At 35.9% G+C, this 461,373-nt stretch carries 382 protein-coding genes, 5 tRNA genes, 119 pseudogenes and 1 riboswitch (2 of these 507 running past the window's edge); of the genes and pseudogenes, 176 read left to right on the top strand and 330 right to left on the bottom strand.

Going from position 1 to position 461,373, the window contains the following annotated elements; all coding sequences use genetic code 11:
• Nucleotides 1-1,025, bottom strand: a pseudogene (locus N7U66_RS18275) (glutamine synthetase III family protein); it reaches 1,163 nt to the left of the window's first position.
• A gap of 182 nt (nucleotides 1,026-1,207) precedes the next feature.
• On the opposite strand from N7U66_RS18275, the pseudogene N7U66_RS18270 reads away from it, so the two are divergent.
• A pseudogene (locus tag N7U66_RS18270) lies at nucleotides 1,208-2,229 on the top strand (glutamine synthetase beta-grasp domain-containing protein).
• A 60-nt stretch (nucleotides 2,230-2,289) separates the two neighbouring features.
• Here N7U66_RS18270 and N7U66_RS18265 read toward each other — a convergent pair.
• From N7U66_RS18265 to N7U66_RS18250, 4 genes and pseudogenes are all read right to left on the bottom strand, one after another.
• Nucleotides 2,290-3,225 (bottom strand): annotated as a pseudogene (locus N7U66_RS18265) (calcium/sodium antiporter).
• 25 nt (nucleotides 3,226-3,250) lie between these two features.
• Complete coding sequence (locus N7U66_RS18260) at nucleotides 3,251-4,300, bottom strand: endonuclease (protein ID WP_267676404.1); 1,050 nt, start codon at nucleotides 4,298-4,300, stop codon at nucleotides 3,251-3,253.
• A 19-nt stretch (nucleotides 4,301-4,319) separates the two neighbouring features.
• Nucleotides 4,320-4,901: a hypothetical protein gene (locus tag N7U66_RS18255; RefSeq protein WP_267676403.1), complete on the bottom strand. Its 582-nt coding sequence runs from the start codon at nucleotides 4,899-4,901 to the stop codon at nucleotides 4,320-4,322.
• Between the two features lie 92 nt (nucleotides 4,902-4,993).
• Nucleotides 4,994-5,209, bottom strand: a complete 216-nt coding sequence (locus tag N7U66_RS18250; protein WP_267676402.1) for a hypothetical protein — start codon at nucleotides 5,207-5,209, stop codon at nucleotides 4,994-4,996.
• 581 nt (nucleotides 5,210-5,790) lie between these two features.
• Between N7U66_RS18250 and N7U66_RS18245 the strand changes: the two genes are divergently transcribed.
• The 4 genes from N7U66_RS18245 (at nucleotide 5,791) to N7U66_RS18230 (ending at nucleotide 7,587) form a co-directional block, all read left to right on the top strand.
• Nucleotides 5,791-5,943, top strand: coding sequence for an SsrA-binding protein (locus tag N7U66_RS18245; protein WP_267676401.1), 153 nt, complete (start codon nucleotides 5,791-5,793; stop codon nucleotides 5,941-5,943).
• Between the two features lie 63 nt (nucleotides 5,944-6,006).
• Nucleotides 6,007-6,080 (top strand) — tRNA-Arg (locus N7U66_RS18240).
• A gap of 339 nt (nucleotides 6,081-6,419) precedes the next feature.
• Nucleotides 6,420-7,409, top strand: coding sequence for a site-specific integrase (locus N7U66_RS18235; protein WP_267676400.1), 990 nt, complete (start codon nucleotides 6,420-6,422; stop codon nucleotides 7,407-7,409).
• Nucleotides 7,369-7,587, top strand: a complete 219-nt coding sequence (locus tag N7U66_RS18230; protein WP_267676399.1) for a tyrosine-type recombinase/integrase — start codon at nucleotides 7,369-7,371, stop codon at nucleotides 7,585-7,587. The genes N7U66_RS18235 and N7U66_RS18230 overlap by 41 nt, the downstream gene beginning before the upstream one ends.
• 299 nt (nucleotides 7,588-7,886) lie before the next feature.
• On the opposite strand, the gene N7U66_RS18225 is transcribed toward N7U66_RS18230, so the two are convergent.
• The 23 genes from N7U66_RS18225 to N7U66_RS18115 all read right to left on the bottom strand — a co-directional run bounded on the left by N7U66_RS18225 (nucleotide 7,887) and on the right by N7U66_RS18115 (nucleotide 26,065).
• Nucleotides 7,887-8,456, bottom strand: a complete 570-nt coding sequence (locus tag N7U66_RS18225) for a prolyl oligopeptidase family serine peptidase (RefSeq protein ID WP_267676398.1) — start codon at nucleotides 8,454-8,456, stop codon at nucleotides 7,887-7,889.
• A 155-nt stretch (nucleotides 8,457-8,611) separates the two neighbouring features.
• On the bottom strand, nucleotides 8,612-9,448 hold the full coding sequence (locus N7U66_RS18220; protein ID WP_267676397.1) for a beta-propeller domain-containing protein: 837 nt from the start codon (nucleotides 9,446-9,448) through the stop codon (nucleotides 8,612-8,614).
• Nucleotides 9,449-9,459: 11 nt separating this feature from the next.
• On the bottom strand, nucleotides 9,460-9,999 hold the full coding sequence (locus N7U66_RS18215; RefSeq protein WP_267676396.1) for a beta-propeller domain-containing protein: 540 nt from the start codon (nucleotides 9,997-9,999) through the stop codon (nucleotides 9,460-9,462).
• Nucleotides 10,000-10,303: 304 nt separating this feature from the next.
• Nucleotides 10,304-10,741, bottom strand: a complete 438-nt coding sequence (locus tag N7U66_RS18210; RefSeq protein WP_267676395.1) for a helix-turn-helix domain-containing protein — start codon at nucleotides 10,739-10,741, stop codon at nucleotides 10,304-10,306.
• A 16-nt stretch (nucleotides 10,742-10,757) separates the two neighbouring features.
• Nucleotides 10,758-11,072, bottom strand: a complete 315-nt coding sequence (locus N7U66_RS18205) for a hypothetical protein (protein ID WP_267676394.1) — start codon at nucleotides 11,070-11,072, stop codon at nucleotides 10,758-10,760.
• A gap of 232 nt (nucleotides 11,073-11,304) precedes the next feature.
• Nucleotides 11,305-12,777: a sensor histidine kinase gene (locus N7U66_RS18200; RefSeq protein WP_267676393.1), complete on the bottom strand. Its 1,473-nt coding sequence runs from the start codon at nucleotides 12,775-12,777 to the stop codon at nucleotides 11,305-11,307.
• Nucleotides 12,778-12,785: 8 nt separating this feature from the next.
• Nucleotides 12,786-13,448 (bottom strand): LytR/AlgR family response regulator transcription factor, encoded by a 663-nt coding sequence (locus N7U66_RS18195; protein ID WP_267676392.1) that lies wholly within the window; start codon nucleotides 13,446-13,448, stop codon nucleotides 12,786-12,788.
• A gap of 682 nt (nucleotides 13,449-14,130) precedes the next feature.
• Entirely contained in the window at nucleotides 14,131-14,499 is a 369-nt protein-coding gene (locus tag N7U66_RS18190) for a hypothetical protein (RefSeq protein WP_267676391.1), read from the bottom strand.
• Complete coding sequence (locus N7U66_RS18185; protein ID WP_267676390.1) at nucleotides 14,496-15,137, bottom strand: hypothetical protein; 642 nt, start codon at nucleotides 15,135-15,137, stop codon at nucleotides 14,496-14,498. Before N7U66_RS18185 ends, N7U66_RS18190 begins: the two co-directional genes overlap by 4 nt.
• A complete protein-coding gene (locus N7U66_RS18180; protein WP_267676389.1) occupies nucleotides 15,134-15,667 on the bottom strand; it encodes an SdpA family antimicrobial peptide system protein in 534 nt (177 codons plus the stop codon). The genes N7U66_RS18185 and N7U66_RS18180 overlap by 4 nt, the downstream gene beginning before the upstream one ends.
• Before the next feature lie 115 nt (nucleotides 15,668-15,782).
• Nucleotides 15,783-16,565 carry a hypothetical protein gene (locus tag N7U66_RS18175; protein WP_267676388.1) on the bottom strand — a complete coding sequence of 261 codons (783 nt, stop codon included), beginning with the start codon at nucleotides 16,563-16,565 and terminating at the stop codon, nucleotides 15,783-15,785.
• A 1,217-nt stretch (nucleotides 16,566-17,782) separates the two neighbouring features.
• Nucleotides 17,783-18,214 (bottom strand): organic hydroperoxide resistance protein, encoded by a 432-nt coding sequence (locus N7U66_RS18170; protein WP_267676387.1) that lies wholly within the window; start codon nucleotides 18,212-18,214, stop codon nucleotides 17,783-17,785.
• A gap of 166 nt (nucleotides 18,215-18,380) precedes the next feature.
• Entirely contained in the window at nucleotides 18,381-18,869 is a 489-nt protein-coding gene (locus tag N7U66_RS18165) for a peptide-methionine (S)-S-oxide reductase (RefSeq protein ID WP_267676386.1), read from the bottom strand.
• A 51-nt stretch (nucleotides 18,870-18,920) separates the two neighbouring features.
• Nucleotides 18,921-19,157, bottom strand: a complete 237-nt coding sequence (locus tag N7U66_RS18160) for a hypothetical protein (RefSeq protein ID WP_267676385.1) — start codon at nucleotides 19,155-19,157, stop codon at nucleotides 18,921-18,923.
• Nucleotides 19,158-19,282: 125 nt separating this feature from the next.
• Nucleotides 19,283-19,558 (bottom strand): ATP-dependent Clp protease adaptor ClpS, encoded by a 276-nt coding sequence (locus tag N7U66_RS18155; RefSeq protein ID WP_267676384.1) that lies wholly within the window; start codon nucleotides 19,556-19,558, stop codon nucleotides 19,283-19,285.
• Between the two features lie 102 nt (nucleotides 19,559-19,660).
• Nucleotides 19,661-20,242 (bottom strand): M57 family metalloprotease, encoded by a 582-nt coding sequence (locus N7U66_RS18150; protein WP_267676383.1) that lies wholly within the window; start codon nucleotides 20,240-20,242, stop codon nucleotides 19,661-19,663.
• Entirely contained in the window at nucleotides 20,208-20,438 is a 231-nt protein-coding gene (locus N7U66_RS18145) for a hypothetical protein (RefSeq protein WP_267676382.1), read from the bottom strand. The genes N7U66_RS18150 and N7U66_RS18145 overlap by 35 nt, the downstream gene beginning before the upstream one ends.
• Nucleotides 20,439-20,757: 319 nt before the next feature.
• Nucleotides 20,758-21,594 (bottom strand): 50S ribosomal protein L11 methyltransferase, encoded by an 837-nt coding sequence (gene prmA, locus N7U66_RS18140; protein WP_267676381.1) that lies wholly within the window; start codon nucleotides 21,592-21,594, stop codon nucleotides 20,758-20,760.
• 165 nt (nucleotides 21,595-21,759) lie between these two features.
• A complete protein-coding gene (tpiA, locus tag N7U66_RS18135; RefSeq protein ID WP_267676380.1) occupies nucleotides 21,760-22,509 on the bottom strand; it encodes a triose-phosphate isomerase in 750 nt (249 codons plus the stop codon).
• A 169-nt stretch (nucleotides 22,510-22,678) separates the two neighbouring features.
• Nucleotides 22,679-23,755: an ABC transporter permease gene (locus N7U66_RS18130; RefSeq protein WP_267678555.1), complete on the bottom strand. Its 1,077-nt coding sequence runs from the start codon at nucleotides 23,753-23,755 to the stop codon at nucleotides 22,679-22,681.
• Nucleotides 23,756-23,875: 120 nt separating this feature from the next.
• Nucleotides 23,876-25,057 (bottom strand): BT_3928 family protein, encoded by a 1,182-nt coding sequence (locus N7U66_RS18125; RefSeq protein WP_267676379.1) that lies wholly within the window; start codon nucleotides 25,055-25,057, stop codon nucleotides 23,876-23,878.
• Nucleotides 25,058-25,140: 83 nt separating this feature from the next.
• Nucleotides 25,141-25,377 carry a four helix bundle protein gene (locus N7U66_RS18120; RefSeq protein WP_267676378.1) on the bottom strand — a complete coding sequence of 79 codons (237 nt, stop codon included), beginning with the start codon at nucleotides 25,375-25,377 and terminating at the stop codon, nucleotides 25,141-25,143.
• 136 nt (nucleotides 25,378-25,513) lie between these two features.
• On the bottom strand, nucleotides 25,514-26,065 hold the full coding sequence (locus tag N7U66_RS18115; RefSeq protein WP_267676377.1) for a DUF1599 domain-containing protein: 552 nt from the start codon (nucleotides 26,063-26,065) through the stop codon (nucleotides 25,514-25,516).
• 105 nt (nucleotides 26,066-26,170) lie between these two features.
• Here N7U66_RS18115 and folP point away from each other — a divergent pair.
• The 6 genes and pseudogenes from folP (at nucleotide 26,171) to N7U66_RS18085 (ending at nucleotide 29,276) form a co-directional block, all read left to right on the top strand.
• Nucleotides 26,171-26,994: pseudogene (gene folP, locus N7U66_RS18110) on the top strand (dihydropteroate synthase).
• 1 nt (nucleotide 26,995) lies between these two features.
• Nucleotides 26,996-27,337, top strand: a complete 342-nt coding sequence (locus N7U66_RS18105) for a hypothetical protein (protein WP_267676376.1) — start codon at nucleotides 26,996-26,998, stop codon at nucleotides 27,335-27,337.
• A gap of 71 nt (nucleotides 27,338-27,408) precedes the next feature.
• A complete protein-coding gene (locus N7U66_RS18100; protein WP_267676375.1) occupies nucleotides 27,409-27,651 on the top strand; it encodes a hypothetical protein in 243 nt (80 codons plus the stop codon).
• 35 nt (nucleotides 27,652-27,686) lie between these two features.
• Nucleotides 27,687-28,478 (top strand): diadenylate cyclase CdaA, encoded by a 792-nt coding sequence (gene cdaA, locus N7U66_RS18095; protein ID WP_267676374.1) that lies wholly within the window; start codon nucleotides 27,687-27,689, stop codon nucleotides 28,476-28,478.
• Between the two features lie 26 nt (nucleotides 28,479-28,504).
• Entirely contained in the window at nucleotides 28,505-28,771 is a 267-nt protein-coding gene (locus N7U66_RS18090) for a DUF3667 domain-containing protein (protein WP_267676373.1), read from the top strand.
• Nucleotides 28,764-29,276, top strand: coding sequence for a hypothetical protein (locus tag N7U66_RS18085; protein WP_267676372.1), 513 nt, complete (start codon nucleotides 28,764-28,766; stop codon nucleotides 29,274-29,276). Before N7U66_RS18090 ends, N7U66_RS18085 begins: the two co-directional genes overlap by 8 nt.
• On the opposite strand, the gene N7U66_RS18080 is transcribed toward N7U66_RS18085, so the two are convergent.
• Both N7U66_RS18080 and truA read right to left on the bottom strand, forming a co-directional pair.
• Nucleotides 29,273-31,039 (bottom strand): ABC transporter ATP-binding protein, encoded by a 1,767-nt coding sequence (locus N7U66_RS18080; RefSeq protein ID WP_267676371.1) that lies wholly within the window; start codon nucleotides 31,037-31,039, stop codon nucleotides 29,273-29,275. The genes N7U66_RS18085 and N7U66_RS18080 overlap by 4 nt on opposite strands.
• Before the next feature lie 39 nt (nucleotides 31,040-31,078).
• Nucleotides 31,079-31,822: a tRNA pseudouridine(38-40) synthase TruA gene (gene truA, locus N7U66_RS18075; RefSeq protein ID WP_267676370.1), complete on the bottom strand. Its 744-nt coding sequence runs from the start codon at nucleotides 31,820-31,822 to the stop codon at nucleotides 31,079-31,081.
• A 227-nt stretch (nucleotides 31,823-32,049) separates the two neighbouring features.
• Here truA and N7U66_RS18070 point away from each other — a divergent pair.
• Nucleotides 32,050-32,546: pseudogene (locus N7U66_RS18070) on the top strand (metallophosphoesterase family protein).
• A gap of 59 nt (nucleotides 32,547-32,605) precedes the next feature.
• Here N7U66_RS18070 and N7U66_RS18065 read toward each other — a convergent pair.
• Nucleotides 32,606-33,014, bottom strand: a pseudogene (locus N7U66_RS18065) (DUF4293 domain-containing protein).
• Between the two features lie 207 nt (nucleotides 33,015-33,221).
• Here N7U66_RS18065 and rho point away from each other — a divergent pair.
• Both rho and N7U66_RS22690 read left to right on the top strand, forming a co-directional pair.
• Nucleotides 33,222-34,622 carry a transcription termination factor Rho gene (gene rho / locus N7U66_RS18060; protein ID WP_390886594.1) on the top strand — a complete coding sequence of 467 codons (1,401 nt, stop codon included), beginning with the start codon at nucleotides 33,222-33,224 and terminating at the stop codon, nucleotides 34,620-34,622.
• A 38-nt stretch (nucleotides 34,623-34,660) separates the two neighbouring features.
• On the top strand, nucleotides 34,661-34,909 hold the full coding sequence (locus N7U66_RS22690) for a hypothetical protein (protein ID WP_390886593.1): 249 nt from the start codon (nucleotides 34,661-34,663) through the stop codon (nucleotides 34,907-34,909).
• A gap of 116 nt (nucleotides 34,910-35,025) precedes the next feature.
• Here N7U66_RS22690 and N7U66_RS18055 read toward each other — a convergent pair whose 3' ends face one another.
• From N7U66_RS18055 to proS, 4 genes are all read right to left on the bottom strand, one after another.
• Nucleotides 35,026-35,388, bottom strand: coding sequence for a hypothetical protein (locus tag N7U66_RS18055; protein ID WP_267676369.1), 363 nt, complete (start codon nucleotides 35,386-35,388; stop codon nucleotides 35,026-35,028).
• A gap of 225 nt (nucleotides 35,389-35,613) precedes the next feature.
• Nucleotides 35,614-35,865 carry a 30S ribosomal protein S20 gene (rpsT, locus tag N7U66_RS18050; protein WP_267676368.1) on the bottom strand — a complete coding sequence of 84 codons (252 nt, stop codon included), beginning with the start codon at nucleotides 35,863-35,865 and terminating at the stop codon, nucleotides 35,614-35,616.
• 38 nt (nucleotides 35,866-35,903) lie between these two features.
• Nucleotides 35,904-35,975: transfer RNA gene (locus N7U66_RS18045), tRNA-Glu, on the bottom strand.
• 150 nt (nucleotides 35,976-36,125) lie between these two features.
• A complete protein-coding gene (proS, locus tag N7U66_RS18040; RefSeq protein WP_267676367.1) occupies nucleotides 36,126-37,604 on the bottom strand; it encodes a proline--tRNA ligase in 1,479 nt (492 codons plus the stop codon).
• A 100-nt stretch (nucleotides 37,605-37,704) separates the two neighbouring features.
• Between proS and N7U66_RS18035 the strand changes: the two genes are divergently transcribed.
• The 12 genes and pseudogenes from N7U66_RS18035 to N7U66_RS17980 all read left to right on the top strand — a co-directional run bounded on the left by N7U66_RS18035 (nucleotide 37,705) and on the right by N7U66_RS17980 (nucleotide 46,320).
• Nucleotides 37,705-38,739, top strand: coding sequence for a hypothetical protein (locus N7U66_RS18035; protein WP_267678607.1), 1,035 nt, complete (start codon nucleotides 37,705-37,707; stop codon nucleotides 38,737-38,739).
• 29 nt (nucleotides 38,740-38,768) lie between these two features.
• On the top strand, nucleotides 38,769-39,380 hold the full coding sequence (locus N7U66_RS18030) for a hypothetical protein (RefSeq protein WP_267676366.1): 612 nt from the start codon (nucleotides 38,769-38,771) through the stop codon (nucleotides 39,378-39,380).
• A gap of 34 nt (nucleotides 39,381-39,414) precedes the next feature.
• Complete coding sequence (locus tag N7U66_RS18025) at nucleotides 39,415-39,855, top strand: hypothetical protein (protein WP_267676365.1); 441 nt, start codon at nucleotides 39,415-39,417, stop codon at nucleotides 39,853-39,855.
• Complete coding sequence (locus tag N7U66_RS18020; RefSeq protein WP_267676364.1) at nucleotides 39,852-40,286, top strand: PorV/PorQ family protein; 435 nt, start codon at nucleotides 39,852-39,854, stop codon at nucleotides 40,284-40,286. The genes N7U66_RS18025 and N7U66_RS18020 overlap by 4 nt, the downstream gene beginning before the upstream one ends.
• 216 nt (nucleotides 40,287-40,502) lie before the next feature.
• On the top strand, nucleotides 40,503-41,180 hold the full coding sequence (gene folE, locus N7U66_RS18015) for a GTP cyclohydrolase I FolE (protein ID WP_267676363.1): 678 nt from the start codon (nucleotides 40,503-40,505) through the stop codon (nucleotides 41,178-41,180).
• Nucleotides 41,181-41,233: 53 nt separating this feature from the next.
• Nucleotides 41,234-42,719, top strand: a pseudogene (gene cysS / locus N7U66_RS18010) (cysteine--tRNA ligase).
• A 42-nt stretch (nucleotides 42,720-42,761) separates the two neighbouring features.
• Nucleotides 42,762-42,983, top strand: a complete 222-nt coding sequence (gene yidD, locus N7U66_RS18005) for a membrane protein insertion efficiency factor YidD (protein ID WP_267676362.1) — start codon at nucleotides 42,762-42,764, stop codon at nucleotides 42,981-42,983.
• 632 nt (nucleotides 42,984-43,615) lie between these two features.
• Nucleotides 43,616-44,545 (top strand): annotated as a pseudogene (gene lgt / locus N7U66_RS18000) (prolipoprotein diacylglyceryl transferase).
• A gap of 23 nt (nucleotides 44,546-44,568) precedes the next feature.
• Entirely contained in the window at nucleotides 44,569-45,048 is a 480-nt protein-coding gene (locus N7U66_RS17995; protein ID WP_313791303.1) for a DUF192 domain-containing protein, read from the top strand.
• 6 nt (nucleotides 45,049-45,054) lie between these two features.
• On the top strand, nucleotides 45,055-45,366 hold the full coding sequence (locus N7U66_RS17990) for an alpha/beta hydrolase (protein ID WP_267676360.1): 312 nt from the start codon (nucleotides 45,055-45,057) through the stop codon (nucleotides 45,364-45,366).
• Between the two features lie 56 nt (nucleotides 45,367-45,422).
• A complete protein-coding gene (locus tag N7U66_RS17985) occupies nucleotides 45,423-45,917 on the top strand; it encodes a hypothetical protein (protein ID WP_267676359.1) in 495 nt (164 codons plus the stop codon).
• A 253-nt stretch (nucleotides 45,918-46,170) separates the two neighbouring features.
• Entirely contained in the window at nucleotides 46,171-46,320 is a 150-nt protein-coding gene (locus tag N7U66_RS17980; RefSeq protein ID WP_267676358.1) for a hypothetical protein, read from the top strand.
• An 83-nt stretch (nucleotides 46,321-46,403) separates the two neighbouring features.
• On the opposite strand, the pseudogene secDF reads toward N7U66_RS17980, so the two are convergent.
• From secDF to N7U66_RS17905, 15 genes and pseudogenes are all read right to left on the bottom strand, one after another.
• A pseudogene (secDF, locus tag N7U66_RS17975) lies at nucleotides 46,404-49,442 on the bottom strand (protein translocase subunit SecDF).
• 146 nt (nucleotides 49,443-49,588) lie between these two features.
• A complete protein-coding gene (locus tag N7U66_RS17970) occupies nucleotides 49,589-50,200 on the bottom strand; it encodes a hypothetical protein (RefSeq protein ID WP_267676357.1) in 612 nt (203 codons plus the stop codon).
• A gap of 209 nt (nucleotides 50,201-50,409) precedes the next feature.
• Nucleotides 50,410-51,063 (bottom strand): DUF4412 domain-containing protein, encoded by a 654-nt coding sequence (locus N7U66_RS17965; RefSeq protein ID WP_267676356.1) that lies wholly within the window; start codon nucleotides 51,061-51,063, stop codon nucleotides 50,410-50,412.
• A 158-nt stretch (nucleotides 51,064-51,221) separates the two neighbouring features.
• A complete protein-coding gene (locus N7U66_RS17960; protein ID WP_267676355.1) occupies nucleotides 51,222-51,785 on the bottom strand; it encodes a helix-turn-helix domain-containing protein in 564 nt (187 codons plus the stop codon).
• A 237-nt stretch (nucleotides 51,786-52,022) separates the two neighbouring features.
• Nucleotides 52,023-52,948: pseudogene (locus N7U66_RS17955) on the bottom strand (malate dehydrogenase).
• A 167-nt stretch (nucleotides 52,949-53,115) separates the two neighbouring features.
• Nucleotides 53,116-53,448, bottom strand: a complete 333-nt coding sequence (locus tag N7U66_RS17950; protein ID WP_313791542.1) for a DUF6588 family protein — start codon at nucleotides 53,446-53,448, stop codon at nucleotides 53,116-53,118.
• 16 nt (nucleotides 53,449-53,464) lie between these two features.
• A complete protein-coding gene (locus N7U66_RS17945; RefSeq protein WP_267676353.1) occupies nucleotides 53,465-53,851 on the bottom strand; it encodes a DUF6588 family protein in 387 nt (128 codons plus the stop codon).
• Nucleotides 53,826-54,131, bottom strand: a complete 306-nt coding sequence (locus N7U66_RS17940; protein WP_267676352.1) for a DUF6588 family protein — start codon at nucleotides 54,129-54,131, stop codon at nucleotides 53,826-53,828. The genes N7U66_RS17945 and N7U66_RS17940 overlap by 26 nt, the downstream gene beginning before the upstream one ends.
• Before the next feature lie 174 nt (nucleotides 54,132-54,305).
• Nucleotides 54,306-55,376: a PQQ-binding-like beta-propeller repeat protein gene (locus N7U66_RS17935; RefSeq protein ID WP_267676351.1), complete on the bottom strand. Its 1,071-nt coding sequence runs from the start codon at nucleotides 55,374-55,376 to the stop codon at nucleotides 54,306-54,308.
• The gene (locus N7U66_RS17930; protein WP_267676350.1) at nucleotides 55,357-55,725 is read right to left on the bottom strand and encodes a hypothetical protein; all 369 of its coding nucleotides are present in this window, start codon (nucleotides 55,723-55,725) and stop codon (nucleotides 55,357-55,359) included. Before N7U66_RS17930 ends, N7U66_RS17935 begins: the two co-directional genes overlap by 20 nt.
• A 20-nt stretch (nucleotides 55,726-55,745) precedes the next feature.
• Complete coding sequence (locus tag N7U66_RS17925; RefSeq protein ID WP_267676349.1) at nucleotides 55,746-56,168, bottom strand: hypothetical protein; 423 nt, start codon at nucleotides 56,166-56,168, stop codon at nucleotides 55,746-55,748.
• A gap of 120 nt (nucleotides 56,169-56,288) precedes the next feature.
• Nucleotides 56,289-58,238: pseudogene (gyrB, locus tag N7U66_RS17920) on the bottom strand (DNA topoisomerase (ATP-hydrolyzing) subunit B).
• Nucleotides 58,239-58,530: 292 nt separating this feature from the next.
• On the bottom strand, nucleotides 58,531-59,340 hold the full coding sequence (locus tag N7U66_RS17915) for a CPBP family intramembrane glutamic endopeptidase (protein ID WP_267676348.1): 810 nt from the start codon (nucleotides 59,338-59,340) through the stop codon (nucleotides 58,531-58,533).
• Between the two features lie 18 nt (nucleotides 59,341-59,358).
• The gene (locus N7U66_RS17910; protein WP_267676347.1) at nucleotides 59,359-59,994 is read right to left on the bottom strand and encodes a CPBP family intramembrane glutamic endopeptidase; all 636 of its coding nucleotides are present in this window, start codon (nucleotides 59,992-59,994) and stop codon (nucleotides 59,359-59,361) included.
• Between the two features lie 88 nt (nucleotides 59,995-60,082).
• On the bottom strand, nucleotides 60,083-60,652 hold the full coding sequence (locus N7U66_RS17905) for a helix-turn-helix domain-containing protein (RefSeq protein ID WP_267676346.1): 570 nt from the start codon (nucleotides 60,650-60,652) through the stop codon (nucleotides 60,083-60,085).
• A gap of 259 nt (nucleotides 60,653-60,911) precedes the next feature.
• On the opposite strand from N7U66_RS17905, the gene N7U66_RS17900 reads away from it, so the two are divergent.
• Nucleotides 60,912-62,408, top strand: a complete 1,497-nt coding sequence (locus tag N7U66_RS17900) for a hybrid sensor histidine kinase/response regulator (RefSeq protein WP_267676345.1) — start codon at nucleotides 60,912-60,914, stop codon at nucleotides 62,406-62,408.
• 63 nt (nucleotides 62,409-62,471) lie between these two features.
• Here N7U66_RS17900 and asnB read toward each other — a convergent pair.
• Nucleotides 62,472-64,135: pseudogene (gene asnB, locus N7U66_RS17895) on the bottom strand (asparagine synthase B).
• 247 nt (nucleotides 64,136-64,382) lie between these two features.
• Between asnB and N7U66_RS17890 the strand changes: the two are divergent.
• A complete protein-coding gene (locus N7U66_RS17890) occupies nucleotides 64,383-64,928 on the top strand; it encodes a DUF2911 domain-containing protein (RefSeq protein ID WP_267676344.1) in 546 nt (181 codons plus the stop codon).
• Between the two features lie 55 nt (nucleotides 64,929-64,983).
• Here the strand turns inward: N7U66_RS17890 and N7U66_RS17885 are convergent, their stop codons facing one another.
• Nucleotides 64,984-65,613, bottom strand: coding sequence for a 7-carboxy-7-deazaguanine synthase QueE (locus N7U66_RS17885; protein ID WP_267676343.1), 630 nt, complete (start codon nucleotides 65,611-65,613; stop codon nucleotides 64,984-64,986).
• A 146-nt stretch (nucleotides 65,614-65,759) separates the two neighbouring features.
• Between N7U66_RS17885 and N7U66_RS17880 the strand changes: the two genes are divergently transcribed.
• From N7U66_RS17880 to N7U66_RS17815, 14 genes are all read left to right on the top strand, one after another.
• Complete coding sequence (locus N7U66_RS17880; RefSeq protein ID WP_267676342.1) at nucleotides 65,760-66,443, top strand: hypothetical protein; 684 nt, start codon at nucleotides 65,760-65,762, stop codon at nucleotides 66,441-66,443.
• 319 nt (nucleotides 66,444-66,762) lie between these two features.
• Nucleotides 66,763-67,395 (top strand): hypothetical protein, encoded by a 633-nt coding sequence (locus N7U66_RS17875; RefSeq protein ID WP_267676341.1) that lies wholly within the window; start codon nucleotides 66,763-66,765, stop codon nucleotides 67,393-67,395.
• Nucleotides 67,370-67,549 (top strand): hypothetical protein, encoded by a 180-nt coding sequence (locus tag N7U66_RS17870; protein WP_267676340.1) that lies wholly within the window; start codon nucleotides 67,370-67,372, stop codon nucleotides 67,547-67,549. Before N7U66_RS17875 ends, N7U66_RS17870 begins: the two co-directional genes overlap by 26 nt.
• Nucleotides 67,550-67,786: 237 nt before the next feature.
• A complete protein-coding gene (locus N7U66_RS17865; protein ID WP_267676339.1) occupies nucleotides 67,787-68,491 on the top strand; it encodes a hypothetical protein in 705 nt (234 codons plus the stop codon).
• Nucleotides 68,492-69,075: 584 nt separating this feature from the next.
• Nucleotides 69,076-69,636 carry a hypothetical protein gene (locus N7U66_RS17860; protein ID WP_267676338.1) on the top strand — a complete coding sequence of 187 codons (561 nt, stop codon included), beginning with the start codon at nucleotides 69,076-69,078 and terminating at the stop codon, nucleotides 69,634-69,636.
• Nucleotides 69,637-69,727: 91 nt separating this feature from the next.
• Nucleotides 69,728-71,263 (top strand): helicase HerA-like domain-containing protein, encoded by a 1,536-nt coding sequence (locus N7U66_RS17855; RefSeq protein ID WP_267676337.1) that lies wholly within the window; start codon nucleotides 69,728-69,730, stop codon nucleotides 71,261-71,263.
• Nucleotides 71,264-71,399: 136 nt separating this feature from the next.
• Nucleotides 71,400-71,951: a hypothetical protein gene (locus tag N7U66_RS17850; RefSeq protein ID WP_267676336.1), complete on the top strand. Its 552-nt coding sequence runs from the start codon at nucleotides 71,400-71,402 to the stop codon at nucleotides 71,949-71,951.
• 115 nt (nucleotides 71,952-72,066) lie between these two features.
• Nucleotides 72,067-73,041 (top strand): YitT family protein, encoded by a 975-nt coding sequence (locus N7U66_RS17845; protein ID WP_267676335.1) that lies wholly within the window; start codon nucleotides 72,067-72,069, stop codon nucleotides 73,039-73,041.
• Between the two features lie 5 nt (nucleotides 73,042-73,046).
• Nucleotides 73,047-73,409 carry a cupin domain-containing protein gene (locus tag N7U66_RS17840; RefSeq protein WP_267676334.1) on the top strand — a complete coding sequence of 121 codons (363 nt, stop codon included), beginning with the start codon at nucleotides 73,047-73,049 and terminating at the stop codon, nucleotides 73,407-73,409.
• Nucleotides 73,410-74,237, top strand: a complete 828-nt coding sequence (locus tag N7U66_RS17835) for an alpha/beta hydrolase (RefSeq protein ID WP_267676333.1) — start codon at nucleotides 73,410-73,412, stop codon at nucleotides 74,235-74,237.
• A 101-nt stretch (nucleotides 74,238-74,338) separates the two neighbouring features.
• Nucleotides 74,339-75,118: a 23S rRNA pseudouridine(2604) synthase RluF gene (rluF, locus tag N7U66_RS17830; RefSeq protein WP_267676332.1), complete on the top strand. Its 780-nt coding sequence runs from the start codon at nucleotides 74,339-74,341 to the stop codon at nucleotides 75,116-75,118.
• 211 nt (nucleotides 75,119-75,329) lie between these two features.
• Nucleotides 75,330-75,794, top strand: coding sequence for a hypothetical protein (locus N7U66_RS17825; RefSeq protein WP_267676331.1), 465 nt, complete (start codon nucleotides 75,330-75,332; stop codon nucleotides 75,792-75,794).
• Between the two features lie 98 nt (nucleotides 75,795-75,892).
• Nucleotides 75,893-76,084 carry a hypothetical protein gene (locus tag N7U66_RS17820; RefSeq protein ID WP_267676330.1) on the top strand — a complete coding sequence of 64 codons (192 nt, stop codon included), beginning with the start codon at nucleotides 75,893-75,895 and terminating at the stop codon, nucleotides 76,082-76,084.
• A 6-nt stretch (nucleotides 76,085-76,090) separates the two neighbouring features.
• Nucleotides 76,091-76,519 (top strand): VOC family protein, encoded by a 429-nt coding sequence (locus N7U66_RS17815; RefSeq protein WP_267676329.1) that lies wholly within the window; start codon nucleotides 76,091-76,093, stop codon nucleotides 76,517-76,519.
• Between the two features lie 178 nt (nucleotides 76,520-76,697).
• Here the strand turns inward: N7U66_RS17815 and N7U66_RS17810 are convergent, their stop codons facing one another.
• The 5 genes and pseudogenes from N7U66_RS17810 to ffh all read right to left on the bottom strand — a co-directional run bounded on the left by N7U66_RS17810 (nucleotide 76,698) and on the right by ffh (nucleotide 82,393).
• Entirely contained in the window at nucleotides 76,698-77,867 is a 1,170-nt protein-coding gene (locus N7U66_RS17810) for a hypothetical protein (protein WP_267676328.1), read from the bottom strand.
• Nucleotides 77,857-79,047, bottom strand: coding sequence for a tetratricopeptide repeat protein (locus tag N7U66_RS17805; RefSeq protein ID WP_267676327.1), 1,191 nt, complete (start codon nucleotides 79,045-79,047; stop codon nucleotides 77,857-77,859). Before N7U66_RS17805 ends, N7U66_RS17810 begins: the two co-directional genes overlap by 11 nt.
• Before the next feature lie 86 nt (nucleotides 79,048-79,133).
• The gene (locus tag N7U66_RS17800) at nucleotides 79,134-79,721 is read right to left on the bottom strand and encodes an HlyD family secretion protein (protein ID WP_267676326.1); all 588 of its coding nucleotides are present in this window, start codon (nucleotides 79,719-79,721) and stop codon (nucleotides 79,134-79,136) included.
• A gap of 345 nt (nucleotides 79,722-80,066) precedes the next feature.
• Nucleotides 80,067-80,950: pseudogene (locus N7U66_RS17795) on the bottom strand (bifunctional 5,10-methylenetetrahydrofolate dehydrogenase/5,10-methenyltetrahydrofolate cyclohydrolase).
• Between the two features lie 113 nt (nucleotides 80,951-81,063).
• A pseudogene (gene ffh, locus N7U66_RS17790) lies at nucleotides 81,064-82,393 on the bottom strand (signal recognition particle protein).
• A gap of 379 nt (nucleotides 82,394-82,772) precedes the next feature.
• Between ffh and N7U66_RS17785 the strand changes: the two are divergent.
• The 6 genes and pseudogenes from N7U66_RS17785 to N7U66_RS17760 all read left to right on the top strand — a co-directional run bounded on the left by N7U66_RS17785 (nucleotide 82,773) and on the right by N7U66_RS17760 (nucleotide 89,030).
• Nucleotides 82,773-83,219 carry a hypothetical protein gene (locus N7U66_RS17785; protein WP_267676325.1) on the top strand — a complete coding sequence of 149 codons (447 nt, stop codon included), beginning with the start codon at nucleotides 82,773-82,775 and terminating at the stop codon, nucleotides 83,217-83,219.
• 198 nt (nucleotides 83,220-83,417) lie between these two features.
• A pseudogene (locus N7U66_RS17780) lies at nucleotides 83,418-85,671 on the top strand (FUSC family membrane protein).
• 287 nt (nucleotides 85,672-85,958) lie between these two features.
• Nucleotides 85,959-86,447: a hypothetical protein gene (locus N7U66_RS17775; protein WP_267676324.1), complete on the top strand. Its 489-nt coding sequence runs from the start codon at nucleotides 85,959-85,961 to the stop codon at nucleotides 86,445-86,447.
• Nucleotides 86,448-86,513: 66 nt separating this feature from the next.
• Complete coding sequence (locus N7U66_RS17770) at nucleotides 86,514-87,194, top strand: hypothetical protein (protein ID WP_267676323.1); 681 nt, start codon at nucleotides 86,514-86,516, stop codon at nucleotides 87,192-87,194.
• A 430-nt stretch (nucleotides 87,195-87,624) separates the two neighbouring features.
• Nucleotides 87,625-87,909 (top strand): hypothetical protein, encoded by a 285-nt coding sequence (locus N7U66_RS17765; RefSeq protein WP_267676322.1) that lies wholly within the window; start codon nucleotides 87,625-87,627, stop codon nucleotides 87,907-87,909.
• A gap of 638 nt (nucleotides 87,910-88,547) precedes the next feature.
• Nucleotides 88,548-89,030 (top strand): hypothetical protein, encoded by a 483-nt coding sequence (locus N7U66_RS17760; RefSeq protein ID WP_267676321.1) that lies wholly within the window; start codon nucleotides 88,548-88,550, stop codon nucleotides 89,028-89,030.
• Nucleotides 89,031-89,195: 165 nt separating this feature from the next.
• Here the strand turns inward: N7U66_RS17760 and hemL are convergent.
• The 3 genes and pseudogenes from hemL to N7U66_RS17745 form a co-directional block, all read right to left on the bottom strand.
• Nucleotides 89,196-90,477, bottom strand: a pseudogene (gene hemL / locus N7U66_RS17755) (glutamate-1-semialdehyde 2,1-aminomutase).
• Between the two features lie 7 nt (nucleotides 90,478-90,484).
• Entirely contained in the window at nucleotides 90,485-91,051 is a 567-nt protein-coding gene (locus N7U66_RS17750) for a glucosaminidase domain-containing protein (protein WP_313791302.1), read from the bottom strand.
• Nucleotides 91,052-91,311: 260 nt separating this feature from the next.
• Nucleotides 91,312-92,223 (bottom strand): annotated as a pseudogene (locus N7U66_RS17745) (1-aminocyclopropane-1-carboxylate deaminase/D-cysteine desulfhydrase).
• A 168-nt stretch (nucleotides 92,224-92,391) separates the two neighbouring features.
• On the opposite strand from N7U66_RS17745, the gene N7U66_RS17740 reads away from it, so the two are divergent.
• The 6 genes from N7U66_RS17740 to N7U66_RS17715 all read left to right on the top strand — a co-directional run bounded on the left by N7U66_RS17740 (nucleotide 92,392) and on the right by N7U66_RS17715 (nucleotide 98,069).
• The gene (locus N7U66_RS17740) at nucleotides 92,392-93,495 is read left to right on the top strand and encodes a tail fiber domain-containing protein (RefSeq protein WP_267676320.1); all 1,104 of its coding nucleotides are present in this window, start codon (nucleotides 92,392-92,394) and stop codon (nucleotides 93,493-93,495) included.
• 419 nt (nucleotides 93,496-93,914) lie between these two features.
• Complete coding sequence (locus N7U66_RS17735; RefSeq protein ID WP_267676319.1) at nucleotides 93,915-94,202, top strand: hypothetical protein; 288 nt, start codon at nucleotides 93,915-93,917, stop codon at nucleotides 94,200-94,202.
• Between the two features lie 34 nt (nucleotides 94,203-94,236).
• Nucleotides 94,237-96,420 carry an immunoglobulin domain-containing protein gene (locus tag N7U66_RS17730; RefSeq protein WP_267676318.1) on the top strand — a complete coding sequence of 728 codons (2,184 nt, stop codon included), beginning with the start codon at nucleotides 94,237-94,239 and terminating at the stop codon, nucleotides 96,418-96,420.
• A 157-nt stretch (nucleotides 96,421-96,577) separates the two neighbouring features.
• A complete protein-coding gene (locus tag N7U66_RS17725) occupies nucleotides 96,578-96,808 on the top strand; it encodes a hypothetical protein (RefSeq protein ID WP_267676317.1) in 231 nt (76 codons plus the stop codon).
• On the top strand, nucleotides 96,808-97,281 hold the full coding sequence (locus tag N7U66_RS17720) for a hypothetical protein (RefSeq protein ID WP_267676316.1): 474 nt from the start codon (nucleotides 96,808-96,810) through the stop codon (nucleotides 97,279-97,281). Before N7U66_RS17725 ends, N7U66_RS17720 begins: the two co-directional genes overlap by 1 nt.
• A gap of 35 nt (nucleotides 97,282-97,316) precedes the next feature.
• Complete coding sequence (locus N7U66_RS17715; RefSeq protein ID WP_267676315.1) at nucleotides 97,317-98,069, top strand: hypothetical protein; 753 nt, start codon at nucleotides 97,317-97,319, stop codon at nucleotides 98,067-98,069.
• 66 nt (nucleotides 98,070-98,135) lie between these two features.
• Here N7U66_RS17715 and N7U66_RS17710 read toward each other — a convergent pair whose 3' ends face one another.
• Nucleotides 98,136-98,459 (bottom strand): hypothetical protein, encoded by a 324-nt coding sequence (locus N7U66_RS17710; RefSeq protein ID WP_267676314.1) that lies wholly within the window; start codon nucleotides 98,457-98,459, stop codon nucleotides 98,136-98,138.
• A gap of 49 nt (nucleotides 98,460-98,508) precedes the next feature.
• On the opposite strand from N7U66_RS17710, the gene N7U66_RS17705 reads away from it, so the two are divergent.
• From N7U66_RS17705 to N7U66_RS17695, 3 genes are read left to right on the top strand one after another with little or no spacing between them, the layout of a single operon-like run.
• Nucleotides 98,509-98,670 (top strand): DUF5522 domain-containing protein, encoded by a 162-nt coding sequence (locus tag N7U66_RS17705; protein ID WP_267676313.1) that lies wholly within the window; start codon nucleotides 98,509-98,511, stop codon nucleotides 98,668-98,670.
• Nucleotides 98,671-98,684: 14 nt separating this feature from the next.
• Nucleotides 98,685-100,670 (top strand): urocanate hydratase, encoded by a 1,986-nt coding sequence (locus N7U66_RS17700; protein WP_267678554.1) that lies wholly within the window; start codon nucleotides 98,685-98,687, stop codon nucleotides 100,668-100,670.
• Nucleotides 100,671-100,687: 17 nt separating this feature from the next.
• Nucleotides 100,688-101,236, top strand: coding sequence for a DUF4136 domain-containing protein (locus N7U66_RS17695; RefSeq protein WP_267676312.1), 549 nt, complete (start codon nucleotides 100,688-100,690; stop codon nucleotides 101,234-101,236).
• A gap of 197 nt (nucleotides 101,237-101,433) precedes the next feature.
• Here the strand turns inward: N7U66_RS17695 and N7U66_RS17690 are convergent, their stop codons facing one another.
• The 4 genes and pseudogenes from N7U66_RS17690 to N7U66_RS17675 all read right to left on the bottom strand — a co-directional run bounded on the left by N7U66_RS17690 (nucleotide 101,434) and on the right by N7U66_RS17675 (nucleotide 106,336).
• Entirely contained in the window at nucleotides 101,434-101,676 is a 243-nt protein-coding gene (locus N7U66_RS17690) for a hypothetical protein (protein ID WP_267676311.1), read from the bottom strand.
• 82 nt (nucleotides 101,677-101,758) lie between these two features.
• Nucleotides 101,759-103,819, bottom strand: a pseudogene (locus N7U66_RS17685) (alpha-ketoacid dehydrogenase subunit alpha/beta).
• Between the two features lie 79 nt (nucleotides 103,820-103,898).
• A complete protein-coding gene (locus N7U66_RS17680; protein WP_267676310.1) occupies nucleotides 103,899-104,966 on the bottom strand; it encodes a branched-chain amino acid aminotransferase in 1,068 nt (355 codons plus the stop codon).
• Nucleotides 104,967-105,062: 96 nt separating this feature from the next.
• Nucleotides 105,063-106,336 (bottom strand): annotated as a pseudogene (locus N7U66_RS17675) (dihydrolipoamide acetyltransferase family protein).
• Between the two features lie 200 nt (nucleotides 106,337-106,536).
• Between N7U66_RS17675 and N7U66_RS17670 the strand changes: the two are divergent.
• On the top strand, nucleotides 106,537-107,010 hold the full coding sequence (locus N7U66_RS17670) for an Lrp/AsnC family transcriptional regulator (RefSeq protein ID WP_267676309.1): 474 nt from the start codon (nucleotides 106,537-106,539) through the stop codon (nucleotides 107,008-107,010).
• Nucleotides 107,011-107,168: 158 nt separating this feature from the next.
• Here the strand turns inward: N7U66_RS17670 and N7U66_RS17665 are convergent, their stop codons facing one another.
• Together N7U66_RS17665 and N7U66_RS17660 are read right to left on the bottom strand one after the other, a co-directional pair.
• Nucleotides 107,169-107,597: a hypothetical protein gene (locus N7U66_RS17665; RefSeq protein ID WP_267676308.1), complete on the bottom strand. Its 429-nt coding sequence runs from the start codon at nucleotides 107,595-107,597 to the stop codon at nucleotides 107,169-107,171.
• A gap of 166 nt (nucleotides 107,598-107,763) precedes the next feature.
• Nucleotides 107,764-108,360 (bottom strand): acyltransferase, encoded by a 597-nt coding sequence (locus N7U66_RS17660; RefSeq protein WP_267676307.1) that lies wholly within the window; start codon nucleotides 108,358-108,360, stop codon nucleotides 107,764-107,766.
• A 105-nt stretch (nucleotides 108,361-108,465) separates the two neighbouring features.
• Here N7U66_RS17660 and N7U66_RS17655 point away from each other — a divergent pair, with 105 nt between their 5' ends.
• A complete protein-coding gene (locus N7U66_RS17655; protein ID WP_267676306.1) occupies nucleotides 108,466-108,756 on the top strand; it encodes a hypothetical protein in 291 nt (96 codons plus the stop codon).
• 8 nt (nucleotides 108,757-108,764) lie between these two features.
• On the opposite strand, the pseudogene N7U66_RS17650 reads toward N7U66_RS17655, so the two are convergent.
• The 16 genes and pseudogenes from N7U66_RS17650 to N7U66_RS17575 form a co-directional block, all read right to left on the bottom strand.
• Nucleotides 108,765-109,516, bottom strand: a pseudogene (locus tag N7U66_RS17650) (enoyl-CoA hydratase/isomerase family protein).
• 50 nt (nucleotides 109,517-109,566) lie between these two features.
• Entirely contained in the window at nucleotides 109,567-109,851 is a 285-nt protein-coding gene (locus N7U66_RS17645; RefSeq protein WP_267676305.1) for a GIY-YIG nuclease family protein, read from the bottom strand.
• Nucleotides 109,852-109,909: 58 nt separating this feature from the next.
• Nucleotides 109,910-112,449: pseudogene (gene paaZ, locus N7U66_RS17640) on the bottom strand (phenylacetic acid degradation bifunctional protein PaaZ).
• Between the two features lie 217 nt (nucleotides 112,450-112,666).
• The gene (pcaF, locus tag N7U66_RS17635; protein ID WP_267676304.1) at nucleotides 112,667-113,881 is read right to left on the bottom strand and encodes a 3-oxoadipyl-CoA thiolase; all 1,215 of its coding nucleotides are present in this window, start codon (nucleotides 113,879-113,881) and stop codon (nucleotides 112,667-112,669) included.
• A 96-nt stretch (nucleotides 113,882-113,977) separates the two neighbouring features.
• The gene (gene ypfJ / locus N7U66_RS17630; protein WP_267678553.1) at nucleotides 113,978-114,838 is read right to left on the bottom strand and encodes a KPN_02809 family neutral zinc metallopeptidase; all 861 of its coding nucleotides are present in this window, start codon (nucleotides 114,836-114,838) and stop codon (nucleotides 113,978-113,980) included.
• An 11-nt stretch (nucleotides 114,839-114,849) separates the two neighbouring features.
• Nucleotides 114,850-115,233, bottom strand: coding sequence for a hotdog fold thioesterase (locus tag N7U66_RS17625; protein WP_267676303.1), 384 nt, complete (start codon nucleotides 115,231-115,233; stop codon nucleotides 114,850-114,852).
• Between the two features lie 54 nt (nucleotides 115,234-115,287).
• Nucleotides 115,288-115,665, bottom strand: a complete 378-nt coding sequence (locus N7U66_RS17620; RefSeq protein WP_267676302.1) for a four helix bundle protein — start codon at nucleotides 115,663-115,665, stop codon at nucleotides 115,288-115,290.
• 9 nt (nucleotides 115,666-115,674) lie between these two features.
• Nucleotides 115,675-116,849, bottom strand: a pseudogene (locus N7U66_RS17615) (3-hydroxyacyl-CoA dehydrogenase NAD-binding domain-containing protein).
• Nucleotides 116,850-116,942: 93 nt separating this feature from the next.
• A pseudogene (locus tag N7U66_RS17610) lies at nucleotides 116,943-117,722 on the bottom strand (enoyl-CoA hydratase-related protein).
• Between the two features lie 7 nt (nucleotides 117,723-117,729).
• Entirely contained in the window at nucleotides 117,730-118,113 is a 384-nt protein-coding gene (locus N7U66_RS17605) for a VOC family protein (protein ID WP_267676301.1), read from the bottom strand.
• Between the two features lie 60 nt (nucleotides 118,114-118,173).
• Nucleotides 118,174-118,675, bottom strand: a pseudogene (gene paaD / locus N7U66_RS17600) (1,2-phenylacetyl-CoA epoxidase subunit PaaD).
• A 152-nt stretch (nucleotides 118,676-118,827) separates the two neighbouring features.
• Nucleotides 118,828-119,582, bottom strand: a pseudogene (gene paaC / locus N7U66_RS17595) (1,2-phenylacetyl-CoA epoxidase subunit PaaC).
• Nucleotides 119,583-119,678: 96 nt separating this feature from the next.
• Nucleotides 119,679-119,966 (bottom strand): 1,2-phenylacetyl-CoA epoxidase subunit PaaB, encoded by a 288-nt coding sequence (gene paaB / locus N7U66_RS17590; protein WP_267676300.1) that lies wholly within the window; start codon nucleotides 119,964-119,966, stop codon nucleotides 119,679-119,681.
• Between the two features lie 97 nt (nucleotides 119,967-120,063).
• Nucleotides 120,064-121,014: pseudogene (paaA, locus tag N7U66_RS17585) on the bottom strand (1,2-phenylacetyl-CoA epoxidase subunit PaaA).
• 88 nt (nucleotides 121,015-121,102) lie between these two features.
• Nucleotides 121,103-122,177 (bottom strand): annotated as a pseudogene (locus tag N7U66_RS17580) (2Fe-2S iron-sulfur cluster-binding protein).
• A 67-nt stretch (nucleotides 122,178-122,244) separates the two neighbouring features.
• Nucleotides 122,245-122,784: a TetR/AcrR family transcriptional regulator gene (locus N7U66_RS17575; RefSeq protein ID WP_313791541.1), complete on the bottom strand. Its 540-nt coding sequence runs from the start codon at nucleotides 122,782-122,784 to the stop codon at nucleotides 122,245-122,247.
• Nucleotides 122,785-122,937: 153 nt separating this feature from the next.
• On the opposite strand from N7U66_RS17575, the gene N7U66_RS17570 reads away from it, so the two are divergent.
• Nucleotides 122,938-124,701 (top strand): aromatic amino acid hydroxylase, encoded by a 1,764-nt coding sequence (locus tag N7U66_RS17570; RefSeq protein WP_267676299.1) that lies wholly within the window; start codon nucleotides 122,938-122,940, stop codon nucleotides 124,699-124,701.
• A gap of 2 nt (nucleotides 124,702-124,703) precedes the next feature.
• A complete protein-coding gene (locus tag N7U66_RS17565; protein ID WP_267676298.1) occupies nucleotides 124,704-125,006 on the top strand; it encodes a rhodanese-like domain-containing protein in 303 nt (100 codons plus the stop codon).
• On the opposite strand, the gene N7U66_RS17560 is transcribed toward N7U66_RS17565, so the two are convergent.
• From N7U66_RS17560 to alaS, 3 genes and pseudogenes are all read right to left on the bottom strand, one after another.
• A complete protein-coding gene (locus N7U66_RS17560) occupies nucleotides 125,001-125,615 on the bottom strand; it encodes a DUF4230 domain-containing protein (RefSeq protein WP_267676297.1) in 615 nt (204 codons plus the stop codon). The genes N7U66_RS17565 and N7U66_RS17560 overlap by 6 nt on opposite strands.
• A gap of 228 nt (nucleotides 125,616-125,843) precedes the next feature.
• Nucleotides 125,844-126,809, bottom strand: a complete 966-nt coding sequence (locus N7U66_RS17555; RefSeq protein WP_267676296.1) for a GSCFA domain-containing protein — start codon at nucleotides 126,807-126,809, stop codon at nucleotides 125,844-125,846.
• A 30-nt stretch (nucleotides 126,810-126,839) separates the two neighbouring features.
• Nucleotides 126,840-129,452: pseudogene (gene alaS / locus N7U66_RS17550) on the bottom strand (alanine--tRNA ligase).
• A gap of 221 nt (nucleotides 129,453-129,673) precedes the next feature.
• Between alaS and N7U66_RS17545 the strand changes: the two are divergent.
• From N7U66_RS17545 to N7U66_RS22685, 6 genes and pseudogenes are all read left to right on the top strand, one after another.
• Nucleotides 129,674-130,646, top strand: a pseudogene (locus tag N7U66_RS17545) (M23 family metallopeptidase).
• Nucleotides 130,646-130,975: pseudogene (locus N7U66_RS17540) on the top strand (MerR family transcriptional regulator). The pseudogenes N7U66_RS17545 and N7U66_RS17540 overlap by 1 nt, the downstream one beginning before the upstream one ends.
• A gap of 12 nt (nucleotides 130,976-130,987) precedes the next feature.
• Nucleotides 130,988-131,575 carry a LemA family protein gene (locus N7U66_RS17535; protein WP_267676295.1) on the top strand — a complete coding sequence of 196 codons (588 nt, stop codon included), beginning with the start codon at nucleotides 130,988-130,990 and terminating at the stop codon, nucleotides 131,573-131,575.
• 1 nt (nucleotide 131,576) lies between these two features.
• A pseudogene (locus tag N7U66_RS17530) lies at nucleotides 131,577-132,021 on the top strand (TPM domain-containing protein).
• Nucleotides 132,018-132,665 (top strand): TPM domain-containing protein, encoded by a 648-nt coding sequence (locus N7U66_RS17525; RefSeq protein WP_390886591.1) that lies wholly within the window; start codon nucleotides 132,018-132,020, stop codon nucleotides 132,663-132,665. The pseudogene N7U66_RS17530 and the gene N7U66_RS17525 overlap by 4 nt, the downstream one beginning before the upstream one ends.
• Nucleotides 132,547-132,873, top strand: coding sequence for a hypothetical protein (locus N7U66_RS22685; protein ID WP_390886678.1), 327 nt, complete (start codon nucleotides 132,547-132,549; stop codon nucleotides 132,871-132,873). The genes N7U66_RS17525 and N7U66_RS22685 overlap by 119 nt, the downstream gene beginning before the upstream one ends.
• Nucleotides 132,874-133,193: 320 nt before the next feature.
• Here N7U66_RS22685 and N7U66_RS22265 read toward each other — a convergent pair whose 3' ends face one another.
• From N7U66_RS22265 to der, 3 genes are all read right to left on the bottom strand, one after another.
• Complete coding sequence (locus tag N7U66_RS22265) at nucleotides 133,194-133,823, bottom strand: porin family protein (RefSeq protein ID WP_313791301.1); 630 nt, start codon at nucleotides 133,821-133,823, stop codon at nucleotides 133,194-133,196.
• Complete coding sequence (locus N7U66_RS17520; protein WP_313791300.1) at nucleotides 133,786-135,975, bottom strand: outer membrane beta-barrel protein; 2,190 nt, start codon at nucleotides 135,973-135,975, stop codon at nucleotides 133,786-133,788. Before N7U66_RS17520 ends, N7U66_RS22265 begins: the two co-directional genes overlap by 38 nt.
• Before the next feature lie 380 nt (nucleotides 135,976-136,355).
• Nucleotides 136,356-137,666, bottom strand: coding sequence for a ribosome biogenesis GTPase Der (der, locus tag N7U66_RS17515; protein ID WP_267676294.1), 1,311 nt, complete (start codon nucleotides 137,664-137,666; stop codon nucleotides 136,356-136,358).
• A gap of 99 nt (nucleotides 137,667-137,765) precedes the next feature.
• Between der and N7U66_RS17510 the strand changes: the two genes are divergently transcribed.
• The gene (locus N7U66_RS17510; protein ID WP_267676293.1) at nucleotides 137,766-138,263 is read left to right on the top strand and encodes a GTP-binding protein; all 498 of its coding nucleotides are present in this window, start codon (nucleotides 137,766-137,768) and stop codon (nucleotides 138,261-138,263) included.
• 6 nt (nucleotides 138,264-138,269) lie between these two features.
• Here the strand turns inward: N7U66_RS17510 and era are convergent, their stop codons facing one another.
• On the bottom strand, nucleotides 138,270-139,151 hold the full coding sequence (gene era, locus N7U66_RS17505; RefSeq protein WP_267676292.1) for a GTPase Era: 882 nt from the start codon (nucleotides 139,149-139,151) through the stop codon (nucleotides 138,270-138,272).
• Between the two features lie 525 nt (nucleotides 139,152-139,676).
• Between era and N7U66_RS17495 the strand changes: the two genes are divergently transcribed.
• On the top strand, nucleotides 139,677-140,702 hold the full coding sequence (locus N7U66_RS17495; protein WP_267676291.1) for a helix-turn-helix domain-containing protein: 1,026 nt from the start codon (nucleotides 139,677-139,679) through the stop codon (nucleotides 140,700-140,702).
• Here N7U66_RS17495 and N7U66_RS17490 read toward each other — a convergent pair.
• Complete coding sequence (locus N7U66_RS17490; protein WP_267676290.1) at nucleotides 140,694-141,323, bottom strand: SOS response-associated peptidase family protein; 630 nt, start codon at nucleotides 141,321-141,323, stop codon at nucleotides 140,694-140,696. The two genes, N7U66_RS17495 and N7U66_RS17490, sit on opposite strands and share 9 nt — an antisense overlap.
• A 341-nt stretch (nucleotides 141,324-141,664) precedes the next feature.
• Here N7U66_RS17490 and N7U66_RS17485 point away from each other — a divergent pair, with 341 nt between their 5' ends.
• Entirely contained in the window at nucleotides 141,665-142,219 is a 555-nt protein-coding gene (locus N7U66_RS17485) for a hypothetical protein (protein ID WP_267676289.1), read from the top strand.
• Nucleotides 142,220-142,379: 160 nt separating this feature from the next.
• Here N7U66_RS17485 and N7U66_RS17480 read toward each other — a convergent pair whose 3' ends face one another.
• The 30 genes and pseudogenes from N7U66_RS17480 to N7U66_RS17335 form a co-directional block, all read right to left on the bottom strand.
• Nucleotides 142,380-142,859, bottom strand: coding sequence for a heavy-metal-associated domain-containing protein (locus tag N7U66_RS17480; RefSeq protein WP_267676288.1), 480 nt, complete (start codon nucleotides 142,857-142,859; stop codon nucleotides 142,380-142,382).
• A gap of 35 nt (nucleotides 142,860-142,894) precedes the next feature.
• Nucleotides 142,895-144,666 (bottom strand): annotated as a pseudogene (locus N7U66_RS17475) (efflux RND transporter periplasmic adaptor subunit).
• A 74-nt stretch (nucleotides 144,667-144,740) separates the two neighbouring features.
• Nucleotides 144,741-145,223, bottom strand: a complete 483-nt coding sequence (locus N7U66_RS17470) for a DUF305 domain-containing protein (RefSeq protein WP_267676287.1) — start codon at nucleotides 145,221-145,223, stop codon at nucleotides 144,741-144,743.
• Nucleotides 145,224-145,241: 18 nt separating this feature from the next.
• Nucleotides 145,242-147,738 (bottom strand): annotated as a pseudogene (locus tag N7U66_RS17465) (heavy metal translocating P-type ATPase).
• Nucleotides 147,738-148,960: pseudogene (locus tag N7U66_RS17460) on the bottom strand (TolC family protein). The pseudogenes N7U66_RS17465 and N7U66_RS17460 overlap by 1 nt, the downstream one beginning before the upstream one ends.
• 127 nt (nucleotides 148,961-149,087) lie before the next feature.
• A pseudogene (locus N7U66_RS17455) lies at nucleotides 149,088-152,842 on the bottom strand (efflux RND transporter permease subunit).
• Nucleotides 152,843-152,949: 107 nt separating this feature from the next.
• On the bottom strand, nucleotides 152,950-153,372 hold the full coding sequence (locus N7U66_RS17450) for an HYC_CC_PP family protein (protein ID WP_267676286.1): 423 nt from the start codon (nucleotides 153,370-153,372) through the stop codon (nucleotides 152,950-152,952).
• Nucleotides 153,373-153,513: 141 nt separating this feature from the next.
• On the bottom strand, nucleotides 153,514-153,933 hold the full coding sequence (locus tag N7U66_RS17445) for a VOC family protein (RefSeq protein WP_313791299.1): 420 nt from the start codon (nucleotides 153,931-153,933) through the stop codon (nucleotides 153,514-153,516).
• Between the two features lie 148 nt (nucleotides 153,934-154,081).
• Entirely contained in the window at nucleotides 154,082-154,624 is a 543-nt protein-coding gene (locus N7U66_RS17440) for a hypothetical protein (RefSeq protein ID WP_267676285.1), read from the bottom strand.
• Between the two features lie 32 nt (nucleotides 154,625-154,656).
• The gene (locus N7U66_RS17435) at nucleotides 154,657-154,845 is read right to left on the bottom strand and encodes a hypothetical protein (RefSeq protein ID WP_267676284.1); all 189 of its coding nucleotides are present in this window, start codon (nucleotides 154,843-154,845) and stop codon (nucleotides 154,657-154,659) included.
• Nucleotides 154,846-155,368: 523 nt separating this feature from the next.
• A complete protein-coding gene (locus N7U66_RS17430; RefSeq protein WP_267676283.1) occupies nucleotides 155,369-156,088 on the bottom strand; it encodes an AbiV family abortive infection protein in 720 nt (239 codons plus the stop codon).
• Between the two features lie 5 nt (nucleotides 156,089-156,093).
• Nucleotides 156,094-157,122: a ComEC/Rec2 family competence protein gene (locus N7U66_RS17425; RefSeq protein ID WP_267676282.1), complete on the bottom strand. Its 1,029-nt coding sequence runs from the start codon at nucleotides 157,120-157,122 to the stop codon at nucleotides 156,094-156,096.
• Nucleotides 157,123-157,211: 89 nt separating this feature from the next.
• On the bottom strand, nucleotides 157,212-157,652 hold the full coding sequence (locus N7U66_RS17420) for a hypothetical protein (protein ID WP_267676281.1): 441 nt from the start codon (nucleotides 157,650-157,652) through the stop codon (nucleotides 157,212-157,214).
• The gene (locus tag N7U66_RS17415; RefSeq protein ID WP_267676280.1) at nucleotides 157,622-157,852 is read right to left on the bottom strand and encodes a hypothetical protein; all 231 of its coding nucleotides are present in this window, start codon (nucleotides 157,850-157,852) and stop codon (nucleotides 157,622-157,624) included. Before N7U66_RS17415 ends, N7U66_RS17420 begins: the two co-directional genes overlap by 31 nt.
• On the bottom strand, nucleotides 157,831-158,715 hold the full coding sequence (locus N7U66_RS17410; protein WP_267676279.1) for a hypothetical protein: 885 nt from the start codon (nucleotides 158,713-158,715) through the stop codon (nucleotides 157,831-157,833). The genes N7U66_RS17415 and N7U66_RS17410 overlap by 22 nt, the downstream gene beginning before the upstream one ends.
• Nucleotides 158,699-159,841 carry a hypothetical protein gene (locus tag N7U66_RS17405; RefSeq protein WP_267676278.1) on the bottom strand — a complete coding sequence of 381 codons (1,143 nt, stop codon included), beginning with the start codon at nucleotides 159,839-159,841 and terminating at the stop codon, nucleotides 158,699-158,701. Before N7U66_RS17405 ends, N7U66_RS17410 begins: the two co-directional genes overlap by 17 nt.
• A gap of 50 nt (nucleotides 159,842-159,891) precedes the next feature.
• Nucleotides 159,892-161,466, bottom strand: a complete 1,575-nt coding sequence (locus N7U66_RS17400; protein WP_267676277.1) for an NACHT domain-containing protein — start codon at nucleotides 161,464-161,466, stop codon at nucleotides 159,892-159,894.
• The gene (locus tag N7U66_RS17395; RefSeq protein WP_267676276.1) at nucleotides 161,453-162,013 is read right to left on the bottom strand and encodes a hypothetical protein; all 561 of its coding nucleotides are present in this window, start codon (nucleotides 162,011-162,013) and stop codon (nucleotides 161,453-161,455) included. The genes N7U66_RS17400 and N7U66_RS17395 overlap by 14 nt, the downstream gene beginning before the upstream one ends.
• A gap of 105 nt (nucleotides 162,014-162,118) precedes the next feature.
• A complete protein-coding gene (locus N7U66_RS17390; RefSeq protein ID WP_267676275.1) occupies nucleotides 162,119-162,781 on the bottom strand; it encodes an NUMOD1 domain-containing DNA-binding protein in 663 nt (220 codons plus the stop codon).
• A 4-nt stretch (nucleotides 162,782-162,785) separates the two neighbouring features.
• On the bottom strand, nucleotides 162,786-163,100 hold the full coding sequence (locus N7U66_RS17385) for a hypothetical protein (protein ID WP_267676274.1): 315 nt from the start codon (nucleotides 163,098-163,100) through the stop codon (nucleotides 162,786-162,788).
• Nucleotides 163,101-163,263: 163 nt separating this feature from the next.
• Nucleotides 163,264-164,004: a hypothetical protein gene (locus N7U66_RS17380; protein ID WP_267676273.1), complete on the bottom strand. Its 741-nt coding sequence runs from the start codon at nucleotides 164,002-164,004 to the stop codon at nucleotides 163,264-163,266.
• A gap of 8 nt (nucleotides 164,005-164,012) precedes the next feature.
• Nucleotides 164,013-164,225: a hypothetical protein gene (locus N7U66_RS17375; protein WP_267676272.1), complete on the bottom strand. Its 213-nt coding sequence runs from the start codon at nucleotides 164,223-164,225 to the stop codon at nucleotides 164,013-164,015.
• A 256-nt stretch (nucleotides 164,226-164,481) separates the two neighbouring features.
• Entirely contained in the window at nucleotides 164,482-164,703 is a 222-nt protein-coding gene (locus N7U66_RS17370; RefSeq protein ID WP_267676271.1) for a hypothetical protein, read from the bottom strand.
• A gap of 4 nt (nucleotides 164,704-164,707) precedes the next feature.
• Complete coding sequence (locus N7U66_RS17365) at nucleotides 164,708-165,346, bottom strand: hypothetical protein (RefSeq protein WP_267676270.1); 639 nt, start codon at nucleotides 165,344-165,346, stop codon at nucleotides 164,708-164,710.
• A gap of 185 nt (nucleotides 165,347-165,531) precedes the next feature.
• Nucleotides 165,532-165,786, bottom strand: coding sequence for a hypothetical protein (locus tag N7U66_RS17360; protein ID WP_267676269.1), 255 nt, complete (start codon nucleotides 165,784-165,786; stop codon nucleotides 165,532-165,534).
• A 55-nt stretch (nucleotides 165,787-165,841) separates the two neighbouring features.
• Nucleotides 165,842-166,791, bottom strand: a pseudogene (locus N7U66_RS17355) (DUF3871 family protein).
• A 16-nt stretch (nucleotides 166,792-166,807) separates the two neighbouring features.
• Entirely contained in the window at nucleotides 166,808-167,701 is an 894-nt protein-coding gene (locus N7U66_RS17350; protein WP_267676268.1) for an AAA family ATPase, read from the bottom strand.
• A 106-nt stretch (nucleotides 167,702-167,807) separates the two neighbouring features.
• Nucleotides 167,808-168,179: a hypothetical protein gene (locus N7U66_RS17345; RefSeq protein ID WP_267676267.1), complete on the bottom strand. Its 372-nt coding sequence runs from the start codon at nucleotides 168,177-168,179 to the stop codon at nucleotides 167,808-167,810.
• Between the two features lie 110 nt (nucleotides 168,180-168,289).
• On the bottom strand, nucleotides 168,290-168,646 hold the full coding sequence (locus N7U66_RS17340; RefSeq protein WP_267676266.1) for a hypothetical protein: 357 nt from the start codon (nucleotides 168,644-168,646) through the stop codon (nucleotides 168,290-168,292).
• A 40-nt stretch (nucleotides 168,647-168,686) separates the two neighbouring features.
• Entirely contained in the window at nucleotides 168,687-169,520 is an 834-nt protein-coding gene (locus N7U66_RS17335; RefSeq protein ID WP_267676265.1) for a hypothetical protein, read from the bottom strand.
• Nucleotides 169,521-169,594: 74 nt separating this feature from the next.
• Between N7U66_RS17335 and N7U66_RS17330 the strand changes: the two genes are divergently transcribed.
• Nucleotides 169,595-169,831, top strand: a complete 237-nt coding sequence (locus tag N7U66_RS17330) for a helix-turn-helix domain-containing protein (protein WP_267676264.1) — start codon at nucleotides 169,595-169,597, stop codon at nucleotides 169,829-169,831.
• A 19-nt stretch (nucleotides 169,832-169,850) separates the two neighbouring features.
• On the opposite strand, the gene N7U66_RS22260 is transcribed toward N7U66_RS17330, so the two are convergent.
• Both N7U66_RS22260 and N7U66_RS17325 read right to left on the bottom strand, forming a co-directional pair.
• The gene (locus tag N7U66_RS22260; RefSeq protein WP_313791298.1) at nucleotides 169,851-170,204 is read right to left on the bottom strand and encodes a tyrosine-type recombinase/integrase; all 354 of its coding nucleotides are present in this window, start codon (nucleotides 170,202-170,204) and stop codon (nucleotides 169,851-169,853) included.
• Entirely contained in the window at nucleotides 170,197-171,054 is an 858-nt protein-coding gene (locus tag N7U66_RS17325) for a site-specific integrase (RefSeq protein WP_313791297.1), read from the bottom strand. The genes N7U66_RS22260 and N7U66_RS17325 overlap by 8 nt, the downstream gene beginning before the upstream one ends.
• Nucleotides 171,055-171,434: 380 nt before the next feature.
• On the opposite strand from N7U66_RS17325, the gene N7U66_RS17320 reads away from it, so the two are divergent.
• A complete protein-coding gene (locus N7U66_RS17320; protein WP_267676263.1) occupies nucleotides 171,435-172,769 on the top strand; it encodes a tyrosine-type recombinase/integrase in 1,335 nt (444 codons plus the stop codon).
• On the opposite strand, the gene N7U66_RS22680 is transcribed toward N7U66_RS17320, so the two are convergent.
• From N7U66_RS22680 to N7U66_RS17090, 45 genes and pseudogenes are all read right to left on the bottom strand, one after another.
• Nucleotides 172,751-172,879, bottom strand: coding sequence for a zinc-dependent peptidase (locus N7U66_RS22680; protein WP_390886660.1), 129 nt, complete (start codon nucleotides 172,877-172,879; stop codon nucleotides 172,751-172,753). The genes N7U66_RS17320 and N7U66_RS22680 overlap by 19 nt on opposite strands.
• 232 nt (nucleotides 172,880-173,111) lie before the next feature.
• Nucleotides 173,112-174,139: pseudogene (locus N7U66_RS17310) on the bottom strand (efflux RND transporter permease subunit).
• 258 nt (nucleotides 174,140-174,397) lie between these two features.
• Nucleotides 174,398-176,122: an efflux RND transporter permease subunit gene (locus N7U66_RS17305; RefSeq protein WP_267678551.1), complete on the bottom strand. Its 1,725-nt coding sequence runs from the start codon at nucleotides 176,120-176,122 to the stop codon at nucleotides 174,398-174,400.
• Nucleotides 176,076-177,500: an efflux RND transporter periplasmic adaptor subunit gene (locus tag N7U66_RS17300; protein WP_267676262.1), complete on the bottom strand. Its 1,425-nt coding sequence runs from the start codon at nucleotides 177,498-177,500 to the stop codon at nucleotides 176,076-176,078. Before N7U66_RS17300 ends, N7U66_RS17305 begins: the two co-directional genes overlap by 47 nt.
• Nucleotides 177,501-177,573: 73 nt before the next feature.
• On the bottom strand, nucleotides 177,574-177,714 hold the full coding sequence (locus N7U66_RS17295; protein WP_267676261.1) for a hypothetical protein: 141 nt from the start codon (nucleotides 177,712-177,714) through the stop codon (nucleotides 177,574-177,576).
• A 14-nt stretch (nucleotides 177,715-177,728) separates the two neighbouring features.
• Nucleotides 177,729-178,010: a hypothetical protein gene (locus N7U66_RS17290; protein WP_267676260.1), complete on the bottom strand. Its 282-nt coding sequence runs from the start codon at nucleotides 178,008-178,010 to the stop codon at nucleotides 177,729-177,731.
• A gap of 18 nt (nucleotides 178,011-178,028) precedes the next feature.
• Complete coding sequence (locus tag N7U66_RS17285) at nucleotides 178,029-179,213, bottom strand: TolC family protein (RefSeq protein WP_267676259.1); 1,185 nt, start codon at nucleotides 179,211-179,213, stop codon at nucleotides 178,029-178,031.
• Between the two features lie 638 nt (nucleotides 179,214-179,851).
• A pseudogene (locus tag N7U66_RS17280) lies at nucleotides 179,852-180,615 on the bottom strand (M90 family metallopeptidase).
• A 15-nt stretch (nucleotides 180,616-180,630) separates the two neighbouring features.
• A complete protein-coding gene (locus N7U66_RS17275) occupies nucleotides 180,631-180,843 on the bottom strand; it encodes a heavy-metal-associated domain-containing protein (protein WP_267676258.1) in 213 nt (70 codons plus the stop codon).
• Nucleotides 180,844-180,866: 23 nt separating this feature from the next.
• A complete protein-coding gene (locus N7U66_RS17270; protein WP_267676257.1) occupies nucleotides 180,867-183,125 on the bottom strand; it encodes a heavy metal translocating P-type ATPase in 2,259 nt (752 codons plus the stop codon).
• Between the two features lie 138 nt (nucleotides 183,126-183,263).
• Nucleotides 183,264-183,653, bottom strand: a complete 390-nt coding sequence (locus N7U66_RS22895) for a class I SAM-dependent methyltransferase (RefSeq protein ID WP_449274497.1) — start codon at nucleotides 183,651-183,653, stop codon at nucleotides 183,264-183,266.
• A complete protein-coding gene (locus N7U66_RS22890; RefSeq protein ID WP_449274496.1) occupies nucleotides 183,646-183,879 on the bottom strand; it encodes a hypothetical protein in 234 nt (77 codons plus the stop codon). The genes N7U66_RS22895 and N7U66_RS22890 overlap by 8 nt, the downstream gene beginning before the upstream one ends.
• A gap of 11 nt (nucleotides 183,880-183,890) precedes the next feature.
• Nucleotides 183,891-185,855, bottom strand: coding sequence for a heavy metal translocating P-type ATPase (locus N7U66_RS17260; RefSeq protein ID WP_267676256.1), 1,965 nt, complete (start codon nucleotides 185,853-185,855; stop codon nucleotides 183,891-183,893).
• Nucleotides 185,856-185,887: 32 nt separating this feature from the next.
• Complete coding sequence (locus tag N7U66_RS17255; protein WP_026775381.1) at nucleotides 185,888-186,430, bottom strand: hypothetical protein; 543 nt, start codon at nucleotides 186,428-186,430, stop codon at nucleotides 185,888-185,890.
• Between the two features lie 169 nt (nucleotides 186,431-186,599).
• Nucleotides 186,600-186,866, bottom strand: coding sequence for a hypothetical protein (locus tag N7U66_RS17250; protein ID WP_267676255.1), 267 nt, complete (start codon nucleotides 186,864-186,866; stop codon nucleotides 186,600-186,602).
• 24 nt (nucleotides 186,867-186,890) lie between these two features.
• Entirely contained in the window at nucleotides 186,891-187,250 is a 360-nt protein-coding gene (locus N7U66_RS17245) for a SpoIIAA family protein (RefSeq protein ID WP_267676254.1), read from the bottom strand.
• Between the two features lie 376 nt (nucleotides 187,251-187,626).
• Entirely contained in the window at nucleotides 187,627-188,004 is a 378-nt protein-coding gene (locus N7U66_RS17240) for a Fur family transcriptional regulator (protein WP_267676253.1), read from the bottom strand.
• Between the two features lie 45 nt (nucleotides 188,005-188,049).
• Nucleotides 188,050-190,582 (bottom strand): annotated as a pseudogene (locus N7U66_RS17235) (heavy metal translocating P-type ATPase).
• Nucleotides 190,563-190,940: a SpoIIAA family protein gene (locus tag N7U66_RS17220; protein WP_267676249.1), complete on the bottom strand. Its 378-nt coding sequence runs from the start codon at nucleotides 190,938-190,940 to the stop codon at nucleotides 190,563-190,565. The pseudogene N7U66_RS17235 and the gene N7U66_RS17220 overlap by 20 nt, the downstream one beginning before the upstream one ends.
• Before the next feature lie 44 nt (nucleotides 190,941-190,984).
• Complete coding sequence (locus N7U66_RS17215) at nucleotides 190,985-191,407, bottom strand: Fur family transcriptional regulator (RefSeq protein ID WP_267676248.1); 423 nt, start codon at nucleotides 191,405-191,407, stop codon at nucleotides 190,985-190,987.
• A 15-nt stretch (nucleotides 191,408-191,422) separates the two neighbouring features.
• Nucleotides 191,423-191,761, bottom strand: a complete 339-nt coding sequence (locus tag N7U66_RS17210; protein ID WP_267676247.1) for a P-II family nitrogen regulator — start codon at nucleotides 191,759-191,761, stop codon at nucleotides 191,423-191,425.
• A 106-nt stretch (nucleotides 191,762-191,867) separates the two neighbouring features.
• The gene (locus N7U66_RS17205; RefSeq protein ID WP_267676246.1) at nucleotides 191,868-193,127 is read right to left on the bottom strand and encodes an efflux RND transporter periplasmic adaptor subunit; all 1,260 of its coding nucleotides are present in this window, start codon (nucleotides 193,125-193,127) and stop codon (nucleotides 191,868-191,870) included.
• A gap of 18 nt (nucleotides 193,128-193,145) precedes the next feature.
• Nucleotides 193,146-197,551, bottom strand: a pseudogene (locus N7U66_RS17200) (CusA/CzcA family heavy metal efflux RND transporter).
• A 118-nt stretch (nucleotides 197,552-197,669) separates the two neighbouring features.
• Nucleotides 197,670-197,999, bottom strand: a complete 330-nt coding sequence (locus N7U66_RS17195; RefSeq protein WP_267676245.1) for a hypothetical protein — start codon at nucleotides 197,997-197,999, stop codon at nucleotides 197,670-197,672.
• A 119-nt stretch (nucleotides 198,000-198,118) separates the two neighbouring features.
• Nucleotides 198,119-198,319, bottom strand: coding sequence for a GDCCVxC domain-containing (seleno)protein (locus tag N7U66_RS17190; RefSeq protein ID WP_267676244.1), 201 nt, complete (start codon nucleotides 198,317-198,319; stop codon nucleotides 198,119-198,121).
• 23 nt (nucleotides 198,320-198,342) lie between these two features.
• Nucleotides 198,343-199,197: a hypothetical protein gene (locus N7U66_RS17185; RefSeq protein ID WP_267676243.1), complete on the bottom strand. Its 855-nt coding sequence runs from the start codon at nucleotides 199,195-199,197 to the stop codon at nucleotides 198,343-198,345.
• Nucleotides 199,198-199,420: 223 nt separating this feature from the next.
• Nucleotides 199,421-199,988, bottom strand: a pseudogene (locus N7U66_RS17180) (helix-turn-helix domain-containing protein).
• Nucleotides 199,985-200,167, bottom strand: coding sequence for a hypothetical protein (locus tag N7U66_RS17175; protein ID WP_267676242.1), 183 nt, complete (start codon nucleotides 200,165-200,167; stop codon nucleotides 199,985-199,987). Before N7U66_RS17175 ends, N7U66_RS17180 begins: the two are co-directional and overlap by 4 nt.
• A 66-nt stretch (nucleotides 200,168-200,233) precedes the next feature.
• A pseudogene (locus N7U66_RS17170) lies at nucleotides 200,234-202,033 on the bottom strand (efflux RND transporter periplasmic adaptor subunit).
• A gap of 11 nt (nucleotides 202,034-202,044) precedes the next feature.
• Nucleotides 202,045-202,516: pseudogene (locus N7U66_RS17165) on the bottom strand (DUF305 domain-containing protein).
• 22 nt (nucleotides 202,517-202,538) lie between these two features.
• Nucleotides 202,539-203,249 carry a PepSY domain-containing protein gene (locus N7U66_RS17160; protein ID WP_236979844.1) on the bottom strand — a complete coding sequence of 237 codons (711 nt, stop codon included), beginning with the start codon at nucleotides 203,247-203,249 and terminating at the stop codon, nucleotides 202,539-202,541.
• Nucleotide 203,250: 1 nt separating this feature from the next.
• Nucleotides 203,251-203,607 (bottom strand): DUF2911 domain-containing protein, encoded by a 357-nt coding sequence (locus N7U66_RS17155; protein ID WP_267676241.1) that lies wholly within the window; start codon nucleotides 203,605-203,607, stop codon nucleotides 203,251-203,253.
• Nucleotides 203,537-203,836 carry a DUF2911 domain-containing protein gene (locus tag N7U66_RS17150; protein ID WP_267676240.1) on the bottom strand — a complete coding sequence of 100 codons (300 nt, stop codon included), beginning with the start codon at nucleotides 203,834-203,836 and terminating at the stop codon, nucleotides 203,537-203,539. The genes N7U66_RS17155 and N7U66_RS17150 overlap by 71 nt, the downstream gene beginning before the upstream one ends.
• A gap of 23 nt (nucleotides 203,837-203,859) precedes the next feature.
• Nucleotides 203,860-204,620, bottom strand: a pseudogene (locus N7U66_RS17145) (heavy-metal-associated domain-containing protein).
• Between the two features lie 2 nt (nucleotides 204,621-204,622).
• Nucleotides 204,623-205,850, bottom strand: a pseudogene (locus N7U66_RS17140) (permease).
• Between the two features lie 10 nt (nucleotides 205,851-205,860).
• On the bottom strand, nucleotides 205,861-206,343 hold the full coding sequence (locus tag N7U66_RS17135; protein ID WP_267676239.1) for a YybH family protein: 483 nt from the start codon (nucleotides 206,341-206,343) through the stop codon (nucleotides 205,861-205,863).
• A 19-nt stretch (nucleotides 206,344-206,362) separates the two neighbouring features.
• Nucleotides 206,363-206,920, bottom strand: coding sequence for a potassium channel family protein (locus N7U66_RS17130; RefSeq protein WP_267676238.1), 558 nt, complete (start codon nucleotides 206,918-206,920; stop codon nucleotides 206,363-206,365).
• Between the two features lie 555 nt (nucleotides 206,921-207,475).
• Nucleotides 207,476-208,036, bottom strand: a complete 561-nt coding sequence (locus tag N7U66_RS17125) for a DUF3347 domain-containing protein (RefSeq protein ID WP_267676237.1) — start codon at nucleotides 208,034-208,036, stop codon at nucleotides 207,476-207,478.
• A 23-nt stretch (nucleotides 208,037-208,059) separates the two neighbouring features.
• The gene (locus tag N7U66_RS17120) at nucleotides 208,060-208,512 is read right to left on the bottom strand and encodes a heme-binding domain-containing protein (protein ID WP_267676236.1); all 453 of its coding nucleotides are present in this window, start codon (nucleotides 208,510-208,512) and stop codon (nucleotides 208,060-208,062) included.
• Nucleotides 208,513-209,115 (bottom strand): DUF3347 domain-containing protein, encoded by a 603-nt coding sequence (locus N7U66_RS17115; RefSeq protein ID WP_070237424.1) that lies wholly within the window; start codon nucleotides 209,113-209,115, stop codon nucleotides 208,513-208,515.
• Nucleotides 209,116-209,172: 57 nt separating this feature from the next.
• Nucleotides 209,173-209,559, bottom strand: coding sequence for a DUF302 domain-containing protein (locus N7U66_RS17110; protein WP_267676235.1), 387 nt, complete (start codon nucleotides 209,557-209,559; stop codon nucleotides 209,173-209,175).
• Between the two features lie 19 nt (nucleotides 209,560-209,578).
• Nucleotides 209,579-211,948 (bottom strand): annotated as a pseudogene (locus N7U66_RS17105) (multicopper oxidase domain-containing protein).
• Nucleotides 211,945-213,163 (bottom strand): annotated as a pseudogene (locus N7U66_RS17100) (TolC family protein). Before N7U66_RS17100 ends, N7U66_RS17105 begins: the two co-directional pseudogenes overlap by 4 nt.
• Nucleotides 213,160-216,914 (bottom strand): annotated as a pseudogene (locus tag N7U66_RS17095) (efflux RND transporter permease subunit). Before N7U66_RS17095 ends, N7U66_RS17100 begins: the two co-directional pseudogenes overlap by 4 nt.
• A gap of 104 nt (nucleotides 216,915-217,018) precedes the next feature.
• On the bottom strand, nucleotides 217,019-217,435 hold the full coding sequence (locus N7U66_RS17090; protein ID WP_267676234.1) for an HYC_CC_PP family protein: 417 nt from the start codon (nucleotides 217,433-217,435) through the stop codon (nucleotides 217,019-217,021).
• Between the two features lie 227 nt (nucleotides 217,436-217,662).
• Between N7U66_RS17090 and N7U66_RS17085 the strand changes: the two genes are divergently transcribed.
• The 44 genes and pseudogenes from N7U66_RS17085 (at nucleotide 217,663) to N7U66_RS16870 (ending at nucleotide 250,452) form a co-directional block, all read left to right on the top strand.
• Complete coding sequence (locus N7U66_RS17085; protein ID WP_267676233.1) at nucleotides 217,663-219,891, top strand: TonB-dependent receptor family protein; 2,229 nt, start codon at nucleotides 217,663-217,665, stop codon at nucleotides 219,889-219,891.
• 93 nt (nucleotides 219,892-219,984) lie between these two features.
• Nucleotides 219,985-220,683 (top strand): ribose 5-phosphate isomerase A, encoded by a 699-nt coding sequence (rpiA, locus tag N7U66_RS17080; RefSeq protein ID WP_267676232.1) that lies wholly within the window; start codon nucleotides 219,985-219,987, stop codon nucleotides 220,681-220,683.
• A gap of 307 nt (nucleotides 220,684-220,990) precedes the next feature.
• Nucleotides 220,991-221,413, top strand: coding sequence for an HYC_CC_PP family protein (locus tag N7U66_RS17075; protein WP_449274495.1), 423 nt, complete (start codon nucleotides 220,991-220,993; stop codon nucleotides 221,411-221,413).
• A gap of 171 nt (nucleotides 221,414-221,584) precedes the next feature.
• Entirely contained in the window at nucleotides 221,585-222,166 is a 582-nt protein-coding gene (locus tag N7U66_RS17070) for a helix-turn-helix domain-containing protein (RefSeq protein ID WP_179020700.1), read from the top strand.
• Nucleotides 222,167-222,236: 70 nt separating this feature from the next.
• Nucleotides 222,237-222,839 carry a WG repeat-containing protein gene (locus N7U66_RS17065; protein WP_179020699.1) on the top strand — a complete coding sequence of 201 codons (603 nt, stop codon included), beginning with the start codon at nucleotides 222,237-222,239 and terminating at the stop codon, nucleotides 222,837-222,839.
• A 159-nt stretch (nucleotides 222,840-222,998) separates the two neighbouring features.
• Complete coding sequence (locus tag N7U66_RS17060; RefSeq protein WP_117157960.1) at nucleotides 222,999-223,460, top strand: hypothetical protein; 462 nt, start codon at nucleotides 222,999-223,001, stop codon at nucleotides 223,458-223,460.
• Between the two features lie 25 nt (nucleotides 223,461-223,485).
• Complete coding sequence (locus N7U66_RS17055; RefSeq protein WP_034886845.1) at nucleotides 223,486-223,743, top strand: hypothetical protein; 258 nt, start codon at nucleotides 223,486-223,488, stop codon at nucleotides 223,741-223,743.
• A gap of 12 nt (nucleotides 223,744-223,755) precedes the next feature.
• Nucleotides 223,756-223,974 (top strand): heavy-metal-associated domain-containing protein, encoded by a 219-nt coding sequence (locus tag N7U66_RS17050; protein ID WP_034886844.1) that lies wholly within the window; start codon nucleotides 223,756-223,758, stop codon nucleotides 223,972-223,974.
• A gap of 19 nt (nucleotides 223,975-223,993) precedes the next feature.
• Entirely contained in the window at nucleotides 223,994-224,212 is a 219-nt protein-coding gene (locus N7U66_RS17045; protein ID WP_070237420.1) for an SHOCT domain-containing protein, read from the top strand.
• A 17-nt stretch (nucleotides 224,213-224,229) separates the two neighbouring features.
• Nucleotides 224,230-224,508 carry a DUF5676 family membrane protein gene (locus N7U66_RS17040; RefSeq protein WP_179020698.1) on the top strand — a complete coding sequence of 93 codons (279 nt, stop codon included), beginning with the start codon at nucleotides 224,230-224,232 and terminating at the stop codon, nucleotides 224,506-224,508.
• Between the two features lie 194 nt (nucleotides 224,509-224,702).
• The gene (locus N7U66_RS17035; protein WP_267676230.1) at nucleotides 224,703-225,242 is read left to right on the top strand and encodes a lycopene cyclase domain-containing protein; all 540 of its coding nucleotides are present in this window, start codon (nucleotides 224,703-224,705) and stop codon (nucleotides 225,240-225,242) included.
• 4 nt (nucleotides 225,243-225,246) lie between these two features.
• Nucleotides 225,247-225,762, top strand: coding sequence for a hypothetical protein (locus tag N7U66_RS17030; RefSeq protein ID WP_178987116.1), 516 nt, complete (start codon nucleotides 225,247-225,249; stop codon nucleotides 225,760-225,762).
• Nucleotides 225,763-225,790: 28 nt separating this feature from the next.
• Nucleotides 225,791-226,252, top strand: a complete 462-nt coding sequence (locus N7U66_RS17025; protein ID WP_034886836.1) for a universal stress protein — start codon at nucleotides 225,791-225,793, stop codon at nucleotides 226,250-226,252.
• Nucleotides 226,253-226,286: 34 nt separating this feature from the next.
• Nucleotides 226,287-227,642: pseudogene (locus N7U66_RS17020) on the top strand (NAD(P)/FAD-dependent oxidoreductase).
• 7 nt (nucleotides 227,643-227,649) lie between these two features.
• Nucleotides 227,650-229,003: pseudogene (locus N7U66_RS17015) on the top strand (APC family permease).
• An 18-nt stretch (nucleotides 229,004-229,021) separates the two neighbouring features.
• Nucleotides 229,022-229,657 (top strand): type II glyceraldehyde-3-phosphate dehydrogenase, encoded by a 636-nt coding sequence (locus N7U66_RS22885; RefSeq protein ID WP_267676229.1) that lies wholly within the window; start codon nucleotides 229,022-229,024, stop codon nucleotides 229,655-229,657.
• Between the two features lie 22 nt (nucleotides 229,658-229,679).
• A complete protein-coding gene (locus tag N7U66_RS22880) occupies nucleotides 229,680-230,033 on the top strand; it encodes a hypothetical protein (protein WP_267676228.1) in 354 nt (117 codons plus the stop codon).
• Between the two features lie 12 nt (nucleotides 230,034-230,045).
• Nucleotides 230,046-231,107: pseudogene (locus N7U66_RS17000) on the top strand (class I fructose-bisphosphate aldolase).
• 12 nt (nucleotides 231,108-231,119) lie between these two features.
• A pseudogene (locus N7U66_RS16995) lies at nucleotides 231,120-232,479 on the top strand (dicarboxylate/amino acid:cation symporter).
• A gap of 148 nt (nucleotides 232,480-232,627) precedes the next feature.
• Nucleotides 232,628-233,392, top strand: a complete 765-nt coding sequence (locus N7U66_RS16990; protein ID WP_267676227.1) for an alpha/beta fold hydrolase — start codon at nucleotides 232,628-232,630, stop codon at nucleotides 233,390-233,392.
• A complete protein-coding gene (locus N7U66_RS16985; protein ID WP_267676226.1) occupies nucleotides 233,382-234,356 on the top strand; it encodes an ATP-dependent 6-phosphofructokinase in 975 nt (324 codons plus the stop codon). The genes N7U66_RS16990 and N7U66_RS16985 overlap by 11 nt, the downstream gene beginning before the upstream one ends.
• A 3-nt stretch (nucleotides 234,357-234,359) precedes the next feature.
• The gene (locus N7U66_RS16980; RefSeq protein WP_267676225.1) at nucleotides 234,360-234,899 is read left to right on the top strand and encodes an MgtC/SapB family protein; all 540 of its coding nucleotides are present in this window, start codon (nucleotides 234,360-234,362) and stop codon (nucleotides 234,897-234,899) included.
• Nucleotides 234,868-235,629 (top strand): annotated as a pseudogene (locus tag N7U66_RS16975) (MgtC/SapB family protein). The gene N7U66_RS16980 and the pseudogene N7U66_RS16975 overlap by 32 nt, the downstream one beginning before the upstream one ends.
• Before the next feature lie 10 nt (nucleotides 235,630-235,639).
• Nucleotides 235,640-236,629: a 2-hydroxyacid dehydrogenase gene (locus tag N7U66_RS16970; protein ID WP_267676224.1), complete on the top strand. Its 990-nt coding sequence runs from the start codon at nucleotides 235,640-235,642 to the stop codon at nucleotides 236,627-236,629.
• 42 nt (nucleotides 236,630-236,671) lie between these two features.
• On the top strand, nucleotides 236,672-237,286 hold the full coding sequence (locus N7U66_RS16965) for an SDR family NAD(P)-dependent oxidoreductase (protein ID WP_267676223.1): 615 nt from the start codon (nucleotides 236,672-236,674) through the stop codon (nucleotides 237,284-237,286).
• Complete coding sequence (locus N7U66_RS16960; protein WP_267676222.1) at nucleotides 237,255-237,446, top strand: SDR family oxidoreductase; 192 nt, start codon at nucleotides 237,255-237,257, stop codon at nucleotides 237,444-237,446. The genes N7U66_RS16965 and N7U66_RS16960 overlap by 32 nt, the downstream gene beginning before the upstream one ends.
• A gap of 24 nt (nucleotides 237,447-237,470) precedes the next feature.
• Nucleotides 237,471-237,641: a universal stress protein gene (locus tag N7U66_RS16955; RefSeq protein WP_267676221.1), complete on the top strand. Its 171-nt coding sequence runs from the start codon at nucleotides 237,471-237,473 to the stop codon at nucleotides 237,639-237,641.
• Nucleotides 237,642-237,824: 183 nt separating this feature from the next.
• Nucleotides 237,825-238,307, top strand: coding sequence for a universal stress protein (locus N7U66_RS16950; protein ID WP_267676220.1), 483 nt, complete (start codon nucleotides 237,825-237,827; stop codon nucleotides 238,305-238,307).
• Nucleotides 238,304-239,146: an ATP cone domain-containing protein gene (locus N7U66_RS16945; protein WP_267676219.1), complete on the top strand. Its 843-nt coding sequence runs from the start codon at nucleotides 238,304-238,306 to the stop codon at nucleotides 239,144-239,146. The genes N7U66_RS16950 and N7U66_RS16945 overlap by 4 nt, the downstream gene beginning before the upstream one ends.
• Before the next feature lie 38 nt (nucleotides 239,147-239,184).
• Nucleotides 239,185-239,439 (top strand): hypothetical protein, encoded by a 255-nt coding sequence (locus N7U66_RS16940; RefSeq protein ID WP_009778882.1) that lies wholly within the window; start codon nucleotides 239,185-239,187, stop codon nucleotides 239,437-239,439.
• 14 nt (nucleotides 239,440-239,453) lie between these two features.
• A pseudogene (locus N7U66_RS16935) lies at nucleotides 239,454-240,831 on the top strand (MBL fold metallo-hydrolase RNA specificity domain-containing protein).
• A 28-nt stretch (nucleotides 240,832-240,859) separates the two neighbouring features.
• Entirely contained in the window at nucleotides 240,860-241,348 is a 489-nt protein-coding gene (locus N7U66_RS22875; protein WP_267676218.1) for a hypothetical protein, read from the top strand.
• The gene (locus N7U66_RS16925) at nucleotides 241,345-242,361 is read left to right on the top strand and encodes a thymidine phosphorylase (RefSeq protein WP_267676217.1); all 1,017 of its coding nucleotides are present in this window, start codon (nucleotides 241,345-241,347) and stop codon (nucleotides 242,359-242,361) included. Before N7U66_RS22875 ends, N7U66_RS16925 begins: the two co-directional genes overlap by 4 nt.
• 6 nt (nucleotides 242,362-242,367) lie before the next feature.
• Nucleotides 242,368-242,667, top strand: coding sequence for a ribose-phosphate pyrophosphokinase-like domain-containing protein (locus tag N7U66_RS16920; RefSeq protein ID WP_267676216.1), 300 nt, complete (start codon nucleotides 242,368-242,370; stop codon nucleotides 242,665-242,667).
• A 36-nt stretch (nucleotides 242,668-242,703) separates the two neighbouring features.
• Entirely contained in the window at nucleotides 242,704-243,261 is a 558-nt protein-coding gene (gene prs / locus N7U66_RS16915; protein ID WP_267676215.1) for a ribose-phosphate diphosphokinase, read from the top strand.
• A gap of 44 nt (nucleotides 243,262-243,305) precedes the next feature.
• Nucleotides 243,306-243,902: a hypothetical protein gene (locus tag N7U66_RS16910; RefSeq protein ID WP_229719336.1), complete on the top strand. Its 597-nt coding sequence runs from the start codon at nucleotides 243,306-243,308 to the stop codon at nucleotides 243,900-243,902.
• A 6-nt stretch (nucleotides 243,903-243,908) separates the two neighbouring features.
• A pseudogene (locus N7U66_RS16905) lies at nucleotides 243,909-244,203 on the top strand (phosphoribosylpyrophosphate synthetase).
• A gap of 18 nt (nucleotides 244,204-244,221) precedes the next feature.
• Nucleotides 244,222-246,339: pseudogene (locus tag N7U66_RS16900) on the top strand (copper-translocating P-type ATPase).
• Nucleotides 246,340-246,789: an MFS transporter gene (locus N7U66_RS16895; RefSeq protein ID WP_267676214.1), complete on the top strand. Its 450-nt coding sequence runs from the start codon at nucleotides 246,340-246,342 to the stop codon at nucleotides 246,787-246,789.
• Nucleotides 246,785-247,555 carry an MFS transporter gene (locus N7U66_RS16890; RefSeq protein ID WP_313791540.1) on the top strand — a complete coding sequence of 257 codons (771 nt, stop codon included), beginning with the start codon at nucleotides 246,785-246,787 and terminating at the stop codon, nucleotides 247,553-247,555. Before N7U66_RS16895 ends, N7U66_RS16890 begins: the two co-directional genes overlap by 5 nt.
• A 64-nt stretch (nucleotides 247,556-247,619) precedes the next feature.
• A complete protein-coding gene (locus tag N7U66_RS16885) occupies nucleotides 247,620-248,471 on the top strand; it encodes an RteC domain-containing protein (protein WP_267676213.1) in 852 nt (283 codons plus the stop codon).
• A gap of 293 nt (nucleotides 248,472-248,764) precedes the next feature.
• Nucleotides 248,765-249,049 carry a helix-turn-helix domain-containing protein gene (locus N7U66_RS16880; protein WP_026754847.1) on the top strand — a complete coding sequence of 95 codons (285 nt, stop codon included), beginning with the start codon at nucleotides 248,765-248,767 and terminating at the stop codon, nucleotides 249,047-249,049.
• Nucleotides 249,050-249,052: 3 nt separating this feature from the next.
• Entirely contained in the window at nucleotides 249,053-249,805 is a 753-nt protein-coding gene (locus N7U66_RS16875; RefSeq protein ID WP_267676212.1) for a hypothetical protein, read from the top strand.
• Nucleotides 249,789-250,452, top strand: a pseudogene (locus N7U66_RS16870) (ATPase). Before N7U66_RS16875 ends, N7U66_RS16870 begins: the two are co-directional and overlap by 17 nt.
• A gap of 24 nt (nucleotides 250,453-250,476) precedes the next feature.
• On the opposite strand, the gene arsB reads toward N7U66_RS16870, so the two are convergent.
• From arsB to N7U66_RS16835, 7 genes and pseudogenes are all read right to left on the bottom strand, one after another.
• Nucleotides 250,477-251,523: an ACR3 family arsenite efflux transporter gene (gene arsB / locus N7U66_RS16865; RefSeq protein ID WP_267676211.1), complete on the bottom strand. Its 1,047-nt coding sequence runs from the start codon at nucleotides 251,521-251,523 to the stop codon at nucleotides 250,477-250,479.
• Nucleotide 251,524: 1 nt separating this feature from the next.
• Complete coding sequence (gene gcvH, locus N7U66_RS16860) at nucleotides 251,525-251,905, bottom strand: glycine cleavage system protein GcvH (RefSeq protein ID WP_267676210.1); 381 nt, start codon at nucleotides 251,903-251,905, stop codon at nucleotides 251,525-251,527.
• Nucleotides 251,906-251,916: 11 nt separating this feature from the next.
• Nucleotides 251,917-252,690, bottom strand: coding sequence for a metallophosphoesterase family protein (locus N7U66_RS16855; protein ID WP_267676209.1), 774 nt, complete (start codon nucleotides 252,688-252,690; stop codon nucleotides 251,917-251,919).
• Between the two features lie 20 nt (nucleotides 252,691-252,710).
• Nucleotides 252,711-253,178, bottom strand: coding sequence for a DUF6428 family protein (locus N7U66_RS16850; RefSeq protein WP_267676208.1), 468 nt, complete (start codon nucleotides 253,176-253,178; stop codon nucleotides 252,711-252,713).
• Between the two features lie 173 nt (nucleotides 253,179-253,351).
• The gene (locus tag N7U66_RS16845) at nucleotides 253,352-253,825 is read right to left on the bottom strand and encodes a hypothetical protein (protein WP_267676207.1); all 474 of its coding nucleotides are present in this window, start codon (nucleotides 253,823-253,825) and stop codon (nucleotides 253,352-253,354) included.
• Nucleotides 253,826-253,892: 67 nt separating this feature from the next.
• A pseudogene (locus N7U66_RS16840) lies at nucleotides 253,893-254,226 on the bottom strand (ArsR/SmtB family transcription factor).
• Between the two features lie 162 nt (nucleotides 254,227-254,388).
• The gene (locus N7U66_RS16835) at nucleotides 254,389-255,012 is read right to left on the bottom strand and encodes an N-acetylmuramoyl-L-alanine amidase family protein (RefSeq protein WP_267676206.1); all 624 of its coding nucleotides are present in this window, start codon (nucleotides 255,010-255,012) and stop codon (nucleotides 254,389-254,391) included.
• Between the two features lie 189 nt (nucleotides 255,013-255,201).
• On the opposite strand from N7U66_RS16835, the pseudogene N7U66_RS16830 reads away from it, so the two are divergent.
• Nucleotides 255,202-255,490, top strand: a pseudogene (locus tag N7U66_RS16830) (hypothetical protein).
• A 19-nt stretch (nucleotides 255,491-255,509) separates the two neighbouring features.
• On the opposite strand, the gene N7U66_RS22670 reads toward N7U66_RS16830, so the two are convergent.
• Entirely contained in the window at nucleotides 255,510-255,692 is a 183-nt protein-coding gene (locus N7U66_RS22670; protein WP_390886589.1) for a hypothetical protein, read from the bottom strand.
• A 71-nt stretch (nucleotides 255,693-255,763) separates the two neighbouring features.
• On the opposite strand from N7U66_RS22670, the pseudogene N7U66_RS16820 reads away from it, so the two are divergent.
• From N7U66_RS16820 to N7U66_RS16785, 8 genes and pseudogenes are all read left to right on the top strand, one after another.
• A pseudogene (locus N7U66_RS16820) lies at nucleotides 255,764-258,166 on the top strand (TraG family conjugative transposon ATPase).
• A 4-nt stretch (nucleotides 258,167-258,170) separates the two neighbouring features.
• Complete coding sequence (locus tag N7U66_RS16815) at nucleotides 258,171-258,740, top strand: conjugal transfer protein (protein ID WP_267676204.1); 570 nt, start codon at nucleotides 258,171-258,173, stop codon at nucleotides 258,738-258,740.
• A 2-nt stretch (nucleotides 258,741-258,742) separates the two neighbouring features.
• Nucleotides 258,743-259,586 (top strand): annotated as a pseudogene (locus N7U66_RS16810) (hypothetical protein).
• 11 nt (nucleotides 259,587-259,597) lie between these two features.
• Complete coding sequence (locus N7U66_RS16805) at nucleotides 259,598-260,212, top strand: conjugal transfer protein TraK (RefSeq protein ID WP_267676203.1); 615 nt, start codon at nucleotides 259,598-259,600, stop codon at nucleotides 260,210-260,212.
• A gap of 30 nt (nucleotides 260,213-260,242) precedes the next feature.
• Nucleotides 260,243-261,172, top strand: a complete 930-nt coding sequence (traM, locus tag N7U66_RS16800; RefSeq protein WP_267676202.1) for a conjugative transposon protein TraM — start codon at nucleotides 260,243-260,245, stop codon at nucleotides 261,170-261,172.
• A pseudogene (locus N7U66_RS16795) lies at nucleotides 261,169-261,998 on the top strand (DUF4138 domain-containing protein). Before traM ends, N7U66_RS16795 begins: the two are co-directional and overlap by 4 nt.
• 70 nt (nucleotides 261,999-262,068) lie before the next feature.
• Nucleotides 262,069-262,368, top strand: coding sequence for a nuclear transport factor 2 family protein (locus N7U66_RS16790; RefSeq protein WP_267676201.1), 300 nt, complete (start codon nucleotides 262,069-262,071; stop codon nucleotides 262,366-262,368).
• Between the two features lie 100 nt (nucleotides 262,369-262,468).
• Nucleotides 262,469-263,128 carry a DNA-methyltransferase gene (locus N7U66_RS16785; protein ID WP_267676200.1) on the top strand — a complete coding sequence of 220 codons (660 nt, stop codon included), beginning with the start codon at nucleotides 262,469-262,471 and terminating at the stop codon, nucleotides 263,126-263,128.
• 9 nt (nucleotides 263,129-263,137) lie between these two features.
• On the opposite strand, the gene N7U66_RS16780 is transcribed toward N7U66_RS16785, so the two are convergent.
• The 9 genes from N7U66_RS16780 to N7U66_RS16745 all read right to left on the bottom strand — a co-directional run bounded on the left by N7U66_RS16780 (nucleotide 263,138) and on the right by N7U66_RS16745 (nucleotide 269,858).
• Entirely contained in the window at nucleotides 263,138-263,830 is a 693-nt protein-coding gene (locus N7U66_RS16780; protein ID WP_267676199.1) for a hypothetical protein, read from the bottom strand.
• A gap of 113 nt (nucleotides 263,831-263,943) precedes the next feature.
• Entirely contained in the window at nucleotides 263,944-264,954 is a 1,011-nt protein-coding gene (locus tag N7U66_RS16775; RefSeq protein ID WP_267676198.1) for a toll/interleukin-1 receptor domain-containing protein, read from the bottom strand.
• A 5-nt stretch (nucleotides 264,955-264,959) separates the two neighbouring features.
• Nucleotides 264,960-265,322, bottom strand: a complete 363-nt coding sequence (locus N7U66_RS16770; RefSeq protein WP_267676197.1) for a hypothetical protein — start codon at nucleotides 265,320-265,322, stop codon at nucleotides 264,960-264,962.
• 11 nt (nucleotides 265,323-265,333) lie between these two features.
• Complete coding sequence (locus N7U66_RS16765) at nucleotides 265,334-266,368, bottom strand: LbetaH domain-containing protein (protein WP_267676196.1); 1,035 nt, start codon at nucleotides 266,366-266,368, stop codon at nucleotides 265,334-265,336.
• Between the two features lie 3 nt (nucleotides 266,369-266,371).
• A complete protein-coding gene (locus tag N7U66_RS16760; RefSeq protein ID WP_267676195.1) occupies nucleotides 266,372-267,817 on the bottom strand; it encodes a hypothetical protein in 1,446 nt (481 codons plus the stop codon).
• On the bottom strand, nucleotides 267,777-268,295 hold the full coding sequence (locus N7U66_RS16755; protein WP_267676194.1) for a hypothetical protein: 519 nt from the start codon (nucleotides 268,293-268,295) through the stop codon (nucleotides 267,777-267,779). The genes N7U66_RS16760 and N7U66_RS16755 overlap by 41 nt, the downstream gene beginning before the upstream one ends.
• Before the next feature lie 18 nt (nucleotides 268,296-268,313).
• Nucleotides 268,314-269,300 (bottom strand): type II toxin-antitoxin system HipA family toxin, encoded by a 987-nt coding sequence (locus tag N7U66_RS16750; protein WP_313791296.1) that lies wholly within the window; start codon nucleotides 269,298-269,300, stop codon nucleotides 268,314-268,316.
• Between the two features lie 7 nt (nucleotides 269,301-269,307).
• A complete protein-coding gene (locus tag N7U66_RS22255; protein WP_313791295.1) occupies nucleotides 269,308-269,565 on the bottom strand; it encodes a hypothetical protein in 258 nt (85 codons plus the stop codon).
• Nucleotides 269,566-269,570: 5 nt separating this feature from the next.
• Complete coding sequence (locus tag N7U66_RS16745) at nucleotides 269,571-269,858, bottom strand: helix-turn-helix transcriptional regulator (RefSeq protein WP_267676193.1); 288 nt, start codon at nucleotides 269,856-269,858, stop codon at nucleotides 269,571-269,573.
• 55 nt (nucleotides 269,859-269,913) lie between these two features.
• On the opposite strand from N7U66_RS16745, the gene N7U66_RS16740 reads away from it, so the two are divergent.
• The gene (locus N7U66_RS16740) at nucleotides 269,914-271,314 is read left to right on the top strand and encodes a hypothetical protein (protein ID WP_267676192.1); all 1,401 of its coding nucleotides are present in this window, start codon (nucleotides 269,914-269,916) and stop codon (nucleotides 271,312-271,314) included.
• A gap of 2 nt (nucleotides 271,315-271,316) precedes the next feature.
• On the opposite strand, the pseudogene N7U66_RS16735 reads toward N7U66_RS16740, so the two are convergent.
• The 18 genes and pseudogenes from N7U66_RS16735 to N7U66_RS16650 all read right to left on the bottom strand — a co-directional run bounded on the left by N7U66_RS16735 (nucleotide 271,317) and on the right by N7U66_RS16650 (nucleotide 290,053).
• Nucleotides 271,317-272,898, bottom strand: a pseudogene (locus N7U66_RS16735) (type IV secretory system conjugative DNA transfer family protein).
• 5 nt (nucleotides 272,899-272,903) lie between these two features.
• Nucleotides 272,904-273,935, bottom strand: a complete 1,032-nt coding sequence (mobB, locus tag N7U66_RS16730) for a MobB family relaxase (RefSeq protein WP_267676191.1) — start codon at nucleotides 273,933-273,935, stop codon at nucleotides 272,904-272,906.
• Between the two features lie 11 nt (nucleotides 273,936-273,946).
• Nucleotides 273,947-274,327 (bottom strand): BfmA/BtgA family mobilization protein, encoded by a 381-nt coding sequence (locus N7U66_RS16725; RefSeq protein ID WP_267676190.1) that lies wholly within the window; start codon nucleotides 274,325-274,327, stop codon nucleotides 273,947-273,949.
• 442 nt (nucleotides 274,328-274,769) lie between these two features.
• Complete coding sequence (locus N7U66_RS16720; protein WP_267676189.1) at nucleotides 274,770-274,967, bottom strand: hypothetical protein; 198 nt, start codon at nucleotides 274,965-274,967, stop codon at nucleotides 274,770-274,772.
• 12 nt (nucleotides 274,968-274,979) lie between these two features.
• A pseudogene (locus N7U66_RS16715) lies at nucleotides 274,980-275,430 on the bottom strand (JAB domain-containing protein).
• A gap of 80 nt (nucleotides 275,431-275,510) precedes the next feature.
• On the bottom strand, nucleotides 275,511-275,855 hold the full coding sequence (locus tag N7U66_RS16710) for a single-stranded DNA-binding protein (RefSeq protein ID WP_267676188.1): 345 nt from the start codon (nucleotides 275,853-275,855) through the stop codon (nucleotides 275,511-275,513).
• A gap of 810 nt (nucleotides 275,856-276,665) precedes the next feature.
• Nucleotides 276,666-277,199 (bottom strand): DinB family protein, encoded by a 534-nt coding sequence (locus N7U66_RS16705; RefSeq protein WP_267676187.1) that lies wholly within the window; start codon nucleotides 277,197-277,199, stop codon nucleotides 276,666-276,668.
• A 349-nt stretch (nucleotides 277,200-277,548) separates the two neighbouring features.
• Nucleotides 277,549-278,386: pseudogene (locus N7U66_RS16700) on the bottom strand (DUF932 domain-containing protein).
• Nucleotides 278,387-278,402: 16 nt separating this feature from the next.
• Nucleotides 278,403-278,564 carry a hypothetical protein gene (locus N7U66_RS16695; protein ID WP_267676186.1) on the bottom strand — a complete coding sequence of 54 codons (162 nt, stop codon included), beginning with the start codon at nucleotides 278,562-278,564 and terminating at the stop codon, nucleotides 278,403-278,405.
• A gap of 258 nt (nucleotides 278,565-278,822) precedes the next feature.
• On the bottom strand, nucleotides 278,823-280,205 hold the full coding sequence (locus N7U66_RS16690; protein ID WP_449274502.1) for a ParB/RepB/Spo0J family partition protein: 1,383 nt from the start codon (nucleotides 280,203-280,205) through the stop codon (nucleotides 278,823-278,825).
• The gene (locus N7U66_RS16685) at nucleotides 280,193-280,609 is read right to left on the bottom strand and encodes a ParB N-terminal domain-containing protein (RefSeq protein WP_267676184.1); all 417 of its coding nucleotides are present in this window, start codon (nucleotides 280,607-280,609) and stop codon (nucleotides 280,193-280,195) included. The genes N7U66_RS16690 and N7U66_RS16685 overlap by 13 nt, the downstream gene beginning before the upstream one ends.
• Nucleotides 280,610-280,981: 372 nt before the next feature.
• Nucleotides 280,982-281,054: transfer RNA gene (locus N7U66_RS16680), tRNA-Met, on the bottom strand.
• A 119-nt stretch (nucleotides 281,055-281,173) separates the two neighbouring features.
• Nucleotides 281,174-281,356 carry a CPXCG motif-containing cysteine-rich protein gene (locus N7U66_RS16675; protein WP_267676183.1) on the bottom strand — a complete coding sequence of 61 codons (183 nt, stop codon included), beginning with the start codon at nucleotides 281,354-281,356 and terminating at the stop codon, nucleotides 281,174-281,176.
• Nucleotides 281,357-281,433: 77 nt separating this feature from the next.
• Complete coding sequence (locus N7U66_RS16670; protein WP_267676182.1) at nucleotides 281,434-282,252, bottom strand: Two component regulator three Y domain protein; 819 nt, start codon at nucleotides 282,250-282,252, stop codon at nucleotides 281,434-281,436.
• 166 nt (nucleotides 282,253-282,418) lie between these two features.
• Nucleotides 282,419-283,738: a TolC family protein gene (locus N7U66_RS16665; protein ID WP_267676181.1), complete on the bottom strand. Its 1,320-nt coding sequence runs from the start codon at nucleotides 283,736-283,738 to the stop codon at nucleotides 282,419-282,421.
• A pseudogene (locus tag N7U66_RS16660) lies at nucleotides 283,728-286,927 on the bottom strand (efflux RND transporter permease subunit). Before N7U66_RS16660 ends, N7U66_RS16665 begins: the two are co-directional and overlap by 11 nt.
• A gap of 2 nt (nucleotides 286,928-286,929) precedes the next feature.
• Nucleotides 286,930-288,068 (bottom strand): annotated as a pseudogene (locus N7U66_RS22665) (efflux RND transporter periplasmic adaptor subunit).
• Nucleotides 288,069-288,144: 76 nt separating this feature from the next.
• Nucleotides 288,145-290,053: pseudogene (locus N7U66_RS16650) on the bottom strand (ATP-binding cassette domain-containing protein).
• A gap of 88 nt (nucleotides 290,054-290,141) precedes the next feature.
• Here N7U66_RS16650 and N7U66_RS16645 point away from each other — a divergent pair.
• On the top strand, nucleotides 290,142-290,525 hold the full coding sequence (locus N7U66_RS16645) for a DUF983 domain-containing protein (protein WP_267676180.1): 384 nt from the start codon (nucleotides 290,142-290,144) through the stop codon (nucleotides 290,523-290,525).
• Nucleotides 290,526-290,609: 84 nt separating this feature from the next.
• Here N7U66_RS16645 and N7U66_RS16640 read toward each other — a convergent pair whose 3' ends face one another.
• The 7 genes and pseudogenes from N7U66_RS16640 to topA form a co-directional block, all read right to left on the bottom strand.
• Nucleotides 290,610-291,656 (bottom strand): NAD(P)/FAD-dependent oxidoreductase, encoded by a 1,047-nt coding sequence (locus N7U66_RS16640; protein WP_313791292.1) that lies wholly within the window; start codon nucleotides 291,654-291,656, stop codon nucleotides 290,610-290,612.
• 177 nt (nucleotides 291,657-291,833) lie between these two features.
• On the bottom strand, nucleotides 291,834-292,733 hold the full coding sequence (porN, locus tag N7U66_RS16635) for a type IX secretion system ring subunit PorN/GldN (protein WP_267676179.1): 900 nt from the start codon (nucleotides 292,731-292,733) through the stop codon (nucleotides 291,834-291,836).
• Nucleotides 292,734-292,771: 38 nt separating this feature from the next.
• Nucleotides 292,772-294,338 (bottom strand): annotated as a pseudogene (porM, locus tag N7U66_RS16630) (type IX secretion system motor protein PorM/GldM).
• A gap of 41 nt (nucleotides 294,339-294,379) precedes the next feature.
• Nucleotides 294,380-295,011 (bottom strand): annotated as a pseudogene (porL, locus tag N7U66_RS16625) (type IX secretion system motor protein PorL/GldL).
• A 66-nt stretch (nucleotides 295,012-295,077) separates the two neighbouring features.
• A pseudogene (gene porK, locus N7U66_RS16620) lies at nucleotides 295,078-296,440 on the bottom strand (type IX secretion system lipoprotein PorK/GldK).
• Nucleotides 296,441-296,608: 168 nt separating this feature from the next.
• Nucleotides 296,609-297,776, bottom strand: a pseudogene (locus N7U66_RS16615) (formimidoylglutamase).
• Nucleotides 297,777-297,779: 3 nt separating this feature from the next.
• The gene (gene topA / locus N7U66_RS16610) at nucleotides 297,780-300,305 is read right to left on the bottom strand and encodes a type I DNA topoisomerase (RefSeq protein WP_267676177.1); all 2,526 of its coding nucleotides are present in this window, start codon (nucleotides 300,303-300,305) and stop codon (nucleotides 297,780-297,782) included.
• 157 nt (nucleotides 300,306-300,462) lie between these two features.
• On the opposite strand from topA, the gene miaB reads away from it, so the two are divergent.
• From miaB to groL, 7 genes are all read left to right on the top strand, one after another.
• Nucleotides 300,463-301,908 carry a tRNA (N6-isopentenyl adenosine(37)-C2)-methylthiotransferase MiaB gene (gene miaB / locus N7U66_RS16605; protein WP_267676176.1) on the top strand — a complete coding sequence of 482 codons (1,446 nt, stop codon included), beginning with the start codon at nucleotides 300,463-300,465 and terminating at the stop codon, nucleotides 301,906-301,908.
• Nucleotides 301,909-301,912: 4 nt separating this feature from the next.
• Entirely contained in the window at nucleotides 301,913-303,181 is a 1,269-nt protein-coding gene (locus N7U66_RS16600; protein ID WP_267676175.1) for a sigma-54 interaction domain-containing protein, read from the top strand.
• 55 nt (nucleotides 303,182-303,236) lie between these two features.
• On the top strand, nucleotides 303,237-303,743 hold the full coding sequence (gene lptE, locus N7U66_RS16595) for an LptE family protein (RefSeq protein WP_267676174.1): 507 nt from the start codon (nucleotides 303,237-303,239) through the stop codon (nucleotides 303,741-303,743).
• Between the two features lie 4 nt (nucleotides 303,744-303,747).
• Complete coding sequence (locus tag N7U66_RS16590; RefSeq protein ID WP_267676173.1) at nucleotides 303,748-304,662, top strand: hypothetical protein; 915 nt, start codon at nucleotides 303,748-303,750, stop codon at nucleotides 304,660-304,662.
• 37 nt (nucleotides 304,663-304,699) lie between these two features.
• Nucleotides 304,700-305,053: a preprotein translocase subunit SecG gene (gene secG, locus N7U66_RS16585; protein ID WP_267676172.1), complete on the top strand. Its 354-nt coding sequence runs from the start codon at nucleotides 304,700-304,702 to the stop codon at nucleotides 305,051-305,053.
• 169 nt (nucleotides 305,054-305,222) lie between these two features.
• Nucleotides 305,223-305,501 (top strand): co-chaperone GroES, encoded by a 279-nt coding sequence (locus N7U66_RS16580; protein WP_267676171.1) that lies wholly within the window; start codon nucleotides 305,223-305,225, stop codon nucleotides 305,499-305,501.
• Nucleotides 305,502-305,613: 112 nt separating this feature from the next.
• Nucleotides 305,614-307,248, top strand: coding sequence for a chaperonin GroEL (gene groL, locus N7U66_RS16575; protein WP_267676170.1), 1,635 nt, complete (start codon nucleotides 305,614-305,616; stop codon nucleotides 307,246-307,248).
• Between the two features lie 81 nt (nucleotides 307,249-307,329).
• Here groL and N7U66_RS16570 read toward each other — a convergent pair whose 3' ends face one another.
• The 6 genes from N7U66_RS16570 to xrtF all read right to left on the bottom strand — a co-directional run bounded on the left by N7U66_RS16570 (nucleotide 307,330) and on the right by xrtF (nucleotide 312,167).
• Nucleotides 307,330-307,686 (bottom strand): heavy-metal-associated domain-containing protein, encoded by a 357-nt coding sequence (locus N7U66_RS16570; RefSeq protein WP_267676169.1) that lies wholly within the window; start codon nucleotides 307,684-307,686, stop codon nucleotides 307,330-307,332.
• A gap of 11 nt (nucleotides 307,687-307,697) precedes the next feature.
• Nucleotides 307,698-309,932, bottom strand: coding sequence for a TonB-dependent receptor plug domain-containing protein (locus N7U66_RS16565; RefSeq protein ID WP_267676168.1), 2,235 nt, complete (start codon nucleotides 309,930-309,932; stop codon nucleotides 307,698-307,700).
• A complete protein-coding gene (locus N7U66_RS16560) occupies nucleotides 309,929-310,657 on the bottom strand; it encodes a heavy-metal-associated domain-containing protein (RefSeq protein ID WP_267678548.1) in 729 nt (242 codons plus the stop codon). Before N7U66_RS16560 ends, N7U66_RS16565 begins: the two co-directional genes overlap by 4 nt.
• Before the next feature lie 74 nt (nucleotides 310,658-310,731).
• Entirely contained in the window at nucleotides 310,732-311,133 is a 402-nt protein-coding gene (locus N7U66_RS16555; protein ID WP_267676167.1) for an HYC_CC_PP family protein, read from the bottom strand.
• Between the two features lie 60 nt (nucleotides 311,134-311,193).
• Nucleotides 311,194-311,619, bottom strand: a complete 426-nt coding sequence (locus N7U66_RS16550; RefSeq protein WP_267676166.1) for an exosortase F system-associated membrane protein — start codon at nucleotides 311,617-311,619, stop codon at nucleotides 311,194-311,196.
• Nucleotides 311,616-312,167 (bottom strand): exosortase family protein XrtF, encoded by a 552-nt coding sequence (xrtF, locus tag N7U66_RS16545; RefSeq protein WP_267676165.1) that lies wholly within the window; start codon nucleotides 312,165-312,167, stop codon nucleotides 311,616-311,618. The genes N7U66_RS16550 and xrtF overlap by 4 nt, the downstream gene beginning before the upstream one ends.
• An 80-nt stretch (nucleotides 312,168-312,247) precedes the next feature.
• Here xrtF and N7U66_RS16540 point away from each other — a divergent pair, with 80 nt between their 5' ends.
• From N7U66_RS16540 to rodA, 7 genes and pseudogenes are all read left to right on the top strand, one after another.
• A complete protein-coding gene (locus N7U66_RS16540; protein ID WP_267676164.1) occupies nucleotides 312,248-312,703 on the top strand; it encodes a GAF domain-containing protein in 456 nt (151 codons plus the stop codon).
• 101 nt (nucleotides 312,704-312,804) lie between these two features.
• Nucleotides 312,805-314,337, top strand: a complete 1,533-nt coding sequence (gene purH / locus N7U66_RS16535) for a bifunctional phosphoribosylaminoimidazolecarboxamide formyltransferase/IMP cyclohydrolase (protein WP_267676163.1) — start codon at nucleotides 312,805-312,807, stop codon at nucleotides 314,335-314,337.
• A 218-nt stretch (nucleotides 314,338-314,555) separates the two neighbouring features.
• Nucleotides 314,556-315,584 carry a rod shape-determining protein gene (locus N7U66_RS16530; RefSeq protein WP_267676162.1) on the top strand — a complete coding sequence of 343 codons (1,029 nt, stop codon included), beginning with the start codon at nucleotides 314,556-314,558 and terminating at the stop codon, nucleotides 315,582-315,584.
• A 14-nt stretch (nucleotides 315,585-315,598) separates the two neighbouring features.
• Nucleotides 315,599-316,420 carry a rod shape-determining protein MreC gene (gene mreC / locus N7U66_RS16525; RefSeq protein WP_267676161.1) on the top strand — a complete coding sequence of 274 codons (822 nt, stop codon included), beginning with the start codon at nucleotides 315,599-315,601 and terminating at the stop codon, nucleotides 316,418-316,420.
• On the top strand, nucleotides 316,413-316,922 hold the full coding sequence (gene mreD, locus N7U66_RS16520) for a rod shape-determining protein MreD (RefSeq protein WP_267676160.1): 510 nt from the start codon (nucleotides 316,413-316,415) through the stop codon (nucleotides 316,920-316,922). Before mreC ends, mreD begins: the two co-directional genes overlap by 8 nt.
• A pseudogene (gene mrdA, locus N7U66_RS16515) lies at nucleotides 316,919-318,822 on the top strand (penicillin-binding protein 2). The gene mreD and the pseudogene mrdA overlap by 4 nt, the downstream one beginning before the upstream one ends.
• Nucleotides 318,809-320,082: pseudogene (gene rodA, locus N7U66_RS16510) on the top strand (rod shape-determining protein RodA). Before mrdA ends, rodA begins: the two co-directional pseudogenes overlap by 14 nt.
• Before the next feature lie 241 nt (nucleotides 320,083-320,323).
• Here rodA and N7U66_RS16505 read toward each other — a convergent pair.
• The 17 genes and pseudogenes from N7U66_RS16505 to rsgA all read right to left on the bottom strand — a co-directional run bounded on the left by N7U66_RS16505 (nucleotide 320,324) and on the right by rsgA (nucleotide 336,172).
• On the bottom strand, nucleotides 320,324-321,778 hold the full coding sequence (locus N7U66_RS16505; protein ID WP_267676159.1) for a hypothetical protein: 1,455 nt from the start codon (nucleotides 321,776-321,778) through the stop codon (nucleotides 320,324-320,326).
• An 866-nt stretch (nucleotides 321,779-322,644) separates the two neighbouring features.
• On the bottom strand, nucleotides 322,645-323,193 hold the full coding sequence (locus tag N7U66_RS16500) for a hypothetical protein (protein ID WP_267676158.1): 549 nt from the start codon (nucleotides 323,191-323,193) through the stop codon (nucleotides 322,645-322,647).
• Nucleotides 323,174-323,713 (bottom strand): hypothetical protein, encoded by a 540-nt coding sequence (locus N7U66_RS16495; protein WP_267676157.1) that lies wholly within the window; start codon nucleotides 323,711-323,713, stop codon nucleotides 323,174-323,176. The genes N7U66_RS16500 and N7U66_RS16495 overlap by 20 nt, the downstream gene beginning before the upstream one ends.
• Before the next feature lie 88 nt (nucleotides 323,714-323,801).
• Nucleotides 323,802-324,563 carry a hypothetical protein gene (locus N7U66_RS16490; RefSeq protein ID WP_267676156.1) on the bottom strand — a complete coding sequence of 254 codons (762 nt, stop codon included), beginning with the start codon at nucleotides 324,561-324,563 and terminating at the stop codon, nucleotides 323,802-323,804.
• Nucleotides 324,550-325,113, bottom strand: a complete 564-nt coding sequence (locus N7U66_RS16485; protein WP_267676155.1) for an RNA polymerase sigma factor — start codon at nucleotides 325,111-325,113, stop codon at nucleotides 324,550-324,552. The genes N7U66_RS16490 and N7U66_RS16485 overlap by 14 nt, the downstream gene beginning before the upstream one ends.
• Nucleotides 325,114-325,190: 77 nt before the next feature.
• Entirely contained in the window at nucleotides 325,191-326,168 is a 978-nt protein-coding gene (locus tag N7U66_RS16480; RefSeq protein WP_267676154.1) for a polyprenyl synthetase family protein, read from the bottom strand.
• Between the two features lie 42 nt (nucleotides 326,169-326,210).
• Nucleotides 326,211-327,251: pseudogene (gene rlmN, locus N7U66_RS16475) on the bottom strand (23S rRNA (adenine(2503)-C(2))-methyltransferase RlmN).
• 155 nt (nucleotides 327,252-327,406) lie between these two features.
• Entirely contained in the window at nucleotides 327,407-328,456 is a 1,050-nt protein-coding gene (gene queA / locus N7U66_RS16470; protein WP_267678547.1) for a tRNA preQ1(34) S-adenosylmethionine ribosyltransferase-isomerase QueA, read from the bottom strand.
• A gap of 205 nt (nucleotides 328,457-328,661) precedes the next feature.
• Nucleotides 328,662-329,904: pseudogene (locus N7U66_RS16465) on the bottom strand (3-phosphoshikimate 1-carboxyvinyltransferase).
• 37 nt (nucleotides 329,905-329,941) lie between these two features.
• Nucleotides 329,942-330,268, bottom strand: a complete 327-nt coding sequence (locus N7U66_RS16460; protein WP_267676153.1) for a nucleotide pyrophosphohydrolase — start codon at nucleotides 330,266-330,268, stop codon at nucleotides 329,942-329,944.
• Nucleotides 330,265-330,657 carry a metal-dependent hydrolase gene (locus tag N7U66_RS16455; RefSeq protein ID WP_267676152.1) on the bottom strand — a complete coding sequence of 131 codons (393 nt, stop codon included), beginning with the start codon at nucleotides 330,655-330,657 and terminating at the stop codon, nucleotides 330,265-330,267. Before N7U66_RS16455 ends, N7U66_RS16460 begins: the two co-directional genes overlap by 4 nt.
• Nucleotides 330,647-330,781, bottom strand: a complete 135-nt coding sequence (locus N7U66_RS16450; protein WP_267676151.1) for a hypothetical protein — start codon at nucleotides 330,779-330,781, stop codon at nucleotides 330,647-330,649. The genes N7U66_RS16455 and N7U66_RS16450 overlap by 11 nt, the downstream gene beginning before the upstream one ends.
• Before the next feature lie 2 nt (nucleotides 330,782-330,783).
• Nucleotides 330,784-332,202, bottom strand: a complete 1,419-nt coding sequence (locus N7U66_RS16445) for a DUF3858 domain-containing protein (protein WP_267676150.1) — start codon at nucleotides 332,200-332,202, stop codon at nucleotides 330,784-330,786.
• Nucleotides 332,203-332,244: 42 nt separating this feature from the next.
• The gene (locus N7U66_RS16440; RefSeq protein ID WP_267676149.1) at nucleotides 332,245-332,802 is read right to left on the bottom strand and encodes a DUF3857 domain-containing protein; all 558 of its coding nucleotides are present in this window, start codon (nucleotides 332,800-332,802) and stop codon (nucleotides 332,245-332,247) included.
• Between the two features lie 4 nt (nucleotides 332,803-332,806).
• Nucleotides 332,807-334,636 (bottom strand): DUF3857 domain-containing transglutaminase family protein, encoded by a 1,830-nt coding sequence (locus N7U66_RS16435; protein ID WP_267676148.1) that lies wholly within the window; start codon nucleotides 334,634-334,636, stop codon nucleotides 332,807-332,809.
• Nucleotides 334,637-334,768: 132 nt separating this feature from the next.
• Nucleotides 334,769-335,221 (bottom strand): D-aminoacyl-tRNA deacylase, encoded by a 453-nt coding sequence (dtd, locus tag N7U66_RS16430; RefSeq protein WP_267676147.1) that lies wholly within the window; start codon nucleotides 335,219-335,221, stop codon nucleotides 334,769-334,771.
• The gene (rsgA, locus tag N7U66_RS16425; protein WP_267676146.1) at nucleotides 335,222-336,172 is read right to left on the bottom strand and encodes a ribosome small subunit-dependent GTPase A; all 951 of its coding nucleotides are present in this window, start codon (nucleotides 336,170-336,172) and stop codon (nucleotides 335,222-335,224) included.
• Nucleotides 336,173-336,305: 133 nt separating this feature from the next.
• On the opposite strand from rsgA, the gene N7U66_RS16420 reads away from it, so the two are divergent.
• Both N7U66_RS16420 and N7U66_RS16415 read left to right on the top strand, forming a co-directional pair.
• Complete coding sequence (locus tag N7U66_RS16420) at nucleotides 336,306-336,620, top strand: hypothetical protein (RefSeq protein ID WP_267676145.1); 315 nt, start codon at nucleotides 336,306-336,308, stop codon at nucleotides 336,618-336,620.
• Nucleotides 336,621-336,624: 4 nt separating this feature from the next.
• Nucleotides 336,625-336,945: a hypothetical protein gene (locus N7U66_RS16415; protein ID WP_267676144.1), complete on the top strand. Its 321-nt coding sequence runs from the start codon at nucleotides 336,625-336,627 to the stop codon at nucleotides 336,943-336,945.
• Between the two features lie 41 nt (nucleotides 336,946-336,986).
• Here N7U66_RS16415 and N7U66_RS16410 read toward each other — a convergent pair.
• The 4 genes and pseudogenes from N7U66_RS16410 to N7U66_RS16395 form a co-directional block, all read right to left on the bottom strand.
• Nucleotides 336,987-338,070, bottom strand: a pseudogene (locus tag N7U66_RS16410) (chorismate mutase).
• 53 nt (nucleotides 338,071-338,123) lie between these two features.
• Nucleotides 338,124-338,978, bottom strand: coding sequence for a prephenate dehydrogenase (locus tag N7U66_RS16405; RefSeq protein WP_267676143.1), 855 nt, complete (start codon nucleotides 338,976-338,978; stop codon nucleotides 338,124-338,126).
• A pseudogene (locus N7U66_RS16400) lies at nucleotides 338,975-340,115 on the bottom strand (pyridoxal phosphate-dependent aminotransferase). Before N7U66_RS16400 ends, N7U66_RS16405 begins: the two are co-directional and overlap by 4 nt.
• Nucleotides 340,115-340,942: a prephenate dehydratase gene (locus N7U66_RS16395; protein WP_267676142.1), complete on the bottom strand. Its 828-nt coding sequence runs from the start codon at nucleotides 340,940-340,942 to the stop codon at nucleotides 340,115-340,117. Before N7U66_RS16395 ends, N7U66_RS16400 begins: the two are co-directional and overlap by 1 nt.
• A gap of 357 nt (nucleotides 340,943-341,299) precedes the next feature.
• Between N7U66_RS16395 and gldA the strand changes: the two are divergent.
• Nucleotides 341,300-342,194 (top strand): annotated as a pseudogene (gene gldA, locus N7U66_RS16390) (gliding motility-associated ABC transporter ATP-binding subunit GldA).
• Nucleotides 342,195-342,253: 59 nt separating this feature from the next.
• Here the strand turns inward: gldA and N7U66_RS16385 are convergent.
• The 23 genes and pseudogenes from N7U66_RS16385 to N7U66_RS16285 all read right to left on the bottom strand — a co-directional run bounded on the left by N7U66_RS16385 (nucleotide 342,254) and on the right by N7U66_RS16285 (nucleotide 364,628).
• Nucleotides 342,254-342,601 (bottom strand): GIN domain-containing protein, encoded by a 348-nt coding sequence (locus tag N7U66_RS16385; RefSeq protein ID WP_267676141.1) that lies wholly within the window; start codon nucleotides 342,599-342,601, stop codon nucleotides 342,254-342,256.
• A complete protein-coding gene (locus N7U66_RS16380; protein WP_267676140.1) occupies nucleotides 342,598-342,984 on the bottom strand; it encodes a GIN domain-containing protein in 387 nt (128 codons plus the stop codon). Before N7U66_RS16380 ends, N7U66_RS16385 begins: the two co-directional genes overlap by 4 nt.
• An 18-nt stretch (nucleotides 342,985-343,002) precedes the next feature.
• Nucleotides 343,003-344,097 carry an acyloxyacyl hydrolase gene (locus tag N7U66_RS16375; protein ID WP_267676139.1) on the bottom strand — a complete coding sequence of 365 codons (1,095 nt, stop codon included), beginning with the start codon at nucleotides 344,095-344,097 and terminating at the stop codon, nucleotides 343,003-343,005.
• A 65-nt stretch (nucleotides 344,098-344,162) separates the two neighbouring features.
• Nucleotides 344,163-345,058: pseudogene (cysM, locus tag N7U66_RS16370) on the bottom strand (cysteine synthase CysM).
• Nucleotides 345,058-345,810 (bottom strand): serine O-acetyltransferase EpsC, encoded by a 753-nt coding sequence (gene epsC, locus N7U66_RS16365; RefSeq protein ID WP_267676138.1) that lies wholly within the window; start codon nucleotides 345,808-345,810, stop codon nucleotides 345,058-345,060. Before epsC ends, cysM begins: the two are co-directional and overlap by 1 nt.
• A gap of 100 nt (nucleotides 345,811-345,910) precedes the next feature.
• Nucleotides 345,911-346,959, bottom strand: a pseudogene (locus N7U66_RS16360) (NAD(P)/FAD-dependent oxidoreductase).
• A gap of 4 nt (nucleotides 346,960-346,963) precedes the next feature.
• Nucleotides 346,964-347,543: pseudogene (locus N7U66_RS16355) on the bottom strand (precorrin-2 dehydrogenase/sirohydrochlorin ferrochelatase family protein).
• A gap of 6 nt (nucleotides 347,544-347,549) precedes the next feature.
• Nucleotides 347,550-348,318: pseudogene (gene cobA, locus N7U66_RS16350) on the bottom strand (uroporphyrinogen-III C-methyltransferase).
• Nucleotides 348,319-348,337: 19 nt separating this feature from the next.
• Nucleotides 348,338-350,431 (bottom strand): annotated as a pseudogene (locus N7U66_RS16345) (HEPN domain-containing protein).
• A 51-nt stretch (nucleotides 350,432-350,482) separates the two neighbouring features.
• Nucleotides 350,483-351,728: pseudogene (locus N7U66_RS16340) on the bottom strand (sulfate adenylyltransferase subunit 1).
• 138 nt (nucleotides 351,729-351,866) lie between these two features.
• Nucleotides 351,867-352,769: pseudogene (cysD, locus tag N7U66_RS16335) on the bottom strand (sulfate adenylyltransferase subunit CysD).
• Nucleotides 352,770-352,779: 10 nt separating this feature from the next.
• Nucleotides 352,780-353,393, bottom strand: a pseudogene (locus N7U66_RS16330) (phosphoadenosine phosphosulfate reductase domain-containing protein).
• A gap of 1 nt (nucleotide 353,394) precedes the next feature.
• The gene (locus N7U66_RS16325) at nucleotides 353,395-353,676 is read right to left on the bottom strand and encodes a DUF2061 domain-containing protein (RefSeq protein ID WP_267676137.1); all 282 of its coding nucleotides are present in this window, start codon (nucleotides 353,674-353,676) and stop codon (nucleotides 353,395-353,397) included.
• 118 nt (nucleotides 353,677-353,794) lie between these two features.
• Nucleotides 353,795-354,206: pseudogene (locus N7U66_RS16320) on the bottom strand (RrF2 family transcriptional regulator).
• A 23-nt stretch (nucleotides 354,207-354,229) separates the two neighbouring features.
• Nucleotides 354,230-355,183 carry a methylenetetrahydrofolate reductase [NAD(P)H] gene (gene metF / locus N7U66_RS16315; RefSeq protein WP_267676136.1) on the bottom strand — a complete coding sequence of 318 codons (954 nt, stop codon included), beginning with the start codon at nucleotides 355,181-355,183 and terminating at the stop codon, nucleotides 354,230-354,232.
• 268 nt (nucleotides 355,184-355,451) lie between these two features.
• Nucleotides 355,452-358,174: pseudogene (metH, locus tag N7U66_RS16310) on the bottom strand (methionine synthase).
• Nucleotides 358,174-359,175: pseudogene (locus N7U66_RS16305) on the bottom strand (homocysteine S-methyltransferase family protein). Before N7U66_RS16305 ends, metH begins: the two co-directional pseudogenes overlap by 1 nt.
• Entirely contained in the window at nucleotides 359,175-360,341 is a 1,167-nt protein-coding gene (locus N7U66_RS16300; protein WP_267676135.1) for a trans-sulfuration enzyme family protein, read from the bottom strand. The pseudogene N7U66_RS16305 and the gene N7U66_RS16300 overlap by 1 nt, the downstream one beginning before the upstream one ends.
• Entirely contained in the window at nucleotides 360,338-360,664 is a 327-nt protein-coding gene (locus N7U66_RS22240; RefSeq protein ID WP_313791291.1) for a homoserine O-acetyltransferase family protein, read from the bottom strand. Before N7U66_RS22240 ends, N7U66_RS16300 begins: the two co-directional genes overlap by 4 nt.
• Nucleotides 360,665-360,781: 117 nt before the next feature.
• A complete protein-coding gene (locus N7U66_RS22235; RefSeq protein WP_313791290.1) occupies nucleotides 360,782-361,033 on the bottom strand; it encodes a hypothetical protein in 252 nt (83 codons plus the stop codon).
• A 143-nt stretch (nucleotides 361,034-361,176) separates the two neighbouring features.
• Nucleotides 361,177-361,359 (bottom strand): hypothetical protein, encoded by a 183-nt coding sequence (locus N7U66_RS22230; protein ID WP_313791289.1) that lies wholly within the window; start codon nucleotides 361,357-361,359, stop codon nucleotides 361,177-361,179.
• Nucleotides 361,360-361,443: 84 nt separating this feature from the next.
• Nucleotides 361,444-362,741, bottom strand: a pseudogene (locus N7U66_RS16290) (O-acetylhomoserine aminocarboxypropyltransferase/cysteine synthase family protein).
• 119 nt (nucleotides 362,742-362,860) lie between these two features.
• Nucleotides 362,861-362,987: riboswitch (SAM riboswitch) on the bottom strand.
• Nucleotides 362,988-363,079: 92 nt separating this feature from the next.
• A pseudogene (locus N7U66_RS16285) lies at nucleotides 363,080-364,628 on the bottom strand (hypothetical protein).
• A 147-nt stretch (nucleotides 364,629-364,775) separates the two neighbouring features.
• Between N7U66_RS16285 and N7U66_RS16280 the strand changes: the two are divergent.
• The 4 genes and pseudogenes from N7U66_RS16280 to leuB all read left to right on the top strand — a co-directional run bounded on the left by N7U66_RS16280 (nucleotide 364,776) and on the right by leuB (nucleotide 369,391).
• Nucleotides 364,776-365,952 (top strand): annotated as a pseudogene (locus N7U66_RS16280) (2-isopropylmalate synthase).
• A gap of 39 nt (nucleotides 365,953-365,991) precedes the next feature.
• Nucleotides 365,992-367,377, top strand: a complete 1,386-nt coding sequence (gene leuC / locus N7U66_RS16275; protein WP_267676134.1) for a 3-isopropylmalate dehydratase large subunit — start codon at nucleotides 365,992-365,994, stop codon at nucleotides 367,375-367,377.
• A gap of 145 nt (nucleotides 367,378-367,522) precedes the next feature.
• Nucleotides 367,523-368,114, top strand: a pseudogene (leuD, locus tag N7U66_RS16270) (3-isopropylmalate dehydratase small subunit).
• Nucleotides 368,115-368,273: 159 nt separating this feature from the next.
• Nucleotides 368,274-369,391, top strand: a pseudogene (leuB, locus tag N7U66_RS16265) (3-isopropylmalate dehydrogenase).
• Between the two features lie 139 nt (nucleotides 369,392-369,530).
• Here the strand turns inward: leuB and N7U66_RS16260 are convergent.
• The 26 genes and pseudogenes from N7U66_RS16260 to N7U66_RS16145 all read right to left on the bottom strand — a co-directional run.
• The gene (locus N7U66_RS16260) at nucleotides 369,531-370,505 is read right to left on the bottom strand and encodes an alpha/beta hydrolase family protein (RefSeq protein WP_267676133.1); all 975 of its coding nucleotides are present in this window, start codon (nucleotides 370,503-370,505) and stop codon (nucleotides 369,531-369,533) included.
• A 417-nt stretch (nucleotides 370,506-370,922) separates the two neighbouring features.
• A complete protein-coding gene (locus tag N7U66_RS16255) occupies nucleotides 370,923-371,399 on the bottom strand; it encodes a tetratricopeptide repeat protein (protein WP_267676132.1) in 477 nt (158 codons plus the stop codon).
• Nucleotides 371,400-371,596: 197 nt separating this feature from the next.
• Nucleotides 371,597-374,080, bottom strand: a complete 2,484-nt coding sequence (locus tag N7U66_RS16250; protein WP_267676131.1) for a metallophosphoesterase — start codon at nucleotides 374,078-374,080, stop codon at nucleotides 371,597-371,599.
• 122 nt (nucleotides 374,081-374,202) lie between these two features.
• Nucleotides 374,203-375,476: pseudogene (argH, locus tag N7U66_RS16245) on the bottom strand (argininosuccinate lyase).
• 96 nt (nucleotides 375,477-375,572) lie between these two features.
• Nucleotides 375,573-376,634, bottom strand: a complete 1,062-nt coding sequence (locus N7U66_RS16240; protein WP_267676130.1) for a M20 family metallo-hydrolase — start codon at nucleotides 376,632-376,634, stop codon at nucleotides 375,573-375,575.
• The gene (gene argB, locus N7U66_RS16235) at nucleotides 376,631-377,407 is read right to left on the bottom strand and encodes an acetylglutamate kinase (protein WP_267676129.1); all 777 of its coding nucleotides are present in this window, start codon (nucleotides 377,405-377,407) and stop codon (nucleotides 376,631-376,633) included. The genes N7U66_RS16240 and argB overlap by 4 nt, the downstream gene beginning before the upstream one ends.
• Nucleotides 377,408-377,465: 58 nt before the next feature.
• On the bottom strand, nucleotides 377,466-378,401 hold the full coding sequence (locus N7U66_RS16230; protein WP_267676128.1) for a Rossmann-fold NAD(P)-binding domain-containing protein: 936 nt from the start codon (nucleotides 378,399-378,401) through the stop codon (nucleotides 377,466-377,468).
• Nucleotides 378,402-378,450: 49 nt separating this feature from the next.
• Nucleotides 378,451-379,602, bottom strand: coding sequence for an aspartate aminotransferase family protein (locus tag N7U66_RS16225; protein WP_267676127.1), 1,152 nt, complete (start codon nucleotides 379,600-379,602; stop codon nucleotides 378,451-378,453).
• A 96-nt stretch (nucleotides 379,603-379,698) separates the two neighbouring features.
• Nucleotides 379,699-380,499: pseudogene (proC, locus tag N7U66_RS16220) on the bottom strand (pyrroline-5-carboxylate reductase).
• A 31-nt stretch (nucleotides 380,500-380,530) separates the two neighbouring features.
• Nucleotides 380,531-381,511 (bottom strand): N-acetyl-gamma-glutamyl-phosphate reductase, encoded by a 981-nt coding sequence (gene argC, locus N7U66_RS16215; protein WP_267676126.1) that lies wholly within the window; start codon nucleotides 381,509-381,511, stop codon nucleotides 380,531-380,533.
• Nucleotides 381,508-382,695: pseudogene (locus N7U66_RS16210) on the bottom strand (argininosuccinate synthase). The gene argC and the pseudogene N7U66_RS16210 overlap by 4 nt, the downstream one beginning before the upstream one ends.
• A pseudogene (locus N7U66_RS16205) lies at nucleotides 382,692-383,316 on the bottom strand (GNAT family N-acetyltransferase). Before N7U66_RS16205 ends, N7U66_RS16210 begins: the two co-directional pseudogenes overlap by 4 nt.
• A gap of 480 nt (nucleotides 383,317-383,796) precedes the next feature.
• Nucleotides 383,797-385,059 (bottom strand): threonine ammonia-lyase IlvA, encoded by a 1,263-nt coding sequence (gene ilvA, locus N7U66_RS16200; RefSeq protein WP_267678546.1) that lies wholly within the window; start codon nucleotides 385,057-385,059, stop codon nucleotides 383,797-383,799.
• A gap of 118 nt (nucleotides 385,060-385,177) precedes the next feature.
• Complete coding sequence (ilvC, locus tag N7U66_RS16195; RefSeq protein WP_267676125.1) at nucleotides 385,178-386,683, bottom strand: ketol-acid reductoisomerase; 1,506 nt, start codon at nucleotides 386,681-386,683, stop codon at nucleotides 385,178-385,180.
• Nucleotides 386,684-386,694: 11 nt separating this feature from the next.
• The gene (gene ilvN / locus N7U66_RS16190; RefSeq protein WP_267676124.1) at nucleotides 386,695-387,225 is read right to left on the bottom strand and encodes an acetolactate synthase small subunit; all 531 of its coding nucleotides are present in this window, start codon (nucleotides 387,223-387,225) and stop codon (nucleotides 386,695-386,697) included.
• An 87-nt stretch (nucleotides 387,226-387,312) separates the two neighbouring features.
• Nucleotides 387,313-389,048 (bottom strand): annotated as a pseudogene (gene ilvB, locus N7U66_RS16185) (biosynthetic-type acetolactate synthase large subunit).
• Between the two features lie 70 nt (nucleotides 389,049-389,118).
• Nucleotides 389,119-389,493, bottom strand: coding sequence for a hypothetical protein (locus N7U66_RS22870; RefSeq protein WP_449274494.1), 375 nt, complete (start codon nucleotides 389,491-389,493; stop codon nucleotides 389,119-389,121).
• Nucleotides 389,414-389,656, bottom strand: a complete 243-nt coding sequence (locus N7U66_RS22865) for a hypothetical protein (RefSeq protein ID WP_449274501.1) — start codon at nucleotides 389,654-389,656, stop codon at nucleotides 389,414-389,416. The genes N7U66_RS22870 and N7U66_RS22865 overlap by 80 nt, the downstream gene beginning before the upstream one ends.
• 144 nt (nucleotides 389,657-389,800) lie before the next feature.
• Nucleotides 389,801-390,642, bottom strand: a pseudogene (locus N7U66_RS22860) (dihydroxy-acid dehydratase domain-containing protein); the annotation flags it as partial.
• Nucleotides 390,643-391,056: 414 nt separating this feature from the next.
• A pseudogene (locus N7U66_RS16175) lies at nucleotides 391,057-392,523 on the bottom strand (glutamate synthase subunit beta).
• A 4-nt stretch (nucleotides 392,524-392,527) separates the two neighbouring features.
• Entirely contained in the window at nucleotides 392,528-392,896 is a 369-nt protein-coding gene (locus N7U66_RS16170; RefSeq protein WP_267676123.1) for a GltB/FmdC/FwdC-like GXGXG domain-containing protein, read from the bottom strand.
• A complete protein-coding gene (locus N7U66_RS16165; protein WP_267678545.1) occupies nucleotides 392,889-392,981 on the bottom strand; it encodes a GltB/FmdC/FwdC-like GXGXG domain-containing protein in 93 nt (30 codons plus the stop codon). The genes N7U66_RS16170 and N7U66_RS16165 overlap by 8 nt, the downstream gene beginning before the upstream one ends.
• A gap of 22 nt (nucleotides 392,982-393,003) precedes the next feature.
• The gene (locus tag N7U66_RS16160) at nucleotides 393,004-393,252 is read right to left on the bottom strand and encodes a GltB/FmdC/FwdC-like GXGXG domain-containing protein (protein ID WP_267678544.1); all 249 of its coding nucleotides are present in this window, start codon (nucleotides 393,250-393,252) and stop codon (nucleotides 393,004-393,006) included.
• Nucleotides 393,253-393,564: 312 nt separating this feature from the next.
• A pseudogene (locus tag N7U66_RS16155) lies at nucleotides 393,565-393,842 on the bottom strand (glutamate synthase-related protein); the annotation flags it as partial.
• Nucleotides 393,790-394,863, bottom strand: coding sequence for an FMN-binding glutamate synthase family protein (locus N7U66_RS16150; RefSeq protein WP_267678543.1), 1,074 nt, complete (start codon nucleotides 394,861-394,863; stop codon nucleotides 393,790-393,792). The gene N7U66_RS16150 and the pseudogene N7U66_RS16155, both read right to left, overlap by 53 nt.
• A pseudogene (locus N7U66_RS16145) lies at nucleotides 394,852-397,035 on the bottom strand (glutamate synthase central domain-containing protein); the annotation flags it as partial. The gene N7U66_RS16150 and the pseudogene N7U66_RS16145, both read right to left, overlap by 12 nt.
• A 489-nt stretch (nucleotides 397,036-397,524) precedes the next feature.
• Between N7U66_RS16145 and N7U66_RS22225 the strand changes: the two are divergent.
• The 4 genes and pseudogenes from N7U66_RS22225 (at nucleotide 397,525) to N7U66_RS16130 (ending at nucleotide 400,090) form a co-directional block, all read left to right on the top strand.
• Nucleotides 397,525-398,088 (top strand): outer membrane beta-barrel protein, encoded by a 564-nt coding sequence (locus N7U66_RS22225; protein WP_313791288.1) that lies wholly within the window; start codon nucleotides 397,525-397,527, stop codon nucleotides 398,086-398,088.
• Nucleotides 398,048-398,464, top strand: coding sequence for an outer membrane beta-barrel protein (locus N7U66_RS22220; protein WP_313791287.1), 417 nt, complete (start codon nucleotides 398,048-398,050; stop codon nucleotides 398,462-398,464). The genes N7U66_RS22225 and N7U66_RS22220 overlap by 41 nt, the downstream gene beginning before the upstream one ends.
• A gap of 29 nt (nucleotides 398,465-398,493) precedes the next feature.
• Nucleotides 398,494-398,832, top strand: a complete 339-nt coding sequence (locus tag N7U66_RS16135; protein ID WP_267676122.1) for a P-II family nitrogen regulator — start codon at nucleotides 398,494-398,496, stop codon at nucleotides 398,830-398,832.
• A 22-nt stretch (nucleotides 398,833-398,854) separates the two neighbouring features.
• Nucleotides 398,855-400,090 (top strand): annotated as a pseudogene (locus tag N7U66_RS16130) (ammonium transporter).
• Between the two features lie 136 nt (nucleotides 400,091-400,226).
• Here N7U66_RS16130 and N7U66_RS16125 read toward each other — a convergent pair.
• Nucleotides 400,227-402,807: pseudogene (locus N7U66_RS16125) on the bottom strand (phosphoenolpyruvate carboxylase).
• A gap of 391 nt (nucleotides 402,808-403,198) precedes the next feature.
• Here N7U66_RS16125 and metK point away from each other — a divergent pair.
• A pseudogene (gene metK, locus N7U66_RS16120) lies at nucleotides 403,199-404,452 on the top strand (methionine adenosyltransferase).
• Between the two features lie 58 nt (nucleotides 404,453-404,510).
• A tRNA-Tyr gene (locus tag N7U66_RS16115) sits at nucleotides 404,511-404,592 on the top strand.
• A 217-nt stretch (nucleotides 404,593-404,809) separates the two neighbouring features.
• Here N7U66_RS16115 and N7U66_RS16110 read toward each other — a convergent pair.
• The 4 genes from N7U66_RS16110 to N7U66_RS16100 are packed head-to-tail and all read right to left on the bottom strand — an operon-like array spanning nucleotide 404,810 to nucleotide 408,566.
• A complete protein-coding gene (locus tag N7U66_RS16110) occupies nucleotides 404,810-406,132 on the bottom strand; it encodes a TonB-dependent receptor (RefSeq protein ID WP_267676121.1) in 1,323 nt (440 codons plus the stop codon).
• The gene (locus tag N7U66_RS16105; RefSeq protein WP_267676120.1) at nucleotides 406,095-407,561 is read right to left on the bottom strand and encodes a TonB-dependent receptor; all 1,467 of its coding nucleotides are present in this window, start codon (nucleotides 407,559-407,561) and stop codon (nucleotides 406,095-406,097) included. Before N7U66_RS16105 ends, N7U66_RS16110 begins: the two co-directional genes overlap by 38 nt.
• A 37-nt stretch (nucleotides 407,562-407,598) precedes the next feature.
• The gene (locus tag N7U66_RS22215; RefSeq protein WP_313791286.1) at nucleotides 407,599-407,811 is read right to left on the bottom strand and encodes a hypothetical protein; all 213 of its coding nucleotides are present in this window, start codon (nucleotides 407,809-407,811) and stop codon (nucleotides 407,599-407,601) included.
• Nucleotides 407,799-408,566 carry a GLPGLI family protein gene (locus tag N7U66_RS16100; RefSeq protein ID WP_313791285.1) on the bottom strand — a complete coding sequence of 256 codons (768 nt, stop codon included), beginning with the start codon at nucleotides 408,564-408,566 and terminating at the stop codon, nucleotides 407,799-407,801. Before N7U66_RS16100 ends, N7U66_RS22215 begins: the two co-directional genes overlap by 13 nt.
• Nucleotides 408,567-408,754: 188 nt before the next feature.
• Here N7U66_RS16100 and N7U66_RS16095 point away from each other — a divergent pair, with 188 nt between their 5' ends.
• The 6 genes and pseudogenes from N7U66_RS16095 to N7U66_RS16080 all read left to right on the top strand — a co-directional run bounded on the left by N7U66_RS16095 (nucleotide 408,755) and on the right by N7U66_RS16080 (nucleotide 412,629).
• The gene (locus N7U66_RS16095; protein ID WP_267676119.1) at nucleotides 408,755-409,534 is read left to right on the top strand and encodes a hypothetical protein; all 780 of its coding nucleotides are present in this window, start codon (nucleotides 408,755-408,757) and stop codon (nucleotides 409,532-409,534) included.
• A gap of 1 nt (nucleotide 409,535) precedes the next feature.
• A pseudogene (locus N7U66_RS16090) lies at nucleotides 409,536-410,149 on the top strand (deoxynucleoside kinase).
• Between the two features lie 59 nt (nucleotides 410,150-410,208).
• A complete protein-coding gene (locus tag N7U66_RS22210) occupies nucleotides 410,209-411,021 on the top strand; it encodes a polyphosphate kinase (RefSeq protein WP_313791284.1) in 813 nt (270 codons plus the stop codon).
• A 14-nt stretch (nucleotides 411,022-411,035) separates the two neighbouring features.
• Nucleotides 411,036-412,088, top strand: coding sequence for a phospholipase D-like domain-containing protein (locus tag N7U66_RS22205; RefSeq protein ID WP_313791283.1), 1,053 nt, complete (start codon nucleotides 411,036-411,038; stop codon nucleotides 412,086-412,088).
• Nucleotides 412,069-412,227, top strand: a complete 159-nt coding sequence (locus N7U66_RS22200) for a hypothetical protein (protein WP_313791282.1) — start codon at nucleotides 412,069-412,071, stop codon at nucleotides 412,225-412,227. The genes N7U66_RS22205 and N7U66_RS22200 overlap by 20 nt, the downstream gene beginning before the upstream one ends.
• A gap of 93 nt (nucleotides 412,228-412,320) precedes the next feature.
• The gene (locus N7U66_RS16080) at nucleotides 412,321-412,629 is read left to right on the top strand and encodes a hypothetical protein (protein WP_267676118.1); all 309 of its coding nucleotides are present in this window, start codon (nucleotides 412,321-412,323) and stop codon (nucleotides 412,627-412,629) included.
• Here N7U66_RS16080 and N7U66_RS16075 read toward each other — a convergent pair.
• The 10 genes and pseudogenes from N7U66_RS16075 to N7U66_RS16030 all read right to left on the bottom strand — a co-directional run bounded on the left by N7U66_RS16075 (nucleotide 412,619) and on the right by N7U66_RS16030 (nucleotide 422,152).
• A complete protein-coding gene (locus N7U66_RS16075; RefSeq protein ID WP_267676117.1) occupies nucleotides 412,619-413,617 on the bottom strand; it encodes an App1 family protein in 999 nt (332 codons plus the stop codon). The two genes, N7U66_RS16080 and N7U66_RS16075, sit on opposite strands and share 11 nt — an antisense overlap.
• A 9-nt stretch (nucleotides 413,618-413,626) precedes the next feature.
• Nucleotides 413,627-414,244 carry an MgtC/SapB family protein gene (locus N7U66_RS16070; protein ID WP_267676116.1) on the bottom strand — a complete coding sequence of 206 codons (618 nt, stop codon included), beginning with the start codon at nucleotides 414,242-414,244 and terminating at the stop codon, nucleotides 413,627-413,629.
• A 20-nt stretch (nucleotides 414,245-414,264) separates the two neighbouring features.
• Complete coding sequence (locus tag N7U66_RS16065; RefSeq protein ID WP_267676115.1) at nucleotides 414,265-414,894, bottom strand: MgtC/SapB family protein; 630 nt, start codon at nucleotides 414,892-414,894, stop codon at nucleotides 414,265-414,267.
• Nucleotides 414,895-414,989: 95 nt separating this feature from the next.
• Nucleotides 414,990-417,365: pseudogene (locus N7U66_RS16060) on the bottom strand (sodium-translocating pyrophosphatase).
• A 261-nt stretch (nucleotides 417,366-417,626) separates the two neighbouring features.
• Nucleotides 417,627-419,926, bottom strand: a pseudogene (locus N7U66_RS16055) (M1 family metallopeptidase).
• 65 nt (nucleotides 419,927-419,991) lie between these two features.
• A complete protein-coding gene (locus N7U66_RS16050) occupies nucleotides 419,992-420,330 on the bottom strand; it encodes a DUF6702 family protein (protein WP_313791539.1) in 339 nt (112 codons plus the stop codon).
• 221 nt (nucleotides 420,331-420,551) lie between these two features.
• Entirely contained in the window at nucleotides 420,552-420,818 is a 267-nt protein-coding gene (locus N7U66_RS16045; protein WP_267676113.1) for a hypothetical protein, read from the bottom strand.
• Complete coding sequence (locus N7U66_RS16040; RefSeq protein WP_267676112.1) at nucleotides 420,802-420,987, bottom strand: hypothetical protein; 186 nt, start codon at nucleotides 420,985-420,987, stop codon at nucleotides 420,802-420,804. Before N7U66_RS16040 ends, N7U66_RS16045 begins: the two co-directional genes overlap by 17 nt.
• Before the next feature lie 45 nt (nucleotides 420,988-421,032).
• Nucleotides 421,033-421,185 (bottom strand): hypothetical protein, encoded by a 153-nt coding sequence (locus N7U66_RS16035; RefSeq protein WP_267676111.1) that lies wholly within the window; start codon nucleotides 421,183-421,185, stop codon nucleotides 421,033-421,035.
• Nucleotides 421,186-421,450: 265 nt separating this feature from the next.
• The gene (locus N7U66_RS16030) at nucleotides 421,451-422,152 is read right to left on the bottom strand and encodes a carboxypeptidase-like regulatory domain-containing protein (RefSeq protein WP_267676110.1); all 702 of its coding nucleotides are present in this window, start codon (nucleotides 422,150-422,152) and stop codon (nucleotides 421,451-421,453) included.
• Nucleotides 422,153-422,319: 167 nt separating this feature from the next.
• Between N7U66_RS16030 and N7U66_RS16025 the strand changes: the two genes are divergently transcribed.
• The gene (locus tag N7U66_RS16025; RefSeq protein WP_267676109.1) at nucleotides 422,320-422,448 is read left to right on the top strand and encodes a hypothetical protein; all 129 of its coding nucleotides are present in this window, start codon (nucleotides 422,320-422,322) and stop codon (nucleotides 422,446-422,448) included.
• Nucleotides 422,449-422,568: 120 nt separating this feature from the next.
• On the opposite strand, the gene N7U66_RS16020 is transcribed toward N7U66_RS16025, so the two are convergent.
• Nucleotides 422,569-422,970 carry a hypothetical protein gene (locus N7U66_RS16020; protein ID WP_267676108.1) on the bottom strand — a complete coding sequence of 134 codons (402 nt, stop codon included), beginning with the start codon at nucleotides 422,968-422,970 and terminating at the stop codon, nucleotides 422,569-422,571.
• Nucleotides 422,933-423,394 (bottom strand): carboxypeptidase-like regulatory domain-containing protein, encoded by a 462-nt coding sequence (locus N7U66_RS16015; protein WP_267676107.1) that lies wholly within the window; start codon nucleotides 423,392-423,394, stop codon nucleotides 422,933-422,935. The genes N7U66_RS16020 and N7U66_RS16015 overlap by 38 nt, the downstream gene beginning before the upstream one ends.
• 146 nt (nucleotides 423,395-423,540) lie before the next feature.
• On the opposite strand from N7U66_RS16015, the gene pepE reads away from it, so the two are divergent.
• Nucleotides 423,541-424,248 (top strand): dipeptidase PepE, encoded by a 708-nt coding sequence (gene pepE, locus N7U66_RS16010; RefSeq protein WP_267676106.1) that lies wholly within the window; start codon nucleotides 423,541-423,543, stop codon nucleotides 424,246-424,248.
• 252 nt (nucleotides 424,249-424,500) lie between these two features.
• Here pepE and N7U66_RS16005 read toward each other — a convergent pair.
• Together N7U66_RS16005 and N7U66_RS16000 are read right to left on the bottom strand one after the other, a co-directional pair.
• Nucleotides 424,501-424,573 (bottom strand) — tRNA-Gly (locus N7U66_RS16005).
• 47 nt (nucleotides 424,574-424,620) lie between these two features.
• Nucleotides 424,621-425,046, bottom strand: a complete 426-nt coding sequence (locus N7U66_RS16000) for a GNAT family N-acetyltransferase (protein WP_267676105.1) — start codon at nucleotides 425,044-425,046, stop codon at nucleotides 424,621-424,623.
• 53 nt (nucleotides 425,047-425,099) lie between these two features.
• Here N7U66_RS16000 and N7U66_RS15995 point away from each other — a divergent pair, with 53 nt between their 5' ends.
• Both N7U66_RS15995 and N7U66_RS15990 read left to right on the top strand, forming a co-directional pair.
• Nucleotides 425,100-425,561 (top strand): GNAT family N-acetyltransferase, encoded by a 462-nt coding sequence (locus N7U66_RS15995; protein WP_267676104.1) that lies wholly within the window; start codon nucleotides 425,100-425,102, stop codon nucleotides 425,559-425,561.
• A complete protein-coding gene (locus N7U66_RS15990) occupies nucleotides 425,558-426,286 on the top strand; it encodes a M15 family metallopeptidase (protein WP_267676103.1) in 729 nt (242 codons plus the stop codon). Before N7U66_RS15995 ends, N7U66_RS15990 begins: the two co-directional genes overlap by 4 nt.
• Nucleotides 426,287-426,502: 216 nt before the next feature.
• On the opposite strand, the gene N7U66_RS15985 is transcribed toward N7U66_RS15990, so the two are convergent.
• Nucleotides 426,503-426,895 (bottom strand): ankyrin repeat domain-containing protein, encoded by a 393-nt coding sequence (locus tag N7U66_RS15985; RefSeq protein ID WP_267676102.1) that lies wholly within the window; start codon nucleotides 426,893-426,895, stop codon nucleotides 426,503-426,505.
• Nucleotides 426,896-427,164: 269 nt separating this feature from the next.
• On the opposite strand from N7U66_RS15985, the pseudogene gpmI reads away from it, so the two are divergent.
• The 5 genes and pseudogenes from gpmI to N7U66_RS15960 all read left to right on the top strand — a co-directional run bounded on the left by gpmI (nucleotide 427,165) and on the right by N7U66_RS15960 (nucleotide 431,555).
• Nucleotides 427,165-428,681, top strand: a pseudogene (gpmI, locus tag N7U66_RS15980) (2,3-bisphosphoglycerate-independent phosphoglycerate mutase).
• 31 nt (nucleotides 428,682-428,712) lie between these two features.
• On the top strand, nucleotides 428,713-429,117 hold the full coding sequence (locus tag N7U66_RS15975) for a BT0820 family HAD-type phosphatase (RefSeq protein WP_267676101.1): 405 nt from the start codon (nucleotides 428,713-428,715) through the stop codon (nucleotides 429,115-429,117).
• Between the two features lie 9 nt (nucleotides 429,118-429,126).
• Nucleotides 429,127-429,947: pseudogene (gene map / locus N7U66_RS15970) on the top strand (type I methionyl aminopeptidase).
• A gap of 12 nt (nucleotides 429,948-429,959) precedes the next feature.
• A complete protein-coding gene (locus tag N7U66_RS15965) occupies nucleotides 429,960-430,787 on the top strand; it encodes an SUMF1/EgtB/PvdO family nonheme iron enzyme (protein ID WP_267676100.1) in 828 nt (275 codons plus the stop codon).
• A complete protein-coding gene (locus tag N7U66_RS15960; protein ID WP_267676099.1) occupies nucleotides 430,788-431,555 on the top strand; it encodes a class I SAM-dependent methyltransferase in 768 nt (255 codons plus the stop codon).
• Here N7U66_RS15960 and N7U66_RS15955 read toward each other — a convergent pair.
• Together N7U66_RS15955 and N7U66_RS15950 are read right to left on the bottom strand one after the other, a co-directional pair.
• Nucleotides 431,552-432,538, bottom strand: coding sequence for an FAD:protein FMN transferase (locus tag N7U66_RS15955; RefSeq protein ID WP_267676098.1), 987 nt, complete (start codon nucleotides 432,536-432,538; stop codon nucleotides 431,552-431,554). The genes N7U66_RS15960 and N7U66_RS15955 overlap by 4 nt on opposite strands.
• 62 nt (nucleotides 432,539-432,600) lie before the next feature.
• A complete protein-coding gene (locus N7U66_RS15950; RefSeq protein ID WP_267676097.1) occupies nucleotides 432,601-432,978 on the bottom strand; it encodes a Na(+)-translocating NADH-quinone reductase subunit F in 378 nt (125 codons plus the stop codon).
• Between the two features lie 358 nt (nucleotides 432,979-433,336).
• Here N7U66_RS15950 and N7U66_RS15945 point away from each other — a divergent pair, with 358 nt between their 5' ends.
• A complete protein-coding gene (locus N7U66_RS15945) occupies nucleotides 433,337-433,795 on the top strand; it encodes a Na(+)-translocating NADH-quinone reductase subunit F (protein ID WP_267676096.1) in 459 nt (152 codons plus the stop codon).
• A gap of 110 nt (nucleotides 433,796-433,905) precedes the next feature.
• Here the strand turns inward: N7U66_RS15945 and nqrF are convergent.
• From nqrF to N7U66_RS15915, 6 genes and pseudogenes are all read right to left on the bottom strand, one after another.
• A pseudogene (gene nqrF, locus N7U66_RS15940) lies at nucleotides 433,906-435,215 on the bottom strand (NADH:ubiquinone reductase (Na(+)-transporting) subunit F).
• Nucleotide 435,216: 1 nt separating this feature from the next.
• Nucleotides 435,217-435,939, bottom strand: a complete 723-nt coding sequence (gene nqrE, locus N7U66_RS15935; RefSeq protein ID WP_267676095.1) for an NADH:ubiquinone reductase (Na(+)-transporting) subunit E — start codon at nucleotides 435,937-435,939, stop codon at nucleotides 435,217-435,219.
• Nucleotides 435,940-435,983: 44 nt separating this feature from the next.
• Nucleotides 435,984-436,628: an NADH:ubiquinone reductase (Na(+)-transporting) subunit D gene (locus tag N7U66_RS15930; protein ID WP_267676094.1), complete on the bottom strand. Its 645-nt coding sequence runs from the start codon at nucleotides 436,626-436,628 to the stop codon at nucleotides 435,984-435,986.
• Nucleotides 436,629-436,630: 2 nt separating this feature from the next.
• The gene (locus N7U66_RS15925) at nucleotides 436,631-437,431 is read right to left on the bottom strand and encodes a Na(+)-translocating NADH-quinone reductase subunit C (RefSeq protein WP_267676093.1); all 801 of its coding nucleotides are present in this window, start codon (nucleotides 437,429-437,431) and stop codon (nucleotides 436,631-436,633) included.
• A 2-nt stretch (nucleotides 437,432-437,433) separates the two neighbouring features.
• Nucleotides 437,434-438,649 (bottom strand): annotated as a pseudogene (locus N7U66_RS15920) (NADH:ubiquinone reductase (Na(+)-transporting) subunit B).
• Nucleotides 438,649-440,003: pseudogene (locus N7U66_RS15915) on the bottom strand (Na(+)-translocating NADH-quinone reductase subunit A). Before N7U66_RS15915 ends, N7U66_RS15920 begins: the two co-directional pseudogenes overlap by 1 nt.
• Nucleotides 440,004-440,184: 181 nt before the next feature.
• Here N7U66_RS15915 and N7U66_RS15910 point away from each other — a divergent pair.
• Both N7U66_RS15910 and apaG read left to right on the top strand, forming a co-directional pair.
• Nucleotides 440,185-441,435 (top strand): type IX secretion system plug protein, encoded by a 1,251-nt coding sequence (locus tag N7U66_RS15910; protein ID WP_267676092.1) that lies wholly within the window; start codon nucleotides 440,185-440,187, stop codon nucleotides 441,433-441,435.
• A 97-nt stretch (nucleotides 441,436-441,532) separates the two neighbouring features.
• Nucleotides 441,533-441,919 (top strand): Co2+/Mg2+ efflux protein ApaG, encoded by a 387-nt coding sequence (apaG, locus tag N7U66_RS15905; RefSeq protein WP_267676091.1) that lies wholly within the window; start codon nucleotides 441,533-441,535, stop codon nucleotides 441,917-441,919.
• Here apaG and N7U66_RS15900 read toward each other — a convergent pair.
• Both N7U66_RS15900 and N7U66_RS15895 read right to left on the bottom strand, forming a co-directional pair.
• Nucleotides 441,916-442,911: a DUF6695 family protein gene (locus N7U66_RS15900; protein WP_267676090.1), complete on the bottom strand. Its 996-nt coding sequence runs from the start codon at nucleotides 442,909-442,911 to the stop codon at nucleotides 441,916-441,918. The two genes, apaG and N7U66_RS15900, sit on opposite strands and share 4 nt — an antisense overlap.
• Entirely contained in the window at nucleotides 442,904-443,629 is a 726-nt protein-coding gene (locus N7U66_RS15895) for an NRDE family protein (RefSeq protein ID WP_267676089.1), read from the bottom strand. The genes N7U66_RS15900 and N7U66_RS15895 overlap by 8 nt, the downstream gene beginning before the upstream one ends.
• A gap of 180 nt (nucleotides 443,630-443,809) precedes the next feature.
• On the opposite strand from N7U66_RS15895, the pseudogene pruA reads away from it, so the two are divergent.
• Both pruA and N7U66_RS15885 read left to right on the top strand, forming a co-directional pair.
• Nucleotides 443,810-445,439 (top strand): annotated as a pseudogene (gene pruA, locus N7U66_RS15890) (L-glutamate gamma-semialdehyde dehydrogenase).
• 184 nt (nucleotides 445,440-445,623) lie between these two features.
• Nucleotides 445,624-445,782 carry a hypothetical protein gene (locus tag N7U66_RS15885; protein ID WP_267676088.1) on the top strand — a complete coding sequence of 53 codons (159 nt, stop codon included), beginning with the start codon at nucleotides 445,624-445,626 and terminating at the stop codon, nucleotides 445,780-445,782.
• A 288-nt stretch (nucleotides 445,783-446,070) separates the two neighbouring features.
• Here the strand turns inward: N7U66_RS15885 and N7U66_RS15880 are convergent, their stop codons facing one another.
• The 5 genes and pseudogenes from N7U66_RS15880 to N7U66_RS15860 form a co-directional block, all read right to left on the bottom strand.
• A complete protein-coding gene (locus N7U66_RS15880) occupies nucleotides 446,071-446,928 on the bottom strand; it encodes a pseudouridine synthase (protein WP_267676087.1) in 858 nt (285 codons plus the stop codon).
• 129 nt (nucleotides 446,929-447,057) lie between these two features.
• Nucleotides 447,058-448,008, bottom strand: coding sequence for a carbon-nitrogen hydrolase family protein (locus tag N7U66_RS15875; protein WP_267676086.1), 951 nt, complete (start codon nucleotides 448,006-448,008; stop codon nucleotides 447,058-447,060).
• On the bottom strand, nucleotides 448,009-448,914 hold the full coding sequence (locus tag N7U66_RS15870; protein WP_267676085.1) for a geranylgeranylglycerol-phosphate geranylgeranyltransferase: 906 nt from the start codon (nucleotides 448,912-448,914) through the stop codon (nucleotides 448,009-448,011).
• 9 nt (nucleotides 448,915-448,923) lie between these two features.
• A pseudogene (locus N7U66_RS15865) lies at nucleotides 448,924-449,852 on the bottom strand (mevalonate kinase family protein).
• A gap of 61 nt (nucleotides 449,853-449,913) precedes the next feature.
• Nucleotides 449,914-450,997 (bottom strand): annotated as a pseudogene (locus tag N7U66_RS15860) (diphosphomevalonate/mevalonate 3,5-bisphosphate decarboxylase family protein).
• 186 nt (nucleotides 450,998-451,183) lie between these two features.
• Between N7U66_RS15860 and N7U66_RS15855 the strand changes: the two are divergent.
• Nucleotides 451,184-451,774: a TetR/AcrR family transcriptional regulator gene (locus tag N7U66_RS15855; protein ID WP_267676084.1), complete on the top strand. Its 591-nt coding sequence runs from the start codon at nucleotides 451,184-451,186 to the stop codon at nucleotides 451,772-451,774.
• A gap of 72 nt (nucleotides 451,775-451,846) precedes the next feature.
• On the opposite strand, the gene N7U66_RS15850 is transcribed toward N7U66_RS15855, so the two are convergent.
• The 8 genes from N7U66_RS15850 to N7U66_RS22195 form a co-directional block, all read right to left on the bottom strand.
• Nucleotides 451,847-452,302: a DUF1697 domain-containing protein gene (locus N7U66_RS15850; protein ID WP_267676083.1), complete on the bottom strand. Its 456-nt coding sequence runs from the start codon at nucleotides 452,300-452,302 to the stop codon at nucleotides 451,847-451,849.
• Nucleotides 452,299-453,510, bottom strand: coding sequence for a BaiN/RdsA family NAD(P)/FAD-dependent oxidoreductase (locus N7U66_RS15845; protein WP_267676082.1), 1,212 nt, complete (start codon nucleotides 453,508-453,510; stop codon nucleotides 452,299-452,301). Before N7U66_RS15845 ends, N7U66_RS15850 begins: the two co-directional genes overlap by 4 nt.
• 3 nt (nucleotides 453,511-453,513) lie before the next feature.
• Complete coding sequence (locus tag N7U66_RS15840) at nucleotides 453,514-453,636, bottom strand: glycerophosphodiester phosphodiesterase family protein (RefSeq protein ID WP_267676081.1); 123 nt, start codon at nucleotides 453,634-453,636, stop codon at nucleotides 453,514-453,516.
• Nucleotides 453,614-454,198 carry a glycerophosphodiester phosphodiesterase gene (locus tag N7U66_RS15835; RefSeq protein WP_267676080.1) on the bottom strand — a complete coding sequence of 195 codons (585 nt, stop codon included), beginning with the start codon at nucleotides 454,196-454,198 and terminating at the stop codon, nucleotides 453,614-453,616. The genes N7U66_RS15840 and N7U66_RS15835 overlap by 23 nt, the downstream gene beginning before the upstream one ends.
• A 236-nt stretch (nucleotides 454,199-454,434) precedes the next feature.
• Entirely contained in the window at nucleotides 454,435-454,713 is a 279-nt protein-coding gene (locus N7U66_RS15830) for an SRPBCC domain-containing protein (RefSeq protein WP_267676079.1), read from the bottom strand.
• A 20-nt stretch (nucleotides 454,714-454,733) separates the two neighbouring features.
• The gene (locus N7U66_RS15825) at nucleotides 454,734-454,871 is read right to left on the bottom strand and encodes an SRPBCC family protein (RefSeq protein WP_267676078.1); all 138 of its coding nucleotides are present in this window, start codon (nucleotides 454,869-454,871) and stop codon (nucleotides 454,734-454,736) included.
• 8 nt (nucleotides 454,872-454,879) lie between these two features.
• The gene (locus N7U66_RS15820; RefSeq protein ID WP_313791280.1) at nucleotides 454,880-457,528 is read right to left on the bottom strand and encodes a BamA/TamA family outer membrane protein; all 2,649 of its coding nucleotides are present in this window, start codon (nucleotides 457,526-457,528) and stop codon (nucleotides 454,880-454,882) included.
• Between the two features lie 156 nt (nucleotides 457,529-457,684).
• Nucleotides 457,685-458,590, bottom strand: a complete 906-nt coding sequence (locus tag N7U66_RS22195) for a metallophosphoesterase (RefSeq protein WP_313791279.1) — start codon at nucleotides 458,588-458,590, stop codon at nucleotides 457,685-457,687.
• A gap of 59 nt (nucleotides 458,591-458,649) precedes the next feature.
• Here N7U66_RS22195 and N7U66_RS15815 point away from each other — a divergent pair.
• Nucleotides 458,650-459,946: pseudogene (locus tag N7U66_RS15815) on the top strand (Pycsar system effector family protein).
• Here the strand turns inward: N7U66_RS15815 and N7U66_RS15810 are convergent.
• A protein-coding gene (locus N7U66_RS15810; RefSeq protein ID WP_313791278.1) for a GAF domain-containing protein crosses the window boundary here: on the bottom strand, nucleotides 459,936-461,373 show its 3' portion. The gene runs 494 nt beyond the window's last position; only the last 1,438 of its 1,932 coding nucleotides appear in the window; its start codon lies beyond the right edge, outside the window; its stop codon occupies nucleotides 459,936-459,938. The pseudogene N7U66_RS15815 and the gene N7U66_RS15810 overlap by 11 nt on opposite strands.

Raw genomic sequence — 461,373 nt, 5'->3', positions numbered from 1 at the left:
TTATGTTTTCCTGAGCCATTAATTCCCTTAAAAGGCTTTTCATGAAACAGCACTTTAAAGTTGTGCCGCTGCGCAACGCGATCCATCACATCCATTAATAAAGCATTATGATCTACAGCCAAATTCGCCTCTTCATAAATAGGCGCTAATTCAAATTGATTAGGAGCCACCTCATTATGTCTTGTTTTAACAGGGATGCCTAATAGCATGCATTCAATCTCCAAATCCCGCATATAGGCCATCGCGCGATTAGGAATGGTTCCAAAATAGTGGTCATCTAATTGCTGACCTTTAGCAGACGCGTGACCTAACAATGTTCTTCCCGTTAATAATATGTCTCGTCCGGATGACACGAGCGCACTGTCTATTAAAAAATATTCCTGTTCCCAGCCCAAAGACGCATTTACCTTACGTACATTTTTATCAAAATATTTACAGACAGCAACGGAGGCCGTATCTACTGCTTGCAAGGCTCGTAATAGGGGTGTTTTATAATCTAAAGCCTCTCCCGTATAAGACACGAAAACGGTGGGAATACATAAGGTCGTTCCATATATAAAAGCTGGGGAAGTAGGATCCCAGGCCGTATATCCTCTTGCTTCAAAGGTATTTCGAATACCGCCGTTTGGAAAACTTGAAGCATCCGGTTCCTGCTGAACCAATTGGCTGCCTCCAAATTTTTCGATAGCACCATTATTTTCAATAGTTTCAAAAAAAGCATCATGCTTTTCGGCTGTCGCACCTGTTAATGGCTGAAACCAATGGGTATAGTGGGTGACCCCTTTTGAAAGCGCCCAATCTTTCATAGCTGAAGCAATTTGATCGGCGATGTTCCGATCAATCTTTGAGCCTTTTTCAATGGCATTGGTCACACTTTCGAAAGCATCTGAAGTAAGTGTCTGACGCATTTTAGAATGATTATAAACGTTTTGACCAAAGAGCTCTGAGCGTCTTTTTTTCTCAACGATTTTTATGGGTTTTCTATTTAAAGTCTCCTTTATAGCGAAAAATCTTAATGTAGACATAAATGTAATTTTTTACAAATATATCAATTTAACCCTACTATTTTGCACAAAAACAATTACACCCTAAAAAAAACAGGGTTATCAACACACTATTAATAAAATTTATATTTTTTACCATCATTTTTTATAGGTTATTTTAAAATTGATTTATATTTGCATCTTAAAATCAATATTTAAAACCTATGAGTAAATCTAAACTAGAGTATATTTGGTTGGACGGCTACAAACCGACACAAAATATGAGAAGTAAAACTAAAGTTGAAGACAACTTTAGTGGCAAATTAGAGGATTGTCCAATTTGGTCATTCGACGGAAGTTCTACAAGACAAGCCGAAGGTGGTTCATCAGATTGTTTATTAAAGCCTGTTGCCATATATCCAGATCCCGCTAGAAAAGACGGTTACCTAGTAATGACTGAAGTTTTAAATGCTGATGGTACACCACATATATCTAACGGTCGAGCGACTATTGAAGATGAGGACAATGACTTTTGGTTTGGTTTTGAACAAGAGTATTTTATCATGGATACGGCAACGCAACTCCCCTTAGGCTTTCCTATTGGTGGTTATCCAGCACCTCAAGGTATGTATTATTGTTCTGTAGGAGGAAGACACACACATGGAAGAGGACTTGTTGAAGAACATGCCGATCTGTGTATTGCTGCTGGACTTAATTTTGAAGGCATCAACCAAGAAGTGGCTTACGGACAATGGGAATTTCAATTATTTGCTAAAGGCGCTAAAAAAGCGGGAGATGAAATTTGGGTTGCCGAGATACTTATTAGATCGATTAACTGAGCAATACGGCTACTATATTGAATACCACCCTAAACCACTTGGTAAAGATATGGATTGGAATGGTTCTCGGAATGCACGCCAACTTTTCTAACACCACATTAAGAACTTGTGGCTCTAGAGAAATTTACGAAAAAATATGTGAAGCCTTTAGACCTGTTGTAAAAGAACACATTGCCGTTTATGGCGAGTTTAATGACCAACGTTTAACTGGAGAGCATGAAACAGCTTCTATCGATGATTTTAGCTATGGCATATCCGATCGTGGCGCTTCGATAAGAATCCCAATTATAACTGTAGAAAAAGGCTGGAAAGGCTGGTTAGAAGACAGAAGACCTGCCTCTAACGGAGACCCTTACAAAATCGCTGGTCGTATAGTAAAAACAGTGAAATCTGCTAAAATCGATTAGATTAGATAATAGTTAAATCCATAAAAAGCGATTTTCCAAAATTTTGGAAAATCGCTTTTTTTATGTAATAGTATAATATAAAAATAAGCCATAGCCGGCAATTAAGATTAAGCCATCTTTCCAATCCAAACGCATTTTGCTAGGAATAAAAACTAAGGGTAAAATAACTAAAGAAAAACCTAACATCCGAGAAAATATCATTGGTTAACAAGCCCTGATCTGTTACCGAGACAGGCGTTATCATAGAAGTAATACCCAATACAGCAAGGATATTAAAAATATTAGAACCAATTAAATTACCCAACGAGATGCCTTTTTCCTTTTTAATCACTGCAATTACAGAGGCGGCTAACTCAGGTATACTGGTGCCTACTGAAATAATAGTGACCCCAATAATGCGTTCACTAATACCAAAATCTTGAGCCACCGCAACCGAGCCTTTAATCAATAATTCTGAACCTCCCCATAAACAAAGGCCTCCCAATGACAAAAATGCCACAGACTTCCATAGTGGCAATGGTATTTCTTCTAGAACTTCATCTACCACGACTGCTGGTTTTTGAAAACGCAACAAATAGATAAGAAAAAACACTAGTAAACCAAACAACACCATGCCTTCTGAAGAAGAGATCACTTGATCTTCTACAACAAAAAAATACAAAACTGCCGAGGCAATCATCATCACAGGCCAGTCCGTTTTATAAAAACTTTTTTCTACATCTATTTTTGACAACATCAATGTAATAGCCAATACCAAGCCTAAATTCGCGATGTTTGAACCTACTACATTCCCCAAGGCCAAATCTGATGCCCCACTTAAAGCCGCATTAATACTCACGATGAGTTCGGAGCAGAGGTCGCAAAAGATACGACCGTCATACCAATAACAATTTTTGGTATTTCTAATTTTAAAGACAGCGCAACAGCAGCTTTTAGTAACCAATTTCCACCTAAAATTAAGACAACGAGTCCTGCAATAATTAATATAAAGTTCATTTCTAGATTTTAAGTGGCGAAGATACTATTTAACAAGGAATTTTTTTATTTGTGTTCTACCCTGAGATGAAATTTTAGCAAAATACATACCACTAGCCAATTGCAAATCTATAGGTGTATTGTATTCACTCGTATAGGCTTGTAATTGTCGTCCTTCAGAAGAAAAAATATCTATAGTATAGCTCCCTTTTAAACCAGAAACAAATAAACGGTTAGTCACAGGGTTAGGATAAAGCCTAATGGCTTCAGTTAAAAATTCTTCAGTACTTAACGTATTATTCCACACCTCACCGATTTTATTCCCCCGGATGTATTCCACTAAATCAGGCATATCTATTACTGGATTTCGATTTAGCTGCCACGTGTAAACCACATTATTTCTATTCATCTCAAAATCATCCGGCGGATCATTTCTATGCCAATCCAGCAACGTAGCCAAATCCCCCATTTGACCAGTTGTACTAGGAAAACCATTTTCTATACTTAAACCGTTATATCTCAATTGCAAATAAAATACGCTTCTTGCTACATCGCCTTTAAAACTCCCAGCAGTTCCTGTAGGACCATTGTATTGGCCATAATGCTGGTTTCCTCTTGAGCTATTTTCAGGACCATCGGCGGCGCGCAATGCATGTCCATCACTATTTCCATGACGCAGTGAGTCTGCATTGGTCGTCCAAAACACGTCCTTTCCATCCCTAAAATCATCCAAATCAATACTTTGATACCCTGCAAGTGACCGTGGAAACGTGTGCTCGCGATTCCATGTTCCTGTATTATTGGAGGTGGTTTGAAAATCTAATTTAGCACGTCCCTGCTCGGTATACACTAACCAAACCTGATTAGAATTGGCGGGGTTTTGATCTGCTTCTTCTAAAATATCAATAATATCACTATAGGTTTGAGCTCTTACACTATTAGGATCTGAAATTATATCTTGTATGGCCTGTTCTAAATTTGATCCGGACAACCCATCTAAACTATCGTAGTAGTTTGTGGGTTGCGTACTTTGTACAACTCCAAAAGTAGGGTTTAAAGGTGTACCAAAGGGAGCTACAGTAAAGTCGTTATCCACGACTCTAATTTTTATATTATTATTTAACAGTAAATAACCGTGAAGGAACAGTAGGAAGATTTATTTTTAATTCTTCATCGCCTTCATCTGCCGTATCATCAATGAGAGTGATAGTTGTAGCACTTATATTTTGGTTTGTTGGTATCGTTACCGAAGTGTTTCCTGTAAAATCTGAAGTATTAAAACCTCCATTATTCAATATAAAATTTAAATTTAGATCTGAAGTTACATTCTGTTCTGTAGAAAAGGTAATATCAAAAATAGCACCTTCATTATATTGTGTTTGGGACACTGTAATTAAAATTCCGTTTAATGCCACACCACTTCCATCGTTTAAAGCTCTTGGTGTTGGTGTTGTTGCAGTATAGCTTATGTTCCCCGCACTGTCATCAAAACGTTGAATGGAATTGGTATTATTCCCAGGGCCTTCACTAATTTGTTCTGTAACTCCTAATAATGCCATTAAGGTGGTATCTTCAGCATCATCTGTACTATATACCAACGCATCAATAAGATTGGTTTCTGTTGCTAGAGTTCCCTCCGGGAAATCAGTAGGGTTCCCTTGATAAATGGCCACGGCATCGGCGCCATTCTGTATCACGTTTGCTGGCATTATTAGCTGAGGAAAAGGTGTTACAGTGTTACTTCCAACTAATAGTAAACCATTGACATCTGTAATATAATTATCTAAATCTATGGCAAGATAACTCGAATCTCCTCCGAATTCGAACCATTAAAAAACACCAACACATATCCGTCTAAAGAAAAATTAGGAGCGCTAGACAACAACTCAACGAACTCTTTATCATCAATTCCAGGCGTATCGCAATCTAATTCATTTATAACCACTGCTTGGGACCAGCAGTATGAGGCAAAAAGAAATGAAATTATAAAAGGCAGATTTTTCATATCATATTTTTTTTTGCAAATATACAACTTAATGCAAGTCGAATTTTTATACGCTAAACAATTAACATCTAAAGATTAAAATCAACGAAACCTTAAAAAAAAGCGCTTTTTTAAATCAAATGCCCCTTGGTTAAAAAAAACAGTTCAAAAATCACCCTATAATTGTTTTAATTATTAATGATAATGCGTTATTATAATTACTAATTATAACTTACTACAAGGCAAAATATTAATTATTAAAACATAAATGATTTATTTACTTATATAAGTAAAGTCAAATCTATTGATTTATGCATTTTTGTTTGGTAGATACTGCTCAAAAAATATATCTTCAAAAAACAATCCTAAAAATGATTACAATTATTAACCTTTAAAACCAAAATTATGATTGCATTAGCCAAAATCACTATCGATATCATTATATGGATATTGTTGTGAGCATAAAAAGTAAAACTTAGTCTAGAATAAGTTTTACTATTTTAAAACACACTTATAAATTTGGCAATCCATGATTAAAACTATAATTTTGAGTCATTACTTTAATAAAGGGTACTAAGTTGTCATTTTAAAGGGCACTACACATGAAAAAACAACTATTTAGAACATTAGCTAAACTCAATAAAACCATTTTACCGAGCTACACTAAACGTGGCTTAGACTTGAGTAAAGCCTCCAAACTTCAGATGGCAATATTTGGCTGGAAGCTCTATGTGACAAAAAAAGCATTAGATTAATTTATTTTCTGTTTTTATTTTGAAGAATATATAAAAAAAGAATATATTTGCACCCACAAAAAAGGCCTCGTGGCGCAACTGAATAGCGCACTTGATTACGGCTCAAGAGGTTACTGGTTTGAATCCAGTCGAGGTCACTTTAAAGAATTACAATTCTTACTAAAACCACTCAATCACTATGATTTGAGTGGTTTTCACGTTTTTAGTACAACATTTAATTTGATACTATTTGAATTTAAATGTCTGCTATTCGGTTATCTCCAGTTCAAAGTGTCTGCTAAGCAGACACTTTGAAAAATAACAGTTTTGAAAAGAGTACAGTTGATTTGACTTTCGTCCTAACGATGTTTAATATCTAAAGACGACAACTATGCGCACAAAACACACGTTTTCAACATTCTTCACGGTTACAAACCACAAGAGCAATTAACAATGAAGCACTACTCTACATTAGAATTACTGTAGATGGAAAAAGAGTGAACCTTAGTTTAAAAAAGCGAGTTCCAGTTTCCTTATGGGATGCTAAAAAGAAAAAAGCAAAAGGCACCTCTTCGCAATCGAAACAAATTAACCTTTATATTGAAGAAGTTAGCACAAAACTCTTTCAAATCTATCAAGACCTAAAATTCAAAGGAGAACTTATCACCGCTCAATTAATTAAAGCAGAGTATACAGGAGAGAACGACCAGGATGGAAAAACGCTGAACAATATCATAGAGTATCACAATCAAAAAATCAGAAATACCCTCGCAGCTGGTTCTATTAGAAACTTTGGCATTACACAAAATTATGTATTTAAGTTCCTGCAGAAGAAAAAAAACACCACAGACATTTACCTCAACCAACTCAATTTTGAATTCCTAAGTCATTTTGAATTATTTCTATGTGAAATATGGCCAGTAGGCCATCCCAAAGCGCTAAGTAATAATACGAGAATGAAACACATACAACGCTTACGAAAGATAGTAACCCTAGCCTATCATTTAGAGTGGATTGATAGAGATCCATTTGTAAGATGGAAAATGACTTATGACAAGACAAGTCGAGAATTTCTAACCGAACTAGAACTAAAAAATCTTGAAGACAAAGTTTTCGTTTCAAAGCGTCTAGATCGCGTACGCGACCTATTCGTTTTTAGCTGCTACACCGGTATTAGTTATGTAGATATAGTGAATCTAAAACCTACCAATTTAGTAATAAGTATCGATGGCGGTCATTGGATAATGACCAAAAGGCAAAAGACAAATACAACAGTTAAAGTACCCTTGTTAGGACAAGCATTAGATATTGTAAATAAATACAAAGACCATCCAAGTACAGCTGTAAACGATTCTCTATTACCAGTATTAACAAACGAGAAACTAAACGTATTTCTAAAAGAAGTCGCCAACTTCGTTGGCATCCGAGAAAAACTTAACGTTTCATATGGCACGACACACATTTGCGACTACCGTTACTTTATCTAATGGCGTTCCTATAGAAACGGTTTCTAAGTTGTTGGGCCATACAAAAATTGCAACAACACAAATCTATGCACGCGTACTAGAAAACAAAATAAGTGCAGACATGAATACTTTAAAAGATGATTTACTAAATAAAGAGAAAGAAGCTGAGAAGAAAAAGAATTTAAACAGCAGTAGTTAGACTTTTTCGTAAATTAATATTACTAAAACCACTTCATTTATGAAGAAAGAAACAATCTATATTTTTGTATAATAGAATACTAAATTCCAAGAATCATTTTATTTAGTTTTCGATATGCTATCTGCCATTATTAATGCATTAATCTTTCCATATTTAGAGAGTTCATTAAATGGCGTCATTTTATCCTTATTTGCTTAGTTAGTTTTTTAACAGGAAACTCTATTTTTTTAATTGATAATCAGGATGTCCAGTTTGCCATAATACAAAAGAAAAAATATTAGCCCACTCTTCGTATAGTTTTAGCTGATCGTTAGAACCATCATGACCGAATTAAAATCTACATTAAGCATCACAGGCCTTTTAAGCGTAGTTGCATTTTGTAATTTAGCAGCAAATTTTCCTGTCATCCATGGATTAACCAATGGATCATTAATACCAATGGTTAAATAGGTTGCAGGATAATCAACGCTATCCTTAATGCTTAAATAAGAATCCATAGTTATTAACCCTATAGATTCAGTAGAATCTTTTACAGTACCAAATTCTTTATAGTTAGAACCTCCAGCACCAGTTTCCATTCTTAATGGATTTAATAAACCGGCTTCAGATATAGCTACAGCAAACAAGTCCGGCCTTTCTGTCATCGCTCTTCCTATTGTTATACCTCCAGCACTACCACCATAAATTGCTGTATGATTAGATGAGGTAAATTGCTCATTAATTAAATACTCAGTACAAGAGATTAGGTCTTTCCAAGAATTTGGTTTTGTTGTTTTAAACCCGCCATTGTGCCACTCTTCTCCTTTTTCGCCACCACCTCTTACATGTGCAATACCAAAAACACCACCATTTGCAACAAAGTTCAACATTAATGGTGAAAAATAAGGGCTTTCTATATCTCCGTACGCACCGTATGAATAAATGAAAACAGGGTTTTTACTATTCTTTTTTATGTTTTTATCGTATATGATTGATAAAGGAATTTTTTCACCATCGTGGGCAGTTACTAGAACTTCATCTGCAATTAAATTTTTAAATTCGGGAAATTCATCTTTGGTAATAAATTATCTTCAATGAACGTATTCGTTTCATAATGATATTTATAGCGAATGTTTGAGTTAACCCACCCGCGAGTAGTTACCCATAAATCATTACTATTAATGGATTTTGTGTAAAGGCTAATTTCACCTGCTTTTTTGGGAGTTTCTATCATTTTTTCCCCACTACTATCAATTTTGTATAAATTAGCCTCTACCCCATGTTTAGTAGTAGTGTAGTAGATCACATCCTTCGTAATTTCAAAATTATTAATAATTTCTGAAACTTTTTCCTTTGCAACTATTTTTGGCTTTTCAAAATCTAAAGAATCCATTGTCACGGAAAGAATATTTCTATTGATAGTGTTTTTAGCAGATAAGAAAATGAATTGGTCACCCTTAAAGAAACCATTATTATGAACTACTTTCTCCTTTTTTGAATGCAGTAGTTTCCAATTAAGACGACCTAATTTAATGTCATCTATTTTGGCATAATAAGCGTCCCAATAAGTATCTACCCCAGCAATATAGCCTATAATATATTTATCTTCAGCAGATTTTATCACAGGAATAGGATATTCGTTTTCATTAATATTAAATTTTGAATGTGTTTTATTTCCGAAGATTGATTTTAGGTCTTTAGGGTCTTCATTAAGAAAATAGATTACCGCTTGTGAGTTTTGCTTGAATTTAGTTTCTGAAGTATCACCATTAGGGAAGTGAAGGAACGTTATACCGGAGTTATCGGGAAGCCAGTTCACACCTAAAAAATTTGAAGGCCAAGCATTATCTATTGTTTGAGATTTCGGTTTTTTAGTCTCCATGTCTATAACAATCAGTTCGGACAACTCTCTTCCGAATGTGATAGTGAAACAATAATGTATTTAGAATCCCAACTAGGATTTATGTAATTTATAATATAATCATTGCCTGCTTCTGGTTTGAAGGATATAGGGTCATATAGTAAAAACTCTTCACCATCTTCGGTGTTTTTATAGTAGAGCTTGTAATAGCTTTCATCAATATTTTTTTTTAAATAAAACCATGTATCATTTTCGGTAATCCTTACTTTACTAATTTTATAAGATTTCCTATTATCAATCTCAAATAATGTTCTAACTAGACTGTCTCTTCCAGCTATTTTATTCAAGTAATTTTCAGCATATTTATCTTGAGCTTCGTACCAAACAATAATTGTAGAATCTTTCGTGTTTTCAATGTTTCTAAATAAGTCTTCGACTTCTTTACCAAAATAATTATCAACAGCCCTTATACCCTCTATAGCAGGAGGGGTTAAAACTTTGTCAATTTTATTTTTTTCTGAACAATTAAAAAACAAAAACAGGAACAGTGTAACTAAAATTTTATTAATCATTATTTAAAAACTATGGTATGGTTATATAAAAACAGTTCTAATATAACATTATAATTAGAACTGTTTCGTACATGCAAAAATTAATCCTCAGTATTACCTTGGCCAGGCTTTTTAAGTTTGTTCTTATCTATAATAATATCACCACCATTAGTACCCCCAATAACAGTTAACATGTTCTTTAAAGATAACTCGGGAAAGTTGCAAATTTTTGATTTTTGATTTTTTTTATGTTTTTGTTAATTACAATTTTATGAATTTATTTTTAATGAGCTATTGTAATAAGCATTGAATGAGTCGAAATTTATTAATTTCGAGTTAATTTGTTTAATTCTGTTACATAGAATGAAGGCTTGATTCCCGTTTTGTTATAAAAAGCTTTAGAGAAAGATTCTGAATTACTAAATCCAACCTCGCTAGAAATTGCTTTTATTGTATACGCTCTTAATTGATGGTTAGAGTTTAATTGTTCCAAACAATATTCTAGCCTTAAATCATTTAAATAATTAGAAAATGAAAGTCCTTTGTAATGGTTAACTATTTTTGAAAGATAAACACTATTAGTATTAAAATCTTTAGCTAAATTATTTAATGATAAATCCTTTCGAAGGAATTTGTTTTTGTTCTCAAAGTCTTTCAATTCATTTAAAATTCGCTTTATAACGTCATCTGCTATATCAAATGACTTTACCTTTGTTATATTGGTGGCGCCTAAATCTTTTTGAATATTATTTCTCGAGATCAAATCGTTAAACCGGTTTTTATATTTTTTTTGATTTGAATAGGTAATAACTAAAAATATAGTAATAATAAGGCTTATTTAATTTTTCTAATTCAATTTTCCAGCTGTCATAGATTTTTTCCAGTCCTTTCAAGATCTCTCTTTTAGCCTTTCCTTTGGGTTCGCGTATGTGGCTATTCGTAAAATTTAAATTATCCCATGGGTCAACATATACTTTCGCCTTATTATATTTATATTCAATTAAATGTTCATGATGGAATTCTAAATACCCTTCAATCCATTTTGGGATATTAGCAACCTTCCTTTTTAAACCTCTAATTTTCTTGTATCTCATGGTTTTGTTAAATGATGACCAACGTACTTGTATAAGATCGTTTGCGTGTTTTAAGCTTTAAAGTTAGTAAATTTGAACTATTAACTGTCCTATTTATGGGGAAGCTACAATAATGACTAATTTCTAATTTTCAAACACCGAGGGCTTCCTTATCCTTTAACTATTTATATTATTCATTGTCTTTACTTCTAAAATTTCAATTTTTTTTTAATCGTTAACAAACCCCAAATAATTATACCGTTTTATAAGGAATTTGAATCGTAACTTGAGTGCCTTTAGAGTTCTGTTCGTCACCAATATTTTCCAAAAAAAGATCATAGTTTTCATTGCACTTCTGAGCAAAAAGCTTTAATCTTTCTCTAGTGATATCAATCCCCATCGATTTGTGATTGATACTTTTTTTACGCTTTATTTCCAACGATTTTAAAATGCCAATACCATTATCCCTTACCTTAATTAACAAATACTTGTCTTGTTTTTCTATACTAAGATTGAGCTTTCTATCTTCTTCCTTATTGGCTAATCCGTGCCAAATGGCATTTTCAATAAAAGGCTGAATAATAAACGGAGGCACCATAATAAGCTCCGGCGAGTTAATGCGATTGTGTAGTGTTACGCTAAATTTAATTTGATTGTTAAACCTTTGATTTTCTAAAGCAAAATAAAGCTGTGTAATTTCAATTTCCTTTTCCAAGGAGATTTCTTCTTCCCAAGAATGATTGAGGATACTTCTTATCAACTTTGAAAAATTATTGATTTGTTCAATTGATTTTTCTTTTTCATCATTGATTATTGTCCCTTTAATAGAGTTTAAAATGTTAAAGATAAAATGAGAGTGGGCCTGACTTCTAAATACCTTAGATTTTAATACGCTGATACTATGTTTCAATTCAAGCTCTATTTCCTTTTCAGCAAACAATTCAATACGCTCTAAAAGGATCTCATTATTATACTCAATAAGTTTTTTATTTTCTTTTAACTGCGTTATTAATTGTTTTTGAAACTTGTTTTTTTCCTTAAATATGCCATAAACTTTTATACCTAGTGCAATAATAAAAAATAGAAATTCAACCTGAACTCCAATCATAAAGAAAAATATTGGAAAATCAAACCCGTCATTTACAGAGAAATACATAGAAACAAGTGCAGATACAACGTAACTAGTGCCTCCTAAAATTATATAGTATTTTGCTGGGTTTTTTGTTTGGAGGATTTTATAGATAATATATACCACAAAAGGCAGAAATGTAGGGATATAGAAATATATTATAAATTCACTAAAATAGTAAGGCAAATCTGTATTAGTATTTGAGAGAAAGAAGACATTAATTAGGGTAAACCCAAAACACGCCAATCCTAAGATCCAAAGAAATTTAATGATAAGTGTATCAACTTTAGGTTGGGTTATTTTAAAATTAAAAAAGGAACGTATAAAAAGAAGATATAGGGTATAATAAACAAATTGAAGCGGCCAGTTGACATACAAATTAATTTCCATTACAGTGCTACTTGCACTATGCGATATTACATCTAGGGCACGTATACCAATGTAAATATTTAAGCAAAAAGCATATAGTGAATAGAATAGAAAACTTCTTTCTTTTATTTTAAGATAAATAAAAAATGTAATTAAGGAAAGTATAAAAATACTTCCTAGCGTACATCCATAAAACAGCGTATAAAAATTGTCATTAAAAAAATTCAATGATTTATTTAATTTGTAATGAGTTGTAACAATTCATTTTTCTTACTTCTAGACACAGGTAAGTTCTTGCCATTGGTTAAAATTATTTCTCCACCATCACCTCTATAATATTCTACAATATATTTTCGATTCACTAAATACGACTGGTGAATCCTTAAAAACTCCTTTTGGTCAAGGCTTAAAAATAACTGTTTCAAGTTTTTAGAGATAAGATGTTTTGGTCCATTATGCATAAAAACATACGTGTAACTTCCTTGAGATTTACAATACAGTATTTCATTTTGCTCCACAAGAATTATTTTTTTCTCCATATGAAGGGCTATTTTGGAATGCTTTATTTCATTGTTACTTCTCGAGTTTCTTAATATTTCTCTTAAATTTTCTCCTAAAGTTTCTTCTTTTTGGTGTTTAATAACTTTTTTGATGGCAATACCTAATTCCTCTTTGTCGATGGGTTTCAATAAATAATCTATAGCATTTACCTTCAGCGCCTTAATCGCATACCGGTCAAAAGCTGTAATAAAAATAATGTCAAAGTCCCTAAATTCAAGTTGATTTAATAACTGAAATCCATCCATATCAGGCATTTGGATGTCTATGAAAAGTAAATTTGGTTGCAAAACATTTATGGCTTTTATAGCTTCGCTGCTGTTTTTTGTAGAAAAAACCACTTCAATTTCTCGGAAAATGTGTGCTAAGCTCCCATTTTAAACTCTCTATGGAGAGTTGTTCATCGTCTACTATAATTGCCCTCAGCATTTTTGTTGATTTGTATGTGTAATACTAAGTTATAAAATTTATATAATACTAAGGTCATCGTTTACACTAAATAATTGTGAATCATATAAATATATCTGTTTTTTTTACATAATATTAAAAATATACTACGTTCGTATAGAACGTCATTAATATGAATAAAAAGAAAAAATGAAATTCTTTTATTTTGGCAAATGCGTGATCTCTAAACCAGATAAAGATTGCTTCAAAACATCTTCACAGCCTAATGTTTTAGTGATTAACACATCGTTAGATGCTAACTGTTCTGTTAGAAAACTCATTAATAATAACACGAAAATGATAAAAAGGTGAATGAACTTTTTTATTACTCATCTATTTTTAATTGTGGCCCTTTAAGGGGTAGAACGTTACATCATAGCGCTAGAAAACCAATGAGTAACTTAACCCCTAAAGTAGAGCGACTGGTATTTATTTTGGAAAAACATAAATGAAGTGTTATCCTTTATTACAGTCATTACAATCACCCTAAGCAAATAAACAAAACCAGCAACTCCACCTTTTTTCAAGACACTTAATAGTAACGTGAAAAATAAAAGACACCCCTCTAATCTGTCATCATCCCTTTTCAGTAACATTTGTTTTTATACGCTGTTTTTCCGGATATTTTTTCCACTTAAAAAAAGAAAACACTTGGTTTTCTCTTTTATCATTTCGTATTCTAAAAGGTATTGGTTTTAGTTTTAATACCGGCGGGGGTGTCTCTGAAGGAATTAAATATAGAATGAGTCCGCCTAACATAGCAAAGAAAAAACTAACCAATCCCAAGAATAGGATAATAAAAAAATGAAACATAACGCCCGGAGGAAATACTAAAAGTTTGGTTTTTTTATTAGAAAAAATTACAGCAAATAATACGAGTTCTAACAAAAGGGTCCCCCAAGTCGCTGCTGAGACAAATATGGAACTGTTTAATAAATTCATCATAAATGGGTCCATCCACTCGGGTAGCTAAAGAAGGCATCATTAACATAATAGTAAAATGCGCTGCCTACCTTCCATTCCTCAGACACATATATTTTATCTGTTACTGCATTGAGATACAAGAGTGACATCTGAATGGCAACCAATACAAACATCAAATTTCCAACAAACTTTTTATATTCAGAAAACTTATCGCATGCCTGCCAGTGCCACTTTCTATGATCTAATAGGGTAACAGGAATTAATAACAAGGTAAGAATCATTGCTATTTGATCTCCGCCCTCTAACAAACTGGAAGCGTGAAAAAAACTAGCTGTAACCCACCAATGCAATATTCCAGTAAATCTTGGCCGCCATCCGGAGGCAACAATTAGTAAAATGACAATTGCAATCGCTTTAGAGTACCCTAGATCCTCCCAACCAAACACATAAAATAAGTTATAGTTGCTAAATAATTTCTCTCCTAATTGACCGTTGTACATCCCTTGGTCAAATAATACAAGTGTATCACTAAATGAAAGAATAATTAAGACACACAATGCAAGTATTGTTACGGATAATCCATACACCCAGGTAAATGGATTATTAGAAAACATGTGATTACTTATAGTATTATAAGCTTTTTTATAGTGTTGTATCATGATTTAACCAATTGAAATGGAATGTATTTAAAGTTTTTAGAATAAGGCCCCTGATACTTTGCCCAAGACCAAGGAGTGGTTTGATATTCTTTGAGTATATAATTTCCTTCTTCTATATATAATAAACCGGGTACGGGTTCTATACACTCATAAGCCAGTTTGTTCAGTTGCATATTTTTAAGGGGAATCGCAGAAGGTTCCCAGGCCTCTGTTTGAGGCAATTTATTTTTAATACGAAGCACTTCCAGCCCGATGCGGCTGCCTTTGCGTGAGAGTCCGAAATAATTATCTGAGGAAGTAATACGGAAGTTTACTAAATGTAGTTCTCCCGCTACAATTTTGTACAGTCTATATTTTGGCTCCCGAGGGTCTCCGGTAAAAAATCCCCAGCCCTGTGGAAAGAAGGTCTGAATTGTTTTTGTTTCCGATGTGGAGACATTCATGACATTATCACCTAAACTGGTGATAAAATTAATATGTAAATATCCAAATACTATTACAAATCCAAACAAAAGAAGTACATGTTTCATAAGATTATTTTTTTTACAATTGTCTAGTGCTTTTAAAGAACCCCTTGAGCTATTACTAGACTCAAGGGATTTGAGTATTTCTGCTATTGTTCAAAAGCCATTACAATTTCTTTAATTAGTTTTTCTCCGAATAATTATCATAATCTGAATGCATTATAGGTGCTTTTTTCACCTGAACACGAGGTAAACACAAATAATTACTAGGTAAAGCCCTAGGTGATGCAAAAGGAAAAGTAGGATTATATGGGTAAATAAGTACTCTAGCAAAATTGTTAGTCACCTCAATCAATTTAAGGCTATAATTATATGCTAATTGATAACGTAATAAATCAGGATGAGGGCTAGGATCTGGCCTATTTTGTTCATCACTAAAATTAAATTCACTTACAATAGTTATTAATTTCTTATTTAATGCTTCTAATTCTTTAATATCAGTAAAATTATAGTGTTCAACATCAAGATTAGTGAGTTGCTCTACTAATATTGTGTCTCTTGCTGACTCCGGAAGGTCTATGTAAATAATTGCCATCAGCAAGCCACGCCCATAGACCAATTCTTCTTTTACTTGCTCAAAATCTTTGTTTTGAACAGCATGGGCCAATTGCTTCAAGAAACTAGGATTTTTTTCCTTTACTTCATTTAAATAGTCTTCAGCAGCTGCTGTATAATGATTAAAAAATTTGTTATCTTCCTTTTTAGTATCGTTCAATAGCGTCACTTGCTGATCAAACGTAGGAATAGATTTTGCCTCTTCTCCTAAATAGAAAAATAAGGATTTAAAAACAGCTTCGCTGTCAAGCTCCTTTTTATCCAATGGATCCTCAGACGATACATTTTCTGTTTCACAACTCATAAATAACAGCATTACTATTACTAAAAGATTAATGGATTTTTTCATAATTTGTTGGTTTTTATTGTTAATAATCGATAATTAAAAAAATGCTATACTTGGGTTAGAATTTATAGTAAACATTAAGTTTTTTCTCTATTCTCTTTTTTAGGCGTCTCTAATAAGAATCATGAATAGACCAAATAGACCTAACCCAAAACTCTTAAAAACAAGACTTTACACCTATTTTGTAAAAAGATATCGTGAAAGTAATCATTAAACTAAGACGTTTGCTACAAGGATTTATAGCTTGTACAATTGAGTTTATAACAAGTAGATAATTGCAGTAATTTCGAAAATGAACCCATCTATTTTGAGATTTTTGATAGTATCATTTTTTAAAAACAATCACATTGTACTAAAAAAGGACATACAGCTCCTCCGCTAGTGCAACTGTCTCACTCGTGCCTACAAAACTTATATCGTGACTTAATCAATCCATCATTCTCTAAGGTATCCCTTCAATATCTTTTTTTTGTACAGTTTCATCTTTAGCACAATTTCTACCACTGTTATACGTACTCTATTCTTCCTCAATTTTCTTTTTAATTACCTACCCTCTCCGGAGTTCAATTGGTTTACTGTATTGTTGTCAAAACCCGTTTTAAGTTATATTACCATTTTTATTCCCCACAACTTCCCTCATTCCCAGCAACCATCATCTTGTACTTTCTTGAGGGTTTTACTCCATGACTTTAATCGTTTGTATTGCCGTAAATCCTTTGAAATTCATTAATAAAACCGAGGTGTTATTATTTTCGGATCTAAATAGTAAATGCCAATGACTTCACGTAAAGTATTAAACAAATACTTCCATACTCATCTCGCCACGACAATATGTTATACTCACTTCTAAACCGAAAAACAATCTTGCTTTGAATTAAATCAATTTCATTCAAAGCAGCACACAAGCGAAGTGTATGATCGAGTTCCTCTTAAAAATTAGATACAACGCAAGAAAACTTATAAAGTAAGGTGCTATTGGATGTTTGAATGTGTATTTTCTACTCGTTTCTAAACTTCAATATTATTTGAATAATATGTTACTTTTACTCGTGTTTTTAAATTTTATAGACCCTAAAACGCTCATGCTAGATGTGGCTTAAAGGTTGCCTAGCTGCGACTCACATGGTTAATGGTAAATCCATTCGAGGTCACAAAAAAAAAGCTCACCGATTGGTGAGCTTTTTTTTTATTTTTAAGCTATTTTCAAGAAATAAATGAATCTATTCGTCTAATAATAAATTTAATGTTACTGTAATATTATCCCGTGTTGCTTTACTAAATGGGCACACTTCATGAGCCTTTTCTACTAAATCTTCACCTGTTTTAATATCCACTCCTGGAATATAACAATCTAAGGTTGCCTCTAAAAAGAAACCATCCCCGTCTTTACAAAACCCTATAATAGCGGTCACGTTTAACTTTTCGTCGTCAATAGCAACGCCACCCTCTTTAGCTACTGCTTGAATAGCGCCACCAAAACAGGCGGCGTAAGCGGCTCCAAAAAGTTGCTCGGGATTTGTACCTGAACCTCCATCACCTCCCATAGATTTAGGAACTGACAAATTTAGATTTATCGGTCCATCATCCTCAGACTTAACATGTCCTTTTCTTCCGCCTAAAGCATTCGTTGTTGCCTCATATAATGTTTTCATCTTTTTATTTTTTTTATGATTAATGAATTAAAGATACTACCCTACACGTTTCTAATAAAATGAACGGTCTTAAAATTCTCATAAATAAACAAAGAGATGTTTTTTTCTTTATTGATTTAAGCAAAGAATAAAAGATAACACTATAGTATAGTAACAAAAAAAAGCATCAATCATCTAACGTAACTCCATCTACATATTTTGGAAACTGCTGTAGTAGCATTTTCAATTTTGGCTCAATGAACGTTCTACAAAATGGTTTTTTTGGATTATTAAAATAATAATTTTTGAATTGCTCTTCAGAAGGTTTAAAAGCCTTAAAAAATAAAACTTCAGTAATTATTGGTTCATTAAATTGACTCTGAAGCTTTTTAAAGATTACTTTAACTTTTCTAATTTCAATCCCTGAATACACATACACTGCTGAACGGTATTTTTTCCGCATAGAATGCTGTGAAGTACTATTGTGGGTCAATAAATGAACCTCTGTAAGAATTGGCAATGATATTACATCAGGATCGTAATGTACAATAACAGCTTCTGAGAATGAGCTGTTTTCATTTACGGAAGCCACAAAACCTTGTTCAACTACTATAACGCCCTTTAAGGATTGAAACACAGCTTCTGTACACCAATGACAACCTCCTCCAAAAGCCATTTTAGATAGCATTTATGCCTGAATTAGATGTTGGGTGAAAAGAAGAAAAAACTACGCATTAGCAATTGGTTTGTCTTCATAAAAGTCTTCAAATGTTTTACCTGTAATATAATCATCTTTTAAGACTTTAAAGACCGTGAATATTAATGAACCTTGACCTATTACTACTAAGTAAAACACCCAAGTGAAAGCAATGTTTAGTGAAGCAAAGAGGACCAAAGTAATTAAAATTAAGGTCGTAAAACCTAACCATTGCATAGCAGAAACCTTTAACTTTATCATTTTCATTCAATTAAAGCAATTCATTTACTCCTTTAATAACGCGAATAATTACAATTCACGTTTATACTTTTTTAAAATAAGTACAGGAATAAAAACTCAACATAAGCACTTTTCATATTAAAAAGTGATTTTTATATAATTTCAGCATTTATACCTGCCTCTAAAATCCTTGAGCACCTAGGTTTTAAATCTTTTAATGCCCCTGTTTTTACAGTGCACTTCCCTTTATAATGCACTAAAATAGTACATTGTTCTGCTTGTTCCGGAGTATGATCGCAAGCCTTTATCAATGTTTCAATAACATGATCAAACGTATTGATATCGTCGTTATAAACAACAATCTCATTATTTTTCATTTCTTTAGAAGCACTTTCAACCTGCTCTAATACCTTTTCTTTGGTACTCATTTTCAATATTTTAAACTAAAATAATTTTTTAAAATGAATTATTATAAAAAGGACGCCAAAAATTGGCGTCCTTTATCTAAAATTTAACTTTTCGTTAGATATTTAGTACATATATTGCAGACCAATTATGTCATCGTTATCAAATTCTCCATTTTCACCGCAGCTAAAGCAAGCCACCATAATTGAATTAGGATTGTATCCTGAAGAAGTCCCTGGAATAGCAATAGCACCTACTCCTGCAGTACCCTCATTAGAATTTTGACCACAACTTTGTCTCGTTTCCCAATCGGTATGTCTAAACCCAACTGAGTGACCAATTTCGTGTGTAATAACATGCTCTATTACATTGGTGTCGTAATTATTTAGACCATAGATTTGCACGTATTTGTTTGGCAATCCTCCACTAGGAAAACCAGCAGATCCTCCTGCTCCACCACCGCTGCCACGGTAAACCACCATGTCTTTGTTTTGGTAATCTGTACCAAACGTTAATGTGAATGAAATAGAAACACCGCTCAAACGATTGTAATTAGCAACGGCCCATTGTAATGCTGTTCTTTCTTTACTCGATAGCGCTTGACTGCCACCAGTATAACCGATGATAGATATATTTCTTCCTTGTGACACTAAATTATTGGTACGATAATTTCTATCTGTTATCCCCATACCGATCTCCAAGTCCATGATCTGCTTTTCGCTCATAATGATATCTTCCTCCACTTGGTACATTTCTTTTGTTGTACCATCTCGGCAACAGAAAATCAATGGGCTTAACACCGTCTGTGTTTAAATAAAACTCGGCAAGCTTGTTTACTATAGCTTCCGGAACATCATTAGTATTAGAATCCGGAAGGGCTTTAGATTCTCGGTTGAGATTCATTAATCTCTTCTTTTTGACAAGATTGGAAAAAGAACGCTAATGAAATAATCGCTATTAAAAATATTCTAAAATTTTTCATTTGTTTAAAGTAATTGTGATTAATTAATAATTTAAGTATCTACGTAAACAATGCGCATAGCATGGCAGGTATCAGTTTTTTTAATTAAATACTGACAAACTATGGTTTTAAAATAAATTTATTTCTTAGGCAAATGTAAGTAATTGAAAATGAAAATATTACGGGTTTTACCGTAAAATTCATAATTTTTATTAAAATTTTGAATTATAATTAACTTTTAGGCCAAAATATTAAACATAATTAATTTTTAAACTGTAGTGCGACCCAGTTATTCCTTTCCAGTTTAGACTGAAATACGAGTCCATTTTTAGTGCATTCTTCTTCAATCATAGGAATGTCATCGTTATAAAAACCACTTAAATACAAGATTCCATTTTTATTTAAACAAGAGGCATACACTGAAATGTCTTGTAACAGGATGTTCCTATTAATGTTGGCAATAATAACATCGTATGTTTTACCTGTTAACAAACTGGCATCTCCTTCAAAAACTTGAACATGAGGTGTATTATTACGTTCGGCATTTTCGACACTATTTAAATAGCACCAATTATCGATGTCAATGGCATCAATAGACGCAGCGCCTTTCATAGCCGCAAGAATAGCCAAAACCCCGGTCCCACACCCCATATCTAAAACCGATTTTCCTTGAAAATCATTTTTTAAAAGATGCTGAATCATCATATGTGTTGTTTCGTGGTGTCCTGTACCAAAACTCATCTTAGGCTCAATAATAATATCGAACTTCGTATTTGGTTTTTCATGAAAGGGTGCTCTTACAGAACATAAATCGTCCACAATTATTGGGTTGAAATTCTTTTCCCATTCACTATTCCAATTCACTTGTTCAATTTCATCAAAGGTATAAGTGATTTCAAATTCGTCATTAGAGAGCACAAAGATATCTTCTAAAATACCCTCAAACCATTCTTCCTTTTGAATGTAAGCGGTGACCCCTGTTTCGGTTTCCACAAAACTTTCAAAACCGGCGTAACCCAGTTCTGCAATTAAAATTTCAGTTGCTGGTTGTAATGGTGCTACTTTAAAGTAATAGCCTAAATAGATAGTGTTTGACATGTTTTAATTTACGAATTATAGCTTTTTTATTACGCCTTGCGTTATTCCCTAATTTGCGTTAGGGATTGAAATATTTGTTGGAGCTCCTCGCAGAGAGCGACTATTGAAAGCCCGCCCCTTGTGGTAACGCCATTTCTAAAAATTTTCTGTTCTCTTATTATTTAATTAAAACGCATTTACAATAGCATAGAAGTCTTCTGCATTAAGGGCTGCACCTCCAATTAAACCACCATCCACATCTGGTTTAGAAAAAATTTCTTTTGCATTTGATGGTTTTACACTACCGCCATACAGGATTGACATGTTATCTCCTACACCATTACCGTATTTATTAGACAGTGTTTTTCTAATAAATTGATGCATGTCCTGTGCCTGCTCCGGGCTTGCCGTTTCACCTGTACCAATTGCCCAAACGGGCTCATAAGCCAAAACTATATTTTTAAAAGCTATGGATTCTAAGTGAAACAAAGCCTTTCTAATTTGACGCTCTACTACGGCTTCTTCATTTCCGGATTTTCTATCGGCTAATTCTTCTCCAAAACAGAAAATAATACGCATATCGTTCGCTAAAGCCGCATCTACTTTTTTAGCTAAAATAGCATCCTCTTCATTAAAATAAGCACGACGCTCTGAATGCCCTAATATTACGGTTTGTATGCCTATACTTTTTAACATCCCTGCACTTATTTCTCCAGTATAAGCACCGTTTTCTGCAAAGTGCATGTTTTGCGCAATCACTTCTATATCACTTTGTCTTAAAGCTTCAAAAGCATTCCACAAATTAGTAAAGGGTGGTGCAATCATCACCTCCGCATTGGACGTATGCTGTTGCTCTTTTAACGCAGTGATTAACGTTTCTGTTTGTGCTAAATCGTTATTCATCTTCCAATTTCCTGCTACTATATTTTGTCTCATAATTAAAACCGGCCTAAGCAGGTGTCTTTTAATTTATACTTATTTTTAAACGTTCCCATTTTAATACTTAAAAAGTAGTCATTTTTACTCAAAATAAAATTGACTCGACCACACTATTATTGAAAATCTGACTATTTATTTGTGCAGAGATTCCTGTTTAAGCAGAAATTTATTCCAGCGTTACCTTGGGATCTAACCACGCATAAATAATATCTACAAAAATATTAATTATAATGAAAAGTACTGCTATAATCAATACAGATCCCATGATAACGGGTAAATCTAATGTATTTAGTGCATTCACTATTTCCTTGCCTAGCCCATTCCAACCAAAAATATACTCTACAAATACAGCGCCAGCTAACATACTGGCAAACCAACCTGAGATTGCGGTGACCACAGGATTCATTGCGTTTTTAAGTGCATGATTTTTAATGATTTGAAATTCAGACAAGCCCTTCGCTCGAGCCGTACGAATGTAATCTTGATTAAAAACCTCTAATAAAGAATTCCGCATTAATTGAATAACGACTGCCAAGGGGCGGATACCTAAAACGATGCTTGGAAGAATTAAATTCTTCCATTTTATATTCATTTTTTCCCCGAAATCATCGAGTTCATAAAGGCTACCGGTCATTTCTAAATTCGTGTATTTATGGAGTACGAACCCGAAAAACCAGGCAAACAAGATGGCACTAAAAAAGGAAGGCACACTCATTCCTATGGTACTCAATATCCGGATAGACTTATCTAAAACCGTGTCTTTTTTTAATGCAGAGACCACACCTAAACTTATCCCTAGCAACAAGGCTATGAGTATTGCGGTGATGGCCAACACAAAAGTATTGGGTAATGTTTCTCCTAAAACCTGACTTACTTTTTTTCCTTGTTTTGTAAAGGATTCCCTCAAATAAGGAAGCTTCACCACGGTTGTGGTTTCTCCTATAGTAAAAAGTGCTGCGGCTGTATATTTCTGGTCTCGCAAAAAGGTATAGTGGTCTCTTGAAGTGGCATGAAACGAAACGGGAGATAAATCGTTTAAATAGTATAAATACTGCGTGCCAATGGGTTTATCGAAGCCATACTTTGCCTTAATTATGGCTAACTGCTCACTGTCTTCATTTTGCCCCAACATCATGAGTGCCGGATCACCGGGTAAAACGTTAAATAAAAAGAATATGACTGTAACTACTCCAAATAATGTGAGTAATGCATAAACGGTTTTATTTAAAAAATAGGAAATCAGGCTATTGCTTTTTTAAAGTAATTTTAATGATAGAATCTAAATCGATAATTCCTATTTTAGTTAAGGCTAACGAATCTTTTATAATATCTACAGACTCAATCCTCTCTGGATCGATTTGATCTATATACGTTTTGTCGTACTGAACACCATCAATGAGATAGAGTCTTTTCTCTTCAACAACAGGTTCTCGCTTGCGCGGGACTTCGGCAAATCTAAATCATCCACATCATTAAAATGTACCTTTTGGATCACGGTACCTTTTTCCAATTTGACGATGCCTGGATTGGAGCGAATTACTGTTTTTAAGGCTTTTTCATCGCATAGATAAAAATCGAAATTCAAATCGTAAATCTGTTTTGTACTTGCTTTAGCATCTGCTCCGGACGCGGTTAAACCTATTACGGTATACCCTCTTTTTATGGCTAAATCTGTGATATCTTTAACGTTATTAAAGCCTTCAGCATTTGCTGTTTCTAAACTGTAAGAAACGACCATAATAAGATGGTCTTCAGCTAAAAAGGCATCGGTAAGATTGTCATCTTCTGTTTCAATTGAGAAATCTTTTATTGGCGGATCGTAGCCTGCTCTAATAACTTTCGTTTCCACCCCTACATAGGCCCCACCCGCAACCGTTGGGTAACTACCATCTGTTACTATTTCTTTTTCTTCACCATTCACTTTAAAAGTCCATGTGAATTCTTGTATGGGTTTTGGCGCATCCTCAGGTACGATCATACCGTCTGCTATATTTGCCCCAACTTTATAGGCTCTAAAATCCCAAGTTGGCAAATGCATTAATACGTGATAACCAAACCACAAACTTCCAATAAAGCCTAATAAGGCCAAAAGGGTTGTCGGGAATTTGCCGAATATAGGTTTGATATACTTTAAACCATAGACTAAAACGAGTATTAAAATTAAAAGAATCAAATCTTTAGAGAAGCTTTCCCAAGGATCCATTTTTAGGAAATCTCCAAAACAGCCACAATCTTTAACTTTCTCAAAATAGGCCGCATAAAAGGTTAAGAAAGTAAAGAACACAATCATAGCTAATAAGCTCCATACCGTAAATTTTGGTTTATAACCAATTAATAAGAAAACACCTAGTACAACTTCTAAAACCACGACAAACACAGCAATTCCTAGAGCATAGGGTTCAAAAACTGGCAAATTGAGAACGTCTGCACTAAAATACTCTTGTAATTTATAGGAGAAACCTATGGGGTCGTTTAGTTTTATTAATCCTGAAAAGATGAATAATGCTCCAACGAGTATTCTACAAATGTGTATAATGTCTTTCATAAAATTTTATTTAAATTTTAAAATTCTAAATCACAAAAACTAAATTCCAAAAAGCCCTCAGTTTTTAATTAAAATTTCTCAAATTATCTTAACTTATTTACTATTGATGATCGTGTTTTTCTTAATTCGTTTGCTTCAATTAGTAGCTTATAAATTCTTTCTGATTCATTTTCATTTAATTCCTTCAGAAGTTTTAACCAATACTCACTTTCCTTTGCTTCTTTTCTCGATATTCTCAATCTAAACAATAAATCTTTATCACCTAGCGTTTCATTTCCTTCAATGTAGCTTGCACCAACAGAGCCTGAAGACCTAACCAATTGCTTACCCTCTTCTATATTTGAAATTGTATTTTTTAATTCTTAAACTAACAATCTACAGTCGCTTGCGAATTCAAAAGTTCGTCGTTCAAGATCATTTGTTTTTTCTTCTCCCAATAGCTTTAGAATTTCGTATTTATTGTTTGGAATTTGAACTAGCCGGATGAATCATGGCAAAAATGGCATAATTAATCATGTCTTGATAATTAGCCGCAATGCCTTCACTTACAAGCGTTTTACCCGAATTATCCTCAATTTGCTTCACGCGAAGTAGTTTCTGTAAGATTAAATCTGTTAGCGAGCTTACACGCATCTCTCTCCAGGCTTCCCCGTAGTCATGATTTTTGTCTTGCATTAATTTTTTAGTAGTACTCACTTTTTCATCGTAAAGCGCCGTTGCCTTATCTGTAGACAAATCGGGCTGTTCCACCACGCCTAACTCTAATTGGATAAGTGCCATAATACAATAGTTGATAATCCCAATAAACTCACTCTGAATGCCTTCATCAATTTTTCTAACGTCAGTTTGTTGTAAACTCCTAATGCGTTGCGCTTTAATAAAAATCTGATCGGTAAGCGATGGCAATCTTAAAATGCGCCAAGCACTTCCATAATCGCTCATTTTATTAATAAACAAACTACGACACGTTTCTATTACGGCATCATATTGTTTTGAAGTATCTTGCATAAATTGAATGAATTTTGTGTAAATTTCGCATAAAATTGTTTAAAATTCAAGGTTTCGCGTTTATACTTTACAAATGCTTGACAAACAGCAAACACAGCGCTATCTATGACTATTAATTGTAACGGATCACTTATTGATTTGACGTCTCCAAAAGTAATGGGCATTTTAAACATCACTCCGCATTCTTTTTATGACGGTGGCCTCTACAAAGACACCGCTGTTATTTTAAATCAAGTAGAAAAAATGCTTACAGCTGGCGCCACATTTATAGATATTGGTGCCTACAGTTCAAAGCCAAAGGCTGAGGATGTCTCTCAAGAAGAAGAGCTAAAACGCGTCCTTCCTATTATTGATTTATTAGTAAAACAGTTCCCCAATAGTATTATTTCTATAGATACTTTTCGTGCGGAAGTGGCAAAACAAGCCATTGAACATGGGGCTGCCATGGTAAATGATATTTCTGCAGGGCAATTAGATGATAAAATGATGCAAACCGTTGCTCACCTAAACGTTCCTTATATTATGATGCATATGAAAGGTACGCCACAAACCATGCAACAACACACCCACTACAAGGCGCTTTTAAAAGAAACGCTCTTTTATTTTTCTGAAAAAATAGCACTAGCCGAGCGTTAGGGATTACAGATCTTATTATTGATCCTGGTTTTGGGTTTGCTAAAACACGTGAACAGAATTTTGAATTACTCAATAGCTTAGAAAGCTTCAAAATTATTGGATTACCTGTACTAGCAGGCCTTTCAAGAAAATCTATGATTTATAAAACACTACAAACTACTCCAGATGAAGCACTTAACGGCACCACAGCGTTAAACATGGTAGCCTTAGAAAAAGGCGCCACGATTTTGCGGGTTCATGATGTAAAAGAAGCTGTAGAATGCGTTAAACTATACAAACAACTACATGCCTAATATGAGATTATTTTACCTATTGCCGATGCTATGCCTGTTCTCCTGTGGCAATGAAAAAGCCGTACAATTACCCGAAATACAAAATGCAAAAATAACAACGGTTCAAGACATATCTCCTGCTTATATTTTTTATGATGAAACAAAACCCGACAGTGTTGAATTGAATAGAAAAAACCTGATAATTTCTACCAATTGGCTCTTTAATGTAGATAAACGCTTAACTTTAAGACAGGCAGTGCCTTCAATAAAAAAATTACAAAAAAAAAGCGTAATGCTACCCTACATAAAAATGAAAATGCACGAAACTACTTTACCTGCAATGATACCAGCATTAAAAACTTAGGCTTTATTGATTTTACAGATGTATTTTATGTCGATGATCCCGTTGATCTCGCTACAGTCACTTTTCATATCATGTTTACCTCACTTGATGAAATACAGATTACGACGGACCGCGAAAAAATAATTAAAACTAATATCTTAGATTTAAGTAAAGACTTATTTCAAAACAAAAGTTCAGAAAAAGAAAAACCCATTCTATTCTTAGAATTTAACGACCAAATATCATTTCAAGATTATGTTACATTCAAATCCATTCTATCCCACTTATCGAATACTGATTTTAGAATAAGTCCAATAGAATTCATTTCTAGTTAACTCAATTTTACTAAATTTACCCAAACACGTAGCCATTGGAAATTTTTAACACTGTATTTAATTTTGGAATAAAAGACTTTATTGACGTCTTTTTAGTCGCTTTACTTTTGTTCTATGCGTACCGACTTGTTCGTGGCACAGTAGCCATTAACATATTTATAGGTATTGTTGTTGTTTATTTCATCTATTTAATAGTTGAGGCACTCCAAATGGTGCTGCTTACCAAAATTTTAGGTGGTTTTATTAGCGTTGGTTTTATTGCTTTAATCGTGGTATTCCAGCAAGAAGTGCGAAAGTTTTTATTAATGATTGGTTCTACAAATTTCGCCTCTAAACGCGGCTTTCTTAAACATTTAAAATTCTTAAAAACAGAAGGCATCACCAAATCTTTGACGGATATTGACACCATCATTGCGGCTTGTAATAAAATGTCTACTACAAAAACAGGGGCGTTAATAGTCTTAGAACGCAATAACAATCTGGACTTTTTAGTGCAAACGGGAGACGAAATGAACATCAAGGTGACACAACCCATTATAGAAAGTATTTTCTTTAAAAACAGCCCCTTGCATGATGGTGCCATTATTATTTCAGACAATATTGTAAAAGCGACCCGTGTTATTTTACCTGTAAATAACGAAAAAACCATCCCACAGCGCTTTGGTTTGCGCCACAGAGCAGCCGTTGGCATCACAGAACGCACCGATGCTATTGCCATTGCTGTAAGTGAAGAAACGGGACAAATTTCGTGTTTTAAAAACGGAACCTTTGTGGATTTTAAAGATTCTACAGAATTGATTGAAATTATTAAAGAGGACTTGGATTAATGATTTGTAAAAACTGTAAAACATTATTGCCTCAACAAATTAATTATTGCAACGGCTGTGGAGCAAAAGTGATAAAGAATAGGTTAACCATGCGGAATCTATTTGAGGATTTCACCTATAATTATTTAAACTATGATAATAAATTTTTAAGAACTTTTCTAAATTTATTTACCAAACCCGAAGCTGTTATTACAAGTTATATTGATGGCACTCGAAAAAAATACGTCAACGTGATAAGTTATTTTGCAATAGCCTTAACCCTATCTCGGTTTGCAAATGTTTGTCATGAATAAGTTCTTTCCTGATGCTATAAATTTTACAAATTTTGAGCAACAAGGCATGGAAAATTTTCAGAAAAGCAACATGGCTTTTGTTCAAGAATACCAATCTCTAATAGCGATGTTATTTGTTCCCGTTTACGCACTAATGTCTAAATTGGTGTTTATAAATTATAAAAACTATAATTTTACCGAGCATTTAGTTATCAATATGTACCTCTTCGCCCACATGTCTATAGCATCAGCTGTTATGGCTATATTGGCATTGCTCTTGGGAATTAACTTTATGGTGTTCAGCACGGCCATCATGCTTCCGCTTCAGGTCTTATATGCCGCTTACGCATTTAAAAGACTATTTAAATTAAGCGTTAAGAACATCATTATTAAAACCCTACTCTTTTCGTTGGTGTTAATGATTCTTTCGGTCCTTCTAATAATTACAGTTGTCTTTATGATGTATATAACTGGAGGCATGGACGAAATTATGGAAGCTGCAACAACGCGTCAGAAATTAAACTAAGCCACTTCAGCCTTTAAGAACTGAACTTCATATAAGTTTCTATAATAGCCATTCTTCTTTCTAAGTAATTCATCATGTGTCCCTATTTCGACAATTTCACCGGCATCCATAACAATAATTTGATCTGCTTTTTGAACCGTTGCCAATCTGTGAGCAATAACTATTGACGTTCTGTCTTTCGTAATTTTATCGGTTGCCGTTTGAATGAGCTGCTCAGAATAGGAATCGACAGAAGACGTGGCCTCATCTAAAACTAAAATACTAGGATTCGTGACATAAGCCCGTAAAAAAGAAATTAATTGACGCTGTCCAGAAGATAACATCACACCGCGTTCTTTTACATTATAGTGGTACCCATTAGGTAAACTCATAATAAAATCATGGAGACCAATATCTTGAGCCGCTTGGATGACTTGTGCTTCAGTAATTTTAGGATTATTAAGCGTAATATTATTTAAAATGGTATCTGCAAACAAGAATACATCCTGTAAAACAACCGCAATATGGTTGCGTAATGATGCTAATCTCACTGTTGTGATGTCGATATTATCAATACATATGCTGCCGCTATTGATTTGATAAAAACGATTTAGCAAATTAATAATGGTAGATTTCCCTGCTCCAGTTGCGCCCACAATAGCCACTGTTTGTGCAGCCTTCACACTAAAAGAGACATCTTTAAGCACATCTTCATCATCGACATAACTAAAACGAACATTCTTAAAAGTAATATCACCATTAAACTGAGAGACCTCGAGAGTTCCAAGGTCATCAATTTGAGAATTCGTATCAATAATTTTAAACACACGCTTGGCCGCTACCATTCCCATCTGTAACGTATTAAACTTATCTGCAATTTGACGTAAGGGTCTAAACAGTTTTGGAATAAGCATAATGAACATAAATAATTCACTCACACTTGCTGTAGCGTATAAAACAACCATTAAACCACCAACATAAGCAACTAACCCGGAGGTTATGGAAGATAAAAAGTCGGCGATAGGAAAAAAGATCGAATTGTACCAAATGGTTTTTAACCATCCTTTTTTATGGCGCTCGTTTATCGCTTTAAAGTTTTTATATTCGGTAGCTTCACGTGTAAAGAGTTGAAGGATTTTCATGCCAGTCACCCGTTCTTGTACAAAAGAATTAAGGTTTGAAACTTCTGCACGCACTTGCTCAAAAGCCTTCTTCATATACCGCTGAAATACCCTTGTAGCATACAATACAATAGGCATGGTTACAAATACAATTAAACTGAGTTTAATATTTGTAAAAAGCATGACGGTTGCAATAGCTAACATGACAGCCGTATCACGCGCAATCATAAATAACCCTTGGCCAAAAATATCAGCGATACGCTCCATATCTGTAACAGCACGCGTAATAAGCGCACCAACAGAGGAAGTGTCATAATACTTCATCTTAAACTTGAGCATATGATTAAAGAGCTTGACACGAATATCTTTAACCACACTTTGCCCTAACCATGCCGCATAAAAGGTAAATAGAAATTGGAAAACCGTTTCTAAAAGCAGCATCCCAATCATCAATATAATGTAAAACAAAAAGCCGTCTTCTTTTTGTAACTTTATGTTGTTATCTATAGCAATTTTTAAAATATAAGGCACAGAAATACTTAAACCAGCAATTAAAATTACTGAGATTAACACGCCGTAAAAAACCTTTCTATAGGGTTTTGTATAGGTAAACAGACGTTTAAATAAGTCTAAATCGAATATATTTTCTTTATTTTTAGTCATCTTGAATTCCCGATAAATACAGGAAAGTTTAATTATTCTTTAAATTTTTATTCGCTGTGGATAAGCCACTTCGGTTAAATAAAGGGCATGTGCAGGCACCGAAAAACCAGCTTCACTCCTGTCTTTAGACTTAATAATATCATGTAATGCTGCGACTTCAAGTTTTCCTAAGCCTATATTTATCAATGTACCCACTATGGCGCGCACCATATTGCGTAGAAAGCGATCTGCTTTAATAGTAAATTGTAGTTCACCTCCAGCGATTACCCATTCGGCTTTCATAATAATACAATTATACGTTTTTACATCTGTATTAGTTTTAGAAAAGCATTGAAAATCTTTATACGTCAATAGAATATCGGTCGCCTCCTTTAATTTGTCAATATCAATTTTGTGTTTTAAATAAAACGCTTGATCTGTATTAAATGGATTTTTCTCTACCGAAATTCTATATAAATACATTCTACTTAAAGCATCAAATCTCGCATGTGCGTCTTGTTTTACTTTAAAGAGGTCTTTAATTGCGATATCACTAGGCAAAAAAGAATTGAGTTTAAAAATAAGGGTTTGGACTTCAAAATCGGCAAGTGTATCAAAATGAGCAAACATTTGCGTGGCATGCACCCCAGCATCCGTTCGTCCTGCACCCATTGTTGAAATTTTCTCTTTAAGCAACGTAGACAACGCTTTTTCTAAAACTTCTTGTACAGACAATGCGTTGGGCTGAATTTGCCAGCCGTGGTATGCCTTTCCATTGTAAGATAATTCTATAAAATAGCGCAATAATGTGGTATTTTTGTTTTAAGATTGACAAAGATAAATGTTTTTCTTCCTAAAGAAATCCTAAATTACTATTAATAAAAGACGCTTTTTAAAGACTAATACAAATGAGATTACCACTTTTGCGGAAGTCATAAAGAATACTAACAGTAGAAAAAGATTTTCGCCTTCACGGAAGTCATGAACACTATAGATTCCCTTTTTCAAGGGAATAAATTTAAAGAAATTCAATGAAAAAAATACTCCTGCTCTCAGATACACATAGTTTTATAGACGAAGACATATTAAAATACGTAAGGTTGGCAGACGAAGTATGGCATGCGGGAGACATTGGAGATTTAAAAGTAACAGATGCTATTAAAAACCTAAAGCCTCTAAAAGGCGTTTATGGCAATATTGACGATGCTAAAGCACGGTTAGAGTTTCCGAACACAATCGTTTTATGTGTGAAGGCGTCGATGTGTGGATCACGCATATTGGTGGCTATCCCAATAAATATAGTCCACGAGTTCGTGAAGCCATTTATAGGAATCCCCCGCGTCTTTTTATTTGCGGTCATTCTCACATTCTAAAAGTCATGCCGGACAAAAAATTAAATCTTATCCACATGAATCCGGGTGCTGCAGGCACTCATGGGTTTCACAAAGTAAGAACGATGCTTCGGTTCACTATTGACGGTAAAACTATCGACAATCTAGAAGTTATCGAATTTCCAAGACGGTATTAAAAAAAAAGCCCAAGATCTTCATCTTGGGCTCACGCACTAATACTACTAAGATGTTAGGTTTATCGTAATCGATCTACAGATTTTACAAGATCTTCATCCTTTTTGATGGCCTTATTAGCTAAAACTAATAACACGATAGACACAATAGGAAGAAAAACCCCAATACCTTTCTCAGAAAAATTAATTTCTCCGAGATACCTTTAGAGATTGATATACAAGTAATCCTAGTAAAATAAAGTTTAATATGATGTTAAGTCGCCCCAAAACAAATTGTGACTTCCTGTTTTTAAACATAAAAATAGATAACAACGACAGTGCTGCAGAAGCTAAAAATAAGCCAAAATAAACGAGTTCATTTTGTGCAAATACTTTAGAGTTTTCAGTAATCCATAATGGAAATACAAATATCAGTCCTCCGTAAACGCCTGCCGCTAAGAGTAAATAGATAGATTGTATGCGTTGTATCATGTATTCTTTTCAAAAAATTAAAGTACAAAAATATAACTTCTTTTATAATTTTTAACTTAAAAACTTAAAATAAAGTTGTATTATTGCAGTAACGTGATGCAACAACCACATTCGCAATACGTTAAATCTTCAGAATTACATTATTATTTTCTACGGAAAAATTTCAACAAATATATTTCACAAAAAATATCCAATTCAACTTATTACATGTTTGAAATCACACAATTAAAAGAAATGAAACTTCCTGAGTTGCAGGAAATGGCGAAAAAATTAAACATCTCAAAATTTCGTACATTAAAAAAATTAGACCTTGTTTACCAAATTTTGGATAAGCAAGCTGCTAACCCTCAAGCTATTGCAGTGGTCAAAAAGGAAGAACCAAAAGCAGACAAACCAACACCTCAAAAACAAAAAAGAGAGCGTGTACAGCGGTCAGATGCTAAAAAACCAGCAGCGAAACCTCAGCAAGAAACCTTAGCTTTTAAAGATAAGGCCGAAGAAAAAGCACCGGTTAAACCAGCTAATAAACCACAGGCAAAAACAGATAATAATCCTAAGGTTAAGCCAGAAAAAAGAACTGAGGCTAAGCAAGACATAAAAACTGAAAAAAAGCCACAACAACCAAAACCGCAGCATAAAAAGCCGGTTCATAGCCATAAAAAAGACGACAGCACGACAAACAATCCCAATCAAAATCGTCAAAAAAACAGCAAGCCTAATCCGAGTAGAAGCCAAGATAAAAACGGTAATACGCATGGCAATAACGGCAACAAAGACAATCGTAACCGTTACCGCGAACCCGATTTTGAATTCGATGCGATTATAGAAAGTGAAGGGGTACTAGACATCATGCAAGATGGTTATGGTTTTCTTCGCTCATCAGATTACAATTATTTATCATCACCAGATGACATCTATGTATCACAATCACAAATTCGTTTATTTGGATTAAAAGTTGGAGATACAGTCTTAGGGAATGTAAGACCTCCAAAAGAAGGTGAAAAATATTTCCCGCTTATTAGAGTCAATAAAATTAATGGTCAAAGTCCCGATGTTGTTAGAGATCGCGTGTCTTTTGAGCACTTGACTCCATTGTTTCCTCAAGAGAAATTCAACATTGCCGAAAAGCAAAGCACGATTTCTACACGAATCATGGATTTGTTTTCTCCTATAGGAAAAGGGCAACGTGGTATGATTGTATCACAGCCTAAAACAGGTAAAACCATGCTTTTAAAGGATGTTGCCAATGCGATAGCAGCCAATCATCCTGAAGTGTATCAAATGATTTTGTTAATTGATGAACGTCCTGAAGAAGTGACGGATATGCAACGTAATGTTCGCGGAGAAGTTATTGCTTCTACTTTCGATAAAGAAGCGCATGAGCATGTAAAAATTGCTAATATTGTATTAGAAAAAGCAAAACGATTAGTAGAGTGCGGCCATGATGTTGTTATTTTACTAGATTCTATAACACGTTTAGCCGGAGCTTATAATTCTGTACAACCCGCTTCGGAAAAATTCTTTCGGGTGGTGTTGATGCCAATGCTTTACACAAACCAAAACGTTTCTTTGGGGCTGCTCGTAATATTGAAAATGGTGGATCATTAACTATTATTGCTACAGCGCTTACAGAAACAGGTTCTAAAATGGACGAAGTAATTTTTGAGGAATTTAAAGGAACCGGTAATATGGAGCTTCAATTAGATCGTAAGATTTCTAACCGCCGCATATTCCCAGCCATTGATTTAACCTCTTCTAGCACACGTAGAGATGACATTCTTTTAGATGATGTCACTATTCAACGTATGTGGGTGATGCGTAAGTATCTTGCAGATATGAATCCTGTGGAAGCTATGGAATTTATAAACGATCGTTTCAAGAAAACCGTGAAATAATGAAGAGTTTTTAATTTCAATGAATGGTTAAAAACCTAATGTACACTTATAAAAAAGCCTTGAACTAATTAGTTCAAGGCTTTTTTTTATACTTTAATCGCATTTTAATGCTCAAATTAATAGGCCATTAAAAGCTCTTTATATTCTTTTAAGTCTGAAATATTACCCTTATTATTAAGGTTTGCCGTAAGCGCTATTAAATATTTAAGACTCTCTACAGGAGAAGCCTCTTCGTTTTGTTCTATAGCATTTTCTTCGTCTATAGCTTCATCATCAAGAAGCGGGATAAGAAAAGAATTATGTTTCTCAATATGCTCATACGTATATCTAAGAACCTTTACCACTAGTGGCTGTTCTGCTTCTAAAGCATAGGTCCGTAATTCTTTAATATCATCTATTAACGTATCTGTATTAATACCCGTTTCATCAAGATTCTTAAGAATTTTATTGATCGATTTAATTGCTTTTGTGTTTTTCAAAGGAGTGAGGTTATATATGAAGTTAACTTTTATAATTGCAAATTTATATTTTTAGAAATCAAATACAGATACTTTTTAAAGATTTTTATTCCTAAACAGTAACCTTAAACCAGATTTGTAGTACAACATCCCAAAACAGAAGCTGGGATTTTCAATCTCACGTAAAACAAAAAAGCCTACCGATATAATCGATAGGCTTTACTGTTTATTATTTAATTCTAAAGCTTATATCGCTGCTACATGCTTCGTTAAACCCGACTTAAGATTTGCCGCTTTATTAGCATGAATAATATTTTTCTTAGCTAATTTATCTAACATCATGTAAACTGAAGGCAATAATGCTTCTGCTTCTTTCTTATCCGTTAACTCACGTAATTTCTTAATTGCATTACGAGTCGTTTTGTGCTGATATTTATTTCTTGTGCGCTTAGATTCGTTCTGTCTGATTCTTTTTAACGCTGACTTATGATTTGCCATTTGTGCTTTTTTTTCTTTTTTACTTAATTAAAAAATAGTAGCCCGTAGGGGAATCGAACCCCTCTTACCAGGATGAAAACCTGGCGTCCTAGCCGATAGACGAACGGGCCATTTATTTTTGAGTGTGCAAATATATATTATATATTTTATTCCTGCAATACTTTTCAAATAACTTTACAACGTTTCCATTGCGGTGGCAAAAATACAACTATTTTCTACTTTTGCAAGAGCTAATTAAACTTTTTTAAAAAAAAATTTAATTAATACGCTTTTGCAAACAATACCCGCCGTTTTGAAGGCTTTCCGTAATACACGCAAACCCCGTCCTCAAAGGCGCCATCTAGAGGAAGACATCTTATTGTCGCCTTAGTGATTTCTTTGATTTTTTCTTCTGTTTCTGCTGTGCCATCCCAATGTGCCGAGATAAACCCACCCTTTTCCTCTAAAACGCTTTTAAACATGTCAAAGGTTTCTACTTCTGTAATATGCGCATTTCTATAGTTTAAAGCTTTATTAAAGAGCGCCTCTTGAATTTCTGTCATCAACCCTTCTACTTTATCTGTGATGCTATCTAATGCAATGACTTCTTTTGTTAACGTGTCTCTTCTAGCTAATTCTACTGTTCCATTTTCTAAATCTCTAGCTCCAATAGCGATACGCAAAGGCACGCCTTGTAACTCGTGCTGAGCAAATTTTGCCCCTGGACGATACGTCGTTCTATTATCAAATTTCACGGTGATTTGCTTTGCGCGCAAATCTTTTATAATACCATCAACCACTATGGTGATTTTTTCCAATTCCTCATCCGTTTTATAGATAGGCACGATAACCACTTGATTTGGTGCTAAATTAGGTGGCAAGACTAAGCCTTTATCATCACTGTGTGTCATTATTAAGGCCCCCATTAATCGAGTGGATACACCCCAAGAAGTGGCCCAAACATAGTCTTGCTTACCCTCTTTAGACGTGAATTTCACATCAAAGGCTTTAGCGAAATTCTGACCTAAAAAATGTGAGGTTCCTGCTTGCAATGCTTTTCCATCCTGCATTAGTGCTTCAATACAGTAGGTTTCGTCTGCCCCTGCAAAACGCTCACTTTCAGATTTCACTCCTTGAACCACTGGAATTGCCATAAAGTTTTCGGCAAAAGTGGCATAGACGTTATTCATTAATTTTGCCTCAGCCAAGGCCTCTGCTTTTGTTTCATGGGCGGTATGCCCTTCTTGCCATAAAAATTCTGCAGTACGCAAAAATAAGCGCGTGCGCATCTCCCAACGTACCACATTTGCCCATTGGTTTATGAGTAAAGGTAGGTCTCTATAAGATTGAACCCACCCCTTAAAGGTGTTCCATATAATCGCTTCACTGGTTGGTCTAACAACGAGCTCTTCTTCCAATTTCGCATTAGGATCTACTCTTAGTTTCCCAGGATTATCTGGATCACTCTCGAGTCTATAATGTGTGACTACCGCACACTCTTTTGCGAAACCTTCAGCGTTTTTTTCTTCCGCTTCGAACAAACTTTTCGGTACAAAAAGCGGGAAATAAGCGTTTTGATGGCCGGTTTCCTTAAACATGCGATCTAATTCCGCTTGCATTTTTTCCCAAATAGCGTAACCGTACGGCTTAATAACCATGCATCCTCTAACTGCCGAATTTTCAGCCAAATCGGCTTTGACAACCAGTTCGTTATACCATTTTGAGTAATCTTCTGCTCTACTCGTGAGTTTTTTGCTCATACTTAATGTTTTGGCACAAATATTGTGACTATGTTAAATGAAAGAAATAGTTGGACAAAACTAACTATTTTTGTTATGTTCAACAATAAAAATAGCAGTTATGAAATTAAAAAATTACTTACGGACAAAATTACCAACACTAATCCTTTTAGGCTTAGCATTAGGGATGACATCCTGTGGTTCATATCAATATGTTGGTCAAGACACCGATGGTGTTTATGGTGAAGATACTGAACAAGTAGTGATCGTTGAACAAGAAAATAACGAATCGACTGCTGATAGTAATTATTACAAAGACTACTTCAAAGCAAAATCTATTGAGATGGAAGCCGTAACTCAAGATAATGAGGCCGAAGAAGAAGAAGAAGAGGTTTTTGTTGATATCGATTCTTATGAAAGTAATTATGTTAATGAAAACGCACAAGCTCAAGGTTACGGTGCTTGGGGAGATAATGGGACTGAAGTTTCTATAAACGTTTATAACAATGGTTTTGGTTTCAATAATTATTGGAACAGCCCTTATTATGGTTGGAATACTTGGGGCTGGAATAGACCCTATTGGAATGTTGGATTTGGCTTTGGGTACGGCAATTATTATTACGGATACGGTTATGGCGGTTTTTACGACCCTTTCCGGTACGCTCCATATGGTGCCTATGGTGGGTATGGCTATGGATTTCCTTATCACAATGGATATTATGGAAGAAACGGATATTATGGTCGTGGCTTAGTTTATAATTCTACGAGACGCGGCGCGATATATGGTAGAACCTCTGCCTTAAACAGAAGAGTCGATGCCAGTAGAATTAGAAACAACGCAACGTCCACTCGTACAAACACAAATACAAGACCACGCGTAAGAACAACGACAACACCTAGAACAAATTCTTCAACTAGAGTTAAAACGAGAACAAGACAGCAGTCTACATCCCCTAGAGTAAGAACTACAACACCGCGAACAAGAACGTCGACTCCCGAACAAGAACATCGACGCCAAGAAGTAATACAAGAGCTACAACACCTAGATCGAATAGCTCAACAAGAAGTTCGGATCTTCTACAAGAAGTTCGGCTCCTCTACAAGAAGCTCCGGTTCTTCATCAAGATCAACTGGTGGTTCAAGAATAAGAGGATAATCGCGAAATACATATAATAAAATTATAATATGAAAAAGTTACTATTACTATTCATAGGTGTATTAACTATGACTACTTTAAATGCTCAGAACATTAATGATGCCTTGCGGTACAGCCATGGAGAAATCATGGGCTCCGCGCGCTACAGAGCCCTAAGTGGTGCTTTTGGAGCATTAGGAGGTGATTTGAGTGCTATTAATGTGAATCCTGCTGGTTCTGCAATTTTCACGAATAGTTTCGCCGCTTTCTCCTTAGCGACACAAAACACAGATAATGAAACCTTTTACTTTAGTGGGAGACATGCGTCTTCTGATTCAGACATATCACTAAATCAAGGGGGTGGTGTTTTTGTTTTTGAAAATAGGAATGGAACTTCGCCTTGGAAAAAATTTGCTTTAAGTATTGCCTACGATAACAGTAAAAACTACGAGGACAAGTGGTTTTCCAATGGAACCAATACTAATTCTATTGATGCTTATTTTTTGAACAATGCTCAAGGTTTACGCTTAGATCAAATTTCTGCTTTATCCGGAGAATCTACTTCTGATGCCTATTCAGGAATAGGAAGTGCTTACGGCTACGTACATCAACAAGCTTATTTAGGTTACGATTCTTTTATTTTAGAGCCGAGACAGTACTGATGACGATAATACAAGCTACAGTTCTAATTTAGGTGTGGGGACTTTTGATCAGGAGTATTCATATGCCGCTACTGGTTACAATGGGAAAGTCGCATTTAACATAGGCGCTCAATATGGTGAAAAAGCCTATTTTGGTTTGAATTTAAATTCGCACTTTTTAAACTACGAACGATCTACATTTTTATATGAACGTAATAATAATGCAACGTCGATTGTCAATCAAGTCGGATTTGAAAATAACATTTCTACTATTGGTAGCGGATTCTCTTTTCAATTGGGCAGTATTTTTAAATTGTCGGATGCGCTTAGAGTAGGGCTCACTTATGATTCTCCTACTTGGATGACGATACAAGAAGAAACCACTCAATATATTGAAACGGTTCGCACGGAAGCTGGAGAGAACATTAGGCAAATTGTCAATCCTCAAGTTGTGAACGTGTTTCCGAATACACATTACAATCACCAGGAAAAGTGACCGGAAGTTTAGCCTATATTTTTGGAACCAATGGCTTGGTAAGCTTTGATTATTCTAGAAAAGATTATAGTAACACAAAATTCAAACCCACTTCTGATGCTCACTTTTCAGAACAAAACCGCCTCATGTCAAATCAATTAGTTGCTGCCGCAACATACAAACTTGGTGGTGAATACAAATACAATCAATTTAGTTTTAGAGGAGGCTATCGTTTTGAAGAAAGTCCATACAAAAATGGAACAACCGTTGGAGATCTATCAGGTTATTCCCTTGGCTTAGGTTATAATTTTGGTAATACCAAATTAGATTTAACGTATGACCAAGCGAAACAGACAAATACCCATCAATTATATAACACGGGATTGACCGATGCGACGATTATTGATGCCTTACACTCTAACGTGACACTATCTTTAGGCTTTCAATTATAAAGTCATTACGATAAAACAATGCCTACTAGCCTAAGTTTTTCTTAGGCTTTTTTTAACTAAAACAAACCCACTCAGAGGTATGATTTTAATAGACGCAAAGACTATTTACGATCCAATACCCCACTTTCAGGTGAAACAATTGAAATTAAAAAACGGTGATACTTAACTCTAATTTTTTTATTACTTATCTTTGCAGACTAATGTTTTAATGAATATATGAAAATTGAAAATATAGAAAATATTCACGATGATTTAGGCGAAAATCATGTGGGAACATCTTCTCAAACACCAATGAAAGCAGATGCTTTCAAACTTTCTGATAAAGAAAAAATAGAAAGTATCCAAGACGACGTCCGTAGTATTATGGAAACTCTTGGTTTAGATTTGACAGATGACAGTTTGAATGGCACCCCTAAACGTGTAGCCAAAATGTTTGTTAACGAAATATTCGGTGGTTTAAATCCGGATAAAAAACCTAGTGCTTCAACCTTTGACAATAAGTATAAGTATGGAGAAATGTTAGTGGAGAAAAACATTACGGTCTACTCCACTTGTGAACACCATTTATTACCTATTGTTGGAAAAGCACATATTGCTTACATATCAAACGGTACCGTCGTTGGCCTTTCTAAAATGAATCGCATTGTAGACTATTTTGCAAAACGCCCTCAAGTACAAGAGCGCTTAACCATTCAGGTGGTTAAAGAGCTTCAACAGGTGTTAAATACAGAAGATGTAGCCTGTGTTATTGATGCCAAACATTTATGTGTCAATTCTCGTGGTATTCGCGATATTGAGAGTAGTACGGTCACTTCAGAATTTGGTGGACAATTCAAAAACAAAGAAACCAAACGCGAATTTTTGGATTACATTAAATTAGATACTAAATTTTAAATTTTTAGTTTCCGTTTTCTAAACTACGACTATTACTATAACAAATAATACCCATGCAGCTTTACCAAGATCAGCAAATACATATTTATAATTCTTTAACTGGAAAAAAGGAAGCTTTTAAGAGCATTCATGAAGGGTATGTAGGCATGTATGTTTGCGGCCCAACAGTTTACAGTAACGTTCATTTAGGTAACGTAAGAACATTTATGTCTTTTGATATGATTTTTCGTTATTTGAAGCATTTAGGATATAAAGTGCGTTATGTTAGAAATATTACGGATGCAGGGCATTTAGAGAATGATGCCGATATTGGCGAAGATAAGATTACTAAAAAAGCACGATTAGAAGAGATTGAGCCCATGGAAGTCGTGCAGCGTTACACTGTAGATTTCCATAATGTCATTAATACTTTTAATTTATTACCTCCAAGTATTGAACCTACGGCTACTGGCCATATTATTGAACAAATTGAGCTTATCAAAACCATCATTAAGAATGGCTTTGGGTATGAAGTGAATGGCTCTGTTTATTTTGATGTACACAAATACAATGAAACCAATGATTATGGTATTTTAAGTAAACGAAAATTAGAGGATTTAATCCACAACACGCGCGCCCTAGACGGTCAAAGCGACAAAAAAAATCCCCAAGATTTTGCCTTATGGAAAAAAGCAGAACCGACTCATATTATGCGTTGGCCATCACCATGGAGTGACGGCTTTCCTGGTTGGCATTTAGAATGTACAGCCATGAGCACTAAATACCTAGGGGATCAGTTTGATATTCATGGGGGCGGAATGGATTTGAAATTCCCACACCATGAGTGTGAAATTGCACAAAACCAAGCGGCTATAGGAAAAGCCCCAGTAAATTACTGGATGCATGCTAACATGCTTGAACTAAATGGTGCCCGCATGTCTAAATCTACGGGAAACATAATAAACCCTTCAGAATTGCTTTCACGGTAAGAATGATATCATGTCTAAAGCATACAATCCTAATGTAGTGCGCTTTTTCATGATGCAATCTGCTTACAGAAGTGTTTTAGATTTAACAAACAATGGCCTTTTGGCAAGTGAAAAAGGTTTTCATCGATTAATGCATGCAGTGGACGATTTAGAAAACTTAAAGACCTCTAACACGACCTCCTTCGATATTCAAGATTGGAAGCAAAAATGTTATGATGCGATGAATGACGATTTCAATACTCCCATTCTGATTGCGAATTTATTTGAAGCCGTAAATTACATTAATGCTATAAAGGAAGGTCATACAACCATCACTAAAGAAGATTTAAACCTTTTTAAAACGACCATACACAATTTTGTATTTGATGTTTTAGGGCTGAAAAGTACTGCTGAAGATAGTATAATTGGTACCGATAAATTATCCGGAGCGGTTGAATTACTCATTACATTGAGACAGGAAGCCCGAGCCAATAAAGACTTTGCATTATCTGATAAAATACGCAATGAACTTGAAGCGGTGGGCATACAATTAAATGATGGTCGTGAGGGAACGACGTTTTCCACTAATTAAATCCTCCGGTTAAGTCTCTTCAAGCAAACAGACTTATGGATTATGAAAAAACTATTAATAACGCCTTTTCTTTTTGTTATAAAGATTTACCAAACCTTTATATCTCCTTTTACACCGGCGACATGCCGCTACCAACCCACGTGTTCCCATTACGCTAAAGAAGCATTAGAAAAACATGGGTTTTTAAAAGGTATGAAATTAAGCATTAAGAGAATATTGAGTTGTCATCCCTGGGGAGGCAAAGGTTACGACCCTGTTCCATAAGGGATGACAACTCGCCAGCACACCAGCTCACTATTTCGCTAAAAATGTACACCGTACATTTTCTTCTTCGCTCAGATGCCCTGGGGAGGTAAAGGTTATGACCCCGTTCCATAAAGGATGACAACTCGCCAGCGCACCAGCTCACTCTTTCGCTAAAACTATACACCGTACATTTTCTTTTTCGCTCAGATGCCCTGGGGAGGTAAAGGTTATGACCCCGTTCCATAAGGGATGACAACTCGCCAGCGCACCAGCTCACTCTTTCGCTAAAACTATACACCGTACATTTTCTTTTTCGCTCAGATGCCCTGGGGAGGCAAAGGTTACGCCCCTGTTACATAAGGGATGACGGTGCTACAGTTGTATCAAGCGCTAAAACTATACACCATATATACTTTTAGTACTCAGCAGAGGTGAGCCTCAAGAATGCTACTCAAAATGGGTTGATAATTGCATTGTTAAATCGTCGTTTAGTTCACGACGGTCTACGAGCTACTCGCTCATTACAATTAATATGACTCCTGAGATTTATCAAAATAAATTTTGCTCCCCTTTAAATTATATTAATCATTTAAGTTAAGCTCTAATAAATTGATGATTAATATTATATTTACAGTCATAAAAACAAATCTATGCACTTTTTAGAATTCGATTGGAACCCCTTAACAGGAATCGACATCGTTGGAAATTTCAAAATTCATTTTTACAGTTTAATGTGGGTTTTAGCCTTTGTCATTGGCTGGAACATCATGAAACGTATTTTTATAAGAGAGGATGTCAAGATAGAATATTTAGATCCGCTGTTTATCTATACCGTTTTAGCCACGATGCTTGGTGCCCGTTTGGGACATGTGATTTTTTACCAACCGTAACTGTTTTCAGAAGACTTCTTTAGTGTCTTTTTACCCTTTAGTTTTAAGAATGGTTTTGAGTTCACTGGTTTTCAAGGTCCGGCGAGTCATGGTGCTGCTATTGGGATTGTGGTTGCTATGTATTTTTACCGTAAAAAATACCATTACAAATCCCTCATGTGGATTTTAGATCGTATTGTAATTCCCGTGGCTTCCGGTGCTGTTTTTATACGTATCGGTAACTTCATTAATTCAGAAATAAATGGCATAGAAACCGATTCTGTTTTTGGCGTTCGTTTTATCCAAGATTATTACAATAAATATAGGATTGTAAAAGAAACAGGAATTGCCAATTATAAAGAAGCCTATCAAGCCGTAACGAATAATCCTCAGTTTCAAAACCTTTTAGACGCAGTACCTTACAGACATCCCGCGCAATTATATGAAGCCTTTAGTTATATTTTTGTGTTTCTTATATTACTATACTTCTATTTAAAAACAAACAAAGGAGAGCAACCTGGTTTTCTTTTTGGTTTGTTTTTAGTCTTATTATGGACCGTCCGCTTCTTTGTAGAATTTGTAAAAATCCCTCAAGGTGTTGAATACATTGATTGGTTTGGCTTAAAAACGGGACAATGGTTGAGTATTCCATTTATAATTATTGGGCTTTATTTCATGTTTATATACAAACAAAAAGCATCTACTAAATAATGCGGTTTATTAAACACCTATTTGTGATTGCACTTTGTGTTTCTACACTTTGTTTTACATCGTGTAAAGACACTCCAAAAAGTATTGGACAACCTGTAGTGACTTTTACTAAAGAAGGAGAACTCACCTTATACAAAGCCACCACAGATACAGTGATAACCACATTGGATATTGAACTGGCCAAAACTGATTTTGAAATACAAACAGGTTTGATGTTTAGAGAAAAAATGAAAGACCACCAAGCCATGTTGTTTGTATTCGACGATATAAGAGAACGTAATTTCTATATGAAAAACACCCGCTTCCCTTTAGATTTAATCTTTTTAGACCATAATAAAACCGTCGTTAGCTTTCAAGAAAATGCACAACCTTTAGATGAGTCTTCATTGCCATCACATGCATTAGCGCAATTTGTATTAGAAGTCAATGGTGGATTAGCTGAAAAATGGCTCCTTGAAGTGGGCGATAAAATGGATTACTTTGAGTATAAGCTTATAAAATAACCTTTTATGTCTGTTGAACATCTTGAAATAAAAACAACCCCTACAAGATGTCTCTCGGTTTCTAAATTCAATCCGCAACAGTCCAACGCTAAAACCATTGTCATCTCCTCTGCCACAGGCGTTTTAAAAAAATATTACGCCAAATTTGCTCATCACTTTTCTACTTTAGGGTTTACGGTATATACTTTTGATTATTATGGCATTGGAAAATCTAAAACGCTTCCAATTAAGAAGAATAACTCCAACTTAAACGATTGGGCGAATGATCAGGCTGAAGTATTGGCTCTTGCTAAAACAGACAGTCCGAACATAAATTAATTCTTTTAACACACAGTATTGGCGGACAATTAATTGGTCTCAATTCAAAAATCGGTTTGGCCGATGCCATAATAATGGTGTGCTCTCAAAGCGGCTACTGGAAACTCTATAAAGGTTTTAACCGATTGAGAATGTATGCCTTTTGGAACGTTATGATCCCTATCACGACACCTTTATTTGGGTATTTCCCAGCTAAAAAACTGGGCCTTTTTGAAAATCTTCCAAAGCATGTGACCTACCAATGGAGAAAATGGGGCATACAAAGCGATTACATGCTGTCGGAATTTAGTGCATCAGATTTATATTTCAAAACCGTGACTTGTAACATGTTATCCCTAAGCTTTCCAAGAGATAAATTTGCTCCTAAACTAGCGGTGGATTGGTTAGCGCACAGATTTGAAAATGCCGCTATGGACCGGCAACACATTATTCCGAAGCATTTAATATTGAAGATGTTCAACATTTTGGTTTTTTTAGAACACTGTATAAAGCATCACTTTGGAAACTCACTGAAGATTGGATTGAAAAGAATACTTAGGTGCCTATATTAAGAATCTTAGCGGTATCCCTTTGCTTTTTGCAAAGAACTTCAGTAGAAGCTACTTGACTTCTTCTCTTGCATAATTATATCGCATGCCATGAGATTAGAATACTTCCCTAAGCACTAAAACAAAGAAATTTTCTGAAAATATATGGCTCTTTTTAAGATGCTTTTTATTTAATAACACATGCCTTTTATTCAATAGCACGCTGTATTTTTTTTAAAGATTTGTAAATTAAATGTTCATTTAAAATATTTTTATTATGGATTCTAAAAACAAAATACCCAAGCAAGAACAACAAAATAAGCAAGAACAAGCGATTAACAAGAAGGGGGTACCTACTGACGGTGAGGAAATTAATCATCAAGTTAAGGATAAAAAGGAGGTGCACCAGCCAAGAGACAATGCTTAAACCTTTTTCGAGTAACTCTACTAAACAAAAAAGCCTTTCAGCTAATTAGCTGAAAGGCTTTTTAAATATTAAAACTATTTAGACTAAGCTTTCGCTTCTTCTGATTCTTCTTCTTTTACTTTGTTTTTAAGTGCTTCTGTAGCGCCTCCCTTTTTCACTGAATCGTACATGATTGGTGTTGCGATAAATAATGAAGAGTATGTCCCCACAATCACACCTACTATTAGGGCGAACATGAAACCTCTAATAGATTCACCTCCAAAAATAAAGATGGCTAATAACACGATTAATGTCGTTAAAGACGTGTTTAATGTTCTACTTAGTGTAGAGCTTAAAGACTTATCAATAACCTTATCAAACGGCCATGTTGTATGCTCGTTAAAGAATTCACGAATTCTATCAAATACAACCACGGTATCATTTAATGAGTAACCTATTACGGTTAGAATCGCTGCAATAAATGCTTGGTCGATTTCTAAAGAGAATGGCATAAACTTGTAAGTAAGAGAAAATACACCTAATACAATTAATACATCATGGAAAACGGCAGCAACCGCTCCCAATGAGAATTGCCATCTTTTAAAACGCAATAAGATATATAAGAACACCACTATTAATGAACCCAATACGGCCCGTAGAAGAGGCCGATTTAATATCATCTGCAATGGTTGGGCTTACTTTATATTTTTTCATTAACCCTGCTGTTTTACCTTCTGAATTATTAATAAAACTCGCATAATCCATCCCGTTTAAATGCGGCTGTAAGGCCTCAAACAAGGTTTTTCTTATTTCCTCATCTGCTTCTTCTGAGGCTTCATTAATTCTATACTTCGTTGTAATTTTTAACTGATTGTCTTCACCAAACGTTTTAGCATCTGCACTACCAAATACTGCTGGATCTGATAATGTTTTTGTTATTTCTGAAGCACTTACTGGTTGATCAAAACGCACTTGGTAGGTTCTACCCCCAACAAAATCGACACCTTCATCTAAACCATTCGTCGCTAATGACGCTAAACTTCCTGCAATTAAAATTCCGTAAATAATGTAAGATACTTTTCTCTTTTTAAGAAACGTAATGTCAATGTTTCTAAACAAGTTTTTAGTCATCCCCGTAGAGAACTCTAATTTTCCACCTCTTCCAACATACCAGTCTACTAATAATCTAGTAATAAAGATGGCTGTAAATAATGAGGTTGCAATACCTATTAATAGGGTAGTTGCAAAACCTTTAATAGGTCCTGTACCAAATAAAAATAAGATTAATGCGGTTAAGCCCGTAGTAATGTTTGCATCTAAAATAGAAGATAAAGCATTACTAAATCCATCTTTAATCGCTATTTTTTGATCTTTTCCTTTGGCGATCTCCTCTCGAATCCTTTCGAAAATAAGTACGTTCGCATCGACGGACATACCAATGGTTAACACAATACCGGCAATACCAGGTAAGGTTAATACTGCTTTAAAGGCACCAACGAGAATACCAAAAATTAACAAGATGTTTAATAACATCGCAATGTCAGCAAATAAACCAGCCTTACCATAATAGAACACCATCCGAGATAAGCACTAATGCCAATGCAATTAAAAAGGACATGGTACCACTATCTATAGCTTCTTGTCCTAATGTTGGACCTACTTCATCACTTTGAATGATGGTTGCTTTAGCTGGCAACTTACCGGCACGTAATACGTTCGCTAAATCGACTGCTTCATTGACGCTAAAACTACCCGATATTTGAGAGTTTCCGCCTGCAATTGGTCCATTATTAATACCTGGTGCAGAATATACTAAACTATCTAAAACAATGGCAATTTGAAGCTGCTCTTTGAAAGCTCTTGTGGTCATTTCTTCCCAAACTTTTGCCCCTTGAGCATCCATTTGCATGTTTACAATAACTTCATTTTTTAGGTCATAATCCTGTCTTGCATCATCAATACTACCTCTTAAAGGCGCTATATTTTCTCGGTTACCTTCTAACGAATATAAGGCCACTTGTTCGCTTCCTTTTTACGGCTTTCCGAATAAGAATTTTACGTTTTTAGCATCTGCAGGTAATAATGCCTTTGCTTCTTTAGAAGATAACATCTCCAATACCAGCTTCATATCTGAAACATTAAAAGTACCTACTGTTGAACCAAAACCTGGTCCCTTTACTAAATCTAAAAACGGATTAGCAACCACCTCAACTTCATTATCTTCTCCTGTTAATTCAGAAATAACATCAGACTCTTCAGTATCTTCTTCTTGGTCTGCATCTACTAGCTCACCTTCTACGGTTTCCTCTGTAGCCTCTTCTGCACTGTCTTTTACTTTTAACGATTCATTTAGCGCTTGAAAGAATGTGCCTAATTTTGCTGAGTCATAGCCAAACCAAAACTCTAACTCTGCAGTACCTGTAATTAAGGCTTTTGCACGCTCAATATCTTTAACCCCTGGTAATTCTACTAAAATTTTTCCGAGACGTTCCTAAACGCTGTATGTTTGGTGATGCTACACCAAACTGGTCAATACGTGTACGTAATACTTGTAATGCTGAAACAATAGATTCATCAATTTTTTTAGATAACGCTTCTTTTACTTCATCATCAGACATTCCTGTGGTCACAATATTGGCTTCAGATAAAGAGCGGGTTGCAAAAATATCCGGTGACGCCAATTTTTTATCGCCTTTTATTTTATCGAACTCATCGTAAAAATCATCGATATAATCATTTTGACTGCTCTTTTGAAGTTCATCTGTCGCATCCAATGCCTTATTAAAGGTTGGATCTGTAGAATTATTTGCTAATCCTTTTAAGATGTCTTTCACAGAGACTTGAAGAATGGCTTCTAAACCTCCTTTTAAATCCAGTCCTAATTTTAATGAGTTATCTTTTACTTTGGCATACGTTTCTCCTAAGAAAACGTTTTCTTTAGAGTTAGATAATGAGTCTAAGTAACTCACTTCAAACGCTTTTCTTTTCGTTTTGTAATCTTCAACAGACGTATCGTATTTTGCGATAGCCATGTCTTCTACACTATTCTCTATACTACTGTTTTTTAGCGAGAATGATAGTTGGTAAATACTTACCAATCCAAATAAAACTGCAAAGAGTTTTACTAATCCTTTGTTTTGCATTTTGATTTTTTTTTGTGTCAAATGTGTTTAAGAGATGCTTATTATATCCCTTTTTTCATTTAACAATTAATGGTTGTGATTAATGTAATATTTAGGATAGCTTTTCTAACAATGAAACAAGCTACCATTAAAGATTTTGAATACCCCTAGCTGTTGGGTCCTGCCCTAACCTCAGGTATCTTATGCGAAGTATTATCTATGGCGATAGCAATCGATCTATTTAATAAGTAGGCTACTTTTACAGCCTGATCACTTTCATGAACCGCAATAGTTTCAATAATTGAAAACACATTAGGGTTAGAAAACCGATCGTTTTCTTGTTTTGACTCAAGACTACATTTTCCACCAACATCTGAAAGCAGCGTGTTTCCGTTTTGAATTTCATAAACATCGACTTTGTAGATTTTTATATGTTCTTCAAACGGAATTTTATTTTTCTTCTGATCTGGTCTATTAGAAACATAGCCTAGCGCACTATCGCTTGTAAGTATTTCTTTTATACGCTTAACATCCGTAGAACTATAATACTTAATTTTTAACTTTCCACCGGCTACAGTAATAACCTCTACAGTTTCAATTCCTAATGTTAATAATTGCTTTTTTACAGTTGCAATAGCATCCTGTGCGTCTTTTGAAGTGTTATCTTTACCTATGAATTCAAGAACAATTTCCTGATTAGGAACAGCAAGTTGCTCCCTACAAATACCTAATGTAGCGAGAATAATAATTAAAGCACTAAAGTACCATTTGGCGTTCATGCGTTTATACCTACTGTTTTTAATGGTTATTTAAAATAAACCAAAAAAAAATCTTCTCATAAGAAGAGAATAAATTATGATTATTTTGTGCGCCAAATATATGGTTTACATAGAGAAATGCCAATAATATATTAGGTTATTATATAAAAAAGAGCCACTCTTTAAAGTGGCTCTTTTACAAGGTATCGTATTATAAACACTTTCGAAGACTACTGTCCTTCGATTTTAGTATATCCCGAAGGAGGTACCATCACAAATTTATCATCTGAAACACCTTCCTTACGAATGGCTGTCACTTGTGACGTCACAGTCATATCCATCCCGTTTTGATTGATATCCATACTTGAATACAATGGAAACCCCTCAATTTTATCTTTATAAAGACTGGAATCTGCGGAGAAGGCTTGAATTTTATCGGTAACAAAAAGCTCTATATTCATTTCATTATCGCCGTCTTTAATAGTGACAAAGTACTGTTGGCAATTGTAATCTAAAATAGTTTTACTTTCTTCCCCTTTAGTAACTATTATTTCTTTAGAAGCTAGTTCTGCATCATTAATACTTTTAGTATTGTACATTTTACCTGCTTGAGGATTATCCATTAGCACGCGAACCTCTTTTGAGTCGCCATCTGAAATCGTTGTGATATCACCAGTCATGGGATTAGACATCTCAGCACGCGATTTTGAACCTTTAAAATACGTTTCAGATACCATGTCGCCCATCATGGCAAGTTGCGCCTGTACTTGTTCGTTCTTACTCGTTATGGTTTGCTTAGAAACTAAAACACCTTCATTTAATTTGTCTTGAGCATTTACTGCAAAACCAATGGCAAATGCTACCAATATTAGAATTTTTTTCATAATCATTATCCCGAGAAAGCGGAGGCTTTATTGCTATTTGTATTTTAATTAAGCGCCTAAAGTAATAAAAATAAATAGAATATAATTTCGATTTTTTTAACCACACAGATGTAACTGTGCATATATTTAGCACTTTAAAACCTCAATTAGGAAAACCATTATCTTATGAATTTTATCAAATTAGGGTAAAACGCTCCGGTTTTGCCATTATTGGTTTTTAAAGCAAATACAATTGGTAAGGTAATATTCAAGGCATAAAGTGCGAAGAATATATATAACAAAAAAGCAGGACTTTCATAATGTTGAATTTTAGATATTGCGGCAACTGTAATTGAGGCGAAAGCCAACACAGACCATACAATTTGAAAATTTAAAAGGTTGGCTCCTATTTCTTTTAGTCCGATAATTTTATCTTTTTTATTGAACCATAAAATGAAGGGGAGAATAATATTCCCCATGGGAATAGCTAAAAATAAGAGCACTGAAAGTTGAAAAATAATAAGATAACTTTTATCGTTATGTTTTCCATAATCTAAAAGACCTTCTGTATTTATCTCAAGAACATTACATATTAAATGCAGGGTTTTTCCTCGAGGTTCGCTTTCACTATTCTCAATACGTTGGATGGTTCTTAAATTAACTTTAGCCGATTCGGCTAACGCTTCTTGAGACAAACCTTTTTTCTTTCTTACTTCTTTAATCTTTTCGCCAACTTCTTTCATAATTAATTTCGTTTATATTTTTTTTACAAAACTATTTATACAACGCATGTTTTGATAACGGTTTGTTTGCGACATTTTAATGACATACTTGTCAAAACCTTTAATTTTATCAGGTCTAAATAAGTCTCAATATCTTTGGCTAACGCATTTGTAGTGCTTACCTACTAATCTAAAACATAAAAAACCCCATATATTAAAAAATATATGAGGTTTACCTTATATGTTATTTAGTATGTACTAGAATTCTAATAAACTGTTGGTTTTCTTAACACCTTCAGCAGACTCCGCTAATTTTGTTTTTTCAACATCACTTAAACTAATTTCTACTATTTTTTCAATACCATTAGCACCTAGAACACATGGTACTCCGATCGCTAAATCACTTAACCCAAATTCACCTGCTAATAAAGCTGAACAAGGAAATATTTTCTTAGTATCACAAGCAATGGCTTGAACCATTGCAGACACTGCTGCACCAGGAGCATACCATGCTGAAGTTCCTAATAATTTGGTTAGTGTTGCGCCTCCAACTTTAGTCTCTTCTACGACTTGTTGCATACGCTCCTCAGATAAAAACTCTGAAACAGAAACACTATTTCTTACTGCTTTCCCTATTAATGGCACCATACCTGTATCGCTATGACCACCAATGACCATGCCTTCTACATCTGAAATTGGAGCCCCTAAAGCTTCGGCTAATCGGTACTTAAAACGCGCTGAGTCTAAAGCGCCTCCCATACCAATAATTCTATTTTTTGGTAATCCTGTGGTTTTATGCACTAAATAGGTCATGGTATCCATAGGATTTGAAACCACAATAATGATTGTATTTGGAGAGTGTTTAATTAAATTAGCCGATACGGTTTTAACGATTCCTGCATTAATACCAATGAGTTCTTCGCGAGTCATGCCTGGTTTCCTAGGAATTCCGAAGTAATCACACAAATATTAGAATCTGCTGTTTTACTGTAATCATTAGTCGTTCCTGTTATTTTTGTATCAAAACTATTTAATGAAGCCGTTTGCATTAAATCCATAGCTTTACCTTCAGCAAAACCTTCTTTAATATCTAGGATGACTACTTCGCTAGCAAAATCTTTAATAGCAATATATTCCGCACAACTTGCGCCTACTGCTCCTGCTCCAACTACTGTTACTTTCATTTGATTTTTTGTGTTTTAAGTTAATGATCTGCACGTTATGAGACATCCAAGAAAGCGGATGCTTCAAATTTAGCGCCTTTCACTTTAATTAATTTTAGTTTGTGTTTGTTTTTTCTAATAGCAAATTTAACAATTTTAAGTCAGAAAAACCGCTATATAAGTAATTTCTAAAACGTAAAATTCATCCCTAAAGAGGCACTATTAAAATCACCAATGGTATAATTAGCATTTAAACCGAAAAAACCCAAACTCAAATTGGCCCCAACGGTCGCCATGACGCCTTTGGTTTCTGAGGTGATTGAAAATGGATTTTCAATTTCTTCTGAAAAAAACACCCCATCTGAAACCCGGTAAGTCCCTAATAAATCGGTTTGATTCTTACCATCTAGATACCCTACCGCGCCATAAAAATTAACAATATTAAGCTTAGTACCAACGATTAACTGGTACAGCATGGTATTGGTTTCTGTACTAATTTGTTGATTGTCTCCATCAACAATGCCCGTGTCTGTAAAATCATAGCTTCCATCTAAATGGGTGTACGCTATTAAACCGAGAAATGGTCACTGGAAGCAATTTATCTGCTGGCAAAAATGCCGTAAAGTCTTGCTGAAGGCCTAAGCCATACAATCCCACTTTAGCATCTTCTCTATCCACTTTTGGAAAATAACGTCCTTTGAGCTGAGTGCCTTTAAAAGGCGAAAAACTGGCTTGTAAAAATACCGTTGGAATGATGTTTACATTTGCCGACCCTATACCTGTGGGTAACTCCAATTCGGTTTCTTGATTTCCAAAGATGGGATCGTCGTAAGTGATAATAACCGTCTGAACCGGGTCGTTATGACCTAAAGCAGAAGCCACTGCTTTGCTTGGTGCATTATCTCGGAAATCGAATATTTTCATAATCTGAAACATCTAAGATAAACTGTTTGTCTTCATCATTGATAAAGGTCGCATTTCCTATGACCGACAATTCAAAACCAAAGCGTTTGGGTGTTTTTGCATTATTAAACCACCCCGTATTTATTCCATACGCTAAACCATCATTTGCAGGCTTAATATAGTCTTTAGAAAAACGCTGGGCATCAGCCACACCAGCCGCTAACAACTCTTCTAAATTTTCTTGAGCTGAAACAGTTACTATTAAAAGTAATGTAACAAGTATTGAAAGTGTCTTTTTCATAGTTAATATGGATTTGGATTATACTTAAATAAACGAAAAAAAAGAGAGTTTAGTTTTCATTTATAGTGTAAAGTTAAAAAATTGGATACAAAAGGCTCTTAATTAAAAGCAAAAACGCACCACTATTACAGCGTGCGTTTTTTTTTAATTACCCTAAAGCTTAGAAAAATTATATTAAAATTTATAAGAAGAGATTAAATGATTGTTCTCATTTACGAAAACCACATTATCAATTTCATCAATTAAATAATTAGGGGTTTTATCTAAAAGTTCAATTTCCGCATCCGGGTTTCCAGTGGTCTTATTTACCATGTAGATCTTATGCACAGTAGGGGCATTATCTGCTTTTATTTTCGTTACTATAAACTTGTGATCTTTAATGGTTTTTGAATTAAAGAACCTGGTTTTAGTCACTTCAAAAATCGTAGCCATATTCCCTTTAGTTCCTGCGTACAATCCTGCAACCATCGCCGTTTCTGTTTTAGCTCCGGTTTGATCTAAAGAGGTTCTATAGGCCCCACTTGAAAGTGATGATAAGGCATTGATGTTATCCATCGATCCCTTGATATCTAGGTCAACACCAGCGATATTAAGTCCTAACTGAGCGACACCCGCTAGTCCATTAATACTCGATGCAGGCTCAAAATATTTAGTATATTTAACTTCACCTTTAGGAGACAGTAAAGACATGTGTTGGTCTGTATTGATTAAGTACCCCGCTCCTTTAACATACTCTGCAACCAAGGGTGTTTTTCTTTTAACTTCTTCCAATTCTACATCTTCTGCAAAAAGAGTTACTGCGCCTGTTGTTAAATCGAACTTATAGGCGTTCTCATTTTCAAATAAAACAACCTTATTTTCATCTTCATCAAAGGTTACGGCCGGAATAGATTTAAATTTAACATCTTTATCCCAAACATCTTTTCCTTTTTCAAAATCTAAAATATTAGAGCGTTCGGTTGATATATAAATAACGCCTTTGGGAATAACTGCTGTATAATAGGAATAGCCTTTTACTTTACTGGTCCAAATTTTGTCTCCATTATTATCCACTAAAGAGATGGTACCATCATCTTCGTTTTTACCAATAGCCACAAATCCGTTTTCATGTGGAATGACCTCATCCAAGAATTCCACTTTAAAACTTTTTTTCCATTTGAATTCATTCGTTGCTGGATCAATAATATTAAAACCTTCTGTTTCTACTAAGATTAAATTATTATTGTTATCTCGGTCTAATATCAATTAAAGTCCCTCTAAGTTTAAGTTTACCTGGAGTAATATCATTACCTGTACTCGGGTCTAAAACCAATAATTTATTAGATTTCCTCACACCAACATACAGACTATTATTGTTTTCCGAATACACCAAAGCTTTAACATCTTTGTCTGTTTTATGCTCCCAAAGAATACTTCCATTGGTTGCATCTACGGCATAAATTTGATCCTCTATACTCATTAATAAATTGCCTTTCTTATTAAAATAAGGCCCCTGATCTATAAAAGAATCACTTAATAGTTTTTGAAACAACCCACCAACTTCACCTAGACTTGTAAGCCATTGTTGTTCCCAGGTTTTAAGACTAAAACTCATAAGAACTCTTTCTTTATTTTTTAAAAGCTCGAATAAAATAATTCCGTGTTCGGAAACGTCATGAAATTCTTAATTCTGTAGCCTTCCTCTTTTGTATCGAATAAGATATCACCATTACTGGAATTCACAATGATCCCTCTAGTCTTACCTGCTATTGGACTGTATTCTGCATAAAATAATGGAAGGCCATCAATATTTAAATAGCTATTTTTATCGACCGCTTTTAACTCGGTATTGTGCCATAGAGTCTCTCCCGTCACATTATCCATAGCCAACAATCCTTTGGCTCCGGAGGCAATAATAACACCACTATTGGCTTGCTCAATCCAACCCACTTGGTATAAATCTTCTTTAAGGTCTACTTCCCATATTTTTTCTTGGGCTGACATGGTGCTAAATAAAAATAATAGTAGCACGACTACCATACTGTCTTGTTTTCTCATTTTGATAAAAGGTTAAAATAGGTAATTAATTAAAGGCGCGAATGTAGTGTATTTTGAATTTATAAAATAAAATAAGGTCGCCAAAAGCGACCTTATAACTAACAGAAATGGAGTTAAATATTATGCGTCAATGTTTGCATAAATGGCATTTTTCTCGATAAACTCTCGTCTTGGCGGCACTTCGTCCCCCATCAACATAGAGAATACGCGATCTGCCTCAACACCGTTATCAATTTGAATTTGACGTAAGGTTCTAAATTCGGATTCATCGTGGTATCCCAAAGTTGCTCGGCGTTCATTTCCCCAAGACCTTTATATCTTTGAATTTTTGCACCATCACCATATTGTTCCATTAATGCTTTACGCTCTTCATCATTCCAAGCATATTCTTTTTTCGCTCCTTTCTTAACTAAGAATAGAGGTGGTGTTGCAATATAAATGTGACCGTTTTCAATCAATTCTTTCATGTAACGGAAAAAGAATGTTAAGATGAGGGTTTCAATGTGCGAACCATCAATATCGGCATCACACATGATTACTATTTTATGATATCTTAGTTTTGAAAGGTTAAGCGCTTTACTATCTTCTTCGGTTCCAATAGTAACCCCTAAAGCAGTAAAAATATTTTTAATTTCCTCATTTTCAAACACTTTATGTGTCATAGCCTTTTCAACATTTAAAATCTTACCTCTTAAAGGTAGAATAGCTTGAAATGCTCTATCACGTCCTTGTTTGGCTGTTCCACCTGCCGAATCTCCCTCTACCAAATACACTTCGCATTTAGCAGGATCTTGTTCAGAACAATCAGACAACTTTCCTGGTAAGCCACCAATACTCATCACTGTTTTACGCTGTACCATTTCACGCGCTTTTTGTGCGGCATGACGCGCTTGAGCGGCTAAAATCACTTTTTGAACAATAATTTTAGCATCGTCTGGATGCTCTTCTAAATAATTCGAAAGCATTTCAGAAACGGCCTGACTTACAGAAGCAGACACTTCACGGTTCCCTAGTTTTGTTTTGGTTTGCCCTTCAAATTGTGGCTCTTGTACTTTTACTGAAATAATAGCCGTTAAGCCTTCACGAAAATCATCTCCAGCAATGTCAAACTTCAATTTGTCTAACATCCCGGACTCATCGGCATACTTCTTAAGGGTATGGGTTAATCCACGACGGAAACCGGACAAGTGTGTACCTCCTTCATGGGTATTAATATTATTTACATAGGAATGCAAATTCTCTGCATAGGAAGTATTATAAACCATAGCCACCTCTACAGGTACGCCATTTTTTTCGCCTTCAAAAGAAATAACATCTTTCATTAAAGGCTCACGATTACCATCTAAGAATTTGATAAACTCTTTAAGACCCTCTTCTGAATGAAACGTTTCCCCTTCAAACGAACCATCTTCTTTGGTTGCTCGTTTATCGACTAAATGAATAGTAATGCCTTTATTTAAATACGCTAATTCACGCATTCTACTCGCTAAAGTATCATAACTATATTCTAAAGTTTGAGTAAATATTGTAGCATCTCGGCTTGAAAGTTACTGTGGTTCCCCTTTTATCGGTTTCACCAATCGCCTTTACAGGATACAACGATTTTCCTCGCTCGTATTCTTGCTCCCAAATGGTACCATCTCTAAAAACGGTAGCTCTTAAATGCTGAGATAAGGCATTCACACAACTGACACCCACACCGTGTAATCCACCGGATACTTTATAAGAGTCCTTATCGAATTTTCCTCCAGCACCAATTTTAGTCATCACCACCTCAAGTGCCGAGATACCTTCTTTTTTATGTAAATCTACTGGAATACCACGACCATCATCTTCTGTTGTAATCGAATTATCTTCATTAATAGTCACCGTAATGTTATTACAATGTCCTGCTAAAGCTTCATCAATAGAGTTATCGACAACCTCGTATACTAAGTGGTGCAAACCACGCGTTCCCACGTCTCCAATATACATGGATGGACGCATACGCACGTGTTCCATACCTTCTAGCGCTTGAATACTATCCGCCGAATAATTATGCTTGTTAAACTCTTCTTTTTTATCGCTCATAAATATGTATTATTTATTTCTATTATGCTTTAATTGCTGTTCAATTTTTGACTTTCGACAACAAACAAATATACGAAAACATGACGCTATTAAAAGGCTTTTTATCTAAAGACAGTTGTTTTTATTAACAATTGTTAATTACCTAAAAGCCTCTTAAACGTGCTAAAAAAGACCTTAGAATTGATTTTGGTTACTTTTTTATTCGTTTATAAAGCACCAAAACCTGAAACGGTCTTAGAACTTAAAATACGCCTTTTAGCTTTCTTTAAAATTATAGAAAAATGAGTAGCATCTAGCCCTTTTTATCGAATGGAAAGCCTTTCCATTTCCAAATTAAAAATGTCATTAACAAAAAGACTCCATTAAAAATAAGTATGAAACCTATAAATGAGGGCCAAGTATCAAACGAGGCATTATTTTCAGTATACAAAATACTATTTCCAGTATTACTACTGGTTATTAAATGTCGAGTCGCCCAATTGTTTCCGAGATGGAGACCTATTGGAAATAAAAGTGTTTTCGATTTTAGTAAAGCAGTAGCAAAAAACAAATGAGCAACCGGAATGCTTATGATTAAAAATACCATCATTCCTATATTATTCATCACGTTTTCATCAAAAACATGAATTAGCATAAATAGCATAGAAAATATAATGTTTGCGATAATGACATTAGAAATCTCTATGGCTTTTTTAAACAAATAGCCTCTAAACAAAAATTCTTCCACTGCTACGGTTGGTAAAATAACATACAGAGCATAAAAAATGTTTGAATAATCTATGGCGTCACTTATAGCAAAAGATTCGCCTGTATATAATGCTCTCGCATATTTAGCTGCTAATAATGCTAGTGCACCAATTAGCAAACCAAGAGGTAAAAAAGACAGATGTCTTAAACTTAAGCTTAGTCCAATAGCGCTTAATGATTTATTCTCGGTTTTATATAATAACCAAGTTGCAATACCCAACAGTATCGCTGATGTATAAGGGAAATACGCTTTTAAAAGACCTTTGTTTATTAAACCACTAAAAAACAGTGCTAATCCAAAAAGAATTAGAGCTAATAGAATACGTAATCCTATTGGGTGTTTTTTTAGTAGCATTTTCATTCTAAAATAAATTTAATTGTTTTTAAAAAATTTAAAATATGATTTTAATAAGAGTTTTAAAAAAATCAAGGTTACGACAGAAGGAAACAAACCTTTAATTAATACAAAGTATAATTCATTCCACTCAGAAAAATTCACTTTAGATATTTCCTTAACAAGCAATTCTCCATAAGGTTGTGACGGATAAAAACACACCCTCACCAAATTAATCCCCAAGTGAAGGCCTAAGCCCAAAGCTATCGATTTAGTCTTCTCAAAGACACATGCCCATACATATCCTGCAAATCCCGTTACCGTAATAACATATAGGATCGGTATAATTGCACCTCCCGTTATTCCATATGAAAAAACATGGTAGACTCCAAAAAACGAAGCAGATATAAAAATCGCCCATTTAGCGCCTAGTCTGTTAATAAGTATATACAGAATAGCCCCTCTAAAAACCAAATCTTCAGTTAAAGCAGATTTAAGGTGATACATAAGTGCTTTATAGATTAATCTATAATCAATAGGTTTCTGTTCCCATATAACTGACTTAACTAGTGTTTCAATATAAATCCATAAAACACTTAAAACGACTATAAATAGGAAACCGATAAAAAATTGTATGACGTGTTTTTTAATAGGAAGGATCCCTAAAACTTTCAAGTTCTTTTTCTCAAAAAAATGCAAAAGCATCCATGAGACTACTATTATTACTAATAATCCTAACATAAATAATAAAAATTAAAAAAGACTAAACTGCCTTAGGCTTCAAAAAAGGAATGGATAATGGGTAGAAATACGTATGCGAACTTAAAGCAGACATTAAGTTCTTAATACTGAATATAATGCCAAACAGAAACACTGCGCCAGTGCCAAAAAAATTAATTCCAGGAAACGGAAAAAATAGCAGTAATGAAAGTATTAATAAAAGATTAAGCGTGCAATGAAAGTTAATGACTGCCCGACCGTGAGCATCGTAAATTTTGTTATCCTCCGCTTTACTAATCCATAAAAACAATGGAAATAACACATTGCCTAAAGGAATAATTAATCCGAAAAATGGTGATCCGTGGAGTAATAGCATCCACTTTCTTTTAATCACTTCCTCATTAGGGTTATCTATTATTAACAAGTCTTCAACTTTCACCTCTAAACCTTCAGCTAATAATTTCAAGGTTTGTAAATGCGGCTGTACGTTTCCTTTTTCAATACGTTGAATCGTTCGTACTGCAACATTTGATCGCTCTGAAAGCTCATCCTGAGTATACCCTTTTAACTTGCGATTATACACTAAATTCTCTTTAAGCGTTTGTTGTTTCATTTATATAATTTTTAATACCACAAATCTATCAAATTATCTTGGTTTTTAACACGACACATAAATGTCACCTCTCTGTCATTTCCTTACTTTGTTGTGTTTTTGAAAAGTTATCTCTCAACTTTCTCACATGTTAACACTTGACGTTCATCAACATTATTATATTTTACTTTAATCCAGTTATTAAGAAATCCTCTTTAAAAACCAAGTCCTTGTCATTTAATTTATTACATTTACTTTCCCAAACCTACTGGAATACAATATGAAGGATTATTTTTCTACGACCTACAGAAGAATGCTAGCACTAATAGCTATTGCAGGTATTATATTCTTATCTATGTGTTTTTTTGCTTTCTATTTCATTGGAGATCAAGACAAAAGAATTATAGCTTTCCTAATTATTGGATTTATTATCACCATGGGGTCCTATGTTTTTTTCTATAGAAAACTGATTGAAAAACCACTAAATTTAATCACAAACGTCCTTGAAAAAAACGATACTTCTGCGATAATTCAGCTTCAAAAATCATCAAAAGAATTTTCTTATATCGGTGATTTATTTTTAAGTAGTAATCAACAAAAAGAAGAGCTTAAACAAGCTAAAGAAAAAGCGGAGGAAAGTGAATTGTTAAAAGCTTCCTTTTTAACGAACCTCTCTCATGAAATTAGAACGCCCATGAATGCTATTTTGGGTTTTTCAGATTTACTAAATTCTCAAAAATTAACCGATTCTGAAAAAATAGAATACATAGACATCATTAGGCGAAGTGGGAAAAACTTAGTTTCTATTATTGACGATCTCATTGAAATGTCTAAAATAGATACCAATCAAGTGACACCAAATCATGTTCCCTTTAATTTGAATGCGGTGTTGAATGACATCAAACAAACCATAGATATTACGATACCAAAAGACAAACCCCTAAAAGTGTTTTTAGATGAACCTAAACACCCTGTGGTTTTTCAACTTATTAGTGATGAAACAAAACTAAGGCAAGTTATTGTCAACTTAATTAATAACGCTGTTAAGTATACCGAGCACGGCACGGTAAATTTTGGTTATAAAATAAATCCTGAAGACAACGCTCTTGAATTTTTTGTTAAAGATACTGGCATTGGCATATCGGAAGGAGAGTTCACCAATATCTTTAGCCGCTTTAACCGAATTCAGAACGATAAAACCATTAAACTGAGTGGTCTTGGTTTGGGGCTATCCATCTCAAAAGCCTATATAGAAATGTTAGGCGGTAAAATTTGGCTGGAATCTACCGAAAATATTGGAACGACGTTTTCCTTTACCATCCCTTTAAAACTGGATGGATTACCGGTCGTGGAACAAATGGAAAAAGCAATCAATACCGTCGACAAAGCAAAACCCTTAAACATCCTTATAGCTGAAGATAATGACATCAATTTTATGCTCATTAAGCGGGTGTTAAGTATTCGAAAATACACGGTTATTAGAGCTAAAAACGGTGAAGAAGCGGTTGCTGTATGCAGAGAAGACAATAGCATACAATTAATAATAATGGATTTAAAAATGCCTAAAATGGGCGGATTTGAAGCACGTAAAATTATTAAAACCTTTAAGCCTTATCTTCCCGTAATTGCACACACGGCTTATTCATCTACAGAAATCAACAATGAAGTGTTTGACGCTGGATTTATTGATTGCATTACAAAACCACTGGATAAAACGGAACTCTTTAAAGTTATAGACAGAATAGAACACTTAACCCCTAATCCTGTTTTGGTTTAAAATAAAAAGACCACCCAATACATCAATACGGGTGGTCTTTTTATCTATAATCAGCAAAAGGTATTAATACGCTTTATCATGTACGTTTGCAATGGCTCTTCCGGAGGGTTCATTCATGTTTTTAAAGGCTATATCCCATTCTAAAGCTATTTTAGTACTACATGCGACACTGGGCTCTTGCGGCACACTGCGGGCGGCAGCATCGCTTGGAAAATGGTCTTCAAAAATAGAACGATAATAAAACTCTTCTTTGTTTTGTGGTGTCCGGATTGGAAATCTAAACTTAGCGTTAGTCATTTGTTCATCGGTTACTGCAGCATCAACAACCTCTTTAAGAGTGTCAATCCAACTGTAGCCCACGCCATCGCTAAATTGTTCTTTTTGTCTCCAAGCCACACTTTCCGGTAGCATGTCTTCAAAAGCTTTTCTTACCACCCATTTTTCCATACGTTCCCCATTAATCATTTTATCTTGTGGATTAATACGCATAGCCACATCCATAAACTCTTTATCTAAAAAGGGCACACGCCCCTCAATACCCCACGCCGCCAAACTTTTATTAGCTCTCAAACAATCATACATATGTAACTTCTCTAATTTACGCACCGTTTCTTCATGAAACTCTTTAGCATTTGGGGCCTTATGAAAGTATAAATATCCTCCAAAAATCTCATCGGCACCTTCTCCCGATAAGACCATTTTTATGCCCATTGATTTAATAACTCTTGCCATTAAATACATGGGTGTTGAAGATCGTATCGTAGTAATATCATAGGTTTCAATATTATAAATGACATCTTTTATAGCATCCAAACCTTCTTGAATCGTGAATTTAATTTCATGGTGTACCGTACCAATGAAATCTGCAACTTTTTGTGCTGCGGCTAAATCGGAGACCCCTCTAACCCAACAGAAAAAGAATGTAGTTGGGGATACCAAGCCGTTTGCGTGTCGTTTGATTCGATTCTTTTCTCTGCATATTTCTTCGCAATGGCTGAAGTTACTGAAGAATCCAACCCCCGCATAATAGTACCCCGTATGGGACATCACTCATTAACTGCCGGTGTACTGCCGCCTCAAGCGCTTCCTTAATTTTAGCTATACTGGTTTCATTATCTTTTACCGCCTCATAATCACTCCAATCTCTATGATACCACTTCACAAAGGCGCCATCTCTGCTTGACAGGTAATGCCCTGGAGGGAATAATTCAATTTTGGTACAAACGCCTTCTAAAGCTTTTAACTCTGAAGCAACATAGAAAGTCCCATTTTGATCCCATCCAATGTATAACGGAATAATTCCCATATGATCACGAGCAATGAAGTATTCATCTTTTTCAGTATCATAAATAGCAAAACCAAAAATACCATTCATATCATCTATAAACTCAACACCCTTTTCTTGGTATAAGGCTAGAATAACTTCGCAATCGCTTTGGGTTTGAAAATCATACCGCCCTTCAAATTGCTTACGTAGTTCTCTGTGATTGTATATTTCACCATTAGCCGCTAAAATCAATTTTTTATCTCGGACTAAACAATGGCTGTTTACCTGAAGCTGGATCGACAATCGCTAAACGTTCATGAGCCAAAATAGCCCTATCATCACTATAAATCCCACTCCAATCGGGTCCACGGTGACGAATGGTTTTAGACATTTCTAATACCTGAGGCCTTAACTCTTCAGATTTTTGTTTAAGGTCGAAAGCACATACTATTCCACACATAAGCTTTATTTATTAAATTTTATATTTGTAATGTTATAGCAAATATGCCATTAAAGCATTAAATTATAAATAGCAAAGAGCAAATCAATTACACATTTCAACTATAATGTAATTATTATACAAAAAATGAAACTTTAAAATAAAAATATAAAAAGAAATCAATAAAAATGTTAAGTTTAACGATCTTTCACGACTTTAAACCTAATAAATAGTACTTTTAACTCTTATCTTAAAAACAAATACGCTTATGAAAAAATCAACGTTATTTACCTCTATCACTTTTGCACTAATAACACTCTTATCTTTTAGTGTTACGGCACAAGATTTTTCAGGGTTAGATAAAAGTCCAATGGACGTCGCTGCATACCCAAGTGACTACAAAGACGCTAATAAACTTGTAAAGATCACCTACAGTAGACCACAGCTAAAAGGAAGAACTTTAGAAAAATTAACTCCTAACGGAGACGTTTGGAGAACTGGAGCGAATGAGGCCGCTGAAATTACGTTTTATGAAAACATGAAAATGGGAGACCAAACTATTACGGCTGGTACTTATACCTTTTATGTGATCCCTGGGGCAGAAGAATGGACTGCAATTATTAACACAGATCTAAATGTTTGGGGTAGTTATTTTTATAACAAAGCCAATGATGTTGCAAGACTTTCAGTACCCGCTAAAGAAGCCGATGAATCTTTAGAAGCCTTTTCTATTGCTTTTAAAAAATCTGATGACGGTGTAGATATGCATTTAGGCTGGGACAAAACGAGAGTTACCGTACCCTTTACAAAGTAATTTCGTTTCAAATTTAAAAAAGACTGCTCGTAACACTTTACGAGCAGTCTTTTTTTTATGGTATATTTAAATACTTATGTGTTTGTAATGACACCTTCCATTTCGGGTGAGCCATAACATAATCTACTATTTGCGGAATCATGATATCACGTTTACTCCATTCTCGTTGCATATAAAGAATACAGTCGGGCCCCACTCTTTCCGCTTGCTCTTCTGCAAAACGAAAATCGTCTTTATTATATATAATGGTTTTTAACTCGTTCGCTTTTTTGTAAACACCCTCAGTTGGGAGCTTCATTTTTTTAGGTGATAAACAAATCCAATCCCAAGTACCGCGACAACTCATAAGCACCGAAGTTTCAATATGGACTTGCATCCCTTCTGCTTTTAATTGGTTAGTAAGTTCTGTCATGTCCCACATGAGCGGCTCACCACCAGTAACCACAATCGTATCACTATACGTTTTTGCATTGGCAACGATTTTTTCAATTTCTGTAGGAGGATGCAAGTCTGCAATCCAACTCTCTTTAACGTCACACCAGTGGCAACCCACGTCACACCCTCCTATTCGAATAAAATAAGCGGCAGTACCTTTGTGAAAACCTTCGCCTTGAATGGTGTAAAACTCCTCCATTAACGGCAACATTTTACCTTGATTTACTAAATCTTGAATCTCTTGTTTCATAATTGTTGGCAAAAATACAGCAAATAATCTATTAAATAAACGATTAACGCACACGTTTCCTTGTCCTTTTACAAAAATATATACGAAAAAACTTGTTAAATTACTAAAACGGTCTTAAGTTTGCCCCAACCTATTTAATTATAACCATGAAAAGTTTCTCCCAAATTTTCATAGCTACATTTGCTATTTTTACTATTAGTACGACACATGCTCAAATTGGCATCAACACTTCATCCCCTGACCCATCATCCATCTTAGATATTGCAAGCTCCGATAAAGGCGTGCTCTTACCAAGAATGACGACATCAGAAATTGCGCTCATTCCAAATCCAGCTAACGGTCTTTTAATATTTAATACCGACACCAATAACTTTATTTACAATATTGGCAGTACAACCACACCTGTATGGTCTTCCATTAACAAAGATGCTACCGTAAGTACCGATGCGAATAATCAAATTACCACTGGAACCGATGGAGGCGCTTTCTTAGATCGCTCTTTACATATGGGTAAATTTATTATTTCTTCCACTGGTACGACTACCATTAGTGGCTTGCCGTTTCAACCCTCACAAATTAAATTTACTGGTTATGCCAATGTGGAGACCTACAATTTAAACGCAGATAATGGTGTTGGCAATAACAACACTGGTATCGCAAATGCCTTTGGATCGATGTCTCGGTTTTGCTACCAACTATGGTGGTACCATAGACCAACAGACGATTTACGTGGGTGGGTCTCGGAAATTCAATCAATGATATTTCTAGATACGCGTCAAACAGTCACTGTATTGGTCTACGTTATTCTAATCAAAATGGCGACAATTTAGGTATTACTTCTGCTATACTAACCAGTTTTCATTCCAATGGTTTCACTTTAAACGTTGACAGCCATGCAGACAATGTGGTGGTCCTTTTTGAAGCCTATAAATAATCCTTTTCCTCATACGTTTTAAAATATTCCCTAACCATTGATTAATCGTAATCATTAGAAATTATTTTTTAACTGGGTTTGCTTATATCCTAACAAGCCCTCTATTTTCCACATCCCTCAACTACAAGCCCAAATTAAACCGCTTGTTCATTTTTTTAAAATTGTAAAAAACGCTGTTATAAAAATTTATTAATCGTAACCCCTGATTCATAACCATGAAAAATTTCTCCCAAATTTTCTTAGTGTTTGTTGTTGTTTTCGCTATCCATACAACACATGCTCAAGTAGGTATAAACACAGATTCACCTCATGCTTCCTCCATTTTAGATATTGAAAGTTCAAACAAAGGTGTGCTACTTCCAAGAATGACCACCTTAGAAATAGGCGCCATACCCAATCCCGCCAATGGCCTTTTAATTTATAATATAGACACGAATAATTTCATATACAATACGGGCAGTAGTATCGTGCCAGCATGGTCATCTATTAATAAAAATGTTACCGTTAGTACAGACTCTGATAACCAAATCACAACAGGTACAGATGGCGGTGCCTATTTAAATAGAGGCATTCACATGGGGAAGTTCACCATTTACGGCACAGGCACTCTAAACGTTAGCGGATTACCATTTGAGCCTTCTCAAATTAAATTTACAGCATACGCTAACGTTGAGACCTACAATTTGAACTCAGACAATGGACTAGGCAATAACAACAACACTATCGCCAACGCCTTTGGTTCCATGAGTGGATATGCCACCAATTACAGCAGTGCTTTATCACAACAAGTGATCTATGTTGGCGGGTCGGGAAGATCTATTAATGACATCTCCGAGATATGCTTCTAATACACATTGTGTTGGCATTCGTTATTCTAATGATAATGGTGATAATTTAGGAATAACATCAGCTACAATATCCAGCTTTAACTCCAACGGTTTTACTTTAAATATAGACAGCCATGCCGATGATGTGGTCATCCTTTTTGAAGCCTACAGATAAAGTCATTCCCATAGCTTTAAACACGATGCCTCAACTGGCTAAGGTGCTCTCCATTAAAATTAATCTTTTACCATGGTTTAAGAGGTTTTGAATGTATCGCTTCTGCTTCCATAAAACTATGAATCTTTAAGACCTCTACATATTTTAATACTACTATTGAATAAATAAATTGCTCAATAGTATCATTTGCGTTGATTAAAAGTATAATTTATGTACCTTAAGGTATACGTTATACCTATGAAAAACACAATATACTATTTCCTTTTAGTCCTTTTCGTTTTTAATCTGTCTGTTGTTTTTGGTCAGGTGGGTATTAATACAACCTCGCCGGACGCCTCATCAGCTTTAGATATAACCAGTGCTAGTAAAGGTGTCTTGTTACCCGGACTAACGACTCTTGAAAGAAATGCAATTATAAATGCTGCAAATGGACTATTAATTTACAATACAGATACCGGAGAATTTCAGTTTAACTCCAGTACGACCACAACGCCTTTTTGGGAAGCCTTTAACTCAACACCTACAGTGACAGCTTCCCCTGGCGAATCTGTAAAATACAGTAACACCGATGTTGCTACTAATGTTAATCAAGACACAGCAATAAACTTACCCGTCTTTGGGGCTGTAAACTGGAATGATAACACATCCCTATATACTGTAAACACGACGGCGCACACGCTCACTATTAACGAAACTGGCAGGTATAGACTCGTCATTAACAGCTCTTTATTTACTAATAGTAATGAGAATAGATTAGCTCCACAAATGCGAATTACAGTAAATGGGGTTCAAGTCGGCACCTTTGGTTCAACAGGTTACATTAGAATAAATAATGGGCATCAAGAAAGCTCTTTACATATTAATGAAGTATTGGAACTCACCATAGGAGATGTAATAGCTGTTGACATCGCCGGAGAAGCCGAGCGGGTGTGGTTAATTTAAAGAGTGCTGGATCTTCAAACATTTATATTGAAAAACTCAAATAACGCTTAGCCTAAAAGAATCATAAACCAATCGTTTTATACCTTTTTTCGTGATAACATCGATCTTGCTTTTATTCATATAATACAGGAATAAGGGTTCAATTTCAATGTTTTAAGACTACCTAGAAACTAAAATTACTAGAAAATCCATTTTAACCTACATAAATTCCACTTTGTTTGATAGAGAAATTATAAAAATCACCTTCTCAAAAACACCATACATTTATTATATCTTATCGTTTAAGTGTAAGCACCGAGTCTTAAAAATAAAAAGAAAAAACGTTTACAAAGGCTCTAGTTTATTCCCTTTCGTCCGATATTTTACCCTGTTTATCGTTGATTTTTTTTTAAATATTTCTTTTTTTTTAAATAAAATAGTATTTTAGCCTTAAATCAATTTACTATGAAGCCCCCCATTTCTTAATAATACTATTATGTGTTATCAATTTCTCTTATGCTCAAGTTGGTATTGGAACAACCACGCCTGATGATGGTTCTATATTAGAAATAGAAAGTACTGTTGGGGCACTTGTTCCGCCTAGGATGAACGAGACGCAAATGAATGCCATTCCAACGCCGTTGGAAGGTGCTATTGTATACAACACCACAAGTAAGTCCTTAAACATTAGAACCAACGCGCTCCGGGAACCCCTATCTACAGGCAAAAATAAAACCGTTGTATTAAATAAAAATTATGGTAACGGCAATAATACCATTGTTTCGAACAATAACAACTACCAAAATTTCCCTTTAAACGCCGCCGATATTCTCACTAACGATCCTTCTACATTTGAAGTTGTAGGTAATGGCAAAATTAAAGTGAAGACTAATGGCATCTATTTAATGTCTGCTGAGATTTCTGTTTCAAATATGCCTCCTGGAAACACAAAATATGTTCTTGCTGCAGAAAAAAACGGCACCTTAATTGGTTATTTATCTCGCGGAAACACTAATGGTTCAGGAGTAGATTATTGGGGAGCAACAGGTGTATTAATGTATGTCCTACAAACAGACGACATCATTACATTTCGTTATGTTATAAATAATGGCGTGTCTACTTTGGATGCCAAGTTCTTAAATATTGGAATAACAAGATTAAACTAAATATCCTAAAAAAATACTTTTAAAATTTTAAACTCTTTAAAACTCTAAAGCTTTATTACATTTCATTATTTTTGAATAAATTTTCAAAAGTATGTCAAACACATCCATTTTTTTAGATCATATTACTAAAGGATATCAAACCAAAGGGGATTTTATAACCTTAGGTTCTGCTATGCTTGACGGCAATACCATAAAAAATGCTTTTGTAAAAATCCCGCTTAAAACAATGAATCGTCATGGTTTAATTGCTGGGGCAACAGGTACCGGAAAAACAAAAACACTTCAAGTATTAGCAGAAAACTTAAGCAACAAAGGCATTCCTGTGCTTCTTATGGATATTAAAGGTGATTTAAGTGGCTTGGCACAGCCAAGTCCTGGCCATGTTAAAATTACTGAGCGTCACGAAGCCATTGGACTTCCCTTTGAAGCCCAAGGTTTTCCCGTAGAAATCCTGTCACTATCGGAACAAAAAGGGGTGCGCTTACGCGCTACAGTAAGTGAATTTGGACCGGTTTTATTATCTCGTATTTTAGATTTAAGTGACACACAATCTGGTGTTATCGCGGTGATTTTTAAATATTGTGATGACCATAAATTACCACTTTTAGACATAAAAGATTTTAAAAAAATATTGCAATACGCTACCAATGAAGGCAAGGAAGAATTTGAAGCGGAATATGGAAGAATTTCAAGCGCTTCCACTGGTGCTATTTTACGAAAAATTGTAGAAATTGAGCAACAAGGCGGGGATCTATTCTTTGGAGAAAAAAGCTTTGAAGTTGAAGATTTACTGCGTAAGACAAGAGATGGGAAAGGCTACATCAACATTATTCGTCTTACCGACATTCAAGATAGACCAAAATTATTTTCAACCTTTATGTTGAGCTTATTAGCTGAAATCTATGAAACTTTGCCGGAGCAAGGCGACGCTGACAAACCAGAATTGGTTCTTTTTATTGATGAAGCCCATTTGATTTTTAACCAAGCGTCTAAAGCCCTACTCAATCAAATAGAAAGTATTGTTAAATTAATTCGTAGCAAAGGTGTTGGGTTGTACTTCGTGACCCAAAACCCAACGGACGTTCCTGAAGGTGTATTAAGTCAGTTAGGATTGAAAATACAGCATGCACTCCGTGCGTTTACGGCCAAAGACCGAAAAGCCATTAAATTGGCAGCTCAAAATTATCCAGACACAGACTATTATGACACGGCAGAAATTCTAACGGCATTAGGAACAGGAGAGGCCTTAATTTCTGCCTTAGATGAGAAAGGAAGACCTACTCCTCTAGCAGCAACCATGATGCGTGCCCCAATGAGTCGTATGGACATTTTAACATCAAACGAATTACAGGCCTTACTCGATGACTCAAAACTCGTTTTAAAGTACAACGAAACTATAGATAGAGCAAGTGCTTACGAACTGTTAAACGACAAAATTGACAAAGCTGAAGCCGCCAAAGTAATAGCCGATGCTAAAGCTGAAAAAGAAAAAGAGGCTACTAAAGAGAGAAAAGCTAATAGTAGAACAACGCGACGCAGAAGCACTGCGCAAAACCCGATAATTAAAGTATTAACAAGTGCGACCTTTATTCGCAGTGTTTTTGGTATCTTGAAAAAAATGATTTAGCCTAATACCAAGAGTAGCGGCTTACTAGTATTGCCCGATTTTTTGATATTTAATTCATAGTGTCTGCTTAAATTTATAATAAATAAACAAAATAATAACATCAAGCATCCGAAGCTTCGGAACAAAAGAAAAAAACATGAAACAAACACTATTTACTCTACTCGTGATTTCTATTATTATGACGTCATGTCAAAAAGAAATAGATCCATTTCTAATCTCAACACAAAGTGTTGGCTTACTTACAGATTCTACTCAAGTTAAAGATATAAAAACCATTTTCGCAAAGGATTCTGTAGTTACTAAAATAGCTGGGGATGAATTTTTAGGCAACGTTAATGATATTGAAATATATGAAAAAGGAGGCAAACACCTCCTGTCATTATCCCCAAAACAAGCTTTAGACTCCACAGCAACTATTGGAACGGTAAAAATAATTGACAGCCGTTATAAAACAGAGAAAGGACTTAATACCCTAAGTACTTTTAGTGATATCAAAACAGATTACAAAATTTCGAATATTGAAAACACACTTCGAAATGTGGTTGTTTTTGTAAATGACAACAATATGTATTTCACGATTGCAAAACAAGAGCTGCCAGCTAATTTGCGCTTCGATATGACTCAAGATATTGAAGCCATTCAAATTCCTGGTGCTGCAAAAATTAAATTTTTTATGGTGGGGTGGTAGCTATCCAATTATAGTAAAACACTGCTATATTCTGACTCTAAGATTATAATAAATAGAATTTTAATGGAGGTTTCATATACTAGTATAAAACGTTTAAAGCTCAAATACAAAACTCATGAATCCACTTTTTTCTAAATTCTTAATTGATGTTGCTCGCAAAAGAATTGAAGCGAAACAATTAAAAAAACAGCCTGTTACACCATTGCAGATTGCGCCAGTTCTTAACAATATAAAAGTTGAATTAAGTCATGCCATAAAAGAGTTTATTTTTATTGTTATTGGTGTTTGCTCTGCAGGATTTGGACTCAAAGGTTTTTTACTCCCCAACCATTTTATCGATGGTGGCGCCACAGGTATTTCGCTACTATTAAAAAATATCACATCGCTTCCATTAAGTCTTTTATTACTACTTGTTAATATTCCTTTTTTAATTTTAGCCACACAAACCATTGGTAAAAAATTTGCCATAAAAAGTGTTTTTGCTATTATGTTATTAGCTTTAGCTGTTTATTTTATTGATTACCCAATAATTACCCAAGACAAGCTACTCATTTCAATTTTTGGTGGATTCTTTTTAGGTTTAGGTATTGGTTTAGCCATGCGTGGCGGTAGTGTTATTGATGGCACTGAAGTCTTAGCCATTTATTTAAGTCAAAGACTGTCATTAACCATTGGGGATGTACTCCTGTTGATCAACATTGTCATTTTTTCGGTTGGCGCTTATCTTCTATCCATCGAAACGGCCTTATATGCGATTTTAACCTATCTCGCTGCCGCAAAGACCGTAGATTTTGTAGTGGACGGCGTTGAAGAATATATAGGTGTCACGATAATCTCTAAAGAGCACGAAGCCATTAGACTACTCCTCACTGAAAAATTAAGACGTGCCTGCACCGTATATGCTGGGAAAGGCGGTTTTGGAAAACCAAACAGTACATTCGATAAAGAAATAATTTACATTATTATTACTAGGCTAGAACTCGCAAGATTCCAAACAGAAATAGATAAAGTGGATAAAAATGCTTTTATAATTATGAATGTTGTTAAAGATTTAAAAGGAGGGATGATTAAAAGAAAACCTTTAAAATAGATACTATGAAAAAATATAAAATTCAGAACACACCTTTCGTTGTACCTACCTCAGATGGAAAGTTAATAGAAGAGCATTTTGGACACGCTACAGATGGCAACAAAGCCATTAGTATTGCACATATGATAGCTCCTGCAGGCTGGAGCGAACCATTTCAAACCCCTGAGTTCGATGAATACACTTATATTATAAGTGGCAAAAAACAATTCATCATTGAAGGAGAAGAAATTATTCTTGAAGCGGGCCAATCCATAAAAATAGAACGAAATACCGCAGTACAATACTCGAATCCTTTTACCATTGCTTGCGAATATATCGCCATTTGCACACCTGCCTTTTCAATGGACAAAGTAAATAGAGAAGTATAAATGTCGAACTCCATAATTAAACTTATTGGCAGTGCCTTCAACCTAATAAGCTATTTTTCTCCAAGATATGCTTCGGTAAAAGCATTAGATTTATTTGCTACACCACGACAAGGTCGCATTTTAGACAGTCAGAAAGCCTTTTTAGACACAGCGGAAACCGTTCGTTTAAAATATGAAGATCTTAAAATTACAACGTATCAATGGAAGGGTACCGATAAAACGATTCTCTTAGCTCATGGTTGGGAAAGTAACACACACCGCTGGGAAGATTTAATCCTTCTTTTAAAAGATTTAGATTATAACGTGGTGTCTCTAGATGCTCCTGCCCATGGTGCTTCCAGTGGCACACAATTTAATGCTGTGGTGTATTCTGAATGTATCCATGTTGCAGCAGAGCATTTCAATCCACAAATTATTATTGGACATTCGGTTGGCGGTATGTCTACAGGATTTTATCAATACACCTATCAAAATAAGTCCTTAGAAAAACTTATTTTATTGGGAGCCCCGTCAGAATTCACAGGGGTTTTTAAACGCTACGTTGAGATGTTGGGCTATAATAAGCGTATTGAAAGAGGGCTTAACAAACTTGTTGTTGAGCGATTTAACAAAGCCCCCTCCTATTTTTCATTAGCGAACTTTGCGAAAACAATACATACCAAAACACTTATAATTCATGATATTCAGGATAAAATCATCCCATATAACGATGCTGAACAAATTGCAAAAAATCACAATAATGTAGAATTTATTACCACCGATGGTTTTGGGCACGGATTAAGAAATGACACGGTTTACAAACATGTTTTAGACTTCATTGCCAGTTAAATTGTAACTTTGCAAAAAGAGATCCTCATAATGAAGGCATTCATAACAGTTTCTATTTTAAAAAACCCTTTGATTTAAATCAATTTACTTATTAAAATGTAATGGATATTAAACTCACCAGACTTAACAAATACCTTAGCGAAGTGGGCTATTGCTCACGTCGTGAAGCAGACCGCTTAATTGATGCTGGACGTGTAACCATTAATGGTATTGTACCGGAAATGGGAACAAAAGTGACCGAAAATGATGACGTAGAAGTTGACGGCAAACCCATTACCGACAGGAAATCTGATTTCGTTTACCTAGCCTTTAATAAACCTGTTGGTATTGTATGTACAACAGATACGCGAGTAGAAAAAGACAACATTATTGACTTTTTAAAATACCCTAAGCGTATTTTTCCTATCGGGCGTTTAGACAAGCCCAGCGAAGGATTAATATTTTTGACCGATGATGGCGATATTGTAAATAAAATACTACGGGCGAGTAACAATCACGAAAAAGAATATATAGTCACTGTTGACAAACCTATTTCTCAAACCTTTATAAAAAGAATGGCTGGTGGTATCTATTTAGAAGATTTAGATAAGACGACAAAAAAATGTGCCGTAAAAAAAGTAGATTCACATACCTTTAAAATCATTTTAACACAAGGTCTAAATCGCCAAATTCGCCGGATGTGTGAGTACTTAACCTATGAAGTGACGTCGCTTAGGCGCACGCGGATTATGAATGTTAAATTAGACGTTCCCGTTGGGGAATATCGTGAATTTACTGCTGGGGAATTAAAAACACTCTACTTCCTTTTGGAAGATTCTGATAAAAATTTTAAGCAAAATATAGAAACTGAAAAAATTAAAACGATTAGCAGAAGAAAATAGGAAGGTGTGATACTTATTAATAAATAAATTACTATTTGTAGCCTTTCAAGCCCTCGATTGTCTTTTTATTCTTGGTTTCAACATTTCAAAAATAGTAACGCTATGAAAAAATTAACATTCCCCTTTTTTTTGATCCTATGTTCGTTTTCATTAATTGCTCAAAACGAATATAGCCCTTCCAAATCTTTTCCTTTCGGAAAAGCAAATCCTGATGCACCAGGAAGAGATTAAAGATTATGAAGCTATGATTGGTTTATGCCATTGCAAGTCTACAACAAGAAATCAAGAGGGCACTTGGAATGATCCTCAAGACATAACGTGGGAATGGAAATATATTATGAACGGTACAGCCGTTCAAGACGAAACGCTAAAAGCCGATGGCTCACATTCAGGGAGTATACGTCAATTTATTAAGGACAGCAGTCGTTGGTATGTACATTGGTATAACTCAAAATCTCCAGCTACCACATTTCCAGTTTGGGAAGGCCGTAAAGCCAAAGATAGAATCATACTATACAAAGAACAAAAGGCTCCAAATGGCACAGCGGGGTATTCCCGTTTAAGCTTTTATGATTTCAAGAAAACAGGCTATAAATGGATTGGAGAATGGGTAAATAGAGACGAGACCATAGTATATCCTACATGGAAAATTGTATGCCTTCGCCGAACTGAGTAAACGTTTTTCTTTTTTCTAGCAAATAATGTGTTAACAATCTTTTATCATTTATTGTTTATTTTTTTTCTAAATTTATATCCTAACCAAAAAATAAAATTATGATTAAAGTTTTAGCCTTAGTGTTAACCGTTGGAGGGATGATAGCATTAATATTAGGTGTATTAGGCATCTTTGGAAATAATATGGTCAGCTTAAGTCCTTGGGCACTCACCATTTTAGGCGTTGTTTTTTTTATAGCAGGTGTCTCTATGCTTAAATATAGAAAGGATGATCCGGCTCCTAAAGAATAAATATCAATGACTACTAAAACCCTCGCCCCTTTTCATATCGCGATCCCTGTTCATAATTTAGAGGCCTGCAGAACCTTTTATAGAGACACTTTAAACTGTGAAGAAGGAAGGAGTAGCGACCATTGGGTAGATTTTAATTTTTTTGGCCACCAATTGGTTATTCATTTTAAAGAAAAACCTCAAGAAGAAGCCCTTACAAATCCTGTAGATGGTAAAAACGTACCAGTACCGCATTACGGTGTGGTATTACCATGGGAAACCTTTCATGCTTTTGCCGAAGATTTAAAATTGAAAAGCATTCCCTTTATTATAGAACCTTATATTCGTTTTGAAGGCTTGGTTGGTGAACAAGCCACCATGTTTTTTAAAGACCCCGCTGGTAATGCACTAGAATTTAAAGCGTTTAAAGAGGTATCTCAGTTATTTGCTAAGTAATCTTTTTGGGTTTACTTGAAATATAAAAAGGAAAGTAGATGAGTAAGAAATAAAGAATTAATACCAGTTCTATCACAAAAATATAATGCGGCCAATCACCCAAATAATCTAAAATTGATATTGAAGCAGGCTTTTTATTGCAAATAAATCACATAAAACTAATTCATTTTTCTTATTATCACCATAATAGTTCTATGGGTTCATTTTTCAATTCATTTTTCAATTCCATAACTAAATTAGCTTCGTTTATATTTAAATAAATCATAACTTCTTGTAAATTTTTTGCATAAAAAATATCTAAAAATGAACTTCTACCATATAATCTTAACGACCGTTCACACAGAATTGCGCCTATTGTATAAGCTATTTCATTCCTCATTTCATCATTAGAATATGGGTAGAGATAACCATTAACATCTATTGATTCTTTTTCTAAAAACAGCATTAGCTTCTTCCTTAGCACTGAATATGATGCTTCACCACTTCCACCTATAAAAGTAGCAAGACCTTCATTTATAAGTGATAAATTTCCAATTGTTGAATAGTATTTTTCATAGGTATAAAAATGAACGATTTCATGATTATAGGTATCTGAATCATTTCCTGAAAAAAGGATATTAGAGGTAACCTCACTCAATCCTCCTTTATCTGACATATACATATTGTGTATGTAATCAAACCCTTTAATCTCAAAGAGCTCTACGGGTGATATACAAGAATAATATTTCACTGATTTTGATTCCATTTCAAATAATTGCGCTATTTTCTTGTTAGCATAATCAAATTCTAAGGCTTCCGTTATATTAAATTCTCTTAACGGCGAAATATAGTACTCAATATCTCCAACATCAATTTTTTTCCAGTTTCTAGTGTTATAATTCAAAATTCTTTTGAATTTTTGTTCTTTAATATCAAATATCAAATTATAAATACATTTGATACCTAACTCCTGATTTGAGTATTTTAAGAATGCTATTTTAACTATGTATTCATTTGTGCCTTCTATGTGTAATAATTCCAAAACTTTAGGTTCATAAATAGATTCTCCTTCTTTTGACATTTCAATGTTAACTATATCATTATATGGGAATATATAGTGTTCAAAATCTAAATCACTCCAATATTTCGAAGATCTAAAATCTTGATTTTTAATTAAAAGGAATTCCTCTAGTTTTTCAAAAACTAATGTGCTAACAGAGTCCTGTTTGATATAATTACTGATTTTGAGTTTAGGAGTAATTACTTTTTCATTCTCAATTTTAGACTTTTTACAAGAGAAAAATATAATTATTATAGATAAGACTACTATTTTATTGAAAAAATAAAAGCTTGTTTTATTACAGGTCATTAAGTTCTATTTTATACTGAATTTTATCTTTCAAATTTGTTATATCCGTCATTGAAATTTGATAAGGGTAGTTTACATAAATCTCATTACTTTCATTTATTACAAAACCTTTGTTAAACATCGTCATGGCTTTTTCAGACAACCTATAAGCCTCGCTGAATAATTTCTTTTCATCCATAATTTTTGCTTTAAGATAAATAGCATTCGCGAAATTTGGATATATCTTTAAGCACCTATCAAGAGTGATTAATGATTCATCATAATCTTTGACTTTATATTTTACGATGGCATAGTAATATAAGTTTGAATAATGAATCCAATCTTCTCCATGTTTAGAATCATTTAATAATGATGAATTAAGATAATCTTCTGCTATAGTATATTCTTTTTTCATTAAAAAGCATAGTCCTAAAAAAAAATCTACATCATGATCCATAATATACTCTCCTGGGGATATATTTTTTGTTTCCAAAAAGTCAAGAATGGCACCATCATAATCTTTCATAAAAATAACCTTCATGAATCCTCTATATGAACAATATTCATTAGGTGATAAACGTACTGCAATATCCAAATTTTTCATGCCGTTATAATAATCGCCTGTTTTGAGGTATGGCATTGCTTTTTGTTGATATAAATACGCTATATTACTATTTTTAGAGATTGCTGAATCAATACAGACTTGCCATTTTTCAGAATGAAGATTATTTTGCCAAGCACAATTTTTAAGATACTTCTCACTTATTTCATCATTATTAAGCTGGGTCTTTTTGATGCTCTCATCACTACAGGAACATATAATCAAAATTAAGCTAAGGTAATATATCTTTGATTTTGCCATTTTCAATCTTGAAAGTAAGGTAATAATAATAATTAAATTCTTTATATGCCTTGAAATCGGCAACTCTAAAATAAGCTTTTTTAACTCTTCGATAACCTGAGGACTAAATTTTTTGGGTTGAAAATCACTATCTAGTTGATGCACTACGAAACTCCCTGGTTGGCCTTCACAATTTACAATAAAACAGAAAGTAATAATTCCGTTTAAGTTCTTTACAAATTTAATATTTTCATACAAAGGTGTATCATCAAAATTTTGGAATACTAAAGGGTACTTGCCATTAATATCGTAGTAATTTTCTATTCTTTTATTACAGTTTTGTAATAAGTCGAGTTTCAAAATATTATCTCTGTGAAAAGTATATTCAATATTATTCTCATGACAAGAACAAAGTGAAATTAAAAATATAAGGACTAGGAGATTTTTCAATTTACAAAGACATCTCTAAATTTATTAAATATCCGTTCTAAAATACTCATATCTTCTGTTATAATTTCAGCCTTTCCAATAAGACTTGATTTAAATTCTATTTTAGTATTGAATGAAGTAACAAGGTTTTGCGGTAAATCAATTTTAGCTAGATAACCATCGTTGCTTTGAATTCTTGAAATATTGGATACCTTCCCTTTTAAAACACCATATTCAATTGCAGGAAAATTATCTAAAAATATATTTACATTTTGCCCAATTTCTACTTTACCTGATTTATTAAACGGAACAAACAAGACACCAAATAATTGACCAAACTCATCGGGTACAATTGAAAAAACGTCTTCGCCATCTAAAACATTTTTGTTTTCTGTAATTAAATAATTATGAAAATTTACAACTCCATTAATTGGAGATTTGAGTAAATAAGTCTCCTCCCATTGTTTAATTTTCTCTAATAATAATATTTTAGAATTTTCTATTGTTGCCTGCTGAATTAAGTCATATTCGGCAGTCTCAATCTGAGCTTTATCAATAACCCTATTAATATTAAGAATTTCAATTCTTGAATTTGAAAGCGTCACTTTAGAATCCTCTATTAGTTGTATTTTCTGTAATACGTAAACGCAAAAATAAAAAGCGCCATAAAGCTACAGAGAAACAGCGGTAAATCTGTTTGAATACTATAACTTCCTCCCATTATAAAGTATAAGTGGTAAAATAAAATAGACAGTGAGACCGAAGTCCCAACCATTAAAAATCTGTTGTTGTCTTTTTAATTCGCACGTTTTCTTAGCCCTATATATAATAAAAACCCCGAAAAAGACACCTAAAAATATGGGCACCCCATATTGCAAACTTCCAATCGCAAATGCAACATTGTTAATGGTTTGAATAAAATTCATACCCGTAATATAGTGAAATACAGTCTATGAGAGTCTGTGACGTTCTCTAGCTAAAAGCGTGTTTTTAAGAAGCATCGCAATAGTCATTGGCCCGACACCTCCAGGAACTGGTGTGATAAAACTTGCTTTTTTACTCACATTTTCAAAATCTACGTCCCCTGTAATAATATACCCTTTTGGAGAACTTTCATCCGGAACTCCTGGTAATTCCAACATCTATTATAACGGCATCATCTTTTACCATTTCTGCCTTTAAAAAATTAGGCACACCTAATGCAGAAATAATAATATCTGCCTGAGACGTTATTTGCGTAATGTTTTTAGTGTGGCTATGTGTTAGTGTCACTGTAGAGTTCCCAGGAAACCCTTTGCGTCCCATTAAAATACTCATGGGTCTACCCACAATATGCGAGCGCCCAATAACCACGGTATGCTTTCCTTTGGTTGACACATCGTAACGATCTAACAATTCTAAAATACCAAAGGGTGTTGCAGGAATAAAAGTAGACATGTCTAATGCCATTTTCCCGAAATTCATAGGGTGAAAACCATCCACATCTTTATCTCGGATGCACCGCCATTAATACTTTTTGGGTATCAATCTGTGGTGGCAATGGTAATTGAATAATGAAACCATCAATATCATCATTATTGTTTAAGGCTTCAATTTTATCTAATAATTCAATCTCGCTAGTCGTGTTTGATAAACGCACCATAGTCGATTCGAAACCAACACGTTCACAAGCTCTTACTTTACTGCCAACATACGTCAGACTCGCACCATCATTCCCTACAATAACAGCGGCCAAATGGGGCACTTTCTCTCCATTGGCTTTCATTTTATCAACTTCAGCTTTGATTTCGTTTTTGATGTCGTTGCTAACTTTTTTTCCGTCGAGTATGGTCATTTTTTTTATCTTCAGTGAGCAGTCTTCAGTGTGCAGTCTGCAATTTCTATTGTGTTAAAATTGGCTAACATAAGAGTAAACTGCCTACTGTGGACGGTTTACGACTTACTCATCTACCCCATATTTTTCATGGCTTGCATCATGGCTTTACCTTTCCCTCCCTGCATCATCTTCATCATTTTGCTCATCTGATCAAACTGTTTTAGTAATTGATTCACTTGTTGCACCGATGTTCCCGATCCTTTTCCTATACGTTTTTTTCGACTCGCATTAATGACTGAAGGGTTGGTTCTTTCCTGTTCTGTCATAGAATGAATGATGGCTTCAATATGTTTAAAGGCATCGTCATCTATGTCGACATCTTTCATCATTTTACCTGCTCCAGGAATCATCCCAACCAGGTCCTTCATATTCCCCATTTTCTTAATTTGTTGAATCTGTTTTAAGAAATCATCAAACCCGAATTGGTTCTTGGCTATTTTTTTCTGAAGCTTTCTTGCTTCGTCTTCATCAAACTGCTCTTGTGCTCTTTCTACTAATGACACCACATCACCCATTCCAAGGATACGATCTGCCATACGTGAAGGATAGAAGACATCTATCGCTTCCATTTTTTCGCCAGTACCAATAAATTTAATGGGTTTATTGACTACCGATTTAATGGAAATAGCAGCTCCACCACGCGTATCACCATCTAATTTTGTTAAAATGACACCGTCAAAATTCAACACATCATTAAAAGCTTTTGCTGTATTTACGGCATCTTGACCAGTCATAGCATCAACAACAAACAATGTCTCTTGCGGCGCAATGGCTTTATGAATGTTTGAAATCTCGGACATCATGGCTTCATCTACAGCTAAACGACCAGCAGTATCAATGATTACCACGTTATGTCCGTTTTGTTTAGCATGCGCAATACCTGCTTGTGCAATAGCCACAGGATCCGTATTCCCTTTATCGCTGTAAACATCAATTTTAAGTTGCTCTCCAACAACATGTAATTGATCAATAGCAGCAGGACGATACACATCACAAGCCACTAATAAAGGTTTCTTAGTTTTTTTAGTTTTAAGATAATTTGCTAATTTCCCTGAAAAAGTCGTTTTACCGGAACCCTGTAACCCGGACATTAAAATAACCGTAGGTGCACCGAGACAAGTTTAGACCTTCTGCATCGCCTCCCATTAATTCGGTTAACTCGTCTTTTACGATTTTAACCATTAACTGCCCCGGCTGTAATGTGGTTAACACGTTTTGACCTAAAGCTCTTTCTTTGACGCGGTTGGTAAAATCTTTAGCAATTTTAAAGTTAACATCGGCATCCAAAAGGGCACGGCGTACTTCTTTTAAAGTTTCGGCAACATTAACTTCTGTAATGCTTCCGTGACCTTTTAATACGTGTAGCGCTTTATCTAACTTCTCACTTAAATTATTGAACATGATTCTATATCTTTTAAAGAAAAGCAAATTTAGGAATTTGAAGCGTATTTATAAAGTTTAAGCTGTATAATTTAAAACAAAAAAAGAGTGCTTAAAACGGGCAGCCCTTTCCTGAAGAATGCCCCTCTAAAAAAAGAAATTACTGCACTACTTTATATTTATCCATTTTTTCTAAAGCAACACTAGCCGCAGTAAATGTCACATTATCAGGAATCAATAGCTTTTAGGCACACTACGAGATCGGTTTAGTCCTGCTATTACTGTTTAAATTCTAAGCAATTATCCTTTGGTTCGGTTTCTTTTACTAATTTAGAGCAAATCCATACACACCAACTTGCACACAACCGTAAAACACGACTAAATCATACCCCAAATGGAAATGAGTTTATTGCAGTATATCAAAAAAAGAAATGGTGTCTCTATTGGTAGTCCTCGATCTTTAAGAAACAATCTGTACCGTTCATTAGGCGCGAGAAACTTCTCTACTTTTTGGAATTATTGGAATCCCATTTTTGGGTATTATTTAGGGAAATGTATATTTAAACCACTTAATCGTATGATTAAAGCTGAATTGGCTTTGCTATTTACCTTCATTTTCTGTGGAATGATACACGATGCTGTGACCACTATTTTTCGTGGAAAAATATCATTTTTCTTTTCCATTTGGTTTTTCATTATGGGATTAGCTGTGATTCTATCTAGACTTTTAAAGCACGATTTCTCTAAATTATTATGGATGAAACGGGCCGTTATTAATTTGAGTATCATTAGTATTTGTTTAATAATAACCATTGCTATTAACAACTATTTGAGGATTGGATTTTGAATTATAGGTCATACAAAAGGAACACGAAACCCCTTATTCTATAAAATGAAGCCCTACTACTGTATCCAAATAGGTTTTGCATCAATATTTATAGAGAAAAGCTATTTTTAAATGGTACTTCAAGCTATCAACTAAAATAACGATAGGAGACCATACTTCAACGCAATTGTTCTAACTTTACATTTAAATTGAACCGCCTTGAAAGAAAAACTCAAACAACTAGAATTATTTCTAAAAAGCTCCAGTTTTGACAGAGGCATTAGGCTGGGAGTGGGTATTATTGTCCCCTTTGCTGTATTGCACATTTTAGGATATTTTGAATATGCTCCAGCGCTTGTCATTGGTACTTTTTTAAATGCACCAGGCGATATTCCAGGAAGTTTTAAACGTAAGGTCAATGCCATTTTAGTAAGTATTGTATTAACCATGGTTATTACGGTCATCATCCTTTTCTCAAAACCGTTTCTCCCGCTTTTATTGATTGTACTTACAGCGGTTTCATTTATTGTATCCCTCATTTCGGTGTATGGCTTTAGAGCCTCTTTAGTGTCCTTTTCGGCTTGTTAGCCATGGTTTTGGCGTTTGCCGTTCCCATAGAAACACCGCATGAAATTTTAGTGCAAGTCTCCCTTATGGGGCTTGGTGGTCTTTGGTATTTGGTGGTGTCCTATATTTTTGAAAAACTGGCTCCTAAAAAGGATCAAAACCAGCTCTTATCAGACACCCTTCATCTTATTGGTGCGTATCTAAAATTACGCGCCAAGTTACTAACGAAGAAAACAAAACGTGACACACTACTAAAACAAACCTTCGTGCTTCAACATCAAATTAACGAGAAACACGAAACCCTTCGAGAAACTCTGCTAACCGAACGTAAACGTTCCGGTCGTTCGCGTTATGAAGAAAAGCAACTCCTTATTTTCATCTCCTCCATCAATATTTTTGAATTAATAGAAGCAAAACATTTGGACTACAACATGATCGATGGCATTTTTGGTGAACGAAAGGAGTTCCTGAAGGCCTCTAAAAAGCTCAACAAAATCATGGGGAACCACCTCATCCGTTTGTCTGAATTACTGATTCAAAAGGATAAAATACCAAATAAAAACAGCTTATTAAAAGCATTATCAGAAGCCAACGCCTCCATTACAAATTACATTGACACGGTTAAATTACCGGAAGCCCGTGAAGGTGCGTTGGTTCTGAAAAACCTATACGATTACCAAGAACAACTGCTTCAAGAAATAAGAGCTATTAGACGGGCGATGGCCAATGTAAAAGAGGCCTCCAAAATATCCTTAAAAAGACAAGATTCGAGTCAGTTTTTAACACTCCAAGAATACCGCCTCAATGTCCTTATTCAAAATTTGAGCTTAGATTCTACACTATTTAGACATGCCTTACGGTTTGCCATTGCGATTGTATTTGCCTACCTGTTAGGCTTTCTCCTTGACATTCAAAACACCTATTGGATTCTACTGACCATCGTGGTTATTATGAGGCCTAGTTATGGACTTACCAAAGAACGCTCCAAAGACCGTATCATTGGAACACTCATTGGCGCTGCAGTGGCTGTTGGTATTGTTTTGTTGACTCAAAATGTCGTGGTTTATGCCATATTGGCCATTGTTTCATTAATATTAGCGTTTGCGTTAATCCAGCAAAATTACAAGTCTGCTGCTGCACTAATCACCATTAGTATCGTGTTTGTGTATTCTTTAATCAACCCCAATGCTTTTGAAGTCATACAATTTCGTGTCATAGATACCATTATTGGATGTGCCATCGCAGTTCTTGCTAATTATTTGCTATTTCCAAGCTGGGAGGTCAACAACCTCACAAAGGTTCTACTTAATGCATTAAACATGAATAAAAATTACCTCTTGGCCACACAACAGTTGTATCAAGACACATCACAACATAGGCTATCCTACAATTTGGCTCGCAAAGAGGCTTTTCCGCCATTGGTAATTTAAATGCGGCTTTTCAACGATTGACTCAAGATCCAAAATCTAAACAGAAAGAATATCCACTTATTTATGAAATTGTAACACTTAATCAAACCATGATCTCTGCCATTGCATCTATAGGTAATTTCATCGTTAATCATAAAACCACCCCTGCTTCAAAAGAATTTGATGTCCTAATAAAAAAAATATCTAATACCCTACAGATGTCGGTTGATAGTTTAGACCATTCACAAATCAAGCAGAAAATAGCCGAAGACCTTGCTGAAGATGCGCAAGAGAAGTTGTTAGGAAAATATCAAGAATTATCAAATCTACGAGATGAAAACATTAGAAAAGGAAATACCGAATTAGACACCGAAACCCTTCATGGGCTTCAGGAAGCCTATTTGATTTCCAATCACATGAGTTGGCTAAAATCACTATCAGAAAACCTGAAAAAGGCCACTGAGCGCTATCGTTCATCCATTGAAGATGCCCAATAGCTCTCTTATAATTTTTATCATACGTCTACCCCACTAATTCTTAGTTAACATAAATCGCTTCAGCATTGCTACTTATATCTAAACCATATCATCCCATATTAAAATTAAGTCGTAAAAAGAGTTTAAAACACAGCAGTTACAAGGCTTATGCAGAATCTAATTAGGCAAACCATAGTGTCTTATATCTTAAAAAATGGATGACGGACAATGATTTGATTTATTTTAAAACTAAAAAACTAGTTTAAACTATATTTTTAGTTATATTTGAGAACTATAACTTAAAGGCTATGACAATCAAAACCATTAAAAAAATAAGCTTTACTATTTTAATACTTCTTGTCGTGGATAGCTGTATGCATAATGACCACATTGGTGTATTCAATTACGACAATAAACAAGAACTATCTCAATACAATACGTTGCATTTAGATGCAACACATCCCAATTTATTAAACCCTAAAATCTCAACATCTGACTACAATTTAGTGGTCAAATCTTGGAGTAATTTGCACCAACGCATAGGTGATTTTCTATCTAAAAACAATTTTGATTGGGAAGTAGAAGATCATTCCATCGCCATTGTTCATAAAATATATTTTAGTGCCGAAGGAAAAATAAAAAATTATTTCTTTAAAGTCTTGACTGAGAATGTATCTGAAGAAAAAAAAGAGCAGTTTGCTAGTTTGATTTTAAAGTTTTCAAAAGACAACCCAATAAACTTCAAAAAAGAGGGGCCATTCGCCCAATGTGGAAAAACAAAGTACCTGACTGAATGAATCCCATGGTGGGATGGGAACCTATAATTTTAATCACTACATTAGGCACATAAAACGTCTATTAAAATGTCACTATCACAATCGAAAAAAGTAGCCCTCTTGCTTTCGTTTTTTTCCATCTCATTAATTGTGAGCACACAAGAATCCATGAAAAAAATAGCAGTAGTTGAAGGATTAAGTAAGTGTTCAAAATATAACGAGCTCAATATAGAGACTTTGCTTCAGGTCTACGACAACAATACTTCCAACCACCTTATTGGAGATATGTATCTTAGAGTTGACAATCAGGGCCTACCAATACTCGATTTTTTTTGTGATACTAATCCAATAACAAAAGAGTATAACACCAAAGCTTATAAAAATTACTTTTTTACGTTTAAGATTGAAAATAACAACAAATACCTCATCATTGAACAGGCACAATTTGGGAAACCCTTTGCACTTTCAAGCAAACAAGGTGTAACCATAGATAAAAACGGCAAACCCCTAGTAATAGAAATCACGGAATATATACATGAGTGGGGATACGACGGTCCACCGGAAGATAGCAACCGGACCTACTTTAGTGACATCAATTATACCTTAACGGTGAAAGAAAAAGAGTTTGTTAAGCACTATAGTTTCTCTAGCTCTGAAATTAAAAACAATTATACCATTAATTTAGAACGGTATACTATTTCAATTCTAAATGATCTCTTTAGTGAATCTTCTTGTTTAATTGAGATGATTGTTACCGATAAATTATAAGGCTAGCTTATACAAGTTTTCTATTTTTAAAAAATATGAGTCTAAATTGGCAAGCATTCGAAACCTATTCTAAAGTACTACACGAACCAAAAATGAGGTTATTTAGCTGCAATTGATAAATATTTTGTTATGATTCGTCCTAATTTATTAATAGCTAGACAATTTCATAAGTTGTTTCCACTAAAAAAAAACATTAACAAGCAGTCGTTATCTGGATTAAATCAAGAAATCGTTTACATTTTAAAATATTCTCATGTGAGCTTGCCCTAACCCACTCATTAGATCCTAATTTTTAAAAGAACGTCAAAACTATGCTACTCACATAATAATCAAGTAGTTATACTCTGTTTTGAGTTGCGGTATTAATACGGGTAATTAAACATCTCAAGCAACATACCTTTACAGTGTTATTAATCTAAAATATTTTATTATGGCGTACACTTTTAATATGGAAAACACTTTAAACGAAGAGGTAATTGTGAAATGGTATGATTGGAATGACGACACTCATGGTATATCAGCTGCAAATTATAACATTTCTGCAAATGGTCACAAATCAATTGATGCTAAAAACAATGTGGTCATTCAAATTAGTGTTTTTAAAGCTAATAACAATCCGTTATTAGATGGTAAATCAATGAATTTTTATGCAACTAAAAGAAACATGAAAATTGTGGAGAACAACGGTGTTACCTCAATAGCTTATACGGATTAATCTCAAAAAACAATCCGTATCGATTCTATTGTAGTCGTTTAATTTCTAAACATTTAGAAAAGAAGATTGATTATATATCAATCTTCTTTTAGTTTTAGTGTATTCATAAGAGAACATTTAAGAAGCTATACTTATACTCTATTTTATGCAAACTATCGTTATACTTTCTTGATTGCTAGAAAGACAAACATAATATTTAGCAACACAGCACATCGCGTGATTAAGACCAACTTTTTTGCTGATATATTGTTACTTTATTCAGCACAGCAAATTCTAAAAACGCTTTTTGGCTACAGGTAACACTTTTTCTTACGATCCCCTATTCTTCCTTAGGTCAAATTTGAATAGTAAACGTATTACAATAGATGGCGTGCGCTCTAGAAATTATTTAACACATACTCCAGCAATTAAGAATTAAAACACAAGTGTCTTTCTACTTGATGAGACCAACCATAAAAGCGATATTACGCGACCTTATTTGACATGACTAAAAAGTAAAACACAAATAGAGTTAGAACCAATTATAAGTGTAATGACAAAATGTTAATCTGTTAATTTGCTGTTAAAGCAGAAATACCCTTAAACCTTTTCATTTTTTAGAAGTCCTAGAGCAATAATAACAATAAATAAAATCTACTATGAAAAAATTAATAATTATGGCACTAGCCTTAGCTTCCTTTAACATGCAGGCACAAGACAAAAAAGAGGACCGCATGGCTATTAAAAAAGAGCGCTTAAATAAAATGAATGCCGAAGACATGGCTCAAATACAAACTAAAAAAATGGTTTTAGCTCTAGATCTTTCTGATGCGCAACAAAAGCAAGTGGAGCAAGTAGAACTTAAAACAGCTAAACGTCGTTTAGAACACATGAAGAAAAAAGCAACTATGGCCGAAAAAGGCGAAAAACCTTCTGAAGATGCGCGTTTAAAAATGCAGAACGATAAATTAGATAACAGGATTGCTACTAAAAGGGAAATGAAGAAAATCCTTAATGAATCGCAGTATGAAAAATGGAACACAATGCATGAAAGAAAGCATAAGATGGGCAGACCAAGAAAAATGGAAAGAAAAAGAGGAACAGCCCCTAGCGACCGTGATGGCGATAGAAGAAAACACTAAATCCTTTCGAGTGCTCTTATGCTCTAAAAAGAAATCCACTAAATTATCGTTTAGATATTCTATAATTTATGAGCACTATAAAAGGATAGCTCCTCATTCCAATAAAAAAAAAGCGATTACAAAATGTGTAATCGCTTTTTTTAATTGGACATTTTTTGTTTTTTTTTAAGCAAACACCTTATCACACGCGGCAATAGTGAAATCTAAATCTTCGTATGTTAATGCATCGGTAATAAACCAAGTTTCAAAAGCACTTGGCGCTATATAAACACCCGCTTCCAACATGCCGTGAAAGAACCTTTTAAAGGTCTCATTATTACCTTCAGCAGCGCTATCAAAATCGACAACTTCAGTAGCACAAAAATGTACAGAAATCATAGAGCCCACTCTATTTATAGTATGTGTGATGTCGTGTTTTTTTAAAACCTTAGTTAATCCCTTATGTAAATATTCCGTTTTTTCTGCTAAACGATTAAACAGTTCTTTATCAGCATCTAATGCCGTTAACATAGCCAATCCCGCTGCCATAGCCAATGGATTCCCACTTAAGGTCCCTGCCTGGTAAACAGCTCCTAAGGGCGCCGAGATGATTCATGATTTCATTTCTAGCAGCAAACGCCCCCACAGGTAATCCTCCACCTATCACTTTACCAAAGCAAATAATATCTGCATGAACGCCATAAAGTTCTTGCACGCCTCCTTTTGCCAAACGGAATCCAGTCATCACCTCATCGAAAACCAGTAAAATATTATAGGTATCGCACAATTGCCTTAATCCTTGTAAAAAGCCTTCTTTTGGGGGAATACAGCCCATGTTACCCGCAACTGGTTCAACAATAACACAAGCTATCTCATTTATATTAGCGTTGATAATGCTTTCCACATTCTCCAAATCATTATATCTAGCTAACAAAGTATCTTGTGCGGTGCCTTTAGTCACGCCTGGACTATTAGGTGAACCAAAAGTAACAGCCCCGCTACCCGCTTGAATTAAAAACGAGTCACTATGTCCATGATAACACCCCGCAAACTTTATAATTTTATCTTTTGCAGTAAACCCTCTTGCTAAACGCACAGCGCTCATACACGCTTCGGTTCCTGAATTTACAAAACGAATTTTATCAACATTAGGCACCATAGCAACGGCTAATTCAGCAATCTGGGTTTCAATTTCAGTTGGCATACCAAAAGACGTTCCTTTTTTAGCCTTATCTATAATGGCATTGACAACAGGTTCGTATGCATGCCCTAAAATCATGGGCCCCCAAGAATTTATATAATCTATTAATTGGTTTCCATCTTCATCATATAAATAGGCCCCTTTTGCTTCCTTTACAAAAATTGGGGTGCCTCCAACCGCCTTAAAAGCGCGAACCGGTGAGTTTACACCTCCAGGAATAACTTGCTCTGCTTGGGTAAATAATACACTACTTCTTTTATATCTCATTATTTTTTTAATCTTTTGGTAAGGGTTTTACAAATAATATTTGTCCAACATATAGGTCATTGGATTCTAAACCATTTAGTTCTTTTAGTGTTTGAATTGAAATATTATATTTTTTAGATAACGAATACAACGTGTCACCGGCCATAATAATATGTCTATCATTAAAATCTAATGTTTTACCTAATACTTCGTCATCAAAACGGTATAATTGATAGCGTTCTATTAAACTAATTAATTTTTCCGGATACTTTCTGTCTGTAGCATAACCAGCTGCCCGTAGTCCCCTCGCCCATGCTTTGTAATCGTCTTTTTGAAGTTTGAACAGCTCTGAGTAGCGCTTCCGTTCTTTTAAAAACAAAGAGTGGTCTCTAAAAGAATATTTTGAATTTTTATATTTTCGGAAACACTCTTGTGAGGCATCATCATCGTGATAAATTTTAGCACCCGTCCAACCAGTATGACATTTAATACCAAAATGATTATTCGCTTCCATAGACAACCGCCCTTTTCCTGAAGCAGACTCCAAGATCCCTTGTGCTAAAGTGATGCTTGCCGGCACACCATAGTTGCGCATTTCGTCTTGAGCGATATCGCTGTAAATAGCAATGTACTCTTGAGTAGGAGAAGCATAACGTTCGGAGTATCAACAATAGGAATATCTCCTTGTGGACGCTCAGGAATAATCACTTTAATCTCGTTTTTTGAAGTGCTCTCAGATCCTTTAACCACCCTGGTCGTTTTATTTTTAGATTTTTGCGTGGTCACTTTCTTCTGTGAGCCACAACTACTTAATAAAACAAGCACGCATAAAACACTAATTATTTTATTCATTAATCATTGTATTACTGGTAAATTTTTCTTTTTTAATCGGCATTCATGCCTTCAATACCCTGTAAACCGCCGGTGTGAATGGCTAATATTTTAGAGTCACTTTTAAAATACCCTGTATCAACCATATCAAAAATGCCATACATCATTTTTCCTGTATACACTGGATCTAATGCTACTTGGTGCACCTTCTTAAACTGGTTTATAAACGTTATCAATTCCGTATTTATTTTGGCATAACCCCCAAAATGGTACGCGTTTATTAATTGCCAATTATTCTGTTTTGCAAATTTACTAATATCTTGTTTTAAAAAGTCCCCTTTTAATGCTGAAAATCCTAAAACTTGTTGACTCGATTTTGAACTATTAATCAAGCCCGCTAATGTACCTCCAGTACCAACAGAAGCACAAATGTAATCGAAATGTTCATCAGCAGTGGTTAAAATTTCTTCGCATCCTTTAACAGCCAAAGCGTTAGTCCCGCCTTCTCGGAATAAGATAAAAGTCTCCATATTCATTTTTAAGTTGTTCAATAAAAGAGGGGGCTTCTTTAGTTCTAAACGCTGTTCTAGAAATGAATTTAAAAGTCATACCACAGTCTTGAGCATACTTTAAAGTTGGGTTGTCTTTAATTTTGCTACTTAACTCTTCGCCTCTTATAATCCCAATGGTTTTTAATCCACACATTTTCCCAGCAGACGCCGTAGCAGCTATATGATTTGAAAACGCTCCTCCAAAAGTGAGTAAGGTGTTTTTTTCTTCCTTGATTGCCGTAATTAAATTGTACTTTAGTTTTCTAAACTTGTTTCCCGAGACGGCCGCATGCAGTTGATCTTCACGTTTTACATGTAACGTTATTCTTTTATCTCCCAAATACTGAGAGTAAATGGAGTGAATGTGTTGATTATTGGACTCCATATTTAAACCTAAACTACTATTATTGAACAATTGAGATTGATTTTTCGTTTAACAACTCACGAAACGTTAAAAAAACCCGCTCTTTATCGAAAGCATCTACTTTTCATGGATTTAAAACGTATATTTGTGACGTAAATGTAATTGATATTTATAGAAAATTTTAACGATATGAAACGATTATTTAACAATAGGTCAGTTGTATTATTTCTGTTCTTAAGTATCATCAGCGTAAATCAAACTTTTTCACAGGTTGGCATAGGAACGACAAACCCTAATCCAAGTGCGGCGTTAGACATTGAATCCACTCAAGGCGGATTATTAATACCTAGAATGACCCTAGCACAAATTAGTGCCCTAACAGTTGATGCGTCTACTTCAGGCTTACTCGTTTACCGAACGGACACTAGTCCAGGTTTTTATTTCTTCAATGGAACTTCTTGGAGTACGTTTTCAGGAAGCGTAGATAACGATTGGACGATTGTTGGTAATAATATGTATAACGCAAATTCGGGTAATGTAGGTGTTGGAACCGGAGCCACAGCTCCTGCTAATAAGCTGCACGTACAACACAATCAAGATGGTGCTGGTGTTATGAGAATTCAAAACAATAGTGATGGCGGTTTTGCTGGAATTTATTTTAATCAAAACGATAGTTATAGAGGACACATTGGCTATGTTAATACTGGAGGTGCTTCAACTTTTGGAGGAAAAGGAGCTTTTCAAATTGCTGCTGGGAATAGACCTTTTGTAATTACTAATGGCACAACCGAACTTTATTCTGAAAGTTTAAGAATTACACAGGACAAAAAATTAAGAATTTTTAGAAACGCGAGCGCGAGTTATTGGGATACTTATATTGATACCTATAATGACTATAATTTTGCTTTTAACGGAGTTGCAGAATCATATATAGAAGACGGTACTGGAGCATATGTACAATATTCTGACAGAAGGCTTAAAAACAATATTTCCCCGATGGAAATGAATACTTTAGAAAAGTTTTTAGCCTTAAATCCTGTAAATTACCACTATAAAAAGGATAAGAACAAGCGCATGCAAAATGGACTTATCGCACAAGAAGTACAGCAGTTATTTCCGGAGTTAGTAGGCGAAAAAAATGGCTACTTAACTGTCAATTACAATGCCTTCGGTGTACTTGCAATAAAAGCCATCCAAGAACAACAAAAGATCATTACGCTTCAAGAAAAAAAAATTAAGCGCATGGAAGAGGATATTTCAGCCATTAAACAAATGCTTTTAGATAAAAAATAAGAACCTATCAAAAACGTCCTACTTGCACGTTTTTTTTGAAGTACTACAATGTCTTTCTTAGTTAACGCCCTTTATTTCAAAATAAAATGACGCTATGGCGCCCCATTATTTTTATAAAAAGTACTAATCGCATTAAAAATTAAATCCTCCCATTTACCAAAGGCATAACCCCTAGTTGTAAAGGCAAAAAAACACCTATATTAAGCTGTTTTTAAGATTGATAACCACATAAGTTATAGGATCAAATTATTTGCGCTTTATCGAAAAAAAAGCATTTAATAGTGTTATTTTATTGAAAATCACTAGTTTTACACTGCTTTTAATTCATTTTGTAACCTATAATGAATGTAATGCATGCTAAAACCTTAGCAGTTTATTGCACTGTTTTAGCATTTAAGTTTTTTTAATACCCGCTCCCAATGATCAAAAAACAACCTACAACCCAAGGTGCCGTTTATTGTAACACTTTATGCACCTACAAAAAAAACACGATTTTATTAATTTTTACGTTCTTAAGTCTTTCTATTTTTAATAGTGGTGCTCAAAATGTAAACACTACATCCAAAGGTGACACACCTCTTCTAATTCAGAATCGTGGTAGTCGTGATAGGCATGTGACCACGTTTATTAAGCCAACCGTTTCAAATAAACGCAACCTGCTAAAAGGCGAGACTCCGAGAGACTACATTAGACTATTCCACTCATAATAAAAATAATAATGAATCCAACGGACCGTCTCTAATGGCTTGTGATGGAAGTTATTGTGTTCCTACTTTTACCGATCAGGTTTATCCAATTACCAATATAAGCTTTGCTGGTATTAATAGAACGACCACTAATACAACCCCTGGAGGCGCAAGTACACAAGGCTTTTGTAATACCGCCAATGTACAACAAGGTGACACATACACCTTAACAATGCAAGCAAACTGTGGTGGAAACAATAGATTCTATGAGAAAGCCTATTTTGATTGGAACCAAAATGGCACTTTTGGTGATGCGGCTAATGAAATTTATTACATGGGCAGTCTCTATGGTACTTATGGGAATGATGGCGTAACCTTGTCTTACCCCATAGATGTCCCTGTTGGCGCTTCTACAGGAAACACCCGAATGCGTGTGATGCACCGTTTTAATGGGTATTCGGCGAATGCATGTCAAACAGGTGCTGGATATGGCCAAGCAGAGGACTACAATGTTTCAGTTACTGCTCTTACTAATTATTGTATTCGAGAATCTTTAAATGACGAAACAGTATTATATTTCAATAATGTAGAGTTTATAGGCACTCTAAATGATGTGTCTAACTTGAACAACAGCTATTCCACAAGTCCTCAAGGCTACCAAGATCACACCGCTATAACCAATAGCGTACAAGCACAAGGAGAAGGCATGAATGTTTTTGTGGAATCTAATGCCACAGGACGAATTAAAGCATGGATAGACTGGAATAAGGATTTTGTTTTTGATGAAGCTACTGAAAAAGTGTACGATACTGGAATAGCAGCCTCCAGTACCACCTTTGGGTTTATCATTCCACCTGGTCAAGCTGTTGGCGATTATAGAATTCGTATACGAACCTATAGCAGTTATCACTATTACTACGGCACATCGAATAACACTTATGATTATACCGCTTGTGAAACCTTTTACCAAAATGGCAACTACAATGAATATGGAGAAACTGAAGATTATACCTTCACCGTCGTAGAAAGTTGTGATGCCACTATTACCAGTCTTACTGAAGCTAATACGTGTGGTCCAGGAACAGTAACATTAGGTGTTACTGGAAGCCCGAGCACCACCTCTTTTAATTGGTATGCTAACAGTACAGATACCACACCATTAGCAACAACGAACACTGGATCCTGGACAACACCTTCTATAAGTGCTACAACAGATTATTATGTTACTGCAGTAAATGGTACTTGTGAGTCTTTAGTAAAAACCAAAATAACAGCCACCATTTTAACCATTACGACCTTAACCTTTACCCCTAGTGTTCCTGAAGTTTGTGGAGAAGATGACATTATTGAACTTGCCGCTTCTGCTGAAAATGAAATTATATACTTAATAGATGAAGATTTTGAAGGCGCTGGGTTAGGCTCCTTTTCAAATAACAACATTGCAGACAATGGTGCTTCTGAGAATGCCGCCACGATGTGGCAACAACGCACCAGTACATTTGTCCCTTCAGAACAAGTTTGGTTTCCGGCTATTGCTTCCGGTTTTAAATCTAATAAATTCGTGATGGCAACTTCTGATGTTGGTACTTCTAATATTAAAGAAAATGCTTTAGAATCTGCACTATTAGATGCATCAAATTTTCTAGATTTAACACTAAGCTTTGATATGTACTTCTCAAGGTACAAGAATAGTAATCCGGAATACGTCTCTGTTGACGTGTCTACAGACAGTGGAACGACATGGACCACGGTACAACAATACAATAACGATATTGGTTATGGTACTAATTTTGCCAACCTCTCATTAGATTTATCCTCTTATATAGCTGAACCAACGTTAAAGGTTAGAATTCGTTATTTTGCCGATGCCTGGTGTGATGGTGTAGCCGTCGATAATATACAATTGTATGGATCAAAACCATTGGCCTCTTCATTTACTTGGACCAGCAGCACACCTATAGACGCTTACTTAGACGCCGCAGCAACCAATCCGTATACGGCCGGAACGGCAGCGAGCCTTGTCTATGTAAAACCCACAACGATTCAACTACAATCGCCAACATTCTCATTCACAGCAACTGCATCCTTATCAAATGGTTGCACGGTGAGTGAAACCATTTCTATAAATAATAAAACACTCTTTTGGACTGGAGGAAGTTCTACCGATTGGAACGACCCATCAAACTGGTCTCAAAATAACATTCCAACAGCGAACAGTTGTGTAATCATTCCGAGATAACACCATTATTACCGGATCTGCCTATGATGCTTATGCTAAAAATGTAACCGTAAGAGCAACAGGTAATTTAGAATTACAATCCGGAAACAACCTTATTGTTAGCGACTGGGTTACCGTAGAACCCAACGGTATTTTTAATATACAAGATAGTGCCAGCTTGGTGCAAATAGGTAATGATGCCAATACTGGAACTGTAACCATTGAAAGAGATTCTCAACCCATGTATCGATATGATTATACATATTGGAGTTCTCCTTTAACAACCGTTTACGGGTATCTTCTTAAAGACCTCTCTCCCGATACGCTAGGAGATAAATTCTATTCCTGGTTGCCTACACAATCGGCGGTAACGGCAATTGGGTTTTTAACAATCCCAACTCGACAATAATGACCCCTGCTGTTGGCTATGCCGTTAGAGCGCCACAAACGTTTAGCACAAACACTAGTACTAAAACAGTATATACTGCACGTTATGAAGGCGTGCCTAACAATGGCGCTATCACCATCCCTATTACTGTGGGTACAGATGCTAATGTTGGCACATCCATTGGAGATACTGCCGTCACTGCCGACGACGATCAATGGAATTTAATTGGAAACCCTTATCCTTCAGCAATTGATGTTATGAGCTTTTTAAATGAAGCTAATAATTCCACGCTTTTAGATGGCACGGTTTACATATGGACCCACAACACACCTCCTAATAGCGCCTATCCAGATCCCTTTTATGCTGACTATGGTGCTAATTACACATCTAGTGATTATGCTTCTATAAACGCATTGGGCTCAACAAATACTGCTGCCACAGGCGGTGCGGCTCCTACACAATACATCGCTTCGGTCAAGCCTTCTTTGTATTAGGTTTAAATAACGGCAATGCAAATTTTAATAACAGCATGCGTGTTAAAAATGAAAACAACAATTTCTTTAAAACGAGCAACACTAGTACACCAAAAAACAAGAAATTCACCGCTTTTGAAAAACACAGGTTGTGGTTAAATTTAAGTAATGATACTGGTGCTTTTAGTCAAATTTTAATTGGATACGCAGAAGGCGCGACTTCAGGATGGGATCGTGGTTTAGATGGAAAAAGTTTTGGTGGTAATGATGTGACGTTCTATTCTATAGCTTCTGAAGATAAATTAACGATTCAAGCAAAACCTTTACCGTTCACAGAGTCTGATGTTATCCCTTTAGGTTTCAAGGCCATTAGTCAAAACGCTTACAGAATAGGGATTGATCACTTTGATGCACTATTCGAAAATCAGCAAATATATTTAAAAGATAACGACCTTAATATTATACATGATCTAAAGGCGAATCCGTATTCGTTTAGTTCTGATGCAGGAACGTTTAACGAAAGGTTTGAAATCGTTTTTACTACGCAAACGCTATCTGTAGAAAACTACTCGATTACAGAAGATGATACTTTAAAAATTATTTCGAATAATCAATTGACCGTTTTGTCTGAAAACAAAACGATAAACAAAATTATTGTATCTGATGTTTTAGGCAGATTACTAAAAACTTACAAAGGTTTGAATACAAAAAAAATAGCGCTAGTGGCCATTGAAAAAGCAAATAGAGGACTAATAATACAAGTTATATTCTCTGATGATGCCTCGATATTTAAAAAAGTGATTTACTAATACTATAAAGTGCTCATTACCAAAAACGACCCTAATTAGCTTTTAATATTAAGGTCGTTTTTATTTTTATATGTAACTAAAGAACATCCAAAAGGTCCTGGTATTCAAATACTCAAGATTGTTTTCATTGGTATAAGCTTCTCGTTCAAAAGATATATTTTTATAGGCCATATTCCAATTTTTATATTTTATCAGCCTTACCATGAATTCAATGCCATAAAACACATAAAAGAGAATAACTAATAACTCTATTTGTTGTTTCAGATGAATTTTCTCATGATTAACTAATACACGATTACCTTTTAAGGCGTGGTGTTTTAAAACAACAAAAGGAAAGATCGTTATACCTACATAGCCTTTTGGCACTAAATATTTAGAAAATAAAATCACTAATTACCGCGTTAAAATTTCACTTCAATTTACATTATCTTTGTGACAAATGAAGAAATATATTCCCATAGAAGCAGGCGATTTCTACCTCACCCCAGAAGGTTACAAGTGTTTTACAGAACAATATCACCTTAAAAGAGGTTACTGTTGTGAAAGTGGATGTAGACATTGCCCTTATGGGTATAATAAAAATACTTTAAAAAAAAACTAATGTCAGTAAACAGCATAGCATTTAAAGAACAGGTTTTAGAAGGGATTCCTTTAAAATTACCTCCGAAGAGGCCATACGATAGCTCTATAAATCATGCACCAAAACGCAAAGCCATTCTTTCTAAAGAAGAAGAAAAGCTCGCACTAAGAAATGCATTAAGATATTTTGATAAAAAGGATCATCCCGTTTTAATAAAAGAGTTTAAAGAAGAATTAGAACGTTACGGTCGTATTTACATGTACCGTTTTCGTCCAGATTACAAAATATATGCGAGACCCATCCATGAGTATCCAGCGCAATCAAAACAAGCGGCAGCCATCATGCTCATGATACAGAACAATTTAGATTACGCTGTTGCACAACATCCCCATGAACTGATAACTTATGGTGGAAATGGTGGCGTGTTTTCTAACTGGGCACAATACCGATTAACAATGAAGTACTTGGCTGAAATGAACGACGAGCAAACACTCGTGATGTACTCCGGCCACCCTATGGGTGTATTTCCATCACACAAAGAAGCGCCAAGAGTGGTCGTTACCAATGGCATGATGATTCCCAATTACTCACAACCCGATGACTGGGAAAAATTTAATGCTCTTGGGGTCACACAGTACGGACAAATGACCGCGGGTAGCTATATGTATATTGGACCTCAGGGGATAGTGCACGGCACAACCATTACAGTTTTAAATGCGTTTAGAAAAATTAATAAATCTCCAAAAGGAGGCTTATTTGTAACCTCCGGATTGGGAGGCATGTCCGGTGCACAACCTAAAGCTGGAAACATTGCCGGTTGTATAACGGTTTGTGCTGAAGTGAATCCAAAAATTACTCAAGTGCGTTTGGACCAAGGTTGGATCGATGAAAAAATAACCACTATACCCGCATTAACGCAGCGCGTTACCGCAGCCATTATAAACAAAGAAACGGTTTCTATTGCGTATTTAGGAAATATTGTTGACGTCCGGGAAGCTTTCGATAAAGAAAGCATTACAATAGATATAGGTAGCGACCAAACCTCACTTCACAACCCTTGGGCAGGCGGCTATTACCCTGTAGATATTACCTTTGAAGAAGCTAATGATATGATGGCTAATGCCCCTGAACTTTTTAAAGGCAAGGTTAAAGAAACACTTTGTCGCCACACAGCTGCCATAAATAAACACACTGAAAAAGGTACCTATTTTTTTGATTACGGAAATGCCTTTTTGTTAGAAGCGTCAAGAGCGGGAGCCGATATTATGGCTGAAAATGGAATAGACTTCAAATACCCAAGTTATGTTCAAGACATAATGGGACCTATGTGTTTCGATTATGGCTTTGGTCCATTCCGTTGGGTTTGCGCCTCGGGAAAGCCTGAAGATTTAGAAAAAACAGACCACATCGCGTGTCAAGTTTTAGAGGACATCATGAAAGATGCACCTCAAGAAATTCAGCAGCAAATGGCCGATAATATTCAATGGATTAAAGGCGCACAAAACAACAAATTAGTGGTAGGCTCACAAGCCGGAATTCTCTATGCCGATGCCGAAGGTCGTGCTAAAATAGCCGAAGCCTTTAATCAAGCGATTGCAAAAGGAGAGATTGACACGGTGATTTTAGGTCGTGACCACCATGATGTTTACGGAACAGATTCTCCATACCGCGAAACTTCAAACATCTATGATGGATCACGTTTCACCGCAGATATGGCCATCCAAAATGTAATTGGAGATAGTTTTCGGGGGGCTACTTGGGTTAGTATACACAACGGCGGTGGTGTTGGTTGGGGAGAAGTAATTAATGGCGGTTTTGGTATGGTTCTTGATGGTAGTAAAGAGGCTTCTAAACGGGTAAAATCAATGTTGTTTTGGGATGTTAATAATGGCATTTCTCGACGCAGTTGGGCACGAAATGAAGGGGCTATTTTTGCAATAAAACGCGCTATGGAGGCCGAACCTAATTTGAAAGTCACATTACCTAATCGTGTAGATGATACATTAATTGATTCCATATAACCATTAATCTAATTATTATGAAAAAAATCATACTAAAAACAATACCACTAATAGCGTTGCTACTATTCGTTTTTTCATGCACAAGTGTACGGGTCGTTTCAGATTACGATAAAAGTGTAAACTTTGATTCGTATAAAACGTTTGCTTTCTTTAAAACAGGTATCGATAAAGCAGAGATTAGTGATTTGGATAAACGAAGAATTCTAAGAGCCATCGAAACAGAAATGCTAGCTAAAGGCTTTACTAAATCAGAAAATCCGGATGTATTGGTGAGTATTTTTACTAAATCTAGGCAAGAAGTTAACGTTTGGAATAACGGTTTTGGCCCCTATGGCTATGGATGGGGATGGAGTCCTTTTTATTGGAACAGTTTTAACAACGTAAGCGCCTCAACCCAAGGCAGTTTGTACATTGATCTCATTGATACTGAGAAAAAAGAATTAATATGGCAAGGTAAAGGCTCAGGTTATTTAACAAGCTCTTCAAATATTGAAAAGAAAGAAGCTAGGATAAAAGAATTCGTTGCCGAAATTATGAAAGCGTATCCTCCTGAAGGACGGCCATAGAATATACAAAATCATGAGCGGCTTTTTAAGTCGCTTTTTTTTGAACATAAATACTTACCCACAAAACAGTTGAAGCTGTACCCACCAAACACCCCTAGTTTTAATTTTTAAAACACTAAAGGCTTTAATTAACCTCATGTAAACAAATAAAAAAAAGCGACTCAGAGAGTCGCTTTTTTTATAATTGTCATTAAAAATTAATCTTCATCAACCTTAATTTTTGTGTCACCACCATCGGTTTTTATTTTCACCTCTTTATCTTCGGTTTCCATTTTTATTTTGGTTTCGTCCCCGTCAACTTTAGTTTCAATATCTGCACCTTCAGCTTCCATTTCTTCAATCAACTCTTGAGTTTCTGTTTTCTTTTCTTCTTCTCTACATGATGTAAAAGAGAAAGACATAAATGCTACTGCTAATACAGTAAATATTACTTTTTTCATGTTTAAATATTTTAATTAGTTATCCGTCTAAAGTACAGCAAATTAAATAAAGTGACAAATAAATGTTAAAATACCTCTAATATTAGTAATCCATTAGCTCCTTTATTTTCATTTTCACTTTTTCAGTTGAAGGAATCATGGTTTGCTCTAAAGTTGCGTTTAACGGAATGGCTGGCATGTTTTCACTACCAATAGTCATTACTGGCGCATCTAAATATTTAAAACAGTCTTCTTGAATTTTTCCCGCTAGTGCTCTTGCAAAACTATTATTTGAAGGCTCTTCAGTGACCACTAAACATTTGCCTGTTTTCTTAACCGATTTCATAACCGTGTCTTCGTCTAAAGGAAATAAGGTACGTAAATCGATCACCTCAATTTGATCTTTCATATCCAATGCTTCAGAAGCATTCATTGCCCAATGTACGCCCATTCCATAAGTAACTATGGTTAAGGTCTCTACATTTTCCTGTTTCCGCATTTCTTGAAGTACCCAGGCTTTGCCAAACGGCAACACATAGTCTTCACTGGGCTCTACAGATGTTGCGCCTTGTGTTCCTGGCACTTTAGACCAATACAATCCTTTATGCTCTAATATAACCACTGGATTTGGATCATAATAAGCGGCTTTAATTAATCCTTTTAAATCGGCACCATTACTTGGATACGCAATTTTTATTCCTCTAATGTTTGTTATCACACTTTCTACAGACGACGAATGGTATGGCCCACCACTTCCATAAGCACCAATAGGCACTCTAAGAATCATACTTACCGGCCATTTACCATTACTCAAATAGCAACTGCGGCTTACTTCTGTAAACAACTGATTTAAACCAGGCCAAATATAATCGGCAAACTGAACCTCGACAATTGGTTTCAACCCTACGGCACTCATACCTACCGTTGAGCCTACAATAAACGCTTCTTGAATAGGCGTATTAAACACACGATCATCTCCAAATTTTTGCGCTAAGGTCGCCGCTTCTCTAAAAACACCTCCTAATCGCCCACCCACATCTTGACCGTAAAGCAAGCATTCTTTATGCTTTTTCATAAGCTCTTCTACAGCAAATAGGGCACAATCTACCATGACTACTTTATCAACGCCTTCAGGTGACCGTATGCCTTTTTCCTCGGTAATTGGTGTCGGTGCAAAATCGTTAGTAAATAAATCTTACTGGTTTTGGATCTTCTGCTTTTAATGCTTTCTCAAAATCAGATTGTACTTTTTCTTTCGCACTATTTTCTATGTTTTCAAGATCTTCACGAGAACACCCTTGATCAATCAACTGCTTTTTCAATACAGGATAGGGATCTCGTGATCGCGCCTCGTCTAAATCATCACGATACCATTCCATACGTACGCCGAAGTATGATGATTTAACAGAGGTACTTTTGCATGCACTAAAAAGGGTCTGCGTTCTTTCCTAATCGTATGAATCACTTGCTCTAAAGCGTCATAACTTTCTGTGAAATTTGCACCATCAATTGAAATGGCTTCTAATCCATTAAACCCTTTAGCGTATTCAAAGGCATTCTGTGCTCTAGTCTCTGCTGCATTGGCTGAAATATCCCAACCATTATCTTGTATTAAATATAAGATGGGCAATTGCTTTAAGGCAGCCATTTGGAAGGCTTCTGCGATTTCCCCTTCGGTTACAGACGCGTCGCCTAAAGAACAGACCACAAAGGGCAACGCCTTAAGCGCTTTATCATCTAATCCTTGTAATTCTTTATACTGCATCCCCATGGCAACGCCAGTTGCAGGAATGGCTTGCATACCGGTGGCGGAAGATTGATGTGGGATTTTTGGCTTATCATCGTCCTTTAAACTGGGGTGCGAATAATAGGTTCTACCTGCAGAAAAGGGATCGTCTTTTTTTGCTAGTAACTGCAACATCAAATCATATGGCTCTAGTCCAAACGACAATAACATGGCATCATCTCTGTAATATGGAAAGGCGTAATCTTGAGGTAATAATTGCAATCCTAATGCAATTTGAATGGCTTCATGACCTCGTGAGGTGGCATGTACATATTTTGAAACCTGTTTAAAATTCGCTTCATACAATTCTGTCATAGCCTTGGCTGTACACAGTTTTGAAAACCCGTTTTCTAGTATGCTTTTTTTCATATCTATCATTCCTGCGTAGGCAGAAATCTATTTATTTTATTTACTTCCGTATGGATTCTTACTTCATTTCGAATGAGAAGACCGTATTTTAAACCAATTCCTTTTCAATCTTGATCATCCAATTGAATTTATCTTCAATTTTGCCTGTTTTTATAGCATCCAATGTATTATTAACCTCTAATCCTACAGGGCTTTCATTAGAAACATGAATGGTTTGGTCATCTACTCCAATCTCTTGAATGTATGCAATACCAACCGCCGTTCCTGTTCCAAACGCTTCCTCTAACTTACCCGCTTTTGAAGCGGCCTTAATTTCATCTATCGTAATGGCCCGTTCAATAACCTCGTAGCCTTTGTCTCTTAAAATTGTAATCACACTCATTCGTGTGATACCGTCTAGAATAGAACCATCTCGTTTTGGTGTGATGAATTGTCCATCAATTTTGAAGAAAATATTCATGGTCCCTACTTCCTGAATATATTTATGTTCTACAGCATCTAACCACAATACTTGATCATACCCTTTCGCTTTTGCCAATTCTGTTGGGCGAATGGCTGCTGCATAATTACCAGCTGCTTTGGCTTCTCCTGTCCCTCCTGCTGCTGCCCGAATGTATTGTTTTTCAGCCCATAATTTTATGCGCTTACTAAAAAAGGGACCTGCTGGTGATGCCATTATAATAAATTTATAATGGGTTGCAGCACGCATCCCTATAAAGGGTTCATCGGCATACATAAATGGCCTTAAATATAATGCACTACCCGCTTTTGGCGGAATCCAATTGTGCTCTAGAGCCACTAATTGTTTCAATCCTTCTACAAATAAGTCTTCCGGAAAATTTGGCATACCCATGCGTTCTGCACTCGTGTTTAATCGTGCTGCATTTCTATCGGCACGAAACAACATAGGGTTTCCATGAGTATCTAGCGTCGCTTTCATCCCCTCAAAAATAGCTTGCCCATAATGCAACGCCATGGCCGCGGGATGCGTAGGAATAAGGTGCAACGGTTCTATTCTAGGATTCACCCATTGCCCGTTGTCATAATCACAAACAAACATGTGGTCTGTAAAGGTGGTACCTAGTGGAATGTTGTTAAAATCTAAAGTATTCACTTTAGATGCTTTTACTTTTGTTGTGGTAATGCTGTATTTCATCGATAATTATTTGTCGTTTCACGCGATCTGGAAACGGTATTCATTGCTGCTTGTATTACAATGGCACTCAACGTGATGGTTGTAATAACAAATGCTCTATATTTTTCTATTAACATCAAATTGCTCAAAATAATCTGCAACACGACGTACAAATGAACCTCCTAAAAAGCCATCAACTACACGATGATCAAAGGATAGTGACAAGTACATCATGCTTCTAATCGCAATTTCATCACCGGCTTCTGAGCTTATGACTTCGGTCTTTTTTTAATGATTCCTAACGCTAAAATGGCGACTTCTGGTTGATTAATTATGGGGGTCCCCATCACACTTCCAAAGGTACCTACATTAGAAATCGTAAACGTACTTCCTTTTATATCATCGCCGGCTAACTTATTGTCCCTCGCTTTTTTTGCGAGTTCATTTACGTTTGCCGCTAATGCTTTTAAGTCTTTGGTATCTGCATTTTTTACAACGGGAACAATGAGATTTCCACTTGGCAAAGCAGTTGCCATACCAATATTAATTGCTTCTTTTACAATAATGGTATTGCCATCAACAGAAGCATTGATGTTAGGGAAATCTTTAACCGCTTTTGCTACAGCTTCTACAAATAATGGCGTAAACGTTAAGCGTTCTCCATATTTCTCTTCGAAAGCTTTTTTATTAGCATTTCGCCAGTTTACCATATGGGTTAAATCGGCTTCCACATAAGCGGTCACATGTGGAGCGGTATGTTTTGAGTACACCATATGATCTGCAATCATTTGACGCATGCGATCCATTTCAATCACTTTTCCTTGACCTTTATCAAAGCTTAATTGTGGTATTCTGTAAGCGGTTGGGTCTTTTTCAACAACTGGTTGCGCGCCTTTAAAAGGCCGGCCTTCCTCTATATACTGAAAGACATCACTTTTACGCAGCCTCCCTTCGCCTCCAGTTGCTGGAATGCGCGCTAGTTCTTCAAAACTAATATGATGTGTTTTTGCTATTTCTATAATTAATGGCGAAAAGAATGTGTTTGAATTAGAGGTACTAAAAGCTTTTGAAGTTTCAGTTGCTCCTGAAAGCAACCTTGGTCGCTTCAGCTCTTTTTTCTTAGCTAAGTTGGTTGGTTTTTCTGCTTCTTCTGTTACTTTCTTTTCAGACTTAGCTTCGGTTGAAACCTCCGGAATAGCCATAACTCCCCCCACAGGCACAACATCTTTGGCTTGAAATAATGTTTTCAATAAGGTGCCTGCTGCGGGTGCCGGTACTTCATTATCTACTTTATCTGTGGCCACTTCTAAAATGATGTCTCCTTCATTGAAGCTTTCACCTTCAGAAATTAACCAATTGATAATAGTTCCTTCAGTAATACTTTCACCCATTTTGGGCATTTTAAGTTGAAATTCTGCCAATGCTATATGTTATTAGTTTTAAAGAAATAAAATTAATTATTTTCTTCATTTAAATATGTTAAAATCTTTGTTTTAAACCATATTAAGAATAACATTCTTATTTATACCTCACATTAAGTTTTTAATTCTTTAAAACTTATATTTACAGCCTTATAAATAACATTTTTCTTATGCAGCATCACTTGGACAAAATAGACACTAAAATTCTGTCTCTGCTTCAGCAGAATAGTAACAGGACGACTAAAAGTATTGCTACCGAATTAGGAATGACCACCACTCCTGTTTTTGAACGCATTAAAAAATTAGAAAAACAAGGATATATTAAAAAGTATGTGGCCCTTTTAAACAATAAAAAAATAGGCCTAAAACAAACCGTTTTTATCGGCATTACCTTGCAGGGCCATACTAGGAGTTATTTAGAAAAATTTGTAACCCAAATCAATAACTTCCCCGAAGTTATTGAGTGCCACAGAGTCAGTGGAAACTTTGATTATTTACTAAAATTGGTTGTTGAAGACATTGAGGCTTACGAAACTTTTATTATTACGAAGCTAACCTTGCTCCCGTATTTAGGAAACGTACAGAGTTTGATCACCTTATCGACAGGAAAAGAAACTAATGAGATTGATTTGAGTCGGGTTTAATGAGGCCTACCCTTTATGTATTCAATGGTTACACATACGATCAGTACAAATTTGCGCAACTAGATTAGTAAAAATAGAAAACATCATAGAAAATCCCTTCGAAACTACTAAACAGGTCACAACCAAACACTAAATTCTATAAGCCTTAGCTTAACTTTTTAGTTAAATGGGTTATAAATTATTTTTGTTATACCATCAGGGAATTCACGAACTAATCTGTCTCCTTCTTTAGAAAACTTATAATATGTTCCCTCTTCTTCCATATACCGTATTTCGTAGATTCCATTGCCTCTATTTACCCAATTCCAGCCAAATTCATACACCGATAATCCGCAACTAATTGGATAATTATCAGGATCAAAATTAAAACCGCCAACAGATTTATTGACATTATACTCGGTAATAAAAAAACTCCCACAGAATTCAATTTCAACTTCTATATTTGATTCAAAGTGTTTATAGGTTTTCCATTTTCCAATAATTATAGCATCATCACTAACATTAACACTTGAGTCATCATCACTCGAACAAGCCGAGAAAATCATAACTCCAATTAAAATACTATAAAATAGTTTGCTTTTTGTCATTCGTTACGTTTTGTTTAATTCTAATTGACTTTTTTATTCGTATTCTAGAATTCATTTGTTAATCGTTTTGATTCTCTTTGGTTTTTTCCCATGTCAAAAAAAGAGGTAGTTTAAATTGACTATTAGTACTCCAAAATAAGAAGATTGTAAAAACTATTAAATATAATTATTTTTTAAACGCATCTCTCAACGTTTTATAGACTTCGTCTTGTGCAGGTCGATCTTTTGGAACCGCTCTTAATGGTTCTACTTCTTTTAGTGTTTCGTGACAATCCGCAGGCAATTGTTGATAGAGTGCTGTCCCTTTCGTTTTCCAAGCAATCATCTCGTCACTCACTTGCTTAATTACTTTTGCTGGGTTTCCCACCACCAAACTACGCTTAGGAATTTTAGTTTCTGCCTTTACAAATGTCATAGCACCTACGATACTCTCATCTCCAATTTCGGCATCGTCCATGATAACCGAATTCATCCCAATCAAACAATTTCTACCTAAATTAGCCCCATGAATAATAGCGCCATGACCTACATGTGCGCTTTCTTTGAGCGTGATGGATTTCCCTGGAAACATATGTATGGTACAATTTTCCTGAACATTAACGCCATCTTCTAAAATAATTTGACCCCAATCAGCACGAATGGCTGCTCCTGGTCCAATATAGCACTGTTTCCCAATAATAACGTTGCCTGTTACTGCAGCCAAAGGATGCACAAAACTAGATTCGTGAACGACGGGAATGAAGCCTTTGAATGAATAAGTCATAAATTATTTTCTTAAGTTAATTCGTTATGTAAACATATTATAATTATATTTAAGCATGATACATTATATCAAACCTACCTACTAATCTCATAAAGCCCCAAAATTATGACCGTATTAACCCCCTCTTCTAGTATTGAAAAAGAAGCTATTCCACAATTAAAATTCTCAAACTTAGAAACATTACAGTCTACTAGAGCTCGCGTATTGAGATCACATTACCTTAATCGTGCCACTCAATTAGGGAATTTATCTAAAGGTAAAGTTCGCATTTATTTTAAAGATGAGAATAACAACTTGCGGCACGTTAATACAACCATCCGGGCTTTAACTACAGACTTTGTTGTACTAAAACAAGGGGTAACCCTACCTATAAAATCGGTCGTTTACATAGCATAAATATAGGCTTATTTAAAGCCTTTTAATTTTTCTTTTGTAAACGCTGAAAGCACTAATCGTCCACTGGTTTTGGCACGTTCTGCTAGGAGTTGATCCCAATCGTCTGTCCCTGACCAAAAGACTCTTTTCATTTCTAGCATGGCTTCTGTATTATAGGTGCATAGATGTTCGGCTGTTGCTTTTACTGCGTCATCAAGTGCCTCTGTACTTTCATACACTTGAGTAAATAAGCCTTTCTCTTTAGCCCATTCTGCGGAGTAAAACGTATTGGCATCAATAGCGATTTGTGACATGGCACTCAATCCCATTTTACGTTCTATTGCTGGTCCAACCACAAACGGTCCAATACCAATATTTAACTCACTTAATTTAATAGCTGCAAATTTTGTAGCCATACAGTAATCCGTGGACGCCGCTAATCCAACACCGCCGCCTACAGTTTTACCTTGAATACGCCCAATAATAAACTTAGGACATTTACGCATGGCATTAATAACATTTGCAAAACCGAAAAGAAGACTTTTCCAGTAGCCTCGTCATTAATATTAATCAATTCTTTAAAGCTAGCCCCCGCACAAAAGGTTCTGTCTTTCCCACTTTTTAGAACAATAACTTTTATGTCATTGTTATGGCCTGCTTCTGTAATGGTTTGTGCCAATTTTGCTAATATATCGCCTGGTAGCGAATTATGTGCCGGATGAAAAAATTCTATGTATCCTACTTCGTTTTCTATGTTTATTTTTACGTATGGTTCTGTCATCACGCTTGCGTGTTCCCGTGAAAACGGGAATCTGTTTTTATGTGTTAAACTTATATTTCTGTATGTAAATCCGTCCAATTAGGATTCAATTTCTCTATCAATTCAATTTTCCAATCTCTATTCCACTTTTTCATTTGCTTTTCTCTTAATTTAGCTTTTGCTTCTGTTTCAAATTCTTCTGAATATATAAGTTTGTCTAAATTATATCTTGCTGAAAACGTCGTTGGGTGGACTTTATTTTTATGTTGATATATTCTTTTCTTTAAATCTTTTGTTTCTCCAATATACAAAACGCCATCTTTTTTATTGGTGATTATGTAGACGTAATGTTTCATCTTTTGAAGTCTTATTTATGAGACTTCCGATTTCTCGGAAGCTTCGACCAGTTTGGACTTACAAAAGCCCAAACTGTTCAAAGTGATGATTTAAATGCTTTCGTTCTAGTAAATACGATTCATATCTGTTCAATTCTCCGAAGACTAAATTTTTCAACTTAGCGTCCGGATATTCTTTAAAATACTCGATATACCTTTCTCTTTGTCCTTTAAATTTTTCTATAGCTGTTTCTAAATCTGGATGCTTTAATACCTCTAAAGTATCTTTTTCTAACAACGGGAACCTTGAATTTTTCGGGAATTTCTCATAATTATAAAGGCTATGATGAACCTTCTCTAAAATTTTCTCCGGGGTTGCTATTTCAAAATCCTGAAGGTCTCCTGAGGCAATTTTATAAGTATATTCTAAATGCTCAATCATATGTTGTGGCGTCATGATTCCCCATTTTGGTTTCGCATCTGCTTTTAAATTATTTAAACAGGCATCGATTTTTTCTGAAGTCATTTCAACAAAAGTTTCCTGCTTTTTCTCAACCATAGTTAGAATCGTTGCCACAGCAACCAAAGGACTATCTTTTTCTGTTTTATTCTTTTCCGGTCTATTTTCAAAATTAGCATCAAACACTTCTACATGCCATTTTACAATACCGCTTGGATGCTCTGCTGATGTGACATCACGATCTACTTTTTCCTTACAAGTCAATCTTACATATATGGTATCGTTATGATATAATGGTCGTAAAAACCGAATACTATCTAACCCATAATTTGCTGCAACAGGTCCTTTGTTTGGATACACAAATAAACCAGCTGCTGCTGAAATAATGAAATAACCATGGGCCGTTCTTTTCTCGAAAATACTTCCATCTAAAGACGTAATATCAGTATGTGCATAGAAATGATCCCAAGTTAAATTGGCAAAGTTCATGATATCTGTATCAGTAAATGTACGTTTATGTGTCTTTAGCGACATTCCTGGTTGAATGTCTTCCCAATGGTATTTAAAGGGATGTTGTTCTGCTTCCTTATATTTTGCGTTTTGCTGATAAATTCCTGTGATTTCCGTAATGGTGGTTGGTGAACCTTGAATAGCGGTACGCTGTAAGTAATGCTTAATACCACGCATGCCTCCCATTTCCTCACCACCTCCGGCACGTCCGGGACCACCATGAACCAAGTATGGTAATGGAGAGCCATGACCTGTACTTTCTTTGGCACTTTCTCTATTAATAACTAGTATTCTTCCGTGGTGACTTGCGGCATTAACGACATAGTCTTTCGCAATTTTATCATCATTTGTTGCAATAGATGATACTAAAGAGCCCTTACCCATTTGTGCAAGCGTAATGGCTTCATCTAAGTTCTTATATGGCATAATGGTACTCACTGGTCCGAAAGCTTCACGCTCATGAATAACAGTATTCTGAAACGGATGGTCTGCTCTTAATAAAATCGGACTAATGAAAGCGCCTTTCTTGGCATCTGCCCCAATAGTTTCTATTGTATCTAAATTACCATACACAATCTGAGCTTCTTTTGCCAAATCGTTTACCGAGTCTCTAACGGCTTGCACCTGTTGATGACTTACTAAAGACCCCATGCGTACTTCTTTAAGTCCGGGATCACCTATGGTAACTTTATCTAAGGCTTTGCCTAATGCGACTTGAACCTCTTCAACTACATTTTCACGGAACGATAATACGTCTAATGGCTGTACATTTTTGTCCAGCCTTGGCGGTCATTTCATTTCTCACTTCTTTGATAAACAAATCAAACTCCGGTGTTCCAGGCACCGCATCCTCACCTAAAATAGAAGCATTTAAAGAATCGGCCTCCATTGTGAAGGGTACAGATTCCTGAATGAGCCTTGGGTGTGCTTTTAATAAACGTCCTGTTTGTGCAGAACCGGTGAAGGTCACAACATCTTGAGATTCTACCGTATCTAAAATATTTTTTACGGTTCCGTTTATAATCTGTAATGCCCCTTCAGGTAAAATCCCTGAAGCAATAATTTCTTTAGCAACAGCTTCTGCCGAGATATGAAGATGATGGCGCTGGTAAAACTATTGCTGGTACTCCAGCCATCCAATTGACTGCACATTTTTCTAGCATGCCCCAAACTGGAAAATTAAAAGCATTGATATGCACGGCCACGCCTTTTTTGGGCACCATGATATGATGTGCCATAAAACGTCCGCCACGTGAAAGATCAATAGGTTCTCCTTCCACATGATAGGGTTGGTTAGGAAATAATTTTCTTAAAGACGCATTGGCAAATAAGTTTCCAAATCCCCCTTCAATATCAATCCAACTATCCACACGCGTTGCCCCAGTTCTATAACTGAGTTCGTAAAACTGTTCTTTACGTTTAGTAAGATATAATGCCAAACTTTTAAGCATGTTCCCACGTTCTTGAAAGGTCATTTTCCGAAGGACTTCGCCTCCTTTTGTTCTCCCGTAGTTAAGAATTTCAGGAATGTCAAGCCCTTCAATAGCAATGCTGGTAAACGCATCGCCTGTGATCGCATCTAAAATGGGTGTGCCTTCTTCTTTTCCGCTTGTCCATTGTCCTTGGACATAGTGTTGTATTTTATTCATGTTTTTACTTTATTGTAGATTCCGCATCAACTGCGGAATGACAAATCTTTATTATTCACTAAGTTTTAATATTAAAAAACTTAGTTGATACGTACCTTAACAATTCATATCTCTATTATTTGTGAAGACAGCTAATGGCTACGACGTTAAACGGTCTGTTAGACCTTTTCGTAACGCGCGAGCAGTGAAACGTAACCCTAGCGATAACGCCCATACCTTATTTATTTACATTTTCAATAATAGCTGCATAGCCTTGTCCCACACCAATACACATGGTAATTAATGCAAAACGTTTGTTTTGCTCTATCAATTCTAAAGCTGCAGAATAGGCGATTCTCGTGCCTGTAACGCCTAACGGGTGACCAATTGCTATAGCGCCTCCATTTGGATTTAATCTTGGATCATCGTCTGCTAACCCCCAAGCTCTCGTGCACGCTAATGCTTGCGCTGCAAAGGCTTCGTTAAGCTCAATAATATCCATATCATCCATGGTCAATCCTGCTTTCGCTAGTGCTTTATTTGAAGCTTCCACAGGACCAATACCCATAATTCTTGGCTCCACGCCCACGACAGCAGAACTCACTATTACGGCTAAGGGTTTTAAATTGTATTTTTTTACGGCCGCTTCGGAAGCAATTATTGTAGCCGCAGCACCATCATTTAAGCCTGAAGCATTTCCTGCCGTCACACTTCCGCCTTCTTTTTTAAAGGCTGGACGTAGTTTTCCTAAAACGTCTAAAGTAGTGGTTGGTTTTACAAACTCATCTTTTGAAAACTTAATGGGGTCTTTTTTTCGTTGTGGTATTTCAACAGTAACGATCTCTTTTGCCAAGCGTCCATTTTCTTGTGCTTTGGTAGCCTTCATTTGGCTCCAATTCGCAAACTTATCTTGGTCTTCACGAGAAATATTATATTTCTCCACTAGATTTTCAGCGGTATTCCCCATCCCATCTGTGCCATATAACGCTTGCATTTTAGGGTTTACAAAACGCCATCCAAACGTTGAATCGTAAAGTTTTGAATCTCCTCCAAATGCCGATGATGGTTTTGCCATAACATAGGGACCTCGTGTCATGTTTTCAACACCTCCGGAAATAAAAAGATCGCCGTCTCCTGCTTTTATAGCGCGATTGGCATGAATTATTGCCGATAATCCCGAACTACATAAGCGATTTACGGTTTCTCCTGGCACTGTAAATGGTAATCCTGCTAACAATGATGACATACGAGCGACATTACGATTGTCTTCTCCTGCTTGATTGGCACACCCCATAATGACATCGTCATAAGCGTCTTTTGGAATGCTTGGATTACGTTTTACAATTTCTTCAATCACTAGTGCGCCTAAATCATCTGTACGAACAGCCGATAATGTGCCTTTGTAATTTCCTATTGGCGTTCTAATGCCGTCTATTATATATGCTTCTTTCATAAGTTTGTGTCATTCGCGCTAAGGCACGAATCTTATTGTTTTCATTTTATCACCTGTAAGCTGTGAAAAGATTACGAGATTACTTCTATTTCCTTTTTAATCTATAAGTACTAAAAAGGTATCGCCATTTCTAATATCACCTGTATTATACCCTTTCATGAACCACTCCATACGTTGTCTTGAGGTACCATGGGTAAAGCTATCAGAATTCACACTTCCTCTTGTTCTTTTTTGAATAGCATCATCACCAACAGCATTGGCAGCACTCATGGCTTCTTCAATATCTCCAGCTTCTAAATACTCTTTATTGTAGTGCGCCCAAAGTCCAGCATAAAAATCTGCTTGCAGCTCTTGAGCTACAGATAATTTATTAGCCTCCGTTTTGCTCGTTTGCGCTTGTAATTGTCTCACTTTATTAGATGTTCCTAAAAGTGTTTGAACGTGATGTCCTACTTCATGAGCGGTAACATACGCGATAGCAAAATCGCCGCCTTTAGCACCAAAACGTGTTTTTAACTCATCAAAAAATGCCAAATCCATATACACTTTTTGACCTGCAGGACAGTAAAATGGTCCTGATGCAGCAGTGGCATTACCACAACCTGTACTTACCGCATCTGTAAACAACACCATGGTTGGCTCTTTATAATTACCAAGATTATTTTCCCTGAAAATCTGATTCCAAACATCCTCGGTATCTGCTAAAACAGTTGCCATAAAGTTCCCCATTACCTTTTCATCATTGGTCAACTCACGCTGTTCTACTTGCTGTGTCACTTGGCCATTTCCTATTTGCTCAATCATAGGCGCTAATTGCTGTCCTGTTTCACCTCCAAAAAGTTGCAAAAGAATAACTATAACAGCAACAAGACCTCCTCCTGCTGCCAGTTTACCTTTACCACTCATGCCACGTCGATCTTCAACGTTACCACTCTGTCTTCTACCTTGCCATTTCATGTTTTCTGAATTTAATTTTCTTCCCAATCCTTTTGAGTGCGATAGACAACACCTTTAAAAAGTGCTACTAATTCGTCTCCTCGTTTGACTTCAATAATATTAAAACCTAACTTATTATTTACTTTTTCTATTACAGATTCTGCGACGATATAATCCCCTTCGTTTAATGCTTCAATATGATTGATAGACGTTTCTATGGACACTGCATACTTACCATGTGTATTGGCTGCAAATCCAAAAGCGGTATCCGCTAATGAATAACTTATACCGCCATGAGCTTTGTTCATACTGTTGAGCATGTCCTTTCTAATGGTCATTGCTACTTTACAGTGACCGATGGTGCATTCTAAAATCTCTATTCCTAACCAAGTGCTATAGGCATCAAGCGAAAGCATTCGCTTTGGTATGAGGTGTGGGGCTATAGGTTTGCTTTTTGCTGACATTTCTATTTATTTGATTCTTTGTAAAATCTTATTTCTCAAGGAAGTTATCATTTTAGATAATTCAGTTATTAATCTACGATTTTCTTCATCTTCTTCAACAGAAATATAGTTTCTCATTTGAGCTTTCGAACTACACGAAATACATTCGTGAGCACTATACCATGCATTTCCTAAATAATTGTGAAATTGCTTATCAGTTCCTGCTGAACCTTCAGCAATATTTAAGGCTATTGAATCTGCTGCACGTTTAAATTGAGAAGTCAATTCAAAACGTTCTTGTTTTGGGAATTTATTCCCTAAACCATTTACTACTTCTCCAAATTCCATTGCTTTGGAATATATCCCTAACTCTTCAAATTTAAAATGATACTTCGATTTCCTCATACCTCAAACCTAGTTTTCAAAAAACCTAATCCCTTTCTTATTCATTTTACGTAATAATGGACTGCAACGGTATCGGTCTTCGTGATACTCATCATATAGTTCATCCATTTTTGAAACACACCAGTCGATTCCTTTTTCGTCTGCCCAGGCCAACAAGCCTTTAGGATAATTCACCCCTTTGGTCATGGCATTATCAATATCTTTGGCTGACGCAATGTTTAAAAATAGCGCATCTGCTGCCTCATTGATTAGCATGACTAAAACGCGATTGAAAATTAGACTTGCTAATGCCTTATCATGAGATGCTTCGTTTTCACTCTCGGTGACACGTCTCCCATTTTCATCATATTCATAGTAACCTATTCCGATTTACGCCCTAAATATCCGGCTTCTGCAAAGCGTTTTTGCGTAAATGCTGGTTTGTATCTGGGATCGAAGTAGAAGGCGGCAAATACGGTTTCAGTAACCGTATAATTAACATCATTTCCTATAAAATCCATCAATTCAAATGGCCCCATACGGAACCCTCCTAAAGTTTTTAAACTGTGATCAATGGTTGCAAAATCTGCTAAACCTTCTTCATAAATTCGTAGCGCTTCGCCGTAAAATGGACGCGCCACGCGATTAACAATAAAACCTGGTGTATCTTTGGCTACGGCTACTGTTTTTTTCCAACTCGTAATAATATCTATAGCTTTTTCTAATGTTTCATAGGAAGTCTGAATGGCTGGAATGACCTCAACTAACCTCATTAAAGGTGCTGGGTTGAAAAAATGAATGCCTACGCAACGTTTCGGTTTTTTAAGTGATGCTGCAATGGATGCAATTGACAAACTCGAGGTGTTTGAAGCGATAATACAATCTTCAGCAACATAATTCTCCAATTCTGAAAATACCTTTTTCTTTATGTCTAAATTCTCAATAATCGCTTCAATCGTTAAATTTGAATCTGCTAACGCTTTTAAGTTGTCGACATAAGAGATATTATCTTGAATTCTTGATTTCTCTGCTGTATCGATTCTTCCTTTTTCTACTAATCGGTTTAATATTTTTTCTAAGGCCAATTTTGCGATGTCTAAAGCGGCTTGATTGGTATCGTATAATTTTACTTTACAACCGGCAGTTGCTGCGACCTGCGCGATGCCACTTCCCATTGTACCACTCCCTATGATTCCTACGTTCATTTCCATCTTCGGTCTTCCCTAAGGAAGCTCTTTTTTAATTTTTGTTTGACTACTCTACCTGTCAGGTTTTAAAACCCTTGTCGGTAGCCTTTTTTATCTTCCTTTAAATTCTGGTTTTCTTTTTTCAACAAATGCAGCCACGCCTTCTGTATAATCCTCACTTTGTGCGGCTTCTATTTGTAATTTAGATTCTAAGGCTAATTGTGATTCTAAATCGTTAGTCATAGACTGATTGTATAATTCTTTAATAAGCCCTAATGCTTTAGTAGGCATGTTTGCCAATTTAATAGCTAATTTAGTTATAGTGGTTTCAAACGCTTCTGTTGGAACACATTTATAAATCATTCCCATTTTATCTGCTTCTTCTGCCGTAATTTTATCGCCTAACATGGCCAAGGCCAAGGCCTTTTGAAACCCGATAAGTCGTGGTAAAAAGAAAGTACCAGCACTATCTCGGCACTAAACCAATGAGGCTAAAGGCTTGTATAAAACTCACCTTTTCATGCGCTACGACAATATCACAGGCTAACGCAATATTTGCGCCCGCTCCTGCCGCTACACCATTTACTGCCGCGATGATTGGTTTTTTAATCGCACGAATTCTTGTGATAATGGGATTGTAATGCTCCTCTAATATTTTTTTAAATCCAGGATTTAACTCCGGATTTGTCACTTCTTTTAAGTCCTGACCAGCACAAAATGCTTTTCCATTTCCAGTAATTACTAGTGCTCTAACGGCATCGTCCTGTTCACAATCATCTAATATTCCTTGAAGTCGCATCGCCATCTCGCGATTAAAACTATTGAATACTTCGGTCTGTTAAGCGTTATGTACGCCACTTTGTTTTCAACTTTTAATAGAATAGAACTCATATATTATTTAAGGTAGTTTAAAATCTGGGTTATAAATTATTCCTATAATGTTTTTCCAAGGATCGTAGACACTAGCAACCATTATATCTTCTCCTACATTATTAGGTCTCTCATGCTCTGTAGCTCCTAACGCTATTAGCGTGTTGTAGACTTCATGGATATCTTCGACACCCCAATAGGATAATACCGTTCCTTGATCTGTTCCGGCTACTTTTTCTTTTGGATGCAACCCCAATTCGAAGCCTCCAATATCAAAGCCTATATAATATGGCGTATCAAAATAAGGTTCTGCATTGAACGCTTTCATATACCATACTTTTGCCTTAACTAAGTCATCAACCATATAAACAATGGTCCGAAGTCCAAGCATTGGTGATTCGTTTATATTCATATTCGTTTATTTAACCATCCTGAAACAGCCCTTACGCCGGATCGGGATGAGACATTGTTATCATTTTAAACATTTAAAATAATCAAATGGCTCCTGACAATCATCACATTGAAACTGTGCTTTGCAAGCCGTTGATCCAAACTGACTCACCAAGCGCGTGTTTTGTGACCCACAATTAGTACATTTTACTATGCGTTTTCCATTAAGCAGAACATCTTTATCTGCTTCCGGCCCCAAAGGTGCTGCGATACCATAATCTTCTAAAGCCTTTCTTCCTCGTGGTGTAATCCAATCTGTGGTCCAGGCTGGGGAAAGAATTAATTCGATTTCAGACGCGTATCCTGCCGCTTTCAATGCCGCTTTAATGTCATCACCAATAACATCCATTGCGGGACAGCCACTATAGGTTGGTGTGATTTCAACTTTAACAACATCATTACTAATGACTGCCGAACGCACCACGCCCATATCCATGATTGATAATACAGGAATTTCTCGGATCTGAAACTTTTTCCAGTATTGGAATTAGTTTTTGGTCTATATTTTGTTCTGTGGTTGTCATATTTTATTGAAATCAGATTTTTTGTTTGCTCTTAACTCGCTTCGCTAATTTTTTTCAAACAAAATATACTTGTTTTCGTTAATGCGCCATGCAATCCATTGTAAATAACATTTCTGAATTTTTATGAGACGCCTTATTTTAAGGGAATTCTATTACCATTCCATCTTTGGATACGTGCGTTGCATGTATTGTAATTCGGTTAACAAATACCCCATATGTTCAGTATGAATCCCTTCTTTTCCACCTTTTTGAAACCATTTTGATTCGGAATCTCTAAGGTCGCTTCTGCTAAAATCGCATTTACTTTAGAGTAGTACTCCGTCTTCAATAACGTAACATCCACTCCAATACTTTCTAAAACCATTGCTTTATCGGCTTCCGTTTGATGAAACAACTCATCGGTGTAGGTCCACAAAGCATTAATCGCTGTTTGCATCTTGGCTTTGCTCTCATCAGTCCCATCTCCTAGACGCTTTATCCAGTCTGAAGAAAAACGTTGATGATAACTCACCTCTTTAATGGACTTCTTTGCAATAGCTGACAGGGTTACGTCATGACTTTTTTGCAATTCAGTTAACAACAGAAAGTGATACACATCAAACAAAAACTGCCGTGCCATGGTATAGGCAAAATCGGTGTTAGGTTGTTCTACTAAAAGTACATTTAAGTATTCTCGCTCTTTACGAAGCATTGCAATATCATCTTCACTTCTTTCATCTCCTGCAATTTTAGCGGCATATTGATAGTAACTTCGTACTTGCCCAAACAGATCTAAAGAAATATTTGTACACGCAATATCGGTCTCTAAGGTAGGGCCATGCCCTGTTAATTCGCCCAGTCTTTGACCAAGAATCAAGGAATTATCGGCAATACCGAGAATGTATTTGTATAGATTTTCGTTTTTCATGTTTACTTCCCACCAAAGCGGGAATCTTTTTAATTAAACATTTATTCTATTTAAGTGCCCACTGTTGTGAGCCTTGCAATTTGAGCGCTACTCAGATTACATATGTTTTACCTCATCCGGCAAATCGTAAAACGTGGGATGCCGGTATACCTTATCTTGAGCAGGCTCGAATAATTCACCATTATTTTCAGGATTCGAGGCTGTAATATGCTTTGATTCTACAACCCAAATACTCACACCTTCATTTCTTCTTGTGTAAACATCACGTGCATTTTCTAAGGCCATTTCTTCATCTGCAGCATGCAAACTACCAAAGTGCCTGTGTTCTAATCCGTTTTTACTTCTAACGAATATTTCCCATAGGGGCCAGTTTTTTTTAGACATAATATATATTTATTGTTTCCTATTGTTAGTAATAACGCTGCTCTTGAATATCAAAGTTCTCTATCTAAAAGAAAATGACTCCGATTGACAACGCTATTTAAACAGCTTGTTTTCTTTCTTGTTTCTTTTCAGCATATGCCATGGCAGCATCTCTCACCCATTCACCTTCTTCCCACGCCCCTACTCGAGCTTTCATTCGCTCTTTATTACAGGGACCATGCCCTTTAACCACTTGCCGGAATTCATCCCAGTTAATCTCTCCAAAATCATAACTCTGTCGTGCTTCATTCCATTTTAAATCAGGTTCGGAATCGTCAAACCTATTAAATCGGCTTGTGGTACGGTTTGATCTATAAATTGTTGACGCAAATCATCGTTAGACTTACGTTTTAGTTTCCATTTCATCGATTGCTCTGTATGAATGGACTCGGCATCTGTTGGGCCCAACATCATTAAACTTGGCCACCACCAACGGTTAAGCGCATCTTGAGCCATTTCTTTTTGTTCTGCTGTTCCGTTTGCCAATTTTATCATGATTTCATACCCTTGACGTTGGTGAAAGCTTTCTTCTTTACACACACGAATCATTGCTCCGGCATAAGGACCATATGAGGTGTTACATAATGGCACCTGATTAATAATCGCCGCGCCGTCAACTAACCAGCCAATCGCACCCATATCTGCCCAAGTCACTGTTGGGTAGTTAAAGATGCTTGAATACTTTGCTTTTCCTGTATGCAGTTGCTCATATAACTCTTCTCTTGAGACTCCTAAGGTTTCGCAAGCACTATAAAGGTACAAACCATGACCTGCCTCATCTTGAACTTTAGCCAATAAAGCCACTTTTCGTCTTAACGATGGCGCTCGCGTGATCCAATTGCCTTCACGGAAGCATACCAACAATTTCGGAATGCGCATGTTGAGACATTTGCCTAATATGCGTTTTACGATATTTTTCCGGCATCCAATCTTTAGGCTCGATTTTCTCGTCTCTCGCAATTCTTTCTTCGAATTGCTTTTCTAAACTTCTTATTTGTTCTTCACTCATTGTTCTAAGCTTTTTGCTAATGGTTTTTACTCTTTAGCTAGTTGAACTTGTTTTATTTTTTTCTTTTAAACAGTGGTTCGCTCTGTCTCTATACATCAAAATTAACAACCACGCTTTCTGTTGTTGGTACGGACTGACAGCTTAACACTAAGTTTTGAGCCACCTCCTTGTCATCAAGTGCGTAATTCACTTTCATTTCTACGTTTCCTTCTAGCACTTCACATTTACAGGTACTGCAAACACCACCCTTACACGCAAATGGCAAATCGGCACCAGCACCTAATGCAGCATCTAAAATATTATCGTATTCCTTACTCATTGTGAAAGTGAACTCTTTTCCTCCATCAACTATTGTCACTTGTGTGCCTTCAACATTTTGTTTGGATAAGCGTTCTGCACGTTTAATATCCTCTTCGGAAAGCCCGGTTACAAACAACTCATAATGCACCAACTCTTTTGGAAGCCCAGCGGCTATTAAATAGTTACTTACGTAATGAACCATGTGTTACGGCCCGCAAAGAAAAACTTCACCCGTGTCTCGGAATATCAATAAACGTTTTTGTAAGCACCTTCATTTTATCATCATCAAATCTGCCATTAAACAACTCGATATCCCGGCGTTCTTTGGTTAGAAAATAATAGATTTCTAATCTCCCAAAATAAATGTTTCTAAGCTGCTCTAATTCCTCCTTAAAGATAATGGATTTTGCTGTTTTATTTACATAAAAAAGCTTGCATGTTGCATGCGGTTCTTGAGCCGGATGTGTTTTCACCATAGACAAAACGGGTGTTATTCCACTTCCAGCAGCAAAAAACAAATAATTCTTTTCTTTTTCCGGCTGAACAGGAACACCAAACATGCCGGTTGGAGCCATTACTTCAATCTCATCTCCCGTTTGCAGCGTTTCATTAATATACGTTGAAAATTTACCGCCTGGAATTTGCTTTACAGCAACGGTCCATTGCTTATCAATAGGACTAGAGCATAAGGAATATGAGCGCCGCAAATCTTCACCGTTTATATCTTTTTTAAGCGTTAAATGCTGTCCTTGTCGGAATTTAAATACGCTATGCAATGTTGAAGGGACTTCGAAAGTGACTACTGCCGTGTCTTCTGTTTCCTTATAAATATCTGCAACTTTTAGTTTGTAAAACTCTGCCATAAAAATATTAAATCACAAAACTAACACTTGTTAGTCTGAAAAGCAAAGGTACAAAATATTTTAATTCCTATTTGTTAAATCCATGGATTAGAACATTGCTGAGACTTGTATTTAAGTTTTGAATGTTTAAATCTTCTTTTTTAGGAATCCAAAGATAGAGGGAGCGCAAAGTAGACAGCATAGAAAAGAGCATGACTTCTACATTCTCATCCTTTAGTTCTTTGTTGGCTATTCCCGATGTAATGATATGTCTAAAATTTTCTTCATATTCGCTACGCAGCTGCAAATAATAGTGCCGTTGCTCTTCTAAGTGCATCCAATCGTTATTTAATGCTGCCATTTCGTAAGTATTCTCACTAGCCGTTTTTACATGAAGCGCCACAATTTTGTTTAATTTATCCAAACTTGAACCTTCTGAAGCTATAATGATATTCATTTCACTAGTAAACGCTTCTGCTAAAGAAATAATGATGATTTTTAAGATTTCCTGTTTAGAACTAATGTGATTGTACAGACTCGCCGCTTTTATACCCATTTCGGTGGCAAGATCCCGCATAGTTACCGCACTATACCCTTTCTTTTTGAATAGTTTAGCGGCTGTGTTGATGATTTGTGATTTTCTCGGTTTCTTTAGTCATAAATTACTCCAATATACAATATCAATTTCGACTACAATAAACAAAAATTGAAGTTCTATAAAAAACGTTTTTTTAATTCATAACTTTGAACTTATATAAGTTTAAAGAGTTGACTATTTCTTATGAACACATCCATTGAAACCAATCCGCTAATAGACAGGCTACCTCCACATTTAAAGCAATTTATAAAGCCTCAAAATTATACGGATTACACACCTATTAATCAAGCTGTTTGGCGGTATGTTATGCGTAAAAACATATCCTATTTGAGTAAAGTGGCTCATGAATCTTACGGTAATGGTCTAAAAATGACAGGTATTTCTTTAGATAAAATCCCAAGCATGTATGGCATGAATCGTATCCTTAAAAATATTGGATGGGCAGCTGTTGCTGTGGATGGTTTTATTCCTCCTAATGCTTTTATGGAGTTTCAAGCGTATAAAGTTTTGGTCATTGCTAGCGATATTCGCCAATTGGAAAATATGGAATACACTCCTGCACCGGATATTATCCATGAAGCTGCAGGTCATGCTCCCATAATAGCTAATCCAGATTATGCTGAATACTTAAGACGTTTTGGAGAAGTTGGTGCCAAAGCCATTTTATCTTCACATGATAACGACATGTATGAAGCCGTTAGACAACTTTCTATTATAAAAGAAGCCGCTGATTCTAAAATTGAAGATATTAATGCGGCTGAAGACTTAGTAAATACACTTCAAAATAAAAAGGTACCACGCTCTGAGATGGCAAAAATTAGAAACTTACATTGGTGGACTGTTGAGTACGGATTAATTGGCACAGAAGAAAAACCTAAAATCTATGGGGCTGGGCTACTATCTTCTATTGGAGAAAGTAAATGGTGCATGACAAGTGAGGTGAAAAAAATACGCTATAGCATTGACGCTGCAGCGCAGGACTTTGATATTACAAAACCACAACCTCAACTCTATGTCACTCCGCATTTCGCCTATTTAATGCAAGTTCTAGAAGAATTCTCTAACACTATGGCTCTAAGAAAAGGTGGGTTTAGAGGGCTACAAAAACTAATAGATTCTAAAAAAATTGGTAGTATTGAGCTCAATACTGGCTTACAAATTTCAGGCGTTTTTACTAAAATGATTACCGATGAAGACAACAATGTCGTGTTTTTTAAAACTGAAGGCCCCACAGCATTGGCGAATAGAGAAAAAGAACTTATCGGTCATGGTACAGAGGCTAACCCGGATGGTATTAGTTCTCCAATTGGTAAACTTAAAGGTATTAGTTTAGCTATTGAAGACATGGGACCTCGAGATTTAAAGGCATATAACTTTTATGATGGCAAACGTATCGCTTTAGAATATGAAAGCGGCATTACCATTGAAGGCTTAAACATAACAGGGATTCGCAACATTTATGGCAAACTTATTCTTATTGAATTTGAAGATTGCACTGTGGTGTATAAAAATAAAAAAATATTTTCTCCGGAGCAGGGCATATTTAGATTAGCTGTTGGCTCTACTATTGTTTCTGCCTTTGCAGGAGCAGCAGATTACCGTTCTTTTGACAACCTATATCAGGTCTCTTCTACAGATACCGTAAAAATACAAAGAAGTGCTAATGCCTTAGAACTTGAAAATTTATACCAGCAGGTAAATGATTTAAAAACTAGTGAAATAATTGATACTGATATCCTCTCGGACATATTTACTATTTTACAAAAAAACCACCCTAAAGACTGGTTATTATCAGTAGAAATTTATGAAATATTGTCTACTACTAACAATAATTCACTAACTAAGAAAGTACTGGAACACTTAGAAAGTATCAAAGTCAAATATCCAAGCATTGCGCATCTAATTACAGATGGCATCTTACTTACTCAAGAACAAATTTTAATATAATTATGGGATTTTTAGATTTTATTTTTGGTTCAAAAAAACGCCAAGTTCAAGATTTTTTAGATAATGACGCCATCATTCTCGACGTTAGAACGGCGCGTGAATGGGAAAATGGCCATATTGAAAATGCTTTACATATTCCACTTAATGAATTGAATTCCCGAATTGACGAGGTGAAAAAACTTAACAAACCTATTATTACGTGTTGTGAAAGTGGTGTACGTTCTGCTAAAGCCGCTAAGTTTTTAAATCTAAATAATATAGAAGCCACCAATGGCGGCGGTTGGCTTAAGCTCTCCCTTTTATAACTTTATATCTTGAAGCGTATTGAGTTCTGTAATTGGTGTTGCGTTATATTGTAATGTCCATCCTAAAGAATTGGTAAGAATATAGAATTTTGACAATTCACTTAGCAATCTGTTTTTTGCGTTCGATTTTAATTCTGAAGCTTCTATTTTCTTCATCAAGGAAGCGTTTACTGTTTTCTTAATGGCATTGTAATCCTTGGCTTCAAAAGGATTAAGAAAATCTGCTTGAATATCATAATATTCAAAATCGGGACTGATTTTTATTTCTTCTTTAGGAATACTTAATAAGGTCAGCGTTTTTGATTCCGCATCTATTTTGTATTTCAATTTACTTAAATCATATGCTACGGTAACATCCGCATTAACCACTACCAATGCTTTTTTTTCAGCCGAAATATAATTTGTAAAAATAGCTTTTGAGTTTTTATAAGTAAAAACTTCACTAAAATGCCCTTCTGTAACAACCAACTTCCCAACATTTTTGAGCGATTCCTGAATTAATGCGGAGTTCTCCTGAAGTGTAATTTTGTCTTTATTTTTGTTGGCACAGTGTTTAAAAGCAAATAAAATGACAAGCGTTATAATGATACCAAAAAGTATTTTTCTCATATTCTAAATGTACAGAAAATAGTGCAATAATATTAAAATAGAGAAATAAAAAACACCAGAAACAGCTGTCAATATGACTAACAATCGTGTTACTGATGTTTTAAATATATAAATGATTAATAGCCTTATAAAGATAAAATATTAATTGATTTACAGTGCGAAAAATCGTTTAAATTCCCATTATGTTAGACGAACGCTTTTAATGTGTGTATTACCTTATAAAACTGATTAAAATTTAAGCCTTGGGAATTGCAACTGCAGTGCTTTTTGTTTCATTTTTATGTTTTCCGGAAAGCGTTTATGGGCAACAGAGTCTTCATTAAATGGTTTATGCGCCAACCCTTTTTGTATGTCGCTAACAGCTTTACTTACTAACATGGTTTTTGAATCCATCCAAGCCATTTGAAACTTTTGCCGGATATATTCTATAGCTGTATCGTTAGGGTGTAGCATATCTGCATTGTAAAAGCGATATTCACGCAGTTCGTCCATCATAATTTCGTAGGCGGGAAAATAGAACACTTGAAGCCCATGTTTGGACGGGCTTTGATTGACACATTGATGTATGGCAGTGATTAAATGCGCCTTACTTAAAGTGTTCTCAACAAATCCGTCTTTAATATGTCTTACTGGCGATACGGTGAAAATGAGTGATACTTTTTCATTTACCGAATGTATAAGCGCTTCCGTTTTCTTTAAACTACTACTGATTTCTTTGACCAGTAGCAATTTTTTATTGAAGTGCTTTTGAGGGACTTTATGACAATTTGCGACCGTTTGATTCGATTCAACTAAATTGTAGACCCAAGCAGTACCCAATGTTATAATAACATGAGTGGCTTCCTTTATTTGCTTATTTAATAGCCGAAGATTAGAATTTAAAGCGATCACTAATGCGTCTTTAGAAACAGCACTTAATTTTGAATGTGCATCGTAACAATGCCAACGTTCATTATGAAAAAAGACATCCGCTTCGGTGTATTCCATTTCCCTAACAGCCCTAAAAACAAAGGTTTCAATCGCTTTTGGATGAAATAAAATTCCGAAGGGATTGGACAGGCTTTGAAATTTAAAACAACTGAGTTTAGTACCGATATTTTCTGAAAAACACGACCCTAAAAGCACTAGCTTAGAGTCATAATCTATTTGACTATGCTCTTGCTTTTTTACTTTTATTTCGGTTTGTAGTTTCATAAGTTATTCCACAAAAAGCGCATAAACACTTTATTCTACGTACTTTTTAGCCTGATTTAAAGCCGCTTCAATACCTGCTGGATTTTTTCCGCCTGCGGTTGCGAAAAAGGGTTGACCACCGCCGCCGCCATGTATTAGTTTTCCTAATTCTCTAACAACCGTTCCTGCATTTAAATCGCGTTCTGCTACTAATTCTTTTGAAATATAACAGGTTAGCATGGCTTTGTCTCCCACAGCAGAGCCAAATAACAGAAATAAATTGTCATGTTTACTTCCTAAATCGAAAGCCACATCTTTAATACCACCAGCATCTAAATCTACTTTTTGAGCAAGAAACTGAACGCCATTAATCTCGGTTAACTTGTTAGCCAATTCCCCTTTCATATTTTTAGCCTTATCCTTAAGCAAGCCTTCGATGTGCTTTTTTAAATCACTATTTTCATTTTGAAGTTTCAAAACCGCTTCTTTTGGGTCCTTAGTATTGTTAAGCAATGTTTTTATTTCAGAGAATGTCGTGCTCGTTTCCACGTAAAAATCTTTTACAGCGTCATTAGTAATCGCTTCAATTCGCCTAATACCAGCAGCCACAGCACCTTCTGAGACTATTTTAAAATGCCAAATATCTCCTGTGTTATTAACGTGTGTGCCTCCACACAACTCCATAGATTGACCAAAACGAATGGTTCTTACGGCGTCACCATATTTCTCACCAAATAAAGCGAGTGCGCCATCTGCAAGCGCCTGTTCCATAGGTACGCTTCTGTGTTCTTCTAAAGGTAATTTCCCTTCTATTCGGCATTCACAAAATCTTCTACTTCCTGCAACTGTTCAGCAGTCACTTTTGAGAAATGAGAAAAATCGAAACGTAAATATTTTGAGTGCACCGCACTACCCTTTTGCTCAACATGGGTCCCTAAAACCTCACGCAAGCCTTGATGCAATAAATGTGTTGCCGTATGATTACATTCCGTTCTGTAACGCTGTTTAGAATCTACAACAGCTTTTAAAGGTTCGTTTAAATACTTAGGAAGGTTTTTTGTAAAATGAATGATTACATTATTTTCTTTCTTAGTATCTAAGATATACACGACGTCACCATGTGCATCTTCTAAATAGCCCTTATCCCCAACTTGCCCGCCTCCTTCTGCATAAAAGGGTGTTAAGCTGAACACTAATTGATACATTTCACCATCCTTTTTCGAGGTTACTTTTCTATATCGTGTAATCTTCACGCGTGCTTCTAAGGTGTCATACCCCACAAATTCTTGTTCTGCATCTTCTACTAAAACGGTCCAATCCTCAGATTTTAAAGCAGAAGACGCCCTCCCTCTACGCTTTTGCTTTTCAAGCTCTGCATTAAACTCCTCTACATTATAAGTGAACCCTTTTTCACGAAGAATAAGCTCTGTTAAATCTTCTCGGAAAACCATAAGTATCTTTTAATTCAAAAACTTTCGCGCCTAAAACTTGTTTGCCCTTTGTGGTTTCAACAATACGATCCAACAACAGCAACCCCTGATCTAAGGTTCGTAAAAAAGAAGCCTCCTCTTCTTTAATTACATTTTCAATCAATTGTTTCTGTGACTTTAATTCGAAATGCAGCGCCCATCTTTTTGGACAAAACATCTACTAAGCGATATATAAAAGGTTCTTTTTTATCCAAAAAAGTAAACCCATAGCGCACGGCACGGCGTAAGATCCTTCTAATAACATAACCAGCACCCGTATTACTAGGTAATTGTCCATCGGCTATAGAAAATGCAACAGCACGCACATGATCACTAATCACACGAATGGCGATATCTATTTTTTCGTCTTGCCCATAGTTTTTGTCCGTGATGGTTTCAATTTCACGTATAATAGGTGTAAAAACATCGGTATCGTAGTTGGACTTTACGTCTTGCAACACCATACACAAACGTTCAAAGCCCATTCCCGTATCAATATGCTTATTGGGAAGATTTTCTAGAGAACCATCGGCTTTTCGGTTGTATTGCATGAATACCAAATTCCGATTTCCACCACTTGTGGATGGTCCATATTCACCAAGTCTTTTCCTGGAATCAAGGCTTTTTCTTCCGGTGTACGAATATCTACGTGAATTTCACTACACGGTCCACAAGGCCCCTGCTCTCCCATTTCCCGTAAATTGTCTTTTTTATTTCCTTTTAAAATACGGTCCTCAGCGATGTATTGTTTCCATATATCATACGCTTCAGTATCTATTTTAAGATTATCTGCATCATCACTCCCTTCAAACACCGTGACATAGAGGATATCCTTATCGATTTTGTAAACTTCTGTAAGAAGTTCCCAAGCCCATGCGATTGCTTCCGTTTTAAAGTAATCACCAAAGGACCAATTGCCTAACATTTCGAATAAGGTATGGTGGTAGGTATCGTATCCCACTTCCTCTAAATCGTTATGTTTTCCTGAAACACGCAAGCATTTTTGAGAGTCTGTCAATCGTGTGTTTTTTGGTTGCGCATTTCCTAAAAAGAATTCTTTAAATGGAGCCATACCGGAATTTACAAACATTAAAGTAGGATCATCCTTTAAAACCATGGAAGCAGAAGGGACGATACTATGTTTCTTTTTTTCGAAAAAACTTAAAAATGTTGAGCGAATATCTTGAGATTTCATCTATTATGTGTCTTTATTTTATGGGTTAAATGAAAGGCGCAGTGAACATTTAAATTCAGGCAAACCTTATTGTTCTAAAGCGTTTCAAAGCTTATTGTTAATAATCTTGTTTTACTAAACTTGAGCGTTAAAAAACAATTTATATATTTGTTTTACGTTTTTGATTCATGTTGCTACTTTTTTAAGCTACATTTAACTGCAAAAATAGTATAAATTAGATAATGAGTAAGGTAAAATATTATTATGATTCAGATACGCTGTCGTATCGCAAAATAACACGTAAAAAGCGTCGCACGTTTAAATACATCATTGCGTTTTTATTCTCCACAGCTCTATTTGCTATACTCACTGTTTTTATCGCTAGCCAATTTTTAGAATCCCCTAAAGAAAAAGCCTTAAAGCGCGAATTAAGTAATATGGAGTTACAGTTTGATTTACTTAATAAAAAAATGGAGGAAGCCGAAGCCGTTTTGGCGAATGTAGAAGATCGTGATAACAATATTTATCGTTTATATTTTGAATCAAATCCCATACCGAGAAGAACAGCGTAAAGCGGGATATGGCGGCATCAATAGATACAGAACTTTTGAAGGTTTCAATAATTCAAAACTTATCATTGAAAGTAATAAACGGATAGATATTTTACAAAAACGTATCGTTGTTCAGTCTAAATCTTTAGATGAAATTGCGATTTTAGCTGAAGAAAAAGAAAAATTATTAGCCTCTATTCCAGCGATACAACCCGTGACCAATGAAGATTTGACACGTATGGCTTCGGGGTATGGTATACGAACAGACCCTTTTAATAAAACTAGAAAAATGCATTGGGGTATGGACTTTACCGCACCTCGAGGCACTCCTATTTATGCTGCTGGTGATGGTGTTATTTTACGAGCAGACAGTAATTCATCCGGCTATGGAAACCACATACGTATAGATCATGGTTATGGCTATGTCTCATTATATGCCCACCTGTACAAGTATAATGTTGGTAAAAACCAAAAAGTAAAACGGGGTGATTTAATTGGGTTTGTTGGGAGCACAGGACGCTCTGAAGCCCCACATTTACACTATGAAATTTTTAAAGATGGCGATCGCATAAACCCTATAAACTTCTATTACGGCAGTTTAACTGCCGAAGAGTTTAGTAAGTTGCTGGACCGTTCGTCATTAGAAAACCAATCATTAGATTAATGCAAATTGAGCTTCCGAGAAAAACGTTATTATTCTATTGGAGAGGTTGCTAAAGCTTTCCAAGTCAACACCTCTTTAATTCGCTTTTGGGAAAAAGAATTTGATATTTTAAAGCCAAAAAAAATGCTAAAGGGAACCGTAAGTTTACTCCCGAAGACATCAATAATCTTAAGTTTATCTACCATTTAGTTAAAGAACGGGGGTTTACTTTAGAAGGCGCAAAAGTACATTTAAAAGAAGAAAAGAAGAAAAGCCTTAGTAATTTTGAAATTATTAGTAAATTGGAAGGTGTAAAAGCGCAACTTATAAAATTAAAAGATCAACTCTAAATACTACATATTATGAAAAAATGGATAGTACCTATATTATTAGTAGCCCTTTTTGCGCTATTTGGAATGAAAGTATACAACTCAACTATTAAATTAGATGAAAATGTAAATGAAGCTTGGGGTCAAGTCGAAAGCTCATACCAGAGAAGAAATGACCTTATTGGTAACTTAGTAAAAACCGTTCAAGGGGCGGCCGATTTTGAAAAAGGCACTTTAGAATCTGTCATTAACGCCGGAGCGAAAGCGACCGCTGTAAATATTGACCCTTCAAATATCACCCCTGAGCAATTACAAGAGTACAACAAAGCTCAAGGCAATGTGACGAGTGCGCTCTCTAGACTTTTAGTTACTGTTGAACGGTATCCCGAATTAAAAGCGAATCAAAATTTCTTAGAATTACAGTCTCAATTGGAAGGCACTGAAAATAGGATTATGGTCGCGAGAAATCGTTTTAATATGGCTGTAAAACCCTATAATGAACATATTCGGAAATTCCCAAACAATCTTTTAGCCGGTCTCTTTGGCTTCGATAAAAGAGTCTATTTTGAATCTGATGAAGGTAGCGAAAAAGCGCCTGACGTCGATTTTGATTTTGAATAAAATGGCACATAATCCCGTTGAAGCATTTTTAACCACTATTGAAGAGCAAGAGGTCGTCGCAGCCATACGCGAAGCAGAAGACCATACCTCCGGTGAAATTCGTGTACATATTGAAAACACTTCTAATGCGCCCATTGACGTGCGCGCATTAGAAGTGTTTTCTATGTTAAAGATGCATAATACTGAACTGCATAATGCGGTTTTAATTTACGTTGCTGTTCAAGATAAAGCTTTTGCTATTTATGGGGATAAAGGCATTAATGCCGTTGTTTCTGATACGTTTTGGGATGAAACAAAAAGCACCATTCAAGCCCATTTTAAACAAGGCCATTTCAAACAAGGTCTCGGTTGATGGTATTTTATCAGCGGGACAACAATTAAAGACTTATTTCCCATATAAAGCGACGGATACCGACGAATTACCTAATACCCTATCGAAAGGATGAAAAAATCAGGCTTTAGTCGCAGTTTTCAGATTTTAATCGCGCTTAAAAAATGGGCACCCGTTTTAATAACAGGATGCTTCTTCTTGTGTAGTCACTTCTCCTTTGCTCAATTTGATATTCCAGCTAAACCTTCAAAAGCAGGTGGCCGTCAAACGAGTGTCTATGATTATATCAATTTGCTTTCTAAAACCCAAAAGAACACCCTTGAGGATAAGCTAATAAAATATTCTGATACAACATCAACACAGATTGTAGTTGCCATTATTAATTCTACCAATGGAGAATACATCAACTATTTAGGAACTGAATGGGCTCAAAAATGGGGTATTGGAGATAAAGACAAAGATAATGGCATCTTTATACTCCTGGCTAAAGACGACAGAAAGATTGGTATTAATGCAGGGTATGGTACAGAACATTTATTAACCGATGCTATGTCTCGTCGAATTATAGAACGTGACATCATCCCTTATTTTAAACAAAACGATTACTACGGTGGACTCAACCGTGGTGCAGACGCTATTTTTGAAGTCATGCAAGGCGAATACCAGGGCAGTAGAACGTCGAGTCCTAACGGGGCTCCATCTCGGTGTCTTCTTTTTTCTGTTTATAGTTTTCATTATTATCCTAATTTCTATTGCTAAAAACAGACGAAGTGGAGGTAATAATGGTCGTGGCTTAAGGAAACGTTCTGTAGCAGGCAGCATTTTACAAGCTATTATTTTAAGTAATATTGGCCGTGGGGGCTACAGCAGTGGCTCCGGAGGTTTCGGAGGTGGCTCTAGTGGCGGCTTTGGTGGCGGCTTTGGTGGTGGTGGATTTGGAGGCGGTGGTGCTTCCGGTGGTTGGTAAGTATTCGCTTACAAGCCTTAGGCTTCAATTTTTAATCGTTCATCCTTAATTACTCCACAGCGAAACCTAACTTTGAAAACGCCATGAATCACGCGACATAAATAGCTTCAAACAAGGTTTCAGCAAAAAAAAAGAAGCCTTAAATTTACATTTCACTTTAACACAGACAAGACACTGTAGCCATTGGCTACGAAATAGAAAAACAATTTCTTGATTCTATAAACAATCTATTTCGCACACTATATTACATCCCAAAGTTTGAAGTAGCTCTTTATTACAAAAGCATTGGAAATGCATTAGATGTCTTTTGTGAGCTACAATTAATGAATCCACATGTTGCGATCATTACTTTCTCCTTTAGACCCAAGGCTATTAAACTTCCAGCTAAGACTTAGCATAAAATACTGCTTTAAAACAATACTTTGAGAATCCTCAATATAATCTTGTGTAGCATTACGAATAGCATTGGTGTTTTGATTTAACAAATCATACACTTTTAGGGTAATTGCACCTTGGTCTTTTAGCACCGAATAGGCCAATGTCGAGTTCCGTAACCAAGCGGTATTTTGAAACCCCTGGGCCACATCAGGATTATAGTTAAAACTAATATCATTACGCCATTCTAGTTTTTTAGGCATAAAAGTAGCGGTTCTTAACCCAGCCGCATGTCTAGTAAACGTTCTGTCTTCAAACGCATTAATATCATAAGCATTATTAGTAAACGTTATTCTATAATAGGGTTTAAATTCAAATACCTTATCCCATATAAAATCAACACCAACATTTGGTGACAAGGAGGTCACCTTACTCGCGTATTGTACCTCATTATTAAAGTTTATATTTTTAGAGAAATTAGTAGAGCCGCCAATATTCATCTTAACATTTCTAAGCGAATCTATTTTAAATTTTTTACTATAATTTCCGAGACACACCAAAATTATAATTGCCATTAACATTGACATAAGTGGTTGTTCTTTTTAAGGTTTCAGGATCGACAATCGTTTTAGATACAATTTGATTGTTCGTCACATTTGCACTTATATTTGCATAAACGCCTGTTCTTTTTTGCCAATCGAAACCATTATAACCGGCGTAAAGGAAATGCCTGTTTGACGGCTCTAAGTTAGAGTTACCCGTCACGGTGTTTAATGGGTTGGAAACATCGGCAAACGCCTGTAACTGTCTTAACGGCGGTGTGTCATTACTTAACCTATAACCCATGTAAATGGAGGATTTTGGACTAAAACGATAGTTAAGGTTGTAACGCATTTGAATATTTTTAAAATCGCGCTCTACATTAAACTGAGGCCTCAATAAGTCTTCGTTTTTTAGGGTTCTAAAATTATAACTTAGGTTAAAACGCGTGGACCATTTTTCGCCTCTATACGTCAAACCAATTCCCGGAATCACCTGAGCATCTGTATACTCAAAATCGGTACTTAAATCGACGTTAAAATCTGTAAAGTTTTGATCGGTTGTATTAAAATCGAAAGTGCTTTGTCTATTTTCGTCTTGACTTAATGCATACTCATATTCAAAATTAACGAATAACTTATTTGGTAGTATAGGTAGTCGGTAGGTTATTTCAGAACTCAATCCGTTCCTTGCATTATCGCCTATTGTGAGTTGATCTCTGTTTATCGTTTCAGGAGAGGCACCAAAAATTTCTGTCACTGAATTTAAAAAATCTTCTTTTTCATCTTGACTGGTGTTATTTTTTAATTCTAAACGCAGAAAAGACCCTTTACTGCCAAAACGTTTTGTAACACTGATTTCGTTAGAAAATTCTTTAGCAAAACTCTCCACGTTAGACCCAACAGAAGATTGATTGGTCAAACCACGTTCACCATCCAAAGTCTCTATGTTATTGTTAAAGATCGTATTTGATGAGGAATAACTAAACGAAGGTACTATATTAATTTGCAGGGTTGAATCCATTTCAATTTCAAACTCTAAATTAGCTTGGTGACTCTCTGTATCATTAACTGACTGCGTATTCGAATTAGTAAAAAAACGAGAATCAGACAATATGGTTTCTCTTTGAGAAGCCGACTCGTTTCCTGAACTACTTGACGCAAAAAAATAATCTCCGGAAACGTCTGTAAACTCCCCTATTTTATCGGCATAATTAACACCCGCATTTTGTGAGGTTGTAATGCCCTCTCCTCCTCCAAAGGATCGGCCTCCAATAGAAAACGACCCATTACTATTAAAATTCATGCCGCCGCCTCTACCGAACATTTTTGAAATCTCACCAAAACTAAAGCCCGGTGAATTGGTATTATTCCCTCCTGCAAGTACGCTTATGCGTTGGTCGTTATCAAAAACGTTTAACATCCCCGCAAATTCATAGCGCTCATTAGTTCCAGCCCCGGCAGAAACTCTACCAAAAACCCCTTTATTATTTTCTTCCTTAATGGTTAAATTAATGGTCTTATTTTCTTTATCCCCAACCTCACCTGTAAAGGCTTCAGATTTGGTTTTTGTATCCACAATCTGAATTTTCTCAATGATATCTTTAGTTAAATTTTTTGTGGTAATCGTAGGGTCATTCCCAAAGAAGGGCTTACCATTCACCAAAATTTTGTTAACCTCTTTACCATTAACTGTAATTTTTCCTTCTGCATCTATTTCAACACCTGGTAGTGCCTTTAATAAATCTTCAACGTTGGCATCTTTACGCGTTTTAAAGGAACTCACATTGAACTCTAAAGTATCTTTTTTAATGGTTACCGGTGCAGTAGATTGTAATACTATCTCACCCAACACATTAGAATTAACTTCTAATGCAATGGTGCCAAGATTAAATTCGCCTTTATCCATTTTCAAAGCCTTGAAAAATGTTTTATAGCCAACGTAAGAAACAAAGAGGTTTAAGTCGGCATCTGCTGTTTCACCTTTTAAAGAAAATACACCGTTTCTATCAGAAATGGTATAAGTTACTAACGAACTATCTTTGACACGCTGCAAATAGATTGTTGCAGCTTCTAGAGGTACGTTGTCTACCTCATCGATTAATTTACCTGTTACTTTGAATTCTTTGGCTTGAGAAAATGATAAAGAGACACATAATAGTGTCGCAAGTAATAATATTTGGCGCATAATAAAGATTAGGTAAATTTGAAGTTTTAGTCTAGCATACTTTTGTTAGTCAACGAAAATAGAACCTCAAATTTACGCTTTTCTTAAAATAATGGTAAAGTTTCCATAATTATTCTAATTACGATCTAAATCACAGTGTCTTTTTAAGCATTAAACACCAATCTAACACTGTTGATAAGACTCAAATCGATTTACCATGTTTAGGATTTTAGTAAATTTCACCAACCAATTAACAACTTAAAATATTACCAAAAAAAAACTAGTGTTTCTTGCAATATTTTGATTACTCCCAAGTGTGAACACTCTAAGCCGTAATAGTTTAGAACCTACTACATCTAAGCGTATAGGGTTAGAAACCGATTTGCTTGGCCAATTAAAAATTACTTTTTACGCATATAAACACTAACGGGAACACCATTAAAGTCAAAAATCTCTCGTAATTTGTTTTCTAGAAAACGTTTGTAAGGATCACGAACATATTGTGGAAGGTTACAAAAAAATGCAAATTGCGGTTGTGGTGTTGGCAGCTGCATAATATATTTAATTTTTACAAATTTACCTTTATATGCTGGTGGGGGATAGTTCTCAATAATAGGCAACATCGTGTCATTAAGAACACTTGTTTTAATTTTCTTACTTCTGTTTTTATAAACTTCAACAGCGGTTTCAATAGCCTTGTAAATACGTTGTTTTGTTAATGCTGAAATAAACACAATAGGCACATCTGTAAACGGTTCCATTTGCGAACGAATGTATTTCTCTACCTCATTAGTTGTTTTATGATCCTTTTCTACTAAATCCCATTTATTCACTAAGATCACGATCCCTTTACGGTTTCTTTCCGCCAACCAAAAAATGTTTTGTACTTGACCATCGAATCCCCGATTAGCGTCAACAACGATTAAACACACGTCACTATGCTCTATGGCACGTACGCTTCGCATTACAGAATAAAATTCTAAATCTTCTTTTACTTTAGATTTTTTTCGAATCCCAGCAGTATCTACTAAATTAAAATCAAAACCAAAGCGATTGTATTTAGTATCTATAGAATCTCGGGTTGTACCAGCAATATCTGTAACGATGTATCTGTCTTTACCTATAAGTGCATTAATAAAAGACGATTTTCCTGCGTTTGGCCTACCAACGACTGCAAAACGTGGCAATATTTCCTCCTCTTCATCACGAGGTTCTACCTCCGGCAAAGCTTTTACCAAGGCATCTAATAAATCTCCTGTCCCACTACCATTTATACTAGCAATAGTAAAATAATCTCCTAAACCTAGGTTATAAAACTCAACAGCATCTTCTTCTCGTTTTCCGTTATCTACTTTATTAACGACAAGGAACACTGGTTTGGTCACTTTACGTAATAATCGGGCCACATCTTCATCCATTCCTGTGACACCGTCTTCCACATTCACCATGAAAATAATGGCATCGGCTTCTTCAATGGCTAATACTACTTGTTTATCTATTTCTGCCTCAAAAACATCATCACTCCCTTTAACATAACCTCCGGTATCAATCAATGAGAATTCTCTACCATTCCAATCACTTTTTCCATAATGACGGTCACGAGTTACGCCACTCACTGCATCTACAATGGCTTCTCGGCGTTGAATTAAACGGTTAAAAAATGTTGATTTTCCTACGTTTGGTCTTCCTACTATGGCTACTATACTATTCATATCTTATCTTTTTATCTGCTTTACATATCCTGTAAGCGAGCGCAAAGGTAGTGTTTAGTTTGAGAAAAAATAGTATTTTACATTCATTATGAGATAATTATGAACGAAACATTAAACGACGTGGTACTGCGTCCCCGATTTAAAATAACATTAAACAAAAATAACGAACACGTCTTGAGCGCTTTTGATTCTAAAAAACAGAATCAAGAACAATTTATAGTCTCCGGAGTTGATGACCACATTTTTATAAAATTACCTAAAAAGAAACAGAAATTTTGGTCACCACAATTGCATTTAGAAATCAATGAAACGGCATCTAATAAAAGCATTGTGTATGGTTTATTTGGACCCAACCCAACGGTTTGGACGCTCTTTATTTTTCTCCATTTCGCTGTTGCTGGACTATTTACAGCATTCGCCATATGGACCTATTCCAACTGGGCTTTAAAAGAAGCGTATGCCCTGCAAGTTTGGGGAATGGTTTTAATGATTATTATCTGGTTTGTATTATATATTGCTGGCCGGGTAAGCAAGACCTCTAATCAAAAAGAAATGAACGCTTTATACCATTTCATGACTACTGTAATAAAACAGTAATGGCGTTTACTGATTGTATCCAAAGCGTCTTAACTGGCGCTGATCACTTCTCCAATTCTTGTTGACTTTTACATAAAGTTCTAAATGCATCTGTTTGCCAAAAAATTTCTCTAAATCTTTTCTTGCTTCAACGCCTACACGCTTTAACGCACTGCCTTTATGACCGATTATAATCCCTTTTTGGGTTTCACGCTCTACCATAATAACAGACCGCACTCTTATGATGTTTTCTTCTTCAAAGAACTCTTCAGTATCTATTTCTACAGCATAAGGAATTTCCTTTTTATAATGCATTAAGATTTTTTCGCGTATGGTTTCGTTTATAAAAAAACGCTCCGGTTTATCTGTTAATTGATCCTTAGGGTAATAGGCAGGAGACTCCGGTAGCAATTCTATTATTCTATCGAAAACAGCTCTAACATTAAAACCTTCTAGAGCAGAAATGGCTATTATTTCGGCGTTTGGGACTTTTTCTGCCCATAATTGCACTTGCGTTTCCAGCTGTTCTTGATTGGATTTATCTATTTTATTTAATAATAATAACACTGGAATTTTCGCGTTAGTTATTTTTTTAAAAAAGGCTTCGTCCTTTAATTCTTGTTCTCCAATTTCAACCATGTAGATTAATACATCGGCGTCATCAAAAGCCGATTTTACAAAATCCATCATTGAGGCTTGTAATTCGTATGCGGGTTTAATAATTCCTGGTGTATCACTCAAAATAACCTGAAAATCTTCACCATTTACAATCCCTAAGATACGATGACGTGTCGTTTGTGCTTTTGAGGTGATAATGGATAATTTTTCACCAACAAAGGCATTCATTAATGTTGATTTACCAACATTTGGATTCCCTATTATATTTACAAAACCTGCTTTATGAGCCATCTTCAACTTTTTTTATAGTGCAAATTTACAATCTTAATCCCTAAGTAGGAGAATATCCGGAAACAATGTTGAGACTGGAGCTAGAAAAAGACCTTTTATAATTAACCAAGTAAAGGGTGGTCGTATAAAATAGTATTGAGTAATAGAACCCAATACTATTCCTATGACCTGGTGCAGAAAGCTATTTCTTTCAAACTTTTTTACCACCTACAAAACTCACCACAAGCGCTGCTAGACCCAAAGCTATAGTAATATAAGCGTTCGTATTGTCCTGAGCCTCCATGCTTAACGGTCCAATGCTCACTGAAGCTTCGGCATGATTAAGGTGTAAACCCCATATCCTAATAAAATAATTCCGACTATTAAAAGCACACTTTTTATTGTTTTATTCATAATTTAATTAATTGATTTAGATAAATGTAACTATTAATTGTGATCCATTTCAACTAAAATCGCATGTATTTAACAAACTTTTAAAAAAAGTAAATAAATTAATGATTTATATTTACAAAATAATTTTAACCAATGAAAAATATAATTATTACTGCGGAGAACACTGCCGATACAGTAAAACAACTTCAAGAAGTGATTGGAGGTCATCTTGTTGAACGCTGGGGTGAGTTTACTTTAAGTGTTGACAATGACATTGCTAAAGGCAGTATACGTTTTATTACTTTCGATTGGGGAGGAAGTCTTTTAGAGTATGATATTATATTTTTTGAGGAGGTCGTTCTAAAATTGGATACTTCTCAGTATAACCCCATTCACTTTACCTATTGCCTAAATGGATTTTGTGAACACAGATTTGAAATGCATGATCAAAATAAGCGTTTGGAACAATTTCAGTCTGTAATTATCACCAGTAAAGATGGAGGGTATAATTATAATTATTTTCCAAAAGCGGTTAAATTGGAAATCAATGTCATTCAAATAAACAGAGTAAAATTTATCAATAAACGTTTAAATGACGCTTCTCAGCTGAATAAAAAATTATATGAAGTTTTTCATGACACCGATCATGAAAATACATTTTCTTATTTTGGGACTTATAATTTAAAACTTGCCGATAGAATTTCGGCATTAAGAAAGATTAAGCAGAGAGGCATAATGCGCTTGTTATTAATTGAAGGTCAGGTCTATCAAATTTTAGCCTTACATATGACTCAGCATAATAAAGATACTAGTAACAAAAACCATAAATCGTCCCTAACAAAAAGAGAGCTCAATACCGTGAGAACCATTGCTCAAAATATAGCCACTCATGTATCAAAAGATTATAATTTAGACGATTTATCCTATGAGTCCGGTTTATCTCAAGCCAAGCTTCAAGAGGGCTTTAAATTATTATACACAAGAACAGTTACAGAATATATAAGACATGCCCGATTAGAAGAAGCTCGAGATTTAATGAACACAACAGATATGAATATCTCTGAAATTGTTTACACGATTGGGTTTAGCAGTAGAAGTTATTTTTCTAAGATCTTTAAGAAAAAATACAAAATAAGTCCGAGTAAATTTTTAAAAAGCAAACAGATGGTTTTAAGCTAGTACCAATTGCATATCCTCACAATTCAACGTGCTATTCCCTAAAATAATTTTAAGATCTGCTTGATCTGTATTAGGATTCAGCCACGTGTTATAAAAATTTCGATTTAATATAATTGGGGCACTGTCATTCAAATTTTTAATTCTAGCGTCATGAGCCCATTGTTTATTCGTGACTATAGAACACGTTATAAAGCCGTCTTTCGTTTTATTATAAATTCCAGCGATATAAAGCAAGGTATTATCCGGGTTTTTTACGAGATATGATTTTAATTTCCCATGGTCTAAGTAAGAGGTATAAAATCCTGTCGCTAAAACTATACAGCGCCGCTCCATAATCGCTTCTTCGTACAAAATGTGATCATACAGCTTATTATCTTCTACAGTTAGTGTATTAATCCTATTTTGAAATTTTGACCATTTTCCAGTATAATTATTGGGTAATATGCCCCGGATGGCGTGGCTTATTTCTGAATCGTTTTCCATCGTTATAATTGGAATGGACACTTCCTTTAATCCATCAATTATAGTTTTAGGCTTATAGAGATAGGGATATTTAAATTTAAGATTTAACGCCCGCTCTATTGTCTCTTTACCAGCCGTATTTGAAAGTCTGTAATTCATAGGTAGGTTTTTTTTACAAATCTAATTTTTACTTCGGTAGTATCTGTGTTCATTTGCTATTGTCATTGACTTAAATCGCAAAATAAATTTTTAATTTTCACAAAACTACTATTCTTTTTTCTGTTAAATTAACTTAAATAAATCTTGGTATCTGTTAAAAATTCATAAAAATACGTGGCGTTTATCAAATGAGTTAAGCCAGATTTTTTTTGAGCCAATGTAATGGTTGCTCTCGATGTAATTTTGATTGAAACTAACAATGTAAATCTCTTGTATGGAGCATACCTGTACAGAGTATTTCAGTTTACTAAAATTTTATTAACCTTTAAAAACTTAAAAAAATGAAAAATTTATTATACACTTTTGCGATCTTAGTAGGCACTACTGCATATGCACAAGACAGCGATGCCCCAGTAGACCATATGGAAAGCACAAAAATAAAAACGGAGCGAGTAAAGGAAAACGGGAAAACGGTAGAAACTAAAGTGAAAGTGGTTACCAAAAAAGAACAAGAAGTTAAAACCGACCCAAGACAAGCAAATCAGCGTGATGCCAATCAAATTATAGCCCCAACAAAAGTAACCCAAACAGTGTTGGTGGACAGCGATCAGGATAATAATTATGAAGCTGAAAGCATTATCTCTTATTACGAATACGATGATATGAAATATGCTTTTAAGACAAACAAAAATGGGTTTGTAGTCTCTACAATGGATGGCGATAATGAAATTATTTTTGGTAAAGCCGGACAATCCTCTAAAGAAGATTTATATATTTTTAATACCACCACGTATTACGGTGTTGGCTATTTTGAGGGCAATTACTTTGTAGTAGATTATTACAACAAAGACAATAATGTTTTGATGACTCAAAAATTCGAACAAAGTAAGTTCTAAAACCTGTTTTTAAAGAATTAAAAAAACCTATTATTAACTTAATAGGTTTTTTTATGCAAATAACAAAGTCTTTTAGTTAATCCTATGAAAGGCTTTCACCAATAGTCATTGCGAGAAAGACTACACGGCAAATATTAGATTAATTAGTGAGTGCCTAATATTATTTATCTTCCATAGTCTGATTCATCATCATATCGTGGTCGTATTTACAACAGCCTGGTAAATTTTCATAGGCTTCTTCACTTCCTGCAACTTTATCAGTATCATATCCGGATGCTGCGATGGCATTATGAATAGCCATGACATTCGTTTTAGTATCGTCAAAAGACACCTCTATTTTCTTTTTATCTACATCCCAAGATGCCATTGTTACCCCTTCAACTGTATGAGCGGCTTTTTCAATAGTGCTTTTACACATACCACAGTTGCCTCTTACACCAAAAGCCATGGTCTGCATCGCTATTTCATTCGATGTATCGCTAGTCATTTCGGTTGTTGACGTTTCAGCTTCTTGTTTAGTTTCATTTTTACAACTATTTAAGCTTATAAGCGCCATTACAGCGACACTCAAAATCACTGTTTTACTCACTTTCTTTAAATTGTCGTTTTTGTGTTCTTGTTTTCTGTTTAAAAAATTCATTGTTTTATATTTAATGGTTATTACTGGACTATTTTTTACTCTATCACTTGTTTTACTTCACCACAGGTGAGCATTGCTTTTCCAAAATAAGGATTTATTACTTTTTTTTCTTTACTCAACCAATAGGCTCCCTTATTATTATCTGCCATGGGACAGAATTGATGATATACTTTTTCATTGATGCCAAATACTTCAATCGCAATTGATAAATAGGAAGACAGAATTTTAAAATATTCTCTTTGCGTTTTGATCTGTCTTGTTTTTGAAATTGACGTGATTGAAGTTTTCATTTCCTTTTCTAAATCCATCCAATGGCTGTGTGCGTCTTGATTTGTTAATTGTTCCATATCAACCCTAAGTAATTGAGCTAACAGTCTTTTTGATTCGGCCTGTACCTTTTTTGAATCATCCTTTACTAAAGCATCTTTTAATTGAATATATTGATAGAACACCGCCTTTAATTGCGCTTGGAAATCTTTTGAAGCAACAATCCTCTCATTCTTATTGGACGGATTTTCTTTAGTTCTTGAAGTCGTTTCTTCCATGCCGAGATGTCCTTCCTGCTCGGGTGTTGATTGCTCACTTTTGTTATTCATCATTGATTTTTTGCCATGCAATTGCGCAGCGGCATCCACCGTAAATGTGCCATTAGTGACTATTTCATTGCCAACAAATAAACCTTCTACTACTTCGTAGTCATTACCCACTTGATGGCCTAAAACGATTTCCTGCATCTCAAAAACAGGTTGGTCCGGATGCGTTTTTAAATACACCACAGAGCGCTCACCCGTCCACAATACTGCAGAAGACGGAATCGTTAACACGTGTTCTTTACTAGTAATAGCGCCCAGTATATGCCCTTCAATAAACATTCCTGGTTTAAACAAATTGTTCTCATTATCCAACACCACACGTAAGGTGACCGTGCGTGTTCGTGAATTTAAAACCGGATCTATAAAAGCTACTTTTCCCTTAAATTCTTTATTTGGATAAGCTTTTGTCGACACAATAACCTCCTGCCCTTTTTTAAAAAGGTCTATTTGATTTTCGTACACATCAAAATTTCCCCAAACCGTATTCAGGTTGGCAATTTTTAATAATGGTTGTCCTTGTTTGACATAATCCCCTTGTTCTACTAATTTTTCGGTCACTGTTCCGTAAACGGTGGCATACACAGGGACATTTTCCTTTACTTTTCCGGAGGTTTCAATTTGATTGATTTGGTTTTCAGAAAGCTTCCATAATTTCAGTTTATTACGTACCGCTTGGTATAATGCGGGTTGTGATTCTTTTAGGCTTGAAGCCGTAATTAACTCCTGTTGTGCCGCATAAAGCTCGGCGAATAAATGGTTGCTAAGATCTGCCCTTTGCGCACCTGTTCACCTGTAAAATTCACATTCAACCGTTCTAGTCGTCCTGGAAAATAACTCACTTGTACCGCATTAGATGCCTCATTTTCAATAATCTTACCTGATAATTTAATACTATTATCTGCCACCATGCCTTTACCTACAACAGTCGTTTGAATGTTGGCCAATGCCATGGCATTTTCGGTCAATTTGAATTGGTCTGCTAACAAGCCATCACTCCCCCTTTCAGCAGGAATTAATTCCATACCACAAATAGGACAATCTCCAGGTTCGGGTTGCATAATCTGTGGGTGCATGGAGCAGGTCCACATTTGATTCGTTTCTGTCACGGCTTCGTGATTGTGTTCTGCTTCTTTCTTTGATGAACTACCAAAAAGCAACCACCCTAGAAGTAGTCCTATGACTAATACAGCCATATAAATCATGTATTTTTTCATCGTTCTTTTATTTAATTTTAAACTACTCGGCAGTCCCTTCAACCGCGTTACAACCTCGTTGCTGGGTTACCTATTTATTTTTCACTTTCCAATCGTTTAATCATGGCTTTCATTTCGCCAATTTCTTTACGTTGGGCTTTAATAATGTCTTCTGCTAATTTTTTTATTACTGGGTCTTCAATAGCTGCTCTTTCACTGGTTAATATCGCTATTGAATGATGAGGAATCATGGCTTTCATCCGGAGCACGTCTCCAATTATTGGCGCTTGTGCTCTAACTAATCCCAACGCCGCAGCGAACAGTATAAAGCTGCCTGCGAGTATGGCGATGTTCTTTTTTTTGTTTTTATACATATGTTGCATGAAAAACCACATGATGACTGCCATTGTTGAAATACCTAAACAGGTCATATAAAATCGTGTTAAACTAAAGTAAACGTGGTCTATGGCGTATGTATTGAGATACATGGTGATGTACATGGCTACAAATGAGCAAGCCAACATGATAAAAAATGTTTTGTAGTTTCCGTTGTTTGAGTGTTTGTTTGAATTTTCCATAATTATTTGATTTAATAGTTACACTTTAATAGTTCTTAATCGTAAGGCGTTTGCAATCACCGAAACCGAGCTAAAACTCATGGCCAATGCGGCAATCATAGGGGAAAGTAAAATTCCGAAAAAAGGAAATAACACACCTGCTGCAATGGGCACACCTAAGGTGTTATAAATAAGTGCGAAAAATAGATTTTGCTTAATATTTCTCATCACTGCATGACTTAAATTCCTTGCTTTTACAATGCCGTGTAAATCGCCTTTTACCAAGGTAATCATGGCACTTTCTATCGCCACATCAGTTCCTGTTCCCATGGCAATACCAACGTCGCTTTTTGCCAATGCTGGCGCATCGTTAATACCATCGCCTGCCATGGCAACGACTTTGCCTTGCGCTTGAAGTTTCTCAACCACTTTCATTTTGTCTTCGGGCAGCATACTGGCCTTAAAACCGGTAAGTTGAAGTGCTGTAGCTACCGCCTGTGCGGTGTCGTGATTATCTCCTGTTAACATGATAACAGCAATGCCTTTATCTTGAAGTACTTTAATCGCTTTTGCACTCGTTTCTTTTATTTTATCCCCAATAACAACGTAACCCACCACTGCTTTATCTATTGATAGATAAGATACGGTTTTACCCTGTTTTTGATAGGCTTTAGCTTCTTCCTGCATAGCGATTGTTAGGTCTGCTTTCGCATAATCCATCATTTTAGGGTTACCTAAAGCTACTTTTTTATTGTTAATCGTGGCTTCTACACCTTTTCCTGTAACCGCACTAAAGTTGTTTGATTTTAATAGTTCAGCATGATGTTCTTTCCCATATTTTACGGTGGCTTCCGCTAAAGGATGTTCACTGTTTGTGTTTAACGAAACAATGTATTGTAGCACCTCTTTTTCATTTAAGGCATCGCCAAAAGCACCTACCGTTTCTACCGTTGGTTTTCCTTCGGTAATCGTTCCCGTTTTATCAATAATTAATGTATCTACTTTATCTAATTTTTCTAGTGCTTCGGCATTTTTAATCAATACACCATTTTGAGCCCCTTTACCTACACCGACCATTACAGACATGGGGGTCGCCAAACCTAATGCACATGGACAGGCAATGATTAATACGGCGATAGCATTTACAAAGGCATATACATAAACAGGCTCCGGCCCCCAAATGGCCCAAATAGCAAAGGTTACCAATGAGATTAATACCACTATGGGCACGAAGTATCCCGAGACTTTATCTGCTAAATTTTGAATGGGTGCCCGACTTCTACTCGCATCGTTCACCATATGAATGATTTGAGATAACAAGGTATCACTACCCACCTTTTCGGCTTTCATTAAGAAAGATTGATTGCCATTGATGGTACCACTGCTCACGTTATCATCCACAGCCTTGTTTACAGGAATGGGCTCTCCCGTAATCATAGATTCGTCAATAGTTGTTTCGCCTTCGGTGATGATGCCATCCACAGGAATTTTATCGCCTGGTTTTACTTTTAATATATCATTAAGTAGTATTTTATCAATGCTTACTTCAATTTCTTCGCCATCTACTATTTTTATAGCTTTATTAGGCGCTAGTTTCAGCAGTTCTTTGACTGCTGAATTGGTTTTGCTGTGCGCACGCGCCTCTAATAACTGACCTAATAAAACCAGGGTTAAAATAACCGTTGCGGCTTCAAAATATACGTGAACTGCCCCTGATTCGGTTTTAAATTGTGCTGGAAATATATTTGGAAACAGCATCCCAAACACACTAAATAACCACGCGACTCCTGCACCTATTCCAATAAGGGTAAACATGTTGAGATTCCATGTTTTAATACTTCTATAGGCACGTTCAAAAAACATCCAGGTGGCGTAAAAAACTACTGGAATGGATAACACGAACTGAATCCAATTCCATTGTTTTTGCTCCAATATATCGTACAATGGATTGTTAGTCAGCATTTCACTCATAGCGATTAAAAAAATAGGCAAAGTGAATATGGATGCCATCCAAAATTTCTTTAACAGTTTATTATAGGTTTTTTCTTCGGCCGAAGCGTCTGCTTCCATAGGCACTAAATCCATGCCGCATATAGGACACGAACCCGCTTCGTCTTTTACAATTTCTCGGATGCATTGGGCAGGTCCATTGTTCGATTGGAGTGGTTGATAGATTTTGTTCTTCGACTAAATCCATGCCACAAACAGGACAATCCCCTGGTTTGTCGTAGGTTTTATCGCCTTCGCAATGCATCGGACAATAAAATGTACCTGTACCTTTCCCTTTAGGTTCTCTTACCTTTTTTTCTTCGTGATGATGTTCTCCCGGATGATGAATACTATAGCTTCCACCATCCTTTTTTAAGGCTTCTTGAAAGGTTTCTATCGCAACATGTGAGTCCATCTCGATAGTAGCTTCAGCCTTTTCTAAATTGACAGAAGCTTTTGTAACCCCTTTCACTTTAGATAAGGTTTCTTCCACGTGATTTCTACAACCATTGCAGGTCATTCCTTTAATGTGATAGGTATGTTTCATTATTGCTGTGTTAAATAATTTATTAATGCTGTTTGCACATAATATGTTTTAACCGATTCTATTTGGTTCATTTGAAATTTTAGCTGCAATTCTTGAATGTCTAGTACATCATTAAAATCAATAGTTCCTGTTTCGTAATTTTTGATGAGAATGTCTTCGGCATCTTTGGCGTGTTTCAGATTTTTTGATTGCGTATTGAATTTGATACGCGACTGATTTCTCATGGCTATCGCTTTCGCCAAATCGGACTCCAAACTGTTCAAGCGCTCATCTTTTTGAGATTGTATTTCTTGTTGGCGCAACTCATTCTGTTTGGTGATAGACTTATATCGGTTATTAAAAATGGGTATTGTAATGGAGACCATAGGCATGAAAACATCCTTACCGTTATCCATGGGGTTCAAATCTGTTCGCTGTGAAACTGGAGTGTAATCCAATCCAAAACCAAACATAGGTTGGGCTTCACGTAGATTGAGGCGTTCTAATAGTGATACTGACGCGTAGAGTTTATCATACTTAAGTAGTTCGGGTTTAAAGAAAGGGCTTCAAATGAAAATTGCACCTCTTCCTTGGATATTTTCAAGGTGTCAACCACTATAATCTCCATATCATACTCTCGATTCAACAAACTATTTATTGCCGCTTCAATACCCTTTGATTGTTGCGCCAACACCTCTTTGTCCTGTTGCAGTTCATTCTGTCGCATCTGCAATCGCAATACATCTACTGCAGACGCTTTACCTACCGCAACTGATGTCAGGGCAAGGCGTTCATAAGTTTGCAACAATTGGATGTTTTCATCAAGCACCCTTTGTTTTGCTTGTATTTCATATAATTGATAATACAATTGGGACACAGAAAGCGCCAATTTTCGTTTTGCAATGGTAATTTCCACATCATCGGCATCTGCCATAGCGGTGGCGTAATTTTCTCGTGCGGTAATGGTACCAAACCATGGCAGCATTTGTTTTACCGAAAAGCGGGCACGCTGCGCGCCTACTCGAGTTTCAGGTTCACTAACAAAATACCCTACGCTCAATTCGGTATTGGGAATCCAATGAGCCTCGTTCACCTTTTCTGAAGTGATGTCATAACGCAACTCGTATTTCTTTATTTCCGGGCTGTTGGCATAGGCTTCCGTAATGTAAGTTTGTAAATCTTGACTTTGTGCAAAAAGAACAAAAAATAAAGAACAGAGAACAAAGACGCTTCTGAAATTCATTTGATAACTATATTTTTTCTTTTGTTTCATATCTGTCTCTTTTCTCTTGTCTATTCTCTCTTATCTATTCTCTCTTGTCTATTTTCTCTTGTCTATTTTCTCTTGTCTCTTTTCTCTTGTCTATTTTCTATCCTCCACTGTTTAATCTTTTTTTAGCTAGCCGTTCCTTTCTCCAACTAAATAGAACTGGAACAAGGAAATAGGAAGTCGTATCCAGCAACATGCCGCCAAAAATAGGTATAGACATCGGTATCATAATGTCACTCCCTTTTCCTGTTGACGTTAACACTGGTAACAATGCTAAAATGGTGGTTACCGTTGTCATTAAACAAGGGCGAATACGCTTAGATGCTGCCTCCAATGTCGATTGGCGAATTTCTTTTATATCTGTTGGGTCATTTTTATCAAAGGTCTGTGTGAGATAGGTTGCCATCACCACACCATCATCTGTGGCAATACCGAACAAGGCGATAAAGCCTACCCAAACCGCGACACTTAAATTGATGGTTTGGATATTGAAGAGGTCGCGCAGGTTTTCGCCAAAGAAGCCAAAATTCAAGAACCAATCCTGTCCATACAGCCAAATCATGACAAATCCGCCTGCAAATGCCACCATGATACCCGTAAATACCATAAAGGTGGTAGAAACCGAACGGAATTGAAAATACAGAATGATGAAAATAACGAACAACGCCAATGGCACAATGACAGATAAAGTTTTTTCGGCTCGTAATTGATTCTCATAGGTTCCAGTAAACTTGTAACTGATGCCTTTAGGAACAATTAAATCCCCAGTATCGATTTTTTGTTGGATAAGTGCCTGTGCGGTTTCTACCACATTCACCTCAGCAAAACCATCCAATTTGTCGAACAAGACATAGCCTACCAAAAAGGTGTCTTCACTTTTTATAACTTGCGGGCCTTGCTCATAGCGAATGCTTGCCAACTCACTTAACGGCACGGGACTCCCTTTCTCTACCGGGACGTAAATATCCTGCAAATCGGAAGGGTTACCTCTTAATTCCCGAGGATAGCGTACACGAATGCCATATCGCTCCCTGCCTTCCACTGTTTTTGTTAATACCATTCCACCGACAGCTACTTGCAACACATTTTGAACATCTTCTATTGAAATACCGTATCGGGATAATCGTTCCCTATTGATATCTATAAGAAGGTACGGCTTACCTACTATACGGTCTGCAAAAACAGCTTCCGTTTTTACACCTTCAGCTTGTTTTAAAATTCCTTCAAGTTGCACACCAAAGGCTTCTATTTGTTTTAAATCTTGACCTTTTACTTTAATACCCATGGGCGCCCGCATGCCTGTTTGCAGCATAACCAAACGGGTTTCTATGGGTTGTAGTTTTGGCGCAGAAGTAACGCCTGGTAATTTAGTGACCCTTACAATTTCGTTCCGGATATCCTCCGGAGAATTAATTTCTGGTCGCCAGTTTCTGAAAAACGCGCCATCACCATCAGGAATTAACTTTTCTGAAGATTCATCAACCGTGAATGACACTTTTTTTCCGTTTTGACGATAGTTCGCGACGGCACTCGAGGTGACATCATTATTCGGATTGGCAATAAAGGTGTTATCTTTCAAAACAAAGAAACCTTCGTCATCCACTTTAAAGCGTTGACGTTTGCCTTCTTTCAACATATATTCAGGTTTGTACTGAATCATGTTTTCATACATAGACAATGGCGCTGGGTCGAGCGCAGATTCTGTTCTACCCGCTTTTCCTACGACGGTTTCTATTTCAGGAATGCTAGCAACTGCCATATCCAACTGCTGCAACACACGCTTGTTTTCTCCCACACCGGCGTGTGGCATAGAGGTTGGCATCAAGAGAAACGACCCTTCATTAAGCGAGGGCATAAATTCTTTTCCTGTATTCTTAAAAATGAAAAAACCAAAAATCAACAAGGTTGCAGGAATTGTCAGAAATACAAGTCGATTCTCCAATGCCCATTTTAAAATTATGGTGTAATATGTTTTGAAGAACATAAAACTTGCGAGCAATCCGAAACAGATAATGCCCACAAAAATAAGATTCCAAAAGATGCTTTTATCCACGCCCAGTGGTCGCCAGTATTCTGCCAACAGAAAAACAATGGCAGCTGCAGATAGGTATATATTGAACAAATTAGAACGTTCTTTTGAGAGCTTTTCACGTAACACAGAAATGGCCACAAAGCCAAACGCAATCAGGATAAGACCAATCCAATATCCAAAGATCACGGCGATGAATCCGGCGGAATCAATAAGCTACTAATCCCATAATTTGCCGCCTTACGGATGTTTCTACTTTTGAAGAAGAATGCCGCAAATGGAGGAATCAAAAAGAGTGCGATGATAATAGAGGCTGTCAAAGCAAAGGTCTTGGTAAATGCCAAGGGTCTGAACAATTTCCCTTCGGCACCTATCATCGTGAATACCGGAATAAAACTGATAATAGTCGTTAAAACTGCTGTGACTATAGCCCCTGACACTTCTGCTGTAGCGTTATAAACTACTGTATTGATGGGTAAATTTCTATCGTCCTCATCTAAATGCCGAATGATATTTTCAGAGAGGATAATCCCCACATCTACCATGGTTCCAATGGCGATGGCAATCCCGGAAAGCGCAACGATATTGGCATCCACCTCAAAGAATTTCATTGCAATGAACACCATAAGTATAGCCACAGGCAAGAGCCCCGAAATAAGGATAGAGGCCCGGAGATTAAACACCATAACGAGGATAACCAAAATGGTTATTAGTATTTCGAGCGTTAAGGCTTCGTTGAGCGTCTCCAAGGTTTCTTGTATCAACTCCGTACGGTCGTAAAAAGGTACAATAGTCGCTTGTGATGTTCTGCCATCACTCAACACTTTAGTAGGCAATCCTTTGCTCAATTCCTCTATTTTTTCTTTGACGTTGGTGATGACTTCCGGAGGATTTGCACCATAACGTGCCACCACTACGGCTCCAACAACTTCAGCGCCTTCTTTGTCCAAAATTCCTCGACGGGCTGCTGGACCCATGGATACTTTGGCAATATCACTGACTTTAATGGCTGTATAATTTTCGGTATGCACTACGGCATTTTCAATATCGGCGATGGATTTTACATAGCCTAAACCACGCACTAAATATTCGACTTTATTGATTTCTAAGGTTTGTGCACCAATGTCTTTATTGCTTTCCTTGACCGCCTTTACCACTTGATTTAAACCAATATTGTATTGGCGCATCAATTCCGGATTCACATCTATTTGATATTCCTTTACATAACCACCAATGGATGCTACTTCAGAAACCCCACTTGCAGAAGCCAGTGCATATTTCACATAATAATCCTGAATGCTTCGCATTTCCTGCAAGTCCCATCCTCCAGTGACATTGCCATCTTTGTCACGACCTTCCAAGGTATACCAAAATATTTGTCCCAAGCCCGTAGCATCGGGCCCCAAAGCTGGGTTGACACCATCCGGCAATAGGTTGGCAGGGAGTGAATTCAGTTTTTCAAGGATGCGGCTACGACTCCAGTAAAACTCGACATCTTCTTCAAAAATGATATAAATGCTAGAAAACCCGAACATGGACGAGCTACGAATGGTTTTTACCCCTGGAACCCCCAACAGCGTGGTGGTCAATGGATAGGTAATTTGATCCTCGATGTCCTGTGGAGAACGTCCATCCCATTTGGTGAACACGATCTGTTGGTTTTCTCCAATATCAGGAATGGCATCCACGGCAACCGGGTCGGTAGGCAACAGCCCTGTATCCCAATTAAAAGGAGCGTAAACGGTTCCGAAACCAACAAATGCAACGAGCATTAGTACAGCAACGAGTTTATTCTCTATTAAAAATTTGATGCTTTTATTGAGCATTAGTTTTGATTATTAAACGGTTAGACATGATGTTAAGAAAACACCGAATACAGCAAACTATCCTTAGGACATAACGTCATAGGATAATACAGTCTATTGTTTAAAAATCAAATTAAATAGGTCTCGTCAATCTTGTAGAGTTGCCTTATGACGAGTGGTGGTTTGTAATCTTGATAGGATGAGACGTTGGTTTCTACACCTTCGAAAAGATTACTGTAGGCGTAAACAAATGCCGTTATAAAGAGCTCCTGATTTATAGAAAGGGTATCCCATGAGATTTGTAATTCATCTTGACCATCAATCACGAATTGCTTATCATCACAGCAGTTCTTTTTTGTGATTACGCAACCTTTAGGGGTCATGCCTGAAGGCGTGCCCATGTCCATCCCACAACCTTTTGCTTTATGAAAAAGAGCCGTTTCCACTAAAGTATCACCACAATAATGTTTGTTAACAGTAAAAGACAGCGTAGAGCATAACACTACCCAAACCATTACCATTGACATTATTTTATGGAATACTTGTTTCATACTAATTGCTAAGTTACGAAAATTTAAAATACGTTTAATTAAAAACGAACCTTGTTAAGTAAAAGTGCCAATAAATACCGAGGAGAAATTAAACACTTCCCTTGTATCAATGAGCCTCCTAAAATCTACACCAAAAGATTTTTAGCAAGCATTAGAACCGCCCTTAGTTATTATAATTGACCATCCAGCCAATACCATACTTATCTGTGCAACGTCCAAAATACCCCCATTCTCTTTCGCGATACTCATGATGTATCCGCCACCGCTTGACAATTTCTCAAAAAGCGCTTTTCCTTCATTTTTACTGGAAGCCTCAATACTCATATGAATTTGATTTCCACTATTTAGTGGCGTATCCGGTGATACATCGTAAGCCATAAAATGGAGGCCATCTCCCTTTAATTCTGCATGCTGTAGTTTCTCCCTATACGACGATGGGACATCTACTTTTTTATCTTCATAAGTTTGCCGATTGATAACCTTGGCGTTAAATAAGTCACTATAATAATTTAATGCTTCTTGGCAATTTCCACTAAAGGATAAATAGGCTTGTACCTTCATGATATGTCATTTTTAAATTCAACAATTAATAAATCTAAATGTATATCAATAAGGCTTTATTCTTTAACTTATTCCATTTTTTTCATAGCTCTATACCAAATTTTGACACTCCTTTTGGGTAATGACTCACAAAAAACAATGGCCTAAATTATTTCAAATACGGTTTGAGCATTTTTTTTAGGAGCGCTACGTCTTTTGCCTTATCGCGAACTAAACGCTTCTTATTATCACATTCAAATAACGAATAATCAATTTCAACTAAATTTATATCCTTTTTTTGAAGCACATCTCTGCGCCTTTTATTGTACTTTATGAGTTGTTCTCTTCTCGTTGAATCACTTAGAGTCGCCTCATCTGTTTTGTCCAAATGCTGATCCGTATTTGTTTGCTTTTCTAAAAACTCAATCACTAAATTAGCGTCTTTGTAAAAAGCCGCTAAAGGCAACGGCGTTCTTGTCTTTCCTTTTTTATGCATATCCCCCAACAAAAAAGAAAAGGTGTGTTTACGGGATGCTTTTTCTTTAAGCAATTCGTCGCAAAGGTTTAAAATGTAAAATTCATCACTATTTTCTCTAATCGCTTGCGCTCTTTCTTTTTTAGAAACACTACTTATAGGTTCATTTGGTGAGAACTTAGCGCCCTCTCTTACCAAATACCAATACACACTGGTTTCTTTGCGTTCTGTGTGCACAGAAGGTATGCGGCTTAAAAGATTCTCCTGATCTAAAGCACGTAATACTTTTCGAAGTGGTAAACCTTTTTTTGATCTTTTGTAAAAACCCCCGCCTTAATTAAATCCGGCATGATGTCCTTTGCGGGAATCCAATCTTTATCAGTATTTGTGCTAAAGTAACTTTCTATTACTTCATTTATTTGAGTTACTGTATCTTTTTTGTTGTTATTATTATCCATGATTATGTGTTCTTATATTACTGGCATGTACTACCACTAAAACGGCTGCAAGATAAGTCAATATTATTATGAAATAATTATACGCCTTATTTAATTAACAACTTCAAGATAAGGTGCTTGGTTTCTCAGACAAAATTACCAAACACACTACTAGCCATGTCTAATGGAATACAGCAACTCCTATGTACTAAGAGTGTCGTATTGCAGGCCCTAAAAAAGCAAATAGATCCTGTTAGTTAAAAGCTAACTATAATTTGAGTTATAATTGTTTAGAGGGAAGACAATTAGTGTTTTTCTAACCTTACCTCTTATTACCGGGAACTTGACTCCCTTCGACTGCGCTCAGGATAAAGGTCTCGTTCACTTTAATTTGAGTTTATTGCAAAAAAAAAGACTAAAGGATTAACTTTAGTCTTTTTACCTAGTAGCGGGAACTGGACTCGAACCAGTGACCATTAAATACTCAGCTTCAATATGTTATGATTTTTTTTTGTTTTGGATGTCTAAAAGTGAGCCTTTAGATTTAAATTTGTGGTGTATTTTTGAAATCATAGCCCTTAAGAGTATCTTTAATAAAAACCTTTAGGTTATTCTTTAATCCTTCAATTTCTCGTTCTGACATATGTTTTTTTAAACTAGGGTGATGAATTATTCTTAATACTTTATAGAAAGCAAATATTCTTTTAATTGTCACTTCTACTTTATAATATTCATGCTCACTTACTATTTTTGAAGGCTCTAACAGTTCATTATAATAGTCTACGTAAAAACCACCGTTCTTTAGATTATCAAATATTTGTAAATGCTCAATGTGGGAAATGCTATCTAGGATAGGTTGAGCTAGTTTAGATATATTTAGAATTCCGTTTGCAATTTCATTAAACCAATTCAGCCTAGTGCTAAATAATTTTTCGTCTTTAACTTCATCCCATTTAATTGTGCTTTCTAATAAACCGGAGCCAGTTTCAATTAACTTTGATATTTCATGTCTAATTTTATGATCTAAAAAAAACTTTTTTGCGTCTTTTAATAGATATACTTTATACCCTTCTGAGTGCAACAATACCAAAATTGCTTTAATAACTTCTTCTGAACTTAATATAAGTAATGAAGTCGCTGAGCAATATGATTTATTAATTTCTTTAATCGTATTTGCATCTTTCTTTAGATTTAAGGCATTACGATAAACAGCCTTATGAAGCGTTATAGACTCTTCAGGGTTCAAGTTTAAAAAAGATTTCATTTAATTTATTTGGGGGAATTATTATTTCTGTTTTGAGAATTTAAATTAAAGTGAAAATATTTTTTATCAGTCAAATATTTTACTTCAAAATTCCATTCTCTAAACACTTCTTTGCCATCTACAACAAATATACTTCTCAATAAATCATTATCATATGTAAAATAGAAATTGTATTTAATATTAAAATCTCTATTCTCATTTAATATTATTCTAACAAGAGATTCCTTTTTAGGCAAAAAATGTTTGTTTTCACCATTTGCACTCACTAAATAATTTGTGCAATCTATTAAACTATATAATTCATTACTATTATTTCCCGAACTACCGTGATGTGAAACTTTCACCCAATTACATTTAACTTTGTTTTTCTTTGAGTAGCCTAATTTCTTTAAAGAATTCACCACGTCACTAGGGTGAGAATCTGCAAGCCACAACACTTTAATTCCCCCATATTCTGTTAGTATCGTTATACTGCTTCCATTTTCAATGGACTCATCTTGTTTCCAAATATCTAATTTAAAGTTACTTATTTTAGTTGAATAATCAAATTCTTTAGCTGATACGGCCTCACTAATAGAATCTTCTTCTATTGTTTCTAAAAAAGTATATTTAGATTTATACTTCTTCCTTAATGACTTTAATTTCTCTCTTGGCGGAGACAAAATAGTCATCTTTAAATTTTCACATTCAAGTGATTTTAGTTCATCTGATATGTCATAACTCAATAATTTGCCTTTTGAATTAATGTAATGGAACAAATCATCTCCTTGACTTATACTCGCTGGAGAGCTAATTAACTCTTCATATACTATTTTAGTAGGTTTATAATTTACGGGAGGATTGTATAACCATTTATTAACTATATCTTCTAACTCTTTATTCTTAATAGTTTTAATGTATTTAATTATTCCTCCAATATGATCATCATGGATATGAGATACAACACATATATCCAATCTTTCATCATTATCTATTAGCCTTCTAATTTCTTCTTTTAGTATGTGCCTAAATGTTCTCTCATATCCGAGAATCAATTAATATATTTCTAAAACGCCCCTTTGGATCTTTAAATCTGATTACGGCTGAATCTCCACACTCAGCTTGATAAAAAAATAATTCCATACTAATCGTCTCTATTATACATATTAATTTTTCCCGTTAATTTATTCTTCTCAAAATAAAAAACACCACTTGGTACTCCAAAATGATAAAATCTATCTTCAGACTTAGCTATCTTCTGTCCATATACAGTCCAAATTATTGATAAATTATTTTCATTAAGGTATTTCATAAGATTACTCTTTTTGACAAGTGTTCCTTTAGGGTTAATATTTGTTACAATAACTTCATCACATTCATTATTAAAGTCACCATCTTTCGAAGAATATTTTAAATTTAAACCTTCAAATAAAGTCCTACATGGTATATCATAATTAAAATTTGCGCCAGATTTATCATTTTCAATACCTCCTTTAGCGTTAGTCGTTGTAACTATTACTTTGTGACCTGTATAGACTCTAGTCTTTTTATCTATTATTTCACTCCATATTGGTTCTTTTTCCACTGAAAGGAACGCTGGCGACGAAATTTTTCTCTATTGAACAACTTACCATAATGTCCTTGATTTCGAGGCATCCAATCTCCATCCAAATTCTTGTTTTCTAAATAACTTAATAAACTAATTTTAGTTTTATCAGTTACTAAATATGCCCTAACTGAAAAACTTAAGCGTTTCCCATCACTCAAGTACTTTTCTTCACCCAATCTTTTAGGTTCTTCCCATTCGGAAAATATTCTAAGTAAAACCAATCAATACCATTATTATCTTTTTTGAATAATAAATCTTCAATATTTGGCAAATCTTCTAAACTTTCAGACCATTCTAAATTAGGTTTATCCCAAAAATTGTATTCCACGTCTGACCACCATTTTTTATGATTTAATAAATCTTGTTCAAATACATCTTCATACCTCTTATCCAAATCTACTCTCGTTGTTAAAACGGGATCAATATCGCGAGTATAAAGTTGCCAAGGACCATCATAATAGTCATAGTTATTACCATTAGAATATTCATTCTTTATTTTAAAATTATCAGCTACTATTGCTAAAATTTCATGAAGTGCAATCCATTGGTATTTTTTACCTATTCTTTCTGTTTCATCTGAATAACTATTACCGTATTTTGAGAAATTTTTATCATAATTTCCATGGAGATTAATATCGTAACCTAATTCAAAAACTCTTTTAACTATCCATCTTCTATACGGCATACTACTTAATCTATACCATATTCTATCTAACTGCATTTCTGCTTTATCAAACAAGTAGGGGATTAAAGTATTAGTTATAAACTCTAATTCTCCATTTTTAAATTCTTCTTGTATAAGTTCTAAACTTTTTTCAAGAAGTGAGTCTAATGTTTGGATGTGTACGTCATACTGTTCTTTAGTAAACACCTTTGAAAATCGATTCTTATCCTTCTCATAGCGAATTTTAGTTTTAAGTATTGACTTATATGATATTATCAATTTTTTTCTCTTTTTACCCAACTCTTTCACAAAGGTTTTACATTCTTTTTTAGCCTTGAAGCTAATAGGGTAGAAATGATTAAGTTCTCGGTTCAATAGTTTTTGTGCCAAAATCCCATTCAATTACCTGAAAATAAATATGATTTAGTACATGCCCGTATTCTTTATCAAAGTCTTTACTATCATTATCTTTTTTAAATTCAGCTATATCTTGACTTGTTGGTAATTTTGGCAAACAAGTATTATAAGGTGGACGAACAAGGTTTAAATCAAAATTTAAATTTAAATTTTTATAGACACTGTACTCAATAATGTTTCTAGCATAGTCTCGTAATAAAATATGCACTGGTGGATTACCTTCTTTAAATACTGATTCATAAACATATTGAGCGATATCTTTAATACCATTATTATCTTTAATTCTTAGTGTGCATCCATAAGCCACAGCATATAATCTTTCCCTAATATATAAATCATCATTAGTTTCAAACGCCTTTAAAATTTCAATTAACGCATTAGGTTGATCTTCTAGTAGATTAACTAAAGCTTTTGTTGTTTGATCCCTCAAAATCCTATTAGTAGTAGATAAAACCCAAGCTAAAGTCTGCCCACATAACCTAGCTGTTTCCTCATCTATCAATCCACTTATTTTTTCACTCCAAGCCCAATCTATTAATCTTCTTATAGGAAATCCATTATTATTATCATCATATCCATTACTCCATCTAATATGAGTTTGCCAAAAGTTATCTCTTTCAGCCATAGAGTGCCTACTCAATACACCATGTAATCTATCACTATTAAATGGGTGGTTTTTTAGAGCAGTTAATTCTACTAGTTTCATAAACCATTCTCCATCTCCCAAACTAGCTTTATCACTTGTTAGCCAAGAAGTTATTTTCTGATCATCTACACTATTAATTGTTCTCCAGTTTAGACTATTTAAAAAGAAGCCTTGAATCCAAGACGCAAGGTTATCATATAAATGATAATCACGATTAGATTGTCTTTCATCAAAACTCAATTCATTCAAAACCTTAACCTTTTCAAATACCCAGTCAAAAACCTCAAATATTTCTAGACTATACTTCTCGGGTAAAATTGTTGCTAAGGCTTCTAAAATACCATTATATATATAATACTTATGTTCTAATAGTTCCCCTAATTCAGATTCTTTTTTAAATGCAAAACTTATCTCTTCTTTAGAATTGTATTTATTCAATAGTTCATTTGCTAAATAGAAATCTCCAAATCGCTCATAGGAAAAATAGACTACTTCAATTTCTTCGCGGAAGAATAATCTTCATATATATTTTTAATTAAAATACTTTCTTCTATTAAATCACTTAGCAGATATGGGTGTCTTGAAAATTTATCATCCATTATTTGAGTAGCTTCTTCTATTGTAACCCTTTTGTAATCACTTTCAAAAATTTTAAAAGCTAATTCTTTAATTACTTTGTCAGTTATATTTCTATTCTTGTAATCCTCTCTTTTTTCTTCTAATTTGGAATCAATTGACTTTAAGAATAAGTCAAAAATTTTTTTTACACCTTGAAACCCCTGAGGAAACTCTTTTGGTGTAGAATTTTTAACACCTTCACAAATAATTTTTAAAAATAGAGGATTGGTGAATTCCAGCGACAGAATGGGAAAGCTAGGTTGTTTCAAATCGTGGAAATCACAAAACATTCTAAGTGCTGCATATTCATTTCCTTTAAATCCTGAATGCTTAACAAAATTAATCCTATCATCATTTTTTAGTTCATCCGTAATAATAGATTTAATATATGTTGTCCTAATTGAAACACATAGTCCTAGATAGGGTCTTTTAAGTATCTCAGCTATAAAACCTTGTATCTGATCTCTCCATAACTTACCCCCTGGACCTTCATTAATTGCATCAATTAAAACAATTACTCTATCACCTATTTGTTTTCCAATGTCATTTAGACCATCTAATAATTCAGAAAATGAACAATTAACATCTAAAGATTGTATAATATTAGTCTCAACATTACTTACTGAATTAAAATTTTGTCCCAAAAAAAGAAGTGTTGGCAAACCATATTCAACTCTTCTATTAGCTATATCTCCTAAAAGATGTGATTTACGTGAACCAGCTTCGCCATCAAGAATAAGAATTGGGCTATTTGCAACTGAAATATTTATCTTTTCATCAAGATTATTTAATAAATCACGATTAACTCTCTGAATCTTTTTTAATCTATTGATTGAACTTTCAAAAGGTTTTCTGTAAATATGTGATTTCTTATCTTTTAATTTATTGTCCTTTTCTTTCTCATATTGCAAATCATAAAGTTTACGTTCTTCTTCATATAATCTTGTGTTAAACTTATTAATTTCATCCTCAATCCATTTATAATCTATTGTTTCACCAACAGAGAAGGCATTTTGTATAACCCAATCTTTCACCCTGTTTTTAATATCAAAGAATTGATCATCTAAATATTTAAGATTACTTTCATCTGAAAATGAACTATAAATACTTTCCAATAACCACACATCAAAAACTTTTTGAAAGCGAAATTTAAAATTACTATCAAATGCAAGATCATTGAATAGCTTTGCAATTGGAAGTTTAAAATTTAATTGTTTGCTAAACCTAGGACCAAGATTAGCAACTGCTTTATCTATATGATTTTTAAAAAAAATTTCAGCCAAATTATTCTTTCCGATGTAATCAAATGAGATAGTAGGAAAATATTTAGTTTGTAAGAATTCATTTAATGAATATATATACTGACTATAAATAACATTCCCCTTTTCTTCTTCCCTAAACCTTGCAAAAACACCATATAAATAGATGGTTTCATTTGCAACCATAAAAATTCCACCACCGAGAAAAACCTTTCATATTAAACTCAGTATATGTCTCAGTTAGTTCTAGCTGAAACTTATCGACTTCTGTCATTCTTTGTTTCCAAATTGGATATATTACATCAAGTTCCTTGCCCATAGTTGCCATTGGAAACCCTTTGCAAACAAATTTGGAAAAATCCAATCTTTCTTTTGCTACTTTTATTTTTGGTATCTCACCAACTAAATTTTCTATTAATTCTTTTTCAATAATAATTATAGCAAAATCACTGTCCTTATCTTTTGAAATAAGACGCTCGTCTATATTATTAACAGTGATAGTCTCATATCTGTTAGAATTGTCATTAAAAACATCAATATCTATAGAATCTAATTTTTCTTTAAACTCATCTGAGTCATTAAATAAAGAATGGGCTGTAGTAAAAATGTATATTTTATCTTTAAGGCTATCTTGATAGTATAATATCCCTGTTCCTATTACTGTATTATTATCAGTTCTTTTAAGTCTAACAGTAACTTTGGATATTAATTTATCATCATTTTCTAAAATCATTTAATCATCATTTTGGTTCTCTAAAATAGAAATAAAATATGAGTATAATTTCTAGCTTCTAGTTTTATTCACTAAAAAAAGACACCCGAAGATGTCTTATATGTTTCAATTATAGGTCCAGCAAAACCCTCCAGCAGTTTTGCGTTCTCTTCTGCATACTTTTGCTATTGAAGTTTTATTATAACCAGTTACTTCTGAAGCCTCATTAATCGATTTATATTCCCTTATAAATTCACCATCTAAACCTAGTTGTGTTACCCCTTTCTTTCGCTCATCAATTTCAGGCTCAAAAGGTTCTTTAAATTCATAACTCCAGTAAAATCCACGGTAAACTTTATTAACACTTAAACACGCTCTAGAAATGTCTTGTTTCTTTGAATTGACAACTTTACCAGCTTCTTCCAATGATTTACAGCTACCTATTAAGCTTCCATCTTCCAAACTATATTGATACACTGTTTTTTTAAAACCTCCGCCGGAATCTGAATTATAACCTTCGTTTTTTGCATTATATTCTAATATATAAGCTTTTTCTTTTTGCGCTAACTCATCATTAGAATTTGCGGTATCTGTTTCTTGCCATTCAAAAGCGTCAATACCGTATGTTGCTATTGCTTCATGAAATGGCAAGCTACTATTGTTATTAGATTTATTAATGTGGTCTACTTTCCTTTCTTTAAGACTTTTTTTTGTTGCTCCAATATAATATTTGCCAGTTTCTTTGTTTTTTGAAGTATATATTATTCCAAATATCTTAGACTTTTTCATAATACTATGATTTAGGGATTAATCTGAAAAAATAGTTTCCTCCTGAAGATCTATTCTCATAGATTAAATCTTTCTGCGCTGCCAAGGCCCTCATCATTCTAGAAAACTTATTAGAACTTATCTTTTCTTTATCTTCTGCTAAAACATGATATTTATCTAAGAGATTTCTGTTGTCAATCCAATCGTTTTGTTCTACAAATTCATTAAAAAATTCTACAAAAAATGGTGAAGTATCATTTATCATCCTGTTTTTATCTAGATTAATAGGTTCTGCTACAATTAATCCATTTGCTAAATATTCTTTAATACAATTTGCCATAAAAGAATAGAATAAACTCCATTCATTATCGTCCCAATCTGTAAAAAATCGATTTTTAAATTCATCTAAAGGAGAGAACTCTTCTGAATAATATGAAGCTACTTCAAACTCACATCTACGTGCTCTATCTGACGAACCGCCGGTACCTTTAACAACATAGTTACTACTTATTATTGTCTTTGGTGCATCTTACTGGTTTAATATAAAACTCATCTTTGTGCTTTTTTTCAACTACCACACCAGATGTAATGGTGTCATATAGGTCTTCAAAATCAAAGTCTTTCTTCACATCGTCATACCAAACAATGTCAGTTGTTCTAGTTATTCTTTGATTTTTAAACCAATTGCCTTTTTTAATAGATTTGCCACTCATATTAACAACATCTCTACACATGGTTATAGCCATACACAAAAGACTTTTTCCGCGTCTTCCATTTGCAGTAGAGTCAAAAGAAATATCCTCATCTACTAGAATAATGGCCCTGGTGTTTGCCGGATCTTGATATCTATGCAACAAATAACCTATAATTGTTTTTAAGGCTTTAAACCTATTTTCATCTTGCTTAGAAATGTTAAAACAAAATTGGTAGAACTGTCCTTTTTCATTTGGTATGTAATCTGCTTTCCTTTTAATGATTCTTTTTCGCCATATAGCACCATTAAAATCTAACCAATCTTGAGTGCTAACTTTATTTTTATCAATAATAAAAATTCTATTTTCAAAATACATGAATGAGTTGTGTTTAGTGTCCCTATCATTTAAAGGCTTTTCTGATTTAAGCATTTCAAATAGTCTAATATTAACATAATTCCCAACACTACTTGCGAAAAGCTTTATTACTTCTATCTCTTTTTTATATTCTAGAAACTTTCGTATTAGTTCAGTTATATTATGATTCTGCATTTCATCAATTATACCTCCGAATTTTTTATTAATATGTAATTTCCACTTGTACTGTCTTTCACTTTTTTAATTCCTTTACCTTCTAAAAATTTCACTAATAGATAATGATCAATTTTAAGTTTCGGCTCATTCAACCAGAATTTAAAATCTTTAATTTTTTCTTCAGCATTAACAGAATTTTCATCTCGGAAGAATATTTTTAATTGTGCTTTGTTTAACATTGACCTCGACTGTTTTGTCTGTTCTCAATTCTCTTAATTTTTTCATAATTTTAATAATAAACACCTCTTTCAATTGTTAGTAGATATTATATAAGAAGCTTAATTCCAACATCTGACATCAAAATTATGAGTAATCATAGGGTAAATAAGGACTTGATTCTTGGGTGTAGAGTGCTCTAGCTTAAGAAAGCTAGTCTTCATGCATTAAAAAAGTATAAAAAATATTTAGGGTGTAGAGTAGTAATGTAGAGTTTGATTACACTTCAAGGATTTCATCTAGAACAGCCTTAACTTTTTTTGATGGATCTTTCTGAGTTCTAAATTTAGAGACCTCATAATCAACGTTATCACTATTAAGAATATAAAAACATTTATTGGCTACACCCCATTTATTACCCTTTAAATCCTTTATAAAACTGAGCTTATTTAGTTTTTTATTAAAGTAATAGAATGAGCTTAATGATCCCGACCACCTCATTTTACTATCCACTATATTTCCGAGAAAACAGCTTCAGAAAATCTTTGCTCTCGGCATGTAAAGGAATAAAATCATTGATTTTTAATTTGCTAAAAATGCGCTCTAATTTATAGCTTATATCTTGTTGGGTCATTCGATTTGTTACTAAGGTTTCAAAGCTATGTTCCAACTGTCTTTGATAAGTTGCTCTTTGTGTTGAAGTAGAACCAAATGTTCTTTTGAATAAATCTATTCCATTTTTAAAATATATTAGATATATAGTTATAAAGTCCTGTTTTTTTAATTGCTTATATAATTCATTTAATTGATTATAAATTAAATTATAATAAGCTGCTTTTTTTACAGGTTCAGACTCATATCTAATAGTGTCATAATATTCTGAAATTAACCTGTCAAAGGTGTCATTTATTTTGTTTTTAACGAAGCCCTCTATTGTGCGATTATACTCGTGTTTATTAGTAACACCTGTGTTAGGGTTTGTATCATATATAGTTATTTTATATTCGGTAAATAATGGAGCATTATTCGGTTTTGGTATTCCATAAAAATCATACCACCCCTCTATAAATTCAATTATTAAAGTCTTGTTAATATATTTAATGTCATTAAATTTATACAAGTCTTCTAGTTTAGGATCAATCATGCGTTATTAATATAATAGTATTAAGCGCATTAAATATAATGGTTTTTTCAAAACACTTAATACTATATATATTCTGATTGCTTTTCAGTATTTTTAAATTTAAGGACAAAAAAAGTCTCAAAAGAATCTAGTAAAGAAAATACAACATAAAAGTCCAATCAAATTTGATGTATTATATCTAAAACTTAGTTATCTAATATTATATCAAAATGATAGTAGTAGAAAGCCTTGTTTTTAATGATATAAACTGTTTGTAATTCTTGGGTAACCTTAACTTCATCTACCATAACTTTCTGTCCCTTTTTAAGCACTCCAATATTATGATTTGTTTTAACTTTAAAGGGACAAAAAAGGAGTTTAAGCAGATTGTTCCATGTTACAATATAAAGCTCCTTAGAAGAGCTATATTTAAGTAATTCTGCTAATTCTTTATCATCCATTTATAATACATTTATGTGTTTCAGGCCATGCTGAATTACACGAGTTAGCTATATATTAATTATGAAGGTACCAGCTCATTGTGTCATTTTTAATCGATTCTACTAGGTGATTTACGAAGTCGTAGCAATTTACATTACGCTCAAAATTTGAATCTATGTAAGAACTCTTATTAGATTCTGTGAATAAGTTATATAAATTCCACATGTTAATGCTCCCATCCTCATTTCTTCTAAAGTTTGAACAACTATAGTAATCTTTAACTACGTTATTAATTTGCGAATCATTTAAATTGGTTAAAAATTTCCCTTGCTGTTCTCCTTTATCTAGATGTTGAAACATTCTTGTCTTTCCAACCAAATTAGCAAATTGATTTTCGGTTAAACTATAATTAGACATTGATTCCATAGCACTTAGATGAGAATTCCTATCATAATTACTCAATAAATTTTGAATGTTTTGATTTAAATCTAAAATAGAACCTATTCTAATCTCATTGGTAAAACCATCACTACTCACACATAGGTTAGTACAAACCTTATTTTGGAAACCTACAAACATTTTAAATTTCTCTAAACTCTTTTTACTGTAGAGATTTTCTTGGTTGTATGCTCTAACTCCACCTACACATAACGATAGTTCATTGCCATTAATAACTTCTTTAAACTCGGAATTTCAATTACAAAAGCACAGCGCTCGTAATAAATCGTTTTCTCATTCTCCAATAATTCCTTTGCAGGTTTACCTATAGCTGCTGGAACTCTTCCCTTTACCACGTGGCTTACTCTAATATCGGGAGCTTTAGGATTAGTATTAGGAAATTGAGACTTAATCATTTCTAAAGTTTCATTAATAAACTGAAAATGACTTATTGTTGTCTCGTTGTCCTTAGCAAATACAGGAATTGTACATTTTTCCTTTAAATGCAGTAAACTTACTTTTTCTGTATTAGCTTCTATAAAATTATTTGAAGTATTATCTATTACTTCTGAATGGTTTAGAACCATACTTTGAGTGTTGTTATTAGCTATCAATTCCATTGTTTTCTATTTTTAATGGGTTTACAATTTCTTTTTGGTCAATTAGCTGACTATCTATAGCCTCTAATTCTTCTTTACGTTTTACAATTAGTGGTTTAATCTCTGATTGAACACTTGAATATTTAGTGTAAATTCGTTTTAAATCTTCGATAGAAACGCAGCTTTCAATTTCGTTATTAATCTCTACTATTGATATACCTTCGTTACACCAAGCAATTAATTTCTCACCTGTAGAGGCATTAATTACAAATTCAGGTTTATCAGAAGAGAACAATCCGGTTCTATCTTTTGATGCTTTAGCTAAATGCTTATCATTAATTAATTCAAAATTTACAGTTAGTTCATATTCAAATCCTTCTCTAGTAATTTCTTTTGTGCCATGTTTGACAACTTTTGTACGTCCATTCTGTGAGGTGTCTAATGAATAATCTACTTTACGTCTAGTCGTTGTAATTACATGACAATTGGAGTGTAATATTGCGTCTATAAAAGCCTGATGTCTTGGGGTTAATTTTGCCCAATCCTGAAATCTACCTCCTAATTGCTCATGAATTTGTAAGCATCCCCCTTTCCCATTCCATTCATGAGTTATACTATCGACTATAATTACCTCAATTGAAGCATTTTCACAAGCTTTAATAGCTTCAATATAACGCTCAGGGCTATAAGGAGCTTCTAATGACAATACGTTATAATCTCCTAAATGTGAGTACAAACTAGCACTACCGTTTTCTGTATCTATAATTGCAATTTTAGACCAATCATTTGTAATTCCAAATGCTAGTAATAGTGCACTATAAGATTTACCAAATCCACTTGCACCACTTAATCCAAGTCGTAATTTAACTTGATGCCTTTTGGCTTGTTGTAGTTTCATATATATTATATTTAATAAAATTTGAGCTTATATAATCTTTTTATATAGCCATAAAAAAAGGCCCTAACCTAAGCTAGAACCTTTAAATTTGAATTATCAAAGAAGCTTAAAACACTTCTTCCTCTTTGAAAACATTCTCCTTGACAATGCTTTCCTCCTCTCCCAAAAACTCATAGCGGTGAGATAATGTAATAATTTCTCCAGATCCTTTAATAGTGTACTCATAAGGGTCAACTTCTACTTTTTGAATAGTGCCTGGAAAGTCTGATCCAATTAATGATTTACACACTGCTTCATTAAACGTACAAGATACTCTTGCTGTTCTTGCAGTTAAGTAAGTTCTGTTTTTTTCTTGGCTTTTTACAGCCTCAAGTCCTCCTTGTACAATTAGGGTACAAAAGTCTTTCCCATCTTCGGCTTGATAGGTTTTAAAATCTACAATTTTAACCATAGTCTTTTTAATTTTTAGATTTAACAATTAGGTACGGAGTATCCGCCCAAACTGGACAAAGCGTGGGGGTGATCTCTAGGTTCCTCATCACTGAGAAACTCTCAGATAAAAAAATAAAAAAATTTCAAAAAAAATAATTAGAAAATTGCTCTCTCCTTTCCTAAAGGCAATGAACTACTATCACAGAGCCTGACAGTACATTTTTTATTAAACTGAAAGTGAATTATATATCTTGTAATAAATGATCCGCTAATAAAATCAAAAAAGCTAAAAATTTCAGCATCTGAATAGCAATGCTTGCAAATTGATCGCTCATAAGTCAACTTTAGAACACCTTGAGATTTATAGCTATTAAAAACAAACGTAAACTCGTCTATTATCTCTCCTTTTGTTAAATTAGAATACATAAAACTTTCACTCAAATTATTCAAAGGGTTCACATCTAAATTACAAATAGCATTAATCATTATTCTTTCTAAGATATCTTGAGTCATTATAATTTTGTTTTATTATATCTAAAATTTTTTAGTGTGATTAAATAATTTCGCTTTGAGGAATAACATCTCCAATTACTATATCATCATAATCTAAAATGCCATATACACTAGCTAATTTAAATTTATCCAATTTAATTCCTAACTCATTACTTACATACTTTTTCATTAATGCATCAACTGCATTGTCAAATTCTCCCGAGGAAAAATGTGATTCAGCTTTTTTTTTACAATAAACATTCATAAGATGAAAAGTTACTAATGCTTCTCCTGAAAAATTATTAAACTCCACTTTAGAGATAACAATATTGTGATTAATGCCTTCATTTATAAAAGGCACCTTTCGTAATATATTCATACAATCCTTTTTACTCATTTTCTTTTCTTTAGAAACTGTAAGAGGTTGCATTAATTTATCTAATGAATTTAATTTGTCTAAAAATCTATTTATCTTACTTGTATATAGCGCTCCGTCTACATCATAATCGCTATTATAATTTGACAACTCAACAAGGTTATGGTTTCTGATTTTTATGTATTTAGTGATGTTTTCTTTATTATTTGAATATAACAAACCTTCTAATTCTTCTAAAACATATTCAAAATGAATTAAATGGTACTCCAAAGCTTCTTGAACTTTTATAATTTTAGATCTATAAATATTATTAGATTGATTTAATTTATTTATTTCATAAAACATTCTAGTTAATTCATTAAAACCTAAATCTATTTCATCTTCAATTTTATTTCGTTCTGATGCTTTTATGATTGACTTGTGCTCTACCCATCTTTCATTAGTATTATTCGTTATGTAAGAATCATAAATAAACTTACCAATCACTATTAATACTATAATAATAATTACTGTTGTCATTTTTATAAATTTAGTTTTTAAATATAGGCAAATTTGCCTACTAATTAATATTAAGACTACACGAGTTTTATGGCGTGGAGTATTCAAGAAATCAAGCGTTTTTAATAGAATTTGGTAAAAATCTTAGAAAGATTAGAAAATTTAAAGATTTAACACAAGCTGAACTTGCTAATGATTTAGGTATAGAAATATCTCAAATTAGTAGAATTGAAAGAGGTATAATAAATACATCTATTAGCACAGCCAATGAAATTGCTATTGTATTAGATATAAATATTAGTGACCTCTTTAATTTTGATAAAAAAAGTTGACAAGTTGGCTTTCCTCTTGCTACTTCAACTTTATTTCTAAATCTAACATCACTGAACTAACGCTCTTTTGCACCACCTTAGCATAATGCTTTTGTGTAATTTGCATCTTAGAATGTCCAAGTAATTCAGATACAATTTCCATTGGTACATCATTATAAAGTAATACGGTAGTTGCAAAAGTTTTTCTTGCTATATGATGTGTAAGTCTTTTATCTATATTAACAATCTCGGCTATCTCTTTAAGATATGAATTAAACTTTTGATTACTAATTACGGGTAAAAGATTGTCATCATTTTTATATTTAGCTAAAACCTCTTTTGCCCTTGACAGTAGTGGAACAGAAACTACTCCATTAGTCTTTTGCCTATACATTTGTATCCGAGATATTACCATCAAATCCAATAATCAAATGCTCTTTAGAAAGGTTACTCATTTCTGCATAAGCTAGTCCTGTGTAACAGCAAAATATAAACATATCTCTAACTTGCGATAATCTCTTTTGAGAAAACCTATACTTCTCTAAATCCTTTAACTCCTCTTGATTCAGGTACACCACTTTAGTTTCGTAGCGCTTTGGTTTATACAATAAAAAAGGATCTTTTTGTAAATAACCTTCTGCTAAGGCAAGTTTGATGATTTTTCGTACTCTTTGTATACTTTTGTTTATAGTAATCTGCTTATGATTTAATTCAGTCTTTAGGTAGAAATCAAAATCTTTTAGAAAATTCATTTTAATAGATTCTAACAAAATGTCAGTTTTATTATATTGATATTTAATAAAGTTAGCAGTATGCTTATTAGCCTCAATAAACTTCCTATAAGTTGACTTTGTGCAATCCACATCAATTAACTTAAACATACGCTCATTATGCAATTTAAACACCTCTAAAAGCGTTTTACGAGTCTTTACATTCTCTCCTTTATACTGTAGATAGATATCCTCAACATCAAAGGCTTTGTCATTAACTTGTAGAAACAAAAAAGCCTCATTAATCTTTTGACTAATAAGGCTTAATTGAGTATTGATATAATTGTTATCTGGATTAGGTGGTTTAGCTTTTTGTCTTTTACTATCCCAATAATCTGAGTTTAAAAATAGTCCTAAAGAGAATTCTTTACGTTTTTTTAAATAGGTAATTCTGCACCTTACTGGGCATTTTCCTTTTTTATTTACTTTCACTTTTTGCAAAAGAAATAATATAGTTAATTTGTTATTATTCATAGTTTTATGTTTTTAAAAAATGGTAGACCTAGAATTAAAAATGGTACACCGAATTGTACACCTAATTTGAGTGTGAATTAAGAAATATTTGAATATGTATAATTTGAAGAAACACAGTAAAACATTAAGTTTACTGCAAAAAAAAAGAGTAACCATTTCTGATTACTCTTACTTAGTAGCGGGAACTGGACTCGAACCAGTGACCTTCGGGTTATGAGCTTAGTCTTCACTATGAGTTATTTAACATAAAACACCTTAAAATCAATTGATTACAAATTTTTAATATTATTTAATAGCGTTTATATTCATTTGAATTCAAATTATTCTGTACTTATTCTGTACTAGTTTTTACTATCTTTGTATTTGTAAATCAATAAGCTATGGCTAATATTAAAATTGTTCTTCGTAAAAATATGATTAAAAAGGATGGTACAATTCCTTTGGCTATAAGAATAAGTGCAAACTATAAAACTAATTATAAGTGGCTTGGTCAATATATACTTGAAAAAGATTGGGATAAAGTTGCTGGTAAAGCAAAGAGAAGTCATCCTAATTATAAAAGACTAAATAACTTTTTGTTGAAAAAACTAACAGAGGCGAACGATGTTTATTTAGATAATAGTGACGAAAATATTACCCCAAAACAAGTAAAACAAAAACTGAAAGGCCCTGGTGGCTCGAAGTCATTTTTTGTAGTTGCTGCTGAACGTGTGAAAACAAAGTACGACCGTAAAATTTTTTCTGTAGCTAAGTCAGAGTTATCTATTCTGTACAATATTGAAGAGTTTTTAAACTTAAAAACTTCACTGCCAAAAAAGCAAGTAATTGACGCTATTGTTCAAAGAAGGAAAAATAGGATTAGTAAGGCTAGAAAATCCGAATATTCTTTTAGTGATGGCATCTTACATTTCCAAAAAAACACAAAATTGAAATTCCGGGACATTGACCAGGCATTTTTAGAACGATATAAAACCTTTTGTTCGGCTTATCTAAATCAGAAAACTAGAACTATTACAAACCAATTAATATTTATAAGAACACTTTTTAATATTGCAATTACAGATGGCGTCGTTGCTGCCAAATATTATCCGTTTGCGGGGGAAAAAGAGAAAATTAGAATTGGAACGAGCAACAAATTGGGCCTCACTTCTGAAGAGGTCGAGCGTATAGAAGCATTACAATTAGAACCCTATTCATCAATTTGGCATACCCACAATGTTTGGTTAATTTCCTTTTATTTTGCAGGCATACGTATTTCAGATATTGTGAAATTGAAGTGGTCCGATTTTAAGGATAACAGATTATACTATGTGATGAATAAAAATGAAAAGCCTTTAAGTCTCAAAGTGCGAGAAAAAGGAATAACGATTTTGAATTATTATAAAAAACATAAAATTGAAAACCGCGGTTATGTGTTTCCCTTTTTGAAAAACGTTCGACCAAATGATGATGAAGATTTTTTTACAAAAACCGGAAATGCCACTAAACTTTTCAATAAATACTTGAATAGAATCGCTTCTCAATGTAATATTGATAAAAGTTTATCAAATCATATTGCGCGTCACACCTTCGGAAATATTGCTGGCGATAAAATTCATCCTTTAATGCTACAAAAACTTTATAGACATAGTGATTTGAAAACTACTTTGAATTACCAAGCGAATTTTATTCATAAAGATGCGGACGATGCCTTGGATCAGGTTATTAATTTTTGATTGAAACTTTTTACCATCATTTTATATAAGTCAGGGTGTTTCTTTTTGAATAAATCTGGACGTTCAAAAAAATATTCTGATGCAACGGCAAAGAATTCAGCTTGATTGATGCCTCCGCATTTTCTGATATCAGAGTGGTTATCATTTATTACTTTTATTTTGAATTAATATGTTCAAAAAAGGAATTGAAAATTGAAATTTTTACTATTATTTTTTAGTTTATTTAATCTGTAACTCTTCCATAGGCAAATTAATCCCACCCAAAATACAATTGTTCATTTTTAATATTTCATAATATGTTCAAATGTTTTAATATCTCGGGCAGGACTTTTACTTAACTATTTACACTGCGTCTTTTTTTGTTATTAATTGATACACACAAGGAATCACCACCAAGTTCAAAATAGTAGCTGAAAGCAAACCACCCAAAATAACTACAGCCATTGGGCTCTGAATTTCACTTCCGGGTTCACCACCTTTTAAGGCTAACGGTATCAATGCTAAACCTGTTGTAAAGGCTGTCATTAAAATCGGGTTTAGCCTGTCCAAAGCACCTTTTTTAATTAACTCGAAACCATTAATTCCCTCTTTCCGTAAATCTTCATATCTCGGAAACCAATAATATTCCGTTACGTGTAGCAATACCAAATAAGCTAATAAAACCTATGGTTGCTGCAATGCTGATAATTCCGAAGTGAAATACACAATTAAGATACCACCTATTAACGCCAATGGTAAATTAATGAGTACCACAAACGCCAATTGCACATTTTTAAATTCATAATAGAGCAACAGAAAAATAATACCTATAGCAACAATGGCTGTTGCTAAAAGTAATTGCGATGCTTTGGATTCACTTTCAAATTGTCCCCCATATTGCACGCGGTAGCCTTCGGCATATTAACATTGTTTGCAACCACTTCCTTTATTTCGTTTACCGCACCACGTAAATCTCTGCCTTGAACATTGGCGGCAACAACAATCTTACGTTGCACATCTTCACGGTTAATGGTATTTGGACTACTTACGGATTGAATGGTTGCCAATTCACCTAATATGGTTTGACCACCATTTGGCAAACTGATTAAGGCATTACTGATATTTTCAATATCATCTCTAAATGGTTTCTCATAGCGCACAACCAAATCAAAATATTGTTGTCCTTCGTAAATTTCACCTGCTTCTTCTCCTGCAAAAGCAATATCTACTTGTTCCATTAAATTACCTACGGTCATTCCATAAGCGGAAAGGATTTGGCGTTTGGGTTTGATACGTATTTGCGGTACTTCAATTTGTTGGTCAACTGCAACATCTGCCAATCCATCAATATCCTTAATGTTCTGCTCTACGCTTTTACCAACTTCAAACAAGCGTTGCAAATCTGAACCAAAGATTTTAATAGCAATATTGGCACGTGTTCCGAGAAAGCATATGGTCAATTCGGTGTGCGATTGGTTGACCCAAAGTAATATTTACTCCTGGTGCAATGCTTAATTTGTTTCGGACTTCTTCAAAAAATTCTTCTTTGGTTTTGTCTTTCAAAATAAAAGGCACATCTATTTCTGATGCATTTACGCCTTGTGCATGTTCATCTAATTCAGCTCTTCCTTGTCTTCGGGTAACAACTTCTACTTCGGTAAATCCAATAAAATTGTCTCTATTAATTTCCCTGTTTTATTGCTTTCTTCTAAAGACATTCCTGGTGGTCCAACGACACTAATTACTAAAGACCCTTCATTAAATTCGGGTAAAAAGCTTCTTCCCAGTTGCGTTAAGACAACAAGACTTATGATAAATGCAATTACTGTAGTTCCAATAATGGTTTTTGGAATATTTGTGGCACGCTCTAAGAGGTTACCATAATGTTTCTGTAACCATCGTTCCACACGTGTTCCTTCTGCTTGCTTGTTTAAGAGCTTTTCGTTATCTAATAAATAGGAACATAAAATAGGTGTTACCGTTACTGCAACTATCAATGATGTTAAAACAGACGTTACAAACGCAATACCTAATGGTTTCAGCAATCGACCTTCCATACCACTTAAAAAGAATAATGGAATAAATGATACAATAATAATTAGGGTTGCGATAATGATGGAACTTCTAATTTCTACAGATGCATCACGAACAACTGTAATTGTCGATTGTCGTTCTGCTTTCGGCTTTTTGATATTCTCTCGTAACCGTTTATACACATTCTCCACATCAATAATGGCATCATCTACCAATGCACCAATAGCTATTGCCATACCACCTAAACTCATTGTATTAATAGTATAACCCAACCATTTTAAAATGATGATGGACACCAATAAAGAAATAGGAATTGCTAATAAAGAGATTAAAGTTGTTCTCCAATTCATTAAAAAGATGAAAAGTATAATCATTACAAAGAATGCACCTTCTAATAGCGTTTGATTCAAATTACTAATGGAAGCATCAATAAAATCGGATTGCCTAAAAATGTGACTTTTAATGTTGACACCTTTTGGCAAGGTTTTTTCCAAGTCTGCAATGGCTTCATCCAATCGGTCTGTCAGTTCCAAAGTGTTTACATCGGGTTGTTTTGAAATGGTCAGAATAACCGCAGGTTTTGCATTTAATGAACCATCGCCAATTTTATCGGCAGCACCAATTTGAACCGTTGCCACATCTTTTATTTTGATGGTCTGACCGTTTACTTGCTTAAGAACCGCTTCTTGCAAATCTTCCAACGCATAAGCTCTACCGCTTCCCTTTATGATGTATTGATTACCATATTGATTTATTACGCCACCCGGTGCGTTTTTGTTTGCTTCCCTAACGTGCTCTACTAATTCAGTAAGACTTACGTTGTAATGCTTCATCTTTTCAGGATTGGCAAATACTTGGTATTGCTTGTAATCGCCACCTATGACGACAACATTTGCAATACCACCAATCGCTTTTATGCGTGGGCGAATTGTCCAATCTGATAAGGTTCGTAATTCCATTGCCGATAAACTATCTGAAGTTACACCCAAGAGCATTATTTCACCCATAATTGATGAAATAGGTGCCATAGTTGGTGCTCCAATACCTTCCGGCAAATTCTCCCGTACCATAGGTATGCGTTCGCTTACAACTTGACGTGCACGATAAATATCGGTTCCCCATTCAAATTCTACCCAAACAATGGAAATCCCTGCTGCTGATGACGAACGGATTCGTCTCACATTGGGCGAACCATTTAAGGCTGTTTCCAATTGATAGGTTACTAATTTTTCTACTTCTTCAGATTCCATGCCGTGTGCTTCGGTAAGAATGGTTACCGTTGGTGCTGTAAGGTCAGGGAATACATCGACGTTCATTGTACGTGCATAATACACGCCCAATACACTCAATGCAAGTGCTCCTAACAGGATGAGCAATCTGTTTTGAAGTGAAATTGATAATATTTTGTTTAACATTTCTCTTCGTTTTTAATGTTCGTGGCCGTGTGCAGGTGTAGAACCGTGACATTGACGCCATTTTAACTTGATATGCGCCTGTGGTTACTACCACTTCACCCACTTGTAAACCTTGAAGTATTTCTACATTTTCGCCGTTACGTTTTCCGATTTTGATAGGTCGTCTTTCGAAACTTTCTCCTGAAAGTTGTACCATAACGGAATAACTTCCATAGTCCTCCAATAAAGCATTTACAGGAATCATTGTCTTTTGGGTTGCGTTACCCATTGCAATTTGTACCTGTGTTAAACTACCTTCCGGCATATTCACCTCTGCATTTACTTGGGCAAAAACTGAAATCAGAGGTTGTTCACGCACCACATCTTTACCAATAGAAAGGATTTTGCCTTCGGCATCTGTTACATCTGCCCATTGTCCGTCTTTAGTTTGATACCAAATACCCTGTACATTCTCCATTGTAAGTCCGTAATTGGGTGCTAATTGGGTTTTCAATACTTTGGATTGATGTGTTCCAATAGTTACCAATGCCAGGCCTTGGTCTACATAATCGCCGTTGGAAACTATAATGGATTTGATAAAACCATCAAATGGTGCACGAATTTGTTTGCTTCCTCCGGCAACACCTGACACCAATGATTGATAGTTGGTTTTGGCTATCTCAAAACTGCTCTCCACTTTTTCAAATTCAGATTTGGGGACAATTTTGGATTCGTATAGCTCCTTCTTTCTTTCATATTCAGATTTGGCTTGTTGGTATTTCGCTTTCGCGGAAGCGATATCTGTACTCAAATTGTTTGAAGCCAAACCTTGACTATTCAAGCTCATTAACAACTGACCTTGTTTAACCGCTGTGCCTTCCGTGAGGTTATCCTCCTTAAAGTTCACCACACCATTGGATTTTGCCGCCAACGACTTTGTTGAGCCTAATGATGGCATCCAAACACCGGACGTATTAATGACATCGTAAATTTTATCCGAAACAACAGGTGCGGTCTGAAAATCGATTTTCCAAGCCTGCTCTTTTAAGAACGAGATACTTCCATCATCTTCGGCAGTACCCAAAGCTTTTATGGCTTCGTCCGTACTGGCATATACCACCACATTATCAATTGAAATTTTATCTGAATAATCTGGTGTTGTCAATTCAAAAACCAATTGATAGTTACCAGCTTCTTTCGGTTGAATAGCAGGCGAAAAAATACCTGGTGATGACGGTGCATCCACCGTATTTCTGATTCCTTTTCCGCCTTTTATCAAACTGACCGTAACAGAACCTTCCCGAACGGGCTGGTGTTTATCCAAAACCGTAAAGTGGGCTGCGAATCTGCTTCCATTGCCCACTATAAGCGCAGGAAACTCAACAAACAGCTCTGTTTTATCCGTCCGAGATAGTATGGCTCAATCGTGGAATTTCTTCGCCCACGTGACTACCATCTTCGTTATGGGCGTGTGCGTCTTCTGCCTTGTTATTACAGGACATTGCCAAAAAGGCGAGCACTATTATTATATATTTCATATGTTATATATTTTTTAATGGTCGTGGTGTTCAGCGCCATCAACGTGTGTATGGGTTTCAGTCTTTACAGAATCTTTTTCTACTTGAAACTCTTCTTGTTCTATGGTTTCATCGTGCATATGATTGCCGTCCGCATCGTGTTCGTGACCGTGTTCTTCTGTAGTTTCTGTCTTTGCTTTTGTATCTCTACAAGAGGTTATAGTAATCATTGAACCTATGGCTATGGCTAATATTATTTTTGAAATTTTACTCATTGCTAAATATTTGTTTTGGTATTCGTGAATCTTCGATTTCATAATTGTATGTTTAAAAATTTATAACTGATGTTTTAATAATTGTGCTTGAAGCAGTTGCAGTTCCTTTTCCATTTGCAGCATTTTATCTGATGCATTCCGATAAAACTGAAGCTCCACGTAATAATCCATAAACGAATACTCGCCCAACATATAAGCCTTAAAAAGCAGTTGCTCGCTATTTAAATTGCCCATAGTGTTTTGATACTCATTAAATTTTTCAAGCATCAATTCGTATCGATAATAGGTTTCTTGAAATTGTGTATAAAGCGAAGTGGTAACTACCTGCGTGTTGGACTGTTGATATTCAAAATTTGCTTCGGCAGCTTTTACTTTGTTCTTGCTATTCCAAAGGGGAATCGAAACACCGCCATAAAAACCGGAATAATGACTACCGCTAACGCCTTGATAATTGTAACCAAGTGCTACGTTTGGTAGTACTTTGTTTTTTTCCAGTTTTACTTTTTGAAGTGAAGATGTCTCAATAGCCTTTAATTCTTGCAGTAAAGGGTCATTTGATAATTTTTCCTGCCAAAGAGTTTCTACCGAAGCAACTTCGATAGATAAATCAATACTTGGCGTAAAACCAGCGATGGCGTTCCCTCCATTCAAGGTTTTGAGTTTGGACAGTAAAATTTGTATATCGCTTTCAATCTGTTCAACAACAAACTGCTCTTGAATCCAAGCAATTTTCGCTTTGTTTAAATCTAAAATACCAACTTGTTCCTTATCAAAAAGCTCTTGAATTTGGTCGAAAACTTGTTTGCTCTGAGTTCTTCTTTCGGTTTCAATACCTTTCTGTTTTTGAAGAAAAGCAAGTTCAATCAGTAAGGTTTTCGCTTTCAACAAAACTTCCTGTCTCTTTTGAGCATAGGACGTTTGCAGTTCCATCGACTTTAGGTCATTCCATTTACTGCGTGAACTATATACCGTCGGAAATTCGAAGGATTGTGCTATTTGATATTCGGAATAGGCATCGGTTGTATTGTCGCCAAATGGTAAATAAAAGCCGGAAAGCTGTGGGTCGGGCAAATTATTGTTGCTCCTGTTTTCGAGTTGCTGACTTTCAATGAACGATTGATAGCCTTTTAACTCTGTGTTATTCTGTTCTATTTCATTAAGTAGTTGCTCTATATTTTTATCCTGTGAGAAACCATTAACAAAGAACAGGCATCCGCAAATTGCGAATACGATGTGTTTATTCATTGTTTGTAATTTTTAGGTTTAATCTGAATTTATAAAAAGGTCTACTACCATAGAGGGAAGTATTCCTAAACGATTAACCTAAAGAAGGTGGACCTCGTGAATCGAGGGATGAGAGATATGCGTTAAAATAATTATTGGGTGGATGATAAACCTTTATTTTTTCGGCCTCATCATAGTTCATAGTACTATGAAAATGTACAACTGAAATAGGCGCACATATATCTTTTTTAACTTCGAGGTGCTTTATACTGCTTTCGTGTGCTAACAGTATCTCATTAGATACGACTGAATGCACGTGCATTTCCAAAAACAAATCTAAAAACCCTTTGTTAGGACTTTCTTTTTCGGATCATCGTGATGGTGGCTGTGTGTGTCGCTATTCGCAACAGCTTTATGTGAATGCTCAACGTCGTGTTCGTGATGCCAATGAGGCAAGAGCTGATGCAATAGCAGCATAGAGAATACCCCTAAAAAGAAAAGTGCTTTTATGTTGTTGTGTTTTTGCATCAATTGCTAAAATAAAAAAATTAAAGGGTAAAAAGTAGCTTTATATCCTATTTCGCACATATCACTACCAAAAGATAATATTCCCCAGCCAAAACAAGAGTTCCATATTAATCAAAGCCTTTAGTATAAGCTCATTTTTGATTAAAGCATTTAACCAACATTTTATAGAGTTCGGATGCTTCTTTTTAAGCAAATCTGGACGTTCAAAAAAGTATTCTGAAGCAACGGCAAAGAATTCAGCTTGGTTTGTGCCACCATATTTCCGGATATCAGAATGGCTATCATTTATCGCTTCCATTTCTTTATGGATTAAATTTAACCAAGGTATTGCATATTGATGTTCTAATAGCCGCTCTGGAACACCATCTGTTCTATCATCGAGCTTATCTATAAGATGTACAAATTCGTGAATACCCGTATTACTTTTATCACTAGTATTATTAAAACCGTGATATAAGGCTTTTTTGGATAAAATCATTTGTTTCTCAAAACGACCATTTCCGACTAAACCGCCGATATTTCGTGAGTTATCTTTACTGCTAAATCCCATATCCTCATTAAAATTATCTGGATATAAGAGGATGCCACTTAAATTGGTGTAGTGCCATTCTTTAAAGCCAAAAACAGGGATTACTGCACTTGCTGCAATTAAAATTTTGTCTAATTCTTCTAATTCAAACTGCACACCATCTATATAAACTTCACTTAAAAATTGCATCATTCGTTGCTGAAAAACAAGTTGCCTTTCTTCTGAAAGATTTCGGTAATAGAGAACATTTTCCATTAACAATTTGTGCCAGTGCTCCGGAAAAGGCTTTACGCTTTGTCTTTTTGCTTTTCGATAAAAATGAATAGCAAACAGAAGCATCACCACAAAAATTAAAATATAGACCATATTATAACGAAAGTATTAATCTACAGGTTCAGCCTTGAACCCTACTCTTTGCAATGTAGCCTTTACATCTTCTTCGGTAGCACCATCGCTTTCAATAGTTAGAATTTTATCAGGATTAGCGGTATCCACTTCCCAACTTTCTACACCCTCTTGTTTGTTTAAAAAGGGTGTTACTTTTGATATACACCCACCACAATTGATATTTGTTTTAAATTTTAAAGTTTTCATTGAATTTGAATTTACAATTAATATTAAAGTTTTATTTGTTTAAGTCTTAAACTATTTGCAACTACAGATACGCTGCTGAATGCCATTGCCATTCCTGCAATCATTGGGTCTAATAAAAAACCATTTATAGGATACAAAACGCCTGCTGCAATTGGAATACCAATGAGATTATAAATGAATGCCCAAAATAGATTCTGCCGTATGCCCAAAACGGTTCTTTTTGACAGTTCCAATGCTTTTGGAATGGATTGTAAATCTGATGTTATCAAGGTCATTTTTGCTACGTCCATCGCTATATCTGAACCTTTTCCCATTGCAATACTCACATTGGCTTGCGCCAAAGCCTGGGAATCATTAATACCATCGCCAACCATTGCGACTATCTTTCCGTCCGCCTGCAATTTTTCAACAAAAGCTGCCTTGTCCGAAGGCATTACTTCGCCTTGGTAATTTGTTATTCCTACTTGTTTTGCGACAGCAGCTGCGGTTTTATTATTATCTCCTGTAAGCATATAAACCTCAATACCTCTTTCTTGAAGCGTTGCTATAGCCTTTTTTGAAGTTTCCTTAATCTTGTCTGCAATGGCGAGTATCGCCAGCACTTCTTTTTCGTTACCAAAGAATATAACCGTTTTAGCCTGCTCTTCGAGACTTTCTGCCGTTTGCATTAGGGAAGCGTCGATTTGAATATTTTTCTCAACCATTAATTTATGGTTACCTACATAGTATTTTGAACCGTTTCTATTTTCAGCTTGAACACCTTTACCTGTAATACTTTCAAAAGAAGCAATTTCAGCTTGCTCAACCTTTTCATCTTTTAAATGGTTGACTACTGCTTCCGCCAAAGGGTGTTCTGATTGCGCTTCAATAGCTAAAAGAACCTTTTTATATTCATTCTTATTTTCAAGTTTATCCTTCCAAAGGATATCAGTTACTAATGGTTTTCCTTCTGTAATTGTGCCCGTTTTATCAAGAATGACTGCATTTACTTTATGACCGAGCTCTAAACTTTCAGCATCTTTAATAAGAATATTATTTTCAGCTCCTTTGCCAATACCCACCATTATGGCAGTAGGTGTTGCCAATCCTAATGCACAAGGACAAGCGATAACCAATACTGCTACGGAAGTTAATAAGGCTTGCGAAAAAGCATTATCCCCTCCAACCAACATCCATACAATGAAAGTAACAATGGAAATACCCAACACCACCGGAACGAAAATACCAGCAATTTTATCAACCAGTTTTTGAACTGGTGCCTTACTCCCTTGTGCTTGTTGAACCATTTTTATGATTTGGGACAACAAGGTTTCACCTCCTACTTTTTCGGCAGTAAATTGAAAACTCCCTTTTTGGTTTACCGTACCTGCAAATACTTTTCCATCCTTTGTTTTTTCAACAGGAACAGGTTCTCCCGTAATCATACTTTCATCTACAAATGAGCTTCCCTTGGAAACTACGCCATCTACGGGAATCTTTTCTCCTGGACGTACTAAAATAGTTTGACCTACTTGCACGGATGAAATAGGAATTTCTTTTTCTTCTCCGTTCTCAATAATTTTCAGCGTTTTAGGCTGCAGTCCCATTAGTTTTTTAATGGCCGAAGAAGTATTTGATTTTGCCTTTTCTTCCAATAGTTTTCCCAAGGAAATAAAGGTTATAATTACCGTAGCTGCCTCGTAATAAACGTGTGGCTCGATACCGCGACTTACCCGTAATTCAGGAAAAAAGGTATTGAATACACTAAAGATAAAAGCGATTCCGGTACTCAAAGCGACCAAGGTATCCATATTCGCTTTACCGTATTTGGTTTGCTTATAAGCATTGACGAAAAAACTTCGCCCAAACCAAAATAGGATTGGAAAGGTCAATACCAAAGAAATCCACTTCCCTGGCTCCCATTGCATAAAAAACATTCCTAACACAAAAATGGGAAGCGTAAGAATTGCCGACCAAATGGTACGGTTCTTTATATCTTCGTAGTGTTTTTGTTGAAGTTCTTGCTGTACTTCCGAAGGATTTTCTGCATCTATGATAATGTCATAACCTACTTCACGAAGTGCATTTTGAAGTTGATTAGGACTCAACTCCTTATCATATTCCACAAGAACAGAACTATTTGCGAAATTGACGCTTGCATCAAATACACCTTCTGTATGTTTTAATACTGATTCAACGCTCGCTGCACAAGATGCACAGGTCATTCCTGTAACAGGAAATGATTCTTTTATACTCTCTTTACGGTTCTTTTCTTTGGTTGCAAATACGTTAATTGTCTCCATAATCCTATTCTTATTTGTAGACTACAAATTTCAGAATTAAAGGACTTTAGTATGTTACGTTTTAGGCTGAATGATTTGTAGAATTTGCTCATTTACCTTCTTTTGTTCAGAAAAATTTAATGGTAATTATTTTAGTGATTATGTTATTTTCTTAAACCAGCAAAACACGAAATTTTGATTTGTATCAAAGGGCGTTTTATGGTCAATTTTAATGCATTTAATTTTTTCAAAATGTGTTTTGAATTGATTGGTCATTGTGGTTTCTGAATATTGTTTTATCTCTAACCCACTGCACTTTTTAGGACCGTTTTCAGAAAAAGTACCAATAACTAAATTACCGTTCTTATTAAGATGTTTTTGGACTGTTTCAATATAATTTCTTATACTTTGTTCATTAGTTAAAAAGTGAAATGCTGCTCTATCGTGCCAAAAATCATAATGTTCTGGTGCTGAAAAATCAGCAGCGTCAGCTACTATCCATTTTACTTTCTTTGATTGGTCTTTTAATCGTTGCTTTGCTCTATCCAATGCAGCTCCGAGATATATCTAACACTGTAATATCTTTGTATCCTAACTTTAAAAGATTATCTACCAAAAAGCTATCACCTCCTCCAATATCGATGATTTTTGAAGATTTAGAGATATTAGATTCCTTAAAAAAGGATAAAGATGTTTCCGGCACAACTTCATACCAACTCACTTCATCTAAAGATTTTGTTTTAAAAACGTTTTCCCAATGCTCTTTTCTATTCATAATATTATGCTTTAACTCCAAGTCATTCTTTGCAATCTAACCGCGTTCAATATGGCTAATAAAGCTACTCCGACATCTGCAAATACCGCTTCCCACATTGTCGCCGGACCGCCTGCTCCCAAAACAAGTACTACAGCTTTTACTCCAAAAGCAAGCGTAATATTTTGATATACAATACGTCCGGTTGAACGACCTATTTTAATAGCTTTTGCAATTTTGCTCGGTTGGTCTGTTTGGATAATGACATCTGCGGTTTCAATAGCCACATCACTACCTAAACCACCCATTGCAATACCTACATCACTTACTGCCAAAACTGGCGCATCGTTTATGCCATCGCCAATAAAAGCCACTTTATTATCGTTTTCGGACATCAGTTTTTCAACTTCGGCTAATTTATCTTCCGGCAACAATCCACCTTTTGCCCAATCTACACCCATTTCTTTTGCCACTTGTTGCGTAATTGAATCCTTATCGCCCGAAAGCATTATGATTTTTGAAATACCAGATTCCCGAATTTGTTTAATGGCTTCGTGTGCATCATCCTTTAACTCGTCTGCAATGATTACATAGCCTGCAAATTTGCCTTCAATGGAAACCATTACGATAGATTCTACAATGTTGTCGGTTTCAGATGGAACTTCGATATTGTTTGAAGTCATCAATGGTTTATTCCCAACCAATACGGTTTTGCCGTTTACAGTTCCCTTCAATCCCTTTCCTGCTATTTCACTTACTTCGGATGCTTGAAAATCTTCGCCATCGGCTTTATATTCCATAATTGCCTTGGCAATGGGATGAGTGGATTGTTCTTCCATCGCCATTAGGTATTTCATCATTTCGGCTTCGCTCAATGCCCCATTGTTTACAACAACATTTTTGATTTTAAATACCCCTTTGGTCACGGTTCCGGTTTTGTCCATTACAACCGTAGTTACCTTTGTCATTTCGTCCAAAAAGGAAGCTCCCTTAAAGAGAATTCCATTTTTTGAAGCTGCGCCCAATCCACCGAAATAACCCAACGGAATAGAGATAACCAATGCACAAGGACAGGAAATAACCAAGAAAATCAAGGCTCTATACAACCAATCGCTAAAGACATAATCGTCCACAAAAAAGTAGGGTATAAACGTCAATCCAATCGCAAGAAAGACAACGATTGGTGTATAGATTCTTGCGAACTTTCTAATGAACAATTCGGTTTTTGATTTCCGTGCGGTGGCGTTTTGCACCATATCGAGAATACGTGCAATGGAACTATCCTTAAATTCTTTGGTCGTTTCAATTTCAATAACGCCATCCGGATTGATGCTTCCTGCAAATACCTTTTCTCCTTTTGCAATGGTGTCAGGTTTGCTTTCGCCCGTTAATGCTGCGGTATTGAACGAGCCTTTTTCGGACAATAAAATACCATCCAAAGGAATTTTTTCGCCCACACGGACTTGCACTTTTTCGCCAATAGCAACGATTTCGGGATTTACAGAAACATAATTGTTGTTCCTATAGACCAAGGCTTCATTAGGTCTTACATCCAGTAATGCCTTGATGCTTCCCTTGGCTCTTTTAACGGCGGCACTTTGGAACAATTCGCCTACCGCATAAAACAACATTACTGCCACACCTTCGGGATATTCGCCAATGGCGAATGCACCTATGGTTGCGATGGACATCAATAAAAACTCGGTAAAGAAATCGCCATTTTTGATGCTGTTCCAACCTTCCTTTATCACAGGAAAACCTACTGGAAGATATGCGACTGCATACCGGACAATACGTATCCAATCTTTAAAAAAAGCTACGTCAAAATAATCCATCGCGATACCAATAATCAGCATTACAAAGCTGAAAATTGCTGGTACATAAATTTTAAATTTCCCTATACTTTCCGGACTGCTATGGTTGTGGCCAGCATTGCGCTTGTGATTATCGGATGAAGTTTTATTTAAATCTCTTAAATTCAATTTCTTTTTTTTCATTAATTCGATTATAATTTCATTTAAATTTATAGTTATTCCAATCTCAACACCATTTGGGCAAACTGCACCTCTATGGTATCATCGATACCCTCTATTAAGGAATCCAAACCAGTATTTGAAACCAATAATTGTCCGGTTGCGCTTATCAGGCAGGACATACTTACTCCTTGTTCTATATGGGTAATGGTTGCTTTAAATTGTGATTTAAAAGATTTTCCTTGATAAGTAACATCTATCAGCCAATTAAAGTTGATAGGGTCGTGCCGTTTTGATAAAAAATCCTGTGATGGAATAGTGCCCGTGAACCGAAGCATTAAAGGGTCTTCCCGCTGTTGTAAAGTGGCATTGATTTCAGGACTATCTGTTGATAAAGTCTTAAGGTCGAGTACACCATTAACCACTTTGGAATCATAATCAAGATATAAGGCCAATTTATGGCTTTCTGCCTTGATGGGTTTATCATCAACCAAAGTCATCATCATAATATGACCTTCTTCAGTTGTATAAATTTTTTGGGCGTTTGCCCTATAATAACAAACCAATAAGGTTATTAAAATACAATGTTTAACATTCATAATATCCATCTTTAATTGTATAATTAAAAAAAGCAGCTTCTACTTTTGCTTTTAATGCTATTAATCATTTTGCTTTAAAAAGCATCATAAAAGCTGCCTGCTATTAATTAAGTTTTCACTTAATTAATTTTAAATAAAAAATTTCACTCTTTCACATAACCAGTTACCGCTACTTATTATCTATATCCTTTTCTCTGTTACCTAAATAATACATCAGCGCAACACTAGCACCTAATAATCCAAACAGAATATTCTCAAAAATTTGATTCCCATTGATATTCAAAATTTCAATGAAATTATTTATTAAATATTGCCACCAATTGATTTCGTAATTACGGCTGCTAAACGTGAAAATTGTTATCCCCAAAGGTTGAAGGATAAAAACACCTATGGCAAACCCAATTAGTATGGTAATAAAAATATTCTTTTTATTCATCGTCTGTCTTTTATGGAAGTAAGCTTACTGGCTCTCAATCCAACTTTTGGCATCTTCCTTTTGGTCTATATTGAAATACTTAATTTCGGCGTTCGTAAAAGGCTTCATAAATTGGGTTATCCATTCCTGCCATTTTTTATCTCCTACCATTGCTATTTTTTCATAGTCCTTGGCGTGGGCCGTGTCCATTTTCAGGTCTTCCCATAAACCGGACAAGTCCCAACCCGTAAAATTGTCCATCTCAAAATACCAACGAACTTTCATCCCCTTGTCCAGTATGGCGTGGATAAGTGGGTGGATTTTTTCTATATCTTCTTTTCTCAATTTGCCTGAAGCTTTTGTAGCAATAGTATTTTTATTTGTTAATTCGATTATCCGTAACATTTTGTTTGGTTTTTAATTAATTATTATCCTTCTAAATCGTAAAACCATTCTCCAGCCATTACAACTGCTTTTTTGATGGTCTTTTCTTTTGAAAAGTTTTCTTTTTCGATTAAATGTCCATTCCTGCCTGTCCAGCTGCCGCGCCAATCACGGTATAGATTCCTCCGCCCACAATCGTGCCAACGCCATAAAAGGTAAGTCGAAGCGTACCCAAGGTTTTTTTTAGTTCTGCCATTATATTTTTTAAGTTAAAGAAGGCGGAAGAAACCTGAACCTGACCATTGGGCGCAAGGGTTCAGAGTTCGGAACTCCCACCTGTTATTTTTGCCTACATTTTTCACATATTCCTTTCAATACCAGGTTCACATCGTTCACTTCATAATCGTCTCGGCAAGCTCTCTTCCGATATTTTATTTGGTAAGCAGATTGTTTTCCTACAATCGGTACAATGAAAGTGCATATGTAAATCTGTACCGTATTTACCTTTGGCGTTTTCATCAGAAATCGCATATTTTGCGACTCCGACCCCATCATTAATCTGATGAATCAGCCCTTTATCCTCGAAAATCTTGAGGTTTCGATAAAAGGTCGTTCTGTTTGCTGTTTTATTGGTTTTGCTCTTTTGAACAAAGGCCTTTTTCAAATCGGAAAAGGACACGGCACTTTGTTTCCTTTTTAGGAACTTGTATATCTGCGACCTCATTTTAGTAGGTCGAATCCCTTTAGCCAATAATGTTTTTTCCGTCTTTGTCATTTAATATTCTTTCAAAAAACCAGGTTCTTCTATGTCCCAATTTTTCTAATCTTTTTTATAAGCCAAAAGGCGCAGAGCATTGGCCACGACTACCAAGGTAGACCCCTCGTGAAACGCAACGGCAACCCCTATATTTGCCCAACTCAAAATGGTAGCTGGTATCAGAAGTGCCACAACCCCAAGGCTTACCCAAAGGTTCTGCTTGATTATGGCCTTTGCTTTCCTACTTAAGCCAATGGCAAAAGGCAGGGTTTCCAACTTATCGGCCATTAGGGCAACATCCGCCGTTTCCAAGGCCACATCGCTTCCAGCCGCTCCCATTGCTATGCCCACGGTACTGTTTGCCATCGCGGGCGCATCGTTTACACCATCTCCCACCATTGCCACCTTGGATTCCTTTTCCTTTAATTCTTTTATGGCATCCACTTTTTCCTCCGGCAACAGGCTTCCCCAAGCATCGGTCAATCCAATTTCTTTAGCAACGGCGTCGGCAACCTTTTGATTATCCCCGGTTAGCATTATCATCCGCTTGATACCGATTTCCTTTAATTTTTTCAGTGTTTCCTTGGCCGCTTCCCGTGGGGTGTCCATCAGGGCGATGATACCGATATATTCTTTGTTCCTTCTTATAAGCATCGTCGTGTTTCCGCCGCTTTCAAGTTCTTTTACTTTATTCGATATTTCTTCGGATGGTTTTGCTTCATCGAGGTCTTCGTACAAGTCAAGGTTTCCAATATAGATTTTATCCTTGCCCAAGGACGCTTTGATACCTTTTCCGAGAACCGCTTCCAAATCTGACGCATCGTTAATATCAGTCCCTTTCAGACGCTCTTTCCCATCCCTTACGACAGCTTTGGCCAAAGGGTGGTCGCTCAATTTTTCAACAGCAACAGCTATCTTTAACAGTTCATTTTCTTCAATATCCCCTAATGGTACTACTTCGGTAAGTTTGGGCTTGCCTTCTGTAAGCGTGCCCGTTTTATCAAAAGCCAAAGCCGTAATGACACCTAAATCCTCAAGTGGTCGCCCACCTTTGATAAGCACGCCACCACGTGCTGCCCTTGCCACACCGCTCAATACGGCACTTGGTGTTGAAATGGCCAGTGCACAGGGACTAGCGGCTACCAATACCGCCATTGCACGGTAAAAACTGGCACTAAACGGTTCATCAATGACCGGAAAGGCAAAGAGCAGGATACCAACCAGTATCAGTACGGATGGTACAAAGTATCTTTCAAACTTATCGGTCAACAGTTGGGTAGGGGATTTACGGGTCTGAGCCTCGTTGACCAGTTTGACGAGTCGGGACAGCGTAGAGTCTTTGGCTTCTTTGATTACCTTTATTTCCGCAGTATTATTACCGTTGATAGTTCCAGCGAACACGCGATTTTCGTCCTTGATATCATCGTCTGCCGAATAGTCCCTGCTCGTATCTTCCACGGGAAGTTTGTCCACGGGTACACTTTCCCCCGTAATAGGTGCTTGGTTTACGCTGCTTTTTCCGTTGACCACAACACCATCGGCAGATATTTTACTGTTGGGCTTGACCACGATTATATCGCCAATGTCCAATTTTTCAATCCCGACTTCTTCTGTCTTGCCATCTTTTTTAAGCAAGGCTGTTTTTGGCGCAAGGTCTGCCAGTGCCGCAATGGACTTTCGGGCCTTTTCCATTGCATAATGTTCAAGGGCGTGCCCAAGACTAAACAGGAACAGCAACAAGGCACCTTCTGCCCATTCGCCCGCAGCAGCGGCACCAATGGCAGCGACTAGCATCAAGAAGTCGATTTCAAAACCACCTTTGGCCACGGTCTGTATGGCCTCTTTCGCCGTAAAGTACCCTCCAAAAAAGTAAGCACCAATGTATAAAGTAAGACTGACCCAATCGGGATGGATGCAACATAGGAAAGTCCGAAACCTATCCCGAGAAGTGCCCCACAGATAATAGAAAAAATAAGCTCCGTATTTTTACCGAAAATCCCACCGTGGGCGTGCCCTTCTCCTTCCTCGTGGGTCTCGCCCTCTTTGTGCTCGTGCCCCTCGGTGGAAGTTTGCTCTTTAGTATCTTCCTTCTTTGAACGCTGCTGTTTTTTTCTCGGATGCTTCGGTGTAATCATTTTCGTTTGAAGCACTCCGCTGAACCTGAAGGTCTTCCTTTTCAATTTGTTTGCTTATTTTATCAAAATTAGTTTGCTTTTTATCAAACTCAAGTCGTACCATTCCGAGAGGCCGAAACGGAAGCCTCCAAAACCCCATTGATTGCCAAAAGGCTTTTCTCGATGGAACGAGCTTGTCTTGTATGTCTGATTCCTTTAACCTCAATGAGCAAATGCCCGTATTTTTCGGTAATCTCGGCACCTGTCCGTTCGGCGAGGGATTGAATGCGGTCAATAGAAATGATATCGGGGTCATAATGAAAACAGAGCTGTGGCACATCATCTCCGTTTGCATCGGCAACGTGCACTTTTTCGATGCCCTCTTTAGCCTGTAGTTCTTGAATAAGCCTTTCAACACAAGTATCTTTTTCGTTTGGAACTTGCGGAAGAATAATTGGTAATCTAATTTGTGTTTTTTTCATCCTTATATGAGTTTTCTATCCATTTTTTAGCATTGTCTTTTTCTTCGGGATTGAAAAATTTGATATGAGCCTTGGAAAAAGGCAACAACATTTCTGTGAACTGCTCTTGCCATTTAACACTTCCTACTAATGCGACACGCTTTAAATGCGTTTCATTCGAAAGATTTAATTCAATTCCCTTCCAATATGCACTTGCCGTCCAGCCTTCAAAATTTTTCATTTCAATGTACCAGGAAACTTCCTGATATGCAGTTATATGTTCTGTTAAGACCGGTATCAAGTTTTCATAATCCTTGGCATCCAGCTTATTCTCTGCCACCATATATACAGTAGCCTCTTTTTTATAGATTGTTATCATTGCTCACTATTTTTAAATGATAATTGAATTTAAAAACCAAACGTTTAATGCAGATTGTCGCTGCATTTTTCGCAAATGCCCTTTACCACCAAGTTGATATCCTCGGTAATATAGCCATCAGGTAAGTTGATATGGGGGATTTTATGGTCTGTTAAACAGACCGTTTCATTACAATTGTTGCAATGAAAGTGTAAATGAAGGTCGTTGCCGACCTCGCACTCACAATTTTCTTCGCACAGGGCGTATTTTATAACTCCTGTCCCATCCTCGATTTGATGCACAATATCTTTTTCTTCAAACGCTTTCATAGTCCTAAATAGGGTACTTCTTTCACTGACCTTAAAATCTTTTTCCAAGTCGCCAAGGCTGATGGCCACATTCAACTCTGCCAACCGCTTAAAGGTCATAAGGCGCATAGCCGTAGGTCGTATTCCTTTGCTTTCTAAAAATTGAACTATTTTTTCCATTCGCAACAAAGTGTTCTATAGGTCGTACCGTTTTAAGGATTCTCCTGTTTTAATCTGAAAGGCATCCTCAATATTGCTTAAATAAATAATACCGTCAGCCGGCTCTTCCGTTCTTCCATTGGCTAAAATTATTTCTATGGCAGCTTGGGCTTCCTCATTTTGACAGACCAATTCCAGCTTAACTACAGGACTATCGGTAATACGAAAATCCAACGAAGGTCTTGCTCTTTTTGCCTTAAACGCCCCAGTGCCTTCTCCATGTGAAAGGGTCATACTTTCAAAGCCGTTATCTGTTAAGGCTTCTATAATTCTTTGTATCCTGTTCGGTTTTACAAATGCTTTTATTTCTTTCATAATTATTTATTTTTAATCGATTTTGAACCGAGCCTGTTCTTTAATTTTAACTAACTAATTAAGACGATAAACGGACTCGGAATCAAAACTTTTGATTGTTATTGGATTAATGCCCGTGTTCCAGTTCACCCTTGACCATTTCCGAAGAAAGGGTGTAGGCTCCAACTGTGACAACCCTAATATTTTTTGCCATTTCTGAAGGAATATTGATTTCCACAAAGCCAAGGTCATTGACGCCTGTACTTACGGGGATTCTTCTAAATTTCACCGTGTTTTCTTCGGTTTCCTCATCCTCATCCACAATGAAAATATAGGATTGTTCGCCTTCCTTGACAATGGCATCTTCTCGAACGGCATATCCTGATTTTTGTCCTTCCGCAATCCTGCCTTCAACATACATACCGGGAAGCAATTCGCCATTTTTATTATCTATATCGGCGTGCACGTGCAAGGCCTTAGGGTCTTCCTCAAAGGTTTTACCGATGGAATGTACTTCTGCGGTCAACAATTCATCGGGTTTAGAAGCTACCGTAAAGATTATTTTCTGTCCTTCCTTTACCTTTGGAATATCCTTTTCGTAAACTTTTAAGTCTAAATGAATTTTAGAATTATCGCTCACGGCGAACATCTTGGTCTGCGGTGCCACATAGTCCCCAAGACTTACCATTACCTCGTCTACGTAGCCCGATATTGGTGTAGTTATAGGTATTGCAGAGTAGATTTCTCCTTGTTCTACCTTGGATGCGTTAATCCCCAACAAACGTAGTTTTGACCTTAAACCGTTTACACTTGAGGTCGTGGAACGAAATTTTGATTGTGCCATTTGGAATTCCTTGCCTGAGGAAACACCTTTGTCGAACAATATCTTTTTTCGCTCAAAATCCTGCTTTAGGAATACGAGTTCGTCGTTTTTTTCCTGATATTCCTGCTGCATACTTATAATATCCGGATGTTCAAGATATGCAAGCACTTCACCCTTGCGTACTTTATCTCCTTCTATAACCTTAATGGACCTAACGTTACCACCCATAAATGGACTGATATTGGCCTTGTCCTGAGGAAAAAGTTCGAGTCTTCCTGTAACCTTGATATTGTTACCGAGATTACGTTTTTCCAACAATTTGGTCTTAAGACCAACGGTTTCGATTTGGTCGTTGGAAAGCATTACCACGCCTTCCTCGCCTTCTTCTTCATTATGACCGCCTTCTTCTTCTTCATTATGTTCACCGTGTGCATCTCCTTCACTTTCCATTTTTTCGGTAGTTGTGTTTTCTTCGTTATGTCCCAATTCTGAATCGGGCTTGTCATTGCAGCCAACCATAAAGAAGGTCATTAATGCTACAGTTACTATTGCTATATTTTTCATTTCTTATTCTTTTTTAGATTATAGGTTACCCAGTTGGTATTGCAACTCAATGAACTGCTGGTTATATTGATTTATAAACTGTATATGATTTTGTTTTATCCTGATGGCGCTGTTGAGTATTGTGATATAGTTCACATAATCAATTTCACCTTCCTTAGAAGCCAGTTCTGCCGTAGTAATTTGTTCCTCGGCCAAAAGCAATGCACCTTCCTGATAATAGTTAAGTGTTTTTTGGGTCTTTTCCAATGATTTTAATAGTTGGGAAACCCTACTTTCGGTCATTGCTTTTTGTTCGAGATATTGGTTCTCGGCAACCATAGCATCTGCCTTAGCAGCCTTTACCCTTGATTTCTGTGGAAAGAACCAAAGCGGTATACTAATACCGGCCTGATAGGTATTGAAACCCGACACATCATCCACAATCTGCCTGCCGTAGGTCAAGTTGAACTTGGGTAGGAACTGTGCTTTTTCTACACCGATATTGGCTTTGCTTACTTCCGCATTTTGCATAGCATATTGAAGCAAAGGATTATTGGCTGCGGAAGCCGAATCCAAATTGGCCAAAAAATCCATCGGTTCATAGAGCTGACCAACCGTTTCTATTTCTTGGTCAATGCCCAAATACTGCTTCAATGCCCTTTTTGCAATTTCAATGTCATCATAGGCTTGCTGTCGTAAAACCTGAATCTGTTGATATTCAGAAGAAGCGGCAATAAATTCCAGCTTGCCAGTTTCCCCTGTATCATAGCGCAACTCGGCAGCGGTCCTAAAGTTGGCATAAACACTATCTAACTGTTCCGCAAACCGCAATTGTGCCTTGTTATAATTGATACGGTCGTAAGCCTGCATCACATTGCGAATCAATTGCTGTTCGTTGACGGCGTAGAACTTTTCGCCCAGTTCGACCCGTTCTTTGTAGAACTTGGATTTTGAAAAACCGGAAAGCAAATCAATATTTCCCTGTTGTACCCCAATTGTGGTCTGTACACCGGGAAAGTCATTGCCGGCTTCTTCCTTCCCCGTAAATATCTGCGTATTCCCCAAATCGAAACTGGTGCCTTTCATCGCCTGTTCACGCTCAATAAAGGCTTGACTTTCCTTTAGGGAAGGGTAATTCTCCTTGGCCGGAGCGATGGCTTCTTCCAAAGTGAGTACCTGGCTCATCTCGGCCGTCCTGTGCATTTGCTGCATTTGGGGTTAAAAACCCTCCCAAACTCAATAACACAATAATAACCGTTGTGTTATTCTTGATGTAACTTGCGCCACCACCATTGTTTTTCTTTCCTTTTCGTGATTCCAACCAATAATACAGGACAGGAACGACGACTAATGTCAAGAAGGTAGCCGTTATAAGTCCACCGATTACTACTGTCGCCAAAGGACGTTGTACTTCCGCACCACCAGTAGGTAGAAACCGCCATTGGTATAAAGCCCATAATGGCTGCGGTAGCCGTCAGTAAAATTGGGCGTAAACGCTCGTGGGTTGCCTCGTATATTCGTTTTTTTAAGTCTGTCATTCCACTTTCTTTTAGTTCATTGAATTTGTTTATCAGTACCAATCCGTTTAAAACCGCAACTCCAAAGAGCACTATAAAACCTACTCCCGCAGAAATACTAAATGGCATTCCCCTTATCCAAAGTGCAAACACGCCACCAATGGCCGCCAATGGCACTGCCATATAAATCATTAAGGACTGCGAGAACGAACTCAAGGCAAAATAGAGCAATATGAATATTAGGAAAAGTGCAATAGGCACTACAATCATTAATCGGTCTGAAGCTCGTTGAAGGTTTTCGAACGAACCTCCATAGGTTACAAAATAACCAGGTGGCAATTTCACGTCCGTTTCCAATTTTTGCTGAATTTCCTCGACCATCGATTTTACATCGCGCCCACGAACATTGACCCCTACCGAAATACGACGAGAGGTATTGTCCCTTGAAATCTGCATTGGCCCGGGCTTATAGCTGATATCTGCCACTTCCTTTAAAGGCACTTGCGCTCCGTTTGGCAAATCGATATAAAGATTTTTAAGGCTGTTGATGTCTTGTCTAAATTCCTTTGCCAAACGAATGACCACATCGAACCGTTTTTCGCCTTCAAAAATCACACTTGCCTTTTCTCCTGCAAATGACGCACTCACATAATCGTTCAGCTTGTCAACGGTTACACCGTATTGTGCCATTTTTGCGCGGTTATACACCACTGTCATTTGTGGCAAACCACTTGTAGCCTCCACATTAAGGTCAGCAGCTCCAGGAACGGTTCTGATGACTGCTGCGATTTCCTGTACCTTGTCTGCCAACACGCCCAAATCTTCTCCGTACAGTTTGATTGCTACGTCCTCACGGACACCTGTAAGCAATTCATTAAAACGAAGTTCTACAGGTTGGGTAAACACAAAATTTACGCCGGGAACTACTGAAATTTTTTCTTGGATTTTTTCTATGAGTTCTTCCTTACTATCTGCAGAAGTCCATTTGCTCTTATCTTTTTCAAGAATAATGTAACTATCGGCAATGTCCATTGGCATTGGGTCTGTTGGTATTTCAGCAACACCAATCCTTGAAACTACCGTTTTTACTTCCGGAAATTCATTGATTAAATTTTGAAGTTTTTTTGAAGCCTCAATGGATTCGGTAAGACTGCTCCCCGGTTTTATCAAAGCCTGAAACGCAATATCGCCCTCATCAAATTTAGGTATGAATTCGCCACCCATATTGCTGAAAATAAACCCTGCAATTAGTAATAGAGCAACTGCGCCAATCACGACACCAGCCCGAAAGCGCAGTGCGAAATTGAGCAAAGGAAGGTAAGCTCGATTTAGGCCCGCCATTATTTTATCACTGAACCTATCTATCTTGTTTTCAAATTTTGCAAACCAACTATTCTGATTTTTAGTAGGTTTAAGGAACATTGCAGAAATCATTGGGACGTAAGTAAGACAAAGGATAATTGCTCCTAAAACGGCAAATCCAAAAGTAAACGCCATTGGACGGAACATTTTTCCTTCTACACCCGTCAAAAATAGAATTGGTGTAAATACAATAAGGATAATAAGTTGTCCGAAAAACGCCGAATTCATCATCGTACTGGCAGATTCATAAGCAATTTCGTCCATTTCAGCCTGCTCGATGACCTTAGTTGATTTTTTCATCCGTTGATGAATGTGAAACACCATTCCTTCTACAATGATTACTGCACCATCTACGATGATTCCAAAGTCGATTGCACCCAATGACATTAGGTTAGCCCATACACCGAATTGTTTCATCAAAATAAATGCGAAGAGCAATGATAAAGGGATTACCGAAGCGGTAATCAAGCCACCACGGAAACTTCCCAAAAGCAAGACCAAAACAAAAATCACAATGAGGGAACCTTCTATGAGGTTTTTTTCAACGGTGCTTGTGGTTCTTCCTATCAATTCACTTCGGCTTAAAAATGTATCTATATAAACGCCTTCGGGTAGGGATTTTTGTATTTCTACAATGCGCTTCTCCACATTTTCGACTACGTTGCCTGGGCTTTCGCCTTTCAGCATTAAAATTTGTCCACCAACAGTTTCGTGTCCATCTTGGGTAAACGCACCATAACGCACTTGATTACCATAGCCTACTTTTTCGGCGACATCCCGTATTAAAACAGGGCTTCCGTTTTGTGTGGTTACAACCGTATTTTCCAAATCGGCGATACTTCGTGCCAATCCTTCGCCACGGATAAAATTGGCTTGGTGGTTTTTTTCGATATAAGCACCACCAGTATTGGCATTGTTCACCTTAAGGGCTTCAAAGACCTGATTCATTGTAATACCGAAACTTTTCAGCTTATTAGGGTTTATGGCAACTTCATACTGCTTTACATAACCACCAAAAGCATTTACCTCTACGACTCCAGGTACTAATGCCATTTGACGTTTTACAATCCAATCCTGAATGGTACGAAGCTCCATAGCATCGTATTTATCTTCGTAGCCCTCTTTTAATTTTAAGGTGTATTGGTAGATTTCGCCCGCACCTGTTGTTATGGGTGCCATAAATGGCGTGCCGAAGCCTTCGGGGATTTCTCCAGCAACTTCGGTTAATTTCTCTTGTACCAATTGCCGGGGAAGATAAGTGCCTGCCTCATCCTTAAAGACAATTGTAACTACGGACAGCCCAAAACGGGATACTGAACGCAGTTCGATAACGTCAGGAAGATTGGCCATTGCCAATTCTACGGGATAGGTAACAAATTGCTCAATATCTTCTGTCCCCAAATTTGGGGCCACGGTTATTACCTGCACTTGGTTGTTTGTTATGTCGGGTACAGAACCCAAGTTTATAGTGGCCATAGACCAAATGCCCGTACCAACCAATGTCACTATAAATAAGCCAATAATAAATTTATTATTAATGGAAAATGAAATGATTTTGTTAATCATAGAAAATGTATTAATTCAGTTTAAAACTTACGTTGCGAATAGGTGCAACGCATTTATATAGCAATGCCTATCTTGAGAAGCATCACGTTAGGATATAGCTACCCTTAAAAAAACTGAATTATACTTGAGGGGGTTGGAAAAGGGATTCCGGATATCCGGAATTGAAGTTGACGGTATATGAATTAAAGTGCTCTTTATCTTCAAACTTAAATCGATTGATAAGAGGTGTTGCGGTGTTTGCTATAAAAACTACAGGATGACAACATTGATGATGAGAATGGACAGGTACGTTATCCTTATCTGAATTATTATGATGCCCTTCGCTTTTTGCATCGTTTGCGATGTAATCTTCTACTATATATTCAAAGAAAGAGTCGCCATATACTTTATGGTCTTGATAATGGGAAATTAAGTTTGAAATTTCTTTAATTGGCCCACATAAGTCCATATCTACGCTGATTCCTTGAAAAAAGAGTAAAATAGACATTGATATAGAAAAGAATATTTTCATAAAGTTTTACAAAGATACAAATTAATCGATGCACAGGTTGTGCAAAGAAATTATCATCAACTTTTATTTTCTTGAATAGGCGGGCAGGGAACTGTTCCGTATGAACAATACACACAACAATCTCCATTTTTTGGTTTCAAAACTGTTTTACAGTTCTCACACTCGTAGAAGAATTGACAAGTGTTTGTTGGCATATCTTCTACTTTTTTATGTTCGCATTTTGGACAGGTAATTTCTGATTTTAATTGAACTTCCATTAGTATTCCTTTTGTGGCACATCTTATTTCACTTTAATAGAAAAATTATCGACAAATAATTCAATATTACCAGCAGTAGGATTAGCTGTTGCTCCAATTTGTACCCGTTCGTAAAAGGTAGGTTCTTGTAAAGTGAAATCAATTCCTTGATTTGTAAATACATCACTAAAAACCTGCGCATTTGGCATATTCATAGCACTCTCATTCAGAACTTCTGTTCCGTTAATGAGTAATCTATTAAGTCCGTTTTCAGTATCAGACATAGTCATTTCCCATTGTACCGAGACCCATTGGTTTCTTGGAAAAACAAAATTAGTTTGTTGTAAGGTTGTTCCTGATATTTTTCCTCTTTCTACGGAAAGATAATCATTATCTCCGGACATCATAAGCCTCACTCCAGGACATTGATTTTCCGAACCATAATTGTCACCAACCGAAGGGTCCCAACAAGAACAACATTCTAAATCAATGAGCAATAAATTTTCCAAAGATTCAGTTCCGGTTATGTAAAAATCAGCTGTTATTGTGACCTCATCTCCTGATTTTATATTTAATCCGTTCTTCTCAATATCTATTTTTGATAATTGCGAATCCGATTGATATGCAAGAAAACGAAGTGCATTTTGTCCCTCAGTAAATTCTGCATTCGTTATAGAAATTTCATTAATAGCATTTGAAGGGTCGGTTTGTTGTATTGTGGACCATCTGTTACCGTTTGAAGGAAACAGTTCATCTAACAGGTCATTTTGAGTTTCAAATCCATCTTCGAAAATGAAGTTTTCAGTCGTCGGTTCTTCTTCAGTGTTATTATCATCTGTACCACAAGCCACAAAAATTGACAAGCTGATAACAAAGAATAATATTTTATATTTTTTCATAATAAATTAACGTCTTAATTATTAAGTTGTTGTGATTGCTTTGCTCATTTATCTTGTATATGTTAAGTAGTTCGAATGTTATTTTCATTTTAAATTGTGTTATTTTTTCAAATTACCACCAACTATTAATAATATAATCGATATGGCTAACAACAAAAAGCGCATTAATATTTTACACTTGCCACTATATTGTATAGAGCTAATTAAAATTCAAAAAATCACATTATATCTCATCTAAAGATTTACGGTTCTTATCTAATATTTTCTTGAATTGAGTAGGTGTCATTCCCGTTACTTTTTTGAATTGATTGCTTAAGTATGCAACGCTACTATAATGTAGTTGAAAAGCTATCTCACTCAAGGTTAATTCATCGTAAACTATAAGTTCTTTAACACGTTCAATCTTCTCGGTTGATAATGTATTGCTCAAACGTGATACTTTCTACCGACGAGAATAGAGAACTTAAATATTTATAATCCAAGTTAAGTTCGCCTGTAACAATATCTGCCCATTTGAAATCGGTCTCTTGATTGGAATGATGTACTTTCTCCACAACCAAAGTTTTCATTTGCTCGATAAGCTGACTTTTACGGTCGTCAATCAAACTAAATCCTGCATTCCGTAGCTTTTTTGATAAAGATTTTTTTTCAGACTCATTGAGTATTGAAACCAATTCTACTTCTCCTAACTTGACAGCTTTGTAATCAATATTCAAGCCTACCAAAATTTGGGAAACTGCCGATATACATCTCGGACAGACCATATTTTTTATGTAGATTGTATTATTCATATATGAAACAGCTGCTTGATAAACTCTAAATTTAGATATATGATTAATATTACTGCAGCAATAAATAATCCTATCATAGCTGAAATTCCAATAACCTTATCTTTTTTTGTAATCGGATTTTTCTGCTTATATGTATTTTTCTTGTTTTTTCTTCTATTTCTTCTACTTTCACTCATCATCTTTCTTCTCTTTAAAAATATCAAAGTCTGAAGAATCCGCTTTTTACCAATTAACTCTAAACCTGATTATTTTAATGTATCCCTAACCTCGCCACAGGTTAACATTGCTTCACCATAATATGGGTTTCGGACTTCTTCCTCTAAACTTATCCAGTACGCTCCCTTGTTGTTGTCTGCCATTGGACAAAACTGGATATATACATTTTCGTTAACCCCAAAAAGTTGCACGCTACTTATCATATGCGCAGAAAGATGTTTAAAATGTGCTCTTTGTGTTGCTATATCTGACTCGTTCTCAATAGAATTAGCCGAGGTCTTTAGTTCTTTCTGAATCGTCATCCAATGGTTATGTGCTTTTTCATCAGATAATAATTTCATATCCACTTTTTTCAAGGATTGGTTTATTTGTTTTCCTGCCTGTTGAGCGCCCTTGGCATCATCATTTACCAAAGCATCTTTTAAAAGGATATAATCATCAAAAACCTGTTTTAACTGATTCTGAAATTTGTTTGAAACTTCAATCCTTTCTTTCATTTGAGAATGGTTGGCTTCATTTGTATTTTCTCCGAATTATCTTCTTGCATTCCCAAATGCCCTTCGTGGCCTGTCATTGTTTTACCACCAGATGCATTCATCATACTTTTTTTTCCCTGTAATTGTGCAGCGGCATCTACGGTAAACGTTCCGTTAGTTACGACTTCATCTCCATTCTTTAAACCTTCAAGAATGGTATAACTATCGCCATTGGCATTGCCCAATAAAACTTCCCTCATTTCAAAAATAGCTTCATTAGGGTTTGTTTTGACATAGACTACAGAGCGTTCTCCCGTCCACATAACAGCGGTTGACGGTACGGAAACGGTATTCTCGGTGCTTGTTTGCGTACCCTCAATTACCCCTTCCACAAACATTCCCGGTTTAAAGAGGTCTTTCTTATTTTGCAAGACCGCTCTTACAACCACCGTTCTAGTCGCAGAATTTAATAAGGGGTCGATGAATGAGACTTTTGCATCAAAAACCTCATTGCGATAAGCATTTGTGGTCAATTTAATAGTCTGTCCTTCTTTTAAGGATGAAATTTGATTTTCATAAGCATCAAATTCTGCCCATACTGTATTGAGATTCGCAATTTTATATAAGGGTTGTCCTTGCTTTAAATAATCCCCTTCTTCTACCATTTTCATTGTTACCGTTCCTGAAACGGTTGCAAAAACCGGAAAGTTTTCTTGCACTTTCCCAGCAGTTTCTATGGCGTTGATTTGCTTTTCTGAAAGTTTCCAAAGTTTAAGTTTGTTCCTAACAGCCTTATACAATTCAGTTTGCGATTCTTTTAATGATGAAGCGGTAAGCAGTTCTTGCTGTGCCGCAACCAATTCGGCGAATAAATAGTTGCCAAGCGTTGTCCTGCTCCAACACGTTCTCCTGTAGAATTAACGTACAGTTTTTCTATTCTTCCTCCAAAATATGTAACCTGTACGGCATTTGACTCTTCGTTGGCTTTAATCTTACCGGATAACTTAAGAGAATTATTTCCCATTTGTCCTTTTCCTACAAGTGATGTTTGGATATTGGCCGAGCCATTGCGTTATCGGTCATTTTTATTTCATTGGCATTGAGGCCATCTGCACCAGATTCGGCTGGAATTAAATCCATTCCACAAATGGGACAATCCCCAGGTTCTCGTTGCATAATCTGTGGATGCATAGAACACGTCCACATTTGATTAGAAGCAATTTCTTCTGAATGGTCGTGGGTGTCTTTCACATTATTTGTTGCCTTGTCCGCAGAACCTCCACCGAATAGTAGAAAGCCGCCTAACAGGCCAACAATCAAGGCAACACCTATATAAATGATGTTTTTATTCATTTTAATTTTATTTATTTGTTATTTTCCAATCGTTTTATCATTGCTTTCATTTCTGCAATTTCCTTTTCTTGTGCCTTGATAATATCTTCAGCTAACTTTTTAACTTCACGGATCTTGGATATCAGCACGCTCACTTGTTAAAATCGCAATAGAGTGGTGAGGTATCATTGCTTTCATCCATAATATGTCTCCTACCGTTGATTTCTGGTCGCGTACCAATCCTAATGCACCAACAAATAGCACAATGCTACCCAAAACAATGGCGATATTCTTCTTTTTGTTTTGGTACATATTACGCATCGCCACAAACATTATAATGGCCATAGCAGCAATACCCAAGCAACTCATATAAAAACGAGTAAGGCTAAAATAGACGTGATCTAATTGATAAGAGTTTAGGTACATTGTAATGTACATTGCCACAAATGATGCCGCCAGCATACCTACAAATTTTGTGTAATTGTTTTTTTTTGAATTTTCCATTATATATTGATTTTAGTGTTACTTATTTTCGTTTCTTTTTAATTATTTTTCTAATGGTTGGGGATGACGTGTACCAAAGTAAAAAACCACTTAATACAGTAATCAACCCTAATAGTGAAAACCCTCGCAATACTAATGTGTTAAAATTGTCTCTACCTTGATAATCCATAGTGTGTGTCATCCAAAGGAAATCGAACCAACGCCAATCCCTGTGTCTTACCGTTTGAAATGCGCCATTTTCAATGGCCACGTAGGCCTTTAAATTTTGAGGTGTTTCATACGAAATTTCATACGCCGGAAGTGGACGACCACGATATTCGTGATGGTCTCCAACTTCATCAATAAGTTCAATACCTGATATTTTGAGGTCTGATAACATATATCTAGTAGCCACTTGTTTTGCTTCATCTCTAGTAATACCATTTTTTATATCTCCAGTACTTGCGTTGAAAAGTGTGGTCTCATTAATCCAATAATAAGGTTTACCAGCTATTTCCAGTAATTCCAAAGTTTGAATGGGTTGCTCTTTTTTTAGTTTATTCGTACCCAACAAATTGTTGAAAGATTCCTGTTTAGGTTCTTCTTTCTTAAATTGGTCTCCGTGTATTTCATCAATATCCGTCCAACTGAAATACATTCCGCTAATGGTCCACATCAAGAACTGGATACCTAAAAAGATACCCAAGTAGCGGTGCGTTTTTCTAATCCATTTCGCTGTTTTTCTGTTGACCATATTACTTTATTTCAAAAGGAAATTCAACCGTGACTTTTTCCCAACTCATTGAGATTGTTCCTGATTTCTCTGTTGTTTTGTTTACTTTATACTCTAAATGTTCCTTGATTTCATTGGAAATTTTAGGCGTAACTTTAAACCTTAATACATCATCATTTTCGTTATAGTCGTCCTTACCGTGTTGATTCCAATTCCTGTTGAAAATAATTGTCCATTCTTCCTGATTTGGAATTACAAAAAACCCATATTTCCCAGCTATCAATTCTTTACCATCAACTTTTAAGTCCTTATTTGTTTCCAGCCAAGTAGCCATATGAGCACCAGCCTGCCGAGACTTGGTCATAGGCCAGCAATCCACCGAAAATAATTCTATTTCTTACGCCTGGTGATGAATAATCTATATGGATATGGGCATCGCCTATCATTGCCATTGCCGATGTATGTGGGCTTAATGGCTTTTTCTTGTCGGGTTCAGCGGTTTGAGAAGCTGTTTCTACCTCTTTCGCCTCAACTTCTTTGGTCTCTTTACCTTCTTGTTTACAGGAAGCGAAAAGGATAATACCGAGTACTACTATGATTTTTTTCATTTGTGATAGTTTTATTTTGTGTATTAAAGTATTCTTGTTAACATAACGACTGCCATCACAATCATAATGGTGTTTTCTATAAAGGTAGCTTCGGTCATAGGTAGTTTGAGTGCTGTACCCGGACAAGCGCATTGTATCGATTTTTTGTCCAGCAATATTTTGGTTACGCCCACGGTTGTAATCCCCAAAATGATTAGGGTTGCGATTAATGCGATGGGTATTTCAAAACGCATCAAGAACATCAATCCAAGAGCTGTTTCTATAAATGGATATACCCAAGCATAGGCTGGTACTATTTTGGCAAGTGGGTCATACATTCTAAAACTATCTCGGAAAGCCTTTCAAGTCTAAAATTTTAAAGAAGCTAAAAACAATAAAGAACAACCCCATAAAGTCGAGCATCGCACTATTCCAATTTTCCCGTTGATAATTGAGTAACACCGTTGCGATAGCGATATATCCCAAAATAATGAGCAAAGGTTTCAGCTGTTGTAGTTTTGATTTTTCAGTTTCCGCTTTTGAGAAAACGTTATCTTCATCGTTACCATTACCAGTACTCGCAAAAACATTTTGCTCGGATTTCTTTTCTGAAATGGTGTATTTTTCTCGGAAGTGCTTTTTGAAATATTGCGGCATCTATATGGCCTTGCATTTGTATGATGGCTTCTTCCTTTTCAAGATTTACAGATGCATTTGTGACACCGCTTACTTCCGAAAGCTTCTGCTCGACGCTGGTACGACAACCATTGCAGGTCATCCCTTGTATGTGGTAAGTGTGTTTCATAATTATGGTATAAAGAATTTTACAATCAGTCCACCTGCCAACCATATATAACAGATATAGGCTGCATATTTTAAAACACTCTCAAGGAATGGACTTTTCGGTGCCATTTCGCTCATTGAGTGCTCTACATCCTTTCTCTTGAAAAACCCTAAGTATATGAGATATCCTGAAATTGCGAGAAAAGCCATATTCAAATAGAAGGTATAGTCAATTTTGAAATGCTCTTTGTCCTGTATTTTAACTTGTGATGTGTCAGGCAACATACCCAACAAATCGAAAGAGTAATGCAGAGCCAAAGCTGTTCCTATTAATGCCGTAAACAGTAAGAATAAAATGAACAGCGACATTTTCCACCCATAATACTTGGCGTTAATACGAAGTACAGGAAAGACTACCAAATCACTAAAAATAAAAGCCATAACCCCTGCAAAACTCACGCCCTTTCCAAAAAGCAATGCCGCCAACGGAATATTACCCATTGAGCCAATAAAAGTCAAAAATGCGGCAATAGGTCCTACAACGATATGTTCCAATATTTCAAGAAAGGTAAAGTCTGTATTGCCCTGACCACTATTGATAAATAGTGTCCGGAAGAAAGAATCGGGAACGAAGGCTGCGACGATACCTGCAATGGTAAAGCCAACGGTAACGTCCTTCCATACCATCTGCCATTCCATCTTATATTTTTTGGCAACTCTTGCCCAACTATCTTCTTTCTTGATTTGTTTTTTCCAATCTTGGGAATCATCCATTGAATCGTCATCTTCGTTCTCTAAATTCTTGCGCGCTTTTTCTATGAGCTTTTTAGGATTGATTATTCGTATCAAAATCCACGAAATAAGAATTAAAAGGATTCCACCTACATATTCGCCGACTACAAACTGCCATCCCAAAAATATGGAAATGATGATTCCAAGCTCAATTACGAGATTGGTCGATGCAAGAAGAAAAGCAATGGAAGACACAAAGCTTGCACCTTTTTTAAAGATAGATTTTGTGCCCGCTAAAGCCGAAAAACTACACGAGCTGCTTATAAAGCCGAAAAACGTGCCTAAGAGTACACTTTTACCTTCACTCTCGTTCATTGTTTTTTGCATCCTTTTTTCAGTCACAAAAATCTGTATCATACTACTGATGATATAGCCCAAAATGAAAGCCCAAAGTGCCATCCGAGAAAAATCCAGTGGTCGTATAGGCTGCTTCGCCCCATTGTTTTAAAAATTCGCTCACAGTTTAAATTTTATTTTACATTTCTTGACGAAGAATGTGTTTTAATAATCTTCCATTTACCATCCATCTTTTTTAAGATTGACGTTGCTACTCCTTTTTTCTTTATTGTTCTACTTTCGCTTTTTTCATCCGGGTTGAGCACGATAGTGTAGATGTAGGTTTCGGTTGTAAATGCATAGGGCAAATCTACTTCCGCATCAATTTCATAATCTGAAAATTCAAATTTTTTGAAATGCCCCAACTCAGGTCCCAAATGGTGTTCTATATAGTGCGCATACGAGCCTTCTACACCACCAGATTCAAATACTTTGGAATCTTCGGTAAATAATTCAAAAGTACCTTCTGTCGTTAGGTTTTGAAGTGCATCTTTGTAAGCTTTCATTACTGCGATAACATCTTTTTTATCTTTAGAATCTTTATCATTCTGTGCATTGGTAATGCTGACTGTTGAAATGAGAACAGTTACGAGTGTAATAATTTTAAGTACTTTCATATTTATAGTTTTAAAGGGGTTATTTGTTAACGTGAATTCTATTAATGTTTGCAATACCAAATACCAATACCAAAAAGCTCAAGAAAACTTCCATCATTACCAATAGTTTACCTGCAATATTCAATGGCACAATATCTCCGAAGCCAACCGATGAAAAAGTAATTAAGCTGAAATATAAAAACTCAAAAAACTGTAATGAAAATGAGCCATTGAGCGCTGTACTCGATTTAAAATTTTCAGGGTTCAAAGTATATAAAGCGTGATAATCTGCTGAAAACGAAAGGACAATCAAAATAATCAATACCCCAAATAAAGTAAGAACGTGGGTTAGCTGATGACTTTCGCCTATTATTTTACTTAACTGTATAAAAGTGAGCCTTACGATAAAAATGGTTTTGACCAAAGCCAAACCAACAATTATAAAGGGTAGAAATTGGCTGGCGGAATCTACACCTACCCATAGTATATAACTTAACGATAGAGCAATCACTATAATTGCAGTAAGCAATACCTTTTTAAACAGTTGCTTGTAAAAGCCAATTCTTTCAGATTTTTCTATTGTGTTCACTTTAGTCATTTTCAATTTATTTCCTTAACTAAATAATTGAAGCGCCAAAGCACCACCAACTATTAAGATTAGTATGGTATATATTATGTAATTGAACCATTTTCTAACTACAGACTTTTCAGTTGTATTTTGACACCCGTCTTTGCAACACTCTTTCATTGTTATATCATCCTTTTTTATATGCAAAATCCTTTAAATAATACTTGAAAATGAGAGGCAACCTTTATTAACCAATAAACCAACCAAAATGTTTACCCCTCACAATCAAGTACTCTTCACTAAACTTCTCTTCACCATAAATTTTTAATCGCCTGACCTAGGAAGAGAGATGTTATTATTTTAGGGATTTAATCTCTCTCCCTTGTGCAGGCTGCTATTAACCAAATCAACTTTTCTTTTTCAAAATTCGTTGTGCCTGACTAGGGAAGGAACTAACACTAACCATCAACATTGTTTTCCTTCCCAGGACAGGACTTAAAAACTATTCAGATATCTTTTTCATTTTACAACCTTCTGTTAACTAATAAACGCGAACATTGAAAATATTTTTATACAAAAGGCTATCTATTGAATAGTTTTTTGAACTTTTCCACATTTAAGCATTTTGCTTCCGTAATACGGGTTTCTAACTTCGTTACTTGTACTTAACCAAGCACTACCTTTATCATACATTGGGCAAAATTGCTCGTATAACGTGCTTTTTGTACCCGTAATAGCTACCATATCAGTAATATCCTTACTTAACGTTTTAAAGTGCTCGCGTTGGTGGTCTATCGCACTTTCAGAAATATGTTCTGCGTGCTCGGTAGCATCTTCTATGATATCGGCCAGCTCTTTTTGTTGTTCTTTTGTATAACTACCCATATCAAATGCTTTAAGAGTGGCTACCAATTTTGTTCCTGCTTGTGCTACCTTTTTTGTATCGTCCGCAACTAAAGCATCTTTTAAATTAAAGTAATCACTTAAAATAGCTTCTGCTTTTGCGTCACTATTTTTATTCATCATTTTGCTATGGTCCATTTTCATATCTCCGTGATCGTGGTTCATTTTTTCTTTTTCCTGTGCATTGGTAAAAGAAACTGCTAACAATAGCATTGCTGCAATACTCATTTTTAAATTTTTCATTTTAATTACTTTTAAATTATTGTTTATAAACTATCTTTTAATTGTGTGATAAAATTGATTAACTCTTCTGCTTCAGCTTCTGTAAATGTTGCCTCATTATGTATCAAAGTGTAAGAATTCAAAGGCATTTCGCCATTTTCAATCTGCTTGATAATAGACCTTAACTTACTTGCTTTTCTTCGGCTGGATAATGAATCCCATTCGTTGAAATTAAGTTCAGCTTTGCCTTCTTTAATATGGTCTTCCAAAAACCAAGCAACAGGTTGAATCTTATTATACCAAGGGTATTGAGTATTATTGCTGTGGCAATCATAGCAGGATACCTGTAACTTTTTTTGAATAGTTTCCGGTACATTATTGACCAGCATAAAATCAGTTGACGGTACAGTATCACTTTGATTGCGTGTAGTGGGAATAAATTGAATTCCCACGAACGCTACCAGTAGTATTATTGCTATAATCTTTACAATTTTCATTTAGTTAATTTCACGTTGTACTTTGCCGCATTTTAACATTTGACTACCATAGTATGGATTGCGCACTTCCTCTTTAGTACTTAGCCAAGCTGTACCGCCATCATACATAGGGCAAAACTGCTCGTAAAGCTTCATCTCTGCTCCTGTTATAGCTACCATATCTATTACATCTTTACTTAAAACTTTAAAATGTTCGCGCTGGTGTGCTATATCACTTTCTGAAATGTGTTCTGCGTGTTCAACTGCATCCTCAACAATATCCTTTAATTCCGATTGCTGGGTATCGGTATATTGTGAGGCGTCAAAATTTCCTAAGGATGTTGCGAGGGTTGCCCCAAGTTCTTTGGCTTTGCCATTATCATCTCCCACCAACGCATTCTTTAAGTTGAAATAGTCATTTAATACCGCTTGCGCATTACTATCTCCACTCATTGCCATTTCCTTCTTTTCGCCGTCGTGATGACCATCACTGTTATCGTGGTTCATTTGTGAATGGTCTCCATCCGTGCTATTTTGTTCTTTGCTGTTGTCTTTACAAGACATTACTGTTAAGGTTATGAATGCTATCGCAACTATACCTAATGTTGATTTTAATTTGCTCATTTTGTTTTAATTTAAGTTTGTGTTTATTAATTATTATTACTGCCTTTTTATAGTGTCTTATAATTTTTCAATTACGTTTTCCAACATTGCAGTTATTTCGCTGGCTACCTCATTCAATTTTTCATTTTTTACAGCTTGCATTGATGCCATTGGGTTTACGGCCGCAACTTCAATGATACCTGCTTCGATTTCCTGTACTATGACATTGCAGGGCAACATCGTTCCAATTTTATCTTCTGCTTGCAAAGCTTTATGTGCATAGGGCGGATTACAAGCTCCGAGTATCCTATACTTTTTAAAGTCTATATCCAGTTTTTTCTTTAGTGTTTCTGTTACATCAATTTCTGTAAGGATTCCAAAACTTTCTTCCTTTAATCCTTGTGTCACTTTCTCTATGACCTCTTCGAAGGTTCCATTGATTGTTTTATTAAAATAATAGTTCATCTTTTTAATTTTTAGTTGTTTAAAATCTTGCTAATAGTCCACCACCCAATCCATATCGGTTATTGTAGTTAGCTTGGATTGAAAAATTGCGTGAAAGAATGTATGCAACCCCTACCAACCATTGTGTTTCGCTTTCAAATGATTTATTATTCTCTAAATCATTGACCCATCCAAAATCTGCTCTGTATTCGTATTCGCCTTCCGAGAAAAATTCTTGGAAAAATCAATAATTCTCTGTCCAAACGTATTCTTGGGCGTAGCTGATGGTCCATACTCACATCTACATTAAATCTATAAGGCGTAAAATACTTTACACCAACCAATCCTACGGTATTAAATGTATCGTAAGAATCTGGTGTTGACGTTTCGGTATTTACTCCTGCATAAACACGTACCCAATCGTTCAGATACCTATTATAACTTATTTCGGCTTCAAGATTTTGGTCGTAATCGAACTCTGCTCTCAAACCAAATTCATTTCGGATATTGCTCGACGTTAAAAAGAGTTCATTAAAATTTGAACCTGCACGAGCCAATCCCCACGAATAATAATGGTCTGTCTCATCGATAAGTTTCTGAACTGGATAATCTTTCATTCTATCATCCCTTGGGGTATCGTAACTAAACACTCTTGCCATACCACCCATCATATGGTACAATACGTGACAATGAAAGAACCAATCGCCATACTCTTCGTTATAAAATTCAATAATAACTTTCTGCATTGGTGGTACGTTCACGGTATGCTTTAATGGGGAACGTTCTCCTTTTTCATTGATGACCCTGAAGTAATGACCGTGCAAGTGCATTGGATGGTGCATCATAGTCAGGTTATTTAATGTAATTCCGGTTACCTCGCCTCCTTTTATATTTATCTTATCCGTTTCTGATAATGGCACCCCATTCATACTCCATACATAGCGATTCATATTACCTGTTAGGTTAAGCAACACTTCATTTACTGGTAAATCTGCCTTAAATTCAGTTTTTTCTTTTGCCTCTAAAAAATCATAGTTGAAGTATGTCTTTCGCTCCTCATAATCAAAAGAAGTAGAATCCTTCTGCATCATTGGCATATTGTGCATATGACCTTCCATTTTATTTGATGCTCCATTATGGCTCATTGACATCGAGTCTTTTTTCATTCCCATTGTATCATCCATCTTCATATCCATTTGGTCATTCATTTTGCCATCTTTCATCGACATCTTATCGTTCCCCATTTTCATCTCGCCGTCCTTCATATTCATCTTCATTCCGTACTTCTGCATTAAAACTTCGGGTGTATTCTTCTTCTTGTTTCCAACCATTGCAGGTGCTCCCATTTTCATATCCATTCTAGCCATTTGCTTCATCATCGCTACCTTATCAGGTCTATCAATTCTTTTGGCTGGGTAAAGAGTGCCATTACCTAACTGTATAGAGGTATGACCTGAACCATCTTGAGCGGTTGCGGTAATTTCAATAGTTCCTTCCGGAATAGTTACAATTACATCATACGTTTCGGCTATGCCAAAGAGAAATCTGCTTTTGGAAACGGGTTGCACATCAACACCATCACTGGAAACCAACATTGGGTTACCTCCGCCAAAGTCCATCCAATAATAGGTAGAAGCCGATGCGTTGATAAAGCGAAGCCTTACTTTTTCGCCAGCCCTAAATTCGGATATTCTGCCAGTTTTTTACCGTTGGACAAAAATGCGGGATAATAAATGTCTGCAATATCAGCTCCTTCCATACGGTCTCTCCAAAATTTAAGTTGGGCACCAAAGGCACCTTCTGAAATGACTCTACTTAATGGCACTGCTGTGCCTTTTTTAACTTGATACCACTCGTTACCTCTTTTAAGGTTTCGTAATACATTCATTGGTTTTTCATTGGTCCAATCTGATAATACCACGACTAAATCTTTATCATATTCCAAGGTTTTCTCTTTTGGATGAATGATAATAGACCCATAAACACCTTTTTGTTCTTGTAGCATTGTGTGGGAATGGTACCAATATGTTCCCGATTGGTTGATTGGGATTCTGTATTGGAAGGTTGTTCCTGGCTCAATCGGTGGGGTAGTTAAATATGGAACCCCGTCGTAAAAATTGGGAAGTATCAATCCGTGCCAATGCACTGAAGTTTCTTCATCCATTTTATTGGTTACGTTGATTATAGCAAGGTCTCCTTCATTAAATTCCAAAACAGGCCCAGGGATACCTCCATTGATGGTCATTGCATTGGCAGTAACACCTCCAAGTGTCATTTCGTTTTCTTCAATGGTAAGGTTATACTCCTTAACAGGTCGCCCATCTTCCTTTCTATCATTTCCGTTTGTGCCTACTTGGGCAAAAATTGAAGTTGTGAAAAGTAATAGCGTAATAATTTTTATTGTTTTCATTTTGTCAAATAATTTATGATGGCATATTCTGTATAATACCCTCTATTAGATTCGATTAAATTGATTTGAAACCTTAACTGCAATTCTTGTACATCGAGCACATCGTTAAAATCTATAGTTCCGGTTTCGTAATTCTTAATGAGAATTTCTTCGGCGTCATTCGCCTGCTTTAAATTGTCTGTTTGTACATTAAACTTAATTCTCATTGTATTTCTATTATAAATAGCTTGTGCAAGACGTGTTTCAAGGTTATTGAGCCTCTCTTCTTTCTGTGATTTTATTTCCAATTGTTTCAATTCATTTTGCTTTGTCACTGACTTATATTTATTATTGAAAATGGGAATTGAAATAGAAACCATAGGCATCACAATGTCTTTACCATTATCGGAAAAATTCATATCTCGGACGTTCTGATACAGGCACATAGTCCAAACCAAAACCGATATTGGGCGCACTCTCTTTTTGGTTTAATAATTCGGCTTCTTCGATAGATTCATATAATTTATCGTATTTAATAAGTTACGGGTTAAGCTGTAGATTGTCAGTCAAAATAAACACATCTTCTTCGGGAATTATCATCTGCTTTACGACCTCTACGGCAATATTTTCATCACGATTCAAAAGATTATTAAAGAGCGCTTGCTCCGCCAAATAATCTTGTTCCAGCACTTCTTTCTGCTGAATCAACTCGTTCTGTCTTATCTGAAGGCGAAGTACATCAACCGCTGATGCCTTTCCCACTTCTACAGAGGTTAATGCAAGGCGTTCATAGGTTTCCGAAGTTCTATATTCTCATCCAGAATACCCTGTTTTGCACTTATTGCATAGAGTTTATAATAGGATTGGGATACTGATAACGAAAGTTTTCTTTTTGCAATCGCTATATCAACAAATTGGGCTTCGGCCATTGATGAAGCATAGTTTTCCCTTGCTGATATGGTTCCAAACCAAGGCAACATTTGTTTTACTGAAAAACGTGCACGTTGCGCCCCTGTTCGGGTTTCCTGGTTCGCTCACAAAGTAGCCTAAGCCAATCTCTGTGTTTGGTAACCAATCAGCTTCATTTACCTTTTCTTCCGCTATGTTGTAGCGCAATTCAAAAGCTTGAATTTCCGGATTATTCTTTTCGGCTTCCTGAATATAGGATGCTAAATCTTGTGCATTTACTTCCGCGAAAGCGAAAAAAACAAATATTATTAAAATTATATATCTCATTTTGTAGCTCGTTTTAATTGATATTCTTTCTTCCAGCTAAATAGCACTGGTAACAAGAAATAAGAGGTAATATCGATAATCATCCCACCAAAAATTGGGATTGCCATAGGTATCATTATATCACTTCCTTTTCCTGTAGAAGTGAGTATGGGTAATAGTGCCGAGAATGGTAGTTACGGTTGTCATTAAACAAGGTCTTATCCTCTTGCCAGCAGCTTCAAGGGTTGCCAGTCGAATCCCCTTTTTGTCTGTTGGTTCTTCTCTGTCAAAAGTCTGCGTGAGGTAGGTGGCCATTACCACGCCATCATCTGTAGCAATGCCGAAAAGTGCAATAAAACCTACCCAAACCGCCACACTTAAATTGATAGTTTTCATATTGAACAGATCTCGCATATTTTCCCCGAAAAGATTAAAATTGAAGAACCAATCTTGGCCGTACAACCAGATCATAATGAAACCACCAGCAAAGGCTATAGTAATTCCTGAAAATACCATAAGCGATGTGCTGACTGATTTGAACTGGAAATATAGAATCAAGAAAATAATAAGAAGTGCGAGTGGCACTACAACAGAAAGTGTTTTCTCCGCTCGTAACTGATTTTCGTAGGTACCTGTAAATTTATAACTGATTCCTTTAGGAACGATTAACTCGCCAGCCTCAATTTTCTTTTTAAACAAAGCCTGCGCATTTTCAACCACATCTACCTCGGCAAAACCATCTAGCTTATCAAAAAGCACATAACCCACAAGGAAGGTGTCTTCACTTTTAATTACTTGCGGACCTTGTTCATAGCGAATATCCACCAACTCTCCTAAAGGAACAGGACTTCCTTTTTCCACAGGTACATAAATATTTTTAAGGTCTTACGGGTTACCACGCAACTCTCTTGGGTAGCGAACACGAACACCATAACGCTCACGACCTTCTACTGTTTGGGTAAGTGGCATACCGCCTACGGCTACTTGAAGTACTTCTTGAACATCCATAATCGAAATTCCGTACCGCGCCAATTGCTCTCTTTTTATATCAATTAACAAATAAGGTTTACCTACAATACGGTCTGCAAAAACAGCTTGTTCTTTTACACCTTCGGCTTGTTTCAAAAGACCTTCCAATTGCAGACCAAAAGCTTCAATGGTTTTTAAATCAGGACCTTTCACTTTGATGCCCATAGGTGCTCGCATTCCAGTTTGAAGCATTACCAATCTTGTCTCGATAGGTTGTAGTTTCGGTGCAGAGGTAACTCCAGGAAATTTAGTGACCTTAACTATTTCATTCCATATATCATCAGGACTGACTATTTCACGGTCTCCAGTTACGGTAGTATTCCCCATCATCATCTGGAATTAAATCTTCATTAGTTGCGTTTGTTTTAAGCTGAGATGCTTCGTAGTTTGCATCGTCACTGATTTCGTTATTTGGGTTGATGATGAATTTTTCATTTTTCAATACAAACAATCCGTCATCATTCATTTTATAACGTTGGCGCTCTCCGGATTCATTCCGCATATATTCAGATTTATACTGAATCATATTTTCATACATCGATAGTGGTGCAGGGTCGAGCGCGGATTCTGTTCGACCTGATTTTCCTACTACTGTTTCTATTTCTGGAATCGTAGCAACCGCCATATCGAGTTGTTGCAGTACACGCTTATTTTCTTCTACACCGAATGTGGTAAAGATGTAGGCATTAAAAGAAACGAACCTTCGTTGAGCGATGGCATAAATTCTTTACCAGTATTTCGCATTATAACCACTCCTAAAATAAACACCGTTGTTGGAATGATTAAAAACAGTAATCGGTTTTGAAGTGCCCAACGTAATATATTGTCATAATACCTTTGGAAAATTGAAAACACCCCCAGTAATCCAAAACAGATAATCGCTACAAAAATCAAGTTCATTAAGATGCTCCGATCAAAACCGAGCGGTCGCCAATATTCAGCAAGCAAGAACACAATAGCAATGCAGGAAATAATAATGTGAAATAAATTAGCTCTTTTAGTTGTTATAATATCTCTTACGCTCAATAGTGCAACAACGCCATAGGCTATTAAGATAAGCCCAAACCAATAGCCGTAAACAATGGCAGTGATGCCAAGAATAATAAGCAAACCGTTGAGAATATATTTAGAACGTTCTCTAATATTCGTTTTCCTAAACAAGAATGCGGCAAATGGTGGTATTAAGAAAAGTGCAATAACCAAGGCCGCAGAAAGTGCCATTGTTTTAGTAAATGCTAGTGGTCTAAATAGTTTGCCTTCAGCACCTATCAATGTAAATACTGGTATGAAGCTTATAATAGTTGTGAGTACAGCTGTTAAAATAGCTCCTGAAACCTCGGCAGTAGCATTATAGACAATTTCATTTGTTGTGTATTCTATTCCACTTTCTTTAAAGCGTAATTTTTCATCTTCCAAATGCCGAATCATATTTTCGGCAAGTATGACGCCTACATCCACCATTGTACCAATGGCTATAGCAATACCTGATAAGGCAACAATATTTGCATCTACATTGAATAGTTTCATCGCAATAAATACCATTAATACGGCAACAGGCAATAATCCTGAAATAAGAATAGACGCGCGCAGGTTGAACACCATCACAATGATGACCAAAATTGTAATTAGAATTTCAAGTGTAAGGGCTTCATTCAGCGTATGAAGTGTTTCTTGAATGAGTTCTGTACGGTCATAAAATGGAACAATAGTTACTTGTGAAGTGCGCCCATCAGCTAAGACTTTGCTCGGTAATCCTGTTGAAAGTTCAACTATTTGGTCTTTCACATTATTAATTACTTCCATTGGGTTTGCACCGTAACGAGCCACAACGACACCACCCACAACTTCGGCACCTTCCTTATCCAGAATACCACGTCTGGTTTGTGGTCCTAAATTTACTTTTGCGATATCCTTGATTCGTATAGAAGTAAAATTTTCTGAAGTAACTACTGCATTTTCAATATCAGCCACAGATTTTACATAACCCAAACCACGAACTAAATATTCTGCTTGATTTATTTCCAAGGTCTGCGCCCCAATATCTTGGTTGCTTTCCTTTACTGCTTTTACAACATCGCTTAAACCAATACTGTATTGGCGCATTTTTTCAGGGTCAACATCAACTTGGTATTCCTGAACATAACCACCAATAGAGGCAACTTCTGAAACACCACTTGCCGAGGACAATCCGTATTTTACATAATAATCTTGAATACTACGCAGCTCCTGTAAATCCCAGCCGCCAGTTACATTTCCTTTTTCATCGCGCCCTTCCAATGTGTACCAATATATTTGACCTAGACCTGTGGCATCGGGTCCTAAAGATGGATTTACTCCATCCGGCAATAGGTTTGCTGGCAGTGAATTTAGTTTCTCTAAAATCCTACTACGTGACCAGTAGAATTCAATATCTTCTTCAAAAATGATATAGATACTGGAAAAACCAAACATAGAAGAACTACGAATTGTTTTTACTCCAGGAATACCAAGCAGGGAAGTTGTTAAGGGGTATGTAATTTGGTCTTCAATATCCTGTGGTGAACGACCTTGCCACTTGGTAAAAACAATTTGTTGATTTTCCCCTATATCTCGGAATAGCATCTACTGCAACAGGATTAGATGGTAAAAAACCGGTGTCCCAACTAAAAGGTGCGTTTACAACGCCCCAACCTATAAATAGGATGAGCATTAAAACTGCTACGAGTTTATTTTCAATTAGAAATTTGATGCTTTTATTCAGCATAGAAATGATTATTAAGTAATTATAAATCTTGTTTAAAAAGTGGCAAACAAGCAGAAATGTCCAAAACAAATTAATGTAGGACTACAGTTCTAATTACTTAAAAATCAAATAAGGAAAGTCTGGTCTAAAACTTGAATATCCCTGACCAAGGGAGGAGGTGTATAATCTCTATATGAATTTAAATCTTCTTGAGATTCGAAAAATAAATTTATATAGGTATGGATAAAAGCAGCAACAAATAGTTGTTGGTCTTTATCTAATTTGTCGAACGATGTTTTTAAAGTATCTTGACCTTCAACAATCACTTGTTCATCACTACAGCAATCTTTTTTTGAAATATCACACTCTGATGACGGGGATTGTTGTTGAACTTCCATACCACAAGTTTCGACGTGGCCAAATAAAGAAGAATCCACTAAAGTATCGCCACAGTAATGACTATCAACAGTAAAAGAAACAGTTGACAACAACACAATAAGTGCTAAGCAAGCGGATGATATTTTATAAAAAACCTTCTTCATTAATTTTACAAAGCTATTAAATTTTTAGCAGAATTTCTTGATTTAACAAATAATTTAGATTCCACTTGAAGATTTATACTGAATTTAATCCATTACAAATTATAAATTATTGAGTCTAAATTGCTTAAATTTTATTATTAAGAATTATTCTAAATAATATTTGTTTAATTGAAAAAGACTACTACATTTGCCCTTTATTTATATTCATTCTAAATAATTTAAAGCAAATGCGAATTCTCTTTATTCTAATACTTATTTTGCAATTCCCAAATATATGGGCACAAACTAATCCCCAAAAAAAAGATACTATCCAACAAAAAACGGAACAGTTAAAAGAGGTTGTAGTCTCAGGAAATACTATACTAGGTAGTAGGTTTGAGGTTAAAAACAAAACGGGTTCTGCAAGCTATATTTCCGAAGAAGACTTAAAAAAATTCTCTTATACTAACATCAACAGGGTATTACAAACAGTTCCAGGAATTAACATTTATGAAGAAGATGGTTTCGGATTACGCCCAAATATAAGTTTGCGAGGCACATCGCCTGAGCGTAGTGCAAAAATCAATTTAATGGAAGATGGTGTGCTCATTGCCCCTGCACCTTATAGCGCACCTGCCGCCTATTATTTTCCTACCATTGGTCGTATGCAGGCCGTAGAGGTTTTAAAAGGAAGCAGCCAAATTCAGTACGGTCCCAATACCACTGGTGGCGCCATAAATATGATATCTTCCCGAATTCCAAACAAATTCTCCGGAAGGGCTTCCATTGCTGCAGGAAATTACGATTCAAGAAGTACTCAATTAACAATTGGTGATAGCTATAAAAATTTTGGATTTGTAACGGATTATTTTAATTATAATTCTGATGGTTTTAAAAATCTTGACGGTGGTGGCAATACAGGATTTGACAAATCTGATTATTTGGCCAAGTTTAGGGTTAACTCAAATTTAGACGCAAAAACGTATCAGTCATTAACGTTTAAAATTCAGTATTCCGAAGAAGAGGCAAACGAAACTTACTTAGGTTTGACAGATGAAGATTTTCAAGAAAATACCTTTAGAAGATACAGAGCTTCTTCAGAGGATGTAATGAATGCCGAGCATCAACAATACCAACTTACCCACTTTATCCGATTATCATCATCATTAGACATAAGCACTACCGGTTACTTGAATAAATTCAAACGTAATTGGTACAAATTGGATGATGTAAATTTAGGCGAAAGAGTGAGCATTAGTAATATCCTTTCATCGCCACAGAATTTCCCATTAGAATACCAAACCATTTTAGGAAACGAAAACACCCAAGAAGATGCTATGGGCGTAAAGGCAAACAACAGAGCATACACGTCAAATGGTGTTCAATCCATTGCCAAATTACGATGGGGTTCTGATGGGTTACAAACTTTAGAAGCCGGAATACGCTACCACGAGGATGATGAAGACAGATTTCAATGGGTGGACAGGTATGCATTCTTGAACAATGAATTAATACGTACGACAGTAGGCGAAAAAGGGTCTGACGCTAACCGCATAAGTGGTGCAAAAGCTCTCGCTGCACACCTCTTATACACCATAAAAGTTGAGAACTTGACCCTAACACCTGGCTTACGCTATGAGAATATAACTCTAACCCGAATGGACTATGGCACCAATGACCCTTCCAGGACTGGTCAAGATTTATCCATTCGCGAAAACAAGGTAAACGTATGGATTCCTGGTTTAGGCGCAAACTACAGATTTAGTAACGATTTTTCAGTTTTTGGTGGTGTACACAAAGGGTTTTCCCCACCAAGCAATACACCAGGGCAAAATGCTGAAGAAAGTATTAATTACGAAGTAGGAACCCGATTTAGCGTTAAAGGGCTACAAGGGGAACTTGTTGGGTTCTACAATGACTATCAAAACCTACTGGGAAGTGATTTGGCTGCTACAGGTGGTACGGGAAGTCTTGACCAGTTTAATGCAGGTGAAGTGCGCGTAAGCGGTATTGAATTTTTACTGAATTACAACCTATTATATAATAAGTCAGAAAAATTTAAACTTCCTGTGTCGGTTTCCTATACCCTCACGGATACCGAATTTCTGACCAGTTTCGATAGCAACGAGGATATTTATGGAGTGGTGACCAAAGGGGACGAAATACCATACATCGCAAAAAATCAATTAAATGCAACTTTTGGGCTAGAGCATAAGAAATTTGAAGTAAACCTAAATTCACGATATACTGGAGCATTTAGAACTAAAGCTGGTTCAGGATCTATTCCTGAAAATTTTAAAGTGGATTCTAACTTCATAGTTGACTTATCTGCTCGATATTTTCTTAATGAAAATTTTACGCTATCAACAAACATCATAAACCTATTTAATACAAAATATGCTGTATCTCGTGTGCCAGCAGGTTTACGTCCTGGCCATCCTTTTGGGATAAATTTTTCTGTTGCGTATGGGTTTTAGGAAAATATACTAAAGATGACAAAAGACACAATTTTATTGAATAGACCTTACCTTTGGGATTGTTAAATTAATAATAATCAAAGTTTTATTAAAATGATCTGGAAGAATAACATAAGTGAAAATTTTAACTGGGGGCAAGAAATATCAAATATAGACCAAAAAGAGATAGTTGCAAAGAAAATCTCAAAATTGGTTCAAGACAGTCAAACCATAGGTATAGGCTCGGGCTCTACAGCATTTTTAGCCTTGAAGCATATTGCTCAAAAAGTAAAAGAAGAGCAATTGACAATAAAAGTTATTCCCACTTCTTATGAGATAGAATTAGCGTGCACATATTTGGGTCTCACACTAACAACACTTCAGCAAGAGAGACCAGATTGGTACTTTGATGGTGCTGATGAAGTGGATGTAGACAACAATTTAATAAAGGGACGTGGTGGTGCTATGTTTAGGGAAAAATTGTTATTAATGTCGAGCAATAAAAATTATATTATTGTAGACAAATCAAAGATGGTCACTCATTTAGGAGAAAAGTTTAAAGTGCCAATAGAAGTAATCCCTGAGGCTATAAACTATGTACGCCATTCACTAGTTAAAATGGATATAGTAACAATGGATTTAAGAATGGCCACAAAAAAAGATGGTCCTGTAATAACAGAAAATGGAAATTTTATTCTTGACGTAAAATTTAAAAAAATAGAAAGGACATTTGAAAAAGATATAAAGAATATCGTTGGAGTTATTGCGTCTGGATTATTTCAAAATTATGACATCTCAATTATTACACCTTAATCAAATTTTAGTCCTATTAAAAATACTTTAAAATCGAAAACATTTCATTATCATATTACACCAATCCTAAATTTATTTTAGAGACAACAAGGTTTGGAATGAGTTCAGTAAAAATAAAATTTTCTGTAGCAATCAAGTAATCTATAAAAGATGACAAAAGTCATATTCCTGTTGAACCTTTAAAATTATCTTCGCATTAATTAATTTGGAATCAATTCATAATTATCTGAAAATGATATTATTAATCAATAGTGTTTAACCTACAAGAAATCGTTAATGCTAAACAAAAATTCCGTAAATTTATAGCGTGAAGTCTTTTTTTACTAAAATACTGTCCTTTTTTTTAGCAGTTTTTATACTGTTTTCTACTTCTTCCTTCACGGTGGATATGCACTTTTGCTGTAATAAATTGGTGGATATGGCTTTTTTTAGTAAGGCAGAATCTTGTATGGAGAATGCACAAAAAAAAGATAATAATTCCAAGCAATGTACTTCCATACAAGAGAAGGATTGTTGCGATAATCAGACCATTGTAAAAGAAGGAGATGACACCTTTAAGAAGTCCAATACAATTTTAGAGATTGAGACTTTAGTTTTCTTAAATACTTTTTTTAATACTTATATTAATCTGTTCGAGGGGCTAGAAGAAAACGTCATTTCTTTTAAAACCTATAGGCCGCCTTTATTATCTACAGATATTATAATTCTCAACGAGACATTTTTGATTTGAATTTGCACATCGCAGATTGAATATAATCTGCAATACTTCTATAGCCACAGTTTCACTTCGCGCTAACATTTGTTGTACTCTATTCCCAACAATACCATACACCATTAACCCTGTTAGGTCTTAACCTTTCAAACCATTGAGTTAAAACTCAATGACAATACATTATATACTATGAGCAAACCAAAAGAATTTTGGATTAAGAATATGGTCTGTAATCGCTGCTTAAAAGTAATTATGCAGGAGTTACAGGAACTTGAAGTAACCGTACTTTCATTGGAATTGGGAAGGTTGTTGGTAAAAGCACCAAATAAAACAGACAATGAAATTATCAATGCAGTAACAACCGTGCTTCACGCCAATGATTTTGAAATAGTGCAGAACGAAGAAGAAATGCTCGTTGAAAGAATCAAGATTATTCTAATTGAACAATTGCAAGAGCTACCATTACATATCAAAGTAAAAACATCTGAACTATTGGCATCAAGCCTTCATAGGGAATACAAGACCTTGAGTAAATTATTTTCAGCAAATCAACAGACAACCATTGAAAAGTACTTTATCAAATTAAAGATAGAGAAAGTTAAAGAGCTCATTCAACTCAAACAACATTCCTTTTCAGATATAGGGTACTTATTGGACTACAGCAGCGTAAACCATCTGTCTAGACAGTTCAAAGAAGTAATTGGAGTGAGTATGACCGATTATAAAAATACTGAAAACTGGAAAAGAAATTTTTACGATGAAATTATGTAGATAACAACGAAAGTTATGCAGATAAACGCTTAAGGCAATCATTAATTTTATCAAAATAAATCAAACTAAAATGAAAAAACTACTCATCACATTAGTATTAATTCCCTTTCTAGGGATTGCACAAACTATAGAAAATTTAGAGTACATCTCGCCTTTTAACAATGAAGTAGCTGCCATTAAAAAAGGGAACGAATGGGGGTTTATTGACCAAGACGGCAAAGTAATCATTGATTTTCGAAATGATTTGGTGCTAACCAAAACAGGAAATGCAACCTACCCCATATTCAGTAACGAAAAATGCTTGATTGCCCATCAAAAAGATGGCATACTGTATTATGGCTATATCGATAAAACTGGAAAAACTGTCATTACACCTCAATTCTTGAATGCGACCAATTTCGAATATGATAAGGCATTGGTACTAAAAGTTGAAAAAGAGACCATAGGCTATAATGACATTTTCAACAAAGACGTCGTTAGCTACCATTATTTTGAAGTAGTTATAGATAAACAAGGAAAAGCCATTGACCATCTAACTCAATTGGCCATTCACATATCGCCTAAAGATAAGGAGGATAAAAATCCACCTACCATAACATCTAAATTCCTTTCGGAAAATTTAGTGGCCATTAAAGACAGCAACAAGAAATGGCGTTTAAAAAAAATTGAATAACAACGAAAAAGTTCCGGACAGAAATGAAATTAAAGAAGATTGAAAACCTTTTTAAATCTGACAGTTAATAGCTGATAACCCATTCCCTAAACTACGGTTTGTGGATTGTTGGGAATGGGTTTATAAAAATAAAAGTTTAACTCAATAAAATAGAAAATTATGAAAACATTACTAATTGTTTTATCAACAATCGGGCTTTTAAGCTTAAGCAGTTGCAACCAAGGAGCAGATCCTCAAGCACTTTTGGAAAATCCTGAAACTCGTACGGAGGTGTTTAATGCCATTACCGAGAACCACGATTATATGACCGAGTTTATGGAAAGTATGCACGGCAGTCAACACACAATGGCAATGATGCAGGGCAACAAAAAAATGATGGGCTCTATGATGCAAGGAGAAGGAATGCAAATGATGATGAAGGACAGTACAATGATGCATTCGATGATGAACCAAATGATGAATGACGGAAAAATGATGGGAACAATGATGAAAATGATGCACGAAAAAGGAATGATGAGCGAGGACTGTATGGAATCTTGCTCAAAGATGATGGGCGAAAAAGGAATGGATATGCAGAATATGAATAGTCCAAACAAACAGGATCATACCGAGCATCATTAATTTTTAACTTCTAAATACAAAAACAATGAAAAACAATCACTGGATTTGGATGGTCATAGGTTGTGGGCTACCACTATTGTTCATCTTTTTAGCGCCCTCATTTGGTATAGGAGGTGGTTCATCACTATTTATTTTCATCCTTTTTATGTTCGGCATCCATCTGTTTATGCCCCACGGTTCACACGGACACGGAAGGCACAATAATCATAAGCATCAGGATAGCGACCACAATCATTCTGAACAAGAAACAAAAGAAGAACACAAAGGACATCAACATCACTAAAAACTATATACAATGAAACAAAAATTTCAAATAAACGGAATTAGTTGTGGTGGATGTGTAGCAAGGGTCAAGAAGACTTTGGAAGAACATCCCAATATCGAAAAGGCAGAAATTTTTCTCGCACCAAAAGGAGCTACACGTATCACGATGAATGAAGCACTTTCGGTTGCCGACTTGCAAAAGCAACTCGATGAGCTCAATGGATATACAATCACAGAACTTAATCAATAACAATTAAAACCTAAAAACTATGCATTTATACGACGGACACTTTGGAGGAATGCACCTAATATGGTGGATTATATGGGTCATCTTACTTGCTTGGATATTCTTTATCCCAGCAGATATACCCTATCAAAAAACAATAAAGGACAGCCCACTGGATATTCTTAAAAAACGCTATGCAAAAGGCGAAATATCCAAGGAAGACTATGAAGAATCTAAAAGAATTTTAAACTCGGACAACTAATCTTAAACTATAAAATTATGCATCGCTTAAACGTAAAAAAACTCGGATTTGCCTTCGGTCTTACAGGAACCATAATTTATTTGGGCTGTATGATAGTAATGGCTACAGCAGGGCGGGAAGGTTCAATCATCTTTTTCAATAGCTTATTGCACGGCTTGGATACCACCAATGTCATTAGAATGGATGTTCCCCTATTAGAAGTGTTAATGGGTATCATACAAACTTTTATCCTTTGGTGGCTTATAGGCGCTTCTATTGGCGCTTTTTATAATGCGCAAATAAAAATAAAAAAGTAAAAAAACCTTTTAGGATTTATGCAGTATGTCCGGTTCATATGGTCGCTTATCATTCTTGCTCTTTGGGTAGTTATATATATATCCAAAAAAGGAGTTAGGAAAGAAATGCTCAAAATGAGCCTGATTACGATGCCCTTTGGTTTAACAGAACCGTTGTTTGTACCGAATATTGGTTTCCACCTTCGCTTTTTGATTTGGCCGAAAAAACAGGCTTCGATATCGAAAGTTTGATTTTCTCTTTCGCAATAGGTGGAATTGGCACTGTACTCTACAACCTTATTTTTAAAAGAGGACTTGCCGAAATACCACATAGCGAACGAAGTCATAGTAGGCACCGATTGCATATTTATATACTTTTTATACCAGCAGCTGTATTCATCATTCCGGCGCTTTTTACGTCGCTCAATCACATTTATTGCGGCATTATAGCTTTGTTCATAGGTGGATTGGCGACTCTTTATTGTCGCCCGGATTTAAAAGGAAAGATTTGGGTTGGGGGAATTCTGTTTACGGTATTGTACTTTATTTATTTCGGAAGCATCCTTCCGTTCTATCCTCAATATGTGGAGTTGTACTGGAATCTAGACAACCTGACCCATATTCTTGTCTTGGGCATTCCTATTGAAGAATTAATGTTCGCCTTCACTTTTGGGATGTATTGGTCCGGATTGTATGAACATATCTATTGGCGAAAACTCATTCAAACTGAAATAATTATTCCACTTAAAGATTAACACTATGAAACGAATACACTCAAATCAAAAAAACAATGCTATCCAAGTTGTAGCCATTAAGAACCCAGTAAGAAAGATATACCAGGTATCCATCGCTATATTGTTCCTTCTACTGCTTTCAGCAGTAGTTCTATCCTGTTCCGGCAAGAAAAAAGATGTTGCAGAAAGCGTAACACAGCCAACTGTTGAAACATCCCAAACAGCAAATGAGGCCATTATATCAGCCCAAAATTATGAAATCGTTCCCAACGAAAAAGTCTGTATGGTCAATGACCGATTTATGGGTGTGTCACAAATACCTATTGACGTCAATGGAACTACCTACTATGGTTGTTGTGAAAATTGTGTTGAAAAGTTACAGAAAAATCTAGATGATGTTCGCTTTGGGAGTAATCCACTAAATGATACAAAAGTTGATAAAGCTTCAGCAATTATTGTTCAAGATAAAAGTAGCGGAAGTGTTTTTTATTTCGCTTCCATAGTAGATGCCCAATCATTTATAAATAAGAATAAAGGATAGGAAATCTTTATTCATAAAAATTCAAGTTATGAAAATAGTGTTAGCCATAGATGGTTCTGATTTTAGTAAACTAGCAGTAAAAGAACTTGCAAAATTACCCTTACAAAATGAAAGTGAGGTCTGCATTATAAACGTGTATGAACATCCTGCGATATCAACACCATCATTAATTACATCAACAAGTTCTATTAATTCCTACTACAAAGAGTTTTTATCAAACGCTGAAAAAATAGGGAAAAAGATTGTTTCCGAAGCTGGTAAAGTATTGAAAGAAAAAAATAGTTCACTTCGTATAACAACAAATGTTGTCAGCGGTCTTCCTAAAAAAGAAATTTTGGAAAAAGCGGAATCTTTTGATGCCGATTTGATTGTAGTGGGTTCGCAAGGGCAAGGCGCATTTTCACGTCTTTTATTAGGTTCCGTTTCACAGTATTTAGCAACACACGCCAAATGTTCAGTAATGATTGTAAAAGACAAGGACGCAAAGTAAACTATTGCTAATACCAATGATATAAAAATTAAATATGAACGCTAACCACTCAAATAATAATACAAAAGAATCTGCTTGCAAAGTAACAGATGAAATCTGCCTTCCGAGACTCTAATTTACCTCGTGTTATTATTATAGGTGGTGGGTTTGCAGGTTTAGCGTTGGTTGAAAAACTGAAACACAAAGAGGTGCAGGTGGTACTGTTCGATAAAAACAACTTCCACCAGTTTCAGCCCTTATTTTATCAAGTGGCAACGAGTGCTTTGGAACCTGATAGTATTGTATTCCCTTTCAGAAAACAAATTAGTGGTTATAAAAATGTATTGTTTCGTTTAGCTGAAGTCGAGGAAATCCAACCTTCTACAAACACAATTATAACCAATAAAGGAAGAGTTCACTTCGACTATCTCGTATTGGCAACGGGTACAACAACTAATTTTTTTGGTATGGACAATGTCGAGTCCCATAGTCTTGGGATGAAAAGCATTCGCGATTCTTTAAATATTCGCCATATGATGCTGCAAAATCTGAACAAGCTGCAATCACTTGTGATGATAAAGAACGTGATGCCTTAACAAATTTCGTCATCGTTGGCGGTGGTCCCGCTGGTGTGGAAATGGCAGGAGCTTTGGCAGAATTCCGCAAATATATTCTTCCCAAAGATTATCCGGAATACCCTTCTTCCATAATGAACATCTATTTAATTGAAGCCATTGATGAGCTTTTAAGTACGATGTCAGACAAGGCATCATCAAAAACGCTAGAATATTTGAAGGATTTGGAGGTAAAGGTATTACTCAATGAATCGGTAAGCAATTACGATGGTTCACAGGTTGTCACAAATTGTGATAAGATTATTTTAACAAAAAACCTAACTCGGACAGCTGGTGTGAAAGGACAGTTTCCAAAAGGTATTGATAAAAAACACGTGGTAAAGGGTAACCGCTTAAAAACAGACTCATTTTTAATGGTAGAAGGCTACAAAAACATTTTTGCCATAGGTGATATAGCGGCTGTAATTACAGAAGAAACGCCAAAAGGACATCCGCAAGTAGCACAAACAGCTATTCAGCAAGGTAAATATTTAGGTAATGTATTATTGAAAATTATTAAGGATGAGGGTGTGAACCCTTTCGAATATAAAGACAAAGGTTCATTAGCTACAGTAGGGAAACGTAAGGCAGTAGCTGATTTGGGCAAATTCAAATTTGCAGGTTATTTCGCTTGGCTATTGTGGTCAGTTGTACACTTATTATCCATAAGCGGATTTAGAAATAGATTGATGGTTGGTTTTAATTGGGCGGTAAGCTATTTCACTTATGAAAAGAGCAACCGCCTAATTATTAGAAATTTTAAACCAAAACCGTCGGTTAATAACACAAAGAAATAATTTACGAATGAAAGACACAACAGATAAAAACAATAAGCTTTCCTTAATAGGGTCTATATCTCTAGGAACTGGTGTAATGATTGGTGCTGGCATATTTGTTCTTATGGGACAAATAGCGGAGTTAGTTGGAGATCTGTTCCCGATTGCCTTTATTGCGGGAGCTGTTGTGGTGGGTTTCAGCTCTTATTCCTACGTAAAGTTCTCAAATGCTTTTCCATCCTCCGGAGGTGTGGTTAAGTTTTTCAATAAATCCTATGGTCCTGGAACGACAACCGGTGTCTATTCTTTACTAATGTATGTTTCAATGGTCGTTGCACAAAGTTTAGTTGCAGGAACCTTTGGCGCTTATACCCTTCGATTATTCCCGAAAGTTATGCTGGTTATGCATCTATTCTTGGGGTTTTACTTTTGGTAACTGCCTATATATTAAATATTTTAGGTAATAAGGTTATTGGAGCAACTGCTACTTTTACAGCAATTATTAAGGTTGCAGGTATTGCATTGCTAGCCATTGCGGGTCTAATAATTTCGGGATTGCAGATATTTCAGGGAACTATATTCCTAAAAATTCTGAAACTATGCCACAAGGTCTTGGTTTTGTAGCAGCACTTGCGCTATCGATTCTTGCCTATAAAGGCTTTACAACAATCACAAATCAAGGAGGAGATATTAAAAACCCTCATAAAAACATTGGTCGATCTATTGTGTATTCAATCCTTATATGCACCGTCATATATGTGGCATTGGCACTCTCTGTTGCAGGAGGTTTAAGCATTCCTGAAATAATAAAGGCAAAAGATTATGCTTTGGCAGCAGCAGCCGAACCTGTTTTTGGGGAATGGGGCTTATGGTTTACTATAGCAATCGCTATTGTAGCAACCTTTTCAGGGGTTATCGCCAGTGTATTTTCGGCATCGCGCTTATTGGGGATGTTGAGTAATATGAAACAAGTACCCTCTTTAAAAAGGATAGGTAATTTTAAAAATCCAGCGCTCATATTCACGGTTTCCCTTGCCATTTTACTCACTGCCCTTTTCGATTTAACAAGAATCGCTTCTATAGGAGCTATTTTCTACCTTATTATGGATATAGCTATCCATTGGGGGCTTTTTCGCCACCTAAAAAACGAGGTGAAATTTAAACCCATCATTCCGTTAATAGCTATTGTAATGGACACGGTAGTACTGGCAGCCTTTCTATATATAAAATATCTGAATGATCCAATGGTGCTCATCGTAGCAGCAATTGGAATTATCCTGATTCTCATTGCGGAACGTTTTTTTATGATTTCGCATACAGACGATGATGGCAATATGCCTATGGGAATGGAGAATACAAATAATAAAAACAACAAATCATAATTAATTAAAACAATTTATATGAAAAATATAGCAGTTATAGGATACGGAGTCATCGGAAAAAGGGTGGCCGATGCCATCAATCTACAGGACGATATGAAGCTTTCGGGCGTGTGTGATATCATAAGCGATTGGCGCATTCAAAATGCCGTGAGAAAAAAGTACGATATCTACGCAGCAACTCAAGAAGCAGAAGACAGAATGAAATCCGAAGGTATTTCAGTAAAAGGCGATATGCACGACCTGTTGAAAAAATCAGATCTCGTTGTGGACTGTACCCCTAAAAAGATTGCGGCTCAAAATGTAGCAATTTATAAAGAGCAAAACATCAAATTTATTTTACACGGAGGCGAAAAACACGAAACAACAGGCCATTCCTTTAGTGCTGAAAATAATTATCAGTCTGCTCTAAATCTAGATGCTACACGTGTAGTTTCCTGCAACACCACTTCTATTTTAAGGACGTTGACCGCTTTAAAAAGAGCCAATTTATTGGATTATGCTAGAGGTACACTTTTAAGAAGAGCAACAGATCCTTGGGAAAGCCATTTAGGTGGTATTATGAATACGATGGTTCCTGAAAAAGACATCCCGAGCCACCAAGGTCCTGATGCTAAAAGCGTTGACCCGATTTGGATGTCATCACTGCCGCAGTAAAAGTTCCGAAACTTTAAGCCATATGCACTATTGGAATGTGAAGTTAAAAAAACAAGCCTCGAAAGAAGAAGTGCTGAATGCTTTTAAGACATCTAGTCGTATCAAGCTAATTCAATATGACAAAGGCCTAGTTTCTAACAACACTATCAAGGAAATGTTTTTGGATATGGGAAGACCTTGGGGCGATATGTATGAAGTAGCCCTATGGGAAGATATGCTGAAGGTAGTGGGGGATGAACTTTTCTACGCCTATGTGGTAGACAACCAAGCAATTGTTATACCCGAAACTATTGATGCCATTAGAGCACTTACAGGAATTGAAACAGATGGTGCCAAATCTATCGCTAAAACAAATGAAAGTTTAGGAATTCATTAAATCATTAATACAATGAAAATAGACATAAATATTACACAACTGTTAGGGGAAAAAGCAGACTTCTATTTGAATCACGTTTGTGAAAAAATAACCAAGGACGAATTGCAAACACCTAGTAAGACAAGCCTAGACAGGGTATTTACTCAAAGTAATAGAAATCCGCAGGTACTACGAAGTCTTTCACAATTGTATAACCACGGAAATCTTGGTGGTACAGGCTACTTGAGCATCCTGCCTGTAGACCAAGGTATCGAGCATAGTGCAGCTTTTTCTTTCTATAAAAATCCTGATTATTTTGACCCAGCAGAATATTATAAAACTCGCCATTGAGGCCGGTTGTAATGGTGTGGCTTCCACGTTTGGTGCTTTGGGATTGAACGCTAGGAAATATGCCCATAAAATCCCTTTTATCGTAAAGATTAATCACAATGAACTGCTCACATTTCCTAATAAATATAACCAAACCTTATTTGGTAAAGTAAAAGCTGCGTGGGATATGGGAGCAGTTGCTGTCGGTGCTACTATATATTTTGGTTCCGAAGAAAGCAATAGACAGCTTAAAGAAATAGCTGAAGCTTTTGAAGAAGCCCACAATTTAGGTATGGCTACCATTTTATGGTGCTATACCCGAAACGAAGCTTTCAAAACTGGAAAAGAAGATTATCACGCTGCTGCCGATGTAACAGGGCAAGCAAATCATATTGGGGTAACCATTCAGGCAGATATCATTAAGCAAAAATTACCTACAAATAACTTTGGTTTCAAAGAAATCGGTTTTGGAAAATATGATGATGAAATGTATGAGACGCTGACAACAGAACATCCCATCGACCTGTGCAGGTTGCAGGTGGCTAATTGCTTTATGGGAAAAATCGGATTGATTAATTCCGGTGGTGGCTCTAAAGGTAAGTCTGATTTGGTGGAGGCAATAACAACTGCCGTTATCAATAAAAGAGCTGGTGGCTCGGATTGATAATGGGAAGAAAAGCGTTTCAAAAGCCCTTCGGCGAAGGCGTGGAAGTATTACAATCCGTTCAGAAAGTTTATTTGGATACTAAAATTAGCATTGCATAACAATAAAAAAGAATGTTCGACACAGAAGTAAAATCACTTAAATCATTCAATCACTACCTCTCAAAATTGGTAGAAAGTCGTCTATGGCTAAAGGTTATCATTGCCTTATTTTTGGGTGTTGGTTTTGGATTGCTGTTAAGTCCTCAAAACGGGTGGATTACTAAAGAAACAGCAGACATCGCAGGGAATTGGCTGGCATTGCCTGGCGTACTTTTTCTAAAACTGGTTCAAATGATTATGATTCCTTTGATTGTGGCTTCTATCATCACAGGAATCGCAAGTAATGATAAGGACAGTTTAAAAAAATTAGGTGGTGGCGTTTTATTATATTTTCTAGGCACTACCATAGTTTCGGTAAGTTTGGGTGTCATACTATCTCAAATTTTTAGACCTGGTCGCTTTTTACATCAACAGGCTCTAGCTGAACATAATGAAATTACTGCTGTTCCAACGGAAAATCCCGAGCTTTCCTTCGGTCTTGAAACTATTCCGGATGCCATATCAAACTTACTTCCGAGAGAACCCTTTAGCATCTATGGTTAGTGGTGAAATGTTAAGTATTGTGATTTTCACAATCATTATTGGTGTAGCTGTGCTATCACTTGAAAATGCCTTACTGCGCCCAGTAAAGCTTCTTTTAAGTGCCATTCAGGAAGTCTGTATGACAGTAGTAAAATGGTCAATGCTTCTAGTACCTATTGCTGTTTTCGGACTAATGGCGCAGCTTACCTCTAGTGTTGGTTTAAGTTCTTTATCAGGTTTAACGTACTATGTTGGGGTAGTACTTCTCGGTCTTCTTTTATTGGTAATTTTCTATTTGGGACTCATCGTACTTCTCGGAAAGAAAAACCCATTGCATTTCCTAAAAAAAATAAGGGATGTTCAATTATTGGCTTTTTCAACCACAAGTTCTGCCGCTGTGATGCCCTTATCTCTAAAAACCGCCGAAGAAGAACTAAAAGTGGACAAGACTATTAGCAATTTTATCATACCTATTGGCGCAACCGTCAATATGGATGGAACGGCGCTCTATCAAACTATAACGACTCTTTTTATAGCGCAAGCCTATGGACTGGAAATGAGCTTACTCAATATTATAGTGGTCATCGTAACCATAGTAGCTGCTTCCATTGGCACACCAGCCATTCCTGGAGGCGGTGTGGTTATACTCGCTTCTGTTTTGGGAAGTGTCGGCATACCAGCCGAAGGCATCATTATTATTATTGGTGTAGAGAGACTCTTGGGGATGTTTAGGACTGCGGTAAATGTAACTGGTGATTTGACTGCCTGTATGGTTTTCAATAGATTCTATGGTAAAACCCCAATCTTGGTTAGTGAGAAAACGGATAATAAATCAATTTCAAAACAATGACATTACTACTCATATCCATAGTGTTCATTCTTCCCGTTGTAGCTATAGCAAGCTATCAGCATTACAAGATTAGTAAGCAACCAGTCTATAATGCCAAAGAAACACTGTTGAATTATGAAATAATAGGCTCGGAAAAAACAAACTTATTTTGTTACACGGTTTAACAGGCTCATTGCATTATTGGAAACGCAATTTAGAAAGTATTACAACTACACATAAGCTACTTTTAGTCGACCTGCTAGGTTTTGGTGATTCGCCAAAACCACAAAGTGATTATTCCCTTTCAATACAATTGCAAGCCCTTGAATTAATTTTAAACAAAGAAGAATTCAATGATGGCAAAACAATTATTGTGGGACATTCTATGGGAGCTATGATTTCATTAGCAATATTGGAAAAGCAACCCACTTGGTTCAAGGCAGGAATTTTTATAAGCATACCTGTTTACAAGAACGCTGATGAATTTAAAGAAATTATGTCTTCTCATTCCTTTGTAGATAGGATTTCAACAAGCAAATTCTCAAAATACATTTGTATGATTCATCCCATATTTATGTCACGTGCATTCAAGCCTGATAACCTCACGGATGATGTCTATGAAGATGCAAAAAAGCATCATTGGATGAGTTATTATTATTCTCTCACAGAAGTCATCCTAAAAACAGATTTATATGCGATTACAAAGCAAATTAAGGATAAAGATGTGCTCTTTATTCACGGAGAAAAAGACACTACTGCACCTTTGGAAAATGCCTTAAAATTATCGAGGGAATTTAAAAACGCACAACTGATTACTTCATCTGAAGGAGACCATCAGTTCTTTCTGAAAGAAGCAGAATTTGTTTGGAACACAATTCAAGATTTTACTATTTCGGAAAAAAAGTTACAAAACACCATAGCTAATGAGCACTAATAAAATTAAACATATAGGCGTATTCACATCCGGAGGCGATAGCCCTGGGATGAACGCCGCACTATACGCCATTGCCAAATCCGCTGAAGCAAAAGGCATAAAAATAAGTGGTTTTCGAAAAGGGTATGAAGGGTTGATAGATGGTGATTTGATACCATTAAAATCTCACGAACTAAAAAAAATAACCCAAAAAGGTGGCACTATTCTAAAAACAGCACGAAGCAAACGATTTCCGGAATTAGAGGGTCGTAAAAAAGCATTGCAAACTTTAAAAGCAAATAACATAGATGCTTTAATTGCTATTGGTGGTGATGGTACTTTTAAAGGTCTATTAGCTTTTTCAGAAATATGCGGCATTCCGTTTATAGGCATTCCTGGCACTATAGACAACGATATTTTTGGTGCAGATTACACCCTTGGTTTTGATTCGGCTGTAAACACTGCCATTGAAAATATTGATAAAATAAAAGATACTGCCGAATCTCACAACCGTGTATTTATTGTTGAAGTAATGGGAAGGGATTCAGGCTACATTGCTATTCATTCCGGGTTAATGGTAGGTGCCGATTCCATCCTTATTCCCGAGAGTGGAAAGGACTTTATTTATCTATTGGACAAGGTTAAGAATTACGATAGCGAAGATGCTTTCCTTGTGGTGGTTTCAGAAGGCGATGAATTAGGTGCCGAGCTTGTTTCATCAAAAATAAAGGAAGTCAATCCCAATGTAGATTTACGAATTACGAAACTCGGCCACGTCCAGCGAGGTGGAAATCCGTCAGCTTTAGATAGAATGTTAGGCATTAGACTTGGAGTGGCGGCTGTGAAAACACTTTTACAAGGTAAAAAAAATGTAATGGTAGGAATCTTAAATAATCAATTGCATCTAACCCCTTTTGAAGAGGTGGTCAAGCAACATCAAGTAGATAATGAATTGTATGAACTTTTAGAATTATTTGGAAAGTAAGAAATGATAGAAGCCTTTAAAAATATCAACCCATTTATCCTCGGACTACTCATCAGCCTGGGCATTGGCCTTATTCTTGGGCTGGAACGTGAATACGATAAATTGAAGGAAGAACAAGGCTTTGCAGGTATAAGAACCTTCCCAATTGTTGCCATTATTGGTTTTATATTGGGAAATCTTTCCACAACCTATACACCTTGGTTGGTCATTATAATTGCAGCAGCATTTCTTTTGTTTCTGTCTTTGAGTCATCTTTCAATAGTACAAAAGCATATTATGACTGGTATTACCACCAATATGGCCTTGTTCGCTACGCTAATTTTGGGTGTTATGGTTGCCAATCATTTACATAAGGAAGCAGTTGCGACCGCAGTAGTCGTGGTTACGCTGTTATCATTGAAAACGACCTTTAATACATTCATTAAGAATATTACTTCTGAAGAGCTCTTTGCTTTTATTAAATTTTCAATTATTGCGCTTCTCATTTTACCCTTCTTGCCAAATCAAGATTATGGTCCGAGAAGGTTTGCTAAACCCTTTTGAGATTGGAGCGATAATAGTGATAGTGTCATTTCTGAATTTCATTGGTTACTTTCTTGTAAAATATGTAGGTTCTAAACGTGGTATTCTGCTTACTGCTATTTTAGGCGGATTGATTTCAAGTACCGCAGTAGCTTGGATATATGCTTCGCGAAGTAAGGAATCGCCGTAACTTTCAAAAGAATATGCTGCGGGTATCATTATAGCTTCCGCAATTATGTTTCCCGGACTTGCGATTCTCGCCTATATTTTCAATAGTGCCATACTTTTAAATTTAGTCATTCCATTTACTATTCTTACCCTTATCTGCTTGATAAGCGCACTCTTATTCATCAAAAAGAATACAGATGTCACAAAAACAGCTATCAATCTTGGTAATCCGCTCAATATTTGGAACGCTCTTGGGTTTGGTGGTATTTATGTGGTCATCCTGTTTGCAGTTTTTTATGGAAATCAATTTTTTGGCGAAAGCGGTTTATACTATTCAGCCCTAATTGCAGGATTGGCAGATACTGATGCGATAACTATCAGTATGGCAAAATTTGGGTCTTTGGAAGAAAAACTCACGCTGGCCACCAATGTCATTATAACAGCAACCATAAGCAATATGATTGTAAAACTTGGTATTACCTATTTCAAAGGTTCTAAAAAGACCGGGAAACTCGTGATGCTAATTTTTGGAACTGTTGTCATCGTAGGGTTAGTATATATTTTAATACAGTTAGGAAATTAAAAAAAGTGAAATGAAAACAATAGTATTCAGCACGCATAAGTTTGAAGAGCCGTATCTCGTAAAAGCGAATGATGGCAAGCATCAATTAAAGCTGCTTGAAAGTCGTTTAACTCAAGAAACTGCTATTCTCGCAACGGGTTCTAAAGCAGTAAGTCTATTTACGGGCGATGATGCCTCGGCACACATTCTTGAAAAATTCAATGCTTTTGGCGTAAAATATATTGCTCTGCGTTCAGCAGGATTCAATCACGTGAATTTAGCAAAAGCAGCTGAACTGGATATGAAGGTGGCACGTGTTCCAGCCTATTCCCCTTATGCCATTGCAGAGCATACAATGGCGCTCATACTTGCATTAAACCGAAAATTGATTAAAGCACACAACAGGGTACGTGACCGGAATTTCTCATTGAACGGTCTTACCGGTTTCGACCTCAATGGAAAAACCGTCGGCGTTATCGGGACTGGAAAAATTGGGTCTGTATTGGTAAAAATACTAAACGGTTTTGGTTGTAAAATACTTGTTCAGGATGTCATTGTGGATGAAAATTTAATCAATTCCTACAATGTAATCTATACCAATTGTGAAACTATTTGTAAGCAGTCCGATATCATAAGCTTACACGTACCACTAACGTCTTCAACGAAACACTTGATTGATGCAAAACATATTTCATTAATGAAGCAAGGCGTAATGCTTATCAATACAAGTCGTGGAGGATTGGTCGATACCAAAGCTGTTATCGAAGGATTGAAAACTAAAAAAATTGGGTATTTCGGAATAGATGTGTATGAGGAAGAAGAAGGATTGTTCTTTGAAGACCATTCCGATGACATTTTGCAAGACGATGTGATTGCCCGATTAATGACCTTCAACAATGTTTTGATAACCAGTCATCAGGCCTTTTTAACCGAAACTGCATTGACAAATATTGCTGAAACCACAATATATAATCCGGATTGTTTTGAAAAAGGCAAAGTTTCAGGAAACGAAGTTTCTTGATTAAGAAGCAAAAAATAGTAGTAACACTTAAATCTTAAAATTATGAATCGAGTAAAAAATAAAGTAGCCATTGTCACAGGAGGTGCCTCCGGTCTAGGGAAATCAAGTGCTATTTTATTAGCACGTGAAGGAGCAAAAATCGTTGTTACAGATATAGATGAAGAAGATGGAAAAAAGGTAGTCCAACAAATCAAAGCTAACGGTGGGGAGGCTATATTCATTAAACAAGATGTATCCAAAGAAGATGAATGGAAAAATGTCATTGAGACCACGCTCAAAACTTTCGGAAAATTACACATATTAGCTAATTCTGCCGGAATAGGATTAGGTGGAACTGTAGAAGAAGTTACCCTTGAAGATTGGAAAAACCTCATAGATGTAAACCTAAATGGCACTTTTTTAGGTACTCAATATGGTATAAAGGGTATGAAGGAAACTGGAGAAGGTGGTTCCATCATCAACTTCTCTTCCATTGAAGGACTTATCGGGGACCCTAACCTACCTGCTTATAACGCAAGCAAAGGCGGTGTTACCATATTCACGAAATCTGCTGCCCTGCATTGTGCAAGACAAGGCTACGGAATCCGTATCAATTCTATACATCCTGCTTATATCTCGGACACCAATGGTAGAAAATTTTCTGAAAGCTCAAGGTAATGTAGAAGAAGGCAAAAAGCAATTAGAAAGTTTGCATCCTGTTGGTCATTTGGGAGAGCCTGATGATATAGGCTATGGAGTCGTCTATTTAGCTTCGGATGAATCCAAGTTTATGACTGGTTCTGAATTGGTAATCGATGGTGGCTATACCGCACAATAACAAACTACCCTAAAACAAAAAATTATGAAAAACATACTTGTACCTACCGATTTCTCTGAAAACTGTACTAAAGCTGCACATCTCGGGATTAAAATGGCAAAAACATACAATGCAGAAATACACTTTCTACATCAAATGACAACACCTGTGGATTGGGTAAAATTAGACAAACTTAAAGAAAAGCGTTATCCGTGAAACCTTAAAGCAGATAGGTGCTGCAAAGGCTAATTTACGTGAACTCGAAAAAATAGCGGAACACGAAGGTCTTAAATGCCGAACCTTTCTTCAGTTCGATTCAGGACAAAAAGATATTCGGAACATTCCGGCCATTTTCATCACGATTTTATTATAACTGGCAGTAGTGGAACAAAGGGTCGAGTGAGGGAAATAACTGGCAGCAATGTTGAGAAAATTGTCCGAAAGGCCAATGCCCCGATTATTGTGGTCAAAGAAGAGGAAGTAACATTTCCCTTTAAGGACATTCTATTCGTATCAGATTTTGAAGAAGATGTGAGTCATCCGTTTCAAGAAGTACTTTCGATAGCTGAAAAATGTGATGCAAAAATTCATTTGTTACGCATAAATACAGAAACAGACTTTAACAGTATAGAAGTTGGATTAAACCCTGTTAAGGAATTCCTTGAAAAGTTTCCCGACCTAAAAAAGTTTTCTATGAGTGTTCATAACGAATCTTCAGTAGAGGCAGGTATTAATACATTTTTAAAACATCAGCCATCAGATTTAATTGCGATGAGTACCCACGGAAAGACAGGATTTTTGAGCCTATTTTCAAAAAGTATTGCCGAAGGTGTAACCAATCATTCTGAACTTCCTGTAATGACCATACATATTAAAAAATGAAACATCCAATAAACATAGTAAAATATTCGGGCGACGTGGTAGCCTTTGATGTGGATAAACTTATCAATTCATTAAGACGTTCGCAAGCAAGTGAAGAATTGATTCAGCAAATAGTAGGGCAAGTTGAAGACCAATTATATGAAGGCATTACCACCAAAAAAATCTATCAAATGGCATTTAAAATGCTAAAAGGTAAGTCGAGAGTAAGTGCTTCAAAATACAAACTCAAAAAAGCCCTGATGGAATTAGGTCCTTCGCGCTTCCCATTTGAGAAGTTAGTAGGCAAACTACTGGCACACGAAGGGTTTTCAACACAGGTTGGTGTAATAGTTCAAGGCAATTGCGTTCAGCACGAAGTGGATGTAATAGCCCAAAAAGACAATACCCATTATATGATTGAATGTAAATACCACAGTGACCAAGGTCGCTTTTGCAACGTTAAAATTCCCTTATATATCCACTCAAGATTTTTAGATGTTGAAAAACAATGGGAACGTCAAAAAGGTCACGAAGCCAAGCTTCATAAAGGAGGCGTTTACACCAATACACGATTTACAAGTGATGCGGTGAAATATGGTAAATGCGTGAGGCTACTATTGACAAGTTGGAATTATCCAATTGGTGACGGTTTAAAAGACAGAATAGATAAATCGGGGCTGCATCCATTAACAGCATTAACAACACTTACCAAAGCTGAAAAAACAAAACTATTGGATGAAGGTATCGTACTCTGTAAAGAGCTTCACGAAACCCCAAAAATTTTAGAACAAGTAGGAGTGCCAAAATCAAGACACAAAAAGGTTCTCGAAGATTCAAGAGAATTATGTGGAATTCATTAGAGCACTACTTAAATTTTTAATCTAAATAAATAGGACAAATGAAAACAGAAGAACTGAAAGAACAGAACCGTATAGATTTAGAGCCATTTTACCAAGCATTGGAAGATGATTCTAAACTACTTGAAGAAGCCCTCGAAATATTATTGGGTATGGTACACTTCGAGCCTAAATCCGTAAAGAAGTTGGCACTCGTAATAAAAGAGGATTCCCGCAATCTATATAACGAAATAGCGGAATTGAGCAAATCGAACCAAGACAAAGGAAATACGCCTTCCTGTTGTGGTGGACATTAATAAATACTATAACGATGAAAAACAAAAAAATAAACATCCACTTTTTGGGAGCGGCAGGCACCGTGACTGGCTCAAAATATTTGGTGGATACAGGAGATAGAAAGATACTTATAGACTGTGGCCTCTTCCAAGGGTTAAAGGAATTACGCCTTAAAAACTGGGAGTACCCACCTGTTAATGTAGGTGATATTGATGCTGTTTTGCTTACCCACGGTCATATGGACCATACAGGTTATTTACCCGGATTGGTAAAACAAGGCTTCAATGGCCCCATTTATGGTACGAATCCTACTTTGGACATTGCAAAAATCATTTTGAATGATAGTGCAAAAATACAGGAGCAAGAAGCCGAACGTGCCAATAAGGAAGGCTATTCCAAACATAGTCCCGCAGAACCATTATACGATTTAAAGGATGTAGAAAAAACTATCCCACACTTTAAAGGAATTCCACAATCACAATGGATTCCGTTATTTGATGGTATTAGGGCTCGCTTCCAATACAACGGACATATTCTTGGTGCAACCTATATTGAGTTAGATATACACGGAAAGCGTTTTGTCTTTTCAGGAGATATTGGAAGAACCAATGATTTATTGCTCTATCCACCCCTGAAACCAAAAAAAGCCGATGTGCTTTTCATTGAATCTACTTATGGTGGAAGGTTTCATCCCGATGAAGTGGAAGCACTTCCGCAGATTGAAAAATTGGTCAACGAAACCATTAATAGAGGAGGAAGCTTATTTGTCCCAAGTTTTTCGGTAGAACGTGCCCAGCTAATGATGCTCATCTTTTGGAAATTATTGAAAGAAAAGAAAATCCCCGCAGTACAAATGATTATGGACAGCCCGATGGGTGCCAATGTATTGGAACTGTTTCATAGAACTCGCGATTGGCACAGATTGGAGGACAACGAATGTGACGAAATGTGTTCTCACTTTACGGTCGTAAGCAGTTTTCGGGAAACAATGGAATTAAGAACAGACAACAAGCCAAAAATCGTGATTGCAGGAAGCGGAATGCTCACAGGCGGAAGAATGCTCAACTATCTCGAAACCCAAGCGCAAAATCCAAATAACACCTTGCTTTTTGTGGGCTATCAAGCCGAAGGCACACGTGGTAGAAAATTATTGGAAGGTGAGAAAGAACTAAAAGTCTATGGAAAATGGGTGCCGTTTCATATGGAAGTTGCTGAAATCGAAGGGCTTTCGGCACACGCAGACCACGCTGAACTTATGGATTGGATGCGCAAAATAAAAAATAAGCCGAGAGCGGGTTTTCATTGTACACGGTGAAAAAGAAAGTGCAGAAGCATTACAAAAGGGCATCAAGGAAACCTATGGGTGGGATGCAGAAATTCCGCAATTATACACCATCGAAGAAATAGAATAAATCGAAAAATCACAACAATCAATAAAATATGGACACACACTCAAACATATTAAAATATAAACATCTCGGAATCTATACCCAAAACGAAAATGTAGTGTATATGCGCGAAGATTGCCACGTCTGTATTTCAGAAGGGTTTGAGGCACTTACCCGAATAAGAATATCCAATGCAAATAAATCAATCGTAGCAAGTCTTAATGTCCTGAATTCTGATATTCTGTTGCCCAATGAAATCGGACTATCAGATGCTGCTGCGAAAAAACTGAATGTTTCCCCAAATGATACATTATATGTTTCCCATTTAGAACCAATTGAATCTTTAAGCCACGTCAGAGCGAAAATTTATAATCAAAAACTGGATTATTCAGCATTTAATGAAATCATAACCGATATAGTTGAAGGCGATTATTCCAACATCCACCTTTCGGCATTTATTACGGCCTGTGCAGGTGACCGACTGGATATTGACGAAATATCTGACCTTACCAAAGCAATGATTGCTTCGGTAAGCAAATGAATTGGGACAAAGAAATTGTGGTCGATAAACATTGCATTGGCGGATTGCCTGGAAATAGAACCACCCCATTAGTGGTTGCTATTGTCGCTGCGTATGGACTTACAATGCCTAAAACATCCTCACGCGCCATCACTTCGCCAGCAGGCACAGCGGATACTATGGAAGTACTGACTAATGTGGCGCTTTCTTTAGAAGAAATAAAGACCGTGGTAGAAAAAGAAGGCGGTTGTTTTGTTTGGGGCGGAACAGCCCAATTAAGTCCTGCGGATGATGTGCTCATCAAAATTGAAAAAGCCTTGGATATTGATAGTGAAGGGCAGCTCATTGCTTCGGTACTCTCTAAAAAAGCAGCAGCTGGTTCCACTCACGTGGTCATTGATATTCCCGTGGGTGAAACCGCCAAGGTTCGCAGTACCGAAATGGCTCAAAAACTAAAAAATCATATGGAAACCGTTGGGACATCTGTTGACTTGAATGTAAAAGTTGTAATCACAGATGGCTCACAACCTGTCGGAAGGGGTATCGGCCCCACTTTAGAAGCCATTGATATTTTAAAAGTTTTGAAAAATGAAGCAGATGCACCAAAAGACCTAACAGAAAGAGCATTGCTTTTAGCCGCTGAACTAATAGAGCTTTCCGGCAAAGTAGAAAAAGGGAAAGGGTTAGTAACCGCACATCAAATTCTCACATCTGGTCAGGCTTATAAAAAATTCCTTGCTATTTGTAATGCGCAAGGTCGCTTTTCAAAACCTGTTTTAGCACCCTATAAAACCGAAATTAGAGCAGAAACCTCCGGGAATCTAAAGCGAATAGATAATAGGAAGATTGCAAAACTCGCCAAGCTTTCCGGCGCACCGCAGTCTAAATCGGCTGGGATTCTTTTGAATGTCCATTTGGGAGAACCAATTGAAGAGAACCAATTGCTATACACTATATATGCCGAATCCAAAGGCGAACTTAATTATGCTTTAGAGTATAAAAACAACCATAATGACATCATAACTATAATTTAAAAAACTATGAAAACAATATTATTCAGTCTTCCCGGAAACGAAAAACTCACAGAACTAATGGCTACAAAAATGGATGCCGAAGTTGGCAAAGCCACTTTGCGCAACTTCCCTGATGGAGAATCCTATACACGTATCTTATCTGATGTTAAAGACAAATGTGTTGTACTGGTATGCACCTTGCACGAACCGAGACGAAAAACTATTGCCCCTTTATTTTTTAAGTCATACAGCCAAATCATTAGGGGCAATGTGCACCTGTTTGGTAGCGCCCTATTTGGCATATATGAGGCAGGACAAAGTATTTAATGAAGGCGAAGGGGTAACTTCGGTTTCTTCGGAAAATTGATTTCAGGTTTTGCCGATAGCATTACCACGGTTGACCCTCACTTGCACAGAATTAGTTCATTAGGAGAAGTGTATCAAATTCCAAATAAAGTAATTCACGCTGCCGATGCTATTTCAGATTGGATAAAGGAAAACATCGAAAACCCAGTACTTATCGGTCCCGATTCTGAAAGTGAACAATGGGTTTCTGAAGTTGCTAAAAATGCAGGAGCACCATTTATAGTATTACAAAAGGTGCGTCACGGTGACCGTGATGTAGAAGTCTCTGTTCCTGATGTGGACAAATACAAAGATGCCACACCTATTTTGGTAGATGATATTATTTCTACGGCGCGAACGATGATTGAAACCGTGGTGCATTTGAAAAAAGCAGGGATGAGACCACCTATATGTGTTGGTATTCACGCCGTTTTTTCAGGTAATGCCTATCAAGATTTGTTGGATTCCGGAGTAGAAAAGATAGTGACCTGCAATACCATTCCGCATCCGTCCAATGGCATAGATTTAAGCGATATACTGGCAAAAGAGGTAAAGAAATTAATGCACCATATATGAGAAGTCGAATCTTCATAGTACTGATTATTTTATTCAGCATCACAATGACTGGACAAACTGAAATGCTTATTGGGCAGATTTCAGGCAGATTGGTCATTCGTGAGAATTTTGATGAAAAAGGTGCTTTTCTCAATAAACAAACTTTTGAAGCTGGTAAAACAATAGAGAAAAATGGATACTATGAAATTAAGGTGGTTACGGAATTGTTTGATAAAGACAAAATAGCGACCGATAAATACACCACAACCTATCGCTGTAAGCCTGATGAAGCCAGTATAATGGTAATGGCATTTCCATTTTCAAACCCAAAATCAAAAGAAACCGAAATTAATACAACTTCTAAAAAATTTAAAGAACTCTACGACTTGAAAAATCTTGAAAATATAGAACTGGAAATGAGTTTTGATTCGGGCTTGTTGAATTTTTTTGGCTCAAAAAGTACCATAAAAATTTACGACCGAAAATTTAATAATAGCGAAAATAATATTAATTCAAAAATTAACATTAAGGCCTATGCCTTGGGAATTCGCATTAAGCAACTCAATTATACTGTTAACGAGAAATTAAATGCACAAGGTCTATTGACCTTTCAAAAATTTACCGAAGAAGACAACAGTTATTTTACAATGACTTATAAATAAAAATAAATGAAAAATTATGACACCCTTTCAGAAGCTATTAACGATTTGCAGACAAACGAATACCCTTATGATTTCAACTTAAAACCTGAATGTCTCGGAATGTGCTTCCCTGAAAATTGAGATTCGACCAGAAGATTTTAAAGTGGATAAAATATATCGCTTTGAAGGAATGAGCAGTACCGATGATAACAGCATTTTATATGCAATATCTTCCAAAAAAGGACTTAAAGGTCTTTTAGTAGATGCTTATGGCGTCTATGCCGAAAACATATCGGAAGCAATGAGAAAAAAATTACGATAACACTTAAACAATACTATAATGGAAAATCACGAGCAGCACAAAAACAACGAAATGGACCATTCGAAAATGGATCATTCTAAAATGAACCACGAAAAAGAAGATCATTCCAAAATGGATCATTCCAAGATGAGAAATGGAGGTGGAGACCATTCGGGTCATAATCCGGGTCACGGACAAATGGGTCACGACCATCATAAAATGATGATTGCAGACTTTAGAAAACGGTTTTGGGTAACACTCGTGCTTACCATCCCCATATTGTTCTTCTCACCAATGATTCAAGAATTTTTTGGTTATGAATTTTTACTTCCAGGAAATCCATACATCCTTTTTGCACTTTCCACTGTTGTATATTTTTATGGTGGTTGGCCTTTTCTTAAAGGATTTGTTTCCGAAATAAAGAATGGTGCACCTGGTATGATGACACTTATATCTATGGCAATAAGTGTCGCCTATTTCTACAGTTCTGCAACTGTCTTTGGTTTACGAGGAGTTGACTTTTTCTGGAGCTGTCAACACTAATTGCTATTATGCTTGTTGGTCATTGGATAGAAATGAAAAGTGTATTAGGCGCTTCAAAAGCATTACAACTTTTAGTTAGTATGATGCCTGCCGAAGCTCACAGGGTAAAAGGCGACACTATTGAAGATATACCACTTGAAGATTTGTTAAAAAATGACGTGATTTTGGTAAAGCCAGGAGAGAAAGTTCCAGCTGATGGTATCATAGTAGAAGGTTCAAGTTATTTAAACGAATCAATGCTTACAGGGGAGTCCAAGCCTGTAAAAAAAGAAGAAAAGGATAAGGTAATAGGTGGTTCAGTAAATGGCAATAGCACTTTAAAGGTAAAGGTGGAACATACAGGAAAAGACAGCTATCTCAATAAGGTTATTACGATGGTTGAGGAAGCACAAAAGACCAAATCTAAAATGCAAAACCTTTCCGATAGGGCAGCAAAATGGTTGACTTATATAGCTTTGGCTATTGGTTTTGGTACGTTGGCAGTTTGGCTGATTTTAGGCTTTCCGTTTGTGTATGCATTAGAAAGAATGGTTACCGTTATGGTCATCGCTTGTCCACACGCATTGGGTCTTGCAATTCCTCTTGTAGTTGCCATTTCTACTGCTGTATCTGCACAAAATGGATTATTAATCCGTAATAGAACTGCCTTTGAAGAATCACGTAAGATATCCGCCTTACTATTTGACAAAACAGGGACTTTGACCAAAGGGGACTTTGGCGTTACTCGAATCAAATCTGTAAATGCGTCCTATTCAAACGATGAAATCTTAAGACTGTCAAGTGCGTTGGAACAAAGTTCAGAACATCCAATTGCTGTTGGGATTATTAAAAAAGTTAAAGAAGACAATATTACAATCCCAAAGCCTGAAAACTTTAATGCGATCACTGGTAAAGGTGTAGAGGCAAATGTAGAAGGAAAGCAAGTAAAAGTGGTTAGTCCTGGTTATTTAAGGGACGAAAAAATAACTATTCCTGAAGATGCTTATAGTGACGCTGCTGAAACTGTTGTATTTGTATTAATTGAAGGACAACTAGCAGGATACATTGCGCTTGCTGATGAAATAAGACCTGAATCTGCGGAAGCTATAAAAATATTTAAAAAGAATAATATCAAAGTTTTGATGGCAACTGGGGATAACGAAAAAACAGCCAAAGCTGTGAGTGAAAAATTAGGGTTGGATGGCTATTATGCCGAAGTGCTACCGCACCAAAAAGTAGAAATTGTAGAAGAGTTGCAAAACAAAGGAGAGTTTGTGGCTATGACTGGAGATGGCGTAAACGATGCGCCCGCACTTGCCAAAGCTGATGTAGGAATCGCTGTTGGTTCCGGTACTGATGTAGCCGCCGAAACAGCCGATATTATATTGGTAAATAGCAATCCACAAGATATTGCAAACCTAATTTTGTTCGGAAAGGCTACGTACAATAAAATGATTCAGAACCTAATATGGGCAACTGGGTATAATGTGGTGGCCATTCCATTAGCTGCAGGTGTTCTATACTCTTACTGGCTTTGTTTTAGGACCAGCTGTAGGAGCGGTATTTATGAGTTTGAGTACAATTATAGTGGCTATTAATGCGCAATTATTGAAGCGAAAAATCGGTAAAAAATAAATGGATAGAAAAGAAAAACTCAACAGGATATTTTTAATTCTATTGAGTTTGTTTGTAGTGATGTTGGGCTATGGTATATTATTGCCAACCCTTCCTTACTATACCGAAAGATTAGCTTTAAAAGACAATCTTGACACCGACCTTATCAATTTCCATATTGGATTGCTCACAAGCATTTATCCATTTTTTCAGTTACTATTCGTAGTGGTTTGGGGAAAACTATCGGACAGATACGGCAGGAAACCTATTATCATTTGTGGACTAATCGGTTTTGTAATTATGCAATTACTTACTGGCCTAGCCACATCCTTGACAATGCTATATATTGCTCGAATTTTTGGTGGAATTTTTACGTCATCAGTTATTCCAGTTAGCAATGCATATTTAAGTGATATTACATCTGAAAAACGTAGAACAAAAATAATGGCCTGGTCTCGGTGTTGCCATTAGCTCCGGTGTTATTTTCGGCCCTGTCATTGGCGGCTTTCTGTCCCAAACTGATATTCATATAAAATATACAATAGGCCTGCTACATTTAGACCGATTTTCAGTGCCCTTTTTTTTCGTTGCACTACTAGGATTGATTGTCCTTTTGGTTGTGATGAAATGGTTAAAAAACACCGCTCGCGTACATAAGTTCACAACACGAAAAGTGAGTTTGCGGTTCACATTTACTAAATATTTTATCGTATTACTAGTGCTATCGTTTGTTATCCAATTTGTGGTGACGCTATTTGAAACTGTCTTTTCAATCTACGGAAAAGATGAATTAGGATTTAATAGTAATCAAGTTGGTATTGGTTTTATGCTATGTGGTTCAATAATGGCTGTTTTACAACCTGTGTTCGCTACTTATGGAGAGAAGTTTTTATCAACAAAGAAACAAATTGCTTTAGGGTTACTAATATCTGGTTTATCCTTGATTGCCTTTCCATTTTTTAACAATGAATTTTTAGTCTATGGATTAATCGTTGTTTTTGCTGCTGGAGGCGCTATGGTAACACCAAATTTGCTCTCTGCGGTTTCATTAATATCAAGGAAAAATACTGGCAGGAATATTTCTATTCAGAGTTCGACCAATAGTATTGGTCAGATTCTAGGCCCCGTTTTAGGAACTTGGCTGATTGCAGGCGGTTTTTACTATCCTTTCATAATTGCTGGTAGCATTGTTTTGCTCGCTATTGGTTGTCTGTTCTTTTTTAAAAATCCCCCATAAAAAGATATAACATACAAACATTACTTATTGATAATTAACCCAAATCTAAAGCCCCAAAAATATTTTGCATAAGTTAATTCATATAATACTAGACAATTACAAAGAGGAAATAAAAGTAGTTGAGGAATCTAATCTAAACGATTTCAACAATGTTGAACAAGGTATTTCTATTTCAAGACAATACTTGCAGAAATTACGCATCTGTGTAAGGGAAAATGAATTCGTAGATAAAAAGAATGAAATAATTTTCTTTAAAAAGCATAAACCCTACATCTATAGCAGACTGAAATTTTATGCCAAACTCTACAATTTCTTGATAAATAGACCTGCGGGAACAATAAAATCTCAACAGGAATTTATTGATTCAGAAATAAATAGGCTACAAGAAAGTAATCGACGGAATATAGATTTCATTAAATATTATAGAGAGGATTCTGAACTTCCGGATGAATTCTATTTTCTGCGAGGAAATGATAAAATTAGCTTGGTATCAAACACTTCTCATTTTTATACAGATGCTGAATTTTCCACAAGCCACGATAATGCAATTGCCAAAATTATGGCCTATGACCTATTAATAAGCCATTACGTTGAAGAGTTAAGTAATTTAAGGGATTTGTCATACGGCATACCGAATAAGCTGAATACTCTATCAAACGGTGAGCGACTTGGTTGGACTGCTTCAAAAACAGACCTAATTGAGTTAATTTATGCATTACAGGCATCCGGCGCAATAAAAAGTGGTACAGCTGGTATTAAAGAAATGGCATCAGCTTGTGAAGATATTTTTGAACTTAATCTTGGTAACGTTTATAGAACTTTTCTCGAAATAAGAGAACGGAAAATCGACCAAACCAAGTTTATTGATAGACTAAAAGCAACACTTTTAAGGCGAATGGAAGAAACGGACGGTTGATATTTTCATTTTTAAAAATGTTAAATTTCTTCCCAAGTTGGGTCTTACTTGGGAAAAAATAAAATTAATTTTATCTATTATCATTTGGCATAGATGATTTTAAGTGACACCTCTAAATCAAACCAATTTAAACCATTGAAAATGAGTAAATAAAAACACCCTACTTGGGTACAACTTGGGATTAAAATCCAATAAACCATCCCAAATTTGTAGAACGAAAGTCAAATCAGGTCAGGGACTATCAAATTAGTTGAAATCGATACGATAGTCCCTTTCTTTAAAACCGTTCTATTATGCCAGCAAATATTATTACCACCGACGACCTTCGAGAATTTAAAATGGAATTGCTCGATGACATCAAGAATCTTCTATCTAAACAAGCAACTGGAAAACTCAAGAAATATTTAAAATCTTCCGAGGTAATGGACTTGCTTCAAGTCAGTCCAGGTACATTACAGAATCTTCGCATCAATGGAACGTTGCCATACACAAAAGTTGGGGGCATTATCTACTATGATGCAGAGGAAATTCAAGGTGTAATGAACTCAAATCGAGTGCAGCACAAGCAAAATTCTTAAAAGATGAACTATATAAAGCTACTAAATGCGGCTTTTGAAAAGTTCTTTTTTGATGACCGCCTCAATCCAACGCACATAAGCCTATATATGGCGCTGTTCCAAGAATGGAACAGTAGTCGGTTTGCAGATGAGTTCTATGTAAACCGTCGCGAATTAATGCGCGTTGCCAAGATTGGTTCAAAATCCACTTATCATAGATGTGTGACAGACCTCGATTCTTGGAACTATCTATCCTACTTCCCTTCTAACAATCCCTACAAAGGCAGTAAAATCAAGATGTCCATTATTGGGACAAGTGATGAACCTGTTACGGGACAGTACAATCCCATATTAGAACAGCTTGCGGAACAGTACCGTCCCATACGTGAACCAGTAGTGTACCAACACCATCCCAATAATGGACAAGCTGTGGACTCGCACCGTCCCATAGGTGGACAAGCATTGGTATCTACTATAAACAATAACAAACAAGAAAACAATATAAAACAACCAAAGGGCTGGCAGGCCGTTTTTATTTTTTTTGAAGAAAAAGGTTTTGATGCTGATGAAGCAAAAAAATTCTTTGAGCATTACCAAACTCGTAACTGGCAAACAAGCGATGGAAAAGAAATTCGAGATTGGCGAGCCGTAGCCATCAATTGGATGGACAGAACTGAAATATTCGCCGAGGAAAAAAAATCAAACAAAAAACAAGTGTCCCAAATCAAGGACAACTTGCGAACCACTAAAAACAAAGATTATGGACAACCCCTCTAAAATAACCGAAGGTGGCGTGGAATATTCGCTTGGAAAATTTGATGGCAAAAGCGTCCTCTACGATTTTCCAAAAATATTGATTTACCTGAATGCCAAAGGCAAACTTTTGTTTGGCGAAAAGTTCAGGATTTATGATGAGGACAAGGATATTCTGCTGAAGCTCTGTTCCTATTTCATCAAGGACAAGGATAACTGTGAGATTTATGGCATTGACATTGACAAAGGCATCTTGCTTTCTCGGACCAGTAGGTTGCGGAAAAACCAGTTTGATGAAATTGTTGCGCCATTTGGTGCCATTGCAACGACCTTACGAAATGATTCCCTGCCGGAACGTAACCTTCAGTTTTAACCATCTTGGCTTTAAAACAGTTGAAGAATATGGTAACACAAAGTTTTATTGTTTTGATGATTTGGGCGTGGAACCGTCCGGCAGATTTTACGGTAAGGATCTTAACGTGATGGGCGAAGTGCTTTTATCTCGATACGAGCTATATTTGCAAACCAAACATAAAATTAAAACACACGCCACAACTAACCTGAATGCCGAGGAACTGGAAGAACGCTATGGAAACCGAGTTCGTAGTCGAATGCGAGAATTATTTAATTTGATTGCTTTTGATACAAAGGCTGGGGATAAGCGGAAATGAATATTTACCTATCCCTTTAACAACTTAAACCTCGATTTTACCATAATATTTTTTCCGCAGCCAAAAGGAAACCCGAACCAATAGTATTAACGCTGGAACTTCCACTAAAGGTCCAATAACACCAGCAAAAGCTTGTCCTGAGTTCAACCCAAAGACTGCGATGGCAACGGCAATCGCTAATTCAAAATTATTTCCTGCGGCAGTAAATGCAACTGCTGCTGTCTTGTCGTATTCTGCACCTGTTGCTTTGGTAAAGAAAAAGCCGATGATAAACATTAACGTAAAATAGATGAGTAGAGGAACTGCAATAATCACTACGTCCATCGGGATTTCCACAATCAGTTCGCCTTTTAGCGAAAACATTATTACTATGGTAAACAAAAGTGCAATCAATGTTATGGGCGAAATTTTCGGAATAAATTTATTTGTATACCAATCTTCGCCCTTTAGTTTTACTAAAATTAGTCTGCTCAATATTCCCATCACAAAAGGAATACCTAAATAGATAGCTACACTTTCAGAGATAGTGCCAATTGAGATATCCACAATAGCACCTTCAAATCCAAAATAAGGCGGAAGCACGGTTATGAAAATCCAAGCATAAAAACTATATGCAAAGACTTGAAAAATACTGTTCAAAGCGACCAGACCAGCACCATACTCGCTACTTCCTTCAGCGAGGTCGTTCCATACCAAGACCATAGCGATACAACGTGCCAAGCCTATTAGAATAAGTCCAACCATATATTCGGGATAATCACGTAAAAACGTGATTGCCAAAACAAACATCAAGACAGGACCAATTACCCAATTCAAAATAAGGGATATGGAAAGGATTTTTGTGTTTTTGAAAACTTTAGGCAAGAGCGCATAATTGACCTTAGCCAAAGGTGGATACATCATCAATATTAAACCGATTGCAATCGGAATATTGGTTGTTCCGCTACTGAATGAGTTTATGATATTTGGAAATGTTGGGATAAAATATCCAATCCCTACACCTATTGCCATTGCGACAAAAATCCATAGTGTAAGGTTTCTATCGAGAAAGCCTAATTTCTTCTTAGCCATATTATTTATTTATTGATTTTTGATAAGCCTCGTGGCTCAAAAGATTTGAAAGCTCGTTCGGGTTACTAACTTTCATTTTGACCATCCAACCTTCGCTAAAAGGTTTTTCATTTACAAGTGTTGGGTTTTCAAGTAGATTTTCATTAATGGCCGTAACTTCGCCCGAAAGTGGCATAAATAAATCACTTACCGTTTTAAGCGCCTCGACAGAACCAAAAACTTCGTCCTGTTCAAACTCATCGCCCACGCTTGGTAAGTCAACATAGACTATCTCGCCAAGTTCACTTTGGGCAAAAGTGGTAATACCAATAGTTCCGGTATCGTTTTCAATTTTTATCCAAGTGTGCTCTTTGGAAAAATATAGATTGTTAGATGCTTCCATAGTTGCAAGGTTTAATATCCGTTTCTTAAATTATCAGCATAGCTGTTGGGTAAAATACTGTCTTCGACCGCCTTTGCCGCTTTCTCGATATCGTATTCAAACTTTACGAATTCTACAGAAATACTGTCCTTATCTTTAACCGAAGCATTCTCGTTGATATCTAAAATGATGTAACTACCTCGATTATCGCTGTCTTTGGGTTTGCCAATTGACCCGATATTGATAGCGTGCCGAAAATGTGACGCACTTTCATCTGCCGAATCGAAAGTTCTGTGATAAGGTTTATGGGTATGACCAAAGCACATCACATCGGCATCGGCTTGTTCCATAATACGAATCATACTTTTCTCTGCTCTGTCTTCAAAAAGATATTCATTTATTTTTCGTGGACTTCCGTGTACCAATAGCACATTCAATCGGTCTTCATTCAATTGAAATTCTAATTTGATATGGGCTGGAAGTGTTCTCAGATACGCTCTGTTTTTATCATTAACCAATTCGTTGGTCAAAGAAATTGAAACCTTCCCATTTGCTTTTTCTTCATCAGTTTTATATGCGCAACCGCAATCATTGCTTCTCCTGCCAATACCAAAGTCATAATTGCCAGCGATGGTCGGTATTTTTCGCTTTCTGATTTCCTCGATGACCTCATTGGGCCAAACGTTATAGCCCACCAAATCGCCAAGGCAGTAGATGGCATCGTATTCCCTGTTTTCCAAATCTTTAAAAAATGCTTGTAATGCAGGTAAGTTTGAATGAATATCGCTGAATAGTATTATTTTCATTGTGAAGTTTTTTTAAAAGTTTAGCAACAACCACTTCCTGGTGCGCAAGAAGTTGAAGTTTGAATTTCAGATAATTTCATTTTTGGTTTTTCCGTTGGAATGCCACATTGGTCTTTGGCCAAACAGTCCGTTTGTTTGGTCGTCAACAGGAAATTGTTTCCGTCGAAATCGAGTCCAAATTTACCGATGGTCTCGGCCTGGTATTCCACTTCAATTTCTAAGTCTTCGATACCCAATATTTTCTCTGAAAGCTCAATGATGCTCAATAGCTTTTCCGGATGCAATCTGTGGTCATAATCGTTTGCGTTCCACAGTTGAAAATTGGCAACTTCCTCTTTTCTTTCAGTTCCGCCACAATCAATGAAATGTTTTGTGATTTTGCCCACTTCGGTAACGTGGAAGTGATTTGAAACCAAATCGCCATTTGGTAGTTGGAAGGCGATTTTATCCAACTGCGTAAGTTGGGCTTTGATTTGTGATAATTTCATAAAATTAATTTTTATTGTTTTGTTTGCAATAGATTGTTTATTCGTGTTGCCATATAGAGCATTTCTTTTGGAATGCTTGATGTATCTGAAAAAAGTAATTCAATGTTGTTTTTAGTCTCGTCGTCAGATAAGTTTTCCGAGATATATATTGAAAGTAGTCTCGCTGTTTAAATTTAAAGATTTAAAAGATTTTGGATATACGGTCCAATTACGTGAACCGAAGCAATCTTATAGGACATTGGGTTTTCCCCGCGCGTATTTCTTATGCTGAAACCATATTCCTTTAATTCCGCAAGTTTTGGCATAGGTTCAATCTTGGGCGAGAAGCCTGCGGATTGGATATTGAATATATCGCTATGTCCATAATATAGCATACCTGTTTGAAGCCATATCATTGCAAGTTGGCTAATTTCTTGATTGGTCTTATCAAGAAATAGCACGTCAAGCTTGGTGCTGTCTTCTAACTTTTTGAATACTAAAAAACTAACCTGGTCAAGATACTTTAGCCTGTCCATTGGGATTTCAGGGAATGTATCGCCAATTTCAACCACGGATTTTTGAATTTTACTCTTGAGCGTTTGTGCCTGAATTACTTGCTGAAAGGAAAGCAAAACTACCACGATTGGGATTGCAATTTTTGATTTCATAATTATAAAATGATTAAATTTATATATTCTTTTATCGCAATAAAACGATTAAATTGTTTAAATTTTTTTAGCAGCATTCATCTTTTGGCAACAAGTCCTGTCCTAAAAATTCGGACATAATCTCTTTCATTTCCGTCCAGTTTTCGGTGTCTATGCAATAGCAAACACTTGTTCCTTCAACTGTTCCTTTTATCAAGCCTAAATATTTTAGTTCCTTCAGGTGTTGTGAAATTGTCGGTTGTGCTAAACCGATTTCCTTTACTAAATCGCCACAAAAACAAGCATCAATTTTGAAAAGATGTTGCAGGATTGCCACTCTCGGCGGGATGTCCAAATGCTTTTGCAAAAACCGAAATTTGGTTTTGCTGGTCTGTGAACATTTCCGTTTTGGCTAATCCCATCGTGATTTATATTAATTCATTGCAATATTACGATTAATATTTAAATCGTCAAAATTATTTTATCGCATTAAATTCTTAATCTCTCTGAAATAAGCAAAAATAAGTTGCTTTATGCTTCTAATAATTTCGATGAATAGCTCTTTCATAACCTCATTTTTTAATTTATAATTTCTTTAAAATTGATAGCGCAATGGCGAGAACATTTTCTTTTTTCATTAAATACTGAGCTTCATCTACATTGCTTAAAAAGCCCAATTCTATTAATATAGCAGGACAATATTCTGTCGTTTCCCTCAGCACCTGAAAGTTTGCAAACTTCACACCTCTACTTTCATAGCCTATTGTTTCACAAAGGACTCTTTCAATTTTATAGCCTGCAAATACCGATGCTTTTGAGAATTCCTTTTGTTTTCTTGAAACATAAACCTCTATCCCTCTCGCATTTGGATTTTCAGAGTGGTTGCAATGCAAGGACACAAATAAATTCGCTTTTAATGCTTTGGCCAGCTTAGTTCTTTGCGATAAAGAAATTAGTGTATCATTATACCTGGTTAAATAAATATCCAAAGGCTTTTCCAATTCATTATTTAACCTCAAAATTTCATTTGCAATGGACAAAACAAAATCCTTTTCTTGGATGCCATTTATGCCAATTGCACCAGCATCTTTTCCACCGTGTCCAATGTCAATTACTATTTGTTTTTGAGCATCCGTTTCTTGTCCAAAAATGACACACATTTTTAGAAGCAAAATCACAAAACTGACGTTTTTGAGCACTTTTTTCATTTTCAATTTTCGGGTTATCAACAACTTCACTTCAAAAATTCATAGAATTTGATGTCAAATAATAGCAACGGAATTCAATCAATATCAAATAATATTTTATTCACAAATATTTGATTTTCAGGTATTTATGTTCAAATATATGTAAATTTCCAATAACGAAAATGAACTAAAAATTTAAACTTTTCCGTTATGAAAAAATCACACTATTTAGCATCCATTCTTTCGCTATTATCCACTTCGCTTTTTGCTCAAATTGGTGGCATTGAAGATTCGGTCGATGATGTTTCCAACACCATCCGAACGATTTTCCCAATCATATTAGGGGTCATTTTCCTCATTGGTTTCCTGTTCAACGCAGGACATTTCTTTGGGGAAAATGCTGACCTAAAAAAAGGGATAACCGGGAGTTCTTGTATTTGTTTTGATTGCAGGCGCAGTCGTAGGCATCTTCACATATTTAATAGGAATCGTAGTGTAACGATGAAACGGTTCGAGGTCTATAAAAACATTAGAAAACGGGCAGTCATTTTCGGGCTGCCCATTTCCCTATTTGCGCTAATGATGGTTTCCATTCTTGCATCGCTGTTGGTCATCATATTCTCTTTCAGCTTCGGGATGATTATAGGGATATTAATTTTCAATGCCGCATTATATGTTGCATTGACAAGAATAACCCACAATCCGCAGCTTTTCCAAATGACAAAAGCCTTTCCACAAATCATTAGTAACAAAAGAAATTCTGGCTTTGATTATGAACAAGATTAACCTTTCAGCATATCAACCCATCGTGGATATTCAGGACAATATCGTATTTGCCAATAATGGCAACGTTATTTTATGCTATAAAGGGAATTTACCGTAAATCTATTCACTGTCCGAAAAGGATTTTGAGGATATGCACGGTGCTTGGTTTCAGGCTTTAAAATCGCTTCCGGTTGGTACTGTGGTTCATAAACAGGATATCTATCTGAAGAAATCATATACCTCACAGCAACTTCCGAATACAACCTTTTTAGAAAAAGCAACCCACGAGCATTTTAAAGGACGTGAACATATTGAACACAGCTGCTATTTGTTCTTTATACTGACTAAAAACAAGGCACTTAACAATCCTAAATATGTCAATCCGTTCCGAAAAGTTTCAAAAGGAATTGTACAAGAACTGAATGACAACATTAAAAGCTTCGTCAACTCGGTAAGTGACTCTGTTTCCTTTATAAACAATAGCCGAAAAATGGCGTTCCTTCCGCTTAAAGCGGAAGAGATTCAGAAACTCACAAGTTCCTATTTCAACGGTTTTAACGAGGGCTTCGATACTGACATAATACTAGATAAGAAAAGCGTCAATATTGGCGAAAACCATTTTGATGCCCTGGCCATCAATAGCGAACTGTGCTTTGGCGAAAGTGTACAGAGTAGCAAAACCAATGAGAAATTCACTTCTGACGATTTTGTGTTTCATCAAGGGTTTATTGATGGCTTAGGGCTTACGCTTAATGAAAACCACATTGTCAATCAAATTTTGTATTTGGATGACAAACAAAAGTGGCGCAAACTGCTTGATAAAAAAATCGAGGAACTGAACAAAAGTTCCAATTTTGGTTCTCAGAACAAAGTAGTACTTGGCAAAATCCAGCACATCCTCGACCAAATAAATGCCGATGATAATGCCCGGATCATCCGTGGTCATCTCAATATTGTCTATTGGGCAAAGGAAGCCAAAGAGCTCGACAAGATAACCTCAAAAATAAAGACTGAATTTAAGGAATTGGATATCATCCCCTATTATCCAAGAGGCGAAGAACGTAAAAATTACATACTAAATAGTTACTGCTGCTTCTCGTCCAATTTTTCAAATAATGATTTATACGTTACTGATTTAAAACACGCACTTTGCCTGTTCATCAATAATACCAACTACAAAAGCGATGCAACTGGAATCATCTTCAATGACCGTGAGCATAACATTCCCGTTTTAAAGGATGTTTGGGATGAAAAGAAGAAACGAATTAAGGCAAGGAACTTTGCGATTTTTGCGCCAACAGGCGAAGGCAAATCCTTTTTGGCCAACAACATTTTACGCCAATATTTTGAAAGTGGCGTTCGTTTGGTCATCATTGATTTAGGTGGTTCTTATACCAAATTCGCTAAACTTTACCCTGAAAAATATACGGTGCTTCGCTACGAAAGCGGAAAGAACTTGGGCATCAATCCATTCTTTATCAGCAATCAAAATGACCTCACACCAGAACGATTGGAAGACTTATCAGTTTTCCTATTTGAATTGTTTGCTTCAGACTTAAAGGTCACGAAAGCACAATCAGTTTCGGTCAAAAAGATATTGCGCCATTATTACGATAGTACTTCAGAAAATCATTCGTTAGATGGTTTTTACAGCTTTATAGAAAGAAATCAGAAAGACCTTCTGAACAATCTAAAAATCCATCCCGACTACTTCAATGTCACGAGCTTTTTACACGTAATGTCCGAGTATGTCGGCGATGGTCTATATAGTTTCCTTTTTGAAGTAAGCGAAGATCAGACCTATAAAATCGAAGACAAACGATTGATTGTGTTTGAACTCGATGAAGTAAAAGACAATAAGGAAATCCTGTCGGTAATGTTGAAGCTAATTAAGTCCGCCATCCAAAGAACGATTTGGAAAAACAGAGCTGAGAAAGGCATCATACTTTTTGATGAGTTTGCCAAACAACTGAAGTTTGAAAACGTCCTAGAAAGTGTCGAGTTCTACTATCAGGCAATACGTAAACAGAACGGTGCTATCGGCATAATTCTTCAGTCTATCAATCAGCTTCCGAATAATTCTACATCGGCAAGCATACTGGAAAACACACAGGTCATATACAGTCTAAACAATGAAAAGGGTTATGATGAACTGGTCAAAAGGTTGAACCTGTCAAGCCACGACCTTAATCAACTAAAATCCATCAAAAACAATCTTTCCGGACCAAGGAAGTACACTGAAATGTTCATTAAGATTGGAAAGGAAAGTAACATTTTTCGGCTTGAAGTTCCGAAGGAAGTCTATGCGGCTTACCTGACCGATGGACAGGAAAACGAAGACATAATGAAGCTCTACGAAGAGCATCACGATATGCAAAAAGCAATAATTCAATTCACATCTAAAACATAATATTATGAAATCAAAAATCTTAGTACTCGCAATAGCATTGCTGTTTAGCTTAAATATCAAAGCCCAAGGAATGCCCACTTATGACAATACCAATTTTATCAGCTTGGTAAAACAACTCATAGAATCTGGTAAACAGACAGCTCAAATGATTAAGTCCGTAAAATTCTTGAAAGATGCAAAAGAGGCAATAGAGAAAGTATCTAGTGTGGTGCAACAATTAAATGCTGTTCAAGAAATTGGACAAAACAACCAGCGCCTTATTAATGTAATGCAAAACGATTTGCAGGATATTTTGAACTCGCCTTACATCAAACCGGAGGAAGTCAGTCGAGTTGTGGAATCATTCGATGCCATAGTCCAAAACTCTTTGAATACGGTTGACTTTATTGACGAAATCCTATCAAGCGATTATTTAAAAATGAGCGATGCCGAACGTGCAGAAATTTTGAAAGCAAAAGAATTGGAATCAAGGGAAATGGTTTCTAACATCACTACGAAAACAAAACGCTATCGTGACATTATTTCCTTCAGAAAAATGCAAGATAAAGTCAATAATCGCGAAACAGAATATTAAAAATGACCGCAACCATTCTTTTAGGAATCGGACTGGAATATATAGATACGGTTTTCCGGACCATACAGAACAGTAGTTTCTCGCAATACACAATTGCCGGAATGAAAACACTCGCTGTCTTGTTCTTTCCGGTCAATATACTTAAAAAATACAATGAAGGTATTGCGGACAAAGATGGTTACACGTGGGGATTGAGTCCTGGCGAATTGGCGAAGAATTTTGCAATTGTTCTTCTCGGTCATTTTTTCTACACAAGTACTCGGTTTTTTTGATAGCATACTTGTTTCCATCGAAGCACAGTATCGTGGCACAGCACCAGCTCTATTGCCATTACAGATGCAGGACATTCCCATTGAAGAAGACGTGAGTATAATCGAGGTTGCACAAGCCGCAATGACGCTCTTATATGAAGCCTTGGTAACACCACTTTACGGATTCAAAATATTTGCATTTATTATCAGCCTTTTTCTTTGGATTTTAGATTTGTTCATCTACCCGCTATTTCTTGCAGAGCGCTATTTTCTATTGGGTATAATGCAAGCATTTTTTCCGTTGGTCATAAGTCTTGCGGTATTTGAAAAATTCCGCTCTTTAGCCTATACATTCTTCAAATTGTATGCTGCGGTCTATATGCTTGTGCCTGCCTTCTTTTTGGTCAACATATTTGTAAATGCGCTCTACACGGAAATCAATACAAACTTCCGGACCAATCTATTCGGGACAGATGTAGGCCAGGGCTTTTTTGCACCTGTGGTGCAGCTCGGCTCAGTAGGTTTTATCGTTTTCCTAAAATTCAAACTCTATAGACGCGCCACGTCCTTTACGCTGAGATTGTTTACCAACTAATTCAATTAAGAATGAAAACACCATACAAGAATATCTATAACGTCTTAAAATTAAATCGATTTATCGTTTTAGCAGTCGTTGTCTGTGCATTGCTGTCCAGCACCTTATCCCTTTGGATGGCATTCAATACAAATCAAAAAGCGCTCAATAGTGCCTTTGCAATCAATACCGACGGCAGTATTATTCCGCTGAAGCTCGTTACACAAAAAGAAAATTTTAAGGTTGAAGCTTTGGCACATTTAGACCTCTTCCATAACTATTTCTATAACATCGATGCCAGTAACTATGAACGGAATCTAGAAAAGGCGCTGTGGCTAGGTAATAGTTCTGTGGACAACCTGTACCGTCAGAAAAAAGCTGATGGTGTCTATAACCGATTACTGCAATACTCGTTAGTTCAGAAAGTACTGAGTATTGATTCACAAATCGAAGAACAAAACGGAACATATGTCTTTAGAACGATTACCGTTTTCGAAATAAATCGAGGTTCAATAATAGACACTTACGAACTTGTTTCTACCGGAAACTTAATTCCAGTTGACAGAAATTTTCCTAATAATCCACACGGATTGTTAATTACAAACTATTTCGAGAACACCTTAAAAAAATTAAACGATGAAAATTGAGCCGATAATCGGCATTTAAAAACCACGATTATGAAAGTAGAAAAAAATAAAATAGTCTTTGCAGCTGTGTTAGTCGTTGTTTTCATATTCCTAATTTCCTATTCTGTAATGGTAATGGGCGATGATGAAAGTGAAAATGAAAATCTTGAACAGACCCTGATACCCGATTTGGAAGAAAACCAAAAAGAGTATGATTCTAAACTGGATGCCATCAACGATTTAAAAGAAGTTCGCGAGAACAATGCACCAAGCATCTATGATGAAAAATTGATTGATTCTTTGGGTTTCTATGACCCGGATTTACCGGAACGTGAAAAAGAACGTATTGTAGATAGTATTTATGATGCTGGCAAGATTCAATACTCTGAAAAGCGATATCAAAACTTTGGGCAAAAGAAAGTTGCTCAAAAAAATCCCCAACAAATTGATTCTGCTGAAATAAGGCGAGAACAAAAAATTGAAGTTAAAGAATTAGGGTTGGAACATCAACTTTTCTTTGCTGCTTCACCTAAACCCAATGAAGTTTCTATCATCGGCAATACAGATGAAACCATTTACGTGGTTGTCGATGGCGACCAGGTTGTAAAAGCAAATACTAGATTACGAATGCGCCTTACCAAAGCTGCAACAATCAATAATAAACTGATGCCAAAGAATACACCAGTTTTTGGGTTTATAAGTTTTCAGCCGAATCGTGCTTTAATAGAGATTGAAAACATAAAGCATCATCCCACCAAACTAAAAGCGTTTGATTTACTGGATGGTAGTGAAGGTATCTATGTGCAAAACAATTTTCGGGCAGAAGCCACAACAGAAGTTTTGGATGATGTCATCGGTGACATCAATATTCCTACTGTCCCACAAGTTGGCGGTATTACAAAGGTGCTAAGACGAAGTAACCGTAATGTAAAGGTTACGGTATTGAATAATTACAGATTAATTCTAAAACCTAAATTATGAGAACATATATTCTAATATTGACGTTGTTGATTTCCGCTTTTGCGAAAGCACAAACAACAAAAGTGCTCGACACCATTTACGCAAACGACACAAAGAATGTAGCACTATTTTTTCCGAACCCATACGACAAGGTATAACTGGTTCAGATAACTTCATTTTTACATACAATCGTGAAAATGAACAGTATTTTGGGTTGCTACAAGCAAAACCAGGAAAAGAAAGTAATCTACTGGTAGTCAACAGAAATGGTTCAATTTTTTCGTATATTGTAAGGTATAAAGCGCAGCTTTCTAGGCTTAATTATTTCATACCGTTATCAAGTAGTATTGGGAACGAAAAGCCATTAGTAACCGATTCAATTCAGACTGTAACTTCTGAAGAAAGTATAGATAACAGAACGTATTATTATCAAAAATTCTGTTCTTACCTTCTCGATAGAAATCAGCATATCGGTCGGATTAAAAAGCGAAACGAAGGTATTGTTTTGAGCGTTGAGAATATTGTTTTTGATAAAGAAGAACTCTACTTCGTTATCCAGATTGAAAATAATTCTACCTTGGATTACAACTTGAATTTCTTGAACCTTTCAATTGAAACTCGGCAAAAAGGAAAAAGAAAATCTTTACAGCGTCTCTATCAAGAACCGATGTACAAACACAATCTACCTTCTAAAATTTCGGAAAATGAAACGGTAAGATTCGTTTATGTGTTGCCCAAATTTTCATTATCTGATGACCGTAGGGCAATTTTAGAATTGAACGAGAAAGATGGCGAACGCAATATAAAACTGAAAATATCGCATAGGCATATCAATAACCCAAATTAATAATATTATGAAGAATTTAGTCATTTGCTCACTCGTACTTTTATTTATTTCCTGTTCAGGAAATAAGAATATGTCCCACACAGAAACCGCAGAAATTGTTGCGAAAAGCTTTTTCTCTAAAGATGAATCCACATTAAAAAAGCATACGACATCAGAAGGTTATGCCAGTTTGATTACGGTTCAAAATATGCTGCCAGATTCCGATAAAGAAATCGAAGTAGAAATCATAGATGAAGCCATTGATGGTGAAATTGCTTGGGTAAGATATAAAACGTCCTATGATGGAAAGACAGGTATCTTTAAACTCGTCAAAGAAAATGACCAATGGAAAGTGACTAATAAAGGACCGAGGGAAAAGGGGTCTTTTTAAAAATTCACACACTATTTATTAAATTAATTATTCGGTATCAAAAAGATACCGAAAAGCCATAACTATGTTCTAATTGCAACGTAATCTTACTGTAATACAAATGCAAAAAATAATAAATATAGACTGGAATATCGGTATTAAGTCTGTCGCTGAAGGTAGCGTGGACTTGGTACTGACAGATCCACCTTATGGCATAAATTATAGAAGCAATAAGAGAGGTAAGAGACATAAAAAAATGCAAAACGACAACAATTTAGACTGGTTAGATAAATGGGTGATAGAACTAAAGCGTGTATGCAAAAATGAAGCTCATCTTTATGTATTCTGTTCTTGGCATAATGTGGAAGTATTTAAGTTTTTCCTTGGAAAAGAATTTAGAATAAAAAACATCTTAATATGGGAAAAGGAAAACCACGGAACTGGTGACCTAAAAGGTGATTACGCACCAAAATATGAAATGATAATCTTCTGCAGTAATGGAAGTAAAAAATTGAACGGTAAACGCGATTGTAATATTTTAAAATCTGCCAAAACCAAAAATAATAACCATCCTACAGAAAAGCCTGTTGACCTAATAAGCTACCTAATCGAGAAAAGCACAGATCCTGGGGATTTAGTATTGGACACTTTTGGTGGAAGCTGCTCAACGGCTATTGCCAGCAAGCAAACTGGTAGAAACTGTATTGTTTTTGAGATTGAGGTTGACTATTGCAACAACGGTCGCAAAAATTTGGCAGGTGCTTCTAAGCGGTTATTTTAATAAATAAAGTTAAATTTTACTATCAGCAGATAGACTTTCTTTTATCAAATTTACATGCCAAACTAGTCTTTCATAGGAACCATTATCCAATGCTCTCTGTCCAGTAAGCATACTACTAAAAAAGAACGGATTGTTTTTGTAAAAATATGTTCCCGGACGTTCATTCCATATAAAGTCATACCCAATCCAATGTTTAGGTTTTTTTGGTTCGTCTTTCTTCCTATATCGACCTAATAGGTCTCTTGCAAATGAATTGGTGACAACAAAAATTCTTGGATTATCATTGTCAATCAAATAGTCAAGAACAGTTTTTGTAATCATACATTGTTTATAAATAAAATCCTTACCGCGTTCTGTTTTTAATAATCCTTTTACTTTTTTTTGATTTGTTTCTCTATTATATAGTATATCAAGGTGTCCCCAATTTAGCCCTGTTTTTCTCGCTACATCAAAAAACTTTTTAAAATATCGATATTCCTTAGATTCGTCGTATGTAAGTTTGTAAAATTCGCAATTAATATCATCTTTCTCAATCAATTTCAATCTTACTTTTTTAATCATTGATGGGTTTATTCCAATAAATATTATACCGTTATCGGGTACTTCTGCGATTGAATTAGGTGAAAATTTACAGTAGTCTTCAGCTTTAAATTCTTGCCAAAGTGCATTCACTTTGGTCTCAATTAAATCTCTAATATTCATTTAAAAAATCAGAATAATTAAAAGACGTTCTTGCGGAAATGTTTTGATTATAGTCGGCACTTAGCTGAAATATAAGTTCAAATCGAGAACTTCTTCCCAAAATATCTTATTCATTATTGAAAATGGTGCGTCTTCATATTCGTTTTCGAATTGTTCTTCAAATTCGGTGATAAATCCCTTTTCATAAAAGATGATAATTCATCCAAAAGCAACTCTAAATTTTCCATTTTTCTCGTTCGACTAAAGCTTGCTTCGAGTTCTTCATTTATATAATCATTCGCTAAGGCTTCATCCAAATTTACTCTATATGCCAAAGCTTCAATATTAATATCTTTATCAGCATATGTTTTAAAAATTATACCAATTATTATAGGGTGAAAACCTGATAATGCCTTATTAACTTTTACTGTCAACGCCTTGAATTCTTCAAAATCGGTTGTATCACTATACTTCTTAACTATAGTACTTACCTCGCTTTTATCTTTTGCCTTTTTTAATTCTTCAACCAAATCCTCTAACTCAGATTTTTCTTCAATAAGCTTAGTAAGGGTAGTTTCAAGTTCATCATTTTCTTGAATTAGTTCATCATATACTTCACGGTCCAATGGATTTGGAAACGGATTTTCTTTTAAATACTTTTTAGTTTTTAAAACAAATTCTTTCTTCTTGGTTGTCCAGCGGTCACTTTTAATTTCTGAGATAGGTATATCTAGAGTTTCTTGAAGAATATCTTTGATTCTATCCAAACTTTTTTCATCCAAAAGCTTTTCAATTTGTATTGGCTCTTGAATTACACCAACCGTTTTATAATTAATCGGTTCTAAAATCAATGGAATGACCTCTGCGGAAGCGACCCAGCCTGCGCCCATTTCATTCATACAAACTTCACTCTCTTTATAGTTAGATGAAATAATAAGAAAATTGATTTTCGCTTGTTGCAACGCGTCTAAAATTGAATTACGCCAATCGGTACCAGACTTAATCTTAGTGCCATCAGTACTAGTGCAAAAAATATTATTAATTGGTACACTGAGAGCTCCGTGCAATATCAAATCAATAAAATTATCTACTATTTGTTTATCTTTTCCTGAATGGCTGATGAATATATCTTTATTTTCTGTCATAAAATTTATTTGTTTTCTTGTGTAAAATAAAGTGCTTCATCTACTAATTTTACTACATCTTCAGAATTATTAGCACTCTGCAGCTCTTCTAAAAACTTATATAATGCCTGTTCATTTACGTTATCTAAATCGAGATGTTTAATCATCAACTTTGTCGCATTTGCGAGTCTTACTTTTATTTCTTTAAGCTGTTTTGCAGCACTACCGTGAAACTTAAATCCTTTTCCGTTTTCGGCATTGATAAGATTGAGAAGTTCCATTTTAGAAGCACGTCTTTTTCGTCTATCGAATCGTAACCCTCTGTTGAGATAAGCTTCATAAAGCATTCCTTTGGTTTCGTTTGTTTTATCTTCATTTTCTAGTTTCATAAATTATATGTTTAAGTGATTCCTTTTTCTTTTTTGAATGCCTCTAGATAGGGAACCAAATGGTCCGGCTCTTTTCCTTCAAAATATTCTAAAATGAGAGGGTTTTTGGCAAAAAAGTGACTGGTAAACTTTATCCAGTCATCAACCGAAAAATCACCATTGATTTTAAATAGTTTTTTAGACATACTCTTTACCTGATATTCACCTTTTACTTTACTATTAAAGTTGTTCTCTCTTCTCTCATAATACTCGGCTTCTGTATAAAACTGAATCGCTCCATCAAAATGACGGAATGTTTCTTTATCTAAATCATATTCAGCGTGAACATATCGTACTGGAAAATAGGAATTCCCTTCAATTTTTATTGTGACATTAGGTTGTTTGAACTCTAAAGCTTGGAAAACTTTTATTTTTTCATAGGAATACCAATAGACATCCAACGCAAAAGCACTTGCAAATACAAAGTCCAATTCAAACTCATTTAAATATTGAGGTGGTCTTAAGTTGGTAACACCGTCTTTAATTGTGGCTATATTTTCAGAAAAGTTTGCGCCGTACCAGGTATCTTCTTCAATTAAAATAGGACCTTCGGTATCGATGCGTACTCTATTTAAATCTAAGGCAAGAGAAACTTCATTTTCTTGAAAATCGTGACGCCAAAAGTGGTCTATAAACCTTGGGGCGAAGTTATTGTTCTCATAAAAGCCTCTTCTATAATAACTGTTCGCAAATATGATATAGTTATCTGCGAACAAAGCGCCTTCTGAAAATGATTTTTTAGTATAGGTTTTAAGCAAATGATGAAAATCAAAAAGTCCCTCTTTATCAGTTGTTATTTCAGGATTGATTTTAAGTACAATATCTTTAGAATTACAGAGTATTCCAAGACCTTGTTGATAGTCAAAATTTGAAGAGTTTAGGTCAATTTCAAACTGTTTACAATAGTCAATAAAAGCTTTGATGAGGCTCTTGTTTTTTTCTAACTCGTCTGCTTTCTCTTGTGCTAAATAGGCAAGATGTCTTTTAATTCTTTCTTCTCTATCCATCTCTTAATACTCTTTTAATTTAGCTACTCTGTTAATACGAGAGAGGTAGTGAATATTCTTTGTGTCTTTTACATCTTGCTTTAAAGCTAGTTCAATATTCTCCATCAATCCTCGAACTGGATTTAAACTTCTTAAAGGTTTTTTGCCCAATAATTTCAGTATGAATAACATAGGTCCAGTGGGCGTGCCACTTGCCACACCAAGAGCTAGATTAAGAGTTTGGGCACTTAAGTCTACAATGACGCCTGTTTTTCTTTGGGCTTTCAAAAACTTTTGAACCTCGGTATTATACAATTCAACTTTTTGCTTCTGTTCTTCGGGATTGAGGTCAGCCAAAGCTTCAAGCAACCTCTTGCTATTGGGATATACAATCTCTTTGCTCAGAACTTCTTCTAATTCTAATATTGGTATATAGTCATTAATTTTTACAAGCTCTATGGGTTCTATAAGCGTGTTTCCCTTAATTAGGTTCTGTTCGCCATCAACAAAATTCTTAAGTGAATTGACTGTTGCCCGTTTGTAGAAGTTCAATAAAGTACCCATAGTTTCCGTGTAGGTAGCATCCGTAAATCCGTCTTGTCCTTTTACGGGAAAATAAGTAGCATTTAATGAATTAGAAAGGTGCGCTGCATAAGAAAATACGTTGAGCATAAACTCACTACTCTCACTAATGTTTTCGTGAGGCGGATTGTCAATAATTTTATTTACACCATAAACTGACGCACTTAGAATTCCACCTAATTGCAAAACGTCAAAACTTGCACGCTTAGCAGTAATGGGCCAAGTCAAAGTTTTAAGAAGAAAAGAAGCGTCCATTTTGCTTTTTTTCGCAACTATCTCACTTATAAATTTTAGTTCCTTTATAGATATCCCGTCACCAAATAGGTAATTGTCCGCAGTCTCAACTATGTCACATTGTTGCAAGCAAGCTACAGCTCTTCTAGAAACAATAGCATTGGGTTTTAAAGCATAAACTTCGTCAAGAAACTTTCTGTCATAGCGTGAAATATCTTGTATGAGAATTAAGGTGATTCGTTCTCGCAGAATTAATTCTAGAAAATCTGACCTTTTTATGGATAGCTGTTTGAACCAATCGTCCATATTTTTAGTTATGGGTGGCGATAAGAATATGCGTTGGTATAATAAGATACAATAGCGTAAATCTACATTTGGAAAGACGCTAAAGTCAATGTAGCAGGTATATTCATCTTCGCTGAGAAAGAAGAGACCATTTTTTCTAAAATTACCTTCGTAAATAGTATTGATATTATCGTACCAGATTGATTCATCACGCTGGATAAATTTCGGTATATCTCGCCCCAAATGATTACAATAGTAAACAGCGGCTTCATCTTTTGAAAACCCATTTTTATTAATTGGCTGGCTTTCAAGTTCGTCGATGTGTATTCTAAATTCCGAGACCACTTTGGTGTCTCTTGAGGAAGTCAATAAGACCTCCTTCCTGAAACCTAGTCAAAAACTGCCATTTTTTGACACCGCTTTGTTCAATCCAATAGTTAGCTATATGAATGTTTAATATACCTCGTTCATCCGTGATTTTGTAAAAATTTACATATGGGAACTTGGACATTAACATATCTGCCCATCGAGACATTGGCATCAATACACCTTGCATTCCTTTAGGGATGTCTTTATCCTCTAAACTTGGAACTAATTTAGTTTTACCTTTTGGTTTCCTTGTAGAAATTGTAACCGAAAGGAAAAGAGGTTTGATGGATTTTTCAAATTCTTCTTCAATAGTAACAAAATCAACCTTTCTATTTTTAATATGAATTATGAAAGAGCCATCTGAAGTTTGATGAATCAAAGTTTGAAGTTCGGGATATTTTGCACGTAAGTTTAAGTCCGTTTTACGAACCAACCCATAATTTTTCTGCTCATCGTTTTTAATTGATATGTAACCCATCTAATTTTCTTGCTTCTCTTACCACTTGAAAGCCCCAGCCATCAATTCTATTTCTGCGTTTTTGATTCCTATTTTATTTGATATACTTTTCCAATTCTTGACTGCAGATAGCACTTCACCTATAATCGTTTCCATCTCTTTTTCGCTTAAGCGAAAATACATCCCTACACTTCTAGCCAAATCATAGTCCAAAGCATTATCGTCCATATCTATATTTAGAGATAGACCATCTTTTTCTATTGAAGGATTTAAATCGTAAGCTGGGGAAAGTATCCATCCTTTCTCTGTTAGTATAAATCCGTGATTTCGTAGATGGTCATCCGTATTTGAAATGGCAATATTAAATACAATCCGCCTCCAAAGCTGGTGTAAATTTGTCTCGACATCTGCACCATAATTTTCTATAAACTCAACTATTTCTAAATAACTAGGTGTTGTATCTCTGATAATATCTTCTGTATTTCCGGTCATTGTCATTGCTGATGCAAAGTGGATTCGTTTACCATTATCCCTATCAAATCGTTTGGTCAGGAACGTATGGTTTTGACCGCTTATATTTTCAATTTTAGATTCTGCCATTTCTATGCCGGAAGCAATGGCCAATTTATAGGCTAAAAATTCCCAAGCTGCTTTATCCACTACATCCGTTTTAGAAGGAAATTTAGCAATCCATAAGTTCTTTTGAGCATCAAGTATATTAGCCTTTGGTCTTGCACCTCCTAAAGATGAACCAGGTGCAATTAAAACTGCTATCCATTTTCTAACCGCATCACTTTGTTCATCATTTTCTAACTGATTTACTGCTTCTTGAAGCTCGCCAAGTGATGACCAGGGTGGTGTTGGATTGTGCGCATCATTATCTAAAAAAGGGCCTTCCAATTCAGTTTTAAATCGCAACGCACCCATTCTGCTTTCGTCATATACACCGAGCAGATAATCTATTTCATACAGCGTTTCTGCTTTTTCATTCTTGGCTCTAGCATTTTGAGCAGCCCTACGCTTCATTAAAGTCTTACCCCAAGTGTCTCGGCATACTATCTAGAAATATCCCAAAGTTTTCTTTATTGGTAGGATATTGTGGTCCTGAGTAAAAATCTATATCCGGGTCTAACAATCGTTGCGCATCGGTCTTTAACCAATTTTTATCATACTCAAAACTGAACGCCTTTTTCGCTTTTGCGAAATGAGCAGAGAGTGTGCCTATAAGCGTTGGTTCTTCCAAACCAATCCAATCTGCAAAAACGTATATGTCAAATTGTCCTCCAGCCATTTTTCTTATAATAAATCAAGGTCTTGCAGTTTTCTTCCGAATTCGTCATCCACAGCAAGCTTTTTAAAATCATCTTCCAAATTAAGTACCCTGAACACATTAAAATAGGAACCTATGGCAACAGCCGGGTCACCTTTTTCAATTCTGTAAAGTGTGGTACGATTAATACCTGCACGTTCAGAAACCTGCTCTGTCGTGAGCTTTCTTCGTTTTCGCGCCAGCTTGATATTTTCGCCCAAATGTTCAAAAACCTTCTGATACTTCGGTAATAGAATTGTTTTCTTAAGATTCATTTTGTTGCATATTTACCACAAATTTACTATTATTGTTGATAATATGCAACATTTTATGAAATATCCAACAATCGAAAGCGACCTATTGATTCACACAGACAGGAAAGAATTCAAGCTCTATACAGATAAAGTATTGATTGAAAATCTAAAAATAATAAAGCCTCCTATTGAAATTTCTGTAAATGTGGTTTCATCAGATGAGACAGATATAGAAGACAGAGACTGGATTTACAATTCCTCACTTTTTGATTTATACGCTTCCACACCATTTATAGAAAATCACGTTGTACCTGTATCGGAATCACTCACAGACTTTCTTAGTAAGTTCGATTCTTTTCTAGAAATTTTTAAAAGTATGACCCAAATAGAAGGTGTAGAACTCGCGCCATTTTCACTTTACTTTGAACTCGAAAGTGCATACATTCTAAAATTTCTATTTCATCCCATACCTAAAGAAACTGACTATGTAACGATGCTAAAGTCTGCTTTTGAGACAATAGCCCACTTACACCTAGAAAAAGAAAGTGAACTGAAAACCACCATTGAAAATTCGTACTCAAGAAGAAACAATAAAAAGTACTTGACCTTTTTAGGCGATGGCTGGAAAGTGCTTAATCCATTATTGGAAGTTGGGAAAGAAATTACTCAAACTTATAGGAAAGACAGGGATTGGCGTGTTAAGAAACCTCATATAATGCTCAACCAAGATAATTTTATTCGTCGATTTATTTTTGATTCTAATTGGGTATTAGTATTTGACCATCTAGAAACAATGCTAATTCAGCCCAATGACGTAGCATTGTACTCCAATATAGCGGATAGGTGCCTGAACCAGGCTATGGAATTTTACGGAAAAGTTATTTTACCACGCCATAAACAATGGCACGGTAGTTTTCCTTCTTTAGAAAAACAAAAAGAGTATTACGACTATTTTGAAATAATTATTCAGGCGGTCATCTTTGCATATACAGCCTTAGAAGCTTTTGCTAATATCTGCATACCAGCAGGATGGGAATACCAAACAGAAACCAATGGTGTAAAAACTATATATTCCAAAGAAGCTATCGAGCGAAAATTTCAACTTCGGGAAAAGTTTAAAAAAATAATACGTCCCATTTTAAATACTCCCGACCCAAGTCTCGAAAACTGGTGGATGTCTTTTACAGAGCTTGAAAACCTAAGAAACGAAATCATTCATACAAAACAATCCAAGTCTGAAGAACGTTATGCTAAATTGCTTTCTAAATCTGTTTTCGACGTAGTTAAAAACCATAAAAAAATTATCCAGTTTTATGGTGAACACATTTCTAGGTACAAAACTGAGCTCCTTGAAGAATACCCATATGAGTTTGGGTTTGACGATGTCATCCCTGGATTAATGACCAATAAAAACTATTGGAAATCATACAAATCTATTCATAATATTAATTTGGATAAGTCTAATGAAGAAGAATAACTTTAGTTAAATATAGATCGTGCCTCTATATAAATTCTTTCAAAATTTTCCTCCAAATCAGCTTGAGAAAATCGCTTCGATTCTTGTGGGAACTCTCTTTTTATCTTGGCTAACTTGAACTGCACCTTTTTATCCTTACCATCAGCATAGGTAATAAATTCGCCCTGTTTCAATCTAAAAAAAACATCAGCCCGAATTTTTGGAATTTCTTTTTCGCCAGTTGTAATCCTAGTATCAAAATCCAAGTTATGCCCTCGACTAATGCTTTTGGTTGGGTCTTTTATGATTTCGAAAAAGCGTTCGTAATATTTGGCGGTGTCTCGGGTCATTTACCTTACCGAAAAATTGGTAAGACAGGTTACTCAAAATTGCCTTGCTTGCCTTATCGCCATACATCATGTCGTTCTGAATTTTGTCTTGCATCACATAGATGGTGGCAATATCATAACTTCTGAGCGTTGCTGGAATACGGTGCATATTCAATAGTCGAATGGTAGGCGCTTCTTCCATAAGTAGAAAAGACGGTCTCTGACCGCGCACGCTCATTTGCTTTGTAATAGTGTGGATTATGGTGGCAATCACAGGCGAATAAGAGGTTTCGAATTTAGGATTGTTGACGATTGAAATGACTGCTGGATTTTCTTCGCTATTTATATCGAGTGGGACTTCATCTGAGGACAATGCCATAAAAATTCGATGTGTGCTGATTCGTTTCAGAGCATTTGCCAAAGTACTTTTTACACCAGCTGTTTGTCTTTCGGAATCCTTACCACTAATAAAAGCATCTGCCATTGCTCGCGATGTAGTATTGGTTTCCAAAAACTGGATGAGACTATCGGTGTCGAGATATTGATAAATGGCAATCAAATGGGGAAGCGTGCAGAATTGTGGATAGGTAGTTTTGAGTTTCCAAATCAATCCACCAATCAAACCTTCCGCAGCATCATTAAAGAATTTTGTTGTTCCTGTCGTTCCACTTTCTCTTTGCTCTAAAAGGTTTTCGATTAATACCCGTGAAACCTCATTGACGCTTTCCTCGTTCTCTAAATACCTTGGCGCAATAGGATTTACTCTGTGAATGATTTTATCAAAGGAAATGACCTTAAACGGAATGTCGCTATCCTTGAAAAGTGGGTACGCCATTTCAGTAAGTTCAAAGTCCTTATAATCGTGGATAATTCCGCAAAAACTCTCTTTCCGGAAATGTTTTAGAAATCCATAAACTACACTTTCGGTTTTTCCACTTCCGGCAGAACCGATTATGGATGTGCCCCTTTTGATACTATCCAATTTGAAATTTCCCTTGGTAGTAGCAAAATTGACTTGGTATTTGCTTTCGCCATTTTTTGGATTTTCGGTTTTATGCAGAAAAACATACAGTCCTGTATTAATTAATAGTAGTGGACAAACCAAATAAAGCAATATAGACACTAATTCATTTCCTTCAGTAATATAGAGAACGAAGACCGAAAGCATTATGATATTCAATAGAAACGCATATTTACTTACCCGAAACATTGCATAGAAAACAGTACTGGCCGCACCAATAATTGAAAGTGTAGTTATGATATTATCTATCTGCATATTAATTAGATTCCGATGGAACTTGATTTAATGGCCACTTCTACGCCACGTCTTAACCGTTTGAAAACTCGAAGTGCAATTTGTGCTTGACTAACTGGAATACTTGGCACTATCGGCAATCCTGTTTTTGTAATCATTTTAAATGCCAATGCTTTTTCGTTAGCTGGTAATTTCATTAAGGCAGCAAAATAGAGTTTGGGATTTTTTACAAAATCCTTTCGTGCCTTATAGGTTTCTGCAAAGTTTCGTTTATAGCCAAAAGTGTTGTCAAAGGTCTTTTCTGCTTTCTCAAAAAATTTATCTCGGTCAAAACCCCGTTTTACAGTTTCCCCATTCAACTTCACATCAGAAGCTTTGTATTTGCTTCCAGGTGACAAACTGAATCTGTTGGATACATCCTTGCGACTCACGATGATATGGATATGACTTTGGTTTCCATCTTTCGCCATTCCCTGAACTATTCGTTTTCCATTCTGTTGATGTGGTGCTTGTCGTTCTAGTTTGGCGATTTCCTTTTTCATCCTTTTAATATTGCCTTCAGCTCGTCCTTCTTGGATATTTCGTATTTCAGTTTTAAGCTGAAGTATTTTTGTGGCAAAAGGTTGATTTTCCCTAACCTGAAAATCCGTTCCCTTAAAGGTGCGTTGATGCTCTATTTTCGCATAGTACTTTATGTCATCAATACTGACCGGTCGCCCTTTAATTTCTCTATTAAATGAAACCACATAATCCTTCATCAACTCGCGAGTATATCTCTTTAAATCTTCCCTACTGTTCTGAAGTTTTCGCAATTCATATTTCGACGGACTCACGGTAATAGAATAGAATCTTGGTTCGTGTTTTTCCAGTTTAGCTGTGTTACCATCTATTTCTTTTATCACTTCTTCGGCAGAAATCTCATCCCCATATTGGTTGAAAAAATTTTCCATATCCTGTTGTTCCAGTCCCTGATTTTCTTTCTCTAAATAGCCCACAAAATCTGCCGAACTTTTAGAATAGTTACCGCCCATTTTTTGAGGTGTGATGGTGATATACATAGCTAAAATATTTAGAGTTGATTGCTTGGATTTTGCTTTTCACGAAAGCGTACTTCCCTTTTTTCTTCGGCATATTTCTTTTCTACAATCAGCGGTTTTTTGTTCGGTTCTTCGGTTTGAAAAAGTGACTGTATCATCGCCACCGTAGGTTTGGTCTGTGTCTTTTCCACATCCCTCATTATGGCGATAACAGCATTTATTCTTTTGAGTAATTTGGCTTCGATGGTTCTTCCCGTGGGACCTAGTTTTTCCATTGGCGATATCTCGTTATAGAAGAAAAAATCAAGGATATTTTCCATTGCTTCGGTATGTGTTTTGAAGTGTCTTTTTGAAAATTCCTGAAATCTTTTGGCAGTTTTCCGTTTGAACCTAATAGTGATGAATGAGTCCATTTCCTTTCGCTTTTTTAAAGATTTGACGTAAATCCATCCCTGTTTACTGGTGTTTCAAGACCATTTGACGCAAATTGCTGGATTTTTTATATCTACCTTATTTTTAAGTACTTAAAAATCAATAGATTAAAATGAAAATAGACTATGTAACGCGGCGCAGCCCGTTACCCTCTTGCTATTCCTTTTCGTCACGCGCAAGCGTGACAAAAATCCATACAATCCAGCTAAAAAGCCGATTGCCATTTTCAGGGAAAATGATTTTCCGATATGTTATTTTTCGATGTGTACGGTTATCGGCGAAAGTCGAAAAGTGGATAACCCTACTTAAATTTGAATGCTGAATTTCAGCGAAATAAAGATACGTTTTTTTATTGACTTCGTATTAATTGCATACAAAAACACCTCTTAAAATTCAGAGGTGTTAAATTTAAAATTGATTAAATTATATGTTGAATACGTATTTATAGGAATACAAATTCCGCATTGCTTCTTCTTCAATCATTGTTTCAAAACAAGTATAATTCTCTCTTACGTATTTGCGAATATCATCGCCAAATTTTCGTTCCACATCTTTTTTAGAATTTTCTAAAAGTCGGTTTTGAGCCTCTTCACTTAAGTCTGTAAAATTTAGATATACCATAGCTTTTTTAGTTTACAAAATTCCGTTATCAGAAAAACTATAATAATCCCCATCGGGTGCAAGTATCAAGTGGTCAAGAAGTTTAATGTCAAATAGTCCGAGACGCTTTCTTAATCTTGTTCGTCAATTGCTTATCTGCTTCACTTGGCATCAACTTACCACTTGGATGGTTATGGGTTAGTATAATCCCCACCGATAAAGATTTTAAAATGACCGCAAATAAAATCCTTACATCTACCAACGTACCTGTTATTCCACCTTGCGAAATTTGATACACCCCTTTTACTTTGTTGCTGTTGTTTAACAATACAACCTTAAAAGTTTCTTGCAACTCAATTGTATCTTTATCCCAGTCCTCAAAAAGTAATTCAGCCGCATCTTGTGAACTACTTATTTTCTGCCACTTAGAGGATTTTAAACCCCCTTTGTAGCTAATTTTTATTTCGTTAACTTGTGCTTTCATTGTCATCTATTTAATATGTGATTAATGAAAAAAAGAGGGCGCATCTTTAGACGGTTACGCCCTCTTTAATTTTTAAAATCCTACTTATCGTTTTTACTTCCAAGTAATAGGATTTCATCGGCTACGACTTCCGTAACATAGCGTTGGTTGCCATCATCGGTCGTGTAGGTTCGGGTCTTTAGTTTCCCTGTTATTCCTACTTCTTTGCCTTTTTCGACATATTTCTCAACGATTTCAGCGGTCTTGCCCCAAGCCACTACGGTATGCCAGTTGGTGTCCGTTTGCTTTTCGCCCTTGCTGTCTTTGTAATACTCGTTTGTAGCGATTGAGAAGCGGGCTACTTTCTTACCGCTTTCAAGGTTCGTAATGGTTGGTTCTTGTCCAACGTTTCCAATCAATTGTACGTGATTTTTAATAGTACTCATAATAAAAAGATTTGTGTCTGCTTTGTTACAGACTGGTTTATATTTCCCCTATTTGTTTTAAACTGAATTAAATTTTAAGGGGTGTTTGTTCTTTTCTTTCGTGCACCGCACAATGGATAGAGTGGGTTTTGTCAAGACTTTTAGGGAACAAATCAGGTGTGTTTGCGACGTAGTAAAATCCTTGGATTTTCAAGGAAGTAGAAGCCTTATTTTTCACTAAAACTTGTATAGTCTTGACAAGTTCCATAAGGGCATTAGCAATTCTTTTAAACGCAGTTGCGTTTGAGCGTACCGACAGTTAAGCGAAATAAGCAGCTGTGGTTAAATTAGAATTGGTTATGTCGTGCCTGTTTTTCGACGACCCGAAAAACAACAAAGGCTTTATCCATTATAAACCCCTTAAAATGTGTAAGACAGCGGTTTGGTTTTTAAGGATTTTCGAGTGAGGGCTCAAGAAGACCGCGCCGAAAATCCTGTCAAGAAAAATCAAGCCGATGGCTTTCCGATTAGAAAAGCGGACTTGATTCACGATTTTGGCTCCGGAATGTAGTGTTCCTTCCCAGCATAGCGGGAAGGTTTAGCGGAATGGAAAGCTGAAATTGGGTGTTGTGTCCAAGATATTGGTAATGAAGCTCTTTTCACGGAATGAAGTGGTTGCCTGCTTTTTCAGCAGGCAAGCGTGGAATGTAGGGGAATGTGCTGAGTGGGTTGTAAAGCCTTGATTCTACTTTATTAAATACATTTCATTGGATACATTGTTATGCAACGTAAATTCTTTAAAATTGATTTCAGGTAGCAAGTTTTAATTTTTTATTTCCACCAACCATTAAGTTTTCTGATATAAATTATTTGTCCTGTATGATATGCGGTATGCGCAGTCATATTGGCAATATCGCTATGCCAATTCATTATCTGTTCATCAGTTGCATTTTCAGTCAGTCTTTCCCATTCAGTTTGAATACTATCTAATTTTTTCATTGCATTTCCCCAATCTTGTCCGTCGTTCTTTTTGAAGGTTTCTTTATTATCGCCTTCAAATTCAGCAACTCTTTCTCCTTTGAAAGCTTTAAGGTTCATTTCGTTCCAGAATATTAAATGGGAAACCAATTCCCCAATTGAGTGATTTGCCGTAGTGTCTTTCCAATTTGATTGTTCAATTGTAATTCCTTCTATTGCCTTTTTTGTTGGCACAAACCACTCCTGATTCGAGTGGGTATTTTTTAATTGTTCGACGAGCAATAATTTTATATTTGCTTCATTATTTTTCTCCGAACATCCCAAAACTATAAGTCCTAAACAGACCGATATAAATAATTTTTTTATTGTATTTCTCTTGATTTGCATAATTCGCTGAATGAATTATAAATATAAACTTATCCCATTTCTTTACGAGGATAAAACAACCTTTTTTCTTTTTCTATAGAATTTAAAGCGGACTTAATTCACGATTTTGGCTCGGAATGTAGTGTTCCTTCCCGTGAGAAGCGGGAAGGTTTAGCGGAATGGAAAGCGAAAATTGGGGATTGTGTCCAAGACCTTTGTAGTGAAGCTCATTTCCCGAAATGAAGTGGTTGTCTGCTTTTTCAGCAGGCAAACGTGGAATGTAAGGGAATGTGCTGAGTGGGATTAGAAGTAATCGTTCTTTATATGCTCAGCCATCCAGTTTGAGGTACTGGACAAACCTTTATTATCTTTATGCCATTGCATAAACTTCATCGAACAGTTTCTTATCCAACCGTTCTTGTTGGCCAAAGCTTTTCTTCAAAACATTATGAAGTACTGAATTGAACGCATTGTATCCCAACCATAGATTTGGTTGTTCATTGAGCAACAAGGCTTCATAGTTTAAAATTTCAATGACCTCACGAGATTTTTTCGATGGGTCGCTGTTCTTGTCGCTACATTCATACCTGAACAGTTTCGTTCTGTCAAGAATCGCTTTAACAAATTCTTGCGTATCGATGATTTTAAATTCCTTCATCTTGTTGAATTTCTTTGTAATGGTGTAGAATTCATTATCCGTGAAACTTATCGAATAGCTTGTTCAGCCTCGGCATAATCAAGTGCGTATTGTTCTTACTGTGCTTTATGGAAAACTCGATTTCTGCTTGTGACACGTGTAGACCATTTGAGCACACTTCTCTATAAAACCCGAAATGTCCGGAAGTCTTTTCACTTCCGTCATACGAATTCTTGAACCGAAGCATCGGCAATATCAAGTCCTTATGGTTCTTGACGGTAAACTGGCTTTTATCATCGATAATAAAGTCAGTAATGAACGACCTATCATTTTTGTTGATGGTACGTTTGTGGAAATTCAGCTGTGCGTCGGTAAGCATTTCTTCAGCTTTATTGAAGAATAGTTGATTCGGAATGTGGCCGTAGCTGTTCGATACCACGTTGACGATTTTGCCATTTGAGATGATGACATTTTCAAGCCCTCGACGGGATTCCATCCGGGTCAGACTTTTTAAGGATTTCATTTCTGATGGTAAGAAGATTTCATCCTGTTGTAAATTTTGTAAATACATAGCTTTTGAATTTAAATTAAACATTTTCAAATAAAATTTTGTAATGGCTGGGATGCTTATCTCTGTAGTAAGCCAAATGGCTTTCGCCGCTATCAATTTTGTAATTTTCACTACTTGATTGATAATGTTCTTCGGCTTCCTGTAGTGAGATGTTCGGATTTTCAGATACTTGTTCCATAATGATATATTTTGATTAAACAATATTTGAGCGGTCCCTAAACGGAAGCTAAAATCTCAGCTCAAAAGGAAACGGAATAAATAAGCTAAGGATGACGTGTGGGCTTTATGCCGTAGTCTTTTGATGGGTGTATTTTACGAGTTTACCTTTGCGCTTCTATTGATTATTTTTTCTTATTCTATAACCCTTTCAATTGAAAGATTATCAAAAAAAAGAAGAGCCAGCACGAATGCTGACACTTCCTTCCAACAACAAAAGCTAATCTTTAAGTTCCTGAACTTGCTCTTCAAGAACTGTGATGCGCTCTTTCAAACGTTCTTCACGCTTGCTTCTTTTTTCAGCGTATTCTTTCTCAATACCAGCAATTTTGGTTTTGTAATATCCCTGCATTGCATTGTAGAATGAAATATTTGTCAGATTGTTGACGTGATTGCTTTCGCCAAAATGAACTTGCTTTGTTAGCATATACCGTATCAATTTGTGAAAGATTTCCTTTTTGAACTTCTTCTTGAAATTTTCGACTATTTCAATTTTGGTCATCTTTGAAGTGTCGCCCAAGAACTTTGCAAAGTACTTTTGCTGGCTCATATAGTCCACATTGTTCTCAAAAAGCGATATCGAGAATGCCACCATTTCATCTGTTGAAAGTGTCTTCTTCGTATCGATGTATTTCGTCTCTCGAATCATCTGCACAACTTCTTCAAACTGCTTGTTGTTCTCTATTTGCTTTTTGCGGATTTCCCTTTCGTTGATTTTAAAGATTTGTTCTTCAGGCGTACAATCATCCATTTTTCTGTTGGCCAAAGGTGCCGAATAATCTGATAATTCATCCTTGGATTTTTCAACAATCTTTATGAAGACCTCTTTATGCCTGTAAGTTTCGGGATGAAAAACGAGACCAATTGCAAATCCCTTTTCTTTCGCTGAATTGAATTCTTCCAATGCTTCATTGTAATTCTGCATTGCTTCTTCAAATTCACATTTTAGCTCATCTTCGGAATAATCGTAATGTTGATATTCTCTTTTGATGGCTTCTATTTTGGGTTCAATGGGATTTTCTATGATTTCAACATCATCCAGCAGATAGACTTTCAATCCGTTCTTTTCCAATTGCGATATGATGAGCTGATTGCTTTCGTCATCTGCCCAATACTTTCGTATTTCAGGAATCAGAAGAATCTTCTCTCGCTTCGATTTCTCAATCAAATTCAAGAACGACCTGCTTTTCTTGGTCTCGAAACAGGCTGCTTTCGTACAGACCATTTTACCCTCGCCGAACAGATTGCCTTGATTTGCTGCATTGAACGGACATTCTATACAAGACCCGGCTTTCGGAACCAATTTTTTATCGCTTACATTAAAAGATGCTTTTTCCAAATCATAGGTCCGGTCTTTAATCATCCTGTTTATCTGATGCGCATTGAAATCCTCGCCCATCGTTTCCAACATCATTTGTTGCTCTTCAGGTTCAAAAAGTGCGACACCTACTCCCAAGGAAATGGTCATTTCCCCATTGCGCACAAAATGTTTGAAGCCTTCTATCAAACCTGCCAATTTGAGTCGTTGTCTTATAAAGTTATCCGTTCTGCCCAATCGCTTCGCAATTTCAGTAGGCGCATATTTTTCACTTAAGTAAGCAATCGCCTCGGCTTCTTCAGTCGGCTCAACATCCTGTCTTTGCAGATTTTCGATGATTTGAACTTCCGAACATCATTGTTGTTATAAGTTCTCACGATACAGGGTATGGTCTTTTTTCCTGCCAACTTACTTGCACGATATCGGCGTTCGCCCATCACGATAACATAATCATTCTTGGATTTTCGGACTGTAATTGGTTGAAGTACACCATGTTTTTTGATACTCTCGGAAAGCTGCAGTAACAGCATTTCATTAAAAGTCTTCCTGGGCTGCATCGGGTCGGGAATAATCTTTCCGATACTTAGGTTCTGAATTTGAAGTGCTGGCGTTTTCTTTCCGTTCACTTCAACTTTCGCAGTTACTTTTGTTTGACTGCGCTTTCTTGTAGTACTTGCTTTTGTTGTCATAATACTCAAATTTTAGATTAAACAATATTTGAGCAGGAACCAAACGGAAGATAAAATCTTGGCTCAAAAGGAAACGGAATAAATGAGTGGGGGAAGAAGCGTTGGCTTTATGCCGTAGTCTTTTGATGGAAGTATTTTACGAGTTTAAATTGCGGGTATATTGTATGATAATAAACTTCCCTTATTAAGAAGTAAGGTTGTGGTTTGGCAGAATTTATTATTCAACCCTAAAATTCATATCGATTATAATCAAAAAGAAGCATTTGGTATTAAAAACTATTGAATGCTGAGATTGCCATTATTCTGTACTTATTCTGTACTATGTAAAATAAAAAAAGCCTTTCAATTTCTTGAAAGGCTTGATTTTACTAGTAGCGGGAACTGGACTCGAACCAGTGACCTTCGGGTTATGAGCCCGACGAGCTACCTACTGCTCTATCCCGCGATATACTGTCTAAATCCTCTTTTTAGCTTTTAACTTTCGGTTCATAATGCCGATCTGATTATTTAGGACTGCAAATATACGATGCTTTTTATATATTACAAGTATTTATTTGCAAAAAATTATTGCTCAATATTTAAAGCCTCAAAACCAACAAGTTCCGCGTCAATAAAATGTGGTGTTACCTGTATAGGGTTACAACAAACCTCACAATCCTCAACATAAGTGTGTTTATTTACACTTGGATCTAATAACATAGATATGGTTTCCCAACAATAGGGGCATTGAAAAAAATGTTCAAACATGGTTTCCCTTTTTTGTAAAAATAAAAAAGAGTCAACCGTTACGTTAACTCTTTTAAAAATATTTATTTATTTTCTCGTTAGTCTCTATCTGCAACATAGCTATTATTGTAAGTCGTTAACATTTGTTTTATATACGCCTTATCGCCAACCACTGTAACATAATCGGCATCCATGTCATTATCACTCACCATTAAAGTATTAAGGTTAGATAATTTGCTAAATTGTAAAGGCAAGTTGCCTGTAAGTTTATTCTCTGAAAGAATAAGCTCCTCTAAATTAGAGAGATCACTTAACTCTACAGGTATAATACCTTCAAATTTATTATCAATTAAACTTAATTTTTTAAGTTTTGTTAGGGCTAACATTTCATTTGGAATCGTTCCTGTTAGAAAGTTACTACCTAATTGTAGTATTTCTAAATTCTTTAAAGTCATCAATTCTAATGGAATTGATCCTGTAAAAGCATTACTATATAGTGCTAATGTTTTTAAATTTTTAAGGTCTGCGATGAAAATGGGAATAGTACCAGTGAATTGATTTAAAAACAATTCTAAAGAGGTTAATGCTTTCAAGTTTGCTAAGCTCTCAGGAATCTCTCCTTCTATTTTATTCAACCCAACATTAAGAGAACGTAACTTGGTTAAGTTTCCTAACTCTTGAGGTAGGGTACCTTGAAGGTTATTGAATGACAAATTAATGGCAACAACACTATGATCCTCTACAGTAATACCATGCCACGTATCAACAGGTTGGGAAACGTCCCACTTGGTGTTCCACTCTGCCCCATTAGTGGCATTATGCAAGGCCATTAATGCGGATTTTTCGATATCGGGAACTTGTGAGAAGCTAAAAAGCGTTGTAAAAAAGCAGAAAAAAGTAATTTTCAAAGTATTCATGTAGGTTAAGTTTAGGTCTTATTACAACGTAAAACTAAACTTAATAAGGTTTAAATGCAAAAATTTTCGATGAACTGCATCTTTATATTTTGTTTTCAGCCGTTAAACCCCAATTATCCTTAATTTGTCGACGTAACGCTTTTAGCACTTCAGGGCACTTATCTATCTAATATTGAACATTTAACAATTCGCCTGCTAATTGTAATAGTGTTAACTCTGATAACTTGGCTTCATATTTTGCCTGATTTCTACTTAACTCTGCATTTATGAGGTTTAGCTGTGCTTGTCTAAACTCTATAGAATTCACCTGACCAATTTTAAATTGCTCCTGAGATCTGTCGAAGTTGCTTTGTGCGGTCTTAATATTCTTTTCCTGTACTCTAAAAATAGTTAATTTATTTTCATAATCATCCCAGGCATTTTCAAAATCACGCTCCATTGAAAGTACCAATTGCTCTTTTTGCAATTGTTGATTTTCAAGCGCTATTTTCGCATTACGAACACGGGTGATCGTGCTCCCACCATCAAATAAGTTCCATGTTAAATTTAAACCAGCTGAAACGCCTGAAGAGGTACTTTGAAGTGTAAAGGCTAAAGGACTGTTGTTAGATGACTCGTTCCAACCATAAGACCCCACCAAACCAACGGTTGGCAAAAACTGTGCTCTGTTAGTCTTTATATCAAACTGACGCATCGCAATATTTTTTTCTGTTTGAAGTAAAGCCACATTGTTCGCTTTTGTTTTTTCAAGAAGCGCTGTTTTATTTAGTGCTATTAAAAAATCAATATCCGTATCGACGTTAAAGTCTTCTGAAAAGGAATTCCCTAACACCACTTTTAAATCACGCTTGGTATTCTTCAAATCTTGTTTCGTATTTATAAGACTAATACTATCATTATTAATGTCTACTTCAGCATTTAAAACCGCTAATTTTGTGCTTTGCCCATAATCAAATTGATATCCTGCACGTTTTAATCGATCTCTTGAGATCACAATAGTTTGTTGTAGAACCTCTGTATTTTCTGAAAGTTGAGCGATTCTATAATAAATAGAAAACAATTGAATGATTGTTGTTTCAATCGTTTCTCGAGCTTCCAGCTCAGACAATTGGTATTCTTCTTTTAAACGTTTGTAATTATACAAGCGCCCTAAACCATCAAACAATGTGTAATTTAAATTTACTGAGGCGTTATATCGCCGAGTCTCAGCCCCATTAGCAACGCGAACTTCTCCATTGGCTAGCTCTCCTTCTGTATTTTGCTTGTCGATTGTAGCCCCCGCATTACCAGTAAGTGTTGGCAGGTATCCTGAATTTAAAATACCTGAGTTATTCTCGGCTACATCTGTATTTTTATTGGCTATTTTAATACCGTAATTATTCTCAAGTGCTAGCGCAACGGCACGTTCTGGAGTTAGCAGTTGTTGTGCAGATATGATTTGTAACCCCGTAAAAAGACTAAAAAGAATGGTGTGTTTAATATTCATTTTCTTCATTTTGTTCCTTAATAGCCCGTTCTACTTCTTCTTTACTTACGTCTTTACCTGTAATTAACCATTTGGTGTTTTTCTTAATATCATTGCTAAATGCTAAGAAAAGTGGCAACACTAAAAGTGTTAATATCGTGGCGTAAGCGATACCAAAAGAGATGGAAATGGCCATAGGCTTTAAAAATTGAGCTTGTCTACTTTTTTCTAAAAGAAGCGGTGCTAATCCTGCAACGGTTGTTAATGACGTTAAAAATATAGCCCTAAAGCGTGATTTCCCTGCTTCAGATAAAGCGACATCAAAGGTCATCCCTTCTTTTAGATTACTATTAAACTTGCCTATCAATACTAAACCGTCATTAACCATAATACCAATAAGCGCGATAATACCTAAAAGTGATAATACGTTAACAGGGAAACCAAGCAACCAGTGTCCCCAAGCCACAGCCGTTAAACTAAATGGCACTAATAAAAGTAATAAAATGGGCTGACTATAACTTCTAAAGGTGAAGGCTATGGTAATATAAATAAGCAATAAAATTGGAATGCCAGCAGTGCCCGTGAGAACCTACTAGCTTATCTTTCTCTCTATTCTGACCTTCAAATGAGGCTGAAATTGTTGGGTACTTAGATTGTAATTGTGGTATGGTGACTGTTTTTATATCCTCTAAAATATCCGTTGCACTGGTACTAGGGTCTTTTAAATCTGCCGACACCTTAATCTCACGTTGTCCTTCCAGGTGATTTATAGCGACATCTCCCCGAGCTATAGAATACACCGCAATGTCTTTTAATGTGACCCGTTGCCCCGTTGGTGTTACGATGCGCATGTCGTCTAAATCATTAATCGAAGCCCGATTACTTCTATCGTAACGCACCCAAACGCGTATTTCATCTTGACCGCGCTGAAAGCGCTGTGCCTGAACACCAAAAAAACCAGCACGTACTTGGCTCATTATAGTTCTTAAATCTAAACCTAGTAAATAGGCGCTCTCTTTAAGTTGTATGCGAATTTCTTTAATCCCCGCAGGATCATTATCCTCAACATCTTTTAATAATGGATTCGATTCTAATGTTTGTTTCAATTCTATTTTCGCCGCCTTTAATTCTTCTATATTGTTTCCTAAAAGGGCCACAGAAACGGGACTTCCTCCAAAATTACCTCCAGATCCAAAAATTAACCGCTCAGTTCCTATTACTGGGCCTACTAACTCTCTTAGTCTATTAGCGACTAACGAAGATTGAATGGCGTCTCGGCCGCTCTTCTCCTGGTAACATATTAATACGTAATCGTGCGCTAGAACTACTGTTGAGTGTTAGGATTGTATTTTCAAAAAGTTGTTTATCACTGTCTTTAAAATATTTTTCAGTAAACTCTTTATTTACAATAAACGCCTTTTCTTCAATCATTGAAATAATAGAATCGGTCACCCTTACATTCGTTCCATTAGGCATATCCAATTCAATAGAAACAGTATCACTGGCAATAGAAGGAAATAAGGTGACTCCAATCACCCCGCCACCAATCGCGCCAAAAGTTAATACCAGTAAGGCGACAAAAAGACCAAGAGACAACATTTTAAATTGAAGTACAAAGGTTATGGCAGGTGTATACACTTTATCCCTTAAGAATACCATGAAATTGTCTCCTGCTTTATTTATCACACGCATTTTAGAAAAGAATTGCTTCATTTTCGAAGGATTCTCCTCAACAACTTGTGTTCTTAACGCTTTTGAATGCGCTAAATGTGCCGGTAGAATAATAAGTGCCTCAACCAATGACACGAGCAATGTTAAGATGACAATCACGGACACTTCACTAAAAAATTCTCCAATACGACTTTCTAAAAATAGAAATAAGGAGAAGGCTAGAAGCGTCGTAATAATAGCAGAAACCACTGGTGGAATCACTTCCATAGTCCCATCTATGGCTGCTTGCTGAGGGGTTTTCCCTTTTTCATAATGCTGGTAAATGTTTTCTGCAATAACGATACCATCATCTACCAAAATACCAATAACGATAATCATTCCGAACAAAGACAGCACGTTAATAGTCACATCAAACTGCCCCGCAAAAATAAACATCCCTAAAAACGAAATAGGCAAACCAAAAGCCACCCAAAACGCTAAGCGTGTGTTTAGGAAAAGCGATAGGAACACCAACACTAAAACCATTCCTATTACGGCATTTTCTGTCAATAATTTAGTACGCTGATTAAGCGTGATAGATAAATCGCGCACGACATCTAATCGGACATTGTTGTATTTCTGATTATAATCTTCTATATAGTCTTTAACTTTATCTGCAGAGGAAATTAAATCTTCATTATTGGTGCTGGTTACCGTGATATCTAGGGATAATTTTTGATTAAAATACGTCGCATTCGGTGTTTCAGAAAAGCGATCACGAATAATCGCCACATCTTTTAACCGTACTGTTTTCCCATCATTGGATGCCCTAATGATAACATTAGACAGCTCATCGCCATAGTAGGCCCGGTTATTCGCTCTAATTAAATATTCTTCAGCATCTGTTTTTATCGTGCCTCCCGTTACCAATATATTAGAGGCACTTACGGCTTGCGCGACTTCATTAAACGTCAAGTTATAGGCTAATAAATTAGCTTCATTAACCGCAATTTCAATTTCTTCAGCAGGATACCCGGAGACTTGAATTTGAGAGATGCCATCAATACGCCGTAAATCGTTTTCTACCTGCCGTCCAATTTGCTTTAACGTTGCCAGCGGAATGTCATCTCCACTCAAAGCAAAGGAAATCGTTTGACGTATTTCTTCTTGCTTGGCCACGATGAGCGGCTCCATCCCCGTAGGAAAGGAAGGCACCCGATCTACAGCGTTTTTAACTTCAAGTAACATGAAGTCAATATTCTCGCCTTTTTCAATTTCTACTGTAATCGTTCCACTATTTTCTCGCGATACCGAAGTTACCCGATCTATGCCTTTTAATCCTTTAAGATTATCTTCAATCTGAAGTACAATCCCTTCTTCAATTTCTTGAGGGGAGGCTCCTGGATAGGTAATGTTTACATTAATAATTTTAGAATCTACTAGCGGAAAAAAAGACGATTTTAAAGACAAAACGCCAAGAATACCAAAAGCAAAAAAGGCCAAAATAAAAACATTCACGGCCACGTGATATTTTATAAAGTAAGCAATTAATTTTCTCATGATTACTTTTTAACGTTTGGTTCTTCTGTTCCCTTTTCCTCAAAAGCTTTCACCAACATGCCGAATACGCACCAGGCACCGGACGCTTAAGGATGACCGTTCCATTTGGGACGCCTTTTAAAATCACTTTAGTCTCTGAAAAATAAACGGGCTTGACCTCTATAACATCCAATAAGCTATCTTTAATAACAAAAATTTGCTGACGCTCCAATAATAAATTCCGGTCTATCTCTATGGCATTCGTTTCTTGTTTGGCGTCTAATTGCGCTTCTAAGTACATGCCTTCTTTTAGAGCCTCATTTTTCACTTCAATATAAGCGGTAATGGTTTGGGTTGTAGCATCAATACTTCCATTAACTCTAGAAATGGTTCCGTTATAAGTTTCTGTGCCTTCTAAATTATTAAGAACAACCGCTTCACCAACTTTAAGTAAACTCGCGTAGGTTTTGCTTAGCGCCACTTCCATTTCATAAGTTGTGGCATCTATAAACTCACCTAATTTTTGCCCACTTCTAATCAAGGAACCTTCTGTAACCAAAGCTTCGGTTAAAATTCCTGTAAACGGTGCCTTGATGTTATATTTTGATAGACGTTGTTCTAAATTTTTAACATTGTAATAATTAGTAACAATACCTCTACCCGTAATAAAATAATTTTCCTTTTCGGAAGTCATTTACGGTAACTTGGGTGTGGTTTTGTTTAAATCAAAACCGTTGAGATAGGTTTGCCACTTATTGAATACCTCCGGAAAGTCTAAGCGTAAATCGGGCATTATGGCCGCCAACGAGTTATAAAGATTGCTCTTAGCAGATTGCACACTGGCATAATATTCTGCGGCGTCTATACGAATGAGTGTTTGTCCTGCACTGTACTTTTGACCTGGTTTAAAAAGTTTGCTTCCAGTTCTAAACACGCCCTGTACCTCCGCATATAATTCCAAACGTCGTTTGGCTGTTAAACTGCCATTAGCAGGTATAATTATAGGGATCGTTGTGTTTTGTACCGTATCGGTAAACACCGTTTTAATCACCTTGGCTTGTACGGGTTTTGGTTTGTTTTTATTGGCTATAAGACTTTTAGCTATATATAAAGAAGCTAGAATAAGTAAAACTCCTAAAATGGAAATTATAATTTTGCGCATTAACCTATTTTTGATGGTAAGACGACAAAATTAACCCTTAGTTTAACGGCTATGTGTTAAAATAACCTTAAAAAGATTAAGCGTAATCTTCTAATTCTAAGGTAATCTCTTCCCATTTCCCCATTAAGCGCTCCAATTCCTTTTTCTTGTTCCGGTAATTAGCAAAGAAGTTTTCCTTTGCAACCGCGACATCATAATTAGTGGCTAATTCCACATCAATCTCCTTAATCTCCTTCTCTAGTTGATTGATTTTAGATTCTGTATTACTCAGCTTATTATTTAAAGATTTTAATTTTTTTTGATCTTCATAAGACTGTTTGTTTTTTTCTTTAGGTGCGTCCTTTATTACGGTACGTTTTTCTACTTCTCGAAGATTTTCAACTTGACGTTGTTCTAAGTAGTAATCCACATCACCCAAATACTTTTTTATTTTCTCATCTTTAAATTCGTACACCGTAGACGTTAAGCCTTGTAGAAAATCACGATCATGGGATACTAAAATAAGGGTACCTTCAAAACGTTTCAAGGCATCCTTTAACACATTTTTAGATTTGATGTCTAAATGATTTGTTGGCTCATCCATAATAAGCACATTAAACGGCTGCAGCATTAATTTGGCCAACGCTAAACGGTTTCGTTCTCCACCGAGAAAGTACTCTTACGTACTTTTCTGCTTCATCGCCTCTAAACAAAAAGGATCCTAAAATATCCCGCACCTTGCTTCTATTCGTCTCATTGGCAGCATCGATCATGGTATCTAAAACGGTTTTACTCCCATCAAGATATTCTGCCTGATTTTGTGCGAAATACCCAATTTGCACGTTGTGTCCCAATTTTAAATGTCCATCATGCTTTAAATCGCCAACCAAAATTTTTGCTAAAGTCGATTTTCCTTGTCCGTTTTGTCCAACAAAAGCGGTTTTTGCATCGCGTTCAATTAACAAATCAATATTAGATAATACTTGATTCTCTCCATAGTTTTTAGAGACACCATTGGTTTCTACCACAATCTTACCAGGAGTAATAGACACCGGAAAATTTAAAGTCATCACACTATTATCATCTTCATCAACTTCAATGCGATCTATTTTATCTAATTTTTTAATGAGAGATTGTGCCATTGTTGCCTTACTGGCTTTGGCTCTAAATTTCTCTATTAGTTTTTCGGTCTGTTCAATTTGCTTCTGCTGGTTTTTCTGTGACGCCAATTGCTGGGTTCGCAATTCTTCACGCAGTACCGGATATTTTGTGTAGGGTTTAGGATAATCATAAATACGTCCTAATGAAATTTCTATAGTACGATTCGTTACGTTATCTAAAAACATTTTATCGTGCGATACAATAACTACTGCTCCAAAGTAATTCTTTAAAAACCCTTCCAACCAAATAATAGATTCTATATCTAAGTGATTGGTAGGTTCATCGAGTAATAGCACATCATTATTTTGTAATAATAATTTTGCTAGCTCAATACGCATACGCCACCCGCCTGAAAAGGTATCGGTTAAATTATCAAATTGTTCACGTTTAAAACCTAATCCCTGTAGGATTTTTTCGGTTTCACCTTTGTAGTTATAACCACCAACAATCTCATACTGGTGTTGCACTTCATTGAGGTCAATCATCAACTGGTTATACCCTTCACTTTCATAGTCTGTACGCTCGGCCAACTGATGATTTATAGCATCCATTTGTTCTTCTAGCGCTTTAATTTCAGTAAATGCCTGATAAGACTCTTCTAAAACGGTGCGTCCTAAAACGAAGTCGATATCTTGTTTAAGAAATCCGATTTTCAACTCCTTATCTGAAGCAATTTGTCCTGTATCGGGTTCTAATTCTTTAGAAAGGATTTTTAACATCGTCGATTTTCCAGCGCCGTTTTTACCAATAAGACCAATGCGGTCGCCATTACCCAATTTGAAAGTAATATCTTCAAATAAATATTCGCCTTGAAAGGAAATGGATAAGTTGTGAATGTTAAGCATAGAATTTGTGACTAATGTTACTAAGTTTTAATCATTTAAAACTTATTTTTGTTTCTGATTATAAAAGTGCAAAAGTACGTTAAATTATATGTTTAAAAAAGGCTCAAAATTATATGCTATAATTACTGGTGTTTGTCCCAAGTGTCATGAAGAATCCATGTACATAAATAAAAATCCATACGCCTTGTCTCAATTGTTTGAAATGCACGAGCGCTGCTCGAAATGTCATACTAAATACAAAATAGAACCTTCATTTTTCTACGGCTCCATGTATGTGAGTTATGGGGTTGGTATCGCTTTTGCTGTTGCCGCTTTTGTCATTAGTTATTTCATTTTAGGAAGTACACTAACCGTTGGTTTTATTTCTATTGTGAGTGTCATGCTTATTTTCTATCCCATCATTGTTCGAATTTCTCGCAATATTTGGATTAACCTTTTTATGAGCTACGATAAATCAAAAGGGAAATCTTAAATGCTTTTTGGGCATCCATCTCATAAAAAAAGATTCAGCTACTACCCGTAACGCAAATAAGCTATTGATTAACAAAACGTCTTATTAGTCAAAACGCCGACTATCAATAACGGCTTCTATAGGTGTTTGGTGTTCTATTGATTCAAAAAGCTGCTTAGCCACATAGGGGGCGATCATTACACCTCGAGTTCCTAAACCATTGAGGATATGATAGTTTTTAAACGCTTTGTGTGTTCCTACCAAAGCTCTTCTGTCTTTAACGGTTGGCCGTATTCCTGCAACCTGATTGACCACCTCAAAAGGGCAATTGATAAACGTATTAAGCTTATTTAAGAGCAGCTCTCTCGCTTCTGCTGAAATCGTATTGGTTTTATCTTTGTGCTCGTAAGTAGCTCCTATTCTATATAAATCATTGCCTAATGGAATCACAAAAACGCTTGATTTTAGAACAAAATCTAGTTTTAGGTCGGGCGCATGGATGGTAACCAACTCCCCTTTAGTGCCTTCTAGAGGCAAATGCTTAAAATAGGGGTTCTTGTGTATTCCAAAACCTTCAGCAAAGATGATGTGCTTCGCTTCCACATTATTATAATTTACGCTACCGTCTCCGTGAATTAAAGCATTATAATTGAACGCGTCTTCATTTAACAAATCCTGTTGTCTTAAAAAGGCTTTGTATTCTGCGATGAGTAGTTTAGTATCAATTCTTCCTGTTTGCAGCACTTCTCCAAAACCGAATGCGGCATCAATACATTTGTTTGTGTTTTTCAGGATCGTGGTAGACATATAGGCTTCAAGACCTTCTTTGTCTGAAGCAATGAACCAGTTGTTTTGTTCTTCCAATGAGGTAAAACGTCTTAAGACAGGAACTTTGTAATCCAATTTCAGCTTTAAACGCTGTTCTATTCTTTCGTAAGCCGTTATCGCCATTTCTAATTGTTCTTTATTTCTCCAAACTGGGGTAAAGCGTTTTAAAGTTACTGGGTTATACAAGCCTCCCGCAACGGTAGACGATTGCTGAGAACTATCATCAAAAACAACAAACGTTTTGTTATTAACTAGTAATTGTTCGCAAAAGGCGATGCCTGCCAAACCACAGCCCACTATGATATAATCAATTTTCATCTGCATTTAATTTTACTTTTTACTCGGAAGATGGTGTTTTAATGTGCTATAATACGTCTTAACACCTATTATAATGGCGCACTATTTCGCGAAGATAATGCATTCTTTATCGATTGAAGAATCGCTCTAAAACAAAAACGCTCACTTTTTCAAGTGAGCGTTTAAACAATATTATAAGTCAAATTAGTATGACCACATATCTAATTCAAAGTTTCTTATTTTCTCTTTGATTCTTTCAGACTCTAAGAGTTGCATTAATGCATTTTCAGCGATGTAATCTTCCACTTTACGGTCACCGTACACATTTTCTTCTCGTGTTATCACGGCATTAAAATGTCTAGAGTTTAAAATGTGATCGAATGAAAATGGTATGGCACTGTTTTTAGCGTTAAATGATTTAGCTTCATGCAACACATCTCTAGCATCTGGATAGAATACCCAAAATAGGGCATTTGGTTTTCTATTCGCTTCATCGTTAGAATCAATAAAGTTAACATCTGGTGCTGCTGGTGCAATACCTAAAAGACGGTACTTTAATTCTCCTTGACGTTTATCAAAAAACCACAACCCTTTAATAAGGTAGGCGCTAATATCAAATGATGCTATCTTTCTAGTAGTAATGTACTCTGGATCAACAAAACCATCGGCATTAAATTGATCATAACCAATATCTAAGGTATCAATCTTAGTGGTGATGTCTGCCAATTCTTTTGAGGTACGTTTACCAGTAAAATAAGAATCATTATATACATTTTTAATCTTACCATCTATAATGGCTTTTGTTAAAACATCGTATAATGAACGTCTGTTATTTCCAATATTATTAGTATCTACAGGGTAGTATAATGGAAAGTTAACACGCTCATCTAGAATCACTTTTTCCCAAGTCATTTTAGCAAACATGATATCTCTATCATCAACATAACCATATTCTAACGGCTTATCGTTATCTAAAGCTTTTTGTTCGTCAGTTCTCACACCAATCTCTTCCGGAGATTTAGCATTTAAAATGTTAGCCTGAGCAAAGGCAGTAGAGGTAAATACCACACCACATACGATTGCTAATAAAGATTTATAGTTCATTGTACTGTTTTTTTTAAATTTAATTAATTATAAAGTAATTAGTTAGACAACTCTATAACTATTGGCGCAGCCGGTTTAATTCTAGGTCCATTCGATCTAGACTTAATATCAAATATTTGAATAGAAGATCCTCTTTTAGCCTTACGGATAGCCGCTTTTGCTTGCGCATTCATTCTGTTACCGTGAAACTGACACACTTGGTAATCCTTCCACTTTCATTTTAAAACCAGTAACGGTTAAAGGTAAATCGAAATCAAACTCCTCTAAGACTGCTGAAACTTTACCAATCTCAACATTGTTACGTGGTAATGAAACACTTCCTGTTTGTCCTGCCATTTGACCTGCTGGTTTAGGAATGTCTTTAATTCTAAAACTCGCTTTATCATTAACTTTAGAGCCATCATCTAATGTAGCTGTAACACTAATGGTCACTTCTCTACGAGAACCTGGTACCATTGTATACTGCCCCACTTTACCTCCTTTTGATAAACCTGGTGCACTAGCAGATACTTTATTACCTGGAACACCAGCAAAAGAAATGGTCATTGGGTTTGATACACCACGATATACCACATTCATTTTATCTGCAGAAATAGTTGCTGAATTAGGTCTTGGTACTACAACATAATTAGCTACAATTGGAATTTCTAAAGGCTTACCATCTTCTAAGAAAGTAAACTTACCTTCAATCTCATGCTCACCAACATTTCCAACATTAAAATCTAATTTAGCCGCTCCAGTAGAATCAATAGCTTCAGAAATATCAATTTCTTTACCCTGAACCGTTAATTTTGTCGGTGTTACGTTAGCATATTTACCTAAGACCACTCTACCTTGAAATTTTTCACCTGCAAAAAACGCAGATTTATCAGCTAATACGATGGCCTTAAACTTGTTTAATGATACTGCAGCATCTAATGTATTCCCTAAAAATAGGTTAAACATATTAGCTTCTGTTACCATCACATCATTTTGCATGGCTGTTAACTTTGTGTAAGATGCGATTGCTGGGAATCCTTGATAATGGTAGTTTAACCAATCAATTTTCTTTCCATCATTATTCATTACTTTATCAGTATCAAAACGCTTTTTAAAACTTGCGATTGCCGTTTGGTATTTAACGTCTGTTCCTAAAATATCAAGTATATCTTTCTTATACTTTTCAATTTTATCCATTACTTCCTTACCTTCTTTAGTTAAACGGTCTCCTGTAAACCATTTTTCGTCCGGAATATCTGTTTTGTCCATCTCCTCAAATGGCAATTTACCAGTTTTAGGATCAACTTTGTAATCTCCACTCTTTAACAAATCGACTTTTATCGTTTCGATGTATTTGAAAAACTGTGTTGAGACTTCATTTACCTGTTTCGCTTTTAAAGCTGGAACAGCAAAATCTTCTGGTTTTTCTTCAGCCTTAACTTCTAAATTTGCTAATAACGCTTCGTTTTTCGCCTCAGTATCTTCATTTGCATTTGCAAACTTCACTTCCATAAGTCCAAATGCTGATAGCACTTCTTTTGACATATTCATTGCCATCATTGCGATGAATACTAAATACATCAAGTTAATCATTTTCTGCCTTGCAGATGCTTTTCCTCCTGCCATGTCTAATTAGTTTTTAAGTTATTAATTATACTAATGACTAATTAGTTTTTGTTCATTGCAGATAACATTCCACCATAGACTCCATTTAATGAAGACAGGTTAGATGCTAATGATTGCATTTGTTCTTTTAATTTAGTCGCATTTTCAACCGACTCTTCATTAATAAGTGACTGACGATTAACACTTTCCATCTGTACTTTATACAAGCTATTTAGTGATTCCATTTGTGCCGCAGCTAATGATAATTCCTCACCATATCGCTTTTGTGCAGCCATTGAATCTACTGTTGGAGAAATACCTTTAGCAGCACCTTCAAAGTTTTTGATACTAGTACCTAAGCTTGCCATTAATTCACCATCAATTTTAGCTTCTTTTAATAAGTTATCTAATTTTTTAGATAATAAACCTTCAGCATCTTTAGGTTCTTCTTTTAATCCTTTTTTAGTCACTGCTCCACCAGCTAATTCGGATATACTAATGACCAATCTAAATCTGAATTTTGTCTTTCAAATGCAGAATAAGTAAATACTAATGCTTCTACAATCATACCTAGCGTCAAAATCTCTGAAGCCAATGGCCAGTGTTGGATTTTGAATAATGCACCTACGATTACGATTGCCGCTCCTAATCCGTAGATCATATTAGTTACTGTGATTTTTCCTTGTTGTGCCATAATTTCTAAGTTTTACGTAGTTAATTTAAATTTTTAAGTAGGGTTTATTTTTGTTTTTTTTTGTAATTATCTTTTTGAATTTGAGGTTACTTCAGTCCCCATATAATCTTGTACCGTTCTGAAACCAATATAACTTCTTGCCGAATCTGCATATTCATAATCTCTTGAACTTACTTGTAAGAAATAGGCAACATCTTTCCAAGAACCACCTCTTACCACTTTACGTTGGTTATTCGCATCGTTAACACTTGGATTAATCGTTGATGCAAACTCGTACGAACCTGGATCATATGATGCATTCACCCATTCTGACACATTACCTGCCATATTATATAAGTTATAATCGTTAGGCTCGTAAGCATCTGCTTCTACCGTATATAGTGCTTGATCTGCGGCATAATCTCCACGCAAAGGCTTAAAGTTTGCCATAAAACAACCTCTGTCATTTTTAGCATACGGACCACCCCAAGGGAAAGTTGCTGCTTGCAAGCCTCCTCTCGCTGCGTATTCCCATTCTGCCTCACTAGGCAAACGGTAAGAGTTTACAAAATGTCTTTTACGCTCTTTTCTATACGCATTGTGATGCATGGTTCTCCATTGGCAAAAGGCTTTCGCCTGTTTCCAAGATACTCCAACTACTGGATATTCACTGTAAGCGTCATGCCGGAAATAATCATTGTGCATTGGCTCATTATAAGAATACGCGAAATCACGAATCCATGCTGTAGTATCTGGATAGATGGTTACTTCTTCTTTATGAATAACATCTTTACGACGTAAATTTTTGTTTTTTGCTGCTTTAGCGATGTCCATGTAGGTATATTGAAACTTAAACTTGGTAACATCCCAAGTACGTGATCCATTATACGACTCTTCAATAGGCAAGTACATGGTATCCATAACTTCTACATAGTATTCATCCGGATATTCAGTCGTATCGAAAATAAGATCAATATCTCTATTCAACTTTCTTCCTTCATAACCGGTTTCTCCTAGACCACTGTAGTTGTCAATCATATACTTCTCGTAAGGCGTCATATTAGAAGAATCGGCATCTTTAAATGCAAATTCACCAATACCTCCGTTACCAGGAACTTCTCCTACTTCGTCCGCTAAGATGGCGAGTTTTGTTCTAATAGTAGAGTCTCTAACCCATTCTACGAACTGGCGATATTCACTATTAGTGATTTCTGTTTCATCCATATAGAATGCTCTAACAGTAACTGTCTTTGCAGGCGCATCTTGAATTCCAGCTAAATCATCATCAGCTTTACCCATAATAAATGCACCTCCTGGTACTAATGTCATACCGTAAGGCTTTTCTCGGATGCCATTTTTTACCTTTAACACCTACTAATTGTCCATTGTCCTTAGACCCGCAACTAAATAAAAGTGCTAAAACTGCCGTTAATACTACAAATTTCTTCATATTCATTGTAAAACTCGAGGTTAATTATATACTCTAGATTTTTTTAAGACCGTAAACATATTTATATATTTCCTAAAAAACAACTTTTTAACTAAAAAATTTACATTTCATCGTAAAAAAAACGCTTTTTAACGATAAATATTATGTTAAAATAATTGTTGTTCGATTTTAAACGCTGTTTTTTTGATATGCTTTATACCATCTATTTGGTATTTCTCCATCACAGGCATCAAGATAGTCTTTATGCGTGCAAGGTAATAACGTATGCTTTTTTAATTTATTATTAACATTTACTAAAAAAGGTATTTCAATCCACCAACGTCCTGTTTTAGAACTTTTGTAAAATATTAATTCTTCAGAGTCGGCGAATGTAGTAAATTTCTGATGATTGTCATCATTCAAAAAATCATCGTCTTTTATTCTACAATTCACTCCTTCAACAAAATACCATAGCATTTGAGCCATTAACATAGCGGTTATCTCGTCGTCATAAGAGGGTTTGTATTCAAAAATACCAAAAGTCGATACTTTATTACTAATTCCGGCATAACGTGCAACGGCACATATTTCTTTTCCATCTAAACCATTGGGAGACATACGTTGCTTTAAGCTCACTTCACTCGCTTTGACCGCACCTAAATCGATACTAACAATATTTGCATCACGCATCACGGGCTCCACTAAAGTGATATCGTTTGAGACCTCCCCCAATCGGTAAGCCTCAAAATACAAACGCTCCATGAGGTCTATTTCTTCTTGAGAATTAAAATACGTTTGATACCCTACCGTGGCATAATTAAATAAATTATAGGGTTGGTCTAATATGATCTTCCCCACAAAACTATTATTTTTAATTGGTTTTGTAGAATCTCCTAAATCGAAACACGAATCGACATTCACCACATTAACCATTGGCATTAAATTATCGTAAGCACGATATATGGCATAAGTTAAATCCTGGCTACCGCCCAATATGATTGGAATGATTTTTTTTTGCACTAAAATGGAAACGGTCGTTTTGAGTGCAAAGTACGTATCTTCAACAGATTCTCCTTTATTTATATCTCCTAAGTCCGCAATGGTGGTGTTCCAACTGCCTGGAAACAACGCGTAAAAAGATTTTCTAACTTCATTAAGCTGAAACGCTTCCCCGATATAATCTATATCGTTACGGTTTTCTAACACACCTATAATCGCTATAGAGACGCCTTCTAAGTCTCGGTATCCCCGTATGTTGAGAATGAATTTTTAATTTCCTTCCTAACGCTTGCATAGACAATAACTCGTTGTGAGCCAATACGGCATCTTGAACAGGCGATAAAAAATTAAAGTTCATAATTTATTTCTTTTTAGCTACCGTTTTCTTTTTAGCCGTTGGTTTCTTTTTAGCTGCCGGTTTTTTCTTAGCAGCCTTTTTCTTAGGCGCATTCTTTTCTATAATCCCCTTTACTTCGTCAAGAGTCAATGCTACCGCATCTACTGTTTTAGGCAACTCTATTTTCACCTTACCTTGCAAAATATTATGTCTTCCCCAACGGGCTTTCTCCACGCGAATGCCTTCTTCTTCCCAATTATGAATAACCTTATCTATCTCTTTCTGAATCTTGGTTTCAATCAATTCAATAATATCCTTTTCAGATAAATTGTCCCAATCGTATTTCTTATTCACATTTATAAACATGCCATCCCATTTAATAAAGGGACCGAAACGTCCTTTGCCTTTGGTAACACCTTCCCCTTTATAGGTATAAATAGGTGCATCTGCAATTTCTTTTTCTTTAATCAATTCAATAGCTTCCTCTTTTTCTATACTTAAAGGATCTTGTCCTGGCGCTAAAGAAATAAATTTCTTTCCAAATTTCACATAAGGTCCAAATCGGCCATTATTCACCTCTATTGGCTCCCCTTTGTATTCCCCTAACGCTTTAGGAAGTTTAAACAGATCCATAGCCTCTTCAAAAGTAATACTTCCCAATTGTTGCTCCGGCCCTAAACTCGCAAAGGTAGGTTTGTCTTCGTCATCAACCGTCCCCATTTGAACCATAGGTCCAAATTTTCCTAATCGGACACTCACTCGTTTTCCTGATTTTGGATCCTCCCCTAAAATACGCTCTCCGGATTCGCGTTCAGCATTTTCTTGTACATCAACAACTTTTGGGTGAAAGTCTTTATAAAATGATTTCATAACCGTCTTCCAATTGGCTTTACCTTCTGCAATATCATCAAACTGATCCTCTACATTTGCAGTAAAACTATAATCCAAAATACTTTCAAAATGATTCACTAAAAAATCTGTCACAATCATTCCAATATCTGTAGGCACAAGCTTACCTTTATCGGAACCTACTTTTTCGGTAAGCAGGGTATCTTTTACTTTATCATTTTTTAAAACTAGCTGTGTGTATTCACGTTCTTTACCATCAATGGTTCCTTTTTCAACATACTTTCTATTCTGAATTGTAGAAATTGTTGGAGCGTAAGTAGACGGTCGCCCAATACCTAGCTCTTCTAATTTTTTAACCAAAGAAGCTTCTGTATATCTATAAGGTGGTCTTGAATAACGCTCTGTTGCGGTAATGTAATTATTAAGCAAGGCTTCATTTACTTTCATTGCTGGCAACATGCCTTCCTGCTCCACATCCTCATCATCGGTACCTTCTAAATACACTTTTAAAAACCCATCAAAAGTGATAACCTCTCCATTAGCCGTGAAGATATCATTATGTGCTGCTGCTTTAATTTTCACATTAGTACGTTCCAATTTTGCTTCACTCATTTGTGAGGCAATGGCGCGTTTCCAAATTAAATCGTATAACCTTGTTTGATCACGCTCTAAATCTACAGAGTGCACGGAAAAGTCTGTAGGACGAATGGCCTCATGGGCTTCCTGAGCGCCTTTAGATTTACCTTTATATTTTCGTTCTTTTGAATAGGCTTTACCATAAGCTTCTGTGATTTCTTTTTCGGCACCTTTTCGAGCTTCATCACTTAAGTTTACGCTATCGGTTCTCATGTAAGTGATCAAACCAGCTTCGTATAAACGCTGAGCCATATTCATGGTTTTACTTACAGAAAAATAGAGTTTACGTGACGCTTCCTGCTGTAATGTAGAGGTTGTAAATGGTGCGGCAGGTGCCTTTTTAGCTGGCTTCTTTTCTAAATCGAAAACCTTAAATGTGGTATTCGCATTTTGCTCTAAGAATTTTAAAGCTTGTGCTTTCGTTTTAATCGTTTTAGGCAGCTTTGCTTTAAAAGACTGTCCGTCCTCATTTGAAAATTCAGCATCAATTCTATAAGACGCTTCGGGTTCAAATTCATTTATTTCACGTTCACGCTCTACGATTAAGCGCACAGAAACAGATTGCACACGTCCTGCAGACAATCCACCTTTTACTTTACGCCATAATACAGGGGATAATTCGTAGCCTACAATTCTATCTAATACACGACGCGCTTGCTGTGCATCGACTAAATCGTAATCAATTTGTCTTGGGTTCTCTACCGCTTTCTGAATAGCCGATTTTGTAATCTCATGAAATACAATCCGTTTTGTCTTATTTTTGTCCAGCCCTAATGATTCTGCCAAATGCCACGCAATAGCTTCTCCTTCTCTATCTTCATCACTAGCTAACCAAACCATTTCTGCTTTCTTAGCTAAATCTTTCAGCTTTTTAACGACTGCTTTTTTATCTGTAGAAACTTCATATTTTGGATCGAAATCACCTTCAACATCTACACCTAATTCTTTGGAAGGCAAGTCGGAAATATGCCCATAACTTGATTCCACTTTAAAGTCTTTTCCTAAAAATTTCTCAATTGTTTTAGCCTTTGCAGGTGACTCAACTATTACTAAATTCTTCGCCATTCTTCGATTTTTTGAAGCTACAAAGGTATATGAAAAAAAATTTATGAACCTAATTTAATCGCTTTTAGCATAATTTAACACACTGTCATATTGTCATATTCTATAAAATAATCTATCTTTGTCCACTTATTGACTGATACACTTTTTCAGTACATCTATGGAAAAAACAATTGACGAAACGAAACAAGGGCATGCGCTTGTATTAAAGGAGAAAGAGAAAAACACTAAAAAACTTTTTATTGAAAGCTACGGGTGTTCTATGAATTTTAGTGACAGTGAAATTGTGGCTTCCATTTTAGATAAAGAAGGGTATAACACCACTAACAATCTCGAAGAAGCCGATTTAGTTTTAGTGAACACTTGCTCTATACGAGATAAAGCCGAACAAACGGTTCGCAAACGCCTAGAAAAATATAACGCGGTTAAACGCACCAATTCTAAAATGAAAGTGGGCGTGTTAGGCTGTATGGCAGAACGTTTAAAAAGCAAGTTTCTAGAAGAAGAGAAAATTGTGGATCTGGTGGTCGGGCCTGATGCCTATAAAGATCTACCTAATTTGTTAGCTGAAGTGGAAGATGGTCGAGACGCTATTAATGTCGTTTTATCTAAAGATGAAACCTATGGAGATGTTTCTCCTGTGCGTTTAAACAGCAATGGCGTTACGGCCTTTGTATCTATTACTCGTGGTTGTGATAATATGTGTACATTTTGTGTGGTACCTTTTACTCGAGGTCGTGAGCGTAGTCGTGACCCACAAAGCATTATCGAAGAAGTTAACGATTTATGGAGTAGAGGCTTTAAAGAAATTACCTTACTCGGACAGAATGTAGACAGTTACCTGTGGTACGGTGGTGGTTTGAAAAAAGATTTCAGTAAAGCTTCAGAAATACAAAAGGCTACCGCTGTAGATTTCTCAAAACTATTACAAATCTGTGCTGAAACCCAGCCTAAAATGCGCATTCGTTTTTCAACATCGAATCCTCAAGACATGAGTTTAGAAGTGATTCGCACCATGGCTAAATACAATAATATTTGCAATCACATTCATCTCCCAGTACAAAGTGGTAGCAACCGCATTTTAAAAGAAATGAATAGACTGCATACACGTGAAGAATATTTTACATTAATCGATAATATTCGTGAGATTATTCCCGGATGTGCTATAAGTCAAGACATGATTACTGGTTTCCCAACAGAAACCGAACAAGACCATCAAGACACACTCTCTTTAATGGAGTACGTGAAGTATAATTTTGGTTATATGTTTACCTATTCAGAACGACCTGGAACACTTGCCGAACGCAAATTAGAAGATGACATTCCTGAAGCGACCAAAAGCCGACGGTTAAGTGAAATTATTGAGCTTCAGCTAAAACATAGCACCTTAAGAACTCAAGAACATTTAGGGAAAACAGTAGAAGTTCTCATTGAAAAAGAATCTAAAAAATCGAAAAACCAATGGTCCGGACGTAGTGAATTTAATATTGTTTGCGTATTCAATAAAGAACAGTATTCTATTGGCGATTTTGTTAATGTAAGAGTAACAGATTGCACCAAAGCGACACTAATAGGTGAAGCGATTAGTTTAAGTAAAAACAATTAATTTTATGGAGTCTATTCAAGCAACAAAACAACGATTCGGGATTATAGGCAATAATTCCGCTTTAAATCGCGCTGTTGAAAAAGCAATCCAGGTGTCTCCAACAGATATTTCTGTGTTAGTCACTGGAGAAAGTGGCGTTGGTAAAGAGAGCATTCCTAAGATTATTCATCAACTCTCGCATAGAAAACATAACAAATACATCGCTGTAAACTGTGGAGCCATACCAGAAGGCACTATCGATAGTGAACTTTTTGGACATGAAAAAGGGGCGTTTACTGGAGCAACAGCCACTAGAAATGGCTATTTTGAAGTGGCCGATGGTGGCACCATTTTTTTAGATGAAGTAGGCGAATTACCTTTAACCACACAAGTACGCCTATTGCGTGTGCTAGAAAATGGCGAGTTCTTAAAAGTGGGTTCCAGTAAAGTTCAAAAAACCAACGTACGTATCGTCGCTGCAACAAATGTTAACATGTTTGATGCCATTAAAAAGGAGCAATTTCGCGAAGATCTATATTATAGATTAAGTACCGTAGACATTAACTTACCGCCCTTACGCGAGCGACAAGAAGACATTCATTTATTGTTTAGAAAATTCGCAAGTGATTTTGCATTGAAGTACAAAATGCCAACCATAAAACTTACGGACGACGCCATACAAATCCTGCTTAAATTTCGATGGAGTGGAAATATAAGACAATTACGAAATGTCGCTGAACAAATTTCGGTTTTAGAGCAAACCAGATTGATTTCTGCCGATACTTTAAAAGGATACCTACCATCTGGTAGTTCTAATTTACCTGCTGTAATTAAAACCTCTAAGTCTGAAAGTGATTTTAGTAGCGAACGTGAAATCCTTTACAAAGTCTTATTTGATATGAAAGCCGATTTAAATGATTTAAAAAAGCTAACCATGGAATTAATGAAAAGTGGAAATACAAAAGAGGTTGAAAAAGACCATGAAGGTTTAATTGAAAAAATTTATGGCGACAATACTAACGATTCAGATTATGAAGATGCTATAGAAGATTTACAAGTATTGTCCATACCACAAAATGCAGAGCCTACAAAAACATATCCTACAGATGTTAACGACAAGTATCATTTCGCTGAAGAAATAGAAGAAGAGGAAACCCTTTCGCTTCACGATAAAGAATTAGAACTCATTAAAAAATCGCTAGAAAGACACCAAGGAAAACGTAAGTTAGCCGCTGAAGAGTTGGGGATAAGCGAACGTACCTTATATAGAAAAATAAAACAATTTGATTTGTAAAATGGCGTTATTACACATTAAAATTCCGCCTTTGTAAGAATAAAAAAAATGGTCAATGAGATACATAAAACACCTATTAACTATCGTCTTAACCACAACGCTTTTAGGTTGTGGGGCGTATTCCCTAAGCGGAACGAACATCGATGCTTCAGTAAAAACCTATCAGGTGAATTACTTTCAAAATAATGCAGAATTAATAGAACCTGGTTTAGACAGAGATTTTACTTTAGCTCTACAAGATTTAATTCAGAATCAAACCAATTTAGAATTAGTAACATCAAATGGCGACCTCGTTTACGAAGGCGAAATTACAGAATATCGCATTTCTCCAACCACTGCTACAGCGAACAATACCGCTGCACAAAACCGATTAACCATTGGTGTTTTAGTGCGTTTTTATAATAAGCAAAATGAGGAAGACGATTTTGAAAAAACCTACTCTTTCTTTTACGATTATCAGGGTTCTTCGCAATTATCCGGTAGTATAAAGGCCACTGCATTCGAGGAAATTTTTCAACGCATTACTCAGGATGTTTTTAATGACTCATTAGCAAAATGGTAAGTTAATGGACAAAGGAACTTATACAGAATTACTACGTAAACCCAAACTGGTGACTAAGTCTCAAACAGAAAACTTAAAAGCGGTGGTAGACGCCTTTCCATATTTTCAATCGGCCGGAGCTTTATATCTCAAAGGACTAAAAAATACGGAGAGTTTCAAATACAATCAAGCATTAAAAACCACCGCGGCTTATACTACAGATCGTAGTATTTTGTTTGATTTTATCACCTCTGAAAATTTTCAACAAAATGAAATATCTCAGCACATAAAACAAAACACAACACAAACAACAGATATTAAAGTCTATTCTAAAGACTTGCCTACCACTAAAAGTGTCACTATTGATGCCATTTTAAAGCAACACCTGGAAGACTCAAAAAAAACGCTAGATCCGGAATTATTTCAGCCTAAAATTAAAATTAAGGAAGTCGCCAACTTTGAATTAGATCCTTCTCAAGAGCTGGAAGACAAAACTGGAATTTCTAAAGGACATCTACAGTCTGCGGAACAGGTTTTAAACCTAGGTAAACCTTTAAATTTTGACAAAGCAGAAACGCATTCCTTTAACGAATGGTTAAGCTTAACCCATTTCAAGCCCATTAATCGGGAATTAGAAAAGGAAGAAAACACTTCTGAAGAATGTATAGATGACAATAAAAGCAATACCTTAACTCAGGCAAAAAAGTTTGCGCTAATAGAAAAGTTTATAGAAAAAAACCCGAAATTAGAAGCTAAAAAAACATCTGCTTCAAAACACAACATTGCAAAGGCTCAAATGATACAGCCTGAAGCCTTAATGACAGAGACTTTAGCTAGAATTTATGTCGAACAAAAAAACTACACTAAGGCAATTCAATCTTACAAGATTTTAATTTTGAAATATCCGAGAAAAAAGTGGTTTCTTTGCAGACCAAATTAAAGCAATAAAACAATTACAAGAATAAATTAAAAGAATAATGGGACAGTTTACAATATTTTTAGCACTCATAGTAGTAGTCGCTTTTTTACTAATAGTTGTAATTATGGTACAAAACCCTAAAGGAGGTGGACTTTCGTCTTCTTTTGGCGGAGGTGGTACACAACAATTAGGAGGTGTAAAGAAAACTACAGACTTTTTAGACAAAAGCACCTGGACGTTAAGTACCATTTTAGTTGTACTGATCCTATTATCTAGTTTAGCCATACCAAGAGCAGGAATCGCTCAGGAAGACTCAACTGCTTTAGATCCGGATGCGCTTGAAACGCCTGCTCCTGCCGCTGTGACACCAAATACTAATGACACCGCAAAACCTGCAGATAGTACAAAATAAAACACGTACTCATTAAAAACAAAAAAAATACCAACGCTAGCGTTGGTATTTTTTTTGTTTACAACCGTTCCATAAACAGGGCTGTAAGTTTGTCAGTAACCTGCTATTGGCACATTTTTAGCTTCCTATTAAAGCATTAAACAATCTTAATTAATAAAAACTTATAATAATGAGTAAAATAAACATTAAACCATTAGCAGACAGAGTGCTTATAGAGCCTCTACCAGCAGAAACGCAAACAGCTTACGGATTATTCATTCCTGATAGCGCTCAAGAAAAACAACATAAAGGAACTGTTATGGCAGTTGGTAAAGGCAAAAAAGACGAACCGATGACGGTTAAAGTTGGAGACACCGTACTTTATGGAAAATATTACGGATCAGAATTAAAATTAGAAGGTACCGAGTATTTAATGATGCGTGAAGAAGACATCATGGCAATCATCTAAATAACTTTTGGCTTTAGGCCTTAAGCCTAAAAACATTTAAAATAAAACACTATTAATTATTCCTTTTAGCTAACAGCCAAGCGCTTATAGCTAAAAGCTAAAAAAATAAAATATGGCAAAAGACATAAAATTTGATATAGAAGCACGTGACGGATTAAAACGAGGCGTAGATGCATTAGCAAATGCAGTAAAAGTAACCTTAGGCCCAAAAGGGAGAAACGTTATTATTGGACGCTCTTTTGGTGCTCCAATAGTTACAAAAGATGGCGTTAGTGTCGCGAAAGAAATAGAATTAGAAAACCCATTAGAGAACATGGGCGCACAGATGGTTAAAGAAGTAGCGTCTAAAACCAACGATTTAGCTGGTGACGGTACTACTACTGCAACTGTTTTAGCTCAGGCTATTGTTAAAGAAGGCTTAAAAAATGTTGCCGCTGGTGCAAATCCAATGGATTTAAAACGTGGTATTGACAAAGCAGTAAAAGCCATTGTTGAAGACTTAGGAAAACAAGCTAAAGAGGTTAAAAATTCTTCAGACATGATTAAGCAAGTCGCTTCCATTTCGGCAAACAACGATGAACTTATTGGTGATTTAATCGCAAAAGCTTTTGGTAAAGTTGGAAAAGAGGGTGTAATTACTGTTGAAGAATCTAAAGGCACAGATACGTATGTAGATGTTGTTGAGGGCATGCAGTTTGACAGAGGTTACTTATCTCCATACTTTGTTACCGATAGCGAAAAAATGATTGCAGATTTAGAAAATCCTTATGTGTTATTATATGACAAAAAGGTTTCTACAATGAAAGATTTATTGCCTGTATTAGAGCCTGTTGCTCAAACGGGAAAACCATTATTAATTATTGCTGAAGATGTCGATGGTGAAGCTTTAGCAACTTTAGTGGTGAATAAATTACGTGGTTCTCTTAAAATAGCGGCTGTAAAAGCGCCAGGTTTTGGAGACAGACGTAAAGCGATGTTAGAAGATATTGCTATTTTAACTGGTGGTACAGTAATTTCTGAAGAACGTGGTTTCACACTAGAAAACACCACTTTAGAAATGCTTGGTACTGCAGAACGTATCTCTATTGATAAAGACAACACTACCGTTGTAAATGGTGCTGGTGACAAAAGCTTAATTAAGAATAGAGTCAACCAAATTAAATCACAAATCGAATCTACAACTAGCGATTATGACAAAGAAAAACTTCAAGAACGCTTAGCTAAATTAGCTGGCGGAGTTGCAGTACTATATGTTGGCGCTGCTAGTGAGGTAGAAATGAAAGAAAAGAAAGACCGTGTTGACGATGCTTTAAATGCTACAAGAGCTGCTGTAGAAGAAGGTATTGTTGCTGGTGGTGGTGTAGCCTTTATAAGAGCTAAATCTGTTTTAGAGAAAATCACTACTGAAAACATGGACGAAACCACAGGAATTCAAATTGTAGCAAGAGCTATAGAGTCGCCTTTAAGAACCATTGTTGAAAATGCTGGTGGAGAAGGAAGTGTTGTGGTTAACAAAGTATCGGAAGGTAAAAAAGACTTTGGATATGATGCTAAAACGGAAACGTATGTTGATATGTTGAAAGCTGGAATTATAGATCCTAAAAAGGTGACACGTATTGCACTAGAAAATGCGGCGTCTGTAGCAGGTATGATTTTAACCACAGAGTGTGCTTTAATAGATATTAAAGAAGATGCTCCTGCTGGTGGCGGAATGCCAATGGGTGGTGGTATGCCCGGCATGATGTAATCTAGTCTTATCAAATAAAAAAAAGCCTCATTCTAAAATATAGAATGAGGCTTTTTCATTTATTGAGCGCTTTATAAGCACCTAATCTTTGTGTTCCTCCCTAACAGCCTCTTCCCTATATTTACAACAGGGGTGCACGGTAGCATAAGCTTCATTGGTCGCTCTTAGTGTTTTTGTATCATGACCAACAGCTGCAACCGCTTTCTCTATGATTTCAAGACTCGCTTTACGTTCATCAAAAATCAATTTTAACTCATGGGTCTCAACATTCCAAATCGCAGATTTGACTCCCTTAGTGTTTAAGCTTGCCTTCTCGATACGCTTTTTACACATCATACAAACACCATCTACTTCAATAGAGGCTTTGGCATTTTTATTTTGCGCAAAAGTGGTTGCGCTTACAAGGGCTACTAGTACTACTATTACTAATTTTTTCATATCTTTTTGTTTTATTTTATTTTAAATCTTAATCCTGCGTAATAACTCGCCCCAAAAATAGGACCATATACAAATGTAGTATCAAAACTTGAACCAAAAGGATCATTTGCGGCTAAAATAGGATGGTCTTGTTTTGTATTAGTTATGTTTTCGGCTCCTAAATACATTTCAAACTTTGGAGAAAACACTTTTGTTATTTGTGTGTTTAAGGTACTAACCGTTGGTGAATAGTCTGGTAATTTATAGGGTAATGGGTTACGTATTGTTGATGAAAACCGTTGCTCTCCCAACCAATTAAATGTGGCATCAAACTTCCATTTTGAGTTGTTACGGATTGGTGTTTCATAAGAAGCGTTGGCAAAAAACCGGTGCTTTGGTGTTAAGGGCTTCTCTAATTTACGAGAATTATACTGTGTTTTTACATCATAATTTTTATACGCTAGTCTTACATCAAATTGATCAAAAGGCTCATAATTCATTTCAATTTGAAAACTATTTGCATAACTATCCCCTTTTAAATTATAGAAATTCACCTCTAGAGCATTTTCATAATCTACAACCACTTGGTTTTTAAAATCGGTTCTATAATAATCTAATGTGAGATCCCCTTTTCTGCCAAATACTCTAAAGCCTTGTAAAAAAGACACCCCGTAGTTCCAAGCAATCTCAGGGTCTAGTCCATAAATTTCCCCACTAGTCTCTAATATATTTATTATCCTCGAAGTAGCAAATACCTTTTGATTTTCAGCAAAAATATTGGCACTACGTTTTCCTCTCCCAAAAGAAGCTCTACACACTCCTTTTTCCCAAGCGGTATAACGCAAATGCAAACGCGGGGTTATAAATGTACCTAGTAAATTGTGTTGATCTACTCGCAGGCCTGCCGTAAGATTTAATTTTTCTAAACTATCGTAATTGTACTCAAAAAAAGCCCCAATTGCGGCTTCTGTTCTTTCAAAATTCTCTGTATTAACTACTTCATCATAATGGTCATAAGTATAGCTTACACCCGTTTTAATTTTGTGCCTAGAATCACTAATGATACTATTATAAATCGTATTGATATACAAGCTATTTTGATTAATATTATACTTGCTTAAGCCAAAATAGGAGTTTTGTTCATGACCACTAAAAGCCGTCTGTAACCCTATGGTTTGCCAAGGTAACTCGGCATTGACATACCCTAGCTTTGCTGAAATTTCGTAACGCTCGGTATCAATTTCACTTCCCCAATTATTAGTGGTTAACACATGAGCAATTGGATTAAAATCAATTTGTCCCGTTTGTTTTTGGTCGTTTAAATATTTAAAATTAATAAAACTCACCAAGCCCTTTTCTTGGTTGGTATATTGCCAGCGGTTCATAACATTCACTTGTTTCGCAAGTGGTACATCTAAAAAAGAGTCGTCATTTCTATCAAATTTTTCATTTCTCAAATTGCCATGCAGATACAAGCCCGTATTCCATTTATCATTTATTGTAGTATTCACATGTGTATTTAACTCTAATCTACCGTTCGCAGCACCATACATATTAAAAAAGAATTGGTTATCTGTTGTGGGTTTTACCAACTCTGTATTAATCTGTCCCGCTATACTTTCATATCCATTTACCACACTCCCCGCGCCTTTTGTTATTTGAATGCTTTCCACCCAAGTTCCTGGTATAAAACTGAGACCAAATGCTTGCGACGCACCACGAATTGAGGGAATATTTTCTGTGGCAATCAAAATATACGGACTCGTTAAACCCAACATTTTTATTTGTCGGGTACCCGTAACCGCATCTGCAAAATTAACATCAATAGACGGATTGGTTTCAAAACTTTCGGCCAAATTGCAACAGGCCGCTTTTAGTAATTCATCACTACTTACAGTAATGATATTTTGTGCTTGTAAATAGGATTTGGCCGTTGCTTTATTCTTCGCCGAAAGGTTCACTTCATCAAGCGCACTAGTAGGCTTTAAAATATGCTTAATAAATTTGGGCGAATGAACTGTAATCGTATCGGTTTTATACCCTACATAACTCACAACTAACTTGGAGTACGCTTTCTTGTATTCTAAAGTGAATTTACCATCAAAATCGGTTACTGTGCCAACGGTCGTGTTTAGCCAATAGATATTAGCCCCAACCAAGGGCAACATTTTATTACTGGAAGTAACCTCGGTAACAATACCACTCACCTCGTTTTGAGCGCTCAATAAACAGGATAAAAAAAGGCATAAAAACGTTAACTTTCTCATACCCCCGACATGCTTAGCAACATGATTATCGCCATAATAATCATTATTGTGTTTTCAATAAATGTTGCTTTAGTCATTGGTAATTTTAAGGCTGTCCCTAAACACGCACAGGAAATAGTTCGCTTATTTAATAGTGCTTTAGTAACCCCGTAAGTTGTAATCCCTAAAACAACTATAGTTATCATTAGAGCCAGCGGAATTTGAACCCGCAGTAAAAATAACACGCCTAAAACCAATTCTATAAAAGGATAGATTTGAGCATAACCTGGGATTCCTTTTGCCGGAGGGTCGTACATTTTAAAAGAGTCCGGAAACCCTTTTAAATCTAAAATCTTAAAGAAGCTGAAGACGATATAAAATAAGCCCATAAAATCGAGCATGAAATCACTCCAATTCCAACGCTTATAGTGCATGAGTATTGCGGCGATTGTAATATATCCAAAGATTAAAAACAAGGGTTTTAATTGCTGAAGATCACTTTTCTCTTTTTCTACTTCTAATGTTCTAAAAGCATTTTTACTCTGCTTTTCAGTAATTGAGAATTTATCGGGTAATACATCTTGTAATTCTTGTATTGAAATATGCTGAGACAGTTCTATAGTCGCTTCGGCATGTTCTAAATCTACTATAGTGTTTTTTACTTGTGATAACGCGTTCAGTTTGTTTTCAACTGACGTTTTACAGCCATTACAGGTCATTCCTGTAACTGTATATGTTTGTGTCATTGTAAATAATGGATTGTTAAGTATTCTTTTCACTTCCGCGTAAGCTGGAAATCTAATAATAAGAACCTATGAGATCAAATGAGGAATGTTTCACCTAAAATAATAATATCGCAGATGACATGAGGTGGTCTGTAATTTTTATGAGGAAAGACTAGCTTAGACATGCCCTTAAAAAGAGAACCGTAAGAATACATCAAAGTGGCGAGACCAAATTGCTGATCAAAATCTAAAGCTTCACTACTATTTAATTTTAATTCATCCTGCCCTTTTACTAGTTCTACCTTGTCTTTACAACACCCTTTTTTTACGGGTATACTAGCTGAAGTCCCCATGCCACAACTTTTAACTTTAGTAAAAACAGCAGTATCTACCAAACGGTTACCACAGTAATGAGATTCAACAGTAAAAGATAGTGTTGAAAACAATACAGCAAACGCCATAAAAAAAGAAAACACGTGATGTAAGGTTTTTTTCACCGAGACAAAGTTACAAAAAAGAAAAAAGACAAGGCCATTTACCACACATTTTATAAGCAACTAAGCTCCTTTTCTATGATAATAAAATGCTGGTAATAAAAGTAGTAATAGTAACGGCTGTATTAAAAAACGACGAATGTTAAAAAAAATGACATAGTCTTCCTGTTTCGGGTTGGTTACAAAATAAAGAAACAGTACAATAAGCACAACATAGCTAAAAGCATAAACCAAGGCTGAAAATTTAACAATGGTCCAATCTTTAAAAAAAACATATAAAATAGCTAAAGAAACCAAAGTGTTTATAAAAAACCGAAGCGTAGTAGAAAGTATTAATTTAAAGACTTCTCGTCGTGGAGAATCAATGTAAAGATAGTCGTTTTGAAAAAAAACTAAGTAAGGGTCATAAAACAATTGATTTTCAAAGGCCCGTACGACCACGAGTAAACCGATTAAGAAAAGCAATCCAATGTATTTTTTAGAAATCATGACTTATTCTTACCTATGTTAGAAAATTTGTTCACCCATAACATCCATAACAAAAAAACCATCCCATAAATAATACCAGGAAAGACAACCACATGTAGCAGTTCGCTGCGCCATGGATAGTGGTATAAACCAATAGAAAGAATAACTATTCTAAGGACGTTGACTAAGTAAATAATAACACTTCCAAAGATTATAAAAAGTGCTGTTGTTTTAAATCGCCCTGAAAATGCCACTACAAAAGAGATGAATAAAATAATAATACTTAGCGAATTACACCCTTCAATAACTCTTGCGACGTACTTACCACGAACTATTAATTTCATGGAAGGTTCGTCTGCGTGCTTAACAACTTGGGCTTTATACCCGATAGCGTTTAAAAGTGATTCCGACTGTTTCGAAACTTGATGGGAGACATAATCTGATGCATTGACAGATGTTTTCGAAACATTTAAATACCAATTATACCCTAAAGACAACACACTATAAACCAACAAAAAGGTGAGAATAAACTTTATGACGGACTTATATTTTAATATGAGGGCTTTCAACTAATTATTTAAAAAATTTATAGATTTTGAAAGGTTGAAATTAAGGCTTTTTAAATACTTTTACCAAAAAATTTACAGCAATGACTTTTGAAGCACTAAAACCTCAAGTAGAAACAATTGTTTCTAATCCAAATAACACAGTAGACACTGCTCTTTTAAAAATTTGTGAATTATTAGAAGCCAATATAACATACTACAATTGGGTTGGTTTTTATTTTAAAAATGGAGATAAAAACGAATTAAAATTGGGCCCTTATGTAGGCGAGCCTACAGACCATACCATTATTCCATTTGGAAAAGGCATTTGTGGACAAGTAGCGGTAAGTAATGAGAACTTTGTGGTACCCGATGTTGCAGCACAAGACAACTATATCGCCTGTAGTATTACGGTAAAGGCAGAAATTGTGATCCCTATTTTTGTAAATGGCGAAAACATGGGACAAATAGACATTGATTCTAACACAGCAGATCCTTTTACAACAGAAGACGAACGCTTCTTGGAGTTTGTTTGTGAAAAAGTTTCAGGAATGCTTTAGTTGTTAATAACTCCCCGTTTTAGTTAAAAAAGATCGCTGCCTTTTTAAAAATAAACCCCTTCCTTTTACGTAAATTTGATGGCTTATTAACACAACTACTAATGAGCAATAACAAAACAATTAAATCTGCATTAATTTCTGTATTTAGCAAAGACGGTTTAGAACCTATTGTTAAAGAACTAGACCAACAAGGCGTTACTATTTATTCTACTGGTGGCACCGAAAAATTCATCAATGACTTAGGCATAAAAGTCGTTCCTGTTGAAGAGGTGACCTCCTATCCTTCTATTCTTGGTGGGCGTGTAAAAACACTACATCCTAAAGTTTTTGGAGGTATTTTAAATCGTCAAGATCACGAAGGCGATGTTACCGAGATGAAAGACTACGACATTCCACAAATTGATGTGGTGATTGTAGATTTATATCCATTTGAAAAAACAGTGGCTTACGGAGCAAGTAATCAAGAGATTATTGAAAAAATAGATATTGGCGGTATTTCTCTAATTCGCGCAGCAGCAAAAAATTATGCCGATGTCATTTGTGTGTCTTCCGTGGCTGATTATGCTCAGTTTTTAGAATTGATTACAGATAAAAAAGGAAATTTATCTGAGGATGACAGAAAAATATTCGCAGCAAAAGCTTTTAACGTGTCGTCGCATTATGACTCTGCGATCTTTAATTATTTCAATAAAAACCATGAGATCCCAGCTTTAAAAATTTCTGAAACGAATGGAAAAGTATTGCGTTATGGCGAAAATCCACACCAACGTGGATTTTTCTACGGTGATTTTGAGGCCATGTTCACGCAACTTCATGGTAAAGAATTAAGCTATAATAACCTACTCGATGTGGACGCCGCTGTGAATTTAATGGACGAGTTTAAAGATGACGCACCTACGTTTGCTATTTTAAAACACAATAATGCTTGTGGTTTAGCACAACGCGACACGTTGCATCAAGCATATACAGATGCTTTAGCGGGGGATCCCGTTTCTGCTTTTGGCGGTGTTTTAATTGCGAACAAAGAAATTGATGCTACCACTGCAAATGAAATTCACAAACTCTTTTGTGAAGTCGTTATCGCGCCTTCATTTTCAAAGGAAGCGGAAACCATATTGAAAGGAAAGAAAAACCGTATTCTTTTAGTGTTAAAAGAAGCCGCATTAGCTCAAAGCACTGTAAGAACCTGTTTAAATGGGGTCTTAGTTCAGGATAGAAATACCATCACGGATCATAAAGAAAACACAACCAATGCAACCGATAAGGCGCCAACATCGAGCGAACTAGACGATTTGATTTTTGCTTCAAAAATATGCAAGCACACGAAGTCAAACACCATCGTCTTAGTGAAAAATAAACAATTATGTGCTAGCGGCACCGGACAAACCAGTCGTGTTGATGCATTAAACCAAGCCATTCACAAAGCACAATCTTTTAAATTTGATTTACAAGGAAGTGTGATGGCGAGTGACGCCTTTTTCCCCTTTCCTGACTGTGTAGAAATTGCCGATCATGCCGGGGTTACGGCTGTGATTCAACCTGGTGGTTCTATAAAAGATCAATTAAGCATTGATTATTGTAATAAAAACGGGGTCTCTATGGTGTTTACAGGAACCGGACATTTTAAACATTAAGTTACGTTTTAAGGCATTAAAATGATACATTTTATTAAAGCTTCAGCTACGGCTGAGGCTTTTTTTATTCAGTTTTTCACTTTAAAATATTGGATCATTTTAAAAAATTATATCTTTATAAATTAATCGCACAACAAAATGCAATAAAATGCTTTTTTTTGCTCAATTTTATTACTTTTACGCATACTTTTTTTTAACCCAAATAATTACACTAGCATATGGGATTTTTTGACTTCTTGACTGAAGAAATCGCTATAGATTTAGGAACAGCAAACACACTAATAATTCATAATGATAAAGTGGTTGTCGATGCGCCGTCTATTGTTGCTCGTGATCGTATTTCGGGTAAAATTATTGCCGTTGGCCAGCAGGCCAACATGATGCAAGGTAAAACACATGAAAACATTAAGACCATTAGACCACTAAAAGATGGTGTTATTGCAGATTTTGATGCTTCAGAGCAAATGATTAGCATGTTTATAAAAAATATTCCTGCTTTAAAAAAGAGATTATTTACTCCCGCACTACGCATGGTTATCTGTATTCCTTCCGGAATTACAGAAGTAGAAATGCGTGCGGTAAAGGAAAGTGCTGAGCGTGTAAATGGTAAAGAAGTGTATTTAATTCACGAACCCATGGCCGCTGCCATTGGAATTGGTATCGATATTATGCAACCCAAAGGAAACATGATCGTAGATATTGGAGGAGGAACCACAGAAATTGCAGTAATTGCCTTAGGTGGTATTGTATGTGACAAATCGGTAAAGATTGCAGGTGATGTTTTTACCAATGATATAATTTATTATATGCGTACACAACATAACTTATATGTGGGTGAACGTACTGCTGAAAAAATAAAAATTCAGATTGGAGCTGCTACTGAAGATTTAGATTTGCCTCCAGAAGACATGAGCGTTCAAGGGCGTGATTTATTAACTGGGAAACCTAAACAGGTACAAATTTCTTATCGTGAAATTGCAAAAGCTTTAGATAAATCTATATTACGTGTTGAAGATGCCGTAATGGAAACATTATCTCAAACCCCTCCTGAATTAGCTGCCGACATTTATAATACTGGTATTTATTTAGCGGGGGGTGGCTCGATGCTTCGTGGTTTAGACAAAAGGTTGTCTCAAAAAACTGACTTGCCTGTTTACATTGCTGAAGATCCGTTGCGTGCCGTAGTACGTGGTACTGGTATAACGCTTAAAAATATACCAAAATATAAGAGTGTATTGATAAAATAAATCTCCCAAATTAAATGCAACAAATAGTAAACTTCATTCTACGAAACAAAACGTTTCTGCTGTTTGCCTTTTTGTTATTTATTGCACTCACGCTAACGATTCAATCACATAGCTACCATAAAAGTAGATTTATTAACTCTGCAAATTTTGTAAGTGGTGGTATTTATAACGCTTCCAATAATATTAGTGATTACTTTGGACTAAGAGAGCAAAATATATTGCTTCAAGAAGAAAATAACAGGCTGAGATCTGCTCTTTTTAATGCAGATATACAGGCTGACTCTACGTATATAGACAGTCTGCATTTTACAAAAAACTATAAATTTACAGAAGCAAAGGTTATTAGAAACAACTACGCATTTACAAACAATGTTCTTCTTATAAACAAAGGCAAAAAAGATAGTGTTATACAAGACTTAGGCGTGATCTCTTCAAAGGGAATTATTGGCATTATAGAAAACACAAATAACAATTATGCTACTGTCATTTCGATTCTAAACACTACCAATCGCATCAGTGCTCAGCTAAAAAAAACAAATCACTTTGGATCGTTACATTGGAATGCTAAGTCACCAAAATTTATTCAGCTCACAGAGATTCCAAAAATAGCCCCTGTGGCTGAAGGGGACACTATAATTACCTCAGGCCGTTCGTCTATATTCCCTAAAGGGATTCTGATTGGTACGGTGTCTTCTTTTAAATTGGATGCCGCTGAGAATTATTATGAAATTGAAATCAGTCTTTTTAATGACATGACCAACATTGAGCATGTTTATGTTATAGAAAACACAGACAAAACAGCCATTAAAACGCTTTTAAATACTATAGATGACTAATATATTTTCAAAAAATACAGTCCGTTTTATAGTTTTACTTTTAGTACAAGTCCTCGTATTAAGTCATATCAATTTTATGGGATTTGTAAACCCTTATTTATATATCTTATTCATCATTTTATATCCCATAAAAAACAACCGAATGTTGTTTATTTTACTAAGTTTTTTATTGGGTTTGCTTGTAGATATGTTTCCGGATTCCGGAGGAATTCACGCTGCGGCTTCAGTAACTATTGCTTTTATAAGGCCCGCAGCTTTAAAGACGAGTTTTGGTGCTGTTTATGAGCATCAGGCACTAAAATTTAATTCCATTGCTCTTGGACAACGCATCACCTATATAACCCTATTAACTTTTATCCACCATCTTGTTTTATTCTCGCTAGAATTTTTTAACTTATCAAAAATACTATTAACCCTTAAAAGCACGTTACTCTCTAGTATTTTTACGATTATTTTATGTGTTTTAATGACTATTTTATTTAGTAGTTCTAATAAAAAATGAGACAATTATTACTTTTTCTTATTGTTATTTTCGTTGGTGTTGTATTTACAGGACGGTTATTCTATTTACAAATATATCAGTCAAATGCTGATGGTTTATACGAAGACAATGCCATAAGAAAGGTTTATGATTACCCAAAACGAGGCTATGTTTACGATAGAAATGGCAAGCTTTTAGTCGCCAATCAACCGTCATACGATGTCATGGTCATCCCTCGTGAAGTAGAGCCATTAGATACTTTAGAATTTTGCTCGCTCTTAAAAATCGACAAAACACGATTTTTAACGCAATTTGAAAAGGCTAAACATTACTCTTGGCGCTTACCCTCTGTTTTTGTGTCACATTTGTCTAAAGAAGATTATGCTGTTCTTCAAGAAAAAATGAGAAAATATGATGGTTTTTATATTCAAAAGCGATCACTAAGGCAATACGAAGCCGCTATCGGGGCTAATGTTTTAGGTGACATTGGAGAGGTTAATCAAGCGCTATTAAACCAAGACGCTTATTATAAAAGTGGTGATTTAATAGGAAAACAAGGTATTGAGAAGTCTTATGAGAACATACTTCGTGGACAAAAAGGAATTAAATTTATTCAAAAAGACCGTTTTAATAGAAACATAGGACCATATAAAGACGGTAAATATGACACCTTACCAAAACCTGGTAAAGACATTAAAATCACGATAGATGCAGACTTGCAAGCCTATGGGGAATGGCTAATGCAAAACAAACGTGGTGGTGTTATTGCCATTGAACCAAGTACTGGTGAAATTTTAGCGATGGTGGCCGCCCCCACTTACGACCCCAATGATTTAGTGGGTAGAATTCGCTCTAAAAATTTTAATAAACTATTAAGAGACACCATAGCGAAACCCTTATTTAATAGAAGTCTTCAAGGTGTTTATGAGCCAGGGTCCCCTTTTAAGTTGATGAATGCTTTAGTCGCTCTTCAAGAAGGCGTTATTAGTGTAGACGAAAAAATAACCTGTTATGCCGGCTACAAATATGCGAATCGTTTTATGAAATGCCACTGTAATTCGGCACTCGTAATGATCTTATTCGTGGCATACAACAATCTTGTAATGCGTATTTCGCGACCACCTACAGACGCATTTTAGACAAACCAGAAAATGCCTCCATTGGCATTGATACTTGGAGTAAACATGTGCAAAGTTTTGGTTTAGGTAATTATTTAAATAATGATTTAGTAGTAGGACAAAAAGGGCGTATTCCAGATCGCGATTATTACAGAGGTTTGTATCCGGACCGTTTTTACAGTACCTACACCATGTCTAATGCCATTGGTCAAGGAGAAGTCGCAACCACACCTATTCAATTAGCAAATATGGTGGCCGCTATTGCCAATCGAGGGTATTATTTTACCCCTCATATTATAAAATCTATCGAAGACGAAACACTCCCTTTGGAGTTTACGTCACCTAAGTACACAACGATAGATAAAAAGCACTTTGAGCCTGTTATTGAAGGCATGCATCAAGTGTATAAAAAAGGAACGGCACAATACCTTCAAGTAAAAGACCTTGAGATTTGCGGAAAAACAGGTACCGTAGAAAATTTTATAAATATTGATAGCACACGAGTACAATTGACCGATCATTCTATTTTTGTTGCTTTTGCACCAAAAGACAACCCGAAGATTGCAATAGCTGTTTTTGTTGAAAATGGTTATTTTGGAAGTCGTTTTGCTGGAAAAGTTGCGAGTTTAATGATTGAAAAATATGTAAACGGAACCATAACCCGTAAAGATCTTGAGCGCTGGTTATTAACCCATAGTTTAGAAGATGAATACGCGAAGCCCTATTCCGGAGAACCGTTTAAAATAAACAGGGAAGCCCAATTACAAGTCATACCCCTACCTACAGATTATGAGACAGACTGATAGACACTATAAGTTTGATTGGATTACTATACTCCTTTTCTTTTTATTAGTTAGCTTTGGATGGTTAAATATCCTTTCTGCGTCACAAACGGGAGAAGCTATACATTATTTCAGTTTCGATAATTTTTATGGAAAGCAGCTCATTTTTATCATTCTCTCTATCGTTTTAATCATTTTCATTTTATCTATTGACTCTAAGTTTTACGAACGGTTTTCCAGCATTATTTACTTTGCATCTATGTTGTCCTTAATAGGACTTTTTATATTTGGTAAAAGCATAAACGGGGCAACTTCTTGGTATGATTTTGGAGGCATGACTTTACAACCTAGTGAGTTTGCTAAAGCTGCAACTGCGTTGGCAGTGGCGAAATATGTTAGTGATTTACAAACCGACATCAAGTATTTTAAAGATCAACTACGCCTGTTTGGCATCATCCTACTTCCGGCTTTATTAATTTTATTGCAAAAAGACGCAGGAAGCACACTAGTTTATGGCGCTTTCTTTTTTGTGCTTTATCGTGAAGGACTACCAAAAATCTATTTAATTATTGGTTCGTTATTAATTGTCTTGTCTATAGCTGCCTTAAAATTTGGTGTGACAGTAACCATGCTAACCGCAGCACTACTTGTTTTTGGCTATTATTTTACCCGAAGAAAGAAACCACCCTTTTATCTGCCCGTTTTCACTTTAATTATTGGATTAGGATTGGCTTTTCTTGTGCGCTATGTTTATGAGCATCAATTGCCTTTTCACCAAAAGGACCGAATCACCATTTGGTTAAGTTTAGAAAAAGATGCTGCTAAACTTGAAAGTATGAAGAAGAAAGCGGCATATAATCTCTTAGAAAGTGAAAAAGCCATTAGTTCGGAGGCTTCTCCGGTAAGGGATTTTTAGAGGGCACGCGAACCACAGGTAAGTTTGTACCGGAACAACATACAGATTATATTTTTAGTACTGTTGGTGAAGAATGGGGTTTTATGGGTAGCTTTGGTGTCGTTTTGCTCTTTGTATTACTTATTTTACGTCTGCTACATCTTGCCGAATTACAAAAATCGCAATTCAGCCGAGTCTATGGCTACGCTGTCGCCGCCATATTCTTTCTCCACTTTTTAATTAATATAGGCATGGTTATGGGCTTAATACCTACCATTGGTATTCCATTGCCCTTTTTTAGTTATGGTGGCTCCGGGCTTTGGGGATTCACCATTTTGCTGTTTATTTTCATCAAGCTAGATTCTAACAGGATCAACCAGTGGTAGCCTTTGTTTTAGGTCTTTAAGTATTTTAAAAACGTTCATATGACACTCTTTACAAGAGCGTATTATCCTCATGCAAAACTATAATTTTGCTAATACTAATTTATATGAGATCAAATGGAATGCTTAGTAAATTAAGTGTATTGAAATTAAATGGACTACAAAACATATTGGAATTAATGACTAAGTCTCTAAGAGCAAACATCTTCACCAATTTCTATTTCGTAGTCCACCTTTTACCTAACTAGTTTTCGTTCCTTCCCAATTGCTCTAATTTTGCTCTTACTAGATCGACATGCTTTTGTTTCACTTCTGTTTTGTTCAAGCCATTAAGGTTATCTATATACCCCGTAAAAACATGACTAATATTAAGTGGCGTTGTTCTTTTATCATGAGATACACTATGGCATAAGAAACAATTAACAAGGTTACTGTCCGTCGTTTCGTGAATCGCATTTGAAGAAAACCCTACTTGAACATAGGTTTCCATAGTTATATTATAAGCAGCCACAGAGCCACGCGCTAAATCTCCTTTTTTTGAATTATGAAGATTACCTCCTAAAGAGTCTAACAATGCGGTTTGTGCTTCTAAGCCTTCATAACCTTCGGTATTGATCCATAGAGAGCCATTATAGAAATAATTATTCCAAATTCCTGATAATTGTTTTTTTACATCGTTGTTAATCGTGCGAATATTGTTATAATTTTCTGACCCGTTTTGGCTCGTTTCCATATAGACTTGTACATTCTTATTATCAATACCCTTAATCTCAACAGGCGTTCCATATTTATAGACAGAAAATACATCTGTATAAATACCATTGCCTGAAGTAACATTTTTAACGGTTGCCGTAGAATTTTTACTAAAAAGCGGATAGTCTGTAGTGCTCGTTATAGGAGCATCAGTCGTTGGTGTTGCTTTACTCCAATCATAATAAGGGGCGAGTGCATCGTGCTCAAAAGTCGCCCAAATGAATTCAGGATGATTTTCCACCACACCTACAACATGCATTCCTAAGAGCGCTACTTGGGTTGGCACACCATTAATCAAACCCTCTGTTACAAAATAGGTCGATGCATCTTGCAAGCCTTTTACGTCAATCCATGAGGTTTTAAGTTCTAAAGCACCAACAGGAAATGCGATGTTTTTTACGCTCGTTGAATCTGCTTCCGCCTGCGGCGCATATTTTATCATCGTATTATAACTAATGTCATCCATATAAATAGCATAATATACTGTGGTAGAAGCTGGGTCTCCCGATGCAAAAACAGGTGTCTTCAATATATCTGTAGTACTACTAGCTTGTGCGGTATCTGTTAGAATCACCGCTTGGTTAGGGCCTAATTTCTCACCGATAGAAGAGACTTGAATCAGGCTATCTAAAAACATTGGCCTTCCATTCACTTCGTTGGTTAGCCATAAAAATTTTTGCCAAGACCATTGATGAAAATTACAATTGGTAACCGTTTCATTATTTGCAAAAACGCTGGTAGCCCCTTCATTAGGTGGTGGTGTGTTACGTACGCCATCAACTAGTTTAAACCATTCTGATGGGGCATTACAGTTTGAAGGCATCGCTTCGGTAGCCTCTACATATTCAGATAAGGTAGCATTTGTTGCTGGTTGCTTTAAATCGTTCTTACAACTATATATTATTGTTAAGGTGATAAAGAGTACTATTAAATTTAAAGGTTTCATAAGGTGGTTTTTTAAAATAAATTGATTGGTTGTTGAATACCATAAATATACAGGTTTTAAAGGCAATAAAACAGCGTACAAATACCTGATTCACACTAAGTTTTAAGGTCACAATATTTCAGTATTTTAAAAATAACACGTTGTATGCCGAAGCTCCGGGTCTCGCGTTACTCCAGGTCACCCGTGTACCAAAACCTAAATAAATTACTTTAGTTGAGTTCATTTCCTAATATTAGGCAACTTATGGTATTTACCACCTAAAACACCCTTTGAGAGCTTTGTTAAATAACACATAAAGACCTTGATACCTATTTTAAAAGCCTTAAAAAATAACAAAAGAAACTGATTACGCTTCGAAAAACCTTCATCACTTCGGACTGTCTAAAAGTTATACGTGGATGTACCCGTATTATACGTATGCTCTTAAAAAGCTTGCTTAAATTAAGGACTATTGTGCTATTCTTTTTCATAAAACCGCGTTGTTATAAGGCCTAAAACTAAGTTCATTCAGCAGACGAAAAATAGACCATCCGCTCGACACATGCGATTCAGAAACTGCTCAGAAATTATCGCCCACAAACCGGGCATAGAACAAAACATTGAAGAAGCGATTGAAATAGAAAAAAACATGAAAAGAATCCTCCTTGGAAAGGGATTAAATGATTGCGTTTGTGGTTTATCTAAACGTTTGCCTAATTGTGATGGTTCCCACAAGCAATTAAGAAAAATAAACTAAAATATTGAGGTGCTTTCATCTCACTCAAAGACATGAAGTCAAAAACGCTCTTACTTATGCCATCGGTTTAATCAAAAAAACCTTTTCAAATGGAATTGAAAAGGCTTTTTAATGCGGTATTAGAATGAATTTAATCTAAATCAATTCTCACACCCAAAGAGATGTTGTTTTGTTTAAACGTATTGCTTTTAAAGGTTTCTGATAAGTCATATTTTGCATACAAACTAATGTCTCCAACACCCACATAAGCTCCCACACCATAAACAAAAGGATTCACATTATAATCCTGTTGTATTTTTTGTTTCACACGCTTTCCATCTTCTTTGTACCAAAGTTTTTGTTTCGCACTTAAGTTAATTCCGCCATAACCACCAATACCAAACTTAAATTGATCCTGTGTATAGTAACGAATTCTATCTTTTTTCTCCACTTTTTTCGATGGGCCAAACTCAAAATACAATGGGAAAACCAAATTTGTAGTACGGAATTTTGCTTGTTTTAAATCTGACGGGAATGTTTCTATAGTCGTCGTATTGCCATTTTGCACAAAAAATTTATTATCCTTTAAATCATACTTATTCCACTGGAAAGAAAAACCATACTTCACTCTCGCAAAATTGGATTCTTTAAATAGTCCGGTTTTCCAATTCCAGCCTAATTCAAAAAAGCCGAGACCCACCTAATTTATACGGAGAATCACTTAAGCTCCGGCCGTCTATAATAGCGTTATTTATACCAGCCGCAATCACTAAATCATTCCCTGTTCGAATGTCGTATTTTACGGGATGTCTTTTCCCTGTAATACCTAATTCTTTTCTTCCAGCTCCTATTACGATAGAAATCCTATTAACCTCTTCATTTCCGATAGCTTCGTCATAGCCATTACGTCTAACTAAATCGATGTGATTTTGGAGTATTATTTGACGATTTTCAATATTTAACGCCCGCTTTTTAGCCACTTCCTGTTTTAAATCTTCGCCTTCTTCATAAGTAATTTCTTTTGCATTTACCCGTTTATTAATCGCTTCAACTTCTTCTTTCAAAAATCCCTTTTCCTCCGTTTCAACGCGTGCTTTTAAAGATTCCAAATAAATAATTTGCTTGTCTGTTTGTTTTACTTGAATACTGTCTTGTGCTACCGTTTGCGTTACATAACAACTTAAAATTAACCCTAATAAATACCTCGTAATTGTTTGCATAATTGTTCGTTTTTTGCCTCCTTGACATTTTTCTATAGTGAAAAACCCAAAGAGATTCGTTTATAATTGATTTTAATTGATGATTGTTTTAATCGTTACGCTCTGCTAGTTCCGCTCTAATAGAACTGTAACCGTTACGTACCGTTTTAAGTAATTTATCTCTAAGCGATTCCTCTAAATCGTCTTCAACATCTTGAAGTATCTCGTTGTGGTCTATAGGTACGTTCGTGTTTTTATTTAATGCCCTCCACACGATATCTTCTCGCGCCCTTGATAGTAAAGAATCAATATTATTTTCGCTACCCATAATAACACGATCCTGTTTACGGGTTGACACCAAAATATCCGCTTCCATTTTGTTACTTTGAGAATCTATAAGTAAGCTTTCATGGACTGCAATTTCACTTATATGGTTACTAGCCAATAACTGTTGGTTTTGTTTATTTACTACAGTTCCTTGAGGGTCTTGAGGCTTATTTTTCACCTCACCATGTGGTCGTTTTGCGTTACTTTCTATCACGTTTTTGACTACAATGGGAGTTGTATTTTCTTCCAGCATTTCAGGTGATAGAATAACCGTATCTTCCGTATTCATGGTCTTGTTTTTATTTATATCAACAACAGTTGGTGGCTGGGTGGTTGTGATGTCCTTTTTTAATATAGGGTAAACAACGCATAGCAATCCCACAATACTGGCGGCAATAGCGAACCACTGGAACCCTGTTTTACTTTCTTTTTGCTCTTCAACATCTAAACGGTTTGACAACGCATCCCATGTTTTATCTGAGGGATTTATTGTTCGTTTTTCGAGCCTATCTTTTAAGTCTTCTTCAAATTTAATTGGTGCCATAACTCGATGTATTTAGTTCATTAACCTGTTTTTGCAGCAGTTGTCTTGCTTTAAACAATTGGGATTTTGATGTCCCCTCACTGATATTTAATATTTCAGCGATTTCTTGATGTTTGTAGCCTTCAATAGCATACATATTAAAGACTATTTTATAGCCTTCTGGTAGGGCATCAATTATGTTTTGAATGTGTTCAACCTCAATCTCTGTTTGAATATTATTAGTGTATTCTTGATGTCCATCTACGTCATCTGAAACAAATGCGATCTGCTTTTTTTGTCTTAGAAAGGAAATCGCTTCCCTTACCATTATGCGTCTTATCCAACCTTCAAAACTACCTTCAGATTTAAATGATTTCAAATTGGTGAATACTTTAAAGAAACCATTGAGCATCGCTTCCTCTGCTTGTTGCAGGTCCTTTATATAATAACGACAAACACTTAACATTTTGGGTGCATGCCACTCATAAATAACATGCTGTGCCTGACGGTCATTTTTTTGAGCACGTTTAATGAACCTCGTTTCATTAGTATAGAATTGGATAACTTTCAAAAGGTGTCGTTAGTTTTAGTCTTCATTTATAAAGACGCAAAAGTGATACAAAAGGTTGCCTGCGTATTGAAAAAAAGTTATTTTTTTCTTTCAATCACATAATTTACCATCAATTCTAAGGAAGATTTATAGCTAGATTCCGGGTAACTTTGTAGTATTTTTAAGGCTTCAGACTGAAAAGTCTTCATTTTAGTCACGGCATAATCCAATCCCCCATTATTTTTAACAAAAGCAATAACCTCTGCTACTCGTTTTTTATCTTTATTGTGATTTTTAATGGAATTAATGAGCCATTTCTTCTCTTTCTTAGTACATGTATTTAGTACATGAATTAAAGGCAAGGTCATTTTTTGTTCTTTAATATCAATACCTATAGGCTTTCCAATGCTTTTCGAACCATAATCGAATAAGTCGTCTTTTATTTGAAACGCCATACCAATGAGCTCTCCAAACTTACGCATTGTTTCTACATCTGCTGAATCAGGCTTCACAGACGCGGCACCTAAGCTACAACAGGCTGCAATGAGTGTTGCCGTTTTTTGCCTGATGATTTCATAATAAACAGCCTCCGTAATATCAAGTTTCCGTGCTTTCTCAATTTGAAGTAATTCGCCTTCACTCATCTCGCGAACGGCAATCGAAATTATTTTTAGTAAATCGAAATCATTATTATCTATAGAGAGCAACAACCCTTTTGATAACAAATAATCACCAATTAGAACAGCAATTTTGTTTTTCCACAGGGCATTAATAGAAAAGAAACCACGACGTTTATTACTATCGTCGACCACATCGTCGTGAACTAAAGTCGCGGTGTGTATCAATTCTATGACGGAAGCCCCACGATAGGTTCTATCTAACACCTCTCCATTTGAAACCATTTTAGCCACAAGAAACACAAACATAGGGCGCATTTGCTTGCCTTTTCTATTCACTATATAATGAGTAATACGATTAAGCAACGCTACTTTAGAAGCCATCGCTAAACGAAACTTTTGTTCGAAAAGCTCCATTTCGTAAGCAATGGGTTCTTTTATTTGTTCGGTTATTTTCACAGGTTACTAAAGATAGAACTTCACTAAATGATAATTTAATTTTTAACTTTTATTTGCCAATTGTCCGCAAGCTGCATCGATATCTTTACCACGACTTCTGCGTACGTTAACCACTATATTATTACGTTCTAAAATACGAATATAATCTTCTATAGCTTGACTTGATGCTTGTTGAAATGCGCCATCATCAATGGGGTTGTACTCAATAATATTGACTTTACAAGGTACGTACTTACAAAACGTCACTAAGGCCTCTATATCTTTAATGCTATCATTTATACCTTTCCACACTATATATTCATAGGTAATGGCCTTTTTAGTTTTCTCATACCAATATTCTAATGCCTCTTGCAAATCTTTAAGTGGAAAAGTCTCATTAAATGGCATAATAGACGTTCTCACTTCATCTATTGCTGAATGTAAAGAAACTGCTAAGTTAAATTTCACTTCATCATCTGCCATTTTTTTAATCATCTTTGGAACACCCGAAGTAGAGACCACAATTCGCTTTGGCGACATGCCTAAGCCTTACGGTGAGGTGATTTTATCGATGGCTTTGATCACGTTATTGTAGTTCATGAGTGGTTCACCCATGCCCATAAATACAATATTACTCAATGGCCTGTTAAAGTAAAGCCTACTCTCGTTATCTATAGCTACAACCTGATCATAAATTTCATCAGGATTTAAGTTTCGCATGCGTTTTAACCGTGATGTTGCACAAAAGGAGCAATCTAAACTACAACCCACCTGGCTGGAAACACAAGCTGTTGTTCGTGTTGGCGTTGGAATTAGAACAGATTCGACAATTAAGCCATCATGCAACCGCACGGCATTCTTAACCGTCCCATCGCTACTGCGTTGCATGGTATCTACTTTAATGTGATTAATCACAAAATTATCTTCCAGCATTTGTCGCGTTTCTTTCGAAATATTCGTCATATCCTCAAAAGCATGTGCGCTTTTACTCCATAACCATTCGTAAACCTGATTGCCACGAAAGGCTTCATCTCCTTCTTTAACGAAGAAATCGCGTAATTGCTCCTTGGTTAATGCTCTTATGTCTTTTTTATTAATTTCCATTGTAATGCAAAAATAGTGAAAGCATTAAAGAATTACGATTTTTGGATTGCGAATAATAAAAAAGCCTCAACTTTAAAAAAGCTGAGGCTAATAATTGGTTTTTAGTTTAGAGTAATATCGCAACCCAAAGCGGGAGACTTCTATTAAATAGCGTGTTATATAATTAACATCGCATCTCCATAACTGTAAAATTTATACTTTTCTTTTACTGCTTCCTCGTAGGCACGTTTAATAAAATCGTGTCCAGCAAAAGCTGACGCCATCATCAATAAAGTTGATTTTGGCGTGTGAAAGTTAGTAATCATGGCGTTAGCAATGCTAAATTCATATGGAGGAAAAATGAATTTATTAGTCCATCCATCAATTTCATTAAGCGTATGGCTTGAAGACACAGCGCTTTCTACCGCACGCATTGCGGTAGTACCTACAGCACAAATACGACGTCTTTCTTTTAAAGCTGTATTTATTTGCTCGACTGCTTTTGGCCCAATGGTAACCTCTTCACTATCCATTTTATGTTTAGATAAATCTTCTACTTCTACTGGATTAAACGTTCCTAATCCGACGTGTAAGGTCACCTCTGCAAAATCAATACCTTTAATTTCTAAACGCTTTAATAAATGTTTAGAGAAATGTAATCCTGCCGTTGGCGCAGCTACAGCCCCTTCTTTTTTAGCAAAAATAGTTTGATAACGCTCTTCATCTTCTGCTTCTACGCCTCGCTTAATATACTTTGGCAATGGTGTTTCCCCTAGTTGCGTTAACTTGGTACGAAACTCTTTATAAGAACCATCGTATAGAAAACGTAAGGTTCTCCCTCGTGATGTTGTATTATCTATCACTTCGGCTACTAATGTTTCATCATCTCCAAAATACAGCTTGTTTCCAATTCTTATTTTACGAGCAGGATCTACTAAAACATCCCAAAGGCGTTGTTCTTCGTTTAATTCACGTAATAAGAATACTTCGATTCTTGCTCCTGTTTTTTCTTTATTACCATATAGACGCGCAGGAAAAACCTTTGTGTCATTAAGAATCATGACATCTTTTTCATCAAAATAATCAATGATGTCTTTAAACATTTTATGTTCGATGGTTTGTTCTTTACGGTTTAAAACCATTAATCGAGACTCATCTCTGTTTTCGGCTGGATACTCTGCCAATAATTCCTCAGGCAATTCGAAGTTGAAGTGCGATAATTTCATTTTTACGTCTATCATATCTTATTTTGAAAGCTACAAATATACAATCTCGAGATAGGCCTTGTCAAGTAAATGACTGATTATTATTTATTATACGCCATAAAATGTAAAAATAATGGATAACCTTCGCTACTATTTTATAAACATCTCAATATAAAAGCAGACCGTAGCCATTTCTATATCTGAATTTAATTCAAAATAAGGCCTACTAAATGTATTTCTCATTAATCTGAAACCCAATGGCTTTTAAATCGTCCCAAAAAGTGGGATACGATTTTGAAACCACTTCTGCTGCTTCGATTTCCAATGGCACTCTTAGAGCCAATGGCGCAAAAGCCATCGCCATTCTATGGTCGTTATAGGTCGCGATAGTTACGTTTTTGTTTATTTCTTTTGATCCCGAAAGTCGAAGTGTGTCGCTTGTAATATTAACGTCACCCCCTAATTTTTCAATTTCAGTTTTTAATGCTACTAGTCTATCTGTTTCTTTTATTTTTAAGGTGTGTAAGCCTGTTAAATCACATTCTAAACCCAAAGCAAAGGCTGAAACCGCTATTGTTTGTGCAATATCTGGTGAATTTGATAAATCGAAAGCAATTTTAACCTCCTGGGCTTACAACTTTTGATTTACACAGCGTTACTGAGTGGTTGTCGAAAGTAGTATAAACTCCAAAGGACTTATAAATATTTGATAATGCCGCATCACCTTGCAAACTGTCTTTTTTATAAGCAGACAATGTCACCGTGGTTCCTACATTTGAAAGCGCTATAATACTGTAATAATACGAAGCAGAAGACCAATCGGACTCCACGGTTAAATGACTCTTGACTGTTGGTTGTCTTCCATTCGCTAGTACAAAAATCGTATTATTTTCAAATACAGTTTCTACGCCAATCGCATTTAACAAACCTAATGTCATGTTTATATAGGGCACTGAGGTAATTTTACCTTTCAAAGTTAATTCCAACCCATTTTCTAATGTTGAAGCGATAAGCAATAAGGCAGAAATATATTGACTACTTACATTGGCTTCCAAGGCCACTTGATTTTTTGTAATCTTTTTGCCTTTTATGATTAAGGGCGGAAAACCGTCCTTCTCTTTGTAACTTATTTCGGCTCCCAACTGATTTAAAGCATCCACCAAAATTTTTATGGGCCGCTCTTTCATGCGTTTTGACCCCGTTAATTCCAGTGTTCTACCGTCTTGTGTTGCAAAAAAGGCCGTTAAAAAACGCATCGCTGTTCCTGCGTGATGAATATCGATAACCTCACTTTTTGAAGCTAGTGCTTTAGTCATTAACTGCGAATCATCGCTATTAGAAACGTTTTTAATTTCTATGTCAGGAAAAAGTGCTTGCAATAATAACAAACGGTTGGATTCACTTTTTGAGCCAGTGATTTGAAGTTCTGAATGTGACTTTATGGTTGATTTATTGAGATGTAAATTCATAAGGGAAAGATTACCGTTTTCTAAAACTATATCTAATCTATTTGAGTTTTTCGTTATTTTGGTGTCTGTCGTGATCCCGTTTCGTTTTAAAGTCCAACTTTTTATCAAAGGCTTCTTGCAAATCTATGCCCGTTTGATTGGCCAAACACAGAACGACAAACATCACATCTGCCAGTTCTTCCCCCAGATCTTTGTTTTTATCACTTTCTTTTTCACTTTGTTCGCCATAACGCCGTGCAATAATTCTAGCCACTTCTCCAACTTCCTCCGTGAGTTGCGCCATATTGGTCAGTTCATTAAAATAACGAACACCATGTGTTTTTATCCAGTTATCGACGTCTTGTTGTGCGTTTTGTATGTTCATTCTTTTGGCTTTAAGAGGTACAAAAATAGTAAAACCAAGACGCATGGAATAGCAATATATTTTAATTCGCTAATAATCACTTGAAAACCCCATTCTGAAAAAAATTTACTAACACCGATTGGAGATACTTTGATTGGCCGAAACGGAAAAAAGAAACGCTCCATGTTAAAGGGAATGAAAAAACCAACACCAAGCCCTCCAGTCGTTAAAGCATCGAGAATACCATGCGAAACGGTTGCAGAAAAGACAGTGATAAAAAACAAATACTTTCTACTCTTACCTACCAATAGTGCTAATAGACCAGCCCACAATAGAGCGAAGAGGACAGAATGCGTAAACCCGCGATGCCCAAACGGATGCGAATAGGGAATCTCTAAGTTAAAAGCCAACACATCTATATCTCGGTAAAATAGCAGAGCCTATTGCGAGAATCACTAATAGCTTATTAGAGTTCCTCTCTGCTATTTTAGAGAGCGTGTAACCTAACAAACCATGCCCGAAGAGTGATGCCATTACTAATTTTGCTGTTTTCTAGCAAGTACTATTTGCTCAGATTGCTTTTCAAAAGACAAAGCAAAAAATTCTTTAAATTGATTGTACTCAGAAGGTAATACAAACGTTTTATTTAAAACAAATTCAACAGTCAACTGCAAATTATTTTCATTTTCACGTATGAGATAAGAGAATTTTCCATCGTATACATTTAACTCAACTTTTATATTTTCCGGCATTGATTCTACAGCATAGCCATCAGGAAGTTCTATATTTACAATATACTTATTTGCTATGGGATATATAAAATCAATAGGGTAGAGTCTTGAGTCCTGTTTAAAAGGGTTTTCTTCCTTATTTAAAAATAATAAAGGCGATAGATATAATTTACCTCCAATTTCATCTACACCATTCTTCAATTTAAAATCATAATTATAGACAATAGGTTTATTTATATTGTTTTCGTCTTTTAATTCTATATTTAATATCTCAATATTTCCTTTATTTTCTTCTAATTTCCTGATTTGTGTTTCGCTAGTAGCGCCTTTATTTTCATCTCTGTAATCCAACGCTAAGTATTCTGTTAACCTCTTGTGAATTTTACCTTCTATATTCCATTCACTATCCAAAACATAGTTAAGCATGATCATTTCCTGAGATGGGCTTTCAGGATTTAAATTGATCCAGTCTGATGTACCATCTTCCCGAATTAAGCGTCCTTGCCAGTTTAAAACTCTTTTGGGTAAAATATTTTCCTTTGCATTCTCGTGCGAAGCATCCAACAGCAAAATACTTTGATCAAGTTGAACGGCACATATTACATAGTTAAAACCAGATTGTGTTGGAAAAAGTGGAATTCCATTATTTCCGGTACTAATCAAGACAGGATTTGCATTAATTTTTGCGTGTCTTAACATGGATATTAGCATTAAATTGATGTCTGCGATATTTCCAACGCCCTCTTTGTATGCTTTTTTAACTCCATTCTCCGAAGTATATCCTATATAATCATTCCATTTAACCTTCGACTTTACAAAATCGAAAATCAGTTGAATGGTTTCTTTATCTGATGTTGCGTTCACTAACAGTCTATCGAGATCTGCTTCATAATAATTATTTTTATTTAATTGACCTCCAAAATCTTCATTTCTATAAATATTTTCGGTTACTTTTTCCCAAGTAGTGGCGTAACTCTTAACCGCTAAATCTGGACCTCTATAAAACGCGTACTCAAAAGCTATTTTTGACCTGTAATTACCGATATTACTTGTATAGGGTTCTTCTAATAATGCAGGTATATCTTGCATATAAACCTTTACAATATTTTCTTTAAAATTTAAATCTGTAGCGTTATTTGATGTTTGAGGCACTTTAGCTTCAAATTTTCTCTTGTTACTAATACTGACACTTCTATTTCTTTTGGATTCTTCTATATTAGGCAAAAATGATGCTTTAGGATTTACGATTTTATTGTAATTATAATATTACGGGGTAACAATATCTACTTCTAAATTGTTAATAGGAATCGTATATTGAAGAATAACATCCTCAATTTCTAAAAAAGGAGTCTCTATAACATACTCAAATTCAACAATACAACCCTCTGTTAGTCCTGGCATGGTAAATGTCGAAGTACTCCAGTACTTATTAGATTTTTCTTCAAAAATGTTTTCCTTTCTTAGTTTGGTTTTTTCTATTTTACCATTGAGAAGCGTATAAGTATAACCTTTAAGACCTGACAACCTTTCACTTTTAGCATTACTTTCATCGTATAATTTTATACGCTTGGTTGCCCATTCATAACCCTCTTTATTATATATTTTTATACGCTCATGAACCTTAGTTTCTTGAGTAAATCCATCACTCTGAGAAAATCTAAAATTAGTATATTGTTTTTTAAACAATACAGCTGCATTGGTTTCTAGTGTTTTGTAATGAGCCTTTTCTTGTAGTTCTTCTTTACTTACTTTACCAAATTTAAAATCTTGTGCGTTACTGGCTGACGCGAGTCCCAGTAATAAAATTATAATACTCTTCTTCATTAGGTTACAGTTGTTTTAGTACTATCTTAGAATTGTCGTTTTTTACGATTTGGGAATTAAACGTTCTAAATGCCTTATAATCATCTTTAGCATAATACCCTTTATTAATAATAAGCTTCCTTTTATATATAAAAACGTGCTCTGAAATCTTTTCAAAAGAGGTGGTATACTCTCCAAATTTATTTTTAATAGAAACATTATCCTGTAACGCATCTATGCTAAGCCTGTTAGATAATGTTAATTCATACTCATCTATATCTGTATAACCCCTATCTATTTCAATACCTAAATGACGATCTGGATATCTTGGTGGTACTTTTGTTTTTCTATTAAACATATTAGGGTTTAACAATAACCTAGTCCCCGCTTTTGCACCATATTTAGTTGCTGATAAGGCAAGGCTTTCTTTGAAAACAATTTCATCCTTATCATTTTCAAAATTCATGGAACTTACACTCAGATTATTGATATTATCAAGGTAATTTTTGTAATGTAGCTTTTGATTTTTTTTAGTTTCGTTTTCAATTTGTGATCTATGATAGGCGTACTGAGTCCCTTTAGATGTTATAGTAATTTCAGCCTCAAAATCCCCGAATTCATCTAAAAAAACGGCTGCTTTTGTACTTTGCAAATTATCTTTGGTTTCATAGGCTGTAGTATGCACAATCTCGCCTCCTTCAGGTTTTATTATTAATACATCCCGATCATCTGTGAAATTTGCAATGTAACCGAAAGGATCTGTTTGACTTGTACATTCTAGAAAGATCAAATCGCCTTGAACTGGAAGCGCTAAAATAGCATGATTACCTTGTTGAGAAGAGAAATCTCTATCAATATTTTTTATGTCGCGCCCTCCATAAATCAACGTATAATAAGACTCTACACCAACAGCTTTAAGCAATGATTTTGTATAATTTGACAACGCCTTACAATCTCCATATCCCAGTCTATCAACGTCCTCAGCGAGCATAGGCTTCCAACCACCAATACCAACTTGAACACTTATATAGCGCGTTTTATTTTGCATAAACTGATAAACAATCTTTGCTTTTTCATAATCTGTTTTAGCATCTGCAGTTAGTGTTTGTACTGCTTCAATGACAGCTTCAGGTAGTTTTTGGGTATCATTAATAAGTGCTTCTCCTACCCATTTTCCAAAATCTTTCCAACTCGTGTTAACCCCTTTCATCCCTTTCATATCAAACTCCTGCAAGGCAAACTTAAGATTAGGAGCAAAAGAAATAAATGACGGTGCGTATTGTTCATATTTTATGGCTGGGATATTTTCTGCTGAAAAATGAAATTCTGAATGTTTCGAAATATTAAAACCATCAAACCTTGACGTTTTTGAAACAAGAACAACACCGGACGTATTGTTAACTTGAATACTGGAAGTTTCTGTACTTACATAATAGTCCTCTAAAGGATACCACTGTTGAATGAATGCTGTAGTAGATTGCTCTGTTTCCTCAAAATACTCAATTGTATAAGGATACTGGGTCGCCGTGTAACTTATATATTTAGTTCTATCATCGTTAAATATTGACACGCCATCGTAAACACTTATATCTTCAAAATCGTTTTTCCTGAACTTTTTAATTTCTTCACCTAAGTGATTAAACACAACAGCTTCTAATTTTTTAATATTAACAGATTTATCATACCTTATGTTAGCGTCGATATAACGTTCTCCATTCTTATTGAGTACCGTGACCACCCTGTGCTTTTTAATATTCATTTTATCGTGAGACAAAATATTAATTTCAACATCATTTAGCCGGACTACAGCATTAGCATCTTTAGTAAGCTCTTTTTTTAAAGTTAATGATGACAAATAATTTTGTGAGAAACTGGTAAATGAAAATAGTACAAAAACAATACTGAGTTTTAAATTGGGGCGCATTAGAATAATTTAGGGTCTCAAATATAAAACTTATGGAACGAAAAATGGTGAAAATATATATTTTTAAGCCCTGTCTTTAGAATCGATAATGATCGTCACAGGGCCATCATTCACTAATTCCACTTTCATGTCTGCTCCAAATTGTCCAGTTTGCACTGTTTTATCTAAAATAGTCTCGGAAGATTTAATGAAAGCTTCATATAAAGGAATAGCAATTTCAGGTTTTGCTGCTTTGATATAGCTTGGTCTATTGCCCTTCTTAGTGCTGGCATGTAAAGTAAATTGGCTCACTACTAGCATCTCACCGTGTGTCGCCATTAAGGATTCATTCATGATGCCTTTAGCATCGGGAAAAATACGAAGGTTTACTATTTTGTTAACGAGCCAATTAACATCTTCTTGCGTGTCTTCAGAAACGATGCCTAATAAAACAAGTAAGCCATTTCTAATGGCGGCTACTGTATTGTCTTCAATAGTAACCTTTGCCTTCGAAACTCTTTGAATAACGACTCGCATTTATTCTTGATTCCGGATATCGGTTCTATAATGTTGGTCATCTCCCTCTATAATTTGCACATAACTTCTATAGCGAGACGCTGAGATTTCATCCTTTTCTAAGGCGTCCTTCACAGCACATTTAGGCTCTTCGATATGTAAGCAATTATTGAATTTACAGTCTTGTTTTAATTTGAAAAATTCAGGAAAATAATCACTAATTTCTTCCTTTTCCATATCTACAACTCCAAACCCTTTAATACCTGGTGTATCGATAATTTTTGCATTAAAGCTTAAATCGAACATTTCCGCAAAAGTCGTTGTATGCTGTCCTTGCATGTGTTGTGTTGAAATGGCCTTTGTTTTTAAGTCTAAAGTGGGTTCTATGGCATTGACTAAAGTCGATTTACCAACACCTGAATGCCCCGTAAACATACTTACTTTGCCAACCATTAACGCTTTTACTTTTTCGATATTTTGTCCCGTTGCAGCTGAGATTTCTAGACACTCATACCCAATTTCTCGATATACATGTGCTAAATATTTAACTTCTAATGTGGTATCTTCGTTATAGGCATCCATTTTATTAAACAATAAAATGGCTTTTATAGCATAGGCCTCGGCAGTCACTAAAAACCGATCTATAAAACTAGTAAAGGTTGGCGGGTTGTCTATTGTTACCAATAAAAATACCTGATCGATGTTTGAGGCTATAATATGTGTTTGCTTAGACAGGTTTACCGATTTGCGAACAATATAATTTTTGCGATCATGAATTTTAGAAATAACACCCGTTTCTTCATCACTCTTGGTGTCTAATTCAAAATCGACATAGTCTCCAACCGCAATGGGATTGGTGCTTTTTATGTCCTGTAAACGGAATTTTCCTTTTATACGGCATTCGTAAGTAGTTCCTAACTCGGTTTTAACCGTGTACCAACTTCCTGTAGATTTATATACTAGTCCTGTCATTAATACAAAGATGACTATTCTTAATAATTAATGCAACAAATTAAATAACTATTAGACCTGTATATTGGTGTTAGCACATATTATTTTAATGAAAAAGGTATATTTGAATCGAAATTTTAACTAAACATAAATTATGAAAAAAATTTTACTTTTCGCTATTCTTTTAGGAACATTATCAACTGCTATGGCTCAAACGCATTTATATGAACACCCTAAATTTGATAGCATATCTAAAAATCACAAAACCATTGCCATCATCCCTTTTAAAACACAAGTAAAATTGCGCCCTAAACAAATGAAGGATATCAGCGAAGAACAACATGTTCAATTAGAAAACAACGAATCCCTTGGGCTACAATTAGGTATGCATTCATGGTTTTTGAAAAGAAAAAAAGAGGAACGCTTAGTATTGATGTACAAGAACCAAACAGGACCAATGCGCTATTAAAAAAATGCGAATAACATACGAAAATATAGAAGATCAATTACCTGAAGATTTAGCAAAAATACTAGGTGTTGATGCTGTAATAACAGGAACATTTGAAACTAACAAACCTATGTCTGAAGGGGCATCTGTAGCGCTTGGGTTACTTATAGGCTTCCGGGGAAGTACTAACAATGCTATAGTGAACATGAATATTAACAATAATACTGATGGTCTTTTACTTTGGAATTACAACAAAAAAGTACGTGGAAGTATTGGAAGTAGTCCGGAGGACTTGGTTAATGTATTAATGAGAAAAGCATCGAGAAGATTATCTTATACTAAGTAAATAAAAAAAGCCTCTTTTAGTAAAAGAGGCTTTTTTTTATTTTAGCCTTTTATCACCTTTTCCTGATGATTAATAGACTCTTGGTGAATGGCTTTAAACAATTTTAAAATAAACTCTTCACTCAATCCCTTGGTTTCTCCTTCTAACACCATTTTACCCAAAATTTCATTCCATCGTTTACTTTGTAAAACGGCCACGTTTTTCTCTTTTTTAAGGGCTCCAATACCGTCTGCAACTTTCATACGCTTGCCTAATAATTCAATCACTTGATTATCTACAACGTCTATTTGGGCTCTTAAGTTAGCTAGCTCACTATTATATTCTGCTTCCGGGTCACTTTCTTTTCTAATTTTTAAATCCTTCATCATTTGGATCAAAGTTGCTGGAGTCACTTGTTGCGCGGCATCACTCCACGCATTATCCGGATCGAAATGCGTTTCTACCATCAAGCCATCAAAATTAAGATCTAAGGCTGTTTGAGACACGTCAAAAACCATATCGCGTTTTCCTGTAATGTGTGACGGATCATTAATTAACGGTAAATCGGGAAATCTATTTTGGAATTCGATGGCTATTTGCCATTCTCGGAATGTTTCTATACTTGGTTTTTTCGTAGGTTGAAAACCCCCTATGTATCGCCCCTAAATTTTTAATGCCCGCAGTATATAAGCGTTCAATACCACCTAACCATAATGCTAAATCTGGATTTACTGGATTTTTAACCAGTACAATTTTATCTGTTCCCGCTAAAGCATCTGCTAATTCCTGCATAATAAATGGACTCACGGTTGAGCGCGCTCCAATCCAAAGTAAATCGACATCATTTTCTATGGCCAGTTTAACATGGGCTGCATTGGCCACCTCCGTACAGGTTTTCATTCCAGTTTCAGCCTTTACTTTCTTAAGCCAGTTCAAACCTAAAGCTCCAACACCTTCAAACATGCCTGGACGCGTTCTAGGCTTCCAAATCCCAGCTCTAAAATAACTTACATCTGTATCTTTTAGCTCATGCGCTATCCTCAACACTTGTTCTTCTGTCTCAGCACTACAAGGCCCAGCAATGACTAATGGATGCTCTAAATTCATAGCATCCAACCAGTTTCTCATTTCTTTTTTATTTTCCATATTCTTACTATATTAAACCTTTAGGGTTTTAAATCTTAAAGGTTATTGCTTTATTATTGTATTCCGTTTAATATTTGTTTAATGTAATTGGTGTCTTTCATTTCATTAAAAACACCTTCAAAATCATCATTCTCTAGGAGTGCTTTAAATTGTGAGAGGTTCTTAATATAATCCTCCAACGTTTCAATAACGTTGTCTTTATTCTGTTTAAAAATGGGCGTCCACATGGCAGGTGAACTTTTTGCCAAACGCACAGTACTTTCAAAACCAGAGCCTGCCATATCGAAAATATCACGTTCGTTTTTTTCTTTTTCAATCACCGTTTTACCTAGCATAAAAGCGCTAATGTGCGATAAATGTGACATATATGCGATGTGCTTGTCGTGAGATTCCGGGTTCATGTAACGCATTCGCATACCAAGTTCTGCGAAAAGATTTAAGGCTTTCTCCTGTAATTTGAAAGCTGTTTTTTCCACTTCACAAATGATATTGGTTTTGTGCTGAAACAAATTAGGAATGGCCGCCTTAGGCCCTGAAAATTCGGTCCCTGCGATGGGATGCATGGCCAAAAAATTTCGTCGTTTAGGATGCGTTTCAACCGCTTTACAAATGTCTTTTTTAGTTGAACCCACATCGACGACTAAACCAAAATCTGAAACTGCATCAAGCACTCTTGACAAAAGAACGACCGTGGCATCTACCGGAATGGCTAAAATCACTAAATCGGCGTTGTCTAAATCTTCAAAAACTGCTTTTTCATCAATCACACCTAATTCCAAGGCGGTCGTGAGGTTTTCTTCTAAATGATCCAATCCAAAAATAGTCGCATCGGGTCGTTTCGCTTTAATGTCTATAGCCAAACTGCCCCCTATTAATCCTACACCAATGACATATATTTTATTAATCATACTCTTGAGATTGCTTCTTCAATAACCTCGTTTGTTGCACATAGAGAAAAACGTACATACCCTTCTCCTTGTGAGCCAAACACAGTTCCTGGTGTAATGAAAATGTGATTTTCTTTTAATAATTTATCTATAAATGCTTCCGATTTAATAGAAGGGGGCAATTTTGCCCATACAAATAACCCTACGGTATCCCTATCATAAGTGCAATTAAGGCGTGTTGCTAATTCCCAAACCAAGCTGCGGCGTTGTTCATAGACACTGTTCAAACTGGCAAACCAAAAATTTGAGCAGTTTAAGGCTGCAATCGCCCCTTTTTGTATGCCGTAAAACATTCCGTAATCCATATTGCTTTTCACTTTAAGAATCGCTTCTAAAAACGTTGATTTTCCCAAAACCATGCCTACGCGCCACCCAGCCATATTAAAGGTTTTACTTAATGAATTTAGCTCTAAACAAACGTCTTTGGCACCTTCGACACTCAAGATACTCAGTGGGTTTTTATTTAAAACAAAACTATACGGATTGTCATTTACCAATAAAATATGGTGGCGTTTTGCAAAAGCTATCAGGGATTTAAAGGTCTCCTCAGTGGCCTGCGCGCCGGTTGGCATATGTGGGTAACTCAACCACATCATCTTAACGTTACTTAAATCCAGTTTTTCTAATGCATTTATATCTCGGACACCAGTTATTATGCGCTGCTAAATTATAAAATACAGGTTTGGCATGTAACAACTTGGTTACTGAAGTATAGGTGGGGTAGCCTGGGTTAGGAATCAAAACTTCATCACCGGCATTTAAAAAAGCCATAGAAATATGCAGGATGCCTTCTTTGCTTCCCATTAAAGGTAAAACTTCTGTATCCCTATTTACAAAAACATTAAAATGTCTACGGTAAAACCCGTAAATGGCGTCACGTAGCTCAGGCAACCCCTGATAACTTTGGTACTTATGCGCATTCTCATCCTTAAAACTATCAGTAATAGCTTTAATCACCTTTTCTGGTGGTTGTAAATCCGGACTACCAATACCTAAATTAATAATAGGTTTACCACTGGCTTTTAGCACATTTACTTCCTTCAGCTTTTTTGAAAAGTAGTATTCTTCAACGCTATGTAATCGCTTTGAAACTTCCATTAGTTTTTTGCGTTTTTATATTCTCCTAATATTTTAAATTGTGTCGCCATAATGTGCATTATAGAGGTCGCTTTTTCAAAATCTAAATGGTTTTCGAAAGTGACATCTACGAAAAAAGCGTACAACCAAGGGGTTTCAATTTTTGGTAGTGATTGTATCTTAGTTAAATTGAGCTTACAATCACTCATCACATTCAAAATGGTCGCTAAACTGCCACGTTTGTGATCGAGTTCAAATTTTATTGACGCTTTATTAATCTCCGCTTTTGGTATTTCAGAATTGCGGCGTTTCAGTATTGCGAAACGTGTTTCGTTATGTTTTATAGTTTGAATACTCTCTGCAAGAATTGTCAAATTAAATAGTTTCGATGCCAACCGACTAGCTATTGCTGCAATACCTTTTATATTTTGCTCGCTAATACGTTTGGCAACTTCAGCGGTATCTTTATCTTCTACCAACTTAATATGAGGATAGGCTTTAAAAAATGTTTTACACTGCAATAAAGCCATAGGATGCGAATGCACTTCTTTTATGGCTTCAATACCTTGGTTTGGTAAGGCCATTAAATGGTGCTGGATGTCTAAATAATGCTCGCCAACAATGTGAAGATTATTATTGTCAATCAACGCATAGTTTGGAATAATGGAACCCGCTATAGAGTTCTCTAAAGCCATAATAGCTGCTTCTGTTTTACCACTTAAAAGCGCCTCTACAGTATCATCAAACGACAAACATTCGTCTACCGTCGTGTTTTCTCCAAAATAATCTTGCGACACAATATGGTGAAATGATCCTTTAACGCCCTGTATAGCTACTAATTTTTTCAAGTTTTTTTGTATTATTTACCCTAACTTACATTAGAGTCTATTACTTATTTTAATCTGAAAAGATTACATTTTAGGTATAAAAAAAGTCCCGATATAATTATCGAGACTTGGTTTTAAATATATGTTTTTTAATTACATATATAGCGTCTCGATCTCTTTGTTAAAAAAGAAATAAAACCAGCTATAATATGTGTTGTTTGCTATTTTCATAATGTAATACTGTGCTAAAGTAAATAATATTTCGATATAACAAAACACTAAAGACTAATTTTTAGTGTTTTACTGGAAGATTTAAAGATTTACCTACAAACCTTAATTTAAATTACAGAATGTTTATTTTTGAAGAAAGAATTCAAGATGTCTATAAAAGTTGAAAACATATCGAAGAGTTACGGCGCACAAAAAGCCTTGAACAATATCTCTTTTGAAATAAAAAATCCGAGAGATTGTTGGTTTCTTAGGACCAAATGGTGCTGGGAAATCTACGATGATGAAAATTTTAACCACTTTTATAAAGCCGACTACAGGTGAAGCTCAAGTAAATAATTTTTCTATAAGCACAGAAACCAAGCAAGTTCAGAGAAGTGTTGGGTATTTACCAGAACATAACCCCTTATACCTTGAGCAATATGTTCGTGAATATTTAGCATTTAATGCTCAAATTTTTAAGGTAAGTCAATCCCGGATTGAAGAAGTAATTGCATTGACTGGATTAACTTCTGAGTCTCACAAAAAAATTGGTCAGCTATCTAAAGGTTACAGACAACGGGTGGGTTTGGCCAATGCTTTATTGCATAATCCTGACGTTTTAATTCTTGACGAACCCACTACAGGCTTAGATCCAAATCAATTAGTAGATATTAGAAATTTAATAAAATCCATAGGTAAAGAAAAGACCGTCTTTCTTTCTACACACATTATGCAAGAGGTTGAAGCGATGTGTGATCGCGTAATTATCATCAACAAAGGTGAGATCGTAGCCAATAAGAAACTGAAAGAGCTCCGTGACGGACAGGAACAAATTGTAATTGTCGAATTTGATTATCGTGTAGAAGATGCTTTTTTACACAAATTACCGCATACTAAAAGTGTTAAGAACACCCATGACTTTATCTATGAGATTACGTTTTCAACCCAAGAAGATATGCGCTCTCATGTGTTTGATTTTGCTCATGATAATGAATTAAAAATCTTACAACTGAATCAAAAAAACGCTAGTTTAGAGAGTATGTTTAGGGATTTGACAACTTAATTAAGTGTGTCAAATTTCATATTTCCGAGTGTTCCGGCTCCTAAAAATAAGAGAACTAACTATTCAAAAATAACACGACCTGTATATTGCTCTTGAATGTCTAAAACTGGTGGTCTATTAACTACGATAACATCGCCCGTACCCACTAAATCAGCTACCAGCGATACTTGTGGGTTTATGATAATATCATTTGACCCCCGGTGAAAAATGTTTATATTTTGAGCAAGCAAATTCCGGCCTTCAAAACGAGCATCTCCCGAAAAAAATTGAAGCTTTAAGTTCTCTACATTCCCTTCAATAAAACAAGTGGACAGGTTATTAATAGTAACGTTCAAACGTTCGCAATTCACTTGTAATACAAATAAACCGTCTGTATGATATTCTTCGTTAAAATCTTCTGAAATCAATGAGAGTTCGGATAATTCAAAACCCCCTTGCTACTGGTTTGTAATCCTGTACTACTGCGAATCTCAGTAAGATTTGGAGCGGTGATGTAGATCTTAGTTATGCCATAATCCCTGGTTAAATTGCAACCGTTGTTGTTGTTTAAAAGCAATTTTCCGTTTTCGACTTTAACTTCTATTTCATCCATCAAAAACTCTCCGGTTTCCACAACAACTTCATGACTGGGCCCTTCTTTTACTATTAACTCGATACGCTCAAAGACAGTTACTTTATTAAACGCTTCTACTTCAAAAGTCTGTGTAATGCGCTCGCCGAAATTTTGAAAACAGTCTGGTGTATTCTCATTGTTACATGCTAACAAAACGATTAAACTTAATATATACATTATTTTTTTCATAACTAATTATAAACGAATACCAATTCCAAATTCTACGCCTTCTGCCTTTGCGGCATGTGATTTTAAAGTAATAGCAGCAAAAATTTTATCTCCGAAATAACGTTTTAATCCTATTCGATTATAGATGCGTCCTTCAAAATCATAGGGGTAATACACATAATAACCAAGTTGTGTAATCAAAGACATTTTATTAATAAAGAGCTCATGACCAACAAAAATACCAACGCGCTTGTAATCTTCATCTCCTGACACCTGGTCCTCAGGAAAAGCCACTGCGTAATATTTTATTAATTCTTTTAGAAAAGTAGAAAAGAAGACATCTGTACCTACTTGAACTGCTGTTTTTCTATTTAATCGTTTATCTGCATAAGCCGAAAGAATATAGAAGGGGTACTGTCCCGAATTATTGACATCACTCTCATTAATACCACTTCTAAATACCAGGTTGTATTTTATTTTTTCTTTAAAATATCGTGCTTCAGTAGACGCTATATAATCCGGCTGTGCATCATAACCAAACATGTAAGTAGCACCAACGTTAAACGTAAAGGTGTTCGTTGAATTATTAGGTGCGCGAAAATTAGCGTTAGAGTAATGAATGACAGAAACACCGCCTTGTAAACCAAAGCCTTTAAATATATTCTGCTTATCATAATTTAACTGAAGGTAAGTAGAACTAAGTAAGTCTGAACCATAGGCGTTATTTCTATAGTTATTTACTTTATCGTATGGATTTGTAGTATATGCAATGCCTTGCGCAATCCTAAATTTTAAATTTCGGTTTAAAAAATAGAAATTAAAATGTGCATACAACCCATAATTTTCACCAAGAAAGTCATTTTTCATGTCTTGGTAAACGAAAGACGCCCCATAATCTGGATAGTTAAACCTGCTTTCCCAAGCGTTCTTACCGAAAGTTTTTTGATTAAAACTTATAATGGCACCTGTTTGGTGTTCAGTAATTAAATGCGCGATATCTGGATTGTGTTCCAAAATGGTACCATAGAAATAATTAGCATCTATAGTAAACGGATTTTTGTCCTCTTGCGCGCTAACGAATGTGAAGCATAAAAAGGTTAAGCAATAAAAAAAAAACTTCATTAATGGGTTGAATTAAGCTGCAAAAGTAATTAAATTATACAAAGTACCGCCTGCTTAAAACAAAATTACCAATCAAATAGATCGGATGACAAATACCGATCGCCTCGGTCGCAAATTATGGCTACAACTACACCTTTTTCTATAGTTTCAATAAGCTTTAAAGCACTCGCAATACAGCCTCCACTACTCATCCCTGCAAAAACACCTTCTTCTCTAGCTAGCCTTTGAGTCATTTTTTTAGCTTCGGCCTCACTAACTTCTATAATTTGATCGACCTTTGAAGGATTAAAAATTTTAGGCACATACTCCGGCGACCATTTTCTAATGCCCGGAATACTAGAGCCGTCTTCCGGTTGTGCGCCAACAATTCTAATGGACTTGTTTTTTTCTTTCAAAAAAGTAGAGGTTCCCATTATTGTGCCTGTGGTTCCCATTGCGGAAACAAAATGAGTCACTGCCCCGTTGGTATCTCGCCAAATCTCTCGGCCCCGTAGTTTTATAATGGGCTTTCCAGTTGTCCTCATTCTCAAACTGGTTTAATAGTAAATACCCTTTGTCATCCCTCATTTTAAAGGCGAGGTCCCGTGAACCTTCTATCCCTTCATTTGATGATGTTAAAATCACCTCTGCACCATAAGCCCGCATGGTTTTAACGCGTTCTTCAGTAGAATTCTCTCGGCATAATCAAAGAAATGTTTAAACCGAATAAACGAGCAACATAGGCCAAAGCAATCCCTGTGTTACCACTCGTCGCCTCCACCAAATGCCCGCCTCTTTTTATATCGCCACGCTTCACCGCTTCAGCAATCATATTGTATGCCGGACGGTCCTTAACACTTCCTCCGGGATTATTTCCTTCTAGTTTTAAAAGCAACTTCACGCCCTTTTTAGCAACTAAATTAACCGATTCAATTAAAGGTGTATTCCCTACTTGACTTAAAATTCCTTTTTCTGCCGTCATTATTTCTTAATACTAATTTTTATTTCAGATTGATAAGTCACCAAAGCATTTTCGGGTACAGACTCAGTGATCCAAACGTTTGCCCCAATGATACTACGGGCACCTATTATAATATCCCCCCCTAGAATAGTCGCATTAGCATAGATAATAACATCATTCTCTATGGTTGGATGCCGTTTCGTGGCAGACATACTTTTCTTGACCTGAATGCCCCCTAAGGTAACCCCCTGAAATATCTTCACTCTATCTTTTATAACGGAGGTTTCACCAATGACAATTCCTGTGCCGTGATCTATAAAAAAAGACTCACCTACAGTCGCTCCAGGATGTATATCAATACCCGTCACCCCATGGATGTATTCACTCATCATTCTAGAAATTACAAAACAGTCGAGTTTATAAAGTTGATGACTAAGCCTGTAAATGGCAATGGCATGAAACCCTGGGCTAGCAAGATAAACTTCTTCTAAACTCTTCGTTGCAGGATCGTTTCGTTCCATGGCTAGAGCATCTAGATCGAGTTTTTTTCTAATATTAGGAAATTCGTTTTTAAACGCCTCCCAAACCGCCTGACCTCTATCATCATCGAGTCTCTTAAAAATACTTAAAAAAGTATCTTCTATTGCGCCTATATTCTTTTTAGAATACGCCTCGTCAAATAATGAATAGAATAATCCTTTAGTAAAGGTTTTAACGGTTCCTTTTAAACACACCTTATAACTCTTAAAACCTGTCTCTTTTTCTGAAATCATACTTAAATTTTAATAGGTAGTAGCTGGAAGCGCACTTAACTTACAACTGCACTCACTTTATACAAATTTAAGTTATTCATTGCTGTTAATAGCTCTTATTTCAAACTATAGCCTTCACCACTGACTTTTCGGCTTCTTTTCGAGACCCATCAAATCCATTTACACCGCTTACAGTCGTGTACTTTAAAACGAATTTTTTACCGGGATTTAATAATCTATAAGCAGACTGGCACATTAATGTCGCCTCATGAAAGCCACACAAAATGAGCTTCAACTTCCCCTCGTAGGTATTCACATCACCTATCGCAAAGATGCCAGGGATATTCGTTTGATAATCCACGGTATCCACTTTTATAGCATTCTTTTCTATGTCGAGGCCCCAGTTTCCAATAGGCCCCAGTTTGGGTGACAACCCAAAAAGTGGAATAAAGTAATCGGTCTCCAATATACGAGACACACCCTTCCGTTCTATTTTAACGCCCTCTAAATGAGTCTCACCGATTAACGCGGTAACTTCCGAAGGTGTGATTAATTTTATTTTATTGAGTAATTTTAATTCCTGAACTTTTTCTACGGAATCTAATGCCCCTCGAAACTCATTTCGTCTATGAATTAATGTGACTTTTGAGGCTATGTCACTTAAAAAAATACTCCAGTCTAAAGCGGAATCTCCGCCACCAGCAATGACCACTTTTTTGTTGCGATAGAGTTCCGGATCTTTGATAAAGTAGTTAACGCCTTTATCCTCATATTTTTCATTGTCTAACACCTGTGGCTTTCTAGGTTCAAAACTCCCCAATCCACCAGCGATAGCAATAATAGACGCGTGGTGCTTGGTCCCTTTGTTTGTCGTCACAATAAAACTTCCATCGTCTAATTTATCTATGATTTCTGCGCGTTCTCCCGCAGTGAATCCTGGTTGAAACTGTCTGCCTTGTTCTAATAAATTAGCCGTTAAATCTCCAGCTAAAACTTCGGGAAACCAGGAATATCGTAAATGGGCTTTTTAGGATATAACTCTGAACATTGTCCGCCTGGTTGTGGCAAGGCATCAATTAAATGGCATTTTAATTTTAATAATCCGGCTTCAAATACGGTGAATAAGCCTGTGGGTCCCGCTCCAATAATTAGAATGTCTGTTTTTATCATGGTATTATATTTTGTCTACTAATCCTTTAGTAAATTCATTTAATATTTTGACCTTTTGTTCAAAATCTCCTTTAATAGTTTTTCGATAGGTATTCAAGTTCTTAACCAAGTCGTCTATATTCTCTCGGAATGACATCCTCAAAAAACTGCCGCAAGCGTTTAGCTGTTGTTGGCGATTTTCCATTGGTAGAAATAGCCACTTTAACATGGCCTTTTGTAACAATGCCTCCCATATAGAAATCACAATAGGGTGGATTATCGGCGACATTAACCAGCTTACTTTGTGCACGACAATCTTGGTATACTTGTATATTAACCTCGGGACGGTCTGTCGTTGCAACAACCATATGCTTACCTTCTAAATAGTCCTTATGGTAAACACCTTCTATTCTGTTTACGTTTCCTGTTTGAGCGACAGCAATCGTTGCTTTTCGAAACATGGGTGACACCATGGTGACGTTGGCATCCGGACTGGATTTTAAAAGAAACCTCAGCTTTTCTTCAGCGACACAACCGCCTCCAATGATTAGAACTTCAAGTTGGCGTACTTTTAAAAACACAGGATATAAATTATTCCTTTCCATCTGTCCTTATGCTGAAATTGGCGTCACTATTATCTTTTCACTAATAGCATTTAGTGTCACCCGTTGCTTTACTACTTCACCTATAATAATGATGGCCGGAGACGCTAATCCTTTCTCTTTTACGATGCCCTCAATAGTTTTTATCGACCCTATACCCACTTTTTCGTCTCGGTCTTGTTCCATTCGCGATGACAGCAATCGCCGTTTCACTCTGTCCTGCTTGTGAAAAAACCTGAACAATTTCTGATAATTTCCCCATACCCATTAAAATAACAACGGTAGCTGTAGATTGTGCTGCCAGTGCTATATCACCCGAAATATGATGTGTTTTAGTAGTCCCTGTAATGACCCAAAAGCTTTCTGAAGCCCCTCGTTTGGTTAACGGTATGCCTTGATAAGCTGGAACCGCAGATGAAGACGATATACCTGGCACCACGTGCGCAGCAATACCAAAAGGTTGCACATATTCTAATTCTTCTGCACCACGACCAAAAATAAAGGGATCACCCCCTTTTAAACGTACCACATGACCATATTTCAAGGCTCTGTTAACAATAAGTTCGTTGATTTGCTCTTGCTGGTAGGCATAACATCCTTTTCTTTTACCCACAAATATTAATTCTGTAGTTGGTGAAGCATACATTAATAAGGCCTCATTGACTAAAGCGTCGTATAAAATAACCTTTGCAGAAGCAATGGTTTTAATCGCTTTTAAAGTGATGAGCTCGGGATCTCCAGGTCCTGCACCAACGACTGATAATTGTGGATGTATCATGATTCTACATTTTACGTTCTTATATTCTTTTAGCCATTTCCTGTGCTCTAGATTCCCTTACGATAGTTAAAAACGCTTCTGCACTTTTAATGTAATTGATGGCGAAATCTTCAGTTGGTGGTTGCTCTTTTATTTGATAGATCAAGTCTGAAAAAGAACATCCTAAGTCCATCTTTTTTGTATCAACAAACAGTTCTTCGAACTGACTGATTATTCCAGCTTGCGTGTTGGTGCTTATGTTTTCTGAAAGTAATAGCGCTTTAGCAGAATTCACCATAGAGCGATAAGCCTCGTAGATGGCCCCGGAGTACACTTTATTCTCAAATGCCGCTTTGGCTTCTTCAATCTTTTCCTCACTTTCTAGAAATAACGTCGCAATTAAATCGATAACCACGCCGGCACACTCACCAACTCCAATAGCTTTAATATAGGTTTCTTTGGTTCCCCAATCAATAAAATCTTCCGGTGTTAAATTATCTATACTTGATAAATCTCTAAGTAAATCATAAAAGTACTTTTCCCCTTTTTCTTGATAATATGCAGCAAACAGTTTGCCATTAGTATTGGCTTCATAATCATTAAGAACACGTCTTAAAGCTTCCGGACCCCTTCGACTAGGAACCTTGACTACCTTATCGGCAAAAGTAGCAGTGCCATTACCTTTATTCCCACCTCCTAATAGAACTTGTAAAGCGGGTGCGACTAATTTATCTTTGGTACGAATGGACATGCCTTGAAAACCAATGTTTGCCATATTATGCTGTCCGCAAGCATTCATACACCCACTAATTTTAATAACGAGATCCTTGTTTTCTAAATACTGTGGGTATTCGGTTTTAATAACACGCTCTAATTCTTGAGCGATTCCCGTACTACTAGAAATCCCTAAATTACAGGTGTCTGTTCCTGGGCAAGCGGTAATGTCAACCGCCTTGTTATAACCTGGATCAGCAAACCCTAGCTTTTTGAGTTCCTGATAAAAAAACGGAATCAAATCTAGTTTCACAAATGGTATGACTATGTTTTGTCGTAATGTTAATCGTATTTCTCCCGCGGCATAATTATCAACTAAATCTGCTAATAAGCGTGCTTTGTCGGTATAAAAATCACCAAGTAACACTTTAATGCCGATAGCGAAATAATCGGTTTGTTTTTGAGGAATAACATTTGTGGATTGCCATAGCTTAAAAGCCTTTTGATTTTTAATATTTACTTGTGGCGCTTGAACAATTACAGGCGTTGAGGCAGTGTAATTTGCTTCATTTATAGTTACTGTTTTAAACTCTATGGCCTGCTGTTCTGCTTCTACTAATGCTTTAAAAGCGTCTAACCCCAAATCTTTAATTAGGAATTTCATTCGGCTTTGGCTCTGCTTTTACGTTCACCATAACGATCGAACACTCTTAAAACACCTTCCATTAACGGAATTATTTTATCTGAAGCCGTGAAAAGTGTAAAAGGTATCGGCATGTCTAGGTTGCGATCCTAATCCGCCACCAAGCATCACTTTAAACCCTTTTACGCCATTTTCGATTTTAGCAATAAAACCTAAATCATGGATATAAGACAAGCCTGTATCTTCGTCTGTATTGGAGAATGATACCTTAAATTTCCGCCCCATGTCCTGGCAAATGGGGTTTCGTAAAAAGAATTTAAACACGGCATCTGCATAAGGTGAAACGTCGAACACCTCATTAATATCAATACCTGACGTTTCACTCGCCGTCACATTTCTTACGGTATTACCACACGCTTCTCTTAAGGTGACTTGATCGCGCTCTAATTCTGCCCAAAGTTGCGGGGTACGGTTTAAATCGACATAATGTATTTGAATATCTTGGCGTGTTGTGATGTGTAATCTGCTTCTTGAATACTCGTCTGAAACCTCAGCAATACGGCGTAATTGATGACTCGTAACTTTGCCGTAAGGCAGTTTAATGCGAATCATTTGTACGCCTTCTTGGCGTTGTCCATAAACACCTCCGGCCAGTCGTAAACTGCGAAATTTTTCTTCATCAAGTTTCCCTTTTTGAAAAAGTTCTATCTTATTCACTAATTCTATGATGTCCTTTTCTACTAGCGGATTTTCAATTTCTGTTCTAAAACTTTGCATGGCCCTACTGACCTACCCAAAAGGGAGGTCTTTATTAGTTAATAATTATTTTTATTGAATAAATCCTGCTCCAACCGTATTGTTAGATTGCGAATCGATGAGAATAAAAGAGCCATTGGTTCTGTGATTCTTGAACGCATCATAAAAAATTGGTTTGTTTAATTTGAAGGATACGGTTGCCATATCATTCATCTCCAGTGTATCAACAGTGTCATCAATACCGTAATAACTGGATTTATTTTATTGTGAATACGGTCTACTTTTGCCAAAACTTTATGGACGCCATGTTGTATAATATATTTACTCGATGCTGTTAATTTTTGAGCGTCCATCCAAGAGACTATAGCTGTAAATTGCTTATCTATAGTTGGCAAGTCGTTTTCTTTAACAATCATATCACCACGACTAATATTAACGTCGTCTTCTAAGGTGATTAAAACGGAAGAACGCCGCCCAGCTGTTTCAACTTTTTGATCGTAAAAATGAATAGCTTTAATTTTAGATTTTGTTTGAGATGGTAATACCACTACTGCATCTCCAACACTTAATTCGCCACCATAAACTTTCCCTGCATACCCTCTAAAATCATGAAATTCCTCGGTTTTAGGACGAATAACATATTGCACAGGAAACCTTGGTGTCCCCACATTATAAACATCTTCTACATCAATACTCTCTAAATTCTCAAGTAAGGTCTTGCCTGTATACCAAGGCATTTTTTCTGATTTATTTACCACATTATCACCTTTTAAAGCACTTACAGGAATAAAAGTGATCTGTTGATTTTGATAATCTCTTTTACGCATTAGCGTTTGAAAATCTGATTTAATAGCCTTGTATTCCGCTTCAGAAAAATCTACCAGATCCATTTTATTTATCGCCACAATCACTGTTTTGATGCGCAATAAATTATTAATAAAAAAATGTCGATTAGTTTGCTCAATCACTCCTTTTCCGGCATCTATTAATATAATGGCTGCCTGAGAGGTTGAAGCACCCGTGACCATATTTCGGGTATATTCTACATGTCCTGGGGTGTCTGCTATGATGTAACTTTTGTTTGCTGTAGAGAAATAAATATGAGCGACATCTATTGTAATGCCTTGCTCTCGTTCTGCTATTAAACCATCTGTCGCCAAAGAAAAATCCAAATAGTCATAACCCAACTGCTGACTTTTTTTTCTATGGCTTCTAATTTGTCTGAGGTAAGTGATTTTGTATCGTAGAGTAATCGACCTATTAAGGTGCTCTTTCCATCATCGACACTTCCTGCTGTTGCTATTTTTAAAACTTCCATCTCTATTGTTATTCGTTGTTGGTTGTTGGTTCTCTTAATAGAACCCAAAACACACAACAACTTAAATTTTATTACTCTTTTGAAATATCTTTTGACGCTGTTTTTACCAAAACCAGTAACTAAAAACTATTAACTATTTTAAAAATAGCCTTGTTGCTTTCGTTTTTCCATAGCGGCTTCCGAGCGTTTGTCGTCAATTCTCGCACCGCGTTCTGAAATGGTTGAGGCTCTAATCTCATCTACTACTTTAGAAATTGTGGTTGCGCCGAGATAGTACGGCTGCGGTACAACTCATATCGCCAACGGTTCTAAAACGCACCAATCGGTTTTCTACCACCTCATCTTCTTCTCTATAAACCACGTCATCTTCGGCAGACCATATTAAGCCATCACGTAAAAATGTCGCCCTGGTATGTGCAAAGTAAATGGAAGGAATTTCAATCTGCTCTTTTTGTATGTAAGACCACACATCGAGTTCTGTCCAATTCGAAATGGGAAACACTCTTACATTCTGACCTAATTCTATATTCCCATTGAGCATATCGAACAATTCCGGACGCTGATTTTTCTCATCCCATTGCCCAAAATCGTCACGCACTGAAAAAATACGTTCTTTAGCACGCGCTTTTTCTTCGTCACGTCTCGCACCACCAATACAGGCGTCGAATTTAAACTCTTCAATAGCATCTAAAAGTGTGGTAGTCTGTAATACGTTTCGGCTGGCATATTTCCCGATTCTTCTCTTACTTTACCTTCGTCTATAGCATCCTGAACGTGTCTTACAATAAGCTCCAGTCCTAATTCTTTAACCAATCGATCGCGAAACGCTATGGTTTCAGGAAAATTATGCCCTGTATCTATATGCATTAGGGGAAATGGAATTTTTGCTGGATAAAAGGCCTTTTGTGCTAAGCGTACTAAAGTTATGGAATCCTTTCCTCCCGAAAATAAGAGCACGGGTTTTTCAAATTGTGCGGCGACTTCCCTAAAAATATAAATCGCCTCATTTTCCGGAGGATTGACTAGTGATGTATTCTTCATATAAATTGATTTAAGCGTGTAAGCCACACTCTCTGTTCTCTAATTGTTTTGTTGGGTCGAAATATTTAAATTCATTTGGCAGTTGATGCGCTTCTAAATATTTATCTAATGCTTGATCTGAATAATAGTAGAACGGACTTACTTTTATAAGACCGTCTGCTCCCTGTGAAACAATATCTATGCTGTCTCTAAAAGCCGTTTGTCCTTGACGTAAATTAGTAAACCACAAATCGGCCGATGTGCCTTCATCGCGCGTTTAAAAGGTTCTAATTTCACCTGTTCCGTAAACACTTTATGGTTAGGATCAGTAACATCGGGAATCCCTAGAACCACATCGCGATGTCCGGTGGTTTGTTTAGGCACATACAGTTGGATATTAAGTTTTAACCTATTAATGAGCTCCTCCGCATGCGTATACGTATTTGGTGTATTATAACCAGTATCACACCAGATCACTTTTATATCAGCTTTCTCTTTAGAAACAGCATGTAAAATAGCGGCTTCGTACGGTCTAAAATTAGTCGTTACTACTGGTTTTTCTGAAAATTCTAGTGCCCAGGTCACGATCTCTGATGGTGACTTGGACTTTAATTGTTTATTTATTTCTACAAGATTCCAATTCATTTTATTTTCCCCATTTAATTTTATTCCACGCACGTTCATGAAAAAAGTACAAGATCATTTTAGATACGAATTCGAAGCTACCAATGGACAAAGCCATTGCCATAGTTCCAGTGACCAAATACGATACTAGAACGGTATCTAATGTGCCTATAACTCTCCAGCTTATGGTTTTTACCAAACTTCTTTTAACGTTTTCTTTAGAGGCCTCTGCTACTTCACCAGCAGTTGCCACCTGCTTTTTAGTACCCTGTGTGTACTCTCTCTTATATAAAATATCTAACATAATTAATCAAATTCCTTTTACCCTATAGATTTACTAGGTTATTATGCAAACCTATATCTTTTATTCCTATAAATCAAGTATAATTCTCAAAAAATAACCGGTTTAAATTACGAATTTGCTAATTTGACAAATCTGCTAAGGTGGTATTTCTAAAAATTTCTAAAGTACTATCTCTTACTTTTAGCATTATTTTATGCACGGAGCAAGCGGCTTCATCCGGGCAATCCTCACATTTTTCATAAAAATTCAGGCTCACACATGGCACCATCGCTATGGGCCCTTCTAAAGCCCGCATAACAGTTGTCATGGCGATGTCTTTAGGGTCTTTTAACAAATAATAGCCACCACCCTTTCCTTTTTTCGATCCTAAAAAACCATTCCTACGAAGGGTTAACAAGATGCTTTCTAAAAACTTAAGGGAAATATTTTCACTTTTTGAAATCGTTGCAATTTGTACAGGGATATGTCTATCCTGTCTTGCCGAGATAGGTTAAGGCCTTAATTCCGTATTTCGTTTTCTTTGAAAGCATCAACAAATGTAATTATTTTACATTTAAAACACTTCACTCGCAATATGCTTTATATTATCACTTTTCCCCATGGAATAATAATGCAACACGGGAACGCTTGCCTTTTTAAGTTCTTTGGACTGTTCTATGGCCCATGCTACCCCTACTTGTCTTACCTCGCTATTGTTCTTACAATCCTCTACAGCTTTAATTAATGCCTCCGGTAAATCGATTTTAAAAACTTGTGGTAATACTTGTAAATGACGCTTAATTGCTATTGGTTTTATCCCAGGGATAATAGGGACATGAATGCCTTCTGCTTTAGCTGCCGCCACAAAATCGAAATACTTCTTATTGTCAAAAAACATTTGCGTGACCACATAGTCTGCACCGGCGTCCACCTTTTCTTTCAATCGCTTTAAATCGGTTTGCAAAGAAGGGGCTTCAATATGCTTCTCCGGGTAGCCCGCCACTCCAATACAAAAATCAGAAGTATCATCTACTTCAATAACATCATGTAAGTATTGGCCCCTATTTAAATCCTGAATTTGAAGCACCAAATCTTTTGCATACTGGTGCCCACCTTTAGCGGCTTCAAAATATTTTTGATGACTCATGGCATCCCCTCTTAAAGCCATCACATTTTCAATACCCAAATAATGACAATCGACTAATAAATATTCGGTCTCCTCTTTAGAAAAACCGCCGCAGAGCACATGCGGCACCGTATCGACATCATATTTATGCTTAATGGCTGCACAAATCCCTACCGTTCCAGGCCGCATTCTGGTTATTTTCCTATCTAACAACCCTTCCTTTTTGATATAAACGTATTCTTCTCTTGAAGTCGTGACATCTATAAAAGGCGGCTTAAATTCCATCAAAGGATTAATGTTGTTATATAATTCTTCTATATTCCTTCCTTTTTTAGGCGGAATGATTTCAAACGAAAACAAGGTATTACCGTTCGCTTTTTTTATGTGGTCGGTTATTTTCATGTTCACTTCCCACGTAAGCGGGAATCTTTTAAATTTTACTTTATTTTTTTATACCGTTACTTTTTACTTATACCTGCCACCTTGATAGCTATCGAGATTACAGGATCATAAAAAGTCGGGCTATACGCTATATCTTTTTTACTGGTTCTCGATACATTTTGCTCAAGATTCGCAAATCATTCGAACTGAAATAAAAAAGGATACCGCTACAACTGCGAAGCAATCACGATTTCTTACTCAATAAGATCTATGAGTAATCCCTAACGCACTACTCAGCCAAATTAGGATTCAACCATTTTCCGGCCAATTCCTCTGTGATAATTCTTCTTTTTGCGTAATCCTTTAATTGATCTTCTGTTATTTTTCCCAATCCGAAATATTTCGCTTCTTTATTCCCAAAATAATAACCACTAACACTAGCTGCTGGCCACATGGCTAAACTTTCGGTTAACTGTACGCCTATTTCTTCTTCAACACTTAATAATTCCCAAATCGTTTGTTTCTCTAAATGGTCCGGGCAAGCAGGATAGCCTGGTGCTGGCCGAATGCCTTTATAACTTTCTTTAATTAACTCCTGATTTGAAAGGGTTTCGTTTTCAGCATATCCCCAATGTTTAGTTCTCACTTCTTTATGTAAATATTCCGCAAATGCTTCGGCTAATCTGTCTGCTAAAGCTTTAATCATAATGGCATTATAATCATCATGATCGGCCTCAAACTGTGCTGCTAATGCTGCGGTTCCAAAACCAGTCGAGACACAAAAGGCCCCAATATAATCTTGAATGCCTGTGTCTTTCGGAGCAATGAAATCGGCTAAAGCATGGTTTGGAATGCCTTCTCTTTTTTTAAGTTGTTGACGAAGTGTAAGGAAGGTTATATTTTCTGAAGGCATATTATCCAACTCTTTTTGAGAGGCTTCGAAAAGCTTAGCCTGACCTCTAGTTGTCACTTCAATATCATCCTCATTTACAGTATTTGCAGGAAACAGCCCAAAAATGGCTTTGGCTTTCAATAATTTGTCATTAAAAACACGTTTCAACAAGACTTGCGCGTCTGCAAATAACTCCGTGGCTTGCTCACCAACAATAGTATCCGTTAGAATTTCCGGATATTTCCCGTGTAAATCCCAACTTCTAAAAAACGGAGACCAATCGATATAGGCTTCTAATTTTGAAATGTCAAAGTCTTGAATGGTTTGAATGCCTAATACTTTTGGCTTTACAATTCCTGAAGACTCCCAATCTATTTTATACTTTCTACTTACGGCTTGTTCAATAGAAATGTATTCCTTTTTTTGGTTCGCTTTAAAAATTGCTCCCGAAATTTATCATACTCTTCTCGGATTTCTTCCTTAAAAATCTGATTATCCTTTTTTAATAAATTACCAACAACAGTCACTGCTCGAGAGGCATCATGAATATGCACCACCGTATTATTATAATGCGGCGCAATCTTAACAGAAGTATGCGCTTTTGAGGTTGTTGCTCCACCAATGATTAAGGGAATATTAAAGTTTTGTTTTTCCATTTCTTTAGAGACATATACCATTTCATCTAACGATGGAGTAATCAATCCGCTTAATCCAATGACATCTACCTGCTCCCGTTTTGCGACTTCAATAATTTTTTCTGGTGGTACCATCACGCCTAAATCGACAATCTCGTAGTTGTTACAGCCTAAAACAACACTCACAATATTTTTACCAATATCATGTACATCGCCTTTTACGGTGGCCATTAAAATCTTACCTGCAAATTCCTGTTTACCGTCCTTTTCTGCTTCAATGAATGGCTGTAAATAGGCCACGGCTTTTTTCATGACTCTAGCCGATTTTACTACTTGAGGCAAAAACATTTTCCCACTACCAAAGAGGTCTCCAACAACATTCATACCTATCATTAAATGCCCTTCAATCACTTCAATAGGTCTGTTTGCTTCTTGCCTGGCTTCTTCAACATCTTCAAGGATAAACGCATCAATCCCTTTAACTAGACTATGTGTAATACGCTCTTGCAGTGGTGTTTTTCGCCATTCTTTAATGGTAACCTCTTCCTCTTTTTTATCCCCTTTTACGGTTTCTGCATAAGCTATTAATTGCTCCGTTGCCTCCTCATGGCTATCGAATAAAACAGCTTCAACTAGCCTTAATAATTCAGGATTGATTTCATCATAGATTTCCAACATTGTAGGATTAACGATTCCTATAGTCATACCATTTTTAATAGCATGGTATAGAAAGGCAGAATGCATGGCCTCACGCACGGTGTCATTGCCCCGGAAAGAAAAAGACACATTACTCACGCCTCCGGAGACATTAGCATAAGGTAAATTTTCGCGGATCCATTTGGTGGCTTTAAAGAAATCGATAGCATTTCTTCTGTGCTCATCCATCCCTGTAGCCACAGGGAAAATATTGGGATCGAAAATGATGTCCTGTGGTTTAAATTGCACTTCATCCACCAAAATATCATAGGACCGTTTGCAAATATCAATGCATCTTTGATACGTATCGGCTTGACCGGTCTCATCAAAAGCCATAACGATTACTGCTGCGCCATAGCGCCTTACCAATTTCGCTTGTCGTTTAAATTCGGTTTCACCTTCTTTTAAACTTATAGAATTTACCACGCATTTCCCTTGCACGACTTGTAATCCCGCTTCAATGATTTCCCATTTGGAACTGTCAATCATGATGGGTACGCGTGCAATATCGGGTTCTGAAGCAATCAAATTTAAAAAGGTTGTCATGGCGTAAACACCATCCAACATCCCTTCGTCCATATTCACATCGATAATTTGTGCTCCACCCTCCACCTGATCTCGTGCAACAGCTAAGGCTTCTTCGTATTTTTCTTCTTTAATGAGCCTAAGAAATTTTCGAGAACCTGTGACATTGGTGCGTTCTCCAACATTTATAAAATTACTTTCCGGAGTAACGACTAAAGGTTCTAGCCCGGAAAGTGTTAAATATTTTTGACAGTATCGATTCATTATTCTAAAACTTTTATTAGTCTCGGTTTATATTTCCTTGCCACCTCAGCAATCGCCTTAATATGCTCAGGACTTGTCCCGCAACAGCCTCCAATAATATTTATCAAATTGTCCTTAAGATAAGCTTCTATATAGCCTTCCATTTCTTTTGGCGACTCATCGTATTCACCAAAAGCATTTGGTAATCCCGCATTAGGGTGAGCTGAAGTATAAAATGCAGTTTCATGAGCCAAACGCTTTAAATAAGGATGCAGTTGCTGCGCACCCAGTGCGCAATTAAAACCAACACTCAATAATTCGATATGGGATATTGACGTTAGAAAGGCTTCCACCGTTTGGCCTGATAATGTCCGACCCGAAGCGTCTGTAATCGTTCCGTAAATCATAATTGGAATGTTTAAATCGCGTTCCTCTTTAACTTCTTCTATGGCAAATAACGCTGCTTTAGCGTTGAGTGTGTCGAAAATTGTTTCTACTAATAAGACATCCACGCCGCCATCTATCAAGGCTTCCACCTGCTGTTTGTATGCTTTTCTTAACACCTCAAAAGTAACCGCACGATATTACGGCCTATTAACATCCGGCGATAAACTTGCCGTTCTGTTCGTTGGCCCAATACTCCCCGCTACAAAACGTGGTTTATTAGGTTCTTTATTCGTAAATTCCTGAGCAACTTGCTTTGCTATTTTAGCCGATTCATAATTGAGTTCGTACACCAGATCTTCCATATTATAATCTGCCATCGCAATTGTGGTTCCTGAAAACGTATTAGTTTCCACGATATCTGCTCCTGCTTCAAAATACTTACGATGTATTTCTGCTATAGCCTCAGGCTGTGTCAATGACAGTAAATCATTATTACCTTTCAATGAAGATGGATAGTCTTTAAAGCGTTCACCACGAAAATCGGCTTCAGAAAAATGGTACTGCTGAAGCATGGTACCCATTGCCCCATCTAACACTAAAATTCTTTTTTGTATTTCTTCCTTAATATTTGCCATTACTTTAGTGCTTGGTTTATATCGTTAATTATATCTTCTATATGCTCCAATCCAACAGAAATACGCACCAAACCAGGAGTAATACCCGCATCGGCTCTTTCCTCTTCAGATACTTTTGCATGTGTTGTAGAGGCTGGATGTGTCACTATGGTTCTCGTATCTCCTAAGTTTGCCGACAACGATAATAGTTTGATCGCGTTTAAAAAATTTCGCCCGGCCTCTATCCCGCCTTCAATTTCGAAAGCGACAACATTACCTCCTGCTTTCATTTGCTTTTTTGCCAATGCGTATTGGGGGTTTGATTTTAAAAAAGGATACTTTACGAATTTAACTTTAGGTTGCCTTTCTAAAAACTCAGCGACGTTTAGCGCATTTTCACAATGTCTATCCACCCTAACCGCCAGGGTTTCTAAACTTTTAGATAATACCCAGGCATTAAAAGGAGATAATGCTGGGCCTGTATTTCCGGAAAACAAATAGATTTGTTTAATCAAATCTGCTTTTCCTACAGTGACACCACCTAGTACGCGACCTTGTCCATCGATTAATTTTGTTGCCGAATGGATGACTAAATCTGCTCCAAACGTGATGGGTTGTTGTAAATAGGGTGTCGCAAAACAATTGTCTATTATTAAAAGTACATGGTGTTTTTTCGCGATTTGACCCAATCGTTCTAAATCTAAAATATCAACGGTTGGATTTGTAGGACTTTCAGCATGAATGAATTTCGTATTGGGCTGAATGAGACTTTCTATTAGGTCTATTTTATTAATTTTAAAATAACTGGTAGAGATATTCCATTTGGGTAAAATATTTTTACACAGGGTTTGTGTAGAACCAAAAATACTCCGTGAAGACACAATATGATCGCCTGAATTGAGTAAAGCCGCAAATGTTGAAAAGACAGCAGACATACCACTTGCAAAAGCATAACCGCTTTCTGCACCTTCCATTTTACAAATTTTATCTATAAATTCTGTACTATTTGGATTAGAATACCGGCTATAAATATTACGCTGCTTTTCATCGGCAAAGGAGGCACGCATATCTTCAGCATCTTCAAAAAGATAACTTGAAGTAAGATATAATGGTGTGGAGTGTTCTAAAAACTGAGATCGCTCAGTTTGTATTCGTATCGCGTCGGTTTCAAAATGGTTTAAACTCATAAGTTATTGGTATTGACATTGCTTGATTTCTCCATCGCTATGGTTTCTTCTTGTCTTTGAAAAACAGGCTTTAGCAATTTTGAAAGTTGACTGTATTCTATTAGAAAAGCGTCATGCCCATGTATGGATTTAATTTCATAAATGCTGACGTTTTCTTTTAAAAGCTTTAGATTTATGTAGGTATTCCAGTTCTCTTCAGACTTAAAAAACAAATCGCTATTAATAGTGACTATATGAACATTAGACCTAATGTTTTTGGCCACAATATTAAAGGTATCCCGTTTTGCCGTAATATCTATAGTCTTCAATATTTGATTCATCATTTTATAAGCGGACAGCTGAAAGCGTTTTTGCAAGGATTGCCCGTGATACGTAAACCAACACTCCACATTATACTCCTTATCATCCTTTTTACTACGTTGAAACTTATGAGTTAACGATTACGGTGTGCGGTATAAGGTCATGGCATGCATTCTAGCGTCCTCTAAAGGGGTATTTGAATGATTTAAAATTGCGTCTTGAATATGGCAGTTTGCAATTAACCAATCGGTAGCCTTCCAATCGGTAGCCACCGGAATAAGGTGTGTGGCCAAATCAGGTTTTAGAGCTGCCAATTCCCAAGCCAAGCCACCACCTACCGAACCTCCAATAATAGCATATAGTTTATTTATTTTTAATTTTTGTAAACCCAAAGCCAAAAGTTTTGCAACATCTCTAGCGCTAAATGCTTTATAATTATCGATTAGATTTTACGGGCGCTCATCAAAACCATTTCCAGGAATATTAAAGGCTAAAACCGTAAAATAATTGGTATCAATACACTTATTGGCTCCTATTAGATCCCTCCACCAACCTTCGGGCCGCAAACATTAGAATTTCCTGTTAGTGCATGAATCACCATAACAATTGGCGCGGTGTGTAATGGCTCACCAAATGTCCGGTAGGACAAGTTATAAGCCAGTGTTTCCTTTCCTTCGTTTGTATAGTCTAAAACTGATACATACTGTAACTCTTTCATCTGTAATTTCTTTAATTTCACGAAGCACCAATAGCATATTAATAGTATTAACAAACAACAGTTTCTTGTAAAACACGATTTAGATTATAGGGTATGCAGCGTTTTTTTAACGACTGTAAAAGCTTCTTTTAAGTCCGCTTTTAAATCCTCAATATTTTCAATACCTACAGACAAACGAATTAAATCTTTTGTAACCCCTGTGCTTTCCTGAGCATCATCACTTAATTGTTGATGTGTTGTACTCGCTGGATGAATTATTAGTGACTTTGTATCACCAATATTCGCTAGTAAAGAAAATAGTTTTGTGGTATCGGCGATGGTTTTTGCCGATTCGTAACCCCCGTTTACTCCAAAAGTAACAATCCCACTTTGACCTTTTGGCAAGTATTGGTCTGCCAATGTTTTATATTTACTACTTTCTAAGCCTGGATAATTTACCCAAGTGACTTCTCGGCTGTTCTTGTAACCATTTCGCCAATTCTAATGCATTACTGCTATGTTTTAAAATTCTTAGCTCTAATGTTTCTAAGCCTTGAATGATTTGAAAGGCATTAAATGGACTCAATGCACCACCATAATCGCGCAGCCCTTCAATTCTAATTTTTGTAATAAATGCCGCTGGACCAATAGCTTCACTGTAAATTAAGCCATGATATCCTGCTGAGGGCTCTGTGAACTCCGGAAATTTACCGTTAGTCCAATCAAAAGTTCCTGCATCAACAATAATTCCCCCGAGTGCTGTTCCATTGCCGTTAATGTATTTGGTAAGTGAATGGATGACGATATTCGCACCGAATGCAATAGGGTTTAATAAATAGGGTGTAGCAACCGTATTATCAACAATAAAAGGTACTTTGTGGGCGTTCGCTTCTTTAGCAATCGCTTTAATATCTAATACATCTAATTTTGGATTCCCTAAAGACTCCACAAAAATAGCACGTGTATTTTCTTGGGCTGCTTTACTAAAATTTTCACGGCTTTGACGGATCGACAAACGTCGTCGTAATCCCATGTCGTGGCAGGGTAACACTCAACAAATTGTACGTCCCGCCATATAGGCTACTAGAGGCTACAATATGATCACCTGCTTTTAAAAGTGTTAACAATGTTGTTGAGATGGCTGCCGTACCGGAGGCTGTTGCCACTGCTGCAAGACCACCTTCTAAGGCAGCAATACGCTGCTCCAAAATGTCGTTTGTTGGGTTGTTTAATCTCGTGTAAATAAATCCAGGAACTGAGAGATTAAAACGCCCTGCTGCATCATCAGAGTCGTCAAAAACGTAAGCTGTCGATTGGTAAATAGGCACGGCTCTTGTGCCTCCATTTTTAGTGGTGTCGTGTCCTGCGTGCAACGCTTTGGTTGCGAATTTTTGTGTACTCATCTTTCTAATTTTTTGAGTTAATAACTGAATTAAATCAAAAGTCAAATCAACCTATAAAGGCATATTTAATAGAAAAATGTTAAAAAGAAAATGGTAACCACAGAGGAGTGATTACGTTTTGGTTATCTATCCAATTCAGCGATAAATGAATCGCTTCTTTAAGTAGAATTTAGCACCTTCTTTAATAATTTTAAAGGGTTGCTAAGGCTTCAATGGGTCTAATCCCTCCGCCTTTCTTGATAACATTTCAATAAATAATTGAACTTTGTGAGTGCAAATATTGCATCACAAAAAGTTAGTATCCAAATTTATTGTGATAAAATTTTTAAAAATTATAGTTAACGAGAGGAATATTCCGCCAAATACTTCTCCTGAATCACTTGATCTACAGGCTTGTTATCAATTTTACTTTCTAACCAAGAAATGACATCTAAATATAAAAAGGCCCGTCGCTCGAAGGGATGGTCTTCATAGACCTTTAATTTATTATGCAAAACGATGAAAGCTTTTTTAAGATCCTGAGGATAAATATCCTGTAACCCTCGAATAAATTTTATCATTTCTTTTTGAACTTCATGAAGGTCATTCATTTTAATCAAAAACTTATAAGTACTTTTTAATAAAGCTTCTAAATGATAATCTAAACCTGCTTCATAGTGTGCCACTAAATTTAATACCCGAGAAAAACACAATAAATCTTCTCTAATCGTCAGTGTTTTATTTGAAATGATTTTATCCAAATATGCGATGGCCTCTTTGTTATTTCCGAACCAAAATGCAGGCTCGCAAACTTATAGTAGAACGTCATTTCATGATGCTCGTCTATTCGGTTTTTGTACTGAATTAAATTAGATTCTATCTTGGGGATTAAAGACAAACCGTCTTTAAAAGAGCCATCAATAAAATGGCTGTTTATTTTATTTAAATTAATATACAAAAACGCTAAAGATTCTACATTTTCATCTTTAGGAAAGCTTTTTTTTGTAACAATGGTTTCAAATGTATTAAGAAACGCTTCAAATTTAGTTCTGTTTTTTAAAAAAAACAGCGCCTCGAGTAAGTAGTTATTTCCCTTTAAAAAGAAAACAGGATTCAACTGAATCATATTGGGATGATCCTTAAATAAATTCACCCATTTTAAAGCATATTTATAACACTTGAGAAAATCCTGCATCAAAAAACTATACCACAAATGTGCCTTATACAGCCACAATTTCTCTCTAAACCCTAACTTCTGAAAGTCGTATTTGGGAAGTTTATCTTCAAAATAGTCGCTAATCCATTTGCTTTCTTCCTCGCTTCTAACATAACCTGTTCTTAAAAAAATACTGTATAATTGCAATGATAAGTTTGATAACTTACTCGTAATCACGTTGGCTTCACTCAAAGCTTTAGCTTGAATAGTTAACTCATCGGCCCGACTACTAATGCTTCGGTAATATATTGTGATTCAATCACTTTTTCTAGTTCAACAATTTCGTAAGCTAAATTTTTTTCCTCGTTGACCATCGCAATTTCCTTTGCTTTATCTAGAATTTTCAGACTTTGTTTATAAAGACCTTTATGGTATAAAATAGAAGCAAAATCTAGTTGTTCCCTTATATAAGAACGCACATTTTGATGCGATGGATTCAATTTTAAACTAATTAAAATCTGCTTATACAAATGGGCTTTTACGTTCGCTAACTGTTGCTTTTTAACTTGAGTTGATTTTAAAATAGCAGCTTCATCATAACTTTTCATTTTATCCAAAACATTAAAAACGCTCAAGAATTTGGAATCCGCATTGACATCTAATCGCCCAACATACAATTTAAATTGCCGCTTTTCAGATTTAGTCAAAGACTTCACCAATAAAAATAAATTATCTTTTTGATCTCTAGTCATCCATCGAAAATAGTATTAACAATCTGATTATCAGATTTTTATGATTTTTATATTTAGTTGAACATCGTAAGAAATAAAAAACGAGATGCTCCAATCGTTTAACCAAAGTATAACTTAGTACTACAATAGAAAAATTATTTTTGAAAAATGTCGAAAGAACACATCCAAATATTTGACACAACCCTTAGAGACGGCGAGCAGGTGCCAGGTTGCAAATTAAATACTGAGCAAAAAGTAGTCATCGCAAAACAGCTTGATCTTTTGGGTGTCGATGTTATTGAGGCTGGTTTCCCCGTGTCTAGTCCTGGAGATTTTAAATCGGTAGAAGCCATTGCTAAAATAATGAGACATGCCACCGTTTGCGGACTAACACGTGCCGTAAAAAATGACATAAAAGTTGCTGCGGAAGCCCTTCGATTTGCAAAAAAACCTAGAATACATACTGGAATTGGCACTTCAGACTCACATATTAAATTCAAATTCAAATCGAATAAAGAAGACATCATCAAACGTGCTTATGATGCAGTTGCTTATGCAAAATCTTTTGTTGAAGACGTAGAATTTTATGCCGAAGATGCTGGACGTACAGACAATGAATATCTTGCCCGCGTATGCGAAGCCGCTATAAAAGCTGGTGCTACGGTTTTAAATATTCCGAGACACTACTGGTTATTGCTTACCCAGTGAATACGGTGCAAAAATGAAATACCTCGTGGAAAACGTGAAAGGCATTGACAAAGCTATTTTATCCTGTCACTGCCATAACGATTTAGGTTTAGCGACCGCGAACGCCATTGAAGGCGTTATTAATGGGGCTCGGCAAATTGAGTGCACGATTAATGGTATTGGTGAGCGTGCCGGTAATACGGCTTTAGAAGAAGTCGTTATGGTACTAAAACAGCACCCCTATTTGGATTTAGAAACGAATATAAACACGCAAATGCTTTATGGCTTGAGCCAATTAGTAAGTGAAAGCATGGCCATTTATACACAGCCAAACAAAGCTATTGTTGGGGCAAACGCGTTTGCTCATAGTTCGCGAATTCATCAAGATGGTATGATTAAAAATCGTGACACGTATGAAATCATAAATCCAAAAGATGTAGGCGTTACAGACTCTGCAATAGTATTAACGGCTCGAAGCGGAAGAGCTGCTCTAGCCTATCGTGCTAAAAATGTAGGTTACGAATTAACCAAATTACAATTGGATGATGTCTATGCCAATTTTCTTGATTTTGCAGATAAGAAAAAGGAAGTTAACGATAAAGACATTCACCAAATCATTGAAACCTGTAAGGTTTACCGACAAATTATTTCTGCTTAACTAAAATATGAAGTCCTGCCTACGCAGAAATGAAAAATTATGAGTAAAAAAACACTTTTTGATAAAGTTTGGGATGCGCACGTTATAGATACTATTGCTAATGGGCCGCAAGTGCTTTATATAGATAAGCACTTAATTCACGAGGTGACAAGTCCGCAAGCTTTTAATGAATTAGAACAACGCAACATTCCAATCTTTCGTCCTAATCAAATTGTGGCTACTGCAGACCACAATACGCCTACACAAGATCAACATTTACCTGTTAAAGATGCGCTGTCCGGAAACCAACTGAGGCAACTTTCTGAAAACTGCGAAAAAAATAATATTACCTTATACGAATTAGGTCATAAATACAATGGTATCGTTCATGTTATGGCTCCTGAGTTAGGCATCACCCAACCAGGGATGACTATTGTTTGTGGTGACTCACACACCTCAACACACGGGGCTTTTGGCAGCATTGCTTTTGGTATTGGAACGAGTCAAGTCGCTCAAGTTTTTGCCAGCCAATGTTTATTATTATCAAAACCGAAACGTTTGAGAGTATCGGTTAATGGTAAATTAAAGAACGGGGTTTTACCAAAAGATGTCATTCTTTATATTATAGCAAAATTAGGTACCAATGCAGGTACGGGCTATTTCTGCGAATATGCCGGAGAGGTGTTTGAAAACATGTCGATGGAAGGCAGAATGACCGTTTGTAATATGAGTATTGAAATGGGAGCACGTGGTGGCATGATAGCACCAGATAAAACTACTTATGAGTATGTAAAAGATCGAAAATTCACTCCTAAAGGGGCTGCTTTCGATAAAAAAGTAGCCTATTGGAAAACCTTACCAACTGATGAAGGTGCGACTTTTGATCAGGAATACAGCTTTGATGCTGAAGCTATCGAACCTATGGTAACTTATGGCACCAATCCAGGTATGGGTATAAAAATAACGGAAAATATTCCGACTTTAAATGATGCCTCTTTTGAAAAATCTTTAGCGTATATGGATTTCAAGAAAGGAGAATCTTTAATTGACAAACCTATTAATTTTGTGTTTATAGGCAGTTGTACCAATTCAAGAATCGAAGATTTTAGAGTCGCTGCCAACTACGTTAAAGGCAAACAAAAAGCGAACAACGTAACGGCTTGGTTAGTACCAGGAAGCAAACAAGTGGAAGTTCAAATTATTGAAGAGGGATTAAAAGACATTTTTGATGCCGCTGGTTTTGAATTGCGACAACCAGGGTGTAGTGCTTGTTTAGCGATGAATGATGATAAAATTCCGCAAGGAGAATATTGCGTATCGACGTCTAATAGAAATTTTGAAGGACGTCAAGGCCAAGGGTCTCGTACTATTTTAGCGAGTCCATTGGTGGCTGCTGCTACTGCGGTGGAAGGCAGGATTGTAGATATCATGAAACAATTAAATTAAGATGTGGATTCACACTTTCGCAGGAATGATAAAAACGAATAAATGTCACACTGAGCTCGCCTGTATTGAGCGCAGTCGAAGTATCGCAGTGTATTTAAAAATTGAAGTATAATCAAACAGAGTCCCACTTTCGTGGGAACAAAGAATGGAGAAATTTACAACATTACAATCAAGAGCTATCCCATTAGCCATTGAAAACATCGATACAGATCAAATTATCCCTGCGCGCTTTTTAAAAGCAACAGATCGAAAAGGTTTTGGCGATAACCTGTTTAGAGATTGGCGTTATGACAAGGATGGCTCTGAAAACGAAAATTTTACTTTAAATTACCCAAAATACTCAGGCCGTATTTTAGTCGCTGGCGATAATTTTGGTTGCGGTTCTAGCAGAGAACACGCGGCTTGGGCTTTGAGCGATTTTGGCTTTAAAGTGATTGTGTCTAGTTTTTTTGCTGATATTTTTAAAGGCAATGCCCTAAATAATGGCTTGTTGCCTGTTCAGGTGTCAGCAGAGTTCTTGAAGGTATTATTAGCCGAAGTAACAGAAAAACCGAGACACTATTTTAGAGGTGAATTTGGAAGCACAGACCCTTTCTGTTAAGGGTACTACTTTTAAAGAAACCTTTGCTATTGATGCTTATAAGAAAACCTGTATGATCAATGGGTATGATGATATTGACTATTTACTGAGTAAAAAAGAACGTATTACTGCTTTTGAAGCGGAACGCAGCTATTAGCCTGTGTTAGGGATTGAACGGCATGTTTTAGCTCTCCGGACTTTTTTAAGTCCGGAAGCGAGTAGTGAAAGCGCGACCTTTAGGTAACGCAAAAAAAAGAAAAGAATTTAAACTAAAAAAAGAAGGTAGGATGAGATTCCTGCTTTCGCAGAAACTAAGATGAAATTAAATATAGCTGTTTTATCAGGAGATGGCATTGGTCCGAAGTCACTGACCAGGCCATAAAAGTATTAAAAGCGATTGCTTTAGAATTTGACCATTCATTTTTATTTAAAGACGCATTGGTTGGTGCGGTTGCTATTGACAAATACAACAACCCATTACCAGATGCCACGTTAGCTTTATGCAAATCGAGTGATGCCATTTTGTTTGGTGCCATTGGCGACCCAAAATATGACAATAATCCAAGTGCTTTGGTACGACCTGAACAAGGTTTACTGAAATTGCGAAAAGAATTGGGCTTATTTGCAAACATAAGACCTGTAAGGGCTTACGATACGCTTTTAGATAAATCGCCGCTAAAAGCAGAGATTATTGCCGATACAGATATTAGTATTTATAGGGAGCTAACAGGAGGTATTTATTTTGGTGAAAAGAAGTTAAGCGATGATGGTAATACGGCTTCCGACTTATGCGAATATTCGCGTTACGAAATAGAGCGTATAGCTCACTTGGCTTTTAAAGCGGCGCAAACACGACGCCATAAAGTCACTTTAGTAGACAAAGCAAACGTACTAGAAACGTCGCGTTTGTGGCGTAAAGTGGTTACTGAGTTAAAAAGTGAGTATCCGGATGTGGCACTCGACTTTTTATTTGTAGATAACGCAGCCATGCAAATGATTTTAAACCCAAGACAGTTTGATGTTATATTAACTGAAAACTTATTTGGTGATGTTATTAGTGACGAAGCGAGTGTGATTGGTGGCTCGATTGGCTTATTGGCATCGGCATCGGTTGGAGACAAATATGCGCTATTTGAACCTATTCATGGGTCTTACCCGCAAGCAACAGGAAAAGGCATTGCTAATCCTATCGCTTCTATATTAAGTGCTGCCATGTTATTAGAACATTTTGAATTGCATGATGAAGCAGAAATGATAAGAACTGGTGTGGAAAAATCTCTAAAGTTGAGCATCACGACCCCAGATCTAAATAGTATATATGACAATGTAACTACCTCAAAAGCAGGCGATTTTATTGCTGATTTTATTAGTAACCCAAATGATACGAGTATTAATTTTAGTAATATTCATTTAGGACAATCTACAATTATTTAATACTAGTCTATTGTATTAAAAAAGCACCTCTAAACGAGGTGCTTTTTTTTTAAGCTTTTGTATCTTCTTGTCATGGGCATTCGAAGTCTTGGTTTTCATACAAAACCAAGACTTCATGTGCTCAATGAATCTATCTTTTTTACTTTCCGTGATATTCCATATTTGGTAAAACTGCATCTGCCTTCAAAAATCTATCAAACCAGCTAATCACATCTTCATGCACCTCTTCTTTATATTCAGTAATCCCATGATCTCCCCCGTCAAAAATTGTTAGCCGATAAGGAATTCTATATTTTTCAAACTCCAAAGCCAACTTCAAAGAATTGGTGGACTTCACTCTCCAATCTGCATTTCCGTGAAGCAATAAGATTGGAGTGTTTTTCGGGAATTGATCAACCCATTTTATGGCAGATCTTTTTTCTAATTCAACAATTTTATTTTCTTTGTAATTGGGAATTAATTGCGCGTATACACCTGTTTCCATCTTGGCGCGATCTATAACTGTCAAATCAGAAATTCCACCTCCCACAACAGCCGCTTTAATTTTATTGGTTTTAGTGAGTGCTATATAGGTCATCATCCCACCGCGACTCCAGCCATACATTCCAATATTATTGGTGTCTGCACCGTCTATTTCTTTAAGTACTTCTGTTAAAATGACAACATCGTTTACATCTTTGCCGCCAAACTCCTCTTGACCTTCACTGCCTCCATTACCTCTGTATTGACTAGCAATAACAACATAACCTTCTTTCGCAATTTGTCCCAAGGTGAGGATGCCATGAGCGATTTTAAGAGCACCAAAATCCCGGTTTCCTCCCCTATTATATATCACACATGGATAATTTCCTTGTTTCTTTGGTTTCACCAATAGCCCCTTTACTTTGAGACCATCACTTAAATAAGTGATGCTATAAACTTCTATGCTATCTATATATTTAAGCTGTTCTTTCCACTGAACTGTACCTCCAATATTTTCTGTTAATCTTGAATAAATAGGTGTGTTTGAAAAATTGGATATTAGTTTTTTCTTGATAAGAAGATTTGAATCTTGCGCTAGACCAGTTGAAAAGATTAACATTGAAATGAGAAATACGATAACTTGGTTTTTCATAAATAGCTTGGTTTTTTTAAAATGGTTGTACTCTATGTTATTGAGACGAAGCCGTTGCTGTTTTGTTACAAAACACCAATAATTCGAATATTAATTTTAGTAATATTCATTTAGGACAATCTACAATTATTTGATATTAGTCTTTAGTCATGAGAAAGCACCTTTAGTCCGGGTGCTTTTTTGTTTTAAAAAAATTAATCATCCAGTAATTCACATTTACCGCTTTCTAAATCATTATCTACTTGTTTGTGTTTTTTTAAAACAACAGAGCCATCTTCATATTTCACTTTTACTTTCTCATTTCTACCATAGGTTTTATTAATCTTAATTGGCTCATTAAAAAACTCGTCTAATTTTACTTCTTTCTGTAATTCCGTTGAAAGTTTGTCATATGCTAGCTTAGAATAAGTTTTAAATTTAACCGAGACCGATATTTTTTCTAATATGTTTTATACTACTATAATTAACATCTTTTTCAGCTTTAATAATTTTATTTATCGCATAAGATTTTAAAAAGTAATATATGCTATTTTCATATTGATTTAAATCGAAATAAACACCCCCTAAACCACTACAAGAAGTAGAAAAAACACTTTTTTCATTAACCTCTTCGCAAATTGAAAAAGATAGCTTCGAATATTCTAAAGCTGTTTCCAAACAATAAAATTTATTTTTTTTTCTTCGATATATCATAGAAATATTATGATATGTATTAGCTAAACTAGATTTTTGTCCTGTTTGTAATTGTATTGAAGTAGCTTTCTGATAATATTCTAGAGCTAACTCAGGGTTAAATTCTTTGATTTCATCAAAGCTATAAACATTACCAATATTGTTATAGGAGTTAGATATTCCTGATAAATTGTTAATTCCCTTTCTAATTCCCAAACTCATTTTGAAATATTTTAGAGCTTTCTGCGGATTAAATGTATCAGAAAAATGAGTCCCATAATTTCCTCCTATATTATTATATACTGTTGCCAGATCCTGCTTTAAGTTAATATCACTATCTTCACTTATGAGTTGTTCTATAATATCTAAAGCTTTAAGTTTTAATTCTAAACCTTTGCCATGATTTCCGGATAATTCTTCTAAGAGCGAAATATTATTGTATGACCAAGCAATGTATTTGTGAAATTTTTTTCGATGGATAGGGACTTAGCCTTTTCAAAGAGCTTAAAACTTATTTTCGTAAGCCCTTTCCTTCTTTGAATGTTTGCATACTTTAATAATCCTTCAACAGCTAACTCTTCATTAACTTTATTTTCTTTTGCTTTTTCAAACAATAATAAGGCTAAATCGTATTCTCCTTTTATTTCATGAATATCTCCTATCAATAAATAGAATAATGGCTTTTTTACATTGGAAGATTCTACAAAAGAAATCATTTCTTGTAGTGGCTCAAAAAAAGCTTCTCTAATATAATCTCGACCATACTTTTCAATAGTTCTCGATATTTCCTCTAAATTATTTGCTCCTTTAAGATGATGAAATATTCGCTCTTCTAAAAGAGTATCTAATAGAGTATTCCTTTGACTTATTAGACAAGATGCAATTCTATAATGTAGCTCTTCTTTATTTTCTAATTTATCATAACAAAATTCATGAATAAGGGGATGTGTATCGTAAAATCCAGATTGATATTCAATTAAATATTTGTCAGCTAATTGAGGAACTGCTTTAAAGAAATATTTTTCTTCAAAAACAGCTTCAACGTCACTTTCCGATACGCGTCCTTTAAATGCGGAGAACTTGTACAAAAACTCTTTTTCAATAGAGCTTGTTGATTCATGATCTAAAATATCTTGAAATATCCTCTGACTTAACTCATCAACGCCGGAACTATGCATTGCAAGCTTGCCTATTACCTTTTTATAGGAAATAGAAACACATAAACTCAAAGCTAGTTCTAACGCCAAAGGATGTCCTTTGACATAAGTACAAATCTCCTTTATTTCGTTCTCTTTTAATTTTAACCCCTTGTGTCTCTCTTTAATTAAAGCTCTTGCATATTCTTCACTTTCATTAAAGTCAACGAGCTTAATACTTTTAAATGACTTGATCAAAAGATTTGTTCTACTAACAATTATTATTTTAGTTACCTCCGTTAATTTATTATAACAGTAATTGAGAAACCTTAAAAAGGTATCATCATTATTGTCGTGGAAATTATCCCAAATAACAATCCTTTTATATTCATTTAATTTATCTAGCAAGGCACTAAATTTTTCTGTTTCAGTTTGACCACTTTGGATGATAAACTCAAAACCGGAAGCAACTATAAAAGTATCAAAACGCGTATTCTCTGAAAATTCTTGCCATGTTATTCTAGATTTATCATAATTTTCTAAGAACTTTAAGATTAATTGCGTCTTGCCAATACCACCTATACCATTGACACAAATAATTTCATTTGTTTCTAAAGAATCTTTGACTTCTTTTAGCTTGTCTTTTCTACCAGTAAAGAGCTTTGAAGGCTTACCAATATTGCTAAGTACATTTTCTATTACTGTATTTGGAATATCAGGTATATATGAAAAGTTATTTTTTTTAACAGATGTGTTAATTTTAGTATTATTACTTTTTATAACTGGATACATTTTATCATAACCATCATTACCAATTTCAGTATTTGTTCTGTAATCGGTATTTGAATATGAAAAATGAGAGTATTGAATTTTAGTATCAATTTTGCTTAATGTGCATAGTGAATATCCGTAGCTATATTTTTTGCTATCAGTTCTTGCGTTAAGGAATGATGAAGGCGAGCCTACCCAAATAGATTGATTACCTCCACAAGTCCTACTATAATTATTATGCCTATGGGAATGACCAAAAAAAATCAAATCATAGTTTTTGGTTAATATACTCTTCATTGTGTCTTTTTCATCAGGCGATAAAGAATCTACATGATGATGCACCAACGCAATTTTCATCTCACAATCTTGGATTAAGTTTACGCTCTCTAAAACCTGTCTCTCTCCTATTAATAAATTACCATCATCTTCCTCCGAATAGCATCTCCATGCTGAATTAAAACAAGAGATTCCAATATCACAATTATATATATTTTTAATAAAAGTAGAATGAAAAAAGGTGTCTTCAATTTTACTCTTATAAGCAGAGTAGAATTTTTTTTCAAATTCCCTGTATTCCATCAACCTTTCTACACCAGTAAAATCCCCACCATTAACTGAGTCAATAAAATTATTTATCTTTTCAGATGTTTTTAATTTCCTTCTTAGACCTTCATCTATAAAATCCTTATCGGCATACCTATTTATATCATGATTACCAGGGATTATGAATACACTTTCTTCTTTTAGATTTAAGTCTTTAGCAATCTGACTAATAACTTTTTTATTTGAAATCTCTAAGCCTTTTAATAACCCTCCAAAATCATTTCCTCCCCTGTCAACTATGTCTCCAGTAATAAACAACAGATCTATATTACCATTTGCTCTTTTAAGAACATCCTCTTTTAAGGGTTTTCTCATAAGTAAATCAAAATCTTTAATGACTTTGTTATCTAAATGAAAATCTGTTAAGTGTAAAATATTTATTGATCTACTCATTAAGTATTATTTGAATACTCTAAATTAACTTTAAGTTTTAACAAATAGAAAATATTTAGGGTAATTATATATTAGTCGGGTAAACATTCAATTATAAAAGTTCTATAATATGATTTACATAATCAATCCGGAAACTTCGCTCTTATCTCCTCCAAACACAAATTCCCCATACTTCCAACATGCGAATGCTCTTTTGAAGTATCTGGTTTATACGTTCCGTTTTCTACCTCGCTTCCAATTTTTTGATACGCTTCCCTAAAGGACATTCCTTGCGCTACCAATGTATTAATATTATCCACAGTAAACAGATATTGATATTTGGCATCGTTTAAATCAATGTCATTGACTTCCACTTGCTGTATGGCATAATTAAAAATCTCTAAAAGATCTTTGATGTCTTCAATCGCAGCAATCATGTTTTCTTTTAATAATTGATAATCTCTATGATAACCACTGGGCAAATTATTAGTGATTAATACCATTTCGGTATGTAAGGCTTGAATTTTATTTGCCTTGCCACGAACGAGTTCAAACACATCGGGATTCTTTTTATGTGGCATGATACTACTGCCAGTCGTCAATTGATCTGGGAAAGAAATAAATCCAAAATTCTGACTGTTATACAAACAAATATCCATGGCAAAACGCGCCAGTGTATTACATAAGCTACCTAAAGCTAAAGCAATCGTTCGCTCGCTTTTTCCACGACTCATTTGCGCCGCCACCACATTATATTTTAAGGTTGAAAAGCCCAATTCCGAGTAGTGAATGCTCTATCAATAGGAAACGAGCTACCATAACCAGCAGCTGAACCTAAGGGGTTTTGATCTACCGTTTTTAATGCTGCGTCTAGCAAATAGACATCGTCAATTAACACTTCGGCATAAGCGGAAAACCACAATCCAAAAGACGAGGGCATCGCGACTTGTAAATGCGTGTACCCAGGAAGCAAGCTCCCTTTATGCGTTTCGGCTAAATCTAAGAGGGTCTCAAAAAACGTCTTTGTTTTGTTATGAATCTCCCTTAAACTGTCTTTGTAAAATAATTGAAGCGCCACTAAAACCTGATCGTTTCTCGAGCGTGCAGTATGAATTTTTTTACCCACTTCTCCCAAGGCTTTAGTCAGTTCGAATTCAATCTTTGAATGCACATCTTCAAATTGAGCCTCGATTTTAAACGTACGGCCTATAATTTGCTTCCCTAGTACTTCCAAACCATTTTCTAATTGCAACACTTCTTCTTCCGTTAATATTCCGATTTTATGCAACATTTTAGCATGCGCTAATGAGGCTTGCAAATCGTATTTTGCAATATGTAAGTCGATTTCCCTATCGTTTCCAACAGTGAATTGTTCTATTTTTTCATCGATACTAATGCCTTTGTCCCGCAGTTTCATCTTTTTCTTTTTTTTGTTATTCCCGTGAAGGTGGGAAGCTCTTTTAAATCTTACTTATTTTTATGGCTTCCTACTTTCGAGGGAATGATAAAACGGTTACACTACTTTTTCTAACAATTCAACATATATTTTAATGCCTTCTTCAATCTCATGGATATAAATAAATTCATCTGCCGAATGTGAGCGCGTGCTGTCGCCTGGTCCTAATTTTAAAGACGGACAACTTAAGCATGCTTGGTCTGATAAGGTTGGTGATCCATACGTATTTCTTCCTATTTCAATTCCAGCAATCACTAAGGGGTGTTCTATTGGAATGGCAGAAGAATTCAATTTTAAACTTCTCGGAATGATACGATCACATGGCGCCTCTTTTTGCAGAATATCTACAATATCCTTATTGGTATATTTATCATTGACACGCACATCAATCACTAATTTCACTTCGGAAGGCACTGCATTGTGTTGTTTCCCCGCATTAATTTGAGTAACGGTGAGTTTGACCTCACCTAAGGTTTGAGATGTTTTTTCAAAGACGTAGTTTTTAAACCATTGTAAAGCAGTAATCGTATTATAAATCGCATTGTCTGCATTTGGATGTGCTGCATGACTTGGTGTGCCTTTTACTTCAGCATCAAAAACCACTAAGCCTTTTTCAGCGATTGCTAGATTCATTAAGGTGGGTTCTCCAACTATGGCCACATCAATTTTCGGGAGTAGAGACAACATACTATTCAATCCATAATCACCACTACTCTCTTCTTCTGCTGAAGCCACAATAACTAAATTGAACTTCAAATTTTTACGCGAATAAAAATGTGTAAATGTTGCGATTAGTGAAACCAAAGCCCCACCAGCATCATTACTTCCTAATCCATACAGCTTCCCGTCTTCAACAATGGCTTTAAACGGGGCTTTAGTATAGCCATTATTTGGTTTTACGGTGTCGTGATGTGAGTTTAGAAGCAGCGTTGGTTTTGATGCATCAAAATATTTATTGGTAGCCCAAACATTATTAAACGTTCTTTGACACGGAATATCATGCTCCTGAAACCAGTGTTCAATATGCGTAGCTGTTTCAGCTTCTTCCGAAGAAAAAGACGGCGTTTCTATAAGCTGTTTTAATAAATTAATCGCTTGTGTGGTTAGTCTTTCTATCATTTTTGAATGGTTGTGTATTTTATTTGCGTATTAAAAAGCATGTCTGTTTTACCAATACAAACTTTGTTGACTTTGTGTTTAATAGCATGAAAACAATTGTTTAATTTTGGCAACATGCCCTCTGAAATACAATCAGTATCTATTAAATTTTGATAGGTTTTAACATCAATATTTTCAATCACAGAATCCTCATTATTTACATCCAGTAAGACCCCGTTTTTCTCAAAACAGTAATACAATTCTGTTTTATATTTTGACGCAAAACCTATCGCTAATTCTGAAGCAATGGTATCTGCATTCGTGTTTAATAGTTGTCCGTTCTCGTCATGTGTAATCGCACAAAAAACAGGTGTTGTATTCGTTTTAAGAAGTACTTCTAATAATGCTGTATTCACTTTTTTTACATCTCCAGCAAAACCATAATCAATGGTGTTAACGGCTCTTTTTTCTGAAACAATCGTATTGCCATCTGCTCCAGTAAAACCCATAGCATTGCAATGCTGCGCTTGTAATTTGGCTACTATATTTTTATTAATTTTGCCAGCATATACCATCGTAATAATATCTAAAGTTGCTTGGTCTGTTATGCGTCTACCCCCAATCATATTCACTGCAACCCTCATTTGTTCTGCCAGTTTTGATGCCAGTTTCCCACCACCATGAACCAGAATTTTGGGTGCTTTTAAGCTTGCAAAACCGTTTAGAAATTGGCCTAAGGCATTAGCATCATCTATGATGTTGCCGCCTATTTTTATAACTTTTAGTGTTGTCATTGTTCTGTTCTTATAGCCTTAACAGGTTTTTAAAGCCTAGTAAGGCTCCAATACTCATTTATAAACCCTCTAAAATTTGTTTCAGTACCATCTGCGCTGCAAACGTTCGGTTATTCGCTTGCGCAATTACTACAGAATTCTTACTATCCAAAACTGCATCTTCAACGACTACATTTCGTCTTACTGGCAAGCAGTGCATGAATTTCGCCTCACCTAATTTGGCCTGAGTCATCATCCAATTTGGATCCTGACTTAAAATTTTTCCGTAGTTATTATAACTACTCCAATTTTTAACATAAACAAAATCGGCTCCTTTTAAAGCGTCTTCCTGATTATAATTAATGCTTACTCCTTTTGTGATTTCAGGATTTAACGCATACCCTTTTGGATGCGTAATCGTCAAATCGACTTCCGGATGTTGCATCATTTCTACAAAAGAGTTCGCAACGGCTTGTGGCAATGCTTTTGGGTGTGGCGCCCAGGAAAGCACGACTTTAGGCCTCTTTTTCTCCGTTAATTCTGAAATCGTAATGGCATCTGCCAAAGCCTGTAAAGGATGCGCTGTAGCACTTTCCATATTTACAATGGGTACTGTTGCGTATTTCACAAAACTATTTAAGACTACTTCAGATGCATCTGTTTGCTTATCAGTCAAGCCTGGAAATGCTCTTACAGCAATAATGTCTGCATATTGAGAAATCACCTGCGCTGCTTCTTTAATATGTTCTGAAGTATTCCCATTCATAATCGTTCCGTCTCCAAACTCTAATTGCCAAGCCTCATTAACGTTTACCACCATAACCTCCATCCCCAAATTTTTTGCCGCTTTTTCTGTACTTAGCCGTGTACGTAAACTGGCATTAAAGAATAGCATCACTAAGGTTTTATTTTTTCCTAAGTCTGAGTATTCAAAAGGATTCATTTTTAATAAAATGGCTTCTTTAATAGTTTCTGTAAGGTGCGATAGGTCTTTTATTTTAGTGTATTTTTTCATGGAAAATTAAATTTTATTCGGCGTTCTTTATTTGAAAACCGACAAGGTTTTAAAAACCTTGCGGGTTAGCCATAATAGCAAGTTCTTTTTCTAATGCTTCAAAAAATACATCTAGGTGTCTTTTTTTAATGGTTAATGGCGGAAGAATTCTAATTAAATTAGGATTTTTAGCATTTCCGGTAAATATGTGATGCGTATTAATGAGTGTTTTTCGTAATTGAGCAATAGGAAAATCAAATTCTAATCCCAACATCAACCCACGTCCTTTAACACATTTTAAATTGGGTAATCCTTTCGCTTTTTCAATAAAATAGGCAGACATTTCTTTAGCATTTTGCATCAGATTCTCTTCCTCTAAAACTTCTAAAACAGCTAAAGAGGCAACACAAGCCAAATGATTTCCACCAAAAGTGGTGCCTAGCAAACCAAAAGACGCTTCGATTGCAGGATGAATTAAAATCCCTCCAATTGGAAAACCATTTCCCATCCCTTTTGCCATCGCAATAATATCTCGGTGCCAATTTGTGTTTTTGAAAGGCAAAGAAATCGCCTGTTCTACCAAAGCCGATTGCACCTCATCTGCAATTAAAATGGTCTTGTACTGTTTGCAAAGTTTTTCTAAACCTTGATAAAAATCGGTTGTGCTTTCGTCTAATCCGCCAACACCTTGAAGGCATTCGATAATCACTGCGCAGGTTTTATTTTCTTTTAAAATGCGTTCAACTAAAATTAAATCCCCTAAGGCTACAAAATCTACCGCTTGCTGAGCGTTGATTGGCGCCACAATTTTAGCGTTATCAGTAGCCGCTACTGCTGCTGAAGTTCTCCCGTGAAATGCATTTTTAAAGGCGAGCACTTTATGCTTTCCATTGTGAAAAGATGCCAATTTCAAAGCATTTTCATTAGCTTCTGCCCCGTAACTGCATAAAAACAGCTGGTAGTCTTTACAGTCCGAAACGGCTTCAATCCTGTCTGCTAACGCGACCTGTAACGGATTTTGAATGGCATTACTATAAAAGCCTATTTTAGACACTTGATTAGAAATAGCAGTAACATATTTTGGGTGTGAATGCCCGATAGATATTACGGCATGACCGCCGTATAAATCTAAGTATTCAGTATTGTTTTCATCATACACATAAACATCTTTTGCACTTATGGGTGTAATATCAAACAGTGGATAAACATTAAATAAACTCATTTTTTAATTTTTTATGCTGCAAGGATTCAAAACCCTTGTAGGTATTTTTAAATGTAAAATCAGATCTTTCAGGATACATAGCATTGCTTAACACGGTTAAATTTGTTCCTTTTTAATAATACTAATTTTATTGAAAGACGCGACCATGCCCTGAATTAAAGAAGAGCTGAGTCCTTTATGTTCCATTTCGTTTAAACCTTCAATAGTACAGCCTTTTGGCGTTGTTACTCTATCTATTTCCTGTTCTCGGATGATTGCCATTTGCTATCAATAAATGTGCAGCTCCTTCACTAGTATACATGGCTAATTCCTGCGCTTCTTTAGCATCGAATCCCAATTGAATTGCTGCTTGTGTGGTGGCACGAATGAGTCGCATCCAAAAGGCAATTCCGCTGGCACAAACTACTGTCGCTGCTTGCATTTGAGATTCGGGATAGCCAACGTGTGGCCGAGCCTATTAAAAATCGCTTCGGCTACTTTTATTCGTTTAGCGCCTTGTAGATTACTACACAAACAGGTCATGGATTTTCCAACCGCAATCGCTGTATTTGGCATAGCCCTAATGATAAACCGATTTGCTCCAACAACTGCTTCAATTTTAGGAATTGTAAATCCTGTGATGGTTGAAATAATAATATGGTTTTCATTTAAATGAGGTGCAATAGCCTTTAAAACCAATTCAAAATGGGCAGGTTGCACTGCGAAAATCAAAATATCTGATTTTTGAACGGCCTGCAAATTATCTGTAGTTAATATGACATTTTTATAACCCTCAAATTCTGCAATGGATTCTAAATTCCTTTTGGTTAGCACCAAAGTGGTAATCGCATTGTTGGTAATTAATCCTTTCGCTATGGATTTACCTAAGTTCCCTGTTCCTATAATAGCTATTTTCATTTGTTCGTTTTTAGTCAAGTCTGAGAGTTTTTTAAAAATAATTTGCTTTAAGCTGTAACCCTTCGGTTTCTTGAAATCCAAACATTAAGTTCATGTTTTGAACCGCTTGACCTGAAGCGCCTTTTAATAAATTATCGATAATACTTGTGATGATTAATTTGTTATTGTGCTTCTGTAAATAAAGAATACATTTATTCGTGTTTACCACTTGCTTTAAATGAATAACGTCATCTGAAACAAACGTAAAAGCGGCCACTTTATAATAGTTTTTATAGACTGTTTTTGCTTCTTCTAGACTACCGTCAAATTTGGTGTAAACGGATGCGAAAATACCTCTTGAAAAATCACCTCGATTCGGAATAAAATTGATTTCAGAAGAGAAATCATTTTGCAATGCTTTTACAGATTGATAGATCTCATCTAAATGTTGATGGTTAAACACTTTGTAAGAAGAAAAATTATTATCGCGCCATGCAAAATGAGTGGTTTCAGACAATGCTGCTCCTGCCCCAGTAGCTCCTGTCACTGCATTAACATGAAGGTCATCAGATAATAACCCGGAATTTGCTAAGGGCAGAATCGCTAACTGAATGGCGGTTGCAAAACAACCGGGATTAGCAATGTATTTGGCTTTTGAAATCGCTTCCTTTTGTAATTCCGGTAATCCGTAAAAATAGGTTTTCCCGTTAAATACTTTCGTTTTTTCTAGTCTAAAATCATGACTCAAATCAATGATTTTTGTTTTTGCTGCAAACGTATATTGCTCTAAAAAGGCTTTAGAATTCCCATGCCCTAAACACAGAAATAACACCTCTATTTCAGGATTGATTTTACTGGTAAATTCTAAATCTGTAGCGCCCAACAAATCCTGATGTACTTTACTTATTTTATTTCCAGCATTAGAGGTGCTAAACACAAAATTAATAGTGGTTTTTTTATGATTCAATAACAGCCTAATTAATTCACCAGCAGTATAGCCTGCACCTCCAATAATACCAACTTCTAGTTTCATAATTCTGAATTTACTTGGTGATAAATCTTATTCTGATTGCCTAAAATTTTAATGAAGCCTTTAGCTTCATCTGCGGTCCAGCCTTTGTTCATTTCACCATAAGTTCCAAATTTTGCATTCATTAAATCGTGGTCTGATATAATGCCATCTAAAGAAAAATGATACGGTTTTAATGTGACCATAACCGTTCCAGAAACCTGCTCCTGACTACTTTGTAAAAAAGCTTCAATATTTCGCATCACGGGATCTAAATATTGACCTTCGTGCAAATGCATGCCATAAAAACTAGACAAATATTCTTTGTGTTGTAATTGCCATTTGGTAAGCGTGTGTTTTTCTAATAAATGATGTGCTTTTATCGTTATTAAAGCTGCTGCAGCTTCAAAACCAACACGCCCCTTAATTCCTACAATAGTGTCTCCTACGTGAATATCTCTACCAATAGCATAAGCAGATGCCATCGCATTTAACAATTCGATGTTTTTTTCTCGGAATATGTTCTATACCATTAAAAGCAACAAATTCTCCTTTCTTAAATGTTAGTTTTACTTTCTCTTGCTTATTCTTTGTTAATTGCGAAGGATATGCGGCTTCGGCAGTGGTTTTTCTGAAGTCAAGGTCTCTTCTCCACCAACACTGGTTCCCCAAAGTCCTTTATTCACAGAATACTTTGCTTTATCCCAGGACATATCGATATTATTTGCTTTCAAATAATCGATTTCTTTCTGTCTTGATAATTTGTTATCTCTAATAGGTGTGATGATTTCAATGTCCGGCGCCAAGGTTTGAAAAATCATATCAAAACGAACCTGGTCATTTCCTGCACCTGTGCTTCCATGTGCAATACAATCTGCTTGGATACTTTTTGCATATTCAATAATTTCAATAGCTTGAATAATACGCTCTGCGCTCACAGATAAGGGATAGCTGTCATTTTTAAGCACATTACCAAAGACCAAATACTTTATCACTTTATTATAGTATGAAGCAACAGCATCTCTGTTTTTATAAGTCGTTACACCCATTTTATAAGCGTTAGATGCTATACTTTTTAGTTCCTCCGAACTAAACCCACCGGTATTGACACTTAGAGCATGTACTTCATACCCTGCTTTTGATAAACTAACTGCACAATATGAGGTATCTAACCCGCCACTATATGCTAAAACTAATGTCTTGCTCATTTTTTTTCTTTTTTTAAAAACATAGATTGTTTTATATTTTTTAATCTGCTCCACACTTTCTTATCGTAATCATGTTTATGTGTTTTCGATTTTTCGATTTTATTTGGGTCGTAAAGCATTCCTGTACACAGGCACATTTTTTGCTCGGTACGCTGTAATACATCATAATTTTTACAGGTTTGGCAACCATTCCAAAAGGTTTGATCTGTTGTCAATTCTGAAAAAGTGACTGGTTTATAACCTAATTCACTATTCATTTTCATGACGGCTAATCCTGTTGTAATGCTAAATATCTTGGCCTCGGGAAATTTTGCTCGAGAATGCTCAAAAACTTTTGATTTTATCTGTTTTGCCAGTCCTATATTTCTATACTCTGGGTGGACAATTAAACCAGAATTGGCAACGAATTTACCATGACTCCAGGCTTCTATATAACAAAACCCGGCAAATGCGCCTCCTTCTAAAGCGATAACAGCATTGCCATTTTTCATTTTAGTAATGATATATTCTCGGTTTGCGCTTTGCAATACCAGTGCCCCTAACTTGGGCAGCTTCTGCAATAGTTTCACAAATAATAGCTGCGTAAATACTATGCGATTTATTAGCAATAACAATTTCCATTGTAATTGATTTTGAATTAAAGAATGTGATAATTTGTAGTTTTGAAAAGCAGAACCGGACGCACCTAAGTTCTATAAATAACAGTACACCCTAAGGGCGGCGACGGAAAAGTGGACGCACGTAACTTTTGTTATTATTTCTAATAACTAAATTTTGAAAGTATACTATGTGTTGTGAAAGATTCAATGTTAAATATAAAAATAGAGGTTAACTAAATGGCTTGAAGTTATAAGCATTAGCGACGTCGTCTGCGCGCTGGCAAACTTGTAGGTCTTTCTATTCTATTTTTATTGTTTTGACTTAACATAAATTAAAAGTAAAAATTAATTTGATACAGCGGTTTATAAATTAGACTTATTTAATTATTTTTATCAAATTAACACTTTAAGGGCTTGAAAATCAGAATAGCACATTATACGATTGGCTTTATCTGTGAATAAAAACCTTTGGAATGGTTCTCTTGCTATGAGGCAGATGCGATTAGATTAAAAACTGAAACAACTCAGGCTTATCATTCAGGTAATCGCCATAAAAATTATTGAGTTTCATTTTAGTGATTAAAGGTTCTAAATGCGCGGGCGATTTTAATTCTAAACCAACAACGGCTACATCATTTTCGCGATTGACTTTTTTGGTATATTCAAAGTGCGTAATATCATCTGTTGGTCCTAAAATATCAACTACAAATTCACGTAAAGCGCCAGCACGTTGTGGAAATTTTATAATGAAATAGTGTTTTAAATTCGCATAAAGCAATGCGCGTTCTTTTATTTCGGCCGTTCTCGTAATGTCATTATTACTTCCACTAACAATACATACCACGTTTTTACCTTTTATTTCTTCGGCATAAAAATCTAATGCTGCTATACTTAAAGCGCCTGCAGGCTCCACAACAATAGCATCTTTATTATATAAATCTAAAATAGTTTGACATACTTTACCTTCAGGTACCGTAATCATATCGGCTAAATACTCTTTACAAATCGCGAAATTTAAATCACCAACACGCTGCACTGCCGCACCGTCTACAAATTTCTCAATGTATTTTAATTCGGTGTTTTTATTATTGCGAATTGAAGTGGTCATCGAAGGCGCGCCTTCTGGCTCAACACCAATAACCTTGGTATGGGGTGATCTATTTTTAAAAACAGTAGACAACCCGGAGGATAACCCTCCACCACCAACAGCAACAAAGACATAATCGATTGGAAACTGGGTTTGATTTAATATCTCTAAACCAACCGTGGCCTGTCCTTCGATAACTTTTTCATCATTGAAAGGATGAATAAACGTTTTGTTTAATCGCTCACATTCCAATCTTGCCGCATGATGTGAATCGTCGAAACTATCGCCTTCTAAGACTATTTCTATATAGTCTTCTCCAAACATTTTAACCTGTTCTACCTTTTGGTTAGGTGTAGGTGCAGGCATATAAATAGTGCCCTGTATTTTTAATAATTTACAAGATAACGCCACACCTTGGGCATGATTTCCAGCACTTGCACATACAATGCCGTTCTCTATTTCGGTTGGCGTTAGTGAGGACATTTTATTATAGGCGCCACGTATTTTGTAAGAACGCACGACCTGTAAATCTTCTCGTTTAAAAAGCACATTACAATCAAAAGCTTTCGAATACTGAAGGTTTTGAGTCAAAGGAGTAATTGAAGCGACCCCTTTTAATTTTTTGGCGGCAGCTTCAATGGCTTCTTGCGTTGGGAAATATGTGGTTTGGACTTCCATGAACTCTTGGGTAGGCAGGAATCTCATCCTGCCTTTTTATTGTGTTGTTTTTTGTTGACTACTAGATACAATCCTCTTGCGCGGAATCACTCGACGTGACGTGACGCTCACTTAATAGTTATGCGAGCACTGAATCTTCAGTCTTTACCGCTTCTGATTTTATAATTTTCATTGCTGTCATTGCAGCTCTTAACCGTTTCCCTACAGCTTCAATGGGGTGATTTCTAATCGCATCATTCACTGCAATTAACGCTATATTGTCCACAGCATTTGAACTTGAAAAGGGCTTACCAATAACATCTGTTTTCACCGTTTTCATAAAATTGTTTAATAAGGGTTTGCACGCGTGATCGAATAAATAGCAACCGTATTCTGCGGTGTCAGAAATGACTCTGTTCATTTCAAACAATTTCTTTCTTGCTATGGTATTTGCTATTAAGGGTAATTCGTGGAGTGATTCATAATAGGCAGAATCTTCTATAATTCCAGCACTTACCATGGTTTCGAATGCTAATTCTACTCCGGATTTAACAAAAGCAACCAACAATACGCCATGATCAAAATATTCTTGTTCCGAAATGTGATTGGTTGTTAAAGGTGTTTTTTCAAAAGCAGTTTCGCCAGTTGCCGCTCTCCATTTTAATAAGTTTTCATCATCATTAGCCCAATCTTCCATCATTGTTTTTGAGAAATGACCGGAAATAATATCGTCCATATGCTTTTCAAACAAGGGTCTCATGATCCCTTTTAATGCTTCAGACAATTCAAATGCTTTTATTTTTGCCGGATTAGATAAACGATCCATCATATTCGTGATTCCACCATGCTTTAACGCTTCGGTTATTGTTTCCCAACCAAACTGAATTAGTTTTGCGGCATAACCTGGCTCAATACCTTCCGCAACCATTTTATCGAAAGATAAAATCGCTCCAGTCTGCAATAAACCACACAGTATGGTTTGCTCTCCCATTAAATCACTTTTCACCTCTGCAATAAAAGACGATTCTAAAACACCTGCCTTATGCCCGCCAGTGGCTACTGCATAAGCCTTAGCTTGTGTCCAACCTTTATTTTCCGGATCATTTTCAGGATGTACCGCAATTAATGTAGGCACTCCAAAACCACGTTTGTATTCTTCGCGCACTTCAGTACCAGGGCATTTAGGCGCTACCATAATTACGGTAATGTCTTTACGTATTTGCGTCCCTTCTTCAACAATATTAAAGCCGTGTGAGTAAGACAAGGTTGCGCCTTTTTTCATTAAAGGCATGACTGTTTTAACAACATCAGTATGTTGTTTATCCGGCGTTAAATTTAAAACCAAATCTGCTGTTGGAATTAAGTCTTCGTAAGTGCCAACATTAAAATCATTATCTGTTGCATTTATATAAGACGCTCTTTTCTCCTCTATTGCTTTTTGGCGTAGCGCATAAGAAATATCTAAGCGAGAATCGCTCATATTTAATCCTTGGTTTAAACCTTGTGCACCACAACCTACAATAACGATTTTTTTATCTTTTAATGCCTTTACGCCCTCTTCAAATTCTGAAGCGTCCATAAAACGACATTTTCCTAATTGTTCTAATTGATTTCTTAATGGTAATGTGTTAAAATAATTTGCCATTTTTGATGTATTTAGTAGTTAAATGCTTCCAGCATTTTTGAAATTTCCATGGGTTCCTTTGTGACTGAAATACGCCCAGATCTTGTAAATTGAAGGATTCCAAAAGGTTTTAATTCTCTATATAACAATTCAATTTCTTCTCGTCTTCCTGACTTTTCAAGCACGAAAAAATTTTTGTTTACTGTAACTATTCTTGCGTTGCTGTCTTTAATTATATTTTGAATCTGAGGCTCATCAAATAATAGTTCAGATTTAATTTTAAATATGCAAGATTCCTGATAAATGGTTTCTTCATCGGTATGATAGTAGGCTTTTATAACCTCCACTTGCTTTTCTATCTGCCCAATGATTTTTTTCATGTGTTCCTCGGAAAGATTAACAACAATGGTAAATCTAGACACCCCTTCTATTTCTGAAACCGATGAATTAATACTCTCTATATTAATATGTCTACGCTGAAAAATAGCCGAAATACGATTGAGTAATCCGATATTGTTTTCTGTATACACTGAAATGGTATATTGTTGTTCTTCCTGACTCATTTTTTTATTCTTTTAGCCTTTACTTTTTTCCTTTCTCTTTTGTCAACCTTACCGGAAGGTCTTTTTGCAGGTAACACCTTGCAGGCGTTATTCTAACCTAATATCTGAAACACTTGCTCCGGAAGGAATCATAGGAAACACATTAGCTTCTTTTTCTACTTTAACCTCTAAGAAATACGCCGCTTTAGAGTCCATCATTTCCTTAACAGCATCGGCCAAATCTTCTCTTTTAGATACTTTTTTTGCTTCAATAGCATAGCCCTTTGCAATGGCTACAAAATCCGGATTTTGGATTTCAGTGGACGCATAGCGTTTATCAAAAAAAAGCTGTTGCCATTGGCGCACCATGCCTAAGAAATCATTATTTAAAACCACAATTTTAATGGGCACTTTGGTCTGAAAAATAGTGCCTAATTCCTGAATAGTCATTTGGTACCCACCATCTCCAATGATGGCAACCACATCCCTATCTCGGAGCGCCCATTTTAGCGCCAATAGCGGCCGGTAAAGCAAAGCCCATCGTGCCCAAACCCCCGGAGGTAATGTTGCTTTTGGTCTCATTAAATTCAGCATAACGACAGGCAATCATTTGATGTTGCCCCACATCACTCACTATGGCCGCTTGTCCTTTACTCTGTTTGTTTATTTCTTTTAAAACCTCTCCCATAGTCAAGCCTTCCTTGGTTGGGTACAAGTCATCATTAATGACTTTCTCTACTTCAATTTTTAATAAATCTTTGAATTTTTGATGCCAATCGGTGTGTGAATTTTTATTCAATAATGGAAGCATAGCTGCTAAACTTTCTTTAGCATTTCCTAAAACAGCCACATCCGTTTTTACATTTTTATCGACCTCTGCCGGATCAATTTCAAAATGTATAATTTTTGCTTGCTTAGCATAGGTGTTTAAACTTCCCGTAACACGATCGTCAAAACGCATGCCTATGGCTATTAAAACATCACATTGATTCGTTAACATATTTGGTGCATAATTACCATGCATTCCTACCATACCGACATTTAAGGGATGGCTAGTCGCAATGGCCGAAGCACCTAAAATGGTCCATGCAGCGGGTATCCCTGCTTTTTCTATCACGGCTTTAAATTCGGCTTCAGCTTCAGCTAAAATCACGCCTTGTCCCCAAACGACTAATGGCTGTTTGGCTTCGTTAATTAATTTTGCCGCTTGTATTAATGATTCCGGATGTGTTTCAGGTACTGGAATATAACTGCGTACGCCTTTGCATTTTTCATAAGCAAAATCAAATTCCTCAAACTGAGCATCTTTAGTAATATCTACTAATACCGGACCTGGTCTTCCACTTTTAGCAATATAAAAGGCTTTTGCAATAGCTTCAGGAATTTGAGAGGCTTTGGTTACCTGGCAATTCCACTTGGTTACTGGTGTAGAAATACCTACGATATCTGTTTCCTGAAAGGCATCACTTCCTAATAAATTTGAGGCCACTTGACCTGTAATGCAAACCATAGGTGTAGAATCAATTTGTGCATCTGCAATACCCGTAATTAAATTGGTTGCTCCAGGACCGTGAAGTCGCCATGGCCACCCCAACTTTGCCGGAAATTCTAGCATAGCCTTGTGCTGCGTGTGTTGCTCCTTGTTCATGACGCACCAAGACGTGATGAATTTGATCTTGGAATTTATATAATTCATCATAAACGGGCATGATTGCGCCTCCTGGATAACCATAAAGAATATCCACCCCTTCAGCCAATAAACATCTTACGACTGCCTCACTACCAGTGATTCGGATGGTCTTTTTTGTATCTGAAGGATTTATTTTCACTGTTTCTGTATCCATATTTAATCTTGTTAGGATTATATTTTATTCTGAAATGCTTTCACTTATACTAGCACTCATTTTCTTTTGTTTAGAATTCATCGGTCACGCAGCCTTTAGAGGCCGATGAAACGGTTTTAGCATATTTGTATAAGACACCCCGTTTAAATTTTAACGCTGGTGCTGTCCATTGCGCTTTTCTTTTCTTTAATTCTGCTTCTGAAACCTCTAGAACAATAGAATTTGTTTCGGCATCAATGGTAATGATGTCTCCATTTTTAACTAAAGCAATTGCACCACCTTCCTGTGCTTCCGGTGTGATATGCCCAACAACAAACCCATGTGTCCCACCGGAAAACCGTCCATCCGTTATTAAAGCGACCTCTTTACCTAAACCTGCTCCCATAATGGCTGCCGTTGGCTTTAACATTTCTCGGCATGCCAGGGCCTCCTTTTGGACCTTCATAGCGAATAACAATAACGTCTCCCTTTTCCACTTTTCCATCTCTAATGCCATCGTTTGCATCATATTCTCCTTCAAATACTTTTGCTTTCCCTGAAAATTTCAAACCTTCTTTTCCTGTGATTTTAGCAACACTTCCGTCTTCCGCCAAATTGCCATATAACATGCGTAGGTGTCCGGAAATTTTAATTGGATTTTCAATAGGTTTAATAACATCTTGACCTTCCGTTAAATCGGGAACATCCAATAAATTTTCAGCAATGGTCTTCCCGGTTACTGTCAAACAATCGCCATGAATTAAACCTTTATTTAGTAAATATTTTAATACAGCAGGAATCCCTCCTACGGCATGCACATCTTCCATAAGGTATTTCCCACTAGGTTTTAAATCAGCTAAAAATGGCGTGGTATCACTTATTTTTTGAAAATCTTTGAGTGTAAAATCGATGTCTGCTGCTCGGCAATTGCTAAAAAATGTAATACTGCATTGGTAGAACCTCCTAAAATAGTCACCAAACGTATAGCATTTTCTAGTGATTTTCGAGTAATAACATTTGAAGGTTTAATATCTTTTTCGAGAAGCAATCGCATCGCTTCACCCGCTTTTACAGACTCTTTCTTTTTTGCATCACTTAGTGCTGGATTTGAAGAATTAAAAGGCAAGGTCATACCCAAGGCTTCGATTGCAGAAGCCATTGTATTTGCAGTATACATACCGCCACAAGCGCCAGCTCCCGGACAGGCTTTTTCAACTATGTTTTGATATTCATTTTCGGTCATGGTGCCAGCAACTTTACTTCCCCAAGCTTCAAATGCAGACACAACATCTAACTTTTTACCATTATGACAGCCCGAATCAATAGTCCCGCCGTAGACCAAAATTGAAGGACGGTTTAAACGTATCATTGCGATTAAAGCTCCTGGCATATTTTTATCACAACCCACCACCGTGATTAAACCGTCATAACTCATGGCCTGAACTACTGTTTCCATTGAATCTGCAATAATATCACGAGATGGTAATGAGTAACGCATACCTGGAGTCCCCATAGAAATACCATCGCTTACGCCAATAGTATTAAAAATTAGTCCAACAATATCTTCATTTTTAGTGCCCTCTTTAGTTAATTTCGCTAAATCATTTAGGTGCATATTACACGGGTTTCCTTCGTAACCTGTACTAGCGATACCTATGATTGGCTTGTAAAAATCTTCTTTTGTTAACCCAATCGCGTGCAGCATGGCTTGTGCTGCTGGTTGTGTAGGGTCTTGAGTTACTGTTTTACTGTATTTATTTAATTCCATGAATGCCTTGTCTTCTTAGTTCATCGAAATTAAAAGTTTTATAATCCTTTATGGTTTAAACACCCGAGACTCTCTTAAACTCAAAGCACCTGTTAATTACTCAATGTATTGATTATCAATTTATTAAATTGAAATTATTGGCACAGTCAGATCACTTTATTTTTTCAAGAAACCATCTATAAAAATGAAATCCACGACTCGTTTTTCTTAGAAAGAAAAACTAATTCGTGGATGTCGCTATTTATCAATACTTATAAAATGCTACACTCGTGGCAAATCGCCTTCGCCTTTTAGTGGTAAATTAGACTGGCCCATTAAATATTTATCGACATGATGTGCTGCTTGACGCCCTTCTGAAATGGCCCAAACAATTAAGGATTGGCCGCGACGCATATCTCCAGCAGTAAAAATACCAGGCACATTTGTAGCATAGTCTTTTTCGGTTGCTTTAATATTGGTTCTAAAATCCATTTCGATCCCAAATTGTTCAGCCAAGGTTTTTTCTGATCCTGTAAAACCTAGTGCTAAAAGCACTAAATCGCAGTCCCACATTTTTTCTGTACCTGCAACTTCTTTTAATTACCGCCGTTCTCCTTTTTTAAAAATCCATTCTACTTCAACCGTTTTTAACCCTATTAAATCGCCATTTTTATTGCCCAGGAACTCTTTAGTAGAAATACTAAAAAAACGTTCTACACCTTCTTTATGCGACGAGCTCGTTCTTAACCTCATCGGCCAATACGGCCAAGGCTGATGTGCTGGTCGCCCTTTAGAAGGCTTGCTTAAAATCTCGAAATTGGTCACCGATTTTGCGCCTTGACGATTGGATGTTCCTATACAATCTGAACCTGTATCTCCCCCACCAATGACAATCACGTTTTTGTCTGTTGCTAAAATGTCTTCTTTAAACCCAGTAATGCCATCTACACGCTGGTTATTTTGTTTTAAAAAGTCCATAGCCTGTACAACGCCTTTTAAATGCGCCCCTTTTATAGGAATACCTCTTCTAACCGTTGCTCCGCCGCACAAGGCGATAGCATCAAAGTCATTTTTTAAGGTTTCAACACTTGTGTTTTTACCAACATAAGCTTCGGTTTTAAATTGAATTCCCTCTTCTTCCAAGACGCGTACTCTTCGCGCTATAATCTCTTTTTCAAGTTTAAAATCTGGAATACCATAACGTAATAACCCACCTACTTTAGCATCTCTTTCAAAAACAGTTACTAAATGTCCTGCGCGATTTAACTGTTGTGCCGTCGCTAATCCTGAAGGTCCGGAACCTACAACCGCGACTTTTTTTCCCGTTCTTACTTTTGGTGGTTTAGCAATAACCCAACCTTCTTTAAAAGCCGTTTCAACTATGTTTTTTTCGATGTTCTCTATCGATACAGGATCTTCGTTAATTCCTAAGACACAAGATTCTTCACAAGGGGCTGGGCACAAACGCCCAGTGAATTCCGGAAAATTATTAGTTGCATGCAATACTTTTGCTGCTTCTTTCCATCGTCCTTTATAAACATGATCGTTAAAATCTGGAATGAGGTTGCCTAGCGGACAGCCACTTTGGCAAAAAGGAACACCACAATCCATACATCTTGCACCTTGATCTTTAAGTGCTTTTTCTTTCATTGGAATGGTAAATTCCTTGTAATTTTTTAGTCGGTTTTCAACGGTATCATAAGCTTCAACCTGTCTTTCAATTTCTAAAAATCCTGTTATCTTTCCCATGGTCTTAGGCTTTTATTTTTTGTTCCTCTTCTAATCTCTTTAAGGCTTGCTTGTATTCTTCAGGTAAAACCTTGATGAATTTTGGCAATTCTCTTTCCCAATTTTCTAAAATACGCTGTGCCTGAGAACTTAAGGTTGCATTGTAATGGTTTTCAACTAAGGCTTTTAATTCTAAAATATCTTTGTTTTCGGTAACGGGATCCAAGTTTAGCCCCTCTTTATTACACTGTTTTTTAAACGTGTTTTTTGTGTCATATACGTAGGCCACACCACCACTCATTCCTGCTCCAAAATTACGTCCCACTTCACCTAAAATGACCGCAATTCCTCCGGTCATGTACTCACAACCGTGATCTCCAATACCCTCAACCACAGCTAATGCACCAGGAGTTTCTTACACAAAACCGCTCACCCGCCTTTCCGTTTATATACGCCTCTCCGGACGTTGCACCATACAAGGCTACATTCCCGATAATGACATTATCTTCTCGGAACAATGGTAGCTTCCTCAGGCACTTTTACGGCTACTTTTGCTCCGGACAAGCCTTTTCCTAAGTAATCATTTGTATTCCCATTAATGACAAGATTCAGCCCTTTTGTCGCAAATGCAGCAAAACTTTGACCTGCAGAACCCGTGAAGTTGACTTTTAAAGTATTATCAGGCAAACCTTGAGCGCCATAAATTTTAGAAATCTCGTTACTAATAATCGCACCAAATGCACGATCCATATTATTGATTTTAGCATCAATCACTGTTCTCTCCTTGCGAAATAAAGCGGGATGTGCTTGTTTGATGATTTTAAAATCTAAGGCTTTTTCTAAATTGTGATCCTGCTTTTCTGTATTGTATAATTTGGTGCCTTCTGAAACCGCAACTTTATGTAAAATTGGAGATAAATCTAAACCGTTAGACTTATAGAAATCAATCGTTTTATTTCGGTTTAATTTTTGTGCCTGACCAACCATTTCATTAACCGTTCTAAATCCAAGTTGTGCCATTATTTCTCTTAATTCCTGTGCTACGAAATACATGAAGTTAACCACATGCTCGGGTTTTCCATTGAATTTTTTACGCAGTTCAGGTTCCGGGTCGCAATACCTACGGGACAGGTATTTAGGTGACACACCCGCATCATAATACAACCCGAAGCGACTAAAGGCGCGGTGGCAAAACCAAATTCCTCTGCACCTAATAGACAGGCGATGGCAACATCACGCCCCGTTTTTAGTTGTCCGTCACACTCCAAAACCACACGGTTTCTTAAATTATTCATAACCAACGTTTGCTGTGCTTCCGCCAACCCCAACTCCCACGGCAAACCTGCATGTTTTAAAGAGGTTAGTGGTGAAGCTCCTGTACCACCATCGTGACCAGTAAATTAAAATAACATCGCCTTTTGCTTTAGCAACACCAGCAGCTACTGTACCAATGCCTACTTCGGAAACGAGCTTCACATTAATTCTAGCGGTTCTATTTGCTGATTTTAAATCGTATATCAATTGTGATAAATCTTCAATAGAATAAATATCGTGATGTGGCGGTGGCGAAATTAAGCCAACATATGGTGTGGAATTTCCGGTTTTTGCGATATCCGGATTTACTTTAGGACCAGGTAATTGGCCGCCTTCACCAGGTTTGGCACCTTGCGCCATTTTTATTTGAATCTCAGAAGCATTCGTTAAATAATTTGAAGTAACACCAAATCGCCCTGAGGCTACTTGTTTGATTGCTGAATTTTTCCAATCGCCATTTGGATCTTTATAAAAACGTTCTTCATCCTCACCGCCTTCACCGGAGTTACTCTTTCCTCCAATACGATTCATCGCAATTGCTAAATTCTCGTGCGCCTCTTTACTAATAGACCCATAAGACATTGCCCCTGTTTTAAAACGCTTTACGATTGCCGTCCAAGGCTCGACTTCTTCTATAGGGATTGGATCAAAATTGGTAAACTCAAACAAGCCACGAATGGTCATTAATTGTTTGGTCTGTTCGTTTATTAAATTGGAATATTCTTTATATGAACTGTGTTTATTACTCCTAACAGATTCTTGCAATTTTGAAATGCTTAAGGGATTAAATAAGTGTTTTTCTCCATCTCGCCTCCATTTGTATTGTCCGCCAAAATCTAAACTTAAGTCAGCTTCCACCACTTCTGTTTTATAGGCTCTTTTATGGCGTTTATAGATTTCTTTTTCGATTTCACGCAAACCAATACCTTGAATTCTGGTCACTGTATTTGGGAAATAATCTTTAACAACTTTCGTGTTTAATCCAATACATTCGAACAACTGCGAACCTCTGTAAGAATTTAATGTAGAAATTCCGATTTTGTTCATCACTTTAAGGATTCCCATGCCTACAGCTTTGTTGTAATTTTTAATAGCCGTTAAATAACTTAAGTCTTCAATATCTTTAGCCTGAACTTGATCATAAACAATTTCGTTTACGATATAGGGATTAATGGCACTGGCACCATAACCAAACAGTAATGCAAAATGATGCACTTCACGTGGCTCTGCAGACTCGATAATCAAACTAACTTTTGCACGCTTGCCTATTTTGTATAACTCATGATTCACATACGAACAGGCTAACAGCGCTGGAATTGGCGCTAGGTTTTTACTCACCCCTCGATCGGACAAAATGATAATATTTCCACCTTCATCTATAGCTTTAGACGCTTGCTTTACTAAATGCTCAAGTGCGCTTTCTAATTCGTTTAACCCCTTATCGACTTCATATAAAATAGGAATTGTGGTTACCACGAAGTCCGGATTAGATTTGTAATTTTTTATCTTATCTAAATCGTGTTTTGAAATCACAGGATTTTGAATTTTCAATTTTCTACACTGGTCTTCGTTTATTTTAAATAGGTTCGTATCACTTCCTAAAGTTAAACTAATATCTGTAATTAATTGTTCACGAATACCGTCTAAAGGCGGATTAGTCACTTGCGCAAATAATTGCTTGAAATAATTATAAATGAGCTGCGGCCGCTCTGATAAAATCGCAATTGGTGTATCATTACCCATCGATCCGATAGGTTCTTTTCCCAATTGTGCCATAGGCTGAATAAGGACACGTAAATCTTCTTCGGTATAGCCAAATACCACTTGACGCGTTAGTAAATCGTCTTCTTTATGCTTAATCTCTCCTTTTTTTGCTGGAATATCACGAAGATGTACCAAATTTTTATCCAACCATTCTTTATAAGGCTGTTTAGACACAATAACTTCTTTAATTTCCTCATCATTAATAATACGACCTTGATTCATGTCTACTAAAAACATCTTTCCAGGTTCTAATCGGCCGTGTTTTTCAATGTTTTTGGGATCAATTTCTATAACCCCTGTTTCTGAAGACATAATAACAAAACCATCTTTTGTAACCGAGTATCTTGATGGGCGTAATCCGTTTCGATCCAAAACGGCACCTATATAATTGCCGTCTGTAAAAGGAATTGAAGCCGGACCATCCCATGGCTCCATAATACACGAATTATACTCATAGAACGCACGTTTAGCTTCAGCCATATCTCGGGTTTTTCTCCCAAGCCTCCGGGACTAAAATCATCATCACTTCGGAAGTGAACGCCCAGTCATTAATAACAATTCGACCACCATATCCATTTGAGCTGAATCTGATTTCCCTGGCAATATAATTGGAAAAATACTTTTTATATCTTCACCAAACCAGTCACTCTCCATTAATTCCTGACGTGAAAGCGTGCGTGACACATTTCCGCGGAGTGTATTAATTTCGCCATTATGACACATGTATCTAAAGGGTTGTGCTAAATCCCAAGTTGGAAAAGTATTGGTTGAAAAACGCTGATGCACCAAAGCCAATCGTGTGACTAAAGAAGGATCTTGTAAGTCTGTATAATACAGTTTAATATCTTCAGGAATTAAAAGCCCTTTAAAAATGATGATTTTTGTAGATAAACTAGGCACGTAAAAGCGAGCGCTTTCAGATAGTTTTGAATTATATATGTGATGTTCTGCTTGCTTTCTAGCCGTAAATAATTTTAAATTGAAGGTGAAATCAGTTTGTTCTTTATCAGCCTTACCAATGAATAGTTGTTTTATAAACGGTTCTGTTTCTGCTGCAATTTCACCAATAACCGAGGAATCTACTGGCACATTTCTCCAACCCAAAATTTCTAACCCCTGACCTACGATATAAGACTCAAATTTTCCGATACAATACTTTCGTTGATTCTCCCGCTTTGGCAAAAACACATTACTAACGGCATACGCTCCAAATTGAGGCAAATTAAAATCACAGTTTTTTACAAAAAACTCATGCGGAATATCTATTAAAATTCCTGCGCCATCCCCCGTTTTGCCGTCGCTACTTACCGCACCACGATGCTCTAACTTTTCTAAAATTTCGAGGGCTTTATGAATGATATTATTAGACTTATTTCCCTTTAGACTGCATATAAATCCTGCACCACAATTATCGTGTTCAAATTCGCGTAAATACAAGCCTTGTTTTTTAAGCATAATGGTCAAATTTTAGAAGTTATTTCTTGTGAGATTACTACTAATGTATAATGAAGAACATGAACTAAAAAATATGAGATTCATTATTCCGAAATCAAAAATTTGAAGCTCAAAAAATAGTAATACGCTAATCTAAACACTCCTAATTTGATGAATTCATAAAGACTATTTAAAGCATTAATCACAAATACTTGAATTTAATTCAAAAATAACACGAAATAGGCTCATAAAATTTATTGAAAATGAAATTTAATTAAGAATGTTTCAATTTTAGCATTATGAAAATCTTAACATTTACATATTTAAAATATTATACCCTATTTTTTTTAGGGTTAAAAATCTCATAATCATAAAAATGAATTTTAGACCCTGTAATTTTATGGGTTGTAAATACTTTTTGCATAGTTTTGATTTGCGAATCAATAAAAAACCAGCTTTATATGAAACCATTAAATTACATTCTAATTTTATTCTTGTCAAACAGTTTATTTGCTCAAGAAACAACACCGTGAACCTACAGAGAAAAAATTTAGTTTTGAAGGTAGTGTGGACGTCTATTACAGAGCCAATATTACGGCCCCAAATGACACCAATCAAATTGCACCCGGAACGTCTTTTGCCGACACCGCTGGGTTTTCTCTAGGCATGGGAAATCTCATTGCTTCCTACGAAAAGGGTAAAGTAGGCGCTGTTGCAGATTTAGTCTTTGGTCCCCGAGGAGAAGCAGCCAGCGCTACTGTATTGAATCAACTCTATGCTTTTTGGAATGTGAGTGAATCTACAAAAATAACCTTTGGTAAATTCAATACGTTTTTAGGTTACGAAGTTATCTCTCCTGTAGGAAATTTTAACTATAGCACCTCTTACCTGTTTTCTAATGGGCCTTTTTCGCATACGGGCGTTAAGGCTGATTTTTCATTATCAGAAGACCTTAGCTTAATGCTAGGTATTTTTAACCAAACGGATGTCACCGAATTCAATCCGAGATGGAAGCTATGCGGTTGGTGCACAATTGGGGTATTCAGGTCAGTATTTAAATCTTCTATACGATAAAGCTGGCTTAGGCTACGAAGTGGATTATACTGGAGGCTTTGATGCTACAGAAGATTTCTTTATTGGAATTAATGCTGCTTATACAGATAATGAAGGTGACGGTTTTTATGGTGCGGCACTTTACCCACAATACACTTTAAATAACGCTTTTGCTATAGGCTTACGTGGCGAATATTTTGCGACACAAAGCGATTTAGTGAGCGATGATCCCAGCGTTTTAGTCGTCACTCTAACAGGAAGTTATAGTGTTGAAGATTTAATTATTAAACCGGAATTACGCTTAGACAATGGTTCAGAAGACATTTTTATAGACACCGATTTAATGCCTACAAAAAGCTTGGCCTCTTTTGTAATAGCAGCGATCTATAAATTTTAACTAACAACAAATTACTAAACACGTTTTTTATGAAAAAAGTAGAAGCAATTATTAGAAAATCTAAATTTTCTACAGTAAAAAAAGCACTACATGAAGTAGGCATAAACTTTTTCTCTTACTGGGATGTTACTGGAATTGGTAACGAAAAAACAGGACATGTATATAGAGGAGTCTCATACAGCACCAGCGACATCGAGCGTCGTTATTTATCAATTATTGTAAATGATGATTTTGAAGACATTGTTATAAAAACCATTATGGAATCTGCTAAAACAGGAGACGTTGGCGATGGTAAAATTTTTGTATCTGACATTAAAGAAATCTACAGAATTAGAACTGGCGAAAAGGGCGGAGAAACTTTAAAATAAACTAACTCATTAATAAATTATTATGGAATTATTAACTATAAATAATGTATGGATGATGATCTGTACAGCACTTGTTTTCTTTATGCACTTAGGATTCTCTTTCCTAGAAATTGGACTAACAAGACAAAAGAATACAATAAATATTTTATTTAAAAACACATTTATCATTTGTGTTGGTTTACTACTCTATTGTCCGGTAGGCTTTAATTTAATGTACCCTGGTTTTGCTGAAGGTTCGTCTCGGAATATTTGGTTTCGCCGGTTTTGGATTAGACTCGCCTCTAGCGGCAGAAGGCGGATTAGACTTAACTTACAATGAAGGCTACACCTACTGGACAGACTTCTTATTCCAAGGCATGTTTGCCGCCACTGCAGCTACTATTGTTTCGGAGCAGTCGCAGAGCGCATAAAAATAGGACCGTTCATGATTTTTACTATTATTTATGTTGGCGTGGTATACCCAATTGCAGGTTCTTGGAAATGGGGCGCAGGCTGGTTGGACCAATTAGGGTTTTACGATTTTGCCGGATCTACACTAGTACATTCTGTAGGTGGCTGGGCGGCTTTAGTGGCCGTATGGTTACTTGGCTCGCGTATTGGAAAATTCAAAGAGGGTAAATCGTTTGCTATTTTAGGCCATAATATTCCGTTAGCCACCGCAGGTGTTCTCATTTTATGGCTAGGTTGGTTTGGTTTTAATGGTGGTTCTGTATTATCTGCAGACCCAGCATTAACGTCGCTAACCCTAGTAACAACTTCTTTAGCCGCTGCCGCCGGTGGTGTTAGCGCATTTATTATCTCAACTTTAGCGCATAAAAACTACGATTTAACCATGTTTTTAAATGGTATTTTAGGCGGACTTGTTGGCATTACTGCTGGTGCAGATCAAATGTCACCAACAGATGCTGTTCTAATAGGCGTTATTGCTGGTGGTATTATCGTAGCCGCAGTAGCCTTAATTGATAAATTGCGTTTAGATGATCCTGTAGGAGCCATAGCCGTACATTTAATTTGTGGTATTTGGGGAACCTTAGCTGTAGGTCTTTTTGGGAAAATGGCTGGTACAACTCAATTTTTACACCAATTAACTGGCGTAGGCGCTTATGCCTTATTTTGTATTACCACCTCTTTTATTATATTATTCATACTTAAGAAAACAGTAGGTATTCGCGTTAGTGAAAAAGAAGAATTAGAAGGCCTTGATGCTCATGAACATGGAATGGATGCCTATCCGGACTTTAGATTGAATGAACGTTAAGAACCTGTTGTTTAGTTAGCAGAAACCTCGAAGTATTACATAAGCTTCGAGGTTTTTTTATGATTACTATATCTTAAACAATAAATAGTCCGATTTAGGACACATTTCCTCACAGCCTTCTCACAAAACACTAAAGTTATGCCGAATTACGGCTCGCATTGATGTTACCAAACAAAGAGCGCGTGACCAGCTTCTCAAATACAGCAATACGGGCTACATCCCGCACCTCAGCTTTTTCTAATTCCTGAATCTGCTTTAATGCAAATTGCTGAATGGTTAATAAGGGCAACACAATAGACTCACGAATACTAATAGACGCCTTTCCTGTTGGCTCCTCCTCCATCAACTCTTGATAATCTGTTAGCTTTAGAATGAGACGCTTAGTCGTCTTATATTCTGAATAAATCACATTCCAAAACGCACCATATTCTTCATCTTCACTCATGTATTTCGTTAAATCAAAAAACGACTTAGAGAGAGACATCATACTATTCTCTATTAGCGTCTTAAAAAAACTTGAGGTTTTAAATAATTGCTTCACTTTTTCAAATTCTCCCGCATCTTCATAATACTTCAATGCCGTACCTACGCCAAAAAATCCAGGAACATTTTGTTTTAACTGACTCCAAGACCCTACAAATGGAATCGCTCTTAGATCTTCAAAAACCAAGCCTTCAGCCTTTCCTCTTTTCGAAGGGCGACTACCAATATTCGTTTTTGCATAATACTTTAAAGTACTCATATGTTCTAAATACGGAATAAATTTTGGGTGATTTTTAAAGTCTACATAGGCTTCATAACTCAACTTCGCCAAATTATCCATAACCACTCTGTTTTCTCGGAATCATACGTAAATCAGCATCACTTAAGCTATTATGAATCCCTGAACTAATCAATTGCTCTAAGTTATATTGTGAAGAATCCAATGTTCCAAAGTTTGAGCTAATGGTTTGTCCTTGAATGGTTAGTTGCACTTCTTTGTCTTCAATTGTTGGACCAAGCGAGGCATAGAAATTATGTGTTTTCCCACCACCTCTTGCTGGTGGCCCGCCACGACCATCAAAGAAAATAACAGTGATATCATATTTTCTTGAGATTGCCGTAAGACGCTCTTTTGCTTTATAAATCGCCCAATTTGCCATTAAATACCCCCCATCTTTTGTGCCATCACTAAAACCAAGCATAATGGTTTGCTTGTTACCACGCTGCTTTAAATGTGCGGCATATTCAGGATTCGTATACAATTCTTCCATTACCTGGTGAGACACTTCCAAATCGCTTATGGTTTCAAATAGCGGGCCGATATCTACTGTTACATCCTCTTGAAAGGCCACTAGTTTTAGCATAGCAAACAATTGCATCACATTCAGTGTGGTTTGATTATTACTAATGATATAACGATTTGCTGCACGCTCACCATTTGACTGCTGAATGGTTTTTATAGCCTCCATAGTGCGTAAAGCCTTAAGCGTTTCTTCATCTTTTATTAATGATAAATCCACTTTTCCTTTTACTTTTGAAAGTAGCTGCACCTGCTCCTGCTCTGAAAGGGCGTTATAATTTTTCGGGAAAATAGTGCTTCCGCTCTCAATCATAACATTTACCATATCTGCAAACACTTTAGCATGCGCCCTGCTATCTTGACGAATATCGAGTGTAGAAAAATGAAATCCAAAAAGATGTATTTTATTAATTATGCTTGTTATTTCTGAAACATAAAGCGATTGGTGCTTCTCTATAATGAGTTCTTTTATTGCCTTTAATTCCTGAGCAAAAGACTCTAAGCTTAAGTCTGAACTCTCGTGAAGCACAATCTTGTAGAGTTCTTTCTCAAGAAAAACTACGCGCTCCTCCACACCTTGAAAGGTTAATTTTCGACTTAACTTTCTAATATCTCTATAATAGTTTTTTATAATGGTTTCTCGCAATCTTGCCGCAACTTTTAGTGTGATTTCCGGTGTAACAAAGGGATTACCATCTCTATCACCACCAGGCCAAAAACCGACATTAATAATATCATTATCTATTGCCATACCATCAAAAATGTTTTGTTGAATGTAATCGTAAATCTTTCCAAAAGACTCATAAAACACATTTTCCAAATACCAGATTAAACTTACCGCTTCATCATAAGGCGTAGGTTTTTCGTGCTTAAAAAATGGCGTTTTTCCCAGCTGCGCTAACAAATCATTTATGCGCAACAAATCGTTATCCTTTACAGCCTCCGTTAAATCTGTAATGATACCTAACACAGCACCAGGGTAAAATTGTGTAGGATGAGCAGTAAGAACAATACGCACTTTAAATTCTTCTAAATATTTACGTAACTTATCTAATTTCCCGTCTGCCGAAGCGCTTTCTTTTAAGCTTCGAAGCGTACCAATACCATCCATATTATTTACGATGGGAAACGCAGCATCTTCTATGGCATCAAACAAAACCACCTGCCGCTCTATATATTGAATAAAACGAAACAATAAATTAATTTGACCGTCATTGGTTCGTCTTGCCTGATACTTTTTAAAGAATGTCTCTACAATTGTTGTGGGATTATCGCCGTTCTGAAATCCTTTTTTACATGTTTCATGAAAGAGCGGTAAAAGCACCCCTGTTTTTGAAATGGTATCAAAAGGCAAGGTCATGAAAATACCATTATAGATTTGGTATTTAGACAACACGTATTGATTAAAACGTGTTAATTTTGGTTGTAGTGGCATAATTTATTGTTTAATTTAACCGATAGTTAAAGTTAATAAAGAACGGCTTACTTCTTGCTATCTTAGAAGAGATTTTATGAATTCTCATTAAGCAGTTTAGATATTAACAATAGCATAAAAAAAACAGCTGTTTTTGGTTTTTCTTAATTTACAAAAGTACCAACCACTAGAATTTAACGATTTTTAACGGCATCAAACTTTTTAGACTCCATTATTTTGTTACTTTTGTATTTCAAAATTAAAGAGGACGGATTTGACTGATTGCAACCTCTTCAAACTGATATCGTAAGGAATCGCAAGACTCTTAATCACGTTTGAAAATAAATGCTAAAGGCAGTGTAAACTTCCTTGGACGCTCTCGTCAAATCACAAGTAAACACAATAAAAAAATATGGCGTATTTATTTACATCAGAAAGTGTGTCTGAAGGACATCCGGACAAAGTTGCAGATCAAATTAGTGATGCTTTAATCGATAATTTTTTAGCCTTCGACAAAGACTCAAAAGTGGCTTGTGAAACTTTAGTAACCACCGGCCAAGTCGTACTTGCAGGTGAAGTAAAGTCTAATACTTATTTAGATGTACAAAAGATAGCAAGAGATACCATCAACAAAATTGGCTACACAAAAAGCGAGTATATGTTTGACGGCAATTCATGTGGTGTTTTTAGCGCAATACATGAACAGTCAGACGATATTAATCGTGGGGTTGACAGAGCTAGTAAAGAAGAGCAAGGTGCAGGAGATCAAGGGATGATGTTTGGTTATGCCACTCGCGAAACTGAAAATTACATGCCTTTGGCTTTAGATTTGTCTCATAAAATCTTAATAGAATTAGCAGAATTACGTCGTGAGAATAAAGACATTATTTATTTAAGACCAGATTCAAAAAGTCAGGTGACTATTGAGTATAGTGATGATAATACCCCACAACGTATTGATGCCATAGTGGTTTCTACACAGCACGATGATTTTGATGCGGATGATGTCATGTTAGCCAAAATTAGAAAAGACATTATTGAAGTATTGATACCAAGAGTCGTTTCTAAATTACCGTAACACTTGCAAGCTTTATTTAATGACAATATTAAATATCACATAAATCCTACAGGCAAGTTTGTTATTGGCGGACCTCATGGAGACACAGGATTAACAGGGCGTAAAATCATCGTTGATACTTATGGTGGAAAAGGCGCGCATGGTGGTGGTGCCTTTTCAGGAAAAGACCCTAGTAAAGTAGATAGAAGTGCCGCGTATGCCACCGGACATATTGCTAAAAATTTAGTTGCTGCAGGAGTTTGTGACGAAATTTTAGTGCAGGTAAGCTATGCCATTGGAGTGGTTGAACCTATGGGGATTTTTGTAGATACTTATGGTACGTGTCCCTTTAATATGACCGATAGCGAAATTTCCGAAAAAATATCTAAAATATTCGACATGCGTCCGGCTTCAATTGAAGACCGTTTGAAATTAAGAAACCCAATATATAGCGAAACAGCTGCTTATGGGCACATGGGAAGACAAAATGAAACAGTCACAAAAACCTTTTCTCAACCTAACGGCGGGGATATTACTTTAGATGTAGAGCTATTTACCTGGGAGAAACTGGATTATGTAAACAAGGTGAAAGTAGAATTTGGCATATAAATAAATTAAAAAAGTCTTTGCGCAAATATAAAACAGACTTATATTTGCGTTCAGTTTTGGGGAGATACTCAAGCGGCCAACGAGGGCAGACTGTAAATCTGCTGACTACGTCTTCGCAGGTTCGAATCCTGCTCTCCCCACTTTAACTCGAAAAGTTCAAACGCAAGTTTGGACTTTTTTGTTTTAATAAATCAAGCGAAGTTTACTTCTGCGAAGATTTGTTGAAACAAAAAAGAAGCTGCGACAGCAGATTGGCTTTTCATTTTCACGAAGTGGCAGAAAGGATCCGTAATCCTGCTCTCCCCTCTTTAACTCGAAAAGCCTCAAAGCATATTCTTTTACTCATATACTCTCATTTTACAAACTATAGATTACTCTAAACGTTAAAAAGCGCGGCTGAATAAAATACTCGGTGGCACTTACCGAAAAATTACCAACATTAGTATTGTTCTGTGATTGTGTATTTAATAAATTCGTGGCTTTTAGTTCGTACTCAAACTTACTATCCTGATCTTTTCTGTAAGATAAGGACGCATTCCAAAATTCATAAGTATTGATAGACGCTTCTTGATTTCGGTAATCATTAAATGAGTAGTCGGTTCTAAAGGTAAATACTTTTAATAGTAAAGCATCCATTTCTATGGATGGTGCATGCGTATAGAACTTAGAACTGTTACCACCTTGTTGGTTATCGTTAATGCTATAATCATATTTCACATCAAAATTAGTTGCTGTTTTAAAATTAGACCGCAAACCTATTTGATAATTTTGCGTATAATTATTATTAATTGAGACTCTTCCATTTATAATTTGATTAAATTTTGAATAATTAAATGTTCCTCTTGCTGAAGCTCTCAACTTTCCAAAAGCACGTTCAAACCTACCAAAAGCGGTGACACTTTCATCTGCAAAACTGGAATTGAAGGGCGAGCTAAAATTAATGACGCTTCCAGGCTCAAATTGAGAAGCACTTCTTATCCGGTCTATGTTTTTAGTATAAGAGACATTACCTACAACGTTAGTATAATTGAACATATTAAAGCTGAAATACGTTAAATTTATATTATGAGCTATTGCGCTTTCCAGCTCAGGGTTACCCGATGAAAATCTATTATAACTATCTAAAACCAAGCCTTTCGCCAAATTTGTAACGTCTGTAAATTGCGTTTGCATGCGATAATTAAATCGTAAGGTTTCACTCTTTTTCAACTGCATGATCATATTGAAATCTGGTAATACTCTGAAGAAATCATCTTTAAACTCGGTCCCAAATTGTGTGTTTTTAGAACTATAAGCATGGGCTGAAACACCCGGTGTTATAGTAAAAATACCTGTTTTAAATCGATAATGCATTCCTAAATACACATCGCTAAAATGATAAGCTGTATTATTCGTGTTTACGCCATCGTTTACTAATGGTGTTGGATTAAAACGTGTACCTTTATCTAAAAACTGAAATATTTCTGAATCAAAATCCTGTCTACTTAAAATAGTCCCTAAGGTGAAATTAATATTACTTTTGGCGTTTAATACATTCCAGTAATCTAGTTTGGTATCTAACTGATTAGATTGGACGCGTTTTTCCTGATTAACGTTATAGCCTAACTGCGCCCCATTTAAGCCTAAACCAGCTGCTGTGTTATCATAAGGATCTCCGGTGTTTTCTCGGAATATCATCATTATTTGATGGATCATTTCCTAATAATGCATTGTAAAACGGATCTTCATCTTGCAATTTATGCTGTGCCTGAAAAGCAAAAATATTGCTTTCGTCTGCCGTATAATAATAATTAATATCTTGATAAACACTATAGGGATTCGTCTCTTCATTTTGAGTAATACTTCCTAACACGGTAGAAAAAGTAATATTGCGCTGCTTCTCATGAGACAGCCTTCCAAGTATTTCATAATCCAATTGATTATTGCTGTTTGGTTTATACTTCGCTGTCAACTTTAACATTCCTAGATCACTAGCCTGTTTGTTATTATCAAAAATATCTTCGCCTGGTGGCGTGTTAACTTCTGTGTCTATATAGTCTATACTTCTATTCTCTTGTAATTTTATTCTTGAATTTGAAAAAATAGCAAACCCACCAAGATCTAGTGCTTTATTGGGAGAATAACTAAAGTTTGCTGCGCCAAATTTTGAATTAATATCTTTTGCTCTGTCATTAGTTAAGTTTGCGAAATTTAAGCCATTACTCCCAAAATTAATATTGGTACCGCTTTGCTGACTCGGATTATTAAAGCCTCCTGAAAAATTAAAGTAATCCCGGCGAGAAAAAGCAATTTCACCAATGTTGTTTAAATCTCCGATGGTATTGATGCTATACTTAGGGCTATAATAAAAGAGCTTAGGCTGTACTAAATACAAATTTTGACTTGTTGATTGTCCGCCACCAGCAGTCACCGTTCCAAACCAAAAATTCTTCTTCCCTTCTTTGAGCTTAATATTAATAGCTATATTATCTTGATTATTAGTAACACCTCCTAGTTGTCCAACTTCACTGTGATTTTTTAATACCTGAACTTTATCTACTGCATCCGCTGGAATATTCTCAGTTGCAATTTTAGAATCGCCATCGAAAAAATCCTTCCCTTCCACCATCACCTTTGTAACCACCTTACCTTCTACCTCTATTTGGCCATCGGTATTAATTTCAACCCCTGGCAAATTTCTAAGGACATCTCCAAGTTTACGTTCGGTTCCCGTTTTAAACGAGTCTGCATTGTAAACAATAGTATCGCCTTTTATGGTTACAGGCATTTCATACGTTAACTCAACTTCATCTAATGCATTGTCTAACGTAAGCACAAAGTCTTTGCTCAAGTCTGTTTCCTTAACCTCAATTGTTTCTTCGGCTGTTTTAAAACCAATATAACTTACTGAAATTTTATAAGTCGTGTTCTTACCTATATTTAACTTATAACGACCAGCATCATTTGTTACGGCATAGGATTCTAAAATTTTCGATTCTTGGTTAATAGCGACAACATGAGCAAACTCTAAAGGATTGCCTATACTATCTTTTACTACGCCTTCAAATTTAATTTGGGCAGTAGCCGTAGTTGTTACTACTAAAAGTAATAGTGTAAAAATGTGCTTCATGTGGTTTTTAGTTGGATTTTTATACGGGAACTATTTATTATCTTCTCCCATCGCGACCACGACCTCTTCCACCGTACATTTCTCGCATTTCTTCCATTTTGTTTTTAACAATGTCGTTATATTCTTTTTTAGTCACTTCCTTGCCTTTAGTTGGCATTTTAATGTCGTTTTTCTCCGTAGGATTCATCACGATCTTTGAACAGAGTAATGTTGTTCTACCGTAACTCACTTCTAAAATCAATCCTGGCAATCCCCGAATTCTCCAGGCCCGTTGTTTACTGGAATTTGCATCGTGTACCAAGCAACAACTTCTACTTCCTTCGGGATTTCAATATTCGCCATTGGATCATTAGCCTGCTCTTTATTTGATGCGACTACTGAAGAATCTTTTGCTTCTTCAGCTTTCACTTCTGTTTTTTCAAAAGCATCTACGCTTCTATCTTTCTTTTCTTCTTCTTTTTTCTTATCCGCATCATTTCCGCCACGTTTTCTTCGCATGTTTGCCCAGTCAAATTCATCTACTTTCTTCATTGCAGTCGCTTTCATTGCTGTGTATTGACCAATTTGCCTGGTCTCTCCTGTCATCTTCCACTCCAACTTTTCTAAGTCATCTTTGATTAGAAATTGTTTTCCAAAGAATTCCTGATCTTGAATAAGCCTACCCTCCTTTATGTTCTTGTATTGCTCACCAGCTGTAAAGCTACTCATCATACCGCCCATCATACCGCCACCAGCACCTGGCGCTTCCAGTTTCTCATCTTCTTTATAGGTAGACTCCGTTCTATTAAAGGTAAGAATGTATGTTTTCTCGAACATGTTTTTCATTCTATCCATAATCATCTTTTTACGCTCCGGACTCATCTCTCTTCCTCCCCAATTATCCATATCTACAGTCGTTTTCGACATGTATGTGGCGACGCCTTGAAAATTGTCTTGTGCGAACGTTTGTGAGGTTGATAGGAATGCTAAACAAGCAAAAAAGGCTTTTATTGAAAATAGTTTCATGATATATTGACTTTAGTTTTTATAAAAATACAGCTTAATATAGCTGTTAGACTTTATAAGGCACAAAACGTTTAACTCTCAAGTGTTAATATTATCATAAAAAAATAAGACCTATGCAGCAGTTTTGAGATATGGAATTAAAATTGGGGCAAAAAATGTGGATTGATTTTTGTACTTTTCCACTCAATATGAAATACTTTTTTTGCCTTTTTTACTTTATCATTTGCTCAATATCTGCTCAAGAGACTATTGAAACAAAACTGCTTTCAAAAATTGAAGTAAAAGCAGATTCAATAATAGGCATAGACAGTTTTAAAACGTTGTTTTTTATTAAAAACAACACCTTAATTAAACAACAAGAAGGGATTAATCTTAAGTACAGTAATCTACAGCTAGGAAATATCACGTCTGCAAATACATTTAATCCTTTAAAAATCAATCTGTTTTACAAGGCTTTTAATACCGTTATTATTCTTGACAATCGTTTAGCTGAAATTTTTAAGGTAGATTTTAACACCCTTAAAGCGTATAAAAATGTGACGCATGTGGCTACAGGAAGTGATAATACTATTTGGATTTTTAATCAGAATTTACAACAACTAGAATTATACGATTATAAAGCTAATCACATTCGCGCCAAAACCTTACCTATTTCAAGTCAGGTTATAGACCTAACCAGTAATTACAATTCTTGCTGGTTAGTAACTAAAGATTTTATCTATCAATACAACTATACAGGAAGCTTGATTTCTAAAATTGAGAATATAGGCTTTACGTCTATTAAGGAAAGTGATGAAAATATTATATTAAAAAAAGAAAACACACTTTATCTTATCCGTGAAAAATCTAAAAAGATCCAAAAAATAAATCTCCCAAATTTGTTAATAAATCAGTTTTTAGTAACCAACCAAATCCTGTATATTTACACCGATGGATTCCTCCACGAATACCAAATAAAACCCAAATAATATGCACGTCGCCATTGCCGGAAACATTGGAGCTGGAAAAACTACGCTCACCAAATTACTTGCTAAACATTACAAATGGGAGGCACAACTTGAAGATGTAGTAGACAATCCTTACTTAGATGATTTCTACAACCAAATGGAGCGTTGGAGTTTTAATTTACAGGTTTACTTTTTAAACAGTCGTTTTCGTCAAGTTTCACAAATTCGAGAAAGTGGCAAAGACATTATTCAAGATCGCACCATTTATGAAGATGCCCATATTTTTGCGCCGAACCTGCATGCTATGGGATTGATGACTAATCGCGATTTTGAAAACTATAAATCTCTTTTTGATTTGATGGAGAGCTTTGTTCAAGGTCCGATTTACTTATTTATTTACGCAGTTCTATTTCTAATCTGGTCGCTCAAATACATAAACGCGGACGTGATTATGAAAACTCAATTAGTATTGATTACTTGAGCCGATTAAACGAGCGCTACGAAGCTTTTGTTCATGGCTACGATAAAGGAAAACTTTTAATTATTGATGTTGACAATTTAGATTTTGTCGATAAACCGGAAGATTTAGGAATTGTTTTGAATAAAATTGATGCTGAAATCAATGGCTTGTTTTAAACTTAACGTTTTTCTTACAAAATTTCATTTTAAATGCTGTTATTTTGTAATAAAAACCAATGGCATCTCTTTATAATACTAAATATTTTCATCGCGACTTATCATGGCTTCGTTTTAATCATCGGGTTTTACAAGAGGCTGGAGATGCCCGTAATTTATTATATGAACGCATTAAGTTTTTAGCCATTTTCTCTTCTAACTTAGATGAGTTTTTTAAAGTACGGGTCTCTGATATTCGTCAAATAAAAAATATAGAAAAACCGCTTCGGAAAAAACTAATCACAAAACCCAACCAAGTTTTAAAAGAAATAAGAAAACAGGTTCATTTACAACAAGAAGAATTTGGCCGGATTTTTATTGGTGAGATTATCCCAGCATTAAAAAAAGAAAACATACATTTAATTGGTATTGAAGATTTTACTGAAAGCCAAAAACAAATAGCTAAAGACTTTTTTGACACTACATTACAAGCGGATGTTCTTTCAAAAACATACACCGTTCATGAAAACAAATCGGTGTTTGTAGAAAACGAAGCGCTCTATCTTGCCGCTTTAATCGATGAGACACAGTTTGAAATTGTTTCCATTCCCTCAAATCACGAGCGCTTTTTTGTTTTCCCAACGGAAGACAACCAACATTACATCACATTTATAGACGATGTCATTAAATTTAACTATCGATTAAAACACGAAACCCCAACATTAAACTACTATGAATTAAAGCTCTCTCGTGATGCTGAATTATATATTGAAGATGAGTTTTCCGGAAATTTGATGCAGAAAATAAAAGAAGCACTACCAAAACGAGAAACAGGCCAAGCAACCCGCATTTTGTTAGACTCTAAAACACCGAAGCACTTCAAAACTATTTAAAACAAGCGTTAGATGTGTCGAATGCCGATATTATTTTAGGCGGGGCGCATCATAATTTTAAAGATTTTTTCGGATTCCCAAACCCAACAAACAAACTACTTTCAAATGTTGAATTAGCCCCTAAGCCTCATCCCATGTTAAGTACATGTGATTCTGTTTTTACTGCGATTACTGCTAAAGACCAGCTCATTCACTATCCATATCAATCTTTTGAACCCGTTATAAAATTACTGGAAGAAGCGGCCCATGATGAACAGGTCACCACCATAAAAATGACGCTATATCGTGTTGCAGAGTCTTCAAGGTTAAATGATGCTATTGCTTTAGCCGCCAAGAAAGGCAAGACAGTAGTTATTTTTATTGAAGCAAAAGCGCGATTTGATGAAGAAAACAATCTTAAATGGGGAAAAATATTTAAAGACAATGGCGCCAAGGTTATTTACAGTTACCCAGGAATAAAAGTACATTCAAAAATTCTATATATAGAAAGAACATTAAAAAACACGACCCAACGCTATTGCTATATTGGTACCGGGAATTTTAATGAAAATACCGCTAAGCTCTATACCGATTTTGGCTTAATGACTGCTAATAAAAAAATAACAAAAGAGCTTAACCGTGTGTTCTTAGTTTTAGAAGGGGTTTTAATTGTGCCAAAGGTAAAAAAACTATTAATTTCTCCTTTCACGTCTCGTCATAAATTTTCGGTATTGGTGGAACGCGAAATTGCCTTTGCTCATGCTGGAAAACAAGGGATGATCATTTTAAAAATGAATAGCCTTCAAGATAACAACATGATTAAGTTATTATACAAGGCGAGTAATGCTGGTGTAAAAATTCGATTACTTATTCGTGGAATTTGTTGTTTGGTGCCCGGCATAAAAGGGCAGAGTGAGAACATTACAGTAACAAGTATTATAGACCGTTTTTTAGAACATGGACGCGTTTATTTATTTGGAAATAATGGTGATGAAAAACTTTTTATTGGTTCTGCTGATTGGATGACTCGTAACTTAAGTCATCGTATCGAAGTCGTTACCCCGGTTCTTGATCCGAGACAATTTTAAAATTGTAAAGGACGTTCTAGAGCTGCAATTGGCAGATAATGTAAAAGCGAGAATTATTGATGCAGAGCAAAAAAATGTTTATATACAAAATAATAAAACAGCTTTACAGTCTCAATTAGCAACCTATGATTATTTTTAATAATGAAAAACGAAAAACTCATCTCTAAAGGCTTTATTGCTGCTGGGCTTTCCAATGTACTTGGGGTTCCCATTTTTTCAAAACTATTTACTAATGAGGTCATTACATCGGTACAACCGTGAAGTTATGTCTAACGTTGGTTTGTTAATGATTCTTGTTTGGGGATTAGCCTACATGGCTGTAAGTAAAAATTTTAAACAGATGACATGGTTGATCGCCATTTTCGCCATCGAAAAATTAATTTATACGGTGGTGTGGCTTCAATGGATGTCAAAATATGAATTAAGTAGTGTCTTCGAGCAAGACACTTTAACAGGTGTGTTTTACGCCATTTACGGCATTAATGACTTCTTATTTTTTCTTTTTTTTAGCTATGTTTTTTTTAAACTTATTAGGCAATAAAACCATTTAGTCTTGCGTGCTCGATCGCTTCTTCACTGTTTTCCACTAACAACGCAGGAGTCGATTTATAGTTTTCAAGCAAGCCTTTAACACGCAAAATTTTCTTTTTATGCCTTACGCTTCTTAAATAAATCGCTTTAATTCTCTCGGGGTACAGTTCTGCTATTTCAATATAAATATCAGGATCATGTTCGCCACTATCCCCTATTAAAATAAAGGGCAACTCTGGATACGTTTTTAAGAGGTTTAGAATCTCTTTTTGTTTTTGAGGTTTTTCACCTTCCGGTTTTTTTCGAAGAAAATTACCTAAACTGCGCAATAAGATAGGACCTTTCGGGAAGTTATTCTGTTTTAAGAAAAGTTCTAAATATCGGTATAGGTTCCAAGGACTATGACTCACATAAAAAATGGGATTCGCATTCTCTCCGGAGGCACCACGATGCAGGAGGTGATAAAATTCGGCAGCGCCCTCCAAAGGCAATCTACTTTTAGCATTTTTAAAAATCGAATTATAAATAACACGCCATTTTAAAGTAGAAACCACTCCCGTATGTAAAATAGTATCATCAATATCACTCGCTACCCCAAATTCTACCTGATCTGCTGGAATTAACAATTCCCCCGGAAACCTATTATTGTTTGTTATTTTTCGTTCGATAGTGACATCATCATAAGATAATTCAAAAGAAACCCACCCTTCCTCATTAGCTAAAGCTCTAAGGTCTACAAGATTTTCTTCAATTTTAAAATAGCCATCATTATCTGTCTTTGCTTTAATAAACGTGTTATTTGGCAATTTAATTTTAATGGCAACATTTGCAATTTCATCAGCCTCAAAACGTTTCCAAGCATTAATAGCCAAATGCAGTATTTTTTGAGATTCTAAATCAATAGATTCATCTTCCAACGCTCTTCCTCCGGCATAAAAATGTGTATTTGTGCCATAACTTTGAAAGGCTATAATTTGTAAAGGATCCTTTTTAAACATGATTTATATTTAGAAATACCAGGATTCCGGCCAAAGCCACATAATTAACAATCCTGCTGTAACAATGATTCCAAAGGAAATAACAATCCATTTTGCGAGTTCTTTTGCGCCAAGTACAATTGCCATAACGCCCTTGAATACCATATTTGATAGACCTGCTAGCAAAATTAATCGCCATCCAAAAGTTGCTTTAAGACTGCCTTCCTTAATTAATTGAGACAAAGATAAGGTAATCGCATCAACATCGGTTAAACCACTAATTATGGACACAATATAAAGTGCGTTATTTCCAAACGTCTCTTTGGTAAACGCCACCGCTAGCAATATAAAACCATAGAGCAATCCAAAAATCAAGGCACTTTTAAATTGCGCAGGATTGTCGGGCTCAGGCATGGCCTCTTTTTTAGAAGACTCCTTATTAATAAGATAAAACAAAGCCACACAGGTTAAAGTCATGATTAAAATGACAGCCCCTATTGGCACAGCGATGATAGGTAACTCATTTGGAATAATCACACCCACTTCAAATAAAACCCTAACAAATGACACTGCAGATGCTGTGGTTATAACAAAGACAGCTAACTTGCTAATGGATGCCGTATCTGCCGTTTTACGCGCATAGCTCACCGTGGTTGCTGTACTACTAATTAAACCGCCCGAATACCATTAGAAATAATCCCGACCTTTTTGCCAACGAACTTATATATAAAATACCCAAAGACACTTATTCCCACGATTAAAGTGATCATCAACCAAATATTTCTAGGGTTTATCACATCAAAAGGTCCAAAAGTTTTATCTCGAAGTATTGGTAAAATCACCAAACTAATACCCGCTAAAGTCATGATGGCCGCTAGATCCTTAGGCTTTAGTTTATTGATAAACCCATGAATATGTTCTTTAAAATAAAGTAACATTGCTAATGCAGTTCCTACAATCACCCCTATTAACTGACTGCCTAGAACGAGATATGCTCCAATGGCAAACATTAACAGTGCAGCAACCTCTGTCGTTTGACCCACATCTGCACCATCCAATTTTTTAATTTTAATAACATTGGCCATGATTAAAAGGGCTGTTATCGAAAGTCCTAAAACGGGAAGAATAAAAGGATTCTCGTAGGTTCTCGTTAAGAAACCTGCCATTACTCCCAATACGGAGATGAGCGTAAATGTCCTCACACCTGCCATTTCATTATTGGTGGTTTCTCTTTGCAAGCCAACAAGTAGCCCTAAACCAAACGCAATACCGAGTGTTGTTAAGTCATCATAGTTCATAAAATTAAAGATAAAACATTTACCAAAAAAAAAACACGCCGGAAGCGTGGTTTTTCAATACTAAAATTATCGTTATTGGTTATTTAAGTCAACGGCTACTCTGCTTTCAAAGCTTGAACCTTAGCTTCTACTTCTTCAACTGTGCCTTCAACCGTTTTTTCAATGGTTTTAGTTTCACCATCCTTAATAGTTGTTGTCGTTAATGTTCCAGTTGCAATGGCGTCATTTTCAGCGTTCACTTCTATTTTAAATTCTTTTATTATTTCTGTTTTGTTTTCGGCCATTGCCATACCCTCTTCGGTATGTCCTCCTAAAATTGGAGCAATCACTAATCCTATAAGACAGGTCAATTTAATTAAAATGTTCATTGATGGTCCGGAGGTATCTTTAAAAGGATCGCCAACCGTATCTCCTGTCACGGCTGCTTTGTGCGCATCACTTCCTTTATAAGTCATTTCCCCATTGATCTCAACGCCTGCTTCAAAGGATTTTTTAGCATTATCCCAAGCACCACCGGCATTGTTCGGAAAATAGCCCAAAGCACACCGAGATACTGTTACACCTGCCATATACCCTCCTAACATTTCGGCAATAGCCAAGTGATTCATTCCAAAAAGCATGGGGATGAATGCAATTGCTAGAGGAAAACCAATCGTTAGTAAACCTGGTAACATCATTTCTTTAAGCGAAGCTTTAGTAGAAATAGCAACACATTTGTCGTATTCAGGTTTCCCTGTGCCTTCCATAATACCTGGAATCTCTCTAAATTGACGGCGCACTTCTTCTACCATTTCCATAGCCGCTTTTCCTACTGCATTCATTGCTAAAGCAGAAAACACTACTGGAATCATCCCACCAACAAACAACATGGCTAACACTGGTGCTTTAAAAATATTAATCCCATCAATTCCTGTAAAGGTTACATAAGCTGCAAATAAAGCTAGAGACGTTAATGCTGCCGAAGCAATTGCAAATCCTTTACCAGTTGCTGCTGTTGTATTCCCTACCGAATCTAATATATCTGTACGTTCTCTTACGATAGGTTCTTGCTCACTCATTTCTGCTATACCACCTGCATTATCAGAGATTGGTCCAAAAGCATCAATTGCCAATTGCATGGCTGTTGTCGCCATCATTGCCGACGCTGCTAATGCCACGCCATAAAATCCAGCGAAAGCATAAGAGGCCCAAATGGCACCTGCAAATAACAATACTGAAGGAAATGTAGAAATCATTCCTGTCGCTAAACCAGCGATGATGTTTGTTCCTGCTCCTGTACTAGACTGTTGTACAATTTTTAAAATAGGTTTTTTACCTAATCCCGTATAATATTCTGTCACTGAAGAAATCACAGCACCTACCACTAAGCCAACTAATGTGGCATAAAAAACGCGCATAGAAGAAATTTCCATAACCCCTTCACCAAAGAATTCCATACGCATGGTTTACGGCAACATCCATTTACATAATCCGAAACAGGCTCCTGCAACTAGGATAATTGATGTCCAATTACCTCTGTTTAACGCCCCCATCACTTCAGATTCTTTTGCATCGTTGTTTTTAATTTTAACGAGCATCGTACCAATAATGGAAATAATAATTCCTACACCCGCAATAGACATAGGCAATAAAATAGGGCCTATACCTCCAAAGGCATCTTCTATATTTCCACCCATATCTTTAATGACATAGTTTCCTAAAACCATGGCTGCTAATACGGTTGCTACATATGAACCAAAGAGATCGGCGCCCATACCTGCAACGTCACCAACATTATCTCCAACGTTATCTGCAATCGTCGCAGGATTACGAGGATCATCTTCCGGGATGCCTGCTTCTACTTTACCTACTAAATCGGCTCCAACATCTGCTGCTTTGGTGTATATACCACCACCAACACGCGCAAATAATGCGATGGACTCAGCGCCAAGAGAGAAACCAGCTAAGGTTTCAAGAACGATAGTCATATCCATGGTATTCGTCCAAACGCCTCCCATAAAAAAGTGAAAGAAGAAGATAAAGAACACGGTCAACCCTAATACAGCTAACCCAGCAACGCCAAGACCCATTACGGTTCCACCACCAAAAGATATTTTTAGTGCATTTGGTAAGCTTGTACGAGCTGCTTGTGTTGTTCTTACATTTGTTTTAGTTGCGATTTTCATCCCTATATTTCCTGCAAACGCTGAGAACACAGCACCAAAAACAAAGGCAACCACAATTAACCAGTGTGTTGTAGGCACTACGAATGATACTATCGTCAATAAAACACTTACTATAATAACAAATACCGTTAATAATCTATATTCTGCGCTTAAAAAAGCCAAAGCGCCTTCGTAGATGTGATCCGAAATTTCTTTCATCTTCCCATCTCCTGCATCTTGTTTCATTACCCAGGATTGCTTAATAAACATATAAATTAAGCCTAATACTGCCAACACAATTGGCACATAAATCATCATTGATTCCATATTAAATTTTTGTTTGATTAGTTTTTAATGTCCGCTAATGTAATAAAATCAAAACGAAGTAAAAAATATTTTAAAAGTCACATTTTTTTAACAAAAAACTAGTGATATTATAAGTTTAAACTAATTAGTTACTAAAACAGAACAGGTTATCGTACACTTATTAGAAAACACTTATTTCATCCTGAAGCTTTCTTTTTTTTGATATAAAAAAAGCCTATTCTCACGAATAGGCTTTTTTTATGTTTTAGAAAAAACTAAGCTTTAGTTTTTAGTCTTATTTTTGAATTTATCAAACTCAGATTCTTGCGTTTCTTGTGGCCAAGAGTTATTAGATGTATCCACATCTGCTGTTTCTAATTTTGGATCCACCGTGATTTTTACAATCTCCTTGTTTGAAGCAAGTGATTTACTCACTTCTTTATCATTCAATCTCCAAATTTGTGCTGGATATGTTTCGGTTTTAGACGTACCATCTGCATAAGTATACTCCACAATAATAGGCATAACCAATCCACCTGGCTTTTCAAACGTCACGCTATAAAAATACTTCGGCGCTTTCATGGTTGCTCTTTCTGCCGGTGTAAAATTATCCATAACATATTGTTTTAATGTTGGAGAATTTTTCATGATGTCTTCATCTTTCATTCCTGGCTTATCTTCTTCACTGCCTTCTTCTACAAAGTACACACCATCCTTGGTGTCCATTCCAAAACGTCTTGCCATTTCGGTTCCTTCTTTATTTGGTGTCGCAGTTACATAATATTTTTTCACGTCCTTTACGGCGATATCAACGTAATCGGTGGTATAAAACCAACCTCTCCGGAACCAATCTAAATCCATTGCAGAAGCATCTTCCATGGTACGGAAAAAATCTTCCGGTGTAGGATGTTTAAACATCCAGCGGTTAGCGTATTCTCTAAACGCATAATCGAAAAGTTCTTCTCCCATTACGGTCTCTCTTAAAATATTAAGAGCAGTTCCTGGTTTTCCGTAGGCATTATTTCCAAATTGATACGTGTTCAATCCTTTAGTCATGATTGGTGCTATATAATTTTGATCACCACCCATATATCTTGTAATATTAGCAGCAGGTCCGCGACGTGATGGATAAGAACTTTGTCCTGGAGATAAAGCGTCCGGATACCACTTACCAAAATCTTGCTCTGCAACATACTGCACAAAAGTGTTTAACCCTTCATCCATCCAAGTCCATTGGCGTTCATCACTATTCACAATCATTGGGAAAAAATTGTGACCTACCTCATGAATAATCACAGACATCATACCAAATTTTACGCGATCACTGTAGTTTCCGTCTTTATCAGGACGACCATAATTCCAGCAAATCATTGGGTATTCCATTCCTTGATTCTTAGCATGCACCGAAATAGCTTTGTGGTAAGGGTAATCAAACGTCATACGAGAATATGATTTTAAAGTGCTTGCCACGGCTTTTGTTGACCATTGTTCCCAAAGTGGATTCCCTTCTTTAGGATACATGGATACCGCCATAACGTCCTTGTCTCCAATTTTTACAGCCATCATGTCCCAAATAAAACGTCTTGAGGTAGCAAAACCAAAATCACGAACATTTTCTGCATATAACTTCCAAGTTTTCTTGTCTTTTGATTTAGATTTTTCTAATTTTTCAACTTCAGCTTGCGTTACAATCACTACTGGCTTATCGTAAGATTTCTTAGCCGCTTCGTAGCGTTTCATCATGTCTTTAGAAAAGACATCCTTTCTATTCATTAATTTTCCAGTACCATCTAGAATATGATCTGCTGGTACGGTAATATTCACTTCAAAGTTCCCGAAAGGCAATGCAAATTCATCACGCCCCCAAAACTGAGAGTTTTGCCAGCCTTCAACATCGTTGTAGACTGCCATTCTTGGGTAAAATTGTGCTATAACATAAGCTCTGTTATCATCTTCAGCGAAGTATTCATAACCAGAACGTCCTCTTCCATTCACGTGATCATTTATATTATACCACCATTTAATAGAAAAAGAAAATTTCGCTCCCGAAGCTAATGGTGTTGGCATTTCAACGCGCATCATAGTACGATTAATCATGTGTTGTAATGGTTTTCCGTTTTCATCTGTCACTGCTTCTATTTTAAATCCGCCATCAAAACCTTCACTCATATAATCAGTAGCAAAAGAAGACACTTGTGTCGCGGGTCTTACGCCACTCCCTTCAATTAGTGGTGATTTAGAGTCTCTCGCACGTACGTTTTGATCCAATTGCACCCATAGGTACTTCAAAACATCTGGTGAATTATTGGTATAAGTAATGGTTTCTTTACCGGACAGCCTTGCTTTTTCATCATCCAGTTCTAAGTCCATTTTATAATCAGCTTGCTGCTGATAATAAGCTGAACCAGGAGCTCCGAAGCTGCACGATACATATTTGGCGTTGAAAACTCTTCGTAGAGCTGTTTGAATTTATTTTGATTGGTGTGACCTTGTTGTGCCTCCTTTTTTTCTTCATTCTGCTGGGCAAAAACACCCGCAGTAACAAAAAGGGCTGACAAGAAATAATACTTTAAATTGTTCATTTTAAATTGTTGTTTGAGAATAGATGCTGAAATTAACAAATTTTAACGTCTTGTAAATTGTTTTACTAGAAGTTTAACATTCCTTTATCGTTTTGCGGAATGAGAATAAAAGACTTATGTTTTGAATTTATATGTGTTCTCACCACATTCTTTTGCTCTTCAAAAACATCAAAAAGTACTTTATTCGTGATTTCAAAGGTGGCTATGCTCTCAACATTAAGAATCTCAAGGTAGCATTGCACGATGTCTTCATCGTATTCCTTACCTAAGAATACGTATTGAACAGCTTCACCATTAATGGAAATCTTAAGTTTTGATTTCAAATAAGCTTCAATGTATTTATCAATTTGTTCCTCGTTGTCATACGATGCTAAGGTGATAGAACCATCAAATCGTTCTCTTATTAATTTCTCAAAATCATCTATAAATATGCGTGTCGTGATTTGAACCGTTTTTTTTCTTTTACGTATTCAACCTGCGTGACACTTACGTAATATTTATGAACGGTAGATGCCGCTAATATTAATAAAAACAGGGGTAGCACTAAATATTTTATGGTTTTCATTCTCTTGTATTTGGATTTCAAAACTAAAGTAATTGTTTCAAAAAGTATTCCAAATTAAATTTATTCTTGAGACTTTACATTTTTTTTATAGGCTTCATATTTTACTTTCATAAAAACTAAAGCTTCCAGATCACTATTTTGACAACGCTGGGTGAAATTGTCATCTTCCGCACAAAAAAAGAAAAAATCCATTTTTAACTCCTCCTTTAGCGGATTACTTTTAAAGAACGTCTCGGACAAGCGTCCTTTTAAAGCATACATCAAAACGGTATTAGCTTCTAATGCTACTTGCTTTTTAAGTTCTTTTGTTCTACCAGTAAATGGCATTTAAAAGCGGATCAAACGGCATTGAGCCTGCAAGAAGACCAAGCAACATTATAGGTTTAAAATCACCAGCTGTTTGTAATTGTCTTTCACTTTTCGTTTTTGGTTTGCCCTTATATCCAGGAATACCCACATCATAAAAATTTATAGTCGGCTTGGCATCCGAGTTCATGATATCTTTGGTTAAATCTCCCGTTAGCGTAAAACCAATAAGCGCTTACGGCAATTCTGTTACCCGTTCTTCTAATGTCTCCTTAAGTATTTTGCTTTCTATATTATCTTTAGACACTATTGCCTCTCGTATTTTATAGTGTACCGCTGAGAATACAATAGTATCTCCTATTTTTGCTTCGATTTTAAAATTGCCCAAGACATCTGTGATTGTATTTAATCTTTGGGATTTATTAATGACATGAATATTTTCAATGTTATCTTTTCCTGAAACCTCTCCGAGACAATTGTGTGTTTTGAGAGTACCCTATGGTAACAATAAAAAACACTAAAAATATGAGTCTAATTTTTTTCATCTTCAGACTTTAAAAACAGCATACTTTGTTGATAAAAGTATTCAATTAATTCAATTTCTTTTTCTTCACTAAGAAGGTTTCTATCAAATTTCTTGTCTTCTAAATAGCCTATAAAGGCCGAACTTGCTCTTCCGGAATATTAAAATTCTTAACAAAATAATCTTCTTCAAATTTTTCAGACAAAACAGAAGTGGGGGTTTCAAAGGCATCCCCAATTTTGTTTTTAAAATCCGCTCGTTTCTTTCTTTTCTTATCCTTTGTTTTAAATAGACCATTTAGCAACGTGCCAATAATTCCTTTAATATTCAATGGATAAGCGATGCGATCATTTTGTGAACCAACAGCAATATTATCTACTTTAGAATGATAATCATCTGGTAATTCAAAGTTCTCAAAACTCCCGAAGGAAAACTCAAAGGGTTTAAAAACTTTAGCACTATCAATATCTGTTTTCAAATCACCTGTGATTCCATAGGTCAGGAGCACCACTTCACCTAAATTGTTTACACGCTCTAATAATAAGATATGGAGTTGCCTATTATCCAAAACAGCTTTTGTCACTTTTGTTTGAAATGGCACAAGTTGAAGTGCTGATACTCGGATTTCATCGTGTAAGGCTACCTCTAATTTAAACTCACCTTTTACATTGGTTATTGTTCCTTTATTTGAAGAAGCATTATAGATAGTTACATTTTCCAAATCGTCAACAGCAACGAAAATTTTACCTGAAACTTCAATGCGATTATTTTCCTGTGCTTGAGTAAAAGATAAAGCTAAAATATAAAGTAAAAGTGTTAGTCTGTATTTCACCCTGGTTAGTTTATAAAGGATAAATAACGTTTTAATACTCTTAAAGAAAATCTAAAAAGCGATTAAAGTTTTGTTAAATACAAACCTCCATAAATTAATTAATTGAAATGCCATTAAAAAAACAGGCTTCTATACGCGAACGAATAAAACGTGACAAACTTAAAACTATGAAACATTTAAGCCATAATGTGGTTGCCATAAGAGCGATGATGCAAATAAGGGCAAAATATGAAAACATTACAATAATCGATTCTTTTTATAATTACAAAGGTCTCTATAACAATAAACCATTGTAATCACCCCTAATAAATAAAAGTGCTTGACACACTTGATTATTCTTAATAACTCATTAAAAAATACGTCGTGTTATAATTACCCAATGACTATTAAAGCCTTGAAATGATAGGATTACGACCCTATTCTTTCTCATGCACCAGCTTTAAAAACACCTTACTTTGTTGGTGTAAATATTCAATTAACTCCAGTTCTTTATCTTCATTAAGTAAACGCGTATCAAAATTCCCGTCTTCTATAAACGCTATGAAAGGGAGGATTTGATCCTTAGGAATATTAAAATTCTTAATAAAATAATCTGCGGCAAATTTTTCAGATAAAACAGAAATGGGTGTTTCAAACGCCTCTCCTATTTTGTTATTTAAGTCTTCATGTTTCTTTCTATTGTTCTCTTTTGATTTAAAAATGGTATTTATTAGTCCTACAATAATAGCAGTGCCATTTAATTGATAGCCAATCCGATCGTTTTGCGAACCAACCGCAATATTATCTACCCCTGTTTGGTAATCGTCTCGGTAATTCAAAATTATCAATGCTCCCAAAAGAAAATTCAAAAGGTTTAAAAACCTTTGTACTATCAATATCCGTTTTTAGTTCTCCAGTTAAGCCATATTGTAAAATTACCACTTCATTAAGACTATTAATGCGTTCAGACATGAAAATACTCAATCTTTTATTGTCTAAAACGGGTTGAGTCACTCTTGTTGTAAATGGAATTAATTGTAATGCCGACACTTGAATTTCATCATTCAAACCCACTTCAATCATAAACTCACCTTCGGCATTGGTTATGGTGCCTTTGTTTGAAGACGCGTTGTAAATGGTTACGTTTTCTAGATCGTCAACAGCAACAAAGATTTTACCGTAAACCTCAATACGCTTCTTGTCTTGAGCTTGGGTAAAGGATAGGGCTATAATAAAAAGAAAGAATGTTAGTTTGTATTTCATGATGGTTGGTTTAGAGAGTATAAATAACGATTGAAAACTCTTAATTACAATTTAAAAGGGTTTTAAACTTTTGTTAAAAACATAGTTTACATAAATTTACAATAAATTCATGAATTCAAGTTCAACTAAAATATAATCAAGCATAAATGAAAAATATAATTATCGCAAGCACGTCCACCGTTTATGGAGGCGAACCTTTAGATTATATATTAGAAGAACTTCAATCTCTTTTTCAAGATACTAAAGAAATACTATTTATACCCTATGCCCGACCTGGCGGTATTACTCATGATGCGTACACGAATCGTATCGCGTCTGTGTTTAGTAAAATCAATAAAACCGTTAAAGGAATTCATGAGTTTGAAAATGCTTCACAAGCGATATTACAAGCGAAAGGTATCTATGTGGGCGGTGGCAACACTTTTGTTTTAGTGAGTCAACTCTATAAAAACGATTGCATTCATAATTTAAAAATGGCTATTAATGAGGGCGTACCTTATTTAGGCACAAGTGCAGGAAGTAATATCTGCGGTTTAACGATGAGTACAACCAACGATATGCCTATAGTGTACCCGCCCAGTTTTAAGACCTTAGGTTTTGTACCTTTTAATATCAATCCCCATTATCTAGACCCCATTGAAAACAGCAAGCATATGGGGGAAACCCGAGAAACACGCATTAAAGAGTTTCATCATTACAACACACATCCTGTGGTTGGTTTGCGAGAAGGGAGTTGGCTGCAAGTTAAAGGGAGTGAAATACAGTTAAAAGGCACATTGAAAGCACGTGTGTTTGAATACAATCAGGATGCCTATGAGATTGAAACCAATACCTTCTTGAATGAGTTGACCTAAAAACACGAAAGGCATAGAGCCCACCGCTTTCTGAGCGAGAGACCGAGATCTCTTAGGCTACGCTCAGCATAAAACGTCTCCCCCTAAATCTTCAATTCTATTATAAAAGAAGCCTCATCGGTTAGATGAAGCTTTTTGAGCGAAAGACCGGGTTTACTTCGACTACGCTCAGTATAAACTTCTCTCCCTGCATTTTATTTATATTAAAATAGTTATACAAAAAAAGCCTCATCAATAAGATGAAGCTTTTTGAGCGAGAGACCGGGTTCGAACCGGCGACATTCAGCTTGGAAGGCTGACGCTCTACCAACTGAGCTACTCTCGCGTTTCCGATGGCAAATATATAAAGTATTCTACTTTCTACAATAAAAATTACAAAGTTTTATAAAAATGATAGCCATAAATTTCATAACCTTCATTATAATAAAATTTATGTGACGGATAATTCTGCACGTAAGTATTTAATTCTGAGGTGTTACACCCTTTACTTTTCGCATAATCATACAACCATTTAAAAAATTGTTTTCCTAAACCTTGACCCTGATATTCCGATTCGATGTAAACATGGTCCACTTCCATAGATTTCCCTGCGTAATGCCGCGTTTGAAACCATAAACCACTCACACCTATTAATTTATCATCATCAAAAACACCCGCACATTCATAATTTTCAGTACTCATTTGTGTAAAGCGTTCTTTTAAAACCATATCCGAATGCTTATTATTAGTCAACTTCTGTACTAATGGAATGATAGAATGAATCTCTTTTTTATTAATTATTTTAAAGCTAAAAGCCATACCCTTTTCTTTAAGTAAATTTAACTAAATTTGAAATACTTCAAAGACTTTAAATGAAAATCAATAGCAACACTACTGATATCAACATTAAACGCATTACAGCCTTAGAAACGTATCCTGTACGACATCCTGTATTACGTGAAGGCAGACCTTTTGAAACCTGTAAAATGGAAGCAGATGACTTAGAGAGCACGTTTCATTTTGGTCTGTATTACAAAAACAAACTTGTAGGTGTTGCCACATTTATGATGGATAAAGACCTACGATTTACTGAAAAAAAGCAATACCGTTTAAGAGGTATGGCGGTATTAACAGCATACCAAGGGTATCATTTTGGCAAACAACTGTTACAATTTGCAGAGCAGTTTTTGAAAGTGAACAAGGTAGAGCGTGTTTGGTTTAATGCACGCACAAAGGCTTTATCCTTTTATAAAAACAATGGTTATAACACCTATGGTTCTATTTTTGATATCCCTGATATTGGACCCCACTATGTAATGAGCAAAATACTATGAAAAGAAAATACATTATAAAATGTTTAAGCCTGCTAAGTTTTATCTTGACAGCATTTCCGCTATGTACGTTTTCACAAACCTCCATATCTTCTGAGGAATTAATTGGCAAAGGCGCACCAAAACTTTTTGGTGAGGGGTACCACCTTCGTGAAGACGCCCATTTGGCTTTTTTAAAGATGAAAGCGGCAGCTAAAGAAGAAGGCATTAATATTGCTATTGTTTCAAGCTATAGAAGTTACAGTCACCAAAAACGCATCCGGGAACGTAAATTTAAAAGGTTTCGGTCGCAAGGGCTTTCACCTGAAAACAGTATTAAAAAAATAATAGAATACTCCACAATACCCGGAACTTCTAGGCACCATTGGGGGACAGATATTGACCTCTACGACGCAAGCATGAAGCATACTAGAGGCATTTTACAACCAAAAAACTATCATGGCGATGGACCCTTTTGCAAGCTTAAAGAATGGATGGATACACATGCAAAAACATATGGTTTTTATTTGGTATACACAGACAATGCGAATAGAAAAGGCTTTAAATATGAGCCATGGCATTATAGTTACAAGGCCCTTTCTTACGATTATTTGAAAGCCTACAAAACACTCGATATTATAGATATATTAAGAAAAGATCAACTCTCCGGAAGCGAGCATTTTTCTAAAGACTTTATTAAGCTGTATACGGACGAAAATATTTTAGATATCAATCCCGAGCTTCTTTAGCTTTAAAGACAAAGTCTAAAGTTGGAGTTTACCCCGTTATAGAGTACAAAACGCTTCTCTATATTCCGAGAACAGACAGAACGTAACGGCATACCCCTCTATTTTTGTCTTGAGTTTATAATTTAGAAATTTCTCGTGATAGCATTCCATAACTTTTAACAAATAAAAAAGCAGCCTTAAAAATTAAGACTGCTTTTGAATTTTAAGTACCTTATATTATTCTTTTAGTGTACTTTCAATAAGTGCTTTAGCATCTGCTGCATTAGATAATTCAGCATATTCAACGGCACGCATACCCTTATCCGAGCGTGTTTTTAAATTTGCTCCATTGTCGATTAAGAGCTTTAAAATGTTAACTCTATTAAATTTAGCCGCATACATTGCAGGCGTCATCCCATTAGACTTTTCATTCACACTCACACCTAATTGTAATAATTTTTTAACGGTCACTATGTCTCCTTTTATAATAGACATACAAAAAGGACTTGGATTTACAGCCAAATCTAATTGAGAGCCTGTAAAACTGATACTTTCTTTCACTGTTGCTGCACTCACACTACCTATTGAAAATGTCAATGCGATTACTGAAATAATTAATGTTTTTTTCATGATAAATGATTTTAATTGATTGATGATATGTTTTATGTTATAGACTTATTAAAATCAGTATTGTTACACATAAAACCAGCTATAACATAGATTTAACACTTTAGACGCTCCCAATTATCAATTTTACTTCAAATTTCTCTTCAAAAACATGAAATTTCTTATATTACTTGGATACGATACAATCGCGATCGTTTACGTGTAATTATATTAAAAGACCTACTAAATACAGGTCTTTTGTTTTTATATTTGTTTAACAAAACACTATTAAAATGAACAAAAAAGTCATCTTAATGATTCTTGATGGTTGGGGAAAAAGTCCGGACCCTACAGTGTCAGCCATAGCTCATGCGCAAACCCCTTTTATAGACAGTCTATATACCAAATATGCGCACGCGCAGTTAAGAACTGATGGGTTACACGTTGGTTTGCCTGAAGGTCAAATGGGTAATAGCGAAGTAGGACACATGAATCTAGGGGCTGGCCGCATTGTTTATCAGGATCTCGCTAAAATTAATCTAGCAGTAGCGAACCAATCCCTCTCACAAGAACCTGTCTTAGAAAATGCGTTTCAATATGCTAAAAAGAATGACAAAGCGATTCATTTTTTAGGGCTTTTAAGCGACGGGGGCGTACATTCTCACATCAATCACTTAAAAGGATTAATAGAAGCCGCTGAAAGCGCTGGTATTAAAAAATCCTTTATACATGGCTTTACCGATGGACGTGATGTCGATCCACATTCGGAAAAGCCTTTATTGAAGATTTGGAAGATTTCAATTCAAATAAAAACAGCCAAATAGCCTCCATTACTGGTCGCTATTATGCTATGGATCGCGATAAACGTTGGGAACGTGTGAAATTGGCTTATGATGGCCTCGTGCATGGGAAAGGTGAATTGTCCCGAAATCTTTCTAAGAGTTTACAAGAAAATTATGATGCCGGAATTACAGATGAATTTATTAAACCTATAATTAAAGTTGATGGTTATGGACTTCCATTAGCCACCATAAAAGACGATGATGTTATTATCTTCTTTAACTTTAGAACAGATCGTGGACGCCAACTCACCAATGCGTTAACACAACATGATTTTCCCGAATACGCCATGAAAAAGTTGAATTTGTATTACGTGACCATGACGAATTACGATGAGACTTTTAAAGACTTACATGTCGTTTTTAATAAAGACAATATCACTGAAACATTAGGAGAAGTCTTAGAAAAAAACAATAAAACACAGATTAGAATAGCCGAGACCGAAAAGTATCCTCATGTCACTTTTTTCTTTTCCGGCGGTAGAGAAGCCCCTTTTATAGGTGAGTCACGTCTCTTAAAAGACTCCCCAAAAGTAGCTACTTACGATTTAAAACCGAGAGATGAGCGCCTTTGAATTGACAGAGGAATTAATCCCGAACTACAAAAAGGCGCGGTTGATTTCGTATGTTTAAATTTCGCAAATGGGGACATGGTAGGCCATACAGGTTCCATGCCAGCCGCTATTAAAGCCTGCGAAGCCGTTGATACCTGTGTTGAAAAAGTGGTTTCCACAGCATTAGAAAATGGTTATACCACCTTACTTATTGCAGATCACGGCAACTGTGAAACTATGATAAATCCGGACGGTTCTCCAAATACAGCACACACAACCAATCCTGTACCTATAATTTTAATTGACAAAAAGTTAAACCACATTAAAGATGGCGTCCTTGGAGATATCGCCCCTACTATTTTGAAATTAATGGGACTCGAGCAACCTAAGATCATGACCTGTGAAAGTTTGATTTAGAAATTGTATTTTTGCACTCAATTGTTATTAAATGAATATTTCTAAAGGACTCATTATTGCTGTAGATTTCGATGGTACCATTGTAGAAGACAGCTATCCTGGTATTGGTCAGGAGCGCTTATTTGCTTTTGAAACCTTAAAACGTTTGCAAGCAGATGGTCACCGACTCATTTTATGGACGTACCGACACGGCAAAAAATTAGACGAGGCAGTTGCGTTTTGCAAAACCAATGGCATCGAGTTTTATGCCGTAAACAGCAGTTTTCCTGAAGAAAATAAAGTAGAAGACGTGAGTAGAAAAATTCATGCCGATTTATTTATTGACGACAGAAATATTGGTGGCATCCTGGGTTGGGGAGAGATATACCGGATGCTCACAAATGAAGTGCCTAATCCCCAAAAGGACAAAAAGAAAAAAGGTTTTTTTAGATTCTAAATTCACACTATGATTATAGCGAAAACAAGAGAAGAAATTGAATTAATGCGTGAAGCGGCATTAGTCGTTTCGAAAACATTGGGGGAAGTTGCAAAAGCAGTTAAGCCTGGCGTAACCACACTTCAATTAGATAAAATTGCAGAAGCTTGCATTCGTGACCAAGGTGCTATCCCTGGTTTCTTAGGCTTATACGATTTTCCAAATACACTTTGTATGAGTCCCAATTCTCAAGTGGTACACGGGATTCCTAATAGTACACCATTGGTTGAAGGAGACATCATCTCTATAGATTGTGGCGCTATAAAACATGGTTTTTACGGTGATCATGCGTATACCTTTGCCATTGGAGAAATCGCTCCGGAGACTGAAAAACTGTTGCAGGTGACGAAAGAGTCGCTATATGTTGGTATTAAAGAATTAAAGATTGGTAATCGCGTTGGTGATGTAGGGTATGCCATTCAAAAATACTGTGAGGATCATGGCTACGGTGTGGTTAGAGAATTGGTTGGACATGGCTTAGGCCGGGTGATGCATGAAGATCCGAGAGATGCCAAATTATGGCAAACGCGGACGCGGCAAAAAATTTATTGAAGGCATGGTCGTAGCCATTGAACCCATGATTAATATGGGAACCCAACGCATAAAACAACATAAAGATGGCTGGACTATTACCACATTAGATGGCAAACCAAGCGCCCACTTCGAGCATGATGTAGCCATTTTGGATGGGAAACCAGGAGATACTATCGACATTTGCTTATATCTATGAGGCTTTAGGAATAACGTCTACAGAGGAGGATGCCTTTAGACAGAAGACTTTGGTGTTATAATTTTTACCTAAAATGAAAATTCTTATTCTTATTTTTTTTTGTTTCTCTCAAATAGCTATTAGCCGGATTGAAGGAGAATCATTATTTGTACGCAAAAAGGAAGACTTTTACATACCAAAAACGAAACTTAGGTATAATGGCATCCCTCCTGGAACCGTAAAACTAAACGATAGTATATATATTGACGCTAAGCCCGTTACAAATATCATGTATCTAGAGTTTTTGTTTAGTGTAAAATATTTTTGGACACTAGAAGCTCATGATATTTTGAAAACTTTACCTGATTTCGGAATAAATGATGCTTTGTTACACATCGAATTTAAACCACTTACAACGGATGAAGATCTACTTAATTCACTAGTACCAAATGATACTTTAACCGTTAATAATACCTACAGAATAACATCCTATTTACAGCACCCACAATATTCACTTTATCCCGTTTTAGGCTTATCAAAAAAGCAGGCTGAATTTTACTGCAAATGGAGAACGGATATAGTTAACCTGATTGCTGCATACAATTCTGGAGACCTAAAAGAAAGAAAAAAGATTTTACCTCACATTAACTACAGACTTCCTAGTAAAGAGGAACTAAGACGAAGTTTAGAAAGATTTAATTATACAAAGAAAAAAAACACTAATGACACTCTAGTACCTATCACTCCTTTTAAAAAAAAATTCTCCGTAAAACATAAAAAAATTTATTTTAATGAATTTAATATTTCAGAATTTATTTCTAACGACGAAGATAATTTTGGGACCAATTGGAGAAAAATTACTACCAATGAAGAATCCAATGATTACACTGGTTTTAGATGTGCTTGTGAGATTCAAAAATAAATGAAAAAACTCTTCAAATTAGTTCTCAACACCATCCCGAGACCTTTATTAATAAGGCTCAGCTATATGGCCCGCCCCATTTTAGCTGCCTTTTTAAAAGGTAAGACGTACACAGATCCCATCGACGGTAAAAGTTTCAAAACCTTTTTGCCTTACGGCTATGGTACACAGCGTACTAATGTACTATCCCCTTCTACGCTATCTTTAGAAAGACACCGGCTGTTATGGCTCTATCTTCAGAATGAAACCGATTTTTTTTCTGCCCAAAAGAAGGTATTACACTTTGCTCCGGAACAGGCCTTTTATAAACGTTTTAGAAAGTTAAAACATTTAGAGTATACCACAACAGATTTATTATCGCCACTTGCAGACGTTAAGGCAGACATATGCAACCTTCCATTTGAAGATGATAGTTATGACATGATTTTTTGCAATCATGTATTAGAACACATCCCTGACGACACTCAGGCCATGAAGGAGCTCTATCGCGTTTTAAAGCCTAACGGCATGGCGATACTTCAGATTCCTCAAGACTTAAATCGAGAAGAAACCTTTGAAGATAACACGATAACAGATAAAAAAGAGCGTGCCAAAATTTTTGGGCAATATGATCACGTGCGCATTTACGGCCTTGACTATTTTGATAAGTTACGTGGTATTGGTTTTAAGGTTGAAGCAGTAGATTACACCGCTAAACTTTCTGAAAAAGACATTACCAGATTTTGTTTGGCAAAAGGAGAACTTATACCTGTGGTTTATAAACCTTAATTCTCAGGAAAATTATTAAGCGCTAAAGTCTCAAATTCTTGCTGGTCATTTTCAAAAATAACATAGGCTTTTAATGCTCGATGGCTTTCTAAAAAATGTTTTACTTCATCAATCCCCATCGCCTGAAATGCAGTTGCATAACCATCTGCAAGCATACAGTTCTTTGCAATAACCGAAACACTTAGAATATTTGTTTTTGTTGGGTAACCTGTTTTTGTGTTAATAATATGGGCATAACGGTTACCATTGGCATCCAATTTAAACTTTCTATACGTACCGGAGGTTGCCATGGCTTGATCTTTAAGGACAAACACCTTATCATAGCTCTGCGAGCCATCAAAATTAGGATTTTCAATACCCACAGTCCAACCCAATTGTTTCTCCATGTTGATTCCTTTTGTGCGCAATTCTCCTCCAATATTAACCATATAATTACGACTCTTGTTTTGCTCTAAAAATTCAGCAATAACATCTACCGCATACCCTTTAGCAATCGCATTAAAATCGATATACGACTTTGGAGCCATTTTAGTAAGGGTATTATTTTTGAGCATCATTTTATCGAAACCTACAAACTGCATCAAACTATCTACTTTAATACTATCCAGTTTCGTTCTGTTTTTTTCTGACCCAAAATTCCAAGCGTTTACCAGTTTACCAATGGTAGGATCGAAAACACCATCTGTTTCATTATATATTTGTTTTGAAGCGATAAAGACCTTCTCAAAATGGGCATCAACCACATCCAACTCATGTCTATTCACTTTTGAAATATCAGAATTAGTTTGATAATTAGACATCGATTTATTAATAATATATAATAAACTGTCTATTTGCTTCGTGTAATTTTTACTAGCCTCTGAATAATAGGTGATGTCGTAGAAGGTTCCAAAAACCGACCCTGAGAGTTTTGTGTTTTTTGGAGTCTGCTTGCAGGACACCACTAGAACTGTAAGCACCAAAAGCATTAAAAATTTCTTCATACTTATAATTGCGTCGTTGTTTAAAAACAGAGTGCTACGCTTACCCTTTTTGTTCATACGTTTTAATTCAAATTAGTTTCTAAAACCTGAATACCATTATACTCAATTAAGTATTCCTCGTTTAAGTAAATAGGTAAATCTTCCCCATTAGGATTCCCTAAACCAACGCCCGCATACAATACTTTAGCGTCGTGTTCTCCGGCATGGGCTTTAAAGGATTCCATCCATACAACATCATAATTATTTGCGTTTTCGGGAAGCACGACGGCTTTGACTATGACAAAGAAATACTGCTTATTGGCATCCATACACACAAATTGTGGGTGCTTTTTCAATTTGCTATTTATAGCTATGAATTCGAAGCCTCGATTTTCGAGATCCTTTCCAACATGATTCATGGCTAAGTTGTGTAATTCTTGTTTGGTAAGTGCTGTACTCATTTTATTCTTTAAATAGTGGTAACCCCATAAATTTATACAAAAATACAACAATGTTGTTTCAATAAAAAGCCAATTAACTTACAGCTCCCCACAGGATTCAATAAAATCCCATATCAAAACCATCCTTATTAGAATTTAATAAGCGTAATGTGTAATTACATTTAAAGAGACCTTAACAATTCAAGTTGAATCCCGAACACTGTCACACCTGAAATCTGTAAAAATCAAAAAAAAGCAGGTTTTGGAGATGAGAAGCCTCTAATAAAAGACGTTAAACTGATAAAACATCATTTTTAAAGAAAAAATTATTTAGAAGAAAATTATTATTTGTAACTTAATTGTATAAACATCAGATGCTATGCAACTCCCTCCACGTTTAGAATTAGCCTTAATAAAGTTATATAACGCTTTTCATTCGAATGAACTTCATCCCGAAATATGCACAAACTGCGCCGTTGGAAATATTTGTGACAATAATGCCTCCTGGCAATTTCTAACAGACTTTCATGGCTCCGTTGTATTAAACTATGTAGGTTTGGTGAATGAGAATTTCAACAGAAAATTTCATGGCTATTCCCCTTTAGAATTGCTTCAAATAGAAGCTTATTTTTTAGCAGGTTGCGGCTATGAATTACCACTCAATGGAAAAAACAGAAAACCCAAAAACCCAAAAGATAAAGCCCTCTTATTTAATGGCCTTTCTGAAGTTGTGCGTTTCTTGTGTGAATTAGATAACATTCCAAATGTTATGGATTACACGAAACTTTTTGAATATCAGGATGAAAAACCTAAATACCCATTACACCCTTTAAATTAAATACAAACCCTCTAAAATAAAAAAACCGAACTTTAAAGTTCGGTTTTTTTATTTTTAACTCCCATAAGGGATTGCTATTTAGACTATGAATTAATTATAAGATATACCTTCTATCCTCCAAAGTCATCAAATCTAATATGTTCATCTCGGAATCCCGAAGTCTTCTCCCATTTTTTGAACCGCTTGGTTCATTAGTGGTGGCCCACAGAAGTATAATTCTATATCTTCCGGAGATTCATGGTGATTTAAATAGTTATCGATAACACAATTGTGAACAAATCCTACAAAACCATCTCCCGGAGCATCGATATTTTCTTTTACTTTCCAGTTATCTTCCGGTAAAGGTTCAGATAACGCCAAGTAAAACTTAAAGTTAGGGAAGTCTTTCTCTAATTGATAGAAGTGATCTAAGTAGAATAACTCACGCTTAGAACGTCCACCATACCAATACGTTACTTTTCTTCCTGTTTTTAAAGTTTTGAATAAGTGATACAAGTGCGAACGCATTGGCGCCATACCTGCACCTCCACCAACGTAAAGCATTTCTGAATCCGATTCATTGATAAAAAACTCTCCATAAGGTCCGGAGATCACAACTTTGTCTCCTGGTTTCTGATTAAAAATATACGAGGATGCCACACCTGGATTCACATCCATCCACCCGCCTTTTGCGCGATCGAAAGGGGGTGTTGCAATACGAACGTTTAACATAATCTCACGTCCTTCAGCAGGGTAAGAAGCCATTGAGTACGCTCTTTCTACGGTCTCTGTGTTTTTCATCACTAAAGGCCATAATTTGAACTTGTCCCATTCCGCTTTAAATTTATCTCGGAGACTCATGCTCTTCTCGGATGTGCAGTAATGTCCATATCTTTAAAATTCACTGTACATTCGGAATTTCAATTTGGATGTATCCACCAGCTTTATAGCCCATATCTTCAGGAATTTCTACTACAAATTCCTTAATAAAAGAGGCTACATTATAGTTACGTACCACGGTTGCATCCCATTTTTTAATACCAAAAACTTCTTCAGGAATCGTGATTTCCATATCCTGTTTTACTTTTACTTGGCAAGATAAACGGGCACCATGTGCTAATTCTTTTCTTGAAAAATGAGGAGTTTCTGTAGGTAAAGCTTCTCCTCCTCCGGATAACACGTGACACTCGCATTGAATACACGTTCCACCTCCACCACATGCTGAGGGTAAGAATATTTTATTACTTCCTAAGGTAGATAACAAGGTACCACCTGAAGATACTTCTATTTCTCTTTCACCATTAATCAAAATCTTTACAGGTCCTGATGGTGATAATTTTTGTTTTACAAATAATAATAAACTCACTAATATTAAAGCAATTAATAAAAATGAAACGACTGTTACTATTACAGTTCCTAATGTTCCTGCTGCTAAAATCATCCTACTCTATCGTTTTAGTGTTATCTGCTAATTCCTTAGCCTCTTTGATTTTTACTTGTTCAACCTTCGCCGTTGGCTCTGTTGTTGGCTCTCCTTCTTCATCACCACCCGTTAGCATACCTCCAAAGCTTAAGAAACCAATACCCATTAATCCAGTAATAATAAATGTGATTCCAAGACCTCTTAACGGTGCTGGCACATTAGAATATCTAATCTTTTCACGAATAGCTGCAATGGCTAAAATGGCCAAAAACCAACCTATTCCTGAAGACACTCCATAATTAAGAGCTAAACCTAAGGTTTCTATTTCACGAGATTGCATAAATAATGACCCTCCTAAAATAGCGCAGTTTACAGCAATAAGCGGTAAGAAAATACCAAGAGAGTTGTATAGTGATGGTGAAAATTTTTCTACCACAATTTCTACCAATTGTACCATAGTTGCTATCGTGGCAATAAACATGATAAACGACAAGAAACTTAAGTCATAATCTGCATACTCAGCACCTAACCACGTTAGTGCTCCTGGCTGTAATAAATATTGGTCCAACAACCAGTTTAAAGGTACGGTAATAGCTAGTACAAAGATGACTGCTGCCCCAAGCCCTACTGCCGTTGCTACTTTTTTAGATACGGCTAAGTATGAACACATACCTAAAAAAACCGCAAACACCATATTATCAATAAAAATTGACTTGAAAAATAATTCGATGTGTTCTATCATTGTCTTTTGTTTTTAATTCTTTAAAAGAAAAACTGAAGAGGTTTCTAATCCTCGATTAATGCTTTGTTTCTACTACGTTGCACCCGGATAATAAGTCCTACAATAATTAATGCCATGGGCGGCATTAACATAAACCCGTTGTTTTCATATCCTATGGAATACACACCACTCTTTTCGATAGGATCGCCTAAAACTGGAATTCCAAATAAAGTTCCAGATCCAAGGAGTTCTCTAAAGAAACCTACTATTAACAGAATCACAGCATACCCTAAAGCATTTCCAATACCATCAAGGAATGATTTCCACGGCCCATTACCTAACGCAAAGGCTTCAAATCGCCCCATAATAATACAGTTGGTAATAATCAATCCTACAAATACTGAAAGTGTTTTACTTAATTCGTAAGCAAAAGCCTTTAATACCTGATCGACGATAATTACTAAAGCAGCTACCACGATTAATTGTACTATGATTCTAATTTTCGACGGGATAATGTTTCGCATCAATGAGATGACCACATTACCTACACCTAATACAAATAGTACTGCAATTCCCATTACCAAAGAGGCTTTTAATTCTGCAGTAATTGCTAAAGCCGAACAGATACCCAGTACTTGAATAGTAATAGGGTTGTTATCTGCTAACGGATCTGTGATTAACTTTGTGTCCTTTTTTGAAAGTAGTCCCATAGTTAGTTCATTTGTGTTTTTAAGTTTTGAAAGAATGGTAAATACAACTTTAAGTCTTTCTTAATCATTGCAGATACGCCGTCACCAGTAATTGTTGCCCCTGCTAAAGCATCCACTTCATAATCATCCTTAATATCGTTTTTAGGATCATTATTACCTTTAGCAACTGTAATACCTTTGAATACACCGGCTTCAGTTAATAAACGCTCTCCGTAGAAATCATCCATAAAATAACGTTGCTTAATGTTTGCTCCTAAACCTGGTGTTTCACCAGCGTGATCAAAGAACGTACCTTGGACAACCATATCCGCATCTACAGCTACATAACCCCAAATCGCATCCCAAAGTCCTTTACCACGAATGGGTGCTACATATACTTTTTTTCCTTCTTTACTCGTACCAACAAATAATGGTAGAAATCTTGATTCACCATTTTTAGCTTTGGTTTGTTCCTTTTTAATATCAATTAAATAAGGCTCCTTCCCGTTATTGGCATCCATAAATTGCTTACGCGTCATTTCTTTCAAAATCTTGCCATCCTTCACTTCTAAAACCAGTTGTTCAGTGACTTTAGAAGAAAATTCATCTTGTACGTTATCGGTTCCCACAAAAACAATATCAGAATCTCCATTTTCATTTACACCCATGGCGTAAAGGATATTCTGCTGCTTTTCCATTCTTTTATTTTCAGTAATATTTGGCTTTAAAGAAGACGCTGTAAACGCTAATAGAGAACCTACTACTAAAACCATAACTATGGCAAAGATTATAGTATATGAATTTTTATCTGTTCTATTTTCCATAATTATGCTGTTTTAACTTTTAAACGCTTCATTCTACGCTTAACATTCCCTTGAATCACATAGTGGTCAATGGTTGGAGCAAATACGTTCATTAATAAAATCGCTAAGAATACACCTTCAGGATACGCTGGATTAAATACACGAATCATAATTGAAATAAATCCGATTAAGAAACCGTAAATCCACTTCCCTTTATTGGTTTGTGAGGCCGTTACAGGATCTGTCGCCATATACACGGCTCCAAATAAGATACTTCCTATAATTAAATGTTGCCAAAACGGCACATTCATTAATCCATAAAACTTACTTGATTCACCAATCCAACCAGCATCTACAACTCCATTAAAGATTAACCCCATGGTTAATGCGCCAATAAGGGTTGAAAAGATAATTCTCCAGCTTCCAACTTTCGAAAAGATAAGTAAGGCAGCGCCCACTATGATTAATAATTTTGAAGTCTCACCCACGGACCCAGGAATATATCCAAAAAACATATCCATGTAATCAATACCTGCTAGCGAATTGTTTTGTGCATAAGCACCCAACAGTGTTTCGCCGAGATATAGCATCTGGTGTTCCCGCAAGTTCTGTTGCTTGGTGCACCCAAACCTTATCTCCGGACATCCATGTAGGATACGCGAAGAATAGAAAGGCACGTATGGTTAAGGCAGGATTTAGAATATTCATTCCTGTTCCACCAAACACTTCTTTACCTATTACCACGCCAAAAATTACAGCTACCGCTAACATCCATAGTGGGATATCCACAGGTACAATTAATGGTACTAACATTCCTGTTACGAGGTAACCCTCTTCCACTTCATGCCCCTTAATTACTGCGAAAATAAATTCAACAATAAGTCCAACACCGTACGATACAATGACCAATGGTAACACGGTCCATGCACCAATAACAAAGTTATCCCATGTTAAGAAGTTTCTAAATAAAGACGCTTCACGAATGGTTCCAGCAGCAGCATCAATAGCTGCATAGTGTTGGTAACCCGCATTAAAAATTCCAAAAATCAAACAGGGTACCAAGGCCATAATCACAATATTCATGGTACGCTTTAAATCATCGGCTGCCTTAATATGCGTTCCACCATGTGTGGTATCGTTTGGCAAATATAAAAAAGTATGAATCGCGTTAAACGCTGGCGCCATTTTAGTGCCTTTATACTTCTCTTTTAATTTATGTAAATTATTTTTCAAACCCATTATCCTATCTCTTTAAGCATTAAGTCTAAACCTTTTCTAATAATTTCTTGATGTGGTTGCTTAGACACACATACAAATTCTGTCAAAGCAAAATCTTACTGGTGCCACTTCGTACATCCCTAAAGCTTCCATTTCATCTAAATCTTGATACATACAAGCTTTTAAAATTTGCATCGGGTAAATATCTAGCGGAAAAACCTCTTCATAAACACCAGTAACCACAAAGGCTCTGTGCTCCCCGTTTGTGTTGGTATTTAAATCGAATTTTTTATTTGGGGTTAACCAAGAAAACGTAAAAGCTCTAGAGGTTGACACTTTATTAAAAATTGGTTTATTCCATCCAAAGAACTCATAATCATCACCCTCAGGAATAACTGAAATTACATTACTGTAATAATCTAAATGCCCGTCAGGTTTTACTTGCTTTCCGGACAACACATTTCCGAAATGATACGATCATTACCATCTTTGTCAACACCGTTATCATAAACCATCGTGGCGATCTCGCTACCGATAACTGTTTTAAAATAACGTGGCTTTTTCACTGAAGAGCCGACTAATGCTACCGTGCGCTGGGCATTGAACTTCCCCGTTAAGAGTAACTCACCAATAATCACTAAATCTTGTGCGGCAACAGTCCAAACAGTTTCGCCCTTATTAACAGGATCTATTTTATTAATTTGCGTGCCAACATTCCCGAAGGATGTGGACCCGTTACTTTATGAATGGTCGCGTTTGTTAAACCTGCCAAAGGCGAATTGCCATTTTTAGCCACACTTACATGAACTTGACCTAATGTTAATTTAGACAAGGCTGTAATTGCTGCTTGTAATTCGGCTTCCTTTCCTTGCAAAACATAATCTAAATCTGCTGCTAAAGGCGCACTGGCGTAAGCAGAAATAAAAATAGCTTTAGGAGAAGACTCAGGGTTAGCAATAACGTCATAAGGACGTTGCTTAAGAAAAGCCCAACATCCAGAAGCTAATAACTTGGCCTTAATGTCTTCTGCTTTTGCAGACGCCACTGATAAAGCACCAAAATCATGATACTCCTGCGTTTTATCTGCTTGAACCTTTACTGCAAGAATTTTTCGTTTTTCACCACGTGAAATCTCAATAACCTCTCCGGAAACTGGGGAAGCAAACTTTACGTTTTCGTTGGATTTATCAAAAAATAGAGCCTGTCCGGCTTTTACTTTTTCTCCAACTTTTACCGATAATTTAGGAATTACACTGTGAAAGTCTTCCGGTCTAACCGTATAAAAGTTGCTGATAATCGCGTTTTCAGTCGCTAATTCTGCTGCACCTTTTAACTTTATATCTAGACCTTTTTTAATCTTAATGTCGTTTGACATGTGTATAAATCTATTTGTTAATAGTTTAGTGAACTGATTTTATGAGGGTAAAAAATCGGTGCAAAAATACGAATTAATAATAAAGATTTCACATAATTTCAATAGATTTTTGGTAAGATATTTTGAAGCAGATAGATAGGCATAGATTTTGTTTATCTTTACACGACAAAATCACCTGTAGATGCAAATGAGCGTTAAACATTTTTTATTATTTATTTTATGTCCTTGTTTTATATTTTCTCAAGTAGAAGAAATAAATCCCAAGGGTGAAATTAAAACCATTACCTTTAAAGGGAATACCCCCGAAAGCCAGTTGCCTATTTTAAAATTAGGAGAATACCTTATTTTAGAATTTGATGTCTTAAATGGAAACGAAGATGATTATTATTACGAAATAACACATTACAATTTTGACTGGACCCCATCTGTACTTATGCAAGCAGAGTATTTAAACGGTTTTAACGAGCAGCGTATTAGACGCTGGGATAATTCATTCAATACTTATCAAATTTATTCCCATTTTACACTAACCATCCCCAACGAACAAACACAAGCACTCACGAAATCTGGTAACTATCTCATAACGATTTACAATGAGTATGATGAAATAGAATTTACCGGAAAGTTCATGATCTATGAAAGCCTTGCTAATGTGGGTGTCGCAATTAAACGCTCCGGAGACGTGGAGGAAATTAAAGATTTGCAATCGGTTGATATTGTTATTAATTCAAACAATCTCCAATTCAACAATCCTAAGCAAACCATTAAAACCGTTGTTGTTCAAAACAATAATTTAAATACAGCAATCACAGATTTAAAACCACAGTATATTTTAGGTAATGAATTACAATACCGCTATATTAAAGAGTCCAATTTTTTTGGCGGAAATGAATATCTTTATTTTGAAAATAAGGATTTAAGAGCAGCAAATACAGGTGTTCAATTTATTAGATTACAAGACCTTTATAACAGCTATTTATATTTAGATGTCCCTCGTGCCAATCAGCCTTACACCTACAATCCAGATATCAACGGAAATTTTTTAATCACGGCATTAGATACCGATGCGCCGGAAATTTATGCCGATTACGCCCAGGTACATTTTAGCTTACAACTTGATGTTCTTAAAGACGGACAAACGGTTCATGTTTATGGGAATTTTAATAACTATACTGTTGATGAAAGCACCCAAATGGCTTACAACAAAGAAGCACAACGGTATGAATTGCCATTGCTTTTAAAACAAGGCTTTTACAACTATAAATATGTAGTGAAAGACAAGAATGGCAATGTTGACGAAAATGTCATTAGCGGCAATTTTTATCAAACTGAAAACAATTATAAGGTTTTAGTGTACTACAGAGACCTTGGCGCCCGCTACGATAGAATTATTGGTTTTGGGGAAGCCAATTCTGTAAACATCACCAATTAAAAACGACTAAAGACCTAATTACAAACACAATAGACGATTAAATAACATTAAAAGATTATTTAATTTAGTATTTTAGCGTTAGAATTCAATAAAACAAATGGTTCAACAAGTAACAAGAGGCATTAAGATTTCTGTAGAAACCAATTTTGAAGGCACATTTTATAAAAATTATAAAATACATTATGCTTTTGGATACCGGGTCACTATTGAAAACCGGAGTAAAGACTCTGTGCAACTCAATGCAAGACATTGGACGATTCTTGATGCTTTAAATAATACCGAAACCGTAAGTGGTGAAGGCGTTATAGGCAAGAAGCCTGTTTTAAAACCTGGAGAATCTCACCGGTATAGTTCCGGATGCCTATTAACGTCCCCATTTGGAGCCATGCAAGGTTTTTATAGCATGGTAAACTTTACAACCACTAAAAAGTTCAATGTCGCGATACCCACATTTAAGTTGAGTGCTCCTTTTGCTATCAATTAACTTAGTTCCCTCTTAAAAAGATACCTCTTATTATTTTGACGTACATGAAAAAATTGACAATTTGAGTCATGCATGATGTCATACCCTTGCTCATAATTAAAATCATTTTCCTGACTTATAAAAAGGGCATCGCAATCGATGTGACCGTAAGGTGAGATGCGCCTGCCTATAAATTCTTTTGGTTTTTCTGTTTTATGCAATTCATACCAGGCACCAGCTCCTATTCCGGATAACCACTGGGCATTTTCATGAAGCCCCTCCACATTTCCGGGTTGTAAGGTTCCCACATCATTCGGTTGATATCCCTTAAGTCTATCTAAAAAACAGATAAAATTCTCACTGAGTGGCGTACCTTTATATTCTGAAACTACCCCTTCGGCCGTCACTTCATAAGAATATGCCCCTGTGTTTGCTAACAACACGTTACTAACGGTACTTGGTGTAAACCATTTCGATTTTTTTAAATTTATTCGCATTTTTACATCGGTAACAGAGGCTATCAACCCATCGGTAACAAAACGCGCACAATTGCTCGCTTCTTTTTTAAAAGCAGCATAATACATGAAACCGCGATTTTGCACCATCGTAATGTAGGCTCTCGCCTTTTCGTATTCAATTTTATCACAAACGGAAGCAACTAATCGGCCTTCACCATGGGTTAATTTTGGGTGTGTGGCTAAGAAACTCAATATCGTATTAAGATTACTAATTTTATTGTTTTCAATCTGCGCCACTAAAGGGAAATGCAATTCATTATCTGTATGCCGTCCTCGTACTCTTCCATGAGGTTCCGTCGTAACATACCGTCCAAAATCATGGTATTCTAAAACACCGGTTTTTTTATTTACTAAAACAAGAGCCGCATGACCCGCACGTACCTTCGTTTTATTGCCAATCCCTACATATTTTAGATACGGCGAGTACCATTCTGTGGCATGAGAAACTATAGTTTCCGGATATGCTAATGTTAAAATAAAAGCCGTATTAGTCATTACTCTTTTCTGAAAGGTTGAACACTTGGACTGAAGTTTCTGAAGTATTTAAATTATTGAAACGCATTTGTATAACATCAGTTGTTTTTTCAATTTGTGTGATACTTGTTGTTTTTACAAATCCCCTATTCATAATAACACCGTAATCGGCATTGCCGTTTCCTGCGGTTTGATGAAACGCTAGTACTGTTTTTGAAGACAACTGGTGTTCAGAAGTAAAGACGTTAAACCAGTCACGACGAGCTTGCCTTTGTTTTTCATCATAAAGTGTCGAAGAGGACCATATTTTTGTTTCTAATGGTAATTTTTCAAAATGTGTTTTTAAACCATCCCAAACCAATTGATAAAACTTTAAATGGGTATTCCAATCGGCGATCACTATAGTAAAAGGCTCAATGTTTGTGAAATCATAGGTTTCAACAGCTGCCTCAATGGCTTTCGCAGCCAACAGCTCCTTAACCACTATCCCACGACTCATTCTGTATTCGACCTGCCTTTCATGACTATCAAAACCGCCATTCAACAAACAAACAACTCTGTTTTTATTACTAACACCAATCCAACTCCCTCCTGACTGCTCGTCTTTAGGCAACAATACTTGCGTATCGTTTATGTTGTAAACTTCCGGAGCTTGAGCCTTGCGATTTGGCGCTTCGTCTCTGTTTGACGTGAGAACAAAGTCGTTATTCCCTTTATAAAAAATAGTTACTGTACACATAGGTATGATAGTCCAAAAATAGAAGGACAACTTACAAAAAAATAGTAAATTACAACCATTGTTTCCCAGCTGCTTCCTTCAGAAATTCGTTAAATTTTATGTAACTTTGCTTCTTTACAATTCATCCGTTCTTAAGTGAAGATGAACATCAAAATTTACAAATAAAAAACTCAAAAGAAGATGGGAAAAGGATTTTTCAATGTGCCAATCGCCGTTAACGAACCGGTAAGAGCTTATGCTCCAGGGAGCGAACACCGCGAAGCGATTGCTAAGGCTTACAAAGACATGTATAATAGCACGTTAGACGTGCCCATGTACATTAATGGTAAGGACGTAACAACCGGTAACACTAAGCCAATGTCCCCTCCGCATGATCATAAGCACGTGATTGGGCAATACCATTTGGCTGAAAAGTCTCATGTAGAAACTGCTATTTCTACAGCTTTAGAAGCACGTAAAACATGGTCTCAAATGCCATGGGAACACAGAGCTGGAATCTTTTTAAAAGCTGCAGAATTAATTGCGGGACCCTATAGAGCTAGAATTAATGCGGCTACTATGATGGCGCAATCTAAGACCATTTATCAAGCTGAAATTGATGCCGCTTGTGAATTAATAGACTTTTTACGTTTCAACGTACAGTTCATGACAGAGATGTATCATGACCAACCGTGAAAGCACCAGTGACGCATGGAATCGCTTAGAATACAGACCTCTAGAAGGTTTTGTTTATGCCGTGTCTCCTTTTAACTTCACCGCTATTGCTGGAAACCTACCGTCTTGCATGGCACTAATGGGGAACGTTGTGGTTTGGAAACCAAGTGATTCTCAAATCTATTCGGCTAAAGTCATTATGGATGTATTTGAAGAAGCGGGCGTCCCTCCTGGGGTCATTAATGTTGTTTTTGGCGATCCAAAAATGATTACTGATGTGGTCCTAGCAAGTCCGGATTTTTCCGGCTTACACTTTACGGGTTCTACCCATGTTTTTAAAGCCTTATGGAAGCAAATTGGAAACAATATTGACCACTATAAAACCTACCCGAAAATTGTAGGTGAAACCGGTGGGAAAGACTTTATTGTCGCACATAAAACAGCGAATCCAATACAGGTAGCCACAGCTATTGCTCGTGGTGCTTTTGAGTTCCAAGGCCAAAAATGTAGTGCAGCGTCTCGGGCCTATATTTCTAAAAGCATCCGGAAGGACGTCAAAGAGCAATTGGTAAAAGACGTAAAATCTTTTAAAATGGGCTCTCCTGAAGACATGAGTAATTTTATTACTGCGGTCATTCACGAAGGTTCTTTTGACAAGTTAGCCAAGTATATTGACCAAGCGAAAGCCGATAACAACGCTGAGATTATTGTTGGCGGTGGTTACGACAAAAGCAAAGGATACTTTATTGAGCCTACCGTAATTCTAACTGATGATCCAAAATACACCACCATGTGTGATGAGCTCTTTGGACCGGTAATTACTATCTATATTTTTGAAGACGACGCTTTTTCTGAAACCTTAAAACTTGTAGATACGACTAGTGATTATGCATTAACTGGGGCTATTATCGCTAAAGACCGTTATGCTATTATTGAAGCCACCCAAGCCTTACAAAATGCTGCGGGTAATTTCTATATTAACGACAAGCCAACTGGTGCTGTTGTAGGGCAACAACCTTTTGGTGGTGCTCGTGGTAGTGGAACCAATGATAAAGCAGGAAGCCTTATCAACCTACAACGCTGGGTATCGCCAAGGATGATAAAAGAAACTTTTGTAACGCCTACAGATTATCGCTATCCTTTTTTGGGGGAATAATTAAGATGCTTTAATTCATAAAAAACCTCAAGTAAGCCTTGAGGTTTTTTTATGATTTACTTTCGCTCTAGACCCGGTTTTTAAAAATCCAACTATTTATTGCTGTTAAATTTTAAAATCCTATTTTTGTTTTCATAAACAAAGCCCTTTAGCTCGCTAAGGCATTAGGACCAGCAAACAGAATATGAACAAAATAAGAATTATAGGATTATTAATTTTAGCCGTTGGAGTTGTTTTTCATTTGACATTAAAAACTGAAGCCACAGATTTTTTTACAGGCCTTTCAATAGGAGTTGGAATTGGCTTACTTATCACTGGGAGAATAACTAAACCAAGCCTATAAAGAAATACAAAACAGGGGTTATTTAAAGCTTTAGTGTTTTTATAATCGATTTGTTTAGGCCTACAATTCCCGGATAATAGTGACCTACTCCAGTATTAAAAACTGATGAAATTTAAGTAACAACAAGCCTGGTGATAAAACTATCCGCCCATTAATTTAAATCATTCCAATTTTAGGATCCCAATTTAGATTCTTTACTACAAAAAAACCTCAAGTAAGTCTTGAGGTTTTTTTGTATTGTATTAAATGCAGATTTTATTAGATTACTTATATTCTAGTAACTAAAAACTATAGCATCTTCAGGGTATTAATCTCCTGCTCTGTTAGTAATTTCCAATTCCCCCTTGGGATGTCTTTTTTAGTTAAGTGTGCAATTTGTACACAGTCTATTCGCACCAGTTCGTATTTTAAATAATCGAAAATCGTATGTAGAATGATATTCCCGGTATTTTTAATTTTAATACCTACCTCATTTTTCTTATTATCTACGTAATCCACCTCTTCCACATGCACCATCTTCCCTTCTATTTTGAAGCCTTCACGGATTTTCTTTAAGTCTTCTAACTTTAAGTTTTTGTCTAATTCTAAATGAAATAGGCGCTCCACACCTTTATTAGAATTTGTAAAGCGTTCTACTACTTTTTCATCATTTGTAAAGAGTAACAACCCCGTAGAGTTTCGTCCCAAACGCCCAATAGGCTTAACACGTGATGGTGTAGCGTTAGCCACTAAATCCATAACTGTACGTCCTTTATGCTCACTGGTTGTCGTCGCAAAACCTTTAGGTTTATTTAATAACACATACGCTTTTTTCTCAGGGTTTATTCGCGAACCATCATATCGCACTTCGTCATCCAGCTTTACCTTGTAACCCATTTCGGTTACTACTTTACCATTTACAGTAACCAAACCTGTTGCTATATGTATATCGGCGTCACGACGGGAACACATACCTGAATTTGCCACGTATTTGTTTAAACGAATTTCATCTGGATTGGATGCCTTTTTAGAAGACACTACCGCCTTTTTAGTAGTCGTCCCTTGCTTTTTAATTGGCGCATTTCCTCTTGCATAACTTTTAGTTTTACTATTGTTATTGCCGCGACCTGAAGTCTTTCCTTTATCGTTTCCGCCTTGTCTGCTCATGGTATTAGTATTATATCTTCAAATAATTTAAGGGTGCAAAGATAGGTTATAATTTAACATGTACTATTTATTTATAAAGGTTTGTTTTTAAGCCCTTTCAACCGCCCTTTATAGGTTAAACCTTTATTTTTAGTCCTCGTATACTACTGTAGACTGCCGTTCTCTATTCACAATGAGTTTCGTTATATCTGGTCGGGAATAATGTCCTACAGGGTCAAAATTACGGCGTTCTTCATACACCCGATTAAAATCTATAGTTTGAATAATTAACCCTTCTTTATTTATTACTGGTGCTACAATCCATTCGCCATCTGGTCCTGCAATGCAACTTCCCCCATTGGCCAGCACGTTTGGGCAATGCTCTAAAATTTTTTCTAAATGTGGAAGCGTTTTTGGAAAGAGTGCTTTAGTCATTAAGCAAGAGACCGAAACAACAAACGACCGGGATTCCTTTGCTATAAATCGCGTGATGTCCTTGGTGTTATGATCACTTCCTGGCCAAACCGCGATATGTAAATTTTCGCCCAAACCGTAGAGTGCTGTTCTTGGCAACGGCATCCAATTTTCCCAACAATTGAGTCCGCCAACAGTAAATTGTTTTAATTTATGTACTTGTAATCCATGACCATCACCAGGAGACCAGGTCAATCTTTCATCGTAAGTGGGTTGTAATTTCCTGTGCACCGATTTAATTTCACCGCTAGCATTTATATATACTAAAGACGCATAAATGGAATGCCCGCCTCGATTTTGAGCGCGTTCAATAATCCCTAAATAAATAGCGATGTTATGTGTTTTCGCCAGCTGACAAATAGTATCCAACTCCCCCGTTTCAATTTGAATCGCATTTCTCACATATTCAGCATGTAACTCCTTATTTATTTTGGTATTCCATTCTGCCCCACCCGTTAAGGCTAACCAAAACGGATAACCAGGCACTAAGGCTTCCCCAAAAACGACGAGTTCACATCCGGCTTCACCTGCTTCAACCACAGCGTGCTCCACCTTTTTAAGGGTTTCGTTTTTATTCAACAGCACTGGAGACAGTTGTGCCATGGCAATTTTAAGTGTGTTTTCCATTTACAAAATGCGTTTTAAAACCAAGTCAACATCAATTAACAAGATGCTAAAAACTCCAGCTACAATGATAAATTTCAAAATATTGTGTAGAATGAGATATTGTTGTTGTGTTTTAGAATTCCAAAGCAAAACCACGAATACAAGCAATAGAAATGTACATAAAAAAAAGTAAACATTCATTTGTCCAATATCATAACGTTGCACCAACAAATAGGATGGTAATAAGGTTAATATCACCAAATAAGTGATCATTTTTTTTGAGACATTTTCACCATATTGAATGGGAATAGTGTGATAATTTAAAGCCAAATCCCCTTTTAAATTCTCTAAATCTTTAGTTAGTTCCCGAATGGTAATGATCAAAAATAAAAACGTCGCATGTACAAAAATAACAGTATCGAAATTCTTGTAGTAAATAAAAATAATAAAAAAAGGAGTAATTGTTAACAATGCCGAAGTGATGTTACCCACTATTTGCAGTTTTTTCAATTTATGTGAATAAAACCAAATACCAAAAATGTAAGCTGAAAAAAATACGACCGCATTAAATGACACATAGCTTGCCATAATAATGGCAGAAAAGTTAAGCACAAAATAAAAAGATAATTTGGTATTCTGACTCACCAGCTTATCGAGCATTGATTTATTGGGTCTATTAATTACATCTTTTTCAGAATCGTAGAAATTATTAATAATATACCCACCTGCCACAACCGCCGCCGAAGCTAAAACCAGCATTAACAGATTCAAATCAAATAGCACGTTTCGCAAAGGCCTTTCCGGCGCAAAAATATAAATTGAAGTTAAATATTGCGCGAGTACAATAATGAGAATATTGTAGCCCCTTACTACAGAAAACATGCTAAAAAACTTCAGAAGAATGTGTTTCTGTTTGCGAGAGAACATAAGATTGGTTTAAAAATTATAAACGACCTCTAATCTATAATCTTTAAGTGCTTTTTCAGCTTTCTTTAAATCTTCGGTAAACCCTAAAATATAGCCGCCACCTCCTGAACCGCAAAGCTTAAGATAGTAATCGTTGGTTTCTAAACCATTTTTCCATAGGGCGTGAAACTGCTTCGGGATCATAGGTTTAAAGTGCTGCAAAACCGTTTTAGATAATTTTTTTGTATTGCTAAACAACGATTTTATATCGCCTTTTAAAAAATCATCAACACAAGCATCAGTATGTTTTATAAATTGATTTTTAAGCATGTTGCGAAAGCCCTCCTGCTTCATATTTTCCATAAAAATACTTACCATTGGTGCAGTTTCACCAGTAACACCACTATCTAGTAAAAATACGGCGCCTTTACGGAAGTACTTTGTGTTGGAATGCCTGTCGCTTCAATATTGTCTTGGGAATTGATAAGAATTGGTAAACTTAAGTAGCTATTTAACGGATCGAGACCTGAAGATTTTCCATGAAAAAACGATTCCATTTCAGCAAAAATGACTTTAAGTCTTAATAGTTTTTCACGTGTTAAATTTTCAAGGACTGTAATTTTATTCGTAGCGTATTTGTCATAAATTGCCGCTACCAATGCGCCACTACTACCAACCCCATAACCCTGTGGAATAGAAGAATCAAAATACATGCCGGATTCGACATCTGCCAACAATTTTTCGACTTCAAAAACGACTAGATCATTACTTATATTAGATAAATACTTTGCAAATCTTTTTAAGCTTTCGTTAGACTTTTTAGTCTCTTCTAATAGATTGTCATCCATTTTTAAAGCACCGTTGTAAAAATTATAGGGTATCGATAATCCTTTAGAGTCTTTAATGATTCCGTACTCTCCAAAGAGTAAGATTTTAGAATAGAAAAGTGGGCCTTTCATAATATAGTATTCAGTGTTCGTTCTGCAGTTAGCAGTGTATTAGTTTAAATATACATCAATTTTACAACTTTTGAGCACCAAAACCAATTTGATCACAAATATAGTGACCGTTTTGACAATATGCAACTAACTCAGTCTTAATGAAATTGTAAATTTCTTCAGTTTCATTTTCAGGATACAAAACATGTACATTGGCTCCTGCGTCTAGTGTAAAACTAATGTGTAAACCCGTTTCTTTCCTAAAACTCCAAATCTTATTAATTATTTCCAACGTATTGGGTTTCATTAAAATAAAATAGGGCATGCTTGTCATCATCATTGCATGTAGCGTTAGCGCCTCACTTTCAATCAATGCAATAAACGCCTCTAAATCGCCTGATTTTAATATGGCTTTTAGTTTGGTGATATTTTCTTCCGCCTGCTTAAATCGTGTTTTAGCAAAAGGATGATTGTGCATCAAATTATGGCCAACACTACTACTCACTTGCTTTTCTCCTTTATCTACGAGTAAAATAGTATCGTTGTAGTTCTTGAAGTTGTCATGTACTTCGTCCGGGTATTTTATTCCAAATAAATCACTACTACCTTCAATAGCATTATGTTTTCCCCAAACGATTAAATCGCCTTCAATACTTCTACTTGCACTTCCCGATCCTAATCGTGCTAAAAACGATGCTTTTTTATTGAAATATTCCTGAGACATTTCTCGGATCCATTAACTTTTCAACGCTTATTAAGCACAATGCCAAAGCACTCATGCCGGATGCCGAAGAGGCAATACCCGAACTGTGCGGAAACGTATTTGAAGTTTCAATCTTAAAATGATAGCTTTTAAGAAATGGTAAGTAGGCTTCAATGCGGTTAAAAAAAGTATTTATTTTAGGCTTAAAATCAGGCTTGTTTTCGCCATCCAGCAAGATCTCAAAAGAGTAATTGTCATCGGTTTTATCGCGTTTTGAAAAATACAATTTGGTAATCGTTTTACAGGTATCGAGTGTAAAGCTAATGGATTGATTTTCCGGAATTTGATTTTCCTTTTTTCCCCAATACTTTACAAGAGCGATGTTACTTGGTGCACTCCATGTCACCGCTCCAACCGGAAGGCTATTTAATTCTAAATCGGGAATAAATTCGTTTTCAATCATATAGATAAAATTTTAGCAAATATAATCTTAATTATATGATTTTTTTTTACTTTAGCGATCAATTAGAATGTGTATTCGGTTTAGTGATCTTTATCGGATGTCTAGTAATTACTAGAAACATTTTAATTACTATTAAAAAACAACTAACTAGACATCGAGAGCCCTTAAACTTCCCTCATAATCTCTATGTTAAAAACAGCCCCTATAGGGGTAGTTGATAAAATGGATAAAAAGAAAAGAATTATTCTTACTATGCTAGAACTAGTAGTTGAGCAAGGTGTGCATGCCACTCCCATGTCTCAAGTCGCTAAAGAAGCAGGCGTCGCTGTAGGCACTATTTACCATTACTTTAAGAATAAAGAAGAAATTATTGAAGAAATTTACATCATGATCTGTCAGGATTTTGGGATTGTTTTAATTGCTAACGTGCCTAATGATGATTTTAAAGAACAGTTTGCAGTTATTTGGCATAACCTTTATAATTACTTTATTGGTAACCCGATGGCTTTTAAGTTTATGGAATTTGTTGGTGTCCCTCCAATTATTAATGCTGAAATAAGATTAAAAAGCGTTAAACATTTCACTAATATTAGAGATTTGTTCCTCGCTGCAATTATAAAAAAAGAAATAAAGGATGCCAATTTAAGATTGGTTTTACAAATGAGTTTTGGCAATGTCATCTCTGCCGCAAGATTAAAATTCAAAGCAGAATTACCTATGAATGAGGAGCAAATAGAAGATGCTTTACAGATGTCTTGGAATTGTATTAAAGCTTAGTTTCAGACAACTCCAATAGCTTAACCATTGTTTTATAATTTCTTGTAGTCGCAGTAACGTTAAGTTTTCGTTCTATAAAATTAGTGTTACACTTTGCCTTACCGTATCCATTTTCTGAAAAAAATACACCACATTTCGCGTTGCTACGATTTCTTCGTCATCAAAAGCAACAGTATTTAAACTGTCAATTAACTCTTTTTCAGGAGCTGTATTGAGCAATGTAAAATAGCTACTTACTTTCCTTTTTTCTAAGAAAGGACAGGCTCTAAATATGGCTTTCATTTCAAGATTTGTTTTTACTAAAACGGGCACTTCAAACCCAAACTGCTTCTTAATACTACTGAAAATTTTTAGTTCTAAAATAGAAGTGTCTTTTTCTGAAGATTCAAAAACCACATTACCACTTTGAATATACGTTTGAACATTTTTAAAGGCGCAAGCCCTTAATACCGCCCGTAATTCAGCCATCGGAACTTTTTTTTGTCCGCTAACATTAATTCCTCTCAATAATGCGATGTAGCTTATCATTCTGAAATATTTTGTGCTAAAATGTAAGCACTTGTCCAGGCATTTTGAAAATTAAATCCTCCAGTTACCGCATCTATATTTAACACTTCGCCTGTAAAATAAAGATTTTCATGAAGCTTACTCTCGAAATTTTTAAAATTGACTTCCTTTAAATTAACACCACCTGCGGTTACAAATTCTTCTTTAAAAGTACTTTTTCCATCCACTTTAAAAACCGCTTTTGTTAACTGGTTTGCTAACGCTTCTAACTGATTTTTATTAAGGTCAGCCCAGCGCATTTCTGTGGTAATCCCTGCTGCCAGTGCCAGTTGTTGCCACAAGCGTTTTGGCAAATCAAAAGGCGTATAATTACTCACGGTTTTTTTAGATAACTCCAATTTTAACTCTTTTAATCGTGTTACAACACTATCACATTCTAAGGCTAGAAAATTGATTTCAATCTCAAACTGATACGCTAATTTCGCAAATTCTAAGGCTCCAAAGGCGGAAAGCTTTAAAATGGAAGGCGCACTCATTCCCCAATGCGTAATGAGTAAAGGACCATGAGATTCTAGTGCCGTTCCTAACACTTTTATTTCTACATGTTGGGCCACTACCCCTGGTATGTCTTTTATACGGCTGTCTTGTATGTTAAAAGTAAATAGTGAAGGTACTGGAGCAGTAACTGTATGGTTGATGTTCTCTATTAACTTCCATATTTTAGGATTACTACCTGTGGCAATAACTAATTTTTTACATAAAAAAACATCCGATTTGGTTTCGACCTTCCAACAGTCGTTTTGCTTTTCAAATTTAGTTACAGATTGATTTTGGAGGACCTCAACGCCATTTTTATTGATTTCAGAAAGAAAACAATCTATGATGGTTTGTGAAGAATTAGACACGGGAAACATTCTGCCATCGTCTTCAATTTTCAAGGAGACACCTCTTTTCTCAAACCATTCAATCGTATCTCCAGTCATAAAACTATGGAATGGGCCTAACAATTCTTTTTCGCCCCTTGGATAGTTCCGTGTTAATTCCTGAGGAATAAACTCTGCATGCGTAACATTACAGCGTCCACCTCCGGATACCTTAACTTTGGTCAACACGTTTTTTCCACGTTCTAAGATCGCAACGGCTAACTTCGGGTTTTTTTCTGCAATGTTAATGGCTGCAAAAAAACCCGCAGCACCACCACCTACTATTATAATATCTTTTTCAATCATATTCTATCTCGGAAAATCGCTAATAATACCATCCACTTTATAGTTAACCATGCGCTCGATGTCTTTATATTCATTTACTGTCCATGTGTATACCTTATAACCTTCAGCCTTTATCTCGGACCACATTTTCTTTAGTTAACATGACGAAATCTGGGTGAATTGCCAGTGCTTTTAAATTTCTTGCCACGTCCATGGCTTCCTTTAAATTGGTATCTGTTAAAACACCCAATGACACTTTTTTATTTAACGCCCGAAGGGCTATTAATAAAGGGTGTTGAAAACTTGAAACTAAAATATTCTTATAAGTCCACCTGGTATTCTTTACATAATCTTCTATAATTGTAACAACACCTTGTACGGTATCAAGACCTTTTAATTCTATATTTAGCAGGCATTTATCATCAACCAAATCAAACACCTCCGCTAAAGTTGGAATTTCATAAGCCCCTTTTAATTTAAGATTTTTTAATTCCGGAAGGGTAAAATTACTAATGTCTCCATGACCATTAGACAATCTATCAACTGCAAAATCATGAAAAACCACCAATTCACCAGTTTTGCAGCGATGTATATCAATTTCAATACCGTCTACTCCTAAATCCATCGCTTTTTGAATGGAAGCTAGGGTGTTTTCGGTCACATAACCTTTGGCGCCACGATGTCCTATTTTAGAGACTTCTTCTTTCATTCTATTGCTCGTTTCTCTTTACTTAGAAGATATTGGTAAATTTAGCCATAAAATGTAGATTATAGATTGGTTTGCCACTAACTTTTAAGCATTACAAAACGATCTTACATATGACATCGAACATTATAGTGGTCACTGGCATACTATTTACCATCTTGGGCTAACTGAAGATTTCTATTTATAATAATGATGCTATTAAGGAAGACGTCTCTAGAAGTAATAGTTAAATTACAGACTTAACCTCTATTTTCAATATAACGCTTAAGTCTATTTATAAAATAATTCCACCCTCCCTGACAACTTTCTCTAGAAAATTCAGGAATAGTGTCAGGAAATGTTTCTAAGCCAGTACAGGTAATTTTCAATGTAGTTTGGTTTTTATTTTCAGAAATTTCAAAGCTTGATTTTGATTTACCTGAGTACTCTTTATATTGCCATGTATAGGCTATTTTCTTATTAGGCATTACTTCTGTGACTTTCCAAAGATGTGTAAAATCTCTTTCTTCTGAAGACACTAAAAACGCCGTCTCAAAACCTACCTCAGGTTCAAATTCGGAATAGTATTAAAAAACCACTCACACATTTCTTCCTTTTGGGTAATAGCGCTCCAAAGCTGTTTTGCCGAGACGCTAAATACCTGTTCTGTTATTATGGCGGCACTTCTATTATCCATTGTTTTTTTTAAAAGCTTATTCCAAATCCAAAAGAAAATCTAAAACCTTCCTCACTATTGAAAAAATTAAAGGTTCCTTGAACAGAGTCTGCCGCAGACACCCAAAAACCACCGCCATAATCGTTATGCCATGTCTCTGAAACATCCTCTTTAACCCGGACTCTCCCAACATCCCCACCTGCAAAAATTCCGAATTGCAATGGTAAGGTGTTTGTTCTAAATGAATTAAAACTGTAACGTACGTCTGCACTTCCAACTAATGACTTTGTTCCTGTAAACCGTTCTGTTCTAAACCCTCTTAAACCATTATCCCCTCCAATGTTTGCGGCCTGATAAAAAATGAGATCGTCTCCAATTCTTAACTGACCTCTTATGTCTGTCTTTAATACTAATTTTCTGTTGGTAATTAAGGCATTATAAAATCCTAAACTTGAATTCACATAGCCGTATGTGTTTTTAGTATCTTCCGGTTCTGTTTTTATTCCCATGCCTAAATTAAAGGTCATACCCCGTGTTGGAACGACCCTATTATCGAAACTGGCATAATTGTAATCCGCTTCAGCGGCAGCAAAAAAACGTCTATTGTAAAAACCATTTTCTAAATTGGAAGGAGCAAAAGTTTCTATAAAACGATCGGGTGTTTTTCCAATTTCTATACCTTCTGCGATAAATTTAAAACCATAATCACTACCAAAACTACCCTTTTTCAGGACGCCCACACTGGCCTTATAAATACTGGTTTTCACTCTATTGTAATCCAGATCTAATGCCGCATCATTATTAACGGTTTCATTACCATATCCAAAGAAATTATTTGAAAAATTTTCACTGGTAAGTTGACCGGCGACATGAAGATTCCAATCTTGAAAAAGGTTGGCAAATTCTCCATCATATTCTATACTAAAACCATTAGTTGCAAAATAGTAGCCCCCTTTAAAGCGGTGCTGTTGAGAATAGGGGTTACGTTGAAACCCCTTAGTGGTTTTCACCAAGGAGACACCAACAGCAACACCGTCATCTGGGTTATAAGCCAAATTAGGTGTAATGGTCCCTGTTTTTACAATGTTCTTATTAAAATCAAAAAGATTATTATTATAAATATCTGTAAAATTTATTTTCGCCCCTTCATTCTCCTGTACGGTATTAGGTTTTGATTTGTGGTCATATACGCGAACACGTCTTCCGTTTTTTATAATATAGGTATCGTTATTTTGGCCTCCAATAATTCTTGTAAAAATTAAATTATTGGCTTTTCCTGTCACTTCAAAAACATCATCGTCATCTAGGCCGTAAATCCACAATTCCTTAGTAATGTCTTTGTTAAATGTTCTATTGACCAATACCTCTCCTTTTTTACCGTCTATAATACGTGAGATTTTAACATTAGTCTCGTTGTCACCACTACGATTAATTTCAAAATAATCATCCTTATCTGTCCCAGTCACAATAACCAATTCATTTAAATAGTTGTAGTAGCGTTCTGCGATGTCCAACATATTGGCACGTCTGCCTTTCAAGTGCTCTTGAATTTCTTCAAGTGTTTTATCTTGCGCTTCGGCTGGTACTTTTGAAAAAGCAGTTGCAATGACGTCATCTGTGATGTTGTCTTGAAGGTATTTCGCTTGCTTCATCCAAGCGGCTTTATCTGAGTTTTGAATTAATACCTTATCTAATTTAATTCCGGCACTATTCATCCACTTTATGTCTCTCAATTCACTATCATATACTTGCAATTGTTTCGTTGACCCCGAAAGAATTTTCATAATATTTAAAAGCGCCCCATCAAAATTGGAAAAGACTTGATCTCTATCTCTTGGTATGGGCTTAAATAACTTATCCCCATTATCTTGATTAAATTGTGCCCAACGCCATTGGTCTTGATGTCGGTCCCAGTCACCTATAAGCATATCGAACAAACGCGCCCTTATATATGAATTTTCGTCAATTTTATATTTTTCATCCTCTCTCACTTTTTGAATAATGTCATGGGTGCTTTCTATATCATCTGCATAGCCAAAATTTCTCTCGTCACTATAATTTTCTTCCGGACGTTCTTCAATCATATAAAGCTCTCCACCATATTCCGTATTATAATCGCCTAAATATTTATGCTTGGGTATGTAGTATAATTTGGGGTTGGTATGATAAACGCCCGCAGCAGCAGACAAATCCGGAACCACAAAAAAAGCGTAAGGGTGTGCGGCTGTATAAAAATCAAGGACTAAATTTTCGATTTTTGTTTTTTCAAAATCATTTTCAACGTAAGTCTCTTTAAATAATACGGTTTGTAAATACTGTGTGGCACTTTTTCTCAACGCACGCATATTTAATTCGCGGCCATCCTTTGTTTTTAATCTCAAAGAACGTGTTTGGTGCCCCCCTCCAGCTCTTACAATTTCTAACCCTCCGTAGAGCGTGTCTAAAGTTACAACTTGTGCTTTGATTTTTTTACTATATAAGTCCCTATATCTATCTCCCAGCAGTGTCTCGTACACACTTGTTTTGTCTGTTTCCTGTTTTGTGTAAATGGAGGCATCTACCGTTGTGGGAAACGTATCTCGCAACAGCTCTGTATTAAAAACATCCCTAGTTTTAGGTAACACTTCCTTCGTATACATTAATTTTGGAAGCCCGGCTTCCTCTACATAGATACTCACCCATGTACTTCCATCTTTAAAGATAGTAAGTTCAGCAAAGCCTTCTTTACCTATTGAAAAAAGACCATTATGACTTAATGTTGCTGCAGATTTTTTAGAGCCGAACCGGAAACAATTTGCTTAATACCATCCTTTTCTATGTATTGTAAAGAATGTTCATGACCGTGAAGCAAATACGATGTTATCATATTCCAAAGCCATCGTTTCAATGCGGTTCATGAGTTCATTGTAACGCTCATTGTACCGGTCTTGAATAGAGACGCCACCCTGCGTTCTCACCTGAGTTAACAACGACGCCAAAACGGGCACTGGTACATCTCGTTGGGTAGGAAAAAGATGTTTACTAGCATCAAAAAAACCGCCATGGGTGCCGTTGGTGTACATGGGGTGATGCATTGCAAATACAACTCTTTTGTTTTGAGCCTTTTTTAATTCGCCTTCAAGCTCTTCAAAAAAACGTTCCCGTGTTTTTATTTCACACTCATCATTAATTGTTGGGTTGTGATTCCAGTTTTCTAAATACCATTGCGTATCGATAACGATGAGTTGTATTTTATCACCAACCTCTATACTTTCGAGGGGACAACCATTTTCGGGTTGAAAGGTGTTTTTACCAAGCGCATTTTCTATATATTTTTCTTCCCTCTTAAGCCCGCTAACCCCATCGGCATACCAATCGTGATTTCCAGGAATCATCACCGTATTTCCCTCAAAGTTTTTTACCGCATTTATCTGTGCATTAAGTGCGTTTTCTGCATTTTTTCTACCGTAACGTTCTTTTCTAACCAAGCCATCAGGATAAATATTATCCCCAAGAAAAACAACATAATCTTTTTTACTACTGGTCGCCGCCACATGTTTTTCAAACGCTGTTAACCCTAGAGACAATCCGTCTATTGGAGACTTTCCAGCATCACCAATAAGATAAAATCTACGTTCAATATCTTTATTTGGGAGCGCATCTATCGTCTTTTCTTCATCTCTATATTGTGCCTCGAAAGTAGCGCAGCTTGAACAAACCAATAAGATTATAAACGTTAGAATTATGTTATTTTTAGTCATAGAGTCAATGGGTTGATTTAATTTTTAGTAATTTAGTTCTCTTAAACAGAATTTATTTTATGGCAAATATAATTGAAAAGACGGATGCATTTGTGCTAGAGCTTTTAAAGGATAAACTAAGTAATAACATAGTCTACCACAACTATACTCATGCCAAAAGAGTATTCAAAAGTACAAAAGAAATTATTGAAAATTCTGAAATTAATGTTAACGAGTCAGAAATATTATTATTAACAGCATTATTACACGATGTAGGCTACACTGAAAAACGTGAAGGTCACGAGGAGGTGAGTGTTAAAATCGCCACAGATTTTTTAACTGCCGAAAACGTGGATCCAAAAACAATTGAAGCTGTAAACGCCTGTATTATGGCTACTAAATTTGATTCTGAACCTCAAAATAAATTAGAGGAAATTATTCGTGATGCCGATTCTTCTCATTTTGCAAAAAAGTATTTTCCGGAAGCCAGTGAGTTTTTACGCAAGGAACTTGAATTATGCGACGTAAAAAACTACACCGCCAAAGAATGGTTAGAAGAGAATATATCAGTGTTAAGTAAAAAACACAGGTACCACACGCCTTATGCCATAAAGAATTGGAAATCCGGAAAAGATAAAAATTTAGCCAAACTAATAAAAACGAAGAAAAAGAAAAGGGCCAAAAACAACAAAGAAAAACTAAAAGCAAAATACAAAGCCCAATACAAAAATGAGAGTCCGTGAACGGGGCATTCAAACGTTTTACCGTGTGGCTCTCAGAAATCATATAAAATTAAGTGACATTGCAGATACAAAAGCCAATATCTTACTCTCTGTAAACGCCATTATTATTTCTGTGGTTTTAGCTAATTTGATATCAAAACTAGACACGAATCCGTATTTAACATGGCCTACAGTGATATTTACATTGTTTAGTGTAATCTCTATGATTATGTCTATTATTGCGACTCGCCCAAATGTAACTAGTGGAGAATTTACTAAGGAAGATGTAGAAAACAAGGAAGTAAACCTCACATTCTTTGGTAACTTCCATAAGATGGAACTAAAAGAATATGAGTGGGCCGTTGAGGAACTCCTGAAAGACAAAGATTATGTCTATAAATCTTTAACAAAAGATTTGTATTTTTTGGGCGTTGTATTGAATAGGAAGTACAAAATATTGCGGGTAACCTATACAGTATTTATGACTGGTATTATAATCTCTGTATTTGCTTTTGGTATTGCGATTAAAAACAATCCAGGTGCAGACATTAAAGATGTTTTAGAACCGGATGTAAAGGTGAGCACACAAAATTCAAATCCGGAATATACGGTGCTTTTTAACAATAAGACCCATTGTTTTCTAGCTAGTCATTAAGTTCTTTCATTAAATCCTCGTACGTATAGAACTCCTTTTTCTGTGTATCATGATTCTGGTATAGTAAATTTACCCGGATGGCTTTCAGCCCTGTTACTCCTTGTAAATCCTCTAACTCTAAAACTTCAACGGTATCGCCCGTAACTTTTTTAGACTGGAGAAAATTAACATACTGTAGGTATTCTATTTCATCTTCTTCTTGAGAATATACAATTGTTATTTTACCATGAGTTGTGACCCGCTCTTTGGTCCCTTTTATATTTGCTTTGTCTACTCTTTTTTTCACGACCTCGTAACGTGCATTATAAGTACCATCTACATCAAATAGCTTTTCATCCATTCTAAACCTTATGGATAGAGACTGATTGAAAACTAAAATCATAGAAGCCACATCAAGTGATAATGGGTATTTATCACGATTGGTGTAAAATTCATTCTCCATTTTACACATCACTTGTAGCTGCCATAACCGTAAATTATATAAATAAATGGTATTAAAGGAGTTTTCTTTAGTAATGGATTCTCCTATATACATATTATGTTCTACACCATCGGTTTTAAAACGTTCGAAAAAATGGGGGTACATTTTCTGAGCCTTAACCTGTTCTTTATCAATAACGCTTGACATGTTTTTATTGATAAGCATAATGGTATCATCGTAATTCTTCCTATAATAATAGATAAGACCTAAGTTGCCATCAATTTTAGAATAGTAATCTTCGATAATCGCTTTTAAAGTGGGTTTATTATTGAGCTGAAATTTAAAGAGCGGCTCAATCTCATGTCTAAAAAAGGAAGTGGCTCTTTGCTCGCTATCTACTTTAAAGTCATTATTTATTTCTTCTGAAAGACTTTCAATTTCAAATTTGAGTTTTTCAAAAATGGGAAGTTTTTCCATTTCAAATGCTTTTTCAATAATCTTCCCTATGAGCATAAGCTGCAGTGCTAAGTCCTTTTGGGTTGCTTTATTTCTAGCATCTGAAGAGCCTTTAACATCTATTTGACCAAACAACGGGTAGACATCTCTAAACAATATCTTTCCAAATGAGGCCTCTTCTCCATGCTTTTGCTCATCGATTAAAAATTGACGCGCAGCGGCTTCAAATTTCCACTTTACACTAGGATGAATGGCAGTACATTCACGCTGAATAACAGCTTCTATTAAGTGTTCTTCATCTTGACGAGACCGTTTAACAGCAGCGACTATATAAGGCATGACGTCTACTAATTTATTCGCCACAACACTGTTTAATGCGCGCTTCGTTTTAGAGACTAGCTCTAATATCCCCAGTAAATTATCACCGTCTGCAATTGGAGCTAAAATAGTACTCTTGTAGCCCTTTGCTCCCAACAGCTTCATTTGCGGCACTTTTCCTTCCACTTTTTTATTGAAGCCATCAATGTCTGAAACAGAATAAAAGGTTTTA

The sequence above is a fragment of the Lacinutrix neustonica genome, from assembly GCF_026625145.1.
In the GTDB taxonomy this organism is placed as follows: domain Bacteria; phylum Bacteroidota; class Bacteroidia; order Flavobacteriales; family Flavobacteriaceae; genus Lacinutrix; species Lacinutrix neustonica.
This window is presented reverse-complemented; position numbering and strand designations above follow the sequence as displayed.

Bases quoted from the DNA above. Each gene is read 5' to 3' on its own strand.
- N7U66_RS18250 (WP_267676402.1), bottom strand. From the start codon at position 5,209: ATGAAAAATCTGCCTTTTATAATTTCATTTCTTTTTGCCTCATACTGC.
- N7U66_RS16695 (WP_267676186.1), bottom strand. From the start codon at position 278,564: ATGGAACAAGTATCTGAAAATCCGAACATCTCACTACAGGAAGCCGAA.
- N7U66_RS17495 (WP_267676291.1), top strand. From the start codon at position 139,677: ATGAAAAATATAATTATTACTGCGGAGAACACTGCCGATACAGTAAAA.
- N7U66_RS17060 (WP_117157960.1), top strand. From the start codon at position 222,999: ATGAAAACATTACTAATTGTTTTATCAACAATCGGGCTTTTAAGCTTA.
- N7U66_RS15955 (WP_267676098.1), bottom strand. From the start codon at position 432,538: ATGAAGAAATTTTTAATGCTTTTGGTGCTTACAGTTCTAGTGGTGTCC.
- N7U66_RS18220 (WP_267676397.1), bottom strand. From the start codon at position 9,448: ATGGAGACTAAAAAACCGAAATCTCAAACAATAGATAATGCTTGGCCT.
- N7U66_RS15985 (WP_267676102.1), bottom strand. From the start codon at position 426,895: ATGAAAAAAACATTAATTATTTCAGTAATCGCATTGACATTTTCAATA.
- N7U66_RS17705 (WP_267676313.1), top strand. From the start codon at position 98,509: ATGAAGAAATATATTCCCATAGAAGCAGGCGATTTCTACCTCACCCCA.
- N7U66_RS18155 (WP_267676384.1), bottom strand. From the start codon at position 19,558: ATGAGTACCAAAGAAAAGGTATTAGAGCAGGTTGAAAGTGCTTCTAAA.
- N7U66_RS16895 (WP_267676214.1), top strand. From the start codon at position 246,340: ATGGATAGAAAAGAAAAACTCAACAGGATATTTTTAATTCTATTGAGT.
- N7U66_RS18190 (WP_267676391.1), bottom strand. From the start codon at position 14,499: ATGATGAATTTATTAAACAGTTCCATATTTGTCTCAGCAGCGACTTGG.
- N7U66_RS16560 (WP_267678548.1), bottom strand. From the start codon at position 310,657: ATGACACAAACATATACAGTTACAGGAATGACCTGTAATGGCTGTAAA.
- N7U66_RS18085 (WP_267676372.1), top strand. From the start codon at position 28,764: ATGAATAAGTTCTTTCCTGATGCTATAAATTTTACAAATTTTGAGCAA.
- purH (WP_267676163.1), top strand. From the start codon at position 312,805: ATGAGCAATAACAAAACAATTAAATCTGCATTAATTTCTGTATTTAGC.
- N7U66_RS15960 (WP_267676099.1), top strand. From the start codon at position 430,788: ATGAAAAAACTCTTCAAATTAGTTCTCAACACCATCCCGAGACCTTTA.
- N7U66_RS16065 (WP_267676115.1), bottom strand. From the start codon at position 414,894: ATGAACTATGATGACTTAACAACACTCGGTATTGCGTTTGGTTTAGGG.
- N7U66_RS15825 (WP_267676078.1), bottom strand. From the start codon at position 454,871: ATGGATAATAGAAGTGCCGCCATAATAACAGAACAGGTATTTAGCGTC.
- N7U66_RS16835 (WP_267676206.1), bottom strand. From the start codon at position 255,012: ATGAAAAAAGTGCTCAAAAACGTCAGTTTTGTGATTTTGCTTCTAAAA.
- N7U66_RS17390 (WP_267676275.1), bottom strand. From the start codon at position 162,781: ATGAAAAAGTCTAAGATATTTGGAATAATATATACTTCAAAAAACAAA.
- N7U66_RS17720 (WP_267676316.1), top strand. From the start codon at position 96,808: ATGACCCCTGCTGTTGGCTATGCCGTTAGAGCGCCACAAACGTTTAGC.
- N7U66_RS22885 (WP_267676229.1), top strand. From the start codon at position 229,022: ATGAAAAATATAGCAGTTATAGGATACGGAGTCATCGGAAAAAGGGTG.
- tpiA (WP_267676380.1), bottom strand. From the start codon at position 22,509: ATGAGACAAAATATAGTAGCAGGAAATTGGAAGATGAATAACGATTTA.
- N7U66_RS17855 (WP_267676337.1), top strand. From the start codon at position 69,728: ATGTCAAACACATCCATTTTTTTAGATCATATTACTAAAGGATATCAA.
- epsC (WP_267676138.1), bottom strand. From the start codon at position 345,810: ATGATTTCAGAAAAAGAGACAGGTTTTAAGAGTTATAAGGTGTGTTTA.
- argB (WP_267676129.1), bottom strand. From the start codon at position 377,407: ATGACAACACTAAAAGTTATAAAAATAGGCGGCAACATCATAGATGAT.
- N7U66_RS16685 (WP_267676184.1), bottom strand. From the start codon at position 280,609: ATGACAACAAAAGCAAGTACTACAAGAAAGCGCAGTCAAACAAAAGTA.
- N7U66_RS15845 (WP_267676082.1), bottom strand. From the start codon at position 453,510: ATGATTGAAAAAGATATTATAATAGTAGGTGGTGGTGCTGCGGGTTTT.
- N7U66_RS16225 (WP_267676127.1), bottom strand. From the start codon at position 379,602: ATGAGTTTATTTAATGTTTATCCACTGTTTGATATTACACCCATAAGT.
- N7U66_RS16415 (WP_267676144.1), top strand. From the start codon at position 336,625: ATGCGAATAACATACGAAAATATAGAAGATCAATTACCTGAAGATTTA.
- N7U66_RS17980 (WP_267676358.1), top strand. From the start codon at position 46,171: ATGGATTCTAAAAACAAAATACCCAAGCAAGAACAACAAAATAAGCAA.
- N7U66_RS16440 (WP_267676149.1), bottom strand. From the start codon at position 332,802: ATGAAGAAGAGTATTATAATTTTATTACTGGGACTCGCGTCAGCCAGT.
- N7U66_RS17510 (WP_267676293.1), top strand. From the start codon at position 137,766: ATGAACGAAACATTAAACGACGTGGTACTGCGTCCCCGATTTAAAATA.
- N7U66_RS16000 (WP_267676105.1), bottom strand. From the start codon at position 425,046: ATGGCTTTTAGCTTTAAAATAATTAATAAAAAAGAGATTCATTCTATC.
- N7U66_RS16980 (WP_267676225.1), top strand. From the start codon at position 234,360: ATGATAGAAGCCTTTAAAAATATCAACCCATTTATCCTCGGACTACTC.
- N7U66_RS16405 (WP_267676143.1), bottom strand. From the start codon at position 338,978: ATGATTAATAAAATATATGTCATTGGTGTAGGATTAATAGGGGGCAGT.
- N7U66_RS16790 (WP_267676201.1), top strand. From the start codon at position 262,069: ATGTCCCACACAGAAACCGCAGAAATTGTTGCGAAAAGCTTTTTCTCT.
- N7U66_RS17435 (WP_267676284.1), bottom strand. From the start codon at position 154,845: ATGGATAATAATAACAACAAAAAAGATACAGTAACTCAAATAAATGAA.
- N7U66_RS16725 (WP_267676190.1), bottom strand. From the start codon at position 274,327: ATGGACTCATTCATCACTATTAGGTTCAAACGGAAAACTGCCAAAAGA.
- N7U66_RS22865 (WP_449274501.1), bottom strand. From the start codon at position 389,656: ATGTTATATGGCAATTTGGCGGAAGACGGAAGTGTTGCTAAAATCACA.
- N7U66_RS17665 (WP_267676308.1), bottom strand. From the start codon at position 107,597: ATGACAAAAAGCAAACTATTTTATAGTATTTTAATTGGAGTTATGATT.
- N7U66_RS16015 (WP_267676107.1), bottom strand. From the start codon at position 423,394: ATGAAATACAAACTAACATTCTTTCTTTTTATTATAGCCCTATCCTTT.
- N7U66_RS16105 (WP_267676120.1), bottom strand. From the start codon at position 407,561: ATGAAGCACATTTTTACACTATTACTTTTAGTAGTAACAACTACGGCT.
- N7U66_RS15990 (WP_267676103.1), top strand. From the start codon at position 425,558: ATGAAAAGAAAATACATTATAAAATGTTTAAGCCTGCTAAGTTTTATC.
- N7U66_RS17740 (WP_267676320.1), top strand. From the start codon at position 92,392: ATGAAACGATTATTTAACAATAGGTCAGTTGTATTATTTCTGTTCTTA.
- N7U66_RS16740 (WP_267676192.1), top strand. From the start codon at position 269,914: ATGAAATATCCAACAATCGAAAGCGACCTATTGATTCACACAGACAGG.
- N7U66_RS18205 (WP_267676394.1), bottom strand. From the start codon at position 11,072: ATGAGATACAAGAAAATTAGAGGTTTAAAAAGGAAGGTTGCTAATATC.
- N7U66_RS18180 (WP_267676389.1), bottom strand. From the start codon at position 15,667: ATGAAACATGTACTTCTTTTGTTTGGATTTGTAATAGTATTTGGATAT.
- N7U66_RS16805 (WP_267676203.1), top strand. From the start codon at position 259,598: ATGAAAACACCATACAAGAATATCTATAACGTCTTAAAATTAAATCGA.
- N7U66_RS17115 (WP_070237424.1), bottom strand. From the start codon at position 209,115: ATGAGCAAATTAAAATCAACATTAGGTATAGTTGCGATAGCATTCATA.
- N7U66_RS17350 (WP_267676268.1), bottom strand. From the start codon at position 167,701: ATGAAACTACAACAAGCCAAAAGGCATCAAGTTAAATTACGACTTGGA.
- N7U66_RS17905 (WP_267676346.1), bottom strand. From the start codon at position 60,652: ATGAAACAACAAACGCTTAAAGAGAATTTAGTGTATAATCGCAAGTTA.
- paaB (WP_267676300.1), bottom strand. From the start codon at position 119,966: ATGTCTAAAAAAAACTGGCCCCTATGGGAAATATTCGTTAGAAGTAAA.
- N7U66_RS16460 (WP_267676153.1), bottom strand. From the start codon at position 330,268: ATGAACATACAAAACGCACAACAAGACGTCGATAACTGGATAAAAACA.
- N7U66_RS17885 (WP_267676343.1), bottom strand. From the start codon at position 65,613: ATGAAACAAGAGATTCAAGATTTAGTAAATCAAGGTAAAATGTTGCCG.
- N7U66_RS16450 (WP_267676151.1), bottom strand. From the start codon at position 330,781: ATGGCATCACTCTTCGGGCATGGTTTGTTAGGTTACACGCTCTCTAAA.
- mreC (WP_267676161.1), top strand. From the start codon at position 315,599: ATGCAACAAATAGTAAACTTCATTCTACGAAACAAAACGTTTCTGCTG.
- N7U66_RS16550 (WP_267676166.1), bottom strand. From the start codon at position 311,619: ATGATTTCTAAAAAATACATTGGATTGCTTTTCTTAATCGGTTTACTC.
- N7U66_RS17055 (WP_034886845.1), top strand. From the start codon at position 223,486: ATGAAAAACAATCACTGGATTTGGATGGTCATAGGTTGTGGGCTACCA.
- N7U66_RS17090 (WP_267676234.1), bottom strand. From the start codon at position 217,435: ATGAAGAAGGTTTTTTATAAAATATCATCCGCTTGCTTAGCACTTATT.
- rpsT (WP_267676368.1), bottom strand. From the start codon at position 35,865: ATGGCAAATCATAAGTCAGCGTTAAAAAGAATCAGACAGAACGAATCT.
- N7U66_RS18245 (WP_267676401.1), top strand. From the start codon at position 5,791: ATGAAAAAACAACTATTTAGAACATTAGCTAAACTCAATAAAACCATT.
- N7U66_RS17520 (WP_313791300.1), bottom strand. From the start codon at position 135,975: ATGCGCCAAATATTATTACTTGCGACACTATTATGTGTCTCTTTATCA.
- rluF (WP_267676332.1), top strand. From the start codon at position 74,339: ATGGATATTAAACTCACCAGACTTAACAAATACCTTAGCGAAGTGGGC.
- mobB (WP_267676191.1), bottom strand. From the start codon at position 273,935: ATGTATATCACCATCACACCTCAAAAAATGGGCGGTAACTATTCTAAA.
- N7U66_RS15900 (WP_267676090.1), bottom strand. From the start codon at position 442,911: ATGACTAATACGGCTTTTATTTTAACATTAGCATATCCGGAAACTATA.
- N7U66_RS17875 (WP_267676341.1), top strand. From the start codon at position 66,763: ATGAAAAATTTCTCCCAAATTTTCTTAGTGTTTGTTGTTGTTTTCGCT.
- N7U66_RS16380 (WP_267676140.1), bottom strand. From the start codon at position 342,984: ATGTATATATTAAGTTTAATCGTTTTGTTAGCATGTAACAATGAGAAT.
- N7U66_RS16150 (WP_267678543.1), bottom strand. From the start codon at position 394,863: ATGAACAAAATCGGAATTTCTACATTAAATTCTTACAGAGGTTCGCAG.
- N7U66_RS22875 (WP_267676218.1), top strand. From the start codon at position 240,860: ATGGACACACACTCAAACATATTAAAATATAAACATCTCGGAATCTAT.
- prmA (WP_267676381.1), bottom strand. From the start codon at position 21,594: ATGTCAAACACTATCTATTTAGGCTATTACTTTAAAGTAGCACCATTA.
- N7U66_RS17470 (WP_267676287.1), bottom strand. From the start codon at position 145,223: ATGGAAAATTCAAACAAACACTCAAACAACGGAAACTACAAAACATTT.
- N7U66_RS22240 (WP_313791291.1), bottom strand. From the start codon at position 360,664: ATGATGAATCAAATATTGAAGACTATAGATATTACGGCAAAACGGGAT.
- N7U66_RS16780 (WP_267676199.1), bottom strand. From the start codon at position 263,830: ATGAATATTAGAGATTTAATTGAGACCAAAGTGAATGCACTTTGGCAA.
- N7U66_RS16855 (WP_267676209.1), bottom strand. From the start codon at position 252,690: ATGAAAATAATACTATTCAGCGATATTCATTCAAACTTACCTGCATTA.
- N7U66_RS15840 (WP_267676081.1), bottom strand. From the start codon at position 453,636: ATGTGGTCCGAGATAAAGGCTGAAGGTTATAAGGTATACACATGGACA.
- N7U66_RS17535 (WP_267676295.1), top strand. From the start codon at position 130,988: ATGAAAAAATGGATAGTACCTATATTATTAGTAGCCCTTTTTGCGCTA.
- N7U66_RS22870 (WP_449274494.1), bottom strand. From the start codon at position 389,493: ATGAAGGTCCAAAAGGAGGCCCTGGCATGCCGAGAAATGTTAAAGCCA.
- N7U66_RS16845 (WP_267676207.1), bottom strand. From the start codon at position 253,825: ATGAAATCAAAAATTGCAATCCCAATCGTGGTAGTTTTGCTTTCCTTT.
- folE (WP_267676363.1), top strand. From the start codon at position 40,503: ATGAAAATTGAAAATATAGAAAATATTCACGATGATTTAGGCGAAAAT.
- N7U66_RS17690 (WP_267676311.1), bottom strand. From the start codon at position 101,676: ATGAAAAAAGTAATATTTACTGTATTAGCAGTAGCATTTATGTCTTTC.
- N7U66_RS16750 (WP_313791296.1), bottom strand. From the start codon at position 269,300: ATGAAGCGTAGGGCTGCTCAAAATGCTAGAGCCAAGAATGAAAAAGCA.
- N7U66_RS17430 (WP_267676283.1), bottom strand. From the start codon at position 156,088: ATGAAATCTTTTTTAAACTTGAACCCTGAAGAGTCTATAACGCTTCAT.
- der (WP_267676294.1), bottom strand. From the start codon at position 137,666: ATGAATAGTATAGTAGCCATAGTAGGAAGACCAAACGTAGGAAAATCA.
- N7U66_RS16970 (WP_267676224.1), top strand. From the start codon at position 235,640: ATGAAAACAATAGTATTCAGCACGCATAAGTTTGAAGAGCCGTATCTC.
- N7U66_RS16675 (WP_267676183.1), bottom strand. From the start codon at position 281,356: ATGTTTGAACATTTTTTTCAATGCCCCTATTGTTGGGAAACCATATCT.
- N7U66_RS16110 (WP_267676121.1), bottom strand. From the start codon at position 406,132: ATGATGATATTCCGAGAAAACACCGGAGATCCTTATGATAACACAGCA.
- N7U66_RS17605 (WP_267676301.1), bottom strand. From the start codon at position 118,113: ATGAATATAAACGAATCACCAATGCTTGGACTTCGGACCATTGTTTAT.
- N7U66_RS16025 (WP_267676109.1), top strand. From the start codon at position 422,320: ATGAAACATTTAAGCCATAATGTGGTTGCCATAAGAGCGATGATGCAA.
- N7U66_RS17255 (WP_026775381.1), bottom strand. From the start codon at position 186,430: ATGAATGTTAAACATTGTATTTTAATAACCTTATTGGTTTGTTATTAT.
- N7U66_RS15895 (WP_267676089.1), bottom strand. From the start codon at position 443,629: ATGTGTACAGTAACTATTTTTTATAAAGGGAATAACGACTTTGTTCTC.
- N7U66_RS17335 (WP_267676265.1), bottom strand. From the start codon at position 169,520: ATGACAACAGTAATTATTATTATAGTATTAATAGTGATTGGTAAGTTT.
- mreD (WP_267676160.1), top strand. From the start codon at position 316,413: ATGACTAATATATTTTCAAAAAATACAGTCCGTTTTATAGTTTTACTT.
- N7U66_RS17195 (WP_267676245.1), bottom strand. From the start codon at position 197,999: ATGGACTTATGTGGGCCAATTAAAGAAATTTCAAACTTAATTTCCCAT.
- N7U66_RS17295 (WP_267676261.1), bottom strand. From the start codon at position 177,714: ATGAAATATATAATAATAGTGCTCGCCTTTTTGGCAATGTCCTGTAAT.
- N7U66_RS16640 (WP_313791292.1), bottom strand. From the start codon at position 291,656: ATGCAGATGAAAATTGATTATATCATAGTGGGCTGTGGTTTGGCAGGC.
- N7U66_RS16570 (WP_267676169.1), bottom strand. From the start codon at position 307,686: ATGAAAAAATTAGTAATAGTAGTACTAGTAGCCCTTGTAAGCGCAACC.
- N7U66_RS17970 (WP_267676357.1), bottom strand. From the start codon at position 50,200: ATGAACGCCAAATGGTACTTTAGTGCTTTAATTATTATTCTCGCTACA.
- N7U66_RS18215 (WP_267676396.1), bottom strand. From the start codon at position 9,999: ATGATTAATAAAATTTTAGTTACACTGTTCCTGTTTTTGTTTTTTAAT.
- N7U66_RS18185 (WP_267676390.1), bottom strand. From the start codon at position 15,137: ATGATACAACACTATAAAAAAGCTTATAATACTATAAGTAATCACATG.
- N7U66_RS17825 (WP_267676331.1), top strand. From the start codon at position 75,330: ATGCACCAGGAAGAGATTAAAGATTATGAAGCTATGATTGGTTTATGC.
- N7U66_RS15930 (WP_267676094.1), bottom strand. From the start codon at position 436,628: ATGGGACTACTTTCAAAAAAGGACACAAAGTTAATCACAGATCCGTTA.
- N7U66_RS16785 (WP_267676200.1), top strand. From the start codon at position 262,469: ATGCAAAAAATAATAAATATAGACTGGAATATCGGTATTAAGTCTGTC.
- N7U66_RS16565 (WP_267676168.1), bottom strand. From the start codon at position 309,932: ATGAGAAAGTTAACGTTTTTATGCCTTTTTTTATCCTGTTTATTGAGC.
- N7U66_RS17205 (WP_267676246.1), bottom strand. From the start codon at position 193,127: ATGAAAAATATAGCAATAGTAACTGTAGCATTAATGACCTTCTTTATG.
- leuC (WP_267676134.1), top strand. From the start codon at position 365,992: ATGAGTAAAAAAACACTTTTTGATAAAGTTTGGGATGCGCACGTTATA.
- N7U66_RS17135 (WP_267676239.1), bottom strand. From the start codon at position 206,343: ATGAAAGTACTTAAAATTATTACACTCGTAACTGTTCTCATTTCAACA.
- N7U66_RS16765 (WP_267676196.1), bottom strand. From the start codon at position 266,368: ATGGATAGAGAAGAAAGAATTAAAAGACATCTTGCCTATTTAGCACAA.
- N7U66_RS15975 (WP_267676101.1), top strand. From the start codon at position 428,713: ATGAATATTTCTAAAGGACTCATTATTGCTGTAGATTTCGATGGTACC.
- N7U66_RS15850 (WP_267676083.1), bottom strand. From the start codon at position 452,302: ATGATAAGCTACATCGCATTATTGAGAGGAATTAATGTTAGCGGACAA.
- proS (WP_267676367.1), bottom strand. From the start codon at position 37,604: ATGAGCAAAAAACTCACGAGTAGAGCAGAAGATTACTCAAAATGGTAT.
- traM (WP_267676202.1), top strand. From the start codon at position 260,243: ATGAAAGTAGAAAAAAATAAAATAGTCTTTGCAGCTGTGTTAGTCGTT.
- N7U66_RS16880 (WP_026754847.1), top strand. From the start codon at position 248,765: ATGCCAGCAAATATTATTACCACCGACGACCTTCGAGAATTTAAAATG.
- topA (WP_267676177.1), bottom strand. From the start codon at position 300,305: ATGGCGAAGAATTTAGTAATAGTTGAGTCACCTGCAAAGGCTAAAACA.
- N7U66_RS16530 (WP_267676162.1), top strand. From the start codon at position 314,556: ATGGGATTTTTTGACTTCTTGACTGAAGAAATCGCTATAGATTTAGGA.
- N7U66_RS16100 (WP_313791285.1), bottom strand. From the start codon at position 408,566: ATGAAACTATTTTCAATAAAAGCCTTTTTTGCTTGTTTAGCATTCCTA.
- N7U66_RS18125 (WP_267676379.1), bottom strand. From the start codon at position 25,057: ATGAAAGACATTATACACATTTGTAGAATACTCGTTGGAGCATTATTC.
- N7U66_RS17735 (WP_267676319.1), top strand. From the start codon at position 93,915: ATGATCAAAAAACAACCTACAACCCAAGGTGCCGTTTATTGTAACACT.
- N7U66_RS18150 (WP_267676383.1), bottom strand. From the start codon at position 20,242: ATGGACTTGGAGATCGGTATGGGGATAACAGATAGAAATTATCGTACC.
- N7U66_RS16985 (WP_267676226.1), top strand. From the start codon at position 233,382: ATGAGCACTAATAAAATTAAACATATAGGCGTATTCACATCCGGAGGC.
- queA (WP_267678547.1), bottom strand. From the start codon at position 328,456: ATGAAATTATCGCACTTCAACTTCGAATTGCCTGAGGAATTATTGGCA.
- N7U66_RS16160 (WP_267678544.1), bottom strand. From the start codon at position 393,252: ATGGATCGTGCATTTGGTGCGATTATTAGTAACGAGATTTCTAAAATT.
- N7U66_RS17810 (WP_267676328.1), bottom strand. From the start codon at position 77,867: ATGACCTGTAATAAAACAAGCTTTTATTTTTTCAATAAAATAGTAGTC.
- pcaF (WP_267676304.1), bottom strand. From the start codon at position 113,881: ATGAAAGAAGCATATATAATAGACGGCATTAGAACGCCAATAGGAAAT.
- N7U66_RS17655 (WP_267676306.1), top strand. From the start codon at position 108,466: ATGACCGTATTAACCCCCTCTTCTAGTATTGAAAAAGAAGCTATTCCA.
- N7U66_RS18160 (WP_267676385.1), bottom strand. From the start codon at position 19,157: ATGAAAATGATAAAGTTAAAGGTTTCTGCTATGCAATGGTTAGGTTTT.
- N7U66_RS16920 (WP_267676216.1), top strand. From the start codon at position 242,368: ATGAAAACAATATTATTCAGTCTTCCCGGAAACGAAAAACTCACAGAA.
- N7U66_RS17730 (WP_267676318.1), top strand. From the start codon at position 94,237: ATGGCTTGTGATGGAAGTTATTGTGTTCCTACTTTTACCGATCAGGTT.
- N7U66_RS16705 (WP_267676187.1), bottom strand. From the start codon at position 277,199: ATGCAAATCAAGAGAAATACAATAAAAAAATTATTTATATCGGTCTGT.
- N7U66_RS17400 (WP_267676277.1), bottom strand. From the start codon at position 161,466: ATGGTTGCAAATGAAACCATCTATTTATATGGTGTTTTTGCAAGGTTT.
- N7U66_RS16755 (WP_267676194.1), bottom strand. From the start codon at position 268,295: ATGGGTTACATATCAATTAAAAACGATGAGCAGAAAAATTATGGGTTG.
- N7U66_RS16925 (WP_267676217.1), top strand. From the start codon at position 241,345: ATGAATTGGGACAAAGAAATTGTGGTCGATAAACATTGCATTGGCGGA.
- yidD (WP_267676362.1), top strand. From the start codon at position 42,762: ATGAAAAAACTATTAATAACGCCTTTTCTTTTTGTTATAAAGATTTAC.
- N7U66_RS15925 (WP_267676093.1), bottom strand. From the start codon at position 437,431: ATGGAAAATAGAACAGATAAAAATTCATATACTATAATCTTTGCCATA.
- ilvN (WP_267676124.1), bottom strand. From the start codon at position 387,225: ATGAGTCAGGAAGAACAACAATATACCATTTCAGTGTATACAGAAAAC.
- N7U66_RS16665 (WP_267676181.1), bottom strand. From the start codon at position 283,738: ATGAATATTAAACACACCATTCTTTTTAGTCTTTTTACGGGGTTACAA.
- N7U66_RS22230 (WP_313791289.1), bottom strand. From the start codon at position 361,359: ATGAAAGAGTTACAGTATGTATCAGTTTTAGACTATACAAACGAAGGA.
- N7U66_RS17290 (WP_267676260.1), bottom strand. From the start codon at position 178,010: ATGAAATCGAAGATTCACGAATACCAAAACAAATATTTAGCAATGAGT.
- N7U66_RS17260 (WP_267676256.1), bottom strand. From the start codon at position 185,855: ATGAAAAAAAAGAAATTGAATTTAAGAGATTTAAATAAAACTTCATCC.
- N7U66_RS15835 (WP_267676080.1), bottom strand. From the start codon at position 454,198: ATGAAAGAAGAAGTCTCTAAAATAGGACATCGTGGCGCCAAAGGTTAT.
- N7U66_RS17565 (WP_267676298.1), top strand. From the start codon at position 124,704: ATGGGATTTTTAGATTTTATTTTTGGTTCAAAAAAACGCCAAGTTCAA.
- ypfJ (WP_267678553.1), bottom strand. From the start codon at position 114,838: ATGAAATGGCAAGGTAGAAGACAGAGTGGTAACGTTGAAGATCGACGT.
- N7U66_RS17275 (WP_267676258.1), bottom strand. From the start codon at position 180,843: ATGAAAACTTTAAAATTTAAAACAAATATCAATTGTGGTGGGTGTATA.
- N7U66_RS17900 (WP_267676345.1), top strand. From the start codon at position 60,912: ATGAAGGATTATTTTTCTACGACCTACAGAAGAATGCTAGCACTAATA.
- pepE (WP_267676106.1), top strand. From the start codon at position 423,541: ATGAAAAATATAATTATCGCAAGCACGTCCACCGTTTATGGAGGCGAA.
- N7U66_RS17860 (WP_267676338.1), top strand. From the start codon at position 69,076: ATGAACGAGACGCAAATGAATGCCATTCCAACGCCGTTGGAAGGTGCT.
- N7U66_RS17070 (WP_179020700.1), top strand. From the start codon at position 221,585: ATGAGCAAACCAAAAGAATTTTGGATTAAGAATATGGTCTGTAATCGC.
- N7U66_RS17670 (WP_267676309.1), top strand. From the start codon at position 106,537: ATGCAGCATCACTTGGACAAAATAGACACTAAAATTCTGTCTCTGCTT.
- ilvA (WP_267678546.1), bottom strand. From the start codon at position 385,059: ATGGAAGTCCAAACCACATATTTCCCAACGCAAGAAGCCATTGAAGCT.
- N7U66_RS17160 (WP_236979844.1), bottom strand. From the start codon at position 203,249: ATGGTCAACAGAAAAACAGCGAAATGGATTAGAAAAACGCACCGCTAC.
- N7U66_RS16080 (WP_267676118.1), top strand. From the start codon at position 412,321: ATGAGGTCATTACATCGGTACAACCGTGAAGTTATGTCTAACGTTGGT.
- N7U66_RS17815 (WP_267676329.1), top strand. From the start codon at position 76,091: ATGACTACTAAAACCCTCGCCCCTTTTCATATCGCGATCCCTGTTCAT.
- N7U66_RS17850 (WP_267676336.1), top strand. From the start codon at position 71,400: ATGAAACAAACACTATTTACTCTACTCGTGATTTCTATTATTATGACG.
- N7U66_RS17840 (WP_267676334.1), top strand. From the start codon at position 73,047: ATGAAAAAATATAAAATTCAGAACACACCTTTCGTTGTACCTACCTCA.
- N7U66_RS15855 (WP_267676084.1), top strand. From the start codon at position 451,184: ATGTTAAAAACAGCCCCTATAGGGGTAGTTGATAAAATGGATAAAAAG.
- lptE (WP_267676174.1), top strand. From the start codon at position 303,237: ATGAGATACATAAAACACCTATTAACTATCGTCTTAACCACAACGCTT.
- arsB (WP_267676211.1), bottom strand. From the start codon at position 251,523: ATGGCTAAGAAGAAATTAGGCTTTCTCGATAGAAACCTTACACTATGG.
- N7U66_RS16815 (WP_267676204.1), top strand. From the start codon at position 258,171: ATGAAATCAAAAATCTTAGTACTCGCAATAGCATTGCTGTTTAGCTTA.
- N7U66_RS16420 (WP_267676145.1), top strand. From the start codon at position 336,306: ATGAAAAAAATTTTACTTTTCGCTATTCTTTTAGGAACATTATCAACT.
- N7U66_RS17190 (WP_267676244.1), bottom strand. From the start codon at position 198,319: ATGGAAGTTCAATTAAAATCAGAAATTACCTGTCCAAAATGCGAACAT.
- N7U66_RS17820 (WP_267676330.1), top strand. From the start codon at position 75,893: ATGATTAAAGTTTTAGCCTTAGTGTTAACCGTTGGAGGGATGATAGCA.
- N7U66_RS18225 (WP_267676398.1), bottom strand. From the start codon at position 8,456: ATGTTGAACTTTGTTGCAAATGGTGGTGTTTTTGGTATTGCACATGTA.
- N7U66_RS18145 (WP_267676382.1), bottom strand. From the start codon at position 20,438: ATGAATCTCAACCGAGAATCTAAAGCCCTTCCGGATTCTAATACTAAT.
- N7U66_RS17120 (WP_267676236.1), bottom strand. From the start codon at position 208,512: ATGAAAATTGTAAAGATTATAGCAATAATACTACTGGTAGCGTTCGTG.
- N7U66_RS22210 (WP_313791284.1), top strand. From the start codon at position 410,209: ATGGCATCTCTTTATAATACTAAATATTTTCATCGCGACTTATCATGG.
- N7U66_RS17395 (WP_267676276.1), bottom strand. From the start codon at position 162,013: ATGATTTTAGAAAATGATGATAAATTAATATCCAAAGTTACTGTTAGA.
- N7U66_RS17240 (WP_267676253.1), bottom strand. From the start codon at position 188,004: ATGACAAAGACGGAAAAAACATTATTGGCTAAAGGGATTCGACCTACT.
- N7U66_RS17715 (WP_267676315.1), top strand. From the start codon at position 97,317: ATGCGTGTTAAAAATGAAAACAACAATTTCTTTAAAACGAGCAACACT.
- N7U66_RS16745 (WP_267676193.1), bottom strand. From the start codon at position 269,858: ATGAATCTTAAGAAAACAATTCTATTACCGAAGTATCAGAAGGTTTTT.
- N7U66_RS17130 (WP_267676238.1), bottom strand. From the start codon at position 206,920: ATGACTAAAGTGAACACAATAGAAAAATCTGAAAGAATTGGCTTTTAC.
- ilvC (WP_267676125.1), bottom strand. From the start codon at position 386,683: ATGGCAAATTATTTTAACACATTACCATTAAGAAATCAATTAGAACAA.
- nqrE (WP_267676095.1), bottom strand. From the start codon at position 435,939: ATGATAGAACACATCGAATTATTTTTCAAGTCAATTTTTATTGATAAT.
- N7U66_RS17340 (WP_267676266.1), bottom strand. From the start codon at position 168,646: ATGACTCAAGATATCTTAGAAAGAATAATGATTAATGCTATTTGTAAT.
- N7U66_RS16300 (WP_267676135.1), bottom strand. From the start codon at position 360,341: ATGAGTTTAAACCATTTTGAAACCGACGCGATACGAATACAAACTGAG.
- gcvH (WP_267676210.1), bottom strand. From the start codon at position 251,905: ATGGAAGCATCTAACAATCTATATTTTTCCAAAGAGCACACTTGGATA.
- N7U66_RS16045 (WP_267676113.1), bottom strand. From the start codon at position 420,818: ATGCCATTTACTGGTAGAACAAAAGAACTTAAAAAGCAAGTAGCATTA.
- N7U66_RS17245 (WP_267676254.1), bottom strand. From the start codon at position 187,250: ATGTTACGGATAATCGAATTAACAAATAAAAATACTATTGCTACAAAA.
- N7U66_RS17620 (WP_267676302.1), bottom strand. From the start codon at position 115,665: ATGAGGAAATCGAAGTATCATTTTAAATTTGAAGAGTTAGGGATATAT.
- N7U66_RS16260 (WP_267676133.1), bottom strand. From the start codon at position 370,505: ATGAAAAACCAAGTTATCGTATTTCTCATTTCAATGTTAATCTTTTCA.
- N7U66_RS16505 (WP_267676159.1), bottom strand. From the start codon at position 321,778: ATGAAACCTTTAAATTTAATAGTACTCTTTATCACCTTAACAATAATA.
- N7U66_RS17085 (WP_267676233.1), top strand. From the start codon at position 217,663: ATGCGAATTCTCTTTATTCTAATACTTATTTTGCAATTCCCAAATATA.
- N7U66_RS16495 (WP_267676157.1), bottom strand. From the start codon at position 323,713: ATGCAAACAATTACGAGGTATTTATTAGGGTTAATTTTAAGTTGTTAT.
- N7U66_RS16040 (WP_267676112.1), bottom strand. From the start codon at position 420,987: ATGAACTCGGATGCCAAGCCGACTATAAATTTTTATGATGTGGGTATT.
- N7U66_RS17770 (WP_267676323.1), top strand. From the start codon at position 86,514: ATGTCACTATCACAATCGAAAAAAGTAGCCCTCTTGCTTTCGTTTTTT.
- N7U66_RS15870 (WP_267676085.1), bottom strand. From the start codon at position 448,914: ATGTTCTCTCGCAAACAGAAACACATTCTTCTGAAGTTTTTTAGCATG.
- N7U66_RS18105 (WP_267676376.1), top strand. From the start codon at position 26,996: ATGAGATTATTTTACCTATTGCCGATGCTATGCCTGTTCTCCTGTGGC.
- groL (WP_267676170.1), top strand. From the start codon at position 305,614: ATGGCAAAAGACATAAAATTTGATATAGAAGCACGTGACGGATTAAAA.
- N7U66_RS17360 (WP_267676269.1), bottom strand. From the start codon at position 165,786: ATGGATGATAAAGAATTAGCAGAATTACTTAAATATAGCTCTTCTAAG.
- N7U66_RS17680 (WP_267676310.1), bottom strand. From the start codon at position 104,966: ATGAAATACAGCATTACCACAACAAAAGTAAAAGCATCTAAAGTGAAT.
- N7U66_RS16375 (WP_267676139.1), bottom strand. From the start codon at position 344,097: ATGAAGTTTTTTTTTTATTGCTTAACCTTTTTATGCTTCACATTCGTT.
- N7U66_RS17045 (WP_070237420.1), top strand. From the start codon at position 223,994: ATGCATTTATACGACGGACACTTTGGAGGAATGCACCTAATATGGTGG.
- N7U66_RS17450 (WP_267676286.1), bottom strand. From the start codon at position 153,372: ATGAAACAAGTATTCCATAAAATAATGTCAATGGTAATGGTTTGGGTA.
- N7U66_RS16770 (WP_267676197.1), bottom strand. From the start codon at position 265,322: ATGAAACTAGAAAATGAAGATAAAACAAACGAAACCAAAGGAATGCTT.
- dtd (WP_267676147.1), bottom strand. From the start codon at position 335,221: ATGCGAGTCGTTATTCAAAGAGTTTCGAAGGCAAAGGTTACTATTGAA.
- N7U66_RS17845 (WP_267676335.1), top strand. From the start codon at position 72,067: ATGAATCCACTTTTTTCTAAATTCTTAATTGATGTTGCTCGCAAAAGA.
- N7U66_RS17760 (WP_267676321.1), top strand. From the start codon at position 88,548: ATGAAAAAATTAATAATTATGGCACTAGCCTTAGCTTCCTTTAACATG.
- N7U66_RS17325 (WP_313791297.1), bottom strand. From the start codon at position 171,054: ATGAATAATAACAAATTAACTATATTATTTCTTTTGCAAAAAGTGAAA.
- N7U66_RS17865 (WP_267676339.1), top strand. From the start codon at position 67,787: ATGAAAAACACAATATACTATTTCCTTTTAGTCCTTTTCGTTTTTAAT.
- N7U66_RS16095 (WP_267676119.1), top strand. From the start codon at position 408,755: ATGAAATACTTTTTTTGCCTTTTTTACTTTATCATTTGCTCAATATCT.
- N7U66_RS17930 (WP_267676350.1), bottom strand. From the start codon at position 55,725: ATGAGTTTTAGTCTTAAAACCTGGGAACAACAATGGCTTACAAGTCTA.
- N7U66_RS16240 (WP_267676130.1), bottom strand. From the start codon at position 376,634: ATGATAGAAAGACTAACCACACAAGCGATTAATTTATTAAAACAGCTT.
- N7U66_RS17110 (WP_267676235.1), bottom strand. From the start codon at position 209,559: ATGAACTATTATTTTAATAAAACAATCAATGGAACCTTCGAAGAGGTC.
- N7U66_RS15950 (WP_267676097.1), bottom strand. From the start codon at position 432,978: ATGAGTACAGCACTTACCAAACAAGAATTACACAACTTAGCCATGAAT.
- N7U66_RS15875 (WP_267676086.1), bottom strand. From the start codon at position 448,008: ATGGAAAACACACTTAAAATTGCCATGGCACAACTGTCTCCAGTGCTG.
- N7U66_RS15965 (WP_267676100.1), top strand. From the start codon at position 429,960: ATGAAAATTCTTATTCTTATTTTTTTTTGTTTCTCTCAAATAGCTATT.
- N7U66_RS17175 (WP_267676242.1), bottom strand. From the start codon at position 200,167: ATGATGAGTGAAAGTAGAAGAAATAGAAGAAAAAACAAGAAAAATACA.
- N7U66_RS18175 (WP_267676388.1), bottom strand. From the start codon at position 16,565: ATGAAAAAATCCATTAATCTTTTAGTAATAGTAATGCTGTTATTTATG.
- N7U66_RS17215 (WP_267676248.1), bottom strand. From the start codon at position 191,407: ATGGAAAAAATAGTTCAATTTTTAGAAAGCAAAGGAATACGACCTACG.
- N7U66_RS16710 (WP_267676188.1), bottom strand. From the start codon at position 275,855: ATGAGTACTATTAAAAATCACGTACAATTGATTGGAAACGTTGGACAA.
- N7U66_RS17445 (WP_313791299.1), bottom strand. From the start codon at position 153,933: ATGAAGGTACAAGCCTATTTATCCTTTAGTGGAAATTGCCAAGAAGCA.
- N7U66_RS17915 (WP_267676348.1), bottom strand. From the start codon at position 59,340: ATGCTACTAAAAAAACACCCAATAGGATTACGTATTCTATTAGCTCTA.
- argC (WP_267676126.1), bottom strand. From the start codon at position 381,511: ATGAAACTAGAAGTTGGTATTATTGGAGGTGCAGGCTATACTGCTGGT.
- secG (WP_267676172.1), top strand. From the start codon at position 304,700: ATGGGACAGTTTACAATATTTTTAGCACTCATAGTAGTAGTCGCTTTT.
- N7U66_RS22195 (WP_313791279.1), bottom strand. From the start codon at position 458,590: ATGACTAAAAATAACATAATTCTAACGTTTATAATCTTATTGGTTTGT.
- N7U66_RS16945 (WP_267676219.1), top strand. From the start codon at position 238,304: ATGAAACATCCAATAAACATAGTAAAATATTCGGGCGACGTGGTAGCC.
- rpiA (WP_267676232.1), top strand. From the start codon at position 219,985: ATGATCTGGAAGAATAACATAAGTGAAAATTTTAACTGGGGGCAAGAA.
- N7U66_RS17775 (WP_267676324.1), top strand. From the start codon at position 85,959: ATGACAATCAAAACCATTAAAAAAATAAGCTTTACTATTTTAATACTT.
- N7U66_RS17960 (WP_267676355.1), bottom strand. From the start codon at position 51,785: ATGAAAGAAGTTGGCGAAAAGATTAAAGAAGTAAGAAAGAAAAAAGGT.
- apaG (WP_267676091.1), top strand. From the start codon at position 441,533: ATGGTTCAACAAGTAACAAGAGGCATTAAGATTTCTGTAGAAACCAAT.
- N7U66_RS17750 (WP_313791302.1), bottom strand. From the start codon at position 91,051: ATGCGCAACTATGGTGTGCCGGCAAGCATCACTTTAGCACAAGGGATC.
- N7U66_RS16325 (WP_267676137.1), bottom strand. From the start codon at position 353,676: ATGTTAGATATTTTATATAAGAGAGAGTACACACAGGGTACTAAAAAG.
- N7U66_RS17485 (WP_267676289.1), top strand. From the start codon at position 141,665: ATGAAAAATTTATTATACACTTTTGCGATCTTAGTAGGCACTACTGCA.
- N7U66_RS17765 (WP_267676322.1), top strand. From the start codon at position 87,625: ATGGCGTACACTTTTAATATGGAAAACACTTTAAACGAAGAGGTAATT.
- N7U66_RS17210 (WP_267676247.1), bottom strand. From the start codon at position 191,761: ATGAAAGAAATAAAAGCATTTGTAAAACCGAACAGGATACAAAGAATT.
- N7U66_RS17185 (WP_267676243.1), bottom strand. From the start codon at position 199,197: ATGAAAAAATATAAAATATTATTCTTTGTTATCAGCTTGTCAATTTTT.
- N7U66_RS16135 (WP_267676122.1), top strand. From the start codon at position 398,494: ATGAAAAAAGTAGAAGCAATTATTAGAAAATCTAAATTTTCTACAGTA.
- N7U66_RS18100 (WP_267676375.1), top strand. From the start codon at position 27,409: ATGTTTACCTCACTTGATGAAATACAGATTACGACGGACCGCGAAAAA.
- N7U66_RS17570 (WP_267676299.1), top strand. From the start codon at position 122,938: ATGAACACATCCATTGAAACCAATCCGCTAATAGACAGGCTACCTCCA.
- N7U66_RS16940 (WP_009778882.1), top strand. From the start codon at position 239,185: ATGAAAACAGAAGAACTGAAAGAACAGAACCGTATAGATTTAGAGCCA.
- N7U66_RS17880 (WP_267676342.1), top strand. From the start codon at position 65,760: ATGAAAAGTTTCTCCCAAATTTTCATAGCTACATTTGCTATTTTTACT.
- N7U66_RS17065 (WP_179020699.1), top strand. From the start codon at position 222,237: ATGAAAAAACTACTCATCACATTAGTATTAATTCCCTTTCTAGGGATT.
- N7U66_RS17560 (WP_267676297.1), bottom strand. From the start codon at position 125,615: ATGAGAAAAATACTTTTTGGTATCATTATAACGCTTGTCATTTTATTT.
- N7U66_RS15995 (WP_267676104.1), top strand. From the start codon at position 425,100: ATGAAAATCAATAGCAACACTACTGATATCAACATTAAACGCATTACA.
- N7U66_RS17555 (WP_267676296.1), bottom strand. From the start codon at position 126,809: ATGAAACTACAAACCGAAATAAAAGTAAAAAAGCAAGAGCATAGTCAA.
- miaB (WP_267676176.1), top strand. From the start codon at position 300,463: ATGGAAAAAACAATTGACGAAACGAAACAAGGGCATGCGCTTGTATTA.
- N7U66_RS16960 (WP_267676222.1), top strand. From the start codon at position 237,255: ATGGTAGAAAATTTTCTGAAAGCTCAAGGTAATGTAGAAGAAGGCAAA.
- rsgA (WP_267676146.1), bottom strand. From the start codon at position 336,172: ATGACAGGACTAGTATATAAATCTACAGGAAGTTGGTACACGGTTAAA.
- N7U66_RS17220 (WP_267676249.1), bottom strand. From the start codon at position 190,940: ATGATAACAATCTATAAAAAAGAGGCTACTGTATATATGGTGGCAGAG.
- N7U66_RS17250 (WP_267676255.1), bottom strand. From the start codon at position 186,866: ATGAATAAAAAGAATATTTTTATTACCATACTAATTGGGTTTGCCATA.
- N7U66_RS16850 (WP_267676208.1), bottom strand. From the start codon at position 253,178: ATGAAATTATCACAAATCAAAGCCCAACTTACGCAGTTGGATAAAATC.
- N7U66_RS17925 (WP_267676349.1), bottom strand. From the start codon at position 56,168: ATGAGAAAACAAGACAGTATGGTAGTCGTGCTACTATTATTTTTATTT.
- N7U66_RS22255 (WP_313791295.1), bottom strand. From the start codon at position 269,565: ATGGCTGGAGGACAATTTGACATATACGTTTTTGCAGATTGGATTGGT.
- N7U66_RS22690 (WP_390886593.1), top strand. From the start codon at position 34,661: ATGGACGAAGTAATTTTTGAGGAATTTAAAGGAACCGGTAATATGGAG.
- N7U66_RS17385 (WP_267676274.1), bottom strand. From the start codon at position 163,100: ATGGCAAATTGTATTAAAGAATATTTAGCAAATGGATTAATTGTAGCA.
- N7U66_RS17125 (WP_267676237.1), bottom strand. From the start codon at position 208,036: ATGAAAAATTTAAAAATGAGTATTGCAGCAATGCTATTGTTAGCAGTT.
- N7U66_RS16910 (WP_229719336.1), top strand. From the start codon at position 243,306: ATGACTGGACAAACTGAAATGCTTATTGGGCAGATTTCAGGCAGATTG.
- N7U66_RS17990 (WP_267676360.1), top strand. From the start codon at position 45,055: ATGTCTGTTGAACATCTTGAAATAAAAACAACCCCTACAAGATGTCTC.
- N7U66_RS16250 (WP_267676131.1), bottom strand. From the start codon at position 374,080: ATGAGTAGATCAATAAATATTTTACACTTAACAGATTTTCATTTAGAT.
- N7U66_RS17645 (WP_267676305.1), bottom strand. From the start codon at position 109,851: ATGAAACATTACGTCTACATAATCACCAATAAAAAAGATGGCGTTTTG.
- N7U66_RS17380 (WP_267676273.1), bottom strand. From the start codon at position 164,004: ATGCAGAATCATAATATAACTGAACTAATACGAAAGTTTCTAGAATAT.
- N7U66_RS16255 (WP_267676132.1), bottom strand. From the start codon at position 371,399: ATGAGTTTGGGAATTAGAAAGGGAATTAACAATTTATCAGGAATATCT.
- N7U66_RS16230 (WP_267676128.1), bottom strand. From the start codon at position 378,401: ATGAAAAAATACACTAAAATAAAAGACCTATCGCACCTTACAGAAACT.
- N7U66_RS18115 (WP_267676377.1), bottom strand. From the start codon at position 26,065: ATGCAAGATACTTCAAAACAATATGATGCCGTAATAGAAACGTGTCGT.
- N7U66_RS16600 (WP_267676175.1), top strand. From the start codon at position 301,913: ATGGAGTCTATTCAAGCAACAAAACAACGATTCGGGATTATAGGCAAT.
- N7U66_RS16875 (WP_267676212.1), top strand. From the start codon at position 249,053: ATGAACTATATAAAGCTACTAAATGCGGCTTTTGAAAAGTTCTTTTTT.
- N7U66_RS16775 (WP_267676198.1), bottom strand. From the start codon at position 264,954: ATGACAGAAAATAAAGATATATTCATCAGCCATTCAGGAAAAGATAAA.
- N7U66_RS16075 (WP_267676117.1), bottom strand. From the start codon at position 413,617: ATGTTTAAAAAGGATCCTTTACAAATTATAGCCTTTCAAAGTTATGGC.
- N7U66_RS16720 (WP_267676189.1), bottom strand. From the start codon at position 274,967: ATGGTATATCTAAATTTTACAGACTTAAGTGAAGAGGCTCAAAACCGA.
- N7U66_RS16965 (WP_267676223.1), top strand. From the start codon at position 236,672: ATGAATCGAGTAAAAAATAAAGTAGCCATTGTCACAGGAGGTGCCTCC.
- N7U66_RS22265 (WP_313791301.1), bottom strand. From the start codon at position 133,823: ATGGCAATTATAATTTTGGTGTGTCTCGGAAATTATAGTAAAAAATTT.
- N7U66_RS18080 (WP_267676371.1), bottom strand. From the start codon at position 31,039: ATGACTAAAAATAAAGAAAATATATTCGATTTAGACTTATTTAAACGT.
- N7U66_RS15910 (WP_267676092.1), top strand. From the start codon at position 440,185: ATGCAAATGAGCGTTAAACATTTTTTATTATTTATTTTATGTCCTTGT.
- N7U66_RS17480 (WP_267676288.1), bottom strand. From the start codon at position 142,859: ATGAATTTTTTAAACAGAAAACAAGAACACAAAAACGACAATTTAAAG.
- N7U66_RS17040 (WP_179020698.1), top strand. From the start codon at position 224,230: ATGCATCGCTTAAACGTAAAAAAACTCGGATTTGCCTTCGGTCTTACA.
- N7U66_RS17375 (WP_267676272.1), bottom strand. From the start codon at position 164,225: ATGTTAAACAAAGCACAATTAAAAATATTCTTCCGAGATGAAAATTCT.
- N7U66_RS16670 (WP_267676182.1), bottom strand. From the start codon at position 282,252: ATGAATACTTTGAAAATTACTTTTTTCTGCTTTTTTACAACGCTTTTT.
- N7U66_RS15945 (WP_267676096.1), top strand. From the start codon at position 433,337: ATGCAACTCCCTCCACGTTTAGAATTAGCCTTAATAAAGTTATATAAC.
- rho (WP_390886594.1), top strand. From the start codon at position 33,222: ATGTTTGAAATCACACAATTAAAAGAAATGAAACTTCCTGAGTTGCAG.
- N7U66_RS15885 (WP_267676088.1), top strand. From the start codon at position 445,624: ATGAACAAAATAAGAATTATAGGATTATTAATTTTAGCCGTTGGAGTT.
- N7U66_RS17945 (WP_267676353.1), bottom strand. From the start codon at position 53,851: ATGAAAATATTCGATTTCCGAGATAATGCACCAAGCAAAGCAGTGGCT.
- N7U66_RS18030 (WP_267676366.1), top strand. From the start codon at position 38,769: ATGAAAAAGTTACTATTACTATTCATAGGTGTATTAACTATGACTACT.
- N7U66_RS17940 (WP_267676352.1), bottom strand. From the start codon at position 54,131: ATGAAAAAGACACTTTCAATACTTGTTACATTACTTTTAATAGTAACT.
- N7U66_RS17785 (WP_267676325.1), top strand. From the start codon at position 82,773: ATGAGTTTATTGCAGTATATCAAAAAAAGAAATGGTGTCTCTATTGGT.
- N7U66_RS17965 (WP_267676356.1), bottom strand. From the start codon at position 51,063: ATGAAAAAAATTCTAATATTGGTAGCATTTGCCATTGGTTTTGCAGTA.
- N7U66_RS17525 (WP_390886591.1), top strand. From the start codon at position 132,018: ATGAAAAAATCAGGCTTTAGTCGCAGTTTTCAGATTTTAATCGCGCTT.
- N7U66_RS17370 (WP_267676271.1), bottom strand. From the start codon at position 164,703: ATGAGGTGGTCGGGATCATTAAGCTCATTCTATTACTTTAATAAAAAA.
- N7U66_RS17030 (WP_178987116.1), top strand. From the start codon at position 225,247: ATGAAACGAATACACTCAAATCAAAAAAACAATGCTATCCAAGTTGTA.
- N7U66_RS17625 (WP_267676303.1), bottom strand. From the start codon at position 115,233: ATGCTTTCGCTTGATGCCTATAGCACTTGGTTAGGAATAGAGATTTTA.
- porN (WP_267676179.1), bottom strand. From the start codon at position 292,733: ATGAACTATAAATCTTTATTAGCAATCGTATGTGGTGTGGTATTTACC.
- N7U66_RS16580 (WP_267676171.1), top strand. From the start codon at position 305,223: ATGAGTAAAATAAACATTAAACCATTAGCAGACAGAGTGCTTATAGAG.
- N7U66_RS22260 (WP_313791298.1), bottom strand. From the start codon at position 170,204: ATGTATAGGCAAAAGACTAATGGAGTAGTTTCTGTTCCACTACTGTCA.
- N7U66_RS17270 (WP_267676257.1), bottom strand. From the start codon at position 183,125: ATGGAGACAATTAACGTATTTGCAACCAAAGAAAAGAACCGTAAAGAG.
- N7U66_RS18170 (WP_267676387.1), bottom strand. From the start codon at position 18,214: ATGAAAACATTATATGAGGCAACAACGAATGCTTTAGGCGGAAGAAAA.
- N7U66_RS22880 (WP_267676228.1), top strand. From the start codon at position 229,680: ATGCACTATTGGAATGTGAAGTTAAAAAAACAAGCCTCGAAAGAAGAA.
- N7U66_RS22890 (WP_449274496.1), bottom strand. From the start codon at position 183,879: ATGAATAGAAAAGAGCATTGGGAAAACGTTTTTAAAACAAAATCTTTA.
- N7U66_RS16490 (WP_267676156.1), bottom strand. From the start codon at position 324,563: ATGGCACCAATTAAATTTGAAGAAGACTTAAAAGATAGGCTCGAAAAA.
- N7U66_RS17890 (WP_267676344.1), top strand. From the start codon at position 64,383: ATGAAAAAATCAACGTTATTTACCTCTATCACTTTTGCACTAATAACA.
- N7U66_RS16590 (WP_267676173.1), top strand. From the start codon at position 303,748: ATGGACAAAGGAACTTATACAGAATTACTACGTAAACCCAAACTGGTG.
- N7U66_RS17150 (WP_267676240.1), bottom strand. From the start codon at position 203,836: ATGAAAAAAATCATAGTAGTACTCGGTATTATCCTTTTCGCTTCCTGT.
- N7U66_RS17870 (WP_267676340.1), top strand. From the start codon at position 67,370: ATGACATCTCCGAGATATGCTTCTAATACACATTGTGTTGGCATTCGT.
- era (WP_267676292.1), bottom strand. From the start codon at position 139,151: ATGGCTCATAAAGCAGGTTTTGTAAATATAATAGGGAATCCAAATGTT.
- N7U66_RS17050 (WP_034886844.1), top strand. From the start codon at position 223,756: ATGAAACAAAAATTTCAAATAAACGGAATTAGTTGTGGTGGATGTGTA.
- N7U66_RS17490 (WP_267676290.1), bottom strand. From the start codon at position 141,323: ATGAATTACAGACTTTCAAATACGGCTGGTAAAGAGACAATAGAGCGG.
- N7U66_RS17285 (WP_267676259.1), bottom strand. From the start codon at position 179,213: ATGAATAAACACATCGTATTCGCAATTTGCGGATGCCTGTTCTTTGTT.
- N7U66_RS16645 (WP_267676180.1), top strand. From the start codon at position 290,142: ATGTTTAAAAAAGGCTCAAAATTATATGCTATAATTACTGGTGTTTGT.
- N7U66_RS18035 (WP_267678607.1), top strand. From the start codon at position 37,705: ATGAAATTAAAAAATTACTTACGGACAAAATTACCAACACTAATCCTT.
- N7U66_RS17320 (WP_267676263.1), top strand. From the start codon at position 171,435: ATGGCTAATATTAAAATTGTTCTTCGTAAAAATATGATTAAAAAGGAT.
- N7U66_RS15880 (WP_267676087.1), bottom strand. From the start codon at position 446,928: ATGAGCAGACAAGGCGGAAACGATAAAGGAAAGACTTCAGGTCGCGGC.
- N7U66_RS16540 (WP_267676164.1), top strand. From the start codon at position 312,248: ATGACTTTTGAAGCACTAAAACCTCAAGTAGAAACAATTGTTTCTAAT.
- N7U66_RS17835 (WP_267676333.1), top strand. From the start codon at position 73,410: ATGTCGAACTCCATAATTAAACTTATTGGCAGTGCCTTCAACCTAATA.
- N7U66_RS18230 (WP_267676399.1), top strand. From the start codon at position 7,369: ATGGCACGACACACATTTGCGACTACCGTTACTTTATCTAATGGCGTT.
- metF (WP_267676136.1), bottom strand. From the start codon at position 355,183: ATGAAAATAACCGACCACATAAAAAAAGCGAACGGTAATACCTTGTTT.
- N7U66_RS17365 (WP_267676270.1), bottom strand. From the start codon at position 165,346: ATGATTGATCCTAAACTAGAAGACTTGTATAAATTTAATGACATTAAA.
- N7U66_RS16955 (WP_267676221.1), top strand. From the start codon at position 237,471: ATGAAAAACATACTTGTACCTACCGATTTCTCTGAAAACTGTACTAAA.
- N7U66_RS17025 (WP_034886836.1), top strand. From the start codon at position 225,791: ATGAAAATAGTGTTAGCCATAGATGGTTCTGATTTTAGTAAACTAGCA.
- N7U66_RS17660 (WP_267676307.1), bottom strand. From the start codon at position 108,360: ATGACTTATTCATTCAAAGGCTTCATTCCCGTCGTTCACGAATCTAGT.
- N7U66_RS17695 (WP_267676312.1), top strand. From the start codon at position 100,688: ATGAAAAAAATCATACTAAAAACAATACCACTAATAGCGTTGCTACTA.
- N7U66_RS18165 (WP_267676386.1), bottom strand. From the start codon at position 18,869: ATGGCTTTTGGAGGAGGTTGTCATTGGTGTACAGAAGCTGTGTTTCAA.